Annotated in this window: 429 protein-coding genes, 11 tRNA genes, 10 rRNA genes, 1 other RNA gene, 7 pseudogenes, 2 riboswitches and 1 other annotated feature (2 of these 461 cut by a window edge); of the genes and pseudogenes, 104 read left to right on the forward strand and 354 right to left on the reverse strand. The window is 38.0% G+C overall.

The genetic code is table 11. The features are described from left to right. The 3 genes from GZH82_RS10895 to GZH82_RS10905 all read right to left on the reverse strand — a co-directional run. On the reverse strand, positions 1–755 hold the 5' portion of the coding sequence (locus GZH82_RS10895) for a phosphoglycerate kinase (protein WP_162682495.1). The gene continues 436 nt to the left of window position 1, outside the view; only the first 755 of its 1191 coding nucleotides appear in the window; its start codon is at positions 753–755; its stop codon lies off the left edge, out of view. Positions 756–886: 131 nt separating this feature from the next. Continuing rightward, positions 887–1894 carry a type I glyceraldehyde-3-phosphate dehydrogenase gene (gene gap, locus GZH82_RS10900; RefSeq protein ID WP_162682496.1) on the reverse strand — a complete coding sequence of 336 codons (1008 nt, stop codon included), beginning with the start codon at positions 1892–1894 and terminating at the stop codon, positions 887–889. Between the two features lie 62 nt (positions 1895–1956). Further along, positions 1957–2994, reverse strand: a complete 1038-nt coding sequence (locus GZH82_RS10905; RefSeq protein ID WP_162682497.1) for a sugar-binding transcriptional regulator — start codon at positions 2992–2994, stop codon at positions 1957–1959. Positions 2995–3295: 301 nt separating this feature from the next. Between GZH82_RS10905 and GZH82_RS10910 the strand changes: the two genes are divergently transcribed. Then, positions 3296–3526, forward strand: a complete 231-nt coding sequence (locus GZH82_RS10910) for a hypothetical protein (RefSeq protein ID WP_162682498.1) — start codon at positions 3296–3298, stop codon at positions 3524–3526. A 99-nt stretch (positions 3527–3625) separates the two neighbouring features. Here the strand turns inward: GZH82_RS10910 and GZH82_RS10915 are convergent, their stop codons facing one another. Further along, the gene (locus GZH82_RS10915; protein ID WP_162682499.1) at positions 3626–4306 is read right to left on the reverse strand and encodes a DUF4887 domain-containing protein; all 681 of its coding nucleotides are present in this window, start codon (positions 4304–4306) and stop codon (positions 3626–3628) included. 836 nt (positions 4307–5142) lie between these two features. Between GZH82_RS10915 and GZH82_RS10920 the strand changes: the two genes are divergently transcribed. Then, positions 5143–6045: a TIGR01777 family oxidoreductase gene (locus GZH82_RS10920; protein WP_162682500.1), complete on the forward strand. Its 903-nt coding sequence runs from the start codon at positions 5143–5145 to the stop codon at positions 6043–6045. Positions 6046–6156: 111 nt separating this feature from the next. Here GZH82_RS10920 and GZH82_RS10925 read toward each other — a convergent pair. Further along, positions 6157–6654 (reverse strand): annotated as a pseudogene (locus GZH82_RS10925) (GNAT family N-acetyltransferase). 95 nt (positions 6655–6749) lie between these two features. After that, positions 6750–7337: an ATP-dependent Clp endopeptidase proteolytic subunit ClpP gene (gene clpP, locus GZH82_RS10930; RefSeq protein WP_014614489.1), complete on the reverse strand. Its 588-nt coding sequence runs from the start codon at positions 7335–7337 to the stop codon at positions 6750–6752. Between the two features lie 151 nt (positions 7338–7488). Here clpP and GZH82_RS10935 point away from each other — a divergent pair. Beyond that, positions 7489–7560: transfer RNA gene (locus GZH82_RS10935), tRNA-Arg, on the forward strand. Between the two features lie 1040 nt (positions 7561–8600). Here the strand turns inward: GZH82_RS10935 and whiA are convergent. From whiA to fakB1, 19 genes and pseudogenes are all read right to left on the reverse strand, one after another. Further along, the gene (gene whiA / locus GZH82_RS10940) at positions 8601–9545 is read right to left on the reverse strand and encodes a DNA-binding protein WhiA (RefSeq protein ID WP_162682501.1); all 945 of its coding nucleotides are present in this window, start codon (positions 9543–9545) and stop codon (positions 8601–8603) included. A gap of 50 nt (positions 9546–9595) precedes the next feature. After that, complete coding sequence (locus GZH82_RS10945; protein WP_162682502.1) at positions 9596–10591, reverse strand: gluconeogenesis factor YvcK family protein; 996 nt, start codon at positions 10589–10591, stop codon at positions 9596–9598. A gap of 1 nt (position 10592) precedes the next feature. Next, positions 10593–11501 (reverse strand): RNase adapter RapZ, encoded by a 909-nt coding sequence (gene rapZ / locus GZH82_RS10950; RefSeq protein ID WP_162682503.1) that lies wholly within the window; start codon positions 11499–11501, stop codon positions 10593–10595. Between the two features lie 291 nt (positions 11502–11792). Next, on the reverse strand, positions 11793–12725 hold the full coding sequence (gene trxB / locus GZH82_RS10955) for a thioredoxin-disulfide reductase (RefSeq protein ID WP_162682504.1): 933 nt from the start codon (positions 12723–12725) through the stop codon (positions 11793–11795). Between the two features lie 62 nt (positions 12726–12787). Further along, positions 12788–14227, reverse strand: a complete 1440-nt coding sequence (locus tag GZH82_RS10960) for a tetratricopeptide repeat protein (RefSeq protein WP_162682505.1) — start codon at positions 14225–14227, stop codon at positions 12788–12790. Positions 14228–14261: 34 nt separating this feature from the next. Then, positions 14262–14384, reverse strand: a pseudogene (locus tag GZH82_RS14645) (acetyltransferase); the annotation flags it as partial. A gap of 349 nt (positions 14385–14733) precedes the next feature. Then, complete coding sequence (gene lgt / locus GZH82_RS10970) at positions 14734–15570, reverse strand: prolipoprotein diacylglyceryl transferase (RefSeq protein ID WP_162683053.1); 837 nt, start codon at positions 15568–15570, stop codon at positions 14734–14736. Continuing rightward, positions 15570–16511, reverse strand: coding sequence for an HPr(Ser) kinase/phosphatase (hprK, locus tag GZH82_RS10975; protein WP_019166114.1), 942 nt, complete (start codon positions 16509–16511; stop codon positions 15570–15572). Before hprK ends, lgt begins: the two co-directional genes overlap by 1 nt. Before the next feature lie 877 nt (positions 16512–17388). Beyond that, positions 17389–17739 carry an SHOCT-like domain-containing protein gene (locus GZH82_RS10980; RefSeq protein WP_162682507.1) on the reverse strand — a complete coding sequence of 117 codons (351 nt, stop codon included), beginning with the start codon at positions 17737–17739 and terminating at the stop codon, positions 17389–17391. A gap of 3 nt (positions 17740–17742) precedes the next feature. After that, positions 17743–20586, reverse strand: a complete 2844-nt coding sequence (uvrA, locus tag GZH82_RS10985) for an excinuclease ABC subunit UvrA (RefSeq protein ID WP_162682508.1) — start codon at positions 20584–20586, stop codon at positions 17743–17745. 5 nt (positions 20587–20591) lie between these two features. Then, positions 20592–22574: an excinuclease ABC subunit UvrB gene (gene uvrB, locus GZH82_RS10990; RefSeq protein ID WP_162682509.1), complete on the reverse strand. Its 1983-nt coding sequence runs from the start codon at positions 22572–22574 to the stop codon at positions 20592–20594. Between the two features lie 169 nt (positions 22575–22743). Further along, positions 22744–22989 carry a CsbA family protein gene (locus tag GZH82_RS10995; protein WP_162682510.1) on the reverse strand — a complete coding sequence of 82 codons (246 nt, stop codon included), beginning with the start codon at positions 22987–22989 and terminating at the stop codon, positions 22744–22746. A gap of 5 nt (positions 22990–22994) precedes the next feature. Next, positions 22995–23636, reverse strand: a complete 642-nt coding sequence (locus tag GZH82_RS11000; RefSeq protein WP_162682511.1) for a YfbR-like 5'-deoxynucleotidase — start codon at positions 23634–23636, stop codon at positions 22995–22997. A gap of 167 nt (positions 23637–23803) precedes the next feature. Continuing rightward, positions 23804–24908, reverse strand: a protein-coding gene (gene prfB / locus GZH82_RS11005) for a peptide chain release factor 2 (protein ID WP_096542285.1) whose coding sequence is annotated in 2 segments (ribosomal slippage) — positions 23804–24835 and positions 24837–24908 — 1104 coding nt in all. Because the reading frame shifts where the segments join, the coding sequence is not laid out codon by codon here. A gap of 39 nt (positions 24909–24947) precedes the next feature. Beyond that, positions 24948–27476, reverse strand: coding sequence for a preprotein translocase subunit SecA (gene secA / locus GZH82_RS11010; protein ID WP_162682512.1), 2529 nt, complete (start codon positions 27474–27476; stop codon positions 24948–24950). 441 nt (positions 27477–27917) lie between these two features. Next, a complete protein-coding gene (gene hpf / locus GZH82_RS11015; RefSeq protein ID WP_162682513.1) occupies positions 27918–28478 on the reverse strand; it encodes a ribosome hibernation-promoting factor, HPF/YfiA family in 561 nt (186 codons plus the stop codon). A 64-nt stretch (positions 28479–28542) separates the two neighbouring features. Beyond that, positions 28543–29190 carry a ComF family protein gene (locus GZH82_RS11020; protein ID WP_238989565.1) on the reverse strand — a complete coding sequence of 216 codons (648 nt, stop codon included), beginning with the start codon at positions 29188–29190 and terminating at the stop codon, positions 28543–28545. After that, on the reverse strand, positions 29187–30494 hold the full coding sequence (locus tag GZH82_RS11025) for a DEAD/DEAH box helicase family protein (protein ID WP_162682514.1): 1308 nt from the start codon (positions 30492–30494) through the stop codon (positions 29187–29189). The genes GZH82_RS11020 and GZH82_RS11025 overlap by 4 nt, the downstream gene beginning before the upstream one ends. A gap of 154 nt (positions 30495–30648) precedes the next feature. After that, positions 30649–31533, reverse strand: a complete 885-nt coding sequence (fakB1, locus tag GZH82_RS11030; protein ID WP_162682515.1) for a fatty acid kinase binding subunit FakB1 — start codon at positions 31531–31533, stop codon at positions 30649–30651. A 297-nt stretch (positions 31534–31830) separates the two neighbouring features. On the opposite strand from fakB1, the gene GZH82_RS11035 reads away from it, so the two are divergent. Continuing rightward, the gene (locus tag GZH82_RS11035; protein ID WP_162682516.1) at positions 31831–32466 is read left to right on the forward strand and encodes a YigZ family protein; all 636 of its coding nucleotides are present in this window, start codon (positions 31831–31833) and stop codon (positions 32464–32466) included. Positions 32467–32622: 156 nt separating this feature from the next. Here GZH82_RS11035 and GZH82_RS11040 read toward each other — a convergent pair whose 3' ends face one another. Further along, complete coding sequence (locus GZH82_RS11040; RefSeq protein WP_162682517.1) at positions 32623–33681, reverse strand: glycosyltransferase family 4 protein; 1059 nt, start codon at positions 33679–33681, stop codon at positions 32623–32625. Positions 33682–34110: 429 nt separating this feature from the next. Here GZH82_RS11040 and gdpS point away from each other — a divergent pair, with 429 nt between their 5' ends. The 4 genes from gdpS (at position 34111) to pepT (ending at position 38202) form a co-directional block, all read left to right on the forward strand. Further along, positions 34111–35181, forward strand: coding sequence for a GGDEF domain-containing protein GdpS (gene gdpS, locus GZH82_RS11045; protein WP_162682518.1), 1071 nt, complete (start codon positions 34111–34113; stop codon positions 35179–35181). A gap of 491 nt (positions 35182–35672) precedes the next feature. Then, positions 35673–36434, forward strand: coding sequence for a threonine/serine exporter family protein (locus GZH82_RS11050; protein ID WP_162682519.1), 762 nt, complete (start codon positions 35673–35675; stop codon positions 36432–36434). 69 nt (positions 36435–36503) lie between these two features. Then, positions 36504–36953: a threonine/serine exporter family protein gene (locus tag GZH82_RS11055; RefSeq protein ID WP_236653948.1), complete on the forward strand. Its 450-nt coding sequence runs from the start codon at positions 36504–36506 to the stop codon at positions 36951–36953. Positions 36954–36978: 25 nt separating this feature from the next. Next, entirely contained in the window at positions 36979–38202 is a 1224-nt protein-coding gene (gene pepT, locus GZH82_RS11060; protein WP_162682520.1) for a peptidase T, read from the forward strand. Between the two features lie 118 nt (positions 38203–38320). Here pepT and GZH82_RS11065 read toward each other — a convergent pair whose 3' ends face one another. The 3 genes from GZH82_RS11065 to GZH82_RS11075 form a co-directional block, all read right to left on the reverse strand. Then, positions 38321–39436 (reverse strand): glycerate kinase, encoded by a 1116-nt coding sequence (locus GZH82_RS11065; protein ID WP_162682521.1) that lies wholly within the window; start codon positions 39434–39436, stop codon positions 38321–38323. A 355-nt stretch (positions 39437–39791) separates the two neighbouring features. Beyond that, on the reverse strand, positions 39792–40112 hold the full coding sequence (gene ytxJ, locus GZH82_RS11070) for a bacillithiol system redox-active protein YtxJ (protein WP_019166129.1): 321 nt from the start codon (positions 40110–40112) through the stop codon (positions 39792–39794). Positions 40113–40276: 164 nt separating this feature from the next. Then, positions 40277–41170 carry an EMYY motif lipoprotein gene (locus tag GZH82_RS11075; RefSeq protein WP_162682522.1) on the reverse strand — a complete coding sequence of 298 codons (894 nt, stop codon included), beginning with the start codon at positions 41168–41170 and terminating at the stop codon, positions 40277–40279. Positions 41171–41280: 110 nt separating this feature from the next. Between GZH82_RS11075 and GZH82_RS11080 the strand changes: the two genes are divergently transcribed. From GZH82_RS11080 to GZH82_RS11095, 4 genes are all read left to right on the forward strand, one after another. Beyond that, positions 41281–41799: a GrpB family protein gene (locus GZH82_RS11080; RefSeq protein WP_162682523.1), complete on the forward strand. Its 519-nt coding sequence runs from the start codon at positions 41281–41283 to the stop codon at positions 41797–41799. Positions 41800–41944: 145 nt separating this feature from the next. After that, positions 41945–42874, forward strand: a complete 930-nt coding sequence (murB, locus tag GZH82_RS11085; RefSeq protein WP_457853028.1) for a UDP-N-acetylmuramate dehydrogenase — start codon at positions 41945–41947, stop codon at positions 42872–42874. Positions 42875–42898: 24 nt separating this feature from the next. Then, positions 42899–43213, forward strand: a complete 315-nt coding sequence (locus tag GZH82_RS11090) for a CHY zinc finger protein (protein WP_162682525.1) — start codon at positions 42899–42901, stop codon at positions 43211–43213. Between the two features lie 277 nt (positions 43214–43490). Next, on the forward strand, positions 43491–43766 hold the full coding sequence (locus GZH82_RS11095) for an NUDIX domain-containing protein (RefSeq protein ID WP_162682526.1): 276 nt from the start codon (positions 43491–43493) through the stop codon (positions 43764–43766). A gap of 323 nt (positions 43767–44089) precedes the next feature. Here the strand turns inward: GZH82_RS11095 and nrdF are convergent, their stop codons facing one another. The 3 genes from nrdF to nrdI form a co-directional block, all read right to left on the reverse strand. Beyond that, positions 44090–45052 (reverse strand): class 1b ribonucleoside-diphosphate reductase subunit beta, encoded by a 963-nt coding sequence (gene nrdF / locus GZH82_RS11100; RefSeq protein ID WP_162682527.1) that lies wholly within the window; start codon positions 45050–45052, stop codon positions 44090–44092. Between the two features lie 302 nt (positions 45053–45354). Continuing rightward, entirely contained in the window at positions 45355–47460 is a 2106-nt protein-coding gene (gene nrdE / locus GZH82_RS11105; RefSeq protein ID WP_162682528.1) for a class 1b ribonucleoside-diphosphate reductase subunit alpha, read from the reverse strand. Further along, complete coding sequence (nrdI, locus tag GZH82_RS11110; RefSeq protein ID WP_162682529.1) at positions 47423–47821, reverse strand: class Ib ribonucleoside-diphosphate reductase assembly flavoprotein NrdI; 399 nt, start codon at positions 47819–47821, stop codon at positions 47423–47425. The genes nrdE and nrdI overlap by 38 nt, the downstream gene beginning before the upstream one ends. 624 nt (positions 47822–48445) lie before the next feature. On the opposite strand from nrdI, the gene GZH82_RS11115 reads away from it, so the two are divergent. Together GZH82_RS11115 and queF are read left to right on the forward strand one after the other, a co-directional pair. Next, complete coding sequence (locus GZH82_RS11115; protein WP_162682530.1) at positions 48446–49327, forward strand: DMT family transporter; 882 nt, start codon at positions 48446–48448, stop codon at positions 49325–49327. 19 nt (positions 49328–49346) lie between these two features. After that, complete coding sequence (gene queF, locus GZH82_RS11120; protein ID WP_162682531.1) at positions 49347–49847, forward strand: preQ(1) synthase; 501 nt, start codon at positions 49347–49349, stop codon at positions 49845–49847. Between the two features lie 221 nt (positions 49848–50068). Here queF and GZH82_RS11125 read toward each other — a convergent pair whose 3' ends face one another. Continuing rightward, a complete protein-coding gene (locus GZH82_RS11125) occupies positions 50069–50251 on the reverse strand; it encodes a GNAT family N-acetyltransferase (protein ID WP_162682532.1) in 183 nt (60 codons plus the stop codon). A 560-nt stretch (positions 50252–50811) separates the two neighbouring features. On the opposite strand from GZH82_RS11125, the gene GZH82_RS11130 reads away from it, so the two are divergent. The 3 genes from GZH82_RS11130 (at position 50812) to GZH82_RS11140 (ending at position 55277) form a co-directional block, all read left to right on the forward strand. Continuing rightward, entirely contained in the window at positions 50812–52317 is a 1506-nt protein-coding gene (locus tag GZH82_RS11130) for a peptide MFS transporter (RefSeq protein WP_162682533.1), read from the forward strand. 388 nt (positions 52318–52705) lie between these two features. Then, on the forward strand, positions 52706–54208 hold the full coding sequence (locus GZH82_RS11135; protein ID WP_162682534.1) for a peptide MFS transporter: 1503 nt from the start codon (positions 52706–52708) through the stop codon (positions 54206–54208). A gap of 136 nt (positions 54209–54344) precedes the next feature. Continuing rightward, the gene (locus GZH82_RS11140; protein WP_162682535.1) at positions 54345–55277 is read left to right on the forward strand and encodes a diacylglycerol/lipid kinase family protein; all 933 of its coding nucleotides are present in this window, start codon (positions 54345–54347) and stop codon (positions 55275–55277) included. A gap of 88 nt (positions 55278–55365) precedes the next feature. Here the strand turns inward: GZH82_RS11140 and GZH82_RS11145 are convergent, their stop codons facing one another. The 6 genes from GZH82_RS11145 to GZH82_RS11170 form a co-directional block, all read right to left on the reverse strand. Then, the gene (locus tag GZH82_RS11145) at positions 55366–55902 is read right to left on the reverse strand and encodes a 5' nucleotidase, NT5C type (protein ID WP_162682536.1); all 537 of its coding nucleotides are present in this window, start codon (positions 55900–55902) and stop codon (positions 55366–55368) included. A gap of 101 nt (positions 55903–56003) precedes the next feature. Then, positions 56004–57053, reverse strand: a complete 1050-nt coding sequence (gene hisC, locus GZH82_RS11150) for a histidinol-phosphate transaminase (protein ID WP_162682537.1) — start codon at positions 57051–57053, stop codon at positions 56004–56006. Between the two features lie 324 nt (positions 57054–57377). Further along, positions 57378–58895 carry an ABC transporter permease/substrate-binding protein gene (locus tag GZH82_RS11155; RefSeq protein ID WP_162682538.1) on the reverse strand — a complete coding sequence of 506 codons (1518 nt, stop codon included), beginning with the start codon at positions 58893–58895 and terminating at the stop codon, positions 57378–57380. After that, the gene (locus GZH82_RS11160) at positions 58892–59851 is read right to left on the reverse strand and encodes an ABC transporter ATP-binding protein (protein WP_162682539.1); all 960 of its coding nucleotides are present in this window, start codon (positions 59849–59851) and stop codon (positions 58892–58894) included. The genes GZH82_RS11155 and GZH82_RS11160 overlap by 4 nt, the downstream gene beginning before the upstream one ends. Positions 59852–60623: 772 nt before the next feature. Further along, a complete protein-coding gene (gene recQ / locus GZH82_RS11165; RefSeq protein WP_162682540.1) occupies positions 60624–62405 on the reverse strand; it encodes a DNA helicase RecQ in 1782 nt (593 codons plus the stop codon). A 9-nt stretch (positions 62406–62414) separates the two neighbouring features. Next, on the reverse strand, positions 62415–64292 hold the full coding sequence (locus GZH82_RS11170; RefSeq protein ID WP_162682541.1) for an ABC-F family ATP-binding cassette domain-containing protein: 1878 nt from the start codon (positions 64290–64292) through the stop codon (positions 62415–62417). A gap of 111 nt (positions 64293–64403) precedes the next feature. On the opposite strand from GZH82_RS11170, the gene GZH82_RS11175 reads away from it, so the two are divergent. Beyond that, positions 64404–65219, forward strand: a complete 816-nt coding sequence (locus tag GZH82_RS11175) for a ZIP family metal transporter (protein ID WP_162682542.1) — start codon at positions 64404–64406, stop codon at positions 65217–65219. A gap of 525 nt (positions 65220–65744) precedes the next feature. Here the strand turns inward: GZH82_RS11175 and ltaS are convergent. From ltaS to GZH82_RS11210, 7 genes are all read right to left on the reverse strand, one after another. After that, the gene (gene ltaS, locus GZH82_RS11180; protein WP_162682543.1) at positions 65745–67682 is read right to left on the reverse strand and encodes a polyglycerol-phosphate lipoteichoic acid synthase LtaS; all 1938 of its coding nucleotides are present in this window, start codon (positions 67680–67682) and stop codon (positions 65745–65747) included. Between the two features lie 340 nt (positions 67683–68022). Next, a complete protein-coding gene (locus GZH82_RS11185) occupies positions 68023–69027 on the reverse strand; it encodes a 5-oxoprolinase subunit C family protein (protein WP_162682544.1) in 1005 nt (334 codons plus the stop codon). Further along, entirely contained in the window at positions 69024–69707 is a 684-nt protein-coding gene (locus tag GZH82_RS11190) for a 5-oxoprolinase subunit B family protein (RefSeq protein ID WP_162683055.1), read from the reverse strand. Before GZH82_RS11190 ends, GZH82_RS11185 begins: the two co-directional genes overlap by 4 nt. 4 nt (positions 69708–69711) lie before the next feature. Then, positions 69712–69927 (reverse strand): hypothetical protein, encoded by a 216-nt coding sequence (locus GZH82_RS11195; protein WP_162682545.1) that lies wholly within the window; start codon positions 69925–69927, stop codon positions 69712–69714. A gap of 8 nt (positions 69928–69935) precedes the next feature. Continuing rightward, positions 69936–70550, reverse strand: a complete 615-nt coding sequence (locus GZH82_RS11200) for an aminotransferase class IV (RefSeq protein WP_162682546.1) — start codon at positions 70548–70550, stop codon at positions 69936–69938. Continuing rightward, positions 70547–71695 (reverse strand): chorismate-binding protein, encoded by a 1149-nt coding sequence (locus GZH82_RS11205; protein ID WP_162682547.1) that lies wholly within the window; start codon positions 71693–71695, stop codon positions 70547–70549. Before GZH82_RS11205 ends, GZH82_RS11200 begins: the two co-directional genes overlap by 4 nt. Next, positions 71679–72272 carry an anthranilate synthase component II gene (locus GZH82_RS11210; protein ID WP_162682548.1) on the reverse strand — a complete coding sequence of 198 codons (594 nt, stop codon included), beginning with the start codon at positions 72270–72272 and terminating at the stop codon, positions 71679–71681. The genes GZH82_RS11205 and GZH82_RS11210 overlap by 17 nt, the downstream gene beginning before the upstream one ends. Before the next feature lie 134 nt (positions 72273–72406). Next, a riboswitch (PreQ1 riboswitch) is annotated at positions 72407–72454 on the forward strand. A gap of 78 nt (positions 72455–72532) precedes the next feature. On the opposite strand from GZH82_RS11210, the gene queC reads away from it, so the two are divergent. From queC to GZH82_RS11235, 5 genes are all read left to right on the forward strand, one after another. Further along, entirely contained in the window at positions 72533–73201 is a 669-nt protein-coding gene (queC, locus tag GZH82_RS11215; protein WP_162682549.1) for a 7-cyano-7-deazaguanine synthase QueC, read from the forward strand. Further along, positions 73201–73632, forward strand: a complete 432-nt coding sequence (gene queD / locus GZH82_RS11220) for a 6-carboxytetrahydropterin synthase QueD (protein WP_162682550.1) — start codon at positions 73201–73203, stop codon at positions 73630–73632. Before queC ends, queD begins: the two co-directional genes overlap by 1 nt. Next, complete coding sequence (queE, locus tag GZH82_RS11225) at positions 73625–74338, forward strand: 7-carboxy-7-deazaguanine synthase QueE (RefSeq protein ID WP_162682551.1); 714 nt, start codon at positions 73625–73627, stop codon at positions 74336–74338. Before queD ends, queE begins: the two co-directional genes overlap by 8 nt. A 147-nt stretch (positions 74339–74485) precedes the next feature. Beyond that, on the forward strand, positions 74486–75085 hold the full coding sequence (locus GZH82_RS11230) for a hypothetical protein (RefSeq protein ID WP_162682552.1): 600 nt from the start codon (positions 74486–74488) through the stop codon (positions 75083–75085). A gap of 69 nt (positions 75086–75154) precedes the next feature. Beyond that, the gene (locus GZH82_RS11235) at positions 75155–75409 is read left to right on the forward strand and encodes a GlsB/YeaQ/YmgE family stress response membrane protein (protein ID WP_162682553.1); all 255 of its coding nucleotides are present in this window, start codon (positions 75155–75157) and stop codon (positions 75407–75409) included. Between the two features lie 174 nt (positions 75410–75583). Here GZH82_RS11235 and GZH82_RS11240 read toward each other — a convergent pair whose 3' ends face one another. The 5 genes from GZH82_RS11240 to GZH82_RS11260 all read right to left on the reverse strand — a co-directional run bounded on the left by GZH82_RS11240 (position 75584) and on the right by GZH82_RS11260 (position 82185). Beyond that, entirely contained in the window at positions 75584–76564 is a 981-nt protein-coding gene (locus GZH82_RS11240) for a glycosyltransferase family 2 protein (protein WP_162682554.1), read from the reverse strand. A gap of 268 nt (positions 76565–76832) precedes the next feature. Next, positions 76833–78188, reverse strand: a complete 1356-nt coding sequence (locus GZH82_RS11245; RefSeq protein ID WP_162682555.1) for a hemolysin family protein — start codon at positions 78186–78188, stop codon at positions 76833–76835. Positions 78189–78609: 421 nt separating this feature from the next. Further along, on the reverse strand, positions 78610–80508 hold the full coding sequence (locus GZH82_RS11250) for a PTS fructose transporter subunit IIABC (RefSeq protein ID WP_162682556.1): 1899 nt from the start codon (positions 80506–80508) through the stop codon (positions 78610–78612). Position 80509: 1 nt separating this feature from the next. After that, positions 80510–81433, reverse strand: a complete 924-nt coding sequence (pfkB, locus tag GZH82_RS11255) for a 1-phosphofructokinase (RefSeq protein WP_162682557.1) — start codon at positions 81431–81433, stop codon at positions 80510–80512. After that, complete coding sequence (locus GZH82_RS11260) at positions 81433–82185, reverse strand: DeoR/GlpR family DNA-binding transcription regulator (protein ID WP_162682558.1); 753 nt, start codon at positions 82183–82185, stop codon at positions 81433–81435. Before GZH82_RS11260 ends, pfkB begins: the two co-directional genes overlap by 1 nt. A gap of 234 nt (positions 82186–82419) precedes the next feature. Here GZH82_RS11260 and GZH82_RS13970 point away from each other — a divergent pair, with 234 nt between their 5' ends. Both GZH82_RS13970 and GZH82_RS11265 read left to right on the forward strand, forming a co-directional pair. Continuing rightward, a complete protein-coding gene (locus GZH82_RS13970) occupies positions 82420–82605 on the forward strand; it encodes a DUF6007 family protein (RefSeq protein WP_203232890.1) in 186 nt (61 codons plus the stop codon). Between the two features lie 187 nt (positions 82606–82792). Further along, complete coding sequence (locus GZH82_RS11265; RefSeq protein WP_162682559.1) at positions 82793–82996, forward strand: hypothetical protein; 204 nt, start codon at positions 82793–82795, stop codon at positions 82994–82996. 42 nt (positions 82997–83038) lie between these two features. Here the strand turns inward: GZH82_RS11265 and GZH82_RS11270 are convergent, their stop codons facing one another. From GZH82_RS11270 to norA, 4 genes are all read right to left on the reverse strand, one after another. Continuing rightward, entirely contained in the window at positions 83039–83218 is a 180-nt protein-coding gene (locus GZH82_RS11270) for a VraH family peptide resistance protein (RefSeq protein WP_238989567.1), read from the reverse strand. Positions 83219–83362: 144 nt separating this feature from the next. Beyond that, complete coding sequence (ybaK, locus tag GZH82_RS11275) at positions 83363–83848, reverse strand: Cys-tRNA(Pro) deacylase (RefSeq protein WP_162682560.1); 486 nt, start codon at positions 83846–83848, stop codon at positions 83363–83365. A 23-nt stretch (positions 83849–83871) separates the two neighbouring features. Continuing rightward, on the reverse strand, positions 83872–86196 hold the full coding sequence (locus tag GZH82_RS11280; RefSeq protein ID WP_162682561.1) for a CDP-glycerol glycerophosphotransferase family protein: 2325 nt from the start codon (positions 86194–86196) through the stop codon (positions 83872–83874). 137 nt (positions 86197–86333) lie between these two features. Beyond that, positions 86334–87500, reverse strand: a complete 1167-nt coding sequence (gene norA / locus GZH82_RS11285) for a multidrug efflux MFS transporter NorA (RefSeq protein ID WP_162682562.1) — start codon at positions 87498–87500, stop codon at positions 86334–86336. A gap of 324 nt (positions 87501–87824) precedes the next feature. On the opposite strand from norA, the gene GZH82_RS11290 reads away from it, so the two are divergent. Together GZH82_RS11290 and GZH82_RS11295 are read left to right on the forward strand one after the other, a co-directional pair. Continuing rightward, a complete protein-coding gene (locus GZH82_RS11290) occupies positions 87825–88442 on the forward strand; it encodes a DUF1361 domain-containing protein (protein ID WP_162682563.1) in 618 nt (205 codons plus the stop codon). Positions 88443–88751: 309 nt separating this feature from the next. Next, positions 88752–89456 carry a CPBP family intramembrane glutamic endopeptidase gene (locus GZH82_RS11295; RefSeq protein ID WP_238989568.1) on the forward strand — a complete coding sequence of 235 codons (705 nt, stop codon included), beginning with the start codon at positions 88752–88754 and terminating at the stop codon, positions 89454–89456. 174 nt (positions 89457–89630) lie between these two features. On the opposite strand, the gene mdh is transcribed toward GZH82_RS11295, so the two are convergent. From mdh to GZH82_RS11325, 6 genes are all read right to left on the reverse strand, one after another. Further along, positions 89631–90569, reverse strand: coding sequence for a malate dehydrogenase (gene mdh / locus GZH82_RS11300; RefSeq protein WP_162682565.1), 939 nt, complete (start codon positions 90567–90569; stop codon positions 89631–89633). Positions 90570–90859: 290 nt separating this feature from the next. Beyond that, complete coding sequence (locus GZH82_RS11305) at positions 90860–91345, reverse strand: RloB family protein (RefSeq protein ID WP_162682566.1); 486 nt, start codon at positions 91343–91345, stop codon at positions 90860–90862. Next, positions 91338–92666: an AAA family ATPase gene (locus GZH82_RS11310; RefSeq protein WP_162682567.1), complete on the reverse strand. Its 1329-nt coding sequence runs from the start codon at positions 92664–92666 to the stop codon at positions 91338–91340. The genes GZH82_RS11305 and GZH82_RS11310 overlap by 8 nt, the downstream gene beginning before the upstream one ends. Before the next feature lie 182 nt (positions 92667–92848). After that, complete coding sequence (locus GZH82_RS11315) at positions 92849–93130, reverse strand: hypothetical protein (protein ID WP_162682568.1); 282 nt, start codon at positions 93128–93130, stop codon at positions 92849–92851. Positions 93131–93212: 82 nt separating this feature from the next. Next, a complete protein-coding gene (locus GZH82_RS11320) occupies positions 93213–94121 on the reverse strand; it encodes an aldo/keto reductase (protein WP_162682569.1) in 909 nt (302 codons plus the stop codon). A 26-nt stretch (positions 94122–94147) separates the two neighbouring features. Next, complete coding sequence (locus GZH82_RS11325; RefSeq protein ID WP_162682570.1) at positions 94148–95077, reverse strand: CobW family GTP-binding protein; 930 nt, start codon at positions 95075–95077, stop codon at positions 94148–94150. A gap of 226 nt (positions 95078–95303) precedes the next feature. On the opposite strand from GZH82_RS11325, the gene mgrA reads away from it, so the two are divergent. Beyond that, positions 95304–95741 carry a global transcriptional regulator MgrA gene (gene mgrA, locus GZH82_RS11330; RefSeq protein WP_014614573.1) on the forward strand — a complete coding sequence of 146 codons (438 nt, stop codon included), beginning with the start codon at positions 95304–95306 and terminating at the stop codon, positions 95739–95741. A gap of 382 nt (positions 95742–96123) precedes the next feature. Here the strand turns inward: mgrA and GZH82_RS11335 are convergent, their stop codons facing one another. Together GZH82_RS11335 and GZH82_RS11340 are read right to left on the reverse strand one after the other, a co-directional pair. Then, a complete protein-coding gene (locus GZH82_RS11335; protein WP_162682571.1) occupies positions 96124–97785 on the reverse strand; it encodes an amino acid ABC transporter ATP-binding/permease protein in 1662 nt (553 codons plus the stop codon). Next, entirely contained in the window at positions 97786–99423 is a 1638-nt protein-coding gene (locus tag GZH82_RS11340; protein WP_162682572.1) for an ABC transporter ATP-binding protein/permease, read from the reverse strand. It abuts the gene before it with no gap. A 278-nt stretch (positions 99424–99701) separates the two neighbouring features. Here GZH82_RS11340 and GZH82_RS11345 point away from each other — a divergent pair, with 278 nt between their 5' ends. From GZH82_RS11345 to GZH82_RS11360, 4 genes are all read left to right on the forward strand, one after another. Further along, the gene (locus GZH82_RS11345) at positions 99702–100556 is read left to right on the forward strand and encodes an undecaprenyl-diphosphate phosphatase (RefSeq protein ID WP_162682573.1); all 855 of its coding nucleotides are present in this window, start codon (positions 99702–99704) and stop codon (positions 100554–100556) included. Between the two features lie 379 nt (positions 100557–100935). Beyond that, positions 100936–101925 carry a hypothetical protein gene (locus GZH82_RS11350; protein WP_162682574.1) on the forward strand — a complete coding sequence of 330 codons (990 nt, stop codon included), beginning with the start codon at positions 100936–100938 and terminating at the stop codon, positions 101923–101925. After that, on the forward strand, positions 101926–102372 hold the full coding sequence (locus GZH82_RS11355) for a YaiI/YqxD family protein (protein ID WP_162682575.1): 447 nt from the start codon (positions 101926–101928) through the stop codon (positions 102370–102372). A gap of 100 nt (positions 102373–102472) precedes the next feature. After that, the gene (locus GZH82_RS11360; RefSeq protein WP_238989699.1) at positions 102473–103039 is read left to right on the forward strand and encodes an LOG family protein; all 567 of its coding nucleotides are present in this window, start codon (positions 102473–102475) and stop codon (positions 103037–103039) included. 301 nt (positions 103040–103340) lie between these two features. Here GZH82_RS11360 and GZH82_RS11365 read toward each other — a convergent pair whose 3' ends face one another. The 5 genes from GZH82_RS11365 to GZH82_RS14365 form a co-directional block, all read right to left on the reverse strand. Further along, entirely contained in the window at positions 103341–103889 is a 549-nt protein-coding gene (locus GZH82_RS11365) for a GNAT family N-acetyltransferase (RefSeq protein ID WP_162682577.1), read from the reverse strand. Positions 103890–104098: 209 nt separating this feature from the next. Continuing rightward, entirely contained in the window at positions 104099–104398 is a 300-nt protein-coding gene (locus tag GZH82_RS11370) for a hypothetical protein (RefSeq protein WP_162682578.1), read from the reverse strand. 132 nt (positions 104399–104530) lie between these two features. Then, entirely contained in the window at positions 104531–104857 is a 327-nt protein-coding gene (locus GZH82_RS11375) for an SA0632 family lipoprotein (protein ID WP_162682579.1), read from the reverse strand. 69 nt (positions 104858–104926) lie between these two features. After that, positions 104927–105187 carry a GNAT family N-acetyltransferase gene (locus tag GZH82_RS14360; RefSeq protein WP_238989569.1) on the reverse strand — a complete coding sequence of 87 codons (261 nt, stop codon included), beginning with the start codon at positions 105185–105187 and terminating at the stop codon, positions 104927–104929. Next, a complete protein-coding gene (locus tag GZH82_RS14365) occupies positions 105132–105383 on the reverse strand; it encodes a hypothetical protein (protein WP_238989570.1) in 252 nt (83 codons plus the stop codon). Before GZH82_RS14365 ends, GZH82_RS14360 begins: the two co-directional genes overlap by 56 nt. 95 nt (positions 105384–105478) lie before the next feature. Between GZH82_RS14365 and GZH82_RS11385 the strand changes: the two genes are divergently transcribed. Further along, complete coding sequence (locus GZH82_RS11385) at positions 105479–106162, forward strand: DUF1129 family protein (protein ID WP_162682580.1); 684 nt, start codon at positions 105479–105481, stop codon at positions 106160–106162. A gap of 96 nt (positions 106163–106258) precedes the next feature. On the opposite strand, the gene GZH82_RS11390 is transcribed toward GZH82_RS11385, so the two are convergent. The 11 genes from GZH82_RS11390 to GZH82_RS11440 all read right to left on the reverse strand — a co-directional run bounded on the left by GZH82_RS11390 (position 106259) and on the right by GZH82_RS11440 (position 114626). Beyond that, on the reverse strand, positions 106259–106750 hold the full coding sequence (locus GZH82_RS11390) for a DUF456 domain-containing protein (RefSeq protein ID WP_162682581.1): 492 nt from the start codon (positions 106748–106750) through the stop codon (positions 106259–106261). Positions 106751–106771: 21 nt separating this feature from the next. Next, positions 106772–107977, reverse strand: a complete 1206-nt coding sequence (locus tag GZH82_RS11395) for a sugar efflux transporter (RefSeq protein WP_162682582.1) — start codon at positions 107975–107977, stop codon at positions 106772–106774. 79 nt (positions 107978–108056) lie between these two features. Then, positions 108057–108926 (reverse strand): LysR family transcriptional regulator, encoded by an 870-nt coding sequence (locus GZH82_RS11400; protein ID WP_162682583.1) that lies wholly within the window; start codon positions 108924–108926, stop codon positions 108057–108059. An 87-nt stretch (positions 108927–109013) separates the two neighbouring features. Then, positions 109014–109634 carry a ribonuclease FAU-1 family protein gene (locus tag GZH82_RS11405; protein ID WP_155260280.1) on the reverse strand — a complete coding sequence of 207 codons (621 nt, stop codon included), beginning with the start codon at positions 109632–109634 and terminating at the stop codon, positions 109014–109016. Positions 109635–109943: 309 nt separating this feature from the next. Then, the gene (locus tag GZH82_RS11410) at positions 109944–110423 is read right to left on the reverse strand and encodes a cupin domain-containing protein (protein WP_162682584.1); all 480 of its coding nucleotides are present in this window, start codon (positions 110421–110423) and stop codon (positions 109944–109946) included. A gap of 18 nt (positions 110424–110441) precedes the next feature. Next, positions 110442–111158: a YebC/PmpR family DNA-binding transcriptional regulator gene (locus GZH82_RS11415; protein ID WP_162683057.1), complete on the reverse strand. Its 717-nt coding sequence runs from the start codon at positions 111156–111158 to the stop codon at positions 110442–110444. A 75-nt stretch (positions 111159–111233) separates the two neighbouring features. Then, complete coding sequence (locus tag GZH82_RS11420) at positions 111234–112238, reverse strand: ThiF family adenylyltransferase (RefSeq protein WP_162682585.1); 1005 nt, start codon at positions 112236–112238, stop codon at positions 111234–111236. Then, the gene (locus tag GZH82_RS11425) at positions 112238–113005 is read right to left on the reverse strand and encodes a thiazole synthase (protein ID WP_162682586.1); all 768 of its coding nucleotides are present in this window, start codon (positions 113003–113005) and stop codon (positions 112238–112240) included. Before GZH82_RS11425 ends, GZH82_RS11420 begins: the two co-directional genes overlap by 1 nt. 3 nt (positions 113006–113008) lie before the next feature. Continuing rightward, positions 113009–113209 (reverse strand): sulfur carrier protein ThiS, encoded by a 201-nt coding sequence (thiS, locus tag GZH82_RS11430; protein ID WP_162682587.1) that lies wholly within the window; start codon positions 113207–113209, stop codon positions 113009–113011. Next, the gene (locus GZH82_RS11435) at positions 113210–113800 is read right to left on the reverse strand and encodes a thiamine phosphate synthase (protein ID WP_162682588.1); all 591 of its coding nucleotides are present in this window, start codon (positions 113798–113800) and stop codon (positions 113210–113212) included. A gap of 78 nt (positions 113801–113878) precedes the next feature. Continuing rightward, a riboswitch (TPP riboswitch) is annotated at positions 113879–113987 on the reverse strand. Between the two features lie 18 nt (positions 113988–114005). Further along, positions 114006–114626 (reverse strand): Bax inhibitor-1 family protein, encoded by a 621-nt coding sequence (locus GZH82_RS11440; RefSeq protein WP_162682589.1) that lies wholly within the window; start codon positions 114624–114626, stop codon positions 114006–114008. 340 nt (positions 114627–114966) lie between these two features. On the opposite strand from GZH82_RS11440, the gene GZH82_RS11445 reads away from it, so the two are divergent. Then, positions 114967–115794 (forward strand): LysM peptidoglycan-binding domain-containing protein, encoded by an 828-nt coding sequence (locus GZH82_RS11445; RefSeq protein ID WP_162682590.1) that lies wholly within the window; start codon positions 114967–114969, stop codon positions 115792–115794. Between the two features lie 278 nt (positions 115795–116072). Here GZH82_RS11445 and GZH82_RS11450 read toward each other — a convergent pair whose 3' ends face one another. From GZH82_RS11450 to GZH82_RS11480, 7 genes are all read right to left on the reverse strand, one after another. Next, the gene (locus GZH82_RS11450; protein ID WP_162682591.1) at positions 116073–117074 is read right to left on the reverse strand and encodes an inorganic phosphate transporter; all 1002 of its coding nucleotides are present in this window, start codon (positions 117072–117074) and stop codon (positions 116073–116075) included. A 14-nt stretch (positions 117075–117088) separates the two neighbouring features. Beyond that, complete coding sequence (locus GZH82_RS11455) at positions 117089–117706, reverse strand: DUF47 domain-containing protein (RefSeq protein WP_014614598.1); 618 nt, start codon at positions 117704–117706, stop codon at positions 117089–117091. A 675-nt stretch (positions 117707–118381) separates the two neighbouring features. Next, positions 118382–120280, reverse strand: a complete 1899-nt coding sequence (locus GZH82_RS11460; RefSeq protein ID WP_162682592.1) for an ABC transporter permease — start codon at positions 120278–120280, stop codon at positions 118382–118384. Then, positions 120270–121031 (reverse strand): ABC transporter ATP-binding protein, encoded by a 762-nt coding sequence (locus GZH82_RS11465; RefSeq protein WP_162682593.1) that lies wholly within the window; start codon positions 121029–121031, stop codon positions 120270–120272. The genes GZH82_RS11460 and GZH82_RS11465 overlap by 11 nt, the downstream gene beginning before the upstream one ends. Positions 121032–121135: 104 nt before the next feature. Beyond that, positions 121136–121972 (reverse strand): sensor histidine kinase, encoded by an 837-nt coding sequence (locus tag GZH82_RS11470; RefSeq protein ID WP_238989571.1) that lies wholly within the window; start codon positions 121970–121972, stop codon positions 121136–121138. A 172-nt stretch (positions 121973–122144) separates the two neighbouring features. After that, positions 122145–122825, reverse strand: a complete 681-nt coding sequence (locus GZH82_RS11475; protein ID WP_162682595.1) for a response regulator transcription factor — start codon at positions 122823–122825, stop codon at positions 122145–122147. Positions 122826–122830: 5 nt separating this feature from the next. Further along, on the reverse strand, positions 122831–123751 hold the full coding sequence (locus GZH82_RS11480; protein ID WP_162682596.1) for an NAD(P)H-binding protein: 921 nt from the start codon (positions 123749–123751) through the stop codon (positions 122831–122833). A 145-nt stretch (positions 123752–123896) separates the two neighbouring features. Here GZH82_RS11480 and GZH82_RS11485 point away from each other — a divergent pair, with 145 nt between their 5' ends. Further along, entirely contained in the window at positions 123897–124424 is a 528-nt protein-coding gene (locus GZH82_RS11485) for a GNAT family N-acetyltransferase (protein ID WP_162682597.1), read from the forward strand. A 161-nt stretch (positions 124425–124585) separates the two neighbouring features. Here GZH82_RS11485 and GZH82_RS11490 read toward each other — a convergent pair whose 3' ends face one another. The 9 genes from GZH82_RS11490 to GZH82_RS11530 all read right to left on the reverse strand — a co-directional run bounded on the left by GZH82_RS11490 (position 124586) and on the right by GZH82_RS11530 (position 135378). Continuing rightward, on the reverse strand, positions 124586–125611 hold the full coding sequence (locus GZH82_RS11490; RefSeq protein WP_162682598.1) for an alpha/beta hydrolase: 1026 nt from the start codon (positions 125609–125611) through the stop codon (positions 124586–124588). Between the two features lie 42 nt (positions 125612–125653). Continuing rightward, a complete protein-coding gene (locus GZH82_RS11495) occupies positions 125654–126721 on the reverse strand; it encodes a YkvI family membrane protein (protein WP_162682599.1) in 1068 nt (355 codons plus the stop codon). A gap of 504 nt (positions 126722–127225) precedes the next feature. Then, positions 127226–128674, reverse strand: coding sequence for an MDR family MFS transporter (locus GZH82_RS11500; RefSeq protein ID WP_162682600.1), 1449 nt, complete (start codon positions 128672–128674; stop codon positions 127226–127228). A 301-nt stretch (positions 128675–128975) separates the two neighbouring features. Beyond that, positions 128976–129473, reverse strand: coding sequence for a hypothetical protein (locus GZH82_RS11505; protein WP_096544033.1), 498 nt, complete (start codon positions 129471–129473; stop codon positions 128976–128978). Positions 129474–129639: 166 nt separating this feature from the next. Continuing rightward, complete coding sequence (locus GZH82_RS11510) at positions 129640–130656, reverse strand: FecCD family ABC transporter permease (protein WP_162682601.1); 1017 nt, start codon at positions 130654–130656, stop codon at positions 129640–129642. Beyond that, positions 130653–131657, reverse strand: a complete 1005-nt coding sequence (locus GZH82_RS11515) for a FecCD family ABC transporter permease (RefSeq protein WP_162682602.1) — start codon at positions 131655–131657, stop codon at positions 130653–130655. Before GZH82_RS11515 ends, GZH82_RS11510 begins: the two co-directional genes overlap by 4 nt. A 25-nt stretch (positions 131658–131682) precedes the next feature. Beyond that, positions 131683–132486, reverse strand: a complete 804-nt coding sequence (locus GZH82_RS11520; RefSeq protein WP_086428356.1) for an ABC transporter ATP-binding protein — start codon at positions 132484–132486, stop codon at positions 131683–131685. 361 nt (positions 132487–132847) lie between these two features. Continuing rightward, positions 132848–133711 (reverse strand): YitT family protein, encoded by an 864-nt coding sequence (locus GZH82_RS11525; RefSeq protein ID WP_457853121.1) that lies wholly within the window; start codon positions 133709–133711, stop codon positions 132848–132850. A gap of 440 nt (positions 133712–134151) precedes the next feature. Then, a complete protein-coding gene (locus GZH82_RS11530) occupies positions 134152–135378 on the reverse strand; it encodes a NupC/NupG family nucleoside CNT transporter (RefSeq protein WP_162682604.1) in 1227 nt (408 codons plus the stop codon). A 277-nt stretch (positions 135379–135655) separates the two neighbouring features. Here GZH82_RS11530 and GZH82_RS11535 point away from each other — a divergent pair, with 277 nt between their 5' ends. From GZH82_RS11535 to GZH82_RS11545, 3 genes are read left to right on the forward strand one after another with little or no spacing between them, the layout of a single operon-like run. Further along, positions 135656–135892: a FeoA family protein gene (locus tag GZH82_RS11535; RefSeq protein ID WP_162682605.1), complete on the forward strand. Its 237-nt coding sequence runs from the start codon at positions 135656–135658 to the stop codon at positions 135890–135892. Continuing rightward, complete coding sequence (gene feoB / locus GZH82_RS11540; protein ID WP_162682606.1) at positions 135885–137888, forward strand: ferrous iron transport protein B; 2004 nt, start codon at positions 135885–135887, stop codon at positions 137886–137888. Before GZH82_RS11535 ends, feoB begins: the two co-directional genes overlap by 8 nt. Before the next feature lie 12 nt (positions 137889–137900). Beyond that, positions 137901–138059, forward strand: coding sequence for a FeoB-associated Cys-rich membrane protein (locus tag GZH82_RS11545; RefSeq protein WP_162682607.1), 159 nt, complete (start codon positions 137901–137903; stop codon positions 138057–138059). A 318-nt stretch (positions 138060–138377) separates the two neighbouring features. On the opposite strand, the gene GZH82_RS11550 is transcribed toward GZH82_RS11545, so the two are convergent. Further along, positions 138378–140120, reverse strand: coding sequence for an ABC transporter ATP-binding protein (locus GZH82_RS11550; protein ID WP_162682608.1), 1743 nt, complete (start codon positions 140118–140120; stop codon positions 138378–138380). Positions 140121–140394: 274 nt separating this feature from the next. Between GZH82_RS11550 and pbp4 the strand changes: the two genes are divergently transcribed. Further along, a complete protein-coding gene (pbp4, locus tag GZH82_RS11555; RefSeq protein WP_162682609.1) occupies positions 140395–141672 on the forward strand; it encodes a penicillin-binding protein PBP4 in 1278 nt (425 codons plus the stop codon). 202 nt (positions 141673–141874) lie between these two features. Here the strand turns inward: pbp4 and GZH82_RS11560 are convergent, their stop codons facing one another. The 6 genes from GZH82_RS11560 to GZH82_RS11585 form a co-directional block, all read right to left on the reverse strand. Beyond that, entirely contained in the window at positions 141875–143506 is a 1632-nt protein-coding gene (locus tag GZH82_RS11560) for an alpha/beta hydrolase family protein (RefSeq protein WP_162682610.1), read from the reverse strand. After that, positions 143496–144701 (reverse strand): MFS transporter, encoded by a 1206-nt coding sequence (locus GZH82_RS11565; protein WP_238989572.1) that lies wholly within the window; start codon positions 144699–144701, stop codon positions 143496–143498. The genes GZH82_RS11560 and GZH82_RS11565 overlap by 11 nt, the downstream gene beginning before the upstream one ends. Then, positions 144698–146056: a tetratricopeptide repeat protein gene (locus GZH82_RS14370; RefSeq protein ID WP_238989573.1), complete on the reverse strand. Its 1359-nt coding sequence runs from the start codon at positions 146054–146056 to the stop codon at positions 144698–144700. Before GZH82_RS14370 ends, GZH82_RS11565 begins: the two co-directional genes overlap by 4 nt. A 754-nt stretch (positions 146057–146810) precedes the next feature. After that, entirely contained in the window at positions 146811–147209 is a 399-nt protein-coding gene (gene tagD, locus GZH82_RS11575) for a glycerol-3-phosphate cytidylyltransferase (RefSeq protein ID WP_162682612.1), read from the reverse strand. A gap of 93 nt (positions 147210–147302) precedes the next feature. Then, positions 147303–148394 carry a teichoic acid glycerol-phosphate primase TarB gene (gene tarB / locus GZH82_RS11580; RefSeq protein ID WP_162682613.1) on the reverse strand — a complete coding sequence of 364 codons (1092 nt, stop codon included), beginning with the start codon at positions 148392–148394 and terminating at the stop codon, positions 147303–147305. Positions 148395–148468: 74 nt separating this feature from the next. After that, entirely contained in the window at positions 148469–149272 is an 804-nt protein-coding gene (locus GZH82_RS11585; RefSeq protein ID WP_096540255.1) for an ABC transporter permease, read from the reverse strand. 279 nt (positions 149273–149551) lie between these two features. Between GZH82_RS11585 and tagH the strand changes: the two genes are divergently transcribed. Continuing rightward, the gene (gene tagH / locus GZH82_RS11590; RefSeq protein WP_162682614.1) at positions 149552–150346 is read left to right on the forward strand and encodes a teichoic acids export ABC transporter ATP-binding subunit TagH; all 795 of its coding nucleotides are present in this window, start codon (positions 149552–149554) and stop codon (positions 150344–150346) included. Between the two features lie 210 nt (positions 150347–150556). On the opposite strand, the gene tarA is transcribed toward tagH, so the two are convergent. Beyond that, positions 150557–151378, reverse strand: coding sequence for an N-acetylglucosaminyldiphosphoundecaprenol N-acetyl-beta-D-mannosaminyltransferase TarA (gene tarA / locus GZH82_RS11595; RefSeq protein WP_162682615.1), 822 nt, complete (start codon positions 151376–151378; stop codon positions 150557–150559). 234 nt (positions 151379–151612) lie between these two features. Here tarA and GZH82_RS11600 point away from each other — a divergent pair, with 234 nt between their 5' ends. Beyond that, a complete protein-coding gene (locus GZH82_RS11600) occupies positions 151613–152170 on the forward strand; it encodes a sugar O-acetyltransferase (protein ID WP_162682616.1) in 558 nt (185 codons plus the stop codon). A gap of 73 nt (positions 152171–152243) precedes the next feature. Beyond that, entirely contained in the window at positions 152244–152987 is a 744-nt protein-coding gene (locus tag GZH82_RS11605; protein ID WP_162682617.1) for a M50 family metallopeptidase, read from the forward strand. Between the two features lie 526 nt (positions 152988–153513). Here GZH82_RS11605 and sbnI read toward each other — a convergent pair. The 9 genes from sbnI to sbnA are packed head-to-tail and all read right to left on the reverse strand — an operon-like array spanning position 153514 to position 164696. Next, entirely contained in the window at positions 153514–154278 is a 765-nt protein-coding gene (gene sbnI, locus GZH82_RS11610) for a bifunctional transcriptional regulator/O-phospho-L-serine synthase SbnI (RefSeq protein ID WP_162682618.1), read from the reverse strand. Then, entirely contained in the window at positions 154275–155477 is a 1203-nt protein-coding gene (locus tag GZH82_RS11615) for a type III PLP-dependent enzyme (protein WP_162682619.1), read from the reverse strand. Before GZH82_RS11615 ends, sbnI begins: the two co-directional genes overlap by 4 nt. Beyond that, the gene (locus tag GZH82_RS11620; protein ID WP_162682620.1) at positions 155452–156246 is read right to left on the reverse strand and encodes an HpcH/HpaI aldolase family protein; all 795 of its coding nucleotides are present in this window, start codon (positions 156244–156246) and stop codon (positions 155452–155454) included. Before GZH82_RS11620 ends, GZH82_RS11615 begins: the two co-directional genes overlap by 26 nt. Beyond that, the gene (gene sbnF / locus GZH82_RS11625; protein WP_162682621.1) at positions 156243–157997 is read right to left on the reverse strand and encodes a staphyloferrin B biosynthesis protein SbnF; all 1755 of its coding nucleotides are present in this window, start codon (positions 157995–157997) and stop codon (positions 156243–156245) included. The genes GZH82_RS11620 and sbnF overlap by 4 nt, the downstream gene beginning before the upstream one ends. Beyond that, a complete protein-coding gene (locus GZH82_RS11630) occupies positions 157981–159684 on the reverse strand; it encodes an IucA/IucC family protein (RefSeq protein ID WP_457853122.1) in 1704 nt (567 codons plus the stop codon). The genes sbnF and GZH82_RS11630 overlap by 17 nt, the downstream gene beginning before the upstream one ends. A 1-nt stretch (position 159685) precedes the next feature. Next, positions 159686–160948 (reverse strand): MFS transporter, encoded by a 1263-nt coding sequence (locus tag GZH82_RS11635; protein ID WP_162682623.1) that lies wholly within the window; start codon positions 160946–160948, stop codon positions 159686–159688. After that, positions 160920–162695, reverse strand: coding sequence for a staphyloferrin B biosynthesis protein SbnC (sbnC, locus tag GZH82_RS11640; RefSeq protein ID WP_162682624.1), 1776 nt, complete (start codon positions 162693–162695; stop codon positions 160920–160922). Before sbnC ends, GZH82_RS11635 begins: the two co-directional genes overlap by 29 nt. Before the next feature lie 11 nt (positions 162696–162706). After that, the gene (sbnB, locus tag GZH82_RS11645; protein WP_162682625.1) at positions 162707–163717 is read right to left on the reverse strand and encodes a 2,3-diaminopropionate biosynthesis protein SbnB; all 1011 of its coding nucleotides are present in this window, start codon (positions 163715–163717) and stop codon (positions 162707–162709) included. A 1-nt stretch (position 163718) separates the two neighbouring features. Continuing rightward, positions 163719–164696, reverse strand: coding sequence for a 2,3-diaminopropionate biosynthesis protein SbnA (gene sbnA / locus GZH82_RS11650; RefSeq protein ID WP_162682626.1), 978 nt, complete (start codon positions 164694–164696; stop codon positions 163719–163721). Positions 164697–164932: 236 nt separating this feature from the next. Between sbnA and GZH82_RS11655 the strand changes: the two genes are divergently transcribed. The 3 genes from GZH82_RS11655 to GZH82_RS11665 are packed head-to-tail and all read left to right on the forward strand — an operon-like array spanning position 164933 to position 167923. Continuing rightward, complete coding sequence (locus GZH82_RS11655) at positions 164933–165916, forward strand: ABC transporter substrate-binding protein (protein ID WP_162682627.1); 984 nt, start codon at positions 164933–164935, stop codon at positions 165914–165916. Between the two features lie 16 nt (positions 165917–165932). Beyond that, positions 165933–166928 (forward strand): FecCD family ABC transporter permease, encoded by a 996-nt coding sequence (locus GZH82_RS11660; RefSeq protein ID WP_162682628.1) that lies wholly within the window; start codon positions 165933–165935, stop codon positions 166926–166928. After that, positions 166925–167923, forward strand: a complete 999-nt coding sequence (locus GZH82_RS11665) for a FecCD family ABC transporter permease (RefSeq protein WP_162682629.1) — start codon at positions 166925–166927, stop codon at positions 167921–167923. Before GZH82_RS11660 ends, GZH82_RS11665 begins: the two co-directional genes overlap by 4 nt. A 197-nt stretch (positions 167924–168120) precedes the next feature. Here GZH82_RS11665 and GZH82_RS11670 read toward each other — a convergent pair whose 3' ends face one another. Together GZH82_RS11670 and GZH82_RS11675 are read right to left on the reverse strand one after the other, a co-directional pair. After that, positions 168121–168270, reverse strand: a complete 150-nt coding sequence (locus GZH82_RS11670) for a hypothetical protein (protein WP_162682630.1) — start codon at positions 168268–168270, stop codon at positions 168121–168123. A 154-nt stretch (positions 168271–168424) separates the two neighbouring features. Next, a complete protein-coding gene (locus GZH82_RS11675; RefSeq protein ID WP_162682631.1) occupies positions 168425–169075 on the reverse strand; it encodes a metal-dependent transcriptional regulator in 651 nt (216 codons plus the stop codon). A 121-nt stretch (positions 169076–169196) separates the two neighbouring features. Between GZH82_RS11675 and GZH82_RS11680 the strand changes: the two genes are divergently transcribed. Genes GZH82_RS11680 through mntC form a run of 3 tightly spaced genes read left to right on the forward strand, consistent with a single transcriptional unit; the run spans position 169197 to position 171704 of the window. Beyond that, positions 169197–169973 carry a metal ABC transporter ATP-binding protein gene (locus GZH82_RS11680; protein WP_162682632.1) on the forward strand — a complete coding sequence of 259 codons (777 nt, stop codon included), beginning with the start codon at positions 169197–169199 and terminating at the stop codon, positions 169971–169973. Continuing rightward, on the forward strand, positions 169948–170787 hold the full coding sequence (locus GZH82_RS11685) for a metal ABC transporter permease (RefSeq protein ID WP_162682633.1): 840 nt from the start codon (positions 169948–169950) through the stop codon (positions 170785–170787). The genes GZH82_RS11680 and GZH82_RS11685 overlap by 26 nt, the downstream gene beginning before the upstream one ends. Next, positions 170784–171704 carry a manganese ABC transporter substrate-binding lipoprotein MntC gene (gene mntC, locus GZH82_RS11690; protein WP_162682634.1) on the forward strand — a complete coding sequence of 307 codons (921 nt, stop codon included), beginning with the start codon at positions 170784–170786 and terminating at the stop codon, positions 171702–171704. The genes GZH82_RS11685 and mntC overlap by 4 nt, the downstream gene beginning before the upstream one ends. Positions 171705–172334: 630 nt before the next feature. On the opposite strand, the gene GZH82_RS11695 is transcribed toward mntC, so the two are convergent. The 8 genes from GZH82_RS11695 to GZH82_RS11730 are packed head-to-tail and all read right to left on the reverse strand — an operon-like array spanning position 172335 to position 178746. Continuing rightward, positions 172335–172781 carry a Na+/H+ antiporter subunit G gene (locus tag GZH82_RS11695; RefSeq protein ID WP_162682635.1) on the reverse strand — a complete coding sequence of 149 codons (447 nt, stop codon included), beginning with the start codon at positions 172779–172781 and terminating at the stop codon, positions 172335–172337. Then, positions 172765–173058 carry a monovalent cation/H+ antiporter complex subunit F gene (locus tag GZH82_RS11700; RefSeq protein ID WP_162682636.1) on the reverse strand — a complete coding sequence of 98 codons (294 nt, stop codon included), beginning with the start codon at positions 173056–173058 and terminating at the stop codon, positions 172765–172767. Before GZH82_RS11700 ends, GZH82_RS11695 begins: the two co-directional genes overlap by 17 nt. Further along, complete coding sequence (locus GZH82_RS11705; RefSeq protein WP_162682637.1) at positions 173055–173537, reverse strand: Na+/H+ antiporter subunit E; 483 nt, start codon at positions 173535–173537, stop codon at positions 173055–173057. Before GZH82_RS11705 ends, GZH82_RS11700 begins: the two co-directional genes overlap by 4 nt. Next, on the reverse strand, positions 173538–175037 hold the full coding sequence (locus tag GZH82_RS11710; protein WP_162682638.1) for a Na+/H+ antiporter subunit D: 1500 nt from the start codon (positions 175035–175037) through the stop codon (positions 173538–173540). It abuts the gene before it with no gap. After that, complete coding sequence (gene mnhC2, locus GZH82_RS11715) at positions 175030–175374, reverse strand: Na+/H+ antiporter Mnh2 subunit C (protein WP_162682639.1); 345 nt, start codon at positions 175372–175374, stop codon at positions 175030–175032. Before mnhC2 ends, GZH82_RS11710 begins: the two co-directional genes overlap by 8 nt. Beyond that, positions 175371–175796, reverse strand: a complete 426-nt coding sequence (locus GZH82_RS11720) for a monovalent cation/H+ antiporter subunit B (RefSeq protein ID WP_162682640.1) — start codon at positions 175794–175796, stop codon at positions 175371–175373. Before GZH82_RS11720 ends, mnhC2 begins: the two co-directional genes overlap by 4 nt. Next, positions 175783–178170 (reverse strand): DUF4040 family protein, encoded by a 2388-nt coding sequence (locus tag GZH82_RS11725; protein WP_275401858.1) that lies wholly within the window; start codon positions 178168–178170, stop codon positions 175783–175785. The genes GZH82_RS11720 and GZH82_RS11725 overlap by 14 nt, the downstream gene beginning before the upstream one ends. A gap of 24 nt (positions 178171–178194) precedes the next feature. Then, positions 178195–178746, reverse strand: coding sequence for a tyrosine-type recombinase/integrase (locus tag GZH82_RS11730; protein ID WP_162682641.1), 552 nt, complete (start codon positions 178744–178746; stop codon positions 178195–178197). Positions 178747–178888: 142 nt separating this feature from the next. Between GZH82_RS11730 and sroA the strand changes: the two genes are divergently transcribed. Both sroA and GZH82_RS11740 read left to right on the forward strand, forming a co-directional pair. Continuing rightward, positions 178889–179092, forward strand: a complete 204-nt coding sequence (sroA, locus tag GZH82_RS11735) for a sigS mRNA-stabilizing protein SroA (protein ID WP_162682642.1) — start codon at positions 178889–178891, stop codon at positions 179090–179092. Between the two features lie 15 nt (positions 179093–179107). Continuing rightward, the gene (locus tag GZH82_RS11740; protein WP_162682643.1) at positions 179108–179323 is read left to right on the forward strand and encodes a DUF2922 domain-containing protein; all 216 of its coding nucleotides are present in this window, start codon (positions 179108–179110) and stop codon (positions 179321–179323) included. A gap of 263 nt (positions 179324–179586) precedes the next feature. On the opposite strand, the gene GZH82_RS11745 is transcribed toward GZH82_RS11740, so the two are convergent. Continuing rightward, the gene (locus tag GZH82_RS11745) at positions 179587–179856 is read right to left on the reverse strand and encodes a hypothetical protein (protein WP_162682644.1); all 270 of its coding nucleotides are present in this window, start codon (positions 179854–179856) and stop codon (positions 179587–179589) included. Positions 179857–180068: 212 nt separating this feature from the next. Between GZH82_RS11745 and GZH82_RS11750 the strand changes: the two genes are divergently transcribed. Beyond that, positions 180069–180998, forward strand: coding sequence for a DMT family transporter (locus GZH82_RS11750; protein WP_162682645.1), 930 nt, complete (start codon positions 180069–180071; stop codon positions 180996–180998). A 1473-nt stretch (positions 180999–182471) separates the two neighbouring features. Then, the gene (gene sarA, locus GZH82_RS11755) at positions 182472–182843 is read left to right on the forward strand and encodes a global transcriptional regulator SarA (RefSeq protein ID WP_014614657.1); all 372 of its coding nucleotides are present in this window, start codon (positions 182472–182474) and stop codon (positions 182841–182843) included. A gap of 216 nt (positions 182844–183059) precedes the next feature. On the opposite strand, the gene GZH82_RS11760 is transcribed toward sarA, so the two are convergent. The 6 genes from GZH82_RS11760 to GZH82_RS11785 form a co-directional block, all read right to left on the reverse strand. Beyond that, positions 183060–183776: a hypothetical protein gene (locus GZH82_RS11760; protein ID WP_162682646.1), complete on the reverse strand. Its 717-nt coding sequence runs from the start codon at positions 183774–183776 to the stop codon at positions 183060–183062. Between the two features lie 88 nt (positions 183777–183864). Further along, positions 183865–184368: an SA0570 family protein gene (locus tag GZH82_RS11765; protein WP_162682647.1), complete on the reverse strand. Its 504-nt coding sequence runs from the start codon at positions 184366–184368 to the stop codon at positions 183865–183867. 91 nt (positions 184369–184459) lie between these two features. Then, positions 184460–185260, reverse strand: a complete 801-nt coding sequence (locus GZH82_RS11770; protein ID WP_162682648.1) for an alpha/beta fold hydrolase — start codon at positions 185258–185260, stop codon at positions 184460–184462. Next, complete coding sequence (locus tag GZH82_RS11775; protein ID WP_162682649.1) at positions 185260–185964, reverse strand: HAD family hydrolase; 705 nt, start codon at positions 185962–185964, stop codon at positions 185260–185262. Before GZH82_RS11775 ends, GZH82_RS11770 begins: the two co-directional genes overlap by 1 nt. Before the next feature lie 56 nt (positions 185965–186020). Continuing rightward, positions 186021–186971, reverse strand: a complete 951-nt coding sequence (locus GZH82_RS11780) for a FecCD family ABC transporter permease (protein ID WP_162682650.1) — start codon at positions 186969–186971, stop codon at positions 186021–186023. Next, on the reverse strand, positions 186961–187842 hold the full coding sequence (locus tag GZH82_RS11785; RefSeq protein ID WP_162682651.1) for an ABC transporter substrate-binding protein: 882 nt from the start codon (positions 187840–187842) through the stop codon (positions 186961–186963). Before GZH82_RS11785 ends, GZH82_RS11780 begins: the two co-directional genes overlap by 11 nt. Before the next feature lie 776 nt (positions 187843–188618). Here GZH82_RS11785 and efeO point away from each other — a divergent pair. The 5 genes from efeO (at position 188619) to tatC (ending at position 193504) form a co-directional block, all read left to right on the forward strand. Beyond that, positions 188619–189473, forward strand: coding sequence for an iron uptake system protein EfeO (gene efeO, locus GZH82_RS11790; RefSeq protein WP_162682652.1), 855 nt, complete (start codon positions 188619–188621; stop codon positions 189471–189473). Then, positions 189470–190696: an iron uptake transporter deferrochelatase/peroxidase subunit gene (efeB, locus tag GZH82_RS11795; protein WP_162682653.1), complete on the forward strand. Its 1227-nt coding sequence runs from the start codon at positions 189470–189472 to the stop codon at positions 190694–190696. Before efeO ends, efeB begins: the two co-directional genes overlap by 4 nt. Further along, complete coding sequence (locus GZH82_RS11800; RefSeq protein WP_162682654.1) at positions 190677–192389, forward strand: FTR1 family protein; 1713 nt, start codon at positions 190677–190679, stop codon at positions 192387–192389. Before efeB ends, GZH82_RS11800 begins: the two co-directional genes overlap by 20 nt. A gap of 193 nt (positions 192390–192582) precedes the next feature. Then, positions 192583–192804: a twin-arginine translocase TatA/TatE family subunit gene (locus GZH82_RS11805; protein WP_162682655.1), complete on the forward strand. Its 222-nt coding sequence runs from the start codon at positions 192583–192585 to the stop codon at positions 192802–192804. Positions 192805–192859: 55 nt separating this feature from the next. Beyond that, a complete protein-coding gene (gene tatC, locus GZH82_RS11810) occupies positions 192860–193504 on the forward strand; it encodes a twin-arginine translocase subunit TatC (RefSeq protein ID WP_238989575.1) in 645 nt (214 codons plus the stop codon). Positions 193505–193546: 42 nt separating this feature from the next. Here the strand turns inward: tatC and argS are convergent, their stop codons facing one another. The 6 genes from argS to GZH82_RS11840 all read right to left on the reverse strand — a co-directional run bounded on the left by argS (position 193547) and on the right by GZH82_RS11840 (position 198820). Beyond that, positions 193547–195205, reverse strand: coding sequence for an arginine--tRNA ligase (argS, locus tag GZH82_RS11815; RefSeq protein WP_162682656.1), 1659 nt, complete (start codon positions 195203–195205; stop codon positions 193547–193549). 1 nt (position 195206) lies between these two features. After that, positions 195207–195617: a YwiB family protein gene (locus GZH82_RS11820; protein WP_162682657.1), complete on the reverse strand. Its 411-nt coding sequence runs from the start codon at positions 195615–195617 to the stop codon at positions 195207–195209. 214 nt (positions 195618–195831) lie between these two features. Continuing rightward, the gene (locus tag GZH82_RS11825) at positions 195832–196347 is read right to left on the reverse strand and encodes a YwhD family protein (RefSeq protein ID WP_162682658.1); all 516 of its coding nucleotides are present in this window, start codon (positions 196345–196347) and stop codon (positions 195832–195834) included. Positions 196348–196424: 77 nt separating this feature from the next. Continuing rightward, positions 196425–197723: an HD domain-containing protein gene (locus GZH82_RS11830; RefSeq protein WP_162682659.1), complete on the reverse strand. Its 1299-nt coding sequence runs from the start codon at positions 197721–197723 to the stop codon at positions 196425–196427. A gap of 22 nt (positions 197724–197745) precedes the next feature. Then, positions 197746–198225 (reverse strand): GNAT family N-acetyltransferase, encoded by a 480-nt coding sequence (locus tag GZH82_RS11835; protein ID WP_019166272.1) that lies wholly within the window; start codon positions 198223–198225, stop codon positions 197746–197748. Positions 198226–198484: 259 nt separating this feature from the next. Then, on the reverse strand, positions 198485–198820 hold the full coding sequence (locus tag GZH82_RS11840) for a YuzB family protein (RefSeq protein ID WP_014614671.1): 336 nt from the start codon (positions 198818–198820) through the stop codon (positions 198485–198487). A gap of 394 nt (positions 198821–199214) precedes the next feature. Here GZH82_RS11840 and GZH82_RS11845 point away from each other — a divergent pair, with 394 nt between their 5' ends. From GZH82_RS11845 to GZH82_RS11895, 11 genes and pseudogenes are all read left to right on the forward strand, one after another. Further along, the gene (locus tag GZH82_RS11845; RefSeq protein ID WP_162682660.1) at positions 199215–199928 is read left to right on the forward strand and encodes a trypsin-like serine peptidase; all 714 of its coding nucleotides are present in this window, start codon (positions 199215–199217) and stop codon (positions 199926–199928) included. A gap of 166 nt (positions 199929–200094) precedes the next feature. Next, on the forward strand, positions 200095–200814 hold the full coding sequence (locus GZH82_RS11850) for a trypsin-like serine peptidase (protein ID WP_162682661.1): 720 nt from the start codon (positions 200095–200097) through the stop codon (positions 200812–200814). A gap of 175 nt (positions 200815–200989) precedes the next feature. After that, positions 200990–201709, forward strand: a complete 720-nt coding sequence (locus tag GZH82_RS11855) for a trypsin-like serine peptidase (RefSeq protein WP_162682662.1) — start codon at positions 200990–200992, stop codon at positions 201707–201709. A 175-nt stretch (positions 201710–201884) separates the two neighbouring features. Beyond that, positions 201885–202607 (forward strand): trypsin-like serine peptidase, encoded by a 723-nt coding sequence (locus tag GZH82_RS11860; protein WP_162682663.1) that lies wholly within the window; start codon positions 201885–201887, stop codon positions 202605–202607. A gap of 317 nt (positions 202608–202924) precedes the next feature. Continuing rightward, positions 202925–203647: a trypsin-like serine peptidase gene (locus GZH82_RS11865; protein ID WP_162682664.1), complete on the forward strand. Its 723-nt coding sequence runs from the start codon at positions 202925–202927 to the stop codon at positions 203645–203647. A 347-nt stretch (positions 203648–203994) separates the two neighbouring features. Beyond that, positions 203995–204708 carry a trypsin-like serine peptidase gene (locus GZH82_RS11870; RefSeq protein WP_162682665.1) on the forward strand — a complete coding sequence of 238 codons (714 nt, stop codon included), beginning with the start codon at positions 203995–203997 and terminating at the stop codon, positions 204706–204708. A 431-nt stretch (positions 204709–205139) separates the two neighbouring features. Further along, positions 205140–205901, forward strand: a complete 762-nt coding sequence (locus GZH82_RS11875) for a trypsin-like serine peptidase (RefSeq protein ID WP_162682666.1) — start codon at positions 205140–205142, stop codon at positions 205899–205901. Between the two features lie 397 nt (positions 205902–206298). Continuing rightward, positions 206299–207006 carry a trypsin-like serine peptidase gene (locus tag GZH82_RS11880; RefSeq protein WP_162682667.1) on the forward strand — a complete coding sequence of 236 codons (708 nt, stop codon included), beginning with the start codon at positions 206299–206301 and terminating at the stop codon, positions 207004–207006. Between the two features lie 402 nt (positions 207007–207408). Next, a pseudogene (locus GZH82_RS11885) lies at positions 207409–208029 on the forward strand (trypsin-like serine peptidase); the annotation flags it as partial. Between the two features lie 174 nt (positions 208030–208203). Further along, a complete protein-coding gene (locus tag GZH82_RS11890) occupies positions 208204–208359 on the forward strand; it encodes a hypothetical protein (RefSeq protein ID WP_162682669.1) in 156 nt (51 codons plus the stop codon). A gap of 49 nt (positions 208360–208408) precedes the next feature. After that, positions 208409–209119, forward strand: a complete 711-nt coding sequence (locus tag GZH82_RS11895) for a trypsin-like serine peptidase (protein ID WP_162682670.1) — start codon at positions 208409–208411, stop codon at positions 209117–209119. Positions 209120–209453: 334 nt separating this feature from the next. On the opposite strand, the gene GZH82_RS11900 is transcribed toward GZH82_RS11895, so the two are convergent. The 3 genes from GZH82_RS11900 to GZH82_RS11910 all read right to left on the reverse strand — a co-directional run bounded on the left by GZH82_RS11900 (position 209454) and on the right by GZH82_RS11910 (position 212469). Beyond that, positions 209454–210995, reverse strand: a complete 1542-nt coding sequence (locus tag GZH82_RS11900) for an SLC13 family permease (RefSeq protein WP_162682671.1) — start codon at positions 210993–210995, stop codon at positions 209454–209456. A 244-nt stretch (positions 210996–211239) separates the two neighbouring features. Further along, positions 211240–211701: a threonine/serine exporter family protein gene (locus tag GZH82_RS11905; protein WP_162682672.1), complete on the reverse strand. Its 462-nt coding sequence runs from the start codon at positions 211699–211701 to the stop codon at positions 211240–211242. A 12-nt stretch (positions 211702–211713) separates the two neighbouring features. Then, positions 211714–212469 (reverse strand): threonine/serine exporter family protein, encoded by a 756-nt coding sequence (locus GZH82_RS11910; RefSeq protein ID WP_203232810.1) that lies wholly within the window; start codon positions 212467–212469, stop codon positions 211714–211716. Positions 212470–212704: 235 nt separating this feature from the next. Between GZH82_RS11910 and GZH82_RS11915 the strand changes: the two genes are divergently transcribed. Beyond that, positions 212705–212974: an AbrB/MazE/SpoVT family DNA-binding domain-containing protein gene (locus tag GZH82_RS11915; RefSeq protein ID WP_162682673.1), complete on the forward strand. Its 270-nt coding sequence runs from the start codon at positions 212705–212707 to the stop codon at positions 212972–212974. Positions 212975–213213: 239 nt separating this feature from the next. Here the strand turns inward: GZH82_RS11915 and hemQ are convergent, their stop codons facing one another. Then, entirely contained in the window at positions 213214–213969 is a 756-nt protein-coding gene (gene hemQ, locus GZH82_RS11920) for a hydrogen peroxide-dependent heme synthase (RefSeq protein WP_162682674.1), read from the reverse strand. Positions 213970–214136: 167 nt separating this feature from the next. On the opposite strand from hemQ, the gene pta reads away from it, so the two are divergent. Together pta and GZH82_RS11930 are read left to right on the forward strand one after the other, a co-directional pair. Next, positions 214137–215126: a phosphate acetyltransferase gene (pta, locus tag GZH82_RS11925; RefSeq protein ID WP_162682675.1), complete on the forward strand. Its 990-nt coding sequence runs from the start codon at positions 214137–214139 to the stop codon at positions 215124–215126. Further along, a complete protein-coding gene (locus GZH82_RS11930; RefSeq protein WP_162682676.1) occupies positions 215126–215962 on the forward strand; it encodes a lipoate--protein ligase family protein in 837 nt (278 codons plus the stop codon). Before pta ends, GZH82_RS11930 begins: the two co-directional genes overlap by 1 nt. 158 nt (positions 215963–216120) lie before the next feature. On the opposite strand, the gene arsC is transcribed toward GZH82_RS11930, so the two are convergent. From arsC to GZH82_RS11955, 5 genes and pseudogenes are all read right to left on the reverse strand, one after another. After that, positions 216121–216525 carry an arsenate reductase (thioredoxin) gene (arsC, locus tag GZH82_RS11935; protein WP_162682677.1) on the reverse strand — a complete coding sequence of 135 codons (405 nt, stop codon included), beginning with the start codon at positions 216523–216525 and terminating at the stop codon, positions 216121–216123. Between the two features lie 15 nt (positions 216526–216540). Beyond that, positions 216541–217829, reverse strand: a pseudogene (arsB, locus tag GZH82_RS11940) (arsenite efflux transporter membrane subunit ArsB). Then, positions 217826–218144, reverse strand: a pseudogene (locus GZH82_RS11945) (ArsR/SmtB family transcription factor). The pseudogenes arsB and GZH82_RS11945 overlap by 4 nt, the downstream one beginning before the upstream one ends. 675 nt (positions 218145–218819) lie before the next feature. Then, the gene (locus GZH82_RS11950; RefSeq protein ID WP_162682678.1) at positions 218820–220673 is read right to left on the reverse strand and encodes a DHA2 family efflux MFS transporter permease subunit; all 1854 of its coding nucleotides are present in this window, start codon (positions 220671–220673) and stop codon (positions 218820–218822) included. A 16-nt stretch (positions 220674–220689) separates the two neighbouring features. Then, a complete protein-coding gene (locus GZH82_RS11955; RefSeq protein WP_162682679.1) occupies positions 220690–221337 on the reverse strand; it encodes an HlyD family efflux transporter periplasmic adaptor subunit in 648 nt (215 codons plus the stop codon). Between the two features lie 126 nt (positions 221338–221463). Between GZH82_RS11955 and GZH82_RS11960 the strand changes: the two genes are divergently transcribed. Then, entirely contained in the window at positions 221464–222027 is a 564-nt protein-coding gene (locus tag GZH82_RS11960) for a TetR/AcrR family transcriptional regulator (protein WP_162682680.1), read from the forward strand. A 104-nt stretch (positions 222028–222131) separates the two neighbouring features. Next, entirely contained in the window at positions 222132–223301 is a 1170-nt protein-coding gene (locus GZH82_RS11965; RefSeq protein WP_162682681.1) for a DUF418 domain-containing protein, read from the forward strand. A 236-nt stretch (positions 223302–223537) separates the two neighbouring features. Here the strand turns inward: GZH82_RS11965 and GZH82_RS11970 are convergent, their stop codons facing one another. Beyond that, the gene (locus tag GZH82_RS11970; RefSeq protein WP_162682682.1) at positions 223538–224098 is read right to left on the reverse strand and encodes a GNAT family N-acetyltransferase; all 561 of its coding nucleotides are present in this window, start codon (positions 224096–224098) and stop codon (positions 223538–223540) included. A gap of 231 nt (positions 224099–224329) precedes the next feature. Here GZH82_RS11970 and GZH82_RS11975 point away from each other — a divergent pair, with 231 nt between their 5' ends. After that, positions 224330–225781, forward strand: coding sequence for an APC family permease (locus GZH82_RS11975; RefSeq protein WP_162682683.1), 1452 nt, complete (start codon positions 224330–224332; stop codon positions 225779–225781). Positions 225782–226464: 683 nt separating this feature from the next. On the opposite strand, the gene GZH82_RS11980 is transcribed toward GZH82_RS11975, so the two are convergent. Genes GZH82_RS11980 through GZH82_RS11990 form a run of 3 tightly spaced genes read right to left on the reverse strand, consistent with a single transcriptional unit; the run spans position 226465 to position 227839 of the window. Continuing rightward, positions 226465–226827, reverse strand: a complete 363-nt coding sequence (locus tag GZH82_RS11980; protein WP_162682684.1) for a DUF423 domain-containing protein — start codon at positions 226825–226827, stop codon at positions 226465–226467. Between the two features lie 27 nt (positions 226828–226854). Beyond that, a complete protein-coding gene (locus GZH82_RS11985; RefSeq protein ID WP_162682685.1) occupies positions 226855–227178 on the reverse strand; it encodes a DUF5327 family protein in 324 nt (107 codons plus the stop codon). Continuing rightward, positions 227171–227839, reverse strand: a complete 669-nt coding sequence (locus GZH82_RS11990; protein ID WP_162683062.1) for a uracil-DNA glycosylase — start codon at positions 227837–227839, stop codon at positions 227171–227173. The genes GZH82_RS11985 and GZH82_RS11990 overlap by 8 nt, the downstream gene beginning before the upstream one ends. 188 nt (positions 227840–228027) lie before the next feature. Here GZH82_RS11990 and thiD point away from each other — a divergent pair, with 188 nt between their 5' ends. After that, positions 228028–228858: a bifunctional hydroxymethylpyrimidine kinase/phosphomethylpyrimidine kinase gene (thiD, locus tag GZH82_RS11995; protein ID WP_162682686.1), complete on the forward strand. Its 831-nt coding sequence runs from the start codon at positions 228028–228030 to the stop codon at positions 228856–228858. A 253-nt stretch (positions 228859–229111) separates the two neighbouring features. Here thiD and GZH82_RS12000 read toward each other — a convergent pair whose 3' ends face one another. The 21 genes from GZH82_RS12000 to GZH82_RS12095 all read right to left on the reverse strand — a co-directional run bounded on the left by GZH82_RS12000 (position 229112) and on the right by GZH82_RS12095 (position 252961). Then, positions 229112–231661: a class III lanthionine synthetase LanKC N-terminal domain-containing protein gene (locus tag GZH82_RS12000; protein ID WP_162682687.1), complete on the reverse strand. Its 2550-nt coding sequence runs from the start codon at positions 231659–231661 to the stop codon at positions 229112–229114. Beyond that, positions 231662–233269 carry an ATP-binding cassette domain-containing protein gene (locus tag GZH82_RS12005; RefSeq protein WP_162682688.1) on the reverse strand — a complete coding sequence of 536 codons (1608 nt, stop codon included), beginning with the start codon at positions 233267–233269 and terminating at the stop codon, positions 231662–231664. Between the two features lie 742 nt (positions 233270–234011). Further along, entirely contained in the window at positions 234012–234272 is a 261-nt protein-coding gene (locus GZH82_RS12010; RefSeq protein ID WP_162682689.1) for a hypothetical protein, read from the reverse strand. Further along, positions 234272–234643 carry a hypothetical protein gene (locus tag GZH82_RS12015; RefSeq protein WP_162682690.1) on the reverse strand — a complete coding sequence of 124 codons (372 nt, stop codon included), beginning with the start codon at positions 234641–234643 and terminating at the stop codon, positions 234272–234274. The genes GZH82_RS12010 and GZH82_RS12015 overlap by 1 nt, the downstream gene beginning before the upstream one ends. Beyond that, positions 234612–235757 (reverse strand): thiolase family protein, encoded by a 1146-nt coding sequence (locus GZH82_RS12020; protein ID WP_162682691.1) that lies wholly within the window; start codon positions 235755–235757, stop codon positions 234612–234614. The genes GZH82_RS12015 and GZH82_RS12020 overlap by 32 nt, the downstream gene beginning before the upstream one ends. Continuing rightward, on the reverse strand, positions 235754–237109 hold the full coding sequence (locus GZH82_RS12025; RefSeq protein ID WP_238989576.1) for an AMP-binding protein: 1356 nt from the start codon (positions 237107–237109) through the stop codon (positions 235754–235756). The genes GZH82_RS12020 and GZH82_RS12025 overlap by 4 nt, the downstream gene beginning before the upstream one ends. A 225-nt stretch (positions 237110–237334) precedes the next feature. After that, positions 237335–238021, reverse strand: coding sequence for a 2,3-diphosphoglycerate-dependent phosphoglycerate mutase (locus GZH82_RS12030; protein WP_162682692.1), 687 nt, complete (start codon positions 238019–238021; stop codon positions 237335–237337). A gap of 245 nt (positions 238022–238266) precedes the next feature. Then, positions 238267–239736, reverse strand: a complete 1470-nt coding sequence (locus tag GZH82_RS12035; RefSeq protein ID WP_162682693.1) for an ATP-binding cassette domain-containing protein — start codon at positions 239734–239736, stop codon at positions 238267–238269. A gap of 5 nt (positions 239737–239741) precedes the next feature. Next, positions 239742–240974, reverse strand: a complete 1233-nt coding sequence (locus GZH82_RS12040; protein ID WP_162682694.1) for an MFS transporter — start codon at positions 240972–240974, stop codon at positions 239742–239744. A gap of 19 nt (positions 240975–240993) precedes the next feature. Then, on the reverse strand, positions 240994–243450 hold the full coding sequence (locus GZH82_RS12045; RefSeq protein WP_162682695.1) for a class III lanthionine synthetase LanKC N-terminal domain-containing protein: 2457 nt from the start codon (positions 243448–243450) through the stop codon (positions 240994–240996). Positions 243451–243514: 64 nt separating this feature from the next. Then, positions 243515–243688 carry a hypothetical protein gene (locus GZH82_RS12050; protein WP_162682696.1) on the reverse strand — a complete coding sequence of 58 codons (174 nt, stop codon included), beginning with the start codon at positions 243686–243688 and terminating at the stop codon, positions 243515–243517. Positions 243689–244818: 1130 nt separating this feature from the next. Continuing rightward, complete coding sequence (locus tag GZH82_RS12055; protein WP_162682697.1) at positions 244819–245676, reverse strand: oxidoreductase; 858 nt, start codon at positions 245674–245676, stop codon at positions 244819–244821. Between the two features lie 218 nt (positions 245677–245894). Then, positions 245895–246068, reverse strand: coding sequence for a hypothetical protein (locus GZH82_RS13975; protein ID WP_203232811.1), 174 nt, complete (start codon positions 246066–246068; stop codon positions 245895–245897). 32 nt (positions 246069–246100) lie between these two features. Beyond that, positions 246101–246829, reverse strand: a complete 729-nt coding sequence (locus GZH82_RS12060) for a M48 family metallopeptidase (protein WP_162682698.1) — start codon at positions 246827–246829, stop codon at positions 246101–246103. A 12-nt stretch (positions 246830–246841) separates the two neighbouring features. Then, the gene (locus GZH82_RS12065; protein ID WP_162682699.1) at positions 246842–247309 is read right to left on the reverse strand and encodes a stage II sporulation protein M; all 468 of its coding nucleotides are present in this window, start codon (positions 247307–247309) and stop codon (positions 246842–246844) included. A gap of 566 nt (positions 247310–247875) precedes the next feature. Further along, entirely contained in the window at positions 247876–248157 is a 282-nt protein-coding gene (locus GZH82_RS12070; protein ID WP_162682700.1) for a hypothetical protein, read from the reverse strand. 565 nt (positions 248158–248722) lie between these two features. Next, positions 248723–249271, reverse strand: a complete 549-nt coding sequence (hxlB, locus tag GZH82_RS12075; RefSeq protein ID WP_162682701.1) for a 6-phospho-3-hexuloisomerase — start codon at positions 249269–249271, stop codon at positions 248723–248725. Between the two features lies 1 nt (position 249272). Further along, positions 249273–249911: a 3-hexulose-6-phosphate synthase gene (hxlA, locus tag GZH82_RS12080; protein ID WP_162682702.1), complete on the reverse strand. Its 639-nt coding sequence runs from the start codon at positions 249909–249911 to the stop codon at positions 249273–249275. 96 nt (positions 249912–250007) lie between these two features. Then, complete coding sequence (nagB, locus tag GZH82_RS12085; protein ID WP_162682703.1) at positions 250008–250742, reverse strand: glucosamine-6-phosphate deaminase; 735 nt, start codon at positions 250740–250742, stop codon at positions 250008–250010. Between the two features lie 5 nt (positions 250743–250747). Continuing rightward, on the reverse strand, positions 250748–251422 hold the full coding sequence (locus GZH82_RS12090) for an N-acetylmannosamine-6-phosphate 2-epimerase (protein ID WP_162682704.1): 675 nt from the start codon (positions 251420–251422) through the stop codon (positions 250748–250750). Further along, on the reverse strand, positions 251423–252961 hold the full coding sequence (locus GZH82_RS12095; protein ID WP_162683064.1) for a PTS transporter subunit EIIC: 1539 nt from the start codon (positions 252959–252961) through the stop codon (positions 251423–251425). Between the two features lie 119 nt (positions 252962–253080). Here GZH82_RS12095 and GZH82_RS12100 point away from each other — a divergent pair, with 119 nt between their 5' ends. The 4 genes from GZH82_RS12100 to folE2 all read left to right on the forward strand — a co-directional run bounded on the left by GZH82_RS12100 (position 253081) and on the right by folE2 (position 255985). Then, positions 253081–253926, forward strand: a complete 846-nt coding sequence (locus GZH82_RS12100) for a MurR/RpiR family transcriptional regulator (protein ID WP_162682705.1) — start codon at positions 253081–253083, stop codon at positions 253924–253926. A 79-nt stretch (positions 253927–254005) separates the two neighbouring features. Further along, entirely contained in the window at positions 254006–254365 is a 360-nt protein-coding gene (locus tag GZH82_RS12105; protein ID WP_162682706.1) for a YojF family protein, read from the forward strand. Between the two features lie 18 nt (positions 254366–254383). After that, positions 254384–255061, forward strand: a complete 678-nt coding sequence (bshB2, locus tag GZH82_RS12110; RefSeq protein ID WP_162683065.1) for a bacillithiol biosynthesis deacetylase BshB2 — start codon at positions 254384–254386, stop codon at positions 255059–255061. Between the two features lie 45 nt (positions 255062–255106). Then, on the forward strand, positions 255107–255985 hold the full coding sequence (folE2, locus tag GZH82_RS12115) for a GTP cyclohydrolase FolE2 (protein WP_162682707.1): 879 nt from the start codon (positions 255107–255109) through the stop codon (positions 255983–255985). A gap of 359 nt (positions 255986–256344) precedes the next feature. On the opposite strand, the gene GZH82_RS12120 is transcribed toward folE2, so the two are convergent. The 6 genes from GZH82_RS12120 to GZH82_RS14650 form a co-directional block, all read right to left on the reverse strand. Continuing rightward, positions 256345–257553, reverse strand: coding sequence for an MFS transporter (locus GZH82_RS12120; RefSeq protein ID WP_162682708.1), 1209 nt, complete (start codon positions 257551–257553; stop codon positions 256345–256347). A gap of 417 nt (positions 257554–257970) precedes the next feature. Then, positions 257971–259023, reverse strand: coding sequence for an ATP-grasp domain-containing protein (locus GZH82_RS12125; protein WP_162682709.1), 1053 nt, complete (start codon positions 259021–259023; stop codon positions 257971–257973). A gap of 155 nt (positions 259024–259178) precedes the next feature. After that, positions 259179–259745, reverse strand: coding sequence for an adenylate cyclase (locus tag GZH82_RS12130; RefSeq protein ID WP_162682710.1), 567 nt, complete (start codon positions 259743–259745; stop codon positions 259179–259181). Continuing rightward, positions 259745–260149 (reverse strand): hypothetical protein, encoded by a 405-nt coding sequence (locus tag GZH82_RS12135; protein ID WP_162682711.1) that lies wholly within the window; start codon positions 260147–260149, stop codon positions 259745–259747. Before GZH82_RS12135 ends, GZH82_RS12130 begins: the two co-directional genes overlap by 1 nt. Continuing rightward, positions 260137–260469 (reverse strand): radical SAM protein, encoded by a 333-nt coding sequence (locus tag GZH82_RS12140; RefSeq protein WP_238989577.1) that lies wholly within the window; start codon positions 260467–260469, stop codon positions 260137–260139. The genes GZH82_RS12135 and GZH82_RS12140 overlap by 13 nt, the downstream gene beginning before the upstream one ends. Before the next feature lie 38 nt (positions 260470–260507). Beyond that, the gene (locus tag GZH82_RS14650) at positions 260508–260681 is read right to left on the reverse strand and encodes an SHP2/SHP3 family peptide pheromone (protein ID WP_162682712.1); all 174 of its coding nucleotides are present in this window, start codon (positions 260679–260681) and stop codon (positions 260508–260510) included. 80 nt (positions 260682–260761) lie between these two features. Here GZH82_RS14650 and GZH82_RS12150 point away from each other — a divergent pair, with 80 nt between their 5' ends. Further along, complete coding sequence (locus tag GZH82_RS12150; RefSeq protein ID WP_162682713.1) at positions 260762–261616, forward strand: helix-turn-helix domain-containing protein; 855 nt, start codon at positions 260762–260764, stop codon at positions 261614–261616. 20 nt (positions 261617–261636) lie between these two features. Here GZH82_RS12150 and GZH82_RS12155 read toward each other — a convergent pair whose 3' ends face one another. Next, a complete protein-coding gene (locus tag GZH82_RS12155) occupies positions 261637–262386 on the reverse strand; it encodes a transposase (RefSeq protein ID WP_162682714.1) in 750 nt (249 codons plus the stop codon). A gap of 278 nt (positions 262387–262664) precedes the next feature. After that, positions 262665–263405, reverse strand: coding sequence for an HAD family hydrolase (locus GZH82_RS12160; protein WP_162682715.1), 741 nt, complete (start codon positions 263403–263405; stop codon positions 262665–262667). 317 nt (positions 263406–263722) lie between these two features. Here GZH82_RS12160 and tnpA (GZH82_RS12165) point away from each other — a divergent pair, with 317 nt between their 5' ends. Continuing rightward, positions 263723–264127 (forward strand): IS200/IS605 family transposase, encoded by a 405-nt coding sequence (gene tnpA / locus GZH82_RS12165; protein ID WP_162680810.1) that lies wholly within the window; start codon positions 263723–263725, stop codon positions 264125–264127. Positions 264128–264142: 15 nt separating this feature from the next. Continuing rightward, complete coding sequence (gene tnpB / locus GZH82_RS12170; RefSeq protein WP_162681057.1) at positions 264143–265285, forward strand: IS200/IS605 family element RNA-guided endonuclease TnpB; 1143 nt, start codon at positions 264143–264145, stop codon at positions 265283–265285. A gap of 199 nt (positions 265286–265484) precedes the next feature. On the opposite strand, the gene GZH82_RS12175 is transcribed toward tnpB, so the two are convergent. The 4 genes from GZH82_RS12175 to tadA all read right to left on the reverse strand — a co-directional run bounded on the left by GZH82_RS12175 (position 265485) and on the right by tadA (position 267739). Further along, positions 265485–265703: a hypothetical protein gene (locus GZH82_RS12175; RefSeq protein WP_238989578.1), complete on the reverse strand. Its 219-nt coding sequence runs from the start codon at positions 265701–265703 to the stop codon at positions 265485–265487. Between the two features lie 19 nt (positions 265704–265722). Further along, positions 265723–266025, reverse strand: coding sequence for a hypothetical protein (locus tag GZH82_RS12180; RefSeq protein WP_162682716.1), 303 nt, complete (start codon positions 266023–266025; stop codon positions 265723–265725). 209 nt (positions 266026–266234) lie between these two features. Beyond that, positions 266235–267101 carry a Cof-type HAD-IIB family hydrolase gene (locus GZH82_RS12185; RefSeq protein WP_162682717.1) on the reverse strand — a complete coding sequence of 289 codons (867 nt, stop codon included), beginning with the start codon at positions 267099–267101 and terminating at the stop codon, positions 266235–266237. A 164-nt stretch (positions 267102–267265) separates the two neighbouring features. Beyond that, on the reverse strand, positions 267266–267739 hold the full coding sequence (gene tadA / locus GZH82_RS12190) for a tRNA adenosine(34) deaminase TadA (RefSeq protein WP_162682718.1): 474 nt from the start codon (positions 267737–267739) through the stop codon (positions 267266–267268). A 68-nt stretch (positions 267740–267807) separates the two neighbouring features. Here tadA and GZH82_RS12195 point away from each other — a divergent pair, with 68 nt between their 5' ends. Further along, positions 267808–268431: a deoxynucleoside kinase gene (locus GZH82_RS12195; RefSeq protein ID WP_162682719.1), complete on the forward strand. Its 624-nt coding sequence runs from the start codon at positions 267808–267810 to the stop codon at positions 268429–268431. Further along, complete coding sequence (locus GZH82_RS12200) at positions 268418–269083, forward strand: deoxynucleoside kinase (protein ID WP_162682720.1); 666 nt, start codon at positions 268418–268420, stop codon at positions 269081–269083. Before GZH82_RS12195 ends, GZH82_RS12200 begins: the two co-directional genes overlap by 14 nt. A 564-nt stretch (positions 269084–269647) precedes the next feature. Here GZH82_RS12200 and GZH82_RS12205 read toward each other — a convergent pair. The 49 genes and pseudogenes from GZH82_RS12205 to GZH82_RS12445 all read right to left on the reverse strand — a co-directional run bounded on the left by GZH82_RS12205 (position 269648) and on the right by GZH82_RS12445 (position 308114). After that, on the reverse strand, positions 269648–270346 hold the full coding sequence (locus tag GZH82_RS12205) for an HAD family hydrolase (RefSeq protein ID WP_162682721.1): 699 nt from the start codon (positions 270344–270346) through the stop codon (positions 269648–269650). A 763-nt stretch (positions 270347–271109) separates the two neighbouring features. Beyond that, positions 271110–271310: an XRE family transcriptional regulator gene (locus tag GZH82_RS12215; protein WP_162682723.1), complete on the reverse strand. Its 201-nt coding sequence runs from the start codon at positions 271308–271310 to the stop codon at positions 271110–271112. 559 nt (positions 271311–271869) lie between these two features. Beyond that, positions 271870–272397 (reverse strand): hypothetical protein, encoded by a 528-nt coding sequence (locus GZH82_RS12220; RefSeq protein WP_162682724.1) that lies wholly within the window; start codon positions 272395–272397, stop codon positions 271870–271872. A gap of 21 nt (positions 272398–272418) precedes the next feature. Beyond that, a complete protein-coding gene (locus GZH82_RS12225; protein ID WP_162682725.1) occupies positions 272419–273378 on the reverse strand; it encodes a hypothetical protein in 960 nt (319 codons plus the stop codon). A gap of 230 nt (positions 273379–273608) precedes the next feature. Further along, on the reverse strand, positions 273609–274556 hold the full coding sequence (locus GZH82_RS12230; RefSeq protein ID WP_162682726.1) for a peptidoglycan recognition protein family protein: 948 nt from the start codon (positions 274554–274556) through the stop codon (positions 273609–273611). An 18-nt stretch (positions 274557–274574) separates the two neighbouring features. After that, positions 274575–275003, reverse strand: coding sequence for a phage holin family protein (locus GZH82_RS12235; protein ID WP_162682727.1), 429 nt, complete (start codon positions 275001–275003; stop codon positions 274575–274577). Positions 275004–275014: 11 nt separating this feature from the next. Then, positions 275015–276949 (reverse strand): SGNH/GDSL hydrolase family protein, encoded by a 1935-nt coding sequence (locus GZH82_RS12240; protein ID WP_203232812.1) that lies wholly within the window; start codon positions 276947–276949, stop codon positions 275015–275017. Between the two features lie 111 nt (positions 276950–277060). After that, on the reverse strand, positions 277061–278332 hold the full coding sequence (locus tag GZH82_RS12245) for a phage baseplate upper protein (RefSeq protein ID WP_162682729.1): 1272 nt from the start codon (positions 278330–278332) through the stop codon (positions 277061–277063). Positions 278333–278348: 16 nt separating this feature from the next. Continuing rightward, a complete protein-coding gene (locus GZH82_RS12250) occupies positions 278349–279368 on the reverse strand; it encodes an SGNH/GDSL hydrolase family protein (RefSeq protein ID WP_162682730.1) in 1020 nt (339 codons plus the stop codon). A gap of 10 nt (positions 279369–279378) precedes the next feature. Next, a complete protein-coding gene (locus GZH82_RS12255; RefSeq protein WP_162682731.1) occupies positions 279379–280020 on the reverse strand; it encodes a hypothetical protein in 642 nt (213 codons plus the stop codon). Between the two features lie 3 nt (positions 280021–280023). Next, entirely contained in the window at positions 280024–281439 is a 1416-nt protein-coding gene (locus GZH82_RS12260; RefSeq protein WP_162682732.1) for a tail tube TT1 domain-containing protein, read from the reverse strand. Positions 281440–281453: 14 nt separating this feature from the next. Next, positions 281454–282374: a phage tail domain-containing protein gene (locus GZH82_RS12265; protein ID WP_162682733.1), complete on the reverse strand. Its 921-nt coding sequence runs from the start codon at positions 282372–282374 to the stop codon at positions 281454–281456. A 12-nt stretch (positions 282375–282386) separates the two neighbouring features. Beyond that, entirely contained in the window at positions 282387–285323 is a 2937-nt protein-coding gene (locus tag GZH82_RS12270) for a phage tail protein (RefSeq protein WP_162682734.1), read from the reverse strand. A gap of 12 nt (positions 285324–285335) precedes the next feature. After that, positions 285336–285683, reverse strand: coding sequence for a hypothetical protein (locus GZH82_RS12275; protein ID WP_162682735.1), 348 nt, complete (start codon positions 285681–285683; stop codon positions 285336–285338). A 68-nt stretch (positions 285684–285751) separates the two neighbouring features. Then, a complete protein-coding gene (locus GZH82_RS12280; protein WP_162681685.1) occupies positions 285752–286105 on the reverse strand; it encodes a tail assembly chaperone in 354 nt (117 codons plus the stop codon). Between the two features lie 53 nt (positions 286106–286158). Beyond that, entirely contained in the window at positions 286159–286707 is a 549-nt protein-coding gene (locus tag GZH82_RS12285; protein WP_162681684.1) for a phage tail tube protein, read from the reverse strand. A 17-nt stretch (positions 286708–286724) separates the two neighbouring features. Beyond that, positions 286725–287111: a hypothetical protein gene (locus GZH82_RS12290; protein WP_203232813.1), complete on the reverse strand. Its 387-nt coding sequence runs from the start codon at positions 287109–287111 to the stop codon at positions 286725–286727. An 8-nt stretch (positions 287112–287119) separates the two neighbouring features. After that, positions 287120–287470 carry an HK97-gp10 family putative phage morphogenesis protein gene (locus GZH82_RS12295; protein ID WP_343236260.1) on the reverse strand — a complete coding sequence of 117 codons (351 nt, stop codon included), beginning with the start codon at positions 287468–287470 and terminating at the stop codon, positions 287120–287122. Next, positions 287448–287744: a hypothetical protein gene (locus GZH82_RS12300; protein WP_162681682.1), complete on the reverse strand. Its 297-nt coding sequence runs from the start codon at positions 287742–287744 to the stop codon at positions 287448–287450. The genes GZH82_RS12295 and GZH82_RS12300 overlap by 23 nt, the downstream gene beginning before the upstream one ends. A 23-nt stretch (positions 287745–287767) precedes the next feature. Then, positions 287768–288091 carry a phage head-tail connector protein gene (locus GZH82_RS12305; RefSeq protein WP_162681681.1) on the reverse strand — a complete coding sequence of 108 codons (324 nt, stop codon included), beginning with the start codon at positions 288089–288091 and terminating at the stop codon, positions 287768–287770. A 16-nt stretch (positions 288092–288107) separates the two neighbouring features. Then, complete coding sequence (locus GZH82_RS14375) at positions 288108–289040, reverse strand: sugar-binding protein (protein WP_238989579.1); 933 nt, start codon at positions 289038–289040, stop codon at positions 288108–288110. 14 nt (positions 289041–289054) lie between these two features. Beyond that, entirely contained in the window at positions 289055–289639 is a 585-nt protein-coding gene (locus GZH82_RS12315) for a DUF4355 domain-containing protein (RefSeq protein WP_162682736.1), read from the reverse strand. Between the two features lie 320 nt (positions 289640–289959). After that, a complete protein-coding gene (locus GZH82_RS12320) occupies positions 289960–291510 on the reverse strand; it encodes a minor capsid protein (protein WP_162682737.1) in 1551 nt (516 codons plus the stop codon). After that, positions 291494–292906, reverse strand: coding sequence for a phage portal protein (locus GZH82_RS13980; RefSeq protein ID WP_203232814.1), 1413 nt, complete (start codon positions 292904–292906; stop codon positions 291494–291496). The genes GZH82_RS12320 and GZH82_RS13980 overlap by 17 nt, the downstream gene beginning before the upstream one ends. A gap of 8 nt (positions 292907–292914) precedes the next feature. Next, on the reverse strand, positions 292915–294165 hold the full coding sequence (locus tag GZH82_RS12330; protein ID WP_162682738.1) for a PBSX family phage terminase large subunit: 1251 nt from the start codon (positions 294163–294165) through the stop codon (positions 292915–292917). Then, a complete protein-coding gene (locus tag GZH82_RS12335) occupies positions 294158–294598 on the reverse strand; it encodes a terminase small subunit (RefSeq protein WP_162682739.1) in 441 nt (146 codons plus the stop codon). Before GZH82_RS12335 ends, GZH82_RS12330 begins: the two co-directional genes overlap by 8 nt. A gap of 72 nt (positions 294599–294670) precedes the next feature. After that, entirely contained in the window at positions 294671–295006 is a 336-nt protein-coding gene (locus tag GZH82_RS12340; RefSeq protein ID WP_162682740.1) for a hypothetical protein, read from the reverse strand. Positions 295007–295232: 226 nt separating this feature from the next. Further along, positions 295233–295649 (reverse strand): transcriptional regulator, encoded by a 417-nt coding sequence (locus GZH82_RS12345; protein ID WP_162682741.1) that lies wholly within the window; start codon positions 295647–295649, stop codon positions 295233–295235. A 21-nt stretch (positions 295650–295670) separates the two neighbouring features. Further along, on the reverse strand, positions 295671–297035 hold the full coding sequence (locus GZH82_RS12350) for a DEAD/DEAH box helicase (protein ID WP_457853047.1): 1365 nt from the start codon (positions 297033–297035) through the stop codon (positions 295671–295673). Continuing rightward, the gene (locus tag GZH82_RS12355) at positions 297019–297315 is read right to left on the reverse strand and encodes a PDDEXK family nuclease (RefSeq protein WP_162682743.1); all 297 of its coding nucleotides are present in this window, start codon (positions 297313–297315) and stop codon (positions 297019–297021) included. The genes GZH82_RS12350 and GZH82_RS12355 overlap by 17 nt, the downstream gene beginning before the upstream one ends. Before the next feature lie 338 nt (positions 297316–297653). Further along, complete coding sequence (locus GZH82_RS13985; protein ID WP_203232815.1) at positions 297654–300101, reverse strand: virulence-associated E family protein; 2448 nt, start codon at positions 300099–300101, stop codon at positions 297654–297656. A gap of 56 nt (positions 300102–300157) precedes the next feature. Then, on the reverse strand, positions 300158–300352 hold the full coding sequence (locus GZH82_RS12365) for a hypothetical protein (protein ID WP_162682744.1): 195 nt from the start codon (positions 300350–300352) through the stop codon (positions 300158–300160). A gap of 42 nt (positions 300353–300394) precedes the next feature. Continuing rightward, positions 300395–300694, reverse strand: a complete 300-nt coding sequence (locus tag GZH82_RS12370; protein WP_162682745.1) for a MazG-like family protein — start codon at positions 300692–300694, stop codon at positions 300395–300397. Continuing rightward, a complete protein-coding gene (locus tag GZH82_RS12375) occupies positions 300678–300836 on the reverse strand; it encodes a hypothetical protein (RefSeq protein WP_162682746.1) in 159 nt (52 codons plus the stop codon). The genes GZH82_RS12370 and GZH82_RS12375 overlap by 17 nt, the downstream gene beginning before the upstream one ends. Further along, complete coding sequence (locus GZH82_RS12380) at positions 300820–301020, reverse strand: hypothetical protein (RefSeq protein ID WP_162682747.1); 201 nt, start codon at positions 301018–301020, stop codon at positions 300820–300822. Before GZH82_RS12380 ends, GZH82_RS12375 begins: the two co-directional genes overlap by 17 nt. 14 nt (positions 301021–301034) lie before the next feature. Next, on the reverse strand, positions 301035–301205 hold the full coding sequence (locus GZH82_RS12385; RefSeq protein WP_162682748.1) for a hypothetical protein: 171 nt from the start codon (positions 301203–301205) through the stop codon (positions 301035–301037). Then, the gene (locus GZH82_RS12390) at positions 301206–301403 is read right to left on the reverse strand and encodes a hypothetical protein (RefSeq protein ID WP_162682749.1); all 198 of its coding nucleotides are present in this window, start codon (positions 301401–301403) and stop codon (positions 301206–301208) included. 14 nt (positions 301404–301417) lie between these two features. Beyond that, positions 301418–301600, reverse strand: coding sequence for a hypothetical protein (locus GZH82_RS12395; RefSeq protein WP_162682750.1), 183 nt, complete (start codon positions 301598–301600; stop codon positions 301418–301420). Between the two features lie 252 nt (positions 301601–301852). Further along, positions 301853–302089, reverse strand: a pseudogene (locus GZH82_RS12400) (DUF3310 domain-containing protein); the annotation flags it as partial. Between the two features lie 38 nt (positions 302090–302127). After that, positions 302128–302625: an SA1788 family PVL leukocidin-associated protein gene (locus GZH82_RS12405; protein WP_162682752.1), complete on the reverse strand. Its 498-nt coding sequence runs from the start codon at positions 302623–302625 to the stop codon at positions 302128–302130. A 15-nt stretch (positions 302626–302640) separates the two neighbouring features. Continuing rightward, positions 302641–304593 (reverse strand): DNA polymerase, encoded by a 1953-nt coding sequence (locus tag GZH82_RS12410; protein WP_162682753.1) that lies wholly within the window; start codon positions 304591–304593, stop codon positions 302641–302643. Positions 304594–304656: 63 nt separating this feature from the next. Further along, positions 304657–305208 carry a DUF2815 family protein gene (locus GZH82_RS12415; protein ID WP_162682754.1) on the reverse strand — a complete coding sequence of 184 codons (552 nt, stop codon included), beginning with the start codon at positions 305206–305208 and terminating at the stop codon, positions 304657–304659. Positions 305209–305229: 21 nt separating this feature from the next. After that, positions 305230–306396: a DUF2800 domain-containing protein gene (locus GZH82_RS12420; protein ID WP_162682755.1), complete on the reverse strand. Its 1167-nt coding sequence runs from the start codon at positions 306394–306396 to the stop codon at positions 305230–305232. Continuing rightward, positions 306393–306728, reverse strand: coding sequence for a hypothetical protein (locus tag GZH82_RS12425; RefSeq protein ID WP_162682756.1), 336 nt, complete (start codon positions 306726–306728; stop codon positions 306393–306395). The genes GZH82_RS12420 and GZH82_RS12425 overlap by 4 nt, the downstream gene beginning before the upstream one ends. A gap of 80 nt (positions 306729–306808) precedes the next feature. Then, positions 306809–307090: a DUF2482 family protein gene (locus GZH82_RS12430; protein WP_162682757.1), complete on the reverse strand. Its 282-nt coding sequence runs from the start codon at positions 307088–307090 to the stop codon at positions 306809–306811. Positions 307091–307106: 16 nt separating this feature from the next. Further along, positions 307107–307283, reverse strand: a complete 177-nt coding sequence (locus GZH82_RS13990; protein ID WP_179299946.1) for a hypothetical protein — start codon at positions 307281–307283, stop codon at positions 307107–307109. Positions 307284–307296: 13 nt separating this feature from the next. Further along, positions 307297–307506: a hypothetical protein gene (locus GZH82_RS12435; protein ID WP_162682758.1), complete on the reverse strand. Its 210-nt coding sequence runs from the start codon at positions 307504–307506 to the stop codon at positions 307297–307299. Positions 307507–307639: 133 nt separating this feature from the next. Further along, the gene (locus GZH82_RS12440; RefSeq protein ID WP_162682759.1) at positions 307640–307870 is read right to left on the reverse strand and encodes a hypothetical protein; all 231 of its coding nucleotides are present in this window, start codon (positions 307868–307870) and stop codon (positions 307640–307642) included. A gap of 19 nt (positions 307871–307889) precedes the next feature. Next, on the reverse strand, positions 307890–308114 hold the full coding sequence (locus GZH82_RS12445) for a helix-turn-helix transcriptional regulator (protein ID WP_162682760.1): 225 nt from the start codon (positions 308112–308114) through the stop codon (positions 307890–307892). Between the two features lie 169 nt (positions 308115–308283). Between GZH82_RS12445 and GZH82_RS12450 the strand changes: the two genes are divergently transcribed. Both GZH82_RS12450 and GZH82_RS12455 read left to right on the forward strand, forming a co-directional pair. Then, positions 308284–308595 carry a helix-turn-helix domain-containing protein gene (locus GZH82_RS12450; RefSeq protein ID WP_162682761.1) on the forward strand — a complete coding sequence of 104 codons (312 nt, stop codon included), beginning with the start codon at positions 308284–308286 and terminating at the stop codon, positions 308593–308595. Between the two features lie 108 nt (positions 308596–308703). Further along, positions 308704–309672 (forward strand): DUF6414 family protein, encoded by a 969-nt coding sequence (locus tag GZH82_RS12455; RefSeq protein ID WP_162682762.1) that lies wholly within the window; start codon positions 308704–308706, stop codon positions 309670–309672. Here GZH82_RS12455 and GZH82_RS12460 read toward each other — a convergent pair. Then, positions 309655–309831, reverse strand: a complete 177-nt coding sequence (locus GZH82_RS12460; protein ID WP_162682763.1) for a hypothetical protein — start codon at positions 309829–309831, stop codon at positions 309655–309657. The two genes, GZH82_RS12455 and GZH82_RS12460, sit on opposite strands and share 18 nt — an antisense overlap. 115 nt (positions 309832–309946) lie before the next feature. On the opposite strand from GZH82_RS12460, the gene GZH82_RS12465 reads away from it, so the two are divergent. Beyond that, positions 309947–310993, forward strand: a complete 1047-nt coding sequence (locus GZH82_RS12465; RefSeq protein WP_162682764.1) for a tyrosine-type recombinase/integrase — start codon at positions 309947–309949, stop codon at positions 310991–310993. Here the strand turns inward: GZH82_RS12465 and GZH82_RS12470 are convergent. The 6 genes from GZH82_RS12470 to istA all read right to left on the reverse strand — a co-directional run bounded on the left by GZH82_RS12470 (position 310974) and on the right by istA (position 316498). Beyond that, the gene (locus GZH82_RS12470) at positions 310974–311177 is read right to left on the reverse strand and encodes a hypothetical protein (protein ID WP_162680750.1); all 204 of its coding nucleotides are present in this window, start codon (positions 311175–311177) and stop codon (positions 310974–310976) included. The two genes, GZH82_RS12465 and GZH82_RS12470, sit on opposite strands and share 20 nt — an antisense overlap. 367 nt (positions 311178–311544) lie before the next feature. Beyond that, a complete protein-coding gene (locus tag GZH82_RS12475) occupies positions 311545–312627 on the reverse strand; it encodes a branched-chain amino acid aminotransferase (protein ID WP_162682765.1) in 1083 nt (360 codons plus the stop codon). Positions 312628–312752: 125 nt separating this feature from the next. Beyond that, positions 312753–314372 (reverse strand): ribosomal protection-like ABC-F family protein, encoded by a 1620-nt coding sequence (gene abc-f, locus GZH82_RS12480; protein WP_162682766.1) that lies wholly within the window; start codon positions 314370–314372, stop codon positions 312753–312755. A gap of 151 nt (positions 314373–314523) precedes the next feature. Continuing rightward, positions 314524–315291 (reverse strand): IS21-like element helper ATPase IstB, encoded by a 768-nt coding sequence (istB, locus tag GZH82_RS12485; RefSeq protein ID WP_162682767.1) that lies wholly within the window; start codon positions 315289–315291, stop codon positions 314524–314526. A 10-nt stretch (positions 315292–315301) separates the two neighbouring features. Then, positions 315302–315703, reverse strand: coding sequence for a Mu transposase domain-containing protein (locus tag GZH82_RS14380; RefSeq protein WP_238989580.1), 402 nt, complete (start codon positions 315701–315703; stop codon positions 315302–315304). Positions 315704–315778: 75 nt separating this feature from the next. Continuing rightward, on the reverse strand, positions 315779–316498 hold the full coding sequence (istA, locus tag GZH82_RS14385; protein ID WP_238989581.1) for an IS21 family transposase: 720 nt from the start codon (positions 316496–316498) through the stop codon (positions 315779–315781). A gap of 499 nt (positions 316499–316997) precedes the next feature. On the opposite strand from istA, the gene GZH82_RS12495 reads away from it, so the two are divergent. Further along, the gene (locus tag GZH82_RS12495; RefSeq protein WP_162682768.1) at positions 316998–318254 is read left to right on the forward strand and encodes an MDR family MFS transporter; all 1257 of its coding nucleotides are present in this window, start codon (positions 316998–317000) and stop codon (positions 318252–318254) included. A gap of 185 nt (positions 318255–318439) precedes the next feature. Here GZH82_RS12495 and tnpA (GZH82_RS12500) read toward each other — a convergent pair. From tnpA (GZH82_RS12500) to GZH82_RS12515, 4 genes and pseudogenes are all read right to left on the reverse strand, one after another. Beyond that, a pseudogene (gene tnpA / locus GZH82_RS12500) lies at positions 318440–318926 on the reverse strand (IS200/IS605 family transposase). A gap of 317 nt (positions 318927–319243) precedes the next feature. Further along, positions 319244–320203 (reverse strand): NAD-dependent epimerase/dehydratase family protein, encoded by a 960-nt coding sequence (locus GZH82_RS12505; RefSeq protein ID WP_162683069.1) that lies wholly within the window; start codon positions 320201–320203, stop codon positions 319244–319246. Between the two features lie 210 nt (positions 320204–320413). After that, a complete protein-coding gene (gene abc-f / locus GZH82_RS12510) occupies positions 320414–322030 on the reverse strand; it encodes a ribosomal protection-like ABC-F family protein (protein WP_162682769.1) in 1617 nt (538 codons plus the stop codon). Between the two features lie 713 nt (positions 322031–322743). Next, positions 322744–323934: a glycine C-acetyltransferase gene (locus tag GZH82_RS12515; protein ID WP_162682770.1), complete on the reverse strand. Its 1191-nt coding sequence runs from the start codon at positions 323932–323934 to the stop codon at positions 322744–322746. A 109-nt stretch (positions 323935–324043) separates the two neighbouring features. On the opposite strand from GZH82_RS12515, the gene GZH82_RS12520 reads away from it, so the two are divergent. Together GZH82_RS12520 and budA are read left to right on the forward strand one after the other, a co-directional pair. After that, positions 324044–325216, forward strand: a complete 1173-nt coding sequence (locus GZH82_RS12520) for an amidohydrolase (protein WP_162682771.1) — start codon at positions 324044–324046, stop codon at positions 325214–325216. Positions 325217–325305: 89 nt separating this feature from the next. Then, the gene (budA, locus tag GZH82_RS12525; protein ID WP_162682772.1) at positions 325306–326010 is read left to right on the forward strand and encodes an acetolactate decarboxylase; all 705 of its coding nucleotides are present in this window, start codon (positions 325306–325308) and stop codon (positions 326008–326010) included. Between the two features lie 99 nt (positions 326011–326109). Here the strand turns inward: budA and tuf are convergent, their stop codons facing one another. From tuf to GZH82_RS12675, 30 genes are all read right to left on the reverse strand, one after another. Continuing rightward, entirely contained in the window at positions 326110–327297 is a 1188-nt protein-coding gene (tuf, locus tag GZH82_RS12530) for an elongation factor Tu (RefSeq protein ID WP_162682773.1), read from the reverse strand. 181 nt (positions 327298–327478) lie between these two features. Further along, positions 327479–329560, reverse strand: a complete 2082-nt coding sequence (gene fusA, locus GZH82_RS12535; RefSeq protein ID WP_014614745.1) for an elongation factor G — start codon at positions 329558–329560, stop codon at positions 327479–327481. Positions 329561–329702: 142 nt separating this feature from the next. Then, positions 329703–330173, reverse strand: a complete 471-nt coding sequence (gene rpsG, locus GZH82_RS12540) for a 30S ribosomal protein S7 (protein WP_014614746.1) — start codon at positions 330171–330173, stop codon at positions 329703–329705. An 80-nt stretch (positions 330174–330253) separates the two neighbouring features. Beyond that, complete coding sequence (rpsL, locus tag GZH82_RS12545; RefSeq protein ID WP_014614747.1) at positions 330254–330667, reverse strand: 30S ribosomal protein S12; 414 nt, start codon at positions 330665–330667, stop codon at positions 330254–330256. 96 nt (positions 330668–330763) lie between these two features. Beyond that, positions 330764–331018 (reverse strand): ribosomal L7Ae/L30e/S12e/Gadd45 family protein, encoded by a 255-nt coding sequence (locus GZH82_RS12550; RefSeq protein WP_162682774.1) that lies wholly within the window; start codon positions 331016–331018, stop codon positions 330764–330766. A 177-nt stretch (positions 331019–331195) separates the two neighbouring features. Next, a complete protein-coding gene (gene rpoC / locus GZH82_RS12555; RefSeq protein WP_238989700.1) occupies positions 331196–334789 on the reverse strand; it encodes a DNA-directed RNA polymerase subunit beta' in 3594 nt (1197 codons plus the stop codon). A gap of 285 nt (positions 334790–335074) precedes the next feature. Then, on the reverse strand, positions 335075–338605 hold the full coding sequence (rpoB, locus tag GZH82_RS12560) for a DNA-directed RNA polymerase subunit beta (RefSeq protein ID WP_162682776.1): 3531 nt from the start codon (positions 338603–338605) through the stop codon (positions 335075–335077). 212 nt (positions 338606–338817) lie between these two features. Further along, complete coding sequence (locus GZH82_RS12565; protein WP_162682777.1) at positions 338818–339426, reverse strand: class I SAM-dependent methyltransferase; 609 nt, start codon at positions 339424–339426, stop codon at positions 338818–338820. 77 nt (positions 339427–339503) lie between these two features. Beyond that, positions 339504–339869: a 50S ribosomal protein L7/L12 gene (gene rplL / locus GZH82_RS12570; RefSeq protein ID WP_014614752.1), complete on the reverse strand. Its 366-nt coding sequence runs from the start codon at positions 339867–339869 to the stop codon at positions 339504–339506. 39 nt (positions 339870–339908) lie between these two features. Then, complete coding sequence (gene rplJ / locus GZH82_RS12575) at positions 339909–340409, reverse strand: 50S ribosomal protein L10 (RefSeq protein WP_019166677.1); 501 nt, start codon at positions 340407–340409, stop codon at positions 339909–339911. Between the two features lie 49 nt (positions 340410–340458). Continuing rightward, positions 340459–340599, reverse strand: a sequence feature (ribosomal protein L10 leader region). A gap of 96 nt (positions 340600–340695) precedes the next feature. Continuing rightward, entirely contained in the window at positions 340696–341391 is a 696-nt protein-coding gene (gene rplA / locus GZH82_RS12580; RefSeq protein WP_014614754.1) for a 50S ribosomal protein L1, read from the reverse strand. A 191-nt stretch (positions 341392–341582) separates the two neighbouring features. Further along, the gene (gene rplK / locus GZH82_RS12585; RefSeq protein ID WP_014614755.1) at positions 341583–342005 is read right to left on the reverse strand and encodes a 50S ribosomal protein L11; all 423 of its coding nucleotides are present in this window, start codon (positions 342003–342005) and stop codon (positions 341583–341585) included. A 164-nt stretch (positions 342006–342169) separates the two neighbouring features. Further along, a complete protein-coding gene (gene nusG, locus GZH82_RS12590) occupies positions 342170–342718 on the reverse strand; it encodes a transcription termination/antitermination protein NusG (RefSeq protein WP_162682778.1) in 549 nt (182 codons plus the stop codon). Positions 342719–342736: 18 nt separating this feature from the next. Continuing rightward, entirely contained in the window at positions 342737–342916 is a 180-nt protein-coding gene (gene secE, locus GZH82_RS12595) for a preprotein translocase subunit SecE (protein WP_014614757.1), read from the reverse strand. A gap of 17 nt (positions 342917–342933) precedes the next feature. Continuing rightward, complete coding sequence (rpmG, locus tag GZH82_RS12600; protein ID WP_162683070.1) at positions 342934–343077, reverse strand: 50S ribosomal protein L33; 144 nt, start codon at positions 343075–343077, stop codon at positions 342934–342936. A 71-nt stretch (positions 343078–343148) separates the two neighbouring features. Then, the gene (locus tag GZH82_RS12605; RefSeq protein WP_162682779.1) at positions 343149–343721 is read right to left on the reverse strand and encodes a sigma-70 family RNA polymerase sigma factor; all 573 of its coding nucleotides are present in this window, start codon (positions 343719–343721) and stop codon (positions 343149–343151) included. A gap of 76 nt (positions 343722–343797) precedes the next feature. Beyond that, the gene (locus GZH82_RS12610) at positions 343798–344322 is read right to left on the reverse strand and encodes an NYN domain-containing protein (RefSeq protein ID WP_162683071.1); all 525 of its coding nucleotides are present in this window, start codon (positions 344320–344322) and stop codon (positions 343798–343800) included. A 3-nt stretch (positions 344323–344325) separates the two neighbouring features. Next, the gene (gene rlmB, locus GZH82_RS12615; protein WP_162682780.1) at positions 344326–345075 is read right to left on the reverse strand and encodes a 23S rRNA (guanosine(2251)-2'-O)-methyltransferase RlmB; all 750 of its coding nucleotides are present in this window, start codon (positions 345073–345075) and stop codon (positions 344326–344328) included. Positions 345076–345080: 5 nt separating this feature from the next. Beyond that, complete coding sequence (locus GZH82_RS12620; protein ID WP_162682781.1) at positions 345081–345482, reverse strand: Mini-ribonuclease 3; 402 nt, start codon at positions 345480–345482, stop codon at positions 345081–345083. Then, a complete protein-coding gene (cysS, locus tag GZH82_RS12625; protein WP_162682782.1) occupies positions 345475–346875 on the reverse strand; it encodes a cysteine--tRNA ligase in 1401 nt (466 codons plus the stop codon). Before cysS ends, GZH82_RS12620 begins: the two co-directional genes overlap by 8 nt. Beyond that, on the reverse strand, positions 346859–347524 hold the full coding sequence (gene cysE / locus GZH82_RS12630) for a serine O-acetyltransferase (RefSeq protein WP_155262047.1): 666 nt from the start codon (positions 347522–347524) through the stop codon (positions 346859–346861). Before cysE ends, cysS begins: the two co-directional genes overlap by 17 nt. Before the next feature lie 387 nt (positions 347525–347911). Further along, entirely contained in the window at positions 347912–349366 is a 1455-nt protein-coding gene (gene gltX, locus GZH82_RS12635) for a glutamate--tRNA ligase (RefSeq protein WP_037543943.1), read from the reverse strand. A gap of 76 nt (positions 349367–349442) precedes the next feature. Beyond that, the gene (gene ispF, locus GZH82_RS12640) at positions 349443–349922 is read right to left on the reverse strand and encodes a 2-C-methyl-D-erythritol 2,4-cyclodiphosphate synthase (RefSeq protein ID WP_162682783.1); all 480 of its coding nucleotides are present in this window, start codon (positions 349920–349922) and stop codon (positions 349443–349445) included. Further along, positions 349915–350613 carry a 2-C-methyl-D-erythritol 4-phosphate cytidylyltransferase gene (gene ispD / locus GZH82_RS12645; RefSeq protein ID WP_162682784.1) on the reverse strand — a complete coding sequence of 233 codons (699 nt, stop codon included), beginning with the start codon at positions 350611–350613 and terminating at the stop codon, positions 349915–349917. The genes ispF and ispD overlap by 8 nt, the downstream gene beginning before the upstream one ends. Then, entirely contained in the window at positions 350614–351675 is a 1062-nt protein-coding gene (locus tag GZH82_RS12650; RefSeq protein ID WP_162682785.1) for a PIN/TRAM domain-containing protein, read from the reverse strand. It lies immediately after the preceding gene. Between the two features lie 18 nt (positions 351676–351693). After that, positions 351694–353064, reverse strand: a complete 1371-nt coding sequence (gene radA, locus GZH82_RS12655) for a DNA repair protein RadA (RefSeq protein WP_162682786.1) — start codon at positions 353062–353064, stop codon at positions 351694–351696. 549 nt (positions 353065–353613) lie between these two features. Then, the gene (locus GZH82_RS12660) at positions 353614–356073 is read right to left on the reverse strand and encodes an ATP-dependent Clp protease ATP-binding subunit (RefSeq protein WP_162682787.1); all 2460 of its coding nucleotides are present in this window, start codon (positions 356071–356073) and stop codon (positions 353614–353616) included. A gap of 15 nt (positions 356074–356088) precedes the next feature. Then, positions 356089–357093, reverse strand: coding sequence for a protein arginine kinase (locus GZH82_RS12665; RefSeq protein WP_162682788.1), 1005 nt, complete (start codon positions 357091–357093; stop codon positions 356089–356091). Continuing rightward, positions 357083–357613 (reverse strand): UvrB/UvrC motif-containing protein, encoded by a 531-nt coding sequence (locus GZH82_RS12670; protein WP_014614778.1) that lies wholly within the window; start codon positions 357611–357613, stop codon positions 357083–357085. The genes GZH82_RS12665 and GZH82_RS12670 overlap by 11 nt, the downstream gene beginning before the upstream one ends. 14 nt (positions 357614–357627) lie before the next feature. Beyond that, entirely contained in the window at positions 357628–358089 is a 462-nt protein-coding gene (locus tag GZH82_RS12675) for a CtsR family transcriptional regulator (protein ID WP_162682789.1), read from the reverse strand. A gap of 165 nt (positions 358090–358254) precedes the next feature. Between GZH82_RS12675 and GZH82_RS12680 the strand changes: the two genes are divergently transcribed. Beyond that, positions 358255–359460 carry a NupC/NupG family nucleoside CNT transporter gene (locus GZH82_RS12680; RefSeq protein WP_162682790.1) on the forward strand — a complete coding sequence of 402 codons (1206 nt, stop codon included), beginning with the start codon at positions 358255–358257 and terminating at the stop codon, positions 359458–359460. Between the two features lie 258 nt (positions 359461–359718). Beyond that, positions 359719–359868 (forward strand): hypothetical protein, encoded by a 150-nt coding sequence (locus GZH82_RS12685; RefSeq protein WP_203232816.1) that lies wholly within the window; start codon positions 359719–359721, stop codon positions 359866–359868. Positions 359869–360110: 242 nt separating this feature from the next. On the opposite strand, the gene pdxT is transcribed toward GZH82_RS12685, so the two are convergent. Continuing rightward, the gene (gene pdxT, locus GZH82_RS12690; protein ID WP_162682791.1) at positions 360111–360668 is read right to left on the reverse strand and encodes a pyridoxal 5'-phosphate synthase glutaminase subunit PdxT; all 558 of its coding nucleotides are present in this window, start codon (positions 360666–360668) and stop codon (positions 360111–360113) included. 1 nt (position 360669) lies between these two features. Beyond that, complete coding sequence (gene pdxS / locus GZH82_RS12695) at positions 360670–361557, reverse strand: pyridoxal 5'-phosphate synthase lyase subunit PdxS (RefSeq protein WP_014614784.1); 888 nt, start codon at positions 361555–361557, stop codon at positions 360670–360672. A gap of 109 nt (positions 361558–361666) precedes the next feature. Between pdxS and pdxR the strand changes: the two genes are divergently transcribed. Beyond that, positions 361667–363070 (forward strand): MocR-like pyridoxine biosynthesis transcription factor PdxR, encoded by a 1404-nt coding sequence (gene pdxR / locus GZH82_RS12700; protein ID WP_162682792.1) that lies wholly within the window; start codon positions 361667–361669, stop codon positions 363068–363070. Positions 363071–363132: 62 nt separating this feature from the next. Here pdxR and GZH82_RS12705 read toward each other — a convergent pair whose 3' ends face one another. The 71 genes from GZH82_RS12705 to gltB form a co-directional block, all read right to left on the reverse strand. After that, the gene (locus tag GZH82_RS12705; RefSeq protein ID WP_162682793.1) at positions 363133–365061 is read right to left on the reverse strand and encodes an FUSC family protein; all 1929 of its coding nucleotides are present in this window, start codon (positions 365059–365061) and stop codon (positions 363133–363135) included. A gap of 86 nt (positions 365062–365147) precedes the next feature. Then, a 5S ribosomal RNA gene (rrf, locus tag GZH82_RS12710) occupies positions 365148–365262 on the reverse strand. A gap of 80 nt (positions 365263–365342) precedes the next feature. After that, a 23S ribosomal RNA gene (locus tag GZH82_RS12715) occupies positions 365343–368264 on the reverse strand. A 287-nt stretch (positions 368265–368551) separates the two neighbouring features. Next, positions 368552–368628: transfer RNA gene (locus GZH82_RS12720), tRNA-Ile, on the reverse strand. A 105-nt stretch (positions 368629–368733) separates the two neighbouring features. Further along, positions 368734–370284: ribosomal RNA gene (locus GZH82_RS12725) — 16S ribosomal RNA — on the reverse strand. A 244-nt stretch (positions 370285–370528) separates the two neighbouring features. Beyond that, positions 370529–370643, reverse strand: a 5S ribosomal RNA gene (gene rrf, locus GZH82_RS12730). 80 nt (positions 370644–370723) lie between these two features. Next, positions 370724–373645 (reverse strand): 23S ribosomal RNA (locus GZH82_RS12735). Between the two features lie 382 nt (positions 373646–374027). Next, positions 374028–375578 (reverse strand): 16S ribosomal RNA (locus GZH82_RS12740). Between the two features lie 132 nt (positions 375579–375710). Then, positions 375711–375786, reverse strand: a tRNA-Ala gene (locus tag GZH82_RS12745). A gap of 17 nt (positions 375787–375803) precedes the next feature. Beyond that, positions 375804–375877 (reverse strand) — tRNA-Pro (locus GZH82_RS12750). A gap of 9 nt (positions 375878–375886) precedes the next feature. Further along, positions 375887–375963, reverse strand: a tRNA-Arg gene (locus tag GZH82_RS12755). Positions 375964–375974: 11 nt separating this feature from the next. Then, a tRNA-Leu gene (locus GZH82_RS12760) sits at positions 375975–376063 on the reverse strand. An 8-nt stretch (positions 376064–376071) separates the two neighbouring features. Then, positions 376072–376146, reverse strand: a tRNA-Gly gene (locus GZH82_RS12765). Positions 376147–376164: 18 nt separating this feature from the next. Continuing rightward, a tRNA-Lys gene (locus tag GZH82_RS12770) sits at positions 376165–376237 on the reverse strand. A 6-nt stretch (positions 376238–376243) separates the two neighbouring features. Continuing rightward, positions 376244–376319: transfer RNA gene (locus GZH82_RS12775), tRNA-Thr, on the reverse strand. Between the two features lie 2 nt (positions 376320–376321). Continuing rightward, positions 376322–376397: transfer RNA gene (locus GZH82_RS12780), tRNA-Val, on the reverse strand. Positions 376398–376406: 9 nt separating this feature from the next. Further along, positions 376407–376521 (reverse strand): 5S ribosomal RNA (rrf, locus tag GZH82_RS12785). Together the 16S, 23S and 5S rRNA genes with 9 tRNA genes alongside form the textbook arrangement of a ribosomal RNA operon. A gap of 446 nt (positions 376522–376967) precedes the next feature. Beyond that, on the reverse strand, positions 376968–378455 hold the full coding sequence (gene lysS / locus GZH82_RS12790) for a lysine--tRNA ligase (RefSeq protein ID WP_162682794.1): 1488 nt from the start codon (positions 378453–378455) through the stop codon (positions 376968–376970). Between the two features lie 22 nt (positions 378456–378477). Further along, positions 378478–379470, reverse strand: a complete 993-nt coding sequence (gene dusB / locus GZH82_RS12795) for a tRNA dihydrouridine synthase DusB (protein WP_162682795.1) — start codon at positions 379468–379470, stop codon at positions 378478–378480. Positions 379471–379514: 44 nt separating this feature from the next. After that, positions 379515–380000: a 2-amino-4-hydroxy-6-hydroxymethyldihydropteridine diphosphokinase gene (folK, locus tag GZH82_RS12800; RefSeq protein ID WP_162682796.1), complete on the reverse strand. Its 486-nt coding sequence runs from the start codon at positions 379998–380000 to the stop codon at positions 379515–379517. Then, positions 379993–380364: a dihydroneopterin aldolase gene (gene folB / locus GZH82_RS12805; RefSeq protein ID WP_162682797.1), complete on the reverse strand. Its 372-nt coding sequence runs from the start codon at positions 380362–380364 to the stop codon at positions 379993–379995. The genes folK and folB overlap by 8 nt, the downstream gene beginning before the upstream one ends. Continuing rightward, positions 380354–381145: a dihydropteroate synthase gene (gene folP, locus GZH82_RS12810; RefSeq protein WP_162682798.1), complete on the reverse strand. Its 792-nt coding sequence runs from the start codon at positions 381143–381145 to the stop codon at positions 380354–380356. The genes folB and folP overlap by 11 nt, the downstream gene beginning before the upstream one ends. A 232-nt stretch (positions 381146–381377) precedes the next feature. Continuing rightward, on the reverse strand, positions 381378–382307 hold the full coding sequence (gene cysK, locus GZH82_RS12815) for a cysteine synthase A (RefSeq protein WP_026066942.1): 930 nt from the start codon (positions 382305–382307) through the stop codon (positions 381378–381380). 552 nt (positions 382308–382859) lie between these two features. Next, positions 382860–383744 (reverse strand): Hsp33 family molecular chaperone HslO, encoded by an 885-nt coding sequence (hslO, locus tag GZH82_RS12820; RefSeq protein ID WP_162682799.1) that lies wholly within the window; start codon positions 383742–383744, stop codon positions 382860–382862. Positions 383745–384176: 432 nt separating this feature from the next. Next, the gene (gene ftsH / locus GZH82_RS12825; RefSeq protein ID WP_162682800.1) at positions 384177–386291 is read right to left on the reverse strand and encodes an ATP-dependent zinc metalloprotease FtsH; all 2115 of its coding nucleotides are present in this window, start codon (positions 386289–386291) and stop codon (positions 384177–384179) included. A gap of 115 nt (positions 386292–386406) precedes the next feature. After that, positions 386407–386946 (reverse strand): hypoxanthine phosphoribosyltransferase, encoded by a 540-nt coding sequence (gene hpt / locus GZH82_RS12830; protein WP_162682801.1) that lies wholly within the window; start codon positions 386944–386946, stop codon positions 386407–386409. Further along, positions 386936–388225, reverse strand: coding sequence for a tRNA lysidine(34) synthetase TilS (tilS, locus tag GZH82_RS12835; RefSeq protein ID WP_162682802.1), 1290 nt, complete (start codon positions 388223–388225; stop codon positions 386936–386938). The genes hpt and tilS overlap by 11 nt, the downstream gene beginning before the upstream one ends. Positions 388226–388308: 83 nt before the next feature. Next, the gene (locus tag GZH82_RS12840; protein WP_016426504.1) at positions 388309–388686 is read right to left on the reverse strand and encodes a S1 domain-containing RNA-binding protein; all 378 of its coding nucleotides are present in this window, start codon (positions 388684–388686) and stop codon (positions 388309–388311) included. A 138-nt stretch (positions 388687–388824) separates the two neighbouring features. Next, entirely contained in the window at positions 388825–389214 is a 390-nt protein-coding gene (locus GZH82_RS12845) for an FtsB family cell division protein (protein ID WP_162682803.1), read from the reverse strand. 27 nt (positions 389215–389241) lie between these two features. Further along, positions 389242–389499, reverse strand: a complete 258-nt coding sequence (locus GZH82_RS12850; RefSeq protein WP_019165011.1) for an RNA-binding S4 domain-containing protein — start codon at positions 389497–389499, stop codon at positions 389242–389244. Next, positions 389486–390673, reverse strand: a complete 1188-nt coding sequence (locus GZH82_RS12855) for a MazG nucleotide pyrophosphohydrolase domain-containing protein (protein WP_162682804.1) — start codon at positions 390671–390673, stop codon at positions 389486–389488. Before GZH82_RS12855 ends, GZH82_RS12850 begins: the two co-directional genes overlap by 14 nt. Then, a complete protein-coding gene (locus GZH82_RS12860; protein ID WP_162682805.1) occupies positions 390670–392202 on the reverse strand; it encodes a polysaccharide biosynthesis protein in 1533 nt (510 codons plus the stop codon). The genes GZH82_RS12855 and GZH82_RS12860 overlap by 4 nt, the downstream gene beginning before the upstream one ends. After that, positions 392192–395695 carry a transcription-repair coupling factor gene (mfd, locus tag GZH82_RS12865; RefSeq protein WP_457853123.1) on the reverse strand — a complete coding sequence of 1168 codons (3504 nt, stop codon included), beginning with the start codon at positions 395693–395695 and terminating at the stop codon, positions 392192–392194. The genes GZH82_RS12860 and mfd overlap by 11 nt, the downstream gene beginning before the upstream one ends. A 5-nt stretch (positions 395696–395700) precedes the next feature. After that, a complete protein-coding gene (pth, locus tag GZH82_RS12870) occupies positions 395701–396273 on the reverse strand; it encodes an aminoacyl-tRNA hydrolase (protein WP_162682807.1) in 573 nt (190 codons plus the stop codon). Positions 396274–396736: 463 nt separating this feature from the next. Further along, entirely contained in the window at positions 396737–397387 is a 651-nt protein-coding gene (locus GZH82_RS12875) for a 50S ribosomal protein L25/general stress protein Ctc (RefSeq protein WP_162682808.1), read from the reverse strand. A gap of 137 nt (positions 397388–397524) precedes the next feature. Beyond that, entirely contained in the window at positions 397525–398490 is a 966-nt protein-coding gene (locus tag GZH82_RS12880) for a ribose-phosphate diphosphokinase (protein WP_162682809.1), read from the reverse strand. A gap of 75 nt (positions 398491–398565) precedes the next feature. Then, a complete protein-coding gene (glmU, locus tag GZH82_RS12885; RefSeq protein WP_162682810.1) occupies positions 398566–399930 on the reverse strand; it encodes a bifunctional UDP-N-acetylglucosamine diphosphorylase/glucosamine-1-phosphate N-acetyltransferase GlmU in 1365 nt (454 codons plus the stop codon). Positions 399931–400223: 293 nt separating this feature from the next. After that, a complete protein-coding gene (gene spoVG / locus GZH82_RS12890) occupies positions 400224–400538 on the reverse strand; it encodes a septation regulator SpoVG (protein ID WP_096606780.1) in 315 nt (104 codons plus the stop codon). Positions 400539–400616: 78 nt separating this feature from the next. Next, complete coding sequence (locus GZH82_RS12895) at positions 400617–400997, reverse strand: RidA family protein (protein WP_162682811.1); 381 nt, start codon at positions 400995–400997, stop codon at positions 400617–400619. A 23-nt stretch (positions 400998–401020) separates the two neighbouring features. Then, on the reverse strand, positions 401021–401842 hold the full coding sequence (purR, locus tag GZH82_RS12900; protein WP_026066943.1) for a pur operon repressor: 822 nt from the start codon (positions 401840–401842) through the stop codon (positions 401021–401023). 21 nt (positions 401843–401863) lie between these two features. Then, positions 401864–402712, reverse strand: coding sequence for a 4-(cytidine 5'-diphospho)-2-C-methyl-D-erythritol kinase (ispE, locus tag GZH82_RS12905; RefSeq protein ID WP_162682812.1), 849 nt, complete (start codon positions 402710–402712; stop codon positions 401864–401866). 628 nt (positions 402713–403340) lie between these two features. Then, entirely contained in the window at positions 403341–403607 is a 267-nt protein-coding gene (gene veg / locus GZH82_RS12910; protein WP_019169749.1) for a biofilm formation stimulator Veg, read from the reverse strand. 99 nt (positions 403608–403706) lie between these two features. Then, positions 403707–404597 carry a 16S rRNA (adenine(1518)-N(6)/adenine(1519)-N(6))-dimethyltransferase RsmA gene (gene rsmA, locus GZH82_RS12915; protein WP_162682813.1) on the reverse strand — a complete coding sequence of 297 codons (891 nt, stop codon included), beginning with the start codon at positions 404595–404597 and terminating at the stop codon, positions 403707–403709. Positions 404598–404601: 4 nt separating this feature from the next. Beyond that, positions 404602–405141: a ribonuclease M5 gene (rnmV, locus tag GZH82_RS12920; protein ID WP_162683072.1), complete on the reverse strand. Its 540-nt coding sequence runs from the start codon at positions 405139–405141 to the stop codon at positions 404602–404604. Positions 405142–405177: 36 nt separating this feature from the next. Continuing rightward, positions 405178–405948 carry a TatD family hydrolase gene (locus GZH82_RS12925; protein ID WP_162682814.1) on the reverse strand — a complete coding sequence of 257 codons (771 nt, stop codon included), beginning with the start codon at positions 405946–405948 and terminating at the stop codon, positions 405178–405180. Between the two features lie 463 nt (positions 405949–406411). Next, positions 406412–408385 carry a methionine--tRNA ligase gene (metG, locus tag GZH82_RS12930; RefSeq protein WP_162682815.1) on the reverse strand — a complete coding sequence of 658 codons (1974 nt, stop codon included), beginning with the start codon at positions 408383–408385 and terminating at the stop codon, positions 406412–406414. 90 nt (positions 408386–408475) lie between these two features. Further along, positions 408476–409309 carry a 16S rRNA (cytidine(1402)-2'-O)-methyltransferase gene (gene rsmI / locus GZH82_RS12935; protein ID WP_162682816.1) on the reverse strand — a complete coding sequence of 278 codons (834 nt, stop codon included), beginning with the start codon at positions 409307–409309 and terminating at the stop codon, positions 408476–408478. Position 409310: 1 nt separating this feature from the next. Then, the gene (locus GZH82_RS12940) at positions 409311–409559 is read right to left on the reverse strand and encodes a GIY-YIG nuclease family protein (protein WP_162682817.1); all 249 of its coding nucleotides are present in this window, start codon (positions 409557–409559) and stop codon (positions 409311–409313) included. Continuing rightward, entirely contained in the window at positions 409552–410277 is a 726-nt protein-coding gene (locus tag GZH82_RS12945; protein ID WP_162682818.1) for a tRNA1(Val) (adenine(37)-N6)-methyltransferase, read from the reverse strand. Before GZH82_RS12945 ends, GZH82_RS12940 begins: the two co-directional genes overlap by 8 nt. Positions 410278–410287: 10 nt before the next feature. Further along, the gene (gene yabA, locus GZH82_RS12950; protein ID WP_162682819.1) at positions 410288–410653 is read right to left on the reverse strand and encodes a DNA replication initiation control protein YabA; all 366 of its coding nucleotides are present in this window, start codon (positions 410651–410653) and stop codon (positions 410288–410290) included. A 13-nt stretch (positions 410654–410666) separates the two neighbouring features. Next, positions 410667–411470, reverse strand: coding sequence for a PSP1 domain-containing protein (locus tag GZH82_RS12955; RefSeq protein WP_162682820.1), 804 nt, complete (start codon positions 411468–411470; stop codon positions 410667–410669). Positions 411471–411475: 5 nt separating this feature from the next. Further along, on the reverse strand, positions 411476–412408 hold the full coding sequence (locus GZH82_RS12960; RefSeq protein WP_162682821.1) for a DNA polymerase III subunit delta' C-terminal domain-containing protein: 933 nt from the start codon (positions 412406–412408) through the stop codon (positions 411476–411478). Positions 412409–412663: 255 nt separating this feature from the next. Next, positions 412664–412993 (reverse strand): cyclic-di-AMP receptor, encoded by a 330-nt coding sequence (locus GZH82_RS12965; protein WP_019166569.1) that lies wholly within the window; start codon positions 412991–412993, stop codon positions 412664–412666. A 69-nt stretch (positions 412994–413062) separates the two neighbouring features. Beyond that, positions 413063–413680 (reverse strand): dTMP kinase, encoded by a 618-nt coding sequence (tmk, locus tag GZH82_RS12970; protein WP_162682822.1) that lies wholly within the window; start codon positions 413678–413680, stop codon positions 413063–413065. A gap of 2 nt (positions 413681–413682) precedes the next feature. Next, a complete protein-coding gene (locus tag GZH82_RS12975) occupies positions 413683–415023 on the reverse strand; it encodes an Orn/Lys/Arg family decarboxylase (RefSeq protein ID WP_162682823.1) in 1341 nt (446 codons plus the stop codon). 171 nt (positions 415024–415194) lie between these two features. Beyond that, positions 415195–415309, reverse strand: a 5S ribosomal RNA gene (gene rrf / locus GZH82_RS12980). Between the two features lie 77 nt (positions 415310–415386). Continuing rightward, positions 415387–418308, reverse strand: a 23S ribosomal RNA gene (locus GZH82_RS12985). 382 nt (positions 418309–418690) lie between these two features. After that, positions 418691–420241, reverse strand: a 16S ribosomal RNA gene (locus GZH82_RS12990). 526 nt (positions 420242–420767) lie between these two features. Continuing rightward, a complete protein-coding gene (gene recR / locus GZH82_RS12995) occupies positions 420768–421364 on the reverse strand; it encodes a recombination mediator RecR (protein ID WP_014614826.1) in 597 nt (198 codons plus the stop codon). 1 nt (position 421365) lies between these two features. Continuing rightward, positions 421366–421686 (reverse strand): YbaB/EbfC family nucleoid-associated protein, encoded by a 321-nt coding sequence (locus GZH82_RS13000; protein WP_019166099.1) that lies wholly within the window; start codon positions 421684–421686, stop codon positions 421366–421368. 91 nt (positions 421687–421777) lie between these two features. Further along, complete coding sequence (gene dnaX / locus GZH82_RS13005; RefSeq protein ID WP_162682824.1) at positions 421778–423478, reverse strand: DNA polymerase III subunit gamma/tau; 1701 nt, start codon at positions 423476–423478, stop codon at positions 421778–421780. A gap of 66 nt (positions 423479–423544) precedes the next feature. Continuing rightward, positions 423545–424078 (reverse strand): GNAT family N-acetyltransferase, encoded by a 534-nt coding sequence (locus GZH82_RS13010; RefSeq protein ID WP_162682825.1) that lies wholly within the window; start codon positions 424076–424078, stop codon positions 423545–423547. A 102-nt stretch (positions 424079–424180) separates the two neighbouring features. Next, positions 424181–424450: signal recognition particle sRNA large type (ffs, locus tag GZH82_RS13015), an RNA gene on the reverse strand. A gap of 85 nt (positions 424451–424535) precedes the next feature. After that, a complete protein-coding gene (treR, locus tag GZH82_RS13020) occupies positions 424536–425270 on the reverse strand; it encodes a trehalose operon repressor (RefSeq protein ID WP_162682826.1) in 735 nt (244 codons plus the stop codon). A gap of 22 nt (positions 425271–425292) precedes the next feature. After that, positions 425293–426924, reverse strand: coding sequence for an alpha,alpha-phosphotrehalase (treC, locus tag GZH82_RS13025; RefSeq protein ID WP_162682827.1), 1632 nt, complete (start codon positions 426922–426924; stop codon positions 425293–425295). A gap of 40 nt (positions 426925–426964) precedes the next feature. After that, entirely contained in the window at positions 426965–428407 is a 1443-nt protein-coding gene (gene treP, locus GZH82_RS13030) for a PTS system trehalose-specific EIIBC component (protein WP_162682828.1), read from the reverse strand. A 446-nt stretch (positions 428408–428853) separates the two neighbouring features. Further along, on the reverse strand, positions 428854–429126 hold the full coding sequence (locus tag GZH82_RS13035) for a type II toxin-antitoxin system RelE family toxin (RefSeq protein WP_162682829.1): 273 nt from the start codon (positions 429124–429126) through the stop codon (positions 428854–428856). After that, on the reverse strand, positions 429123–429350 hold the full coding sequence (gene relB, locus GZH82_RS13040; protein ID WP_162682830.1) for a type II toxin-antitoxin system RelB family antitoxin: 228 nt from the start codon (positions 429348–429350) through the stop codon (positions 429123–429125). The genes GZH82_RS13035 and relB overlap by 4 nt, the downstream gene beginning before the upstream one ends. Before the next feature lie 331 nt (positions 429351–429681). Further along, positions 429682–429774 (reverse strand) — tRNA-Ser (locus GZH82_RS13045). 66 nt (positions 429775–429840) lie between these two features. Next, entirely contained in the window at positions 429841–431298 is a 1458-nt protein-coding gene (locus GZH82_RS13050) for a glutamate synthase subunit beta (RefSeq protein ID WP_162682831.1), read from the reverse strand. Between the two features lie 12 nt (positions 431299–431310). Continuing rightward, positions 431311–435816, reverse strand: a complete 4506-nt coding sequence (gene gltB, locus GZH82_RS13055) for a glutamate synthase large subunit (RefSeq protein ID WP_162682832.1) — start codon at positions 435814–435816, stop codon at positions 431311–431313. Positions 435817–435938: 122 nt separating this feature from the next. On the opposite strand from gltB, the gene gltC reads away from it, so the two are divergent. The 4 genes from gltC to GZH82_RS13075 are packed head-to-tail and all read left to right on the forward strand — an operon-like array spanning position 435939 to position 441019. After that, the gene (gene gltC / locus GZH82_RS13060) at positions 435939–436817 is read left to right on the forward strand and encodes a glutamate biosynthesis transcriptional regulator GltC (RefSeq protein WP_162682833.1); all 879 of its coding nucleotides are present in this window, start codon (positions 435939–435941) and stop codon (positions 436815–436817) included. A gap of 12 nt (positions 436818–436829) precedes the next feature. Next, complete coding sequence (locus GZH82_RS13065; RefSeq protein ID WP_162682834.1) at positions 436830–437939, forward strand: YibE/F family protein; 1110 nt, start codon at positions 436830–436832, stop codon at positions 437937–437939. Beyond that, positions 437936–438709: a YibE/F family protein gene (locus tag GZH82_RS13070; protein ID WP_162682835.1), complete on the forward strand. Its 774-nt coding sequence runs from the start codon at positions 437936–437938 to the stop codon at positions 438707–438709. The genes GZH82_RS13065 and GZH82_RS13070 overlap by 4 nt, the downstream gene beginning before the upstream one ends. Positions 438710–438757: 48 nt before the next feature. After that, a complete protein-coding gene (locus GZH82_RS13075) occupies positions 438758–441019 on the forward strand; it encodes an ATP-binding cassette domain-containing protein (protein ID WP_162682836.1) in 2262 nt (753 codons plus the stop codon). Positions 441020–441664: 645 nt separating this feature from the next. On the opposite strand, the gene isaB is transcribed toward GZH82_RS13075, so the two are convergent. After that, complete coding sequence (gene isaB / locus GZH82_RS13080; protein ID WP_162682837.1) at positions 441665–442180, reverse strand: immunodominant staphylococcal antigen IsaB family protein; 516 nt, start codon at positions 442178–442180, stop codon at positions 441665–441667. 308 nt (positions 442181–442488) lie between these two features. Between isaB and GZH82_RS13085 the strand changes: the two genes are divergently transcribed. After that, positions 442489–442755, forward strand: a complete 267-nt coding sequence (locus tag GZH82_RS13085; RefSeq protein WP_203232817.1) for a hypothetical protein — start codon at positions 442489–442491, stop codon at positions 442753–442755. 319 nt (positions 442756–443074) lie between these two features. On the opposite strand, the gene GZH82_RS13095 is transcribed toward GZH82_RS13085, so the two are convergent. From GZH82_RS13095 to GZH82_RS13120, 6 genes are all read right to left on the reverse strand, one after another. Next, the gene (locus GZH82_RS13095; RefSeq protein WP_162682839.1) at positions 443075–444103 is read right to left on the reverse strand and encodes a LysM peptidoglycan-binding domain-containing protein; all 1029 of its coding nucleotides are present in this window, start codon (positions 444101–444103) and stop codon (positions 443075–443077) included. A 351-nt stretch (positions 444104–444454) separates the two neighbouring features. After that, positions 444455–444736: a hypothetical protein gene (locus GZH82_RS13100; RefSeq protein WP_238989582.1), complete on the reverse strand. Its 282-nt coding sequence runs from the start codon at positions 444734–444736 to the stop codon at positions 444455–444457. A 351-nt stretch (positions 444737–445087) separates the two neighbouring features. Further along, positions 445088–446272, reverse strand: coding sequence for a restriction endonuclease subunit S (locus GZH82_RS13105; protein ID WP_162682840.1), 1185 nt, complete (start codon positions 446270–446272; stop codon positions 445088–445090). After that, entirely contained in the window at positions 446256–447821 is a 1566-nt protein-coding gene (locus tag GZH82_RS13110) for a type I restriction-modification system subunit M (protein ID WP_162682841.1), read from the reverse strand. The genes GZH82_RS13105 and GZH82_RS13110 overlap by 17 nt, the downstream gene beginning before the upstream one ends. A gap of 189 nt (positions 447822–448010) precedes the next feature. Further along, the gene (locus GZH82_RS13115; RefSeq protein ID WP_162682842.1) at positions 448011–449153 is read right to left on the reverse strand and encodes a bifunctional cystathionine gamma-lyase/homocysteine desulfhydrase; all 1143 of its coding nucleotides are present in this window, start codon (positions 449151–449153) and stop codon (positions 448011–448013) included. Next, a complete protein-coding gene (locus tag GZH82_RS13120; RefSeq protein WP_162683074.1) occupies positions 449146–450051 on the reverse strand; it encodes a PLP-dependent cysteine synthase family protein in 906 nt (301 codons plus the stop codon). Before GZH82_RS13120 ends, GZH82_RS13115 begins: the two co-directional genes overlap by 8 nt. Positions 450052–450333: 282 nt before the next feature. On the opposite strand from GZH82_RS13120, the gene GZH82_RS13125 reads away from it, so the two are divergent. Next, positions 450334–451659, forward strand: coding sequence for a carboxylesterase family protein (locus GZH82_RS13125; RefSeq protein WP_162682843.1), 1326 nt, complete (start codon positions 450334–450336; stop codon positions 451657–451659). 159 nt (positions 451660–451818) lie between these two features. Here the strand turns inward: GZH82_RS13125 and GZH82_RS13130 are convergent, their stop codons facing one another. Beyond that, the gene (locus GZH82_RS13130) at positions 451819–453147 is read right to left on the reverse strand and encodes a sodium-dependent transporter (protein WP_162682844.1); all 1329 of its coding nucleotides are present in this window, start codon (positions 453145–453147) and stop codon (positions 451819–451821) included. Positions 453148–453330: 183 nt separating this feature from the next. Between GZH82_RS13130 and GZH82_RS13135 the strand changes: the two genes are divergently transcribed. After that, positions 453331–453519 (forward strand): hypothetical protein, encoded by a 189-nt coding sequence (locus tag GZH82_RS13135; RefSeq protein ID WP_162682845.1) that lies wholly within the window; start codon positions 453331–453333, stop codon positions 453517–453519. 69 nt (positions 453520–453588) lie between these two features. Here GZH82_RS13135 and GZH82_RS13140 read toward each other — a convergent pair whose 3' ends face one another. Further along, a complete protein-coding gene (locus GZH82_RS13140) occupies positions 453589–454278 on the reverse strand; it encodes a response regulator transcription factor (protein ID WP_162682846.1) in 690 nt (229 codons plus the stop codon). 13 nt (positions 454279–454291) lie between these two features. Next, on the reverse strand, positions 454292–456916 hold the full coding sequence (locus GZH82_RS13145; RefSeq protein WP_162682847.1) for a sensor histidine kinase: 2625 nt from the start codon (positions 456914–456916) through the stop codon (positions 454292–454294). Between the two features lie 167 nt (positions 456917–457083). On the opposite strand from GZH82_RS13145, the gene kdpF reads away from it, so the two are divergent. The 4 genes in view from kdpF to kdpC are tightly spaced (at most 25 nt apart) and all read left to right on the forward strand, a layout consistent with a single transcriptional unit that may run on beyond the window. After that, complete coding sequence (gene kdpF, locus GZH82_RS14655) at positions 457084–457164, forward strand: K(+)-transporting ATPase subunit F (RefSeq protein WP_064485063.1); 81 nt, start codon at positions 457084–457086, stop codon at positions 457162–457164. A 25-nt stretch (positions 457165–457189) separates the two neighbouring features. Then, a complete protein-coding gene (gene kdpA / locus GZH82_RS13155; protein ID WP_162682848.1) occupies positions 457190–458866 on the forward strand; it encodes a potassium-transporting ATPase subunit KdpA in 1677 nt (558 codons plus the stop codon). A 15-nt stretch (positions 458867–458881) separates the two neighbouring features. Then, positions 458882–460906, forward strand: a complete 2025-nt coding sequence (gene kdpB, locus GZH82_RS13160) for a potassium-transporting ATPase subunit KdpB (protein WP_162682849.1) — start codon at positions 458882–458884, stop codon at positions 460904–460906. A gap of 10 nt (positions 460907–460916) precedes the next feature. After that, positions 460917–461373 carry the 5' portion of a potassium-transporting ATPase subunit KdpC gene (gene kdpC / locus GZH82_RS13165; RefSeq protein WP_162682850.1) on the forward strand. 104 nt of this gene lie beyond the right edge of the window, so the window shows 457 of its 561 coding nt (coding positions 1–457); the start codon lies at positions 460917–460919; the stop codon falls past the right edge of the window.

Consider the following 461373-nt stretch of genomic DNA (forward strand, 5'->3'; position numbering starts at 1 on the left):
TTCGCGAAGTCAATTTTATCCGCTTCAAGTAATGAAAGCCCAATTTCTTTGCCTTGTGCTTTTAAGAATGTGTACGCCATACCGCCACCGATAAGCACTTTGTCAGCGATATTTAATAGGTTTTCGATGACACCGATTTTATCAGAAACTTTCGCACCACCAAGGATGGCAACAACAGGTTTGTTTGGATTTTCAACAACGCCGCCGATAAATTTAATTTCTTTTTCCATTAAAAATCCAGCAACTGTTTCTAAATGTGTTGAAATACCAACGTTTGACGCGTGTTCACGGTGTGCTGTACCGAATGCATCATTAACGAAAATATCGCCAAGTGACGCCCAATAGCGACCTAATTCACTGTCATTTTTAGACTCTTTCTTACCATCAACATCTTCAAAACGTGTGTTTTCAAACATCAACACATCGCCTGCATTTAATGATTGGATAGCAGATTCTAATTTTTCGCCACGTGTTTCAGGAATAAATTGGACATCTTGACCTAATTTCTCTGATAAACGTTTTGCAACAGGTGCCAATGAAAGTTTCTCTTTGTCACTTTCTTCTTTCACTTTACCTAAGTGTGAGAATACTACCACTTTCCCACCTTGCTCAATGATGTACTTTAAAGTTGGCAATGCTTGAACGATACGGTTGTCGTTCGTGATTTCGCCGTCTTTCATAGGAACATTGAAATCCGCACGTACAAGAACAACCTTATCCTTTAATTCAACATTTGTGACATCCTTTTTTGCCATAAAGCATCCTCCTCGTTATCGCTCTCAATTTTAAAATAAGCGGAGAAGCGTTTGTGCTCCCCCGCCTACTATCAGCTACAAAATAGTTAGAAGCACATAATTAAGTACTTACAAACCTATTTTAATCTATATTATTTAGATTGGCTTGCTAAATATTCTAAAGTACGAACTAATTGCGCAGTGTATGACATTTCATTGTCGTACCAAGATGCAACTTTAACTAATTGACGGTCGCCAACAGTCATAACACGTGTTTGAGTTGCGTCGAATAAAGCACCGAATGTCATACCGATAACGTCAGAAGATACGATTTCGTCTTCAATGTAACCGAATGATTCGTTAGTTGCTTCTCTCATCACTTTGTTTACTTCTTCAACTGAAACTTCTTTTTCTAATACAACTGTTAATTCAGTTAATGAACCAGTTGCTACAGGAACACGTTGTGCACCACCGTCTAATTTACCATCGATTTCAGGAATAACTAAACCGATTGCTTTTGCAGCACCAGTTGAGTTAGGGATAATGTTTTCAGCAGCTGCACGCGCGCGTCGTTTGTCACCTTTTCTGTGAGGTGCGTCTAATGTGTTTTGGTCACCAGTGTAAGCGTGAATTGTTGTCATTAAACCTTCAACGATACCAAAGTTGTCTTGTAAAGTTTTTGCAACAGGTGCTAATGAGTTAGTTGTACATGAAGCACCAGAAACAACTGTTTCAGTACCATCTAAAATTTCGTGGTTAACGTTATATACAACTGTTTTAAGGTCACCTTTAGCTGGTGCAGAAATTAATACTTTTTTCGCACCTGCTTCGATGTGTGCTTCAGCTTTTTCTTTTTCAGTGAAGAAACCAGTACATTCTAATACGACGTCGATGTCTAACTCGCCCCATGGTAAGTTTTTAGGTTCTGGTTCAGAGAATGATTTCACTTCTTTACCATTTACACGGAAACCACCGTCAATTACTTCTACTTCTTCAGTAAAACGACCTTGAGTTGAGTCATATTTTAATAAGTGTGCAAGCATATCGTCGTCTGTTAAATCGTTTACTGCTACAACGTCGATATTTTCCACATCTTGAATTCTTCTAAATGCTAAACGACCAATTCTACCAAATCCGTTAATTGCTACTTTTACTGCCATGTTAATGGCCTCCTTTAAATGATATTTAAAAAGTGAATCAATTCAATAATGAAACAATTCACTCACTTTTTATTTTCAACAAACTTTTCCCTTGTGATCACTTTCGCCGCAGCTTCATCTGTAATCAACACCGTATTAGGTGTCGCCATCTTAAGATAAGCTTTAATCGCAAGCCCTTTGGATTCTCCGCCAGCTACAGCAAAAATATGTGTTTTTGATTGCGCTTCTTCAAGTTGAATACCAATCGTTTTAACTCTGTGAATAATTTGGCCTTGTTGATCAAAATAATAACCAAACGCTTCACCCACAGCAAAATGATGTTGAAGTTTTTCTATGACTTCTGGTGGCGATTGTCTTCTCTTCGCCATTTTCAGCGCATCACCAATGCCGTGTATTGTAAATTGTGATTCACGTATTTTATCCAGCGTTTGAATCACTGAAGGTTCTTTCATTAAATTTTGATAGGTCAATTCACTCACTTGTTCAGGCACATATAACGTTGTGTAACTACCACCTGTCCTTTGAGCCATACGAGAACAAATTGTGTTCGCTTGAAAGATGACATTTTGACCGAGACCGCCACGTGCTGGCACAAAGAGTACTTGGAAAGGCAAATGAGACATTGCGTCACTTACCGATGCCATAGTAGAGCCACCTGTTACTGACACAATAGCATGGTCATACAGTTGCTTTTCAAGAAGCTGTCCAGCGATGCGACCTAATTCTACTTTAACGTTTGAATCTTTATCACTATCACCAGGAATCACATGAACTTCATCGAGTTGATATGTCGATTTGATGGATTGTGCGAGGCGATGATAGTCTGTATACTGATCGAAATATTCATTCAGCTGCGAGACAACATCTAAACCTTGAGAAGTCAATGTCATACCTGTCGATTTTACAGATATCAATTCTTGCTGCTTCAATAAATCTGTTTCTGAACGTAATACACGCTCAGTTATGTTGAGCAACTCACTTAAAGTCCGCCGCCCAACCGGTTGATATTTTTGAATCGTTGTTAGAATAGAAAAACGTCGATGCATTTTGTCTATCAAGTCAGGCACAATTTTTTGTTGAACATGAATCATACGTTCCATGATAAAGGCCTCCTTAATAGTGACAAGATGGCCATATTCAAGCCATGCCGTGACATTTTTAGTCCAAAATACAATAAAAACTTATCATGTTTACAAGTTCATCATACTATTTGTGCACAACAAATGCAAGTCAAAAAGCATCCCGATTTTTATAAATGTTGGACAAATAACGACCACCAATGCATAACTTAATGACTGTTGTCACATTATTATTCACATTTTTCACTAAAAATAAACATCGATACCCCATCCATTGCAATCATTGACAAGATAATTTACATTGAAAGAAAGAGGTGAAACTATGTCTAAACAATCTGACCAACCCGAAGTCATTGATCCATCCGACCCACGCTATCGACATCCTGATGAGATTAACCGTCGCCAAGACGATACATTTCAAAACGATACAGGACCATTTCAGCGGACATATGTGCGCACAATAGGTTGTACCCCAGTGGGATGTTTTCCTGGCTGTCTTTTCTCTATTATTTTATCGATACTATTAACATTGCTCCTTAACCTCATTTTCTAAAACTATACGCATCGTTATTAAAAAAGGGCTGCAGAGATTTTCTACATATCTCAACAGCCCTATTTTTGCCCTATTCATTTTGCTTATTAATACTGTATTTTATGACTCGTCACCATTGCGCGCTTTTGAAGGTGATTCTGAACTCTGTTGTGGTGCAGTACTTCTTTCAGTTGTTGAGCGCTCGCTAGACTGTGATTGACCTGTTTGTCCTTCTTGAGATGAACGTTGCTCAGTTGAAGGTTTGGGTTGTGTCGTTTTCGGTTCTTCTGTCGTTGCCTCTTCCGTTGTACGTTCCTCTTTTGTTTCAGGTTCCTCTTCCGTTGCTTCACTATCGCTGTCGTCTTTCTCTTCTTCCGTTGTTGACTTCGATTTTCGAGCTTCTGCGGCTTTTTCTCTTTGTTGCTGCTGTTGTTGACGTTGCCATTCGAGTCGCGCTTGACGTGCGGCTTCTATTTCTGCTTGACGTGCGGCTTCAATGGACCGCTCTTGTTCAGCTTGAGCCGCTTCAATGCTTCGTTCTTTTTCTCGTTCTTCACGTTCTTTTCGTTCTTTTTCTTTTTTGATTTCTGCTTCACGTTTTTCCTTTTGTTCTTCAATGGACTTCTCTTTTAAACGTTCATTCCCTCTGTGCGATTGATCGACAAATGAAAAAATGGCAAAGACTAATCCCCCGAGCAATAATAGAATAACGATGACACTTAAAAAGCCTAGTAAACGTCTCTTTTTCTTATTAGGTTTCACATTGCGGGTATCATGCTCATTTGGTTTTGGTGCTGACATTGCATTCCCTCTCTTTATAAATTGATAACAATATATTTTATTCAATCATATTTCATTGTGAATTCAAAACTTAACACATGCATTTTATTCCAATTAATAAAATGAGTTAGCTTTTAGTATACTGTAATTACAGTTAAAGTAAATGACACGATCATCTCATCGTAACATGGATACCTCTCTCTTTCTGTAAAGTAGCTTGGACATAGCCATGTCGTAAATAATAAAATACCTTTTAATTTCTCGCTATCCATCTTATTATTTACCCGTTTATATCTCTTAAAATCATTCATACAGAAAGCATTTTTAAATACGTGTTTCTTGTCAATTTTGAAGTTCAAGATAAGGCCTACACGGTATTAAGTTTAATTTGTAAAAATAAAGGAATGTATGTACTACGACAAATATAAAGGAGCGTTCAGATGAAAAGAATTGTAAATATGCTGATTCGTTTTATTGTTTATCGTGTGATTGGTAAATTGATTAATCAAAAAATGAATGACCGTCAGCGTAAAAATAAATAACATCATGCACACGGGTCATTTTTAATAGGTAAAATTGAGGATAATGTCTGAAGACCTTCGTGACTCCCGAAAACAAATAAAGAGATCTGAATGCTGCATCATCCAGATCTCTACTAAAGGGAGTCAAAAATACCTTCGTCGTATATATTTAAGGGGTATACTGAATTTAATTAAGAGATGTATTAATTATCGAAGGTATCTCTATTATAACGTACTTTGTGAAAAAATAAACAGATTCAAGCCGTCGTTAGTGAAGAATTGATGACCATTTATTGACAATACTATGAACTCACAGAAGGTAAAGGAGTGAAGCCTATGAAACGTTATTTAATTACAGGTGGCACCGGTATGGTTGGACGTGCTTTAGTTGAACAACTTACGCGCTCTAATGAAACGATGATCTATATCCTAACAAGAAGTGATAGAACTTCACAACAACACAATGTACATTATATTAATTGGAACAAGGACGGTTGGGAGGAAGAAGTCCCACACATTGACATTGTCATTAATTTGGCAGGCGCAACATTAAATCAACGTTGGACAACTAAGCATCAGCAGCTTATGATGACAAGTCGTATTCAAGCAACACGCGCGCTGTTTGACTTATTTAAACAACGAGACCAAACACCGGATGTCCTATTTAATGCAAGTGCTATGGGGTATTACCCGCCATCAGAAACAGCTGTTTATACTGAAACGTATCAGACGACACCCCATGATTTATTGTCAGAAATCGTGTATCAATGGGAAAGACAAGCGACACTGTTTGGACAGCTTGGCACACGGGTCATCTGTGGGCGCTTTGGACTTATTCTATCTCGTAACGGCGGCGCACTTCCAATGATGGCACTGCCTTATCGTTTCTTTGTAGGTGGACGCGTTGGTAATGGACGTCAATGGTATTCATGGATTCATTTGTCAGATTTAGTGCGTGCCATTCAATTTCTCATTCAGGCTCCCGAAGCATCAGGACCATATAATTTATCAGCACCGGCACCTGAAACACAACATCAATTCGGCAAAGCTTTAGGAAGCACCATGCATCGACCACATTACACTTGGGTACCTGCATTGATGCTACGTCTTGTGCTTGGTAAAATGTCGACGCTCATACTCGATACACAATATATGGTGCCACAAAGAATATCAGACTTAGGATTTCAATTTGACTATCCGACCTTGCCGTCAGCCTTAAAAGATTTATATTCAAAGTAAAAACCACTATGGATGACTCGAGTTGTTGTTGATTTTACAACTTTTATACTCAGAGTCATCTTTTTAGTGGTCTACAATCACTTTTAAAAAGCGTGATGCTCAATGCTCATATTACTTTAACTGCTTTTGATAGAATGCGAGATTGAGCCAGCTTTCAAATTTGTAGCCGACTTTTTCTAACGTTCCCATATTGTTAATAGGTATTTTTTCATGCAATTTCAAACTTCTCTCATTGCTATCATCAATACCAGTCACAATCGTTTGATAACCATTCGCCGCTGCATCTTCAATCACTACTTTTAATAACTGAGAAGCAACCCCTTGTCTCTTTGCATCAGGACTGACATAGATGGAATGTTCAATTGTATATTGATAAGCGGGCTAATTTTTAAATGGACCATTAGTCGCAAAACCTAACACCGTTCCGTCTCCTTCATATGCAAATACCGGATAGTTTTCACGTTGCTTTTGTGCCAACCATTGACGTCCTTCTTCAATTTGGGTCGGTTCGTATGTATAAACTACTATGGTATGTAATATGGCGTGATGATATAATTCCATAATTGCTTCTAAATCATTAGGTGTCGCTTGTCTAACATGTTGATTCATCGTCATTCCTCCCTTAATACACGTTTTCAATCCCTCCCAATGTAACAAAAAAGGGATGAAACTGTTGTCTCACCCCTCACTATCATATCACTTTATTAAGCTTTTTCAGGCTCCATCACTTCATCGATTAAACCGTATTCTTTCGCTTCTTGAGCAGTTAAGAAGTTATCACGATCTGTATCTTTTTCGATTTTTTCAATCGGTTGACCAGTACGTTCTGATAAGATTTTGTTTAATCTTTCTCGTGTTCTTAAAATGTGTTTCGCTGCGATTTCGATTTCAGTCGCTTGACCTTGTGCACCGCCAAGTGGTTGGTGAATCATCACTTCTGCGTTTGGTAATGCGAAACGTTTACCTTTTGCACCTGCAGCTAATAAAAATGATCCCATTGATGCTGCCATACCGATACAGATTGTTTGTACATCTGGTTTAATGTGTTGAATCGTATCGTAAATCGCAAAACCAGCTGTCACACTACCACCAGGTGAATTAATATATAAATAAATATCTTTCTCCGCGTCTTGTGCTTGTAAGAATAATAATTGTGATACGATTGAGTTTGCCACGTTATCATCAATCGCTGAACCTAACATGATGATACGGTCTTTCAATAAACGTGAATAAATATCGTATGCACGTTCACCGCGGTTTGTCGTTTCAATAACTGTAGGAATTAAATTCATTTGGTGATTCCTCCTAAATTTGTTAATTTATATTTATTCTAACGCAAAAGTCAAAAATGGTCAAAAACAACGCACTTATAGACAGATTTGTGTTAGGAGTTGACCCTTGCATGCCCGAAAGGTACAATGGTGAATAGACTTACGCAATTAACCCCTCGTAGTGTAATGGATAACACATAAGATTCCGGTTCTTACGATAGAGGTTCGATTCCTCTCGAGGGGGTTCATAACGCTAAATCACACACTTTTTAAAATGAAGAATCCCATAACGACGGGGTTCTTTTTGTTTTGCTAGTCACTTGCACGCCGTATAACGTAAGATTTCACGGACTTTTTAGGGACTTTCATTCATTTATTCCCGATTAAGTTGTCATTGTAACTTTTAATTTGTTTATAACGTTTATGACGATCTAGTCCTTAAGATTAACATTCACACGAAGCTAGTACATTAAGTTTTCCTATCCTCTACTACTCATGAATTTATGATTCACTAATGATTATAAAACAGTCGAAAAATGAAGATGAATGAAGACATCAAAATTAGGGTTTCTTTTGTAATACTTTGCATCTACTACATAGTTGATAAAACTAATTCCCTCCATCATGCTGCCTCTGTTATAATTGTTTCTTTATGAGATTACCTGTGTTAAATAACGACTCGCTTTATTGTTATATGGCGTTTTTACAAGCTCACTGTTTTTTGTAATATAGAAATCTTTATCAAAAAATTGTTGTATTGGTTTGATCGTTGAGAAGTCATTTTGTCTAAACCATATTCAGCAATTGCCCACTTTCATTTCTAAAATATAAACCGTTTTTTGTCTTTGTATCTGAAGGATTAACTTCAACACCCATTTCTTTAGCAATTTTTTAATTTTATTGATATCAAACATAGAAGATTCCCCCTTACTCAACAATTCTTAATTCATTATACACTATACAACTTGTGTCATAGATACAAATTTGCTTCTCTGTTCTTACATAATCCATATCAATAAACACATCTTTAAAATTTAGTTGATAGAGGTGTTGCAATGATAACTTGAGCTTCAACGTATAACATGTACATATTCATGATTTGACATCTACGTTTTGTTTTATCTTTATCAAAAACAAAGATTCCTTCTTTCTCCATACTCTCTAATGAATTCCCCTAGTCAATAAAATTTCATTCATTCAACAAAACATCAATTTACGCATTAAAATAAGCATCTTTAAACCTTTTTAGAGGTCTAAAGATGCTTATTTTAAACAGGGCTATATTTACACTTCAAATGGCTCTCCACGTCTAATTTTATCAGCCATTTCATTCAGTTTTCTCAAACGATGGTTAATGCCTGATTTGGAAATGGTACCGGTGCTCACCATCTCTCCTAATTCTTTTAACGAGACATCTTGGTGCTCAATACGCAATCTCGCTACTTCTCTTAGCCGGTCTGGCAAGTTATCAATGCCGATTTCTTGATCAATCAGTTGAATACTTTCAACTTGCTTCATAGCTGCACTGACTGTCTTATTCAAATTTGCCGTCTCACAATTAACGAGACGATTCACCGAGTTACGCATATCTCGCACAATTCTCACATCTTCAAACTTTAATAGCGCTTGATAACCACCAATCAAACTTAAAAATTCAGCTATCCGTTCAGCTTCTTTGAGATATGTAATCCATCCCTTTTTACGTTCTAAACTTTTTGCATTTAACTCATACGTATTCATCAATTGCGTCAAACCCGTTGAATGGCCTTCATAAAGTGAAAAAATTTCTAAATGATAAGAAGACGTTTCTGGATTGTTCACGGAGCCACCTGCTAGAAATGCACCACGTAAATAACTCCGTCTCATTTCGTCATCTTTCACCATTTTAGGATCAATATCATGACTGAACATGCCGTTTTTCAAAATCCCGAGTTCATCCAAAATTTCCCTCGTCTTCATTTTTATTCGACAAATATAAATATTGTTTTTCTTCAACTTCATTTTTTTGCGCACTAATATTTCAACTTCAACTTTAAACACAAATTTAATAAGCGAATAAATACGTCGCGCCGTCGTTGCATTTTCCGTTTGGATATTAATCACAAATTGTTGATTAGACAAGCTCAAGGCACCGTTCATTCGAATCAGTGCGCTCAGTTCTGCCTTAGCATTCGCATGGTCAACTTCAATTCGTGTCAGTTCATTTTTCATTTCAGATGCAAAGCTCATAATGAATCTTTCCCTTTCTATTTACTATGGTTCAAAATGGCTAGCTACAATTAGGATTTGAATTGATCTGGGTCAAACTGAATAGTACTAATTTCTTGTAAGGCAATTTCATAAATCATTTCTGCCAAAACTTCCGTACGATGTCGCACATAATCATGTTCTGAAACTTCTACAAGATGCTGTCCTGTCACGAGTTGCACACCGAGTTGATTCAATTCATCCTTATCATAATACACAGGCTTTGCGCCCTTTGATTCATATTTTTCAATAATTTGAGGTGAAAATTCTAGTTGATTCGCAATCACAAAATCAAGCACATGATCACCCAGTTGTTGATGAATGGCATCGATATGATCCATGACTGTGTAGTGATCTGTTTCGCCCGGTTGTGTCATAATGTTAGAAACATATAATTTTTTCGCGTCACTTTCGACTATCGCATTGGCAATTCCTTTGACACATAAGTTTGAAATAACACTTGTGTATAAAGATCCCGGACCTAACACAATTAAATCCGCTTCACGCAAGGCCTCAATCGCTTCGTCCATTGGTTGTACATCAGCAGGTTCTAAAAACACACGCTTAATCTTCTTTTGTTTTCTTGGAATATTAGACTCTCCTGAGACAATTTCGCCATCTTCCATCTCTGCATTCAAAGAGACACTCGAAATAGTTGACGGAATGACACGACCTTTAATATTTAAAATTTTACTTAGTTCTTTCACTGCATGACCGAAATCGTGGGTAATATTCGTTAAAGCCGCAATCAACAGGTTCCCCAGTGAGTGACCACTAATCTGATCTTCTTTAAATCGATATTGAAATAGTTGCTCAAGCGTTGGTTCTACATCACTTAAAGCAGCCAATACGTTACGTACATCTCCTGGTGCCGGAATATCCATCTCATCTCTTATTTTCCCTGTGCTACCACCGTCATCTGCTACTGTCACAATTGCTGTAATATCTATCGGAAAAGTTTTTAATCCTCTTGCTAAAACGGATAAACCAGTACCTCCACCAATCAGTACTAATTTAAGTTGTTTCATTTTACTCGCCACTTTCTATATGCGCATCACGATGATGAACATATACATTATAATCATAAATTTGCTTTAATTCTTCAGCTAAACGTTGTGCTAGTGCGACTGATCGGTGTTGACCACCCGTACATCCAATTGCGATAACGAGTTGCGACTTTCCTTCTTTTTTATAACCCGGAATCATAAATAACAATAAATCTAATAGTTTTTCATAAAATGTATTCGTTTCTTTCCACTTCATAACATATTTATAAACATCTTCATCCATACCTGTGAGTGGTCTCAATTCAGCTACATAGTATGGGTTGGGTAAAAAGCGGACATCAAATACTAGATCTGCATCAATTTGAATACCGTGCTTAAAACCAAAACTAGAGACATTGATTGTAAATGTTGATTTATTTTCTTTATTAAAATATTCATAAACGCGTTTTCTTAAGGCTTTAGGTGATAACGTTGTTGTATCTAAAGTGTAATTCGCTAAACTTCTTACTTCTGATAGTAATTTGCGTTCTTCATTGATGGCTTTGACGAGCGGTAACTCCGTATGTTCTTGTAAAGGATGTTTACGACGTGTTTCTTTATAGCGTGAAATGAGCTTTTCCGTATCCGCATCAACGAATAATACATCGACAATGACATCTTTACGACTTTGTACTGCATCGATTTCACGTACTAAATATTGGAAAAATTCGCGCCCTCTCAAGTCAATCCCTACCGCAACTTTTTGCATCGATGGGTTACCTTGCTCCATCAATTCTACAAATTTTGGAAGTAAAATCGGCGGTAAGTTGTCGACACAGAAATAGCCTAAGTCCTCTAAACTTTGAATGACTAATGATTTCCCTGCACCAGAGAGACCTGTGACAACAAGGAGTTCACTTTTTACGATTTCATTATTTTCTTCATGTTGCATTTATTAACCACCATCCAATCATATTCTCTATTAGTTTACATGAAATCAGTCTAAAGTTATAGAGGGATGATATGCATATCTATGTTTTTGAAAAAATTGTGATGTCACAGCCGTATTGATCACTTATTCTATCTCCATTTTTCGAATACGGTTAATGCATCCGTGATCAAATTCAATCAACAAGTCATTTAGGAAACCTTCAGCGCTACATGATACCCCATTAAATGCTATAAAAAAGGAACTGGAAACAGCGTCCAGCTCCTGTTGATTCAATGTCATCTGTTTTAATATTTAGTCATGTAAACTTTCGATATATTCTTGTGCACTTTGAGCGGCGATACTACCGTCACTTGTTGCTGTAACGATTTGACGCAATCCTTTTTCACGAACGTCTCCTGCTACAAAAATTCCTTTAATCGCAGTACTCATATCATCGTTTGCAACAATATATCCTGCTTCGTTTGTGATACCTAAATTTTCAAATGGTTGCGTTAGAGGTTTCATACCTACATATACGAATAAACCATCTGCTTCAACTGTTTGTTCAGTTCCATCAACTGTTGAAACAAGCGTTAATGAACCTACTTTACCGTCTTTTTCATTAACAGATTTAAGTGTGTGATTCCAAATAAAATCAATTTTATCATTTTTAAAGGCACGATCTTGTAGGATTTTTTGTGCTCTTAATTGGTCACGACGGTGTACGATTGTGACTTTGCTAGCAAATTTAGTCAAGAATGTTCCTTCTTCTACTGCTGAATCGCCGCCACCGATAACATAGATATTTTTGTTTTTAAAGAAAGCACCATCACATACAGCACAATAGCTGACACCGCGACCTCCGAGCTGTTCTTCTCCAGGTACGCCAACTTTTTTGTATTCCGCACCCGTTGCAATAATAACAGTTGTCGCTTCAAGTGTACTAGAACCAAAATCAATGACCTTATAATCGCCTTTATCTTCGATGCCTTTAATATCGCCATATTTGTACTCAGCGCCGAATTTTTTGGCATGATCAAACATCTTACTTGAAAGGTCAGGTCCTGAAATCATTTCGAAACCTGGGAAGTTTTCGACTTCTTCAGTGTTCGCCATTTGTCCTCCAGGCATACCGCGTTCAATCATTACTGTATTTAAATTCGCACGTGAGGCATAAACAGCAGCTGTCATGCCTGCTGGTCCTGCACCAATAATCGCAACATCATATCTCACTTGTTCTGACATGATCTGTTCCTCCTTTAATTTTATCATACGCATTTTACAACATTTAATTCAAGGACTCAAATTTAAATGCTCAACAGATGTTGTAGAGCATGTTCAAAAGCGTCAGTTGCCACATCAAAATGTTCAATGATTTGCGGTCGCGTCATCGCTTCATCTTCTTTTTGATTGAAAAAGAGATACGCGACTGCAGCAACGTACGCTTCCACTTGTTCGTGGTCGACTTGCTCGGCTAAAAGACTTTCTGCATAACTAATCCAACTTAAAAAGAGAGACGCATAAGGTTGTGTTTCTGGAAGACGATAAAGTGTCTCCATACCTTGATGAATAAAGTGCAGTTTTTTCAGTTGAAGATTTTGAATGAGATAAGTGAGATACAATTTTTCATAATCTCCCATTGATTCTAAAATCGTCCAAACTTCTTTCGTCATCAAAACTTCTTTACCATTGAGTTGATTTAACAAAAAGAGACCATACAAACGTTCATGTTGATCATCACTCAGCAATAAAGGCTCTACGTGTTGATTAAAATAATGAGCACTTTCCTCAATGACCCATGGTGGCAAACCACGATTCGCTTTCGAAAATTGTGTTAACACTTGCCAAAAGTGATGGCTTTGCTCGATATTTCCTAGGTAATAATAATTGAACGAAAGCGCATGAAATAGTTGAAATGTCTGAAATTTTCCTTTGCGATGAAGTGGTACTAACAACTGTTGAGAGGCTGGATACTGCTTTAAATAACTGAGCACAATTCCAAGTTTAAAAGATTCCTCATCATTCATCGGTCGAATTTTATTTAATATTTTCACATAATTTTGGAAGCGTGCTTGTTGATTCATGTTATAGAGCAACAAAGTGTAGTGGCATAACGCATGCACATCGGAAGGATCCTCTTTCAACAAACGCTCCAACATCTCTTGGGCGATTTTGTTTTCATTTAAATAAAGATAACACATCGCGAGCAAATTACGAATAATCCGATTGTCTTGAATCTCTTCGTCCTGTCTCAACAAATATTCACGCGCTTCTAACAAACGGCCTTGACCGAATAAATATTGAAAAATGACTTGTGCCACAAACAACTGGCTTTCTTTTTCAAGTGGGTGTTCACCGTTAAAAGCAACTTCAAACATGTCTTCTAACTCTTCTCGATATTCTTCGTCATCTGCTAAAAAAGCATAACTTAAACCGAAGAGATACGCTTTGTTTGGCTCATTCAAGTCAATATTCAACTGACTTAATTCATAGTAAGAAGCTTCCAACTCACTCCCCTTACTAATTTCTTCATAATAAATCGCTTCAGCACGTCTCGGCACATTTAACTTGATAAAACATGTCGCAAGTTGTTGTTTCGCCTCAAAACAATCTGGTGACAACGCTAACACTTTTTCTAAATAGCGTTGTGCTTTCACATAATCTTGTTGTTGTATTTTTTGTTTTGCTAGACGTTCATAAAGTGCTACATCATCGCTGAATTGTATAATATTTCGTTTTTGTGTCATCCATTGTCACCTCTCTTTTCTAATGTTTTGAGTGTAGTTGTATCGGATTACCATACGCCACAGTATAATCGGGAATATCTTTAGAAACGACACTCCCTGCACCAATTTGAACGTGGCTACCAATTTTCACACCAGGTAATACGGTCACATTTGCACCAATCATCGTATGGTCGCCGATTTCAACTTCACCGACTCTTAACGATTCAGTTAAAAATTCATGGGTTAATAAAGTCGTATTATAACCGATGATAACGTTATGACCCATTTTGATCTTTTCTGGATATAATAAATCAGGCACCGCTTTAAAAGCAAATGCAGTTTTTTCACCTATCGTCATTTTCAATAAACGGCGGTACATCCATCGTTTCACACCTACATGAGGCACATATCTCGCCACTTCAATAATGAACGTATTTTTAAAGAGCTTCATAAATGGGATATAACGATACAGATCATGTAATGCGTTATGACGGCTTGCTGGATAAACTTTGAGTCGTCGCTTCAACTTAACGCTTTCCTTTCTTGTCGAACGGCCAATTGAGCACGCCAACTTCACGATAGAGAGGCACATCTTTTTTAAGTCGACGCCATACAATAAAGATGACTCCGATGATAATGCATACAATTGAGACCACCTGTGCAATTCGAATTGTCTCCGTTAACATCAAACTGTCGGTACGTAATCCTTCTATGTAAAAACGACCAATCGAATACCAAATGATATAGATGAAAAATGTTTCTCCGATTTTTAAATGACGACGGATAGTGATTAAAATTATAAAGCCGGTAACATCCCAAATCGATTCATATAAAAATGTCGGTTGGTAATAAATACCGTTGATTTGCATATTTTCAATAATAAATTGCGGTAAGTGTAGCGATTCTAAAAACGAACGACTCACTGGACCGCCGTGCGCTTCGTGGTTCATAAAATTACCCCAACGGCCAATGCCTTGCGCTAAAATAATACTTGGCGCCACAACATCACCTAATTGAAACGGTTGCCAGTTTTTGCGATAACAGTAGTAGATCCCCATCGCAAACGCACCAATGAGACCCCCATGTATTGCAATACCGCCATGCCATATCATCGGAATTTCTGTCGGATTTTGAATATAATAATCCAGTTGGAAAAGCACGAAATACAAACGCGCACTAATAATCGCAACAAATACACAAACTAATAAAATATTGACAAGATCATCTTCGCGGAAACCGACTGACTGTGCGCTTTTTTGTGCGATCCAATACCCAATCAATATCGCACTCGCTATGATAATACCGTACCATTTCACTTCTAAGCCGCCCAAAGAAAAAGCGACTGGATCAATGTATCCTATCATCATTCTATGTCTCCTTTATTTTGTTGACTATTTTTTAAGATTTCAGCATTTAAACGTTCGTTAAACTCTTCTGCTGTATTAATTCCCATAATATTCAAGCGGTAGTTCATGGCCGCCACTTCAATGATGACAGCTACGTTTCGCCCTGGACGAACGGGAATCGTTTTTTTCGTAATTTCGGTATCTAAAATCTTAAGTGTTTCATGATTTAAACCGACACGATCATACAATTTATCTTGATGCCAAGTTTCCAGATTAATGTTTAAGCGAATGCGTTTTTGCGTTAAAATCGAACCCGCACCAAACAATGTCATCACATTAATAATACCCAAACCTCTTATTTCTAACAAATGTTCAATGATTTTAGGCGCCTTACCAATGAGTTGATCTTTCGTAATCTCTTTAATTTCTACGTTATCATCCGCAACAAGACGATGACCACGTTTCACAAGTTCCAGAGCTGTTTCACTTTTACCTATACCGGAATCACCTGTAATTAATACACCGACACCATACACATCGACGAGCACACCATGTAACGAAGTCGAATTGGCAAGTTCATGTTCGAGATACGTCGTCAAACGGCCCATGACACGTGTCGTTGCTTCTTCTACATAAATCAACGGCGTATCTAACTCCTGTGCCGCCTCTAACAACTCATCCGGCGCATCATGCCCGCGTGTAATAATAATGGCTGGTGTTTCAGGACGACAAAGTTTACGCATGCGCCCTTGACGTTCAGCATCTGGTAATAAATTGTAGAAAGACAGTTCTGTTGTACCTAAAAGTTGAATACGATTGGAAGCATAATGAGAAAAATATCCTGCCATCTCCAAACCAGGCCTTGAAATATCTGTATTATGTATTGGACGATTTAACCCCGCTTCACCAGCGACCACATTCATATTAAATCGCTTAACTAAATCTTGAGTCGTTAGCATCTAATCACCTCAGTTTTACTGTTTACTTTAAATCAATCTTTATTTTTAATCGCTTTTGACTACGCATTACTTGTTTCATTATACATGAATCTCCATATTTGAAACACAATTCAACATGTCCGACATTTTCCTAAAATCCACATCATCGTACTTTTATCGTGGTGTATAAATCAAGTACACCACTTGATTGCTCCCATCTTACATATCACGCATTATTACAATACACATCAAATCATTTTCAAACCATTTTAGACCTAAAAGTATACCACTAAAAAGTTACAAGAGATACTCAACTTTAGTATGATACAAAAAATAAAATACCATTTAGAATTGTCTTTGGATAACCACTCACAAAAACATTTTAGTAAGTGTCGTTAACACAACACTACCTATGATTCGACTCAATCCCATATGCATACAGAGATAGAAACGAAGCATTAGGAAAACAGAACCCATTCAGTTCCCCCATAACTTTTACATCCATTTATTCAACAATATAAAAATGAATGGCGCACACACTTTTTCTGTATGAATAATATGATAAAGAGTAGTACTCATTTTTATTTGCAAGAACCGCCCGAGACTCCTGAGGGACAATGTACGAGCTTAAATGCGATTTCTGATGTTTAAATAGTGACTACTGTTTAACGCAGTACTACGAAATCTTTGTTTCACATGAGATTTCTGTACTGCGCCCAAAATCCAATTCAGCTTCCTTCAAATATACATTGTAATCAAGCTGAATTGAGTTGAAGGTTCAACCCCTAGGAACGCGCAGAACGGTTAGGCAATCTATGTATGACGATAACCCAGACTATGTTAATCATATGTCCTAAAAAAAGGAAGTGTACCATTCACAGCACACTTCCTCTACACATTAATCTTTCTTCATTTTTTCTCTCACTTCATTCAACGTCTCTTCCACTTTCTTCAAAGCCGCTTGACGTTCACTCTCACTCATCTCTTTCACTTTATCACGATTCACACTAATAAACTTTTGGCCATGCTTTAACAAACTCGCTACACTATCCAATGTGCTATTCACAAAACCTTCTACCGTCTCTTCAAAATCACGCGTCGTTTTTTCAGAACGATTACTTTTATCTTTTGTGGTTGCATGATCTACTTCTTTTTCCGTTGTCATCGCGTCCAATAATGTCGTTGCTTCTTCTACAGAAATCTTGCCATCTTTCAGTAATTCCAGTACTTTGACTTTAGCTTCTTCCATGGCTTAGCCCTCCATTCGTTCCTTATCGCGCGCTAATACAGTTTTAAGATAACGACCTGTATAAGATTCTGGGATAGCGGCTATTTCTTCAGGTGTCCCTGTCGCAAGAATGGTACCACCGCCGTCACCACCTTCAGGACCTAAATCAATTAAGTTATCTGCTGTTTTGATGACGTCTAAATTGTGTTCGATAATCACCACTGTGTCACCATTTTCAACGAGTCGATTGAGCACTTTTAATAATCGACTAATATCATCGACATGTAAGCCTGTTGTCGGTTCGTCTAGGATATAAATTGAGCGCCCTGTTGCACGTTTGTGTAATTCTGAGGCGAGTTTGACACGTTGCGCTTCACCACCTGAAAGTGTCGTTGCAGGTTGTCCAAGCGTAATATAGCCTAATCCAACATCGACTAAAGTTTGTAATTTGCGCTTAATCTTAGGAATATTTTCAAAAAATTGAGTTGCGTCTTCTACAGTCATTTCTAACACGTCAGCAATATTTTTCCCTTTATAAGTTACTTCCAACGTCTCACGATTGTAACGTTTACCATGACATACTTCACAAGGCACATATACATCAGGTAGAAAATGCATCTCTATTTTTATAATACCATCACCTTTACATGCTTCACAACGGCCACCTTTAACGTTAAAACTAAAACGCCCTTTTTGATATCCACGTACTTTTGCTTCATTCGTTGAGGCAAAGACATCTCGAATATCATCAAATACGCCTGTATATGTGGCTGGGTTAGAACGCGGTGTCCTTCCAATAGGTGACTGATCGATATCAATAATTTTATCGATTTGATCCATTCCTGTAATTTCGTCATGTTCACCAGGTTTTACTTTTGATTTATTAATCGCTTTAGCCAATGATTTGTATAACACTTCATTCACTAGCGAACTTTTCCCTGAACCTGATACCCCCGTCACCACATTCATGACAGAAAGCGGAAAATCAACATCGACATTTTTAAGGTTATTGCTACGTGCACCTTTGACAGAAATTTTACGTTCTGTCAAAGGGCGACGATGTTCAGGAACTGGAATAAATTTTTTACCACTCAAATATTGCCCTGTGAGTGACTTTTTATTACGCATCACTTGTTTCGGCGTACCACTTGCAATCACTTCACCGCCGTGCTCACCTGCACCAGGGCCAATATCAACAAGATAATCCGCCGCAATCATCGTGTCTTCGTCGTGTTCTACAACAATTAATGTATTACCTAAATCACGCATTTCTTGTAATGTATGAATCAAACGATCATTATCTCGTTGATGTAAACCAATAGAAGGCTCATCAAGTACATACAACACACCTGACAAACGTGACCCAATTTGTGTCGCGAGTCGAATACGTTGCGCCTCACCACCTGACAATGTGCCAGACGAACGATTGAGCGTTAAATAATCGAGTCCTACATTATTTAAAAAGGTTAAACGTGACGTAATTTCTTTTAAAATTAAATGTGCAATTTGTGCATCTTGGTCAGATAGCTCGATATTTTCGTAATATGTCAATGCTTCTTTAATGGATTGTTCTACTACTTCGCCGACATTTTTACCTGCCACATAAACCGACAATGCTTCACGACTCAAACGTTGGCCGTGACACGTTTCACACACTTGTTCCCCCATATATTTTTGCATCATTTCACGTACATATTCAGAAGGGGACTCATGGTAACGACGCTCAATATTCGGGACAACCCCTTCGAACGGCATCGTACGTTTACGCTCTTGACCGAATTTCGACTTGAATGTAAACTCAATTTCTTTGTCACCAGAACCGTATAAAATGATATTTCTTTGGCGTTCAGTCAATTTTTTATATGGTTTATCCATATTGATTTTGTACACTTCACAAACACGCTTTAACATCGATGGATAAAAGTCCGAACTTGTCGGCTCCCAGGGTAAAATCGCGCCTTCATTGAGCGTCTTATCTTTATCAGGTACGACTAAATCTAAGTCTACCGTTAACTTTTGTCCTAAGCCATCACATGTTGGACACGCACCGAATGGACTGTTAAAACTGAACATTCTCGGTTCTAACTCACCAATTGAAAAGCCACAAATGGGACATGCATGCTTTTCTGAAAACTCCAGTTTATCCCCATCAATAATATCCACGACGAGTCGACCGTCTGCTAATTCAAGTACAGTCTCGATAGAATCTGCTAAACGTGTTTCAATACCCGGTTTCACGACTAAACGGTCCACGACAATTTCAATGGTATGATTTTTATTTTTATCCAGTTCCGGTGCTTGTGTCACGTCCATAATTTCACCGTCAACACGCACACGTACATAACCTTTTTTACTGATGTCCGTTAATAATTTTTCATGCGTCCCTTTACGATGGTTCACAACAGGTGCTAGCAGTTGAATTTTCGTACGTTCTTCTAATTCCATAATACGGTCAACCATTTGTTGTACAGTTTGCGATTCGATTTCGATACCATGATTTGGACAAAAAGGCTTTCCGATACGCGCATAAAGGAGACGAATGTAATCGTAAATTTCCGTTACAGTCGCCACCGTTGAACGCGGGTTTTTACTTGTTGTCTTTTGATCAATAGATATCGCTGGAGACAAACCTTCAATAGTATCTACGTCTGGTTTATCCATTTGCCCTAAAAACTGACGAGCATATGCGCTTAAAGACTCCACATATCGACGTTGCCCTTCAGCATAAATCGTGTCAAATGCGAGCGAGGACTTCCCTGAGCCCGACAGTCCCGTCATCACAATCAACTGATTTTTTGGCAATTCGATATCAACATTTTTTAAATTGTGGGCACGTGCCCCTTTCACTACGATTGATGGTTCTTTCATGCATTTCACCCTTTTGATTTTAGTTCAAATAATAAATCTCTTAATTCGGTTGCTCTTTCGAAATCTAATGCTTTTGCGGCTTCTTTCATTTCTTTTTCTACATTTTCAATCGTTTTTTCACGTTCTTTTTTCGTCATTTTCTTCGGTACTTCTTTACGTTGATCTTCATTAGTTTCATCCGTTTCGACCGTTGCACTAATGACATCATGAATTTCTTTATTAATTGTTTTCGGTACAATACCATGTTTTTCATTGTACGCGATTTGAATTTCACGACGTCGTTCAGTTTCATCAATCGCAACTTTCATTGAATCTGTTATTCGATCCGCATACATGATGACACGCCCTTTATCATTACGCGCTGCACGACCCATCGTTTGGATTAACGAACGCTCAGAACGTAAGAAACCTTCTTTATCTGCATCCAAAATCACCACTAATGACACTTCTGGAATATCAAGTCCTTCTCTAAGCAAGTTAATACCGATGAGCACATCAAATGTTCCCATACGTAAGTCTCGAATAATTTCAATCCGTTCTAACGTTTTAATTTCAGAGTGCAAGTAATTGACCTTTACACCAGCTTCTTTTAAATAAGTTGTTAAATCTTCACTCATTTTTTTCGTTAACGTTGTAATCAGTACACGTTCGCCTTGTGCTGTTCGTTCTTGAATTTCACTGAGCAAGTCGTCGATCTGATTTTTAGTAGGGCGGACTTCGATTTTTGGATCTAACAAGCCAGTTGGTCGAATAATTTGTTCAATCATTTCATCTGTACGTTCGATTTCATATGGGCCTGGTGTCGCCGATACATAAACAAGTTGTTTCGCTTTTTGTTCGAACTCTTCAAACTTCAATGGTCTATTGTCTAATGCACTCGGGAGACGGAAACCATGCTCGACTAACACTTTTTTACGTGCTTGGTCTCCGTTGTACATTCCACGAATTTGAGGCAACGTAACATGCGACTCATCAATCATAATGAGCCAATCATCACCAAAATAATCTAACAAAGTGTACGGTGTAGAGCCGAGTGGTCGCAACGTAAGATGAACTGAATAGTTTTCAATCCCTGACGTAAAGCCCATTTCGCGCATCATCTCTAAATCATAATTCGTTCGTTGTTCTAAACGTTGCGCCTCGAGTAATTTATTTTCATTTCTTAAATATTCAAGTTGTTCTTCTAATTCTTTTTCAATACGCTCAATCGCAATCTTCATTTTTTCTTCACGGGTTACGAAGTGAGAAGCTGGGAAAAGCGCAAAGTGTTCGCGTTCTTTTAATACTTCACCCGTTAAATAGTTAATCTCACTAATGCGATCTACTTCATCACCAAAAAATTCAACACGAATACATAACTCTTCACGTGAAGCCGGGAAAATCTCAACGACATCGCCGCGTACTCTAAATGTCCCGCGTCTAAAGTCAATGTCGTTTCGTGTATATTGTACGTCAACGAGCTTTCGCAATAACTCACTTCTATCCATTTCCATCCCTACACGAATGCTCACAACTAAGTCACGGTATTCGTCTGGATTACCTAAACCGTAAATACAACTCACACTGGCGATAATAATGACATCATCTCGTTCAAACAGCGCACTCGTTGCTGAATGTCGGAGTTGGTCTATTTCATCGTTAATCGACGCATCTTTTTCAATAAACGTATCGGTAGACGGAACATACGCTTCTGGTTGGTAATAATCGTAGTAACTTACAAAATATTCCACTCTATTTTCAGGAAAGAAGGTTTTGAACTCACTGTACAATTGCCCTGCTAACGTTTTGTTATGCGCAATAATGAGCGTCGGTTTGCCCACTTCTTTAATGACATTACTCATCGTAAATGTTTTACCTGTACCTGTTGCACCGAGTAATGTTTGATGACGCTTGCCTTCTTCTATCCCTTTTACCAGTGCTTTGATGGCTTGGGGTTGGTCCCCTTGTGGTTCGAAATTTGAAGCAATTTTAAAGTCATGATGCTCCATTCACTGTCCGCCTCCTATCTACTTAGTACTCATATTTTAACAGAACACAACGATGAAATACAAACATTTGTTCGCAATCCAACACAAAGAGGAGTGCTTCTGATAACATTCAAACTGTGTCAGATTCACTCCTGATGCCGCTATAATTGCGAAGGCGTATGGACAACGATCACATACCGCCCTCTCTATCATGCTCGATATGATGAATTTTTAGTTCTTCTACAATAATATACCCTGCTAACAATGATACAACGTCAAGGAAAATAATCCATTCATTATGGAAAAATCCTTTATAAACTGAAGCACCGATCACGACTAATGTAATGAGCGTCCCCATCCATTTACTTCTCGTTATCGCGCTGAAAATAACCACAAGGACACAAGGAAAAAAAGCGGCCAATAGATACCAAATCAACCCTATCACATCTTTCTTTTATTTAGGATTTGCATCGTCATTTCTTTTAATTCAGTGCGTGGTATAAATCTTTCAGTTAACATTTCTGGAATAATATTTTCAATAAAATCCTGTACGGAAGCCAAATGATCAAATTGCATAATCGTTTCAAGACTCATCTCATATATTTCAAAAAATAGAGGTTCAGGATTACGTTTTTGTATTTCACCAAATGTTTCATATAATAAATCAATTTTATCTGCGACCGATAGAATTTGTCCTTCTAACGAGTCATCTTTACCTTCTTGTAGGCGACGGCGATAAATATCTTGGTACTGTTCTGGAATTTCTTCTTTAATGAATGTATCAACCATTTCCTCTTCCACTTGTGAGAACAGTTTTTTCAATTCTCCGCTTGCATACTTCACAGGCGTTTTAATATCTCCCGTAAATACTTCAGCAAAGTCATGGTTGAGCGCTTTTTCATATAAACTTTTCCAATCCACTGTCTTACCGTGATACTCTTCAACCGTACCTAAATACTGGGCAATTTTTGTAACTTTGAATGAGTGCGCGGCTACATTATGCTCGAAGTATTTAAATTTCCCGGGTAATCGAATGAGCTTTTCTAAGTCTGATAACCTTTTAATATATTGATGAATTCCCATAATCAACCTCCTCCTGTCATGTTTACGTTTGATGTCCATTTGTTGATTATATTAACACATTTATTCGTGAAATATCACTTGTTTCTTGCCTTTATAAAAAATGATATTGGTGAATGATACATTTCAGGGGCTCGAACAATTGAATGCCCTAGCCCCTGCTTTTCATCTTATTGCATTTGATGTCTTAAATACGCTTCGATAAACGGACCAATCTCACCGTCCATGACTGCGTTGACGTTGCCCGTCTCCTCGTTTGTACGGTGATCTTTCACCATAGAATAAGGGTGGAAAACGTAAGAACGAATTTGACTCCCCCAACCAATCTCTTTTTGTTCACCACGAATGGCAGCTAACTCTTGTTCTTTTTGTTCTAACTCAAGTTGATAAAGTTTCGCTTTCAACATTTTCATCGCTGCTTCTCTGTTTTTAATTTGTGAACGTTCATTTTGATTATTCACCACAATACCTGTCGGATGGTGCGTAATACGGATGGCTGATTCAGTTTTGTTAATATGCTGACCACCCGCACCTGACGCACGGAAAGTATCCACAGTAATATCGTCTGGGTTGATTTCAACTTCGATTTTTTCGTTGTTAAATTCAGGAATTACATCACATGACGCAAATGACGTATGGCGACGCCCTGAAGAATCAAACGGCGAAATACGAACGAGACGATGGACACCTTTTTCAGCTTTTAAGTAACCGTAAGCATTGTGACCTTTGACGAGCATGGTCACACTTTTAACACCCGCTTCATCGCCTGCTTGATAATCGACAATTTCCACCTTAAAACCTTGCTGTTCACAATAACGTTGATACATACGCAACAACATATTTGTCCAGTCTTGAGACTCTGTACCACCTGCACCAGGATGTAGCTCGAGAATAGCATTGTTTGCATCATGTTCGCCATCCAGCAAGAGTTGTAATTCGAATTGATCTACTTTCGTTTGGAATCCAATGACTTCTTGTTCTAAATCATCTTTCATTTCGTCATCATATTCTTCTTGTAACAATTCATACGTTGCAACCATTTCTTCAAGCGTTTCAGCAACTTCATAGTAATTGTTCACAACAGATTTTATGGCATTATTCTGGTCGATAATCGTTTGCGCGCGTTCTTGATTATCCCAAAACTGTGGGTCCGCCATCATCTCTTCATATTCTTGGATGTTCGTCTCTTTATTTTCTAAGTCAAAGAGACCCCCTAAGTTGTTCTAATTTTGCGCTATAACTATCCATATTGCGTTTAAGTTCGGACAATTCCATCGTGTATCGCTCCTTTTAAATATTCAGCTATTGCCACCGCTATTTGCCGTGACAATTTTTATATTTTTTGCCACTTCCACATGGACATGGTTCATTACGTCCGACCTCATGTTCTTTGACAATAGGTTGTGGTTTAACTTTCTCTTTGCCATCTTCAGCTGAAACGTGCTTACCTTCTAATTCTTTCGTTTTCTCACGTTCAACATCTTCTTCTACCGTGATGACAGATTTCAGAATATATTTGCTGACATCTTCTTCAATACTTTGCATCATCATATCGAACAATTGATGTCCTTCATTTTGATAGTCACGCAATGGATTTTGTTGACCATATGAACGTAAATGAATCCCTTGACGGAGTTGGTCCATCGTATCAATATGTGACGTCCAATGATTATCAATCGAACGCAATAATATCATACGTTCAAACTCCGGCATACGCTCGCCTAGTTGATCTTTTTGACGATTGTATGCAGCTTCAATTTTCGCCCAAATGACTTCAAACATATCCTCTCTATCTTTACCGTTAATTTCACTTTCTGTTAAGTCACCTTCATGTAAAAAGATGTCTTGAACATAGTAAATCAGTGGCTCGTAGTCCATCTTTTCTTCGTCTTCATTCAAGTAATGTAGCAATGCGCGGTCTAATGTGGAATGCATCATTTGCATCACTAGGTCCGTACTTTGATCTTGGTCAATGATTTGATTACGTTCTTCATACATGATTTCACGTTGTTTACGTAACACTTCATCATATTCCAAAATACGTTTACGCGCATCAAAGTTGTTACCTTCTACACGTTTTTGTGCAGACTCTACAGCACGTGACACCATTTTAGATTCAATCGGTGTAGAATCATCCATCCCTAGACGACTCATCATCGCTTGCATACGTTCCGAACCGAAGCGCACCATCAAATCATCTTGTAATGATAAATAGAAACGACTGTCCCCTTTATCACCTTGACGACCTGAACGACCACGTAGCTGATCATCAATACGACGTGATTCATGACGTTCAGTGCCAATTACCGCTAGACCACCCAGCTCTTCAACACCTTCTCCTAGTTTAATGTCTGTACCACGTCCGGCCATGTTTGTCGCAATCGTTACGGCGCCTCTTTGACCTGCACCTGAAACAATTTCCGCTTCTCTTTCATGGTTTTTCGCATTGAGGACACTATGACGAATACCGCGTTTTTTCAATAAATTCGAGATATATTCTGATGTTTCTACTGCGACAGTACCCAATAATACAGGCTGACCTTTGCGATGTTTTTCAATCACTTCTTCGACAACCGCATCAAATTTACCTTTTTGACTAACATAAATTAAATCTGAACGGTCGACACGTTGGACAGGTCGGTTCGTTGGAATTTGAGTTACGGTCATGTTGTAAATATTACGAAACTCTTCTTCCTCCGTTTTAGCCGTACCCGTCATACCCGCTAACTTGTTGTACATTCTGAAATAGTTTTGGAATGTAATCGACGCCATTGTCTTAGATTCGTTTTGAATTTGGACATTTTCCTTCGCTTCAATCGCTTGGTGTAAACCTTCTGAGAAACGACGTCCTGGCATTGTACGACCTGTAAATTGGTCGACGATAAGAATTTCGCCACCCGTTACCATGTAATCTACGTCACGCTGCATTGTATAATGTGCACGTAAAGCAAGGTTAATGTGGTGAATAACATCTACATGTTTCACATCGTATAAGTTTTCAATTTTAAACATGCGTTCTGCCTTATCGATACCTTGTTCTGTCAATTGAATACTTTTCGTTTGCACATCATAGTTATAATCTTCTTCAGCTTTAAGCATTTTTGAAAACACATTCGCTTGTGTATATAAAGACGTAGATTTCTCCGCTTCACCTGAAATAATTAGCGGTGTACGGGCTTCATCGATTAAAATCGAGTCTACCTCATCAATAATCGCAAAATGCAGTGGACGCATGACACGGTCTTCTTTGTAATTCACCATGTTGTCACGTAAATAGTCAAAGCCAAGTTCATTATTTGTGCTATATGTGATGTCTTTACTATAAGCTTCACGTTTTTCTATCGTGCTTAAACTATTGAGGTTCAATCCGACTGACAGACCTAAGAAATTGTACAGTTCTGCCATTTCTTCACTTTGAACACTAGATAAATATTCGTTTACCGTAATGACGTGCACACCGCGACCAGTTAATGCATTTAAATAGGTTGGCATCGTTGCAGTTAATGTTTTACCTTCACCGGTTCTCATCTCTGCAATATCACCTTTATGAATGGCGATCCCACCCATAATTTGTACTTTATATGGTGTCATATTGAACACACGTTTAGAAGCTTCACGTACAAGTGCGAAGGCTTCCGGTAAAATATCATCTAATTTATTATTCTGTTTTTTAATATCTTCTATTTGTTGAACTTCTTCTTGAAAAGCTTTCGTCTTCGCTCTCATTTCTTCATCAGTTAGCAACGCAATATCTTCTCCTAATGCGATGACTTTATCTGCTAACTTACTTAAACGTTTGACTTCTCGTTTATTACCGTCAATCATTTTAGTTATCAAACCCATTTTGTTCGCTCCTTTAGCCATAAAACTGTGCCGCTTACAACTACTCATCATATCATTTTTCGGTATAAATTTATACTCAAACCACTTATATATATATACGTATCATTTAACAATTTTATTATAATACCTCATACCGTCAAATAACAATCCGCGATATTTCTTAACACATACCTTTATGGTAATTCGAATCAACTTCCTACTTTATAGACGTTCGACTTATGAATCAAATTAAAAACTTGTAGTCAGACTTTTGAACTATACATGCTCACAAACATTTCCCATATGATAAAAGAAGGGACAAGCTTTAAATCTAATGCATCTGATTAGATTTATACACTTGCCCCACACTTTTTTGTACACATCATCGCACGTTCAATCAAAATCTTTTAGTTATTGAGTTGCTCCGCACAATGAACGTCATCTCTTTATAGTTACTAGAGATTATTCAGTTTCAATCAAGCCGTATTTACCATCTTTACGACGATAAACAATGCTTGTGCCATCTGTTTCACGATTATTAAACACGAAGAAATCATGTCCTAATAAATTCATTTGTAGCACCGCTTCTTCTGAGTCCATTGGTTTTAAGCTGAATGTTTTAGAACGAATGATTTCGATATCAGACGCTGTTGCTTCTTGTTCCACTTCTGGTACAGTCGCTTCAATTTCTGTAAATACATCCTCTTCATAACCACGGTCCCTGTTTTTACGATTAACGCGTGTTTTATACTTACGAACTTGACGTTCAAGTTTATTATTAATTAAATCGATACCTGCATATAAATCATCATGTCGTTCCTCTGCACGAAGCGTTACATTTTTCAATGGAATTGTCACTTCGATTTTAGTACTAGAATTTTGATATGTTTTCACTTTCACATGCGCTGTTGCATTTGGCACATTAGTGAAATAGCGTTCTAACTTACCAATTTTCTCCTCAATATAATTTCTAATAGCATCTGTGATTGTGAGGTTGTCTCCATGAATTTCAAATTTAATCATAGTGCTCGCTCCTTTCAACCTCTTTTTATAATATATTCCTTACTTATATTTTAACATGTTTACGCTATCTCGCAAACGTTAACATACTTAATTTTCTGACTTTTTGTTGTAATAATACATTTCCAGCACAGTGGGCAGTGTGACCGGTCGTATAAATATCATCAATTAGGAGAATACTTTTGTTTTCCAGAGAAATATTACTATCGAAGTAAATGGGATTATCGACTGCGTAACGTTCTGAACGAGATAATGCAAATTGTTTCGAGCGAGGATGCATTTTTAAACATGCGACATAAGGTAATTCCAAATGATGAAGTATCGTTTGAACTGGATTAAAAGTGCGCTGCAAATCGTGATCCTGACTAGACGGCATCGGTACAATCATCTCATCTTTCACACGTTTTATACGTATATAGTGTGCAAAAACTTCCGCAAGTGCTACGTCATTTAAAAATTTATACTGGTGTATCAATGTCTTCACAAAACGATCATAATGAAAAAGTGGTTCAATGCGTTCAAATTGTACACCCATATCGGCTAGGTTCTGACAATTGTGGCATCCCCCTGAAAGATCTAATTTACCTTTACAGTATGCACATCGATCCGTCTCATCAAAACGACAATTTTCGATTAATTCACGACATTTCGGGCATAAAGTATGCGTTTTTGAAAATAGGTTCACCATTAAAATATCTTCATACATCGTGTTCATACAAAAAAGACATCGTTTGATTTAATCCACCCTCGTTTCCTTGCTAGTTGATTCATTTCAGCAATTTGACGACGAGCATCATACATCGCCCTAGTACGTCCTTCATGCAAAAACAACACTTCACCATCGGGACAAACTGCTTTACGTCCTACACGCCCTGCAATTTGTATTAAAGCCGTTGAAGTGTAGCGATGACTATCAACAACCCATACATCTAAATAAGGCATCGTGAAGCCTCTTTCCAATATCGTCGTCGTTAACATGATGTCGTATAGACCGTTTCGTAAAGCCTCTACTTTATTTAACCGTTCAGGGTCTTCACTGTAAACCAATCCTAAACGTTCCACTAAAGGTTCATAAGTTTCAAAAAATCGCTTCATTTCACGTATATCACTGAAAAAAATTAAAGTTGTCCGTTGCTGTTCTTGCTGGGCTTTCATGCGTGTAAATAAATAAAACTGTACTTTGTTCACTCGAAGCTTAAAATATTTAAATGTAGGAATCACTAAAGGATGCTGATGGAATCTTGCTGGCAAAGTAATCGTATGTGCATCATCAAATTGTGCTTTTAAATGCGGCGGTGGCGTTGCTGTCATATATATGAGTGCTTTTTCCGTTCTTGCTGCATTTTCAATCGTTTGCATTAAAGACGGATCCATTGCGAGCGGAAAAGCATCGACTTCATCAATAAAAACAACGTGAAAATGTCGCTTGAATCGATACAGTTGATGCACCGTCGAAATGACAAAATGCGCTTCATACTGTTGCTGACTTGCTTGATGTAATATATCAATGGCTTCATTTAAAAATGTTTGCTTAATACGTGTACTCACTTCAATGACAACATCTAACCGTGGTGAAACGACCGCGACATTGTATCCTTGACGACGCGCCTGTGCAATGGCTTCAAACATCATCTCAGTCTTACCTGCACCTGTCACGGCATGAAGTAATAATGATTCATGACGTAGCACAGCTTGAACAATACAATCAGAGGCATATTGCTGTTGTGTCGACAGTTGAAAAGGTAACTGATAAGCCGCGTCTGAACGACAAGCGACACTTCTCAATATAAAAACATCTGTCACACTGTCCATCCGCCCCATTTGAATGCAGTGACGACAATAAGTCATTGTTTCGTTCATCACATCACTTTCATATTGATAAAAGTGGTGTCGTTCCTCAGTTGAACATCGTGTACATCGCCATCCTGTTGATGTACGTGTCACACCTTTTTCTACTTGAATAATTTGATTTTCATCGTGTAACGTCGCATCTGTTACGAGTTGGCCATTAAAATACATTTTGAATCTCCTTTCAATAACATACACGTCCCAACGCCTCATTTTACTTTTTTAATTGGAATTTTTTTGCTGATCGTGCCCAGTTTTAAAACGACATCTCTTCAAAATAAAAACAGCCCCCTATCTAAGAAGCTGCTTTAAATCAATTTTATTTTTAACGTTCAACATTGACCGAATCAGGGACATCGATATGACGGTTGACGACACCGATACCAAATCCACCTAATCCTAAATGCGATGCAATAACGGGCCCGAGTTCTGAAAAGACGATATTTTTATTCGGATAATTTTCTTTAAGACCTTTGTAAACCCCTTGAGACTCTTCTCTATCATCGCCACCAATGACCATAATCGTTGACTGTTCATATTGGTTCGATAATTCAACCGCTTTATCTTCAATTAACTTTAGTGCTCTCTTTTTCGTACGTACTTTTTCGTAAGGGACAATCAAACCATCTTCAAATGTTAACACAGGCTTCATTTTTAATAAATTCCCAATCCACGCTTGGGCACCTGTAATACGACCACTTTTATGCAAGTTCTTCAAGTCATCTACAACTAAAAATGCCCCTACATGTTGAACCATATCGTCTAGATCTGACAATATCGCTTCGACATCTAACCCTTGTTCAATCAAGTCTAAAGCACGCAATACAAGTGATCCTTCAGGTAAACATGCAATTTTGGAATCAACTGGATGTACGCGAATCCCCTCTACCATTGTTGAAGCTTGCATCGCCGTTTGATATGCCCCGCTGATGCCACTTGAAAGATGCACAACAATGACATCTGTGTAACCTTCATCTCTATACGCTTCGTACGCACTGATCATTTCACCAATGGCAGGTTGGCTTGTTGTTGGAATAGATTTTGATGTTCTTAATATTTCATGAAATTCGTCTGCAAAGATTGAAATATTCTCTTTGTAGTTTTCACCGTTTTCTAACGTAATACTTAACGGTACAGTACGAATATTATTTTTTTCTAATATATGTTGAGGGATATAGCTTGTTGAATCAGTCATGACAGCTATTTTCATGTTTTCTTCCTCCTCTAAAGCAAACACTTAATTTTAATCACACATATGTGCAAAAACATTCATCATAGACGGTATTCTTTTTTGTATGAATGTATCTCGACAGTTTATTATATAACAAAATGCATCAGGGAATGCTATTTTTTCAAGCTTTCTTTGTCATCGTGACATTCTTTATTTTCCCATATGCTTCTATCATACTATATTTTGCAAAGGCATGTAGCATACTTTCACATCTTTAAGTTAAATTTAAATATAGTATAATGAGTTAAGCAATTATTACAATAAAGGGTGACCTGTATGACAGATTCAGTAATTACGATTAAAGATGAACACATTATAGAAAACGTCATTAGTAAATCTCGTTTCATTGCCCATATTAAACCGGTCCGTGATGAGGATGAGGCAAAAGCATTTATTGAAACGAAGAAAAAGGAACATCGAGAAGCAACGCATAACTGTTCGGCTTATACGATTGGTGATACGATGCTCATTCAAAAAGCACATGATGATGGCGAACCGAGTGGCACGGCAGGTGTTCCAATGTTAGAAATGTTAAAAAAGTTGGATGTCCATGATGTCGCTGTTGTGGTTACGCGCTATTTCGGTGGTATTAAACTCGGCACAGGTGGCCTCATACGTGCATATGGTGGTGCCGTACGCGATGTGATTCAAGATGTCGGTCGCGTTGCATTACGTCCGGCGATTCCTGTCCGTATTTCGATGGCATATGATTTAACTGGAAAATTTGAATACGAACTCCAATCGACCACTTTTATACTTCGCGATACCGCATATACGGATCAAGTGACGTACCATATTGATGTCCTTGAAGAAGAATATGAGGCATTCATTCAATTTGCAAATCAACATACCCAAGGTAAATATACTTTAGAAGCTGACCCAGTGATGCGCTTGCCGTTTGATATTGATTAATTTTGTAACCTTGTACAACATTTCCTCTCGTGTACTTTCCATGTTGCACTCAAAGCTGCATACCGTATGAAAAAAGTATTGTTCGGTACTTTCAACAATTCAAAAACTTATCCCCCATCATTACGATGAGGGATAAGTGTTATCATGTTTCAATGTTTATTTTTTACTTCTTAATCGCTTTTGTTTCGCTATGAGATCAAGTAATGGTCGATAATCATCGTCTATTAAGCCAGTGAATTCAACAATCAATTCAATCGTAATGACAATGAGGATAATCATCAAAAAGACGCCCCACGGTTGTGAGAGGTATAAAATAATACTCACGACGCTAAACATAAACGCGATAGAATAGATTAAAATCACCGTTTGTCGATGCGTATAACCGAGCTCTAATAACTTGTGATGTAAGTGAGATTTATCGGCTTGCATAATATGTTGACCTTTTTTAACACGGCGAATCATCGCAAAGAGTGTATCAATAAATGGCACTGCTAAAATAACAATTGGGAAAAATAAGGAAATAAACGTAATATTTTTAAAACCGAGTAGTGATACGAAACCGATAATAAAGCCAATACATAACGCGCCACTATCTCCCAAAAAGATTTTAGCCGGATGAAAATTGAAAGCAAGAAATCCAACAAGTGAACCAATCAAAACACTACAAATCATAATAATAAAAATATTGCCTTGTAAAATCGCAATAAACGCAATCGTCACAAGCGCAATGACAGAAACGCCTGCTGCAAGTCCATCTAAGCCATCTATTAAGTTAATCGCATTCGTAATGGCTACAATCCAAAAAATGGTAATTGGGATACTCAACCATCCAAAGTAAATAGTTGGTCCAATCGGAATGGAAATAAAATCGATAGTCACGCCGTACGACACAACGACTAATGCCGCCGCAATTTGACCTATTAATTTAAGTATAGGTTTTAAGTCGTATAAATCATCTATTAATCCAACAAAATACATAACAATTGCACCAAGTAATAGCGGCTTGATTTCTCGTTCAATCGGATGTCCAAGCCAAATTCCTATTAAGAAAGATAATAATATTGCTGTACCCCCAAGCATCGAAATGGGTTTAGTATGTATTTTACGGAAGTTGGGTTTATCTACAATATCTAGCTTTTTAGAAACGGCTATTACTATTGGTGTAATTATTAAACTGACTATCATCGAGACGCCAATGAGTGTTAAAGTATACATCAGTTCACCTACATTACACGGAATTTTTCTTCATTCGTCGTTCAACAATGGCAAAAATCATTTGGAACATTTGCTATCTCATTCATTCGCAATCAAACGACTTCAGCACATCAGTTAAATACAAGACAACACACAATACACGATTATACATTAATTATTTTTTATTATGTCAGTGTTGCCAATATATATATTTTACATTAAATTAAAAGCACATTAAACCCATCAATTAAATTGAATGATGTATGTATGTTTCATTAAATAAAAGCGTTGATAAGGTTAAAATACACGTTTATTTTATCACATCTTAGGACTCAAGTTCCTATAAAAACATTTTCAATCGCATAAATCTTTACACGTTATAAAAAATAATGACAAATTGTAACATTTCACATACAATAACTAATGGTAAAGAAAAGGAGTCGCTTAATTATGATTGAAGCTATTATTTATAATATTTCAGTAACGATTGCTGGAATATATTTATTTCATCGTCTTCAATACGCTGAATCTCATGACTTTAGATTCTCAAAAAGTTATATTACCGTATTGATGACTATCGTTGGATTGTTACTTGCATTTCAACCTATTCCAATCGAAAACTATATGATTCAACTTTCTTTTGTCCCTTTACTCTTTTTAGGCCGATATACAAATTCATTTTACACAGTATTCGCAGCAGTCATTATCGCTTTGGTCGGTTACTTTGTATTATCGACTACATTAACTTATGCTGTGTCGTTGTTAGTCATTGCAGCTATTGTAAGTACAATTGGACCATTTCTCAAGCAAAATCATGTTGTTGCGATCCAAATCTTAAATATTTTAAGCATTATTATTTTAGCCATTATTGCAATGATTATGCCGTCATTTGATATCGTAGAAGTGCTCTATTTAATCCCTATTTCAATGATAGCAACATTAGTAACAGCCGTATTTTACGTAGACTTGCTTAGATTCTTCTCACTCATTGAACGTTACGAGAATGAAGATACTGTTGATTACTTAACAGGTTTAGGCAATGTAAAAGAATTTGACCGTCATTTAAACGAGATGGCACGCGTAGCAGAAGATAAACAACAAAGCTTAGCGTTACTATTAATTGATATTGATGGTTTTAAAGATGTGAACGATACCTATACACATCATGCCGGTGATGCCGTATTAAAACAAATGTCTCACCTTTTACAAAATTACGTGCCTAAAAATACACGTATTTTCCGAAACGGGGGCGAAGAGTTTTCGATCGTCTTACGTGATTGCTCTTTAGACGAATGTGTCAAACTTGCTGAAAGTATCCGTAAAGCTGTAGAAAAATCAAATTTCCATATGCCAGACAAAATTGTCATTAAACTCTCCGTTTCTATTGGCGTCGGTTACATGACGAGTGAAAGTCATAAATCACAACGCAAATTATTTAAAGATGCTGATGATATGTTACATGTCGCGAAAAACGAAGGGCGTAACCAAGTTATGTTCAACCCTATTATCAGCCCAAAATAACATATTAAAGTCACCTTTCACTTATGTATAGAGAGGTGGCTTTTTTATATCTCACTCATTTCAGCACTTAGTTTTTACTCAACAAAAAAGAAATTGGGATAACGTTCGCCAGTAGCCCTACAAAAAAACAAATGAATGAAATAAAGTTTAAGACCAATGCATTGAAGCAACATCCTAAAGATTGCAAGAACGATTCGACGCCCCCGAAGGATTAAGACGCAGCGGAAAATCCAATTCGGCTTCTACCAGTGTATACTTCAATCAAGCCGAATTGAGTTGAGGCAAGTCCTTGGGAAAGAAAGAATCCATTCTACAATCTTAATTTTCAGATACGCGTACCATATTTAAATAGAATTTCATCCCCCACTTCATTTTCATTCATTTGCCAAATCACCATTTTAAAACTTTCATAAAAACTAAGTATTAACTATTGCAAGTGGTATTATTCCCATGTAGACTGACTATTGATTGAGATGAAAGGAGACACAGCCATGGCAGAAGCACTCACGATTATTGATGAAAACAAAGTCATTGATGTCGTCCTACTTGCTGGTAAGGTTTTGTTGGAAAGTGGCGCAGAAACATATCGTGTAGAAGATACAATGGGCCGTATTGCAGCGAGCTTTGGTCTAGAAGATACATACGCCTTTGTAACATCAACAGCGATTATTTTTTCACTGAATGACCGAACGAATACACGTCTTGTTCGTGTACGTGAACGGACGACAGACTTAGAAAAAATTGCACTCGCCAACAATATTTCAAGAAAGATTTCGCGTAATGCGTTAACGTTAGACGAAGCAAAAGCGGAACTGATTCACTTAGAGCACGCTTCATTACAATATTCATTTATCATTAAGTTTTTAGCTGCATCTATCGCATGTGGTTTCTTTTTATTTATGTTCGGCGGTGTTCGACATGATTTTATTTATGCCGTTATTGCAGGAGGCGCTGCATTTTTAACATTCGACTTAGTCCAACGCTTTATTCAAATTAAATTTTTCTCAGAATTCATTAGTGCAACAGTTGTAATTGCAGTGGCCGCTTTTTTCACTAAAAATGGATGGGCTATCAATCAGGATATTATTACCATTGCTGGCGTCATGCCACTAGTACCAGGAATTTTAATTACAAATGCCATTCGTGATTTAATGGCTGGTGAACTTTTAGCAGGCATGTCACGTGGTGTAGAAGCTGCCCTCACTGCATTTGCGATTGGGGCCGGCGTTGCGATTGTATTACTTATTTTCTAGAAAGGTGTGAGGACATTGACTTATATTTTTTATTATATTGCACAGTTTCTAATCAGCTTTGTTTCAACGATGTTATTTTCAATCATTTTCAATGCGCCAAAACGCCTTTTACTCGCATCAGGCTTTGTAGGTGCCATGGGTTGGTCCATTTATAAATTTACAGTCGATATGAACTATGGGATTGTCATGGCTGCTTTTTTAGGAAGTTTTATCCTTGCGATTATGAGTCATACGATGAGCCGTCGTTATAAGCGCCCTGTCATTATTTTCATTGTGCCAGGTATCATTCCATTAGTGCCTGGTGGTGCAGCATATGAAGCAACCCGTTTACTCGTAACAAATGCTTATACGCCTGCAGTGAATCAATTTTTAGAAGTGACTTTAACATCAGGTGCCATCGCATTCGGTATTCTTTGTGCCGAAATCTTCTACTACATCTATACACGACTTAAACATGCTTATGGTAAACTTAAAGGAAAGCATTATCGTAAAGGATACCATATGAACAACCGTATCTAAGTAGATAAAAAAAGGAGCGTTAAGTATGAAAGAACAAATTATCGAAAGACTCTCACGTTACGTTAAAATCAATACACAATCTAATCCGAATAGCGAGACAACCCCTTCTACTGAGCGTCAATGGGATTTACTTCATCTTTTAGAAAGTGAATTAAAAGCGATGGGCCTCGATACCGATTTAGATCATCACGGTTACCTATTTGCCACATTAGAAGCGAATATTGAAACAGATGCACCTACGATCGGATTTTTAGCGCATGTGGATACGTCACCTGATTTCAACGCCGCAAATGTAAACCCACAAATGATAGACAATTATGACGGCGGCGTCATCACTTTAGGTACTTCTGGCCGTGAAATCAATCCCGAAGTCTTTCCAGATATCCTTAAAGTCAAAGGGCATACATTAATGACAACAGACGGAACTTCACTACTTGGTGCCGATGATAAAGCAGGTGTAGTCGAAATTATGGAAGCACTCCAATATTTGATTGCACATCCAGAAATTAAACATGGTCGTATTCGTGTCGGCTTTACCCCTGATGAAGAAATTGGTCGTGGTCCTCACAAATTCGACGTTGAACGTTTTGATGCGGATTTTGCCTATACAATGGATGGCAGTCAGTTAGGTGAATTACAATTTGAAAGTTTTAACGCGGCAGAAGCTAAAATTACGTTTGAGGGTGTGAATGTTCACCCAGGTTCTGCTAAAGATAAAATGGTCAACGCGCTAAATTTAGCTAATACGTTTCATCAAGCGTTACCTGCCAATGAAGTTCCAGAGCACACGGAAGGTTACGAAGGTTTCTTCCACCTCATGGAAATGAATGGTAACGTTGAAAAAGCGACTGCACAGTATATCATTCGTGATCATGACAGCACTTCTTTTGAAAATCGAAAGCAACAACTCATTGCGATTCAAAAAGAGATGAATGCACGTTATTATTATGATCCTGTTCATCTCGTGATCAATGACCAATATCGAAACATGGCAGAAAAAATTACGCCGCTTCAACATATTATCGACATTCCAAAAGCGGTTTATGCTGAACTTAATATCACACCGAATACTGAACCTATTCGTGGCGGTACAGATGGTTCCCAACTTTCCTTTATGGGCCTACCGACACCGAATTTATTTACAGGCTGTGATAACTTCCACGGTCCTTACGAATATGCTTCTATCGATGTCATGGCACAAGCCGTACAAGTCATCTTAGGCATCGTACAAAAAGTAACTGAAAAATAAGCCTTATAAAAAGAGAGCGGTATAGTGGGGTTTGATGATTATAATATCATCAATGCCTCTTAAACGATCAAGAGACTGGAAAACTTAACATTCCCAGTCTCTTTCCATGTATTTCTTATTAATTAAACGATGTACGCAACAATCGAATGGCTTGTACGGCATAATTTCTTAACTGTATCCCCATTTTGAAATCAATGAATGTTTTGGGCATCTCTATAAACGTGTTGAACATGCCTGTCACACCTAGTGCTTCGAATCGTTCGAATTTATCCGCTGTACCACATAGTGCGATGGCTAGCTTATCATATTGTTGGCATAGTTCAGCAATTCTTAATGAAGACGTTTCAATCATTTCGTCTTGTTCATCAATACCTTCACCAAATACAACTAAGTCCGCTTGTTTCACTAATGCATTCAAACCTGTAATTTGATCAACTAATTCGTGACTCGTATGAATTTCCGCTTTAAATAATGCATGCAACGTTGCCGCAATACCGCCACCCGCACCGCCTCTTTCAACCGTACCTAGCACGATATGATGCTGATGTTTAAACAATTCACTCCAATACCAAAGTAAATTATCAATAATCACCGCTTCTTCTCGGTCGATTTGAAGATTTGGATATGTTTTCATGACTGCACTCTGTTTTCCGTATAACTTACTCTCAAAATCTGTCACAATCTGAATACGGCACTGCTTCAAACCTTCATGCAACCCTTCGAGATCAATACGACGTACATGTTTGATTTGGCCGCCACCTTTTGTCATGTCAACGATTCGACCTTCATCATCATAAAACTGTGCACCTAAAGCTTGTAACATTCCTGCGCCACCATCAAATGTATCCATAGCACCTACTGAAATAATCATATGTTGCGCGTTTTTATCTAAAGCATGACGCATCACTTCGCCTAAACCAAAGCTTGTCTGTTGCACAAGTGGTAACGTCCCTTTTAAAAACTGCCCTGCTTCTATAACGGTAATGCCGTCATCTGTTTGACCATACGTTGCGTCTACAGCATGCATCGCCGCATCATGTACTGGAATTTGATATTGTGTACCAGATTTCCATAAAAAAATGGCATTTAATAATTCTCGTCTCCCATTAAATAGTGGGACTTGTACAATATCTACATCCTCGATTTGACTCGCCACACCTTCTTCTACATAGCGATTCGCGTCATAACTTGAAATAATGTGATTAAATTCATCCATAGCTACTAATATTTTCATGTGGTCACCCTCTTATCTCTCAAATATTTATGTTCAACATCTCGTGTGATTTGTCATATGCCTTAATGATTTGATATCTGTTTATAACTTCCAAACTCATTATTCTATATTATAGCCTTGACCTTCAAAAGTGTACAAATGAACCGAACAACTCATTTAAACCTCTTAACTCAATTCTCACGGTGATACGCACGCATCACGCTCATGTCACTTATCAAAATAAAAAGCAACACATCATAGTTTATCACGTGTGTTGCTTTCATATATTTTCAAATATTTCTTGCTTACGCTTTTCAGGGTCTATCGATCATGACAGATCATCACATCGATTCAACCATTATCAATCAATGCCAGCCTATTCCTCAGCTTTCGCAAGTTCAGAGACATTCACATTTTTATGACTGTCGTGCCACTTTACCTCACCGTTTACGAAATAAAGCGCTTGAGGTGATTCATGTTGGACACCTGTCTTTTCAGCAATATAATCCGATAATTCACGTGCTTCTTGAACAACTACATAGTAACCATCCATATCACGTTCATATAAAAATTTATTAAATTGGTCGAACGCGTTTTCCGAAATCGGACAAGTATTGCTATGTTTTAAAATAAATATATATGGATTCTCTTCAATCATTTGTTCGAATTGGTCAATCGAAGTTAGCTTAATCGCCATTCTCTTCACCTCTAAGTAGATTTTCTGTTTGTCTTTTATCTAAAATAACTAAGTACTTTTCTCAATGTTTACCATTATACACACATAATATAGGCTTGTTAACCTTTAATTTTTAAACTACTGCTCATCTACCGAAACACCCAATATTAACCAAAGTGATTCCGTTAACTTGAATTCAACTGATCACGCTGATTTTCGTACGGTGCGTTGTAGCTATCTAAATCTTTAGCTTTCGTAATGAGTTTACGGATATTCGCCTGAGCCAATTTTTGATTATATTCAATCGTTTTGAGACGTTCTTGATAATAGCGCTCAAGACTGTAATACATTTGAACTGCATTTTGTCGTGCGCGGTTCGTCATCTCATCTCGTAATTGCATTTCATTTAAATCTTTAATCTGTGTTTGAACTAACGGAATCACTTCTTCTTGAATCGCCTGCATTTGTGCCTTCCCATCTTTTTCACGGATAGAAGTCTCTGCTTTATCTTTTATGTGCCGATTATTTTCATCGAGTCGTGCTTCTAATTTTGTGCTATCTTCTATGCCTTGCGACGTTTGTTTCGCACTGCTTATTTGTGTCTCTACACGACTGCGATACTTTTCAAATTGTTGTGTGAAATCAAGTATGTTTTCATTCGCACGTATTGAATTTTGGCAGAGTACGATAAACTGCTCCAATTTTTCAATTACTTTTTCTTTACCCTTTATTCCCTCTAAATATGTAGACTTCAACGCTTTCAAATCTTTATTTTGTTCAGTAAGTGCTTTGGCCTCTTGATGATACGCTTTCATCTCTGGCTTTAATTTATCGTCAATTTGCTTTTTAAGTTGATCAAACGCTTGCTTGTTCGCATCTGTCGTATCTGTTTGACTCAAATCATAAAGTTGGTTTAAATTCATTTGTTCCAATGTTTGATTCACAATGCGTTCTTTTTCTGCGACAGTCTTCATTTGTTGATCGAATGCATGCATCTGCTTTTGAGATGATGCCATACATGCGGTAAGACTGCCAATCATCAGGAAACTTAAAATGATCATTTTTATCCATTTTTTCATCGCTGCACCTCTTATTCAATTCGTATTATACATAAACGTATTTAACTTGAAAATAATATATGATATAGTAATGCAGAATTACGCAAAAGGACACTCAAGGAGGCCTTCATATGTATCGTCATGTCCAACCTTTTACGATTGAAAATCAACAGACATTTTATGCGACACAATACGAAAAAAATCAGCACATTTTGTTTGATCTCTTAGACTCACCAGTGAAGTTCACACAGCATATTGGCGGTACTTTTCATTTTAATTATCCGACTGAACCCATTTTAGATATTTTAGTCGGTGTTGAAAATTTGCATGACATTACGTCTTTAGATGAAAAGCGATTAAACTATGCAGGATTTTATCGCTTACACCATGCTTATGAAAAGAAAGTCGTGATGGCAAAATTTAATAATCTGAATGAATTAAAGCAAGAAGTCCGTTTACATATTATTCAAATGCACACGCCTACTTTCCAACAATATCAACAATTTCACGAATTATTAACGCATCATCCAGCAGCCATTCAATTTTTTAAAGCCCAAAAAGCCTCTCTCGTACAACAATTCATGCCTATCCGAGATTATGAAAACTTAAAAAAGCAATGGTTTAAACAACTTCAACAATACGCAACATAAAAAGGTTCATACATGACGCGTTCTATTAAAACAGTTAAAATATAATTAAGTCTAAAAATACCAAACTTACTTTGTAAAGACCATCAAATATGAAAAATTGATTTATAGTTGGCAAAAACACTATGGATTATAACGAACAGAAAGGATGTTATTTGTGAATCATTCTAGCATCTTACAGGATTTAGAAAAACTGATTCCTGCAAGTATTATTAAGGTAAATGAACCATTAAAACGCTATACTTACACTGAAACTGGAGGGAATGCGGATTTTTATATTTCACCTGAACGTTATGAAGATGTACAAAAAGTCGTGAAATATGCGTATGAACATCACATACCAGTGACCTATTTGGGAAATGGTTCAAATATTATTATTAGAGACGGCGGTATTCGAGGGATTGTTTTGAGCTTACTTTTATTAAATCACATCGTTACTTCTGATGCGACGATCATTGCAGGCAGTGGTGCGGCCATTATCGATGTGTCTCGAAAAGCCCGTGACGTTTCATTAACAGGGCTTGAATTTGCATGTGGAATCCCTGGTTCTATCGGTGGCGCTGTTTATATGAATGCAGGCGCTTATGGGGGCGAAGTAAAAGATGTGATCGATTACGCACTTGTCATTGATGAACGTGGAGAGTTGCTTAAATTAACGCATAATGAACTTGAATTGGATTATCGTAATAGCATTATCCAACAACAGCATTATGTCGTGTTGGAAGCTGCTTTTACGCTAACACCTGGGAAGCAAGAAGACATTCAAGAGAAAATGGATGATCTCACAGAACGACGCGAATCTAAACAACCTCTTGAATTTCCATCATGCGGCAGTGTTTTCCGTCGTCCACCCGGTCATTTTGCAGGTCAACTAATTCAAAATGCCGACTTGCAAGGGCATCGTATTGGTGGCGTCGAAGTCTCTCGTAAACATGCTGGATTTATGGTGAATGTGGATCACGGGACAGCTACAGACTACGAAAACTTAATTCATCATGTCCAAAACGTCGTGAAAGAAAAATTTGGGATTGAGTTAGAAAGAGAAGTTCGTATTATTGGGGAAGATTTAGAGAAATAAAGAAAAGTTTAAGGAGCGAATGCAATGCCGAAAGTTTATGGTGCGACTGTCGACCAAGAAACACGTTGTACACACTACAATACGCCATTCGATGTGATCGCAATTAAGTTTAAATGTTGTCATAAATATTATCCTTGCTTTAAATGTCATAATGAATCTGAAAAACATCGTCCGAAGCGTTGGCATTCGGATGAATTTGATGAGCGCGCTATTTTATGCGGCGTTTGCGGTTATGAGATGTCGATTGAAACGTATATGATGACCGAATCTTGTCCTAAGTGTGAAGCACATTTTAATAACAGATGTAAGTTTCATTATCACCATTATTTCGAAATTTAACGATACTTTTAGGATTGAAATCATGTCATTGAGATGTGTATTCAATCCTTTTTTTGTACTTGAGACATATCTTAATCCTCCATCTACTTGAACACATACATCATCCCTCCTAACGCTATAAGCAAGCGAAACAGGTCATCAAATATATTGCATGGTCATCGCAATTATTGAGGTGAATTGATAAACATTTGACGATTGATGTATGATGAAGAAGATTCACATCTCGTCATATTCAAGTAAAGAGAAGTGTCCTACCTTATCAATTGGAGGATATAGCATGTACAGAAATAAGCTGATTCCCGCCGTATATATTGTGATTGAACAAGACGGTCATCAATTATATTTAAGAAGGTCAAATACAGGTTATGAAAATGGAAAATTATCGTCACCCGCTGGTCATATTGAAAAAGGTGAGATGCCCTATCAAGTAGCGACGAGAGAATCATTTGAAGAATTAAATATTGTTGTAAATCCTGAAGCTCTTAACGTCAAGCATGTTTGTTCCAGATATGAAGAAAAAAGAATCGACTACTATTTAAAAGTCAATCGTTAGACAGGAAACATCATCAATCATGAACCTCATACATGTTCAGAACTTATTTGGTTACAACAACCCAATGACGAAGTGAAAGACGTCGTTAAACAATGCATACAACACATTCATCAAAGCGTTTATTTAGTGATTCTAAACACTAATAGCCTTACGTTACTTTTTAACATTTCAAAAATAATTATTTATAGTGTCTCAAATGTTTCGACTGTGCTGTTCATCTATCACGAACATATCGATCAACTTGTTTTCCATATCAAAAAAGAGCGAAACAACATGTCCTTTCGAACGTACTGTTGCTCCACTCTTCTTTAATACTTTAATGATTAGAAAATGAAATCTTCATCTTGCAATGCTTCTACATTCAATGCCAAAACATAACCATCACCTTTAACCGAGAAGAAGTCATGGTTTTTCGTTGATGTATCGAGTGCGTTTTCAATAATCGGACTGAATTCACGCTCTTCGAAATACGGTTCAAATCCTAAGTTTGACAGTGCTTTATTCCCGTTATAACGGACATAGTTCATGACATCATCAGCTAAGCCAATCGGTTCATATAAGCTACGTGTATACGATTCTTCATTGGCATATAAGTCTTCTAATAACTTATACATTTCTGTGTCTGCTTTTTGTTTTTCACTTTCTGATAATTCATTACGTAAACTTTGCGCGTCTAAACCAGTGAATACACCGTGAATCGATTCATCTAATAAAATTTTACGAATAATTTCACCAGATGTCGTCATGCGGCCTTGTCCTGCCAAATATAGCGGATAATAAAAACCTGAATAGAATAGGAAAGTTTCTAAAAAGACACTTGAAACACGCGCCATGTATTGATCATAAATAGACGCTTCTTTCCCCCACAATTTATGGTAATTGCTAATAATTTTCTCAGATTTGTATTTTAAATGTGGTTCTTCAAGTACCCATTTATCTAGTAACTCATTCGTTTCTCTAGAAGGTAACAGCGTCGTAAAAATATGCGAATAACTCTTAGCATGGATTTGTTCCATCATCCCCATGAATGCGTAAACGGCTTTTTTACGTAAATCTTTCGTATGTAGCATGATTAATGGCATTCCGTCATCAGCTTGGTGTGTATCCAAACCCGTTAAACCTGCCAATGCTTTTTTAAACGCTTCTTGTTCTGCTTCAGTTAAAGTTTTCCAACTTGCGATATCTTTTGAAACTTTAAATTCCGTTTCCACCCACATTTGAGCAATGTTCTGGCGCCAAAACATATTCGTCATATCTTCTTGTGTGTTCCAATTTACAGCTATCATTGACCTTATCTGCTCCTATCTTTATTATGATGTGTAAACAATGGGGCCAAACGCGTGCCCCATTCCCTAAATTTTTTAAAGTTGCGAGTGAGACAGCTACTTAACGTACTGTCCCACTCTGGCAAGACTGAACGATTAAAATAGAAATCTCGTTCAGTCATCGCCTGCCCCACGTTCGTTTCTGTTATAAGGCTAGGACATTCCATCTTCCTAGCCTTATTTCTCATAGTTCAATTTACATAAAGTTTCTAAGCATTGATGAACAATTGGCAATTGCAAAGCTTCCTACATTGACATCGATATTAAATCGCACAGCTTGTACATTCTTCTACACTCAATAATTTATTTCTTGTGTAATACAATGATTTTAAGCCTTTATGATGTGCGTATACGTATAAACGTGACAGTTCACGTGTTGAAATTTCTGAATTAACATATAGAATCGTTGAAATCCCTTGATCAATATGTGTTTGAATCGTTGCAATAAGATCAATCAACTTCATTTGATCGATGTTGAATGCTGATTTGTAATACCACATTGTTTGCGGTGATAAAAACGGCATTGGATAAAACGTTTCTGAGTTACCGTAAGTACGACGCTCAATTTGGTCAACAATTGGCATCACTGAGCTTGTTGCGTTTTGTACATATGAAATACTTTGTGTTGGCGCAATCGCTAAACGGTACGCGTGATATAAACCATGTTTTTCTACTTCTGCTTGCAATGCTTGCCAATCTTCACGTGTCGGAATAGGATGATTTTCAAACAACGCTTTTACTTTTTCAGATTGTGGCAAGAAGTCTTCAGCAGTATAGCGTTCAAAATAACGACCGTTTGCATAATCTGATTTATCAAAGTCTGCAAATGCTTCACCACGTTCTTTCGCAATTTGCATTGAACGTTCGATTGAATAATAGTTCATCATCATAAAGAAAACATTCGCAAAATCTTTAGCTTCTTCTGATTCATAGCTGATATGATTTTTCGCTAAATAACCGTGCAAGTTCATCACACCTAAACCTACTGAGTGCAATTCACTGTTCGCCTTTTTCACACCTGGCGCATTTTGAATGTTCGCTTCGTCACTTACGACTGTTAACGCGTCCATACCTGTGTGTACAGAATTTCTAAACTGATCTGATTCCATTACATTCACAATATTTAATGAACCTAAGTTACAAGAAATATCACGCTTAATTTCATCTTCTACACCGTAATCGTTAATGATTGAAGTCTCTTGCAGTTGGAAAATTTCTGTACATAAGTTACTCATTTTAATTTGACCGATGTTAGCATTTGGATGCACACGGTTCGCATTGTCTTTAAACATTAAATAAGGGTAACCTGATTGCAACTGTGTTTGTGCAATCATATTTAACATTTCACGTGCATCTTTACTTTTCTTCATAATATTTGGATTGGCCACAAGATCATCGTAGTAATCCTCAATATTAATGTCGTCCAATGTTACGCCATATTCTTGTTCTACCGTGTGTGGCGCGAACATGAAGAAGTCTTTCCCTTCTTTGGCTAACTCGAAAAATTTAGATGGCACAATTAAGCCTGTTGAAATCGTTGAAAGACGTAAATCTTCATCCGCGTTAATTTTTTTCGTATCTAAAAACTCTTCTACATCATAGTGGAAAATGTTCAAGTACACTGCGCCTGCACCTGGACGTTGGCCTAACTGATCGGCATAGCTAAAGCCACCTTCAAGCGCTTTTGCAATCGGTAAGACACCTTTCGCAACACCTTTAATGCCTTTAATCGCTTCACCTCTCGCACGTAATTTCGAAAGGTTAATCGCTACACCGCCACCGATTTTACTCAATTGCTTAGCTGTTGAATCGATAAAGTTAATAGAGTTTAAACTGTCGTCTACTTCTAATAAGAAACATGAAACTAACTCGCCTCTACGTGCACGACCCGCATTTAAAAATGTAGGTGTCGCTGGTTGGTAACGTTGCTCGACCATAGCTTGAATCAATTGTTTCGCTAGGTCAACATTCCCTTTTGCAAGGTAGAGTGACACAATGAACACATGTTGATGATAGTCTTCAAGATATTGTGACTTATCATTCGTCTTTAATGCATAATCTTTGAAAAATTTACTTGCTGACATATAACTTGCAAATCGAAATGGAATTGCTATTGTAAATGCAATCAATTCAACAAGTTGTGCTTCACTGTATTCTTCAAACACATTGTAATAAAAATTGTTATCAACCAAAAAGTGAAGGCGTTCCAATTCGCTGTCGAAATGAACGGTTTTATCTTGAATCTCTTCTAAATAAATCGCAAGTGCTTCTTGATCTTTCTCAAGTTGGAAAAAGCCATTTTCATTTCTTTTAGTCACTTGGTTGTTAAGTTCAATATGCTTGTACTGTTTTTGTTCCATAGTTTTCATAAAAATTGACCACCTTCTCTTTAAATTCTGTTGTATCTTGACTATTGCCGTGTAATTCAAACTTCATCAGTAAAGGGACGTGATACGTATCTGCAATCGTCGTGCCAGCTTTCGCAAAATTGCTTCCCCAGTTACGATTGCCACTCGCAGCCACACCCTTTAAATTTTCATGATTAATTTCTAAAAATTGTTGGACTGGTTGAGGTACCTCACCAAAACCAATTGTACCTGTCACAATAATAAAAGGTTCAGTCACTTCTTCTGAGGCATTGCTTTCATTAATCTCTAGTGTGTTATCAAGTTCTGTGCGTTTAACGAATCGTCTCACATTACCCGTAAAAGAATAAAATACCACTTTCATCCTGAATAACCACCTTTCTCACGAGATAAATGATTCGTGTATTGTTTAATGTCACTTTTTCTTATCCACAATATAAATGTTATTAAATAAAATACGAACATATATTTGCTATTAATTGATTTATAGAATAAGTTAAAAAGTTGCTAACGTGCCATTATTCGCATCTCATAATGACACACATTGACACAGCTACTATATGTAGATTATCAAAGAAATAGAATGTTCAAAATCGTGTAAACCTCCATTGATTTTGTCCATTCTTGTGCTGTTAGTCATCTCTCAAACACTATATATTGTGTTTCATTTCGTTCTCTCATACTATATTATGTGTTTCATTATACAGAACTCTATTCTTAATTTAAAGAGATAAATTGGAACTTTTGTCACCCATTGTCATCAAAAGCGATGATATCAACCACTAGAAGAGCAAAAAAATTATTTTCTGATTGAAAGTGCATGTCTCACTTGACTTTCTTAACCGGAACGTTTATATAGATTCCTAAAACAGAACATACGTTCTCTTTTATTGTATCTCCTTTTAGTAAAATTGCAAGATATAATGCAAGTTGTATCATTTTGTGCTACTATGTATAAGTCAAATTTTTATCAATAAGAGGCGATATCATGAATACTAAAGTGAAAGGAATCATCGCTATTTTAATTTCTGCTATTGGTTTTAGTTTTATGGCAGTTTTTTTTCGTCTATCCGGCGATTTACCCGTATTTCAAAAATCACTCGCTCGAAATTTCGTAGCCATGTTTATTCCGTTATTCTTTATTATTAAATATAAACAGCCCTTCTTCGGTAAACTGAGCAGTCAACCTTTATTAGTGACACGCTCTGTTTTAGGTTTAGTGGGCGTACTGTTAAACATATATGCCATTGATCACATGGTGTTAAGCGATGCCGATATTTTGATGAAATTGAATCCTTTTTGGACGATACTGTTAAGCCTCATCTTTTTAAAGGAATTTATTCAAAAATATCAAATCACTTCAATGGTTATCGCAATCATAGGTATGCTTTTCGTCGTCAAACCTGAATTTTCATCTGATGTCATTCCTGCGTTTATCGGACTGTTATCAGGTGTTTTCGCAGCCTCAGCTTATACGGCTGTACGTGCTTTAAGTACACGAGAAGCGCCTTACACGATTGTATTTTATTTCTCATTCTTTTCAGTTGTCATACTGATACCATTTGTCGCATTCACATTTGAACCGATGAGTTTGACTCAAATCGTCTACTTGATTTTAGCAGGTCTGTCGGCTGCAGTAGGTCAAATCGGTATCACAGTCGCATATAGTTACGCACCAGCCAAAGATATTTCGATATTCACTTATGCGTCTATTATTTTTACAGCAATTATCGGCTTCATCTTATTCAATGAGTCACCTGATTTTTATGCCATCATCGGTTATATCATTATTTTAAGTGCAAGCTATTATATGTTCGAAAAAGCACGACGCTCAGCGCGATCTAAGCATCGTGAACAACCATCAAAATAATTTAAAGGAGGCCTTCCCCATGGCAGAAGGGCGTTCAAAAAACGAATTACAAGATATTACACTTCTCGGTAACCAAAACAACACTTACAACTTTGATTACCGTCCAGATGTTTTAGAAACATTTGATAATAAACATCAAAATCGTGATTACTTTGTTAAATTTAACTGTCCTGAGTTCACATCTTTATGTCCGATTACAGGGCAACCTGATTTCGCTACGATTTACATTTCATATATTCCAAATGTCAAAATGGTCGAATCTAAATCATTAAAACTTTATTTATTCAGTTTCCGTAATCACGGTGATTTCCATGAAGACTGTATGAACATTATTATGAATGACTTAATCGAGTTGATGGATCCGCATTACATTGAAGTGTGGGGCAAATTCACACCACGTGGCGGTATTTCAATCGATCCGTACACTAACTATGGTCGTCCAAATTCGAAATACGAAAAAATGGCGGAACATCGTCTCATGAATCATGACATGTACCCAGAAAAAATCGATAATCGTTAAAAGCAATACGATTAGAGTTAAGCAAAGTCAATCAGGGGACGAAACCCTAATACTTGATTTGCGTAATCATGAATTAGGGTTTCGCCTTATATTATAAACCTATAAGTATATCTAAATTTAACACAAAAAATGAGTAAAAAAGAAACAAACTCGTTCATCATTCTTTAATAATGATAATCACCTTCTTTCAAAAACAAATCCACACTTATCCAACATTTTTTTCATCTTAAATTTATTTGATACACTTCTCCATACACTTTAATCATATCCATTTCTTTAGTAGCATGATTATAAATCAATTCAAGAGCCTTTCCCCCAATACCCATATCTCTATAGTTTTTATGAAGTGCAATACCAATACGTGAATTTTTATTATAATAATCATTGTCATATAACATTCCCATTCTTACTGGTTTACAAGTGTTTTTTAGTATTTCGGCATCATTGAACTACACCTAGCTAATTTTTAAATTTTTTCTAGTTGTTACACTGAATATGTAGGAGAATGTTGAATTGAGCTAATATTTCTCTATCTTTAACAAATGAGTATCGACTGCTTACAATCTCCTAGCTTAATAGACACACCTTAACTAAGAAAAGAAACTAACAATTAAAATTTGTAATATTTCTTAAAACAATTATCCAATTTTTGTCTGTTAATTGCTTTCATCTTAATAGTTTGAGATTAACTTGATGAAATTATAAATATTTTTTAAATCAAACTAAATGCTATTGACACAAATACAATTAACACTACAATATATATATTCAAGCTACTTATATTATCACTGTCGGAATATACGTACAAAAAACAGATCAACTGTACATCAAGAAGAAAACTATATATATTTACATAGCCATAAAAATATATTGTAAAATGTTCTTTGTATAAAAAATTCTTGTGTATGATACCGATGAGTTATAGAATAAGTTTAACTTTATTTGAACTGGGGGGAATTTATCAATGAATTCGCATTATACAAAAGAAGAAATCCTTAACAGTACGCCACGTTCGGGTTTTTTCGGTCATCCGAAAGGGTTAAGCACGCTAGTATTTACAGAATTTTGGGAACGTTTTAGTTACTACGGTATGAAAGGTATTTTAGCTTTCTACATTTATTATTCAGTAGCTAAAGGTGGATTCGGCCTAGATCAAGGCGTCGCACTTCAAATCGTTTCAATTTACGGCGCTTTAGTTTATATGAGTGGCGTCATCGGAGGTTGGATTGCTGACCGTATCACAGGCACACGTCACGCACTGTTTTATGGTGCTGTGCTCATCATGCTTGGTCACATTTTAATGTCACTCCCAAACAGCCTCGTCTTATTACTTATCGCATTACTCTTTTTAATTATGGGGACAGGTCTGTTGAAACCAAATATCTCCTCAACAGTAGGATTGTTATACGATAAGAACGACGCGCGTATGGATTCGGCGTTCACTATCTTTTATATGAGTATTAATTTAGGGGCATTACTCTCACCACTGATTATCGGATGGGTGCAAGTAAATGTCGGTTTCCATGTCGGCTTTGCTATTGCCGCTGTAGGGATGTTTTTCGGTTTATTGGCATACTTATTCACGAATAAAAAGTCACTCGGTCTTGCAGGTGTTGAAGTGCCAGATCCATTAACGAAAAAAGAACGTTCAAGACTCATCAAAATTGTCGGCAGTATTGTTGTAGTACTTGTCCTTATAGGTGTTGTACTGCAGTCAACAGGACACTTAACAATTGGCACACTCTCAAACGTCATTACCGTTTTAGGTGTACTCTTGCCGATTCTTTTATTTACGAGAATCATTTTAAGCAAGAAAACAGCTGATTATGAACGTAAACGTGTTTTTGCATACATTCCATTGTTTATCGCGTCTGTTGCCTTTTGGATGATTCAAGAGCAAGGGTCAACGGTTTTAGCACAGTTCTCTGATACAAAAACACAACTTGAATTAGCTAAAGTCACAGGGGGATTAATTGATTTCCATGTCCCACCAGCATGGTTCCAATCTTTAAATCCATTTTTCATTATTATTTTGGCACCTTTATTCTCAATTTTATGGGTGAAGTTGGGCCGTTATAATCCGCCGACTGTCGTAAAGTTTGCACTGGGTGTTATTTTAGCCGGCCTGTCATATTTGATCATGATTATTCCAGACAGTAGCAGTTTGATCAATCCGTTCTGGTTAGTCGCGAGCTTCTTACTCGTGACATTTGGCGAGCTTTGCTTATCTCCTATTGGTTTATCGACAACAACAAAGCTTGCACCTGATGCATTTGCAGGTCAAATGATGAGTATATGGTTTTTATCGAACGCCATGGCGCAAGGTTTAAATGCACAAATGGTGAAGATTTATGTCCATATGAGTACAAACGAGTACTTCCTTTATTCAGGAATCTTCGCGGTCGCTATCGGTATTATCTTAATTTTAATTACACCATTGATTAAAAACTTAATGCAAGGCGTGAAATAAACTCAATACTTTTTCGTACATCTGAGAGGTTTTGGCATGGACGTGCTGAATCTCTCATATTTATTTTTAAAAAACTTTCTTACGACACTTCATCTCCACATTCGTTTCTTCCATCGTCAAACATGCGTTGTCGATTTAAACATGCATTGTCATCCCTCTCTTTATCAAAAACCGAGAATACTCGTGACTTTAGTCATGAGAGGTTCAATACCATCTATGCGGAGCAAACAACAATGATACAAATAGTGTATGATTAAACCATTTCTCACTTTATTTTTTGTCTGAATTTTTTAAATTTTGTTATTTTTTTAAAACTAATTGCTATTTATTTTCATCAGGCGTAAACTTTCTATTATATGTTTTGTTCAGATAGGAAGGATTGATTGAAATGTCAGAATTATCACACGAAAAAGCTGTACAAGAAATTCCTCAAAAAGGATTCTTCGGTCATCCTCGTGGTCTAGGCGTATTATATACCGTAGAATTCTGGGAAAGGTTTAGTTATTACGGTATGCGTGCCCTATTGATTTACTACATTTACTACAATGTTAGTCAAGGTGGTTTAGGGCTCGAAAAAACATTCGCTCAATCGTTGATAGCTGTGTATGGCTCGTTAATCTTCATGACATCTATTTTAGGGGGCTGGGTAGCTGACCGAATACTGGGGACAAGACGCTCCATGTTTTATGGTGCTGTGTTAATTATTATCGGTCACATTTGTTTAAGCTTACCCTTTGGTTTAACAGGATTACTGTCATCAATGTTCTTTATTATTGTAGGTTCAGGTCTGATGAAACCAAACATTTCAAATATTGTGGGTCGTCTCTATCCTAAAGACGATAGCCGTGTAGATTCAGGGTTCGTTATTTTCTATATGGCCGTGAATATGGGGGCGTTTATTTCACCACTCGTATTAGACCACTTTAGAAATGTAGGTAACTTCCACGGTGGTTTCTTAATTGCTGCGATTGGTATGGGGCTGTCACTCCTTTTTTACCTTTTATTTCATAAGCGTAATCTAGGACGTATCGGCGTCGCACCACCGAATCCTTTAAGCCCAGTAGAAAAGAAAAAGTATGGTATGATTTTCGGTCTGATTATCGCTGCGATTGTCGTAGTCGTTGCGATTGCATCTATGACTGGAACACTTTCTTTTAATTTAGTGAGTTTAATCGTATTAGTTTTAGGATTTGCATTACCATTTGTTTATTTTACGATTATGATTGTGAGTAAAGATACAACAGATGTCGAACGTTCACGTGTTATCGCGTTTATTCCTTTATTTGTGGTCGGCGTCATTTTCTGGTCGATTCAGGAACAAGGGGCTAACGTACTTGCTGTATACGCGGATGAAAAAGCAGACCTTGCTTTCAACTTATTCGGATGGGAAAGTGTTTTCCCTGTGACATGGTTCCAATCGATTAACCCATTTTTCATTGTCGTCTTCGCACCAGTCATTTCTTGGCTATGGAGAAGATTAGGGCGTTTTGAACCAAGTTTACCAATTAAGTTCGCAATCGGTTTATTTTTAGCAGGTAGCTCGTTCATGCTAATGATGGGTGTGATTTATGCTTACAATGATGCCAACATTTGGTTTGTATGGATTATTTTGTCATATATCATTTGTGTGGTTGGTGAACTTTGTATTTCACCAACAGGAAACAGTTCAGCTGTTAAACTTGCACCTGAAAACTTCAACTCTCAAATGATGAGTTTATGGTTGTTAACGAATGCAACAGCACAAGCAATCAATGCACAACTTGTGAAACTTCAACCTATTATCGGGAACCAAAACTATTTCGGTCTCATCGGTGGCATCGCTATCGTTGTCGCTCTCTTAGCCGTAATCGGTTCGCCATTTATTTTAAGAGCTATGAAAGGTATTCGTTAACATTACAATAAGGTGAGTATACATTTGGGACATCCCTCGTGTACTCACCCTTTTTTATATATTGAAGTTGTCATGATTAACATCAGCACAATTGCGGTATACAATGGAGTGTACGTGAATTGAAAGGAGCAATCTTATGGCACCACATTACGAACACGGCGTTCTTTTTTATCATCAACATTCAGGACTCAACAAAATACACGAAGGCTTGGGTGAAGTGACTGTCGCGCTTACCCAACTCTGCAAAAGATATACCATTCAATTAAGTGAAAATGAAGGTGACATCGAAAAGTATTGTCAACATATACAAGCACAAGACAATCGCGAACACATTGATGTCCTGTTCATTTTAGGTGGCGATGGAACGGTCAATGAATTAATTAATGGTGTCTTAAAATATGACTTAAACCTTCCAGTCGGTATTATTCCGGGTGGCACGTTTAATGACTTTGCGAAAACACTGAATTTATCTACTAAGGCAGGCCCAGCGAGTCAAGATCTGTTGCTTGCTTCACCTCAAAAATACGATGTGATGAAAGTTGAAGATCATTATGTATTAAACTTTGCAGGTATTGGTTTGATGGTACAAAATGCTGAAAATGTACAAGGTAAATCTAAAGACTTGTTCGGCAAATTAAGTTATATTACGTCAACACTTAAAACACTTTCTAATCCAAAACCTTTCAACTATACATTAGACATTGATGGTCGAACGTTTACAGGTGAAACGTCCATGTTGTTATTTGCGAATGGTCGTTTTATCGGTGGCGGCAAAATTCCGCTCATGGAAATGTCTCCATCTGACGGCGAGCTCAATACGTTTATTTTTAATAATTACAGCATGAGCATTCTTAAAGACATTTTTAGCTTACGTGATAGTATGACGTGGAGTGAAATTAGCGACAATATCGAACATATCCCAAGTCGTCAGATTCACGTGCATACTGAGCCGTCAATGCGCGTCGATATCGATGGTGAAATTTCTTTAAATACACCTGTTGATATTGAAATCATCCCTCAAGCGATTGAATTGCTGACGGTAGACCCAGGGCAAGCAAAAGATAACTAGAGAATAAAATCAAAAAAAGCAGTGAAACGCTATAATGGCGTCACTGCTTTTTTCGTGTTTGGAAATTAAAAAATGCTGCTTTTAAACGTTATGCTTCTTTACCGAAAAAGTAGGCTTCTACTTCTTTCCAGTTATTCACACGCTCAAAATCGGTATTCCCTTCATTGTGCGGCGCTGAAAACATCAACGGCTTCCCTGTATGTCCCCCAAGTTGACGCGGATTGTCATCAATTAAATAATCAGTCGCGACAATGTCTTTACGGCCACAGAACACAAATTGTTGTGAATCTAAAAATGGGAAATGTTTCAGCAACCATTCGTATTTGTCATGGAAAGATGTCGGCACATCCATTGCAGCTGTGACAATATAAATGTCATAGTGCTCCGCTAATTTTTTAATAACCTCTTGCGCATCTTTCATCACATCTAAACGGCCAAAAAAGCCATCTGATGCCAAAATATCACGGATTTCTTTCGTATGTTCTGGCATGATTTCATAAATACGTTTTCCAGCGATTTGATCGATTGTCACACCTAATTGTGTACGGCGGTTCAACTCATCTAAAATCGCGCCCATCGTATCTGCCAGTACTTCATCCATATCAATCCCTATTGAAGTTCTCATGTTATCGCTCCTTGTATACATTCATCTCACCGCTTTATCATAACATACTTTGTCTAAGCGTTGGATGATTCCCGCACAAGCGCGTCTGTCATTTTTTTAGATTAAAATGATTTTAACACGTTGCGAATCACTTCATTTTGTTCTGGAAAACCTAATGAAATACGGACACCATTAGGGAAAAGACGCGCAATAATGCCGTTACGTAACAATGTCTCATCCAATTCTTTTGCACGCTCTGTCTCTACAAAGACAAAGTTCGTTTGAGACGGATAAATTTTTAAAGCTGTTTCAAGCTCAAAAAACTTTTCACGTTCAACACGGTTCGTCTCCACGACTTGTTGTAGATATTCCTGATCTTCTAACGCTTTCAATGCTGCTTGTTCAGATAAACGTGTCGTATTAAACGGTGGACGGATTACGTTTAATTGTGCAGCTAACTCTGGCGCAGAAATGAGATAACCGATACGTAAGCCTGCTAAACCATACGCTTTGGAGAACGTACGCATTAACGCGACATTGTCGTATTGCTTCATTAATTCTAACGTTTTTGGATAATCTTCTGCAGAAACATACTCCGCATAAGCCTCATCCATAAATACTGGAATGTGTGCAGGCACCTTTTCTAAAAACGCTACAATATCATCGTGTGTGTGATATGTTCCAGTTGGATTATTCGGGTTACAAATCCAAACTGCTGCTGTTTTGTCATTAATAGTTGCTGCGATACCGTCTAAATCAAATGTTCCATCAATTAGCGGCACTTGAATTGTCTCAGCATCTTCTACTACCGCATTGTGAAGATATTGGCCAAACGTCCCCGCACTCGTCACAATATTGTCTCCTGCGCGCACTAACGTTCTAGAAATAATCACAATCATTTCATCAAGCCCTGCACCAAAAAGAACTTGCGATTTGTCTACACCATAATGTTTTGCAATGGCTTCTTGTAACAATGGCGCATTGGGTTCAGGGTATAAAAAGAGATCATCCACATGGTCTTTAATTGCTTGTTTCGCTTTAGGAGATGGACCAAATAAGTTTTCATTAGAAGCATGTTTATGAAGTTCACTCTCAATCCCATACTTTTCTTTTAATTTCTCCGGTGACAATCCAGGTTGATACGCACTTAATTTAGAAATTTGAGACTTCATTTCTAAACCTCCCATAAATCAGAATTTTTAAAATATATTTACTAGTATAACGATTAACACTTTAAAATGCTAGAGTATTCGTCTATTTATTCGCAGACAATCAAAAGTTCGAACAAAAATTTTGATCACTCGCAAGTAAAAAGGCAATGTCGTACGTGTATCATAATGACAACAGGATGACGCTATAAATATAGAAAGACTGGACCATGATGCCCCTTCAAAAATTTTGAAAGATAACAACAATCCAGTCGTTCCTATACTATTTCTAATGAAGTCAACAAATTAGCAGTAAATCTATCAACAAATGAGAGTCAAGCAACATCTCTATTTGTCAATCAAACCTTGTTTCTCAAGATATTCTTTCGCGACTTCATACGGATCTTCATCTTTTTCAGCAACACGATAATTCATTTCTTGCATTTCTTCATCAGAGATTTTACCTTCTAATTGATTTAATGCTTTCTCAACACCTGGGTGCGCTTCAATAAATGATTTTTTAAACAGTGGTGCACCTTGATACGGTGGGAATACTTTACGGTCATCATCAAGCACGACCATATCATATTGTTTTAATTCTGCATCTGTCGAATATGCATCAATTAAATTAATATCGCCACTTTCAACGGCTTGATAACGCAATTTAGGCTCCATCTTTTTCACATTTTGGAAGTTTAAATCATATGCTTTTTGAATCGCAGGATAACCATCTTCACGGTCATTAAATTCAAGTGTGAAACCTGGTTTAATCTCGCTTTCAACTTTTTTCAAGTCGCTAATCGTTTTAATATTGTGTTCTTCCGCAAAGTCACGCTTCACTGCTAATGCATAAGTATTGTTGTATTGCATTGGCTTCAACAACGTCATATCAAATTTGTTTTCCAAGCTTGTATTCGCTTGTTCATATACTTCTTTTTCGTCTTTAGATTTCGGTGATTCTTTCGTCAACTCACCTAATACCGTACCTGTAAATTCCAAGTAACCATCAATATCGTCTGATTTTAATGCATTAAATAAAAATGTTGTTTTACCCATGCCGTCTTTCACTGACACAGTGTAATCTGTTTCGTCTTCAATTAAAATCTTGTACATATTTGTGATGATTGAAGGCTCTGTCCCTAACTTCCCTGCAATCGTAATACGTTCATTTTGACTAGAGAAGAGCGGTGCAACAGTAACCATCAACATGAGTAGTAAAATGATACCCAGTGTCGTTAACATTTTACGGTAAGAAATATGGCTTAAAATTCTTAAAATCACGTCGAATAAAATGGCTAATACTGCCGCTGGAATCGCACCAATTAAAATTAATGACGTATTGTTACGGTCGATACCTAATAAAATTAAGTCACCTAAACCACCTGCACCGATTAATGCTGCTAATGTAGCCGTACCGATAATGAGAACCATGGCTGTACGAATCCCTGCCATCATAACGGGCATCGCTAACGGTAATTCAACTTTAGTTAAACGACGCAACGGCTTCATACCAATCCCTTTAGCTGCTTCTACTAACGAACTGTCTACACCTGTGATTCCCGTATATGTATTACGTAAAATCGGCAATAGTGCATAAACAACGAGAGCGATGACAGCCGGTACCGTGCCAATACCAAATAGTGGAATCATGAGACCGAGCAACGCAAGTGATGGTATAGTTTGTAAGACCGCTGCAATGTTAATCACAACTTCAGATATTTTTTTCGTCTTCGTTAATAGTATGCCTAGTGGTACACCAATTAACACCGCAATCAGCAATGCAATGAACGACAGCTGAATATGTTCAAGTAAGGCAGCAAGTAATTCACCTTTTCGGCTATTCAATGTCTCTAAAAATGTGTTCATGGTGTCTCACCTGCCTGATTTTTTGATAAAAAGCTAAAGATGTCTTGGCGTGATAAAGACCACTGCTCACCTTCAACTGGTACAATGACCGCTTCATGCTGTACCAGTTCATCATAAACATCACTCACTGTTTGATCTGCATGGACGACAGGATATTGACTCAATTGTACCTCTGTCGCTTTTTCACCTGCAAGTTCTACAACTTTACCGAGTGAGAAATGATTCAGTACAACGCTCGTCAAGTCACCTAAAAATTGGCAAACGAAATCATTTTTGGGTGATTTAATAAAGTCATTCGGTGTGCCAATTTGTTCCACATGACCATGATTCAATAAACAAATACGGTCTCCCAATTTGAACGCTTCTTCGATATCATGTGTCACAAATACAATCGTTTTCTTAATTTGATTTTGCAATTTTAATAAGTCATCTTGCAATTTTTCTCGTGTAATCGGGTCTAATGCGCTAAACGGTTCGTCCATTAAAATGACTGGAGGATCGACTGCAAGTGCACGAACTACACCGACACGTTGACGTTGACCTCCTGATAATTCTTCAGGTTTTCGGTTTCTAAACTGTTCTGGATCGAGCTCAACCATCGATAAAAGTTCATCGACATGTGCATCAATCTTTTCTTTTGACCAACCTTTCATCAGCGGCACTTGTGCGATATTATCACGGATGGTCATATGCGGAAATAAAGCAATTTGTTGTAACACGTAACCCATATCCCAACGCATTTCGTATACCGAATAATCACTAATCGGGCGGTCTTTAAAATAGATATAACCTTCAGATAATGGTATTAAGCGATTGATCATTTTCATCGTTGTCGTTTTACCTGAGCCAGACGGACCAATCAAGACGAAAAATTCACCTTCATTAATTTCCATATCCACTTGATTGACGACAACTCGGTCATTATAACGCTTAGAAACATTGCTAAATTTTATCATACAATCCCTCTATCTTTTCGTTTTCATTTCGTTTATTTCGATACATTTTCAATTACCCTAAACAAATAGGCAATATACTCATTAAAGCACAATTTATTGCAAAAATAACTTGATTTGCACTTGAAAATTTTAAAACGGAGATGGGACACAAAAATTTTTGATGCTATTGATGTAGCATTTTTGTTTAACTTGAACTCTCCCTACGATTTGTGTTTTTGATTGCCCTCATGGCTGCCCTTTTCTAGGGGCTGACTCTCCAACTCAATTCGGCTTGATTGAAGCATACATGAGATGGAAGCCGAATTGGATTTTAGGCGCAATACAGAAATCTCATCTGCAACAAAGATTTCGTAGTACTGCCCCCGCAAGGCTGACTAGACTTCTCAAAAGCATCCGTATTGAGAAATCAGACAGCTACTGCAATAAACAGTAATCACTATCAAAGTGACTAGATGTGATGTGGATTTTCACTTTCCCCTCAGGAGTGTCAGCCTTCTGGGCAATCTTACATCCAATTTAGTGAAACTGAGGGCAAGTTGATAAAATCAAGAAAACAATAGCATCGATTTTTTGTATCCCATTCACTCTCATTTTCGGACTGCTTTAAAATCATTAATGAATCATAAATCTATGAATGAATGGATTGAGGCTGGGAAAACTCTTAATGCCCCAGCCCCCATGTCAACCTCTATTTGTAACTCTATCCTAATCAATAAACAATCGTTCATTTGCAAAAAAGGAGCTAGGACTTCCCCCAGCTCCATCTGATGTTTTACGAACTATGCATTTTATATTCTTGAATGGCTTCTAAAAATTCAGGACAATAGTGCTTCAGTTTATAACTGCCCACACCATCAATCTGAATCATTTCTTGCTTTGTGACAGGCTTTCTTTTCGCAAAAGCTTCTAACGTATAGTCTGTGAAAATATTCGTCGGTGGCATGTTTAAACGTTCGCTCATTTCACGTCTGACTTCGACAAGCTTCTCAAACAACTTGCGGTCGACCCCTTCTACAGTATTAATATGCACTGTTTCTTTCGACTTACGTTTGAACGGCGTCGTATACACTTGCATATCTTCACTCAACAACTTTTCTACTGATGCATCACACATGAGTATTTCGTCATGTTCGTTGAGGAAGCCTTTAAAGCGTAGTTCATCGATTAAATGATGCAACTCGCCAGTCGTATAATCTTTCATCAAGCCATACGTCGAGAGATTTTCATAGCCTTGATGACGAATGTAGTCCGAAACCTCGCCACGCAAAACTTGAATGACAGTTTGATAGCCTTCTTGTTGACGTAGTCGCGCGACACCGCTAATAATCATTTTTGCTTCTTTCGTCATATTGTACGTTTTATTTTTATCGATACAGTTACTACATTGCTCACATTCTTCAAGTTTTTCATTTGGCTCAAAATAATGCACTAATGTCGCTTCAAGGCATTTCGTCGTCTTTGTATATTGAATCATTTTCGTCAATTTTTCACCCATGCGTTCCTTGTAATCATCGTCCGCTTTCGAGGCGCCGATAAAATACTGATGTAAACCAATATCTCGATCACTGTACAATAAAATGCAATCACTATCTAATCCATCTCGACCTGCACGTCCTGCTTCTTGGTAATACGATTCCAAATCACCCGGCATATTGTAATGAATGACATAGCGGACATTTGATTTATCAATCCCCATACCGAATGCGTTGGTCGCGACGACTACGCGAGTACGGTCATATAAAAAGTCATTCTGGGCTTCATCTCTTTGTTTTGCTGTCATTCCTGCATGATAGTATGATACAGGGACATCTGCGTCTTCTAACGCTTCGTACAAGGCTTCTACTTGTTTACGTGTCGAACAATAAACAATCCCCGCCTTCTGACTATGTTTTTGAATGTAATCCAATACAAATTTTTGACGTTGATACGTCCCATTCACTTGAAACTTCAAATTACGACGGCGAATACTTGTTTTGACTAGATGTTGACGCGAAATCATCAACCGTTCCATAATATCTTGTTGCACTTCTGTCGTCGCTGTTGCTGTCAATGCAACAATTGAAAACTGTTGTGGCATGGTCAATACTCTTTGAATCACCGCTTGATAACTCGGTCGAAAATCGTGTCCCCATTTTGATATACAGTGTGCTTCGTCAAATGCGACGAGTGAAATATCGACACGTCGCAGCAGCATTTCAAAATAAGTTTGTTCAAAACGTTCCGGTGCGATGTATAAAAATTTCAACTCACCATTGACCAATTGCGTTTCTATCTCTTTTTGCGCTTGCGTACTTAAACTACTATTCAAATAAGCCGCAGATATTCCCATTGCGGTCAATTGGTCCACTTGGTTTTTCATTAACGAAATTAAAGGACTAATGACAATGGTCGTTCCTTTAAACATCAATCCTGGCACTTGGTAACATAATGATTTACCCCCACCTGTTGGTAAAACCCCTAACGTATGATGATGATTCAATACGCGTTCAATAATCTCTTTTTGACCAGGACGAAAAGATTTGTATCCAAAATAATGCGACAATGTTTGCTCCATGCTATCCCTCTATTGTTCTAATATTTCTTCTAGTTCACTCCACCGCGTCATGTCGGTATCATATTGAGCTTCGAGCGTTTCTTTTTCTTCATTTAATGCTTTGATTTTGGCATAATCTGCGTTCGCTTCGATCATTTCGGCGTCAATTTCAGTTAAACGTGACTCTTTTTCCTCGATGCGCACTAATAACATGTCATATTCTCGTTTTTCGTTGTATGATAATCCTTTTTTCTTTTTCGGTTGTACTGTCGGGTGCTGCTTCACGGATTCTACTTTAGTTGTTGCTTGTTCAAGTTGCTTTTGATATGCTAAATAATCTTCAAACTGCCCTAAAATCATGTCAATTTGACCGTCATGAATATACCAATAACAATCCACGACTTTATCTAAAAAGTAACGGTCATGGCTCACAGTAATGACGGTACCACCAAATGTTTGAATATAGTCTTCCAAAATCGTTAACGTTTCTGTATCCAAATCATTTGTCGGTTCGTCTAACAACAACACATTCGGCTGATGCACTAACAACTTCAATAAATACAAACGCTTTTGTTCGCCACCTGAGAGTTTATACACTTTCTTCCCATGCGTCACACTCGGGAATAAAAAGCGTTCCAACAATTGCGTGATTGAAACGGTCGTCCCATCTTTTTGACGTGCCAACTCACTTTCTTCACGCAAGAAATCAATGACACGAACATCACGATTCAATCGTTCATCCGTTTGTTTAAAGTAAGCCACTTTTACCGTTTGACCTACTTTTAATACACCTTCAAACTGCTGGTCTTCACCTGCTAAAATGTTCAGCATCGTCGTTTTACCGACACCGTTTGGACCCACAATACCGATTTGAACGCCTTTTTGAATCAATGTGGATACATTTTCAAATAATGTACGACCATCAATGCGTTTCGCCACATTTTCAAGTTCAAAGACTTGTTTGCCTAATCGCGAATAAGCAAGATTCAATGACCCCTTCTCTTGCACTTGATGTGATTGTACTTGTTCCTTCAAATCATGAAAACGATCTTGCCTTGCTTGTTGCTTGGTTGTTCGCGCTTTAACACCGGCACGCATCCACGCTAACTCTTGTTTAAAAAGTGCACGTTGCTTCGTTTGTTGACGCGCCTCGATTTCTTCACGCTCTGCTCGCATAGCAATATAAGCTTCATAGTTACCCGGATATGTATCTAACTTGCCATTCCGCAATTCTACAATGCGCGTCGCCACTTCATTTAAAAAGTAACGGTCATGCGTCACAAAGACGACTGTTTTCGGGTAAGACTTTACAAATTGAATCAACCAATGAATCGATTCGAAATCTAAATGGTTCGTCGGTTCGTCTAATAATAATAAATCTGGTTTTTCAATCAAAGTACGCGCTAAAACCACACGCTTTTGTTGGCCACCTGAGAGTTCATTCATTCGGCGTGTCGTATCATGGATGCCGAGTTTCGATAAAATCGTTTTAATTTCAGCACTATAATCCCAAGCACTGTAAGCATCCATATCGGCTTGTGCAGCCATCATTGCATCAAACGTTTTGTCAGTCTGTTGTTCTGCGTATTGTGCAGTGGCTTCTTCATAACGTTTAATGACTTGTAACTCTTTAGAATCCGCACTATAAACCGCTTCATAAACCGTTAACGTTGGATCTAAGTTATGGTTTTGTGCCGCATAACGAATTTGATATTGTTTAGGATGCGATTGAACGGCATCAAAATCTTCATCCATACCTGCTATGACTTTGAGCAATGAACTTTTCCCCGTTCCATTAATGCCGACTAATCCGATTCGCTCTTGATTGGAAATGGATAACTGTAAATCATCAAAAATGACTTTATCCGCATAAGATTTGTTGAGGTGTTCAATTTTATACGCTTCCACAACACATACACCCTTTTTCTTATAGATTTACTCGCATTTATCTGTTAACCTTAAATCAGTTCTATATATTATACACTTTTTTGGGAACAAATGATACAAGGAGCTATTTCAATGTTGGATTATATTTCAAACATGCCCCCATTTTTACAAGCATTATTTGCAGGTATCATCACGTGGTTATTAACCGCATTAGGGGCTGCAACCGTATTTGTATTTAAAAGTGTCAACGAAAAAGTGTTGAATTCGATGCAAGGCTTTGCAGCTGGTATTATGATCGCTGCGAGCTTTTGGTCATTACTCCAACCGGCCATTGAAAGCAGTTCGGACAGTGCTGTACCGTGGCTCCCTGCCGCAATTGGCTTTTTACTCGGTGGGGTTTTCATCCGTTCTTTAGACTATGTCATTCCACATATGCATCGAAACGCAACAGATGAATCACAACATCAAGAAGGTGTTGAGACGAGTCTAAATAAAAACACACTTTTATTACTTGCGATTACATTGCATAACATTCCTGAAGGGCTCGCAATCGGGGTTGCCTTTGGTGGTATTGCGACAGGAAATGAACACGCCACTTTGTTAGGGGCGCTCGGACTTGCGATTGGTATTGGGATTCAAAACATTCCTGAAGGAGCTGCATTATCATTACCGATACATGCTTCAGGACAGTCCAAATGGAAAGCCTTCAACTATGGACAAGCTTCAGCACTTGTAGAACCTGTTTTTGCTACAGTGGGTGCAGCTGCTGTGTTGATCGTTACACCGATACTGCCTTACGCACTTGCTTTTGCTGCAGGAGCAATGATTTTCGTAGTCGTTGAAGAATTAATTCCCGATTCACAAGCCGGTAAAAACACCGATCTTGCGACACTGAGCTTGATGGTTGGCTTTACCATTATGATGATACTTGATGTTGCTTTAGGGTAGAAAAAAACCGTTCAATGTGATTAAACACTGAGCGGTTTTTTGTTAGTGTATCAATATAAAATTTCACCATGTATAGGATATACCTTTTCATAATACTTGCAACTTTTGGTTTTCTCACTTAATTCTCTCTTCAACTGATAAATCAAAGGCTTAAATGCGATTTCTGATATTTAAAAGGAACTACTATTTATCGCAGTAGCTGTCTGACTTCTCAATACGTAGGCTTTTGAGAAGTCTAGTCAGCCTTGCGGGAGGGCAGTACTACGAAAGCTTTTTGACACATGAGATTTCTGTACTGCTCCCAAAATCCAATTCGGCTCCCACCTAGTGTACCTTTCAATCAAGCCGAATTGAGTTGAGGCAAGTCCCCTAGAACGCGACCCATGATTGCAATTGTGAAATTCAAAATAATTACCAATAAGGGCATCTTTACTAAATTATCGTATTTAATCGAATCAAAAATTTTATACCCCGTCATAAAAAAAGGGAAATGCACTGATATGTACACTTCCCTGTCACAACATTTTATTTTTGATTTGCCTTTGGACCTGTCGGATATTTATAATCTGCCGGGTTCAATTTATCGAAATCAGGATTATCATAGAAGCGGAATAAGTCACCGTTCAAGACTTTATCACTCATTTCTAAATCGTGTTGTACCTGCTTCTTATTCTTATCAAGATCTGCTGGCGGTGTTTCTAACGGTTGATTATTTTTATTACTATAAGCTTTACCGTTTACATATTTATAATCTCTCGTCACGAAATCACCGTTACGGAATGGCACAAGTTCTTTATGATCTTTGGATAACATATCTGTACCAAACATGAGATAGTTTTTCGTATCAATACCTAACAAGTGAAGTAAAGTTGGCATTACGTCAACTTGACCTGCGTATGTGTCATCCACTTTAGGTTCAACACCTGGTGCTTTCAACCAGAAACCAGTCGCGTTCAAGTCGTTAAACTTCGCTGGTGTAATCTCTTCGCCTAACAGTTGTGACATCGCTTTGTTATGATTTTCTGAAATACCATAATGGTCACCGTAAATCATAATGACTGAATCATCGTATAGACCACGTTTTTTCAAGTCATTAATGAACTGTTCTAACGACTCATCTAAGTAACGCGCTGTTTGAATGTAACCATCGACCGTCGAGTTACCTGTATCACCTTTTGCAATCGTTGCGTCTTCATCACTTAATGTAAACGGATAATGGTTTGTCAACGTAATTAAATGTGAATAGAACGGTTGTTTTTCTTTAGATAAGTAATCCGCTGCCCCTTTGAAAAACTCCTTATCTTTTAATCCAAGGTTTTCTAAGTTTTCTGGAGACATGTCAAAATATGTTGCATCGTAAAACTTATCGATACCAAAATGACGATACACTTGGTCACGGTTCCAGAATGTTTTATAATCACCATGCATGACATTCGTTGTATAGCCTTGTTGTTGATGCATAATAGCTGGTAATGATTGATATGTGTTGTCACCTTTTAATGAAAAGGCCGAACCTTGAGGTAAACCATACATACTGTTGTCCATTGTGAACTCAGCGTCTGACGTTTTACCTTGACCAGTTTGGTGATAGAAATTCGGGTAATATCTAAAGTCCTCATTACCTGACGACAATTTGTTTAAAAATGGCGTCACTTCTTCACCATGAATTTTTTTATTAATTAGGAATGTCTGGAAACTTTCTAAATGGATTTTAATCACATTTTTACCTTTAGCTTTTCCATAGTATTCCATATTCGGTGTTGCTTGTTTTTGTTTTGTATAATTCAATACTTCTGTTAAATCATCTTCAGAAGCGAGTGCCTTTTGTTGATTGTTTTGTACTGTTTTGACACCATCATATACTGTAAAGTTGTATGGTCCTAGGTATTTCACAAGATATTTATGGTCAAATGTACGTGTTAATAATTCAGGTCGGTCTGTTTCCGCAAACGCTAAGTTTAAGAAGAATAACGCGATTGCTGTAGCCATTACTACGGGTACAAACTTTTTCTGAAATACATTGCGGCTCAACCATTTACGTTTGAACACAAGTACAAATAAGTACACAATAAGATCAAGGAAGTAAACAAAGTCGTACCATTGGAATGATGCACTCACTGCACCGCCCATGGAGTCTACATTGCTCACTTGGTTCAATGTACTAAATGTAATGAAATCTGAGAAAAAGCGGAAATACACGACATTGGCATATAATAAAAAGGTGAGCAAAAACCCGCCAACAAACATGAACCAAAATGCTTTACGTCCTTTAAAGAATAAGAACACACTTAAAACAAGTGCAACTAAGCTGTATGGGTTCATTAATAAAATTAAATTTTGTGTTAAACCTTTCACGCCAAGTGATAAGTCCACATAATAAGCAAAATACGTTTTTAACGCGATTGTTAAAACCATCAGTAGGAAAAACGTAAAAATGCCTATTTTCTTTTTTCCTTTTTCCATAATTGTTCCCCCGTATTTAATTCTGATCCTCAAAGTTGATTCATTTATTGTTTACACTAATATTGTAAAAGTTCTACTTTGCTTTTGTGTTATTTGTAATCACTTTGTAATATTCAACGGTAATTTCAATATATCAATATATAGGAGTTAACATAAAATTTCAAGTCAAAACTGTTTGCATTGATAATATTCATTGCAACTTCATATTGACTTTATAAGTGCTTCATCTTGTCTTCATCAAGCGTTGTGCAAAGCAAGTCGAATGTATTTTATTATACTGTAATGCGCTTATATTGTACTCGGACTCAAGTAGTATTTCTTTGTTTCCTATCGAATGTGCTTACTTCAACATTTCTTTTTGCATTCTAAATTCGATACCTTGGAACAGTTGCTTAAGCCATTTGTGATATTTCACTAAGTTTTGTTCTGCTTGCAACACATCAATAAATTGAAACTTAATTTTCGAACCTTGACGTTTTTGTGCGATTTTAGACAAATGATATGACGCAATCGTACCAATTTGTGGATAACTGCCTAATGTATAATGATCATTTAACAAAATGACAGGCGCGCCTTCTTTTTTCACTTGAATCGTACCGCGTTTCACAGACTGGTGCGGGGGCATGTCGTCATAATACGCTTTAATCGGCGTTCCTTCTAATACGACACCCATACGATTCGCTTTACTAGTCACTTGATACTCGCCATTTGTGAATTGACGGAGTACTTCCGCTTCAAAATCTTCTGTCCCTTTATTCGGAATGACATGCACGACGTCTGATAAATAGTTGAAAGACAAGGCATAACCATCAACGCCCCAATCTACCGTCTTACGCTGTGCCAAGTTTTTAAACAACTGATGATGACGCGCATTATAATCACGTTTTAGTTCAATCGTATCACCCGCTTGTAAACGACGTCCTTTAAATCCACCCATACCTGCAATCGTATCTGTCGACGTTGAACCGAGCCATTGATCGAGTTCAAAACCACCCGCAACCGCTAAATATAAGCGCGAACCACGGCGTAGATGATCGACGGCTAACACGTCTCCTTTGTTCATTAAATACAATTTATTCATTTGTAAACGCATGTCATCTGTATGTGCGACACCTTGTGCACCAGATAATGCGATTAAAGTCGGTTCTGTAAAGCGAATGCGGGCCATTTGATTGCTCATTTCGAGTGTCGCTTCATTGCGGTCATTGCCTACTAAGCGGTTAGCAATTTCGTGAGCCAACACATCTAAAGCGCCACTGCGAATGACACCCATATGTTCATAGCCTTCACGTCCAAAATCTTGAAAACTTGAAAATAACCCGCTGTCTTCTATGATGATTGTCATGCGTCGTTCCCTCCTGCTTGTACTTCAAAAAACTTCACGTGATCCCCTAATGAAATTAAAGCGAAATCTTCTTTTTTAGGGTTGAATAGTGGTAATGACGTATGACCGATAACGAGCCAGTCGCTATACGTTTCGGTCGTTGTAATGCCACATTTATTGTTTTCTAAAATGACTGACCCTGCTGGAATCAATCGCGGTTCGGTTGCGGTATGATTCACAATGATTTGCGAGTCTACACCTGATAAATAAGGAAAGCCGGGGGAGTAGCCCATCATCGACACAAAATAGTCTGCACCTGTATGTATATCAATAAATGTTTGGCGATCCATATTCAACTCTTTTAAAATCATGTCTAAATGCAGTCCGTTCGTGCCACCATATACAATCGGGACTTTCACACAATGAATTTCCTTGTCTAAGGTCATATCATCTATATTAATATTTTCAATGACTGCTTTCATATGTAAAAATGGCGAATCAATATTCAAATGTTTCATCATCATTCGTGCATCATAAGAAATTAACATATCCGTCTCAGTTGGTACAATTTCCGTAATAAATGGATAGTTTTGTTTTATTAAGCAATGACGTATAAGTAGTAACTTTTCAGTAGCGGCAGGTGTCACGTCTCCTTGTAAAGAGACAACAATCGCCTGATCTCCTTGATTATAAACTTTCATTTTTTCACCTCTGTTTTTCATCATAGAATAAACTTAAAATTTCACGCGTATGTTGTGCGAGTTCACCGACAAAGCCATAGATGAGCACGCATTGAATGATGAGGACGCCCACCATCCATAAGTAGACCCATAAGCGATATTGCCGTGCAACAAGCCGTTGTGACACAAGTTGACCAATCCACATCACAATCAGAAAACCTAAAATATAGAGCCCAATCATACAATCACCTACTTTTTGGATTCAAGCGTAATGGGCACCCACTCACGCAAACTATTAATCATCCACAGTTGTCCTCCGTGTTGCAATGCTTCCTTAATCATCACTGTCGTCAAATACTTTTCCTTAATCCGCTGTTCAGCTAACAAATCACGGCGCATACACCCTTGTAAAAAATCCTTGTCGTAAATCGGTGTATAATGTGTACCGTCTACTGTAAGCACGACATTCCCAATATCAAATTCAAGCACTTTATCCGTAGTCTCATCGTAAAACAAAGCGAGTTGCGTCGTATGCGAATGCGCGACATGCTCACGTTCAGACGTTTTGTATATCCGTTGCCATTCAGGAATATCGCTTTTCATAGGAACAAATTGTGCAGTCATCGTCATCGTATTTTGGAGTGTACTCACTTCTGTGCGCACTTCCCCTGATGGTTCAAGAATGACTTTCACCCGATATCGTCCCCGTGCATACGTTTCACATAACTGTTGGATTGTTTGTTGCCATTTTGAATTGTCAAATGGTAACCCAAGCGCAACACTTGCACGCTGTAGTCGTTCTGCATGATAAGCCAGTCGCGGTATTTCACCATTGTCCAATCGCATCGTTTCAAATAAATTCATCGCAATCCCTCTAATATTTTTGTTTTCGCATGAAATTCTGCATATTCTTGCTCCGGATCAGAATCTATCGTAATCCCTGCACCGACACCATAATACAATGTACTGTTGATTTGTTCGATCGTCCGGATTGGCACATTAAAAATTGCGCGCCCATTCGGATGGAGTAGACCAATCGCCCCACAATAAATGTGACGAGGCGTCGTTTCAAGACGATGAATAATACGTATTGTATTCACTTTTGGCGCACCCGTAATAGAACCACACGGAAAAAGTGCACGCAATAACGTTTGATACGTTGTCGTGTCTGCAATCTGACCAGTCACCATCGTCGTCATTTGAAAAACAGTTTGATAACGTTCAATCGCAAAAGGATGATACACTTTGACACTCCCTCGTTTCGCCACACGTGCAATATCGTTACGTAATAAATCGACAATCATGACGTTTTCAGCACGATCTTTCTCAGACTGTCGCAAGATTTTTGCGTAACGTTCATCTTCTGCAACTGTCGCACCTCGCGGCATCGTCCCTTTCATCGGTTTGCTCACGACTGTACGACCATTGTCACCAAAGTCCCCTACTTGGAAAAAGAGCTCCGGCGAAATAGAAGCGACCTTCACTTCTGCTGTATCGATTAACACCGTGTAGTCGCCATTCGTTTGTTGCGTCAGCTGTTCATACAACCCAGAAATCGCCATTTGATCAAAACTTTTGAGCCGCGTCGTATAATTCACTTGATACGTCCACCCTGCCGTAATTTCGTCATGTATCGTACGGATATGCTTTGTAATCGTATTTTTATCATCCATAAATTGAAAGGATCCAACTTGACTACGTTGCGAGCGCACAGCTGAAGTTGCTTGTATCGCATCAACAGGCTCTTCAAACACATAATACGCTGCATAAATGCCATTTTCCGGTGTATACGTTTGAAAATCTTCATGAAAATACGGTGCCGCTTCGTATGGTAAATAAAGCGCGACGTAATACCCTTGCTGTTGATATTGTGCCGTCGCATCAATGATTTGACCCACTTCCTTCAATTCTCGTGCAACGCCTTTATGAAGTGGTTCTTCAAAATGATATTGATACGTCGTGGTCGTATTTGGATCGTTATAATATTTATAATTAAACTTCACAACCATGGCTGACCCCCGCTTTTTTCAAAAAGTTTCGTATTTGTTCGTGACCGTATTCAGACAAAATAGATTCGGGATGATATTGAACCCCGTCTATCGGTCTTGACATGTGACGCACCGCCATCACTATCCCTTGTTCATTTTGTGCTGACACAACGAGCGGTTTCACAATCGTCGTCGGGTCTGCCATTAACGAATGATAGCGCATCACCTTAAACTGCTCAGGTAACCCTTGAAATAACAGTGATTGGTCGTGACTGATGCACGTCGTATGCCCATGGACAGGTCGTGGCGCATGTATAATTTTGCCGCCATAATACGTCACTAATAATTGAAAACCTAAACAAACCCCTAAAATCGGTGTCGTATGTTCAAATGCTTTTACAACTTCAAATAGGATAGGATAATCTTCCGGCGCACCAGGTCCAGGAGAAATAATGAGTGCTGTCGGTTGCATCTCTTTTAGTGTCGCAATAGAAACGGCTTCGACATCGATTACTGTGACAAGTTGTTGACTCTCATATTCTACATAATCAACAATATTATACGTAAAAGAATCTTTATTATCTATCATCACTATCATAGTTTTTGCCTCGTTCTTTCTTTAATACTTCTATTATCACAAATGTCGACCTAATTGACAAAATTGAAGTGATAATCAGCAGAGCACGACTTGATTTATTACACTAGATGTATTACAGTATGGAACAGAATTGAATTGCAGAGGTTCCTAGCTACCAACCCTCTATAAAAAACTAGACATTTGTAACCGTCTATTTTTTATAGTGACGGCTTTTTTTATGCCTTATTTTAGGAGCTTCTCTATTAAAGGAGCGATTAATCATGTCAGAAGTGCTCAATAACGAAAAAGCACTCGTTGTATTTAGCGGTGGGCAAGATAGTACGACCTGTCTGTTCTATGCTAAAAAACATTTTAAAGAAGTTGAACTGGTTACATTTGAATACGGTCAACGTCATGCGAAAGAAATCGAAGTCGCGAAAGAAATCGCCGAAGATCAAGGGCTCAAACATCACGTACTGGATATGGCATTGCTTTCCCAACTCACACCAAATGCACTCACATCACATGATATGACGATAGATAGCCATAATGACGTTCCGAACACATTCGTCCCTGCTCGAAACTTACTCTTCCTATCATTTGCCGGTGCATTAGCGTATCAAATCGGTGCCAAACATCTCATTACAGGTGTATGTGAGACAGACTTTTCTGGTTATCCCGATTGCCGTGACAGCTTTATTAAATCGATGAACGTCACACTGAATTTAGCGATGGACCGTGATTTTGTTATACATACACCGCTTATGTGGCTCAACAAAAAAGAAACTTGGGCATTAAGTGATGACTTAGGTGTACTCGATTACGTGCGTGACCGTACATTAACATGTTATAACGGCATTATCGCAGAAGGTTGCGGCGAATGTCCGGCTTGTCAATTGCGTCAGCGCGGTCTTGAACAATATGTTGCTGAGAAAGGAAGTGAAGTCTAATGATGCAACAAATATATCCACAAGTCGACCATGATTATATGTATGAACTGAATAAAGACTTTAACTTTTCAGCGGCACATTTCATTCCTGACGAACGTGCCGGAAAATGTACACGTGTGCACGGTCATACGTACTTTGTCAATTTAACGATTGGCGGAGATGAACTGGACAGCATGGGCTTTTTAATTAATTTTAGTGAATTGAAAAGCTTAATTCATAACCAATTCGATCATTATTTACTGAACGATCTCGTGCCATTTCAAGGTAAAAGTCCCTCTACTGAAATTGTGGCACAAACGATTTATGACATTGTGAGCGCACGGTTAGCAGAATTGCCGAATGCACCGAAATGTTTACAAGTGTTCTTACGTGAGACACCAACAAGTTACGTCGTTTATCGCCCTAAAAACAAGGAGCAACGTCATGGCTAAAATACCTGTACTCGAAATTTTCGGTCCTACAATTCAAGGTGAAGGCCGTGTTATCGGTCGTAAAACGATGTTCGTCCGTACTGCAGGCTGTGACTTTCGCTGTAGTTGGTGCGATTCAAAATTCACTTGGGACGGCAGTATGAAAGATGATATTGAAATGATGGAAGCAGAAGAGATTTTAGCGCAATTGAGAAACATTGGTGGCAATCGTTTTAATCACGTGACAATTTCTGGCGGGAATCCTGCTTTAATTAAAGGGTTGCAGTCATTTGTAGATTTATGTGAAGCCAATGACATCCGTACAGCACTTGAAACACAAGGATCACAGTTCAAACCTTGGATGCGTCAAATCAATGACCTGACCCTTTCACCTAAACCGCCAAGTTCAGGCATGCAACAAAATCTACCACGTTTAGATGAAGTCATTGAACAATTAGACATCTCACGTATCAATTTAAAAGTTGTCGTATTTGACGATGCAGATTATGACTTTGCAAAAATGATTCACCAACGTTATCCAGACATTCCATTCTACTTACAAGTGGGTAACCCTTATTTAGAGGATCATGTCGAACACCATACAGCCAAACTACTCGAACGTTATGAACAGTTAATCGACCGTGTGACAGCGGATGCGGAGATGAATGAAGTGTTCGTCTTACCACAACTGCACACATTAATTTGGAGTAATCAAAAGGGCGTTTAATGGTCATGCGTATCGAGAAAGTCACGATTTGAAAAACTTATACACGGTCTCCTCAAAATGTTATTTCGTTAAAAGTGTTATTAAATGCTTATCGACAGTGATATTGATATAATAGTATAATGAATTGCGAAAAGTTAGGAGAACACAATGGCCTTATTTGTCATCTTAAATATCATTATCGTCGTTGGAGTATTTCTCATTGATATGTATCGACATCAGTACCCATACGTGCGTTTAAGTGCTTTCTTATTTGCGATTACAGTGAATAGTTTACTGAATCCTATTTTATTAAACCAGCTGAATTTTATTACGATGAGTAGCTTTTTAATGTATTTGACTTGGTACATCTTGCAAATGTATTTAGATCACCATGTGCGTACATTTAAAATTCAAAACCAAAAATTTTTCGCTGGTATTATTGCTATGATTATTAGCATTTTATTCGTTGTAATGACACAAACAGCAGATCAAACGATTTATATGTCTGTGCCGTACTTAGCACCTGCAATCTTTTTATTCGGTGCCATTTTACAATTTTCTAGTGTGTTACATTCACCACGGTTTGAAACTTTTTATCGACGTTTGAAAATGAAAAACCCATTATTCGTAGGTGCCTGCTTTATTGTTGCATCCATGATACTCATGATGTTATTAACACCTTTTTGGTACTTATATCTCATTATTTACGTGTGCCTCATTCTCATCTTTTTGTTAGAAAAATTATTTATTTTAGAAAAAGGTGATTAAAAAACAGTTGAGTGTGGTATGTATTTATTGAGCCTTAACATAGTTTAGAAAATAAAGGAGGCATTTACTATGGGTTTTATAGTGATGTTAATTGTCGGCGGTCTCATTGGTTGGGCTGCTGGTGCAATTTTAGGTAAAGATGTTCCAGGAGGTATCCTCGGAAATATTATCGCAGGTTTAGTTGGTTCTGCGATTGGTAGCTGGTTATTAGGTCATTGGGGTCCAGAATTCGGTGGCGTATACATTTTACCAGCATTAATCGGTTCAATTATTTTAATCGCATTAATTTCTTTAATTTTAGGAAAAATGCGTGGTAAAAAATAGACTATTCCGTCTAAATTTACTGTGATAAACACAGTAGAAAGGTGTAGATGATGAAATCTTCTTTCAAAGACTTCAAGCATCTACACCTTTTTTTGTATCGCTTTTGTTGAAAAGAAAAAGTCAAGTGGGCAACAACTTTAAATAAAAAGAGCTATTAAATCCACTATGTTCTCTTTAAAACGACACGTCTTGTTTGGTTTCATCACGATTTTTTGGCATTCGCACATTCGACGCTTCCACAATATATTTCGGTCGTTGTTTTACTTCATAATAGATACGTCCAATATATTCACCAATCACACCTATTGATACGAGTTGGATTCCACCGATAAACAACACCGCTGCAATCATCGTAAAATAACCCGGGACATCAACACCGTGAACCAATGTATCAATAAAGAGATAAATAATATAGATCATACTGACACCAAAAATGAGTAATCCTAAATAAATCATTGTACGCAACGGCTTATAATTAAAAGAAATTAAACCGTCTATCGCATAATTAAGCAAACTAACGAAAGACCATTTCGACTCACCCGCTTCACGTTCGACATTTTCGTAATGAATGATCTTACTGTTGTAACCTATCCATGAAAAGAGTCCTTTTGAGAAGCGGTTGTATTCCTTTAAACTGACTAACGAACGGACGGCACGCTGACTTAACATTCTAAAATCACCGACACCATCTTCTAACTCTATATCTTCAATGAAATAATTGATCATTTTATAATATAAACGGGTCACCCATTTGCGAGATACATGTTCACCGACCCGATTACGTTTCGCAATAATTTGATCGTAACCTTCACGATACACTTGAACCATTTCAGGTATGAGCTCAGGTGGATGTTGTAAATCGGCGTCAATCATCACGACCGCATCACAGTCCGTACTATGTTCAAAACCTGCAATCATCGCAGCCTCTTTTCCGAAATTTCGACTAAATGAAATAAACTTCACATGGGGTGACTGTGTGGCTGCCTGTTGGATAAGCGTCATCGTATCATCTTGACTCCCATCATCAACAAACAGCATGTCGTAATCATAAGATTGTACAACGCTATCTTTTTCTAGTATTTCTGTTAATTCTTGAATCGTTTGATGTAAGACATCCGTTTCATTAAAACACGGGACAATCACACGTAATTTCATTTTGTGCACCTACTCCATTAGCTTTTTTCTATCTACTATCCCTTGTTTCTACCCCTTTACATGAAAAACATAACGTTCGCTTTCAAAATAAAATAAAGCGGCATAGAAGTCTAACGTTCACATTAGATTTCGTATGTCCGCTCTACATAGAAACAATTTCATACAATGTTGTTCAGTTACTTGTGCACATGTCTCCGATTGCTCTGACACACTTGCAACGACCCATTTAATTGTAGCTAGGATAGCATATTGTCAATCTCCCTAACTTTTAGGATTCATCTTTTAAATAATCATCCTCATCATCTTCATTTTTCATGCGTGCTTCGTTGTATTCATAACGCAATAACACATGGATAATTTGATGATTTTCAATTTCAGAAATCACCCAACGATCATGTACCGTATCGACAAAATCTTCTTGTTCGAGATCGGTATTTTGCGCTTGAAGCCAACCCCCGATCGTATCAATGTCTTCTGAATCTTCAAAGACAATGCCGAACATTTCTTCTAAGTCACTGAGTAACACACGACCATTAATTTGGTAAGTTTGCTCATCTAACTTCACGATATCGTTAACTTCATCATCGTCAAACTCATCTCGAATTTCACCGACGATTTCCTCTAAAATATCTTCCATCGTTAAAATACCAGCTGTTCCACCGTATTCATCAATAATTAAACTGATGTGTACATGTTCGCGTTGCATGCGTACAAGTGCATCACTAATACGCGTCGTCTCTGAAATCATTGGCAATTCATGAATATAGTTACTGATTTTAATCGGTACACCTGACGCATATTCCGTTAAAAATTCTTTTACGTTAATAAAACCTTTAATGTGGTCTTTATCGCCGTCTTCCGTAATTGGATAACGTGTAAATTGATGTTCTTTAATTGTCTCTAGCAGTTCATCAACATTAAAAGGTTCGTTCAGTGTAATCATTTGCGTACGCGGCACCATAATATCTTTAGCATGGCGTTCGTCAAATGAAAAAATATTTTGCATATATGCGAGCTCAGTTTGGTTAATTTCTCCACCATGATAGCTGTTGTTCATAATGATTTTGAGTTCTTCTTCTGACATCGCTTCATTACCTGCATTCGGATCTGCACCGAAAATGCGAATGATAAAGCGCGCAGAACCATTCATCAACCAGATTAGCGGCTTCATAATCAATCCGAAATAGTACAGCGGTCTTGCATAAAGTAATGCGATACGGTCTGTATATTGAATCGCTAAACTTTTCGGCGCCAACTCACCAATCACGACATGAATGTATGTCACGACAGTAAAAGCCACTACGATAGATACCGTCATCACTAGCGCATCCGGGATGTTTAGCAGTTCGATGACCGGGTGTAAAATACGTTCAAATAAAGGCTCACCTAACCAACCTAATCCAAGTGAAGTCACTGTAATCCCCAGTTGACAGGCTGATAAATAATAATCTAAATTTGAAATCATTTTTTTCACAACACGTGCATTCCCATTTCCCTCAGCAATGAGTTGTTCCACACGTGAAGCTCTCACCTTAACTAATGCAAATTCAGAACCTACAAAGACTGTAGTTAAAGCAATTAATGCAAAAAATATAAATAAGTATAATATGGTCGTACTATCCAATTAGTTCCCTATTAGATAGGGATTCACCTCCGTTAATTGACATCGCCCAATAGAAAGCGATGTTGTATTGATTTGGCTATAGCGACAAGTCATATTCACAATTCCTAAATCCTTCCCATTGAGCAACCTCCAGACACAAAAATATTAATTTTATCATATCATATCTTTGAGTGAAATTATACTATGAACCTGTGAGACTTAGGACCCATTTTATACAGACTATGATTTATCCTAGTTTTGCTTTGATTGACTTTCCTTATTGCTACATACAATATTTTAATGCGTGTTACTACATAGCACATAGAACTCATTTTGAAGTTTGTAGACTATTTCTGACATCTCGACTCCTCAAACTTTTCCCAAATACCAAAAAAGACACACACATGATTCAAAACCATGCATGTATCTCTTCAAAAAATGTCTATGCTTTATTTGGTGATTGTTTAATAATGCCGTAAATCAATGCACCGACAACCGCACCAATTAAAATAGCAAGCAGTGTGAGTAATGCGTGACTTGGATCCGTACCAAAAATCACGACTAAACCACCGTGTGGCGCGTTAATATTTGAACCGAATAATAGCGCAAGTCCACCGGCAACACCTGAACCAATCATCATTGACGGAATGACACGTAATGGGTCTGCCGCCGCAAATGGAATAGCACCTTCAGTAATAAAACTTGCGCCCATGACAAAGTTAGGAATGATTGAACCACGTTGTTCTTTTGTAAATTTAGAACGGAAAATCATCATCGCTATCGCAATCGCAATTGGAGGTACCATACCGCCAACCATTGCTGCTGTAATTGGTACTGCATTACCTGCAGTTAACGCTGCAGTACTGAAAACGTAAGCTGCTTTGTTGAATGGACCACCCATGTCAATCGCCATCATTGCACCGAGTACAATTCCGAGAATGACCACATTGCTACCTGATAAGTTGTTCAATCCTGAAATTAAAGCATTGTTTAACCATGCAGCAGGTGTATTGAATACGTAAATCATCAATAAGCCTGTTACAGTAACAGAAACAATTGGGTAAATCAATGTTGGTTTAAGTCCTTCTAACATTTGCGGGAAGTTTTGCGTTGCTGTCTTAATACCTTGCGTTAAATAACCGGCCAAGAAACCAGCGATAATCCCACCTAAAAATCCTGAGCCACCAGAGACTGCAAGCATACCCCCTACAAGACCTGCTGCGAAACCTGGTTTGTCAGCAATACTACGCGCAATGTAACCGGCTAAAATTGGAATAATTAACGCAAATGCACTCTTATTTCCAATGTTCCATAACGTTTCAGCAAATGCATTGTATTGTGAGCTTTTCGGATCCATCGCATTAGGACCAATCATAAATACAATTGCCATCAAAATACCACCGGCAATGACAAGCGGTAACATATTCGATACACCGTTCATCAAGTGTTTGTAAATCGCTTTACCGACACTTAATTTTTCATCATCGTCTTTTGAGCTTTGACGATTGTCAGCTACGAATGGTTTACGTGTTGTGTCCAATGCTGTGTTAATTAATGATTCTGGACGTTTAATCCCATCAGCCACAGGGACTTGAACCACGTTTTTACCATTAAAACGATTGGTTTCTACATGAACGTCTGCCGCAACAATAACACCCGTCGCACGTTCGATATCTTCTTGCGTTAATCTATTTTTAATACCACTTGCGCCGTTTGTTTCAACTTTAATGTTAATGCCCATTTCTTCAGCTTGTTTTTTTAAAGCATCACGCGCCATATACGTATGTGCAATACCTGTTGTGCAAGCTGTCACCGCAAGAATATAAGGTTCATCATCATCTATAGGTGCAAGTTCTGCCATTGCTTCTGTGTCTTCATCTGTTGCTTCGTCGTCTGCTTTATTAATAATCGCGAGCACAGCTTCAGGTGAATCAGCTTCTAATAATGCTTGACGCACACTTTCGTCCATTAAAACACTCGACAATTTGGCTAAAGCATCTAAATGCGTTTGTGCGCCAGTTGCCGGTGCTGCAATCATAAAGAATAAATGTGCAGGTTGCATGTCTAAACTGTCATAGTCAACACCTGCTTTAGACTTACCAAATGCGATAGCTGGTGTTTTTACCGCTTCTACTTTCGCATGTGGAATCGCAATCCCTTCACCAATGCCTGTTGAACTTTGTTGTTCGCGTTTGTGAATAGCTGCGATATAATCATCTAATTGATTTAATTTTCCTGCTTGATTTAATTGTTGTGCGAGTTCGTCAATGGCACCGTCTTTCGTAGTCGCTGAAAGATCAATTGCGATTGTCTCTTTTGTGAGTAACTCAGTAATTCTCATGTTACCCCTCCTCATTAAGTGGTTGAATCGTCACATATGCTTGGAGTTCTTGAATCATGTCATATTGTGCTAAATCATCGTTAAAGGCTGTCGCAGAACCTGATGCTATCGCTAATGCCAGCGCTTCAGGTAACGCTAGATTTTGAGAAAGTCCTGCAATCATTCCGGCTACTGTACTATCACCAGCGCCGACTGTATTGACAACTTGACCTTGTGGCGCTTGAATTTTATATGCCACATCTTGATCCACATAAATCGCTCCAGCGCCGCCGAGTGACACGATAACAGATTGTGCCCCTTTATCAACTAAACGACGGGCATACGTTAACACGTCTTGGTCTGTCTCTATCTTCGTGTTAAACATTGCCTCGAGTTCGTGCTGATTCGGCTTAATAAATAAAGGATGATACGGTAAAATCCCCTCGATTAAAGACTTCTCAGCATCAACGACAAGTTTTGCGCCTGTTTGTTGTGTGATTTTTGCAATATCAATATAAATGGTGTCCGACAGACTTGAAGGCACACTTCCGGCTACAACAACGATATCCTCAGCGGTTGTTGCTTGAAGTTGTTCGAATAAAGTCGTTACTTGCGCTTCGGTAATGTGAGGTCCAGCCGCGTTAATCTCTGTCTCAGCTTGACTCTTCAACTTCACATTAATACGTGTATCTTCATCAACTTGTGTAAATGCCGTATGAATTCCTTCTGCTTTTAAAGTGTTTTCGATAAATTGACCTGGAAAGCCACCGATAAACCCTAAAGCTGTTGAAGGAACTTGTAATGTTTGTAATACGCGAGAAACGTTGATCCCTTTACCACCCGCAAATTTCGCAGTGGCCGTCGTACGATTCAACGCACCCGCAGCAAAATCATCTACAAACATGACATAATCAATAGATGGATTGAATGTCACTGTATAAATCATCATTTGCCTCCCAATATTTCAAAATGATTGTCATAAATATCAAAATGACGCATATGCCGTGCTTTTTCTGAAGTAATTAAAATCGGTTGCTCTGTCGCGTGAATCGCCGCTAAATATTGTTGATTGAACTTAGATGCATCCGCTAGTATATACACTTGTTGCGCGTGTTTCATCGCAGTCTCTTTCACGATTGCCTCACGTTCATCCGGTGTCGTGAGCCCTGCTTCACAGTCGATACCATTCACACCTAGAAATACTTTATTAAAGCGATAATGTTGCAAGAACGAGACTGCACGACTACCGACTACTGCCAAAGTGTTTGCCTTCACATCGCCACCGATAATTTTAGTCGCAATCCCTTTTTTCAATAACTCTTCAACGTGTGGTAACCCATTCGTGATTACCGTAATGTCTTTCGCCGTTAAAAAAGGAATCATTTCTAAAGTTGTAGAACCGGCATCCAAATACAAGCAATCACCATCATTCACAAGTTGTGCCGCTCTTTTCGCAATTTCCACCTTTTCTTCAATATGCTGTGTACGTTTCTCATGAAGTTCAGGTTCCTTTTGTTCGCTAATTAACTTTGCGCCCCCGTGCACACGCGTCAACTTGCCATCGTCTTGGAGTTTCGATAAGTCACGTCGAATTGTGGAGGCACTTGAGCCCGTATATTCCATTAAATGTTGCAATGATAGAAATTGATGTTGTTCCAATGCAGTTAGTATAAGTTGATGCCTTTTTTCCGTTAACAACTTTATCACCTCAATTCAGTTACATTATAGTGTATCCGTTTTCACTAATCAATCATTTTCGTTCATAAATTTTCAAAACCAGTCATATATTGATAGAGAAAGACAAAAATCAGTCACATTCAGTCAAAAATGGCATTGGAATTTTTCACTTTAGTATGTGTTCAGATAATGGAAATCAATATTAATCATCATGAGGTCATGCTATGATAGGGTTAAATGGATAATATGTAGTCAATGAACAATCCAAAAAGGGGCGTGACAGATTTGAAAAAGGATAACCTCGATGAAGCACTGACAGGTATTGGCGTTTTAGATTTGATTTTTGTCGTTCCTTTCTTTGTACTCTTTTCTTATCTCCCGTTAGAACATTGGTGGCAATGGATTATCAACATGATCATTGTCGTACTATGTGCAATGTGAGCAGCGTATCTTTTCCATACGATTAAAAAACGATTCAAAAGTGGCCATCATTGAAAGGTTAAGATGGGTAGGGCAATCTCATAGTAACCTCATTATTCAATCACACAACTAATGATTCAATCGATAGGATTTAGAATTTTTGTTAAAATAGTAGTAGATATATTTTAGATTGAAGGAGGACGTGGTTATGCTAAAAAGTAGAAAAGAACGACTGACAGCGGCAATCTCTTCTCTCGTCATTTCTATAGGTTTTGTCGTCCTAAACATTTCTAATATCATGACAAAAGAGTCCAATATCGCCCTCATATTGAGTCTTGTGAGTTTGCTCGTTTTCTGGACTTTTATTGTCATTGATATTTATGTGATATACAAACTCAAAAAAGAAGCGTGACCGACTTGAATCTTTGTCGTATCACGCTTCTTTTTTATCATTTTAGCATCGTTCGTATGCATAAGAACCAATGACTGCACCAGCTGGAATGCCGATAAATGGTGTAAAAATCATACTTAACAACACCATTGACACAATCATAATCACAAAACTTTTAGAACCTATCTTCATATCTAACAAATTCTCTTTAACACGTTCAAAATAATCTCTAACTTTCATCATATACAACTCCATATATGTCATTTTCAACTTCGCTACATTCATATTCTATCATGTGCGCAACGCTGAACACCTGCGTCCCGAGGCTTATATCATTGTCAGACATTTGTTGTATATGATAGCTGTGGCAAAGCATTCCCGTCTGACTCAATGGGATTGAATGACGTCTTTCACTTCAGCACGACTCATGTCAATTAAATCATGTGGCGCTAAGCCCATCTGTCCCCCACGTTGTCCTGCACTGACGAAAACCTGGTCGAGATCTTCAATAGTACCATTAATGACAGTCGGAAAATGTGTCTTCATTCCGATAGGTGAGCAACCTCCACGTACATATCCTGTCACTTTTTTCAAATCATCAAGTGGCATCAAGTGCAATTTCTTTTCGTGCACTGCTGCCGCTGCTGCTTTCATATCTAAATGTGCTGTCACTGGAATAACGAAGACAAAGTGTTCATGGTTTGCATTTTCAAGAACGAGCGTTTTGTACACTTCTTCACTATTCGCGTTAATCAGTGAGGCAACTTCATGACCTTCAAGATGTCCTTCACCGACTTCAAACGTTCGAATTTCATAGTCCACTTTCGCTCTATCCAATTGACGCATCGCATTCGTTTTCTTTTGTTTCGCCATGACTCTACCTTCTTTCTAAACATTTATCGCGCAAATATCGACCGCACGACTTGTTCATCTGAATCGCGTTGATCATACGTCATTAATTGTGCAATGACCTTTTGATGATCGACAGATGATGTTGTTTCAATATACTGCTGAATTTTTTCGACATCTAACGTCACTTTTTGAATACTTGGAAATTCCGTCATATCAAAGTAAAAGCCGACATCTTGTTGATAATCTACTGTATCCTCATCAAGAATTAAAATTGGACGATTTAAATGCGCATAATCAAACATTGCTGACGAATAATCTGAAATAAGTACATCTGATATTAAATATAACTCTTGAATGTCCACCATTTCATTAAAAAAGCAATGGACACGCGGATGTAAATGATGATAACGTTCACGTAAATGCCCTTCATTCGGATGCAATTTCACAATCATTTCATAAGATGACGGGAGACGTTCCAACAATGCGACAATATCTAATTCTGATACCGATTGTCGCGCATTTTTACGCCAAGTTGGACAAAATAAAATGTACTTTTTAGACCCATCTCGTTGGCATAAATACTTCTCTTGGATTTCCAACCATTTCGCTTCATCGTTTTGATGGCGGATTAACAAACTGTTCCGTGGTGCACCGTCACGCAAAATCGTTAAGTTCGGATGTGTATCGAGTCGAAATGCTGAGCGAATATAGTTTTCATAGCGTTCTGAAGTTGATAACAATACATCCCATTTCTGCATGCGCGGTGCAAATTGTTGGGCTTGTTTTTGACGCTCGACAGCATCTACCAAGTCATTCACCATTCGTTTAAGAGGAAAGCCATGCCACGTTTGAATGACTTGTTGCTCAGGATGTTTCACCAGTCTATCCCACAAATTTCCATTAATGACCGCATAACGACATCGTTCAAAAGCACGCATGTAAGCACGTGTGCCAAAGCGTATAGGTGTCATATCATAGCTACGGATTTCCATTTCTACTAACGGATCCGCCGCACTAACATAAATCGTAAGTTCCGGATATAATCGCTTCATCGCACATGCAATGGCTTTCGGATCACCTGAAAAGTTTTTACCATGGAACGATTCGATAAACACCGCCTGATCTGACACATGACGACGTTGATTTTGAAATTTTTTCACTTGCGCTTCAACATTAAAGAGCCCTTTACGCGTCAGTTGATACAAACGTGACCCTTTACGAAACGGACTTTTCGGTGCTTGTTCTGCTGTCTCTTTCACTTTAACTGCAATACGTTTCGCCGTATTTTGTACATATTGATAACTTGCTTTCATTTTCGGTTTAGCAATTTGCGACACATCAATCGTATGCATTGCTGCCATGGCCATTGTTTGAGAAATCAATGCCTCTGTATCGTGACTTTGTGCAAGTTGTGTGTCGAAGGTCTCGACATCCGCTTCACGTTCCGCATCTGTATACGTGTCATTGACCATTGCTACAATTTTCGCAGCATCAATTTCCAATGATTTTGTCATCCAAGTGACCGCATGAAACGGCGCATAAATATCTTTCAACACACCATCCTCGCCCGGATAAAGACAAACACGGTTGCCTTGTGCCATTGCTTCTAATATCGAATAACCGAACGTTTCATATGGCGACGTTGAGACGTAAATATAATCTGTCGGCTCTGGTCCGTTGATATGGACATAATCTTCTAAATGATATGCAACGACGAGATTTTCGTACAATTCCAACGAAGGTCCATATCCTTGTAAATAAAGACGAATGCTCATTTCGCCTTGTGTATACACGAAATAGCGCATCAATTTTAACACATACGAAATATCTTTAATCTCATCTTCAAAACGGGCTTTCATTAATAGATTGTGCGTTTGGTGGACTGGTTTCGCTTGAAATTGCACATGCTGATGATTCACATACATCGGAAAGACATATGGATAGTCATAGCGCTTTTGAAATGCTTCTGCAATTTTTGACGTACTGACACGTACCGCATCAATCGCCTCTAATGTCAAATCCATTTGTGGGTTAAGATACGCTAACGGACTATGAATTTCACCTAAAATGCGCATTCCCGGCGTACGATGTTTCACTTCTCGCGCAAATTTGAAAAAGTCCTCACGTGTTAAAATCAGTAAGTCTGCCTGAGCTAACGTCTGTGCCCCGCGAAATGCGATAAACTGCGCACCTTCAATCGCTTGCCCTTCTTCAGCTTTCAATTGAGTCACTTCACGCTGACGAAAATGCATGTAGTTGACATACGTTACTTGATGACCTGCACCCAGAAAACTTTGGATTAAATTGAGGTTACTTCGCGTTGTGCCACCTTTTTGAAAAATGTTATAGCCTAGTATTTTAATGTGCATCACGTATTCGCTCCTACTTCTTCAATTCAATTTCTCACATTATAACACGAAAACAGCAGATTATCGCATGACACCGCTGTCGTGATGACGTGTCAAATGAGATATCTGCTGTTTTATTTTACTTTTGATTGAATTGTTTAAGACTGTTTCAAATTTTGATGACGACGTAATTGTTTTTCAATCAAAATCACAATACAGCCGAGTAGCATAAATAGAATCGACATGTATAATGGATATTCAATATTCACATCATATAAACCGCCGGCAATGAGTGGTCCTATGAAATTCCCCATACTCGTAAATGTTGAATTAAGTCCACCCGCAAAGCCTTGACGATTCCCTGCAATATTTGAGAAATAATTCGTTAATGCAGGGCGAATTAAGTCAAAACCGATAAACACGATGAAACAGATCAACATCACATGCCAATAACTATGTGCAAAAACAAGTAGCATTAGGACAAATGCCGAATAGATTAAAGCGTAAATAATAAACACGAGCTCACTCATGCGACGTATCATTTTATCAAATAAGAACACTTGGAAGATGGCACCAAAAATACCGCCACCTGTAATCGCAATTGAAATGTCACCCGGTTGGAAATCCATTTTATCTGCTGTATACAGTGGAAATAACGTCTCAAATGCAGATAAGCCAAACGCTAAAATTAACGTTAAAATCGCGGGTGTAATAAAGGCTTTGTAATTAATTTTGCCAAGCTCCGTACTATCAAACTGCGCAAAACCTTGTGTGGTTGCACGTTTCGGTGACTGGATGAATATCAAAGTACAAATAAATGCCAAAACGCCGAGTACACCAGCAAAAACAAAGGGCAAACGATGTGAAATCTCTGCCAAGAAACCACCTATCCCTGGCCCTAAAATAAAACCAGCTGAAATGATTGCTGACATGTAACCAAAATTTCGCGCTTTATCTTTTGGTGGAGAGAGATCCGCAATCAAACCTGTCACCCCTGGCATGACCATCCCAGCACTAAAACCACCGAGCACACGTGACACAACAAGTAATGAAAAAGTGTGGCTCCATGCAAATAAAAACTCAGAAATACTAAATAAAACTAAGCCAATACAAATAATGAGTTTTTTGCCTAACCGGTCTGCCAAAGTCCCGCCAAAAGGTGAAATCAACATTTGAGCGAGCGCAAATACTGCAACGAGTACACCCAGATCTGCCCCGGTCAGCCCTAAATCTTTTAAATAGACAGGTAACACAGGAATAATGAGCCCTATACCTAAAAAGACTAAGAAAATATTCAAATATAAGATGATGAATTGTTTTTTCAAATGCGTCACTCCTTCCGCTTCATCCAAAATATTACAACATTATATAACATTCATTTTACAAAAGAAAGTTTTGAAACGCTAAAATTAAAAGATTTTGAAACAAAGAACATCAAGCTTTTTTTATACTATCAAATTTATTTTATTATTCTATAGCTTATTATAATCTAAAGGTAGCCGAAGCAAGCGATGTAACAGATCCGCTTCCTCTCACTTTCACTGTCATATCTACAACTTGAGACTGATTCCTCTTTAAACGACAGTTAAAAATTTGAAACCATCGAAATGAACGGTTATGCTATATATCTCATAGAAGGAGGTATCACAATGAATGCCCGATACATTGCGCGTAGCACCTATGTGGTATTAATTCTTATTTCAATACTTATTCCCAATCACTTAAAGTTTTTAACACTCAATGTATCTTTAGCTTATATTCCATTAGAATTGGCCTATTTGATTAAACTCTTTATACCGAGGCGTGCATTTGAATGGCCGCTTTTTATCATATACTTACTTATTTTTATATTAATGTTACCGAACACGTTTTACATGGTGACAGATTTAATCCATTTGAATCAATTTACATTTAACTTTTTAACTGAGCTCAATTTATATGAGTGGTTCCATTTCACATTGCTCATCTCATCAGTCATCTTCGCACTTTATTGTTATGTGTTAATTGTGATGGAAATCTATCATCTCATTCAGGTCACTCTATTACGTATTGTTGTTTTGTTCGGCATGATGGTTTTGAATGGACTCGGCATTTATGTAGGACGTTTTTTACGTTTTCATAGTGTACATATTATTAACCATCCATTTTCCGTCATCGCCTCAACATTGAAAGCACTGAACCTTGAGGCACTTATTTTTATTTCATTCATCATATTGATTCAAGCTTTACTATTCTTATTTGTGAAAGGAGTTCGAAGCCGGTCATGATTTCAACAGTTATACTTATCAGTGCGATACTGGTCTTTCAACTTCTTATCACTCTATTTTACTATCAAATCGGCTGGCGGAAATTGTGGCCCCTCGTCATGCTCTTACTACCTATGGGCATTGCAGTATTCGGAATTCAAATGTTGTATTACGAACGACATTATCCAAACTGGCAACTTCCCTTTAAAGTGAAATTATTGCTAAAATACAGTTATATTCTTACATGTCTTCAATTTGTAAGCTTATATTTATTGCTTTTTGGCATTTAATGAATGTAGAATCAAAATACCTAGGAGGAAAATGATGCATATGTCTTCAAAGCAAGTCGCCTGGCGTGATTTATGGGCGATTGTCATCTATTTTTTAGCACAAATCATTCTGGGCAATGTGTTCAGCCTATTCTTAATACCATCAACACATATGCCGGTCGCAATGGCACTGTTAATTGTCGGTATATTCACGTCCATCTTTGTCATTATTTACTTGGCATGGTCACATCGTCATGGCTTAAAAACTAAGATAAACGTCACACTGACTCAAAGTAAAAAGCATATCAAGCTGATGGCCAGTGCATATGTGCTATATATGATTGCGAATATGATTTTCACTTATGTAATACAGTTTTTACCTGAACAATGGCAATTTAAAGAAACAGGCAACCAAGAAGCACTCATGGCCTTTTTCCATCAACCTGCCTGGTTACCACTCGTATTTTTAAGTTTAGCCATTTTGACACCGATAACTGAAGAATTGCTTTTCCGCCATATCATTATTGGCGAGCTCGGTAAAAAATGGGGCGTCATGTTTACAGGTCTGATTTCTATCGTTATTTTTGCAAGTTTACATATGGTCGCCGCACACCATCCACTTGAAGCTGTACCTTATATTTTTCTAGCAACGATGTTCGTCGTCGCTTACATTAAAAGTGGTTGCAATATTGCTGTGTCCATTTTCTTGCATATGTTTAATAATACACTTGCTTTTATCAGCGTCCTTTTCCAAATTTTTTCATAACGATTAAAACCCCACGCACCTCAACAACGCGGGGTTTATTTTTATATGTTAAATTGAACGTATGATGCGTCACAGCTCGACTCAGTGTTAGTACAGGAGAGGGAGAAAGGCTGAGCAAAACGCAAGACAAATGATTCTCCCCCTTACACTGCACGGTTCAACAATCAGCTTATCTTACAAACTTTTCAGCGCCGCCTTCACACCTTCAACCGCTTCAGCTGAACGTTTCAACTGCGCCTTTTCTTCATCCGTTAACTCTAATTCAATGATACGTTCAACACCATTTGCCCCTAATAGGGTTGGCACGCCGATATAAATATCATTCAATTGATACTCCCCTTGACAATAAGCAATCGTTGGCAATACACGTTTTTGATCTTCTAAAATCGCAATTAACATTTCATACACTGCAGCTGCTGGTGCGTAATAAGCCGACCCTGTCCCTAACAGTTGTACAATTTCTGCGCCACCTTTACGCGTTCTTTCAACAATTTCTTCCATTTTTTCTGGTGGTAACAATTCATTAAGTGGCACGCCATTCACTTGACTATGACGCACTAACGGCACCATCGTATCACCATGTCCGCCCAACACCAATCCTGTCACATCATTCACCGCAACATCTAAAGCTTCCGCAACAAATGTATTAAATCTCGCTGTATCTAACACGCCTGATTGTCCAATCACACGTTCACTTGGAAAACCTGACGTACGATAAACTGTATACGTCATCGCATCAACCGGATTAGTTAAGACGATAATCGTACAGTTTGGTGAATATTGCACAATTTTCTTCGTCACTTCGACCATGACTTGTTCATTCGTTTGGACTAAATCATCACGACTCATACCAGGTTGACGTGGGACCCCTGCCGTGATTACAACGACATCCGAATCTTTCGTATCCGCATAGTCGACAGTTGAATTCACATGCACATTAAAGCCTAAAATAGACCCACTTTGTTGCATGTCCAACGTTTTCCCTTTCATCACTGACGCGTTCTTTTCACGGTCAACAATCAACACATCCGCATTGCCACGAGAAGCAATAATAAATGCAAGTGTTGCGCCCGTGTGACCTGATCCAATAATTGAAACTTTTTTTCGTCTCATATTCCAAAACCCCCTTGTCTATCATCACTTTTATTATATCATTGCATTTTTATTAATGTATAATACAATTCACATTTTTACATGTAATCTTTGTGACAAATGATAACAAAACAGAAGATGGCGCTATTAATGAGTGGGGGATGATTAATGACTCACCTATAAACGCTTAGTAACGTTAAAAATAACTTTTAAATCATGATGAATATTCGTATAAGGATTTTGATTAATAAGATACGCGCGATTTTGTTTCACCAAATTAAGATCTCCATGATTTAACTTTAGTGCATTTTTCATTGCGCACTCCACATTATCCTCAAACTTTTCTTGAATTTGTTTAAAACTTTCATTCTTATAATTTTTCCATTTTTCAATTTCTTATTAAGCTGTTCGGCACTCAAACTTCTATCTTTTTTTACAGACTCCAAATGCAGTAATAACCATAATTCAAAACATTGATTTGTATAAAATAAATAATAGTTGTTTTTCCTGATTTCCGAAATAGCCTGTGAGATATCCTCAGTAGATTGATTGTCATAGTCAAAAACGATAACGACTATATCACTTTTTTCTACTTTCTCTTTATTAATCACCTTTTTGACTAATGCTTTATGACTTTGAGCTACCGCTTCAACACTAACACTGATATTAGACTTGCTATGCTTTTTCCTTAACATGTCAAAATAGTGCTTTTCAGTATAACCCTCACAGTATATTTTAACTTTTTTGTTGGGCGTTTTTCCTTTTTTCTCTCTTCCTCGTCTTTTATTTTTACTCATCCTCACCACCATCCACATGATGTTTTTTACCTATCAAAGTTGTGAAATCATTTATCGTTACATTAGGAACCGCACCATAGACACCTTCCAAATAACGTTTAAAAATTGTTAAATCTGACCTTTTACCATAGTCATCATTAAAATCAAATATACTATACAATTCACTAGCACCTTCGAAGTCTTTCTTAGCTAAATAAATTTGATCCACGCGTAAATCGCAATCTAGTAAAAACAACTGATGCGAAGTTAAAATAAACTGACTCCTATTCTCCATTAGATTAAACAGTTTAATCATAATTTTGGAAAGATTTAAGTGTAAAGAATCATCAAATTCATCCATCACAAAAACGCTTCCCCTTTTAGTTTCGTCTAGTATATTCAATGCCAAAGTAATCAATTTTTTCGTGCCTTCAGATTCATGATCGAAAGAAATACGTTGACTTCCTATTCTATCGCCTTCTTGATTATACTTTTTATATACTAAATTCAATTTATAAAAATCAGTTTTCAGCTCTGCTTCACTTGTATTCGTTACTTCTTCATTTTCGTTATTAATTGCATTTAAAAAGTTCAATAGCTTTTTAGGTATGTTAAAAGTATCTATAGTTGTATCAACATCAGCTACTTTAATATCACATTTCTGTAAAAATTCTATAAGGTCGCTTTTGGTTTCTTCATTTTCTACCACATGCAGCATTTCTTTAATATCATCATACTCTAAATGTCCATTAATGAAGACGAGTTGATTTGAAAACCATCGATAGACATTCAAACAATGTGTATCATTCACACTTTGCCCAACTTTTAAAAAGAGTTCATTTTTTCTCGTTTTCGCCACTTCATCTTTAACCCATTTAGGCGTAACAATAAATGCTTCTTCATCTCTTTCAAAATATTTATGGTATTTACCATTTTCATAATAAAGTAATCTTTCACTTAAAATAGCAGTCTCTACATATTCAAATTGATATTGATATTGAATCCCGTTTGCTAAGATTTCCACACATAACTTTGTACTATTTTTATCTGAATAATCATCTAATAAAAAAGAGGCTTTAGGAATTTTTTTAGTAGCACTCATATTTTCACTCAAAATTAACTGTTGCATTAACTTTAACGCGCTAATTAAATTAGATTTACCAGAACCATTTGCTCCAAAAACAATTGCGCTTTTTAATAAATTTATTTTTTCAGTATGACGTGTTTTTTGTACTTCATAAGTATTCTCTTTTAACTTCCTGAGTCTTTTTCCTGTTTCCATACTAAAAACTGTATCATCTCTATAAGAAAGATGGTTTTTGAATTCAAAGTTGATCAGCATCTTCCAACCTCCTAACACATTTCCGTTCTTAAAAAATCTAACATAGTTTATTATAAGCTAAATAATTACAAACTAAAACAGAAATACGTTGTAAACTTAATAGGTCAATTAAAACTAATCAATGCGATACGAAAAAACACGCCTACATGGACGGACACCATGTAAACGCGTGCACATTTCACCTAATGAAATTCAAGTAACATGTATAGATAAAGCGCAAATGCTCCAGCCATCAATAAGGTCATCATCAATAAATACAATGCGGTGCGCCCATATTTGAATAAAAAGGCAATAAACATCGCGATGACATTATACACCATAAAGATACCAAAAACAGTGACAAGCCAAATGATATCTGGTGAAAAGATAAACAGTAATGCAACGATAAAGCCAAAGATGATGTACGGTATAGCAATGACATTACGTTTGAAACGACTGCGCTTAATTTTTTCCTCTTCTGTCATATTTTTCCCTCTCAATTCCTAATAATCACGTTTAATTGTACTAAAGTTTGCTGTACGTTGACTTCCTTGTTATGTGACAATTTTATGGAATGTCATAGCCTTGTGCAGCAGTATAAATATCGAACCACTCTTGGTCATGTAATTCAAGTTGGAGACCATCAATCACTTCGTCAACACGTTCGAGTCGTTCAGTTCCTATAATCGGCATGATGTCAGCTGGATGCTTTTTAAACCATGCCGACACTACCGCAACAATTGAAGTATGGTGTGTTTTCGCAATTCGAGTTAATACTGGAAGGACACGTGCTGCAACTGGATCATTTTTATCAAACAAACGACCCCCTGCAAAAGGTCCCCAAGCCATTAATTTCACGCCTTCACGATACATATCATCAATTGTGCCGTCATGAAACGCTTTTAAATGATAAGGAGAAATTTCAATTTGATTCACTGCGATATGAAACTTGTCGTCTTTCAAACAACGATTTAATAATTCATATTGTGGGCGCTGAAAATTAGATACTCCAAATGACAACAATTTACCTTCTTTGACTAAATCTTTTAAAGCATCGGTAATTTCACACGGTTTCATTAGCGGCGATGGTCGATGAATCAACAAACTATCCAAATGCTCTACTTGAAATGACTTTAATGAACGCTCAACTGCACGTTTAATATGCTGTTTACTTAAGTCATAACGATGGTCGGTTTGCTCTGGATAAATTTGATTCGGCAAGACAATTCCACATTTAGTTACGATTTGAATTTTATCGCGCAGTTCAGGTGACAAAGCCAATGCATCTCCAAACATTTTTTCCACAGTATAATGCCCGTAAATATCGGCATGGTCCATCGTTGTCACGCCACGCTCAACAAGTTCATGGATAAAACGATTCATGGCTTGTGTCGATTTCTGCCATTGATGCGCTCGAAAAAAGCCTTGTATGACTCTAGAATATTTCACATGCTGATTGATAGTGATTTGATCCATTTAAACACCCCTTGAATAATCCAGAATTAAGTAAATTGTAACATATCCAATTGATTTCTTAACATGGCCTTATCTAATTGTTCGCCTATGATTACAATAGAAGTTGGGATTGTCAGGTGACCTACACTTTCAATAGATGGTAGGCCTTCTGAATATTGAATTAAGAAAATCTCATCAGGCTGTTCGCGCAAACGAATATAACCTTTTAATCGCAATACATTGTCAGGCAGCCTTAAAATGAATTGAACAAGTGCTTCCTGAGAGACTGCACTATTGAATTGATATTGTAAGCTCGTATAATGTGCATGTGTATGACTATGGAACCCCGTCACATCGACATTTTGTGCATTTGCACCTTTTTTAATTGTTTTCAATGTTTCACCATATTGTGTGAGAACGATGCGACTTTTAGGTGATAACGCCTTAATTTCTTCAATCATCACTTGAAGTTGTGCCTCATCTTCTATTAAATCCGCTTTATTAACCAGTATCGTTTGACTCGCACGGACTTGATCTTCCATTAAAGCTTTCGTTTGTGCGGTATTGTCATGTCGTTTCATAAATCTGACACTATCAACTAAGCCTATAGTTTCAATTGATGAAAATACATCCACTATTAAAGGGTCTTGACAGGCAACCAAAATATCAATTGGATTCGCGACACCAGTAGCTTCTACAATGATATAATCAACTTCTGCATCACGCGTTAATTGGTACAAATGCGCAATTAAATCGTGTTGAATGTCACAGCAAATACACCCTTGTAATGCTGATTGTTGTACATCATATCGACTCAAAAGATGACTGTCTACATCAAAATCACCAAATTCATTTACAATGAGTGCAACTTTCTCATCTTTTTTTAATATTTGCGTCATATAATGATTTAAGAATGTGGTTTTGCCACTTCCGAGAAATCCATGAATCAATATGAGTGATGTTTGTTTTTTAAACATAAATTTAACCCTTTCTCTCAAAAAATCTACAAATCTGTTATAATATATGTATATGTCTGACTTTAAACTTGATAAAGTACGCTTTATCTTCTAAAATTACTGCATGCTATATTTTAAGGATAGCATAGATTTAAGTGAGAACGGCTTAAATCACTCGATTATGGACGGATTCCCATTCGTGATAAAAAAAGAGAAAACGGATAGAATGTCTGGAGGAGAACTAATTATGTCTGACCATTTAAACTTAAAAGAGCAAGTATGTTTTAGTTTGTATAACGCACAAAGACAAGTTAACCGCTATTATTCAAACAAGATTTTCAAAAAATATAAGCTCACGTATCCGCAATTTTTAGTTTTAGAGATTTTATGGGACCAGTCCCCTGTAAATGTGAAAAAAGTTGTAACAGACTTAGCCCTTGATACAGGGACCGTATCACCTTTATTAAAACGTATGGAACAAATTGATTTGATTAAAAGAGAACGTTCTGAAATCGACCAACGCGAAGTATTTGTTCATTTAACTGAGAAAAGTAAAGCAATGGAACCAGAATTAGCAAATGCATCTCAACAAGTTGCAGAAGCTTCATCTTTAACACCTGACGAAGTAAACGAACTAACTCGATTATTAGAAAAAGTGATTACAGCTTTTGATGAAAGTAAGTAAACGACTGAAATCGGTCACTACTTCTAAGTCATAAGTAGCGTTTTCGTATTGATATAGATAGACTTGTTTTAGGGGACAATATCAATTATAACACGATGAAAGTATTGGGGCTTGTGTTATTGATATTTAAATCTATAACGTTATTGATGTTATGACACTATATTGAGAGCATATCATTTTTTTGTTTGACTGATACAACCTTAGTTTATCTATACATAATCATCATTTTAAAGCGCTTGAATGCCCTCTAATGACATTCTAAGCGCTTTTTTCACACCTCTCATAGCCGAAATAACCAGTCGTTTCTTTTTTTATTTCATCAAACCCTCTTTCGTTATTCCACAATAACTTATTCATTTTTTATACCATTGAAAAGACTGACCTATCCATGAACTTTTTCAGCTAAAAACTCATCCGGTGTCATATCTCCAATAATCTTTCCTTCTTGCATCTGTATGATTCTATCAAACTGTGTTAAATATTGTACATCATGTGTTGCAACGACCAGTGTTTCAGCTTGTTGATGGATTTGATGCATCACATCTTTTGTATTTTCTATATCTAGTGCCGTTGTTGGTTCGTCAAGTAACCAAATCGGACCATCTCGTAACATGAGACGCGCAAGTGCTAATCGTTGAAATTCTCCGCCTGACAATGTATTTCGATTGAATGTTACCGGTCGATCTAACGTAATATGTTGCAAGTGTAATTGATCAAGCACCGTCCGACTTTGAGATATTGAAGCATCAGTCAATAAATTTTCATACACTGTACCATCATAAAAATGAGGTTGTTGTAACATCGTATTTAACTGCTGATAGTAAGATGTCATATCTAAATCGTGCAGAGAGTTGTCACCTATTAAAATTTGGCCTTCACTTGGTGTATACAATCCCATTAACAATTGTAATAACGTCGATTTACCCGAACCAGACGCCCCAACAATGCCAACGTGTTCACCTTTACGAATGTGTAAGTTTAAATGTTGCACACTTGGACGCTGTTGATGTTGGTAGTATAACGTGACATCTTTCAATGTTAACAGCGATGCTCCATGAGACATTTGATGAACATCCACCTTCTCTGATCCAATCACACTTTTACGATGCCCCATCACTTCTGATAAGCTTTGTTGTGCCAAATTGGTCTCGCTTTTATAATCAGCGACCTGACTCATCGGCACAGCTTGTTCTAATAATGTTAAAATCATTAAAATAATGCTCGTTACATAGACAATATCTACTTGTTGTTGTTCGACCATCACTACAACGAGTACGATACTACCGAGTAATGCCGCCATGCTGATTAGATGACGTATATAATCGTAAACGAGGTGACTTCGTTGTGACAGGTGCTCTGCTTGGCTGAATGCCGTTTCAGAATTCATTAATTGCGCGTTATATTTTTGATCACTCTTAAATCGTTTTAACTCATCATGACCTAATATATAGTCAAAATACGCATGCATCCAACGCTCCCCAGTTTGATTAACATGCAGTCGCACACGTGTCGCTTGTTTCACACGTAATGCAGGTAAGATGAATAAAGCAATCACGATTGTAATGACTAAAACAAGGGCATGCACCCATGAAAAATAAATTAAAGTCACTGCTGAAATGAGCGTCGTTATACCAATTACAATAGGTGGATAATAGACGCGTAAATATATATTTTGTAATGCTTCCACTTGTGTCACCATTCTGCCGAGTAAATCACTTGAGCGAAATTTTCGAAAAACATCAGGTACAATCGGGATGAGCGCACGATAGAGCTGAACCCGCACATCTCTCAACATCGTAAAGGTCGCACGGTGAGAGCGCAGGCGTTCATAATATTTGGCTATAGCACGTATAAACCCAAATAACTTAACTGTCACAATTAACCCCATCAATGCATATAGCGGGGCACCTAAAGCACTTTGAGTAATCATATAGCCACTTAGAAAGAACATTCCCAACGCAACAAGACTTCCAAATACGCCGATACAAATGGCTATCACAATATCTTTATCCCACTTAATATTCATTACTTGTTGGAGTTTCATTTACTGTTCACCTCCATCTTGTGTACGTGTAAATGAGAGTTGAATGCGATCATCATCCGACTGAATCGTACCGTCTGCTAAATAAATACGTCGTGTCGCATGTTGGATTGTAGACTGACGGTGTGCAATCGTTAAACGTGTCGTATGTTGGAAATAGCGGTCTAACGTTTGTTGAATCACTTGTTCCGTCGCGCTATCCAATCCTGCGACAGGCTCATCTAAAACAACAAAATCTGGCTCTAACAATAACAATCGTGCGAGCTCTATTCTTCTCATTTCACCGCCGGATAACATTTCGCCACCTTCACCAATAAACGTTTCAATGCCATGCTGAAATCTTTCAACAACAGGCATTAACTGTACCGCTTCCAATACTGCAGTAATTTTTTCAGCAGGAATGTCATTAAATACAGCGACATTTTCCGCAATCGTCGCATTAAAAATATATGGGTTTTGAGAAAGGTAACCTATTTTCAAATCCTGCCGTTGATACGTGATATGCCCCTCTTGTGATAACAGTTCGCCAATCAACAAACGAACAAATGTGGATTTACCTGCACCACTTGGACCGACTAATGCAATACGGTCTCCTTCAAAAATGTCGAGATGCATCTCCGTTAATACATTGGACGTCGTATTTGGATAGTGGTATTGAAGGTTTCGTACTTGAATGAGTGGTGTTTGATTTTCATCAACATCGATTTCATGACCGGTCACATCTTCACGTTCTTCTAATGCTGCATGAATCACGTCACTAGCACCTTCACTTTCTTTTCCTGTATGAAAGGCTTGTCCTAAATCTTTAATCGCATTATAAAATTCAGGCGCCATAATCATCGCAATAGCAGCTGTACCGAAATGTATCGATTGAAATACAATCAAGCTTAACCCAACCTCTAAAGCGACTAAACCAATCCCTAACATACTAATAAATTCCAACATTAAGCCAGATAAAAATGCACTTTTTAATATCGTCATCGTCTTATCACGAAATTGTGTACTTTCTTCATTAATTGTTTCCACTGCTTGCTCGGAACGGTTAAACAGTTTTAAAGTGACTAACCCTTTCGTCAAACTTAAGAAACGTTGACCAAATTGATTTAAAAATGTCATTTGATCTTTTGCATCATCACGTGTTTTCAGACCAAAAACAATATAAAAAACAGGAATAAATGGCGCCGTAACAAGCATAATTAAAGCCGTGGGTATATGCACAAAAAACATCGTTACAATAATAGCAAGAGGGATAAATGTCGATTTAAACACTTGAGGTAAATAATTACGATAAAACGGCAACATTTCAGACAAGGTCTCTGTCGCCATCGTCAGCCTTTCACCAACAGCCTGTCGAGACACTTGATGTAATAAGCGATGCCGAATCGTCTGTCGAACGTGATGTGCCAGTCGCTCCCCTAGCCATCCATTCACAAAATCTAAAGTTGCACGTAATATTAATACCAACGCTAAAAACCCAATCATGACAGACCATGTTGTAGGTTGATGCGTGAGAATGCGTTCCAATATGATGCCAATCGTTACATTTTGAGCAACGACTGATAGCGCAAGACCGATACAAACGATAGCCATAAATATAGGCAAGATATAAAATTGTTTAGCACATTGATGTAGTTGTTTCATCTTTGATTTCCGCCTCCATTTGTATGTGTCATTTCTCCATTTTACATGGTCGCTCTATCCCTTTCACGTGAAAAAATTCGACTATTTTTTGTCTGAAATCTTTCAATTGAAGTCACACTTGTACAAATTTCAAATTCATACGCTTGATGCTTTTTCTACTGCTATGGACGTATATTTCAAAAAATATATGTTAGGAAAAGACATCTTAAATGCGAATATGCTATCATATGCTATGTTATATTAAAATTTACACAAAAATGATTAAAGAGGGTTCTTGTATGTTATTTTTCGAATTAATTAAAGCCATTATTCTTGGTATCGTTGAAGGCATGACTGAGTTCGCTCCAGTTTCTTCAACAGGACATATGATTTTAGTCGATGATATGTGGTTGAAATCGACTGAGTTTTTAGGACCAGAATCTGCTTTTACCTTTAAAATTGTTATCCAACTCGGTTCTATTTTTGCTGCGGCATGGATTTTTCGTCACAAGTATTTCGAAATGTTACATATCGGTAAGTATGCACCAGCTCAGCAGCCTGGCCGTCGTTCAAAACCACGTCGTTTGAATCTCTTACACATTATTATTGGGATGATTCCAGCAGGTGTACTCGGTCTATTATTCGACGATTTGATTGAAAAATATTTATTTAGCGTACCCACTGTGTTGATCGGTTTATTCCTTGGTGCGATTTACATGATTATTGCCGATAAATTTAGTCTTAATGTTAAAAACCCAAAAAGTCTAAATGAAATCACTTATTTCCAAGCCTTTGTAATCGGTCTTTCTCAAGCCGTTGCAATGTGGCCAGGATTTTCACGTTCTGGGTCAACAATTTCAACAGGGGTATTAATGAAGTTAGACCACAAATCTGCTTCTGACTTCACATTCATTATGGCGGTGCCTGTCATGTTAGCAGCAAGTGGTTTATCTATTATTAAGCATTTAGATTATATCGAATTAGCACATATTCCATTCTACATTTTAGGTTTCTTAGCGGCTTTCACATTCGGTTTTATTTCAATCAAACTGTTCTTGAAATTGATTCAAAATGTTAAATTATTACCATTCGCGATTTATCGTATCGTACTTGTCGTCGTGATTGCTATCGTTTATTTCGGTATTATTAAATAATTGAATATGCATCAAAATATGAGAAAGGGGTTGAGACCATTGCGTGTCTAGCCCCACTTTTTTTACCTTTTCAAACACCGAGTTAAACGATACATACATCTATGCTTCAGTCATTTGCATGAGGACAACTAGTGAAAAATTCATGTCGACATCGTCATCACACTTGAGTAAACCTATCCACGGTTTTAGAAATTTCAAAAAGCTGAGTTCACTTTTTAAATTTCTATCAAAAAAATGTACAATAATAATACAATACGTAACGAGCTCAACTTATCGATTTTTGACATGCTACAGAGTGCAACGTTCACTATTTAGCGTTTATTGATACGGCTCAAAGGGTAAAAAGTCATAAGTATACTCATAATTGGAGGCAACGTTCATGAATAAAACAATTAAAATGATAGTCAATGTTTTACCTGTATTTCTTGTACCACTCATCTTAGAACGCAAAAAATTTAAAGAACACCCCGATGTTCAAAAAGTGACACAAACAACAGTGAATACTTCTAAAACTGTGGCACATAAAACAGGTCAAGTTGCGAATTCTGTGAAAGACTCTGTTGTTTCAGGATCAAGTCATTTAAAAAGTACCATTCAAACAAAAAAGCGTCGTCATGACTACAATAAAGTGATGAAAAAAGAAGCTGAAATCCAACGTTACAATCGCCCTGAAAATGTGCGTGCACGTGGAAAAGAAATCGCTAAAAAAAATCGTAAAGAAATTGACAAGTTAGCGAAAAACTTAGAAAAGCACATTGCAGAACGTCACAAAGAAGAAGATAAGGCGTTTGATCAACGTCAAAAGCAAATGATTAAAACAATGAAAAAAATGCAGAAGTATGAAGAAAAAGTCGGGCATACACTAGGACAACGAGATGCTAAAACTGAGAAACGTGTTGAAATAATTGAAAAGCGTAACAAAAAAGAAGTCGACAAAATGAACAAGAATTTAAAAAAACACCTAGAACAACGTCATAAGAAAGAAGAAAAAGCTGCAAAAGCACGTGAAAAAGCGTTAAAGAAAAATATGAAAGCCATGGAAAAACATGAAGAAAAGGCCGGACACACGACAGATGCAGCACCTAAAAATAGTTCAGTAAAGCAAGACAACACGGTTCAATCAAATGACCAACAAGAAAAGCAACGTATTACGACGTTATCTGAACTCCAAACGACGCAAAGTCATACTGGCGAAGGTCAACCTACACCAAGCGCACCAGGTCAAGTCGAAACAACTTCAGACAACGCACCTTTATACGAACAACATTATCAAAATATGGAGCGTCAAGTGCAAGACAGCGACACATTAAGACAAAATCAACAGTTAAATGACACATCTAAAAAATCAAGGAAGAAACAAAGACGATAAATGCGCATTTTAATAGATGGCGATGCTTGTCCAGTCGTCGATTCCATCGTTCGAATCACGGCTGAGACAGGCATTTTTGTATATTTATTTCGCACTTATAGTCATTTTACTGTTCATGATTTTCCTGCGCATGTAGAAGTCAAATATATCGATGGCGGGCGTGACGCTGTTGATTTTATGTTGCTCCAACATGCAAAACCTAATGATATTGTTGTCACACAAGACTATGGATTAGCCAGTTTAGTGTTAGAAAAAGTCAAACATGTCCTGCATCACAACGGTCACATTTATACACCCGAAAATATTGATCGTCTACTCGCACAACGTTACTATCATCAGCAAGCGCGTCGAAAAACAAAACGTCATCATAAAGGGCCGCCCGCATTCGATCAAAAGCAACAACTCAATTTTGAATCATCTTTTCGCCACTGTATCCAATCTCCATAGCTGTGCATGTGTCTCAACATTGTTTGTTTTGCTACACATGCACTTCTTTTTGCTTTAGACTGTGACTAAAGACTGATTTAAATAAGGAGCGATGAAAATGATTCAACGTATAGCAGTTTATTGTGGCGCAAGTAAAGGTTTTGATGAGACATACGTCAAAGAAGCCTATACTTTAGGTCAATACTTTGCAGAACAAGGCATTGATCTTGTTTTCGGCGCGGGATCTGTAGGCATTATGGGCGCAATACAAGATGGTGTATTAGATCATGACGGTCATGCAATAGGTGTGATGCCTCGATTATTAGACGAGCGTGAAATTACGAGCCAAAAAGTATCTGAACTGATTTTAGTCGATTCTATGCATGAACGTAAACAAAAAATGGTAGACCTCGCCGATGCATTTGTAATTGCTCCAGGTGGCGCGGGGTCTCTTGAAGAATTTTTTGAAGTTTATAGTTGGGCACAAATTGGGTTACACCAAAAGCCTATTGCTATTTTTAATATTAAACAATTTTACAAACCTCTAGAAGCATTGATTACACATATGATTCATGAAGGTTTTATTGATAAAAAGTATGAAAAACTTGCAGGTGTGTACGAAACGCCTCAAGCATTGTTAGAAGGCCTTCAAAATGCCAAACCGATTTCAACACGTACATACGATTAAGCATTGCTGTTTTTTGTGTGCACAATAGCGATGTGGAACAGACGCGTAAGAAGTATGATTCATACGCGTCTGTTTACACATATTTTTAGTCAATCTTGTTACTCGCCCGCCTTTCATTACAAATTGCGCTTCTATTTGTTTTGTTACTTCTATACACGTACCATCTCATATTTTTACTTTTAACTTCTTAAAAAAGCATAAAAAGAGGCCGACTTAGCCTCACGCGATTCAATTCATATCAATGACCACTTTGCTCAGTAGTCATCTTATTTCATGCTGAGAATCCTGATAAGTAGTATGCTTATGCTTCCTTCAACTGCTTTCTATAACGCACTTGTGGCCTCAGTACATGATGTTCACTCAATCCCGGCGTCTCAAAATCATCATAATGTGTCATGCCAATCTTTTCCATCACGCGAATCGATGCATGATTCACTTTTGCTGCCATCGCGTACACTTCACTTACGCCACGTTCAGCTACATAATCGAGCACCGCTTCTGCCCCTTCTGTCGCAATCCCATTATCCCAAACTTCAGGAGACAATCGCCAACCGATTTCATAAAATGGGAGTTCTTTAAAAGGGTAATCTACCGTTTGTGGAATATAATTCACCCCTATAAACCCAATCCACTCTTTCGTTGCCTTTAACTCCACAGCAAACAATCCTATCTGATGCTGCTTTAAATAAGATTTCATCACTTCAAAGTCCAACGCTGTTTTTTGATAACTTAATAAACTTGGAAAAAACTGACGGACTTGGCGATTTGCATTCAATTGTTGAAATGGTTGCAAATCCTCATCTTGCCAGTCTCTCAATTTCAATCGATTTGTCTCTATATAAACTGTCATTGTGCATCCCCCATTTAACCGTGTATCCAAAGAAAGAAGCGGGTCAGAAATCGCATGTACTACTTGTGATTTCATCTTCCCGCCTCAGTTATGCATTTGATTTCTGAAAGTTTCACTGGGCGCATCTTCAGTCGACATCTTTCACCTTTATAAAACTTCTCGATCAGACGTATCCTGCGCCTTCAGTTGTTGATGCGATATTGATTTCATTACACTCTAGAAATATAGCTAATCAGTTGAATCGTCACAGGTACCTCTTTTAATCGTTCTGGATTTTGACCTTTTTGTGTTGTAAAAACAGCATCAACAAAATCATTTTTATGGGTCAAACGATATGTCGCCGTATATGTTTCCCAGTCATGATCAAAATTAGGTTTCAATGCGATGGAACGTTGCAATTCACCTGTGGAATCAATAATGGAATACCCTGTAATATTTTCAAGTTCGCGTCCAAGTTCAACAAGCGAAATGTCGCGACCTTCTAATAATCTAAATTCTTTTTCGTACATACGATAACCCTCTTTTCTCTCCGTAATATATGTGTTTTTAATACCCTATCCCTCTCAACATCAAACGCGATACATTGCGGGTCGTGTCAATAGCACAAGATATCAAAATGACGTTAAAAATAATCACTCAAATTAGCTTTTATCTTGAGTATCAGACGTTTCTTTTGATTTTTCTGTTGATTTAGCATCTTTTTTAGATTCTGTTGATTTCTTGTTGTCCTTGCTACTTGTTTTCTTCTTATCATCTGAAGTTTTCGCTTTATCAATAGAATGTTCAAGATCTTTAATTTGATTATCTAATTGTTCACTCTGATCTTTTAACTTTTTATTTTCTTCTTGTAATTCTTTTTGTTCGTCTTCTAACGATTTAATTTCATTTTGTAGTTTTTCCTTTTCACTATTGCCACACCCTGATAACAATACGACTGTCCCCATAAGTGCGATAAGTTGTTTCTTCATTGTTATTTCTCTCCATTTAGAATGACTTACACTTTATTTTATCATGGTTTAAACAGATTCGCATAATGCTTATGATTCTTCTAATGATTTCGACATAATATATTTTTCCACACGATATCCTAACGCTTCATTCAGTTGCACCATCGCTTGATTGGATTGTTGTACTGTACCGACGATTTGACGTGCTCCTTGTGATTTGGCCCACTTTTCAATCTGTTGTTTAAGTTCAGTGGCGTACCCTTGTTGACGATATTCAGGATCAACAAATAATGATTCAATGGTCACTTGCGCATTTCCCGGTTCGTAGTGAGCCCACGCGTAAGCCTTCATTATGTTGATTCGTGTCTGTCATGATGCCAATCCAGTCCCCTACATAACACAATCGATGTGCAATCATCTCTTCATAAAGTGCGATCTCCATTTGCGTCCCTTGACTTCGCATTAAAGCATCTGATTGTAACAGTTTGACGTGCTGCACTGCTACGCGATGAATGTAGTCGCTATCTTCAGGTGTGAGTAAAATCATCACCATCTCCTTTCATTTAGGATTGATTTATCTCATGAATATCGTCATAATAAGTACAGTTCACTATGATTTAAATTAGAGGAGGTGCTTGACCGATGAAAACGACGAATGAACTGATGAAAGAAAATAATGTTAAATCGTTACGGCTGAACAATACGGATCGACAAATCTTTGAAAGTTACATGACCTATGTTCGTGCGGATATGCGCGTCAATGCACATGACTCCGAAAAAGTACTACAGCGTATTTTAGACCATTTACTCAAAGCTGAAAACAAAGGCCTTCATGCGATGGAAATTTTTAATCATCATCCTAAAAAACATGCCATTCAAACGATTAAAGAGATGCCTAACCATACGTTTAAGAATATTTGTCATTACATTTTACAACATATCATCTTTTTGTTAGGTGTATTCTGCTTCTTAAAAGGGTTTTTAGGATTTTTCATTAATGATACACGCGTCTTTTTATACACCTTTCCGCTCACTTTTGTTGCGGGGATATTCGTCACTTTTTTATTCATTTGGTCTTGTTTTAAAATGATACAACTTCAAGCTTTTGACTATTCACGTCTCGCTTGGTTAATCGGCTATGTCGTATTGATAGCCCTTATTTTATTAATTTTTATTATTTTCTTTTTCCCACAAAACTTTTTACAATTCGGACCTTATATACATATTAGTAATTGGGCGTTTATTATCGCATCGTTTTTTATCATTCCACTTGGTATGTTGAAATACAAAAATGATGATCACGCTAAAAGTGCATCTTGGCGATAAATTTCAACTTGCTGCATTCCATTAAAAAAGTCAGGTCGATGATTGGCACTATTTACCATTCATTCACCTGACTGTTTTTATTTTGAAAATGCCGCTTTAATTAATCAGTAACGCATCGATAAAAAACCAGATCATCATGACTAACATGAGTACCGCTTGCATCACGGCGCTAGAGAAAAATGCGACAAGCGAACCAAAACTTGCTTTGACTGCTTGTGTGAAATTTTTAGACTGCATCATTTCAACAATAATGACAGCGATAAATGGCACAATCATCACACCAAATGGTGGCAGCACAAACGCCCCGACGAGTACACCGATTAAAGCAGCCCACTCCCCTTTTTTCGTGCCTCCAAACCGATTCACAAAATAGCGATTGAGCCATAAGTCGGATACGAAAATAAAAATCGTGAGTACAATCATCGCAGTCCAAAAAATCCATGATAACGTGGCACCATTAATGCCAAATTGATAAATCAAAAAGCCCACCCACAAAACGGGAATAGCCGGAATCACAGGCTTGATTAAACCGATAAATGCCAATACGAATGCCGCTAAGATGAGCACCCATAAAATCACGTCTGACATTGTTATACGTCAACTCCTTATTTACACAGTTTGAACTGTTTTTCTACTTTTCTTAGTAAATAAAATTAACACAAAACCACATGCCAATGATAGCGCAGAAACATAAAAGACATTGCCTAAACCGACCCACTGACTCATCGCACCACCTAATAAATTCCCTAACAGTTGACCGATAACCATTGCATTAGCGAACAAAGTCGACGCATAACCTGGGTATTGTGGTAAAACATCTTGGAAATAACTAATTCCTATACCAAGTAATACCGCTAAAAATGCCGCGAGTAACACTTGACCAACGAGCATCATGTGGACACTTTCAAATATTCCGATACTACCGAAAAACAAACTACCACAAACCGCCGCAATCGCTAATAACGTTCGTGTTTCCACTTTGCTTGCGACCATACCTAAAATGATCATAAACGGCACTTCTAAACCGGCACACAAACTCGCAAGATGACCAACATATTTTTCTTCTTCATGTAAATATTGCGTCACAAATAGAGGCATATTGAGCGTATACATCCACTGACCAATGTGTAACAACACAAAAGCAATAAATGGCACAATTAAATAGCGATGTTTCAACATAGAAGGTGCATCTTGTTCTATCGCTGTACTGTCACGAACAGGCTTTTTCGCTTTAACATCTTTAAAAAAGAACACTTGTAGGAGTAGCGTCGTCAAAATAATGGCTACTGTTCCACCAAATAAACCACTATAGCCCCATGACTGATTTAAAATATTACCGACTAACGGACCAAATAAAAAGCCAAACGAAAACATGGAACGCAGTACAGAATTGGCAAATACCGCGCGACTACTCGATGTAGATTGATTAATAGATTCCCTTGCAGAAGCATAAAGTTGGGGCATAGCCGGAGCGAATAACCCTTGAAAAATGGCATACAAAATAATAAACAGTACAACCGAATGTACAAAAAATGGTAACGTAAAACTGATAGCCCCCATGAATAATCCTGCAATGATAATCACTTTCCGATTGATAGCATGCGTATCCGAAAAACGAGCGACAATACTATTCATCGTAAATTGACTAATTGCCGCCAATGCCAGTAACAGCCCAAACTGATTGGTCGTCATCCCCAATTGGTTAGTTGCAAATAGAACAAAAAATGGGACTGTAATCGCAATGCCCATCCCAATTAGCATCATATTCACAATAAATAACTTATAATTTTTAATCGTTAACAATTCACGAAACATGTGTGTTCTCCCTTATATACTTAAAATTGATATTGAATCGCATGATGCTGTGCTCTCTTTTTCTATTCATCACATGTCTTTATTCGATATCTTCAATGTGTAAATATGTCTTAAATACATTAATAAATGAACTGACTTGAGGTAACTGTACCATACTCATGTCATAACTTAAATAAGTAGAACGGACTAAAGATTGTTCTTCTACGTCCACTTTTAACATCGCAAACTGAGATGCATCTAAGTCTTTTACCATAATTTCCGGTAAAATCGTCACCCCTACGCCACTCAACAACAACGCTTTACACGTCGCGACTTGGTCTACTTTAATGCGCGCATGATAATCTTGTGACATATGTTGTTGATACCATGTCTTGATTTGATTAATATAGACCGGGTCTGCTTGAAATTCAATAAAAGGTAGCTTTTGTAATTCAGTTTCTTTATTTTTAGGGTAGATGAAATAATGTTGATCATCCATCAAGTGGTCGTTGTGCATATTTAACAATTGATTACCTCTCACAATCATAATATGGTAATCATTATGGTTCGCTTTAATATGTTCACTAGAGCCTACTTGTAGTTGAATTTCAACATTTGGAAACTCCGCAGTGTACCGATTCAGCACTTCTGGCAATACCGTTTGACCGACTAAAGAGGAACAACCAATTGATAACGTCCCATTAATTGCACCCACATGCGCCTTAATCTTATCTTGGAATAAACGCTCTTGTTTCAGCATCGATTTCGCATGAGCAATGACCATCGCACCTTCCGTCGTTGTAATCAGCTGTTTTTTCGTACGGATAAAAATGTCCACACCAAAATGACGTTCAATGGATTTCAAACGTTGTGTCACAGCAGGTTGTGAAATATAAAGACGTTCAGCCGCTTTTCTCAGTGTGCGTGTTTCATCTAAAGTAATTAATAACCGATAATCATCAATTTTCATCGTACATCCTCCTCAAAATAAAAGAAACACTAGACAAGATATTTGTCCAGTGTGCAGAAATCCTTTCACAGCACACAGTGGTGGTTGCTACGGTGTGTGAAAACCATCTCCATTTGATGTTTCAAACTGTTTATACTTTTCTTGCTTTTGGTATTTGCGATTAATTTTGTGATAACAATACATCGCTTTCTTTTGTATACTCTCAAAATCCTCATCAATTTGAATCATTAATTGATGTGCAATCACATAAGCTTCATGATATTGTTTTCGCGTAATTTGATTCGATTTCAATGCACGCTCTAAGTCTTCTTGGTCTACAAGTTCATATTGGCCATCTGGTAAAGCAAGCACATCTAAACATAAATCAATCGTTCGTGCCTTGCCTTTTTGTATAATATTTTTTAAATTAATATCAAAATAGTATTGTAAAGGTTGTCCTTTGTCATCGAACATTACTGTCATGCTGTAACGCTTTTTCTCTGGCAGGATTTGTAGCCATTGATAGCCATCGTCAGCTACTACCATTCGTTGATTTACAACAGTCACCTCTAAAGGATCTCTCACCTTTTTGATTGAAATTAAACCTATTATGCCTTTAAATTTATTATTATTGACTTTAACTTCGATATAATCATGGTCTAAGAGGCGACGCCAGTGACGTTTGTCAATATATTTCACTTTCACAGCCACCAACTCCCTTTTTTTCATTATATATAAATCGAAGTAGGATGTCACTTGTTGCAACTATCCAATCATATAAAATTCATAGCGATTCAAGCTCATATTTAATCAAAAACATGATAAACACGCACTCGAGCACCCTATTTTTTTACTAAGATGATATACAAGCCTTGATAAATAAGATTCAAAATAAATATCGCGCAGTTGAGGCAAATGTTCAGGAAACATAGCCCGATTCGAACGATTTTTTAAGTTGAGTTTACCGATCCACTATAAATTGCGAAAACAAAAAGACCGACAAGACATCACATCTCATCAGCCTTTCAAACAAATCTATTAATCCACCGAAACCTTCGCATATTTTCGAATGATCTCCTCATGCTCCGGATACCATGCCAACAATTCCGCTTGTGTAAACAATTCAAAATGCTCAAATTGAAATGCAGGTTGCACCATACAACCGACAACCGCAAAGGCATTTTCACGTTCAATGGAAGACGCAAATATCGTCCCTTTTGGCACAACATATTGCAATACATCACCGTCCACGACATTCGGACCTAATTGCACGGCACAATACGTACGATCTGGAAAAATCATATGAATCGTCAGCGTTTCACCGGCATGGTAATACCAAATCTCATCCGCATCAATACGATGGAAATGCGAAATATTCTTATCCTCTAATAGAAAATAAATGCTAGAATAATGCGGTCTTTCATTCGTCGTATCCGGACTTAAAATCGTTTGGCGATAATAGCCCCCTTCTGGATGAGGGATTAATTCTAAATGGCGCACCCAATCTTGTGCTTCCATAGCATTGACCTCCAGTGACTATGCAAGTTCTACATTATGATAAACGTGTTGAACGTCTTCTAATTCTTCTAATACATCGATTAATTTTTCAAATGTTTCCTGATCTTCCGCTGAAAGTTGAACTTCAGTTTGTGGCAACATTTCAAGTTCAGCGACTTCAAATGATGTCACACCTAATTGTGCTAACGCTTTTTGTACAGTTGCAAATTGATCAGGCTCTGCGTATACAATCGTTAATCCGCCTTCTTCAATGACGTCACGTACGTCAATATCATTTTCCATTAAAGCTTCAAGCACTGTATCCGCATCAAAGCTTTCAAATGCAAATGTCGCCGTATGGTCGAACATATAAGCCACTGAGCCAGATACGCCCATATTTCCGCCGTTTTTACCGAAAGCTGCTCTCACGTCAGAAGCTGTACGATTGACGTTGTTCGTTAAGGCATCCACAATCACCATCGAACCACTTGGACCGAAACCTTCGTAACGGAGTGAATCAAAGTCTTCCTCGCCGCCACCTTTCGCTTTTTCAATCGCTCTATCAATAATATGGTTGGGTACAGAATAAGTTTTCGCGCGTTCAAGGACAAATTTTAATTGTTGGTTTGATTCAGGATCGGGTTCACCTGATTTTGCCGCTACATAAATTTCTTTACCAAATTTAGCGTAAATGCGGCTTGTGTTTTTATCCTTTTGCGCTTTCTTTTCTTTAATATTATTCCATTTACGTCCCATGACTTCCATCTCGCTTTCAAATACGTTTTTGAGTACCCTTTATTATACATGTAAAATTTAGACAATAGCAACATTCTAAATAGGAATGGGTTGTTCAAACAATTTTCGAGCGACGGATTGTGCCGTGTGAATATCCTCTGCGTCATATACTAATAACCGTCCATCTTGATACAATGTCATATCATACGTTTCAAGTCGAAATCGTTTAATGAAAGGATTATCAATTAAAATTGTGACTTCTGTACGTATGGCCGCTTCAAATTGTTCTGGAGCCAATCTGAATTGATACACGCCGCCACATAACACTTGCGTAGACTTAAGCTGTTTGTTTTGTAGACGCGTGAACTGTTGCTTGGCACATACGGGACAGTCCACTTCTTTAAGACTTTGAATCGAGATTTTTTTCACTTTACCTTGATCAATATCACTGGTCGTCATTTGGTAAGAAAAATCACCATGCATCAGGTAATAAAAGACTTCTGCCACGACAAAACTACTCGCCAAATGAACAGCGGGTGGCAACACTCCGTTAAGGTCACAACTTTCCATCGTCTCTGGCACATCCGGCATCACACAATGTAAACAAGGCCCGTCATGACTGATTGGAAAGACACTCAGCTGACTCCCCACTACTGCACCGTAAACATAAGGAATATCCAATTTTCGTGTCGCTTCATTCACTAAATAACGTGTTTCAAAACGATCCAAACCATCAAGTACCATATCCGGTTGTAGTTCCTCAAGAATGCCTTCAATATTGCGTGCTGTCACTTCTTCGTATAACGGTTCGATTGTTACTTCATGATTCATCATCGCGAGTCGTTCTTTTAGTGCAAACACTTTCGGCTTCATCGCTTCAGCATCTGCTTCAACATAGCCACTTTGACGATGTAAGTTAGATAAATGCACCACATCTTTATCGACGATCGTCAGTTTGCCAACACCACTTCTCACCAATTGCTCAGCGATGCCACTACCTAAAGCGCCGACGCCGATGACAAATACGTGTAATTGTTGTAACTGACGTTGGCTCTGTTCCCCAAAATGTTGGAAGCGTATTTGTCTATGATAGCGTGTCATTATAAAAAGCCTAACCCCTCAGATGGACTGGATTGCACTGCATTATAACGAATTGGAATACGACCTGCTTCATAACTTAAACGACCCGCTTCGATTCCTTTTTTCATCGCTTCAGCCATCTTCACTGGATCTTGTGCACGAGATACAGCCGAATTGAGCAAGATTGCATCTGCGCCAAGTTCCATCGCTTCGGCACAATCTTTTGCTGAACCAATCCCTGCATCTACAATGACAGGCACGTCACATTTTTCAATGATATAACGCAAATTCAGTGGATTCGTAATGCCACGACCTGTACCAATAGGAGAAGCAAGTGGCATCACCGCATGAACACCTAAGCTTTCTAGTCGTTGCGCTAATACGACATCATCTGAAATATACGGACAAACGATGTAGCCTTTTTCTAATAAAATTTCACAAGCTTTGTACGTTTCTAACGGATCAGGTAATAATGTATCGTCATCGCCAATCACTTCGACCTTAATCATGTCACACACGCCAGCTTCACGCGCTAATTCAGCAATACGCACCGCTTCTTCTGCCGTTTTCGCACCTGCTGTATTGGGAAATGTTGTAAATTTTGATAAATCGACATTCGCCAATGGATTCGGTAAGTTTCGGTCATATAAACTCATACGTCTGACCGCAAATGTGAGCACTTCTGTTTCTGATGCTTCAATCGCCTTAGACTGAATCGCTTCACTTTCAAATTTTCCTGTACCTAAAAATAATCTTGAATGAAATGTTAAATGTCCAATTTTAAACATCTGTTAACCGCCTCCTACAAATTCTAACAATTCTAATCGATCATCTTGCCGTACTTCAGTTGTGGCCCATGCTGAACGTTTAACGACTGTTGCATTACGTTCGACTGCCATCCGTTTCGATTCGATACCGAAATGGTCTAAAATGTCTTGTACTGTCGTGCCTTCTTCAAATTGTTGCTGCTCTCCGTTCACAAAAACTTCCATTCATTTCACCTTCTTTAATGACCAATTATCAACCATCTTTTCAAACGATTGAAGTTCATGTCTAAATGCACTGCTGATACACGCGATTCCTGTAAAATGAGACGATATATGTTGTACTGTGTCAGCTGTAATGCCTCCCAATGCCACTACCGGAAAATCAATGGTCAAAACTTCATCAATTTCAAGTTGTGTTCGCGGTGGCAAGTCAGGTTTTGACGAGGTTGGAAAAAGATGTCCAAATAACACAAAATCTAATCGTTGCGCTTTTGCTTCACGAACCATCGCTGCTGAATGTGTCGATGTGCTCACTTGATAATGAGGGTGCGCTTGCTTTAATGATGCAGCACGGTAATCTCCCTCTTTAAAATGCACATTTGAAATGCCGAGTTCAATCGCTAATGTCACATCCGTATGTATGATGACTTTAGATTTTGGAAAGCCATTCGCCAATAATTGGGTGATCCATTGCTTGAGTGGGTGCCGATTCATAGGCGTCCGTAAAATGACACCTACTATCTGACTTTCAATAGCACAGAGCCTTTTGATATGCCAGTCATCTAGTACAACATACGGTGTAATCACAATCATCATCGCCTTTTCCCTCCCTTTCTATTCACAATAAAAAAACTACTTTCCTCGTTATTTACAATAGAAAAGTAGCCTCATTTGACACGAATACAGCCACTTTCCTACGCCAGTACGAACTGGATCAGGTTCAGGAATTTTGAAATCAACATTTCAATCTCAGCCATTATGAACGGCACTTCCAGTGGATTGTTTCAAATATTCAATTGTTTTATCGTTTCATTATACGAGCTAATTCTAACACATAACGAATGATGTGGAAAAGGTTTATAAATAAATTAAAACCTAATTCTCGTGGTGAAAACTGACCTCGCTTCATACGATTGAAGTCATAAAGTGTATACAATAGAAAAAGTAATAACCCGACAACTGCAATAATCGTGTAGTAAATCGGGCTGTGAATCCACCAACCAACGAGACTTGCTAAAATGAGCGCGATTAATGTCACGAATAAATATTTCCCTAAGCTCGACGCATCTTTAATCCAAAAATAACCGAAGATACCAAAAATGACAAATCCAGATACGGCTAAAATAACCATATTGAAAAATAAACGCGCACCTAAATCTTGCAATGTATACATGAATGTCGCATAAGATAATAATCCGACGACAATCGTATAAATATGAGAAATAATCGGGCCACTAAAGCGCACACGTTGAAATACCATCGAAGCTAAGATTAAGATGAGTAGTCCGATAGAGAGTGGTTGTCGCCAAGCTATCGGTAAAAATTGTCCAAAATATGTTGAAATCCCAAAAATCAGCCAATAGTACATAAAAAACAACCATACTTTACCATAAGCAGAACGGGATTGATTTTGTGTTGCCATCTCATTTTGCCTCCTTTTCTTCTATTTTACGGTATGTCACAACAGAATCAAATGCAGAAATGATACAACTATTCCATTGATAAACGATGCATTTATATTACAAAAACTTTAATTATCTCAAAAGATTTGCAAATCAAATTTTCTATAAATTGGATAGTGACAACATTTAAGCACAATACGATAGCAAAACTATATTTTTCGCAACATTACAGATTCGTAACATCCCCCCAATATTACAATATTTTTGTTATCATAATGATTGAATTAATAATCAAATTACACATTTCGTTATTCATTGCTCAACACATCTTATCATTCGTGTAAATAAGGAGGCAATACATTGAAAAAACTCGCATTTGCATGTACGTTAACTTCAGGTGCGGCAGCCGTCGCTATGCTCAATCATCAAGATGCTGACGCGTCAACACAATACACAGTCCAATCTGGTGATTCACTTTGGTCCATCGCGCAAAAATATGGAACGACAGTTGATGCACTTAAGCAATCCAATCAATTACAAAACAACATGGTCTTCCCAGGCCAAGTCTTATCCATTGGTGGCGGTAGTGGTGCACCATCTTCTGCTACTGTACCACAACAAACTGGTGGCGCTTATACTGTACAAGCTGGCGAATCTTTAAATATGATTGCCACAAAATACGGTGTGTCAGTTCAAGACTTAATGCGTGCTAACGGATTGACGAGCTACTTAATCCATCCTAACCAACAACTTCAAATCCCTGGCGGTAATGCTGGCAACACTGCATCAAAAACAGGTGGCGCTGGCGGTACAGGTAGTATCTCAACAAGCGGCCAATACAACACACCTCTATTTAGCCATCAAAACTTATACGACTGGGGGCAATGTACGTATTATGTATTCGATCGTCGCGCACAAATCGGTCAACCTATTAGTACGTATTGGTGGAACGCTGATCATTGGGCAGCTAATGCCGCAGCTGATGGTTATACAGTAGACCACAATCCAACAACAGGTTCAATTATGCAAAACTTTGAAGGTCCAATAGGTCACGTTGCTTTTGTTGAACGTGTGAACAGTGATGGTAGTATTTTAATTTCAGAAATGAACTACAATACACCACCAGGACAACAAGATTATCGTACAATTCCAGCATCAATTGCTTCATCATACAATTATATTCATTAATATAGTGAACAGAGAGATTAACTAAGGTGTTTTCGGACATCATTAGTTAATCTTTTTTGTTGCCCTTTTAACGGAATAGAACATGCTGGAACCATTGCGTTTTACAAATTGTCAAAATGGGTGCGACGCTTGAGGAAAGTCTCATCATCTTTGCCTGAGCAACACGACGTAACCTTTGTCACACATAAAAATTCTGTACTACTTCCAAAATCAATTGGCTTTTGATAAAAAAGAAGCCAAGACATACATCTCAGCTCCTTGCTTATTTATATTTATCATTATAAGAATAAATTTAAAATGAAGTAAAAAAGACCGGCAATCAGTGCAGAAATAGGTAATGTAATCACCCATGTCACAATCATACGTTTTGCTGTATTCCAATGCACACCTTTAATTCGATTCGATGAGCCCACACCGAGAATTGAAGATGAAACAACGTGTGTAGTTGACAATGGAAAATGTAATGATGATGCGACAAAAATCGTTAACGCTGATGCTAAGTCTGCTGACGCCCCATTCGCAGGACGGATTTTCATGATATTACCACCGACAGTTTTAATGATTTTCCAACCACCGACTGCTGTACCTAAGCCCATTGCAGCAGCACAGGCAACTTTTACCCATAATGCTGGCTCGACACTTGTTTGCATATTCGCTACGATTAACGCCATTGTAATGATACCCATTGATTTTTGCGCATCATTCGTCCCGTGTGAGAACGACTGTAACGACGCAGTGAAAATTTGGAAAATACGGAAGTTACGGTTCGTACGTGTCAAATTCGCATTTCTAAATACACGTTTGACAATCGTATACATTACAAAACCTACAACGAACGCAATCACAGGCGATAAAATTAAAACAAGTACGATTTTTGTAAAACCTTGATAGTGTAATACATCAACTGAACCTGCAGAAGCAATCGCCGCACCAGCAATCGCACCGATTAACGCGTGTGAAGACGAACTCGGTATCCCATAAAACCAAGTGACTAAATTCCACACAATTGCAGCTAATATCGCGGATAATACAACGATGAGACCATTATCTAATGTAAATGGATCCACAATTTCTTTTGTAATTGTTGAAGCCACACCTGTAAATGTCAAAGCACCAATAAAGTTCATAATGGCCGCTAAGAAAATGGCTTGTCTCGGCGTTAAAGCACGTGTCGATACTGCTGTCGCTACGGCATTCGCTGTATCGTGAAATCCATTAATAAAATCAAATAATAACGAAAAGATAATGATAGCTACTGTAATAAGCAACAAAAACTCCATAAATGAGGACTCCCTTAGCTATTTTTCATTATGATTGTTTCAAAATTATTCGCAACAGCTTGGCAGCGGTCAGCAATATTTTCTAAACTTTCATAAATGTCTTTGATCTTAATTAAAGTGACAGGGTCTGTTTCACTATTAAAGATATGTTTAATGGATTGACGTAAAATACCATCACAATTTGTTTCGTATTCTTTAATATTGATTGAATGTACGCGCATGTGTGAAAGCTTTTTCTCTGTCATTAAGCCAATTGCTAATTTCATTTCCCCGATTGCTTTTTGAATATTATCTACAAACTCTAACATGTATTCATCTGTATATTCTATTGAGTACATTTCAAACATAGCGGACGTTTCTTCCATCGCATCTAAGACGTCATCAATCGCATTACACAACGACATAATGTCTTCACGTTCAATTGGTGTAATAAATGTTTGATTGAGATCTGTAATCACTTGATGCATCAATTCGTCACCATGTGATTCATACGTCTTCACGTTGTCGGCATAAGCTCGCAAATCTAAATGTGTGTTGAAATCCATTTTACCGAATTCAATTGCAGCTCGGTCTAAATTGAAAATCATATCCTCTAGACGCTCCATGAACTTATCCTTTTTCTTCCTAATCATGTTAAAATCCTCCATTCAGCGATTACCTAAATCACTATTGTAAAAGTTATGTTACTTTAATTATAAAATATTGTTAATCCTTTGTTAACTCAAAATATAATGTGCAGGCAGCATCACCTTTTTAACTTTCAATTTTATTAGTGCTCAATGTTTTCACATTTTTTCATAATCCTATTCGAAAATAGCACATATTTAAAGAAGCTACAATTAAATTTACAAAACCTTAACATTTTATTTTGTTAATGTATTTCACCTCTTAAAATCATCAACATATTTCATTAAATATATGTTTATTTTCGAAAATTCTGTAACCATTAAGGTATTATTAATCTCAAATGTAGGGGTATTATAAACTTTTTAAAGAATTTGAAAATATTTTTAAAGTTTAATTTAAAAGATTCATCCTATCAGCCACTCCCAAATATGATAAGCTTTTGTTATCATTCAAATGATTTATTGTTATATTTATAAAATATGTCATCCTTTTAAAACTAAATATATATCATCAGACAAAATGGCTGTGCGCTTATCTTTTTAGATGAAGCTGACGCGTTTTATATACTAAAAAAGCATGATAGAACCTCTATATTTCAAGATTTCTATCATGCCTTTAAAACGATTCAAAATAGTGACATGTTTTCATTACGTCATAATATCGGATTAAATTTTACTATTTTAAATCGAATATTTAATGCTACGTCGTGAATGCATGTAAGCGAGTAATGCAAATATAAAGTAGATGATTGCATAAATTCCCATTGCAACGAATACAGGTACAAAATTTTTACCATTCATTAATTCGTTAAAAGCTCTTGCAGCAAAACCAGCATGCAGTAAGCCGATGACTAAAGGCAAGCCAAAGTTAAACAACACCTTGAATGCCAATCCTTTAAACATATCTTGATGTGTATAACCCATTTTACGTAAAATTCGATAGTTTTGCATTTCGTCTTCAGTTTCATCCATTTGTTTAATATAGATAATACATCCTGCTGCAATAAGGAATGCTATACCTAAGAAGCTGCTTACGAATAAAAACATACCTGAGTATTGAAGTTGTTGTTCCAGTAGCGTTGTTCGGTTTTGTGGAATCTCTTTATTCAATTGCTGATTCCATTTTTCAGCTATTTTTAAGTCTTTTTTATTTTTTAAATCGAAACCAATCTGCGTTGCAGGACCATTTTGTTTATCATTGAGCTGTGTTGATTGTAGTGTCTTAAAATCTTGTTGATTCACAACTGCTAGAGATTGACCTAATATAATTTGATTGGCAACATAAAACTGATTTGAAATTTCTTTGACTTTTAATTGAACATGTTTCTTTTGGTCACCGAGATTTAACTGGATACCTTCTTTTAACCCAGAGATATTGTTTGCTACACCATAACCATTCACAAATACGACTTCACCTTTATTTACCTTTACATCATCAATTTCTGAATCACTTGTAACGGGTGTCACATCAAAATCTTTATTAATATCACTATTTTCTGTTAAAATCGGTACATCGATCATGTGTAATGCTTTCTTTTGATAAGGTATATTATTTGCTTTTAATTTATCTTCGAACTGTTGCGCGGGTTTCGTTTTCATATAGGTGAATTCATTTGGAGTCATCATGTCAACATTATTTTCTATATTGGCCTGACCTATCGTTGCAAATGATAAAACTGTTATAGTTATAGCAGATATTATACCAATTGCAGTTAAAGAAAATGCATTTTTCTTCATTCTATGCATAATTGATGAGGTAAATACCACATCTGTAACATTAACATAGCCTCTTTTACTCTGCTTTAGCGTCTTGAAAATCAATGATACAGAACTTCTAAAGAAAAAGTACGCCCCTAAAACCGTTGTAAATAGAATCGTAGGTACCAATATGAGCAATAATCTTACATCTTTTAACATAATAACTGATAAGTAATAACCGACACCTATCATTAAAATACCGAGTACACCTAAAATAACATCTCTTTTAGTAATATGTGCTTGCGGTGCTTCGGTTTGCTTAACATCATTCATCATTTGTATAATCGAGCGTCGCTTCAGAAAAAGGAAGCTTTGCACCATAATTAATAGAAACGATAAAATTACAAGAGACAAAGTAATCAGTAATGCTTGAGGTTCAAATGTTATTTTGATTTCAATTGGCAAATGTGCAACATTTTTAATAATCAATAACAATAAGCGAGAACCGAATAAGCCAAGTATCACCCCCACAAAGGTTGTAGAAATGAATATAACACTTTGTTCTATTCCCAGCATGCGCATTAGGTCTTTACGAGACAATCCAATCAATTGAAATAATGCAAAACTTTGCGTGCGTCTCTTAATAAATAAACGATTCGCATAAAGTAAAAAGACGATGATAATTATAAAGAGAAATTTTTCTCCAATTCCTGCAGCTTTATTCAATAATTCTGCTGACTCTGAATGTGCAATATCGTCAGTATATTTTAAAGTCACAAAGCTAAAATATAGCATTGTGCTTAGCAGCAAAGAAAATAAATATATTGCATAATGTCTTAAGTTCTGTCTAAAGTTTTTAAGTACAATATGATTAAAACGCATGTTGCACACCACCTAACACACTTTGGTTTTGAATAATTTCTTGGTAAAAGTGTGAAGCGGGTTTATCGCCTTGATATAACTCTGTATGAATTTGACCATCCTTCAACATAATAACACGATTCGCATAACTTGCTGCTACCGGATCGTGTGTGACCATCACAATCGTCGTCTTCATGTGGCGATTAATCATATCTAAACGTTTCAACAAATCTTGTGCACTCTTAGAATCCAATGCCCCAGTAGGTTCATCCGCAAAAATAATAGCTGGTTTGCCAATTAAAGCACGCGCCGCTGCCGTTCTTTGCTTTTGACCTCCAGAGATTTCATTTGGATATTTTTGACTTAAATCAGTTATTCCAAGCGCATCCGTCACTTCTTGGTAGCGTTGCTCTGCTTCAGATTTGTTAATTTTTCTAATAGACAAAGGTAACATTATATTTTCACGTACTGTCAAAGTATCTAAAACATTATAATCTTGAAATATAAAACCGACATTTTGTTTTCTGAATTGAGAGAGCTGTTTGTTGGACATTCGCGTGATGTCTTGCTTGTTCACTTCAATTGTTCCTCTTGATACATAATCAATTGAACTTAAAACATTTAATAATGTCGTCTTACCTGAACCAGAAGGCCCCATAATTGCTATAAATTCGCCTTCTTCAACTTTGAAATTAATGTCTTTTAAAACTTCAAAGCTTTGTTTTTTATTCCCATATATTTTACTCACATGACTCACATTTAAAATGGACACGATTCCTCACTCCTTCATCAAATTTATATTGTTATTTTATCGAGAATACAATGATTAATCGTGCGTATCATGTGACAAAACGCATGCCTCATGTGACACTTTTGTCACTTTGACATACGCGCAATATTTTCGTTCTGCTTTGGGAAATGAATCGAGACCGTTGTACCTTCACCTACTTCGGAATCAACAGTCACTTGAATACCTAAAGCGTCACGTACAGCATCTACTAAGTAAAGCCCCATTCCCGAAGAAACACGTTGATAGCGCTTATTTTTACCAGTGTAGCCTCTTTTAAATATACGTGGCAAATCGTGTGCAGCTATACCGCTTCCTCTATCTTGAATATGTAAGTGCACTTGCTCATATTTAAATGTCGTATAAATCGAAATATCAGCATGATTAGAGTATTTAATTGCGTTCGATATAATTTGACGAATCACCATCCGAATCCACCGCTTATCCGTATAAACGGTCAATGTGTTTGACACAGATAAATCAAAACCTATCCCTTTTTGTAAACAGAGGTGGCGTGTTTGTTGTATTTCTTCAATCAAAATGCTACGTAATTTAACACTTTCGAAATACATATCGTTAGATTGATGATTAAGTCTCGCTATAAACAACTGTTGATCGAGCATATAATCAATACGGGACCATTCAAACATTAATTGATGTCGGCGTTCACTGTTTTCTTCTTTTTCAATCAACAATTTTAAAGCTGTAACAGGCGTTTTAATGTCATGAATGAACTCCGTCATACTTTGTTCACTTAAATTAATCCAATGCTGCTGTTCACCAATAGATTGTTGGAGTTGTCGTATTTTCACTTGTAAATAATCTAAAGTCACTTTTTCAAAAGGCGACTCAGCTAAGTGACGATGCAATAAAGATTCTACTTCTGAATATGTTTCCAGTCGTTGATAAAAACGAGTTTCTTTCATATAGGTGCGTATTAAAAAAGCGAGCGTTATAAACCACTTTAAGCCTATGAAATACCACAAGCTATTAAGCGATATCATTTCGTCCAAAGCACCGAGCAATAAAAAAAGTAAATCCAGAGTAATTAATAAGCCAATCCAAGCAATGCGTTCTTTTAAAAAAAAGAGTACCCACTTAATTGTTTTCATGTGCAAGATAGCCTTTCCCTACTTTTGTTTCTATTACCCTATCCAAGCCAATATCGGCTAATTTTTTACGTAAACGATTAACATTCACAGTTAATGTATTATCACTCACAAATGCTTCATCATCCCATAAAGCTGTCATCAACGTATCACGGGATACAATTTGATTTTTATGCTTGAGTAAAATCTCCAAAATAAGCATTTCCGTTTTAGATAACACTGCTGTTTGTTCTGTTCTTACTATCGTTCCTTTAGACAAATCTACAACACTGTCTCGCCACAAGATGGTCCGTCGTTCTTCTTGATTATATTGATACACACGCCGAAAAATAGCTTGTAATTTCGCAATAAGTACAGGCATATGAAACGGTTTTTGTATATAGTCATCTGCACCGATTTCCATACTCATCACTTGATCCATTGGATGATCACGTGATGATATAAATATAATCGGTACATTCGCATGCTGCCGAATTTGTCGTGTCCAATGGAAACCATCAAATTTGGGCAATGTAATATCCATCAAAATAATATGCGGGTCCGCTTGTTGATACTCTTGAAAAACTTTGTCAAAATCTTGAATACAAGTAACATGATAATCCCATGACATCAATGCCTCAGTGATTTGTTGACATAATGTTTGATCATCTTCTACCAATAATATATCCAAACCCGTCACTCCTTCGTATAATGCAAATCTTCACCGTTTTGTTGGCGATCATAATAATTTTGAATACGACATTTCGTATCAAACCCTCTCACAAGCATTTGAAAAAATGGGACTTGAATAAAATAGCTAACCGGCCACCATGCTCTTGGAATATAGTCAAATAAATGGACAATGACCACATCTAATTGCTGAATATAACGAAATTCTATAATTGCGTGTTTTCCATCTTTAACTTTTGCTATACGTCCTTTGATCAATTTGAGTCTATAAAGCATGTTATCTATTTTATTCATTTCAAATACCATCAACAACCGCTTTTGCTTTTTGTCGTACACCTCAATTTGATGATTCACGTATCGAATTGAAACACGTGTCCCAGGTGTTTGCGTCAACCATACCCCCATTTGATGGATAAAACTGTCTAAAGGCCACTTCAATGGTTTCGGAATATGATGTACTAGGCGTATATCATTATATTTGGCACCTTGGAATTCAACAGAAATATGTGGACGGTTGATTTGTTTGCTTGTAAAACGCACAGGCACACCGTACACGCCTAATTGCTGTATCGTTTCATCGTCAAATTGACTGCCTTTAACATAGATGATTTCTTTGACACCTTGTTGTGCAGCAGCCCGTCCGAAATTATCAGCAGCAATCATGTTTAAGTCTTTAGCTAATGCTCTTGTCATCTTAGCCGAATGCTTCGTTGGATCTAAAAAGTAAACCGCGATATCTATGTCGCGCATCGCTCTTAGAACGTCGAGATAATTGTAAATATCAGCCTCAATCCAATTCACTGCTGAATGCGCTTGATTTTTAGGATACTTAGAAATCGTATGGATGCAACAACGCTCAGCAAGTGTATGAATGAGTGTTTTTCCAATATAACCTGTCCCACCAGCTAGTAACACATTGGGTTTCATAGTGAACTCCTTTCCGATCAATACCTTGTATTTAACAGCTTATCTGTGCTATAGAAATTTCCTAAATATCTTATTTTGCGTTACAATAAATGTAAATATCTATTAATGATGAGGCGCACGAAAAACATGAAATGGAGTTGAAAGCATGTCAGTAACAATTAGAGAAGTCAGTATTAACGATGTCAATGCATTCACCGCACTGATGCAACAAGTCTTTGAAGAGTCAGAATATATGCTTTATGATCCTGGCGAATATATGCCCTCATTTGAAAATGCCATTTCAAAGATGGAAGAAGTCATCACTTCACCCCATTTAGCCATTTTTGTTGCTCAAAAAGAAGAGCAACTTGTCGGCTATCTAACAGTTAAAACAAAGACGCTTCATCGGATTGCACATATTGCTGAAATATCTATTGGTGTATTACGTCAATACCAAAATGCAGGCATAGGCTATCAACTTCTTCAACAATGTATTGAATGGTGTCGTCAACACGAGGTTACACGCCTTTCTCTAAGCGTTGTTACTGAAAATAAAGCAGCTGTTCAATTCTATAAACGCGCAGGATTCAATATTGAGGGTGAACTCCAACATACACTCAAAATTGACAATCGTTACTACAACTCATTTGTCATGGCTTATTTGTTATCTTCTCCTTCAAGTCCGACACCTTAATAACTCTATTTTATCATTTTATGAAGTTCGGCTCACATAATCGTCATTTTTTATATTTAAAAGCACTGAAATCTATTAAAATGATGTATATTCCATAAAGTTAGGTTTTTAGTCCTATTTTTAGAATGCACATCGACAGTTAAAGATTTCAGTGCTTGTAATTAGTTATCATATGGATTTAAGTTAATTTCAGTGTGATCCGTATCCTTATTATCTGTACCAACTTGTGTGCCTGTTGTATTTCTACTTAAAAAGCTTAGAACTTTTTGAATATTCTTTTTGGATTCTGGTTTATTGAGATGAAATTGGTATTGATGTTTCAAGTGATGTGTTCCATCAAAGAAAAATCGATCCACTGAGACCCCTTTCTCTTCTAATGCATGCGCGAAACTTTCATTTTGACTCATAAAAGGGTCATCATCCCCTACAGATAAAAATGTCGATGGAAAATCTTTAGTAATTTGATTCTCTGTTGACATTTCAGCAATATTTTTAGAACTCATCTCCCATTTTTTTACACCTAAGTAACTTCTCATAAATAAATTAATTCTCGGAAATTCCGTCGAACGCACGGTTTTCATATCATAAAATCCACCAAAGAAAATAGCTGCTTTCAGTTGTTCTGGCTTAAATTGCTGTTCAAATCCCATATCAGCACGCAATTGTGGATTCGTTTGAATAGCTGTAAACTGACTGTTAATTTGTGCGCCCGCAGAATCCCCACCGATAATCACTTCATCTAAATTAATGGGTAACTCTTGCTCGTGCGCCTTAATAAAACGAACTGCATTGTCCATTTGAATGAGTGGTGTCGGATATTGATATTCCGGAGCCAACGCATAATTGACATTAACCACAACATAACCGCGCTCTACAAATTGCGCCAATAAAGGGTTTTTATATTGCTTATCCCCTGCGATAAAGCCACCGCCGTGTGCCCAAAAAATTACAGGGAGTTGTTCATCAGCACTTACATGCTTAGGCATAATAACGTCGAGTTGACTATTCGGCAAGCCTTCCATGTAAGTAATGTCTTTAAATACTGAAACATTTTTATTTTGAATTGATACTTTATTTTGTTCCTCTCTTGATAGTCGAGGTTCAAAAAAATAGCCGGCGATGAGACCGGCTATAACGAGTAAAATGATTGATGTAATCAAAATCCATCTTTTTCTACGATTTGTCATTCCAATCTTTCCTTTCGGAAAAATTGTAACATATCCTATTAATTAAGCAATGAATTTCTTATCTTGTGATTTTCTATAGAAGTATTTCACGACTACTGCAACAACGATAAATAGACCGATAACCCCCATCATTGGATAAACGACAGCGATTAAACCTTCAAAGCCTACGAAACTCAATGCGTATGCTAATGGGACAATAATAGAAATCATTAAATAATAACGCTTAGTATATGGTGATGTAAAACGTGCGGCGAATGAATAAGATAAACCTAAAATCGTATTATACATGACTGCTAACATCACGATAGAAAGTACAAATGTTAAAATAGGTGATATTTTTCCAGCTAAAACTAATGTAGGAATTGCTGCATCTTTAATCTCTGTATATTCAGAGTGAAGCGCAAAGTTGATTAAACCTAATAGTACGAGATAGACAACACCACCGATTAAGCCGCCTAAACCTGAAACTAAACGTTTAGATGCATCGCCACCGATAGCTACAAGTGTACTAAAACCTACTGCGAAAGCTAAACCACCATAGTTAAAACCATTCCAAATCGCGATACCTAAATTCGGCTTTTCCACTACACTGTTGATTTTTGAAAATGGAATAGAACCTTGGAATAATGATGCTGCGGCAATCAGTACAACTAACACAATCAGTACCGGTGTCACAATACCTAATGCACGCACAATCTTATTGAAGTCCATTAATAACGTAATATAAACGACAATACACATAATCAATGCGCCAAGCCATGTTGGCACGCCGAAACTTTCATTAAATGTTGAACCTGCACCTGCAATCATCGTAATCGTTACAGCATACAATGATAAAATTAAAACGTAATCAATCACAAGTCCAAGTTTTTTACCAAATAAATACTCTAGTGTTGATCCATGGTTTTCCGCGTCAAAAGCTGTTCCAATTTTCGCAACTTGACGACCGATAAATGTCAAGATTAACCCCGAAATCACCACACCTATATAGGAATAAATACCGAACTGACTAAAAAATTGCAGTACTTCTTGACCTGTAGAGAAGCCGGCACCGACCACTACCCCTACATAGGCAAAAGCTATCTTTATAGCTTCACTATATTTTTTCATACTGTTTTGACCTCCTCGTTAGCAAAACACGTTAAACATTAAAACATATTCATTCATTAATTTCAAATTTCATCAAGTTACAAAAACATCTGCATCCCTTGATACAACAGCGTTCATGACATCATCAAATTCATTTCCACTCTATTTTTTATACCCTTAATCGAATAAACAAACGCTATAATGTATTGTTTTTGTATTTTTATTCATATTCAAAGAAAAATTAAGGGCAATTTCTTATAAGAATGCAAAAAACATGGAAAAATTGCATTATTTTTTCATCATGACACTTGAAGTAATTATTTTATAACACGCATTTTATCGAAATTTCATATTAATTGTAACATTATACATAACTAAACAGAAATATTAATTTTTAAAAATGAAGCGCATTCTATTTGAAAACGAGACCGACTTTCTGCCCTTAGCCTTGTCTTTTAAAGTGACAATGCATAAGAAAAAAGACTAAGAAAACTTCATTTCCTAGCCCCTAAAACCACGATTTAATCATTGTTCTGATGATTGTGAAGCAGCTTCTCGTAATTTCTTTTCTTTAGAAGCGTTTGTTAATCTAAACGCGAAGAAAATACCTATTACAATCAAAACAATTGCGAAAATATAAGCACTGTGCATCCCCATAGTCATCGCTTTGTTGAGGATGACTTGTGTCACATGCTCATGTTTTGAAATTTCGTTATTTTGTACGCCTGAAACGATACCTACAAACACCGCAATACCTGTTGCCCCTGCAATCGGTTGTAGGACGTTAAAAATCGCTGTGCCGTGTGGGTACTTATCTTGCGGCAAAGCATTTAAACCATTGGTACTTGCTGGCATCATAATAGAAGCAATGCCGACCATGAGTACAATATAAGCAATCACAAAGACATAAACCGGAATACCTGGATGAATCGTCGTGTAGAATATCGCTACTGCTAAGAGTAAAAACAAACCAGGAATAACCATTTTACGAGGTCCAAATTTGTCAAACAAACCTCCCATAAACGGTGAAAGTAGACCATTTAACAAAGCTCCCGGTAGTAAAATAAGGCCTGCAACTTTAGCAGAGAATCCCATTGGTCCTTGTAAATACATCGGCATAACAATTTCAGACGCAAACATACTCATCATCACAATAACAAAAATAATCATCCCTTTACGGAAATTGTGATAATGCAACACGCGAAAATCTAAAATAGGTTCCTCTAAAATAAACTGTCGACGTATAAAAGCGCCAATACTAATTAATCCAATAACGAGTGGTACGGCGATTTGCCAATTCAATAAGCCGCCATCTACAGAACTCACTTTGGACACACTGAAGATTAATCCTGTAATACCGACCGTTGATAAAACAATTGACAGTATATCGATTTTGGGTCGTGTGACTTCTCCAACATTTTTCAAGAAAATAAATGCAAATACAAATGTAAATAACATAAACGGAATGACGATAAAAAACAACCAACGCCATCCTAAATAGTCAACAATGACACCTGATAAAGTCGGCCCTAGTGCAGGTGCGAACATAATAATCAATCCAAACGTCCCCATAACACGCCCTCTCACTGACTCATCAAATAAAAGTAGCATCGCATTCATAATAAGCGGAATCATCAAGCCAGTCCCCACTGCTTGAATCATTCGCCCTGTTAATAACATCGGAAAATTCACAGCAAAACCTGACACGAATGAACCTACTGTAAAAATGACGAGTAGCCCTAAAAATAATCGTCTTGTCGTAAACCATTGAATAATTAACGCTGAAAGTGGTGAAACAATCCCCATAATCATCATAAAACCACTAGCCATCCACTGCACAGTCGTTCTAGAAATATCAAAGTAATGCATCAGCTCTTGTAATGCAATATTCAATAATGTTTCATTTAAAATCATGAAAAAAGCACCAATGAGAAATACCGTCATAATCATTTTTGAATAACTTTTGTTCTCCATAATTCAACTCCCTCTTTTTTTCGAATTGGTTTATTATACACAAATCGACAATAAATAGATACATATACAATTTTCTTTTCAATAATTCATTTCAACTTCATTAAAATATCAGTATTATACTTCAAATTACACCACTTATATTCCCGCGTTGCGTAGTTCTCAAAACCACTTCATTAGTGAATCAATATTTTTTGATAAAACAGAGAAATAGGTTCGCGCAATCTGTATCCACACCTTAAACATCAACGCAAAAAAACCATCCAATGCTTGAATCACATCGAATGGTTACTATTCAAAAAAATTATGCATCTTTATAATGACTTAATTGGTCAAAGTCAACAACCACTTGATCCATACGTTTTGCAGTATCTTTCAATACATTACGCGCTACTTTATTGCTCGGATCAAGTTTTAAAATTTGTTTCGAAACTTCGAAAGCTTTTTTATCAGAAATCACAGGTTCCGGAAGTGCATGTAACAATAACATTTGCAACAAGCTCTTCACCTCTTTCCCCTTCGTCAAATCAATAGAAGATTCGGCATGATAATACGCTGCCTCAATTGCACCTGGCACGTCACTTAAAGGGTATACGAGTAATAGAAAAGCTAAGTCATGGATTTCAGTTGTTTCTTCTTCTTTAATCATGTACAACAAACAAGTGTAATACATGACACTTTCATCTTCATACGCACTGGAAATATAGGCTTCTTCAAATTCTAAAAAATCAGTGGCAGACATTAAATTTTTCACTGCATCAAATTCGCCGTTTAAGACATGTCTCTTTATTAAATCTTGCATGGCTCGTCCTCCTGAATGTGCCATAGTCCAATCACTTTCATCTTAACATACTTGCTAAAAGAATACAGATTGGCGAATCACATTAAGTCCAATTTTATCAAATTTTTTAATACAATGAACATTTTAACATATTTTATAGAAATATACTTCAATCTTGAGGCTGAAATTATAGAGAACGTGTGCGGTACATCAAATATAAGAAATAAGGTGCACCAATCACAGCAACGATTAACCCGGTAGGTAAGCCACTCGGTTGTAAGAGAATTTTGCCGAGAGTATCTGAAACAACGAGCAATAATGCCCCTATTATAATGGCTATCGGTAAGAAAAGTTGATGTCTCGGACCGACGATGGATTTTGCGATATGAGGGCCCATTAAACCGATGAAACCTATTGCACCGGCGACAGCGACTGCAACACTTGAAAGCGTCACGGCTACTAAAACTAAAATGAAGCGTTCTTTATTCAGTCGAATACCCAATGCTTTAGACACCGTATCGTTCGTATTTAAAATGTTAAGTGTTTCTAACTTGATGAATAAAAATGGCACTAAAACAATGAGCCATGGTAAAAAGGCAAACACAAACGGCCATGTATCACCCCATATATTTCCTGCTAACCAAGTTGCAATAAATTCAGATTGCTCTTTATTAAAGGTCGCCATAATCGTGAGTGCCGCACCAGATAATGCAGTGGCCATCCCGACACCGATCAACACCATACTTGCAGGAGAAAGCCCTTTGTCGCCTTGGTAACTCAATATGAAAATGGCGAGCGCCGTTCCTAATCCCCCAATCATACTGACGATAGGTAAAGCGTAGACAAATTGATTGGCGTGTATTTGACCTAAAGAGATGAACAACGCGATAGCAAAACCGCTTCCTGCATTGATGCCTAAAATGCCTGGTTCAGCGAGAGGGTTTTTAGTGACACTTTGTAATACAGCACCACTCATACTTAAAGCAATACCCGCTAGCAATGTAATGACGACACGCGGTAAACGAAAATCAATTAAAATGAGTCGATCTGCCGCATCACCTTGTCCTAGAAAAGTCTGAATAATCTGGCCGTATGACATCGCATATTCACCCGTCGTCAAATTCCATGCGATTGCGAGCATTAAAAGTACAAGCGCGCTAATGAATGTCAACTGCTGCTTTCGTTTTAAACGCGGATGAATCATAGTGTACGTCCTCCTTTACGAATTAAATAGAAAAAGTAAGGGACACCTATGAAGGAGATAACGGCACTCATTGGCGCTTCACCTAACAGTCTCGCTACGAGGTCCGCACCTAAGACGAGTGTACCACCTACTACCGCAGTCATTGGAAGTACTTTCATGTAATCAGTACCGACCCAAAAACGTACGATATGCGGGACGATGAGACCGACAAATGCAATCTGACCGACCATCGCTACAGAAACCCCTGCGAGTAACATCGATAAAATTAAAGCTACTGCGCGGACCACCTTTATATTTTGACCGAGTCCTACAGCTAATGCATCACCCAAACTTAAAATTGTCAACTGTCGACTCATCAATATCAATAAAATTAAAGACACTAAAATGATTGGCACGCTGATTTGAATTTGTTGCCAATTTGTGCCTGATACACCACCAGCGCTCCAAAAGTTAATGGATTGATTGAGACGAAAAATGAGCGCCACACCTTGACTGAGTGCCGTTAACAGCGCACTGACAGCAGCACCGGCTAAAATGAGGCGCATTGGGTTAAAACCATCTCGTCTCGACGCACCAATTGTCATCACAATAGCGCCACCTAGCATCGCACCGATAAATCCAGCAATAATATGCATAATAAATGACGCGCCTGGAAACAGTGCGAAAGTGAGCGCTAAAGCAAAAGCAGCCCCAGCATTTAAACCAACTAAGCCGGGGTCTGCAAGTCCATTTTTAGAGACACCTTGAATAACGGCACCCGCTGTTGCAAGCGCCATCCCTACAAGCACAGCACCGATATTTCGAGGGATTCGAACTTCTGAAATCACATTATGTGCTTGGATTTTTGGATTATAATGAAAAATTGCTTCAAAAATGGTACTTAAATTCACATGCGCTTCACCTAACAAAGTCGCGATGATAAACACTATAAACAATACGATAACGGCACAGACAAACTGTACCACATCGTTCCACTTCATATTCACTCTTTTTTTCAACATGTTCTATACTCCGTTTATCCAACCTTTAGGCTTTTTCGTAATGTTTACACAAGAGGTTGTACGTCACGAGCATCGGTTTACCTGTACGTGGATCTGTACTTAACTCTGCATCAATATTAAATACGCGTTCTAAAATTTCATTCGTCAGTACTTCATGCGTATCACCTTGTTTAATAATATCGCCATCTTTCATCGCGATGAGATGATCTGAAAAACGAATCGCTTGGTTAATATCGTGTAATACCATAATAATTGTCGTACCGTGTTCAGCATTCAGTTCTTGTACGAGTTCTAAAATTTCAAGTTGATGCGAAATATCTAAATACGTTGTCGGTTCATCGAGAAAAATAATGTCTGTCTTTTGTGCGAGCGCCATCGCAATCCAAACACGTTGACGTTGCCCACCACTTAAATCATTTACTGCACGATGCTTAAAATCTATCGTTCCTGTCACACGCATCGCCCAATCAATCGCTTTTTTATCTTCTTCGTTCAAACGACCAAAGCCCTTTTGATGTGGAAAACGACCATAAGAAACAAGTTCTCCAGCCGTTAAACCATCCGCCACATCCGGAGATTGAGGTAAAATCGCTATTTTTTTAGCTATTTCTTTTGTTGACTGGACATGGATATTTTTGCCGTCTAAACAAATTTCACCACTTTTTGTATTTAATAATCGAGATAGTGCTTTTAATAATGTTGATTTGCCACAGCCATTTGGTCCAATAATTGAAGTAATGGCACCGTCTGGAATTGCGACATCTAAATTATCAACAATGACACGGTCACCGTACCCAATTGTGACCTCTTTACCTGTTAATCTACTCATCGTCATCCTTCTTTCTTAAAACGATTACGCCCTTGCACGCAATCCATCACGTGATTAAGGCGTTACTGTTCACACTCACCACGAATCGTAAGCTTTTCATTCCCTAATACTATGAAATCTATATACATTTTATGCAATTGATAATCATTATCATGTTTACGTCAAGTATATCATCATTTATCAAAAATTTCTAACTCAAAATAATCTCAATTGAACTTCATCAATATACTTACGTGTACGCATTCATCTAAAAGTTTTGATTCACTCATATTAAAAAAGCTACTTTTAAACTTCTATACTGCCCAAATCACACATAAAAAGAAGCTGAGACATCGTGAAATGCCCAGCCCTTCATCAACTTTTAATCTTCTACTAAAAATCCATTACCATAAACGTCACGCACGTCATGCACGACTACGAACGCACTATGATCAATTTTACGAATCAAACGTTTAGTCCGTGACAATTGCGTTTTACTAATTACGGCATAAAGCACGTCCGTTTCTTGTTTAGAGAAATAACCGCGCCCATTTAAAATAGTCACACCTCTACCTATATCTTCATCAATCATTTTAGCGATACGGTCAGGTTCCTTAGAAATAATCGTCACTGCCTTTTTAGGATTTAACCCTTCAATGACGAAATCCATCACTTTTGTACCGATATATAAACTAATCACGGTTAAAAGTGCGCGATCTAACGGAATCACTGTCAATGAAATCAAGACGACAATTAAGTCAAAAAAGAGCAATGCATAAGGTGTACTGACGTCTAAATATTTATTCGCAATACGTGCCAAAATTGTCGTTCCAGCTGTCGTACCACCGGCTAAAACGATAACGCCAATACCTAAACCGACTGAAAACCCACCAAACACAGCATTAATAATGAGATCATCTGATTTGACTTGCCAAGTATGCGTTAAACTTAAAAATACAGAAATTAATATTGTAGCGACAATCGTTAAATACATACTTCTTTTACTTAAAAATTTGTAACCAATCGCAATCAATACCGCATTAACGACAAAGTTAATAATGGCAGGCGACCAGTGAAACGCATAATAAAGTACGATAGCGAGACCTGTCACGCCACCTTCACCGAGATCACCGGCGATGACAAATGCATTGACCCCCGCTGAAAAAATAAATGCTCCAACGATAACTAATAACAAATCTCTTATTGTTCTGCTCACCCAATGATTCCTCCCATTCTTTTGTATCATTTCTAACTCGTCATAAGCCATACTATCACAACTTTGTGACAAAACGAACCCCTTGAGTGACAACTCTTTTCAACAACAGCAAAATAAAATTTTAAATTTCTGAATATTTTGTTTACTTTTGATAAAGATGTGTGTATAATAGAAATTACCTTATTTGTTGCTAGTCATCTAGTCAACAAGAGGCCATCTCCTTTGTGTTTTTTTATAGTACAAGAGATTTTTTGCTCGAGATTGATATCATGCTCGAATATCAATCAAAATTATTCATTTCCCGTCTAAGGCAGTTCAGCATCAGCTGGGCTGCTCTATTTTTATGCGCAATGTGTCCGCTTGTCATTGAAAGTGTCTCACCAACATAAGAAAGAGGCTCAGACATCGTTTAGTCCAAACCCCTAGTCCCTATATTCAAAACGTTGTGATTTATTCACAAGCGGTTGATTTTACCACGCGAATAAACCTACAAAACCAGCTGTTAATAATGATACTAAAATACCTGCTAATAACATCATTGGTACATATTTAGATACAAAGTCAGATGTTTTTTCATTCACAATACCTTTTAACGTACCGATAATCATACCGATTGTTGAGAAGTTTGCAAATGAGATTAAGAATGTTGAAATGACTGCACGACGGTGTGGTGCGTAATCATTAACTTCTCCTGCGATTTGACCCATAACCACAAATTCATTCGTTACAATTTTCTTCGCCATATTTTGTGCAACTAACCATGCTTCATCTAATGGTAAACCGAGTAATAATGCGAATGGATACATGAATACACCTAAAATTTGGTCAAGACCGAAGCTGCCTTTCGCATTGAATAAGTGACCAATACCACCAGTAACTAAGTGAATTAAACGGTCTGCTAATTCTGCTAATGCGACGAAACTGATAACGAAAGCGATAATGATTAATACTAATTTACCAGCATTCAACACAGAGTCACCAAGGAATGAGAAGAATGGTTGACGTGCTTCATTTGCGCGTAAATCATAAATCACATCTTCGTCTACTTCAACTTTCACAGGGTTTAATATAGATGCAACGATCATCGCGTTGACAATGTTTAAAGGAATCGCTGTCAATACCAATTCACCTGGAATCATTGTGACATAAGCACCAACAATCGCACCAGATACTGAACTCATCGACATCATTGCTAATGTAAGTACACGTGTTTCTTTCATACGTTTCAATTGTTCACTTGAAACCGCAAGTGCTTCAGTGTTTCCTAAGAACATCATTTCAATACCGAAGAATGCCTCGAATTTAGGTTGACGTGTAATTTTTGCAAGCACCCAACCAATTCCGCGCATAATCCATGGCAAGATACGTAAATACATCAAGATATCAAAAAGTGGCACAACTAATAAAATTGGGAATAACGCTGCTACTGCCATGTCCAATTGTTTTGGCGCTGTGAAGCTATGGAATGCAAAGCCAATCCCTGCAAACGAAGCATCAATGACCCAAGAAATCCCTTCAGCTGCTTTTTTAACGACGAGCGTACCAGCTGGGAAATACACAAAGAACCATGCCAAAATCAAGTTAAGGATAACAAGTGTCGCAATAGAAGCCCATTGAATGTTTTTACGGTCACGTGAGAATAAAAATGCAACCCCTAAAAAGACAAACAATCCAATAATGTTAATAATCAAATACATAAGGATATACCTCTTACCTTTCAACTGTTTTTTAACACCATTAGTATACCACGACGTTTACATACTGAGAATATATTTTTTTCACTGTCATTTAAGTTCAATTCATCTAAACACGATGCGATTTAATTCAATTTTTATTTTGGCAATTTAAAATGTTTCGACTGAAATTCGATATTTTTTCACATTTGGCACCAAAAAGTTATTGCCTACAAATAAAAACCGGCTTATTCTATAGTTAAGTGAAAATGATTATCATTAACGATAAGTAGGTGTGCGTATGTTACATATTGGAAATGCTAAAATCGGAAAACAATATCGTGTCAAAGAATTAGATACAGACAATGTCCATTTAAAGCATCGTTTACGAGCCCTAGGTTGTGTAGAAGGATGTCAAATTTCTGTCCACCAAAAAGGATTATTCAAAGGACCCTGTACATTAAAAGTGAATGGTCAATATATTTGTATTCGTAACTGTGATGCTTGCGAAATTAGATTGGAGCATGCTTATGAGTAATGCATATTGTATTTTAGGGAATCCGAACGTAGGAAAAACTTCTCTTTTTAACGTTTTAACCGGCTCATATGAATATGTAGGAAACTGGAGCGGTGTCACAGTAGATAAAAAGGTCGGTCAACTTAAGAAAAATTCTGGTCACTTAATTGACTTACCAGGGATTTACGACTTAGTTCCCATTTCCCGTGATGAAACTGTCGTAACAGATTATTTACTGCATGAAAAATTCGACGGCATGATCAACATTATCGATGCAGCTCAAATTAAACGAAATTTTAATTTAACTGTGCAATTGTTAGAATATGGCGCGCCATTGCTCATCGGTTTGAACATGATTGACGTGGCAAATAAACGCGGAATCCAGATTGACCATCAACGTTTAATGCGTCAATTGCATATCCCGATTATTCCCGTTATCGCACGTACCGGTAAAGGTAGTGATGAAGTGCTCAATGCGCTTGCTGACCTTGCTGACCATCACGTTTCAAGACAACGACCTTTAAAAATCCATTATGGTAACGCCGTTGAAACTTTACTAACGCAACTTGTCAAAGCGTTACCTACGACGCTTTCATTAGAGCAACGTCATTACCGTTTTTTGGCCATTCAATATTTACTTAATAATCCAGCTGTATTGCGCTACTTAGATGAAGAAACGATTCAACAATTTGAGACATTGACGACACAGTTCAAACAATTAAATACCATCGACCTTGAACAACATATTTTGAAATGTCGCCAACAGTATATCGATACATTGCTTGCTGAAGTCGTGACTTATCCAGATTCAGAGCGTCAACATTTGACTGAACGGATCGATGCGTTGCTCACACATAAAGTACTGGGTATCCCTATCTTTTTAGGGATGATGTGGCTCATCTTTCAAATCACGTTTACTTGGATTGGAACACCGCTTTCTGATCAATTGGACGCATTTTTTGGAGGTCCTTTAACGGATCAAACGGTCAATTTAATGGATAAAATTGGTATTTATCCGGAACTTCAAGACTTAGTGACAGACGGTATTATTGCGGGTGTAGGTGGCGTACTCGTGTTCATCCCACAAATTTTAGTCCTGTTCTTCTTCATTTCATTACTAGAAGATTCAGGCTACATGGCACGTATTGCAGTTATTATGGATCGAATGATGGAAAAATTCGGCCTTAACGGCAAGTCATTTATTCCGATGATTATCGGTTTCGGTTGTAACGTACCAGGTATTATGGCTGCCCGTAGTATCGAAGAAGAAAAAGAGCGACTTACGACCATTTTAATCGCACCGTTCATGTCATGTTCTGCGCGACTTCCAGTATATGGTCTGTTCGTAGCGATTTTCTTCGCACAACATCAAGCACTTGTCGTGTTAAGTTTATACGTATTAGGCATTGTCGTCGCATTACTCGTGAGTTGGTTGTTGTCTAAAACGGTACTTAAAAAAGACACATCTATTTTCGTTATAGAATTACCGCCATATCGATTACCTTCAATTAAAACATTATGGCGTAGCACTTGGGAAAAAGGAAAAGGCTTCGTTAAAAAAGCAGGTACATTTATTTTTGCAGGTTCTGTTGTCATTTGGTTACTCAATTACACGGGGCCATCTGGTGTTGATGTACCTATCAATCAAAGTTTCTTACATATAATTGGTGCGGCTATTGCGCCACTGATCACACCACTTGGATTCAGTTCATGGCAAACCGCTGCGACACTGATTCCTGGATTTTTAGCTAAAGAAGTCATTATTAGTTCCATGGCCATTATTTTTGCGGTCAGTGAAGATAGTCTCGTCTCTACTGTATCAACACATTTCACAGCACTATCAGCCTATTCATTCATGGTCTTTATTTTACTTTACACACCATGTTTAGCGACAGTCGCTGCAATACGTAAAGAAACCCCTTCATGGAAATGGACCATGCTTGCTGTGACGTACCCAATCACCATTGCATATGTGTTGTCATTCTTAGTCTATCAAATTGGTTCGTATTTTTTATAGGAGGCGTTGAAATTGACGTTATTAATTAATTTGTTATTGATTGCATTGATTTTAGGTTATGCGACATGGGTGATGGTTCGATTTTTCAAAAAGTCTAAGCAAGGAAAATGTAGTGCGTGTGAAGTGAATCAAAGTTGTCCGACCGAAAAGTTACCGAAACATATGCAGTGATAAGGTGGCGTTGAGGACACCTATGTTTATATTCAAACTCTTGATTGCTGAACCATCCTCCATTTACCAAGGTGCTGATCCCTCAGGCGTCTTGCGCGGTTCATTCAATCTTTGGTATAGTACCTTTAACTATTGCACCGATTATCATCTAATGAACTCAACTACTATTTATGCATATATGTTCACTTTTCATTCGTTACCTTTTCCTATCTTCTTTTTAAGTGATATACGTGTGCAAAATTAAAAAGCGAAAAGACTGGGTTGAAAACGCACTACTTCAAGTGGTTCCATATACCCAGTCTTTTTGTTATTGTTTTGTTATTGTTCTGTTACTTCTCGATGCTGTGTTAAATTTTGTGTTTCAACAAATTGCTGATACATCGTGTGAGTTTGCATTAATTCTTCATGACGCCCTTTGCCTGTAACTTCTCCGTGGTCTAAGAAAATAATCTGACCCGCTTTTTTAATTGTAGAGAGACGGTGCGCAATGACGATTGTCGTACGGTTTTCCATTAAAATATCTAATGCTTCTTGGATTTTACGCTCACTTTCACTATCTAAGTTTGCGGTTGCCTCGTCTAATAAGAGAATGTCAGGATTTTTCACAAAGCTTCGTGCAATATCGATGCGCTGACGTTGACCCCCTGACAGTTTCAAGCCGCGTTCCCCAACGATTGTGTCGTAACCTTGTTCAAATTCCATAATGAATTCATGACAGTTCGCAAGTTTGGCATAGTGAATCAATTCTTCTTCAGATACTTCTCGATCTACACCGTATAAAATATTATCGCGTATCGTTCCGTTCATCATCGCATTACTTTGCATGACGTAACCGATTTTTCTACGCCAATCTGTTAACGACAGTGCATCAATTGAAGTACCATCATAATAAATGCCACCTTGATCAACCTCATACATCCGTTCAATCAAACTGAACAATGTACTTTTACCTGAACCAGAAGGCCCCACAAAAGCGGTTACTTCACCACGCAATACATTAAATGACACATCTTTAAGTACCGGTGTATCATCATATCCAAAGTAGACATGATCGAATTTCAAGTCTCCAGTCGAAATCTCATCTAGTAAATTCGGTGCGGCGATATCTTCAAGTGGTTCATGTAAGATTTCATAAATACGTTGACTCGCCCCTACTGCTTTTTTATAATCCGTCACTAATGTAGAAAGGTTAATCAAAGGCATGGATAAATTTAAAACGTAAAAAATCATCGCCACGAGTGTCCCCGCTGAAATCGCGCCCGAAGCAATACGCATACCTCCAAAACCTAAAATAATACCAATTGTAATCAGCATGATAATCCCTGAAATAGGTTGAACGACGGCAGCAATTTTTGCTTGTTTCAGTCCTAAGTCATAAATCTTTTTAAGGTTACTATGTGCCTTATCCAATTCTAGTTTCTCAGTATTGGCCACTTTAACTAAACGCATTTCTGTCAATACACGCCCGAGTAGCCCACTAAAATTTGCAATTTCAGTTTGCGTATTCGTTGATATTTTTTGCATAATTTTACCGAGCGGCACCATCACTAATATAAATATAGGAATGGTAATAAATGTAAGGAGTGTCATTTGCCAATCCAAGACGAACAACATAATTAATGACCCGATTAGTGTAATCACCGAGGGGAAAAATCCTGGTAACTTTTGTGATATAAAATCATTAATTACTTTCGTATCATCTGTTAAACGACTCATCAATTGTCCGCTCTCATTTTTATCAAAAAACGGCATTTTTAAGTGGATAATATGGTCCCATAACACGGAACGAATCGCGTAAATAATTTTTTCGCCTATTTTATTAAGTAAATAGTAACCGAAACCACTTAACACGGCATTCACTAAAAATACCGCTACTAATGCGATGATAAATACGGGACTAATCGATTCAAAAGTAAATTTGTCGACCACCTGCCCTGTAAACAAAGGCACTAATAATCCGGTCAAACTACCTAATGAAGCAATCGTCACGGCCACAACAATCAGTCCCACTGGCCATGAAATTTTCTTTAATAAAAATACAAGTGGGTTACGTGCTTTCATAACTTCATACCTCTTTTATTTTCGTTATAGTGATGCCATAAGACACCCTTCAGTCTCCGTTCACTCTGAAGTCAGTCTTACTGCATTTACGATTACCTCTACTTTTACCCTTCAACAGATTGTTCTCAAAGTGACCACAACGGCTCAACTCAGTTTCATATCTTCTCTCACGCCCATCATATCACTCTGCATTAACATTTATAAACGACAAACTTTGTGGTAAAATGAATCGTGTTGTTTATCATTTATAGTTTTTTAGATTGAGGGAATACATATGAAAAAAATAATATTATCCATTGTGGTTGTATTCTTCGCTTCCACTATTATAACACCTTTTGCACGTGCATATACACCCACACCGGTTGAACTTGCACAACAAAGTGGTTATCCTGTCACGTGGGCTTATCAACCTGAGGGCATGATTAACATCAGTCAAACAGGACAAATTTTGTACGAGTTTCAAAGTGAACAACAATGGTATCCTGCTTCTATGACCAAACTCATGACAATGTACTTAACGTTACAAGCCGTCAAAGAAAAGAAATTATCTTTAAACGACACGGTCCAAATCACTGACCAACATTACCGGATGTCCACCTTACCAGAGTTGAGTAATACGAAACTTTATCCTGGTGAAACATACACCATTGCAGAATTGCTTCAGATTACAGTCTCCGCTTCAAGTAACGCAGCTGCACTGATTTTAGCCAATCAAGTTTCAGATAACACATCAGACTTTGTCGATAAAATGAATGACACTGCCAAATCTCTAGGTATGACGCACACCCACTATGTGAATCCTACTGGTGCAGAAAACCGCTTATTATTGGAATTCGCACCAAAGAAATATCAACACGAACCATCTTCAACATCTTCAGCACGCGACTATGCCATTCTTGCCCAGCATGTTGTTAAAGACACACCTAAAATTTTGTATTTCACTAAACAAATTGCACCGACACAACACGGTGTCACATACTATACCTTTAACGATTTGTTAGAAGGTGGCAATATGAGTTTACCTGGCACAGATGGGTTGAAAACGGGTTCGAGTGACATTGCAGACTATAACAACTCATTAACGACAAAACGTGGGAAATTCCGCATTTTTCATATTATTATGGGCGCTGGAGATTATAAACATCTAGGTGGCGAGAAACAGCGTAACATGATGAGTGCGAGCGCCATTAACTATACTTTTTCACAATATGACTATAAAAAGATATTATCTAAAGGTAAACATAAAATTGATGGGAAATCGTACTATGTGACAGAAGATTTATACGATGTCGTGCCAAAAGACATGTCTGAACCTTATGATCTTGTCGTCAAAGATAGTCAAGTGCATCTCGATTATCCACGGAAGTTTATTACGAAAAACGACGGACCCCCAACAGTAAAAGTTGAAAATCCGTTCATCTATGAATCTAAATCTGTAGTAGTCTCAAGTTGGCATGCATTTCCAGTATTGACGACACTCGCATTTCTCGTCATTGTACTCATCCTTGCATTTATTTTACGTCGATTGTTGAAATTGCTTTTTAGAAAATAAAAATCGCGATTTCCATTGATTTGTTAATACGATAATTATTAAACTTGCGACTTCTAATCTGTTTTTCAGTATAGCAGCTGAGCAACCAAAAATGGACCGACTTTATAATGCGATAAGAACAAATAACAAATAAAGTGGATATGCGTAGAATGTGATGATTTTACACATATCCCCTTTTTTATGATGCAATTTTTTTGAAATTTTATATCAAATCATTTATCAACATAAATCTATTTTTCCTTTGCTCATCAGTCAACGGCACATGATCAACATTAACTTCTGTGAATAAAGTCCAAGGTAAATGATTTTTATTTGCATATTTTACAGCTTCCAATGTATCTCTATAATCCAGTACACTATCGTTGTCACCTTGGATAATGTAAACTTCTGTTTTAATATCGTTAATAAAATTTTTCCAATTAAAAATTGTTTGTATTTCTTCTACACTAAACCTTTCATTGAACCATTCACTTTCTTCAGACGATACCTTTTTTAAATGATGACTTAAATTCATTAAAGGTGCTATAGCAATAACTTTATTGATTTTTATATTTAAATTAGCAGCTATTAGCAAAGCAAGGGCAGCCCCAAAACTCCCTCCTATTAAAATAATATCTGAATCTTTAATATGAAACACATTTTGAAATTCTTTTATAACGTCTATTGTTATTCTTATGACATTCATCCAATTCTTCCATGCTTTTTTTCTACTACTATAATTCTGATATGCAGAACCATAATAATTTAGCACAACTATAGCTGTTTCCTTTTTAATTGCTTCACTGTATAAATCATAATAACGTAAATCATCAAATTCAAAAGATTCAGGACCGCCATGTAACGAAAATAAAAGTTTTTGAGGCTTACTTTCTAAGGGTTTATGTACAGTTATAGGATACGGTTTAGAAAAATAATCTGTATTTATTTTTTCTCTTTTATTTTTGTTATGATTAAAAAAAACAGTTCCATTTTTGTCAATATACCCCCACTTAATCCCTTCCTTCATACTTGTACCTTTGATAGTGATATAATTACTGTTCACAGAATGTATTTCTATATTACAGTTGTGAAGTTCACGAACCTTAATCGTTCCTCCCATTTTTATTGAAATAATGTCAACCATTATTTCCTTACCCTTATTAAGTAATAAAACAATATATTCACTTTCTAATAGATGGGCATTTATAATAGGCTCATTGTAACGTTTAGATAATATTATTTTATTATTTTGCATATTTTTCAATACAATTACTTCATATTCATTATACTCTATTAAGAAAAGAAAATAGTTTGAAGAATAAGAGAGAAATCTATCACATTCAAATAGTATATTAAAGTTAATATCAATAACTTTTGCCGCTTTACCAAAACCGGGTCTATCATTAGATATTAGAAAAAAACTAGAATTAAAGAAAGTCTCTATATCATAACTTAAGCATAAAGTATTCGTACATACTGTGTAATTATCTTTTAAAATGGCCAGTGTGTTGCAATTATTGTTAATGTCTTGATAAACGATATAGAGCACATTTTCATCTATATCCATATATAAATCTTGTACAATACGAATATCAATATCCTCAATATTTATGTTGCGCACTTTAAGTTCTGAAAAATTTAAACTGTACTCCTTTACAACTAAAGTATTTTTAATTGAACTTATAATGAGAAACTTCGGCTTAGTCTTCAATGAAAAGAAACCTAAAAAATAATTGTCCAATTTTTCAATACTTTCTTTATCACATATAATTTTATTCTCAGACAAAAATATTGGTTTATTTTCATCTGAGAAAGCCAATAGTATAGGATTACCAAAACGACTATTAATGAACACTCCCCCCTTCCTTATAATGTCTTTTCATAGCAGTGAAGAATAATGGCAATAGAAAAGCATTGAATACTAATAGCGATGTACATATGATTAATGCAATCGTGATAGACATATTGTATAAATAACCGCCAAACGTACCTCCCAGGGTATCTCCTATAAAAAATGAAGATTGTGATAACCCAAAAAAGAAGCCTAAGTGAGGTTTAGGAAAAAGTTCTAATTCTATCAACTCTTGTGCGATTGCCGATCCAGTATATAAAAATGCCCTAAACACTAAAATCAACAATATGATTAAACTTGGTAACGACGTTAAAAACATTAAAAGTAATAGACCTGCAACGAGTTCACTTATAAAAAAAATCCATTGTTTATAGCGGCTAACATTTTTACTCGCATATATAGGTGCTGCAATAATAGCCGTTAAACTAATCATCGCTATAAATATCCCTATCAGTGACACCGATATACCTTGATGCTTTAAAATAACTGGAATGAAAGGACTAATTAAACTGACTGACATCCCTGCAATAAAACCTAAAATCACTATTCCAATAATCAATATCTTGTATTCTGTTAAAGGCTTTTTAAAATGCGTCTGATTTTCCTCAGCTTCCGTTACTTTTTTAGGGAATTTAGGCACTAAAAAAGTAGTTAACAAACAGCACATCGCCGCCAAAATCAGCACATATGCCATAGGTGCTTTAACTAAGTATGAAAACAACCACACTAGAATACCTGATAGAGATGTTCCAATCATAATCCCTGTATGATTGCCCATTTCACTTATTGAGACAAAAGCTGGACGTTCTTCTTCTGTACCTAAAGACACAATCCAAAATCGCATGGAGATAATCACAAGCGAAGCCCCTAACCCTGCAATAAAACCAGATAATCCTGCAATCCAAAAAGAATGTGTGAACACCCTTAATGCTAAACCAACTGCATAAACGGTCACACCAAGTCTTAATGCAAAGTGAGGTGAAATCTTATCACCCAATTTCCCTGTAAAAAAGGAGAGTATCCCCGCAATTGCCATCATCGTATATGAGAAGCCAAATGAGGTTAAAGCCTGGTTTTCTTCAAACCATAACGCATGTATCGTTTTTGAAAGGTACATTGAGAAATAGAAAAATATACTAAACCACAAAAATTTTTGAGCTGAAGGGAATTTTCTTAATGTATTCAACAGTTTCATCATTTCGACTCCCTTTTAACAGATATTAAATTATCTTTATTTTGCTTCAATAAATCGTTATGAGGGTATTTGTTACACCCCTTTTCAAAAATATCAATTGCTTTTGTAATATGATCGGTGTTGAGATAGGCTTCTACTAATAAAATGACTAAGTCAATATAAACTTCCTCATCCGATGCTACTTCATTTAACACATTTTCATTAACAAGTTCAGTTGTTTTATTGTATTCCTCTAATTCATTTAACACAAAACAATAATCATATAAAAAGTCCACTTCTTTACCAGAGTAAATATAAGATTGATGAAAATGTTCTTTAGATTCAGGTAAGTAATTCAAATTTAAATAATATATCCCTAATAAAGAATGAATCTCTGGCACATAAGGATTGAAATTTAGTGCAATTTGGAGATGATTAAAAGCATTTTTATAATCTTTAATTTTTATAAGAAAGTTGGCATATTCTAAATGATTTTCTAAAAAAAGCGGATCCATTTTCAAAAGTTTTTCGAAACCCAATTTAACATCTTCTATTGAATTAATCTTCATATAACATTGAATTAAATTGTAGGTTAATACACTCTCATGAAAAGAGTTATCTAATTTAGATAATTTATTAGTAGAAATTTCTTTAATGGCAACTTTTAATAATTGTATTGCTTTTTCTATTTCATTTCTTTTATACAATAATAATGCGAACCCATTTCTATTAAAAATTTTGTAAAAATTAATCTCACTATCAGAAAAACAAGAATAGGCTTCGTTAAGTAGTTTTTCAGCAAGTTTATCAGATTTCAAAAAAATAGGGTGATGCCTAGCATATAACATTGCAAGCGCATAGTTAGAATCTATTTGTCTATCTTCACTTAAACTTTCCTTACTTTTTGTAAGATAATATTCCGCTCTTTCTGTTTCTCCTATCTGAGTATATGCAATTCCCAAATCATAATAGTAACAGTCATTTTCATTTTTTTCGTCTATTAAATTTTTAATAATATTAATAGCTGTCCATCCATCACCGACACTCAAAAATTTTAATGCTATATCATAAGCTTCATACTTATTTTCATTAAGTGCGTCTTTTACTACCTTCTCTAAATAGTCTTTATAATATTCTTCTTGAACAAGGTTTTCAAAATATATATTTCCTATTTCATATTTTCTATAAATCTCTAAAAATATATTAGAGCCCACATCTATTTGTCCTTTATGATATATATATAAATCTATAGGTTCTTTAAACCTATTTTTAATTGCCAGTAAATTATAAGAAATATAACGTTCAATCCGAGCTTTAGTCGAAAACCTGAGTTGATTCGAGTAATTTTGTTTATCAGTTAAACTTCCGTAATAATTCATTTTATTTTTTGTTATAGGATCCATAAGTGAATACAATTGATATTCAAAATTTTTTCTTGGTTCGAAACTTATTCGGTGCATAAACAATCGTAATAGTTGAAAGTTAACTAAATCATTAGAATAACATTTTAATAAGATTTTCATTCAACATCCCTTTTCTCCTTTAAGTATCAAAAAGAAAAAGCTTCTTTTTGATATGAGAAGCTTTTTTCCTTTTTTCAACTTCAATTTTATAAAGTTATTACTTTACGACTTTCCCTGAATACATGACTGAAAATTTTGAATTTTTAGCTTTTGGTGCTTTTTTAACCAATTTCATAACCATCACCCCGTTATATTATTAAAAAGTATTTCGCGAGCTTCTTTTTAATAATATATCACTAGATGAAATATTTTACAAATAGTATTATAAGATTTATTTAATTATGTATCAGTATCGTGAATGAGAGAGAACATAGCCTTGTAACTCCTTTAAGAAAAAACGCTCACTTATGTAGGTTCACTTTCGAACATTTACTGTCATCAACATGGATCCTCAGTTTAGATTGATTTAATTTGTGTTAGACTTCGTACTTTATTCCTGAAGATAGACTACAAAGCAGACATTGTAAATGAATGGTAATAGAAAACGCTCAAAGCTTCTCTGTCCTTTATTTTTTGGCGTGTTTATACGACTTAAACTTCATATCAACAACCAAACAAAAACGGACCGAAAATATGATCCCCTCACACTTTCGCCCCATTTTTATTCATATTATTTTGCGTCTTTACCGTATAATTCTTGTTTGATTTGTGTCGTAGAAATACCTTCCGTACGCTTCAAGTAAATCACTTCACATTTATCTTTTAAGAAATCGAATTCACCTTCCCAGTCATGACCCATAACAAAAGTATCGATTTCATACTTCTCAACGTCCATTTCTTTTTGTTCCCAATCATTTTCAGGAATGACGAGGTCAACGTAACGGATTGATTCCAACATCATTTTACGTTGTTCAAAGTTGTAATATGATTTTTTGTTTTTAATGCGGTTGAATTCATCACTTGAGAGTGCTACAACGAGGTAATCCCCCATTTCACGTGCACGTCTCAGTAATTCAATATGTCCATAGTGTAAAAGATCATACGTTCCATATGTAATGACACGTTTCATCTTTACACCTCCTTAACATTTTTAATATTTTCTTCATTTTGTAGAATTATAGCATAAACATTTTCCAATTCCTAAAAATATCCGGTGTTTACGCTAAATTCGCACGAGTTTTTCTACATAATTGACCACTTGATTTAAGCTTTCACTTGTATTATATTGATGCCATTTTTGGAATAATGGTTGTAATTGTCCTTCATTGATACGTTCGTACAATGTGTGCTCGTCATAAGCTTTATATTCTTGGGGAATATCATAATAATACTTGTTGAGCCCTCGTACTATTTCATATTCCGCCTCATCGTAAACGTAAAATAAAGTTGGCGTATTTACAATGCTTGCTTCTATCGCTAAAGAACTGTAATCCGTAATAATTAAATCTGCCAATATAACAAGATCAAGCGTACACATTTTAATATTTTCTGCCGATGCGGAAACGGTAGGATGATATTTACTCAACAACGTGTAACCAGGCACCGCAGTCTCAAATGTTTCTTTGTCAATCGTACGGTTCGTTTGTCCGCCTTCACGATAAGTGGGTAAATAGACAGCGACTTTGTTTTGAATGCCTAATTGTGCTTTGAGTTTTTGCTGATGTGCTTGTCGATCGATGTGTCGGTATGTCGTTAATCTCGGACTCCCAAAACTGAGCAACTGTTCATAACGTGCCCCGAACGCCTTTTCAAAGCAATCTGCCATCTGTTGACCACCAACTAAGTATTTATCTGTCGCTTGATACACTGCGCAATATTGGTCAACATGTTCCTTTTGATTCAAATCTACTGAATGGTCCTCTAAACCAAACTTCTTCAATGCACCTGCCGCATGCCACGTTTGAATGACTGTTTGGCCTTCTTTTTTGCGCCATCCTGCCATGATTAAATAATAAGTGTCAATAAACACCACTTTTGCGGTAGCTAATACGGCTAACTGCTTTAAAATTGAAGATTGCTTCAAAGGATAATACATAATATGTTTTCTATTTTCTAAATAGTGAAAATCTTTAGGCTTTGCAAAAACGGTAATGTTAAAACCGCGTTGACTCAGTTGATATATAATTGGTAATTGGTCTTCTTTAAAAGTCATTAAAAAGACAATATGTTTTCTATCGATACGTAATGAACTGTACAGGCGACTTAAACACGCGACCATACAAATATAGAATGCTTTGATATAATAACGCATCATTTCTTCACCACCCTAAAATGTTATTTAAAACAAAACCCTCAACACAAATCTAATGTATTGAGGGACTGTTCTCATTACATAAAATCTGCGAAGTGATCTCTGTAGCGCATATGTAACATCGAACCAATAATAAATAACATCGCTGTAACGCACACATTGTATAGTGCCAGTTCCCAATGCGTAATAAAATACCATTCGTGAAATAGTATCGCTGCACGGTAACTCTCCGCTACAAAATAAATAGGGTTAAACATTAAAATCTTTTCTGCTAACGATCCTGCTGGAGGTGTCCAAAGAATCGGTGAAGCATAGAAAAGAACCCTTAATAAAGCTTGCATTGCCATTTGCGTATCACGGACAAGCACGCCTAATGTTGATGTTAGGAGTGTTACTGATGCCGTCAAACAAAACGCAAACGGGATATAAATGAACAGTTGAAGAATATAAATCGTTGGTGTAATACCACTCACTGTACATAAAATAACAATAGCTACCACAAGCATCATGTGCCCATACAGTTTACTTGTGACGATGTATGTCGGAATGATAGAAAGTGGGAAATTCATTTTCGCCACCTGTCCATATTTCATGGTTATCGATTTTGTTCCCTCTAAAATACCTTGATTAATGAAGAACCACATACTAATACCGACGAGCAACCAATAAATAAAAGGCACGCCATCAATCGGGTGGTTACTTCTGATCCCAAAACCGAAGACAAACCAGTAAACCATAATTTGTATCACAGGATTAATGATCTCCCAAGCAAATCCGAGATAGTTATTATGATTTGAAATCTTAAGCTGGAATTGTGCTAACCGCTGAATCAGATAAAAACTTTTAAAATGTTCTTTCATTACGGTAATAACAGAATTCATAATTTACCACGCTTTCACATGCTGGATAATCCATCTAGTGCCAATCACCAAAGTGCTATTGTGCAATTAATATTTGACCTAGTATGTCTCATCGCCTATTCTTTAATTGAAAAGCTAAGTTGATTTAAGTAGAATTAAATACATTGTATCCATAATACTTTACAATAGCTCCACAAATTTAACAACCACTTAGTAATATATTATAATGTATAGACATAAGATGATGGAAGCAAAAACCAAATTTCATTTCAATATTATCAATGTAAGGACTGTTCACAGATGAATCCAACTGTCAGTATTAACGAAGTGACTAAAGAATATCGTATTTATCGTAATAATAAAGAACGTATTAAAGATGCTATATGGCCAAAACATAAAAACAAAACATTTTATGCACTCAAAGATGTCACATTCCAAGCCTACGCGGGTGATGTTATCGGTTTAGTCGGGATTAATGGCTCCGGTAAATCGACATTGAGTAATATGATTGGTGGTTCGCTCACACCGACACATGGGCATATTGATAAAATTGGCGATGTAAGTGTCATCGCAATTAACGCCGGACTCAATGGCAACTTAACAGGTATGGAAAATATTGAGTTCAAAATGTTGTGCATGGGCTTTAAAAAAAATGAAATTAAAGCACTCACACCTGAAATTGTCGAATTTAGCGAATTAGGTGAGTTTATTTATCAACCCGTAAAAAAATATTCAAGCGGGATGCGTTCGAAACTCGGCTTTTCCATTAGTGCGACAATCAATCCAGAAATTCTTGTCATTGACGAAGCGTTGTCTGTGGGTGACCAAACGTTTACCCAAAAGAGTTTGAAAAAGATTTATGAATTTAAAGAAGATGAAAAAACAATCTTCTTTGTCAGCCACAACTTACGCCAAGTGAAAGAGTTTTGTACGAAAATTGCTTGGATTGAAGCAGGACAACTTAAAGATTTCGGTTCTGTGGAAGACGTCCTTCCTAAATATGAAGCCTTTTTGAAAGATTTCAAGAAAAAATCGACTGCAGAACAAAAAGCATTTCGTCAAGCTTTAGATGAAAATCGCTTTGTCGTCAAATAACTTTTCCGCATACGCTTAATGACTTCAATCCACACTGCATCAGTCACGATGAATCTATTGGTCTCGTGGTCGATGCAGTGAACTTTTACCCCATTTCAACTGAGACTATGCCTCATTTTTTGTATTTTATGTGAACTTAACAAAAAAGAGCGCTTCATCCCACTTCTAATAACAATTGAAATGGTCTGACACGCTCTATGATAATCTATACTATTTGCCTAAATACTTTTGTTTATACACACCGACGACAAACTTAGGAATTCTTTTCAAACGGTGAATTCGCTTAATATCTGTCAATGCACGGTAGGCCCATTCTAAATTCATCGCTCTCCATACGTACGGTGCGCGTTTCACTTCACCACTATAAACATCGATCGAACCGCCCACACCCATCATCAATGTATGGTCGAAATGATGACGGTTATGTTGAATCCATTGTTCTTGCTTCGGATAGCCCATACCTACAAAAATAAAGTCCGGGTTAAAATCACGTACTTGTTCGATGACGTTTTGATCGGTAATATCGATAAATCCGTGATGTGTTTGGATGTCGATATGTGGGTACTGACGTTGAATGCGTCGTGCAGCCTTTTCAACAACTGGTGACGTCGCGCCAAGTAAAAACACTTTTTTGTGCTCTAAATCTGCAATATTTAAACATGTTTCCATAACTTCAATACCCGGCACACGTTCTTGTAAAGGTTGACCTAATATCCGAGCAGCTTTAACAATGCCTGTACCATCTGGAACGATAAAATCTGCTTGCTTCAACATTTGTGCATATAATGGGTTTTCTGATGCATAATGGACGATTTCTGGGTTAGCCGTCACAATAAATAAATTATGTTTCGTTACAGTATGCATATATTTTAAAATATTTTGATGCATGTCCATCAATGTGACATTATCAAACATCACATTCATCACTTGGACTTGCGCTTTTTTTTCTTTAAACGTATATGTTTCCTCTACTGTAGTGTCACGACTAGGAAAAGTACCCTCATGATGACCAGTAGGCAATACTTTAACCATAGTCTCACCTTCAATCTTTCATTTAGTTTCAATTCAATTTGTTTTACATGGTATTTACAATATATTGATGTTACTTTAACACATTTTACACCAAAATCAAGCTAAACCATACTTTTTATTGAAAGTTCATTCCAAAGTCCGAGATTATGATACACTGTGTTTAATATTTTAGGTATTTGCTTATTATACGGATAGTATCAATCAAGTCGACACCATTGGGAAGGAAGTGCTCCAATGACTGAAAAAGAAAAAATGATCAATGAATTACCTTATTATCCAAGCGATGCGACACTCGTACATGACCGTCAACAAGCGGCATCAGCTCGTAACACTTACAATGCGATGACCGACATCGCACAACGCGAGCAGTACTTGACGCGCATGTTAGGTCACGTACAACAGCATTGTTACATTGAGCCACCGTTCTATTTCGACTACGGTTACAATATTCATTTAGGCGACAATGTTTATGTGAATACGCACAATACATGGCTTGATATTGCACCTATTTTTATCGGCAATAACGTCAAAATCGGGCCAAACGTGCAACTGATTACTGTCAATCATCCTCTTGATCCTGCAGAGCGCCGTATAGGGATTGAGCAAGGACAAAAAATTACTATTGAAGATGATGTATGGATCGGTGCAGGTGCGCTCATCCTACCCGGCGTCACAGTGCATCAGGGCGCTACCGTTGCCGCTGGGAGTGTCGTGACACGTGATGTGCCTACATATACTGTTGTCGCGGGTAATCCTGCAAAAGTGATACGTCAACTGGACGATACACTTTAGGACTTAAGTCTATAGTTCAGTCGCAATAAACCCGTTATAATGGAAGATAAGTTTTGCGAAAGGATTGACATCTATGCACGGATATTCGTGGATTACTTCACCTATCCCTATTTCATTCATTTTACTTCTATGTATCACTGGCCTCTACCTCGTAAGCCGCCATTATGCATACCGTCCTATTTTTTCATTATTAGACATTGCACTGAATTATATTCCAGTCTTAACGCATGAATTTGGCCATGTGCTATTTAATCGCTTATCAGGTGGGCGTATACGAGATTTTGTCGTTGTCGCAACGAGACGTGAACGTAACGCAACAGGTCAACAAGGTTATGCTGTCACCGCTAGTAGAAGCCGTTCAGGCCATATCATCACAACATTGGGCGGTTATCTCATGTCGCCTATCATGTTTATTTTAGGTTTGTATATCCAAAGTAAGGGACAAGGCGCATTGTTTATTATGCTGTATATTCTTGTTTTCATTTACTTTACATGGAAAACTTCAAGAAAAGGTGTTCCGTTACTCATCATTGCCTTTTTAATACTGATTGGCTATTTAGGTATACAGTCTGAAAACTTAACGAACTACTCATTGATTTATATGTTTGTTTACCATTTCATACTTGGGACACTGTTAGGCGAAATTATTCAGTCGACGATTACGATTGTGCAACTGACATTCGCACGCCCTCAGCCTGAATGGGATGGCACAGCATTAAAAATGTTGACGAAACTGCCAACTGTTTTCTTTTCAATCTTATGGATCATCGTGAATTTTTTAGCCATTTATTACTTTATTCAACATGTACTTCTCTAGTTATTGATGAATCTTAAGTCCATGAGTAGGATAGGGGCTGGGACATAAAAATTTTTGGTTATCTGAAATTAATATATTTTAATCTAATTCTCCTCATTGATAACCATTTTGAATTTCACAATTGCCGTCATGAGCTCACGTTCCTAGGGGACTTGCCTCAACTCAATTCGGCTTAATTGAAAGGTACACTAGATGGAAGCCGAATTGGGTTTTGGGCGCAGTACAGAAATCTCATGTGTAACATCGTGGTACTGCCTGCCCCTCGCAAGGCTGACTAGACTTCTCAAAAGCATGCGTATTTAGAAGTTAGACAGCTACTGCGATAAACAGTAATCACTATCAAAGTGATTAGACGTGATATTGTTTTTTACTTTTCCCTCAGGAGTCTCGCACATTTGAGCAATTGAATATCAAAGACCGAAATTTCAATGAGCAACTTCTCGACAAATAGTAACAAGAAAAACTGGGAAAACGTATTTGTTTCCCAGCTTTATTGACTTCATATGAATGACAACGATGATGTGCTTTATTCTGCTTCTATTAAATATATCTTTTCAGTATAGCAACGCATGCTTTCAATTTTCTTCTGTAAAAATGTATGCCACTGTTCCTGATCTGCTGGATTGATATTTTTCAATAAATGGAGCGGAACTTGTAAATTCAAACAACGCCCTGCAATGTTAAAACGCGTGACGCCCGCTGGTACAGTTTGACCTCTTTGCACAACAGCTTCAATTTCACCAATTTGAAGGGGCTGATATTTCATTAATATATCATTGCTGTCGAGACACAAACAGGCGCTATGCGGAACACGTTCAACGTTGCAATTGGCACTGTAACTGTTCACAACCTTTTTCCAAACATCAAGTTTATCTGCCGTTAAATCTGCTGCATATAAATAATGTTCCGTCTGTTGATCACACATCGTAATAAAAGGTGTTTCATCACGGACTTCTGTCGTCCACGGTAATAGTTCCTCATCCGTTAGCCCCTCGCACCAAGCGCCATTAGGGATTTTATGGTACCAGCTACCAATGGAATACTGTGTGCGCTGAATCACTTGTACCGGAATAACTTCACAGCCTAACGCTTTCAAACTCATAAATCGGTGCACACCATCAATGACCATATAGCGACCAAATAATGTTTTAACGACGAGCACAGGATGACGTAAATGCTGTTCTTTAGCAATGCTCTCTTTCGTTTTTTCTAATCGACTCGGTTCAAATGCTTCGTGGAGGTCAATCTTGTCGACTGGAATGAGTTGCAATGTGTCGTAAATCTGTTTCATGATTCTCCCTCCTTTTCACGTGACCAATATACAAATTGTGGATGAGGATGGCTCAAAAAGTCGTGATGTGAAATCGACCAACCATACGCACCGGCATACGTGAAAATGATCGCATCACCTGTAGACAGCGCCGGTATATCCACCGCTTTAGCAAACACATCTTTAGGCGTACACAATTGACCGACGAGCGTAACTGCCTGTTGTTCAATCATTCTTGGTGCGACTTTATTTGCCTGTTCAGACAGAGGTAATATTTCAAATGGATGATTATGTTGCCATGAGGCAGGAAGCCTGAAATGTTGTGTGCCCCCTTTTAAAATGGCAAACCATGCGCCATGCACACGTTTAATATCCAATACTTCGGTCACGTAATAGCCGATATGTGCCACCATGTAGCGACCACATTCAAAGTTTAAGGTCATATTTTGTAACCCTTCTTCTTTAATCAAAGCGGCCAGTTCTGTCGTGAAATACGTCCAGTCAAATTGTTCATTTAAGTCAGCGTAATTCACACCAATGCCGCCACCTACGTTCAGATGTTGCAATGTAAAGCCATGTTGTGCTGCCCATGCTTTTGCCTTTTGGAAATACAACGTCATCACTTGTAAATGCAAGGCAGCATCTAAGTTGTTAGAAATCGAATGAAAGTGAAAGCCTTCTAATTGAATACGTGGCATATTTTGCGTTGCTGCAATGACAGTGTCGACTTCTGTTTCATCAATACCAAATTGTGTCGGTTGTCCTGCCATATGTAATGTCGCAGCTGGAAAAGGTCCGGCTAAATTCACTCTAAGCAGGATAGACATGGTCGCATTTTCTTGTTCAAGCAATTCGTTTAAACGCTCTAATTCATATAAACTTTCAACATGAATGCGTCGAATCCCTTGTTGAATCGCGTATTGTAAAGATTCGTCAGTCTTTCCAGGTCCACCAAAGATAACATGTGCTGCTGTCGTATGTGCCAAAGCCTTTGCAATTTCACCTTCTGACGCGACTTCGAAGCCAGCGACATGCGGCTGAATCGCGGCTAAAATCTCAGACTCACTGTTCGCTTTCATCGCATAATACATTTCACAATTGTCAGGCAGCTGTGATGTCACGGTTTCGAGATGTTGTCGTAGCGCGTCCATATCATAAATAAAATGGCAGAGTGGGTCTTGTTGTTTGAGCTGTTTAACTAATGTATGAATCGCCGTCATGTCCCGTCACCTCTTTCAACTGTGCTAAATTGTGTTTTAAATGACGATACAGTTTCCCTCGGTCATCGCCCATGAGAAAACATTGGACGCCTTGTTGTTGCCATCGTTGAACTTGTTGGTCATCTCGCGGTAAAGCACAAAACTGTTTACCTGCAGTTGTCGTTGTCGTGTATACATGCTGAAGCGCTTGTTGAACTTGATCATGGCTCGTTTCCCAAGGGATGCCGAGCGATTGTGATAAGTCAGCCGCACCTTCAATGACCATATCCAAACCTTCTACTTGTACAATTTCATCAATCGCGCGGACCCCTTGCATATTTTCTATCATTGCGATGACACATATCGATGCGTTCGCTTCAGCCATTGCTTCTTTTAAAGGAATCTCGCCAAATCGTGCGACGCGTCCGCCATTCAAACTGCGCATACCTTCTGGATAATAACGACTTAACTTCACAATCCGTTCTGCTGTTTCGCGGTCATTCACATGTGGGACAACAATCCCTTTTGCACCCATGTCCAACACTTTAATGATGTCGCGTTCAATTGCAGCTGTAACGCGGACAATCGGAATAATATTGGATGTCTCCGCAGCACGAATCATATGTGCTAACGTTTCGTCGTTGATTGAGACATGTTCTGTATCAATAACGACAAAATCATAGCCACTTGCAGCAATGATTTCGATGACGAGTGGATCCGGAATCGAATTCATCAATCCATACTGTACTTTTCCTTCTGCTAAGTTACGTTTCAGTGACAATGGTTTCATGCTTCAGACCTCCTCAATGGATTGCGTACTTCGTGAAGACGTAATGCCACATCTTCGCGTAAACGGCGTGTCGTCAGTTTTTCCACTTGAATGGTCGGTACGAATAAATCAAAGTGACGATAATTCTCAAGGTCTGGGAATTGATGTTGATACTGTTCAATGACTGTGCGTACCATTTCCCACTGTTCTGACGCTTTTATCTCATATTGATGTGCAACAAAGTCAATGATTTCTGCAATATTAATAAAGAAAAAGGCGTCATGTAAAAAATCACGGACGAGATCTACATCTTCTGTTTCGATAAATGAGTTTTGGTTCACTTTACGATGCGCTTCAGGTGTGTCACGTAATTGCGGGTTTTGGGCACTCTCACTTAACAAGATCGGATTAAAGCGAACCCCGTCATGGAAGTCTTTCAATGCAATACGTGTCGGCCAACCCTCTTCATGAATCAACATCATATTTTGCGCGTGTGACTCAAACGCAATGCCATGGTAATACAACATATGGATCATCGGCGTCACTGCGACACTTAAAAATTGTGCCATCCACTCTTCTGCACCATATTTGGACAGCCATGCATCAATGAGTGGTCGGTTGTCAGCGTCCACTGAATATAAAGCATTAAATGGAATAGCTGACTCATGCGATGCTAAATAATGATGAATATTTTCTCGCCAAATGACACCGAGTGCACCGTAAATACGTTGTTGTTTCACCTCGGACAAGGTCGGATTGTGATATGCATGGCCTAACACTTCACCTAGAAATACTGTCTTTAAATCTTGTTGTAAATACGTATCTTTTGACTGAATACGTTTTAACCAATCCGTAATTTGTGCCGCATTTTCAATCGTGTGCGGGGCTAACACACGTTTCGTTGATGTATTCGTAATACTTATCGGTGTTTTCAAATAATATTTGTTACGATCGGTCGGTGTGAGTGTTCGAATAGACTGTTGCGGCACATACATTTCGTCACTTGTTCCGAGCCATAACATCTCTCCATGCATCCATGCTTCCGCAAATTCCACTTGAATGATATGTTCAAACTGCCACGGGTGTACCGGGATGAGCACCATCGTTTCAAGTGAATGCCCATGTTGTTGGAGTGTCTTTTCAAATGCTGCCAACGTCTCTGCACCGAGCTGGCGTTGAAGCAATGCAACTGTATCGACACTCGTGGATACCGTCGTCTCCACATAATCAGGTGCAATCGCAATCCACTGCAGTTGAAATGACGGTCGGAAATCCGGACCATAGCGGGCATTGTCGTCCAATGTAAAACCGAGACGTGATTTATAACTCGGGTGATACATATGGCCTTCTATGGCATACGCTTCATAATCATCAAATGTCGTTAATGGCATAGATGATTGCTGTGCACGATAACGTTGCGCTTGCGTATCTTTAAGTTCGGTTTGTAACAATTCGACGATAAAGTCTTCTAGTTTTTGTTCATCTTTATCAAATGTAAAACGAACCTCTCGTAACAGTTGCACATAGTCGAGAGTAACCGCTTCTTCCTCACCTGCAATACGCCAAACTGGAGAGATGAGCCTGAGTCGTTCAAAACTCTCGGACTGTTGCAGTTGCACACGATACGTCGCGGCTTCACCCTCAATATCGTACGTATCACACCCGTCATCATCGAGCGGTGTCTGTTCATAACGCACCACGTCTTCATATATGAGTGACGTTACCAACTGTTCCATGATACGTTGCCTCACTTGTTCAATCAGATGTTTCATAAATACTGTCCTCCTCCTGACTTATCGGGTTAGGAATTTTAATATAAATCGGGTCTTCACCACGTTCTTGTAATTTACTCATCAAATTCGCCTTCGCAGCAAATGTCGGATTATAACGTAAATCTTCCAAACATTGCATTAATACATCATGACCTTGTACACGTTCTTGCCACGTTTCCAATGTACGATTGACTGTTTGCCATAACATCTCTTCATCACCCGTTGCTTTTCCTAACGTAGAAACGAGATGGCCCAAATGGTTCACAATGACATAATATTTAAAACGGTGCCATGCTTCATGATGCGTATACACAACTGGACTGTCTGCACTCATTTGATGCGGAATCATCCCTTGTGCTGTGGCAATACGTTCAGAAACACAAATGCCTTCTAAATCGCGCACATAACAAATCGCTGGACGTCCATCTTTTAGCGCAATAAGTGTATTTTGGACGTGTGCTTCGAGACTAATCCCAGTGTGTGCAAATAATTCCAACATCGGCCAAATGACTTGATTTAAATACAATGTCAGCCAATCTTCACGAGATAATCCACTACGCAACCAAGCTTGACCTAATTTTGACGTCGGCTCATCTGGCATCGTTTCAAATAAGCTTGCTAAGACGTGAATTTCTTCTAATGATTCGTACTGTTCAATCCCTTCACGCACAATCATCGCACTATTGGCTAAAATATCTGTCGCAACATCATTGTCTATTTGTAATGCGCGGTAGCCTTGTTCAAACATTAGTTTAAATGTTGCCGTTTCATATTCTGGCTTAATCGCTGCTACAATTTCTGCCGCATCCAACGTTCTTTCAATTTGTTCGAAGTCATTTGTTCTCACAAAATTCGTTATTTTAACTTGAACCGGCAACTTCAAATAAATATTCAACGCTTTTACGAATACTGTTCGCACAGATGACGTCGGATAAACGACATGGCCACGTTGTCCCAAGTCTTGAATCGTGCCATTTGCAATATGTTGCTGAATCGTCGGCTGTTGTTTGAGCACTTCAATTTGATAAGGATGAACTGGCAATAAACGATATGTTGCGGTATATTCATCTTCCTCGATTTGTGCAAGTTGACGCAAAGTTTCATCAACACGTGCTTCGTAATTAGGAACATAACGTTCGACTAATAAAGCTGGATCCACCGCTAAGTAGTGCAATTGGAACGCAACATGACATTCAGGTGCATACTGTTCGATATCTTCATCAGTAAAACCTGTAGCACTTTTCGGCGTCGGATGAAAAGGATGGCCAAGATAAAGTGATTGTTCTGATGCGATATAATGATTCTGATGGGGTGGTGCATGACGTCTTGCTTGATCGAGATAACGTGTTGTTCGTGAGATACTGTTACGTATATCTTGATAAACCGCTTCTACTATCGTTGTCTCAGTCGGCGAAGTTTCATCGTACGCAATCGCTTCAAGTAAATATCGAATCGTCTCAAGTGGTGTCAGTTGCGACACATGGCCGATGCTTTCTAAGTAAACGACTGAATCATACATGTGATGACCCATCGATGAGACATAGCGCAACTTTCCACGTAACGTCAAATCATCTTTTAAAGCCACTTGCCACTGAGATGACCCTTCTCTTTTCGGACTACAGCCTTTTTCTCTAAAATAAATATTGAGTAGTCGTTCTAATGCAGCATGTTCCGCGCATTTGTTCATCTTAAAGTTTTGCACGTTGCTCTTTAACCTCCCAAAAACCCGTCAATATTGGGTTAATTTTTTGATTTTTAATATGTGACGTCCATAATAGCGTGCTACTGAATGCGAAAATAACGCCCATTAGGATAAATGTTGTCGTCGGTGCGGTATAACTCGTCACCATTGCACCACTCAAACTACCGACGATTTGCCCGACCACTAAGAAACTATTCGTTGAGCCTACAAATGTCGCTTTCAGTTGGTGATGACTCGCATTCACAACGACAAACATGACACTTTGAATGAGCGCACTATAAGTTAAACCTTGTAACACACGTGCGATACCCAACATCCACAAGTCTGTCGCCACACCTTGCCAAAGTACACTCATACCACATAAAATACTCGCAATAATATATACATTTTTGACATAAGCTTTATCATTGAAGTAACCCCAAAAAGGCGCACTCATCATCGAAGCCGTCCAAAACGCTGACTGTAAAATCCCGACTGCCGCACGATCATCAATGTGAACATGATTGACGGTGCTCACTAATGGGGCCAAAGCAGTCATCATGCCATACATCGCAAAATTCGCTAATACGCCGACGATAATGAAACGACAAGTCAGTTGGGTACACAACAAACATTTCATCGATTGTCGAACACTTTTCTTAACTAGTGGCTGTTCTGTATTCGCGTACGTATGTGTTGTTTCAATTAAGAAAAAGACACCCAGAATACTCATCAACAAAGTGATAAGACCTATCAAGAATAAGAGCGCTTGAAAACCGAGCACCGTCGCGAGCACACCGCCGATCAGTGGACCCACGAGAGAGCCGGCACTCACAGCACTTTGTAATTTACCGAGTACCGCACCACGCTCAGATTCCGGGGCTTCACCACTTGCAAATGCACTCGAAGCTTCGACGACACCGCCAAATAAACCTTGCAATAAGCGTACGAGAACAAATTGAAACGGTGTCGTACAAAAAGCCATTAATAAGAGACATAGCCCTAAGCCGAACAATGCACGCAAAACCATCCATTTTCGGCTCAGTCGGTCACCGAGCTTTCCCCATAATGGAGAAGCTAACATCGTTGTAATCGCAGGCGCCGCAATGGCAATCCCACTCCACAACTGAATTTCAAAAACGGTCAACTGTTTCAAAGACGCCATATAGATTGGAAGTAATGGAACTAAAACGGTCAGCCCCGCTATGGCCATAAACTGACCGAGCCATAGCGTTCTGAAATTACGTCGCCACGTTTGTTCTATGGTCATCTGTCCCTTTCATTGGATTTGGTACACGACCAATACTCGATGGCATACTTCCACCACCGTCACCACGCTGATGTAACAATGGCAGTAAAATGCGTTTGAATGGCCATGTTTCGTGCGTAAAAATAATGCGTTCCACTTTTTCGGACGTCCCCGGCAACCAATCTACTGTGTCGATGTGACGTTGCGTCGCTTGTCTCAACTGTGTCATCAATTCCGTTTCAGATACTTTAAATACATCGACTAAAGCATCGACAATCGCATACAAATTGACACTCACTGCTAACGTTTGAAAATAAGCAAAAAATGTTTCGATATCTTCATTCAATAGTGTGTTCGGCGTATCTTTTCTCACCGCATAATTCGGCAGTTCAAAACCTTGCGCTGTTAACCACTCAGGGAAAATGCGGACGGTATCATGATCACGCAATACAAATTCAGTCACACGCCCTTCTCGAAAAACAACTAACACATTTTGACCGTGCAGTTCAGGCAACACACCGTATTTCATCAATGAGAGTGTCATCTTTAAAAATGCATCGCTCATTTGCTCAAATAATGCAGTGATTTGTTCGGTCGTTGGATTGTCAGTCTCTAAAATGCGTTTATAGAGTGTCGGTTCATGTGCCGCGAGTGCCGCCATCGAAGTGAGGATTTGTGCATCTTTTACTGACTCAGGGTAATGACGTAACTGCATGGTGAGGTGTCCCGATTGATCTTGAAAAGTATCTTGTGCTTCATTCATGTATGACCACCACACCGTTTCGTCACACAACTTCACACGACCGTTCAATGACGTATCTTGGGCGATAATGTCACGCAATAACGCTTCTCCGGCTTCTCCATTTTTCATGTAACGTGTCGGCGTCAGTCTCAGCGCACCCAGTGATTGCATTGAAAACGGCACTTTCAGATGCGTGAATGGCGCGTCTATTGGTATCAATGTTCGCATAGATGAAGAAGAGAGATATTGTCCCATCGTCACATCAAGCAAGACGACGATATCTTGTTTGATCTCTGCACTAAATTGAATCGGTAAGACATGTTCATATTGCCAAGGATGTACCGGAAAAATGATATAGTCCGCGGTGTCATAACCTTTCTCAATCAGTGCTTGTTGACATCGAGACAAAGTGTCACCCCAAAACTGCGCGTACTGTTCGTCTGTCACGCCTTTACCTTTTATTAAGTGTGACTTTTGAATCGCAACGGTCTGAATAGCTAATGGTTGATGATATTCCGCTTGATACAGTGCATAATCTTTTGCTGACAACCCTCTTTTTTCTTTTGCGACTGGATGAAAAGGTCTGTCTTTCAAACTGGCAAGCTGTTCTGACAAGACGAATGGATGTTCTGAAGCTTTAAACCCATCATATTGTGCTGTTAACTCGGTCACAGCTGTCTCCAATCCCTCTGCAAAGCGCGCATGTGCCCACTCAGTCGCTAAATCTGCATTCATTGTGACAAATAATTCCCACAATTCATGCACTGTCAAAGGCATACACGTTTTACTTTCAATGTGAAACACTGCCTCTCCATTGAAGCGATACACATTCAGACCACTAAAATAAACCGGAATGAGCAACACAATCCCCTTTTTCTCATAACGTAAATACGCCTGTTGCTGTATCATTAATCGTTCACTCGTCGATGCAATGCCACCTAAATCTTCAAATAATAACGCATCCACAAGGTCTTGTAATATGTATTGTTGTGCACGCGTTACATTGTGTTCGTGTTCGCTTACCATATATGCCACTCCTAATAAAGACTTAATGTTGTGCCTATATTTTCAGCTTGCGCACGTTGATAAATGAAGTACGCACTCGCAATGTCTTCAATCGCCATGCCCATTGGATTCAACAAAATAATCTCATCGTCATGTTCACGTCCGACCTTCTCACCTGTCACAAGTTGTCCGAGTTCAGCGTGCAACTGCTCTCGACTAAATAGGCCGTCTTGAACAAGTTGATGTATCGTTTTCTTTTCGCGATTACTTTGTGACCAATCATCTACAACGACTTTATCTGCTTTAATGAACACTTCTTTATGCACATCCATAATCGAAATGTTGCTTACAAATGCGCCTTGACGTAACCAGTCGTATTCGATGTACGGTTGATCCGTCACTGTACATGGAATAACGACATCACCATTTTCAACTGCTTCACGTGCAGATTGGGCTTGAACCCATGTGATATCTGGTCTTTGTGCGGACCATTTTTCAATCATTTTTTGTGATGCTGCTTCAAATTGATCATATAAATAAACATTTTGTATATGATTGAACTGTTCAAGCATCGTTTGGAGCTGTTTATCACCAATCAAGCCGCAACCGATAATCGTTAAGTTTTCAAAACCTGGTCGCGCCAAGTGACGTGCCGCAATCGCTGAAACGGCTGCTGTACGCATACTACTGATTAAACTTGCTTCCATTACAGCAATCGGGTAATTCGTTTCTGGATCATTTAAAATAATGACGGCACTGGCACGTTCAATTTGACGTTTTGAAGGGTTGTCGTGTTTACTACCAATCCACTTAATTCCTGACACTGAATGATTACCACCGATATGACTTGGCATCGCAATAATGCGGTCGGCGATATGACCATTTTCAGCATCTTGACGTAAATAAGGTTTCAACGGTTGGACGAAATCTTGATTCGCATGTGCGGTTAATGCTTCTGTTAATGCATCGACATAAATTTGTGACTGTGCTCCTCCTGCTTGTTCAATGTCCGTACGATTTAAATACAATAATGGATGTTTCATATTAATAAGTCTCACTTTCTTGTTTATTTTTTAATTGCTCGAACCACTTTTCTGAATACACTAAATCTAAATAGCGATCGCCTCTATCCGGCAAAATCGTCACAATGGTGGCACCAGGCTCAACTTTTTGTGTAAGTTGTTGAATGGCACTGATAATCGCACCTGTCGAACCACCTGCAAAAATCCCTTCTTGATCCACTAATTGATGACACCCTAATGCAGACTGATAATCGTCAATATGTATCACGTCATCAATTTCAGCCGCATTCAAGATTTCTGGCACACGACTGGCACCAATACCAGGCAATTCACGATCACATGGCGTATCACCAAAAATAATCGACCCTTTCGCATCCACGGCTACAATTTGCGCATTCGGATGATGCTCTTTAATTTTGCGGCTCATTCCCATAATGCTACCTGTCGTACTTACGGGAGCAACGAAATAGTCAATCGGCTCTTTCACTGCTTCGACAATTTCTGTACCGGCACCGTGGTAATGCGCCTGCCAATTTAAATCATTCGCATATTGATTAATCCAATACGCATTTTCTGTTTCTTCTAACAATGTTTTTACACGCTGAATACGTGTCATCAAATAGCCACCATGTTCATCTGGTTCATCGACCATTTCGATATTGGCACCGTAACTTTCAATCATTTTCAAATTCGTCGGTGAAATTTTAGGATCGACCACACATGTCAGCTTTAATCCTTTAATTTTTGCAATCATCGCTAATGCAATGCCGAGATTGCCTGATGTACTTTCTATTAAATGCGTCGACGCGTTGATTTCTCCAGTCGCTAACCCACGCTCTATAATAAATTGGGCTGGACGATCCTTCATACTGCCACCCGGATTCATATATTCCAATTTCGCTAAAATACGATGTTCAGGAAATAACCGTTGCAGTTGTACGATAGGCGTCTGGCCAATACAAGATAATAACGAATCATATGTTGCTTCATTTTTAACCAAAAACGACGACCTCCTTGTATCGAATTGAGATTAAACGATTATTATTGAGAATGATTCTCATTATCGTTTATGGTGGCATTATATTGATATTCAATTTATAAGTCAAACATTTATAACTTTTGTTAAAAAGATAAAATTATTATTGACTTATGGTTTGAAATTCGACATACTTTAATTGATAATGATTCTCATTATTTTTGAAAATACCGATGATACATAGGAGGAAATTTAGTCTCATGAATAAACTTTTACAGCTACTCGTTTTACCTTTAGTCTTATTACTTGTCTTATCTGCGTGTGGCAATTCAAGTAACAAAGAAGAGTCAGGAAAGAAAGCAGATACAACAACAATTAAACACACAATGGGAACGACTGAAATCAAAGGCGAACCTAAACGTGTTGTAACTTTATATCAAGGCGCAACGGATGTCGCAGTTTCATTAGGTGTTAAACCAGTGGGCGCAGTAGAATCTTGGACACAAGCACCACAATTTGAATACCTTAGAGATGATTTGAAAGACACGAAAAATGTCGGTCAAGAACCTACGCCGAACTTAGAAGAAATCTCAAAATTAAAACCTGATCTCATCGTTGCTTCTAAAGTGAGAAACGAAAAAGTGTATGATCAATTGTCAAAAATCGCACCAACGATTACGACAGATACAGTTTATAAATTTAAAGATACAACTGAAATGATGGGGAAAGCTTTAGGGAAAGAAAGAGAAGCACAATCATTACTTAAAAAATATGACGATAAAGTCAAAACATTCCAAAAAGATGCTAAAGCAAAATACGGCGATGCATGGCCTATTTCAGCTTCTGTTGTGAACTTCCGTGCTGACCAAACACGTATTTATGCAGGTGGTTATGCTGGAGATATTTTACAAGATTTAGGATTCAAACGTCCTGAGGCACAACAAAAAGAAGTGGATAAAGGGAAAGACATTATTCAATTGACTTCAAAAGAAAGTATTCCGTTGATGGATGCTGATCAAATCTTCATTTTCAAATCAGATCCTAAAGCCGCAGATGCCGACCTTGTACAAAAAACAGAACAAGAATGGACATCCAGCACAGAATGGAAAAACTTAGACGCTGTGAAAAAAGGACATGTCGTTGATGGTGTAGACGAAATCACTTGGAACTTAGCAGGTGGTTACCAATCTTCACTTAAATTGATTGACGATTTATACGAAAAACTCGATATTAAAAAGCAATAACATAAGGAGTTACATTATGTCGCTTAAACCGATACACCACTTATTTATCGCAAGTGTATGTCTTGTCATTGTATCGTTTTTAAGCCTAATGATTGGAAACACGCTTGTATCACTGCCTCAGTTGATACAGGCGTTGTTCCACTTTGACGGCCAAAACGATATCCATACGCTTGTGACAGGTTCACGTGCTTCGCGAACAATCATCGCTCTACTTACAGGTGCCGCCCTCGCAGTTGCAGGTCTATTCATGCAAGTGCTCACTCGGAATGCGGTCGCTTCACCTGGACTGTTCGGTGTCAATGCAGGTGCCGTCTTTTTTATCGTCACGGGCGTCACATTGATTCGTGTTCATTCATTTGAAGCACTCGTCGTGATGGCTTTTGTAGGGGCTATTCTCGTCACGATACTTGTCGTCGCATTAGGCATGTTTAAACAAGCACGTTTTTCACCTCAACGCGTCATCCTTGCCGGCGCATCAATTTCAATGCTGTTCACCGCCTTTACACAAGGCATTTTAATTATGAACGAAACGAATCTCCAAGGCTTATTGTTTTGGCTGAGTGGTTCTGTATCATTGCGGAATATTTGGGACATACCGTGGATGATGGCGATCATACTTTTGTTTCTCATTGTTGCATTTTTCATGGCGCCACATCTCAATATTTTGATGACAAGCGATGAGATTGCGACAGGGTTAGGTCAAAATGTAAAGCGCATCAAATGGGTCATTGTGTTCGTGATTAGTGTGCTCGCAGGAAGTTCCGTCGCACTTGCCGGTTCGATTGTATTTGTCGGACTCATCATTCCAAATATCGCCAAACTCATACTGCCCCCTCGCTATCAGTTATTGGTTCCATACACTGCATTGCTCGGGTCTTGTTTAATGATCAGTGCGGATATTTTTGCGCGATTAATCATTCGACCGCTAGAGTTACCCGTGGGCATTATTACAGGTATTTTGGGCGCTTTAGTGTTGATTTATCTTATGAAAAAGGGGATTTACCGTGTATGAAAAATGAGCGCTATACTAAAGACAACATACATCTATGCATCGGCCTCGTGAGTCTCGTCATCGTAGGCTTTTTAAGCATGATGTTCGGATCAGACGTCATTCGTTTTACAGATTTGATCGCATATTTTATAAATCCGAGTGCAAGTGCTTATCAATTTACGTTAGAAGTTTTACGTCTTCCCCGCATTACACTTGCCATTCTTGCAGGGACAGCGCTCGGTCTTAGTGGACTCCTATTACAAAATGTCCTGAAAAACCCTATTGCTTCCCCTGATATTATTGGAGTCACAGGAGGCGCGAGTTTAAGTGCTGTGCTATTTATCACATGGTTTAGTTATTTAAGCATTCACCTTCTCCCACTATTCGCCATTACGGGAGGAACGATCGCAATGTTCATCTTAATGTCATTTCAAAAGAACCATCAAATTCGTCCCTCGACCCTTATCATTATTGGCATCGCATTACAAACAGTGCTCATGGGTATCACACAAGGTCTATTACTTACAACCAAACAACTCTCTGCCTCTAAAGCGTATACGTGGCTCGTTGGGAGTTTATACGGCGCTTCTTTTCAAGACAGTCTCATCTTATGTGGTGCACTCCTCTTGATGACACCTCTATTATGGGTCATCATACCACGCATGAAAATTGCTGCTTTACATGAATCTGTCGCAACAGGACTCGGCCTACATATTCAACAAACACGGCTGTTACAAATTATCGTTGCGACATTACTCGTATCCGTCGCTATTAGTTTTGTAGGGAATATTGGCTTTATCGGGTTGATTGCACCCCATATCGCTAAAACACTGATTCGAACAAGTACAGTCAAACAATTCATCATGACGGCTTGTATCGGTGCTATTTCGTTAATGGTGGCTGATTTAATCGGTCGCACACTCTTTTTACCGAAAGAAGTCCCAGCCGGTGTATTCATCGCAGCATTTGGCGCCCCCTTCTTTATCTATTTATTACTCACCGTCAAAAAACTATAGACGTCGCGGTATAACAAAAACGGTTGTAGATGAGAAATCCCCTTCTCTCCTACAACCGCTTTTTATGTGATTTGTTCTTTTTTCGACTTCGATACTGTTTGATGTAGCCATATAGAAGCACAATGATGATGATAAAAAATTCTATATTCACATAAGTCGACAACATTTCATGATGAATCAGTCTATTTTCTAAAAGCTTAAACAATAGGACAATCATTAAAAGCACGATAAAAACTTTTTATTGTATATGCTTTCATTTCTTTTAACTCACTTCCTACCTTCTCTCCCACAAAAGAAAATGGCGTGTGATTGAGTTGAAAATGCAAATCATATCTAGCTTTTCTCATTTCCGCACTTTCAAGAATAGACATCACCACACCCAGATTGCAAGAACCGGGCAAGACTCCTGAGGCAAGGCTCTGGGAAGCGCAGACCGGTTCAGCAATCTACAGCAGCGTCCCACTCTAATTCACGTACAATGAAATGCTTAACAACACCAAATCACTCTGCAATTTCTCCAAAAATCACTTCTGCATTCTGATAACTCAACACAATCTTCTCGCCCTCATTTTCTAGCTCCAACAAGCGATTAATATCATCTTTCTCAATCACTTTAACTGTATCACCAATCGATAGTGCCTTACTCGATAAGAACACCAACAATTCCGAACGATCTCTAACACGACGAATCGTCACGACATCGCCTTCTTCAAAAGAGAGGAGCGGTATCTTGTATATTTCTTCAAAATGATTATCACGCGGTATCACACCGCCATGAGGACACGTTTTGGGATATTTTAGAAGCTCATCTAATCGTTCGACAAAGAGTTTCGACACTCGATGTTCTAATACTTCCGCTTCTACGTGTACTTCTTCCCAAGTATAGTTCAATACTTCAATGAGAAACAGTTCAATGAGGCGATGGCGTTTAATCACATCTAACGTATATGACAAGCCAAGCTCGGACAATTTGACACCTTTATATGGCTTCGTCATCACATAGCCTTCCTTTTCCAATCGACCGACCATTTCACTGACGGATGGTGGCTTGATGTTTAAAAAGCGAGACAATGTTTTGTTCGAAACATACGTATCTATACCATCATGACTTAAAATCGCTTTAAGATAGTCTTCTTTTTCCTCAGTTAACATATGTTCACCTCTCTCCAATATTCACTTCATTGTACCACGAAACGAATTCATATTGACAATTTTCAATTTATCATATAAATTTATTAGGGTATCCTAATATTTAGTGAAGGTGGTGTTAATTATGCTGTCTATAGAAAACTTAAACTTGCACCTTGGTCAAAAGCACATCCTTAAAAACATATCTTTAAATTTACCTTTTAATGGCGAAATGATAGGCATTATGGGACCGAATGGGAGCGGAAAATCATCCCTCATCAAATCAATCATTGGGGAATTGCCTGCGAAAGGGAAAGTCACACTGAATCAACAGCCAGCGCAACAACAATTGACGAATATTACATATATTCCACAAAAATCTGTACTGGATCTGGACTTTCCAATTAATGTACAAGATTTAGTTTTAACAGGTTGCTATCAAGAAATTGGTTGGTTTCGACGTGTTCCTAAAGCAATTCGAGAAAAAAGGGATGCACTTTTAAAAGAACTCGAACTTTATGAATTACGCAAACGACAACTTCATGCATTGAGTGGCGGACAATTACAACGTGTCTTTATTGCACGCGCACTGATGTCTGATAGTCTCGTCTACCTTCTAGATGAGCCGTTTGTCGGTATCGATTTCAAAAGTGAGCGGATTATTTTTGAGAAGTTGCAACACTTAAAACAACAAGGGAAACTGATTTTAATTGTACACCATGACCTTTCAACAGCAGGACAATATTTTGATCGCATTCTTCTTCTGAATCAATCTATCGCATTTTTGGGAGACAGCGTTGAAGCATTACAGCCTGAAAATATCGAATCTGTATTTTTAAGTCGTTACCATCAAGCCAAAGAAGATACACCTATGCACAGAAAGGAGTCGGCACAACATGTCGTTCGTTCAACACCTCTTTGAGTATCAGTTTTTATCACGTGCGATGTTAACAGCCATCTTAGTCGGCATCGTTTGCGGTGTCGTCGGTTGTCTCATTATTTTAAGAGGATTATCGCTGATGGGAGATGCGATGAGTCACGCGGTCCTACCTGGTGTGGCACTCTCATTTTTAATGAATATTCCGATGTTTATCGGCGCAATGATTACGGGGATGTTAAGCAGCATTATGATTGGATATATTTCTGATGCTTCAAAAACGAAAAAAGATGCTGCTATTGGGATTACTTTCACTACTTTTTTAGCACTAGGGATTGTACTCATTAGTGTGATTCATTCAGCCACTGATTTATATCACATTCTTTTTGGTAACATTCTCGCGATTACCCAATCTGCGTTTCATACTACATTCGCTGTCAGCACGGTCGTTCTCGCATTGATTTTAATACTATACAGACCGCTCAAAATGTCGACGTTTGATCCGATTTTTAGTCGTATGAGTGGCTTAAACACGACATTGATTCATTATTTTGTCATGTTATTACTCGCACTTGTCATTGTCGCAAGTGTGCAAACAGTCGGTGTCATTTTAGTGGTGGCTTTACTCATCACACCCGCTTCAACAGCGTTTTTATTTACTAAAAAATTGTCCACGATGATGATTGTCTCTAGTATATTTAGCGTCATCAGTTCAACGTTGGGTATTTATATGAGTTTTAAAATGAATTTACCAAGTGGTGCCGTCATCGTGCTCATTTCAGCTGTGTTATATGGCCTTACTTTCGGCATCATTAAACTAAAAAATTTATTACAAAAAGGAGCATTTCAAACATCATGATGAAACGAATTTTCGCCTTAGTGATTCTCTCTGTGTTACTCGCTGCCTGTGGTATCAACAAAGGAAACGAATCCGAGCATAAATTAAAAATCGTCACTACGAACTCTATTCTTTACGACATGACTAAAAATATTACAGGAGATGACGCAGAAATTCATTCCATCGTCCCTGTTGGTCAAGACCCTCACGAATACGAAATTAAACCGAAAGACGTTCAAGCGTTAACTGACGCTGATGTCATTATTTACAATGGTTTCAACCTTGAAAGTGGTAACGGTTGGTTTGAGAAAGCATTGAAACAAGCAAACAAATCGATTAAAGATGATACAGTCATTCAAGCTTCTAAAAATGTAAAACCGATTTACTTAAAGCAAGGTGAAAAATCAGAACATAATATCGACCCACATGCTTGGCTCAGCTTAGGAAATGGAATTGAGTATGTTAAAACGATTAAAGCAGCTCTTGAAAATGTAGATAAAGCACATGCTAAAGACTACGACAAACAAGGTTCTGAATACTTAACAAAACTTGAAAAATTAAATAAAGAAAGTAAAGATAAGTTCAATGATATTCCGAAAGAAAAACGTGTCATGATTACAAGTGAAGGTGCGTTTAAGTATTTCGCTCAACAATTTGATGTGAAACCAGGTTACATTTGGGAGATTAATACAGAAAACCAAGGTACACCTGAACAAATGAAGCAAGCTGTTGATTTTGTTAAGAAGAATCATATTAAAAACTTATTACTTGAAACAAGTGTGAGCGATAAGAGTATGAAGAGTCTTGGTGAAGAAACAGGTGCTAAGATTTACGGTACTGTTTATACGGATTCGATTGGTAAAGAAGGTAGCGATGGAGATTCGTATTATAAAATGATGGAATCGAATATTAAGACGATTCATGAAAGCATGCAGTAATTTTTAGAATTCTAAAGATTGCTTCTAGTCACTTTTAATTGCTGAATCAGCCCCTCGTTATTACGTCTTTGTCATCGTTGATTACTATCTTGGACTCGCGTTCCTAGGGGACTTGCCTCAACTCAATTCGGCTTGATTAAAATGCACACTGGATGGAGGCCGAATTGGATTTTCGGCTGCGTCTGATCCCTCAGGAGTCTCGTCCAGATTTGTAATCCATACGATGACAACTACACTGAAAGCAAGGGCTGATTCCAGCAATTTTAAATGAGACCTCCATCTCAACCAAAATAGAATGATAAAATCCCTTTCTCTATGAAATAAAAGTTTCGACTTCTTATTCATAGAGAGAGGGTTTTATCTTTTGATACGTACACGATAATATTAAAATTGCAAACTTAAGATAACAATATATTTCATTCCAAAAATTCGCCCTTGTTGCTCTTGCAAATTGCCAATCAGGCTAAGACTTCTGAGGCAATAGCTGAAGCGGAAAATCCAATTTGCCTTCTTCTTTATTTATCAATCTTAGGCAAATTGAATTGAAGCTTCAGCGCCTCGGAAAGCGAAGCCATGATGGCAACAATAAAAATACATATTCACAGAGAGGGGTATTTTTGTATATTTCAACTAAGCATCGTCTTTATCTAACCGTGAATAGATACGTTTACGGCGTTTGGCACGTTTTTCGATACGGATTTGACGTTTGGCTTCTTCGTCCAAATGTTCTTTATTCAAATCTGTATTTTGTTGAGCGGCATTTTTTTGATACATGTAAGCACCTGTACGATATGCGGCTCTTGAGATGAGATGACCGCCCACTGGTGCAGTAATGTTAATAAATACTAATGCTAACAATGTCCGTACACTGTAATAACCTTGTGCAATGATAAAGTAAATGAATACGCCGACGAGTGTTAACAGTACTGATGCAGTCGAAGCTTTGGTCGCGGCATGAATCCGTAAAAACACGTCTCTAAATCGGACTAAACCAATGGCACTTACTAATGCGATAAGACTTCCCGCGAATACAAGAAAGGCTGCTAAAAGTTCAATGATATCATTTGTCATCGCCATGAAAGACATTACCTCCTTCGATAAAACGGGAAATTGTGACCGAGCTTAAAAATGAAATGATCGCAATGAGCAATACTGAATCTAAAAATGAAAATGTTTCAAATAATAGACTGAGCACCCCTACTGTCGACATTAAAATCGCACTAATGGCATCAAAAGCGACAACACGATCTGCAGTGGTTGGTCCTTTGACAAGACGAAATAATACGACGACTAACGAAATTGCAAAAATCACTAATGCGCTTGATAAAAAGAATTGCGTTAATTGCTCAATCATTTCGTCACCTCCACGATTAATTCCTCATATTGTTTAATACTTTTAAGTAAGCTCTTTTTCTCTTTTTCAGTCGTATCAATCGCATGAATTAAGAAAATGCTCGGTTCACGATTCACACGAATAACTGTTGATCCCGGCGTAATAATGATGAGAATCGTTAAAAACGTAATTTCCCAATCTTTATCTAATTGTGTTTCATATGTGACTAATCCTGGATCCATTTGATTCGTTTTGAAAAGGACGTAATTCGTAATTGAAATCGTTGCCGTCAATAATTGATATAAATAAACGGCTAGAAACTTAATAGACACCCATATTTTTTTCGGATAAAATTCTTGATCGAAAAATTTATGCACAACATAGATGACTACGATACCGATAATGTAACCAGTCACAAACGTCGTGAGTCGAAATGCATCTTCATCTTGGAATAGCACCCACAAAAATGCAATCATTACATTTAAACCAATTTGTCTCATCTAACTGCCACCTCGCAGTTCTGGATTCACCATTTTTTCATATTGATGAATGTCCATTGATAAATCTGTCGCTTGTTCAGTCACTTTATAAATCATTGGCGCAAAAAGACCCATTGCTAAAGTGACACCTGTCATAAACATGACGATGGCCTTACGATTCGCTCTAATCGGTTTATAATCCATTTCTGCACCTTTGACATCATTGCCAGCATACATATAAAAGAAGACGCGGAATAAACTAAACATCCCGATTAAACTCGTTAAAATCATCAATGTTAAGCCGATATAATGTTGATGTTGAATCGCACCCATGAAAATCAATAATTTCCCGGGAAAACCACTTAGCGGCGGCACACCTCCAATAGCTAATGTAACCACAATAAACGCTACACCGAGCCATGGTTCTTTTTTGGCGAGCCCTTTTAAATGACGATATTGACGATAACCTGTCGTATAAACGATGATACCAATAATGAAAAACAATAACGCTTTAACAATCATGTCATTGACTAAATAAAATATCGCTCCATTAACGCCATAAAATGTATGCGTTCCGAGACCAAATATGACGAAACCAATCGATAAGACGACCTGATACGCAGCAATTTTTTTAATGTCTTTATACGCAACTGTACCAATCGCCCCGATGAGCATCGTCAGACAAGCCATAACAATGAGTAACGGTTCGACAATGTCACCGCTCTGATTAAAAATAAGGGTAAAGAATCGAATTAGTGCATAGGCGCCTACTTTTGTCATTAATGAAGCAAACAACGCGGCAAGTTCTGGATTCAATACCGCATACGCTTTAGGCAACCACATAAATAGCACTAACGCGGCTTTCGAACCAAATGCGACAATGAATGACATCGCGACTAAATGAATTGCGGTTGGATCATGTAACTCTTGAATTCTTATCGCAATATGTGTGAAGTTCAACGTCCCGATTTGGCGATACAACAAGCCAATCCCAACTAGGAAAAACCAAGATCCTATCACATTTAAGACGACATAAATGATACTCGCACGAAGTTGTTCTACAGATTGACCCAGTGTGACGAGTACAAATGACGCCAATAACATAATTTCAAACATGACATATAAATTGAATAAGTCAGCCGTTAAAAATGAACCGACGACACCTGTAGTTAAAAATAAAATAAAGGGTAGTAAATAGTAGCGACTGGCACGTTTTTCCCCACGTCCAAAGCCGAATGCAACAATCATGAAAACGACTAAAAAGGTTGTCGTCACTAATATAAGACTTAAAGGATCTCCCACGTATTGAATGCCAAACGGGGCTGGCCAATCACCAAAGTCTAATGTCATCGGGCCGTGTTTCATGACATCGATTAACATCATTAAAGAGACGATAAACGAAATCAATAGCGCACCTAATGCAATACGTCGAGATAAACGCACTTGTCGATGCAAAATCACTAGAAATAAAGCGCATATGAGAGGCACAAGAATTGGAACGGCTAATAAATTGTCATTCATCTTCTTCACCTCCAGTCAAAACATCAATTTCATCTTCTTTCGTCACTTTAAACGTACGATATACTAACACGAGTAAAAAGGCCGTAATCGCAAAACCAATGACAATCGCTGTTAACACAATCGCTTGTAACAATGGGTCGACAAAATTTTGATTACTCCCCACAATTAACGGTTCGGTTTTTTGAGGTGTATACTCTCCCATACTCATAATGATTAAATTACCCGCATGTGTAAAAATTGCAATACCGATCACGATACGTATTAAGTTTTTCGATAACACCATATATGTGCCGATAAAAACTAAAAATCCGATGATGATGAGTAATATAATATTCATGATTTCCCTCCACTCAACGATAGAATGGTTGTGACAACGACGCCAACAACACTTAATGTGATGCCCGCTTCAAAAAACATAATAGTAGAAATATGCACTTCACCAAAATACGGGAATTTGACATACCAATCGGCCTGATACAAAATATTTTTGCCGAAAAACACGGGAACAATCGCAGTCGTTAAAGATACTAAGGCACCGATAATCATTAACTTTCTAAAGTCGATTGGCAGCGCGTCTAACACTTGAGCGACATCAAAAGCTAAAAACATTAAAATAAATGCAGAACTTAAAATTAATCCCGCAATAAAGCCGCCTCCTGGATTGTTATGACCCGCCAAGAAGAGGTAAAAACCGAATGTCAAAATGATGAATATGACAATACGCGTGACTGTTTTAAGGACTAAATCATTCTCTCTCATCTTGACCTCTCCTATCTTTATAGTTAAGTAACGTGTAAATACCTAAGCCCGCAATAATCAACACTAAACCTTCTGCTAACGTGTCGAGTGCTCTGAAGTCTCCTAAAATCGCATTCACGATATTTTTACCGCCTGACTTTTCATACGCATCATGGTAAAACACAGAAATGGTTTCTAACGCGCTCGCTTGTTGAATCGTAAATACTAAGCCAACGACAGTAATGGCTGTAATGAGTGATACCGCGATTTTAACCACTTCTTTTTTAATGTTAAATTGACCCCGTGGCACGTTTGGGAGTCTTGAAAAGCTGACAATAAATAGCACAGTCGTAATCGTTTCAGTCACTAATTGCGTCAATGCTAAGTCTGGTGCGCGCATTAAAATGAAAAATAATGTGACAATGTAACCAATACCGCCCGTCAAAATGACCATCGTTAAACGTTGACGAATAAAAATGAGCGCAAAACCAATCAACATAATGGTAACGAGTAAAAGGATGTGGAAAATATGGTAATCCGTCACTTCGATATCGTAAAGTTCTGGTACACCCGCACGTATTAAGCCGTATACATTGATAGCAAAATAAATGAGTAGCGTTACTATAATGTATGAATTCAATCGATTGTTCATTAAATGACGTAAACCATAACTTGAAGCACTTTCCATAGACTGGCATGATGTACGGAAAATGTTTTCCACTGATAATGCACTTTCTTTAGACGATAAAAAGCGTGTGCGTACACGATCAACTAAGAACACACCGATGATACCTAAAACAATGACCGTCACACTCATCAACAACGGCAAGTTAAAGCCATGCCATTGTGCGAGATGTGGTGCCGTTTGAACGATAGCCTCCGAGTGTACCACTCCTCTAAAAGCTGGCTCAATGATATGTGTACCGACCCACTGTGGCACGATAAAGATGAAGGGTAAACAACATGCCAATACGGTCGCTGGTAAAATCATCGCACGCGGTTCATGCACATGACGTTCTACACGTACCTCTCCGAAAAAGGTCGTTTTAATTAAATGCAAGGCGTAAATGAACGTAAAAATACTTGCCAACCATCCGACCAATGCAATCACAATCATGAGTGGAACATTAAACGCGCTTAAATGATGTGCTTCTATTAAACTTTCGAAAAACATCTCTTTACTGATGAAGCCGTTAAACAATGGCACCCCTGCCATCGCTAATGAAGCAACAAACATGACAACCATTGTCACAGGTAAACGACGTCTCAAACCACCGAGCTCTCGAATATCACGAGTGCCTGTTTCGTGATCAATTAAGCCGACACCCATGAATAATGTACCTTTAAACAATGCATGATTGAACAAATGAAAAATCGCCGCAAACAGCACATAGGCATACATTTCAATCATATGCGTGTCTGTCGCTTGTGCAATACCGCCACCGAGGCCGACCATCGACATGATCATCCCGAGCTGACTAATAGTGGAATAAGCGAGAATCCCTTTCAAATCATATTGTTTAAGCGCAGTCATCGAACCGAAAATCATTGTGAGTAAGCCCACACCTGTCACCAAATAACTGTATGCATCACTCAATCCAAGCAACATCGTATAGCGGAGTAACAAGTAGATACCTGCTTTTACCATTGTCGCAGAATGTAAATAAGCACTCACTGGCGTTGGAGCTGCCATCGCTTTCGGTAACCAAAAATGAAAAGGCCACTGTGCGGATTTCGTAAACGCACCTAGCAACAGCATCAACATGATTGGTATAAATAATGGATGTGCTGCAATGTCATGACGTTGACTCAGCTGTTCACTGATTACATTCGTTCCTGTGACAAAATACAACATGATAAATCCAACGAGCATGGCCAAACCGCCAAAGACCGTCACCATAAAGGACGTCACTGCCCCTTTTTGACTTTCTGAAGTATCATACCAATAACTAATTAATAAAAATGATGACACGCTCGTCAATTCCCAAAATATATAAAGAATGATGGTATTATCGGAAAGCACAATGCCCAACATACTGAACATAAATAAGACAAGATACAAATAAAAACGAGGTAAATCGTCATGTTGGTGTGATAAATAGCGTGTCGCATAGAAAAATACTGCCACACCTATGAGTGAAATCAGTAGCGCAAAGAATAGACCAAGTCCGTCTAAACGCAAAATGAGGTTAATATCTAGTGCAGGGAACCATTGAATTGTTTCAACGATTTGCTGATGATTTAACACTTGAGGAGCATAAAAAATAAACACAATTGATGACATTACAGGTGCAAGCATCGCAATCCAATGCGGTAAACGTTTCGTCTGCCATTGCATTGAGATGACAAGTGCACCCATAATAACAGTCAAAATAAGTAACAAACCACTGAGCATCAGCACGCCTCCTTTTCTCTATTTTTATAAGTTTAAAGCGATTGTCGTATCCATTTCTTTTTTAGACACACCGATAAATTTCATCGTTTCATGCGACGTTTGGTGCCCGAGATACTTTTGAATCATTGAAATAGAAATGCCTGATTGATACGCGTGGTAGGCAAAAGTTTTTCTCAAAGTCGTTAAGCCGATATGTTCGATACCTAATTGTTGTGCCGCTGTGTTAATAATGCGATATGCTTGTTGTCGACTCAGTCCTTTTTGTGTCCGTTTAGAGCGAAATAATAAGTCCGTCTTGATTAACGCCTCAGCATCGATATACGCCTTTAACTCTTCTCTTAAATTGTCCGGGATACGCACACCAACCTCCTGATTTTGAGACACATCCCATTTCTCAATGACAGTGCCACCATCATTCATCACTTGACCGACGCTTAAATTTAACAATTCCACTAACTTAACGCCAGTGTGAATCGCAAACTTAAAAAACAAATAATCACGCATTGAATGGGATTGTAAAAAATCATACATCCTATGAATATCTCTCGTTTCACGAATTGGATCCACGCAATTCACTCGTTTTCCCTCCCTTATGTTTCTTATTTAATTATAAACTACATTTAAGTAACATTAAACAACTTTCGCAAAATTTTTTCTCATTAGGGGTGTGATTTTTAGCGTTGGATTTCGATATATAAAGTGAAAGGAGGTCAGAAACATGAACATCAATCACTTAACACTTATTCTGACGCAAACAACAACATCAGCAGAGGGAAAACCTAAGAAAGCATCACGTCGATTTACACAGTTAAAAACGGACGCTTCACACGAGGACTTAAAAGCTTTCAGTCAAATTATTGAAAAGTTGACTGGCGAGCAGTATGACGCAATTGAATTAATGACATCAGAAAATATTCAATAAAAAGGAGCAAGTACGATGAACGTTAAAACTTTAGAAATCACTTTTTTAGACGCATTGCAAAAAACTTTCAAATTAAGTTTGCCTAACATTAAGGGGCCAATCACAAAAGAATTAGTTCAAGAGGAAGCAGAAAAGTTAGTGGCATTAAATGTATTGAAAACGATTCATGGCCCTGTAGTTAAAGTTGCAGGCGCTCAAGTCATTGATAAATCTGTCATTGTGTTGTTTTAATATGTAACATGATTGAAGTGGCCAGGATGTCTAAATATCCTGGTCTTTTTGCGTCTATATGATGAGATTGTATGAATCTATCGGTATACCCTTGATTTCAAATCCGAATACGTACAAATAAAAAAGACCGAGAGATATTCCCAGTCTTTGTAAGTTGAAATTAATATTAGGTAGCTTCGGATGAATTGACACAAAAATTTAAGAGGCACATCATTTCGGACTATCAAAAATTTGATATCTTGCTACTTTCTTAATCCTTATATTCACACATTAGGTTGATAGTTCGGACGAATTCTCACTTCATCACCATAAAAAACCTTATACTTCCCAAGCTTTTGACAGATCGCATATTTTTCGTATACTTCATCAATACGTGCTAACGTTTTATAAAATTTAAAAGGATTAAGCACTTCAACATACTGCCCCTCTTCAAGCTTTGATGACGCATTAACATTAATAAAAAAGAGATGCTCATCAATCACACGTACGATTTCATGTTCCTTCAAAATATCACAACTTTCCTTTAACTTCATTCTTAGTCATGGTGTGGTTACCAATGATGATCATACATTTTCACATGCAAGATTTACTATATTTTATTATCGCCTTATAATAATCAATAGGTTTCAAACGACATCCTTCATCCTGTATGTCTTCCTGTGAAATTGTTTGCAATCAAACATAGCACTATCACATAGACATTTTGCTATAATAATAACACAATTAAACAAAAGGATGGTTGATTATGCTTTCACTCTTACTGATTTTAGGGTTAGTGGCTGGTGCTGTCATTCCTGTACAGACTTCCATCAATTCCAGGCTAAGCCGGTACACGCAATCCTCTTTATATGCTTCTGCCATTTCATTTACGGTCGGAACATTGTTACTCGTGATGCTCAATTTTATACTCAATCCACACCTACTGACTGCAGAAGCTTTCGGACATTATCATTTTGATTATTACTGGTATGTTGGCGGGTTAATGGGCATTATTTATTTAACAGGTAATATGATTTTGTTACCACGTATTGGCGCTTCGTTGACCGTTGTGACAACGATTACTGGTCAAATTTTGATGAGTGTATTGATTGATACGTTCGGTTGGTTCAATGTAGATGTTCAAACGTTACACTTGATGAAAGTCCTCGGGATTGTGTTATTGCTCATCGGTATTATTTTGATGAATCTTCAAAAGAACGCTAAGCAATTAGCACAAACTGGTCACAATGGTCCATGGATGCTTGTCGGTATGATTATTGGTTTTACGCCGCCCATTCAAACAGCAATCAATAGTCATTTAGGCCAAACGCTCCATTCACCATTCTTCGCCTCTTTAGTTTCATTTACAGTAGGGGCATCAGCGCTCATTATTTTGACGCTCACTCTACACAGACACGTTAAAATTCATGCAACCTCTGAGCAGCATGGCCCATTGAAATGGTGGCATTTTGTTGGCGGGGCTTTAGGTGTCATTTTCGTCACAACAAATATTATTTTAACGCCTGTGATTGGTGTCACTTTCACACTTATTACAGTGATGGTAGGACAAATTATTATGGGCTTACTCATCGATCATTTCGGACTATTCGGTGTACCGCATCGTCATATTACGAAACAACGCTTATTAGGTTTTGTGCTCATTATGATTGCGATTATTATCATTCAGTTCAACTAAGTACACGCTATTTTATCAAAAGTCTTCTCTAAAGTGTATGAATCATGCATTTTTTTGAAGACACTTTTTATTTTTTACACGCATTTGTGTCATTTTATTACCTAAATATGCTGAGAATTACAATATATGTAACTCCTAATTATTTTATACCACAATAAAATGCATGTTAATACAAAAAGAATATATATAATGCTGTGATTTCTAATTAAATATGTCAAATTTTTATGAAAATTAAAAAGAATCGTATGTATATATACGATATATAACAAAGCATTGAGTCGTCATCATGTCAAGAAATATTCCAATTTTTTATTTCGCATTATTTTTACTTATCTGTTTATTTATACTGTATACTTATTTGTATATTTTCAAAAAACACCCGTCATTTGAAAGTCACTATAAAGCCGACATGGTAGTAGCTTAGAATAGGCTGTACAACTGTTCATTTTTAGTAGCTATATCATTATTTCGTTTACACAGGTCAAACTCACCTATTTTTTATTATCCTCAAATCGTATACGATATAGCTTTAGCCAATCATCTACAACAAAACTTAACATCATTTACATCCCTTTTACTGAAAATGAGTTGAATCAGCTAGCCACTAAGGCTACAATGATCACCTCCATCTTTATCATTGTGCAATTGCATAAAATTTTCACTAGTACCAATTTTCTAATTCGCTCTAAATTTTATTCAAAATCACAATAAATTACATTTTAGATTTAAGATATTTTTTACTATCCTTACAGCGAAATACAAACGATTATGAACGGGACTTCTCATCTATACAATCTTTATAAAGACTTTAGTTGTCAACATTCCAAACCTATCTTGCTATTCAAAGAAAGTCCTATTCCACATATCAAAATATTATTTCATCCCCTAAGTAGTTACCAATTTGAATTAATTTTAACCTCAAAATTGAACTTTCCTATATCATATTACCAGCTTAAATATTATCGAATCAGCCATTTTTAGTTATATGTAAAAACTGTAAATTCATCAAATGCATAATAAATTATGATAAAATAAATAAGCAACTTTTAATTAATAAAGGTGTTTTTATTGGTGGAAAAGTTGTTAGGAATCCCAATGCAAATATTTTAGAACCAAGTTAAGCACAACATTAAATTCTTTTTTGCGTTATTCTAGTTATTTAATTGCAAATTATAGATCAATGACCATATATGACAACTTATTGTGCTCACTTCGAATATTGATTATGATCATTATAATGTTGTAAAACGTTGGCGTGTCTTATTTTACAAATGCATGCCTATTAGATATAATATGTTAAATATTTCCGTTCCAATTAAATATATTAATATTTATACTAGTGCGTTTTGGTGGTGTTATATACACTTCATTTGCTATAATATAAGGTGTTAACGGGATTTTATTGAAATGTAATATATCGTGTATTATATTTCAAAACACGTTTAAGGGTAATATATATGGGAGGTTATGAGTATGGCTGTTACAAGAGTCAAAGATTGTTTTGAGTTATTATCTATGGTGACATACGCTGATAGATTAAAAAGTGTGATTAAAAAGGAATTTAAAATTAGTTTTGAAGAGTTCGCAGTTTTAACACACTTAAGCTATAGAATAGAAGAGGAATATTATTTAAAAGATATCATTAACAACTTAAACTATAAACAACCGCAAGTCGTGAAAGCTGTTAAAAACTTATCTCAAGAAGGATATTTCGATAAACGCCGTAATGAAAACGACGAACGTACAGTACTTATTTTAATTAACGATCAGCAACGTGAAAAAATTAACGCTTTATTAGACCGCGTTAATGAAACAATCAAATCTACAGATATTCGACCACAGTAATTTTGTGACAAAGCATGAATCATGAAGCGTATGGGGCTTATTTAGCATACGTGCAAGTGTAAAGTAAAACCACTCGTTGTCTTTTTGTACGACTACAACGAGTGGTTTTACTTTTTTATATTGTTCCATTTAACCCATACAAAAAATACCCTTTCCAAGTTACATTTCTTAATGATACGCACTTCGAAAGGGTATTTAATATTGCTTTGATTCTATTTATGTTCGCTTACTTGCTGACAATTCAATCGTATAGAAAATAATCAACACTAAAATCATGACCCAAATCGCAATGGAAATGAGCTGAGCCGCCTGATCATCAGCAACAATAACATCAATGGTCTTTTGTAGTAATAATAAGCCAATTCCCGTGTATTCTAAATACTTTTTATACAATCCAAAGCTTGTAACGATCACGCCAATCACTGCAATCGCGATATGTGCATAATGCGTCACAACATGAATACCTAAGTTCAAATCAAATGCATTCATTAAAATGAGTACGAGGGCGAAAACCGCTAAAGCACCCCCTGCATAACTCTCTATTTTATTGCGATACAGATAATTTTTATGCATGATGCGCGTATATATAATAATCGATATCGGCAACATGACAAGCATATACACCAGTGATAAACCTGTTGCAGCACCGAAAGGTACCAGTTGCTTGTCATAGAGCGATGAAATTAAAATAAAGTTAATGATAAAAAATACGACTGGGTTGAACTGTAATATAAATAAGTTTTTTTGTATTGTTAATATAATTTCAGCCGGAGATTTTTGACGATATTCGATATAGTCTTTATCTTCCGCTTCTGATTTTTGAGTATCTTTTCTCAAATTTTCTTTAACGTCGTCGATTAAACTTGGAGATACACCTTTATGCGTAAAGTAATCTTCTACATTCTCCAGTAAAGTCCGATCATTAGGTCTCATAAAATCCTCCGTCTCATTTGATAGCACCATTATATCAGAAGTGAGACGTGGCGTGTAGACGCTTCCGTTTGTTCAGTTGAGTCGTACATCACTCTACATCAATGCGATAGAGCTTCAATGTTTGATCTTTTGGAGTAGAAGAGGCAAATTGGTATGACACTTTGCCATCTGAAATATAACCGCTACCACCTGTGACATTGTTATGATGTTCACGTTTAATCGCACGTGTGCTCACTTGATTCTTCACCTCTTGATACTTCGGACCGTTCAGTTTATTGTAAATCATACTTACACGTGTCACTTTCGCATGTCGACCCGCGCCACTCGCAGTCACAATCATCACACCGTCTTTAGTATGAATCTCATAATAATGATGATGACCGTATGCTTCTTTCGTATGAATCCCATGGCCTTTGTCTCGAAATACGTCATTCATCTGTTCGCCAATTGTCACACCTTCTACTGTACGATCGCCGTGTTGTAACGATTTCACTGATTCTAATGTATTCCCTGACATCGCATCTGCTGTACCTGCATAAATACCCAAAAATGTAAGTCCTGTTACCAACATTGCACTGACTAGTTTTTTCATAGGGCACACGCTCCTCTTTTGTCTCTCTTTTTTGTGCTTATTATCATCATACCCTAAATTGCAATAAAATAACAGTTATATTACAAAACGGTTACAGGTCCATATTATGCGTCGTTCTTTGCATGAAATTCTTCACTGTTTTGAGGAATTTTTCCTTTTCTTCTACAAATGGATATACGCCTGACTTTTTAAATAATTCGTACGTCGCATTCGGCATCAACTCAGCAATATTTTCAGATTCATTCGGTGCAATTCGTCCATTCGTCACACCTGCAATCACGAGTGTGCGCACTTGCACTTCAGACAATGGTTCACCTAGTACAAAATCTGTGAACGATTGATCCACTGCATTTTTCTCATAATCTGTTAATAAAGCTGCAGAGTCATTGACACTTTTAAGAAACTTACGTACTTTTCCTTTAGCATAGTATAAATGCTTTTCTAAAAACTTATCTTGTTCTGTATCGCTCCAAGTTCGAATCGCTTCAGCGTATTTACGGAACAATCGTTCATGTGGCAATCCTTCTCCAGAGACAGTTGGATTGATTAAAATGAGTTCTGATACTTTCTTTGGATCACGTTGAACGAGGTCTAATGCCACCGCACTCCCCATTTCAATCGCGATAAACGTCGCACATTCGATGTACAAAAACTCCATCAATTCTTTTAAATCTTGACTATAATCATGAAAATCAATCGCTAACGGTTTGTCAGAGTAACCGTGCCCTCTCAAGTCGACTAAAATCACTTGAAAATAGCGTGACAAACGTTTCGCAATATCTTCAAATACCGTATGATTCATATAAACCGAATGTACCATCACAATCGGATAACCTTTCCCCATTGAGCGATAATTCAATGCTGTCCCATCTGATGTTCTAAATAAATGCATTATTTTTCAGCCTCCCGTTCGATGTTTAAAATATCTAATAATTCTTCCAGTGTTGTAATTTCAAAATCCATTTCTGATTCTAAAGGAATGACCTCATCTTCCCTTTCACCGTGACGATACCAGACGCTGACCATGCCCATTGCTCGAGCAGGCGCCACGTCATTCAACGCATCATCGCCGACATACACCACCTCTTCTGGTACGACGTCTAATTTCTCAATAATTTCTTCATATATACGTGGATGCGGTTTTCGAAAGCCCACCATTTCTGAAGTGGTCAAATGTGTCACATAAGATTCGATACCTAGCGCATAGACACGATAACGTTTAATTTTAGATTTTCCATTTGCGATAACACCAATTTTATAATCCGCTTCTTTCAGTTTTTGCAAAGTATAGGTCGTATCATGAAATGGAAAAACGTAGCGATAGAAATGCATTTCAAAGTCGTTAAATAAATCTTTCCATGTTAAACGATCAATATTAAATTGCTTGATGATTTCTTTATACAAATCGGGTTTATCATGATCTTCGTCGTCATCAAGTTCGATAAATTTTTTGCGAAAGTCTGAGGCTTGTACACGTACTAAATAATCATGAAAACGTTCGTATTGCTCTTCAATAAATTTTTCACGTGATTTTTGTCGGTCTAACAACGTTCCCTCTAAATCAAATATAATTGCTTTAATGTTTGTTAAGTCCATGGTATACCTCATTACTTATTCTTTAAAATTCATATAATACTATATTAGTCAATTGCTTAATAACGTTCAACTATCATGAGATAAAACATGAGTGGAATCCCTAAAATAGCTAAGACGACACTTGCTGGCAGTTGAATAGGGTCCAGTAATTGTCCACCTAAAATATCGGCCAATACCATCACTGTTCCACCAATTAAAATATTTAAAGTCATTTTAAAAGGTAATGTCCCTCGACTCATGCGATGCACAAATTGTGGAATGACCATCCCAATAAAACCAATCACCCCTACAAAGCCGATAATGACTGTAGACAGCACTGTCACTAATATTAATACAGTCACCGATAAGCGCTCGACATGAAGCCCTAATGCGGCACTAGAGAGCGTGTTCATTTGCAGTAATTTAATTTTCGGGACTAACATAATGAGGATAAATGTGATAATGACAAAAACGCACATCACAACGACCGCTTCCCGATATTCAGCAGCTCCAAATCCTCCAAACATATACGCCACAATATTTTGAAGCCGTTTAGGATTGAATTGTACGAGTAAAAACAGCACTGCATTCAATAACGAACCGATTAATATCCCGGCTAGAATAAGCGCGCGTGTCGGATACCCTCTCGAAATCGTGTAAGCGACAGTTATCACAACGACTAATGATAGCATACCCAGCACCATCGCTAAAGGGGCAATCCATACAAAAGGTAACCCGAGAAGTACAGCAAGTGCCGTCCCCACTGTCGCACCGTTTGCCAGTCCAAGTGTGAAACTATCCGCAAGTGGGTTGTTTAAGATGATTTGAAACATTTGTCCTGCTAAAGTGAGCCCCATCCCTGCAAACAAGGCGAGCAACGTTCTAGGAAGACGTACCTCCATAATGAGTGTCTCTGTCAAAGGTGTATGCCATTCTAATCGACTGAATAAACTGTATGCACAGACAATCATTAAAAGAAGGCTCCATGCACTGATGCTCATGAAGCACTTCGTTACGTTATTTTTCATACACAGCATCTCTCAACATTTTCATCGCATCGTCTAAACGTGGTCCAGGACGTGATAACATATCGTCATTTAAAGCGACAACACGGTCATCTTTCACCGCTTCAACTTCCTCGAAACCACCACGCTGCTGTACATCATTGCGATAATCCTCTGTCGATACACCTGATGTCGCAATCATCACATCTGGATCTTTCTTAATGATTTGTTCTTTAGACACTTTCGGCCAACCTTCCGTATCATCAAAGACATTGTGTGCATGGAGTTGCTTTAACATGTCATTCATAAACGTTCCTTTACCCGCTGTATAAATTTCTGGTTCGGATGTAATTTCAATGAACACGTGAGGTGCTTTTTTGTGCTTCGGAATCGTGTCGACCACCTGTTGAATGTTATGTTTCGTTTCTTTCACTAATTTTTCTGCTTGTTGTTCACTTCCTGTGAGTTTTCCAATTTGATTAAACGTTTCATACATTTCATCAATCGAATGGGCATCTTTGACATATGCGACACGAATACCACTCTCTTCTAAACTATCAAGCACTTTACCTTGAGATGCTTTCTGTGATTCATGCGCTAAAATCAAATCCGGTTGCGCTTTAATCAACGCTTCCTTATTAAGTTGCATCGCGTCAAATTGCTGCTTCTCTTTCACTGCTTTCGGATAATCATCTACCGTAGAAACACCTACGACCTTATCGCCTAGCCCGAGTTCATATAAAATCTCTGTATTACTTGGCATTAATGAAATGATACGTTCCGGACCTTTATCAGAAGATTTGCCCGTCTCCTTCGACTGATTTGCATTGAAATTACAACCCGCGAGCATGAAGACAACCATGACTATCACAGGTGGGTACCATTTTAATTTCATCGTTCCACTCCCATTTTTCATCATATTTTGTTTATCTTATCATTTTTCGTTGATTTTTGGCGTCTTAAATTAATTTTTTGTGCAAATTTTTGAAAATCACCTTATTAGAAATTTTCATTCACTTCATGATAAGAGTGACTAAATGTCCTAGCCCCGAGACTCTTGAGAGGAAAGTAAAAATATAACATCACGTCTAGTAACTTTGATAGTGGTTACTGTTTATCGTAGTAACTGTCTAACTTCTCAATTCGCATACTTTTGAGAAGTCTAGTCAGCCTTGCAGGGGCAGTACTACGAAATGTTTGTTGCACATGAGATTTCTGTACTGCGCCCAAAATCCAATTCGGCTTCCACCTCATGTATGCTTCAATCAAGCCGAATTGAGTTGAAGGGACAGTCCCTAGGAAACGCGAAGCCATGAGGGCAATCAAAAACACAAATTGTAGGGAGAGGGCAAGTTAAACAAGAATACTGCATCAAAAAATTTTTATGTCCCATCCCCTTATGAAAGCGATAACAACAAAAATTTATATTTAATATACTATCTAATAAAATATGCTAAAAAACTGTATTGACAGTGTTTACACAACGGAATATAATTAATTGAAAATGATTATCAATTGAGAGAAACCATTTATCATTATATACGATTTTCAGAACATTATTCTTCATATACCAAGGGCTTCATTGTAGAGGATGACATACATACAACGTTTTATAATGACAAACAATGTTTACAATTGGTAGGACTCAATTATATCTATGAGGTGGAAAAAATGAAAAAGTTGACTACGGTATTATTAGCATCATCACTGCTGTTCGCTGCATGTGGCAACCAAGACAATGGTGACAAATCAAAGGAGCAATCATCTAAAAACAATACAGAAAATAAAGCGGCATTAGAAAAATCAACACAAGAATATAAAAAATATACAGACAAAGAACTCAATCAATTCTTAACTGGGACTGAATCATTTGTTCAAGCGATTAAAAACGATGACATGGAAAAAGCGAAATCATTGTATGCCAAAGTTCGTATGCACTATGAACGTTCTGAGCCTGTCGCAGAGTCATTTGGAGATTTAGACCCTAAAATTGATGCGCGTTTAGCTGACTTAAAAGAAGAGAAAAAAGAAAACGAATGGACGGGCTATCACAAAATCGAAAAAGCTTTATATGAAGATCAAATGATTACTGACACAACGAAAAAAGATGCCGACCAATTGTTAAAAGACGCGAAAGAATTACGTGCTAAAGCGGACACATTGGAAATTACACCAAAATTAATGCTTCAAGGTTCTGTTGATTTACTTAACGAAATTTCAACTTCTAAAATTACTGGTGAAGAAGAAATTTATTCTCACACAGATTTATATGACTTCAAAGCGAACATTGAAGGTGCCGAAAAAATTTATGAACTCTTTAAACCTACTTTAGAGAAAAAAGATAAAGCTTTAAGCGAAAAAATCAAATCAAAATTCGATAAAGTGAACGGCTTATTGGATCAATATAAAAAAGGCGACGGTTATATTTTATACACTGAATTAACAGACGCTCAGAAAAAAGAACTCTCACACGCAGTCAATGAGCTTGGTGAACCGTTGAGCCAAATGGCAGTGATTACAGAATGACACAACAAAACAACTATCACGAAACGACTTATTCAAGACGTTCATTTCTTAAAATGTTAGGAATTGGCGGTGCAGGTGTTGCGATTGGTGCGAGTGGTGTGGGCAGCCTTTTTTCATTTAAATCAATGTTCGACACCCCTGAAGAGGAAGCCGATCAAGCGTATCAATTTTATGGTAAAGTACAGCCAGGAATTACCACGCCAACGCAAAAAAACATTAATTTAGCAGTATTAGACTTAAAAAGTAAAGATAAAGCTGCGATTCAAAAAATGTTTAAAGCTTGGACTGAGAGCACAGTAAAAATGATGCACGGGGATGCGATTGGAAAGACGACAAACAACACGCTACTCCCACCTGTTGATACGGGTGAAGCGATGGGCCTCTATGCGAACAAATTGACGGTTACTTTTGGTGTCAGCAAATCCTTTTTACAAAAATTGGGACTTAACAATAAAGTACCACGTTCATTTAAAGATTTACCTCACTTTCCAAATGATCAGTTAGATAAAGACATTACAGGTGGCGATATTTTCATTCAAGCTTGTGCAGATGACCCACAAGTTGCTTTTCATGCCATTCATAACTTAATCCGTCCGTATCTCGATGTCGTTCAAGTGAAATGGTCAGAAACAGGCTTTATTTCAGGTAAAGGGAAAGAAACACCACGTAATTTAATGGCTTTTAAAGATGGTACACAAAATCCGCGTGATACGAAAGCCTACAAAAACTATGTGTTTATCAATGATGGATGGGCGACATATGGTACATATTGTGTACTTAGAAAAATTCAAATTCATATCGAAACTTGGGATCGCACCGCTTTAGAAGAACAAGAAGCGACTTTCGGACGTCATCGTGCATCAGGTGCCCCTTTAGGTAAAAAAGATGAATTTGATGAGATGGATTTAAACGCGAAAGATGCACAAGGTGAGTATGTCATTCCGAAAGATGCTCATGCACGTTTAGCCAAAGAAGCAAATACTGAAATTTTGCGTCGCGCATACAATTATATGCGTGGTACGAACGATAAAACCGGAAACTATGATGCAGGGCTACTGTTTATTTCATTCCAGAAGCATCCACAACAATTTATTGATATCCAAAATAGTTTAGGCTCCGTAGATAAATTAAATGAATATATTACACATAAAGGGTCTGGCTTGTTTTTAATTCTCCCAGGCGTTAAAAAGGGAGGTTACTTAGGTGAATCGCTATTTAGTTAAATGCTTTATCATAGCTGTATTGTTGATAAGCGTCGTTCGAACACCTTATGTCGATGCTGCGGGAAAGGACTTTAGTGATGTGTATGTCGCTATTTCAGATGCCAAATCAACATTACAAGATAAAAACAAATCAAATGAGGATAAAAAACAAAGTATTGACCATGTGAACAAGCAAGTGACTGCATTGCATGTTGATGATTCCAAAGAAGGACAACATGTGCAATCCGCCTTGAAAGCACTCAATCAAACAGATTCTACAGAACAACAAACGACCCAGCTTTCAGAATTAACGAAGTCACTCATTGCTTATGAAAATACAGTCAACAAATCAGATGATACAGAAGAAATTAAAACGCTACAGTCTTTAATTGACCAACAACATGCACCAATCGAAAAAGCGATTCAAGCGAACGATCAAGAGAAATTAAGACAAATTAATAGCGAACTGAATTCCATTTGGACTAAACACGAATCTGTAATTAGAAATAAAAGTGTCGACCAATATGGACAAATTGAAGTTTATTTAATGCAGTTAAGGGTCGCTATTGAAAAAGAACCGTTGAATACGCAAAAGGTTGAATCGCGTTGGCAATCTTTTAAGACAGCTATCGATCAAGCAGACAAAGCGACAACAACGCAAAATAAAGGGAAATACCATGCGACAGACTTGAATACACATCTCGATAAAGCGATTCAAGCGATTGATAAAGGCGATTTAAATCAAGCCGACCAATCTCTCAGTCAATTTATCAAAGTCTGGCCGTATGTTGAAGGTCAAATTCAAACAAAAAACTTCAGTCTTTACAATAAAATCGAAAATCGCATCCCCTACTATCAAAGTATATTAGATGATCATAACAAAGAAGATGTGAAAAAATCATTGACTGAAATCAACCAAGATATCGCAGAAACTGTCGGTCAACAAGGCTACACTGCATGGGATGTTATGCTGATCTTTTTACGTGAGGGCTTAGAAGTGTTACTCATCCTGATGACATTAACAACGATGACGCGTCAAATGAAAGACAGAAAAGGTACAGCAAGTGTGCTCAGTGGTGCCGTAGCTGGTTTAATTATCAGTCTGTTGCTCGCATTCTTGTTCATCCGTTTACTAGGCGATAGCGGCGTGCTTCGCGAAGGTATGGAAGCGACTCTAGGCTTAGTTGCTGTATTCTTAATGTACATCGTAGGTATTTGGATGCACCAACGATCCAATGCGAAACGTTGGGACGCTATGATGCAGTCGATGTATGACAACGCAATCCAAAACCGTAACCTCCTCTTGCTCGGTGTCATCGGATTGATTACCGTATTAAGAGAAGGCGTCGAAGTCATCGTCTTTTACATGGGTATGGTCGGCAACATTACCGCCGTACAGTTTATTCTCGGCATTGTGTACGCACTGATCATTTTAACGATATTTGCATTCTTATATCGCTTTATCGTCAAACTGATTCCGATTTATTATATTTTCAAATTTTTATCACTCATTCTCTTTGTTATGGCATTCAAAATGCTTGGCATAAGCATTCAAAAATTACAATTGTTAAATATTATACCAAGACACGGTTTAGAACATGTGCCGACACTCAGTTGGATTGGTTTTTATCCAACCGTTGAGACGATTGTCGTACAAGCCGTTTTCATTATTTTTGTAGTCCTCATTTATACAATGAGAAGCAAGCAAAAGTAATCGTCATCTGTTAAGAGGCTGAGGCAAAGAGATGTGCAGCCTCTTTAACGCAAATGTTTAGCGGGTTGCCATAATGCGTTGAGAAAAATGATTGTTGTCAGTTCATAGCACATCTATTGGTTTAAAATGTATTCATATGATGACTTGTATCGCTAAAGGTGATTAGAAAAATTTTAAGAGAAGAGGGATTTTTATGCTAGAAGGTACGTTTGTTTTAGGTATGGCAAGTCCAACAGGTCTCATTATCATTAGTGTGATTGCGCTCATTTTGTTTGGACCGAAAAAGTTACCTCAATTTGGTCGCGCAATCGGTTCAACGTTACGCGAATTTAAATCTGCCACAGAACATATCACAGAAGATGACGAATCATTAGACACACCCAGTACAAAATCTACAAAACAAGAAAACAAATGAGTTATCGTTACTCAATCATTTTAACGAACTGAGAGCACGGTTAATCAAAATAAGCATGACGTTTGGCATCGTACTCATCGTAAACTACATTTCATCACATTGGTGGATTAAGCCATTCATTCACGCTATAGCTCAAAATGACGTACAGTTACATGCCTTTAGTTTTACCGAAATGATACAGATTTACATGATGATTATCTTATTTTGTACATTGTGTATCGTTTCTCCCGTGCTTTTTTATCAATTGTGGGCATTTATCGCGCCAGGTTTAAAAGACATTGAGCGCCAATTCGTTTATAAATATAGCCTCATTTCCGTGCTGCTGTTTCTAACAGGTATCGCACTGGCATACTGGCTCATTTTTCCACTTATCATTCAGTTTTCATTCAATTTGTCACAATTAATGTCGATTGATCCGGTCATTGGTTTTAAACAATATTTAATGGAACTACTACGATGGCTACTCTTCTTTGGCGTCATTTTCCAATTGCCGATTTTGTTTATCGGTTTAGCCAAATTCGAATTGATTGATGCCACGATGTTACGCCCTTATCGAAAATATGTGTATTTTGGCTGTTTTGTATTGGCTAGCTTGATTGCACCGCCTGACGTCATGTTAAATGTTTTATTGTCCTTACCTTTGATTCTATTGTTCGAACTGAGTATGTTCATCATTCGATTTACGAAACCTTATCATTAAAAAAGGCAACTTCAGCGCTATACTGAGGTTGCCTTTTATGATTTACATTTGTTCTGGTGCAGTGACTCCGACTAATTGTAATGCATTGCGCAATGTAATACGTACAACATCAATTAATGCCAAATGCGCTTTTGTTTTTGCTTGATCTTCTGTTAATACTTTTTCTGCATTGTAGAACTTGTGGAAGTGTGCTGCTAAATCTTGAATATAATTCGTCACACGATGTGGTGCTCTTGCTTCAGCTGCCCCTTCAATCATCGGTTCGAATTCCGCTACTTTCTTCAATAATTCAATGGCCTTATCGTTAGTAATCGTTTGATAATCGGCACCTTTTTCGACTTGATATCCTTGTGCTTCTGCTTGACGTAAAATCGAACAAATACGCGCATGTGCATATTGTGCATAGTAAACCGGGTTGTCTTGAGACTGTTCTTTCGCAAGCGCCATATCAAAATCGAAATGTGTGTCCGCACTACGCATCGTCAAGAAGTAACGCGCCGCATCAATGCCGACTTCATCCATAATTTCTCTTAACGTAATCGCGTTACCTGTACGTTTACTCATCTTCACTTCTTCGCCCTCTTGCATTAAACGTACCATTTGCATAATTTGAATTTCCAGACGATCGCTATCCACGCCAAACGTTTCAAGTGACGCTTTCAAACGGTTAATATAGCCGTGGTGATCCGCACCGAATAGGTTGATCAATTTGTCATTACCACGTTGGAATTTGTCGTAGTGGTACGCAATATCTGGTAAAAAGTATGTGTACGTGCCGTCATTTTTAATCAACACGCGGTCTTTGTCGTCTTTGAAATCTGTCGTACGTAACCACATCGCACCGTCTTTTTCATACGTGTAGCCATTTTCTTTCATGCGATCTAGAACAGCTTTAATTTCGCCTTTTTCATATAAAGATGTTTCACTAAACCAATTATCGAAATGAATGTTGAAATCAGCAAGATCTTGTTTTAATTTCGCCATCTCATAATCTACACCGAGTTGTCTAAATGTTTTCAGACGTTCGTCATCCGATAAATCCATTAAGTTCGGTTGTTTTTCAGCTAAATCCGCACCGATATTTTGAATGTCTTGACCGTGATATCCATCTGCTGGCATTTCCGCTTCTTGACCTAAATGTTGTAAGTAACGTGCTTCGATCGATTTCGCTAAGTTCGTAATTTGATTCCCTGCATCGTTAATGTAATATTCTCTCGTAACGTCATAACCAGCTGCGTCTAAAATATTACATAACGTGTCCCCTACTGCAGCGTTACGAGCATGACCGATATGTAAGTCGCCAGTCGGGTTCGCTGAGACATATTCCACTAATATTTTTTCATTTTTCGATTCTGCTACACGGCCAAATTGCGTATCTTGTTCTAAAGCTTGATCTATCACCGCATTTAAATAACTTGAATCAAGGTAAAAATTAATAAATCCTGGTCCCGCAATATCAATTTTTTTGACATGTGCCGCTTCAGTATCTAAATGGTCCACAATGAGTTGCGCAATTTCTCTTGGGTTACGTTTCGCGAGTTTCGTCAACACCATCGCAATGTTTGTTGCATAGTCTCCATTTTTCGTATCTTTCGGAATTTCGATTTTGATTTCAGGAATCGACTCAACAATATTTGCTTGTTGAATACTTTTTTCGATTTCTTGAATCAATGCCTGTTTCACTTGATCAATAATATTCATCTTATATCTCCTTATATTTCATTTCGTATTGATAGGTGCCCATTTTTTCATCACCTTGAAATAATGCATAATGCACTTTTAACTTACCGCCATCCGGTGTCACAAAATGAAGAATGCTCATCGTATGCACCGTCAACACCATTTTTCCATGAGGCAATTCGTAAAAAGTTGTCGTATCTTGCCCTTCGATAAAATGCATGTTCATATTGATATCGCCTTTGCGAATCAGTTTAACACTCTCACCTGTCAGTTTAATCGTCACATTGACAGTGGCATCTTCAATTTGTTCTTGGTAACGAATCCAATCCTCGTCTTTTTTCAACCATTGGCCCGTTGTTTGATGTGAAAAATGCTCTTTTTGCGCATCTCTTTTCACAATTTGATGGACATCAATTTTGACGTTATGCTCCATGGTCATTTTCACCTTACTTCATCAAATAATACTTGCCATTATATCACATATGACATGTGCTGAACGTATAGAATTTCACATTTATCACGCAATTTGAGTCGAAATCATGACAAAAATGCACAAGGTGACTCCCTTCTAAAGTCACTTCGCATAAGTTGTTTAGAAATCAAGTCACCTTTGGCCGGTATGACTCAAACTGCAATGAAGTCTCACATTATTCTGTATCCTCAAACGCTTGGTGTAACGTTTCTGACGCATTGGCCCACATGTCAGGATTGTGCGTTTTAAGAAAGTCTGCTAATATTTGACGATTTTCTGCCCCAATATGATCCACAATCATTTTATGTTTCATTGATTTATCCATCATATTGACATGTTCTGGCATACTTTTATAGCCACGACGAATCGTTTTATTTACTAATAAATACGCCGCAGTCACCCCTGCATAGTAAGGGCCTTGTTCACCGCGTTCTGTTGTCACCCAACATAGCCAGTACGCTTTTGCTCCTTCTACATCGACAGTCTCTTTATCAGTAATCCATTTCACACCACGTTCTACTGCTGCACGTGCATGCATGGCACCAATGTCAATAAAGGCCTCTTGCGCATCGATATCGATAAAAACGGGCGCAATATTATCGAGACTGATCGAACCAATATTTGTCCCTTTATGACCATCGAGTGGATCGTTCTTGATAATATTAAAGTTAAACCCTTTTTTCTCAGCCATCTCATTGTACCTCCAAATCTTTTCATACTTTTTAAAATGCATCGTTCCAGTTGTGAATGTATTGAACACTCAAACAGTTAATTCAGTTCATTTAATAAGTTAATGATTTTCCCTTTAAGCTCTGGGTCTTCAATTTTCATAATCAGTTCTTTCGGGTAATACAGTTTATAATCTTCACGTTTAATCCCCGTAATACTTGAAATGATAAGCGATTGGCTACTAATTTCACGAATACCGCCATTATTTTGAAGTAAGTGGATCGGTTGTCGATTGGAACCTGGTCGATCGTAATCGTAAGGTAAATCGGAAAACGAATCACTCACAAAATAGTAATCCGGATCAATGCCTGCTTGTTCAAATAAATCACGGAGCTCCGTAATCGTAATAATCGAGCCATCAAACGGTAAAAACTTAAATAAATCGCGATGAATGAAGCGTCGTGCCAAATCACTTAAAATGGGGTCGTCTTCATCAATCCAACGTTTCAAATAATACGTCACATCCGCTTCATCCAATTGGACGTATTCTTCAACAGTCGCACGATTTTCGAAAAACGGCACAAAATCACGAGGCGCAATATTAAACTCATAACCATGCTCGTATAAATATTTCGCACGTTTAAAACAATGATTCAGGACAACTTCACCACCGCGACTTACCGGATGGAAATAAATTTGCCAATACATTTGATAGCGGCTCATAATAAAGTTTTCAACTGCATGCATCCCGCTCTCTTTAATCAGCACTTCATCTGCTGAAGGGCGCATCAACCGCAAAATCCGTTCCATATCAAACATACCATAAGATACCCCTGTAAAATAAGCGTCTCGTTGTAAATAATCCATACGGTCAGCATCAATTTGTGACGAAATCATCGACACGACCAATGAATTGTGATGCGTTTTATTAATCACTTCTGCCACTTCAGCTGGAAATGTTTCACTCACACGTCGCAATACCGCATTCACTTCCGTATCGCCCATAATCATCGCTTGCGTATAGGCTTCGTGATCGGTATTAAAAATCTTTTCAAAACTATGTGAAAACGGGCCGTGCCCTAAATCATGCAACAACGCCGCACACATCGCGAGTGGACGATCGGCATTATCCCACTCTTGGCGATCTTTAAACGTCTCATCAATCATGCGACGGACAATTTCGTACACACCGAGGGAATGACCAAAACGACTATGTTCAGCAGTGTGAAAAGCTAAATTCAATGTCCCGAGTTGTTTAATCCGACGCAACCGTTGAAATTCCTTTGTTTTGATTAAATCCCAAATCAGCTGATCTTGAACGTGAATATAGCGATGAATGGGATCTTTGAACACTTTCTCTTCTGATAACTTACGTGTAACATAAGCTGTTTCTGTCAATCAAAACCCTCCTTGTTAGCATTTAACTTAATGGCTTTTTCATGAGTGCGAGATTCATCGTTTCACCGTACATCACATGCTCATATGTACGAATGATTTCAAAGCCTTCTTGTTCATAAAATGCGACACCTTTTTCATTTTTCGTATCGACTTCTAAATAGACCGCATCATATTGACCTTCATAATGTGCGAGACCTTGTTCTAAAAGTAAACGACCATATCCTTTATTTTGAGAATGTGGGCGTACGTAATGCGCAGATAAATACAGTTCACTACCTTGAATAAAATTCGCAAAACCGACCACTTCTTGATCTTCAATCGCAACCATGAATAATTGTTCTTCTAATCGTTTACGCAAATGCTCTTCGTTATATGAAGCTGCGAGGAGTTCATTCACAGTTGAAGCTGCATAAATATTTAAGTACGTATTGTACCACGCTTTCGTCGCAACATCGCGGATACCTATTACATCATCTGGTGTAGCAATTCTTACTTCATACATTCCACATTTCGCTCCCTTATTGCTTGCTAGAATACTTTTTATTATATCATAAATAAGGGGCTAAACAGCGGAGAAAATACTTCTGATTGCATGTGTTTTCGAGTGGATGAAAATTTTGATTGACACGATTTGAACAACAACGGTGTAGGATAAAATCAAGCTATTTGAATATGATTCATCTGCATATAAAAAAGAGACGTGCCTTCTCGAGCTAAGGGGCGTCTCTTTGCTTATGTTTATATTGAATAAGAAATTGGCCTTACGCTTTACGATTCGCCAATTTTTCTTTTAATTTACGGTCTTGTTCTTCTTTGCGACGTTTACGTTCTTCATTACGTTTTCTCAAACGCTCTTCTTCTTCAGGATCGCGTGGTTTTTGAAGCTGCTTCTGAACTTTTTCCATTAATTCTTCTTCCGTTGTTGCAGCAAGTGGACGGTTATTAACAAACGCAAATGTTTTACGTCGACCTGGTCCACAATATGATTGACAACCCACTTCAATCTCAGCGTCTGGGTCAAGCTTTTTCAGTTTTTGTGTCAACGTTTTAAGATTTACTGCTTGGCAATCATCGCAAACCAAAAATTTATTTTTCACCTCGACGTCCCACCTCTCAATTTTTTAACTCTATTCATTTTACTCTTTTTTCACAATTTTTCAAGGTAGAAATACTTAAATAGCGATATGAATTGGTTTGAAATAGTTTTTTTAGCATGTGTTACAAACATTAGGCGATATGACAACTCCTGTATTCATTTATAGGACAGCGCTGTGACATCCCGATTTCCCTTCCAATCCCATTAGTCAATTGTCACAAATTTATGCTTTAAGCGGTTCACGCATGCCACACATCGCCGTTCAACACGTTATCATTCATCTGTCATTGGGCTCTTTTCAATTCAAAATCCACAAAAAAATACCATTGAACAAATGAGACATACCTTTTATGATTGTGTTGATTTATAAAATAATAAAATAAAGGTGTGATCACATGAAAAGATTCTGTTTGATATTCTTACTGTTTCTCTCATGCTTTCTTCTTATGCCTTTCGATGTTACTTATGCCAAGGGGAGACAAAAGCCTGTTCCAGATACAGTGGCAGATCCCCACAGTAAATATACTGCATTGTACAAAACGACTAGAGGTGCCTATTGTACAGCCATTCTCATTTCATCCACTGCCGCACTCACCGCTCGACATTGTAGTGGCCCTCAACCTTTAAAAAAAGCTGGTACGATATATCCAGGGGCAAACGGTGACAAAACACCCTTTGGTTATATGAATATTAGCAATTATATTCCAAATCCAAAGTATGATATTGCGATACTTAAAGGAACTGAAAGAGATCAAGACAAATTCTACAGATACTATATTAGACCATTCACGACGACAGTGAGAGGTTACACAGATGCTGAGTTTCAGAGTTTCGTTGGTTCTGATATTTATTCCTATGGCTATCCACAAAAGGACGTTGTTTATAAGAAACTTCAATACCGTAGTGATGGCAACATTACTAGTCATGAACCCGCTCGCTCTTACCTGCGTACCGATATGCCTACCTTTTCAGGGCAGTCAGGGTCGGGGGTCTTCAAAAAAGACGGTCAATTTCTTGGAATTATCGTCACAAGAACACAAGATCACAAAGCAAATGTACTCGACTTTAACGAAGATCTTGCAAAATGGATTAATGACAATGCGAAATAATGCTTTGTCATATTTTTAACTCACGCCAAAAAGAGGTTGGAACTCGATATCCGGCCTCTTTCTCATTTTGCACTTTCATCTCAAAACTTCACAGATATATCATTTCATAAATTTTTAATTATAATGCTTTAATATATTAAATATCTTATATCAAAGGTGTGATCACATGAAAAAATTATCTCTGATACTCTTACTATTTCTCTCATGCTTTCTTCTTATACCTTTTAACACGACTTACGCCCAAAAAGGCACACAAGTCCCCGTGCCAGATACAGTTGCAGATCCTCACAGTAAATATACTGCATATTATCAAGTGACTTCCACTCGCGGTTGTACGGCCATCCTGATTTCATCAACTGCCGCCCTCACCGCTAGACATTGTGTAGGCACTCAACCTGCACAAAGAAGCGGTACAATCTATCCAGGGCGAAATGGCGACAAAACACCCTTTGGCTACATGAATATTAGCACTTACATTCCAAATCCAAAGTATGATATTGCGATTATCAAAGGAACAGAAAGGGATCAAGATAGATTCTATAAATACTATATTAGACCATTCACGACGACAGTTACAGGTTACACTGATGCTGAGTTACTCGGTTTCGTTGGTTCTGAAGTATACTCCTATGGTTACCCAAACAGGTCACCAGCGCCTAAGAAAGTACAATACCGTAGCGATGGTAAGATTTATAAATATGTAAAAATCCCAACACCTATCCTTCCAACGTATATGCCTGGTTATAGCGGACAATCAGGGTCAGGGGTCTTCAAAAAAAATGGTGAATTTATTGGAATTATCAGCACAAAAACAGACAAGAACACCGCAAATGTACTCCCTTTTACTCAAGAAATTGCAGAATGGATTAATAAAAATGCGAACTAGCACATTACTGTTTCCTTAAATATATTCAACGCACTTCAAAAGAGGTTGGAACTTGATGTCCGGCCTCTTTCTCATTTTGCACTTTCATCCCAAAACTTCACAGATATATCATTTCATAAATTTTTAATTATAATGCTTTAATATATTAAATATCTTATATCAAAGGTGTGATCACATGAAAAAATTATCTCTGATACTCTTACTATTTCTCTCATGCTTTCTTCTTATACCTTTTAACACGACTTACGCCCAAAAAGGCACACAAGTCCCCGTGCCAGATACAGTTGCAGATCCTCACAGTAAATATACAGCATATTATCAAGTGACTTCCACTCGCAGTTGTTCAGCCATCCTGATTTCATCAACTGCCGCCCTCACCGCTAGACATTGTGTAGGACGTGAACCTGCCAAAAGAAGCGGTACAATCTATCCAGGGCGAAATTTAGACAAAACACCCTTTGGCTATATGAATATTAGCACTTACATTCCAAATCCAAAGTATGATATTGCGTTAATCAAAGGAACAGAAAGGGACCAAGACAAATTCTATAAATACTATATTGGAAAATTCTCGACGACAGTTACAGGTTACACTGATGAAGAATTTAAGAAGTTTATTGGTGATGAGGTTTACTCCTATGGTTATCCTAACAGGTCGCCAGCGCCTAAGAAAGTACAATACCGTAGCGATGGTAAAATTTATATATATACAAAAATCCCCAACCTTTACCTTCTAACGGATATGCCTGCTTATAGCGGACAATCAGGCTCGGGGGTCTTCAATAAAAATGGTCAATTTCTTGGTATTATCATCACAAAAACAAAAAAGAACACCGCAAATGTACTCCCTTTTACTCAAGAAATTGCAAAATGGATTAATGACAACGCGAAATAGTATGTTACTGGTTCCTTAAATATATTCAACGCACTTCAAAAGAGGTTGCAACTCGATGTCCGGCCTCTTTCTCATTTTGCACTTTCATATCAAAACGCCATAGACATGTCATTTCATAAAACTTTAATTATAATGCTTTAATATATTAAACATCTTATATCAAAGGTGTGATCACATGAAAAAATTATGTCTGATACTCTTACTGTTTCTCTCATGCTTTCTTCTTATACCTTTCAATACGACTTACGCCAAAGGAACACAAGTCCCCGTGCCAGATACAGTTGCAGATTCTCACAGTAAATATACTGCATACTATCAAACTACTTCAGGCAGCTATTGTACAGCCATCCTGATTTCATCCACTGCCGCAATCACAGCTAAGCATTGTGTAGGCGCTAAACCTGCCAAAAGAAGCGGTACAATCTATCCGGGACTAAATGGAGACAAAAGACCCTTTGGTTATATGAATATTAGCACCTACACTCCAAATCCAAATCCAAAGTATGATATTGCGTTGCTCAAAGGAACTGAAAGAGACCAAGATAGATTCTACAAATACTACATTAAAAAATTCACGACGACAGTTACAGGTTACACAGATGATGAGTTAAGCCGTTTCGTTGGTGATGAGGTTTACTCCTATGGTTATCCTAGCAAGAAGCAAGCTCCTAAGAAATTACAATACCGCAGTGACGGTCAAATTACTAAACACAGAAAAAAACCAAAACCATACCTTCTAACGGATATGCCTGCTTATGGCGGTCAATCAGGGTCGGGGGTCTTCAAAAAAGATGGTCAATTTCTTGGTATTATCATCACAAGAACAGACAAGCACACCGCAAATGTACTTCCTTTTACCAAAGACATTGCAAAATGGATTAACGAAAATGCGAAATAATACACTGTAGTATTTTAAGTTCACGCCAAAAAAGAGGCCGGCACTTGGTTGCTAGCCTCTTAACTTATATTGCGATTTAGCTGTGTAGGGATCTATTGTATCACCTTTCAACATTTATTTCCTACAAACCCATTAGTCAATTGCAACAAATTTATCCTTCAGTTTGTCAAAGCATGTCTTACATTATCGTTTAGCACGTTATCATTTATTTGCAATTGTTTTTTGATTTAACACCGCAGAAAATTGCCATTGAACTAATGATACATACTTTTTATGATTGTGTTGATTTATAAATAATATAATAAAGGTGTGATCACATGAAAAAAATATGTTTGATACTCTTAATGTTTCTTTCATTATTTCTACTTAGCCTTACCAATACTGCTTATGCCAAGGGGAAACAAACACCTGTTCCAGATACGGTGGCAGACCGTCACAGTAAATATACGGCATTATACAAGACTGCTAACGGTCGCTATTGCACAGCCATACTGATTTCATCAACTGCCGCCTTAACTGCAAAACATTGTGGAGGACCTCATCCTGCAAAAAGAAGTGGCACAATATATCCAGGGGCAAATGGAAACAAAACACCTTTTGGTTATATGAATATTAGTACCTATACGCCACATCCAAATCCAGATTATGATTTAGCGATACTCAAAGGAACTGAAAGAGATCAAGATGAATTCTACAAATACTATATTAGAAAATTCACGACGACTGTCAGAGGTTACACAGATGAAGAATTGAGGAAGTTGATTGGTAATGAGGTATACTCCTATGGTTATCCTCACGGGAAGAAATTTCATAAGAATATGCAATATCGTAGCGATGGTAAAATTACAAGTTATAAAAGCAAACCAAAACCTTACCTTCTTACGGATATGCCTGCTTTTTCTGGGCAATCAGGGTCTGGTGTTTTCAAAAAAGATAGCGAATTCATCGGAATTATGGTCACAAGAACAAAGGGTAACACTGCAAATGTACTCCCTTTTACCGAAGACATTGCAAAATGGATTAACGAAAATGCGAAATAATACACTGTAGTATTTTTAACACTCTTCAAAATGAGGTTAGCACTTGATTGCTAGCCTCTTGTTTTTGTGTGATGTGACTTTGGCAAGGTGCCTTGCTCACTTTATTAATCATTTTTATTTCAATGTCTCATCTCTTAATTTTTCCTAAAAATCAATGATTCAAATGACTCAACTTTATCTTTTATGATATTTATGAATGTCATGCATCGGCGTTACGCACGTTATCATCCATCTGCAATTTTGCGTTTTTAAATTTAAATATAAAGAAAAACAACATAAAATAAGTTATACATACTATTTTTGGTTATGTTAATATTTTAAATATAATATAACAAAGGGGTGATGGTGTGAAAAAGTTACGGTTGTTGCTTTTATTGTCTGTTGTATTCTTGCTCCTTATTCCTGTAGATGTGACTTACGCCAAAAAAGGAACACAAGTGCGCGTTCCAGATACAATTGCTGATTCTCACAGTAAATATACTGCGAAATATAAATCTGGTATTTACCACACTTGTACAGCTATTCTGATTTCATCAACTGCTGCAGTCACTGCTAAACATTGTGGAGGTAATCGACGCTTAAGATATGGTGGCACGATATATCCTGGTGCATCAGGATACAGTACACCTTTTGGTTACATGAATATTAGCGACTATATTCCAAATCCGAAGTATGATATTGCGGTTATAAAAGGCACTTTAAGGGATCAAGATAAATTTTACAGATACTATATTAGACCTTTCAAAACAAAAGTAACAGGTTATACATCGGAACAATTACAGAGATTTGTTGGTAAAGAAGGCTATTCCTATGGCTATCCAAACAGAGATAGTATTTATTATCAATACCGCAGTGATGGCAACATTACTTTCTCTCAAAAAACACCGCTCTATCTTCGTACAGAATTGCCAGCTTATGGAGGGCAATCTGGGTCTGGAGTATTCACCAAAGATAGTGATTTTATCGGGATTATCATCACAAGAACACCTACAGATTTCAAAGCCAATGTGCTCCCTTTTACTACAGATATTGCCAATTGGATCAATAAATACGCAAATTAAAAATTGTCCGCATCTTTAAAATACTGTATAACTCACGTTAAGAAGAGAGGCTAGCACACGATTTCTAACCTCTCTTTTGTATTATATTTTAACTGTAAAATTAACTTGGTTTCACCCACACCTCTACGCTCCATTGCAGTAACTCGCCTACCTTTTATTTCGATTTATGTCCAATACGATTGGTTGTGAGACAGTCTTTCACTTACAACATTGGACGAACTCTCTCCATTACAAATCTATTATTCAACTGCCACAAAATTACCTTTTAGTTCGTTGCTCAATGTCAGTTGTGAACGTTCATTCTGTCATCTTTTTTCAAAATCTCATTCTATTTATTTTTAAATATACACAAATATATTATCACATAAATAATACATACTATTAATTATTGTGTTAATATATTTAATATAATATAACAAAGGTGTGATAACATGAAAAAGTTACAATTACTTCTCTTATTGTCTTTAGCATGCACTATTCTTACGCCTGTCGATGCTGTTTACGCCAAAGAAGATGGAGTGACCTCAGATGCAGTTTCTAAGCCTCACCAAGACATTGTTCCAGACACGGTTAAAGACCCTCACAGTAAATATACGGCAAAATTCAAAATGAAAGATGGCCGCGTTTGTACAGCTATTTTAATTTCATCAACGGCCGCATTAACCGCTCGACATTGTGTAGGAAACACACGTAAAACAAATGTCGGGACGATATATCCTGGTGCTTCAGGATCGAGTACGCCTTTTGGTTATATGAATATTAGTGAATACATTCCAAATCCAGATCTAGATCCATTTAAAAAGTACGACATAGCGATATTAAAAGGAACCGAAAGAGACCAAGATAAATTCTACAAATATTACATTAAAAAATTCAAAACGTCTCTTAGAGGTTATACAGATGACCAATTTAAGAAATTCGTCGGCAAAGAAGTATACTCTTATGGCTATCCTTACAAAGGAAGCGATTTTTATCAATACCGGAGTGATGGTTCAATTACTAGTTATATTGAAACCTTCAAATATCTCTATACGGATATGCCAGCATTTGTAGGTCAATCAGGATCTGGTGTCTTTACAAAAAATGGTGATTTTATTGGGCTCATTATCGAAAGTACAACACAAAAACATGAGGCAGTTGTACTCCCTTTTACTCAAGAAATTGCAGACTGGGTAAACAAGAACGCAAATTAGTTTCTTACTGTGTCGTATATTTCTTAACTCCCTTTATCACTCATACCAAAAAGAAGAGGCTAACACGGTTTCCAGTCTCTTCTTTTAGTATGGTTCTATGGTTCGACTGTAAAATGAACTTAACGTTATTCTCTACATATATTCTTTTCATCATTACAGAAATTTGCTCATTTTTTGAACAAGTGGATGCTCTTTCTACAAATCCATTATTCAACTGCCACAATTTTATTTTTCAAATTATTACACAAGTACAGTCACAAGCGCTCTGTCTCTTATCATTTATTCGAAATTTTAGCTCTCCCATTCAAATCCGAACGTTAATCTTATTGCATAAATTATAAATACTATTTTAAATTATGTTAATATATAAAGTATAATATAATAAAGGTGTGGTGACATGAAAAGATTACAATTATTGCTCTTATTGTCTTTAGCATGCTTTCTCCTTATGCCTAATAATGCCGCCTATGCCAAAGGAACACAAGTGCTCGTTCCAGATACAGTTAGAGACACACGAAGTAAGTATACTGCAAAATATGTATCCGGTATCGGCCACACTTGTACGGCCATTCTGATTTCATCAACTGCCGCAGTCACTGCTAAACATTGCGGAGGGACAAAACCCATAACACCTGCCGGGACGATATATCCAGGTGCATCAGGACCAGATACACCTTTTGGTTATATGAATATTAGATATTACTTTCCTCATCCAACGCAAGATATTGCAGTAATTAAAGGGATTTTAAGGGACCAAAGTAAAGCCTATCAATACTATATTAGACCATTTAGTACAAAAGTTACTGGTTATACAAATGAGCAATTAGAGGGCTTCAAAGATAGCGAAATCTATTCTTATGGCTATCCATACAGAGATGGTGTTTTTAAGCAATACCGCAGTGATGGCAAAATCACTTCTTACAGCAAATATCTTCCTCTACTTAGTACGGATATGCCTGCATATAAAGGTCAGTCAGGGTCTGGCGTCTTCATAAAAAATGGCAATTTTCTTGGAATTATCGTCTCAGCAACAAATGAAGACGAAGCAAATGTACTCCCATTTACTGAAGATATTGCAAATTGGATTAACGAAAAAGCGAGTTAGGAACTTTACTGTAGTCATATAATTTCCTTAAGATTATCCTCATACCAAAAACAAGAGGTTGGTATATAGTTTCCAGCCTCTTCATTATGCTGTGATTTAACTGTAACGTGAACTTAAACGCCATACTTTTATTTTTCTTCATTACCGATTTTTTCATATCCAATTTTAACCGAGAGTTTTCTGCACTTCTCCTACAACCCCATCATTCAACTGACGCCATTTTCTTCTTATATTCCACTATTGGATATCATACATCGATAACTCATTCGTTATAGCTCATTCTAGGCTTTTACTCCAAAAATATTTTATATATTTTTATAAACTTTAAATATATTATGATAAAATATAAATATATTATACCAAAGGGGTGCTCATATGAAAAAATTACGATTGGTACTATTAATGTCTCTAGCTTGCTTTCTACTTATCCCTTTCAACACTACTTACGCCAAGGGTACACAAGTCCTCGTTCCAGATACAGTAAAAGACACTCACAGTAAATATACTGCAAAATACGAATCTGGTATACGTCGCGTTTGTACAGCCATCCTCATTTCATCAACTGCTGCAGTCACTGCTAAACATTGTGGGGGAACTCAACGCTTGTCACCTGCTGGCACAATATATCCAGGTGCATCAGGACGAAATATGCCTTTTGGTTATATGAATATTCGATACTACATTCCACATCCAACCCAAGATATTGCAGTAATCAAAGGAATTTTAAGAGATCAAAGTAAAGCCTATCAATACTATATTAGACCATTCAAAACTACAGTGACAGGATATTCAGATAAAGTTTTTAAAAGTTTCGTTAATACTGATGTCTATTCTTATGGCTATCCATACAGAGATGGTGTTTTTAGACAATACCGCAGTGATGGCATTATTAAATTTTATGTTCAACCTCCTCTTCTTGTTACGGATATGCCTGCTTTTGGCGGGCAATCGGGGTCGGGCGTCTTCAAGAAAGATGGACAATTTGTCGGAATTATCATTGGAAGGAGAGGAGATGGCGAAGCAAACGTACTTCCTTTTACTACAGAAATTGCGAAATGGATTAACGAAAACGCGAATTAAGGTTGCTGTAATCGTATAATCTTCCTATCTTTATCACTCACGCCAAAGAGGCTGGTACATTGATATCCTCCCTCCAAAGTGGACATTGAAAAAATGAAAACTTTGGAGGGAGTTTTTATGCCTTTTATTAAAAAACTTAATGTCAATCAATATCTTCATATTTTTGAAGCTTATGAAAAAGGATATTCATTTCAACTCATTATTAACTCTTTAAATATTGATATTAATGCACAAACCATAGCTTCACAGGATTGTTATTTCATAAAATTTTAAAGTTATTCTTTTAATATATTAAATAACCAAATATTAAAGGAGTGATAACATGAAAAAATTACGATTGATACTATTACTGTCACTAGCATGCTTTATCCTTCTCCCTATCGATGCTACTTACGCCAAAAAAGGGACGCAGGTACTCGTTCCAGATACAGTTAAAGATCCTCACAGCAAATATACTGCTAAATACGAGTCTGCGGACCACTCACATTGTACGGCCATACTCATTTCGTCAACTGTCGCATTAACTGCTAAACATTGCGGCGGGGATCACCCTACAACATATAATGGCAGAATTTATCCAGGAGGGTCAGGGTTGAGTACGCCTTTTGGTTATATGAATATTAGTAGCTATATTCCAAACCCGGACTATGATATTGCGATACTGAAGGGGACTGAAAAAGACCAAAGTAGAGCCTATCATTACTATATTAAACCATTCAAGACACCTGTTAGAGCTTTCAGTGATCAAGAATTATACGGTATCATGGGGCTTGACGTATACTCGTATGGTTACCCTTACAAGTTTAGTGGTTATAAGCAATACCGCAGCGATGGTAGCATTTATTATTATTATAAAGATGTCGCTTTTGTTCATACATCATTGCCTACTTATGAAGGGCAATCGGGATCTGGTGCTTTCTTAAAAGATGGTAAATTTGTCGGTATCATTATCACAAGAACAGAAAAATTTGAAGGTAATTTCCTCCCTTTTACCCAACAAATCGCGGACTGGGTTAACAAAAACGCAAATTAACACCTTATCGTTTCACTTATTCCTAAACACTCATGCCAAAAAAGAGGCTGGCGCACCATCTCCAGCCTCTTCCTTAATATTTTGAACTATCAAATAAGACAATGTGCCATGCTATTTCACGCATAGAAAACATGTATGCATTGTTTCGGATAACGGGAGGCGTTGAGGTCTTCTTTTCATCTATTTTCACCACACATTATATCGTTCAACTATATAGTTTAATGATATAGTCGGACTGCATATCTGTCATACAGCCAAAAAAGAGGCATTGAACACTGTCATCTGTAAATGAACCCAGACAATTGTTCAACACCTATAGATATAAGAATCTGTATTATTTTTTAACTGGAATGCTGTCTGTAATATCGATACCTAACACGAACGGCATGATAAAGTACACGACAACAATAATTACAACGATACTGATCAAGTTCATGACAAACCCTTTGACTGCCATTTCTTTAATTTGAATTTTACCTGTACCAAAGACAATCGCGTTCGGTGGTGTCCCTACCGGCAACATGTACGCACAGTTGGCCGCCATCGCTGCAGGTGCCATTAACAGTAATGGGTGCACGTCAATCGCAACAGAGAGTGTCGCTAATATCGGTAAAATCATTGTAGCTGTCGCTGTATTGGATGTGATTTCCGTTAAGAACAAGATAAACACTGTAATCACAAGGACAATAATCATCGGGCTGACCCCTTTTAACAATGTCAGCTGTTCACCGAGCCACGCCGCGAGTCCACTTTGTTGGATCCCTTTGGCTAATGCTAAACCGCCACCAAATAGAATTAATACGCCCCACGGTAATTCTTTTGCGACAGACCAATCTAAAATACGCTTATGTTGGTGTTTCGCTGGAATTAAAAATAGTAAAATGGACACGAACATCGCAATCGTACCATCTGCCACGAGTTCTGTGAAAGCCCATTTGGATAATAAAAATTCACGTGAAATCCATAAAAAGCTCGCTAATAAAAAGACGACGAATACGACTTTTTCTTCATATTTGATTTTACCTAAAGCGTCCAATTTGTCTTTAATGACTTTTTGACCACCTGGCAATGTTTTCATGTCATGACGGAACGCTACAAATTTGAAGTAAAGCCACGCTAAAAATAGAAGTAACATGACTGTAGGTACGCCAACAATCATCCATTTCGCAAAGCTGAGTTCGCCACCAAAGTTTGTCGCATATTGCCCTTTTAAAATAATTAACGGCGGTGTTCCAATAAGAGTGCCCAACCCTCCAATTGTGCCGGCATAACCGATACCAAGCACAAGTGAGCGTTCAAATTTTTGAATACTTTCATCACTATCTGCTTCTGTTTTCAATGCATTGGCTTCTTTAATAATGGCCAAACCAATCGGAATCATAATCATTACCGCAGCTGTGTTCGATACAAACATCGATAAACCACCTGTTGCGACCATGAAACCAAGTAAAATACGCCCTGTACTTGTACCAATACTGCTAATAATCGTGAGCGCAATGCGTGTATGTAAGTCCCAACGTTCCATCGCAATGGCTAGAATAAAACCACCTAAGAAAAGATAAATAATATCATTCCCATATTGTGCGGACACGGTTGCACTGTTCATGACGTGTCCTAACGGCAACAGCACGAGTGGCAATAAACTTGTCGCAGGAATTGGAATGGCCTCTGTAATCCACCAAATCGCAATCCAAGCTGTAATCGCGAGGACGTAAACCCCTTTGAAAGATAAATCATCCGGTCGAACAAAAAGTAAAATCAATGCGAACAGTAATGGTCCGAGGACGAGTCCGATTGCTTGAGCCAATGTGTACGATGGATCTTTCTTTTTGTCAGTAAAAAAAGTTAACAATCTTGATTCGTTTGGATTGTTCATGATGCATCCCCCTTTGTTTTCAATAGAACATCCCAAATTGTATTAATTTTTTAAATAGTATAGCATATTTGACGATTGTGTATCTAGAGTAAGTTAAGCGCTTTCTTTACTGGCATTTTTTATTTTGATAGAAAGACCTAAAAGCTAAATCATAAGTAACGCCAGTAACAATTGAAGCATCGTTAACGCCATCTGTACTGGCGTTTTTTTAGCAACACACGGTCACTCATCTGAAATGTATACACTATTTTTTAGCAGGTAACTTCAATATCGTAATCGGTTTACGAATAAATGACTTAGCCACTTGATCCGAAATTAACAATCCGACCGCAATCGCACCTGCAATCAACGTAGCACGGACGAAAATGTCACTCGCTTCATTAAAGTTTAATGTCAACAGTTGTTGGGTCGCTTTAAAAAATATACTTCCTGGCACTAACGGAATAATGCCTGGCACCATGAAGAGAATCACGGGCGATTTATATTGACGAGCCATGATATGCGAAATGATGCCGAGAATAAAACTGCCATACAGACTCGCGTATATACTGTCGATGCCGAATATTTCAAAAGCGATATGAAACGTTAAATAACCGAAACCGCCACATAAGCCTGCCGGGAATAATAACCGCTTCGGCGCATCATACACAAATGCAAAACAAAAAGAGGTTAAAAAGCTACATATAAAAATGAATAATATTGTCATTGTTGCCACCGCCTACAAAATGAGAAACGCTGTCGTCACACCTGCACCAATCGCAAATGATGTGACAATCGCTTCTAAAAATTTGGCGGTAAACATGAGCATGTGACGTCCGAATAAATCTTGTATAGCTGTCGTAATTAAGACTCCCGGCACAATCGGCATCACCGCCGCAGTAATAGTAGCGCCGATATGAGGGCTGTCCAACCAATGATTCAACGGTATCGCAATTAACCCTATCACAATGGCTCCTAAAAAGTCGGGAATAAATAATGTGAGTTCTTTATTTTTCATCCATTCTGTCACGAAATATCCCATTGCACCGGCGAGCACTGCAGGTAGCAAGTCTACCCATGTGGCGCCCTGTAAATATAAAAAGCCCATCGATATCAGTCCCGCAAACAACATTTTGTGCCCTAATGCATACCGTTGCTGTTCATGTTCTAATTGTTTCAACATCGCATAAGCTTGTTTAAAATCAATCGCCTGTCGTGCAATTTGACGCGAAACGTGATTCACTAAATAAATATTTCTTAAATTCGTGTCGTTCTTTTTAATCTTCACCATGCGTGTTTCGTGATCCGGTGATAATGAAAAATTAATAAAAATATTAAGCGCATAACCTTGTGTCTCTTCGTATCCGTAACTTTGTGCAATCCGAGTCATCGTATCTTCCACACGCGTCGCCTCAGCACCACATTCTAATAAAATACGCCCTGCCAATGTCACCAGATTCGTAACCTCTCGATCCGTGGGTATGTATCGCGTCATCTCCGTCACCTACTTTTATGTATTTCTATCTGCATCCAAATTGAAAAGGCTCATACGCTGCCACTTAGTCTAAAAATTATAACCGATTTAAGATGAGATTGCTATGGTGATTCAAAAGTACGTCTACTTATATTAAAATTGATATACTTGCTACTTTGAATGCCAAAAATCATTTCACTCAATCATAGCGATTGGTTTCAAATTTCAATATCATCGATGTAAGGAGATGATAAGAATGACTCAAACATCCGACAACACAAACAAAACTTATGAACATGTTTTCAGAAGCGACAACAGTCTAGCAATGCGTTTAAGTAACGAAACAATTCAGCACATTGGTTTTGAGATTGGAGATACAGTTGAAGTACAAAAAATAAATGGTGATTTGTTTGTTACTAAAAAAGAAACATCCGTTGAAGATGGCATCAAAAAGTTCTACCAAAATGGTGGCAAATATGACGAATCAGAAGTAAATTTCGGTAAAAGTGTAGGGCGTGAAATATAAGCGTCCTATACGTAATCAACATTACATCATTCACTGCGCCTTTTTCTTTCAATTTCCCACTCGACAAGCACTTTTTTCATTTTACAAACTTTTACTAAAAGAATGTGTTTGCTTTTTATATACAATAATTTTGCACAGTTACATATTTTCAAAACCATTTACGCTCTTTCCGTATTAGATTTTCTTTAAAATCAAAAAGACAGTGCCGCCCTCATATCGACGTACACTGCCTCTATACACTATTGTTCAATTTTCATTAATGTATCAAAACGCTCTGTATCTAAACGGTGACCGACGAAAAAGCTACCAAATTCACCGTAACGTGCAGTCGTTTCATCAAAACGCATTTCATAAACGATTTTTTTGAATTGGAGCACGTCATCTGCAAATAGCGTCACACCCCATTCGAAATCATCGAAACCTACTGAACCTGTAATGAATTGTTTAATTTTACCTGCATATTTACGACCAATCATACCATGATCGTACATTAATTTTTTACGTTCTTCCATAGATAACATATACCAGTTGTATGTCTCATTACGACGTTTGTTCATCGGATAGAAACAGATGTATTCTTTTTCTGGTAATTCTGGGTACAATCTTGCTTTCACATGTGGGTTTTCGTATGGATCTTCATTCGAATCCCCTGCCAGATAGTTACTCAATTCTACAACAGATACGTATGAATATGTCGGAATGAAATGGTCTGAAATGGCTAACTTATTAATTTCGTTTTCAATTTCAGTTAAATCTTTCATTTCTGGACGTAAAATCCATAACAGTAAGTCTGCTTTTTGACCTGTCACGTTATATAAAACTTGGTCACCTTGTCCCTCTGATTGTGCCTGTTTCAAACGATCCATTAAACGATGAAACTCAGCAATCATGTCTGCTCTATCTTCTTGTGGCACTAAACGCCAAGATGCCCAATCTATCGCATAAAATAAATGTAAACTATACCAACCATCTAAAGTCTCTGCTGCATGACTCATTCAGAACACTCCTTAGAATTAATATTATCTGTACAAACTAAATTTTATCATAAATGATGCAGACACAACGATTTAAATGATTACAAATTAGTGTCATGGAAATCTCACTATAAATACCGTATAATAATAGATGGAAAATCGATGAAGGAAAGTAGAGGAGGACCATTATGTCTAGTTTATTAGATGTACTTAAAGACAAACTTTCAGGTAAAAATGTGCGTATCGTATTACCAGAAGGAGAAGATGCGCGTGTATTAACAGCAGCTGTCGATTTACAAGCTTCTGACTATGTTGCGCCGATCGTATTAGGGAATGTTGACAAAATTAAAGCACTTGCTGCAGAAAAATCTTTAAATATTGAAGGTTTAAATATCATTCAACCTGATACTAGCGACCTTAAAGCAACACTCGTTGAACAATTTGTAGAGCGTCGTAAAGGGAAGGCGACTGAAGAGCAAGCACAATCTTTATTAAATGATGTGAACTACTTCGGTACAATGCTTGTTTATGCAGGTCATGCAGACGGTTTAGTGAGCGGTGCAGCCCACTCAACAGCAGACACTGTTCGTCCAGCACTTCAAATTATCAAAACAAAACCAGGTGTTTCTAAAACATCAGGTGTTTTCTTCATGATTAAAGAAGACCAACAATTTATTTTTGGTGACTGTGCGATTAACCCTGAATTAGCCGCATCAGACTTAGCTGAAATTGCTGTAGAAAGTGCGAAAACAGCACAAAGCTTCGGCATGGACCCACGCGTGGCGATGTTAAGCTTCTCAACAAAAGGTTCTGCAAAATCAGACGACACTGAAAAAGTCACTGAAGCAGTAAAATTGGCACAAGAAAAAATCGACGCTGAAAACTTATCAGACGTCATTATTGATGGTGAATTTCAATTTGACGCTGCGATTGTACCAGAAGTGGCTAAGAAAAAAGCACCTGATGCAAAAATCCAAGGTGACGCTAACGTATTTATTTTCCCAAGTCTTGAAGCAGGTAACATTGGTTACAAAATTGCTCAACGTTTAGGCGGTTACGATGCCATTGGTCCTGTCCTACAAGGTTTAAACTCACCTGTGAATGACTTATCACGCGGTAGCTCTACAGAAGACGTTTACAACTTATCTATTATTACAGCAGCTCAAAGTCTACAATAATGGATTTAGCACACAAATATTTTAATGGTCACACATGGCGCTATGTGGACCATTCTTCTGGTTTAGAGCCCATGCAGTCTTTCGCATTTGACGACACCTTTTCGGAAAGTGTCGGTGCTGACTTATCTCCTAGTGTTGTGCGGACATGGGTACATCAACATACGATTATTTTAGGCATTCACGATTCACGTTTGCCTTATTTGAAAGATGGCATTCAATATTTAACAGATGAACGTGGTTATAATGCGATTGTGCGTAACTCAGGCGGTCTTGGTGTCGTCCTAGATCAAGGTATTTTAAACATTTCCTTAATGTTCAAAGGGAAAACTGAAGTGACCATTGATGAGGCATTTACGGTCATGTATTTGTTGATGAGTAAAATGTTTGAAGATGACTTTACGGAGATTGCGACACATGAGATTACGCATTCGTATTGTCCAGGCAAATTTGATTTAAGTATCAACAATCAAAAATTTGCCGGTATTTCACAACGCCGTGTTCGTGGCGGGATTGCCGTTCAGATTTACTTATGTGTCGAAGGATCAGGAAGTGAACGTGCGGAATTGATGCGTCACTTTTATGAACGCGCATTGAAAGGTGAAACGACGAAATTCACTTATCCAGACATTCATCCGTCCAGTATGGCGTCATTGGAAGAATTGCTCGGCCGTCCAATGACCGTGCAAGATGTCATGTTTAAATTATTGTATGCGATTAAAGATTTAGGTGGCAGTTTAAATATGGACCCGATTACGCCACACGAATGGGAACGGTATGAGCATTATTATGAACGTATGCTCGATCGTAACGCAAAAATGAATGCAAAATTGGATTAAACTACAGAAAAGACATACTATTGATGAAAAAAGCAGGTTCGGGAACATCCCCCACCTGCTTTTCTTTTCGTTTATTAATCATTCAAACTTAGAGTCACGTCTCATGGTTACATCAGGACATGTGTATTGGTCTTTAAATCACCACTGCCCGAATTATTCTAGCTATTTATATGAGAGTGAAACGCCTGAATTCTATCACCTATTTCATCTCTCACCCGCTGAAATTCTGACCATGCTTTGCCCGCCGGATCATCAAAGCCCCAATGTTCTTTTTTAACGTATTGTGGCAAAGTAGGACAATTTTGGTCTGCATCACTACATAACGTAACGACTAAATCGGATTGTTTGATGATTTGGGGATCCATCAAGTCAGAAGTATGATGAGAAATATCGATGCCAATTTCTTCCATCGCTTTGATCGCTTGAGGGTTTACGCCATGTGTTTCAATCCCAGCAGAATAGACATTCCAATCGTCACCTAATATGTGTTTGCCCCATCCCTCAGCCATTTGACTGCGACATGCGTTTCCAGTACATATAAAATAAATTGTTTTCTTATTCATATTCAAACCTCTTCCTTAAAATAGAATGCGTGTCATGTATAAACCTAGAAGTGCGATAAATAGCACTGGTATCGTCGTTATGATACCCATTTTAAAGTATGTACCCCACGAAATCTTTACACCTTTTTGGGTTAATACATGCAGCCATAATAATGTTGCTAAAGAACCAATCGGCGTCATTTTAGAGCCTAAGTCAGAACCTATGACATTCGCATAAATCATTCCTTCTTTAATCGTTCATACAATATCAGCTTGTCCAATTGCAATAGCGTCTATTAAAACAGTAGGCATATTGTTCACCATAGGAGACAGGAACGCTGCTATAAATCCCATCCCCATGATGCTACTGAATAAGCCATAACTCGAAATATGCGTCAATACATCCACTAAAATCGTTGTAATCCCTACATTTTTCAATCCAAAAACCACCAAATACATCCCAATAGAAAAGAGAACGATATGCCATGGTGCGCCTTTAATCACTTGTTTGATACGCACGACTTTTGATTGACGCGCTATTAAAATAAATATGAATGCGATAGTAGACGCAATGAGGGATACAGGGATTTTTACAAATTCGCTGATTAAATAACCTACGAGTAAGAGCACTAAAACAATCCATGACATATTAAATAAATTGTGGTCTTTAATCGCCTCTTTAGGTAATGTCAGATTTTGGGTATCGAACGTTCGAGGTATCGATTTTTTGAAATATAGCCATAAAACGAAAATGCTCGCCATTAATGAGAAGAGGTTAGGAATGATCATGCGACTCAAAAATTGAATAAAGCCAATATCAAAATAATCCGCCGAAACAATATTCACTAAATGACTCACTATGAGGGGGAGTGATGTCGAATGAGCAATAAATCCACTCGCAATAACAAAAGGGGAGACCGCCTTTTGATTAAAACCTAAACGGCGGACCATTGCTAAAACTATAGGTGTCTATATGAGGGCCGCCCCATCGTTCGCAAAAAATGCTGCCACTACTGCCCCTAATAACATCACAAAAACAAACATTTTCAAGCCATTGCCATTTGCTGCCTTGGCCATATGTATCGCAGACCATTCAAAAAATCCAATTTCATCTAATATGAGTGAAATCAAAATAATAGCGATAAATGTAACAGTTGCATTCCATACAATTCCAGTAACTTCAACTACGTCAGAAAAGCTGACAACGCCCGAAATCATTGCAAGAACTGCACCGATTAACGCGGTCACACCTTATGTCTAGATTTTTAGGGCCATATCACAAAAACTAAAGTAAACAGAAAAATGAGGATCGCTAAAAATGTCATGCGCGACATTCACCTGACTTTATCGTTACATATACAGCGTTCATGAGAAGTGTGAATGAAGTTGATGTTTTCATTAATCGCTTCTAACAATGCATGATTCAGTCGATACATACGTTTATTACCACTTTTTCTTGTAAAAATCAACTCGTTATCGACTAAAGCCTTCATATGATAACTGAGCGTAGGTTGTGAAAATTGAAAGTGTGCCAACAAATCTCAAGCACATCATTCCCCACAAGAAAGTATGGCGAGTATTTCTAATCGACTCGGATCAGCTAAAATTTTTAATATTTTGGAAAGCGCTTGATATGACATCTTTATACCTCCTAAACTTTAAATAGATTAACATCTATATAGATAATTGTCTATGTAGAATTTTGTAAGCTTAAAGAAATACGACTTAACAAACGCTTTCACAAATAAAGACGCACAGCCACTTGAATCATGTCCCTTTCGATAACTTCCGTGTCATCATCCTGCCAACAGCTATGACATTTGAAAAAGAGGACCGACAAGATCTTAGTTCAATCTCATCAGCCCTCGTTTCATATGCCCGACGTCAATGTCTCCGTTGCCCACTTCACCACCGTACTTCATGGACATGTGGGACTAGGACATAAGCTTTTCCAGCCTCTATTTAATTATAGAATGATAATTCATTTACATTTTAAAATAGTCAAGAATTGAGGGTGAATGGGCATAAAAATGAATGCTATTGATTTTTAATTTCATAAACTCGCCCTCAGTTACCCTTATTTAATGTAAGATTGCCCAGAAGGCTGAGACTCCTGAGGGATCAGCTGGTCCGGAAAATCCAATTCGGCATCGATCAAGTGTACATTTCAATCAAGCCGAATTTAGTTGAAGGACCAGCCCTTAGGAACGCGAAGCCATGAAGGCAATCAAAGCCAAAAATCGTTGAGGGCTAGTTAAACAAAATACTGCATCAATAGCATCAAAAATTTTTATGCCCATCCCCGCATTCATTGACTATTCGTTTGAAATGTAATGTGATTTGCCTTTTAAGAAGAAACTTAAAATGAGTGCTAAACCACTTAAAGCCGTCGCTACCCAGAAAGCACTATTGACCCCATCAACAGAAGCTAGCTGATTTACGAATTTAATAATAGCCCCCATCGCTTGCTCTTGACCACCGAGTTGTTGGGCCAAGGCTTGCAAGCTGTCTTGAATCGTTGGGTCCGTATGGTCTAAATCTTGTTGGAATGTTGCCAAATGTGATTCGGTTTGTTGCGTCATCACTGTCACTAAGATTGCCGTACCAATTGAGCCGGCTAATTGTCTCATCGTATTGACTAAGGCGTTACCATGAGAGATTAAACGTGACGGCAATGCGTTCATACCTGCTGTCATAATCGGCATCATGACAAAGCTCATACCGAACGAACGGATAATATAAATCATTAAAATACTGCGATATGGTGTATCCATAGTCAGTTGCGTCAGTTCCCAAGTGCCATATGTTGTAATGGCTAAACCAATAATCGTAATTGGTTTAATCCCGATTGTATCGAGTAATTTACCAGCTATAGGTCCCATCACACCCATAATTAAAGCACCTGGTAATAGTAATAACCCCGAGTCTAGCGCTGAGAAACCTCTTAAACTTTGTAAATATAATGGTAGTAAAATCATACCACCGAAAAGACTCATTGTGAGAATCATGTTAATGACTGCTGTTAACGTAAAGCCTGAATATTTAAGCACTTCAAAATCAAGCATCGGCGCTTTCATCGTCATTTCACGGACAACAAACGCAACCGTAAAGCTGATTCCGATAATAAACATAATGACAATTTTTGTTGAAGTCCAGCCATCGTTACCCGCTTCACTAAAGCCGTATAACAATGCACCGAAACCAATTGTACTGAAAATGATACCCGGAATATCTGCTTTTGGATTCGTTGTTTTTTGATAAATTCCAAACCAAACAAATGCAAGCGTGAGTGAAATAATCCCGACGATAAACATACCAAAGAACATCGTATGCCAGTCATAGTTTTCGATAATATAACCTGACAGTGTAGGTCCAATGGCTGGTGCTAAAATCATCGCAATCCCCATTGTTCCCATGGCCATACCACGTTTTTCAGGTGGGAAGATTGTCATAAATACATTCGTACCTAATGGCATTAACACTCCAGCACCCATCGCTTGAAGTACACGACCGACCATCATAATCGGAAAGCTCCAAGCGAAACCACAGACGAGTGAGCCTATCGTAAATATGAGCATCGCAGTTAAGAATAAGCGGCGATATGAATATTTATTAAATAAGAATGCACTAATTGGAATCAAAATCCCGTTCACTAACATAAAGCCTGTCATCAACCATTGTCCTGTTGAAGCAGAAATATTAAAGTCTGTGTTGATTCGAGGTAATGCCGTGTTTAACAATGTTTGGTTCAAAATAGAGATGAACATCCCGAAAATCATCGCGACTAAAATTTTGCCACGTGTGACACCCTTTTTAAAGACATAACTTTGTGTGGCATCCGCTACTTTTTCATTGACCGGTTGACGTTCAGCTCTGTCTTGGCCCGCTGTCGTTTTTTGTTGAGATGCCTCTTTTTCTGCCGATGTTGCAGTAGATGCGTCATCTTCACTTTCATCTTGACGTGTTGAATCTGCTGCTGAATACTGATCATCTTCATCTAAACGAAAAGTATGCGTTGTTGGATGTACATCACGTTCAGGTTGCATTGCGTCTGAAGCGACGTCACGATGTTGTTGAGAAAGTGATTTTCTTTTTCTTCCTCGAATGATCGTCCAGTTCAGTATGATAATCACAATAAGAGCAATTATGGTGTAAATCATCATAAACATGTGATGACCCCCTCTCTTAATTTTTGTGAATACTTACTTCAGCGTTCATGCCTGGAACAACACCGTTAGAAGGTTGGCTGTTTAATTTGATTTTAACAGGCACCACTTGTGTCACCTTTGTATAGTTGCCGTCACTATTCGATGATGGCATTAATGAAAAGCTTGAGGCAGTCGCATGACCGATTTGATCGACTTTACCTTTCACTTTTGCGTCTTGACCGTCAATCGTAACATCTACATCTTGGCCGTTTTGAACGTCTTTTACTTCTGTTTCGTCAATATTTGCTGTGATATATAAGTCGTCGAGGTCATAAGCATAAGCAATCGGTTGACCTGCTTGCGCGATACCGTCTTCTTGGCCATCTAATTTTGCGATAGTCCCTGCTTTAGGCATCGTAATAGTCATCGTTTGTGGTTCTTCACCTTGACTAGCACCTTGTACTTTCGCTACAGTATCCCCTTTTTTCAATGTGTCGCCTTCACGTACATCTAAGCTACTAATTTTTCCTGACGCTGGACTTGCAATTTTAATTTGATCCCCATCTACTTGTGCGTTATCTGTTTTAATATAGTTAACTGATTGATTGTAGAAATAAAATCCTACAACACCAATGATAATTAACACAATAATCGTAACAATGTTAATCATGACTAGTTTCTTCATTTTCTCTACTCCCTTTCTCAATAAATTGAACTCCTGTATTATAAGTCAATTCACTCTGAAAAAATACAGACAATCATTTCAAATGTGTCGGATTGAAAATTATATTATAATAACATTGGTGATAATATGGTCAAAACAAAATCAAAAGCAAGACGTCGTATTGTGAAAGCAATGATTGAATTATTAAAAACAGAACCCCTTGATGAGATTACGATTAAACAGATTTGTGCAGAGAGTGGCGTACATCGTTCAACGTTTTACGCCCAATTTGAAGATAAATATCAATTGTTTGAAGTTTTGACGACGTATCATATGGCAAAGTATGAAAAGCTTATTTTGTATACGTCAAAAGTGATTGATTCTTACCCGTTAGAAGAGGTGAAAACGCGTATCATCAAAACATTTCGTCTACTGTTTAAATATATGAAACGCCACCAAACCTTTTTCACGACCATTATCGTGACACAACCGCAATTAAAAGCCATTCATCAATATTTACAATTTACGCGTCAAGCTTATGAAAAGTTATTAAATCAACTGCCTCAACTTCAACAATCCAAATATTTTATCAACTATACGATTGGCGGTGAACTTGCGCTCATTTACAGTTGGCTCATGCAAGGTTGCCAAGAATCCCCTAACGATATGGCACAAATTTTGTATTCTAACATTATTAAAACGAGAAGATAGTTTCACTGTCGGACATGACACACATGTGATACAATCCAACTTGACCTACATGATACACAGCTTTGTCGAACCTTTAATAAAGAAGAAAAGTGAGGTTATGCATCATGGCTTCCACCTCCAAAAAGCAACGTATCATTGAGTTAGATGCGTTGCGTGGGATAAGTTTGTTTGGTATTTTACTCATGAATATTTTAGTATTTAGTTTTCCTTATGAGCATGTCCGCTTAGACGTCGCACTCCAAGGCGTCAATGGCTTTTTGTTTCGAGTGGTGTCATTACTCGTCATCGATTCATTTTATCCGATTTTCTCATTCTTATTCGGATTCAGTTTGATGCTCATTTATAACAGTACACAACAACGCGGTATCGCTTTTAAACCCGTGATGATACGACGGCTTATTTTTTTGGCGTTTCTCGGGTTACTCCACGGCTTTTTCTTATATTCAGGAGACATTCTATTTACATATGCGGTGATGGGCTTTGGCGCGATGTGGTGCACAAAAGTTTCTGTTAAAATATTAAAAAAAGCCGCTATCATTTTGTTTACAATAAAAGTGGTCATTGGGGGCTTGCCCTTTCTCATCATGGGATGGATGACAAAAGCGAAATTACCGCTCAGTGGTGGGACTCAGGCAGAATTGAACGCCGTGTTACAAGCTAAAACAAGTGTGCATTATACCGACTTCTTCCTTTATAATGCACAAGATAACTTCGGTAACATTGCTACAACACTGACGCTTGATTGGCTCGATATTTTTCCTTATTTATTGTTAGGGATGGCAGCGATGAAAGGCAATTTAGTCACGTGGGTCAAGCGACATCCGACACGTACGACACAATGGGGCAGTCTTTTTATCGTTATCGGGCTTCTCGTAAAATTCATAGGTGCATACGTCATCACGAACCCTGGCTATATGATGTTCAGTTTTACAGTGGGCGGTCCGTTATTATCTGTCGGTATCGTACTTCTCTTTTTCCATATCATGCAATATCCAACAGCTCAAAAGTTACTTGATCCGTTTCGCTACCCTGGAAAAATGAGTTTATCCGTGTATTTATCTCAAACGCTTGTCTGTGTGTTCTTTTTTGCAGGTTTCGGTCTTGGCTTTTATAACCATTTGTCCCTTTATCAAACTTATCTTTTTGCGCTCGCACTCTTCTTCGTGCAAGTCGTTGTTTGTTATGTCTATCAACGTCAATTCACACAAGGTCCAATCGAATGGGTGTGGCGGAAAATCACATACTTCGGAGTTAAAACATTGTCAGCAAAATAAGCTCAAATGTTAAACAGGCCTGTTCGATCATTCATAGTCGCTACGCTATCAATGTGAACAGGCCCTTTTATTGGAGAACTTTTTGAAAATGAAAAACACAAAATGATATGTTTACTATCATATCTTTTGCTTATTCCTACTGTACCATGTTTTGAATCATTTTGGGATACAATGATTAAAAATTTATTAATTTTTTATGAATTGTCTCACAAAAGATGTAAGATTGACACATGTTTTTAGTCGGTTGCCTCAAGATAAAAATCACGCTTCAAGCATTCATAATAATTTAGACTTACATAATGCCCTTCATCTATTTCATCTTCATGTTTGACGCCAACGAAACGAAACCCCGCTTTTTCTGCAACACGATTACTACCAATATTAAGTACATTCGCACGCAATTCTAATTTATTGAGGTCATAATCCGTAAATGCAATATCGCATAATTTGCGTACTGCAGCTGTCGTTATCCCTTGACCATTTTCACTTTTCGCAAGCCAGTAACCGACTTCTGCCTTACGTATTTTTTCATTCCAAGCATGCAAATCAATTGTCCCAATGAGTTGATCTTGTTTATAAATCAAGAAAAATAGCGCTTTCCCCTCTGCAACTAAGCTTAAAGTTTGTTGCATAAATGCCGCTTCTTCTTCCACAGAGGACATCGTTTCAGCCCATGGTAAAAATATTTTGAGATGGTCTCGATTTTGCTCAACGACTTCATAAAGTTTTGGTGCATATGTCAACGTTGGGTAAACAAAATCAATGTCGTCATTCACAGCGAGCCTAAAATGTTGCATCCCACTCACCCCTTATTTTTATTTTTCTGATTATTATACACAAATATAACAATTAAAACAATATGTCTTCAAACTGTATTTCACAAGCACTCACATCAATCACAATCTATAAAACGCATTTTTTAATGCAATTTTTCAATTTTTAGGTTATCATTTATTTTCCAACAGTCGAAATTCGTTGTTATAAAAAAATAAAACAGGGGTATAAGAATATTCAGGGGTGAAAAAATAATGAAAAAAAAGAATCAAAAACCTGATCGTGGTGACCTCCAACAAAACCTTTCAGAAAAATTTGTTTGGGCCATTGCTTATGGTTCATGTATCGGTTGGGGTTCGTTCATCTTACCAGGTGACTGGATTCAATCATCCGGACCTATTGCCGCATCAATCGGTATTTTTATCGGTGCCTTATTAATGATTGTCATCGCGGTAAGTTACGGTGCACTAGTTGAACGCTTTCCTGTATCAGGTGGCGGCTTTGCATTTAGCTTTTTAGGATTCGGACGTTATGTCAGCTTTTTCTCAGCATGGTTTTTGACGTTTGGATACATATGTGTCGTAGCGTTAAATGCGACAGCTTTCAGTTTATTAATCAAGTTTTTACTGCCAGATGTGATTGAATTTGGCAAACTTTATACGATTGCAGGTTGGGATGTCTACATTACTGAAATTTTAATTGCATCTATCCTTTTACTCGTTTTTATGTTGATTGCGATTAAAGGAGCAAGCGTTTCAGGTTCATTGCAGTATTATTTCTGTGTCGCGATGGTCGTTGTCGTCGTCCTACTCTTTATCGGATCATTCTTCGGTTCAAACTATTCATTAGAAAATTTAAAACCATATAACGGGACACATTATGGTTGGTTCCAAGCGATTATTATGATTGTCGCTGTCGCACCGTGGGCCTATGTCGGTTTCGATAATATCCCACAAACTGCAGAAGAATTTGATTTCTCACCGAATAAAACATTTAAATTAATCGTTTATAGTTTACTTGCAGCGAGCATGACATATATAATGATGATTTTATATACAGGTTGGTTGTCTGGTGGCAGTAGCGACTTATGGTTGACAGGTTCTGTAACGCGAGAAGCATTCGGTACGATTGGACTTGGCGTACTTAGTATTGCAATCATCATGGGGATTTTCACAGGTTTAAACGGCTTTTTATTAAGCTCAAGCCGTCTGTTATTCTCAATGGGTCGCTCAGGCATTATGCCGTCGTTATTTAGTAAATTACACAAAAGATATAAAACACCATACGTTGCGATTATATTCTTGGTTGCGCTTACATTGATTGCGCCATGGTTAGGCCGTACCGCGTTAACATGGATTGTCGATATGTCATCTACAGGAGTGTCTATCGCTTACCTTGTGACATGTCTTGCAGCAGCGAAATTGTTTAGCTTTAATAAAAATAGTCAAACATACGGACCGGTATATAAAGTCTTTGCGATTATCGGCTCAATTTTTGCCTTTATCTTTTTACTGTTATTATTGTTACCATTTTCACCGGCGTCGTTATCTATGCCATCATATATTGCGTTAGGTGGTTGGACGATTCTCGGATTGGTGTTCTTCTTTATTCGTTTTCCAAAATTACGTCGTATGGATAAAGATGAGTTGACACAATTGATTTTGGATACAAGAAAACGTGATGTTGAAAAAATGATAGAGGAATAATGGCTTTTGAAATGTTAGGAGTGCGGGTATGAAAATACTCCATTTTGTATTGATATGATTTTGATTGAGGACTTGCGCTTCCAGGAGACTTGTCCTTTTGAGTGTTACGATTGCCTCCATGGATTCGCGTTCTTAGGGCTGAACCTTCAACTCAATTCGGCTAGATTGAAGTGTATATTTGATGGAAGCCGAACTGGATTTTGGGCACAGTACAGAAATCTCATGTGCAACAAAGATTTCGTAGTACTGCCCCCGCAAGGCTGACTAGACTTCTCAAAAGCTTGAGTATTGAGAAGTCAGACAGCTACTGCGATAAACAGTAACCACTATTAAAGTGATTAGACGTGATATTGTTTTTTACTTTTCCCTCAGGAGTCTCATCGATTTTGGCATTCTTGTGTTACCAACAAAAAAATTAATCCAATGACTCATATTTCATAAAATCAATAACATCAAACATTTTGTAACAAATCAAGATACGTTCACTCATTATTTCAAAATCATTCTTTTTCATATAAGACATAGTTAGAGGCTAGGAAATTGAGTTTTCCTAGTCTCTTTGATTTTATACGCATCAATGACTTTGAAACAATGGATAAAGTAGCCTTGATTGAGTACGAACTATTTTTGCCATCAAAAAAGACAGACGTTTGCCTGCCTTTTCCAACTTGATTCGAATGAACTTATAATTTAAATGCTGCGATGGCAAGCATGAGCCAGCTAATGACAAACAAGATACCGCCAATTGGGGTAATGGCTCCAAGAACGCTCACTTGTGTTAAAGATAAAATATACAGTGAACCGCTAAAGAACACGATACCTAAAAACATGAGCCAACCTGCCCAGCCGACGTTAAGATGAAATGCACCACCGATAATACCGATTAACACAAGACCTAACCCGTGATACATTTGGTATGTTGTCGCTTTTTCCCATACTGACATATAATGTTCTGATAATTTTCCGTCTAATGCATGCGCACCGAAAGCCCCTGTACCGACTGCCATTAAAGCGTTCAATGCTCCTAAAATAATAAATACTTTCACAACTTTCCCTCCTCATCAAAGTTACCATTAAAAATCAAAAATTGAAGCACCATTTCCTATTTCATCATCCGTTACCATACGTTGATCAGATGTCGTTTGCGCTGTAGCATTGGAAGATGATACTTTACCGCCCATCAGCCTCATCTCTTCATCTGTCACTTGTGTCGACGCTTGCTTTTTCGGTGTGTCGGCTGAAGATGATCGTGATAGTGCACTTGTCTCTTGCCCCGTATACAGAGCCGTTAAAGCATGAATGGCATACATATGTTTTTCAAATGCTGCATCAGTCGTCGCGGCGTCTGCTTGAACCAATTCGTGTTCCAACAGTTGAATCAGTTTGTCTTTATTCATGCGCTTCCTCCTTTTGTTCACACCAATGGATCGGCGCTAAACCTTGTGCTGCAAGATAGGCATTCGTCTTGGAATACGGTTTAGAACCAAAAAAGCCTCTATGTGCCGACAATGGACTTGGGTGTGGAGATTTAATGACATAATGGCGTGATGTATCAATCAATCGTTCTTTTTGTTGTGCCGGTCTTCCCCACAATACAAAGACGACACCTTTTTTATGGTCAGATATCGCTTGGATAATTTCATTCGTAAATGTTTCCCAGCCAATATCTTTATGTGAATGCGCCTGACCTTGGCGTACTGTCAGCACCGTATTCAATAACAGCACACCTTCTCTCGCCCAATCTTGTAAATGTGGCGAAGTCCGTTGACAACCAATATCGTCAGCGAGTTCTTGATACATATTGCGCAATGAAGGTGGAAATTTCGCACCCGGCTGTACTGAAAATGCTAAGCCATGCGCTTGATTCGGGCCATGATAGGGATCTTGTCCTAATATCACTACTTTGACGTTTTCGAATGGCGTGAGGTCAAAAGCTTGATAAATATTCTTACGTTCAGGATAAACAATTTGCGTCGTATATTCTTTTTCTAAAAAATCATGCATCGCTTTAAAATCATGTTTTTCTTTAATTTCATGAAATATTGTTGACCAATCCATCTTCTTCACCTCAGCCACATTTTAACATAATTTCGCCTGACTCACCGCTTTCATTCAATAAACATTTCTATAGCAGCAGTTCAACACGCATGATAAAATAGGGAACATAAGCATATTGTAACGTACAGCAGTTACCACCCTAACATGGAATGATGTAACAGATGTACAATAGGAGGAGTGAATGAACGATGGCTTTGAAAAAAGTATTAACGATTGCAGGATCAGACACAAGTGCAGGCGCGGGGATGCAAGCCGACTTAAAAACATTTCAAGAGTTAGACACATACGGCATGGTCGCACTTGCGGCAATTGTCACAATGGATAAAGAAACTTGGTCACACGATGTCAGCCCTATCCCATTTGATGTGTTCAACAAGCAACTTGAAACAGTTATTAGCGTAGGACCGGACGCAGTCAAAACAGGTATGCTCGGTAGCGAAGAAATCATTCAACGTGCTGGAGAAGCATACACAGAATCAGGCGCACAAAATTTCGTAGTAGATCCTGTCATGGTGTGTAAAGGTGAAAACGAAGTCCTTAACCCGGGAAATACTGAAGAGATGATTAAGTATTTATTACCAAAAGCAACTGTTGCGACACCAAACCTTTTTGAAGCAGGTCAATTATCAGGCTTGGGTACGTTAAAATCGATTGAAGATATGAAAAAAGCAGCGAAAATCATCCACGAGCAAGGTGCACAACACGTGGTGATTAAAGGTGGTAAAGCGTTAGATCAAGATAAATCATACGACTTATACTATGATGGCGACAAATTCTATCAATTAACAACGGATATGTTCCAACAAAGCTATAACCACGGGGCAGGCTGTACATTTGCGGCAGCGACAACAGCCAACTTAGCGAATGGTCAAACACCAAAAGAAGCCGTGATTAATGCGAAAGCGTTCGTAGCTTCTGCCATTAAAAACGGTTGGAAGATGAACGATTTTGTTGGCCCTGTCGATCACGGTGCAGCAAACCGTATTGAACAAATTGAAGTTGAAGTGACAGAAATTTAATTTTCTTCACACTCGTATTCATGCGTAATATTTAAAAACATTATCATCATAAACATGGTTCAAACCTTGATGTATTGTACTTTCTATTTCTTCATGTTTTATGATAAAAATAAATTATATAAACTATTAAACCTGCAAATCCGACAACCATATAATTGAACACAATAAATATTTTAATTTAATTATATACAATTTAAAAACAGAAACTTTTATATTTAATTATAAAAGTTTCTGTTTTGAATTTATTATAATATTAAATGTCGATAAGTTCGTCTAAGAAAAAATTAGGGTTATTCATGCTTTTGTGATTTTGATTATAATATAGTTGTAATATAATCCCTGCGCCTCCTGTTGAATAATCACAAGACGCTTTATATAATTGTTCTCCAAGAAAATGTTTGTATTCACCCTTATTTATTATATGTAATTTCATACAAGTTTCAAATTGAGAGACTATTTCTCTTGCTTTTAGTATTAAATTTTCGTCATTTATATACTTTACTACATCTGTTAAAAAGCTTATTATGCCAGCCATCCCTCTCATATATCCAGAAAATAAAGTAATTTTATAGTCACAGGAAAGTACAATTTTTTTAATTATTTCCAAATACTTTTTATCTTTTGTTACTAAAAATAATCGAATAGCAACACTACCCACTCCAGCTATGCCATCATATAAATATGGAGAATTAACGATTCTACCATTTTTCTCAAAATTTCTTTTTATTCCTAAATAATCTTCATCTCTTATCATATTACTATACTCTATATCAAAATATTTTATTGCAGTATTTAGCACCTCAATATCCATTGTTATTTTATAGTAGTAAATTAAAGATAAAGAAATACCAGATACGCCTTCTCCATAGCCTGTAAGCAACTTGTTGAAGTTCACATCTTGCATCATATAAGAAGCTAAATATTTTGCATACTCTAAATATTTTTTATCTTGTGTTTCTACATATATTTTTATACTAGTCATTAATATTCCTGCATTTCCATAAAACATACCGTTGTCTTTAGATATTTTATAAAGTACTTTTTCTTCAAATAATTGTTTGCCGAGTTCTTTATAACCCAATTCAAATAAAACCCAACATATACCAGAAAATCCCATAAAAACACCTTTAGGTATATTATCATCTTTAAATAATCCATGTATTATTTTATCGTTAATTATTTTACTAATATATATTATGTTTTCTTTATTTGTTTTATATAAAGAATATAAAATTCCGAACAGTCCATGTGATACACTATATTTATTTGTATTATATACATGAGGATCAGCTGGAAAAAACACTTCTTCTTCATTTGAGAATTCCGCCATTATACTATTAGAAATCAAATTAATATAACTATATAATGATTCTTTTGAATTTTCTTTTCTTGCACTTCTAATACCACCAAAAGATAGATTGATAATTCTTTGTACATGTGGAAAATCACCTGTTATCAGTCTAAAAAGGTCTAATATTTCACAATATTTTTCATCGAAATAATGCATTATATTATTCAACGGAAAAATTGACGTTACAATTAATGTATCAAATTTGTTTCTATCATTTTCTAAGGGATTCTTTGATGTGTTATTAAAACCTGGCGTTATCATCATCTTATGGCCCTCTTTAAAATCAGATAACTCTGTACATGTTTCTAAGTCTATCATTTTAACTTCTAATGTTTTTTCATTAATTATAAAGTTATTAAACGATAAGTCACCAATTACTATATGTTTTGTATGAAGCTTTTGAATTATAGACTTTATTTGTATCATAATTTCAAACATATTTTTAAAATAGCTCTTATTTATTCTTTTATCGCTTTTTGGCCGCATTAAAGGATTATATTTTAAAATGTATTCTTTTAAAGTTACGCCATTAATATACTCTTCTATCAAATATGTGTTGCCATTGTCCTCAAGTATTCCATAAACTTCCGGAACATTTTTTGTATAGGATAGTTTCAAAAGTAAATTATGTTCATTTTTTAATCTTTCAGAAAAGTATACCAAATTATAATCTAGCCCTGTGTAGTTACGAGCTTCTTTAATCACAACCTTAGTACCTTTATCTTTAGAATAGCCTATATAAACCCCACCACCACTTGAAAAATATAGTACATCATTAATACTATACTTAGATAGCAAAATTGATATGGTATCTTCATCTAAGTAATCTAAAAATTTAGGTTTTTGTATAAAGTCATAGTCTTGATAAAAAGGTTTTCTCTCATCTTTGATTAAAGATTCTTTATTTTTTACTATAAAATTTTCAAAAACTCCTTTTTCATTCATCAGAGTAATAGGATAGTATTCTCCATATCTTAAATAAATGTTATTTTTATAATGTAAATCTGTCAAAATATATGGTCCCTCAAAATTATCTAGACACTTAGATAGTTCCTTCAAATGAATTTCTAAATCTCCCAATGCTTCAATATACACTGTTATAAATTTACCTGCAGAAACTCTAGAAATTTCCTTACTATTCATTAACACAAAAAAATTAAATGTAGAATTAAATTTAAAATTCAATTTATTTTTATCACAATACTTTGCTACAATTTTCAAAACTGTTTGTTGATTTTTAACAGTTGCTGATATATGTAACTTCCATATAGATGTATGAAAGGTAGAAGTATAATATATATAAGTCCATGGGTCTTTGTGATACACATTATGCTTATTTTTTAAATCCATAGAGTCATAAAATAAATAATCATCATCAATATTTCTTTTCTTATAAAAAAATGTATCATTAGAACTGAATCTAAAGTGATTTGAATATTTAGGATCTTGCATTTAATTCACCTCTGTTACTTTTTCATTCTTGATGTGGTAAGTCTTATTGTAATAATTTGACTCAATACTTTCATCATGGGTAATTTCAATTACTGTTTCAATTTGTTGGTGTATGATACCTCTTATAAAATCTGCATTTTCTTTATCTAAGCCAGCAGAGAATTCATCGAGTAGCACAAACTTTGGCTTTCTAATCATAATACGTGCCAATGCAATTCTCATCTTTTGACCACCTGACAGACGATCTCCATTTACGCCTGCATGATAGTCTAATCCATGTGTCTGAACGAAATCGCTTAAATGACATTGTTCAATTACAGTTTTGAGTTGATCATCATTAAACGATTCGCCTAATGTGATGTTGAACATCAATGAGTCATTAAAGATAAATGGAGCCTGTTCGAAATAATGAACATGATGAACCAAGTCAGTAAAACGCATTTGATGTGAATCGATATTATTAAAAAGCAATTGTCCTTTTTGAGGTCGCTCAAGTAATAATAGCAGTTTGAAAAATGTAGACTTGCCACTTCCTGAAGGCCCTTTTAATAAGATATGATCTCCTTGACTGATTGTTAAATTTACATGATCAAATATGATGCGGTCACCATATTGATGTAAGATGTCCTCAAACTTTACAGGAAGGAGCGTCGAGGCCAGCCTATGTGAAAGGTCTTGCGCGTCACTATCCTCATGAGTTAATGAAGCGATAAAATCATCATATTTACGAACAATCGTATTTGAGGACCGCAATTTATTATAATAATCTATTGCATTAACAGCAGGGGTCACGATGCGATCACTCGCCAAATAAACTGCCATTAAAGCAGCCAAAGAAAGGTGATCTTGAACCACAAAAAGTCCCCCGATAAATAAAGGAACAAACGAACTCACACCAGATAATAAGTGCGTGACCCAATTCGACTGATAAAGGTTTTTTTGCACGGTATAGTTGCTTTCTTCTAGGTGGTTTAATCGATTTGTTAAAGTAGACTGGAAGAAAGACTGCTTATTAAATAATCTTATCGTTGTCAACGCACTAAAATACTCATTGAGACGATCTACAAATTGAGAAGAATCCGAAGACCATGTATCTGTGGACTGTTTGATTTTATTTTTATAGAGCTTAGGCGTAATGACAGGGATAGTAGAAAACAGTATAAATAATAAGCCGAGTTGATAATCAATCACAAGGACATACGTTGCAGAGATGATAGAAAAAGTGACACAGTATATAAATAAAAACAAAGATTTGATATAGTTGGTTTCAAGAAATTTGAAATCATTGATAATAAAACTTAATAAATCGGCACGCATAGACGCATGGTTTCCTGAAAAGTATTTTCTAATCATTTTTCCTTTATATGTATTATTGAAGTCTAGAATATACTTTTGTTGATACAAGTTCCATAAATATAAGCCAGTTCGAATCGTACAGTAGCCGATAATACCGAAAATAAAATAATGGATGAGTGAGGAAAGACTTTTAATTTCAACTGAACGAATGATACCAGCCACTAGAGTTGGAATCACCAAGCCATCCAAAGCCGTAATCAACATAAAAACATAAATGAGAAATAGTTTAGGTTTTAGTAATTTAATTTTCATCTTCATCACCTATAAAATAAAGCGACAAAAGCTTTAGAACCTTTTATCGCTTAATTAATTATTAATGACAGCAAATACAAATCTATTTTATCCAGATAAATTAGATTGGTCCTACACATGACATTTCACATAGAGTACAACATTTAGCTAATACACTAGATTTTTAGTTACAACTCTGCCCGTTTGTTCATGTAGTTCTTCTCTTTATAAATACCATTAATGAATTGGATCTGGTCCATTGCACGATGAAGCTCCGCATGAGGTACAACTAGCCTCAAAATAGTCAAACGTCTCCGATTTAATTTGTAGGCGTTGTAAATCTAAAAGTGTAATCATATGAATCACCTCCCAAAAAGTGTATCTACCCTTATTCATATATTACCACATCTTCAAATTGTAATAAGCAGAATATTTCGATTTTTCTTTAAAATGTTCAAGTCTTTCATCCATGTGGGGTATCTCTACTACTAATAGTTTTCCTTTACGAAAGTAGTTTGTTTACCCACAAACACTTCTTTCGACTACTTACTTTTTACAAAATTTTCATTCTTCTTCCTATAAAAGAGGTCAAACCCTCATTACAATAAAAACTTAGCAGATCAAGAACGAAAAAGTAACAGAAGTCACATAAGAATAGGCATTCAAAAAGCGATGAAACCGCTTCTATAACACTAACACGGTTCATCGCTATTTTTATTCATTGGTATAACTTCACGATACACACGATCTATTGCAAAGTACGCTACACTTCACCCACATCTATCACGAGTTTCAACTGCTCGTCAGCCCCTATCACTTTGATTTGCATGTGGTCGTGGTCATGCCAAGTAATCTGTTCATCGACAACAATTGGATTTTTATAACGTACGGCGATAGGTTCAACTGCCGCTTCGACACATATCCGTTGCACGACGAGTTGACCTGGAACAATCTCGGTATGAATCGGATTCGTATCATGAACAAGCGCGAGATAAGTTTGGACCTCTGCGGATGAAAATTGCATTAGGTGTCCCTCCGATTAACAAAAGTTTGGATGATTCGACAATGACATCTTTCGTCTTGCTCGAATGATAATGCCATTTGATAACGTTGAAATGATTTGATTTGTCGGACTTTTAACACTGCCATCGTCACGTGATAACGCGCCCCTACTTTTAAAGGATGATGTGCTTCAATTTCTGTAGCTACAAGTTGAATTGCCGTCTCTTTAAACGATCGAAATAACGAAAAAAGTGACCATACCCGTGCAGTCATCAATAAAGGGACGGTGGTCGTCTGTGGCATATTAAAAAATTGCTGATAACGATGCACTTCTTTTTCGTCAAAACAGTAACCTTTGACTTCACGGTCGCCAACGTTCAAATAGTGCTGCATTCCCCATGCCTCCTCCAATGCCCATTGTCGCAATCATGTTTTGTACTTCTTTCATATAAAACAGCCGTGTCACTAAAATCGCACCACTCGCACTATACGGATGGCCGATCGCAATCGCACCACCGTAACGATTCAATTGTGTCTCTTGAATGTTCAACGCACGTGCAGACGCTAACACTTGCGCACTAAATGCTTCATTCAATTCTACGGCATCAATTTGGTCTATGGTCAGTTGTTGTCGTTCTAAAATGCGATGTACTGCAGGTACAGGACCGATACCTAATACATGCGGATCCACTCCTTCAATCGCATAATCCACAAACATCAGACCTTCCGACATACCAAGTTCGCGTGCTTTTTGTTCAGACATGACCACAACTAAACAAGCGCCGTCGTGTTTGAGACAACAATTACCGACCGTCACTGTCCCACCTTCACGTAATGGCTTTAATCGTGCAATCCGCTCATACTGAATCTGCGGTTTGACGCTTTCATCTTCTGTCATCTGCTGACCTTTCACCATTAATGGCAATATTTCAGCTGACATCACACCGGTCGCAATCGCTTCACTCGCACGTTGATGACTTTGAACTGCAAAACGATCTTGGTCTTCACGTGACACACCATACTGTTCTGCCACGTTGTCTGCCGCTTCAATCATACTCGGATCTTGACCTGCTGGCGCAAATGGGGCTCGGTCATAAAATGTCGGAGGTGTTGTTGGGTACAATGATGTCGGCTTTTCCATTTTCCAAGGCGCACGACTCGTACTTTCGACACCCCCTGCAATATAAAAGTCTCCCGCACCACTTTCAACGAATCGACTCGCCAAATGAATCGCTTCAAGACCCGAACCACACTGACGATCAATCGTGAGCCCTGGGACAGACACATCTATCCCTGCCTCTAGCAAACTTTTTCGCGCAATATTGCCCCCTTTACCGACAATATTTCCGAGAATGACATCATCCAAATCATTGAGCGCGCAAGGCAATGTCGCTTCAAAATGTTCGAATAAGGGTTTCAGTAAATGTTCAGGCTCCCATTTTTGAAGTTGGCCACCAGACACTCCAATTGGCGTCCGTTTTGCTGCAACAATGACTGCTTTCGTCATTGAAAATCGCCCCTTTCATAGCAAGTTTGTGCCATTTTTCTTGAAACTTTCCCACTCGCAGTATATGGCAATGATGCGACGCGAATGAATTTTGAAGGTATTTCATATCTCGATACACGTGATAACAGCCAGTTCCGAACCGCTTGAACATCCAACTGCTCCGGACCAATATAAAGGGCAATCGCTAACTCACCTAGCTTGTCGTGTGGACGTCGTACGATGACCGCATCTACAATTTCGGGCCATTGCTTGAGGTGTTGTTCAATCACGGCAGGATACACATTCTTCCCACCAATAATGAGACGGTCTTGTACACGCCCTTGTAAATACAACACATCCTTCTCGATACGGGCAAAATCGCCTGTCGCTATCCATTCATCAATGGCGTCCTCACCGAGATAACCTGAAAATGTCATCGGGCTTTTCACAAACAATTGTCCTATACCAGCATCGTCTTGCTCTCTCAAAGTCACCGTCACATTTGGAAATAAGCGCCCCACAGAATCGAGTGGTGCAGTTTGATTACGATTGACACTAATAAAGCTCGCTTCCGAAGTGCCAAAAAACTCATCAATCTTACTTTCTGGAAACACTGTTTTAAGTTGTATGTGACGACTTGATGATAACTTGTCCCCTGAAATAAAAATATGACGCACCCACTGTGAATGTTGTCCTAAATGGATACCATCGTACACCATTGTAGGCACGAGAAATAATGCGCACGTTTGTTGTAGTTCTGCAATATAAGACAAACCTTTTGCCATATGATAGCGATCTTGCCCGATAAACGTTTTGCCATGCCATAATGCATAAATCATTACATACAACGTTAACGAATGGGCATACGGACCGAGCGCCATATACGTCTGTGTAGAGGCATCTAGCAACGTATCATTCACCTTAAATGAAGCAATCCATGATGGTAAATCTCTCATAAAGCCTTTCGGTAAACCTGTCGTGCCTGACGTAAATCCAATATGTAATAAGTGCGGAATCGTTGGCGCTTTATGTGAGGGTTCATATGAAGTAGACCTCAACCCTTCATCCCCCCATACATAAGGCACACGGTGTAACTTAATGAGCGCATCCCGTTGTTCCGTTGACCATTGTGGCCCGAGTACACACGGCACACCTTGACGTACGAGGACCGCTAAATATGCCACGATAAAGCTCGCCGTTTGAGTATGGGTCAACATGACATTTTGATACGCCATATTTGTGGGTAACATTTCACTTTCCTTTTGCACATGTTGCCATAATGTTTCATAGGTGAGCGTCACATCGTCCATCCATATCGCAATATGTTCCGGCCTCTCTGCTGCATATGTTTCAAGTCGCTTTAATAATTCCAAACTCCATCACACTACTTTTACAGTTTTGCTTTATTTTAACATAGCGCTCGCTTTCCACATATGTGAACTTATTTTTTTGTGTCTCCTTAGTATGATTATAATTCATATGCTGTGCCAACTCATCATACCAAATTCAATGCAATGATAACTGACAAAGATTCGTGCCTTTCCATATGAAAAGGCCGGGTCATCGTGATATGCCCAGCCTTTAAAATAATACAGTTTTTATAAATAATATTTATCAATGACTTTTAAATCATCTGACAGTTCGTAAATCAGTGGTGCGCCTGTTTTAATTTCATAGCCGACGATAGCTTCATCTGATACGCCTTCTAAATACTTAATCAAAGCACGTAAAGAGTTCCCATGTGCAGCGACAAGTACTGTTTTACCGGCTAATAGTTCTTGAGAAATTTGATCGTTCCAATATGGGATGACACGTACTAGAGTATCTTTCAAACTTTCAGATTCAGGCATCACACGTCTATCTAATAATTCGTATTTGCGATCTTTCAAGTAACTCTTGCGTTGTGCTTCATCTTGTGCTGGAGGCGGTGTATCGTAAGAGCGTCTCCAAATATGGACTTGTTCTTCGCCAAATTGCTGACGTGCTTCATCTTTATTTAATCCTTGTAAACCGCCGTAATGACGTTCGTTCAAACGCCATGATTTGACAACGGGTACATAGAGTTGATCAGACTCATTTAATAAATGAAACGTGGTCTTAATCGCACGCTTCAATAATGAGGTAAATGCAATATCAATATGAATTTCTTGTTCTTTCAATTTTTTTCCTGAAGTGATTGCCTCGTTGTGACCTTGTTCAGATAAATCGACGTCTGCCCATCCTGTAAATAAGTTTTCAGCATTCCAGACGCTTTGTCCGTGTCTACATAAAATCAGTTTTGGCATGTTTGACCTTCTTTCTATATCGTGAACGCCAGTGTCGCAACATTTGTTGATCAAAAAAAGACGTCCACGTACTCATATTGTACCAACAAACGCGCTTACTTTATTTTATAAATTGATTATAACAAGTTTTTCATTCTTTTTCATGATTCCAACTTGATAAAATTTGAATATATTGAGTCATTTACTACCTGCTTTAAAATCATTAATATGTCATCAATCTATGAATGGATTGAGGCTAAAAATTTCTATATTCCAATCCCTTCATCACGCACCAATTGAACCGTTTTAGAAGCGAGTGTTTCCACAAAATGTGCATTATGATCAATCGCAATCATGGTCGGTCGTGCGTTTGCCAACATATCAATCAGTTGGTCCACAACATAAAAGTCTAAATAATTAGTCACTTCATCCCACATCAACAAACTGTTTTGCTGAATTAGCGAATGGGCGATCAACACTTTTTTCTTTTCGCCATCACTCCAGCCTTCCGTTTGTCTTGCCGTGAATTTTTTCTTATCGACCCCTAATTGATAAAGTAAATGTAGAAATTTCTCCTTTTGGGGTTGTGGCAAATGTTGAAACCATTGATTGTAGTCATCTTGATACACATATTTTTGATCGACCACCGACGTCTTTTCAGGTAAATGAGTCTCATATTCTCCAACAATATCGTACTGTTCCGGATGTTGTATAAAATTGAATAACGTTGATTTCCCCACGCCATTTTCACCTATAATAAATAATATCTCTGATGGCAACAACGTTACAGTGATCGGTTTAAATAATGGTTTGCCATCCATTAATATTGAAAAATTTCTGAGTGATAACACCTGTTTTCTAACGATATCGACATCTAATTGAATCGTTTCTATTTTTTCGACATTATCAATTAAGGCTTGCTTTTCCTCAATTTTCTTTTCATTCCTTTTTACTACAGCTTTAGAGCGCTTCATCAGTTTCGCTGCACGTGCCTTATCAAATGAATCTTTGGAACTATTTTCTCTCGATGCACCCCAAGATTTCAAACTTTTCGACACTTGATCTAATCTTTTAATTTCCTTCTTCAAAGTGTCGTTTTTCTCTTGTGTCAGTTGATCTGCATGCGCTTTTTCAGTTTCCCAAGTTTTAAGATTGCCTTTAATCAACTCGATATTATTTTTGTTAATCGCTAAAATATATTCTACGGTGTGGTCCAAAAATTGACGATCGTGACTAACGAGAATGTAACCTTTCTTTTTATCCAAATACCGCTGAACCACTTTTCGGCCTTCAATATCTAAATTATTCGTCGGCTCATCAATCAGCGCAAAGCTATGGTCTTCTAAAAACAACTCTACAAGCAACACGCGCACTTGCTCACCACCGCTTAACGTATCAAAATCACGATACAACAGTGCCGTATCCAAACCGATTAACGAAAACTCTTTATAAATACGCCAAGGTTCTATTGTTGGATTCCGTTCAAGCAACATCTCCTCCACAGTCCCATATTGTTGATGCTCTGGATATGCCGGAAAATATTTAAAAGTCACTGATGTATCGATTTGTCCTTCATATTCGAGTTGGTTTAATAACAATTTCAAAAATGTCGTTTTGCCTCGACCATTACGTCCAATGAGTCCTAATTTCCAACTGTCATCGATGTTTAAATTGAGATCTGTGAAAATAGCATCTGTATACTTAAAAGATAAATTTTTAATTCGAATATGTCCCATCACTCTCACCCCTCACTATGCTTTTCTGGTTGTGTATGATATTGACGAGCTAACATAAAGGCGTAAATGAGTAGCCCCACGCCAACTACGGACAACATCAACCATGCAAGCTTGATTGAAAAAACATTGGACAGTGTGAGAAAGACAAAAGTGCCTATCGGGATTGTGAGCTGTACAATTGTATAAAAAATGCTTGTCACTGACGAGAGTACTTTGTCAGGTAACGTTTGCATAATAAAAGCATCAATTCTAGGGTTAGAAATCCCCATAAAATAACCTGATAAAAACAGTAATATGAGTAATGAATAGCGCTCTTCAATCAACAGTAAATTAAAAATAATCAATACAGTCAACGCAATTTCAAAAATCAGATTCGCTTCAATCGATGTCTTCCTTAACGCCTTAAAAGGAAACATTGAACCTACAATCATGCCTAACGCTTCAGAAGTCGTATACAGCGTTAATGTAAAAGTGAAGTTAAAAAATAACAGCGCCTCATTTTCCGAATATGAAAGGAGTAACAAACCTTCTTGCGCAGAACTGATTAAATTCATCAATGCAAAAATCATCGCAAAATGAAAAATTTGTTTGTATTTAAAGAGCGTTTTTAAATTTTTATAGCTGTCTTGCCCAATCGTTTTAACATCCAAACGTTCTCCCTCATAATGATTTTTTGAAGGTATCGCTAATTTGAATTGTTGTCGGTTACACCACAAAATATAAAATGATAGTAAAAACATCAGTGCATTCAGTAAGCTGAGCAACGAAAAATTATAATTCAACAGTACAATCAGACTCGCTCCAAATAACTTTCCTAGTAACCCTACCGTATGATGTAGCCCATTATCGAGCGCCCGTGCATCCGTTAAGCTTTCTGCCATTACAAGATGCTTCACAATAGGGATTTCCAAATAAACATTGTATGAAGAAATCAAATCCGAGACGAAGTTTAAAAGGAGTAAACATCCAAAAATGATCCAATTCGTTTCAAAAGACATCAAAAATGCAAACATCAAGTAGATGAGCATTTGCACTAATTTATTCATCAGAAACATGCGATATTTATGCACCGTTCTATCTGAAAAATAGCCTAATAAAAAGTCTCCTATCATAGGAATCGTTGACACAATGACAATCGCACTGATGGCAAGCTTGGCGTTTTCCATATTTTGCGCATAAACAATAAATACTAAATTAAACAACACCCCACCGATTGCACTTAACGCATTCGATGCCATAAAAAACCTAAAATTTCTATTACTTCTCAAAATATTCATGGGCCTGTACCTCAAAATATGAATCTATTTCATGAATAACAAAAATAAATCCTGCTGTACCTTTGCAAATACTTAAACTTACTTCATCATTGTCAAAATCCGGCAAGTAATATTCATTGTTTTCATTAATAACAAAGCTAAGTACATTATATAAAATTCGAGTACTTTGTAACAAAAACTCTTTCTTTTTTGTTACTATATAAATCAAAAAAGAAACATAGGCAATACCAGTTAGTCCGTTAGTTAATCCTGGATTTTTCGCCCAAGAATTACTAGTCAATGTATCATAATATGGTAAAATGAAATCATTCAGGATTTTCTTTTTAAAACATGCAGGAATATTCTGATTATTCGAAAGTATACATGCTACATATAGATAGCCTGAAATTCCGTCATTCAAATATGGACTAGCAATATTGCCACTAATTTTCAAAGGCATCGCAACCTCACCGTCGTATTCATTCCCTACAAAAAAATTTTTAATATCATCAAGCATTTTTAATGCATTCATTAAATGTCTCATTTTATTATCTCTTTTGTATAAAATGCTGTAAAATAGCGCTATTCCTAAATATCCGGCTTCAATTCCAATATATTCTCCATCTTTATAATTTAATTCATATGCGTTTAAACTTTCTTCTGTAATCTTAACATACTTTTCAACTATATCTTTATTGCTTTTATCTTCACAACTTAACAAAATTAATATAAAGCCTATTATGCCAGAATTCACAGTATAATCTTTAGAGTTTCGAATCCAATTAGAAATTCTAGCATAATTACCTTCTATGGTATCAATGAATTTTTTCTTTGAATTTTCATTGACCAAAAAATCAAAATTAAAGTTTTGAAATACATCAAATTCGTTAATATCCTCGTTTTTTTCGTTATTCTTAAACAGTTCTAAACTACTATTTTTTGTACCTAAAAATAGAATAATTTCTCTAAATTTTTTGTCGTGAATTAGCTTTACATTTTCTATTTCAGTTTTATTTCTTTCATATGTTTTAAGAAGGTTAATATAACGACTATCTTGAATTATACTTTTAATACTAATTTGATTATTCATTACTTTTTCAGATAATAAAACTTGTTTATCAACAAAACTGTCCAAAATGTCATCTATTTCATACAAAAATCTTTTAGGTTGGTTAATCAACATTTCTATTATTCTAAACACTCTTCTATTTATATTATTATCAATACAATATTTATTAAATTGCTTAAGTATCAAATCGGGATGTTGACTAAACTTATTTAATCTGTTTGATGGAAAAATCAACTCCATAAGCAAATAGCCTAGTTTATGAAAGTCTGACAAAAATGGTGACATATCATTAATCCTATAATCATAGTAACTTTCAGTGCTTCCATAAACATTATCACTAAACTTTTTTTCGCTAATAAGGTACGAAGAACCAAAATCACAAATACAAACTTTAAAATTCTTTTTAACAATAAAATTTGTATCATTAAAATCATTTATAACTATACCTTTATGATGAATTTTTTTTACTATTTCTATGGTGCTTTTAATAATTTTTTCTAAATTGTTGTTTTTACTCTTCCAAAAATCAAAGTCGCTCCTTACTTCATAAAAAGTTTTCCCTTCTATATAAGTTTGAAGAATGTAATAATTTTCCCATTCAAAAAATGATTTCACCAATTTAGGTGTTTCATCTATAGACTCAAGAATATTTAAAACAGCCTCTTCATTTTGAATATCTTTAATAGCAGTTCCATGAGCTCCTAAAATTAAACTTCTTCCTTCTTTCAAAATATGTCTTTTACTTCTGTAATTAGCTAAATAAACATTTCCAGAAGCGGATTCTCTTAATATCTTGTATGGAAATATAGTTTTACTAATTAAATGGTTAATTTCTTTTTCACTATAACCAAGATTTTCAAAAGGATCACTTTCAAAATAAGGCACCTCAAAATACTCCCTATTATCTGATATCATGCTATTATCTGGAGTTATTAAATAATCACTTTTAGAATTAATAACACCATATCTATAATAAATAATAGATTCCTTAAACCTCTTATCTGAATATATATACGGACCTCTAAAATCCATTAATTTCTCATAAAGAGATTCTACAATAAATCTAAACTCTTTCTTATTTTTAGGATATATCGTAATAAACTTCCCAATACTAGTTGGGTGACCATCAGATGAAATAAAATTTCTTAGTATGCTTTTGTTAAATACATATTTAAAACCTATTTCATTACAAACACAAAAAGCACTAACTATCCTCAAAATTTCTTGGCATGTTTCTAATGTAAATGAAATATGTATTTTCCACCCTTGACGTGGTGACTCGTTTTCAGGGAACGAAATATACTTAAAATTCTCATCGTAGTGAACCTGCACTTTATTTATAGGGAGTTCAACACAAAATTCTTTTATCGTTAAATTCCTTTTAATCATTATAATCACCTTAATCTAGTAAAAAGAACCATTACTTTTTAGTAATGATTCTTTTTACCTATAATTATCTTTGAGTCTTAACAGGACACTTAGTAGATCTAGCCATACGAACATTGGAAACGAGTTCTTCTTTTGGTAGTTTTGCAAGTTCAAGAATTGCTTTCATCATAAACACCCTTTCCTTCATTATATAATTACATAATACACATATTTCATAATACTGTAAATACTCTTTCATTTATTTCTTATTTTTTTTGTAGAGCAACATAGAATTAGCTTTTTCAAAAACATAGTATCATATGTCGCTTCTAACTTATAAAACACTATTATAAATTAAGTGGGAGGATAAACATTATTTGACTATTTGCCTTCTCGCACCACCAATTCCATGATGCTATACTATGTAATTCAACATTTTGTTATATGACCTCCGCCATCTTTACACCGAAAAAATAGCGTGTAGATAATAGGCGAACACTTATATTTGAATGCTAACAATGACTTAAATACTTATAAAATAATAAGTTATGAAATCAGTATTAAGAACAACAATGATATAGTAATTAACAGCGTTTACAGGTATGTCGCACAAAGAAACAAAAGGAACGATTTTCCTCAGTGATAAAGAGATGCATTACATTCTGATATATTTAACACATTGACAAACAAATATCACATATACTTTACATATTATCTCTCATGATTGTGCATTGATAATGACCTATAGAATGTATATGAACCACATGAAAAGTAGCTGCTTATAGGTGATAAAAGACGGATGTAAAAACAAGGAACATGATTAATCATTACGTAAAATATTTCAATACTGAACGAATTTCATTAAAAGCGATAGGACACACCTGTAAATGAATGAACTTCGAAGAACGACCACAAAATTCGCAGTCTAATAGCTATGAGTTGTTAGTGGTCGATTGTAATTTAGTTAAAATCTCAAGGACAAACTAACCTATTATACTTTTTAGAACCTCAAAATATAGATATTAAGCTTTAGTTCAAAAAATTCAATAATCATTAAAACTAACAATAACATTAATGAAAATAAAATAACTTAAACATTAAATAGTTTGGTTATTACTCAGTTATAAACTTTAATTAGTAATTGTTAATGAATAAGATTTCTCACCAACATTCATTAACAAAGAAATTAAATAGGTTGAAATAATAGACGTAATTCAATCACAAAGAAAAATAAAAAAATTATTGATAAATAAGAAGATTAAAGTAACTACGAATGGACGTAACGCCTATTATCGAGTCTATAAAAATTTTCACTATTAAGTTATTCCCCATTCCAGACACAAAACGCAGGGCCATTACTCCCTGCTGCTACCACATGTTTTTTTCATTCTATCGCTGTCTGACCTCATTTTGATGCGCCAACAATGTATATGTCGTTTCAATATTAGGAATGTGAAGTTGATGCTTTTGACCTTGTCTGTAAATATAACCTTGAATCGCTTCAACTTCTGTCACGCGTTCGTTCATCGTATCATAATACATGCTTGTCGCACTTTCATCAGCGAAAATACGATATGCTGCGATTACATCATCTACAAACGTCTCTTCGTATGTAATCCCTTCCGCATTGGCGACTTGCAAACCTTCCTTAAGCAAGTTTTTACATAATTCAAGCATTCTGTCGTCTTTTAACAGGCGCGCTGTGTCTCGACTCAATGCTGTTAATGTATTCATGCCAAGGTTGAAAATCAATTTAAACCAAATCGCCTTCTCAATATTTTCTTCAAGTTCTAAAGTGAGCTGTGTCGTTGAAATGGCTGTTTTAAGTTGTTCAGTAAACGTATCTTTCATCAGCTGAATTCGGTAATCTTTATCATGTCTCACCTTGTCGCCTTGCTTTTCACCACTAATGTATACGACAGCTTGATAGGCATCATAGCCCTCTAATTTAGAAAGTAGACCGCTACCATTTTGTGCTAATATCACTTTCGATTGATCGTGCGTAATCGTCTTCAGTTGTGGTAAAATCGTATCAATTTGATGTGTCTTTACCGCAATAAACACGACATCGAACGGCGTCGTTGCAGATGACAATGCTTTGACAGGGATACTTTTACGTTCACCTGTGTCACGTTCTTCAAAGGTCATGACTTTATCTTGTCTACCTAACAATGTCACATCTATATTATCCAACGCTGAAGCAATTGCTGTTCCTACCGCACCGGGCCCAATGATAGCTATTTTCATCTCTTTCATCCTTTCAATCGTAAAGTTTTAATACCATATCTCATCCTTTTATAGATATAACTCAATATATTCTTTTTTTATTTATAAGTAAAGCGAGTTGATTGTGTGTTTATACGCAAAAAGACCGGGACATGATGCGTTTTCCCAGTCTTTAATCTATATAAATCTAGCGGTTGCGTTATATTTTTACCACAGAAACTCAACAGCACACTTTTCTTCTACACGCTTTCTTTCGAGTTATAACAACGCTTACAATATATCTTTTGCAATGTAGCCCAAGACTTTAAGTTTGTTATACCTTTAAGTTCAGATACTTTGGTTTTAATCATAATTTCATCATCTTTTGTTAACTTTTTATTACAATCACTACATTTCAATTCAACTAAAAACATTGACACCCTCCTATGAAGCCTGACAATCACACTTAAATATTTTCAAGGTTTTCTATTCTTTTATTTAAATTTGGATGATCAGCAAATAAAACTAACTTTGTATCTTTTAAAATGCCTAATTTTTTTAAAGTAATGAGCGCTCTCACACCTATCTCCCTACTAGAGTGATTACTTGCATATCTATCACACTTTAATTCTCTTTGCCTTTTGTGGAGAAAATATAAAAGAATGCCACCAAAATAAATAACAACTGCAAGTACAATATAAATTATGAACTGATTCATAGATTTAAAATCTAGAACCCTTGAAATTAAAATCAATAAAATAGGTAATACTCCATAGCTTAATGCAAAATAAAATTGATTCTTAGTTATATCATTATTTTTAATATGCGCAATTTCATGGTGAATTAAAAATCGTAATTCATCTACATTAACTTTTTTTATTAATTCTGGATTTATAACTATACTGTTTTTATGAAAACCACCTTTTACGTATATCCCATTGTTAATCACTGACTTTTTTGTATAAATTTTCGTTCCCTCTGGTAAGGTAAGTGATTCTTCTAATTCTTTATAATTTAGAGGAAGTAAATTTTTATTGCTACTATTAAAGATTGGTCTAATAATAAAATTTGGGATAAGTATCGTTGCGAAAATAAAAATTAAACTTTTTGAATTTTCGTCTAAATAAGGAGTTTTTATAATATTAATCCTTATTAAAACAACTAAAATATAAATTAAAATCGCTAGGAATCTCATATCCATTGCCTCCTAAAAAACAAGTGGGGTTAAATAAGTTTCAATAAGCGCAGCAATAACTATTAATAAATTGCCCATTAAAAACATAACTAAATATTTCTTTTTATCATCTAAAATACCTTGTATGCTTGAAAATCCTATATAGGCACCAATATATAATGCTGTCAATTCAGGTATGCCGTGAAGCAAAAAAGCAAATCCTCCAATTTGTATCATTGGAATGAAGTACATGCCTAGCATGAAGCCGTTAACAATAATATTAATAACCGTAGTAACTCTGTATGTTATTAGACCAAGACACAACAATAAGTATACAAACCCATTATTTTTAACATAATGTATGACTTTATTAAAATTAAAAAAGCATTCATTTGAAACTCTTACATAATCATTAATATCTGTAAAATGATTATACATAATTCCTAATAATAAAAAAAATATGTATAAAGATAAAATAGTATAGTGCTTTTTTACATTCATACAAAAACACCTGCGACTAAATTTAAAAATATAAAAACAAATATATATCCTAAAAACAATAATATTGAATCCCTCACACTAAACTTCACTTCTTTCCTTAATAAGTAAACAACAATAAACAATGAAAACAAATCAATAGGGTTCAATACTGAAGTTATAGGTGAATCAAAGTATTGAGTTTTAATATTCTCGAATGAATAACCAAAAAAATAATTAACACACGCAGTTATATAAATGGGGAAAAAACCGAGTATCAATACATATAATAAATATGATATTTTCAGAAATTCTATTTTAAAAATATATTTTATAATTATAAAATACATTAATTTAGGGAAGGTGTAACTTAGTATTAAAAATACAAATAAAGTAAAAGACATTATTAATTTTGCCTTTGAGTTTAACTCAATATTAGAAGATATAATTTCCTCATATATCACTGCTACGCCAATCAATATATACGAAGATATAAGTAGAAATGAAAAAGCAATTCTTTTAGTTTCCAAAAATATCACCCTTATTAGAAAATAAGAACAGAGGGAATTATCCCTCTGCGAAGCAATTTGTTATAAACTTGCTGCACTTACACCGGCGATAGCAACTGCTATCCATGGAGCCACAGTAACACCTACTGCTGCCGCAAGTATAGAATTAACATCACCAACTGTACTAGCTGCTGCAAGTCCTTCTGCTAATCCTGGTGTGATGTTAATACCCCTGTTTTTAAGTAAACTTAGTATTTCTGTTGCACCAAAAACTTGAGAAAAATAAGTTAATGTCAAAATTGCTAGAGTAACTTTAACAGCAGCTTTTGTGTTAAAAGTCTTTAATGTAATGATATTATTCATATTCTCCAACCACTTTTACAATACATTACTTATAAAACTATATTACTAATTACTTTTAATTTTGTCAAACTTTTTTATGATGTTACGTATACTTAAGTGTATTAGTTAATTCAATAACCAGCATTTTGTAGAACTCTTAAAAATTAGTGTTGATTAATTATGAAAAGCGTTTTACAATGATATTTTTGCAGACCATATCTGTATATAAATAAGTCCTAACATTTTAATACTTCCATTTTCTAATTTGTTTATAACTAACTCAAGCTAAAAGCAAGGAACTTATAAGGCTTCTAGGAATAATCTTTTATCCTTCATTTTTAACCTAACATCCTTTTATCACTTATTTATGATGTTTGAAATTTATGCAAATGTAAATACCGTTTAAAATGGTTGAAACACTTAAAAGAACAGAAAAGTCGCCTATCCCCACTTCCAACGTCGAGTCGTAAATATTTCTTCTTTAGTTCTTAAATCGACCTATTGCTATCCTTTCAATTCCTCACATAATCAAAAAAGCTAGTACCTACATCCTTATTGTAGAAACTAGCTCTTTTAACATATCATTCTACTCTAAATTCGCATGATTGTTTTGCATCGTTGTCTCATCGACATCCCATGCGGTCATGAAGTCTAACACGACACCATCTAACATCAATTGTGCACTTTGTTCAAACAAACTGCCGAGCGGTTGTTCAGAACCTTCAGCCTGATGTTTCGTGCCAGCTGGAAGGATAAGCGTCACTGCTGCTAATTCCCCTATCTTAGAATCCGCTACAGTCGTGGCTAACACGATCGTGGCACCGACTTCATTCGCTTTATCTGCTAACAATTTTAAATGTGTTGTCGAACCTGAACCCGAAATAACAACGAGCACATCACCTTTTTGAATGGACGGTGTCGTCGATTCTCCAACGACATGCGCCTTTTTACCGAGTTGATTCAAACGCATCGCAAAACCGTTCGCAACGAAACCTGAGCGTCCTTTACCTGTCACAAACACTGCTTCTGCATCAGATACAACTTGTTCGAATTGCGCTATAGCTTGGTCATCCACTTGTGATAACGTCTGTTCAATTTCACGGCGAATCCGTTCAAACTGCTGTTGAATGGCCATGTTACTTACCTTCAATCGCTTCACGGATTTGTTTGGCCGCTTCACGTGGATCGTCAGCATTTGCGATACCGCCACCGACGATAATTAAATCAGGGCCTTCATCTGCAACTTCTTTAACTGTTTCAGGTTTAATACCGCCAGCGACAGCAATTTTAGCATTTTTAATAACCGATTTTACTTTTCTTAAACTTTCTAACGGTGATTGCCCTTCAGCTTGTAAGTCGTAACCGATGTGCACTGCGATATAGTCTGCACCTAATGCATCGATTTCTTTCGCACGTTTTTCTAAATCTTGTACCGCAATTAAGTCGACAAGCAATTCTTTACCGTGCTTATGCGCTTCTTCCACTGCATTTTTGATCGATGCATCTTCAGCCACACCTAAAATTGTGACAACATCTGCGCCAAATTTTACCGCTTGGCTCACTTCATAGTCTGCTGCGTCCATAATTTTTAAGTCAGCTAATACTTTGACGTCTTCATCTTTTACGTTCTCTTTTAAATGTTGTACAGCTGGCAAGCCTTCGTTAATGACGATAGGTGTTCCGATTTCAACAATATCGACATAGTCCGTTACTTTTTTCGCAAGTGCTGCTGCGTCTTCTTTATTTAATAAATCAATGGCTAATTGTAATTCCATGATTCAATCAATCCTCCGTCATGTTTTTCTCTCACAGTTGGTGGATTACCCTTTCTAAAAGAGATTAAACATGTCGGATTTCTAGTTCAACGCTGCTTACTTGTCAATTTCAGGCATTGCTGCATCATCCACAAATACTTCTACATGTGGGTGACGATGTAAAATTGTCGCTGGCACATCCGTAGTCACTTCTTGGCTCATTAAATGACGAATCGCTTCACGTTTTTGCTCACCAAACGCTAACAAAATAATACGTTTCGCTTTCATAATTGAGCTCAATCCCATTGAAATGGCATGTTTTGGCACATCATCAATCGAATCAAAATAGCGGCTGTTCGCTTTAATCGTACTTTCGGTCAAATTGACACAGTGCGTTAAACTTTCAAACGGTGTCCCCGGCTCATTAAAACCGATATGACCGTTTTGACCGATTCCTAAAATTTGAATATCTAACGGACCGCCTTCTTCTAATAACGCCTCATAACGCTTTGATTCCGCTTCAATATCTGACGCTTCACCATTTGGGACGTGAATATTTTCAGCAGTAAAATGAGGATAAGCGCCAAATAAGACATGTTTCATATATTGGCAATAGCTTTCCTCATGATCAGAAGCTAAGCCGACGTATTCATCTAGATTAAAGGTTTCCACTTGAGACACGTCGAGTTGATTTTTTTGGAGTAATTCCACTAAATAGTCGTATACTTTGACCATTGTGCCACCCGTCGCTAACCCTAAACGACTGTCTTTTTGGTACAACATTTGTTTAAATAATTCACTCGCAACGTAAAAAGATGCGTTCGCTTCACTACCTAAATTGATAATTTTCATCGCTATTATTCCTCCTCAATCATTTTCACGAAACGTTTTGTAATATCGCGCGGTCTCGTAATCGCACCACCGACGACTGCAGCATACACGCCTAAATCCATCACAGTTTTCAACATTTCAGGTGTGATGACGTTGCCTTCAGCGATGACTTTTTGAGATACGCTCGCTAATATGTCTTTTAAAAATGCAAAATCATTCGCATATAACACTTGGCCTGTCGTTTGTTCAGTATAGCCGTGTAACGTTGTGCCGATATAGTCAAAACCGAGACGTTCGGCGTTTTGCGCTTCTTCTACCGTCGCAATGTCTGCCATAATTTCAACATTGGGTGCTTCTTTACGGATGTATTGCACTAAAGTTTCTAACTCTTCAGCAGGACGTTCACGTAATGTCGCATCCATCGCAATCACTTCACATCCACTTTCAATGAGTTCATCCACTTCTTTTTGTGTCGCAGTAATAAATACGGAAGAGTTGTCGTAGTCCCGCTTCACAATACCGATGACTGGCAAATCCACCTCTTCTTTAATTGCTAAAATATCTTCTTTCGTATTCGCTCTAATCCCAACAGCGCCTCCTTGTTTTGCAGCTAACGCCATTTTCCCCATAATAAATGATGAATGGAGTGGCTCATCTGGTAACGCTTGGCAAGATACGATTAATCCTTGTGATAAATTCATCTAATAACTCCCTTCTAATTGTTCTTCTACTTCATTTTTAATGGTCGAAACATGAGGTCCATAGACAATTTGGACGCCGTTTCCTTTCGTAATAATTCCTTTAGGGTCAGTGCTTTGAATCAAACTTTCCTTTACTTTTTGTGTATCTTTTAACGTGACTCTAAGGCGTGTCGCACAACAATCGACTATTTCGATATTATCTTGGCCACCTAAACCTTGAATAATGGTTGTCGCACGCTCATTTGTTTGTACACTCTGTTGCATTGCCTCATCTTCGCGCCCAGGTGTTTTAAAGTTAAATATTTGAATTAAAACTCTAAAAATGACGTAATAGAGTGCGAACCAGACGAGACCGATTGGAATAATCCATAAATAATTCGTTTTCGCTTGGCCCTGTAAAACACCAAACAAGATAAAATCAATAAAACCACCGCTAAATGTCTGGCCTACCGTGATGTTAAAAATATCTGCCATCATAAACGCCAAACCATCTAATAACGCATGAACGACATAAAGTAACGGCGCAACAAATAAAAAGCTAAATTCTAACGGCTCGGTAATGCCTGTTAAAAAAGACGTTAAAGCAGCAGATAACATTAAGCCCCCTACTACCTTTTTACGTTCAGGTTTTGCTGTATGATATATCGCAAGTGCCGCACCAAGTAGTCCAAACATCATCGTAATAAAACGACCTGACATGTAACGCGAAATACCTTCATAATAATGTGTTGTTGCTGGGTCGCCTAACTGAGCAAAAAAGATATTTTGTGTTCCTTGAATGAGCTTGCCGTTCAATTCGAGTGACCCTCCGAGCGCGGTTTGCCAAAATGGAAGATAAAAAATGTGATGCAATCCGAAAGGCCCTAACATTCTTAATATGAAACCGTATAGGAACGTACCTATCACGCCTGTTTGTTTCACAAGTTGACCTGCTCCCATAATCATATGTTGAAATAACGGCCAAATAAAGAACATCACTAACCCTAATACAATAGAGGCGAATGCTGTCACAATTGGAATAAAACGTGAACCACCAAAAAAGCCTAAAAACTGTGGCAATGTGATTTTGTAGTACTTGTTATGAAGCATTGCCGTCATGATACCGACAATGATACCACCAAACACACCTGTTTCTACAGTTTGAATGCCTAACACCATACCTTGTCCAGCTTTCGCTAATTGATCAGGTGCTGCCATTTGGTTAGTAATCGTTAAGAGTCCATTCATTGTCGCGTTCATAATTAAAAATCCCAACATCGCAGCTAAACCTGCAGTGCCTTTATCTGCTCGGGCCAAGCCGACTGCAACACCTATCGCAAACAATACCGATAAGTTTTGAAACACAATACTGCCAGCCGACCGCATCAATACAAACAAATGTTGCAACAATGGGATGTCTAAAAATGGATACGCTTCAATAGAGTTCGGATTACTCAGTGCGCCCCCTATGCCAAGTAACAATCCTGCTGCTGGTAAAATCGCAATCGGTAGCATGAATGACTTGCCAAATTGCTGTGCTTTATCAAATAATGTATTCAATTTTGTCATCCTCTTCCTCCCTGTTCACTCTCAATATATCACTAAGAAAATTTTCGTCAACAAAATACGTTGTTTTGGAAATTATTTTCAAATATACTGAGTTTAAAAGGAGGATGACGATGAAAATTGAAAATCGTATTCAACAAAATCAACATCTTTTCACAAAAGTAGACCAACAAATCGCTCAATTTATTTTATCGATTGATGATTATACGAACTTAGGTGCAATTAATCACTTAGCTGATGCGATTGGTGTGTCACCTTCTAGTATTACACGCTTTGCACATAAATTAAATTATGACAGCTTCCAATCGTTTCGTTTCGCAATACAACACGAACTGCAAACTGAACCGATTCACAATAGTCCTTCCATTCAAATTTTGCATCAACATTATCGCTCAATGATGGATCACACTGGAGAATTTCTCGTTGAAGATGACTTGATGTACCTCGTCAATACGATTCAACATAGTGACAAAATCATTTTTATCGGTATCGGGAGTTCTGGATTAAGTGCGCAAGAATTGTACTTTCGCACTTCTCGAATGGGCTTCAACACCCTTGCCATTACTGATGCGCATTTAATGACAGTCATCGGGCATATGTGTCATGGCAATACAACGATTGTCGCTTTTACGAATAGTGGTGCGACGAAGGAAATTATGGATAGTTTGAGTCACGGTCGTGAAAACGGGGCGACCGTTATAGCCATTTCTCATTTTCGGACACCTGCACTGGAACAACATTGCCATCGCATCATTATGACCGCCGATCGCAATCAAACGCATGATGCTTACTTTATTAACTCTCAACTCGCCAATCACTTTATTATTGATTTATTGAGCTACCATTTACTACAAGATGAAGAACGGTTAGCCCATTTCACGTCGAGTTATGAACAACTGTTAGCTAAAAGAGCGCCTACAACTTATTCGACGCATGATTTTCACCGTCTACAAGATTAAACTGAGCAGAGCTATATTAATTTCGAGTCATTTTTAGTAAAATAGATAGATAACCATAATCAGGAAGGCAGTGAATCTTTTGCAACCGATTACAGAAGAAACCGTACAAGCACTACTCGACGAATACGCAAATCAACCTGTCTATCTGCACGTTGAAACGACAAATGGCGCTTATGCCAACCACTTTAATCAACGTGTGTTCAATGCAGGTACTTTTTTAAGAAATATCCAAGTCACTTACCAACATGCACAACTGAAAGGGGGACATAAAGACCCTTACCGTGTAGGACTGAAACTTGGCGAACATAGCTGGATGTACGTTCAAGGTTTAACACATTATGAAGTGACTGAAGATGGGATGTTTTTACTGGCAGGATTCAATTATGAAGGACAACTTGCGGCAGCACTCGAAATGAGCCACAAGCCTTTTAAAGCATAGAAAGGAGTTATGATGATTATGACAACTGAAAGCCATATTCTTGTCATCTTCCCACATCCGGACGATGAGACATTTTCTTCTGCAGGTACCCTTGCACGTTATATTGATGAAGGTGTGTCAGTGACATATGCATGTCTTACACTCGGTCAAATGGGACGCAATCTCGGCAATCCACCTTTCGCTACACGTGAATCACTGCCAGACATTCGCGAACGTGAACTCGACGACGCCATGAAAGCAATCGGTATTACAGATTTACGTAAAATGGGCTTGCGTGATAAAACTGTGGAATTTGAACCCGTGGAAGAAATGGATGCGATGGTGCAATCACTCATCGATGAAACACAACCTTCCACGATTATTTCATTTTATCCCGGTTATGCCGTCCATCCTGATCATGAAGCAACAGCAGAAGCGGTCGTGAGAACTGTTGGTCGTATGGATGTTGCGCATCGTCCAAGACTTCAATTAGTCGCATTTAGTAATGACGCCGTTGAACAATTGGGCGAACCTGATATCGTCAATGACATTTCAGCTTATCAAGACCGTAAATATGCCGCATTTGAAGCACATCGTTCTCAAACAGGGCCTTTCCTTGAGCAACTTGCCAATCCGCAGGGTGACGTTTCCGGTGCGCCTAAAGATGCCGCAAACTTTTTAACAACCGAAACATTTTGGACTTATTCATTTAAATAAATAACGTATTACACATGCATGTGACATTTTAGTGGAGGAAGATACATGATTGAATTCGATTTATCGACACGTGAAGGTCGTTGGAAACATTTTGGTTCAGTAGATCCTATTAAAGGAACAAAACCAACAACAAAAGATGAAATGGCCGACCTTCAAAGTACACACAAGAATTTTTTGTTTGAAATAGAAGAAGTAGGAATTAAGAATCTCGTGTACCCCGTATGGATTGATCAATACCAAACCGCGGGAAACTTTAGCTTTTCAACAAGCCTGAATAAAGACGAAAAAGGCATTAATATGAGCCGTATTTTAGAATCTGTAGAAGCAGAATATGATAATGGTATTCGTCTTGAGTTTGACACATTAACCCAATTATTAAACCAATTGAAAAGTCGCATGAAACAACACAGTGCCGGGGTGGATGTCAGTGGTAAGTGGTTCTTTAATCGCTATAGCCCTGTTACACAAATGAAAGCTGTGGGCAATGCAGACGTCACTTATGGTTTAGCGCTAGAAAATGATACAGTGTCTCGTAAAGAAATCACAATTGAAGCAGCTGTCACAACGTTATGTCCTTGTTCAAAGGAAATCAGTGAGTATTCGGCGCATAACCAACGTGGCATCATTACAGTGAAAACGTATCTCGATAAAACGGCAACACTTCCAGAAGATTATAAGGAAGTTATTTTAGATGCGATGGAAGCCAATGCAAGCTCAATGTTGTATCCGATTTTAAAACGGCCGGACGAAAAGCGCGTGACAGAACGTGCTTATGAAAATCCGCGTTTTGTGGAAGATTTAATTCGTTTAATTGCGGCTGATTTAGTCGAAGTCTCTTGGTTAGAAGGCTTTGATATTGAATGTCGTAACGAAGAATCGATTCACCAACATGATGCATTTGCCAAATTGAAATATCGAAAATAATAGGATGGAACAAAAATTTTGATTATTTGACTTGATATATTTTAATCAAATAGCCCTCAGTTCCTACGATTTGTGGATTCTGATTGCCCTCACGGCTTCCCTAGAGGTTGGACCTTCAACTCAATTCATCTTGATTGAAGTGCACACTCGATAGAAGCTGAATTGGATTTTGGGAGCAGTACAGAAATCTCATGTGCAACAAAGATTTCATCGTACTGCCCACGCAAGGCTAACTAGACTTCTCAAAAGCATAAGCATTGAGAAGTCAGACAGCTACTGCGATAAACAGTAACCACTATTAAAGTATGATGCTAGAATTTGTTTACGCATTCATCCAACAGGAGGCTTAGAAAGAACAGTCAACTCATATTATACCGTTTAAATAACGCGCTAAATACTAGTGATAATATAGTAATAGCTACACCAATAATAAAAAGATTAAAGGTATTGTTAGGATTTAATACCACTGAAAAAAATCCAGTACCAATCGGCATAAAAAGAATAGCTGCCGTAAAGATGATTCCAAAGACTCTACCAAGAAACTCATTATCTACGTCTTTTTGAACAATAGAGAAAAATTGGATATTAAAAATGGACAGAAATAAACTAAATAGCGCTGGAGAAAGAGCTAGAATAATGATATTATGGAATATATAATAGAGTGGAGTCGCTAGCATTAACATCAAACCCGAACATGCTAAAAAGAGCATTAAACATTTGGTTGACAAGGATTTATTGATAAAACCACTTAATATCGCTCCAACAAACCCACCAATTGCCTCCGCTGTTAGAAAAGTTCCATAAAGTCCAGACGAAATTTCTCCAAACATTTGATTACTATAAGGTAACAATAAATTATAAGCTGCTAGAAAAAAATTAACAAGAGCAGAAAGAGTGATAATCATCAAGATTGGCTTATGGCTATAAACATACCTGAATCCTATTTTTAAATCATCAAAGATTCCACTTATTGTCGTCTTCTCCTTACTTGACACCTCTTCATTAACAGGGACAATCAGGAAAATCAGTGACGCAGCAATTAGAAATGAGAATCCATTCAATAATAATACACCATGTATGCCCAGTATATCATATAAGAAAATTGCGACCATGGGAACCGTTACTTTTATAATTGTACTAGTTGTTTCCAAATAGGAATTTAGTTTCGTTATATAATCTTTCTTCACAATTTCTTTCGTAAATGCCTTATATGACGGTCCAGAAAAAGCACTCATAAAAGCCAAGAATACATTTGTTATAACTATCGCATAAACCAACCATTGTTCTTGGGTTATGAACGAAAGAACTATACAAGCGATACCACATAAGACATTCGTTCCAATAATAATTTTTTTACGCTTGAAGCTATCAGCAATTACCCCACCAAACAAATTAAATAGAACACCTATCACACTTTCTAATGATTGGTAAATTGCGACCATCGATAGAGATGTTGGATTAAGACCAGCAAGAAAGGTATTATTAGCGAAGTCAAACACAATATCTCCGATTTTTGATACCCCTTTACTCGTGACAAGATAACTTACATTCTTAATCTTATTTTTCATCCATATTACCTCATTTAATCTTTTGTCAGGTCAGCCATTACCAAAATCTAATCGGTATAATAATTTATACAAAGCACTATTTAATTCCATAGTAACTTTACATTGAACCTCTCATGACTAAAGTCACGAGTATTCTCGGCTTTTGATAAAAAGCATCACTACAGCATATCATTACTATTATGGGGGTTACAAGATACTTCAATTGTAATAGTTCTTGAAAGAATCTACAAAATTACTTGTTAAGTTTCGATCCTTTCAAGAAATAAGGAGATATTTGTATTACTAACTAGCTTCACCAAGCAGTTCAACTAAATTCCCTCGTCTCTATTGAAAATTAAATACTCTTAATCTCTAGATTCAACTATATTCTTGATAGTTTAGTTGAACTTTGCAAAATGAAAAATGCGATCCTAAACCCTAAGTAGCAAACCACATATCGGTAATAGTTTCCGACCAATCAATCGACTTGCTGTAAAAATTTTTTACATACCCATTTTGTGCTGGTATCCACACTTTCCCAGAAAGTCTAACATTTGAAATATTTCCTATATTATAGGGAATACCCAACTCCCTTTTTACCAAATATTCATCCAAATTAATTGAGAATAATTTAATAATATTTTTCGTATATTCACCCCCTACAAGCCTACTTCCAATCTCACAAAGGATCGGATTGCCAGATTTATCAATAAATACTTCTGCATGAAAAATCGTATTATAGTCAACTTCAAATGTTTTGAAAATCTCTACAGTATATTTTTTTAATAACTTATCTTCTTTTGAATCAATATCAAGCATTATTGAGCCAAGACCAAAACCTTCTTCAAGTGCTTCTAAGCAATTCTTGACATACATACTACAACAAGAAAACTCTATAGATTGACCATTAAAAAATCCGTCAACATGATATAGCTGTCCACTCACATACTCTTCAACCATGTAATCATCTAGGGAAACATTAGAAAGAATGTCCGACAACGAATCTTTATTTTCAATTTTAATAACACCTTTTGAAGCCCATTTTTTTCTTGGTTTTAAAATCACAGGATACCCGAATTGCTCACAAAATGACACAATATCCATAAAATGATTTATTTTCCGAAATTTAGGCATTTTTAAACCTTCCTTAGAAAGTTTTTCCCGCATTAGATATTTATCTCTAAATAATAATGCTTCTTCAAGCGTTTGACCTTTTATTCCTAAATTTTTTCGTATACAAGCAGCTCGAATAATACTCCCTTCTTCAAAAGCTAAAACATTTGTTACAGGATCGATTTTATTTAATTCGTAAATAAACTGCTCAACATTTCCGTTAGTCTCAAATTCGGGAAATCCTACAGCCTTATCATAAGAAAAACTATTTATCGTTTCGAGATAGCCCAAGATATACACATCTTGGTCGAAATCATTTAACCATTTTAAATAATCATGTCTAGACTTACCTTCACGATCAATAATCACTATAGACATATCACACCTCAAAGGTTGAAGAGAGCTCATCAAACAAATGAATGTGTTCTGATATGGCAGACATGTTAAATAATGTCTCGGAACCATATTCTCTAACTACTTTTCCCTCTTTTAGCTCATGAAAGCCCCTATTATTTCCATAGAGGTAAAATTTATCAATTATCTCTTGTACGTTCATTTTTTTCTCTCATTAATTGTACATAACCTTTTGTTTCAATTTTTGAATTGGTAAATGCAAACTCTGTCTCTGTTTCTTTTACAAAGGAATCGTAATCATCTTCAGAAAAATCACCTAAGATTTCAACTTCAATATAATATCCAAGTCCCCCCACTATGTCAGCATTTACCGTTCTAGTCTTTTCAAGATTAGTATATGATTTTCTATCTTTGTCAATAGTCATGATGTTAGAGAAACCAGCATCTAGAATTTTTTTTACAAAATCCATTTGTTGCGATTCTAATACAATTTCGTCTTCCTTCCAGAAACCTGGTTTCACTGTATCTTTCCTAGTAAAAATACCTGATGTAAAATCATTTTCTTGACGAAATCTATAAATAAAACTCCCCGAAATATCTTCTTCTGTTTCTTTTCCACGATCTTTATAATACTTATCTATTTGTCTATTCTCTGATTTAAATTTATAATTTTGATCTAAAAATTCAATTACTTTAAGATAATTCTCTTTATCAGCAATTGAAAATCTAACTTCTAATTCCTTCATTAAATTTCTCCTTTTAACTCATTAAAAGCTGACGAATATTTAAATTCACTTAATCTATAATATGTTTCAGGGGATATCTTATGGACACAGAGCCTTATATTATAATTTCCTAACAAGTTTTCTAAACGTATTCCATAAAAATATTCTCCACACTTCCCTTTCTCCCTAATTTTACAATCTTTACACATACTTCGTAAATAGTTTGGAATCAATATTTTAAAGCCTACTTCACCAATTCCAGGAACGTCATAAAATATTGTACCAGATGAACTCCCACGAATATACTTCCGATATTTTTCAATTCCATATAACGATTCAAAGAAAAACTTAATAGCTTCTATCGATTGTTCATTTCTTTCAACCTCATTAAGGATTCTAATACCAATTTTTCTCAGTGTAGCCATCTCATAACATCATAAGCTCTTTTATAATCATCTGATGAAGCAACAACAGTATTAATTTTAACATTTACACCTCTAGAACTTACATACTCTATCAACTCCATCAATTTTTTATGGTTCTGTTCTATCCACCGCTCAGAACGATCAACTTGTGTGCCATACATTTCATTTTTATCTATCGCATGTAAACTGAAGTTTATACCATCTATTCCTGATTCGATTATTTTTTCAAAGACGCGTTTATTACCACCAATAGAAGTCATTTTAACGATAAACCCGTTTTCCTTCAACTTTCTAATTATATAGTCAATTTTAGGATGCAAACTAGGCTCGCCTCCTGTTAAGTGAACCTCAGAAATATTTAATTCTCTCGTAACTTCAAGAAAATCTGAGAAAAATGTTTTATCGAAAAAGTCAACATTTTGTATGAGTTTCTGATTTCAATTACCGGTTCCTTCATTGTGACACCACCAACAATGATAATAATATCCATTACCAGGAAGAAAACTGGAAAAATTTTTGAAATTTTCTTCATATTTAGACTTCCTTTCAGTTTTTATTTATTGTACAATAAATAAAACTAAGTCACCTTTTGTTGGGAAAATGGGAAAAATTATGAAATCAAAACTTGGCATCACACTTAGAAAAGTTCGTAACGGCAAACAAATCAGTCTATGCTCTGTTGCTGATGAGCATCTTTCAAAATCGCAAATATCTCGTTTTGAACGTGGAGAGTCAGAAATATCATGTATCCGATTGATCAATATTTTAGACAAATTACACATTACTTTGGATGAGTTTCTTATTTTACACAATGAAGGCTATACCAAAACCGAATCATTCGCCAATTTGGTCCAGTATATTCGTAAGCAATATTCATTACAAAATATCGATAATATAAAATCTCTACTTTCTGCCCCGTCAAATTACACTTTAAATTCTTTTGAAAAAACAATGGTAAAATCCATCCTATACACATTGGATTCAAAGATTACTCCATCAGATGACGAATTGCTTCAACTAACAGATTATCTCTTTAAAGTTGAAAAATGGGGGTATTATGAAATCATTTTGTTAGGTAACTGTGTGCGAACAATTAACTACAACTCATACTTTCTATTGACGAAAGAAATGTTAAACAATCACATATACTCTTCATTGAATAAAACTAATAAACGAATTGTTACTCAGCTTGCTATAAATTGTTTAATCCTTAGCATAGATATGGAAGAATTTACTAATTGCTCCTATTTAATTGATGAGATAAAAACGTTGTTAGATAACGAATTAAACTTTTATGAACAGACAGTTTTTCTCTATGCAACTGGTTACTTTGAATTTAAACGTCGCCAATCAACTAGTGGAATTGAAAAAATGAAACAAGCCATACAGGTTCTTGATATTTTAGGAGAAGATAAATTAAAATTACACTATACTAGCCATTTTGATAAACTGGTAAACAATGAATAAATGAAATGAATCTCTACTATCTAACGTTTTATAATCAAGGGTCTCAATAAAACCTTATCAACTCTGACGACCTTATCCTTGTAGCTATGGACAGTTAAAGGGGCTGGGACATAGCCCTTCAGCTCCTTTAAGAAAAAGCCGTTAAAATTCATTTTTTTAGAATTTGACGGCTTTTTTCTTATTAACGAACGAAAACGAGCACTTATTTTAGCTAGTTTTCGTATATTTACTGCCATGAGTGCGATGCCAAGTTCACACTCAACCTTTGATTTTGTGCGAACCGATAATCTTTGGAAACCCAAATTAGCCTTCAGATTTCCAAAAGTTGATTCAACATCTATCTTTCTCTTTTGATAAATGTGTTTCGTCTTTGGATCTGAAAGCTGTTGATTTGTGAAGGCTTTAAAATAGGCCCAAGTTAAATTTTTATATAAGCGTTTATTTGTGTTAAGCTTCGTACTTTGCTTCATACATTGACTTCGTAATGGACAGCCCACACACGCTTCACATGCATATAATTTAAAATCTCTTTGAATACCGTATCCATCTCTTTTCTTTCTGTAACTTTGGAAATGTAATTCCTTTTTGTTAGGACATATATAGTAATCATCTATCTCACGGTATTCCCAGTTAGCAGTAATCAATGGATTGTTTTTATATTTGTGTTGCTTCTCTTTAAGATACATACTATAAGTGATTAAAGTTTTTTTCTCAAACTTATCGAGTATCAGAGTATAGTTATATTCACTACCATAACCGTCATCTGCCACAATATACTCTGGAATGTCACCATATCATTTGTGGATTGATTTTAAAAGTGGTTCAAGTGTTCTTATGTCACCTGGATGACTACAAACACCGAGGGCTAAAACGAATTGATTATGGGTTGCGATTTGTAGATGATAACCTGGTTTCAATTGACCGTTTCTCATATGATCACAAATTTTTATAGTCCCATATACCTTATGTTTCAATATTACAACTTTCATTTACTATAGGATGGGCTTCAGAAACTTAATATCCTCCTAACCTCATTCGTCATATTATATTAGTTATTAATTATTAAATCTTGATAATCATGATCAAGGAGCTTTTTTAGTAAAACTTCTATATTATCTTTACAAACATAAAAGTCATTCCTTATATGAGATTCTTCAACTGAATCTGTTAACCAAATGGCAGACATATTAACATTTAATGCCCCCAAAATGTCATTTTTAAAAGAATCTCCTATAAACAAACATTCTTCAGGATCGACATTCAACTCAAATGCGACATTTAAAAAAGCTTTGGGATTAGGCTTTTCATAACCTATATTTTGAGATATAAAAATATTATTTTCAAATACTGATCTAATATCGAGATTATCAATTTTAATGTTCTGTTCTTTAGTCTTTCCATTAGTGAGAATTGCAATGTTTACACTTTCTTTTAACGATAAAAGTAATTCATTCATTTTTCTATTAATCGTTATACTAGACAATAATTTTGTGAAAAACGATTCAAAATATTTATTAGCTTCTTCACGAGAAATATTTAAGTCGAAGTGTTCTAGAGCCTTAATTAACCTTAACTCTCGCAACTCATCTAAGGTAATAGTTCCTTCATCATGCTTCTTCCAAAAGTATAGATCGTATTTTTTATATAGTTTCATAAATTCACTATAATCTATATCTTTAAATAAAGTATATTCTTTAAAAGTATCTTTATTAGCTCTTACCCATAATTCATCAAAAGAAAATAGCGTATTATCTAAATCAAAAATAACTAATTTAACTTTTTTATTCATTAATCATTCCCCTTTTAAAATGGATGAAGGTTATTTTGTCATATGGTATAAATTACAATTGCCTGACAAAATATTAATATCATTAAAGTCGCTTTGAGGATCTATCCAATAAACTAATTGCTAATAATTTGAAGTCTGAATATATTTTTCTTTAACTTAATTCAGGCAGAAGTCTCCCATCCTCTATAGGTGGGTGATGAATGCCGTTCGGTATGAGGGTTACCGTTGGTAACTCGAAAACCGACACGCAAGGCTCATCGCCTTTTTATTTTGTTCTATGTTATAATCAGTCTATATAAGAAGTGAGTTGATATAACATGAAATTAGATACTAATAATCATTCGGTGTTTCTTCTCTATTATCATCTTGTGTTGGTTACTAAATACCGTAGACAAGTGATTGATGATAAAATTTCTGAATTTGCTAAAACAACTTTTGTACGAATTGCAGCGTCTTATCATATTACTCTAGTTGAGTGGAATCATGATAAAGACCATGTTCATATTATGTTCAAAGCACAACCAAAAACAGAATTGACAAAATTCATCAATGCCTATAAAAGTGCCAGTTCGCGTTTGATAAAACGCGACTTTCCAAAAGTAAGACAGTTTCTTTGGAAAGAAATGTTTTGGTCTAGAAGTTTTTGCCTTTTGACAACTGGTGGCGCACCAATTGACGTTATAAAAAAATATATTCAGAATCAAGGTTATAATCATAAATAGAGAGGTGCGTAGCTTATGGAACGACTCAAAGCATATAAATTTAGAATCTATCCAACTGAAGAACAAAAAATTTTCTTCGCTAAGTCTTTCGGTTGTGTCCGTAAGGTCTACAATCTAATGCTTGATGATCGAATGAAAGCTTATGAAGAAACTAAGAATGTTTCTTCTAAAAAAATGAAGTTCCCGACACCAGCTAAATATAAGAATGAATTTCCATTTTTGAAGGAAGTAGATAGCCTTGCCTTGGCTAATGCACAACTCAATTTAGACAAGGCATATAAGAATTTCTTTAGAGATAAATCTGTTGGATTTCCTCGGTTCAAAAGTAAGAAGAATCCCGTTCAAAGCTATACCACTAATAATCAAAATGGCACAATATCCTTGATTGATAATAAATTCATCAAAGTTCCTAAGTTGAAGTCATCAGTTAAAATAAAGCTTCATAGACAACCTAAAGGTATTATCAAATCAGCTACAATATCACGCCGTTCAAGCGGTAAATACTATGTTTCTTTATTGTGCAAAGAAGAAGTTGTCGAGTTTCCTAAAACTAATTCTGCAATTGGAATTGACCTTGGAATCACTCATTTTGCCATTTTTTCTGACGGTCAAAAGATTGATAATAATAAGTTCACTTCGAAAATGGCACAGAAACTAAAACGTGAACAACGTAAGTTGTCGAGACGTGCCCTGTTAGCCAAAAAGAAGGGTATCAATCTCTTTGAAGCCAAAAACTACCAGAAACAAAAACAGAAAGTTGCACGACTACATGAAAAGGTAATGAATCAACGCACTGACTTTCTAAACAAGTTGAGTACAGAGATTATCAAAAATCACGATATTATCTGTATTGAAGACTTAAACACAAAAGGTATGTTGCGAAATCATAAACTGGCTAAAAGCATTTCTGATGTGTCATGGTCTAGCTTTGTGATTAAGCTACAATACAAAGCTGACTGGTATGGACGTGAAATAGTCAAGATTGATAAATGGTTTCCATCAAGTCAAGTCTGTTCAGAGTGCGGACATAATGATGGCAAGAAAAATCTCAAAATTCGAGAATGGTCTTGTCCTATTTGCCATGCTCACCATGACCGAGATATAAACGCGAGCATCAATATTTTGACCGAAGGGCTACGAATGCAAACATTAGCTTAGAAAAGATCGATAACCGTAGGGTCTACGGGGATAGCTTGGTCAATAAGAGAAACCTCTGTTAGTAAAGAAATACACTTACAAGTACGCTCTATTCCCAAGAAGCTCCCACTTCAAGCGTTAAGAACCTTTAGATTTTAGCTAAGTGGTGAGTAGTTCACAAAAGGGTAACTCTTTTACACATTAAAAATTTTTGAAGTTTTTATCGAAAATTGATACTGAATTTGACTCTTACAATATCATACATCTTTTTTATTAAATAAAATTGATGCTGATCAGCCGAATTTTGTATCTCGTCCCATTTTTCATCATACAATTCACCTAAACGAAAAGTTGTCATCATCAGAATAATGATGGCTTGAATAGCAACTAATGCAAAGATGAGATACCGTATCTTTCCTACTAATTGTATATTTTTCATTTATTATCACCTATTGCGCTTATCTACAATTCCAATAAGCTACAGCCGATCTCCATCCAACATATTGTTTTGCAACTGCTTTAACACCTGGTCTTTTCCAACCAGAAAAAGTTGAATTAGCTGTTGCCGAGTGTGTAAATCTCCCTGTTTGAACTATAGAATAACTGTAAGTAAAAAATGACCTTCCATACTCCCAGTGTATTTTGACATCATGAAATGTTGGACTTTTTACTGTCGCATCTACAGTCGCAGGAGTAGAAATAGAAATAGAAGCTGCTAACATAAGAAAAAGTAAAAATCTTTTTATTTTCATATTTTCCATCTCTAAAAATAGAATTTATAAGCGCTTACATCAACATTATACTGCATTCCTCTCTAAAGTAAATAAACATTTTATTTAGTTATAAAACATATTTTAATTCGAGCAACTTTATTGGTGGATATCTTTGTCAAATACATAAAAGCCATTAATTATTCACAGAAAATGAATTTTAATGGCTTCATCAATCATATTTACTTCTTTTTAAAATTTTACTCTTCTTTTCCTAATGCACGATAGATGGCTTTGGCGACACCGCTGTTTTCATTAGAATCTGTCACAAATGTCGCTAAGTCTTTCAATTCTGGCAATGCATTTTCCATCGCGACAGCCACTCCTGCACGTTCTAACATCGATTTATCATTTAAGTTATCACCCACTGCCATCGTATCCACCATATCAATACCGAGTTGTTCAGCAATAGCTTGTAATGCTAACCCTTTTTGTGCATCGATATGTGTAATTTCAATGTTACCGAGTGACGATGAGGACACAGCTAAATTACTACTTTCTGACAATTTCTTTTTCACGCGTTCAATTTTAGCTAAATCTTTGTCGTACGCTAAAACTTTCATAATCAGTTCGCCTGGTACGGATTCGATTTCGTCATAATTATCAACGACTTTCAACGTACCTAGGTCAATACGATGTTGAATATGCTTTCTAATTTTTGCTTCATCGCCTTTTTGACCAGAATGTTTCGCAATGTCTAAATATATGGCTAAGTCTTTCTCTGGGTCTTCTGTGTAAATACCAAAGTTCGTATAGACTTGATAGTACATATTTTCATCGTTTAATGTTTGGCGAATGCGTTGATACAATCCATGGTTCAAGCTTGACGTATGGACGATATCGAAGCTTTCATCTCGCACTTCAGCACCATTCAAACAAATATACGGTACCTTTAAACCTGTAGCCATAATCGGATCGTTCGCCTCGTAAAATGCTCGTCCTGTCGCAATGACCACCGTCACGCCTTGAGACTGCGCATATTGAATCGCCTCAACATTTTCTTTTGATACTTCATGAGCTGCATTCAACAACGTCCCATCCATATCTGTTGCTATCAGTTTAACCATCTCAATCCCTCTCTCATTACTTTTCTTTAATTTTTTGCCTCGTTTAAAATATAATCTCATTTTAGCAAAGTTACATAGGGAAGTACCGTAAAATGAATTCATATCACGCTGTTTGTCATTCAGCAGTATAGAGACAATACGCTTTAAATGAGTAAAACGATGACTTAGCTTTTTTGTCGCTTTTTGTGCAAACGTAACGCTTTGAAAAATTGGCGTAAAATTTCGCCACATGAATATGCCAACACACCCGTCACGACAGTCGCACGGTGATTCATTCGACTGTCTTGCACAAGATTCATCAAACTGCCGACACAGCCCCCTTTTGGATCCATCGCACCGAATACCACTGAATCGACACGGCTCATCACAATCGTACCTGCACACATGACGCACGGCTCTAATGTAACATAAAGCGTACATCCTTCTAAACGCCATGTGCCTAAAGCTTCTGCAGCACGCTCCATAGCCAGATGTTCCGCATGCGCTGTCGGACTTTGATCTGTTTCTCTTAAATTGTGCGCCCGTGCAATAATTTTTTCATCTTTGACAACGACCGCGCCAATAGGGACTTCCCCTTTTTTGGCAGCTTTCTTCGCCTCTTCTAGCGCAATGGACATATAATATTGATGACTTGTCATACAGAATTAGCCTCACTTATGTTAAAATTTTTAGTACTGGTTAAAATAAATAATATGGAGCGAAAAATATGAAAAAACCGTTTATCGCAATTGAAGGTCCGATAGGCGTTGGCAAATCTTCATTAGCACATCAGTTGAGTCAATCTTATCACTTTTATGAAGCGAAAGAAATTGTCGGTGAAAACCCTTATTTATCAGACTTCTATACTGATATCTCAAAGTGGAGTTTTCAAACTGAGATGTTCTTTTTATGCCACCGCTACAAAGATTATCAAGACCTTGCAGAACATACAGATGGTATTGTCAGTGACTATCATATATATAAAAACAAAATATTTGCACGCAATACATTGAACGACACAGAATACGATAAATTTTCAAGAATTTATGACATTTTAACTGAAGATCTCATCTCACCGGATTTCACGATCATTTTAGATGCAGACTTAAGTGTGCTCAAACGACGGATCGCCAAACGTGATCGTAGTTTTGAAGCCCATATTCAAGACAGTTATTTATTAAAACTTAAAGAAGACTATGCAAATTACTACAATTCTTTAAAAAATGAAGGACATGCGGTGTTGTGGATAGATACGACAAACCTTGATTTTGTCCAAAATGAAGCAGATTATACGTATGTATTTAATCAAATTAATGAACTCATCGGAGGCCATGAACATGAATCAATATGATATACCATCCAACGCTATTATTACCATCGCCGGGACTGTCGGTGTAGGGAAATCTTCTTTAACACGTGCAATCGCTGAAAAACTCAATTTTAAAACATCTTATGAAAATGTCGAACAGAACCCTTATTTAGATAAATTTTATCACGATTTCACACGTTGGAGTTTTCACCTACAAATTTACTTTTTAGCTGAACGTTTCAAAGAACAAAAGCGCATGTTTGAATATGGCGGTGGATTTGTCCAAGACCGCTCGATTTATGAAGACGTCGATATTTTTGCGAAGATGCATGAAGAACAAGGCACAATGTCATCTGAAGATTTCCAAACGTATTCTAACCTGTTTGATGCGATGGTGTTGACGCCTTATTTCCCTAAACCTGACGTACTCATTTATCTTGAGTCAGATTATGATACAGTGATTGAGCGTATTCAAACGCGTGGCCGTCAAATGGAAATTGAAACTGATCCTGAATATTGGAAAATGTTATTCCAACGTTATGACGATTGGATCAATCAGTTCAATGCATGTCCAGTGGTCCGCGTAAATATTAAAGAATACGACTTGTTTGATGATCCTGAGTCGATTGATGTCGTATTGAAGAAAATCGAGCATGTGATTCATACTTACAGACAAGTCGATACACGTTCGTAAAATTTGGGTGAACGCATCACTGAAAAACATCATTAAATTTGTTCTTGATAAATTACACGCTGAGGCTCGCGTTCCTAGGCGGCTCACTTCAACTAAATTCGGCTTAATTAAAGTGTACATGAGGTGGAAGCCGAATTGGATTTTCGGGAGCAGTACAGAAATCTCATTTGCAACAAAGATTTCGTAGTACTGCCCCCGCAAGACTGACTAGACTTCTCAAAAGTACAAACATTGAGAAGTCAGACAGCTACTGCGATAAACAGTAGTCGCTGTTAAACATCATAAATCGTGTTTTAGTTTTTGTTTTATGCCTCAGGAGTCTCGCCTCGCTTTGTAATCCGCTATTCTACAGTCCCATATTGAGGTCTCGTAGCTTTATCAATTTAAACACTTTTATAATTAAATATGTTAGAAAGATGAAATATCATCTTACTTTTATTTCATCAATGACTCAAATCGCAAAATGAACAGGCTGGAAGATTTTCCGGCCTGTTGTCTTGATGGGTATGATTTGAATGATCATGTCACTACTACTTACGAAATGAAAGTGTAGCTTTTCCTACATCATTTCACTTTGGATAACACATTTTCTAACAAGCCGACATGGTCAATGACGACATCTGCCGCTTCAAACTTTGCCTCTTGTCCTAATCCTGTACGGACGCCTACATTCAGCGCACTTCTCATATTTTTACCGGTCAACATATCATTATCCGTATCGCCCACCATAATCACATCTTCACCACGCACACCGCGCTCCCATAATGGCTGAAGCAAACGAATATCTGGTTTCTCATACTGTCCATCATTCGTTGAGATCACCATATCAAATACATCCGTTAATTGCGTTTGTTCCAAAAATTGTGTCACACCTGTATGATTGTCACTTGTCACAATACCTAACGCGTAACCTTGCGCCTTTAAACGTTGCACTAATGACGCTACACCTTCATACAATTCAATTTCAGGGACACGTTGACTGATGAGCGTTTGACTTCGTTGCGCAATCCATTCTGCCATCTCTACTTCGGAAAACTGTTGGAAAATCGCAATCAAATCTTTCAATGTTCCCCCGTTCATCACACTATCCTTCTCAAATCGACCGTCTTTAATGCCAATCGCACGATACACCGCTTGTCGATGCTCAAGTTGGAAATGGTCACATACATCATCGACCAGTTGAATTCCAATTTTCGTCCAACTTTCATCAAATTGAATTAATGTCCCATCTTTATCAAATAAAATCCACTTGTTTGAATTCATTCATATACCTCCGTTCATCTTATTTCTATAATCACCGAATATTAAACAACACCCGTTCCTTTCCCTACAACAAAACAGGTAACCATAACATCCCCATATCAAACTGAGACTTTCGTCATCCATCGCGAAACGTCTCGGTTTTTTTATATGGATCAAATGCCTTGCGCGTCATAAAGCACTGCTTAAAACGGCGCTCCGTCAAATAAAAAATACAAGCGGACTTTTCCCATCAAGTTGTGACGCTTTCCTAGCATATCAGTAAAAAACTAGAAACCCTTCATATCAGGATTTCTAGCTTTTGATTTTTATTAATTCAACTCAATTAAGACGATGTGAAACTTTATTTTCAAATTCTTCATGAAAGTTATTATATAAACCAGATTGCAATAAAACTATAATGGCAGTATTTTTACTAACATTTTCTCGTTGCATATATTTATTTAATTGCTTATCTATATGGGATGGTAGACGTAATGTGAGTCTTGTTTGTTCTTCAGTTTTTTTAGTAATTGGTTCTGGTATAGGTGTACCTACATTTAAATTCGCTTCAAACCAATCTTTTTTTATTGTTAAAAGATCATTTACAGCTTTTATTTCTGAATCACCACTACCAACAAGGGAAAAACCTCATCTTGTGTTTAGTATTGAAATGGCGTGATTATCGCATTTTCAACGCTTTAACTTTGTGACTAAACTAGACAAAAATAGACTAAATTGACACGCGTTTGACACTTTCACCCCACCTATTGCAGGCGGGGTGTTTTTATCCGTTATCTTTTTCGAGTTGTTTTTGATAGTTGTATAAGGCGATACCTTTTTCGAAACTCAACTTTTCTACAGTTCTTTCCCCACGTCTTATTCTTCTAATAGAAGAAGCGTCAACACCTGTGTTCTTTTCAATTGTAGTTGCATCAATATTTGAATCAATTAATTTTTTTACTGTTTGAATTATCATATAAAACATGGATAGGCTATTGATTAATTACTTTGTTATAAAAAGAATAGAATGTATACAGCAAATGCTAGAGCTAAGATGCCAATTGTATAATTTAATACAATTTTAAATTTCGTAAGATTTGTCATATTAGTCACCTCGTTTTATACTATGAGGGAGGGAATTAAATCCCCCACCATAGTTTGATTATTGAAGCAAGTGTTGCAATCCCCAAGCAGTAGTTTCGAAAGGTATTGCTTTTGGATTCTGCAATTCTTGCTTCTATTTCTTGCCGTTGTAGCCTATCCATGTTATCACCTCCCTTACTACACTTATCATTATACAGGACAATCGTCCTTTTTACAACCCCTATCACTAACTTTTTTTAATTTTTACGCAAAAAATACCACACCGGTTAGGGTGTGGTGGGCGATTACTTAAACTTTCAAATAAGTATTCAATGCTTGTAACGTTTGGTTTTTCTCATATTAATAACAGCGAAAATTTTTACTTAGCTGAAAAAAATTAATTTTCCATTGCAACACAGGGCGTTTATCAGCATTAAAAAAACGCTACTTGTATATGGTATTCACTCATTTTTTCTGGTCAATAGGTCTTCAATATTTTTTATTTTTTCATATATCTTTTTGTTATAGTCGATACTTTCTTGTTTTGTAATTTTTTTAGTAAAAATGTCGTAAACTAACCAAAATATGACAAATACAACAACTCTGATAAATGAAATGAACATTAAGATTAGTAAAAAGCAATTTAAAATATCGAACTCATATAAAATGCCGTCTAATAAAAAATTTAATATATATAAAAACGAACATATCAATCCGACAACTAAATATCTCATAGAAATCAAATAGTTCTTATTACTTAATTTATCCAACCCTCCACCATCAATAAAAGTTGGGTACATCAATATTAATGAAATATACATTCCGATAAATATAGAATCAATATTTAATATCATATCATTTTTCTTTTCAATGACGTTTTTCAAAAAATTAACTATCGCATTATCTAAACCAAAAATCACAATAATCAATATATATACTACAACAGTTATAGCAACGAGATATTTTTCTATAAAGGTTAAAATTTTCATTTAAATACCTCTTCTATTTTTTTATAAATAATATATTCTTTCACTAAAGTGCAAATCCCTTAAAATTTGATTTACCTTTCTATTCAATATTTCATAGTGATTGTCTCTATAATCTCTTTCAACAGTATCTATTATATATTCCCATCCATCTGTATCCTCATCTCTATCAACTTCGGAAATATAATTTCCATAGTCACTTAAATTAACTGTTTTTGTTGGCCCATTTAGTGGTTTATATCTTACATTGAATTTTGCAAAATTATCATTTAAATTATTTTGTAGAACTAAATCTATAAAAATCATCATAACTTCTTGATCTAAATGATTATTAGCTAATCTACCATTACTTATTTTGATATCTGCCATATTTCCCCCATCATTGTGTAAGAAATGATTTATAGAATTTATCATTGTAATAATCGGACCTAGATTATCATTATCATTTAGATTTTCCAACCTATTTAAATTATTTTCCCTACTAAAGCTTGCTTCAATTTGTTTAATTTGTTCTGCATTTCTCAATTCATTAAGATCAAAATCTTTTTCTATCGAAAGAAATTTAAATTCCCATATTTCATCTTCATTATTTCTTAAAAAAGATGAAAAATAGTTTTCTATCTTAGTTTTTCTCGGTCCGAAATGATTATATTCAAACATAAATAAATGGTTTACGTGGCAATGATAGGCAGAAATAGGTTCAATAATATCATAGTCAATATTGTCTAACCTATCCGTTCCTCTCTCACCTTGTTTTGGTTTTTTGTTTCTATATCTTCCCATACAAAAATAACTATCATTTATATCATTTCTTTCAAATGGATTTCTATATTGGATAATTGAATAAAATTCATCTTGAATTTCAACTTCCCTATCTTCTATATCCAGTCTAATAATATAATTAATTAAATCGGTGACAGGTGTTCTTGTCGGTTCATCATTACAATAAATAATAGGTATATAAAAGTTTACTTTTTTAGTCATTCCCCTAATCCTCTTTCTGTGTGTAGTAATGTAATTATACAATACATTTAACACAACAAAAATAGGAAATATAAAAAAACGCAACCAACATCGGGGAAAGACATTGGTTGCAACTACACACCTTTATTATACAACAGTAAATAAAGTTACTCAAATATTTATTTCTATATTTAAGTTTCATGTTATAACACAAAAAATAGGCTATCTATATATATGATAGTCCTAATTTATTACTTAACCTCTATTTTTCCCCACAGTGCTTTTTCTTTCAATAATTTTCCTTCTTTATCAGTAATTTTTCCAATCGGCATATAAAAATTATCCTTCTTATTAGCCCCATCCGCTTGATACTTAAAGCGAATCCACCACATCTTGTTTTTAACATCTTTAATCACTTGATCAAATACTACATATTCACCTGGATAAATCCATGAACCACTGTCCACTTCTTCCGCATCCATTCCAAATGCGCGACGTACGACAATCGCATCGTCGTTATCTTCATAAGCAGTGAAAATACCATGCCATGCCCACACCGTTTTAGGTGGTTTACCTTGCTTCGGCTTGCTCACCGTTTTTGCTACTTTCGGCGCTGGTGCATCTCCATTCATATACTTAACGACCAAATCATCAATAATATGCATGTCGTGTCTGCCATAACCCGCTGCTTCCAAAATATTGCCTGGATCTTGCTTATCGTACTGAATATCTTGATGGCCTGGCATTTCATTACGTGGGTTAATATCCCAAGAATTACACAACGCACCCATAATACGACACGCATTGTCTAATGACTTACGTGTTCTATTCCTATCAGAAAAGTAACAAGCTTCTAACCCAAAAGCGATATCATTCGCATCATCACCGTACCAATTATTGTCGATAGGCGTATCATACAATACATGCCATGCCTTTTCAGTCACTGGAATACAGATAATACACTCTTTATCGTCCACAAACACATGCGCTGATGCAGTATAAGCCCAATCGATATTATACGTATTTCGATAATAATCGACATTATTTTGAGCGGTGCTATCCCTATTTCCTGTATCGTGAAACACCGCAAATTTAGGATTCCCACTTACGAGCCTTTGACCGCTTCGACGTGTCCCAATTGGCAAAAAATCCGTATATACGGGTACACCGTTCCATGTACCGATTTTTTCTTTAACCATTTTGTAACCTCCTTCTTATCATTTTTTAGTTGTATCCGACATTTCTTCTTTTAACTCATGCATAATTGACTTATGCTCATCATTCCCAATTATTGCTAACTTCTCAGCAATCTGTTTAGGAATTAAAACACCCATCTCAGCACAATTCTCTACAATCGACAGTCCTTCATTGGCAATGTAAAAGAATAACGTCACCATCACAATACCGCCGTTCGTACCAATAATTTGATCAATCATATTAGCTAAAATAACAATACAGAAAATCAATAGCTTCCTAGCATAACCAAAAAACGAAGCATGACTCCATAAATTCTTATTTTTTAGCGCCTTCGCAACGCCAGTTAAAATATCTAACCCCATCAATATCATCAAAAAATATAAAATTTTTAATTCCCCCGCAAAAACAAACGTTTTAAAAACCTCAGACTCTGTAAAGCTTATCATCATATGAATCACCTCTAGTTGTTTCTATACGTAATTTTGATTGGAACATTTTTGAATTCTTGTGCAATGTCTGGCTCTTCCTCTCCTATACTCACTAAATGGCGAATAAAACGTTCAACTTCATCGGTAGACCTTCCATTTACACCAGACCAATATACTGTATTTTCTACATATTCCGGATTTGATAAAACTTCGTTACCAAATTCAACTTTTTCTACACTTTTACCTTCAAAATTTAACGCTTCAGGATTAACAGCGATTCCAAATAAACCGCCTAGATCCCTAAAAATTCGATTTGGTACAACTGTAGCACTATATGTACCGTCACTATTTTCAGTAGGATTAACCGCTACTTCTGTCGGCGCATTATTGCTATTTGACTCCTCATCATTGCTTGTTGCTAGTTCAGAAGTGCCTTCAGCTTCTGTTGTGTTAGAATTCGATTCTGCCACAACGCTATTATCAGCCTCATCAGCATATGTGACTTTAAGTAATTCAGGTAAATATTCAAAACCACGTTCAGTCGTATAACCCGTTTTAGTTAAGCTGTCAGTGAATTGCGTTACATCAGAAATACGGTTATATTCGTCTGTATTATTTGGAATCGTATACCAATATGGCGAATTTTGAAGTGTACCCGAAGCATTCAAAATAGATGCCTTTTGACTTTCTATTTTCAATATTTTCTTGTTTTCTAAACTTATTTCTGATTCATCAAAATTTATAATAAAACTTTGATTTTCTTTCCAAAAAATACCTGTAGGATACAGATGTTTAACGACAGTTCCGTTTCCTAAATCTTCATCAGGTGACAATTCCACTTTATTTTCAAACTTAGGACTTACTGCATATTTTTCTAAAAATGATTGAATGCTATTCGATATGAATTCATGACCTTTTTCATTTGGATGTAGACCATCTTCCTGGCCTTCTTCATATGCAAAAAAGGTCTTATTTACAGCAGGTTCCCATACTCTCAAATTACTTTCATGGTACAGATCCAAAACAGGTAAACCGAACATTTTAGAGATGTTTATAATGACATCTACTAATTGTCCTAATGTATAACCTGCCTCGTTCGCCACTTCTTTCAACGGATAACATTCTATTCTAGGAAGCGGCGTCATTACTACAATTGGTGTATTAGGGAAATGATTCGTTAATTGCAATAAAGTAAAATAAATACTGCCTGCAACAGTTCGATAATTACGTTCTTCAGCAGTACCTAATGGGTTCGTCTTATCACCTACTAGACCATAATCATTAGTACCTAAAAAGACGCAAATAAAGTCTGGTTGTTCTTTAATTTCTAAAGCAACATTTTTACGGTCTTGAAATCCTGTGCCGCTAATCCCCATATTAATGACATTCAAACCTGTTCGTGCAGCAATGAATTCATGATAATTTGTTGTTGTTCTGAAATTCTTCTCAGTGATACTATCACCAACAAAAACACCTGTTTTTCCTTTAAGCACTGATAAATTTTTAGGTTCATCCAGTTTTAAATCATCTTTGTTATCTAATACGACATCAGATACAACTTTCTTTAATTCATCCAAATCAAATAATTTAGATTTCAATGCATTTTTAATAGCGGTATAAACCAAATCAACATTAACTTCTTTAGAAATCGCTTTGCCTAATTGACTTTCAACTACCTCAAGTTCAACACTGTTATCGCTCGAAAAAATGCGACCACCACACACAATTTCAACCGTGTAAATATGAGCTGGTATCATCTCAGCAATGCTAAACGCTACAACATCGTTATGCACACGACCATCAAATTTATACACATCATCACCATGACTTAAATAAACTGTCGCGGTTGACTCAAGCGTTAATTCGTCGTCGTTAAAATCACCTAACCTAAATCTCAATACTGATGTGTCACCCTGTTTAATACAAGTGCCATCAATTGCTGTTAACGTATTCACTAAAACTTTCAAAAAATCACCTCTTAAAGCAAATATAAAAAAGGATGGACAAGCCACCCTTTTATTCATCATCTATCTTTTTTATTCATCAAAAAATATTGACTAAATTAATTACAAGTACGTTTAAAAAATGCCATAAATTGCAGTAATATACGCATTCGAATCAACTGCTTTTTCATCTCCAGTTGCTCTTAATGCTTTTTCTAATACAATGTGTGTGTCATCTTTTATTCGAATTACAACTTCATCAAGATAGCCGTTTTTAAAGCCACCATCAACGCTACGCATTCCGATATTATTTAAATAAATTGTATTGCCATTGCTAGGAATCTTAATAAACTCAACAGCATGTCGATTTGTAGTATAGCTAACTTCAATCAGTAAATTCCCAAAGTCATGACAATTTCCTTTTAAAGTGGCAGTTTGCCCCTTAACTAAATTGCCAGACCATAATTTCACTGGCACAGAAGTGACCCATCGACCATGTAATTTACCGTTATATTTTTCAATTGCATAGCCTGTGCCTAACATCGTAAGCATACCATTATTTTCGTTCTTCATAACCGCTTCAATGTATCCATCTGCATTGTTTGAGTTACGTGTGGGCACATTTTTAGTTGTGCTGTTAAAATAATAAACACCCGATTTTGTAATAGTAGAAACATCATCGAGTACACCTGTTTTAACACCCGTCACCTCTTCTTTAATTCGTCCCACTTCTTCGTTAGTTTCACGCTTTAAACTTTCTATTTTTCCATTGATACTATCAACGTTGTTAGTAATCGTATTGATTGCTTCGTTAAGCTCAGCTCTCGTCAAAATCTCGCGTTCATTCGCGATACCTTGAATCAAATCTAACTGTTGCTTTAATGCTTTGGCTAAAGTGACATTCGCTTCTACTTGAGCTTCTGTTCCTGCAGCTTTAATTTTCAATTCTTCTAAATACGTATTAATTTTACCTTCTAACTCTGAGACTTTTTGTTGATACTCAGTGTAGTATGATTCTGAGTTAATGCCAAACTCAACCATATTTTTAAGTACTCTTACTTGAACCTCAAGCGTTGAATCTGTTTGTTCACCGCGTTTTAATTTAAAAAACGCTTGTTTATATTCTCCTTCAGCAGTACTCGCTTGATGTGGAAATGTATATCGAAATACACCATTGACAGGATCTAATACAATTGCACCGCGTGTGTCGATAATTTTTTCCCCATCCGGTTTAACGCCCTCAAAAACAGGTGTAAGACCTGTTAAGTTATATGGTGTGCCGTTCGACCATACTGTAACCGTTACTGTTTTAAGCCCGCCATCACCTACACGCGTGATTAAATGTTGTTGCTTCTCTTGCGCTGTGCCAAGCTTCGTCATGTCATAAAATAAGTCTTGATTTGCCATAACTTATACCACTCCCTTAACCATAAAAATAGAAATAATTTTTTAATAATTCATGTGTAATGACTTCATGTCCTAATTCATTCGGATGAAGCCCATCCACCATGTTTTTAACACGGAACGCAGGATTGTAAGGATCTAACAAATGCGTATGATATGCATCAAAAACAGGTACATTTAATTCTGAACATGCAATTACTTGCGCATTTACATACGCTTCTAAATCAAGACCTAAACCATTTTTATCTGTATCTTTACGTCGTATCGTTGTACCGTTGACAGGCAGTTGTCTTGTTGCCGTCATTACAATAATTTTGGCTTTAGGATTATTTGTTTTAATCAATTCAACTGTTTTACAAAACGCCCCATAAAACGTTTTGACATTTGTCTTACTCGTTCCGATTGATACACCAGCCGAACCATTATAAAGCCAATCATCATCAGTCCCTTGAATAATGACTAAGTCCATATTCTTGATTTTTGCCGCTTGTTCATAAATTGAATTGGGTTTAACTGTGGACATTGTTGCACCGCCTACAGCTACATTTTGTACAGTAGCCTCTAGCATTTCAGCGAGATACATGCCAAAGTTTTTACTCGCTCTACTTCCTTTTGCTACTGAGTCCCCGATAATACCGATTTTTTTAACAGTTTTAATCGTTGCGGACTTGTCGAAAAAGTTAGCAAAAATCATGCCGTTTTCTGTCACGACAAGTCTGTCATCGTTTGCCGTTTGAGTTGTTTTAGCTTGGATTGTTTTAATATCTGCATCCAATCTTTCTTTCAAAGACGCATGACGTGTACCTTTTAAATCTGTCAAACTCTTTTCATAATCATCTGTAATTTGTAATGGGGATAGCTCAGGCATTACGATCGCACGTATTTCTTTTTGAAGTTGCTCGTAAAACCGTGATAACATTGCATCCACATCCACTTGTGCACTCTTGTTGTCGATAAACTTTTTAATTTCATTAAAATTTTCCTCTAAAATTTTTCTGTACTCCGCATTTAAAACAGTTGGTAATTCAGTTTTAATCATTTCTATCACCTCAATACTCTAAAATTTCACAGAGACGAATTTTATTAGTTTTATAGCTCGCATTATTATTTTCACTCACGCCTACGACACTTGTGTTTAAGACAATCACTTGTTTAATACATATTTCATTCGCCATAGTTGGAATCGCTTCGGCAATATGTGCAGCACTGTGTGTCGCGACATGATACTTAGGAATATGTTGATAGTGATATAGATTATCTGACGTATCTAAACGCCACACCAACACGATACCCGTTTTACAATCGCTCACAGGTTTATTTAACGTCACTCGTTGCGTAGCATTCGGCCAAACATCTATATTTCGGTTTAAAATTTGCGAACCACTTGACCCCGATACACTACTACCAGACCCACCACTCACCGCTCTATAATCTACAGAATCCGTGTTCAGTCGGTCGAGCTTTTGCTTATCTGCTGCACTCATTAAACCATTCGTCGTACTCGTTGCCACACTTAAATTTTGCGTACCACTTTGCTGATTCAATCCGTCTAGTTTCCGTTTATCTGCAGCGCTCATTAAACCATCAGACGTAGCCGTTGCATTAAGGAGACCATCGACGACATCCTTATGTGTCCTTGCATAGACTTCTTCTCCGTTATACGTTAAAGTTCTCGATTTTGTAATCGTCATACATTACTCACCTACATTCACAAATTTATAAAAAATCGACCCTAAACCACTTGTAGCCCCTGTATTAACAGTGCCATCTTGTGACATAGCGTCGAGCTTTATCTTATCTTCTTTTGACATCAAACCATTTTGTTGATGAGTCACTACCGGTATGGCATCAGTATTAATACCTGAACCTTTAAATAAATCAATAAAAGTCTTACCACCATCGTTACTATACACGATACCTTTTTTAGCTTTAAACGCCGTAACATGTAAACCATCAACCGCACTCAAGCCCTTATCATTCACGTTCAGCTGCTGTACAAAACTAAATATAGAATTTGATACACGAATAGCATTGTTTAATTTGTCAGCATCTTTACCAACATTCTTTTCAATTCGACTTACATAAGACGAAGCATTACTAACTGATTGTGCATATCTATCCCGCTTTTTGTAATCACCTAATATGACCGGTTGACTTATCACTTTACCTTTTGCATTACGCTTCGTCTTCACCTCGACAATGCGTACATATTCAAACACGTTGAGCACTTGTGAACCTACTGGGATATAGTCCCCAACTCTCGGCACCGCTTCCGGAAAATCATCTTGAAGCATTAAAAAATCAAGAGAAATCGACATTTTCAATGAATCATCTACTAAAGATTTCACTCGACTATATAAAATGTCTCTCTTTTTAATACGACCATCTTTAACAGGAGGCGCTTCATAGACACCCACAACATCAGCAAGAGGATGACGATATTCGACTTTCAATGCTGCTTTCTGAAACTTCGCATTGTCTTTAAAATTACCAAAACCTTTTGCGTACGTATAAAAATCAGTCGCATCTTCTTCAATTTGAAAATTCATCGCGTTTACAAAATCTTTTAAATAATACGGTTGTTTACGTTTTACTGATTTCGTAATCACAAACGTGCGATCGTGCGGATTATATTCAAACTCAGCACGATAATGCTTTAACCCGTCCTGCAACAAATTAAGCACTGTATCGCCATCACCTGCATTCTCAAAACGACTCGCATACAATTTATCTACAATCCTGACATTGTAACCAGTACCTCGAAAAATCGTATTGAAAAAACGGTCAGCCGTGAAACTCCCTGACAAATTGTCATACACACGTTTCCGCTTCAAGTCACTAATATGTTTCGCAACAGCAATACAGTTCAGTGTTTGTTTTTTTCCAACCGCATGACGTCTCGCAATTTTAATAACAAATTCCATTAAGTCTGCTTCACCACCAACGTTTTGAACCTTCCAAAACTTAGTGATACGATTCATTAAATCGCGATTATCATCCGTTTCAACCACTTCAAAATTGAGGGTCATATCACCGTTTAATTTATGCGTCGTTTCAGTTTCTACGGCTAACAAATATGCGTCGCCTTGCGGACTTATAATCTTAAACAATATGAGCCCTCCTTTTACTTAAAATAAAAGCGCATATCGAAATTGACATGCGCAACAAGTTGATTAAATTTAAAGTGATTAAAACCAGGCTTAAAACGGGGAATCTCTATCCCCGCATATTGTAATATAGGCTCACCATTACGATAGACACGTACACCGTCATAAGTAATAATATCGCCAGGATTTAATGTGATACCACGAATGTACATGACCGTTCTATTATTCAATGACCATTTAAAATAATCAGTACGTTCACCGATAATTATCGTTACAACAGAATACATATTGAATTGGTCTAATGCAACATTACCGTGATAGTATACCTCACCGTCATTGACATGCTTAAAAGTATACTTCGTGTATGATAGGTCATCAAAATTAATTTTCATGTCTTCTGACCACATGTCAGTGAATTCTCGTTTTTCTAAATCGTTACTCGTTCCAATTGATTCAGCAAACGGCAATTTAACCGTCTCAAATTCCAGTTCAACACGACCTGAAAATTTTGTTTGCGTCGGTTTTAAAACATTACTCAACTTCACCAAATAACGCTTACCATCGATAAACTGCTCAAAGTGTTCAGCGTCATCCATTGAATCAGCACGGTCAGCTGCAACAGCATCATGAAAATGGTATTGATTTTTATCACGCTTACGCAACTCTCGAATATAAAAAGGCTCATTCTCTTGCACAATACTATAAAGCATCGTCCTTTGTTTGACATAATCTGAGTTATTATCTGTCACAAAAAGACACGGAATATCAATCTTACGATTAACAAACACAGAATCAACAAGGTACCGACCATGTAACCCGTCAATTTTTGCATATTTATCATCATACTCCATACCTTCAACCACAAAATCTAACACATGAATGTCAAAATCACTTAAAAAATAGGACGCCCCATCAAGTTTCGTAATCTGAACATCCACAAAACCCCCTCCTTAAAATTCAAAAGTTGCGTCGTTATCTGCATTAATCCCATTGACAATCGCAGTCATCGCGTTATTATCAAGTTGCAACTCAACACGCACCAAACGTTGATGAGGTCGTTCCTCAAATTGATGTTTGTGCACAACATTAGACACAAGACGTGCATCCGCATTAGACAAATCACCGACCATATCACCAACATTTAAGTTTGGATTAAACACATCCACCGCACGCTTTGCAGCATCTCCAACAGAATCAATAAATTGGTCTGCACGTGCTGCAACACCTATTGCTGCACCATCCATCATAAATTGACCTATCTTTTTAAATACTCTTGACGGTGAATGCATATCTAAAAAGTCATACACCCAGTCAAGCGCTCCACTAATAGCATCTTTAACCGCATCAATCAAATCACTTGCTGCGCCTACAACACCATCGACAAGACCCATAATTAAATTATGTCCTGCATCTTTAAATTTTCCAACAAATTCTGTAACTGCATTATAAGCATTTTGTACTTTCTCTTTAATTGTGTTATAAAACTCTGTCATTTTTGACGTTACTGTAGATACGATTTTATTAAATGTATTTGATACAAAGGTCTTCACTTTTTCTAGAACAGTTGTAATTACAGTGACTAATGTATTCCAAACTGTTGATGCAATTGCAACTACTGTATTCCATAACGTTGACAAAAAGTTAAAAATCGCATTCCAAATCGAACGCTGTATGTTCCAAATTGTTGTTATGACAGTTACTATAATAGTCACTAATAAATTCCAAGAAAAGGTAGCAAGCGTGACTATCGTATTCCATAACGTTGACAAAAATGTTAGTATATTTTGCCATATTGTCGTTATCCATGTTACTGTGCCTATCAATACATTTACAATAGTTGTTAATAGTAAATCCCATAAAACAGATGCGACTGTTGATATATCTGTCCATAAATCGATAAAGAAAGTACTTATTGAATTCCACATATTAATGATGAAATTTCTGAAAGCTTCATTTTTATTCCATAAAACAGTAAATATCGCAATTAAAGCTACAATCGCGCCAATCACCAAACCTATTGGAGAGGTTAAAAACGCAATTGCTGAACCTAAGAAAGGGAATAACTTTGCTACTAAACCTATTGGACCACTTAATAAAGTAAACACTCTACTAAGCAATAACATCGTTGTCTTTAAAAATCCAAATCTAGAAATTAAAGGTGATAAATATGTGAGAACACCTATAAAAGTAGGAATCCATGTCATCAACACACCACCAAAAGTGATTAACACCCCGATAACTTGAGCAACAGCAGGATGAGTTTTAAACAACTCTGCGACAAATCCAGCAAATTTGGTAATCAAACCTAATACCACTTGACCAATCGGTGCCATTGCTATAGCAAAATTGATTAAGGCACTTGCTACATTTCCAATTAAATCAATAAACATAGGACCGTTTTGCTGTACGTAACTAATAAACTTTTTAAAACTTTCTGATTGACCTACTGCCTCACTCCATTCTTTAAATCGACCCGTCATTTCAGATAACGTTTTAAATAAGCCTTGCGAATTACCACTAAAGGCTCTAAACAGATTGATGATACCTAAAAACGTATCACCAAAAATTTTACCGATAACGGGCAAATTCTTTTCAGTGTATGCAATGAATCTTTGAATACCTTTTTCAGTTGATACCTTATTCGCCCATTTTTGAAATGATTTTCCCATATTATTGAATCCTTCAGATGCCCATTGAAAGAGTGGCATAAATTGCGTGAATATGTTAACCAAGCCGTCACCGAAACGACCGACGGCACTCATTAGATTCGAAAAGATTTTAACACCGGTCGAGTCCATTTCTTTAAAAGCTTTTTTAGCAGTATCTGATTTTTGAATCCAGTTATTCATTGATTCTGCATTTTTATCAACAATACTAGCAATACCACTCAAAAACGGCTCTAACTGCTGAACTGCTGACGTTACACCGTTAAGCGCATTACGCATTGCTCCAAATATATGTGTCGCATTTTGTCGAATAATACTTTGCCATGCTAATTTTAAATTTTTTAATGCTACTTGATAACCGAATGTAGCTTCACTCGCTGCGATGGTTCCTTTCTCAAGCATTTTTGTAGCTGTTTTAGCCATCAGACCAAAACCAACAAGCCCGACACCCGCGACACTAAAAGCACCCGCAGCACCTAATGCGCCACCCGCAACAACACCGAGTGCATTACCTACTGCCATAATGACGGGTACCGCGCTTGCGATAATTGGAATAAGTGCCGAAAATGAAGAAAGCATTACCCCTCTTAGCATAGATTGTCCAATTGCTCCAAACGTTCTGATGGATTTAGCAAGTGCCTCCATACGTTGATTAAAAATGTCTGATCTACCGTTTATCTTTTTTAAAGCTAATGCAAAAATATTTGATTTTTTATTATCAACATCCACAATAATCTTTGACTTAATACGATTCGGAATACTTCTTAAGCGTGCTTTAAAGGCTATTACTTTTGCAGTTGCTAAACCATTATCCACATCAAGCGCGATGTTAATGTTTGAATGGTCTAACTTTGCGACTTCAGCTTTCACTTTATCCACTTTTGCACTAAACAAACGATCGTTTAAATCTAAAAAAGCGTTTGCACGTTTATTATTAATAAAATCAAGTGCGATTTTAGCGTTATCAACTTTTTCATCCACTTTATTTTTTGCTTCAATAAGTGCCGTTGCTTTTTCGTGTTCAAGCGCTTCAAGCTTTACTTTCACACTGTTCACAACTTCATTCAAACGACTTGCATCCGCATCTAATGTGACATCATCAATCGTTTTTGATACCTTTTCAAAACGTTCAATTGTCTTTAAAGCAGAATCAATCGCCTTCTTAAACTTTTCTGTATGGGCTTCAAATATCGTTTTGACTTTGTGTACATCTTCCGCCATCTCTACACCTCCTTATAGCATATTGTTAATATCTGAAATGACAGACAGTAACTTGTAATCATCTTCAGACACTTTTTCAACCTCTTGCGTGTATCCCCAGTGCTCGCCATGCCAGAGCTTGTAATAACATTCTTTGTAGTTTAAAATGTCATCCTCACTTTTAAAGTAATATTCTTCTTTTGGCTTATCTTTCGTCCCGACATTTTTGGTCGCATTCGCATATCGAATTAAAAAAGCCTGCTTCACACGCTCATACTCTCTTTTTAGTTCAATGAATTCTTGGGCAAAAACGCGGTAATGATATTCTGCTAATGTCATATCGTTAATTTCATCCAACCGCTTTATGCCCAATGTACTCATACACGTCACGACAATATAGTCATACGTTGCGACGATAGCATTTTGTTCTGAAACATCATCATCATGACTTAGTCTTTTTGGTGTTTTTTGATGAGGTCTTGGGTTAAAACATGCTTCCCCATTTCCTCGATAACAACTTTACCAAATGCTTCAAATGAGCCGTATGTTTCATGTGCATACACTAACGCACTTTCCAATTGTGCTTCTGTTTTTAAAGGATACGGCTGTCTTGATGTTGCTGCTTTCAACATTATTGCTAATCCAACGACATCGCCTTCTTCAAGTTTAGGCACTAAAAAACCTAAACCTGAGCCAAGTTTTACCTTTTTCACTTCAAAACCTAAATCACGGTCTAACGCCATTAACTCACCTAAACCAAAATGTAAAACAACCTCATTATTATCAACTAAAACAGATACCATATTGCTTTCACCTCATAAATTTAATAAAAAAGACGGGCATTAAACCCGTCTCGTTATTCATTTTCAACTTCTGCATTGCCAGTACTATTTGTCACTGCGTCTGCAGCAGTGGTATCGTGGAATCGATAACCTGCAGCCGTCAATTTCGCTTTCATCTCTTCAGGTAACGTCGCATAACCGTATTTTGTACCGCCACCCGATTCATTAAATTCCACTTCATACTCCACAATGCCACCGACTTCACCTTTTAAATCAAACTTCTTAAAGACACCTTGCATATACTCCGATTTATATTTATTCGCATTTGTCTCACGCCCAACGTTCTTACTATCCGCAAGCCAAATCTCATAAACCGTTTCACCTAATCCCTTCTCGATTTCTTCAGGTAGTGAATCTTCACGCGACATTAACACCGTTACACTAAATGTCGTCTTTTTCGTCCCGCCAGTCGTAAATGAGCCGTCAAACGTGTCAACAGTATCGCCATCGCTCTCAACACTCTTTTTGTACTCTTTACCGAGCATCAACTTCTTAGCAGCTTCAGCTTTTCCCTTTTCACGTAACAAAATTAAAAGGTCTTTACCTTTTACTAAATCAGCCATTCATAAACACTCCATTCTTAATAAATTTTATAATCTGCAGTTATCACCGTATGATTCAGTAATTGATTCGTTGTCGTATCAACAATAAAACGTGTATCGATATTGTCAGGCATCGCATCATAGCCGTCTAACTCAATCGGCGTTGACACGACACTTTCTGCAAAACTAACAGCATCATCATGCACACTTTCGTCGTCCGCAACACTCCACACGTGAATTAACAAGGTCGCTTCACTTGAAAAACGGTCAAACGCCAAAAACGACTTTTTCACATTCATCCGTTGCACAACAAAAAAAGGATACGGGAGGGTTTGTCCGATATCCTTTACATCAATCACTGGTACACCATACTTCAATAATTGCTTAAACACTTTGTTATATAGTTGTAATTGTGGTGATAACATCACATCACCTAACCTTTCAACAAGCGCATAAAATCATCACGCAACTGTTCACCCATCTGTTTACTCGTCGGACGCATAAACGGTTCAGCCTCCATGTAACGCGTACCGTATTCCACAAATCCCGAATAAGCTGCGTTTGAGATGAGCATAAAGGACAGCGAATCAAGCATGTCACTCTCTATTTCACGCGCTAAATTCCCCGTCCAATAGCCTTTCACCATGACAGCACGTGCATTTTCAACGGCGATTCCCGGCGCTTCTTTACAAGTTTCAGTCATAATCAAATTCACATCATCATCAATGTCAGACATGTTTTTAAGTACACGTTTTAAATCATCAACGCCCGTGATTTTCATCATTCACAACCTCCTCAACATAAAAGGTCGTTTGTCTCCTACTATCCACACGCTTTTTTATTGCATAGCACACCCCGTCTATTAAAGCATGTGTCGGTTTATAATCCACAACCGTATTCAAACGAATCACATTTATCGCCTTATAGACATCACCGAATAACAGTGATGTCCTTGATGGCGACAATGGGTTGATATTACAAACAAGCGTTTCATGTCTCACAGTCTCACGCTCATATTGATTGGTGTCAGGGTTGTACCGCTTTCGTCTTTTTGTCACCAACATGACACGATTTGAAAACCTCAAAAGAACAACACCTCACCGCAGCCATCATCAAAAAACTTATTAATGAAGCTGTCATATTGCTTGAAGTCGTCTTCTTCATACGACATTGAACGACCTTCAACACTTTCCGACACCATACCTTCAGAACCTACCTTGTTATAACGCTTCACCGCAACCTCAATCACAATAAAGTAAAGGGGTTGCGGAATAAACGCTTGTTCTTTCGGTAAACGTAATTTCAACTCGTCAACAACGTTGGTGACGATTTCATAAAGCAACTTGTCTTGTAAGTGATCATCAATGCCAATACGGTTTTTGACTTTATCCACAAAAGCCTTCATCTCAATCACCCACTAATTATTTTTTATGAGCGTCTTTACCGTCTTTTTTAGGCGCTACAGCAGTACCACCAAGTGTGTAGATGAATTTTTGTAACTCTTCCGGTACAAACGCACCAGTGTAAAGCAATTGTTCAACTGATTCGCCAAAGCGACCAGGAATGTTACTGTTTGTTTTCGTCTCGTTCACTTGAAGCGGTGACGCACACACTTGACCTGCAACCGCAATCGCCTCAACGCCCTGTAAGAACTTAGTCGGTACAACGACAACAACAAAGCCATCTAACTTACCTTGTACACCTTGACTTAACACTTGTTGCTTGTTATCCCCTTGTGGCAATTGAATGACAAGCTGTTTAATTTTAGTGTAGAAAGCAGGCGTTACGAATAATGTTCGGTTTGCAGGCGCAATATCGTCCGTCATCTTTTCAGTGACTGATAAAACCGCATCGTACTCACGATTCGCAGCAACCGCAATGTGTTCTTTCGCATTCTGAGCAATGTTTTTAAAGCGTAAGTTATCCAAATAAGGCGCGACCACTTCAGCCGATTGACGTGCAACCACATAGTTCACATCGATATTACCTTCAGTATCACGTTTATCAAGCTTATCGATAAAACGACCCCAATACTTCTCTTGGTCTAAGAAGTACGTGCGTTCAGTAATTTTCGGGCTGTCCATATGGTTCGCTTGCGTGCGGTCGTAGTCGCGTAATTCAGCCACATCACCTTTCATCACAGTGAATGAACGCCCCTCCATATAAATCGCATCATCCGTAATCAATGCAGGTGTCGCATACGACTTCGCATCTGTCACAGTTTTTACAATGCCAGTGTGTTTGTCCTTTAATTTCGTTTCACCCAGTGCCACTTTCGTTTGTGTTGCTGCTGCAGGTGTTGCAGTCCCGCCTGTACCCGTATCAGCAAAAAATTGTAAATTGAATTTCATCATCAAATCAACCTTTCTTAATTTAAAAATGTTTTCCACGCTTCATCAGTTTCAAGCTTCGGTGTCGTCACATGATTCCCAACAACATGGCTTTGTGTCGCTTTACTTTCTAACTGACGCTGTACTTCTTGATTCACCATCGAAACAAAGCTATCTACAGCTTCTTTTGTTGCTTCAGCTGTATCTTGAACGACCATATTCAATAAAGATTCAGGGGCTTGCATGCCTGCCTCACTAAACATCGCCATCGCTTCTTGACGCATCTTGTATGACTCAAGTTGTTGCTTATATGCATCACGTTCTTTTTCAGCCTTTTCAAGCTCGTATTGATGCTTTTGTTCGGCGTTCATCTTACGCAATTTATCAGCTTCTTTTTGCTTCTCAGCTAACTCATCTTGAATCTGTTGACGCATCTCTTTCGTACGTCGTTGCATCTCTGCATTCACACGATCATTCACTAACTTCAATTGAGACTCAGACAGTTCTTCAGCTTCTTGTGTCGCTTCAGCTGCTTCAGTTTCAGTATTCTCATCACTTGTCGCCTCTTCAGTACCCGCATCATTAAAAAATTGTAACTTCAACTTGAACCATTGTTCTTTCATATTTTCGCACCTCATTTAAATCTACTCTTGCAAGTTTAATGTCATTGCATGGTTTGGACTACACTTGCATCTTTTAACGCCATAAGCATGGTTTGGGCATAAAAAATAGCCACTGCAGCACAGTAGCTTAAAATTCAGTAAAAAAAGAACACCAGGATGATTGATTTACTGTTTCATCCGGTGCTTATTTTTGTTGTTTTTCTTTTTCAGCTCGTTCTTGCTCTTTTCTTTCTATTTCAAACGCTTTCCTTAATTCTTCAAAAACTTCAGCAGCTTCATGTGGCGTCATAGGTATATCCAATCCTAATGGACCCATAGTATCATCTCACTTTAAATTCAATTATGTCTTCATCATATAATTTTTTTAACACGTTTTCAATATATAGATCATCGAATAATTTTTCACCAACATCTTTAAAGGATTCACTACACACTTCAGCAATCCTTTCAGAATTATAGTTTTTGGTTTTTGTGATATGTTTAACTCGACCTAAGTTTGTAACTATAGTCATTGTTTTAATAGACCCAAATTTCACAAAAGTGAATAAATCATTTAACGAAAAACTCGAACCACCAGGATGATTATGCATTAATATTAAAGACCTTTTTGGTTCATTAAACAAAAGCTCTAGTTCGTCGCTACCCGGTCCAAAAGTAACTAAATTTTGTGTGCCCTTTACTGGTAGTGGTCTGTCATCATCTTTACCTTTAGATATAAAAGCGAATTCATTACTGTCATTTTCGGTCATCGCTTTTCTTAACAACCTTTTATGCTGTTCTTGGATATAACGACTTTCCTCTTCTGTATGACCTGGAATACTTACAAACTCCACGTTGTCTATATCGCTTTCAGTAATCATATGCTTCTTAGGCTTATTCGCCTCTTCAACGCTATTCGCATCAATCTCCTGACTGTCCTCACCCCTCAATCGATACTTCCCTTGTCTATCTTTGAAGAACTTATCACGCCAGTTCCCTACATGTGGTACCGTCGTGCTTCGACAATGGGGATGCATCGGCGGGGCATTGACACCAGGTACCATGTCTTTCACTTTAAAAACTTTTTTATCATAATGACGACAGATTTTAGACGTCTTTTCATCACGTTTCGCCACAAACTCATATTCGGCATCGTCGCCCATCGTTTCTAAATAGTGCATTTTCTGTGCTTCTGTTTGGACGCGTGCAGCTTCGGTAATCAATAGCCTTTTTGTATTAGCGACTGTCTGCTTCTGCTTCTTACGTATTTCCGGCACAAACTCATACGGATGACGCCCACGTAACATCACATGGCTTGCCATCCGCTCAACATCTTTTCTGAGTTCATCTTGATTATTCCAAAGTCGCTCAGACCAATTCAGCTTGCCAAAGTTAGAATACACAATCGCTTCAACATCTGACTGCTTCACATGCACATCCGCACCTAAAATACCTGCTTGATGTTTCAGTGTACGTGTCACGCTATCTTGTAAGTGATGATTCACCACTTTCTCTTGTTCCGCATAGGCTTTCGTCACAATCAAACCGAGCTCATGCTTTAACAACTGCTCACGATTCACATACATGGTCGTGTTATAACGCTTCAGCTCTTCATTCGCTTTTTCACTAAAGTCTTTATTTTCAACATAGGCTTTTGCTTGCATTTGAAACATTTCAACATCGAACGCATCCACAATCTTTTTCGCTTCTCGCCAGTCAATCCCTTCAGCCGTCGCAAGCTTGCCATAATACGCTAATAAGTTTTTGTATATCTCAGCCGTCATCATCGCCACAATGCGCTCAATTTCAGCCACCTTTGCAGCATCTTCCAATGTTTCAGACTGGATGAACATTTTTGCGCGCTCTAACCAGTAATCACTCAAGTTCGACATTGTTTATATCCGCTTTCTCTTGTTGCACAGGCATGGCGTCGTGGTAATGATGACTATCCGATGTCTCTTGCTCCTCCGCTTTCACTTTTTCAAGTTCTTCTTTAGGATTCTCAATATTCGGTAACCACGATAACAACGTTTCTTGACTCACGCGACCGCCAAGCTTAATAAAGATGTCTGCATATTCTGAGAGAGATTGCGGGATGTTAGGCTTAAACTCAATACGCATATTCGTAAAATCGACATGATCATTCAAGTGATTCCGCACACTTTGAATAATCGCAAACCGACGTTTAAAACCTTTCGTCAACTGCCTTTCAATTGTTGAGCGTAACTGTTCAAGTCCGAATAACTTATATTTCATTGCCTCACCCGACTGCACCCCACCGAAATGTTCATCGGATAAATCAGGCGTATTCGTAAACTTGTGGATGTCTTTTTGAATACGCTTCTTGTATGCTTCAACGCCAGCAACGTCATACTGCTTATAAATATAATCGACATTCGCATTACCGATACGGCCGGATGCATCAGGTTTTGTTTTTGCTAAAATAATACGGGACTTCCGCATCTTTTTAGCCTCTTCAATATCTAAGTCTAAATGCCCCTCAATTTTTAGCATCGCATCATTCAAATCGGTCATATAGTTCGCTGTATCAGACTCTGCGTAATCATATGCATCGATTAAATCGAGTACATTTTCAAACACACCTTGTCTGAACCGATTCGCATTGTATTCATGAATTTGTAACATCTGATGCATATTCACTTCCTGTGGCATATCTTGACGCACAATTAAGCGGTTATCGTCAATATAGAAATACGCACGATAATCAGCTGTATAGAAATCAATCAACGTCACATCTTTATTCTGTAGCTTTTGCGCGCGATAACGTACAGCTGCAAGAGGTTCTACATCAATGTCGTCACTGTAAATCACAAACACATTCTTTGGATCAAGTCGCTTAAAGATATCTTGATTGTCCGTATTACGATACACAATCTCATAAGCGCGTCCATAAATAATACAGTCTTCTAAAATCTCAACGTTAACAACATGTGCATCGTTAATGTCATTAATGTGTTGAATCTCATCAGCATATTGCTCATCGCGGAATGTGATTTCATTCCCGCCGATGTATCCTCTTATAAAGTCCGTACCGTTTTTGACAAATGCATGCGCAATACGATAATCCGCGTATGGTTCATCACGTCCCGGACGTTGATTGATTCCCTTATTATTCGTCAAATAATAATCGAGCAGCTCTTGTAATCGAGGACGTTGCTGATCTCGATGTAAATTAAAAAACGTTAACAATTTTTCACCATTTTTGGCTAACAAATCATCAACGTCTTTACACGTAAATATTAAATTACTGTCAGGTTTAAACCGCATTCTATCACCTAAATTCCTAATTGTTGAATTAAATCAATTTCATCTTCAACACTTCTTTGTTCGAATGTTTCTACAAACGTGAGTAACGCATAACGCATCGCATCCATCACGTCATCGTATTCTTTCATCGGTAAATCTTTTTTAGTGTCCCACGCATAGTTATAAATCTCTGAGGCAAATCGAGGACAAGCGTCGTATAAAATTCTAAGCTTATCATTTTTAAAGTAATGCGCCACTAACTCCACACCGCGCATAATCCGCTTATCTGCATATACCGCATTGATGCCCTCATCTTGAAACTTAGCTACGTGTTCCGGACGCGCTGAGTCACAATAAAAAGGAATATCACCATACCGCGCTTGAATGTCATGCGCGATACGTACCCATTCTTCAATGAAAGCGTGCTGCTTTGCGTGCTCCTCAATTAAATAAAATCTATCATCATAGCCCATACCAAACACAACAATCACACCATGATGCTCATATCCCCAGTCAACACCACAAAAATATTGTTTCATCGGTATCTGTTTCAATTCATCTTGCGTCATCGTATGCATCTTTTTATCAAAATCTTGATACACAAGACCATCGCCCGACACCCACAACCCTAATATATTTCTGTCGTACATCATACCGCTTGGTGTCGTGGCTTTAATATTTTTACGGTACCGTTCAGACAAAAACGTGTTGTCATCTAACTCAAAGTGATAACTGATAATCGATTCGTCTTCATTTTGAATGTAATCTTTCAATAACCAATGTTCAGGGTTATCCGGGTTCGTGTCTGATAGTATTCGAGCACCTTCACCCGAACAGCGTGATTTAATCTCATCAAATACAGACGGGTGAGAAAGTGACGCCTCATTGATATAAGCCCCAAATGCGGTCATACCACGTATTGCTGCTAAACCACTGATATTACCATGTGGCGTCTGCACAATTGTGACACCAAATAATTTGAATCGATTGAACTTGTCAAACTTAAATTCAAGTCCATACATATTCGTCAATTCTTCAAGCACGTTTTTTTGAATCGTCCCTAATGTATAACCGGCTAAAATGTACTGCGGGTTTCTTATACCTAATTTTGTAGCACGTTCTCGCACATTCAGTACCTCTTCCAAAAACATGTAATTGTTGAAAATGGTTTTACCTGTACGTTTAGCGCCATACAATATACATAGAAACCAGTCCTTTTTCATGAGGTCTCGGTAAATGGCATATTGCTTATCAGTAAATTGATGTCTTAGTTTATTCATCACTAATCACTTGCCTATTTTGTTGAATCAACGTTTCAAGCTTAGACTCTTGTGATTCAACTTGTTTACCATTCCACATCATATAACGCTTACCTAACAACTCAGCTGCTTTAATCCTGTCTTTTGCGCCAACATCAATATTGTCAATGTCTTGATAACCTTCACCTACATTACGCAAAATTTGCTCAGTGCTTTCACCGCGCATGACTGATGTGAGGTATTGTAAAATTTCGTCCTGGTCGGCGATACTCTCTTTTTTGAGTTGGGCTAAACGATTATCAAGGCGTTGTCTGATGCTAGGTTTTGCTAATGTTTTATGCACTTCAACTCTTGCATAGCTTTTACTATAACCCGCATTAATAGCAGCTTGATAAGCATTGCCCGTTTTAATATATTCATCTACTAACCTTTCTTGCTTGATTGTCAATTTCATTCCATCTATCACCAACTCTCACGCTAATAGCATTTTAGATATAAAAATACCCGCATATGCGGGTTCATGTCTTCAAGTTCTTTTAAAATTTTCATGGGGGTTGAAGTCACTTTTTACAACCTCAATATAATAGCCTTGGTTATCTTTTTCTAATTCTAATAATCTAACATTTTGACCATCGAAAAAGTCCTTGATTAGATTGTATTTAATAGGTTCAGGTACCTTGTATCTCATTTCTGCTTTAAATATACTTATTTCTGTTTTGTTTTCAATTAATCTTTTTAATAAATCTAAGTTTTTAATTTTTCTAAAACTCAAAAGATAAGTATTATCATATACTTCAAAAGATAAATCACCCATAAATACATGTCCGTTAATGTTTAAATCTGTAAAACTAATTTTAACCATTATTTTTCCCTCCTAATTAAATATTGTAATACTTTTTTATTATACACAAAAAAGACGCCTCAAGGGCGCCTTAACCGTCTCAATTTAAACATATAGGAGGATTAAACATGAGTCGAAAAGAAATTATTGAAAGGATGTCTTATGCATTTCAACCAGCACTCTGTACATTTCTGTACAATATCATAATACAACGAAAACCCATGTTATTTTTCCGGAAATTTTCCGCTCAGTGAATTATCCCTAATTCATCTGCTAACATCGACAATATACCTTTACGTAAATCATACGCAACTGTCTTACTAATGTGTAAAGCGTTAGCAACTCCAGTCAAATTGAGCGTACGGGGTTTTGTAAAATAGTACAAATCCATTAGCTTACGCCCTTCATCAGTCGTATGATTATAAACAATCTCAATCGCTAACTTAACACGTGTGAGTTGTGCTAAACGTCTATCATTTACGACACTTGTCGCGCGAACTTCCGTGACACACATTACTGTATCAGCTCGTCCGCCACCTACGTTTTCATCTTTGGGTGACCATGGATGAAGTATCTCTTCGCGAACTCTTGCTATGTCTTTTTCTAAGTATGGGTAGCCCCTTAATTCGCTTTCTAAGTAATTGATTGTTGATTTTCTTAACATAAGTTGCTCCTTTCAAAATACTTATTCATCTTTTAATTCTAGTATCCTAGCTTTAACAGCTTCCATTAATTCATTTTGTGTAAGTTTTTTATTTTGAAGTGCATGGTACACACGTTGGTCTATTGTATTATCAGTCATAATGTGATGGATAATCGTTGTGTGTTGTTGCCCTTGTCTGTAAAGTCTAGCATTTGCTTGCTGATATAACTCTAAAGACCACGTTAGCCCAAACCATACAATGATATGGCCGCCGTCTTGTAAGTTTAACCCGTGGCCTGCGCTTGCAGGATGCGCAATCAATAATTTTGCTTTGCCTGTGTCCCATTTAGACTTATATTCAGGATCATCTAAAGTTATAACATCTTCGAAACGCTCAATTATGCGGTCCTTATCATGCTTAAAATTGTAAAACAATAAAATCGGTTGCCCTTGCGCTTCTTCAAGTATTTCTTCCAACTTATCAAGTTTCTGGTCGTGTATGCACCTAACGTTGTTATCATCAGTATATACCGCCCCATTCGATAACTGTAGTAGTTTTTGACTCAGTGCTGCACCACTTTGGGCGACGATTGTCCCATCTTCTTCAGATTCTAAAATATAATACTTTTCTAAATCGTCATATAGCTTACGTTCTTTACTTGTTAAAGTCACGACCTGTTTTGTATCTATTCTTTCAGGCATATCTAAATAATCTCTCGCTTTCATGCTTAAACAAATATCCTCAATCTGTTTGTATATAAGCCCCTCTGAACCATCTCTTAATTCCCAATTAAAAACATAAGGACTTAATTTGTGGGTTGGTCTGAAAAAACGTTCACGATACTTACTAAAGGACTTTTCTAACCTTTCACCGCCATCAATCAAATAAACTTGTGCCCACAAATCAAGTAAACTGTTGGGGCTAGGGGTTCCAGTTAAACCTATAAACCTTTTAACTAAAGGGAGTTTTTTCCTAATAGCTTTAAATCTTTGGCTAGATGGATTTTTAAATGTTGATAGCTCATCGATTACTATCATGTCAAACGGCCATTCTTTAGCGTAATAGTCACATAACCATTTCGTATTTTCTTTGTTGGTTACATACACATCAGCTTCTTTATTGAGTGCTGCTATTCTTTGTTTAGGTGTCCCCAACACTAACGACACTTTTAAATGATTGAGATGGACCCACTTTTTGATTTCATCCGCCCATGTCTCTTTCGCTACACGTTTTGGTGCAATGACAAGCATCTTGTCCGTGTCCAATAGTTGTAAATCTTTAAACGCTGTTAATGTCGATACTGTTTTACCTAACCCCATATCCAAAAATAAACCGAATCTTTCATTTTCTATCACTTTATCAATTGCATGCTTTTGATAAGCGTGAGGTTTAAATGCTATCGCCATTTCTATCACCTAACTTTTTTACAAATTCGTTCACTTGTTCTTTTGTCCATAAAACATAAACCTTATGGCCTCTTTGATTAAATTGTTTATGTACATATTTTTGTAATGGATCAATACGGCCAGAAACTCGTTTCATTTCAACAAAAAACGTTTTTCCACCTGGCATAATAACAATTCGGTCCGGTACGCCTTTCGTGCCTGGCGACACCAACTTTAAACATAAACCATTTTTCTTCTTAATCTCTTTAACGAGATACTGTTCTAATTTTGTTTCTTTCATATGTTCACCTGCATACAAAACTTATAAATAAGGGCTACAATGTTACTTTAAAATTACCATTTATATATTTATATGCTATTAGGGCTAATTACTAGTAATGTATATACCTATTATTATTATTTAACCTATTATACTTATTTAAAGTAACGCTAGTAACACAATGATTTGAAACTTAGAGCCATAATATATTGAAGCGTTACAATTGGTGTTACTCTACAAAAAATAAAAGTAACACTAGTAACATCGATTAAATACGATTACGCTATTACTGTTAATTTCAAATCTTTAATTGTAACACCTATTGTAACGCCTAAAATGTATAATAATTCGTTTAAACCTTATAATAATTCATTAAATTTTTCTTCTCTTACGTACGCTTTTTGCGAACCGTATTCTTTTCCGAATCTTAACTTCCCTTGTTTGTTTCCTTTATAATCATTCCAACAATCTATTTGTCTGATAGCATTACCAATTCTTTTTAACTCTATTGATCCTCTGCTATCTCCTATGTCCCTACCAAAGCACTCAACAAATATTTCGAGTGCGCACACCTTATACCTTTCAACGTAATCAACTTTACCAGTTGGCAGCATGTCCACATCCCCTTGATAAAAACGTCGTCTGTCAAAAATGCTTAACTCATTCCAGTTGCTAGGAATAGGCGTATTTAAAAATTCTTCAACGATACCAACGTACGGTGATTCTTCAGTGTGCTTACTTTGAATAGAACGCATTTCTTTTTCTAACTCAGAACTTAAATATAGCTTTTCGCCTTGCTCATAAAAGTATTTAGCTTCAGCCCATATTTGATTAATATCTTCTTTTGTTAATTGTGACCAATTTTCCTCGACCTTATCGGGATTAACTGTCAATGGCCAAAACCGTCGCCCACCTGTTTCATCCTTTAAAAAATCAATTTTATTTGTCGTACCTATGAATATACATTGGCGTGGAAAATCTTCAATATAATGTCCATACGCGACACGGAAGCGGTCTATTTGTTTAGAAATAAAGTGCTTAATGGCCTCGACTTCCGCTTTACGTGTTGCTGCAAGCTCGGCCATTTCCATAATCCAAACCCCTTGTAATGCTTCATAAGCTTCTTTACCTGTCACAGACACTAAGCTGTCCGAAAACCATGCGCCACCTAGTTTTTTTAGTATGGCTGATTTACCGACGCCTTGAGGTCCGTATAAAGTTAGCATATAGTCAAATTTACATCCGGGATTCATCACTCTCGCTACTGCAGCAATCAAAGTTTTTCTAGTTACTACACGATTTACTTCAGTGTCATCAACACCTAAATACTTAATAAATAGACGTTCTAAACGTGACACGCCATCCCAAACAAGCGTATTCAGATAGTTTCTAACAGGATGATAGGCATTTTGTAAAGCTACACTGATGATGGCGTCTTTTGTTTTGCCTGCATGATGAATCTCATAAATTTTTTCAAGATAGCCTCTTAAAGCGCTATCGTCTGCATCTTGCCACTGACGTATTTTAATACTTTTATTCCAAGGTACACGCCCTGTACATTCAATCTGTTTTGTAAATTCATTGAATACGATTTTTCCTTTCAAATTAGGATCATTACATAATATGTTTTCGATGTTTGGAATTGTTGCTTTAAAATCGCCATTTGTGTTCACTTCAAGATTTCCACGCCACGATGACAAATCAACGTCAACCTCGTCAAAATCTTCCATTGCAGCTGTCATTTTATCGTTAATTAACTGTTGCTTAACTTTTTCATCGTTTTGAGCTTTTGTCTGCATCGCTTTATAGCTTGGAAGTCTATTGACGGGCGTTCCCTCTTTAGCATCTTCATCCTGAGCACCGTATAAATGAATACGAATAAGGTCAAAACTATTTACCAACTGTCCGCTCACCGGGTCGGTGTTGTGATGCGAATAGGCGAATTTACCATTTTCATAAATAACTAAACCGCCTGCAGTGGACCCCTCATGATACGTATAACGATTTGTACTGTGTGCGTCGTATAAATCCGGAATAAATGTTTCAATTGCTTCCTCAATAGTATACGTGCGACAGAACGCTCCAATGAGACCAGGTTTTTCTTCAGGATTGCCTTGTTTATCAGCAAGACGTTTTGTTTTATTCTCCTCACGTGAAGAGGTCGGCCATTCGAGTGTATCAGTCCAATCATTATAGCTGTTTAGAAGTTTGTCCGGGTCGAGTAGCGGTAAATCTTCATAAGTGAAAAAGAATTCTGCATCACTGCTTGTTGACGGCCAGTACATCAATCTGTGAGGTTGATAAGTCGTATCATCGAAAAAGTCCATACCTACCATATCCGCAACTTTACGCGCAACTGCCTCATACTCATCAGCATTAACATTTCGCTTCAGCGGTACTACTAAACGCAGTCGAGGACTTACATCACGGTGTTTATGTGTCGAATACACACAATAAGCAAAATCATAGAACATGGATAAGGTGTCAACCATATCATGTGCAGCATAATCAATATCAAGCGTTAGCATTGACCGGTTCATCACTTGACCTGCTCGTCGCTTACCTTCTTTTAGATAACCTCCAACAAAGCCGCCCACGTCTTTTATATCCGACTGTTCGGTTTTTGACATCTTGTTATACTCTAACAAGCTTTCTTTAGTCCTAACTGTTGTTGATAATTTCTGCATAAATTCAGACCAGGACATATTATGATTAGTCCAATGAGTGGCTAAACGACTACTAGCATAAGCATACGAGATGTCACGATCGTATTTAATATTTTTCACTTGTGTGACTTTATCTAACATACTGTACTCCTTTCATCTAGATTTGTGGAGTGACCAAAGATAGCCACTTCACTTTTTTAATACTCCTCAATATCGACACTCTTACCAAAACTGATGATTTTTATGTCTTTACCTTTTATAAAAGTTTGAGCACCATCTTTGTGTGTGCATTGATACATTGAATAATTAATGTCTGTTTCCACTCTTACAACATTTTTTAATGTTTGTTTGCCATCGTCTTTAAACCTGATTTTCACTTTGTTAGCGTTCATTTACCTAACACCTCTTTCACACGTTCATAAATATCTTTATCGTTACAAGTCTGATTCTTTGATGAATGTTCCATTAATTGTTTTACCTTTTCTCCCTTTGATTTCGTCATAAGCGAATTGCAAACATTCATGCAACGTCAAATCATGTTGTTGTGCTAAGATAATCAAAGTAACGACTGTATCACCTATACCGTCTTTCAGCGCTTCTATATTTCCACGAGTGAGAGCAGCGGCTACCTCTCCCGCCTCCTCATAAAACTTCAACGCTTGTCTATCCGGATTACCATTGTTTAAATTTTTATCAATACTCCATTGTTCAACTTGTTTAATTAATTGATTCATTTTGTTGCTCCTCTTCTTTAAGTACTTCTTTTAACGCACCGACTATTACTCGACTAAGAGTGTGATCACTTGAAACTTTTTCAACGATAATTCCATCTTTTAATTTTTTGAACTGATAGATACTGTCATGTTGTTCCGTCATTTTGCTTATCCTCCCAGTATTCAACTAAAATATAAGCACGTTCTTTATTATTTGCATTCCAAAATACACTATTACTGTAACCTACAACTTTAGAGCTCGGATAAATCTTAACGAATTCCTCAAGCTGATCTTCCGCCGATAAATCGCACATATCATAGTCTTTAAATTCTCTAAATCTTCGCATTTCACACCCCTCCCCTAAGTTCCGATAAAATACTCGTCTCCATCTTTGATAATCACAATATCTTCATCTCCATAATCGCGACAAATTTCGATGAGTTCGTTGGCGTCTGTTTCGCCTGTATCTTCAACAAGTGCCTCGATAATTTCTGCAACTACTTCATTCTTTATTTCTCTAATTATTGCCATTTATTCTCCCTCCTCTAAACCTATAATCTCAGCGATTGTGTGCTTATCGTGTAGAAAAGTGTCGTCATGCTCAAATCTGTAGCCCTCATCTTCCAATCGCTTAATCACCTTATTTTTATCTGTGTAGTATACATCGTCTGCATGCGTATTAAATACACCAGTAAATAGCTCTTTTGAATATAAAATCATATAAATCATTTGCTTATCCTCCACTAAGTACCAATAAAATATTCCCCTTGTCGAAGTTCATTAATTATGATTTCTTCATCTCCGTAATCTAAAAGATGTTCAATTAAATCCTCTAGTTTCTTTATTCCAGTATCGCTCACAAGCTTTTCGATAACTTCAGCAATTACGCGCTTTTCAAGTTCTACACGTGCATAGTAGATTTCCATGACGGTACCTCCTGTATTCTTAAAATAAAGTCTTTAGGGTCTTCATTTTTTTGAGTTGTTCTGTTATACAAATCACTTATGCAATATTTACAATCCCTAATAAGAACGTTATAGCCGTACACAAACCTTTCAACAACATCAGCATTATCAAATAGCATCAATATTTCTTCTACACTGAAATCGCATTCCTCTATCAGAAGCGTGCCATTCTCTTTAGTTTTACTCGTCCCATCCGGATTCATATAAGTTTTATCAACGCTTATTTGCATTCGCCGCTTCCTCCCACTTTTCATAAGCTCTTTCCAAATACCATCGTGCTTTTTCCAAATCCTCTTTGCCGTTTTTATGCATTGCTCTACTGATATATTTGATTGCATTACCAATTGAAAATGCAAGCGCGGGTGGATAATCTTTAATCACTTGTTCAATATAATCAATTACTTCAACATCTCCATAAGTATAATGTTGTGGATGATTCACAAAATCTGTCGTTACTTTATCATTATTTACATCCATGTTTATCACTCCTAAATAATTTGATCGCGTCCAAATAAATCCTTTTTCACTTTCGCAAAGCTCGACCTATTAAATAAATACTTACAATAATTTCCGCGCTTATGCTGTTGCTGCACTGTCTTTAACCATGGTTTTCGATGTAGTTGCTTTTCTTTTTTGTATCTAATGTAGGCCGCTTTTGAACTAGCCTCTTGTAACTCACGAATTAGCTTATCATCGTAATTTTTAGGATTAGGGAGCACCACATCATCAGCACATAAAGCCTCTTCAATTGTTGCACCTCTCCTTAACTTTTGAGCGATAATGAATACGGTTAGTCCTTTTTCTTCTAGAACTTTAAGTTTTGTATAAGGGACTTTTATAATCTCCGTGCCTCTTTTAAAATGGTATTGTATATCATCACCTGGCCCTTTAAAATTAACGCTCAATTTATGTGCAAGGTCCGCATTCCACCCGTCACTGATACGTTCAGTAACAAGTTTCCATGTCAATGTTTTATTTTTTATCATTGATGTCACCTACAATTAATCTTTCATATAAAATGGCGATGTAAAGCCGTCACTGTTTAGATTTAAACCCTCTGCCCATTTAACCGGCTTACTCATAATTTTTTCTATTTTTGCTAATCCGTTGCTGTTTTTAGGTATCTCCACGATTACCTCATCATGCACATGTCCAACAATATTAAATCCGGCATTATCAAGCCTTAACATCGAGACTGCCAACAAATCCCTAGCAGTAGCTTGCACAATGTTTTCGACCAGTTTACCGCCATACGTTTTTAATTTGGCCCATTTTCTATTTATGTCTAATCCCATATACTCAACAACTGGAGCCCCCCACTCGTTCTCACTTATCCTAGCTTTAGGGTATGCAAGCGAACGTCCGCTTGGCAGTTCAATCATTAACAGTCCTTTTTTAATGTAGAAGCGAAGCCCATGCGTATAATGCGTTTTTCTAGAACGTACTGTATTGATGGCAGCATCTTGACATGCCTTCCAAAAATTGACGATATTAGGATTTGCTTTTCTCCAACTGTCCACTAAGCCTTGTAACTCAGATTCTTTAATGCCCATGTCTAACGCACCCATTGCTTTTAACGCACCTGGCCCGCCTTGATAACCTAACGCCAACTCAGACACCTTTCCTTTTTGCCTAAGTGGGTCACCTTTTGTAATTGATTCGATAGGTACACCAAACATTTGTGCAGCTGACGCCTCATAAATTTTGCCATGTGTATTAAACACGTCCAGTCTCCACTGTTCTTTCGCATACCAGGCAATAACACGTGCCTCAATGGCTGAAAAGTCGCTTACGGCTAAGATATAACCCTCTTTAGCCACAAAAGTCGTTCGAACTAACTGACTGAGTAAGTCTTGTGGTGGAGTAGCTAATAACAAACTTAGATCATCAAAACGTTGTGCCTTGATAAAATCACGCGCAATGTCTAACTCCACATCACTCATGTAATGTTTTGTTAAATTTTGCAGTTGTACGCCTCTACCTGCCCAACGTCCTGTACTAGCACCATAAAACTGAAACAAACCACGCACACGTTCATCTGCACACATCATTTCGTGCATCTTGTTATACTTTTTAACGCTTGTTTTCGACATTTGAAGTCGAATTCCAAGCATCTGTTTAGCTTTCCCAGTAGCATTTTTTAAATAATCTTGTACTGTTTTCTTTTGCAGGTTTGATATGTCTAATCCCTGTTCTTCATTCAACCATTTAAGCAATTGGCTTGTGCTGTTAGGGTTTTCTAATCCTGTAATTTGAATCGCTTGTTTTAACAAATCTTCTTTACTCATCTTGTCTAATTCATTAGCACCGACCATCAACTCTTTTGACAATTTGATGCCTCTATCATTAATACGCTGATCTAGATTCCAATATTTTTGCTCTTCTTTAGTAATAGGAAAATCTTTTATTTTTTTAGCAATAGACATTTCTACCTCAACATCTCTTATGCAGTAATCAATAAACTGCTGCCATTTGTCTGGCGCATGCATAGGCAAATTGCGAGTACGTCCGCCATTTACTTTCGTAGGCTTACATGGCACTGAAAAGTATCTGATGAGGTTTTTACCTGCTTTATCCTTTTGATTCTGCAAATTCAGCGCATCTCCCACTTTTTCAAGCGAAGAGGGTAAACCAAGACGAGTAGCATTGACCATCGTGCAAGACCATTCCTCAGGAGGCATGTCAGCATCAAAATGTTTAGCTAAACATGTACGTTCAAAATTTGCATTAAATGCGTATTTTTTAACATTTGGGTCGAACAATGCAATTTTGAAAGTTTCATATGAAGCATGAAACTCAGTATCATCTAGCATCGTCATATCAATAGCACTCACTGAACCGCCATCTATCGAATAAGCTATGATTAATATTTCAAAGTCTTTAGCTTCAACATACTTATAGACACCACATTTTAAGATGTCATTACTACTGTATGTCTCTATATCAATATTCATGTACTTCAAAACTGTATCACCTCAATTCAAGTAAAAAGTAAGGGGCTTAATAGCCCCTGGTTACTACAATAAATCGTCATCATCTGTATCAATTTCATCGAAATCATCTTCAGCACTGCTCGCCCCGCCAAGCGGTTCACCTTTTTCAATAAGTTGAATATTGTTAAGACCTGCAGCAATCCCTTTATTCCCACTTGTATTGAAAGCGTACATATTGATTGATGCTCTAATGTAATCACCACTGACAACCGTACTCGGTTCAGTTAAGCGAATTTTGTTTTGGTCGACTATTCCAGGTGCATTTTTACTAGAAGCATTGATAAAATACGCACCTTGGTAATTAGGGTCATCCTCACGTTCAACATCACCGTCACGCAAAGGTGTTTTTAAACTAGCGGGTATTTTACCCCCAAATTTTGCTTTGCCCGCTTCTTTAGCTTCTTCAATAGCCTTTTGAATCGCTTGGATTGTGCTTGTATCAGTTTTAGGAATGATTAAGCTCACTGAATATTTAGCATCTTGCCCTTCCTGCATGCGATGAGGTTCAAAAATGTGAGCGTATGACGCACGTACTTTCCCAGTAATAACTTTTGTTCCGATTAATTTTGCTTTCATAAATGATTACCATCCTTATAATTAAATTTTGTCGAATTCATCTTCAGCCGACTGTATAATTGCTTTGCGCTTATCCGTTTCTTTTGCTAATGTCACTTTGCCTGGTGGCTTATCTATGTAATCGCCTGCCAGTTCATTAAATGCATTTTTACCAACTAATTTTTCAAGATTTGTAATGCTCAGCAGTTTAGTTTCTGTTATTTTTTCAACTTTATAACCTTCTTTAATCAACTTTTCTTGCACGGCTTGTGTGTCAACGATAACACGCCTTGAACGTCCCTCGACAAGTTTCCACCCCGGATAAGCTTTTCCATGCTCAAGCATCTGCCCGAGCGCGTAACTCTCGACCTCTTCCGCCCACTTTTTAATTGTAGGTACTCTATAAAGTAGTTCAGCGATTTCATCATCACTTAATAAATGTGCAGGTGTGTTAGGTACATCTTGCATAAATTCAGAACGCGCACGACAAGAATGTTTAATTTTACAAAACATACAATGCTCACCTGCTTTGAACTCACCTTCACCTTTAAAAGCAAGTTCGGCTCTAGGTTTAACATAGTCCGTACCCCAAGCAACCAACATCTTTGCATCCATTTCTTCAGTCGAAAAATTATCAATCCGAGGTTGGATGATTGTCATTTTAACGGTGTGTACTTCCTCCAACACATTAAACAGTTCGTAGGCACCTAGACCATAAAGACGTAATTGAGGATTGTCTATAGCTGACACCTCAACACCTTTACCAAATTTAAGGTCTATGATTTCAAGCACACCATCCGCATACACAATTACATCACCAGTCCCGAATGACTCAGGTACATACTTCCCTAAATCAAGTCTTGTTTCAAACATCGTTATAGCATCCGAGTCGCGCGCAATTGCTTCATTGACACGTTCTTCAACCATGTCGACATATTGTTCAACGTATTCACGTAATTCCTCACTGTAATATTCGTTATGCTGATAATTTGAAAATGCCTTATTAAACTCAAATTCTGTCAACCCACCGTATTTATGGCTAAAGTACAACTCACTTAATTCGTGGGCGAAAGTACCTTCCTCAGCAAATATGGAAGTTCTATCTCCAATACCTTCACTCGCTTTAATACTAGGCGGACAATTGAGCCATTGCTTAGCACCGCTCGCGCTCAATTTGGCATGTGCTCGATTCGTATGATCTAGCTTCATGCGCCAATCTTCGCTTTCAAATATTCTACGATTTCAGGATAATGCTCTGGCGCAAGTAGTGATAATTTGTCAGCTCCAAGCTCTGTAAGTTTAGTTTTTAAAGCGTCTTTCTCTTCATCCGCAACAGTCATCACAAACTTTTTACCTAAGGACATTACATAATCATGTGTAAATTTTTGAGTCGGTTTATCCGTTTCTTTTTCTACTGCAGGAACCTCATCAACGGTCTTTTTAATATTAGGTTCTTTAGTAGTTGACGATTCCATGTTTACCCCACTTAAATTTTGATTTAAGAGTTTCAACTCTTCTAAAATCGCTTCTAAAATTGCCATGTTGCCTCACTCCTTAATTTTTTGATACACTTAATGTAGATTTTTTATTATTTCGACTGATTTCTAGTTGCAGCTAGTTATCAGTCTTTTTCTTTATTTTCGACATAATCACGTAAACTTTTTATTGCAATCGTAGACGCTACAATTTTTTTAAAGTTATCCGCATTAAACAACATGCTACTTATCGATAGAGGATTACCTACAACAATCTGATTAAAAATGTTCTGTACATCTCCCTCATCTAACGCTATTCCAGTAAGCAGCGATATATTAAAATCCGTTTCTTCGTCTATCTTTACGATTAAATCGTATAACTCTCTAGATTTTGACGTTACCACTTCAATAATTTCTTCTTCTTTCATGTTTTTAAAATCCATTTTAAATTTCCTCACTTTCGATATTTTTCAAAAAATACTTAGTTAAGTTATATGCTGCAATCTCTATCAAGATCACTAACACAAACAGTGTTGTAAAATATACGCCACTTAGTGCTAGAAATAAAGTTGATATGAATGCGGCTGCTACTGTCACAAACCATGCAATGATGTTTTTCATATTAACCACCTCCTTATAAGTCTGTTTCTCTGATTAAAATGTTTTCTTTAATAAATTTAAGCGCAGGTTCAATCTCGATATAGCGCTTATTTCCTTTACCAAATCGAAACATACACATCTTTTTAAAATCTGTGTTTGCATATACTTTGTGTTCTAAATCCCACTCAGAGAATCCGCTTATTTTGATGAATTCTTGCGCGTCTGCAAATCCGATAAATTCCATTGACCTCACTCCTTTGCCACAAAGAATAGCAAGGAGAAGCAACTAAAACGAATGTCGATTCGCCTGAAAAAATGTCGTAATCAGACATTAAGTAAGCTTTTACTGATAAATATTTTTGCGAATAACTTCTAAATTAAACATCTCGACGTAAAAGAGGCAATATATCCCCAACAAGTCGTTTTTGAATATCTAGCAAGGTGTATTCCATGTACTCTTCTCTTGAAAGCTCTACACCGTGACAATCTGTGCATTCTATTGACTTATAGATATTCGACCCTTCTTCAATGTCTAAAGCAAATACAATATTGAAACTGATTTCACTTAAAATCTGGCGCAGTAACGCAATCTTTGTTTTGTTTTCCATTGTGAATCCTCCTATTTAATTACATGTGCATTTTTGGAACATCAGGGATAAAAAAATATTCTGGGAATAAATCTTGAATAGGTACATTTAGCGCTTCGGAAAATACTAATGCTTCATCTAAATCAATAGCTATTTCTCCGCGCTCTCGTTTGCCATATTGTTGCCCAGAAACGCCAATCAAATTGCCCATAAAGTTTTGTGTTTTTTTAGCTTTCTTTCGAAAGCTGTATAAATCTTTGTGCATTTTTGGAACACCTCCTGTAACACTATACTACAATGAGCGTTCCTAAAATGCAAGTGCTTTATGCATATTTTTTTTACATATGGCATAATTTCAAGTTATTGTTGCATTTTTGGAACTATAAGCATATAATGAAGTTACAAGTTACTTATTTGTAAAGGAGCTAAGTTTTATGACTTCTTTTTCTTCTAATTTAGAACAACTGATGAAAAGCAGAGACATGAATGATAGTGACTTAGCTGATCTAGTGGACGTGAATAGAACAACAATAACAAGGTGGAAAAAAGGTATTAGAAGTCCTAAACTAGAAAAATTACCAGAAATAGCCGAAGTATTTGGTGTTCATCCTATTGATTTAATTAGAGAAAAATCGGATGAAAGCATAGTGGATAAAATACAATATACTTCCGCGCAATTATCTATCCCGCGTCAAAAGCGTGTCCTGGATTACGCAAAAGCACAACTAGATGAGCAAAATAAATAAGCGTCTAAACATGGCGCTTATTTATTTTAATTCTATTTTAAGTTTTATGAAATAATATCTATATTAAAACAAAATAGTTTAAACCAAGCAAATACAGGAGGATGTAATATGAAAGATTTTTTATATTTAGATACAGATTCAATTTCAAGCATATCGGCTCAATTATTCGAAGGAAGTATTCTCGAGATTATCGATGAAAAAACAGAACAAAAAGGGGAAAATATTAGAGACAATTACGGAACTCACGATAATAGATCAAGTACTGCCAAATTAGGGACTAGCGGTACTAATTTCGGTGGAACAGCAGAAAGCGGGAAGTATGAAGATAAAACTATCGAGTTTCTAAATAATGAAACGTTTAAAATGGGTGTCAAAAAAGCTTATGATGATTTTTTATACAATAAGGTTTTTGATAACCTTAAATCGAAAAATGCAATATGTTCTATCGGCAAAAGTGGCCAATTTGATTTTGTTGACATCGAGGGGAGGTATAATGTAACCGATTTACATACATCTTCCAAAATATTTGATACAGATTTACTTAGACAAATACCATTTATAGATGAACAATATAAACTACCGAGCATTGAATCATTAGAATCGAAATTTAAAAGCGCACAAAGGTATCTTGAAAACCCAGGTTCTAAAAAACTACCAAAGCAATTTCAAAATTTTGAGGAATTATCAAACTTTCACGATATTTTTAAAGGACTATCGATGATGAAAATTTTTAACGAAATGAATAAACATTTAAACGAGTCCTTACATAACAAAATAGTCTTAAATAAAGGTAACACGATTTTGATAGGTGATAGAAAGAATTTACGCATTCCTGGCGAAACTATATCGTTAGCGAAAGAAATCGAATTAAGAGGCTTCGGAAGAAAGATAACCAATAAAGAAAAAGTGTCTACTGTAATTGATTTTCAGAAGACTATGAACGCAAAAGATTTTCTTTCTAGGGGCACTCAAGGAATGTTGATGGTGTTCCTTAGCGCAATACTGGATTTAAATGAAGAAGACACTTTTGATATAATCCAACCTATCGGTCTAGAGTTTTCAAAAGTGTCTATATAGTTCTTTTTCAACATGTTTTTGCAATTCACTTTTTTTGATTTTATGCTTGCGGTTTTCAATTTTATTCTGAATATCATTATATTTTTTTCTGTGTGACTGAGAGGTCTCCAAACGTTCTTTTTCAATTTGATTAATTCTATTTCTAATGAATAAAATCATAACCTTCACCACCTACTTTTAAATTATTTTATCATAGTTAAAATTTTTTTACACTCAGGGCACCCCTTTATGTGCCCTTATAATTATTTTTACATCAACGAGGAGTGACTTTGACTTGACATCATTTACAGTAACAAAACGTAAAAATAAGAATTCAGCATCTTGGCAATATGACGTCAAACACCCTTCTTTCAAATCAGGAAAGAAACGTAAGTCAGGATTTAAAACTAAAGCTGAGGCGATTTTTGCAGCACAACAATTGATACGGGACTTGGAAGACGGAAATGCAATCGATGATAAAACATTTAAAGAATATTATGTGGATTGGCTTGTGATAAAAAACAAGAAACATTTATCTAAACGTCAATATTATTGGTATGAACGTTCTATTAAATTATTTGAAGAGCATTTCGGTGAAGGTATGTTAATTAAAAACATCACACGTACAGAATATCAAAAGTTCTTAAATAATTACGGTGAGGGGCATACAGACGAAACTGTGCGCAAAGTGCATGGTTGCTTATCGCGTTGTTTACGCGATGCGTTATATGATGGCTATTTGAAGAAAGACCCCACTTATAACGCTGAAGTTAGAGGTACAAAAAAATCAAAAGAAGAAGCTACAAAATTTATGACAATAAAGCAATATGAAAAGTTAATTGAATATTTTAAAACACGCGATGAAGAAAGCTATATTTTCCTTTTCATTTTAGCCATAACAGGAGGGAGATACAGTGATGCAATAAATATGATTGATATAGATTTAAATGAGCAGGACGGTATTATACATTTAAGAGGCACTAAATCGATTAATGCTGATCGCTTTGTAGAAGTTTCACAAAAAGATATAAAACTTATTAAGTCTAAATTAGCTAAATTACCCAAACGTATTGACGGTAAATTGTTCAAGTTGAGTCACACCGCTGTATCTAAATCGTTCAATCACGCTAAAAAACAAACAGGAATAAAAGATAAACATATAACACCCTATGCATTACGACACACTCACACATCTTACTTACTTTCGAAAGGCATACCAATCGAGTATATAAGCAAAAGATTAGGTCATTATAAAATATCTGTTACCCTCGATATTTATTCCCACTTGCTCGACGAACATAAAAAAGAGCAAGGTCAACGTGTCAGAGAATTATTCTCTTGACACATATTTGACACTTGCATTTCAAAAACCCTATTAAATCAATGGTTTCAAGCTTTAAATTACGGAGAGCAAGTCCATCTAACTCTTCATATTTAGCTATAAAATATTCACTACCATCATAATCCGTATCCTGCTCTATTTTTAACGTATAAGGCAATTTTAAATAGTAATTTAAATCTTTCATACGATCACCTTTTCTAAATCTTTTAGTAAAGTTTCAATATGATATTTGCGTATAAGATCTGTAATATTAACTGTTCTCATAGGGATTTCTTTACATAAAGGATGTCTATACATAATATGTCCACCCTTACCTCTATGATTCATTATCTCAAAACCGTACTTGCTTAGCAGAGAAATAAAATCTTTTTTATTCACATTTCTTGGGTTTTTTTTATTTTCTCTAGTATTTTATCACGTTTAGTCAAATAAATGCCACCACCCTAGTGTCACTTATATACCATTACTTTAATAGTATATAAAATAATTTCAAAAAGTAAATGCAAAAACTAGAAACCCTTCATATCAGGATTTCTAGCTTTTGATTTTTATTATCTTTCGTAGTGAGGAACGACAACGCGCCAACCGTGTGGATCTTCTAATTGTCCACTTTGAATACCTGTGTAATGATCATACAGTTTTTGCGTAATTGGACCTGTTTCATTGTTATTAATTACGATTTCTTCTTCTCTATATTGCAACGTACCGACTGGCGAGATAACAGCAGCTGTACCTGTACCGAATACTTCTGTAAGTGCACCGCTTTGATGTAATTCATACAATTCATCAATAGAAATACGACGTTCTTCAGTTTCATATCCTAATGATTCAGCTAATTCTAATACTGTTTTACGCGTAATACCTGGTAAAATACTACCATTTAATGACGGTGTGACCACTTTACCATCAATGACGAAGAAGATGTTCATGCTTCCGACTTCTTCCACATATTTTTGTTCAACACCATCTAGCCATAATACTTGGTCAAAGCCGAGTTGGTTTGCGTTTGCTTGTGCGAGTAAGCTTGCCGCATAGTTTCCAGCTACTTTCGCAAATCCAACACCACCACGTACCGCACGCACATATTCATCTTCTACGTAAATTTTCGTTGGACGTAATGAATCTCCACCATAATATGAACCTGATGGCGATAAAATGATTAATAAACGATACTGGTGAGAAGGATGCACCCCAAGAACGCCTTGTGTTGCAAAAACAAATGGTCGGATATAGAGCGATTGACCTTCTCCATCCGGCACCCAATCACGATCGATATCGACAAGTTGTTTCAATCCTTCTAATAATAACGCCTCATCAATTTCCGGCATTTTTAAGCGATCTAATGATTGATTGATTCGTTTAAAGTTTTCCTCAGGTCTAAATAAGACAACCTCGCCATCATGCTTATATGCTTTTAATCCTTCAAATACAGCTTGTCCGTAATGGAGACTTTGTGCAGCTGGTGACAGTTCAATTGGACCATAAGGAATAATCTTTAAATCGTGCCATCCTCGATCTGATGAATATTCAAAACTTAACATGTAATCGGTAAAGATTTCACCAAAAGTGAGTGTGCTCAAATCAGGCTTTTCTTTTATTGAAGGACTCACTTCTAATTCGATTTTTTCTGACATGATTATTCCTCCCATATGTAAAATATAATATTAACCATTATAGCAATGACCGACCTATAATTCAATGAGTATTCCGAAAATTTAAATAATTAATGTGGATTTTAATTCTTTTTATACAATAACACTTATAATTCTCCTTTTTTATTGATATAAGTATAATTCCCTTCAAATCTTTTTAATTTCTTATTTTTCAATAAATATGTTACATTAAATAACTTGTTTATAAAATATACATCATGTGAGACAGCAATAATGGTCCCTTCAAAATCTAATAACGCATCTTCTATCGTTTCCTTTGATTCTATATCTAAGTGATTAGTAGGTTCATCTAAAACAAGTAAATTATATTCTGAATGAACTAGTTGTGCCCACCTTAATCGTATTTTCTCTCCTCCACTTAAGGAATTAACTTTTTTAAAAACTTCATTCCCATAAAACATGAAGCCTGCTAAAATATGTCTCGCCTGACTCTCAGTTACTTTTACTTTTTCCCTAAAAACTTCGATAACGGTTTCATCGTTCTTAACATCCTCAAATTCATGCTGTGATAGATAACCCACTTTTAAATTATTAGCAGTTTTTATCTTACCACCATCTAATGGAATCATGCCTAAAATAATTTTTAACAATGTAGATTTTCCGACACCATTATCACCTATAATTGCTATGTGTTCACCCCTTCTAATTAGCATGTTTACACTTTCAAATAATAAATTATCATATTTTTTTATTCCCTCTTCAATTTCGACAACTCTATTAGAAACTCGTTTCCCTTCTTCGAGCTCTACTTTCATTTTATTAGACTCTAGTATAGGTTTTTCTAATCTTTTTATACGATTTAAAGCTTTCTCCATACTTTTCGCACGGCGATACATTGCAGCATTAGGTGGTTTGGCTTGGCTTGCCCAAATTCTCAATTTTTTAATTGCCTCTTTCATTTTTTTGATTTTTTTCTGCTGTGTTTGATAAGCCTCAAACTCCACCAATAGTCTTTTTTCTCTTTCTTCAACATAGTTAGAATAATTCCCTGTATAAAAATGAATCTTTTTCTGATCAATTTCTATAATTTTATTTACTGTTTTATCTAAAAAATAGCGATCATGAGAAACAACGACTACAGCGCCATTATAACTTTCTATGTAACTACACAACCATTCTATAGATTTTAAATCAAGATGGTTTGTGGGTTCATCTAAAAGTAGCAGTCCGGTTGGTTTAATCAATGATTGAGCGATGCCAATTTTTGTACGTTCACCCCCTGATAAGTCACCCCAATTCATTTCAAGTAAATATTCTATATTTAATCCGTGTACAACTTTTCTGATTTGAGAATCTATTTCATAACCACCTCTTTCCTCAAAGTAAGATTGTAATTCTCCATAATAGGAAATTACACTATCAATATCTTCTGTAGGTTCACTCATTTTTGACTCTAACTTTCTTAATTTATCTGATATGGCATTTAACTCAGTAAAAGCCGACTTTAAACACTGATAAATCGTTTTATTATCTTCATAATTAGGCGATTGTTCTAAATAGCTAATTTCTAACCCTTTCTTCCAACTAACATCACCTGTTGTAGGACTTTCTATACCTGATAAAATTTTTAATAATGTTGTTTTTCCTTCTCCATTGCGACCAACCAAACCTATAATATCACCTGTGTTAATTGTTAATTTTATATTATCGAATAGAAGCTCATCCAAATAACTTTTAGAAACATTAGATGCATTTAATATATTCATGTCTTCCTCCAAAGTATCTATAAAAATTTTAAAATTATTAATTGAATTGACTTTTTATTTTTTAAGTTTATACAATTAACCCCTTATAGGTGTCAATAGCGGTTTGAAAATGTTGTTTTATGGCGGTTTGAAAATGTCGTTTTTTAGCGGTTTAAGAATGACGTATGTTTAAACTTTTTTCACTTTTATAGTCTTTAAGTCGGTAGGAATCCCCTGTAATTTTAAATATTTTTGAATGATGAATGAGCCTATCAATAATGGCTGCTGACACTATCTTGTTACTAAATGAATCCCCCCAACTAGAAAAGGGGATATTCGTCGTTATGATTGTGGATTTCATTTCATATCTGAGTGACATCAATTGATAGAAGAGATCCGCCTGTTCTTTTGAGATGGGTGTATAGCCTATCTCATCAATGATAAGCAGTTCAATTCTGTTTAATTGTTTTAAAGTTTTATTGATGATTCTTTTCTTCTCTGATGTGGTTAAGCGTTCAATTAATTCTTTAAAAGTATAGAATCGAGTTTTGATATTTTGTTTACAAGCTTCTACGCCTAACGATATTGCTAGATGTGTCTTACCGACACCACTATTACCTAAGAAGCATATATTGATACGCTTCTCTAGAAAATGCATGGATTTTAATGTAAGTACTTCTTGTTTATTAATACTTGGTTGAAACGTAAAATCAAAGTCACTTAAATATTTAATCTTAGGGAAACGTGCTAACTGAATAGCACGTTTAAATTTTTGTTCAGCTTGATATTCTACTTCCTTTTCCGTCAACTCAAGTAAAATTTCAGTTAAAGATTTTTGATTCTTGGATAGTGATTCTAAATACTTCGGATAATAGTCTTTAATCATTTTTAGATTGAGCTGTTGAAAGTTTTCTAATAGCTTTTGATGGTCTGTATACATATCTGTTCTCCTATACCTCGTCATATTTTAATAATGAATCTTCGATATAACTAAGAATTTCTTGATCGTCTTTATGCTTGAGTACATCAGACTTCAAGATCTCACACATATCTTCGGTAACATAATTGAATTTCTTTTCCGATAAATGATGCGTTCTAATTAACTCGGCATCAAAGTAGATTGATAACTCGTCAGTCAATTCATTAAAGATTAATTGAACCTCCTCTCCAATGAATTTTGTAGGTACTGAATATTTACCTTTTCTAAAATTAACCATCGACTCTTTAGAAACGATTCGAATGCATTCATCTTCGACATAGGTGTCTAATAACTGCATATTAAACGGGTTCAATAGATGTTTTTCTTCAGAATTGAATAAATCAATGGGATAGCAGTCAGTTGCTTGGGACATTTCGTTATGGTTCATTTCATGACAAAAGTGATTGACAAGACTGATAAGTTCAACAGCGTCATAAAATTCATAATCTTAGGGCCTTAAACGCTGTTCCACAAATTTAGCTAAAGATTCAACAGAGCCCTTGGTTTGTGGTCTATAAGGCCTACACGCGATGGGTTCAAAGTTTGCATCTTTACTAAATTGATGGAAAAGGGTGTTAAATACAACTTTTCTATATTGCGTTCTAGGACGATCAACGACCGTTTTCATATTATCAAACCATATCTCCTTAGGAACGCCCCCGGTGTACTCAAATGATTCTTTCAAACATTGAAATAGTGTATCTTGTTTTCTATCCCAAGTTAATGTGATATACTTCATTTTTGAATAGTGTAGAACGTAAAGAAAGATATTGAATTGATAACGTTTGCCAAATTTATCATGCATGACCATATCTTCTTTCCAGTCTACTTGAGCAGCTATACCAGGGCGTGTTTCTACCCGTATAGTTGCTTTTTTAATTTCCTTCTCTTTCTTATTCTTACAATATTCTCTAAGAATCGTATACTTGCCTTCATATCCTTTTTTAGAAATATATTTAAAAATCGCCATAGCCGTACAACCCAACTCTAATTTTTCGTCTATGAGCGTTTTATAAGGTTCTAATTTTGATACTCTCTTTGTCGTTTTCCTTGTTTTTAATTTTTTCAACTCATTTTCTTTCCCAGCCTCGTAATATTTTTTGACTGTCCTTGGATCGCAATGATACTGTCTACCTAGCTCAGCGTAATTTGGTTTTATGCCTTTCATAATGTAAAATGACTCTCCTTCGTATATATCATGTCTCAATCAAACAACCTCCATTCAAAGATTGAGTTAAGACATGATTATATATTTTAGAAAATAAAAAATGTAGGAAAAACAGCATTTTCATTCCGCCATTTTCCTACATTTTATAACCGCCATTTACAATATACTCATATATGCCTTTTTTAATTATCGTTTTCTCTTTATCTCTATACAATAAAACATCCTCTTTAAATCTCATGTTTACCTCCTTCTTTGAATGAAAAAGACAAACCTAAAATTGATTTAATAATAGGCTTGCCTTATTTAATTGTGATTCGTTGTTACATTTACAATTAATTAAGTGCGTCTAGATGCTTCTCTTGAAGTCTTTTTAGTAACTTTTGATTTTCTAAATACACTATAAAGCGCTTTCTTAATTCTGTCAATTGGAAATTGTCAGTCTTTTTAAAATGTGATACTATTTCATAGAAGAGTATAAACAATCTATAAGGTGAGAATTATGATTTGGAAAAATTTAAGTGTAACTTTAAAAGTAAGATTGATAAGTAACTTTTTTCAAGAACTCATCACGAGTGCTTTTTTACCTTTTATCGCTCTATATTTAAGTGATATGGCGAATCCCAAATTTGCTGGCATCTTTCTCACATTACTTGTGGTTGCCAATTTTCCAGTGTCTATTATTGGCGGTTATTTGATAGAGACTTTTCCTAAAAAGAAAGCTGTCTTAATCTATCAATTCGTCATGGCCATCATGCTGCTTTTGATGGGGATAATGATATTAAATGGCTCTTCATATATTATATTCTTTAGCATTTGTTATGCGATTTATAATATTGTGTGGGGGGTTCAATATCCCGCAATGGATACCATTATTATGGATGCAATCACACCTGATGTTGAAAGGTACATTTATAAAATTGATTATTGGTTGACGAATCTTGCATTAGCATTTGGTGCTTTAATGGGGGGGATACTTTATCACAATAACAAATCGACACTTTTCTTTATTGCATTTTTGATTTTTATACTTGTATTTCTTTCTTTATTAAGATGGCTCCCCAAAGAGACCCATGTGGCTGAAAAACGATCACTTTCAATGCACCCTTTCAATGTTTTAAAAAGTTATGAACAGGTATTCAAAGATCGGCGTTTTATGGTGATGACCTTAGGGTTTAGTATTATGATGATGGGCGAACTATCCGCGTCTTCGTATATTGCTATTCGTTTAAAAGCAGAATTTAATACTATATCGGTTGCTTTTTTTAATATAGACGGCGTTAAATTGTATTCTCTTCTTATGGTTGTGAATACAATCGTTGTAATTACATGCACATATTTCGTGACAAAAATTATTTTCAAACTCTCAGTCAAAAAATCATTAATACTTGGTCTCATATTTTACGTCATCGGCTATGCGAGTATGACCTATTTAAACGAGTTTTATTCACTCATTTTATTGATGTTTATAGCTACCATTGGAGAAATCATTTATTCCCCAATTTTAGATGAGCAGCGCTTCAAAATCATTCCAGAAAATAAAAGAGGCACATATTCTGCTTTTAACGCATTAGGTTTTAATTTGTCAGAACTCATTGCACGATTAGGGATTATATTAGGTGTTTACCTCTCCTCTATAGGCATGGGCATCTATATGTTCATTTTTCTAAGTATCGGTGCTTTTTTCATCTATCTTTCAATATATGGGAACTTTAAACTTCAAACCCCTTCTCAAAATAAAGTTGAGTCCATAGAGTAACTTTTTATGACAATCAGAAGATATTGCTTTCTACAATGTTTACAATTCTTCTGGCTGAATCAAACCCTCTGTGTGAACGGGTGGTTTGTTCTTCGGCTGAAAGCCTCTGTTACTGACCATCCCTTGTAAGGGTACTGAGAAGAGCAGCCAACTGTACTACTTTCTCAGCGACCCTTAAAAGGGTTCTATTTTTTTCTCAACCTTTTGTTCTCTTCCCCTGTAAATGGATTTATATATTCCATCATTGTGAGTTTTTCTGCTACGATATCCTCTTGTAATTGATTTCGAATGTATTCTTCTATTACCTTTTTATTTCTTCCAACCGTATCTACATAAAATCCTTTGCACCAAAAGTTTCTATTCCCATATCTATATTTCAAATGTGCATGTCTATCAAAAATCATTAAACTACTTTTACCTTTTAAATATCCTACTAATTGAGAAACACTTAGTTTTGGTGGGATACTCACTAGCATGTGTATATAATCTTTACATGCTTCAGCTTCTATTATTTCTACACCTTTTCTTTCACATAGTTGTCTCAGAATTAAACCTATATCTCTTTTTAATTTCCCATATATTATTTGTCTTCTATATTTAGGTGCAAAAACTATGTGATACTTACAATTCTGTTTTGTATGTATGTGCTACACTATTTGTGTCGTTAGACATTTTGGCATCTCCTCATGCAATTAATATTGGTTGGTGGACCAAATATTACTCTAGTATGTTGAGGTGCCTATTTTAATACCACGGTAGAACCTTTCCGGAACCATACGCATAGCACATGGTTTACATTTATTAATAAAAACTAGAACAACAGCGGAGTGCATCATGTCCTAGTTTTTCATTTTCAACAACTTTTAATTGGAATGAGAAAAAATGTGCGCCTCTCTTTATATCCTTACCCGTATCTATCTTGTATGGTGTTGAAAACCTTTTATCAAAGCTGAACCCTATCAACTTATTCTTTATCTACGTCTCTTCGTTTATGCTTTATGACTTTCTTTTTCACGAATACCTTCAAGCATACGGACTGTCATTTTTTCTAAGTCATACTGTGGATTAAAGCCCCATTCTCCACGTGCACAACTCGTATCAATACTATCTGGCCAACTTTCCGCAATATCTTGACGGGCTGGATCAACATCATAGGTTAATTCAAAGTCTGGAATATGTACTTGAATCGCTTCTTTAATCATTTCAGGTTCAAGACTCATTGCACTCAAGTTATAGGCATTACGATGGATAAGTTTGCCACCGTCTGCTTCCATTAATTGAATAATTGCGTCAATCGCATCGTCCATAAACATCATATCCATATACGTGTCTTTTTGAATATAGCTCGTATATTTCCCTTCTCTCACTGCTTGGAAATAAATATCGACCGCATAATCCGTCGTGCCACCACCAGGCTCTTTAACGTATGAAATGAGCCCTGGGAAACGCACGCTACGAGTATCTACACCAAACTTAGTAAAGTAATAGTCACATAACAATTCACCAGATACTTTGTTGACACCATACATTGTATTTGGACGTTGAATCGTCACTTGCGCTGTATTTTTCTTAGGCGTGTCTGGACCGAATGCCCCGATTGAACTTGGCGTGAAAAATTGTAAGTTGTATTCACGGGCTGCTTCTAACGCATTCACTAAACCACCCATGTTCAAGTTCCATGCGAGTAGTGGATTTTGTTCACACGTCGCTGATAACAATGCCGCCATGTGCATCAACGTGTCTGGTTTAAATGATTCCACTAATTGAACCATTTTGTCAGCGTCTGTGACATCAAGAATTTCAAATGGTCCCGCTGCCACAATGGAATCCGCTTCTGGTTCACGAATATCTGTTGCTAACACATTTTCATTCCCGTAGATTTCACGACATTTCGCAACCAATTCCGTTCCAATTTGCCCTAACGCACCGGTAATCATAATTCTTTTCATCATCTTCCATCTCCAATCTGTTTCTCTCATGTGGACATATGTATTCTATGTATAATCATTCCATGTCAAATACACTCACATTATATCACTTAAGCGCTTTCTTGTACACGCATAGCATACACTAAAATACAGTAGAAGCAATAAAACTTCAAATAAAAATAAAAAGAGGGTTTTGACAACTGAATGCCCTAACCCCCATTGCACTATTGATTACATTAAACATTTTTCTTTAACATAGTCATAATGCCCCTCAAACCTTTCTAACTTTTTGTCTTTTAATAAATAGGTGATATTAAATAGCTTATTGAGAAAGTAACGATCATGTGAAACTGTAATCATAGTCCCTTCATAATCTAACAAAGCCTCTTCTATTGTTTCTTTTGCATCTATATCTAAATGGTTGGTCGGTTCATCTAATACAAGTAAATTATAGTTAGAATTTATAATTTGTGCCCATCTTAGTCGCACTTTTTCACCACCACTTAAATCTTTGACTCTTTTAAAGACATCTTCTCCATAAAACATAAAATTCGCTAATATATATCTAGCTTGACCTTCAGTTACATCGACTTTTTCACGAAATACATTCAATATCGTCTCATTATGATTGTTTTCAAATTCATGTTGTGATAAATATCCTATTTTTAAATTATCTGGTATTTTAATCATACCGTTATCGCTTGAAACCATTCCTAAAATCATTTTTAATAACGTAGATTTTCCTGTGCCATTGTCTCCTATAATTGCAACATGTTCGCCTCTTCTCACCAACATACTGACGTTTTCATATAATACATCATCATATCTTTTAGTGACATTTTTCATTTCGACCACTCTATTGGAAACACGTGTTCCTTCTTGTAATTGAATTTTCATTTTTTGTGCTTCTTTCGTCGGTCTTTCTAAACGCTCAATTCGATTTAAAGCTTTTTCCATATTTTTGGCCTGACGATACAGCGATGCATTTGGTGGATTCGCTTGGCTCGCCCACATTCTTAATCGTTGGATGGACGCTTTCATTTTTTTGATTTTCTTTTGTTGTGTTTGGTAAGCTTCAAACTCATTTAAGAGTCGCTTCTCTCTTTCTTCAACAAAATATGAATAATTACCATTATAAAAGTGTAGCTGCTTTTGATCTATTTCTATAATTTGATTAACCGATTCATCTAAAAAATAACGATCATGTGAAATAATAACCGCTGCACCTTTGTAATTTTTAATATAGTTTGTTAACCATTCAATTGCTTTAAAATCAAGATGGTTTGTTGGTTCATCTAATAATAACAACTCTGTCTGTTGGATTAAGATTTGTGCAATTCCCACTTTTGTCCGTTCTCCTCCTGACAAATCTCTCCAAACAGCCTCTAATAAGTGCGTTATATTTAAACCATGGGCAACTCGACGTATTTCGGCATCTATCTTGTATCCGCCATTTTCATCGTAGTAAGCCTGCAATTCTCCATACCGTGTCATTAACATATCGATATTGTCTATTTCTTTACCCATTCTATCTTCTAATTCCTCAAGTTGTTCCGATACCGCATTTAACTCCTGAAATACAGATTTTAAGCATTGATATACCTTTGTATTCTCTTCATAATGCGGCGTTTGGTTTAAGTAGCCTATTCTGATATTTTTCTTCCAACTCACCACACCAGTTGAAGGCTTTTCTTTACCCGAAAGTAATTTCAATAAAGTTGTTTTTCCTTCTCCATTACGCCCTACTATACCTACTTTATCACCTGTATTAAGTGTGAGCTTGATATGATCAAATAACGTTTCTTCCGTATAACTTTTTGTTATATTCGATGCATTTAATATATTCATCATTCTTCCTCCATATTATCTATAAGGAAGAACTTTACAGTGTCCGTTCCTTATGGTTTGATTCAACACTTCAAAAAAGACAGACTCCACCCATTTTGAAATTAAAGTTGCAAATTTGTTGCGTATAATCTGTAAATATCTGCAACTATCAACTATAAGAAACATCTGGACACCTCCTCACATATGATTTCATTCATATTTTACTATAAAAAAACGTTTTCATACAGAGTGTTTTTATCTTCAACATTTGAATGCATCAATTAAAAAAGAGGCAGAAACACAATTGAGTTTCCCATCCTCTCTATGATTTGACCGAAAATCAAAATATGGATATGTAAATTCAATTAAGGTTAATGGAACTCCAAATTTTTGTTTTTCACATTAAAAGCTTGTCTCTTGGATTCACAGCATTTAAATACAAATTGCTAAAATGGTCGAGATTACTTAGGGATCAGACAGCCGAAAATCCAATTCGGCCTCTATCCAGTGTTCACTTCAATCAAGCCGAATTGAGTTGAGGCAAGTCCCGTAGGAAACGCAAGCCCATGACAGCAATTGTGAAAATTTAAAAAGAGCATCAATCAAGGAAATTTGATTAAAATATTTCTCAAATAAGACAACCCAAAATTTGTATGTCTCACTCTCTCCTTATGCTTAGATGCAAATAAAAAGAGGCAGCCCACCCTCAGATGCACTCCCTCTACTTACTTATGCTACTCAATAATGCCGAGTTCTTTACCTACGCGCGCGTACACTTCTAATGCTTGATCTAGCATTTCTGTTGTATGTGCAGCAGTCGGCATGTTGCGGACACGACCTGTACCACGAGGAACTGTTGGGAACACAATCGATTTCACGTAAATGCCTTCTTCCATCAAACGTTTACTGAATTGTTGTGTTTTCTTTTCATCCCCAATAATGACAGGTGTAATCGGTGTTTCAGATTGACCTGTATCAAAGCCTAGACGTGACAAGCCCTCTTTTAAATAATTCGCATTTTCCCATAAACGATCATGCAATTCTGTTGAAGCCATTAACTTTTTCACTGCTTCAGTAATCGCCTTTGTATCTCCAGGCGCTAATGAAGTTGAGAATAAGAATGGACGTGATTGCGCTTTTAACCAATCAATCAATTTTTGTGAACCGGCAACGTAACCCCCGACGACACCGATCGCTTTTGATAATGTACCGATTTGGAAGTCAACTTTATCTTGTAAGCCAAAGTGTTTAACCGTACCAGCACCTTTCCCCATAACACCTGAACCGTGTGCATCGTCAACATACACCATAATGCCATATTGTTCACAAATTTCGACGATTTCAGGTAATTTTGCAACGTCGCCATCCATACTGAATACACCGTCAGTAATGTACATCACTTTATTGTATTGACCTGATTCTACAGCTTCTTTCGCTTTTTGACGCAAATCCTCCATATCTGAATGGTTCACACGAATAATTTTCGCTTTTGACAAACGACAACCATCAATAATTGACGCATGGTTCAATTCATCAGATAAAATCGCATCATTTTTATTCATAACTGATGAAATAGCTGCCATGTTACAGTTAAAGCCGGATTGATATGCGACAGCTGCTTCTGTCCCTTTGAACTCAGCTAATGTCGCTTCTAACTCATCATGTAAGTCTAATGTACCGTTGATTGAACGTACTGCACCAGCACCGACACCATGTGTATCAATCGCATTTTTTGCTGCCGTTTTTAAATCTTCATTTGTCGCTAAACCTAAATAGTTGTTTGAAGACAAATTGATATATTTCTTGCCATTAATTTGAATTTCTGGCCCATTCGCACCTTCAACTGTATCAATTTCGTTATACAGCCCATTTTCTTTTAAATGGTTCAAATTTTCATCAAGAAAGTCGTTTAATTGTTGTACCACCTGAATTTCCCCTTTCACTTTTAAATCTCCTTAATCATAACGTATTTTGAACAAACTTAAAAGCAGATGTATAATAAATGCCATAATCGAATTGAAGGAGAGAATAAACGTGACGGATTGGTTCCAATTGGCTTATGACAAAGAACAGAAGATGGTTCAAACACGACGCTATCTTCATCAACATCCTGAATTGTCATTTCAAGAAACAAAAACACATGTCTATATTTTGCAACGACTTCAACAATTGAATTTTGAAATTGACGAAAAAGTGGGACGCAACGGCATTATTGCACGAATAACAGGAGAGGAATCAGGTCCAACGATTGCATTACGCGCGGATTTTGATGCACTACCGATTGAAGATTTAAAAGAGGTGCCTTATCGTTCTCAAGTCCCTGGTGTGATGCATGCGTGTGGTCATGACGGCCATACAACGATTCTATTGACTGTCGCTGAATTACTACATGCGCATCAGTCTCAATTAAAAGGAACAGTCGTCTTAATTTTCCAATATGGTGAAGAAGTGATGCCTGGCGGTGCGCAAGAAATGATTGCAGACAACGCCTTAATGGGTGTCGATAAAATATACGGCAATCATTTATGGAGCGGTTATCCGACTGGGACGATTCACACACGACCGGGTCCAATGATGGCACAACCAGACGAATTTAACATTACCATTCACGGTAAAGGAGGGCACGGGGCTAAACCACACGAAACGATTGATCCGATTGTCATCCTTGCAGAGTTTATTTTAAGCGCACAAAAAATCGTTTCTCGTACGTTAGACCCTGTCAAACAAGCTGTGATTTCATTTGGTAAAATTGAAGCCGGTGAAGCTGATAATGTGATTCCAGACACAGCGACTTGTCGTGGCACCGTGCGCACTTTCGAAACAGATGTCCAAGCGCATATTTACCACAAGATGGATTTGTTACTCCAAGGACTCGCGCTGGCTAACGACGTCACTTATACGTTTGACTACATTAAAGGCTATTTACCTGTTTACAACCACGAAGCATCAGTAAACATCGTTAAAAATGCGGCTCATGCGCTAAACTTCCGATATCAAGAGTCCGATTTAATGATGGTCGGTGAAGACTTTTCATTTTATTTAAAATCGAGACCTGGCGCATTTTTCTTAACTGGCTGTGGCAACGCTCAAAAAGGCACTGATTGGCCACATCACAGTCCACATTTTGATATTGACGAAGATGCCATGAAATACGCCGTGAGCACATTTATGAAGATTTTAGAATTTGAAGGCCTATTCAAAGATTAACTGAACAATAACATCACATCGCAGTTCCTTTTCACGGTAGCTGTGATGTGCTTTTCTCAATAAAATTTCACAATGAAAGGAATGTTACGATGGGAGACACACTCTATCAACATGGTACACTGGGCACACTCATGGCAGGCTTATTAGAAGGGACTGCAACGATTCAAGACATTCTCGAACAAGGTGATGCTGGTTTAGGAACGTTAGCTGGGTCGGATGGTGAAGTCATTTTTATAGACGGTCAAGCATTTCACGCCAATGCGCAAAACGAATTCACGCAACTCAGCGGAGAAGAACTGACCCCTTTCGCGACAATCACACATTTCCAGGCACATCATACGTTTAATGCGACAAATCAATCCACGCAACATGTATTAGAGCATGTCCGTACAAAAATGCGCAGTCAAAATGCCTTTTCAGCAGTCAAAATCACTGGAACATTTCGACATATGCATGTGAGAATGATGCCAAGACAAACACCCCCATACCGTCGCTTGATTGAGTCAGCACAACAACAACCCGAATATACACGATCAAATATTTCAGGTACACTCATTGGCTTTTATACACCAGAACTGTTTCATGGCATTGGCGCAGGTGGCTTTCATATTCACTTTGTCGATGATGCACGGACATTCGGTGGACACGTGTTAGATTTTCACATTGAAGCAGCTAATATAGAAATTCAAGATTTTGAGACGCTGACGCAACATTTTCCAATAAACCACCATTCGTTCACAGAGGCTGAAATTGATTATGAGGATATTAATGAAGAGATTAGAGAAGCTGAGTAAAGTTTTATATTAGTATCCAAAAATCTATGTACTTTTCATCTTTAAAGGCAAAAAAAGAGTTGGCCGAGGCCAACTCTTTTTTATCTATAATAAGATAGATTATTGTTCGATGTTAGTAACAACGCCTGATCCTACAGTACGTCCACCTTCACGGATTGAGAAACGTGTACCGTCTTCGATAGCGATTGGTGAAATTAATTCAACTTCCATTTCAACGTTATCACCAGGCATTACCATTTCAGTACCTTCTGGTAAATGAACAACGCCAGTTACGTCAGTTGTACGGAAATAGAATTGTGGGCGGTAGTTAGAGAAGAATGGTGTATGACGACCACCTTCGTCTTTAGATAATACGTAAACTTCTGCTTTAAATTTTGTGTGTGGTGTAATTGAACCAGGCGCAGCTAATACTTGACCACGGTTGATGTCTTCACGTGCAACACCACGTAATAAAGCACCAATGTTGTCACCAGCTTCAGCGTAGTCTAATAATTTACGGAACATTTCTACACCAGTAACAGTTGTTTTAGAAGATTCTTCAGTTAAACCGATGATTTCTACTTCGTCACCAACTTTGATTTGACCACGTTCAACACGACCAGTAGCAACTGTACCACGACCTGTGATTGAGAATACGTCCTCAACAGGCATCATGAATGGTTTGTCTGAGTCACGGTCTGGAGTTGGAATGTAAGTGTCTACAGCTTCCATTAATTCTAAGATTTTTTCTTCGTATTGCGCATCGCCTTCTAAAGCTTTTAATGCTGAACCAGCGATTACAGGTACGTCATCACCTGGGAAGTCGTATTCAGATAATAAGTCACGTACTTCCATTTCTACTAATTCTAATAATTCTTCGTCGTCTACCATGTCAACTTTGTTTAAGAATACAACTAATGCTGGTACACCAACGTTACGTGATAAAAGAATGTGCTCACGAGTTTGTGGCATTGGACCGTCAGCAGCAGATACTACTAAGATACCACCGTCCATTTGAGCAGCACCAGTGATCATGTTTTTAACATAGTCAGCGTGTCCTGGGCAGTCAACGTGTGCATAGTGACGTTTGTCAGTTTGGTACTCGATGTGTGAAGTATTGATTGTGATACCACGTTCTTTTTCTTCTGGAGCGTTGTCAATCATGTCGTATGATTGTGCAACTGAGTCACCATGTTTTGCTAATACAGTTGCGATTGCAGCTGTTAAAGTCGTTTTACCATGGTCAACGTGACCGATAGTACCAATATTGGCATGTTCTTTTGAGCGATCGAATTTTTCTTTTGCCATTATAAAATCTCTCCTCTTTGATTAAGAATTATTATTTTAATATCTCTCATGAAAGTTACTCACCAACATGAGATAGATAATGTTATTTCCTTTATAAATCATTTCTTGGAAAAAATCAATTTAAAAACCAGTCGCTATTTGAGTTACCCTCAAGGGCGACGCGTCAAACTAAGATGATGAATTATTCACCTTTGTTCTTTTTAATGATCTCTTCAGAAATTGATTTAGGTACTTCTGCATAGTGATCGAAGTACATCGTGTAAGTACCGCGACCTTGCGTGTTAGAACGTAATGAAGTTGCGTAACCGAACATTTCTGAAAGTGGTACATAAGCGTTAACAACTTGTGCGTTACCACGTGGTTCCATACCATCTACACGTCCACGACGAGCAGTAACGTCACCCATGATGTCACCCATGTATTCTTCAGGCATTTCGATAGTTACTTTCATCATCGGTTCTAAGATAACTGGATCACATTTTTTAGCAGCTTCTTTAAGTGCTAATGATGCAGCGATTTTGAAGGCCATTTCAGATGAGTCGACATCATGGTATGAACCATCAAATAATTTAGCTTTAACATCGATTAATGGATAACCAGCTAATACACCATTTTCCATAGCGTCTTTAAGACCTTGTTCAACTGATGGGATGTATTCACGAGGAACTACACCACCAACGATAGCGTTTTCGAATTCGAAACCTGCACCTGTTTCGTTTGGTGTGAATTCAATGTGAACGTCACCATATTGACCACGACCACCAGATTGACGAGAGAATTTACCTTGAACGGCTGCAGAAGACTTGAATGTTTCACGGTAAGATACCATTGGTGCACCCACGTTTGCTTCTACATTAAATTCTTTCTTCATACGGTCAACAATGATATCAAGGTGAAGCTCACCCATACCACCAATGATAACTTGACCAGTTTCTTCATCTGTGTGCGCTTTGAAAGTAGGGTCTTCTTCTTGAAGTTTCACAAGCGCTTGAGTCATTTTATCTTGGTCTGCTTTTGATTTAGGTTCAACTGATAAGTGAATAACTGGCTCTGGGAATTCCATTGACTCAAGGATGATGTCATTTTTCTCTCCACAAAGTGTATCACCTGTACCAGTGTCTTTAAGACCTACAGCCGCTGCGATATCACCAGAATATACAGTGCTGATTTCTTCACGTGAGTTTGCGTGCATTTGTAAAATACGACCTACACGTTCACGTTTACCTTTAGTTGAGTTTTTAACGTATGAACCTGAAGTTAAAGTACCAGAGTAAACACGGAAGAAAGTTAATTTACCAACATAAGGGTCAGTCATAACTTTAAATGCTAATGCAGCGAATTCTGCATCGTCGTCCGCTTTAGCGATAACTTCTTCATCAGGATCATCCGCACGATGACCAACGATTGGTTTAACGTCTAAAGGTGATGGAAGGTAGTCAATTACTGCGTCTAACATTAATTGAACACCTTTGTTTTTGAATGCTGTACCACAAAGTACTGGGTAGAACTCAACATCTGTTGTTGCTTGACGGATTGCGTCTTTAAGCTCATCAACAGTGATTTCTTGTTCTTCAAAGATTTTTTCCATTAAGCTTTCATTTGTTTCAGCAACAGCTTCAATCAATGCTTCACGTGCTTCTTCAGCGCGCTCACGATAATCTTCAGGAATTTCAGTTTCTTCAATTTCAGTTCCTAAATCGTTCGTGTATTTGAAACATTTCATTGTTACTAAGTCGATGATAGCTGAGAATTCATCTTCAGCACCGATTGGTAATTGAATTGGTGCAGCATTTGCTTGTAAACGATCATGTAAAGTGCTTACAGCGTAATCGAAGTTAGCACCGATTTTGTCCATTTTGTTTACAAATACGATACGAGGTACACCGTAAGTTGTTGCTTGGCGCCAAACCGTTTCAGTTTGAGGTTCTACACCTGATTGCGCATCAAGAACTGTTACGGCACCATCAAGTACACGTAATGAACGTTCAACTTCTACAGTGAAGTCTACATGCCCAGGTGTATCGATGATGTTTACACGGTGATTTTTCCATTCAGCAGTTGTTGCCGCTGAAGTAATCGTAATACCACGGTCTTGCTCTTGTTCCATCCAGTCCATTTGTGAAGCACCCTCATGTGTTTCACCAATTTTGTGGATACGTCCAGTGTAATAAAGAATACGTTCAGTCGTCGTCGTTTTACCAGCATCGATGTGCGCCATGATACCGATATTACGAGTGTTCTTTAAAGAAAAATCTCTTCCCATGGGTATTCTTTCTCCTTCCAGAATATAGGATTATATGATTAGATATAGCTTTACCCTAAGCATGTATAGAACTGTTCAATCAACAGCTTAAAAGCAAGTTGATGGCACTATACAGAAATTGCTCAGGGAATTCGCAAATATCTTACCAGCGGTAGTGAGCGAATGCTTTGTTCGCTTCAGCCATTTTGTGAGTGTCCTCACGTTTCTTAACTGCACCACCAGTGTTGTTAGCTGCGTCTAAGATTTCGTTAGCTAAACGCTCTTCCATAGTTTTTTCACCACGAAGACGCGCATAGTTTACTAACCAACGTAAACCTAAAGTAGTGCGACGCTCTGGACGAACTTCTACAGGTACTTGGTAGTTTGAACCACCTACACGGCGAGCTTTAACTTCAAGTACTGGCATAATATTGTTAATTGCTTCATCGAAAACTTCCATTGCATCACGACCAGAACGTTCTTGAACTAAGTCGAATGCTGAATAAAGAATACGTTGAGCAGTTCCACGTTTACCATCTAACATAATCTTGTTGATTAATTTTGTTACTAACTTAGAGTTGTGAATTGGATCTGGTAACACATCTCTTTTAGGTACTGATCCTTTACGAGGCATAATACAAGTCCTCCCTTCCTATTATAGTATATTTGATTTCTTTCATCATGATTAAATGAGATTTTTACAACTATTTAATCTTATTTTTTAGGTTTTTTAGTACCGTATAATGAACGGCTTTGCATACGACCGTCAACACCTGACGTATCTAATGCACCACGAACGATATGGTAACGCACACCAGGTAAGTCTTTTACACGTCCACCACGTACAAGTACAACACTGTGTTCTTGTAAGTTGTGTCCGATACCAGGGATGTATGCGTTGATTTCAATGTTGTTTGATAAACGCACACGTGCATATTTACGTAACGCTGAGTTTGGTTTTTTAGGAGTCATAGTACCCACACGTGTACATACGCCACGTTTTTGTGGAGAATTCAATTTAGTGAATTGTTTCTTTTGACTGTTAAAACCTCTATTTAAAGCTGGTGAATCAGATTTTTTAGTTTTGCTTTGTCTTGGTTTACGTACTAATTGGTTAATAGTAGGCATTCAAGCTTCCTCCTCTCTTCATTTCTTAATCCCACACATCCAGGTGGTTCATTTTTGGGTTAAATAAAAATTTAGTAAGCATGATACTTACTAATCTCACTTGAGCAAAGCAACAACTGTCGCCTTTAGATTGATACCAACATATTCTCCAAGTGCTTGTCGACTTGAAAAGAATTCGATAGGTATCTTATTTTGATTGGCAAAGCTTAACACGCGCGCGAGCAAATGCACATTCACATCTTCGCCTATAATCAGTTTGTTTACGCGTTGATCACGAAGCGCTTTTAACGTCTCCTTCAGACCAACCACGTAGGCTTGTTTGTCAAAGCGTGTGACTTTTTCATTAGACATTTACATATCCTCCAAAGTACTGCTTGCATCAACCTTTACTATATTATCATCTTAGCAAATCGTTCGTCAACAGTTATTCGAAAATATTCTGTGGTTTTGTTGAAGATTTTCACAGTCAGTTCGAACAAGAAGTCACCGATACCGATGACTTCTGTTCAACTCACTGGAAATGAAAAGTTATTCCACAGTCACTTGATTTTCAAGATCTGGCTGTGTCACTTCATCCTTTTCAATGTCAACTTTACTGTAGCGTTTCATACCTGTACCTGCAGGGATTAACTTACCGATAATAACGTTCTCTTTAAGACCGAGAAGATCATCACGTTTACCTTTAATCGCTGCGTCAGTTAAGACACGTGTTGTTTCTTGGAATGATGCTGCAGATAAGAAGCTTTCTGTTTCAAGAGACGCTTTTGTAATACCGAGCAATACTGGTTTTGCAGTTGCTGGACGTTTACGCTCTTTAAACGCTTCACGGTTTGCATCTGTGAAGTTGTGGATGTCAACAAGCGAACCTGGTAATAATTTCGTGTCACCAGCTTCAATGATACGTACTTTACGTAACATTTGACGTACCATGACTTCAACGTGTTTGTCGTCGATTTCTACACCTTGCATACGGTAAACTTTTTGTACCTCTTTAAGTAAGTACTCTTCTGTTGCTGTTAAACCAGCGATAGAAAGGAAGTTTTTCGGCTCGATTGAACCTTCCGTTAAGACTTCACCACGTGCAACTGATTGGCCGATTTCGACTTTCAAACGTGATGTTCCTGATGCAAGGTAAGAACGTGTTTCGTTAGCACCCTTAACAACAATTTCTTGTTGTCTGTCTTTACCTACTGTGATGTTATCAATGACACCTTCAATTTCAGTAATCACTGCTTGACCTTTAGGGTTACGTGCTTCGAAAATCTCTTGGATACGAGGTAAACCTTGCGTGATATCGCTTCCGGCAACCCCACCTGTATGGAATGTACGCATTGTTAACTGTGTACCTGGTTCACCGATAGATTGTGCAGCGATAGTTCCGACTGCTTCACCTACTTCTACTTTTTCACCAGTTGCTAAGTTTTTACCGTAACATTTTTCACATACACCGTGACGTGTGTTACATGTAAACGCAGAACGGATGTACATTTCTTCAATGCCTGCATCTGTAATCTCTTTCGCAATTTCAGGTGTAATCAATTCATCCGGACGAATGATGATTTTGTCTGTCTCTGGATGACGTACTGTTTCTTTAGAATAACGACCTTCAATACGTTCAATAAATGGTTCGATCATTTCTGTACCTTCTTTGATATCTGAAACGAGTAAACCACGATCCGTACCACAGTCTTCTTCACGTACGATAACGTCTTGAGCAACGTCAACGAGACGACGTGTTAAGTAACCTGAGTCGGCTGTCTTAAGTGCTGTATCGGCAAGACCTTTACGCGCACCGTGAGTCGAGATAAAGTACTCTAATACCGTTAAACCTTCACGGAATGATGATGTGATTGGAAGTTCGATAATTTTACCTGATGGAGCGGCCATTAAACCACGCATACCAGCAAGTTGCGTAAAGTTAGAGGCGTTACCACGGGCACCAGAGTCACTCATCATGAAGATTGGGTTGGTCTTATCAAGAGACTTCATCAGTTTCGCTTGGATTCTATCTTTCGCATTTGTCCAAATTTCAATAACCGCATTGTAACGTTCCTCTTCTGTTAATAAACCACGGTTAAATTGTTTTTGTACGCGTTCAACTAATTTCTCAGACTCGTCTAAAATCTCTTGTTTATCAGGTAATACCACGATGTCAGCTACACCAACTGTAATACCTGCTTTTGAAGAGTATTTGAAACCTAAGTCTTTCATTAAGTCAAGCATCATAGACGTATCTGTAATGCTGAAGCGATTGAACACTTCTGCGATAATGTTTCCTAAGAATTTTTTGTTGAATGGTGGGACGAGTTCAGTGTTTTCAAAGTGCTCAGCTAAACCACCTTCTCCAAGTTCAGACGCATCAACGAAGTATTTATCAGGCGTACTCTTTTCTAAGTTCGTCGCTGTTGGTTCGTTAATGTATGCAAATGAATCTGGAATAATTTCGTTAAAGATGACTTTACCTACAGAAGTTGTTAAGATTTTGCGATTTTGCTCTTCAGTAAATGTTGGATTGTTGAATGATGACGCTTGAACACCGATACGCGTATGCAAGTGAACGTGTCCATTTGCATAAGCTTTAATGACTTCATTTGTATCATTGAACATCATACCTGTATTCACTGCATCTTTACGCTCTAATGTTAAGTAGTAGTTACCTAAAACCATGTCCTGAGACGGTGTAACAACTGGTTTACCATCTTTAGGGTTCAAGATGTTTTGTGCGGCAAGCATTAACATACGTGCTTCAGCTTGTGCTTCTTTTGATAAAGGTACGTGAACCGCCATTTGGTCACCATCAAAGTCGGCGTTATAAGCTGTTGTTACAAGTGGGTGTAATCGAATCGCACGGCCTTCAACTAAAGTCGGCTCGAACGCTTGGATACCTAATCTGTGTAACGTTGGTGCACGGTTAAGGAGTACAGGATGTTCAATAATGACATCTTCTAATACATCCCAAACTTCATCTTCTGTACGCTCAATTTTACTTTTTGCGTTTTTGATGTTTGTCGCAATTTCACGTTGTACAAGTTCTTTCATGACAAACGGTTTGAACAATTCTAATGCCATTTCTTTTGGCAGACCACATTGATACATTTTCAAGTTTGGTCCTACCGCGATAACCGAACGACCAGAATAGTCTACACGTTTACCAAGTAAGTTTTGACGAAAACGACCTTGTTTACCTTTCAACATGTGTGAAAGTGATTTAAGTGGACGGTTACCTGGACCTGTTACCGGACGACCACGACGACCGTTATCGATTAATGCGTCAACAGCTTCTTGTAACATACGTTTTTCGTTTTGTACGATGATGCCAGGCGCACCTAAATCTAATAAACGTTTTAAACGGTTGTTACGGTTGATGACACGACGATATAAATCGTTCAAGTCACTTGTCGCAAAACGCCCACCATCAAGTTGTACCATTGGACGGATTTCAGGTGGGATGATTGGTAGTACATCTAAAATCATCCATGCCGGGTTGTTGCCTGAGTTACGGAATGATTCCACAACTTCTAAACGTTTAATGGCACGTGTTAAACGTTGACCTGTCGCAGATTCTAACTCATCACGAAGCATTTTCAACTCTTCATCTAAGTTGATTTCTTCTAATAAGTCTTTAATCCCTTCTGCACCCATTTTGGCAGTGAATTGGCCAGGGAATTTGTCATAGTAATCACGGAATTCTGCTTCTGAAAGTAATGTTTTCTTTTCTAAACCCGTTGGACCTGGATCAACCACAACGTATGAAGCAAAGTAAATCACTTCTTCTAATGCACGTGGTGACATGTCTAATAAGAGACCCATACGGCTTGGAATCCCTTTGAAGTACCAAATGTGAGACACAGGTGCTGCTAACTCAATGTGTCCCATACGTTCACGACGTACTTTTGATTTTGTCACTTCAACACCACAACGGTCACAAATCATACCTTTATAGCGTACACGTTTATATTTCCCACAACTACATTCCCAGTCTTTTGTTGGTCCGAAAATTCTTTCACAGAAAAGACCATCTTTTTCTGGTTTTAACGTACGGTAGTTAATTGTTTCTGGCTTTTTGACCTCACCATATGACCAAGAACGAATTTTTTCAGGTGAAGCGAGTCCTATTTTCATGTAATGGAATTTATTTACATCAATCAAGGAGCCTACCTCCTTTAGTTTAAATTAACTGTGCTAGTTGATTGATTTACAATTTATCTTAAAAATGTTGCAGTATCGGGCATGCATCGAAATCCACCCCCTCTCGTCGGATTCCGATCACATTTCCGAATGGATTAATCGCACATGGCACTTGTTGCATTCCAAGTGTCATATTTGAACACAAACTCAAGCTTAACCAAGAGTTTCTATTCCGCTTAATCTATCTACAATTCATCATTATTCGTTAAATTCTTTTTGTTATTCTGGAACACTTGACGGTTGAATGTTGACTTTGCGATCTGGAATATCGTCATCGTCTAAGTCACGCATTTCAATTTCATTATCTTGTTCGTCCATCACTTTAACGTCAAGACCTAAACTTTGTAATTCTTTCATCAATACGCGGAATGATTCAGGAACACTTGGTCTTGAGATATTTTCACCTTTAACAATAGCTTCGTAAGTTTTCACACGACCTACTGTGTCATCTGATTTGTATGTGAGAATTTCTTGTAATGTATATGCCGCACCGTATGCTTCAAGTGCCCATACCTCCATCTCACCAAATCTTTGTCCACCGAATTGTGCTTTACCACCAAGCGGTTGTTGTGTAACAAGTGAGTAAGGTCCTGTAGAACGTGCGTGAAGCTTGTCATCAACCATGTGTGCAAGTTTCAACATGTACATCACACCTACAGAGATACGGTTATCGAATGGTTCACCTGTACGTCCATCGTAAAGTACAGTTTTACCGTCACGTGCCATACCTGCTTCTTCAATTGTAGACCATACATCTTCATCGTTGGCACCGTCAAATACTGGTGAAGCAACGTGAATACCTAAGTTTTTAGCAGCCATACCTAAATGTAACTCTAAAACTTGTCCGATATTCATACGTGATGGTACACCTAGTGGGTTCAACATGATGTCGATTGGACGGCCATCTGGTAAGTATGGCATATCTTCTTCAGGGACAATTTTAGAGATGACACCTTTGTTACCGTGACGACCACACATTTTGTCCCCTACATGAATTTTACGTTTTTGAACGATGTACACACGAACAAGTTGGTTCACACCTGGCGAAAGTGAATCATCGCCTTCTTCACGATTGAACACTTTAACATCAAGAACGATACCGCCTGCACCATGTGGTACACGTAATGACGTATCACGAACTTCTCGCGCTTTTTCACCAAAGATCGCATGTAATAAACGTTCTTCTGCAGTTAATTCCGTTACACCTTTTGGCGTTACTTTACCTACTAAAATGTCGCCGTCTTTTACTTCTGCACCAACGTAAACGATACCGCGATCATCTAAGTTTTTCAGTGCATTTTCAGATACGTTTGGAATATCACGCGTAATCTCTTCAGGTCCAAGTTTTGTGTCACGTGCTTCAGATTCATACTCTTCAATATGAATAGACGTATACACATCGTCTTTAACTAACCGTTCGCTCATAATAACGGCATCCTCGTAGTTGTAACCGTCCCAAGTCATAAAACCAACTACAACGTTACGACCTAATGCCATTTCACCAAGTTCCATTGAAGGACCATCAGCAAGGATTTCACCTTTTTCTACAATGTCACCTTTTGCGATGATTGGACGTTGGTTATAACATGTACCTGAGTTTGAACGTTTGAATTTCGCTAATGGATAACGATCTAACGTACCATCCACTTCTTGACCGTTTTCTTCAACTAAACGACGTACTAAAATTTCGCTTGATTGAACATGTTCAACACGACCGCGATATTTAGAAATCACAGCAGCGCCTGAGTCACGTGCAGCAACGTGTTCCATACCTGTTCCTACAAATGGAGATTCAGGGTTTAACAATGGAACCGCTTGACGTTGCATGTTCGCACCCATTAACGCACGGTTAGAGTCATCGTTTTCTAAGAATGGGATACACGCTGTCGCAGCTGATACAACTTGCTTCGGTGATACGTCCATGTAGTCCATTTTTTCTTTAGCCATAGTTGTGTTATTACCACGGAAACGACAAACGATTTCGTCATCAACAAAACGTCCGTTTTCATCAAGTCTTGAGTTCGCTTGTGCGACAACATAACTGTCTTCTTCATCAGCAGTTAAGTAGTCGATTTGGTCAGTAATCGTGTTTGTTTCGATATCGACTTTACGATATGGTGTTTCGATAAAGCCAAATTCGTTGACACGTGCATAACTTGATAATGAGTTGATCAAACCAATGTTTGGACCCTCAGGTGTTTCGATTGGACACATACGACCATAGTGAGAGTAGTGTACGTCACGCACTTCCATTTGTGCACGTTCACGCGTCAAACCACCAGGTCCTAATGCTGATAGACGACGTTTGTGTGTCAACTCAGCAAGTGGATTCGCTTGGTCCATGAATTGAGATAATTGAGAGCTACCAAAGAACTCTTTAATTGATGCAATTACTGGACGAATGTTGATTAATTGTTGTGGTGTGATAGAGTCTGTATCTTGGATAGACATTCTTTCACGTACCACACGTTCCATTCTTGATAGACCGATACGGAATTGGTTTTGTAACAACTCACCTACTGAACGTAGACGACGGTTACCAAGGTGGTCGATATCGTCTGTGTAACCAATACCATGTAATAAGTTGAAGAAGTATGACATAGATGCCACAATATCAGCCGGTGTAATACATTTCACTTCTGAATCTGGAAATGCATTACCGATAACTGTTGTTGTACGTGCTTCATCATCATTCGGTACATAAACTTTAATAGACTGAATTTCTACAGGCTCATCAATGATGCTGTTTGGGAGCTCATAGACTTGTGCATTCGCGTTTGTTTCAAGAACGTCCATAATTTCATCTAATTTACGACGATCTAAAACAGTGCCCTCTTCAGCAACAATTTCACCTGTTTCTGTATTCACAATAGGTTCAGCTAATTTTTGATTGAATAGACGGTGCTTTAAATGTAATTTTTTATTTGCTTTATAACGTCCAACGCTTGCTAAGTCATAACGTTTTGGATCAAAGAAACGAGAATACAATAAACTTCTAGCATTTTCTACCGTTGGTGGTTCACCTGGGCGTAAACGTTCATAAATCTCTAATAATGCTTGTTCTGTATTTTCTGTGCTATCTTTTTCTAATGTATTACGTAAATATTCATTATCCCCAATTAATTCAATAATTTCTTGGTCTGTTGAATAACCTAACGCACGTAATAATACTGTTAATGGTAACTTTCTCGTTCTGTCGATACGCACATAAACGACATCTTTCGCATCTGTTTCATATTCCAACCAAGCACCACGGTTAGGAATCACTGTCGCATCATAATTCACACGTCCATTTTTATCTAATTTTTCATTGAAGTATACAGATGGTGAACGGACTAATTGTGATACAATAACACGTTCTGCCCCGTTGATCACAAAAGTACCTGTTTCTGTCATTAATGGGAAATCACCCATAAATACTTCTTGATCTTTCACTTCGCCTGTTTCTTTAATGATTAAACGAACTTTCACACGTAATGGTGCCGCGTATGTTGCATCACGGTTTTTTGATTCTTCTAAATCATACTTTGGTTCACCTAATCTATAATCAACAAATTCTAATGAAAGATTACCCGTGAAGTCTTCAATAGGAGAAATATCACGGAACATTTCTAATAAACCTTCTTTTAAGAACCAATCATACGATTTCGTTTGAATTTCAATTAAGTTTGGTAACTCTAAAACTTCCGAAATTCTTGCGTAGTTTCTACGTTTACGATGTCTTCCATATTGGACAAATTGACCTGCCAAACAGATTCACCCCTCAAAAATTGTGCGAACACTTTTCAGCCCTCATCATGTAACAAGACAAAAAGAAAACGGTAGCACATAAAACGATGACACCATTTTCTATTCTATAAGTCTTATTTTGAAATGTTACAATGAAACTTTAACCGTAAAAGTACACACTTATTGAACATAATTATTTCATCTTACGACTATACCATAAACAAGCATTAAAATCAAGATTTAACGCTTTTTAAAATATGATAGCCCTTACTATTTTGAATTGATTCGACATTGCCAAAAACAGCTTCCATTTTTTTCTTTGCGGATGGCATGCCTTGTTTCTTTTGAATCACAACGTACAATTCACCATTTGTTTCAAGAACACGATGCGCATCAACGAAAATTTGATGGACCACTTGCTTACCTGCACGGATAGGCGGGTTCGTTACAACATATTGCTGTGTCTCGTCAGCAACCTGTGATAAGCCATCACTTTCTTTGATTGTCACATTCGATAGTTGATTGCGCTGTGCATTTTTCTCTGTTAAACCTAATGCACGATGATTAACGTCTAACATGGTAATATGATCATGTGGCGCGACTTTAGCGAGCATTAATCCGATAGGTCCATAACCACACCCTACATCCACTATCGTCTTCTTTTGACCTGCAGGATGTGCATTCAAAAACGTGTGAACGAGTAGATTAGAGCCAAAGTCGACTTGATCTCGAGAAAAAACGCCTGCATCTGTAGTGAGATGGAGTTGATGTTGTTGATATGCGTATGTAATTTCTTTTTCGTCTGTTGCTGCATCGGGATGTGCATCATAGTAATGACTCATAGGCGTTGCACCTCTTTATTGTTTAATATTCAAAAACCCGCTATTACGTAATAGCGGGTTTTTCACTTATCAATGAATTATTTTAACTCTACTGAAGCGCCAACTTCTTCTAATTGAGCTTTAAGTTTTTCAGCTTCCTCTTTAGGCATAGCTTCTTTGATGATGCTTGGTGCACCGTCAACTAATTCTTTAGCGTCTTTTAAGCCTAAACCAGTTGCTTCTTTAACTGCTTTAACAACTTTGATTTTTGATGATCCAGCTGAAGTTAATTCAACATCGAATTCAGTTTTTTCTGCTGCTGCGTCTCCGCCTGCTGCACCTGCTACTGCAACTGGTGCAGCTGCAGTTACACCAAATTCTTCTTCAATTGCTTTTACTAAGTCGTTTAATTCTAAAACTGACATTTCTTTAATTGCTTCAATGATTTGCTCTTGATTAGCCATGTTTATTTTCCTCCAATTGTTTAATTTTTAATTGATTAATTATTCTGCGTTCTCTTCTTTGCTTTCTCCAACAGCTTTAACCGCATAAGCGAAGTTGCGCATTGGTGCTTGTAATACAGAAAGAAGCATAGATACAAGACCTTCGTGTGATGGTAATGAACCAACAGTTTTCACTTCGTCAGCAGTGATGACACTACCTTCCATGATACCTGATTTGATTTCTAAAGCTTCGTGTTCTTTAGCGAATCCAGCGATAACTTTAGCTGGTGCAACCACATCTTCAGTTGTGAATGCGACTGCTGTAGGACCAGTTAAGAACTCGTCTAAGCCTTCAATACCAGCTTTCTCAGCTGCACGACGTAACATTGTGTTTTTGTACACTTTGTACTGAACATTTGCTTCACGTAATTGCTTACGTAATTCTGTTACTTCTGCTACTGTTAAACCACGGTAGTCAACAACTACTGTAGAAACAGAACTTTTAAGTTGATCAGCAATGACATCAACTTGTTGTTTTTTCGCTTCAATGATTCCAGACATTTTGACACCTCCATAGATAAGTTTTGGGTGCTTTAATAATTAAGTGTGCACTTAAATTAAAAAAGCACTTTTTACCCACGGCAAAAAGTGCTTGAATGCGTTAACGTTCAAGTCCATTTTAGCCTCGGTAGGATTTGTTTTAAGTTCTTTTGCGAACTCCTACTGTCTTAGGTAAAATATTCAACAGAATTTAATATAAAGGTTTTCGCGTCATTCGTCAACCTTTTTCTATTCTATGATGTACTTAATGATTAAACAAAGCGTCAATCATTAAGTGCACATTGAACTATAGTTTGAAAGTTGCAGTATCGACTTTGATACCAGGACCCATTGTAGTTGTCACTGCAACAGATTTGAAGTAAGTCCCTTTAGCTGAAGATGGTTTTGCTTTTGTTAACACATCTTGTAAAGTTTTGAAGTTTTCAACTAATTTTTCAGTTTCAAATGAAACTTTACCGATAGAAGCGTGAACGATACCTGCTTTTTCAGCACGGTATTCAACTTTACCAGCTTTGATTTCTTCAACAGCTTTTTTAACATCCATTGTTACTGTGCCAGTTTTAGGGTTTGGCATTAAACCTTTAGGTCCTAATACACGACCTAATTTACCAACTTCACCCATCATGTCTGGTGTTGCAACAACAACATCAAAGTCAAACCAACCTTGTTGGATTTTGTTTACATATTCAGCATCGCCTACATAGTCAGCACCTGCTGCTTCTGCTTCAGCAATTTTATCACCTTTAGCGAATACTAATACACGTTGTGATTTACCAGTTCCGTGTGGTAATACGACTGCACCACGGATTTGTTGATCGTTTTTACGTGTATCGATACCTAAACGGAATGCCACTTCAACTGAAGCATCGAAGTTAGCGATAGACGTTTCTTGAGCTAAACGAATTGCTTCTTCTACAGTGTAAAGCGCTTGGCGATCAACTTTATTTAAAGCTTCTTGATACTTTTTACCTTTTTTAGCCATTTTTTGTCCTCCTTTAGTGGTTTTATCGGAATGTCCTCCCACGTTAACTTGCCTTAATAGCAAGTTGAGCGCAGATAGCCCTTTGCGTCAATACGCATAGAATGATGATATATGTCATTAATCATAGGTCTACCTGCGTTCGTTTTCGAAAATTTATCGTATCATTTTGTTAATTGTCAATATGTTGATAATTACTCAACAACAATACCCATACTACGTGCAGTACCTTCAACGATACGCATAGCTGCTTCTTCGTCAGCAGCGTTTAAGTCAGGCATTTTAGTGTTAGCAATTTCACGTACTTGATCTTTAGTTACAGTTGCAACTTTGTTTTTGTTAGGTTCACCAGAACCTTTTTCAATACCTGCTGCTTTTTTAAGTAAAACTGCTGCAGGTGGTGTTTTTGTAATGAATGTAAATGAACGGTCTTCATATACATAAATTTCAACCGGAATAATTAAACCCACTTGTTCTTGTGTACGTGCGTTAAATTCCTTTGTGAAAGCCATAATGTTCACACCGGCTTGACCTAATGCAGGACCAACTGGTGGTGCTGGGTTTGCTTTACCTGCTGGAATTTGTAACTTAACTACTTTTTCTACTTTTTTAGCCACGATGTGCACCTCCTTGATATCGTGATGTGGTCACAGGGCTCATTTTTGCCCTCCCACTCTTAACATTTCGTGACGAAATGTAGCGCTATGAATGCGCGACCTCGTTATTATAACATTTGCGTTAACTTAATACAACACATTTTTTGTAACATTTTATACTACAATTAAAGTTTTTCGATTTGATCGAATTCGACTTCTACAGGTGTCTCTCTTCCGAACATGTCTACGAGAACCGTCAGTTTAAATTTATCCGCTTCAATTTTGTGAATTTCACCGACTTGACTTGCGAACGGTCCAGACGTAATACGCACTTGTTCACCTAACTCAACTTCTACATCGATAGATTTTTCGTTCATTCCCATTTGCTTGAGGATAAAACGGACTTCATCTGGTAGCAATGGATTCGGTTTTGAACCTGCACCTGCTGATCCTACGAAACCTGTCACACCAGGTGTATTTCTAACGACATACCAAGATTCGTCAGTCATCACAAGTTCAACTAAGACATAGCCTGGAAATGTTTTCTTCATTTGTTTTTTCGCTTTACCATCTTTAACTTGTGTTTCTTCCTCTTCTGGAATGACGACTCTAAAGATTTGCTCTGTCATATTCATTGATTCGACACGTTTTTCTAAATTCTTTTTAACTTTGTTTTCGTAACCAGAGTAGGTATGTACTGCATACCAACGTTTTGCACCTAGCTCTTCAGACATGCTGACAACTCCTCATTCCTATTTTATCATTTCAATTAACTGACCAATTCCGATATCTAAACCCCAGAAAAATAACAAGAAGAACAATACGGTCATGACTACAATTGTTGTATACTTAACAAGCTCTGGACCTGTTGGCCAACTTGTTTTTTCCATTTCGGATTTAACGCCTTGGAAGAAGCTTTCTTTTTTCGGCATAATCAATTCCCCTCCAATTATTTGGATTCTTTATGAAGTATATGCGTATTACATTTCGCACAAAACTTTTTCAGTATTAATCGCTTCGTCACGTTCGGTGATTTCGGTACGTGATAGTTTCGATTGCCACATTTATCGCAATTTAACGGCACTTTTTTCAACATCTCTCACCTTGATTCTATAATACCAGTTTACTATACATAAGTTTATATTCAATTGTCAAACCACTTTCTTACGTGACGAGACTTTTCAATTTTTGACGAATTCGGTACAGCGCGTTATAAACTTTCTTATCTGAAACGTTCAGTTCACGTGCAATTTCTGCAGGCCGCCATTCAGCAACAAGGTAATCTAGCACACGCATTTCAAATGAACTTAACTGTTGAAGTGTCTGTCGCAACGTGTCTTGAATAAAATGAAGATATTCGTGACTATGTCGTTGTTGCTCGGCCAACTGTGTTCGATAACTGACCGTATAGCCATCGACATAATCTTCAAAAATACGCTGGTGTGTCAGTTTTTTGCGTCGATAGTCAAGTTTACGCCGATAAATAGTACGATTAATGTAATGCTCGAATGGAATACCAAAATAAAACTGCTCGCTTTGTATTTTTTGATAAATTGCGAGAACAACGTCTTGCACTAAGTCATCACAATCTGCTTGGGCCACACTAAAATCACCAAAACTTTTTCGCGCGATACGCTCAATATGGTGAACCAACTTTTCAATTGCTTCGGGTTGCTGCTGTTGCGCGCGTTGTATGGTTTCTGAAACAATATCGTTTGGATTAGGGATTTGTGCCATAAAACTTTTCCTCACCTTCGACCAATGATGTCTTATCATATCTGTCAAAGGTGTCTATCTACAACTTGCAAAACGATTAATCTTGGGACTTGCCGCGTCTTATTTTTTCAAATTCAGATAATAACTCTTCTGATAGCTGAATACGTGTACGTGGCTTCATTTCACCAAATTCATCCATCGATTTGGTCACATTGTCTTTGTTTTCTTTTATATGACGCCACATTTCTCGTGAGGATAAACGATAAGCACCTGTTCCAAAAATGGCATGTTGCTCACTCATATCACTCGTCACTACTGTAATATGGGTCGTATGCTTATTATAAATATTATAGACGTAGCGCTCGATAAAACTATCTGCTGTTTCGTGCTCTTTTGTAAATACGACATGCACACCGTGATACTCATATTCAGACTGCGGTGTACCGCGATCATAAGCATCAAACACACAGACAATTTGGCCTTTTGTCACTGCACTATAGTTGGAAATTTCGATGAGCAATTGTTCTCTCGCTTCTTCTAAACTTTCTTTAGCAACACGACTCAATTCTTGGGACTGACCAATCATGTTATATCCATCTATGATTACGTAATAGTCCTTCATCATTTACTTGTCACCGCCGATAGGTTGACGTTTACGAAATACTTCATACATCATCAAACTCGCTGCGACCGATGCATTTAAACTGTTCACATGGCCAACCATTGGAATCTTAATGTAAAAATCACATTTCTCTTTAACACGACGACTCATCCCTTGACCTTCACTGCCAATTACAATCGCTAAAGGCATATCGGCTTGCATTTGACGATAATCTGTCGCATTACTCGCTTCTGCACCTGCAATCCAATACCCTTTGTCTTTCAACACATCCATCGTTTGTGATAAGTTCGTCACGCGAATAACAGGAACATGCTGAATTGCACCCGTTGAAGCTTTAGCTACTGTTTGCGTCAAGCTAACCGAACGACGTTTAGGAATAATAATCCCATCCACACCTGTCGCATCGGCCGTTCGTAAAATGGAACCTAAGTTGTGCGGATCTTCTAAACCATCTAACATCAACACGGTTGACAAGCCTTCTTTTTGCGCTTGTTCCGCTAAAAATTGATTCAAGTCTGCATATTCATATGGTGCAACGAATGCCACAACACCTTGATGGGGTGCATTCGCAAGTTGGTCTAATTTTGATTTTGGGACCGTTTGGACAACGAGTTTTGATGATTTCGCAGCTTTTAAAATTTCTTCAATTTGCTGCTTCTTAATCCCTTCTTGAATTAAGATTTTATTAATCGTATGCCCCGATACGACTGCTTCTCTCACTGCATGACGACCCACAATAATTTCCGAGTCCATGGATTTCAACGCCTTTCTTCAACATTTTCAACAATCACTTTTAACAATGCTTCCAATCGTTCTTCTTGTTGCTCTAAATATAAAAAGCCAATGACCGCTTCTAAACCAGAACTTTTTCGATAGGTCTGGACATCTGTGTTTTTCGCTTTCGTATAACTTTTCGCATTTCGTCCACGCTTCACAACCGCAAGTTCCTCTTCATTAAACCAATCTTGCGCGATTAAATGTTCCAGTGTCACTGCCTGGCTTTTAGCTGATACAAATCGTTTAGCCTCTTGATGCAAACGATTCGGTTTACTCTGAAGCTTTAAAATAATATAAGTACGGACATATTGATCAAGCACCGCATCCCCGACATAAGCTAGCGACAGTGGATTGAGTAGTTTGGCATTTGTTGGTTTATCCACGTTTATATCTCACACCTTGTGGCGTATCTTCTAAAATGATGTTTTGGGCTTTCAATTGATCGCGAATTTCGTCAGCACGCGCATAATCTTTTGCTTGACGTGCAGCGTTACGTTCTTCAATCAACTGTTCAATTTCTTCGTCGAGTAACCCTACGTCATGGTTCGAAGTTAACGGAACACCTAACACATCACTAAAGATACCAAACACCCCTTTAAAACGTTGAATCACTTGTGTCGATGTATTGTCTTCTAATAAATATTTATTCGCAATCTTCACTAAATCGTACCAAGCTGTAATCGCATTTGCTGTGTTGAAGTCATCATCCATCACTGTCTCAAACTGCGTCAAAATCGCATCAATTTGCGTTAACATCGCTGCGTCATCTGTTAAGTCTGTCGCCACAGTTTCACGTTCTGTCAACGCTTGATAACTATTGCGAATACGTTCTAAACCACTTCTCGCCGCTTCAACAAGTTCTAAATTGTAGTTGATTGGACTTCGATAATGAACACTAATCATGAAAAAGCGTAATACATCTGGGTCTACTTCTTTAATAATATCATGTACTAAAATGAAGTTTCCTAAAGACTTACTCATTTTTTCATTATCAATATTAATGAAACCGTTGTGCATCCAGTAGTTCGCAAATGTCTCATGGTTGTGCGCTTCTGACTGTGCAATCTCGTTTTCGTGGTGCGGGAATTGTAAGTCACTTCCCCCAGCATGAATGTCAATCGTAGGGCCTAACTTTTCAAAGGCCATAACTGAACATTCGATATGCCACCCCGGACGACCCTCACCGAATGGACTATCCCAACTAATTTCACCTGGTTTCGCCTTTTTCCAAAGCGTGAAGTCGAGCGCATCTTCTTTATTTTCGCCTTGCTCAATACGTGCACCGACTTTCAAATCATCAATCGACTGATGGCTTAACTTACCATAATCTTCAAATTGACGCGTTCTGAAATAAACGTCGCCGCCACTTTCATACGCATAACCTTCATCGACTAATTTTTTAATAAAGCGAATAATGTCATCCATATGATCCATCACGCGCGGGTTCGATGTCGCTTTTTTAACATTAAGGGCTTCTGTATCTTCATAAAAAGCTTGAATGTAACGTTCCGCAATCTCTGGTACTGTTTCACCTAACTCTTGCGAACGTTTGATTAATTTATCATCAACGTCAGTAAAGTTTGAGACGTAATTCACTTCATAACCTTTATATTCGAAATAACGGCGGACCACGTCATAGTTAATCGCTGGACGTGCGTTACCAATGTGGATGTAATTGTACACAGTTGGGCCACACACATACATTTTCACTTTTCCTGGTTCGATAGGCTGAAACACTTCTTTTTGACGTGTTAATGTATTATATAATGTAATCATCTTTAATCTCTCCATTTTTAGTTTGTTCAAGTTGTCGTTCAAGTTGTTTGAGTTGTTCATAAATTGGATCTGGTAAGTTGAGATGATCAAATGTCTTACCGATACGTCTGCCATCCTGCTTCACAATACGTCCTGGAATCCCTACCACTGTAGAATAACTTGGGACATCTTGAAGCACGACCGAATTGGCACCGATATTGACATTTGAATGAACCTTAATATTACCTAACACTTTGGAACCCGCTGCGATGAGGACGTTATCACCAATGTCGGGATGACGTTTCCCTTTTTCTTTACCAGTTCCACCTAATGTCACACCTTGATATATCGTCACATTATCACCAATGGTACATGTTTCACCGATGACCACCCCCATACCATGGTCAATAAATAAACGACGTCCAATTTTAGCACCTGGATGAATTTCAATGCCTGTAAAAAATCGTGAAACTTGAGAAATCGCTCTCGCAAGTACATAACGTTTCTTTTGATATAAGCGGTGTGCAATCAAATGACTCCAAACCGCATGTAAACCCGCATAAGTTGTAATCACTTCTATCGTTGAGCGTGCTGCTGGATCTTGTTCAAATACCATTTTGACATCATCCATCATACGTCGGAACACTTTAACCCCTCCTTCAAACAGCATGACAATAATTATTCTTGTAACCTAACCGAAAAACGACTTTCACGGACAACACACCCCTCGGCTTCATCGTCCTATTTAAAAAGTATGATCAGAATTGAAAAAAGCACCTCTAACATGTCATATGTCAGAGGTGCGATATGTGCACGGTTCCACTCTTAATTAGTACATGTTCAAAGCTTAAACTTTGCATACATATACTCACTCAATTGGTTATTCAATTCTCATCCTAAAGGTGCATTCAACAAACTTTGCGGTGCACTCTCACCTACCGTACACTCTCTGATTCACACGCCATTTGCTTACTTGTCCTTTATTCTATTCAAATCCACTTTAATAGTAGTCGATTTTCAAAGTGATATCAAGTGCGAAAATCGAACACACTATTTTTTATAATAAACTTTGAATACGACGAAGTACTTTATCTTGTCCTAATACTTCCATCGTATTCGGCAACTCAGGTCCATGCATTTGGCCTGTTACTGCAACACGGATTGGCATAAATAATTGTTTCCCTTTAATGCCTGTTTCTTTTTGGACTTCTTTAATAATCTTTTTAATTTCAGCAGCTTCAAAGTTTTCTAAAGCTTCTAACTTACCGTACAATGCTGTCATCAATTGCGGCACTTGTTCACCGTTCAACACTTCTTGTGACGCTTCATCCAACTCTTTTTCATCGCGGAAGAACAACTCTGATAACGGTACAATTTCACCCGCATAACTCATTTGTTCTTGATAAAGTGCAACTAACTTGCGACCCCAATCTAACTCCGCTTCTGATGGCGATTCTGGTAATAAGCCGGCTTTGATCATATGCGGTAATGTCATTTCAAATACTGTTTCCGCATCTTTTTCTTTCATATATTGGTTGTTAATCCACTCTAATTTTTGTTTATCGAAAAATGCTGGTGATTTTGATAAACGCTTTTCAGTGAAGATTTTGATGAACTCGTCTTTAGAGAAAATCTCTTCTTCGCCTTCTGGAGACCAACCTAACAATGCGATAAAGTTAAATAACGCCTCTGGTAAATAACCTAAATCGCGATATTGCTCAATAAATTGTAAAATTTGACCGTCACGTTTACTTAATTTTTTACGTTGTTCATTGACGATTAAAGTCATATGCGCAAAACGTGGCGGTTCCCAGCCAAATGTTTCGTAAATCATCAATTGTTTAGGTGTGTTAGAAATGTGGTCGTCACCACGAATGACATCAGAAATTTCCATGTAATGATCGTCCACTGCTACTGCAAAGTTATACGTTGGCACACCGTCTTTTTTCACGATTACCCAGTCGCCGAAGTTGTCAGATTCGAATGTGACAGGTCCTTTTACCATATCATCGAACGTATATGTTTTATTTTGAGGCACACGGAAACGGATTGCCGGCTTACGTCCTTCAGCTTCAAACTGTTGACGTTCTTCTTCAGTCAAGTGCGCATGTTTCCCACCGTAACGCGGCATCTCACCACGTGCGATTTGTTCTTGACGTTCTGCCTCTAATTCTTCTTCAGTCATATAACATTTGTACGCTTTATCTTCTGCTAATAATTGCTCGACTAATGGTTGATAAATTTCGCCACGTTCAGATTGGCGATAAGGTCCATAGCCTTTATCCTTGTCTACAGATTCGTCCCAATCAAGCCCTAACCACTTCAAATTATCGAACTGTGATGATTCACCGTCCGCTAAGTTACGTTTAGAATCTGTATCTTCAATACGAATGACAAAATCACCATCGTAATGTTTCGCGAATAAATAGTTAAATAATGCCGTACGTGCGTTACCAATATGCAAATAGCCTGTTGGACTTGGTGCATATCTTACTCTCACTCGGTTACTCATTTCGTTCACTCCTGTTTCATTGTTCAATTGTTATATTATAGCATGTCATATCCATTTATGCATATCACAGTTTTGACTATGCCGTCGCCGTTAATGACACAATCGCTTGAGCGGCAATCCCTTCTTGGCGCCCTGTAAAACCTAACTTTTCACTCGTCGTCGCTTTCACATTCACACGCTTCACATCGACAGCAAAAAGGCCTGCAATCACTGTTCGCATCTCATCGATATAAGGCCGAAATTTCGGTTTTTCCGCAATAATCGTCGCATCAATGTTATGAATGACATAACCTTCTTTTTGAACTTCTGCGTAGGCTTCTGTTAATAATTTTTTCGAATCTGCATCTTTAAATTGTGGATCCGTATCTGGAAATAACTTGCCAATATCACCTAATGCACATGCGCCTAACATCGCATCTGTAATCGCATGTAACAAGACATCCGCATCACTATGACCTTTCAAACCATGCGTATGTGGCACTTCCATTCCGCCAATAATTAAAGGGCGTGTCGCATCAAATGCGTGCACATCGTATCCTAATCCAACTCTAAACATGATGATGTCGACTCCTTTTTTCTAAAATTGCTTCTGCGTATGTTAAATCTTCTTCAGTCGTTAATTTAATATTATCATAATCCCCTTCAACCATATAAATGCGTTGACCGTATGCTTCAATTAACGAGGCATCATCTGTCCCCATCATTTGTTGCGTCTTTGCATGGTCATAGGCTGAAGCAAGCAGTTCAAATGTCGCACCTTGAGGCGTCTGCACTTGCCATAATGTTGCACGATCTAACGTCTCCGTCACAAATTGGTCGGACACGCGTTTAATCGTATCTTTTGCCTTCACACCGACAATGGCCGCCCCATATGTTTGAATGGCAGTCGTCACGTCATGAATCGTGTCATGCGTTACAAACGGACGCGCGCCATCATGCACAAGGACAATAGCATCATTCGTGAAGTCAACGTTTTGAAGCACTTGATGAATACTATCTTGACGTGTATCACCGCCAACGACTAAACTTTTTACTTTTGAAAATGGCGCTGTTAATGCCTCAAGTTGGTCCCGATCTCTCTCGTGTATCGCCAAATGAATGCCTTCACACTGTACATCGGATTGAAAAACAGCAAGTGTATGTTCTAACACACGGCACCCCGCAACTTCAATGAACAGTTTATTATACGGACGCCCCATACGACTGCCCGTCCCTGCTGCTGGTATAATGACGTGATAATTTGACATTTATGCTTCCACCTTCTTCGCAAAAATAATTCGCCCGGATGCAGTTTGTAACATACTGATCACTTCAAGTGTGATGGTTTGATTGACGTATTGTTTCGCATCATCCACGACCACCATTGTGCCGTCATCAAAATAACCAACACCTTGGCCTGGTTCTTTCCCAACTTTTGTAATCATCAAGTCAAAACGATCTCCTTGATGCACTTCAGGTCGAATCGCATCAGATAAATCATTGACGTTTAACACTTTAATCCCTTGAATACTACATACTTTATTCAAGTTATAATCCGTTGTAATCACGTGCGCTCGATAATGTTGCGCTAGCCTCACAATTAAGTCGTCAATGTCTTGATGTGTGCGTTGCGGGTGAATAATACGTGTCGGATGTTTCGACAGATGAATCGCATTCAAAATTTCTAAACCACGGCGACCTTTATCACGCTTAATACTGTCATTCGCATCTGCAACCACTTGCAACTCATTAATGACGCCTTGAGGAATGAGAATTTCACCATCAATAAATCCCGCTTCCATAATTTTTAAAATACGGCCATCAATAATCGCACTCGTATCGATAATTTTCGGCACAGCATTGCGGGCGTTAATCGCCATCGAACGCGCCATATTTTCCGGTAAAAACAACAGCATTTCATCACGTTTTTTCAGACCAAATTGAAAACCGAGATAACTTAAACTTAATGTAAGTAGGATAGGGACGATACGGTTAATCAAATCCGTCCCAATAAATTCAAGAATAAAGGAAATCATGACAGATATGAGTAGACCCATAAACAAGCCAATTGTTGCGAAGATAATTTCAATAGCACTATAACCTAAAACAAATTGCTCTAAATCTTTCATCGCATACGCAATACGGGGGATAAACCAACCAAACAATAAAAACATGATAGCAATACCCATGACCGATGTCACATAACTATTCTCCAACATCGGAGGATGACTGACATTAAAATCAATCATGACAGCAGGGATTAAGAGTATGCCTAACACACTACCAATAATAATATAAGACACAATCACTAATAATTTAATAAAATTCACCTCTATCATCCCTCCTTTCTAATTTTTTAATGCGTATTTCAATGCTTCATTTACAGAAGTAACGCCAATCACTTCAATACCTTCTGGAAACTGCCATCCACCCATATTGTTTTTAGGGATAATCACGCGTTTAAAGCCCAGTTTTGCTGCTTCTTGCACACGTTGCTCAATACGCGAAACACGACGTACCTCACCAGTCAATCCAACCTCGCCAATATAACAATCGAGGCCGTCTACTGCTTGATCTTTAAAACTAGAAGCTGTCGCAATGACGATACCTAAGTCTACAGCGGGCTCAGAAAGTCGTACACCCCCTGCAACCTTAATGTAAGCGTCTTGTTGCTGTAATAAGTAACCTTCTTTTTTCTCTAACACCGCCATCAACAAACTGAGGCGATTATGGTCAATACCTGTCGCCATACGTCTCGGATTATTAAACGTCGTCGGTGTGACAAGCGCTTGCACTTCAATTAACAATGGTCGTGTCCCTTCCATCGTTGCGACAATCGTCGAACCCGCAACATTGGTCGTCCGTTCTTCTAAAAACATTTCTGACGGATTGAGCACACTTTTTAAACCGGACTGCTTCATTTCAAAAATGCCCATTTCATTCGTAGAGCCAAAACGGTTTTTCACCGCTCTTAAAATACGATACGCATGATGTTCATCGCCTTCAAAATAGAGCACCGTATCTACCATATGTTCAAGCAAACGTGGCCCCGCAATTTGGCCTTCTTTCGTCACATGGCCTACAATAAACGTTGCAACATTCATTTGTTTTGCGATATGCATCAAACTTTGCGTACTTTCACGAACTTGAGACACAGAGCCAGGCGCCGAACTAATTTCGGGATGGTAAATCGTTTGAATAGAGTCCACTACAATCAAATCAGGCTCGACTTTTTTCACCGCTTCATGAATAACCATTAAGTCCGTTTCCGCAAACACGTTTAATTGACTCGCATCTTCATCTAAACGATCCGCTCTAATTTTAGTTTGATTAAGTGATTCTTCTCCAGTGATATAGAGCACTCTTTTTTCTTTAGATAATGCCGCACACATTTGAAGTAACAGTGTAGACTTCCCTATTCCTGGATCGCCACCAATCAGCACGAGTGACCCTTCTACAATACCGCCACCGAGCACACGGTTTAATTCACCACTATTCGTTTGGATACGAGGCGCAAGTTCTTGTTTAATTTCATTGAGCTTTTGTATTTTGGCCGAACTTGTCTTTTGCGCCCTTACACCGTGTTTAGGACTCGCAGTTTTTTGTTCAAAAGATTCCTCCATTGAATTCCAAGCACCGCAATTCGGACATTTTCCCATCCATTTAGGTGATTGGTAACCACAGGCCGTACATTCAAAAATTGTTTTCGTTTTTGCCACTCAGACACCTCCGTCTCTACATATAACATACCTTATTTTATACTTGAAAAAGATTTATGACAAATGTTGTCCTTTATCATCGAAACACACTATCCAATTAAAAATAATATACAACAAATACTTAAAAATGTAGCCTGTACAACACAAAATCTTTTCACTTCACCACTTCAGACAGACCCTCGACATGATGATAGGACCCATACACTTATTTAGACTTTCTACTTTTTCAGTCTAAGCCACTTTCTCAAAACTGCACGAGCCATTATTTCCGCTGATTCCCTTCCAGACATCATCTTGTCATGATGTTGCAGGGGACAGTACTACAAAATCTTTGTTACACATAAGGTTTTTGTACTGACCCCAAAATCCAATTCACCTTCTTTCAAATGTATATTCCAATCAAACTGGATTGAGTTAAAAATTCAGCCCCTAAGAAAGTGCAGAATGGTGTTGCAAATAAAGACTTCCCCATGATTCACCAAGTCAAACACAACAAAAAAACAGCGATGAAAATCTAAATAGACCTTCACCACTGCCCAACATCATGACCTAAGATTCTGTCGTTGCTTTATCCTCATCCAACTCAACTTCTGAGATGTCATATTGGAATGTTTCACCGTCATAATCGACAGTCACATTTTTACCTTCTAACTCTTTACCTTCCAAGATAAGCTCACTCAAGTTATCTTCCACAGTTTTTTGGATGGCACGAATCAATGGACGGGCACCATACTCTGGATCATAACCTTCTTCAGCAATTTTATCTTTCGCCGCTTCTGTCACACGTACATTAATGTTTTGTTCAGATAAACGACTCGTTAATTTACCAACCATCATTGTTACGATTTCTTTCAATTCGTCTTTATTCAGTTTATGGAAGACAATTGTGTCATCTACACGGTTCAAGAATTCAGGGCGGAATGCGTTTTTCAATTCTTTCATCATCGTTTTACGAATTGTTTCGTAATCTTGACCTTCTGCGCTACCGCCGAAACCAGCAAAACGTTGGTCTTGAAGTTCTTGCGCGCCGACGTTTGATGTCATAATAATGACTGTATTTCTGAAGTCAACACGACGACCTTTCGTATCTGTTAAATGACCATCATCTAATACTTGTAAAAGAATGTTAAAGACGTCTGGATGTGCTTTTTCAATCTCATCGAACAAGATCACTGAATACGGTTTACGACGTACTTTTTCAGTCAATTGTCCGCCATCATCATGACCGACATATCCAGGAGGCGCCCCAACAAGACGGCTCACCGCATGTTTTTCCATGAACTCACTCATGTCCACACGAATCATCGCATCTTCTTCACCGAACATCGCTTCAGCTAATGCACGGGCAAGTTCTGTTTTACCGACACCTGTTGGCCCTAAGAAGATGAAGCTACCAATTGGACGTTTCGGATCTTTCAAGCCTGCACGCGCACGACGCACCGCTTTAGAAATGGCTGTTACGGCATCATTTTGACCGATGACACGTTCATGCAATGTATCTTCTAAGTTGAGTAAACGCTCTGACTCTGTTTCATTCAAGCGTGTTAACGGAATACCTGTCCAACCTGCAATGACTTCGGCAATATCTTCAGCAACCAATGTTGTATGTTGGCCACCTTGATGGTTTTGCCATTCATTTTTTGCTTCTTCATATTGTTTTTCAAGTTTTGTTTGTTTATCGCGTAAGTTTGCAGCATTTTCAAATTCTTGTGCATGTACCGCTGCATCTTTTTCTTTTTTCACTTGCTCAATTTGTTGTTCGATTTCTTTTAAGTTCGTCGGTGTTGTATGGCTCTTCAAGCGTACTTTTGAACTTGCCTCGTCAATCAAGTCAATCGCTTTATCTGGTAAGAAACGGTCTTGTACGTAACGGTCACTTAATTTCGCCGCTGCTTCTACCGCTTCATCAGAAATGTTAATTCTGTGGTGCGCTTCATAACGGTCACGTAAGCCTTTTAAGATGGCAATCGTATCTTGTACACTTGGTTCGTCAACTTGAACTGGTTGGAAACGACGTTCAAGTGCTGCATCTTTTTCGATATGCTTACGGTATTCATCTAAAGTAGTTGCACCTATACATTGTAATTCGCCACGTGCAAGCGCTGGTTTTAAAATGTTAGACGCATCAATCGCACCTTCTGCACCACCTGCACCAATGAGCGTATGCATTTCGTCAATGAACAGAATCACATTCCCTGCATGATGAATTTCTTCCATGACTTTTTTCAAGCGTTCTTCAAATTCACCACGATATTTCGTACCTGCCACAACAGTACCCATATCAAGTGACATGACACGTTTATCTTTTAGTGTTTCAGGCACTTCATTGTTCACAATCGCTTGCGCTAAACCTTCAGCAATCGCCGTTTTACCGACACCTGGTTCACCGATTAACACAGGATTGTTCTTCGTACGACGACTCAACACTTCAATAACACGTGTAATTTCAGCGTTACGTCCCACTACTGGATCTAATATGCCGTCTTTCGCAATTACTGTTAAGTCACGCGCTAAACCATCTAATGTTGGCGTATGATTTGATTTTGCGGCTTGTGCATTTTTGTTAGACATTTCTGGGCTACCTAACGCTTTGACGACTTGTGCACGCGCTTTAGTAATATTCAAGTCTAGATTCGCAAATACACGCGCTGCCACACCTTCATTTTCACGGATGAGGCCGAGTAAAATATGCTCTGTTCCAACGAAATTGTGTTGTAACTTACGCGCTTCGTCCATAGACAGTTCAATCACTTTTTTCGCACGTGGTGTGTAGTGTAACGCACCCATCTGCTCTTGACCGTGACCAATCAGTTTTTCGACCTCTTCAATCACTTTATCTTCTGTAATGTCAAAGCTTTCCAATACTTTTGCAGCAATGCCTTCAGGTTCTTTCATTAACCCTAGTAATAAATGTTCCGTCCCAATATTCGAATGGTTTAAACGGATTGCTTCTTCTTGTGCATGCGCGAGTACACGTTGTGCGCGTTCTGTTAATCTTCCAAATAGCATATGCCAACCTCCTATTTATATATATGTTCTTAAAATCTCTGCTCGTTTTGCTTCAATAGATTGTTCATCTGTTTCATCTATTAAAAATGGTGACTGTATCGCGACCATTAATTCATTAAATCGAAAATCTTCCATATCTAAAATACCTAAATCGACGCCCAACTTAATATCACTTAAACGATAGGACGCTTCTTCCACCGAAATTAAACGACTATACTTTAATATACCCAAAGAACGATATATTCTATCTAACGTTTCGGTATGATTGTGTTCATTTAATCGCTCACGTAAAGCCAGTTCTTCGTGAATAATTTGGTCTACTAATTCTGTTAAAGCATCAATAATTTCTTGCTCACTTTTTCCCAACGTCAACTGATTTGAAACTTGGTAAATATGGCCGTAAACTTGTGAGCCTTCACCATAAATCCCTCGAATCGTAAAACCAAAGCGGTTAATCGTCTGAGCAATGCGGTTCATCCGTTTCATAATTGATAAACCAGGCAAATGCAACATGACACTTGCACGCATCCCTGTACCAACATTCGTTGGACATGTCGTTAAATAACCGAGTTGCTCATCATAACTGATTTGTAATGTACGATCTAATATATCATCTATTGCGGATGCTTTTTGATAAAGTTCATTTAATGACAAATCATTGCCCATTGCTTGAATACGAATATGATCCTCTTCATTCACCATCACACTTACCGACTCATCTTCATTCAACAATACTGCAGATGCCGGTTGTTTCGTCAACTCAGGGCTGATTAAGTGTTTGGCTACTAGCTTATACTTACTCAATTGGTCGAGTTCGTCTAAGCGGAGTACTTTTAAATCTGTTAATACATCTTGCACTTCATTAATGATGCGATGTCCCTCAGCTTCAGATGAAAACATGAGTGGGTGCACATCATTTTCAAGGTTACGTGCTAAACGAATGCGCGATGACATGATGACCGGTTGTGCATTCACTTTTTTCATCCAATCGCTCATATGTTGGTCTAAATTATGCATCATCTTGTTGGGACACCTCACTTTGTTGCTCAAGTGCTTGAATCTCATCACGGACAATCGCCGCTTCTTCAAAGGCTTGTTGTGCGACTAATAATTCAAGACGTGCACGTTTTTCTTCCAGTTGCTTTTTCAGCGCACGTTTATGCTGTGATGACTTCGGACATTTACCCGAATGTTCGATATGACCACCTTGGACACGTCTCACAATGTCATACACGTCTTCTTTAAATGTTTCATAACATTGCGCGCAGCCGAATTTACCGACATGTGCAATATCCTTCAACGTCATTTGACAGTTCGGACAGCGTTTTTGCTCTCGATAAACAACTTGATCCACATTCAGACCATGTTTTGCTGCCAAATGTTGCAAAATTTGTTGGATGACGAATGTGCCTTCAACGTCATCACCTTCATGCCATTGTTCGTCAGATTGATCATAACCTGATTGATCGTAAGCTTGAATAGGATGAAATTCAAGGTGCTTGTTTTGCTGTTTATCAAGTTCACGTTTATCGATTTTCATTGCACATCACCCTTCTAATAATAATTAATTACGGGAAGTAACCGTTTCAAAATATTCGCACGGATAATATCTCTTGATGCGACATCCATTTTTAATGTTTCCCGGTCCACGACTGCCGCAATCATTTTTGCTTCTCGGTCCGTAATTAATTGATTTTCACGCAAGCCATCAATAATATACAAAGCTTGTTGTTGAGAAAGGGCCGGACCAATCAACTCCATTAAGCGTTTAATGTAGTTGTTTTGGTCTTTCGTTTCAACTTTTGTGATTCGAATATAACCACCGCCACCGCGTTTACTTTGGATTTCATAACCGTGTTCGTTAGTAAAGCGCGTCTTAATGACATAATTCAACTGAGATGGTACACAATCAAAACGCTGTGCAATATTGGCACGTTGAATTTCAACAACATCATCTTGTGCCTCTTCAAACAATTGCTTAATGTACTGTTCTATGATGTCAGACATATTATGCATGGTATCACCCCTTTTGACCATCTTTGACTATATTATAGAACCCACTTTGACCTTTTTCAACCAATTTGATTTTAAATTTGATAAATAGTTATGTTACTGCTTACATTTTTGTTGTATGATAGTCTTAGTAAAAATTTAATTAGAAAAAATAGAGGTGGAACACGCATGCATATTTTAATTGGGGTCATCGGGATAGGTGTTTTCTTAGCCCTCGCTTTTATTGCAAGTTCTGACAAAAAGAATGTACGCTGGAAATACATTGGCATCATGTTAGTCATTCAATTGATCTTAGCGTTCTTCTTACTTAAAACGAACATTGGGATTACGATTGTTGGCGGTATTGCGAAAGGATTTGGCTACTTGCTTAAACAAGCAGGCGTCGGTGTAGATTTCGTTTTCGGTGGTTTAGCGAATGAAGGTGCGATGTCATTCTTCTTAAACGTTTTATTACCTATCGTCTTCATTTCAGCATTAATCGGTATTTTGCAATATACGAAAATTTTACCATTAATCATTAACGTTTTAGGTTTCTTAATCTCAAAAATTAATGGAATGGGCCGTTTAGAATCGTACAATGCCGTTGCAGCAGCAATTTTAGGTCAATCAGAAGTTTTCATTTCACTTAAAAAGCAATTGCCTTACATTACGAAACAACGCTTATACACATTGACGGCATCAGCAATGTCAACAGTATCAGCATCTATCATCGGGGCATACTTTACATTAGTACAACCGAAATATGTTGTAACAGCAGTCGTATTAAACTTATTAGGCGGTTTCATCATCGCTTCAATTATCAATCCATATAAAGTGAATGAAGAAGACGACAAATTATTAATTGAAGAAGAAAAGAAACAGCAATCCTTCTTTGAAATGTTAGGGGAATACATTTTAGACGGATTTAAAGTTGCAGTAATCGTAGGTGCGATGTTAATCGGTTATATCGCCTTAATTTCATTACTCAATGGCCTTGTTGGCGGACTCGTGAGCCTCGTTTCTGGCGGTTCATTAGACTGGAACTTCCAAACATTAATCGGCTTTATCTTTGCACCACTCGCATTCTTAACAGGGATTCCTTGGAGTGACGCAGTGGACGCAGGTTCAATTATGGCAACGAAATTATTATCAAACGAATTCGTAGCGATGACTGAACTCGGCAAAGCATCTGGTTTATCAGAACGTTCATTAGGTATCGTATCGGTATTCTTAGTATCATTTGCCAACTTCAGCTCAATCGGTATCATCTCAGGTGCCATCAAGTCATTAAACGACGAAAAAGGCGACATGGTTGCACGTTTCGGATTAAAATTATTATTCGGTGCAACACTCGTATCATTCGTATCAGCAGCGATCGCAGGCTTTTTCTTGTAAGCCGTATCTAAAGTAGTTGAAAAGATAAACAAACATATCATTGAATATAAAAGAGACTGAGTCATTATGGCTGAGTCTCTTTTTTGTTTTGCATTAAAGTTTGAATATATTGCTCGGCAGGTAGCGGTAGACGATCAAATTGAATATTAAAGAGGCATTTTCATCTTTTTCATGAATATCTCGGATTTTTCGTTAATAAATTCACAGGAGAAGTCACTTATGCGAGTGAAAAATTGATTAAAACCACTTTACCAGCATATGGAGGTCCACCGGTTCAGCTGTATTTTTAGAGAAAACAACGAATTGGTCGGTATATTATCCAAAGGTGAAGAGGATAACACAGATGCCATTTTAGTGCCTATCACAAAAGGTATTGCTAGATGGTATAAAGATAAAAATACAACTTAGAAAACCCTTCTTAACAAATCAGTGTTCTAAATTGCTACCACGTTTGTATCAAAAAGTGTGGTGTAGGGAGTCACCAGATTCTTTATATCCCAATATAGTTTTACAATAGTTAAAGGCTAGGACCATTCGAAGCCCTAGCCTACTTACGCAAGATATTGAACCGCCCGAGTACGAAACCGTATGCTCGGTAGTGTGAGAGGACGAATAGTCAGTTAATGGCTATTCTCCTACTCGATTCTATTCTACTGCTGCATCACATACTCTATAAAGTATTGTGTCATGCGATAATCATCTGTTAATTCTGGGTGGAACGATACGCCTAAATAACGGCCTTGTCGTACAGCAATTATTTTGTCATCAATCATCCCTAATACATCAACGGCTGCTTCTGTTGATTGAATATGGGGTGCACGAATAAAGACACCTTCAATCGGTTGATCAATACCTTTAATGTGTAATTCAGACTCGAAACTATCGACTTGTCGTCCAAATGAATTACGTGCTACTGTAATATCTAACTTTTGAAGATATCCTTCTTCGCCTACAATATCTTTCGCAAGGACAATCAAGCCTGCACACGTACCGAACATAGGTAATTGCGATGCACGTAACGCCTCTTTAAAACCGTAAAGATTCATGAGACGGCGTAAAGTAGTCGATTCACCACCAGGGATAATTAATCCGTCGATTTCTTCTAATTGTTCAACTTTTTTAATTGCGACACCTTCATGACCCGCAAGTTCAATATGACGGATATGTTCACGCACCGCACCTTGCAAAGCTAATACACCGATTTTCATCTTACCAACCACGCTCTTGCATACGTTCTTCTAATGAAAGTTGATTAATATCAATGCCTTTCATCGCTGTACCTAATTTTTTCGCTAACTCACCAATGAGTTTATAATCTTGGTAATGTGTTGTCGCTTGTACAATCGCTTTAGCAAATGTTTCTGGGTCTTCAGATTTGAAAATACCTGAACCTACGAATACACCGTCAGCGCCTAATTCCATCATTAATGCCGCATCTTGAGGTGTTGCCACGCCACCTGCCGCAAAGTTCACGACTGGTAAACGACCATGTTTTTTAATGTCTTTTAAGATTTCATATGGCGCACCTAAGTTTTTCGCCTCTGTCATCAATTCGTCATCGCTCATCACTGTGATACGTTTCACTTCTTGATTCACTTGGCGCATATGACGTACAGCTTCTACGATATTCCCTGTACCTGGTTCACCTTTCGTACGTAACATCGCAGCACCTTCACCGATACGACGCGCTGCTTCACCTAAGTTACGGCAACCACAAACGAATGGTACTGTATATTCATCTTTTTTCAAATGGAACACTTCATCTGCAGGTGTTAACACTTCTGACTCATCAATATAGTCTACACCCATTGCTTCTAATACTCTTGCTTCTGTAATATGACCGATACGACATTTCGCCATTACAGGAATAGATACAGCATTCATAACTTCTTCTACAATAGATGGATTACATGCACGCGCAACGCCACCTGCTGCACGAATATCAGATGGGACACGTTCAAGTGCCATAACTGCAACTGCACCTGCTTCTTCTGCAATTTTCGCTTGTTCTGCATTCACGACGTCCATAATTACGCCGCCTTTTTGCATTTCTGCCATTCCTCGTTTAACACGTTCTGATCCGACTTGTTTAGACATAGGTAATGAAACCCCCTTTTATTATTTACACATGTAGCTTATACTATTATCTGAACCGCTTAAAGTGTCAGAAATACAAAATATTTAAGGGTCAGATTGAGGTGCTCTCATGGAAATGTTGATGTTTCATATTAATAAACGAGAAGGTCAGCCGATTTATATTCAATTATACGAAAATATTAAACAAAGTATTATTAATGGTAGTATGCACGAAGGTGAAAAGTTACCTTCCAAACGTCAACTGAGTCAATATTTGTCAGTCAGTCAAACAACCGTAGAAAATGCCTATGCGCAACTTGTCGATGAAGGTTATATATATAGCCAACCGAAATCCGGCTTTTTTGTCAGTGACATCGAAACATTGCCGTTTACTAAAAAGACACCACTCACACCATTGCATACATATCATAATACGACGCCTGAACCAACTTATGCATTTAACTTAGGGATGATTGATCAAGCTCACTTTCCTTTCGAACAATTTCGGAAATATGCGAAAGAAGCATTTGAAGAATTACAATTTCATCTCGTTGAACCTGGGCATAAGCAAGGAGATTATGCTTTACGTACGCAAATTAGTCGCTATTTATTTCATAGTCGCGGTGTTCAATCCACGCCCGAGCAAGTCGTTGTCGCTTCGTCTACAGAGCAGTTGCTGTCTATCATTACAGATTTACTGCCAGGACCTAAAGGGATGATGTTAGAAGACCCGATTTACCCTCAAGTCCATCAGCTTTTAACACGTAAACATATTCCTTATCATTTTGTGCCCGTTGAAAAAGATGGCATCGCGATGAATACAATTGAAAATGCGTCACATCACATCGTTTACATTACACCAAGTCACCAATTTCCAACAGGTGTGACGATGAGCCTCAAAAAGCGGATGCGTCTTTTGAAATGGGCTAGTGCAACGCCTCATCGTTATATTATTGAAGATGATTATGACTCAGAATTTCGTTATGAAGGCAAACCCATTCCAGCCCTTCAAAGTTTAGATCAAACAGGTAGTGTCATTTATGTCAGTACATTTTCCAAGTCCATTTCTCCAACCATTCGGATTGCTTACGCCGTGTTACCGGAAGCCCTGTTACATCATTATCAACAATCAGAAAATATTGAAGGCGGAACGGTACCGCGTCATACCCAATTTATGGTGACAGCCTTTATGGAAACGAATCAATTTGAACGCCATTTAAATCGCATGAGAAAAATTTATCGTCAAAAGCGAGACATTATTTTACAACAATTACAACAGTATCCTTCTATTTTTGCAGTTTCTGGTGAAAAAACAGGCATGCATTTGATTATTACTATTAAAAACGGTTGGTCAGAACAACAATGTCTTAAGCAATTACAACGCTTTGACATCGATATGAAGCCACTTTCCCAATATGTCTACCACCAACAAGATACCGCCCCTCGTTTTGTTGTAGGCTTTGGCGGGATTCCATTAGAAGATTTAGAAACGCATATAGAAAGGCTCATCGCTTGTTTTAAAGATGAACATTGAACACATAAAAAAAGACATGCATGACTGAACATTTCATTCAACCGTACATGTCTTTTTTACGTTTAATCTTTCAATAAGTGTGGATTTCTCACATTCTGATAGTCATACAACTCAATTTCTTGCAGTTGCATCAGTGAACGTCGAAGTTGTGCGTAATGATTCATTTCAGGTAACGTTACAATCTTTTCTGGACGCTGACCTTGTTCTAATAATTTAGCAATATTTTCAAATACAACCAAATACTGTCCCATAGCCTCTTGACTAATCAACATACGCTTCTGGTCCTCCATCACTTGCATTAACTTAAAGCTCATTTGTTCAAGAATAAACATCGCAGGATAAAAATATTGCGTTCTTTTCTTATTCGATAACAATTCACCATACGCATAACGATACATCACTTGCACATTCTCAATATTAATTTTCAGTCTCAATCTTTCCCTTTGACGAAAGTTATCGATATTGTAATGAACATTCGAAAACAGTGCATGGAAAATTCGAGCTTCAATGCGTGTCACGTCCGCCATAAATTCCGGTAGACGTTTAGAAGCAAGCCGTCTCCCAATAATCATCACGCCAATAATCGCAAGCCCTACCCCCACTGTCGTATCTAATAAACGTGGAATAGCGATAGCAAGTGTTAATGTCCCTTGCGCCAAACCACTTAATAAAATGACTTGAACCGTAATCGCAAACATCGCAAGCGCATAATTGGCACCGACTAAAATTTCAGTAATCGCACCACTTAAACTCAGTACAATGACAACCATTAAACTGTTTGGTTCTAGAAGTAAAAAGCCAATCACAATGCCAATTCCAATAAGCGTCCCTATCCATCTTGCGCCGGCCCGTTCAATACTTGCAATCGTCGTACCACCAAGAAGGACCGTATGCGCACTTAATGGAATCCAGTAAGCACGTTCAAAGTTAAACATCAGTGCCACAAAAATTGCGATACCGATGATGAGTGAATATTTCGCAGCTGAAATAAAATGCATAGACTCAGGTGTTAAATGATAACGTAACCTTCTTAAATATTGCGGAGACTGTCGTGTCACATGCTTTTTAACTTGTTCATCAGGCGCATCAATCATTTCATCCACCTTAAAAATTAAACCTACCAGTTCCTCAAATGCATCGGGAACAGTGACTTCTTTTCTCCAAACACTTTTTGACGTTTTCCCTTGCGTAATACGGTGCACAACGTCGGTCATCATTTCATCTATAATAGGCGGCATTGGACGATGACCTTTCGCATTCAATTCGAGTAGTTCTGAATATACCCCTTCAGCAGTACGATGCAGCAATGACAACCGTTGTACTTCTACAGACTTTCTCTTCAATACAGATCTTGAAGCTTGAAGAATTTCAGAAGTCGAAATCAATGTTTGCACCGTCGTTTTGGTCAAGGCATTAAACGTCACTTGATCATTAAAATGGTGAATCAATCCTTGAATCTCCTTGAACTCTTTAGACACTGCACTAAATTCAGGATGTTCATGTCCTATTTTAATTTCGATGAGCACAAATATAAGCGCAAGAAGACCACCGATACCTACAATAGTCCCTCTCCATAAGAATGCATGCGGATCGGGAGGCATGACACTAGCCAAACTATAGGCAATAATAAAAAATGTAGAAGAAGGACCAGGTATATTTAAAGTATTAAAAATATAAAACGGCACAACAGCAACAATTAGAAGAAAGATACCAAAAAGCAAAGGGGTACTCGCGGTTAATGTCCCTATCATCATCGTCACAACTAAACCAATGGCTGCGAAAGTGACTGAACGCAAGCGCGAATTAAACGTCCCTTTGAAGACATAAATACTCGCAAAAGTCCCAATCGTTGCTAATAATGCACTTGAAAAATCATTAAACATCAAGCCATAGAGTAAAGGCAAAAACATCAATAGCCCTTGACGTAAACCACGTTGTAAATCAATTTTATCGACATCGATATGTGCGACATTTTTGAAATAAGTCAACATGAAAGACACCACCTTTGTTTAAATAAAAAAAGAGACCTACTAAAGGGTCTCAATTCGGCTCATCGCATCCTATGCGTTTTATTTCTGCTTGGCAACGTCCTACTCTCGCGGAACGTAAGTCCGACTACCATCGGCGCTAAAGAGCTTAACTTCTGTGTTCGACATGGGAACAGGTGTGACCTCTTTGCCATAGTCACCAAACAAAAATATAGTTGAATGTTATACATTCAAAACTAGATAGTAAGTATATTTATCACAAGCATTACCTTATGAACAATTATTTGATTAAGTCTTCGATCGATTAGTATTCGTCAGCTCCACGTATCGCTACGCTTCCACCTCGAACCTATTAACCTCATCATCTTTGAGGGATCTTATAACCGAAGTTGGGAAATCTCATCTCGAGGGGGGCTTCATGCTTAGATGCTTTCAGCACTTATCCCGTCCATACATAGCTACCCAGCTATGCCGTTGGCACGACAACTGGTACACCAGAGGTATGTCCATCCCGGTCCTCTCGTACTAAGGACAGCTCCTCTCAAATTTCCTACGCCCACGACGGATAGGGACCGAACTGTCTCACGACGTTCTGAACCCAGCTCGCGTACCGCTTTAATGGGCGAACAGCCCAACCCTTGGGACCGACTACAGCCCCAGGATGCGATGAGCCGACATCGAGGTGCCAAACCTCCCCGTCGATGTGAACTCTTGGGGGAGATAAGCCTGTTATCCCCGGGGTAGCTTTTATCCGTTGAGCGATGGCCCTTCCATGCGGAACCACCGGATCACTAAGTCCGTCTTTCGACCCTGCTCGACTTGTAGGTCTCGCAGTCAAGCTCCCTTATGCCTTTACACTCTATGAATGATTTCCAACCATTCTGAGGGAACCTTTGAGCGCCTCCGTTACTCTTTAGGAGGCGACCGCCCCAGTCAAACTGCCCGCCTGACACTGTCTCCCAGCACGATAAGTGCTGCGGGTTAGAAATCCAATACAATTAGGGTAGTATCCCACCAATGCCTCCACGTAAGCTAGCGCTCACGCTTCTAAGGCTCCTACCTATCCTGTACAAACTGTACCGAATTTCAATATCAGGCTACAGTAAAGCTCCACGGGGTCTTTCCGTCCTGTCGCGGGTAACCGGCATCTTCACCGGTACTATGATTTCACCGAGTCTCTCGTTGAGACAGTGCCCAAATCGTTACGCCTTTCGTGCGGGTCGGAACTTACCCGACAAGGAATTTCGCTACCTTAGGACCGTTATAGTTACGGCCGCCGTTTACTGGGGCTTCGATTCGTAGCTTCGCTTGCGCTAACCACTCCTCTTAACCTTCCAGCACCGGGCAGGCGTCAGCCCCTATACGTCACCTTACGGTTTAGCAGAGACCTGTGTTTTTGATAAACAGTCGCTTGGGCCTATTCACTGCGGCTCTTCGAAGCGTGAACCTCAAAGAGCACCCCTTCTCCCGAAGTTACGGGGTCATTTTGCCGAGTTCCTTAACGAGAGTTCGCTCGCTCACCTTAGAATTCTCATCTTGACTACCTGTGTCGGTTTGCGGTACGGGCACCATTATTCTAGCTAGAGGCTTTTCTCGGCAGTGTGAAATCAACGACTCGAGGAACAAGTTCCTCTCCCCATCACAGCTCAATCTTAAGAGTGCCGGATTTGCCTAACACTCAATCTCACTGCTTGGACGTGCACTCCAACAGCACGCTTCGCCTATCCTACTGCGTCCCCCCATCGCTTAAAACGAATCATGGTGGTACAGGAATATCAACCTGTTATCCATCGCCTACGCCTGTCGGCCTCAGCTTAGGACCCGACTAACCCAGAGCGGACGAGCCTTCCTCTGGAAACCTTAGTCAATCGGTGGACGGGATTCTCACCCGTCTTTCGCTACTCACACCGGCATTCTCACTTCTAAGCGCTCCACATGTCCTTGCGATCATGCTTCAACGCCCTTAGAACGCTCTCCTACCATTGTCCAAAGGACAATCCACAGCTTCGGTAATATGTTTAGCCCCGGTACATTTTCGGCGCAGTGTCACTCGACTAGTGAGCTATTACGCACTCTTTAAATGATGGCTGCTTCTAAGCCAACATCCTAGTTGTCTGGGCAACGCCACATCCTTTTCCACTTAACATATATTTTGGGACCTTAGCTGGTGGTCTGGGCTGTTTCCCTTTCGAATATGGACCTTATCACCCACATTCTGACTCCCAAGTTAAATTATTTGGCATTCGGAGTTTGTCTGAATTCGGTAACCCGAGAGGGGCCCCTCGTCCAAACAGTGCTCTACCTCCAATAATCATCACTTGAGGCTAGCCCTAAAGCTATTTCGGAGAGAACCAGCTATCTCCAAGTTCGATTGGAATTTCTCCGCTACCCTCAGTTCATCCGCTCACTTTTCAACGTAAGTCGGTTCGGTCCTCCATTCAGTGTTACCTGAACTTCAACCTGACCAAGGGTAGATCACCTGGTTTCGGGTCTACGACCAAATACTCATTCGCCCTATTCAGACTCGCTTTCGCTACGGCTCCACATTTTCTGCTTAACCTTGCATCAGATCGTAACTCGCCGGTTCATTCTACAAAAGGCACGCCATCACCCATTAACGGGCTCTGACTACTTGTAAGCACACGGTTTCAAGTTCTCTTTCACTCCCCTTCCGGGGTACTTTTCACCTTTCCCTCACGGTACTGGTTCACTATCGGTCACTAGAGAGTATTTAGCCTTAGGAGATGGTCCTCCCAGATTCCGACGGAATTTCACGTGCTCCGTCGTACTCAGGATCCACTCAAGAGAGAATTCATTTTCGACTACAGGATTATTACCTTCTATGATTAACCTTTCCAGGTTATTCGTCTAACAAATTCTTTTGTAACTCCGTACAGAGTGTCCTACAACCCCAATAAGCAAGCTTATTGGTTTGGGCTCTTCCCGTTTCGCTCGCCGCTACTCAGGGAATCGATTTTTCTTTCTCTTCCTCCGGGTACTAAGATGTTTCAGTTCTCCGGGTCTGCCTTCTTGCATGCTATGTATTCACATGCAGATAACACGACATAACTCGTGCTGGGTTTCCCCATTCGGAAATCTCTGGATCAAAGCTTACTTACAGCTCCCCAAAGCATATCGTCGTTAGTAACGTCCTTCATCGGCTTCTAGTGCCAAGGCATCCACCGTGCGCCCTTAATAACTTAATCTAAACGTTATGATAAACGCTCGCATTCTTCCTTATTTCTTTCTTCGCTTGTTCATTTACGAAAAGTAAACTTCACTGCGCTCATCAAGAAATGCGTTGACTGACAAGCGTTTTCATCAACGTTTGTGCAATCAAAATACGATGCTTACCATCACCAGTTATTAATTATGTGAGTCGTCAAATGACGACTAGCGATAATTTTTGTTTCAAGCTTTTAAACGCTTGTCACTCGGTTTTGCTTGGTAAAATCTATACTTACTTATCTAGTTTTCAATGTACAATTTCAAATGGTGGGCCTAAGTGGACTCGAACCACCGACCTCACGCTTATCAGGCGTGCGCTCTAACCAGCTGAGCTATAGGCCCATTTGAATTTTGAATCCTCAAATGAATGAGCATTCAAAACTGAATACAATATGTCACGTTAATCCGCTTATCACCTAATGGTGATATTCCGTATATTATCCTTAGAAAGGAGGTGATCCAGCCGCACCTTCCGATACGGCTACCTTGTTACGACTTCACCCCAATCATTTGTCCCACCTTCGACGGCTAGCTCCAAATGGTTACTCCACCGGCTTCGGGTGTTACAAACTCTCGTGGTGTGACGGGCGGTGTGTACAAGACCCGGGAACGTATTCACCGTAGCATGCTGATCTACGATTACTAGCGATTCCAGCTTCATGTAGTCGAGTTGCAGACTACAATCCGAACTGAGAACAACTTTATGGGATTTGCTTGACCTCGCGGTTTTGCTGCCCTTTGTATTGTCCATTGTAGCACGTGTGTAGCCCAAATCATAAGGGGCATGATGATTTGACGTCATCCCCACCTTCCTCCGGTTTGTCACCGGCAGTCAACTTAGAGTGCCCAACTGAATGATGGCAACTAAGCTCAAGGGTTGCGCTCGTTGCGGGACTTAACCCAACATCTCACGACACGAGCTGACGACAACCATGCACCACCTGTCACTTTGTCCTCCGAAGAGGAAAACTCTATCTCTAGAGCGGTCAAAGGATGTCAAGATTTGGTAAGGTTCTTCGCGTTGCTTCGAATTAAACCACATGCTCCACCGCTTGTGCGGGTCCCCGTCAATTCCTTTGAGTTTCAGTCTTGCGACCGTACTCCCCAGGCGGAGTGCTTAATGCGTTAGCTGCAGCACTAAGGGGCGGAAACCCCCTAACACTTAGCACTCATCGTTTACGGCGTGGACTACCAGGGTATCTAATCCTGTTTGATCCCCACGCTTTCGCACATCAGCGTCAGTTACAGACCAGAAAGCCGCCTTCGCCACTGGTGTTCCTCCATATCTCTGCGCATTTCACCGCTACACATGGAATTCCACTTTCCTCTTCTGCACTCAAGTTTTCCAGTTTCCAATGACCCTCCACGGTTGAGCCGTGGGCTTTCACATCAGACTTAAAAAACCGCCTACGCGCGCTTTACGCCCAATAATTCCGGATAACGCTTGCCACCTACGTATTACCGCGGCTGCTGGCACGTAGTTAGCCGTGGCTTTCTGGTTAGGTACCGTCAAGATGTGCACAGTTACTTACACATTTGTTCTTCCCTAACAACAGAGCTTTACGATCCGAAGACCTTCATCACTCACGCGGCGTTGCTCCGTCAGGCTTTCGCCCATTGCGGAAGATTCCCTACTGCTGCCTCCCGTAGGAGTCTGGACCGTGTCTCAGTTCCAGTGTGGCCGATCACCCTCTCAGGTCGGCTACGTATCGTCGCCTTGGTAGGCCGTTACCCCACCAACTAGCTAATACGGCGCGGGTCCATCTATAAGTGACAGCAAGACCGTCTTTCACTGTAGAACCATGCGGTTCAACATGTTATCCGGCATTAGCCCCGGTTTCCCGGAGTTATTCCAGTCTTATAGGTAGGTTACCCACGTGTTACTCACCCGTCCGCCGCTAACATCAAAGGAGCAAGCTCCTCATCTGTTCGCTCGACTTGCATGTATTAGGCACGCCGCCAGCGTTCATCCTGAGCCAGGATCAAACTCTCCATAAAAGAAGTAAGCTTGATATAGCTCGTTGATTGTTTAAGTCAATCACTCTTGAAAGTACTTTTGAAGTACTCAAATTATCGGAATTAACGTTGACATATTGTCATTCAGTTTTCAATGTTCATATCATTTCTTTTTTGACTCGACAAGAAACTATTATACAGAGTTCTTGTTAAAAAGTCAACAACTTTTATTATTTTTTCTAATTTTTCCAAGAAAAAATGACCAACTGGCCATGATAAAAGTTTTGCTTGGCAACGTCCTACTCTCGCGGAACGTAAGTCCGACTACCATCGGCGCTAAAGAGCTTAACTTCTGTGTTCGACATGGGAACAGGTGTGACCTCTTTGCCATAGTCACCAAACAAAAATATAGTTGAATGTTATACATTCAAAACTAGATAGTAAGTATATTTATCACAAGCATTACCTTATGAACAATTATTTGATTAAGTCTTCGATCGATTAGTATTCGTCAGCTCCACGTATCGCTACGCTTCCACCTCGAACCTATTAACCTCATCATCTTTGAGGGATCTTATAACCGAAGTTGGGAAATCTCATCTCGAGGGGGGCTTCATGCTTAGATGCTTTCAGCACTTATCCCGTCCATACATAGCTACCCAGCTATGCCGTTGGCACGACAACTGGTACACCAGAGGTATGTCCATCCCGGTCCTCTCGTACTAAGGACAGCTCCTCTCAAATTTCCTACGCCCACGACGGATAGGGACCGAACTGTCTCACGACGTTCTGAACCCAGCTCGCGTACCGCTTTAATGGGCGAACAGCCCAACCCTTGGGACCGACTACAGCCCCAGGATGCGATGAGCCGACATCGAGGTGCCAAACCTCCCCGTCGATGTGAACTCTTGGGGGAGATAAGCCTGTTATCCCCGGGGTAGCTTTTATCCGTTGAGCGATGGCCCTTCCATGCGGAACCACCGGATCACTAAGTCCGTCTTTCGACCCTGCTCGACTTGTAGGTCTCGCAGTCAAGCTCCCTTATGCCTTTACACTCTATGAATGATTTCCAACCATTCTGAGGGAACCTTTGAGCGCCTCCGTTACTCTTTAGGAGGCGACCGCCCCAGTCAAACTGCCCGCCTGACACTGTCTCCCAGCACGATAAGTGCTGCGGGTTAGAAATCCAATACAATTAGGGTAGTATCCCACCAATGCCTCCACGTAAGCTAGCGCTCACGCTTCTAAGGCTCCTACCTATCCTGTACAAACTGTACCGAATTTCAATATCAGGCTACAGTAAAGCTCCACGGGGTCTTTCCGTCCTGTCGCGGGTAACCGGCATCTTCACCGGTACTATGATTTCACCGAGTCTCTCGTTGAGACAGTGCCCAAATCGTTACGCCTTTCGTGCGGGTCGGAACTTACCCGACAAGGAATTTCGCTACCTTAGGACCGTTATAGTTACGGCCGCCGTTTACTGGGGCTTCGATTCGTAGCTTCGCTTGCGCTAACCACTCCTCTTAACCTTCCAGCACCGGGCAGGCGTCAGCCCCTATACGTCACCTTACGGTTTAGCAGAGACCTGTGTTTTTGATAAACAGTCGCTTGGGCCTATTCACTGCGGCTCTTCGAAGCGTGAACCTCAAAGAGCACCCCTTCTCCCGAAGTTACGGGGTCATTTTGCCGAGTTCCTTAACGAGAGTTCGCTCGCTCACCTTAGAATTCTCATCTTGACTACCTGTGTCGGTTTGCGGTACGGGCACCATTATTCTAGCTAGAGGCTTTTCTCGGCAGTGTGAAATCAACGACTCGAGGAACAAGTTCCTCTCCCCATCACAGCTCAATCTTAAGAGTGCCGGATTTGCCTAACACTCAATCTCACTGCTTGGACGTGCACTCCAACAGCACGCTTCGCCTATCCTACTGCGTCCCCCCATCGCTTAAAACGAATCATGGTGGTACAGGAATATCAACCTGTTATCCATCGCCTACGCCTGTCGGCCTCAGCTTAGGACCCGACTAACCCAGAGCGGACGAGCCTTCCTCTGGAAACCTTAGTCAATCGGTGGACGGGATTCTCACCCGTCTTTCGCTACTCACACCGGCATTCTCACTTCTAAGCGCTCCACATGTCCTTGCGATCATGCTTCAACGCCCTTAGAACGCTCTCCTACCATTGTCCAAAGGACAATCCACAGCTTCGGTAATATGTTTAGCCCCGGTACATTTTCGGCGCAGTGTCACTCGACTAGTGAGCTATTACGCACTCTTTAAATGATGGCTGCTTCTAAGCCAACATCCTAGTTGTCTGGGCAACGCCACATCCTTTTCCACTTAACATATATTTTGGGACCTTAGCTGGTGGTCTGGGCTGTTTCCCTTTCGAATATGGACCTTATCACCCACATTCTGACTCCCAAGTTAAATTATTTGGCATTCGGAGTTTGTCTGAATTCGGTAACCCGAGAGGGGCCCCTCGTCCAAACAGTGCTCTACCTCCAATAATCATCACTTGAGGCTAGCCCTAAAGCTATTTCGGAGAGAACCAGCTATCTCCAAGTTCGATTGGAATTTCTCCGCTACCCTCAGTTCATCCGCTCACTTTTCAACGTAAGTCGGTTCGGTCCTCCATTCAGTGTTACCTGAACTTCAACCTGACCAAGGGTAGATCACCTGGTTTCGGGTCTACGACCAAATACTCATTCGCCCTATTCAGACTCGCTTTCGCTACGGCTCCACATTTTCTGCTTAACCTTGCATCAGATCGTAACTCGCCGGTTCATTCTACAAAAGGCACGCCATCACCCATTAACGGGCTCTGACTACTTGTAAGCACACGGTTTCAAGTTCTCTTTCACTCCCCTTCCGGGGTACTTTTCACCTTTCCCTCACGGTACTGGTTCACTATCGGTCACTAGAGAGTATTTAGCCTTAGGAGATGGTCCTCCCAGATTCCGACGGAATTTCACGTGCTCCGTCGTACTCAGGATCCACTCAAGAGAGAATTCATTTTCGACTACAGGATTATTACCTTCTATGATTAACCTTTCCAGGTTATTCGTCTAACAAATTCTTTTGTAACTCCGTACAGAGTGTCCTACAACCCCAATAAGCAAGCTTATTGGTTTGGGCTCTTCCCGTTTCGCTCGCCGCTACTCAGGGAATCGATTTTTCTTTCTCTTCCTCCGGGTACTAAGATGTTTCAGTTCTCCGGGTCTGCCTTCTTGCATGCTATGTATTCACATGCAGATAACACGACATAACTCGTGCTGGGTTTCCCCATTCGGAAATCTCTGGATCAAAGCTTACTTACAGCTCCCCAAAGCATATCGTCGTTAGTAACGTCCTTCATCGGCTTCTAGTGCCAAGGCATCCACCGTGCGCCCTTAATAACTTAATCTAAACGTTATGATAAACGCTCGCATTCTTCCTTATTTCTTTCTTTGCTTGTTCATTTACGAAAAGTAAACTTCACTGCGCTCATCAAGAAATGCGTTGACTGACAAGCGTTTTCATCAACGTTTGTGCAATCAAAATACGATGCTTACCATCACCAGTTATTAATTATGTGAGTCGTCAAATGACGACTAGCGATAATTTTTGTTTCAAGCTTTTAAACGCTTGTCACTCGGTTTTGCTTGGTAAAATCTATACTTACTTATCTAGTTTTCAATGTACAAATCATTCTGAATCCTCAAATAAATGAGCATTCAAAACTGAATACAATATGTCACGTTAATCCGCTTATCACCTAATGGTGATATTCCGTATATTATCCTTAGAAAGGAGGTGATCCAGCCGCACCTTCCGATACGGCTACCTTGTTACGACTTCACCCCAATCATTTGTCCCACCTTCGACGGCTAGCTCCAAATGGTTACTCCACCGGCTTCGGGTGTTACAAACTCTCGTGGTGTGACGGGCGGTGTGTACAAGACCCGGGAACGTATTCACCGTAGCATGCTGATCTACGATTACTAGCGATTCCAGCTTCATGTAGTCGAGTTGCAGACTACAATCCGAACTGAGAACAACTTTATGGGATTTGCTTGACCTCGCGGTTTTGCTGCCCTTTGTATTGTCCATTGTAGCACGTGTGTAGCCCAAATCATAAGGGGCATGATGATTTGACGTCATCCCCACCTTCCTCCGGTTTGTCACCGGCAGTCAACTTAGAGTGCCCAACTGAATGATGGCAACTAAGCTCAAGGGTTGCGCTCGTTGCGGGACTTAACCCAACATCTCACGACACGAGCTGACGACAACCATGCACCACCTGTCACTTTGTCCTCCGAAGAGGAAAACTCTATCTCTAGAGCGGTCAAAGGATGTCAAGATTTGGTAAGGTTCTTCGCGTTGCTTCGAATTAAACCACATGCTCCACCGCTTGTGCGGGTCCCCGTCAATTCCTTTGAGTTTCAGTCTTGCGACCGTACTCCCCAGGCGGAGTGCTTAATGCGTTAGCTGCAGCACTAAGGGGCGGAAACCCCCTAACACTTAGCACTCATCGTTTACGGCGTGGACTACCAGGGTATCTAATCCTGTTTGATCCCCACGCTTTCGCACATCAGCGTCAGTTACAGACCAGAAAGCCGCCTTCGCCACTGGTGTTCCTCCATATCTCTGCGCATTTCACCGCTACACATGGAATTCCACTTTCCTCTTCTGCACTCAAGTTTTCCAGTTTCCAATGACCCTCCACGGTTGAGCCGTGGGCTTTCACATCAGACTTAAAAAACCGCCTACGCGCGCTTTACGCCCAATAATTCCGGATAACGCTTGCCACCTACGTATTACCGCGGCTGCTGGCACGTAGTTAGCCGTGGCTTTCTGGTTAGGTACCGTCAAGATGTGCACAGTTACTTACACATTTGTTCTTCCCTAACAACAGAGCTTTACGATCCGAAGACCTTCATCACTCACGCGGCGTTGCTCCGTCAGGCTTTCGCCCATTGCGGAAGATTCCCTACTGCTGCCTCCCGTAGGAGTCTGGACCGTGTCTCAGTTCCAGTGTGGCCGATCACCCTCTCAGGTCGGCTACGTATCGTCGCCTTGGTAGGCCGTTACCCCACCAACTAGCTAATACGGCGCGGGTCCATCTATAAGTGACAGCAAGACCGTCTTTCACTGTAGAACCATGCGGTTCAACATGTTATCCGGCATTAGCCCCGGTTTCCCGGAGTTATTCCAGTCTTATAGGTAGGTTACCCACGTGTTACTCACCCGTCCGCCGCTAACATCAAAGGAGCAAGCTCCTCATCTGTTCGCTCGACTTGCATGTATTAGGCACGCCGCCAGCGTTCATCCTGAGCCAGGATCAAACTCTCCATAAAAGAAGTAAGCTTGATATAGCTCGTTGATTGTTTAAGTCAATCACTCTTGAAAGTACTTTTGAAGTACTCAAATTATCGGAATTAACGTTGACATATTGTCATTCAGTTTTCAATGTTCATTTCAAAATATAATGGTGGAGACTAGCGGGATCGAACCGCTGACCTCCTGCGTGCAAAGCAGGCGCTCTCCCAGCTGAGCTAAGCCCCCATATTATTTTACAGAAGTCGGGAAGACAGGATTTGAACCTGCGACCCCTTGGTCCCAAACCAAGTGCTCTACCAAGCTGAGCTACTTCCCGTTATTAAAATGGCGCGCCCGATAGGAGTCGAACCCATAACCTTTTGATCCGTAGTCAAACGCTCTATCCAATTGAGCTACGGGCGCATTATTAAAGATGGTGCCGAGGACCGGAATCGAACCGGTACGGTGATCTCTCACCGCAGGATTTTAAGTCCTGTGCGTCTGCCAGTTCCGCCACCCCGGCAAAAATAATGGAGCAGAAGACGGGATTCGAACCCGCGACCCCGACCTTGGCAAGGTCGTATTCTACCGCTGAACTACTTCTGCTCAATAGTATTCGAATGATGAGCCATAGAGGATTCGAACCTCTGACCCTCTGATTAAAAGTCAGATGCTCTACCAACTGAGCTAATGGCTCATAAAATGGTGCCGGCCAGAGGACTTGAACCCCCAACCTACTGATTACAAGTCAGTTGCTCTACCAATTGAGCTAGGCCGGCAATGGTGGAGAATGACGGGATCGAACCGCCGACCCTCTGCTTGTAAGGCAGATGCTCTCCCAGCTGAGCTAATTCTCCATATGTAATGCCTGGCAACGTCCTACTCTCGCGGAACGTAAGTCCGACTACCATCGGCGCTAAAGAGCTTAACTTCTGTGTTCGGCATGGGAACAGGTGTGACCTCTTTGCCATTGTCACCAGACAATAATTATTTTATTAAGTAGCTTGTCGGCTACCTTTTTATAATACATGTTTTGCAAATACTTTTCAATAGTTAATTTTACACTTTGTTTAAGTTTTTTACAAACATTTTAAATTTGGTTTGCCACTCAATTTGACGACTTTTATATAATACTCAATTATCATTTTAAAGTCAATACTTTTTGAGTCTTTTTTAAAAATAAATTTAAGATGATTTGCATGACCGCTTCTAGCCCCCATCATCTGGCAAACATATAAAGTCTCGGCATATCTACTCTCCATGCATCGTACTACTTAACCTTCTCATACATTATAGTATTCTCTCGCTTACACATTGCAATATGAAATGCCCCAAACTCCCCTTATGTTCACTCAATTCACCTTTACTAAATCTAAAAAAACGCCAGTACACTGAAAAGTCAATGTACAAGCGTTTTATGATACATCTTATTTTTGACGCATATATGGGAATAATAACACGTCACGAATAGATGGAGAATTCGTTAATAACATCACGAGACGGTCAATACCGATACCTAATCCACCTGTTGGCGGCATACCATATTCTAACGCTTCGATGAAATCTTCATCCATTTCATGCGCTTCGTCGTTACCTTGTTCTTTTTCTACTAATTGTGCTTCAAAGCGTTGACGTTGATCAATAGGGTCATTTAATTCTGTGAACGCATTCGCATGTTCTCGGCCTACAATAAACAACTCAAAACGATCGGTGAAACGTGGATCTTCAGGATTTTTCTTAGCTAAAGGAGAGATTTCAATTGGATGACCATAAATAAATGTCGGTTGAATTAAAGTTTCTTCTACTTTTTGTTCGAAAAATTCATTTAAGATATGACCGTACTTCATATTGTCATCTATTTCAATGCCGTGCACTTTCGCTAATTCATGTGCTTCTTCGTCTGATTTCACTTCATAAAAGTCTACACCTGTCGCTTCTTTAACAGCATCAACCATGTGTAATCTACGCCACTGTGGTTCTAAATTAATTGTTTCATCACCGTATTGAACTGAGGTTGTGCCTAATACGCGACGTGCGATGTGTGCAACTAACTCTTCAGTTAATGACATAATATCTTTGTAGTCTGCATACGCTTCATACAATTCAATCATTGTAAATTCTGGGTTATGGCGTGTAGAAACACCTTCGTTACGGAATACGCGTCCGATCTCATATACTTTCTCCAAGCCACCCACGATTAAACGTTTAAGGTGAAGTTCAATCGCAATACGCATGTAAAGTGTTGCATCTAATGCATTGTGGTGTGTCACAAATGGTTTCGCTGCAGCACCTCCTGCGATTTGATGCATCATTGGCGTTTCTACTTCTAAAAAGCCTTTTTCATTAAGGTAATTACGCATTTCTTGAAGAATACGGCTACGATTAATAAACGTTTGTGTGCTTTCTTCGTTTGTAATTAAGTCAAGATAACGTTGACGGTAACGTTGTTCAATATCTTGTAAACCGTGATGTTTGTCTGGTAATGGGCGTAACGCTTTAGATAAAAGTTTGAATGACTTTGCTTTTACTGATAATTCACCAGTATTCGTTTTAAACATAATACCTTCAACGCCGACAATATCACCTAAGTCTGCAGTATTCCAAATATCAAATTGTGCGTCACCAACTTGGTCTTTACGTACATAAATTTGAATTTGACCTGATAAATCTTGAATGTGCGCAAATCCTGCTTTACCTTTACCACGTTTTGTCATGATACGACCTGCAATCACCGTATGACTTTCCGATTCTTTTTCAGCAAGTTCTTCTTTAGCATATTGATCCCATTGTGCTTTTAACGTTTCCGCAGTTCCCGTACGCTCAAATTTCTCACCGAATGGATCAATCCCTAAATCTCTTAATTCTTGTAATTTTTGTCGACGGACCTGCATTTGGTCATTCAATTCTTCTGTCATGCTTACCTCTCCTTTTCGCTTCTTATGCCTCTATTTTTTGTTTTTCCATTTGTTCATCACGGAATTCTGTTAAAATCATAGTCATTTCGGCTAATGTTTCCGCCTGGTTTAATGCTTTACGCGCTTTACCATTGCCTCTGACACCTTTAAGGTACCATGACGCGTGTTTGCGCATTTCCATAACGCCCACTTTTTCACCTTTTAAATCTACGAGACGATTCAAGTGTAATAAAGCAATCTCAATTTTTTCAGCGATTTGAGGCTCATCAATTAATTTGCCTGTTTCTAAATAATGCACCGTACGGTAAATCATCCATGGATTGCCTAATGCTTCTCGTCCAATCATGACTGCATCCACGCCTGTTTCTTTAAGCATTTTTTCAGCAAGCTCTGGACTCGTGACGTCACCATTACCGATGACAGGAATATTAACCGCTTCTTTCACTTGACGAATAATATCCCAATCCGCCTTGCCTTCGTACATTTGAACACGTGTGCGACCATGTAGCGAAATCGCCGCAGCACCAGCACGTTCAGCAGCTTTTGCATTTTCAACTGCGAAGATATGGTCCTCATCCCAGCCGATACGCATTTTACATGTCACAGGTTTACTCACACGTTCTGTTACCGCCGACACCATTTCATAAATTTTGTTCGGATCTAACAACCAACGTGCACCCGCTTCACATTTGATAATTTTTGATACTGGACAGCCCATATTAATATCAATAATGTCAGCTGTTGTATTTTTATCTACATATTCAGCAGCTTCAACTAATGTTTCTTTTTCACCACCAAAAATTTGTAACGATAATGGACGTTCATTTTCATCGATGTATAACATTTTCATCGTTTTTGGATTGTTAAACAAAATCGCTTTATCGCTCACCATTTCTGCACATACCAATCCGGCACCGAATTCTTTTACAGTGAGTCGAAACGCTGAGTTACACACACCCGCCATAGGTGCGAGAACGACTCTGTTTTCAATTTCAACGTCTCCAATTTTCCACATTTCAAATTTCCTCCAATATATTCAAAGTCAATCACCAAAATCCATCACAATATTTCTTTATATTTTACTACTGTATCATCATTAGGTACGATCTGTTGAATTTTTTGGCCCGAATGCGGTTCGATTACATTGGAAGCAATATCATTTAACGGAACCATCACAAAAGCACGTTCAGTCATACGCGGATGCGGCACCGTTAAATCATCCTCTTCAATGATTTCGTCGCCGTACAATAAAATGTCAATATCTATTGTACGCGGGCCCCATCGCACTTTACGTACACGATGTAATTCTGCCTCAGTTTCTAAAGCGACCTTTAACAAGTCTTGTGCAGAAAGCTGTGTTTGAATGTGTAAGCATAAATTCAAAAAGTCAGGTTGTTCTGTATATCCGACAGGCTTCGTTTCATAAATAGATGAAATCGCGACAACATTAATCTTGTCATGGGCATCTAATAAATCAATCGCCGCTTTTAATTGTGCTTCTCGGTCACCCATGTTACTACCTAAACCTAAATACGCATCAATCATGGTTATTCACCCTCACAATTTCTACACCGACACCTTGATAATAACCAGGAATAGGTGGATTTTTTTTAGTGATTCTAACTTTCGTTTCCATTACACGATTATAGTGTGAATTTATACGTAATGCAATACGTTCCGCAAGATGTTCAATTAATTGCACAGCGGAATCATGCATAATGACTTTAATGTCTTCATATACTTCGCCGTAATGCACGGTATCTTCCACGCGATCAGATGTACCTGCTACACTTAAATCCACTTTCATTTCAACATCAACGGTAAAAATTTGACCGATTTCATTTTCTGCAGGGAGCGCGCCATGATACGCATAAAATTCAAGTCCTTGTAAAAATATTTTATCTTCCATCTTCATATCCTTTCAACGCATCCATCGTTTTGGCAAGGCGTGCATTCATTAAAACGTTATGTACGCGGACGCCATGTACACCTTTCATAATACCGTAAGCTGTCGTGGCTGCCGTCGCTTCATCGCGTTCATCAACTTGATTGTCGCCACCGAGCAAAAATTTAATCAAACGTTTTCGACTCGTCGCTAACAAGACTTTATAACCTGTTGCCACAAGTTCGTCTAACCGCGACATCACTTCTTGCTCCTCTTCACGCGTTTTCGCAAATCCAATACCCGGATCAAGCCAAATACGTTCGCGATTAATCCCTGCGAGCACAGCTTTATTCGCTTGCTTTAATAACATGACGAGCATTTCGTCCATGACTGGTACGTCTCGCTTCCCATCACCATTGTGCATTAAAATGAGTTCTGCATCATATTTTGCAACCACTTGAAACATGCGTGTATCATAGAGCCCTGCCCACTGATCATTAATCATTGTGGCGCCCGCTTCAAGTGCAGCTTCCGCAACTTCACTTCGAAATGTATCGACTGAAATGGTTACGTCCAAATGTTGTAAAGCTTCAACGACTGGAATGACACGTGCGAGTTCTTCCTCCACTGTGACTTCCTCGTGACCTGGACGTGTGGATACACCTCCTACATCAATGATATGTGCGCCTTGTTCGACCATCTTTGTAGCATGTTCAACCGCCCGATCAACTTCATTAAAGCGTCCACCATCTGAAAACGAATCCGGTGTGACATTTAAAATACCCATAATTTGTGTTTGTGGCATGTTACGATCTTCCTTTCCGTCTCATTCAACCATTCACATCCACCTTAGAATAGATATATTATAACAAATTTCTTAAGCTTTCATATAATGTCAACTATCGTCTTCAAAGCAAAATGATGTATGTATTTGACAGTTGAGTGATGCTAACCATTTTCTACAGCCACATCGCCAAAATGCAATAAAAAAGTAGGACTGCATGTATACAATCCTACTTTCGACTTCCTGCTATCTATTATTCAAAATTATAAAGTGGTGTAGAAAGGTAACGTTCACCATTACTTGGCAATACCGTTACGACTGTCTTACCTTTACCTAATTCTTTCGCTTTTTGAATCGCTGCATAAATTGCCGCACCTGAAGAAATACCGCCTAAAATACCTTCTTCTTTAGCGACACGACGAGATGTTTCCATCGCCACTTCGTTACCAACTTTAATAATTTCATCATAAATCTCTGTGTTTAACGTACCTGGCACGAAGCCCGCACCTAAACCTTGTAATTTATGAGGACCTGGCTCACCACCACTTAATACTGGTGAGTCTTCAGGTTCAATGGCAACGATTTGAATGTCTGGGTATTTTTCTTTTAACACTTTACCAGCACCTGACAATGTACCACCCGTACCTACACCTGCTAAAAAGGCGTCGATTGTACGGCCTTCAAATTGTTCTACAAGTTCTGGACCTGTTGTTAATTCATGCACTTTGGGGTTAGCTGGGTTTTCGAATTGTTGTGGTTCAAAATAACCATGTGTCTCTTTAAGTTCTTTTGCTTTTTTAATAGCGCCTTTCATTGCTTCTGCACCTGGTGTCAATACGAGTTCTGCACCGTAAGCTTTTAATAAATTACGACGTTCCATACTCATTGTTTCAGGCATTGTGAAAACTGCTTTATAACCTTTTGCTGCACATACAAATGCTAAACCAATACCTGTGTTTCCTGAAGTAGGCTCGACAATTGTGTCACCCGGCTTAATTTTGCCTTCTTTTTCTGCTTGTTCAATCATCGCTAAGGCAATACGGTCTTTCACAGAACCGCCTGGATTTTGATATTCTAATTTCACATAAATGTCCGCAGCATCTTCACCTGCTTGATGACGTAACTTAACAACAGGCGTTTGACCAATAATGTCTGTAATATTGTCCACTGGTTTTCTGACCATCATCAATAACCTCACTTTTTAATTAATTTCCTCGTTAAAACATAGCTATTATATCGGATATCTATAGTGTACCACTAAATGTACGCGAGCAAAAGCACATTCTGAGTCGTAACTGTTTTTTTAATCAAAACATTGACCGATGATAAAGCCTATATCATTGAAAAGACTCGCACACTCAATTCTATATCATTGAGGACTTAGAAGAAATGAAGTGATTTAAATGTTACTTAATTAGACATCAATACACTACACGTGAAACTATAAATATATTGAATTGTTTTCATAATACTAAAAACTGGCCCTCATGCTCCACTATTATCAATGTAAAATTGCCAAAATGGATGGAATTCCCCAAGGATTAGAAACAGTTAAAAAACCGTCAATCCTTCTTATAATATAACAATATAATAATGTATTGGCTAGTTAAGACAAGTCCCTGGGAAAGCGAATCCATAACGGCAACCTCAAGATTTAGTATTCATGAGGGCAAATTAAGGGAAAAATAAAATTTAATATTATCAAAAATTTTTTATTCTAGCTTGTTACGTTTGTTTAAGATGGCATTTCAGCAAGTAACGCTTTCAATTCGTCTTCGGAAAATTCATAACGTGAGCGACAGAAATGACATTCCGCTTCTGCACCGCGATCTTTTGCAATCATATCTTCAATTTCGGCTTGACCTAAACCTTTAATCGCATTTAAAAATTTATCGTGACTACAGTTACATTCAAATCCAGTCGGCATACTTTCTAAAATCGTCACATTTTCTTTACCTAAAATCGTTTCTAACATTTCTTCCGGTGTTAAACCTTCATCAATTAATGTCGATACAGGTTTCATCGTGCTAATCGCTGCTTCTAAACGATCGATTGTTTCATCTTTGGCGCCAGGCATCACTTGAAGGATAAATCCGCCAGCTGCTTTAATAGAGTTATCTGGGTTGACAAGTACACCGACACCGACTGATGAAGGGACTTGTTCACTGTTGGCAAAATAATATGTGAAGTCTTCACCGAGTTCACCTGAAATGATAGGGCTACTACCAGTGTAATAATCACGCATGCCCACATCTTTTACGACGTTGATTGCACCAGTTGTTCCGACCGCACGACGCACATCTAATTTACCTTGTTCATTGAGTGGGAAGTGTGTTTGAGGGTTCGTCACATAGCCTCTCACTTTCCCTTTTGCATCTGCATCAGCAATAATTTTACCGATTGGGCCGTCGCCATCTACCGTTACTGTTAATTTTTGGTCCCCTTTTAACATGGCACCCATCATTAAACTTGCTGTCATTGTACGACCTAAAGCTGCAGATGCAGTTGGCCATGTATAATGACGCTTTTGTGCTTCTTGAATTGTTTCTGTTGCGTTTACGCTATATGCGCGGATTTCTCCGTTAAAGGCCAACGCTTTTACTAAATAGTCATGTGTCATTTTGCTATATCACTCCTTAAATTTGTGTAATGTGTTATATGTTGTTGATTGATTGTCGTCTAGGTCCGTCACTGTTTTAATTGGATGGTCACTACTTTGCATTATCATACGCGGAAGTTACGTACGACTCAACTAAAATGCTTTTTACAACTTTTTTCACGTATCAACGACGAAAATGCTTGTACATCCAACTTGTCAAAAGAGGCGGAAAAATTTTAATGCTATTGGTGCAGTAACTTGTCCTCTCCCTACGATTTGTAGTTTTGATTGTCATTATGACTTCGTGTTTTTACGATTTTAACGTCACTGAACGATGCCGTTGAAATTTTGAAAAAGCGTCATGAATCAATGTCACATCGAACGATCATAAATAATAAAAAGGGCTTTTCTTAAAAGTGTTTTGCTTTCAAGAAAAGCCCCGATGCTCATCGCTTATTGACGTGGCGGTTGATCCTTGCCTGGAGAATCAATGTTCGGCTCTTGTTCATAACCTGTTGTATCGCCATTGTCATTTTGTTGTGTGTCTTCACTGTCTTTCGAATCAGTTTCACTTGTTGTATCGTCTTCATTGCGACGTTCTGATTGACCACGGTTAGCGCGTTCTGTCAATTCTTCTTGTTCGCGACGAATGTCATCATAAGACTTACCATATTTCCCTTCGTCAAACGCTTTATTTTCAGAATGGTTAACGACTTTTGCATCATCATAATTCACTTCTGGTAAATGTCCTTCATGGAATAATGATTGAATTTGTTCTGCAACCAATGTTTCTTCAGTTAATAACGTTTTAGCGATTAATTTTAATTGTGATTCGTGATCTAACAAGATTTGTTTACAACGTTCATATTGTTCTTTAATGATGCGTTGTACTTCTTTGTCAATTTCAAATGCGATTTGACCTGAATATTCAGGTTCACCAGACATGTCTTTACCTAAGAAGACTTGTCCGCCGCCATGTGAGAATTGTACAGTACCAAGTTTTTTACTCATACCGTATTTCGTAACCATTTCACGCGCGATTTGTGTAGCACGTTCAAAGTCGTTTGACGCACCTGTTGAGACTTCGTTAAAGATAATATCTTCAGCGACACGTCCACCGAGTAAACCACAAATCTTATCGAGTAATTCTGGTTCAGTCATCAAGAAGCGGTCTTGTTTAGGTAACATCATTGCGTAACCACCTGCTTGACCACGTGGCACGATTGTTACTTTGTGCACCACTTCAGCTTCATCAAGGACCATACCGATAATTGTATGTCCTGCTTCATGGTGGGCAACGATATTACGCTCTTTTTCAGAAATAACACGCGATTTTTTAGCTGGACCTGCAATGACGCGGTCTGTAGCCTCTTCGATATCACGCATATCAATTTTTTTCTTACCACTACGCGCCGCAATTAATGACGCTTCGTTGAGTAAGTTTTCTAAATCGGCCCCAGAGAAGCCCGGCGTACGTTGCGCAATCGCTTTAAGGTCTACTGTTTCGTCTAAAGGTTTGTTTTTAGCGTGAACATGTAAAATTGCTTCACGACCTGTGACATCTGGACGTCCGACTTGAATTTGACGGTCAAAACGGCCTGGACGTAATAACGCAGGGTCTAAAATGTCAGGACGGTTTGTCGCCGCAATCATAATGATACCTTCATTTTCACCAAAACCATCCATCTCTACAAGAAGTTGGTTTAATGTTTGTTCACGTTCATCATGACCACCGCCAACACCTGCTCCACGTTGACGACCCACTGCATCGATTTCATCTATAAAAATGATACACGGCGCATTTTTCTTCGCATTTTCGAATAAGTCACGAACACGGCTCGCACCGACACCGACAAACATTTCAACAAAGTCCGAACCACTAATCGAGAAGAACGGTACACCTGCTTCACCCGCTACTGCACGTGCAAGCAATGTTTTACCTGTACCTGGTGGCCCTACTAATAAGACACCTTTCGGAATACGTGAACCCATTTGTTTGAATTTCTTGTTATCTTTCAAGAAGTCAACAATTTCAATGAGTTCTTGTTTCTCTTCATCTGCTCCGGCAACATCTGTGAAACGTACACGGCCTTTTTGACTGTCGTACATTTTCGCTTTGGATTTACCAAAGTTCATCATACGACCGCCACCACCGCCGCCTTGTGCTTGGCTAAGGAAGAAAATAAAGAGTAAAGCAATCACTAAAACAGGAATTAATGTAGAAATAATACTTACAAATACACTCTGTCCTTCTTCTTCTTTAACAGTAAAATCTAATCCTTTTTGGTCTTTGGCTGTTTCAGTAACTTTATTCAATTCTTGATCATTATTAAACAAAATTGTTGAAGCATAATCGTCATTATTTTTTAACTTACCGCTCACTTTATAGACGTTATTTTCTGGTTGAATTTCTAAAGATTTCAGTTCTCCATCATCCAACTTTTGAATAAATTGCGTGTAAGTTAACTCTTTAGGTACATTTCCATTGCCGTTAATCCATGAAAATAGCCCAAAGATAACAACGCCGACAATGGCTATAAACAGCACATTACGAAAAGCTTTCTGCATGCGTCGTTTCCTCCTACTTCAAATATAAAACTAATAAAAATTTTACCATAATTGTTACACAAATGGCTAGTAATTGACTTTTATCAACGCTGGGGATATGCCCCATTCAACGCGATTATTTTGCGTACACTTCAGGTTTTAGCGTACCAATATAAGGTAAGTTACGATACTTTTCTTGATAGTCTAAACCATAACCAATCACAAACTCATCAGGAATTTTTTTGCCGACATATTTCGCTTCAATATCCGCTTTACGACGGTTCGGTTTATCAAGTAATGTCACAATTTCTAATGAGTTCACACGACGAGATTGTAATAATTCTATGATTGATTTTAATGTCGTACCCGTTTCAAGAATATCTTCAATGATTAAAATATCTTTATTTTCAATTGATGAACTTAAGTCTTTTAAAATTTGTACTTCACCTGTCGATTCCGTACCACCGTGATAACTTGACACATCCATAAAATCAATCGCAAGTGGCAAATCGATATATTTAATTAAGTCTGTCATAAATAACACAGATCCTTTTAAAATACCGACACAAAACAGATCTTTCCCTTGATAATCTGCTGTGATTGTTTCACCTAATGTGCGACAAATCTCTTGAATGTCATCCTCCGTTAATAACACTTCTTTTACATCATTTTTCATGTATGTCATCTCCCATAAATTGAATCTTAATTACATCTTGATATTGTTGCTGAATATACAACGTGCCTACAGCTAAAATGTCTCCATGCGTCGTTTCGATGATCGGTATTTGTGTTCTCAAATATGCAGGAACTTTCGCATCAATCATCAGCCGCGATACTTTTTTATGATGTCCGTCATGTCGTACAATGCGGTCACCGGGTTGACGAGAACGAATGCGCAATTCTGAACCGGGCATATCAGTCATGTCAGTAATCTGAACGTCATAACGACCAAAGCGATACGTTCCCGCTTCAGCCACTCGTAAATTATATGTATCTAAGCTTTTTTGCATTGGCGCCATTATTACTAATTTATCATACACGATATCAGCATGCCATTGGTTTGTGTGCATCAGTTGTGTTTGTACGACTGGACTGGCTAATTTTTGAAACCAATCTGCATATGCATGCTCACTTATCGTAACGGTATCCTCAAATTGTTGCAACAATGTATCTAAGGTTAACATTTTAACATGCTGCGTCAAGGCGTTAAAAGCGTTTCTTGATACAGTAAAAGAATGTGCGTTTATTGTCACAAATCGCTCGATAAAGTCGTCCACTTCACGTTGCATCAACATGAACGCTTCGTCATGCCACGCTTTAAGCTTTAACAATTGTTGCGACTGTAGCTGTGCATTCTCGTCAATTTTCGGCAAAATACGATTACGAATATCATTACGGACATAGGTATTGCTCGCATTCGACGTATCTTCAAAATAAGGAACATCATATTGCTGTTGATACGCTCGAATGACATGCTTCGGTGTATTTAACAACGGTCTGAACACACGATATCCGTTACGCACTTCAATGGTTGACATACCGAGTGGACTGCGTGTACTTCTCCCAGTAAACAACCGATAAAAAATCGTTTCCACTTGATCATCCTCGTGGTGCGCAGTGAGCAAACCATCCGCGTTCAATCGTTGCATCATCGTATCAAACCATTGATAACGCATCTCTCTTGCATCATTTTGAATACTTCGTCCTTCTGCCATTGCATCCGACAAGTCCAATCGTTTCATATAGAACGGAATGTCATGCTGTTCACAGTAATGTTGAATAAACACTGCCTCTTGCTCTGAAGCCTCTCTCAAACCATGATGTACGTGTAAACAAGTCAATTGGCGATACGTTAACGCCTCATCATGTAGCAATTGATGCAGCAGTACCATACTATCGATTCCTGTCGAAACAGCAACGGCTATATGATCTGTCGCTTTCCAATTTTGTTGCATGTTTCAAAACACTCCTACATTAAAATAGAGGCTGAGATTCAAAGTTACCCTTCGTTTCTCAACCTCTAAGTCATTATCAATGCTTAACGACGTGAGCCTCTGCCACCACGTCTTGATTCCGTTTGACGCTTAATAGAAGTAAGTTTATCTTCACTATCTTTTAAAAAGTTAGATAGCTTTTTCTCAAAGTCTTCCGGTTTTTGCGCCGGTCTTTGTTTACGTGGGCGATCTTTTGCTTTTTTAATCGATAAGCTTATTTTACCATCTTCCGCTATAGATAGTACTTTCACTTCTACTTCATCACCAACTGACAAATGGTCTTCAACATTTTCTACATAGTTGTCTGCTACTTCACTAATATGAACTAACCCACTTTTACCTTCAGGCAACTCCACAAATGCACCAAATTTTTTGATACCAGTGACTTTACCTTTTACCTTACTTCCTACTTCGATTGACATTGTTTTAATGCATCCTCCCGATTTTGTTCGATATTTAGTTCTATTATACGTTTGTTTAACTGTTTTCACAATGGCAAATTGAACATCGCCTTTTTTCTTTACGTTTTTTACTTGTTAACAATCCAATCTAAAAGCGCACTACTTTTTATCGGACTGCTTATCGTTCTTGGCGTCTTCTGGCAATTTAAAAATAATTTCACCATCATTACTTAAGTAGTACTCATCTCTCGCGATTTTTTCGACATACGCTTCATCATTGAGATTGTTCAGTTGTTCTTTTAATTCAATTTCTTGATCTTGTAACTTTTGATATTGCGCTTCTTTCTTTTGGCGTTCTACTGAAGCTTCGTGGTTCCCTTTCACTTGTGCCATCAACATAATTAATAGCACAATAATGATGGCTAACAATATCCCTCCGAAAACAGAAATGCGCTTTTTTACAACTTTTTTCCGGCGTTCATGTCGCTGCTTTTTAGCATTTTTTTGGCTTGTATATTGGTTGCCGATATTTTGAATTTTTTGGGCCATGGGGCGTCACCTTTCTTTATCTACCCTTTACTGAATGCGCTCTTCTTTAACGAGTTCGAACATCCCTTTAGCATTTTCTTTTGTCGCATGCTCATTTAATCCTGTGACTTTAACCGTAACGATTTTTTGACCAAATTGAATCACTAACTCATCATCTATTTTCACGTCTGTACCCGCTTTGGCAGTGTTCCCATTCACTGCAACACGACCTTGATCACTCAGTTCTTTAGCGAGTGTACGACGTTTAATTAATCGTGAAACTTTTAAATACTTATCGAGTCTCATAACTGTCCCCCTGTTCTATGTAAGCTTTAAGTTCTTCTTCTGTAAAGTCTTTATTTTTGACTTCATCATACAATTTTAAGAAATGGGTCGCAAATACTTTCTCAAATTTGACGCGTTCTTTTTTACCTTCTGCTTGCTTTTCTGTTTGCCAAATTGCTTTCACATCGTCTACATTTTGCGCACTTTCATTACCAAAAATATGCGGATGGCGTCGAATCATTTTTTCAGTCAAACTTGCCACCACTTCACGCGTATCCATATACCCTTCTTTACGACCGATATTCGTATGCAACAACACTTGTAACAAGATATCACCCAACTCTTCAATTATATGCCAATCATCTTCGTTATCAATCGCTTCAAATAGCTCATACGTTTCTTCGAGTAAGTAGCGCTTTAACGTTTGATGCGTTTGGACTTTATCCCATGGGCAACCGTGTTCATCATCGACTAAACGCGCAATCACTTGATCCGCATAATCAAAATCACCATACAACGCTGTCTCATCAGTAACTTTCGGTACAAAGACGCTCGTTAAATTCGTATATGTCACATCATGATCTAATGCATATATTGGACAACGCGTCACTTGTGCCCCACCTTGATGAGCCCCATCAACGACCATCACTTCAAAGTCATCCGGATAACGTTCCATCAATGATAACTTTAAACTACCGGCAACCATGTCACTGTAAACTTGCGTAATCATTGTTGCTGTCCGTGGATTGAGCATGTCTACCGTTAACGCCGTTGCATCTAACATCGTAAAGCCATCGTTAGGGTCGACATTGACCGCTTCAAATACGTCATCAATAAAGCTGCGTCCGCCTAACACTTTAACTTCCACATTGTGCTGTGGTGCATGTGACAACAATAATTGTGTCGTCGTCTCAGCCACGCGCGGATGACCCGGCACAGCATACACAATGTCTTCATGTTGCGCATACTCGAACAATCGCTCTGTTATCGTTTTATACACCGGTTCAAACGTTTCATGCGCTTCGTACACATCGTCGAAACTTTCGATATCGATGCCTTCTAATTGTGCAATCACGGGATGGTCTTTCGTACGCACGTAAATTTTAGATTGTTGTTGGATTAATTTGTAAATACTCACGGGTAATTCGTCTAAACCGTAGTTCCCTAATCCTATAATTGTCAGTTGCTGTGTCATGACTTTCTTCCTTTCTCCCACGAAATGACTTTATCGCCAAACGGTAAATGAATCCATTCTTCTTTATTTAAAATATTAAGGTACAGGAGCATGAATACAATGCTACCGACACCCACCATTGATGCAATAAGGAGTTCGACCAAACCACCGAAACGTGTCTCAGCAGGAATGAGATAATGACATAATTGTACAACAGCTGTCATTACCAATAAAGCTAAAATAAGTTTCACATAAAACTTTCGCAAGGCGTGAAGACGATAGAGCTGTACGACGCGATAATGTAAAACAATAACGAACACGACTAAAGAACTCACTGTCGCCATACTCGCACCAAAAATACCGAGCAACGGAATCGCGATGATATTGAGCACACCTTTTGCGACGATTCCGATGACGAGTGCTTTCATAATCATACGAAACTGTTCATGCACTTCTAGCAACGCGATGTACATCATAATCAGTGACACGCATATGACGGTTAACATATATAGCGATAATGTGCCCGTCAATTCCTCTCGTTCAAAAAAAACACGATTAAGTAACGGAATTAAATTGATCAGCCCAATCCCGCTCGCACTGCTAATCACAATCGTAATCTTCAGTGAGGCGTTCGCGTAACTGTGCATTTGTTGGAGCTGCCCATTTTTCTTCGTATCTGTCAAAAGTGGAATTAAAACGAAACAAAATGTCGTTGTGACAATGAGCCCCATTTGAATAAAGGACGCACCACGATCGAAAATTCCTTTTTGCATAATCGCTTCATCAAAAGTGAGTCCAGTACCGTAACGCAACATATTCACAATAGTAAAACTATCGACCACTTGCCATAAAATAACGATTAAATGACTGATTGCAAAAATGACTGTCGCAACGAGAAAACGACGCCACTGCAAGTCTTCTTGATCGATGGACGCAACAGGAAGATGACTTTTGAAAGCTAAAAACACCGTCGCTACTACAAAACCTGCAGTTGACGCAAAAATCGCCCACGTCCCCGCCTGATAAATTGACAAGTCTTGAGAGATGAACAACCCAATCACGACACCGATTAAACCGACGCGAACAAATTGTTCCAACACTTGTGAATACGCGGGCATGTGCATTTCATATTTGGATTGAAAATAGCCACGCAATAAACCAAGTGCGCCTACACAAATAAAACTGAAACTTGCCGCTCGAATCATCGGTGTTAATTGCGAATCACCCATTAACAACGCGACCGCTTTCGCACCGATGAACATCAAAGCGCAAATGACAAGACCCGCCCCTGTCAATATCCGACATAACCGTATAAAGAAAGGTTTCGATATATGCTGATGCCCTAACATTTGAGTATACGCACTCGGCAGCGCATTGCTCGACAAGACCACACCTAACGCCACAATGGGATAAATTTGTTGATACGCATACAACCCTTCATCGCCGAGTACATTTTGATAAGGTACACGATATAAAGCACTCAATATTTTGACGGCAATCAACCCTAACGTCAAGACGACGACACCATTAAATGCTGTTTTAGATTTCATCTGGGAGTCTCAAACTTTCTTCCAACGTCTTCGCTAAAAACTTCAGTGATTCGAGCCATTGTTTCCCTTTCGTCAACGTCACTTTCATGCAGCCATCTTGCACGCCAACTTTCATCGCACGACCGAGCGCGATTGTATTTTTAAATAACGCTTCACCGTCAATATCATTTGTACCTTTTTGGGTCAGTAAAATCTCAATCGCTTTACCTGTATCTTTCACGGACTGCACACCGACATGAAGGAGATGGACTTTAATCTCTACAGAATCTAACAATTGTTCAACCTCTGTTGGATACGCATTGAAGCGATCGAGTAATTCGTCTTTAATATCCATCAGTTGCTCCATGCTTTCAGTCGCTCTCAACTTCTTGTAAATTTCAATTTTCGCTTGTTCGTTGCGAATATATTCAGCTGGTAAATATGCATCCAGTTTCAAATCTAACTCAAGCTCAGGTACAGGTGTTTCTTCTTTAATGCCACGTTTTTCATTCACCGCTTCTTCTAACATTTGTGAGTACAAGTCAAAGCCGACCGAATCAATGAAGCCGTGCTGTTGTTTACCGAGCAAGTTACCGGCACCACGAATGTTCAAGTCACGCATCGCAATTTTAAAGCCACTGCCAAGTTCGGTAAATTCTTTAATTGCTTGGAGACGTTCTTCAGCGACTTCATTCAATACGCGGTTCGTTGTGTGAAGGAAATAAGCATACCCGATACGACTCGAACGACCGACACGCCCACGCAATTGATAGAGCTGACTTAAGCCAAAGCGATCGGCATCTTCAATAATGAGTGTATTCGCATTCGGTACATCGACACCTGTTTCGATAATCGTCGTCGTTACTAAAATATCGTACTCTCCATTGATAAAGTCGAGCATCGTTTCTTCCAAGTCACGTTCTGGCAATTGACCGTGCGCGACACCAATGGAAGCGCCTGGCATCAACATTTGAAGCTGTTCACGTTTTTCATAAATGGCGCTTACACGGTTGTAAAGATAAAATACCTGGCCATCTCGAGAAAGCTCTCGTTCTAAAGCTTCTTTAATAAAATTAGTGTTTTGCTCTAGGACATACGTTTGGACTGGGAAGCGGTTTTCTGGTGGCGTTTCAATAATCGACAAGTCACGTACACCTAACATACTCATATGCAACGTACGCGGAATCGGTGTCGCAGTTAACGTGAGTACATCGACGTTTGCTTTTAACTGCTTAATTCTTTCTTTATGACGCACACCAAAACGTTGTTCTTCATCGACAATGAGTAAACCTAAATCTTTATACTCAATCGTTTTACCGAGCAACTTATGTGTCCCTACGACGATGTCCACAAAGCCTGCTTTCAAGCCCTCTTTCGTCTCGCGCACTTCTTTAGCTGTACGAAAACGGCTCATCAAATGAATTTCAACAGGGAAATCACGCATCCGCTCAATCAATGTTTCATAATGTTGTTGCGCTAAAATGGTCGTCGGCACTAAAAATGCGACTTGTTTCCCTGACATGACTGCTTTGAAAGCCGCTCTGACAGCCACTTCTGTTTTACCGTAACCTACGTCACCACATAACAGACGGTCCATAGGTCTTTGGCTTTCCATGTCATTTTTAATTTCGATAATGGATTTCGCTTGGTCATCCGTTAAATCATATGGGAAATCCATTTCAAACGCATATTGTTCTTCCGTATCTGGTCCAAATTGATAACCGACAGATTGTTCACGTTCCTTATATAAAGCAATCAGTTCGTCCGCAATATCTTCTACACTGCGCTGAACTTTCGCTTTCGTTTTCTTCCATTCACTACCGCCTAACTTATACAGCTTTGGCGATTTATCTTCCGAACCAACATATTTTTGCACTTGCTCCATTTGATCGACAGGCACAAAGAGTTGGTCTGTTCCTTGATATTGAATTTTAATATAGTCGCGGTGTACGTCACCCACTGCTAATGTTTCCACGCCGAGGTAGCGTCCCACACCGTGATGCACATGCACGACATAATCGCCGACATTCAATTCTTGGTACGATTTAATTTTTTCAGCATTACTTAACGTTTTGCGACGCTTTTTCGTACTCTTTTTCTGCTTAGACTTAAACAATTCACGTTCTGTCACAACAACGAGCGACATGTATGGGAGTTCGAAACCTTCTGACAAGCTACCCTCAATAATTGCTACATGTCCCGCTACCATCGTTTCAACGTCAGGATCTAATAGTGTAGGGATGTGCATTTCGCTTAACATCGCCTGAATACGTTCTTTTTTCGTTGCCGTTTCTACCATGACGACGACACGATTTTCTTGTCGCATATAGCGTTGAAATTCAGAAGTCATGATATCGTATTGCCCATAAAATTGTTGGACCGGTTTACATGAAAACTTAATCATATCGTCTAACTTCATTTGCATTGAAGCGGTAAACAACGTGAAAAACGTAATTTTAAACTGACGTAACATCCGATCAAACGCCTCATCATCCATAAAACGTTGTCCGATAAAGCCTTTACCACTTTCAATCAAATTCTGTAAAAAGTCTTCTGTTTCAACCAACAAAGATTCCTCAGTTTCGCGAATACGATTATATTCATCAACTAAAATGACCGCATTATCTTTAAGGTAATCCAGTATCGTTGTAGGCGTCTCGTACATAAACGCGACTAAACGACGCAATATTTGTGGATCAAAATGTGCATCCTCAATCATTTGAAAACTATCATACGTCTCTTTCAAATCTTGACGTACTGACTTGTCAATTTTAGGTCTCGTCGTTTCGTAAGCAGACTTCAACGCTGTCATCATCTGTTGTCGGACGGCCTCTGTCATAATATAATCATGCGCTGTCGTAATTTCCGCACTGTTGATATTTTCTGATGAACGTTGCGTCTCTACATCGAATTGACGAATCGAATCCACTTCAGTATCGAACAGTTCAATTCGAATCGGTTCACCTAGTAACGGATACACATCAATAATGCCACCACGTACCGAAAATTCACCAATATTGGATACGACCGATTCACGTCGATATCCCATACTCACTAATTTTTCTAAAAGCGCGTCAATCTCAATATCGTCGCCCACTTCAAAAGTCATTTCATGGTCGCGCCACATCTCTTTTGGTGTGAGCAACTTTTTCAAGCCATTTAAAGGGACGATAAATAACCCGCGACGATTATTCGCGAGTGCTGTTAACGTTCGTACACGTTCACTCATCAATTCCGGGCTTTGCGTTGAAAATTCTTCTGTCATAATATCTTGAACAGGATATTTATACACTTCATCATCCGGAACAAACTGCAACAAATCCGCTTCAATCTTGTCTGCTTGATATAAATTGTTTGTGACCCATACGACTTGGCGATGGTCTGATTGATAAAGTTCCGCAATGATAGATGCTTTCGCGGCAGGCGTTAATCCTGTCACGAGTACATTAGATTGACCGACTTGCTCTGCTAAATCTTTAAATCTTGAGTCTCTATTTATAATTTCATTGATTATTGATTTCACTTAGCCTCACCATTATATCGATTCATTACATTTTCGAATTTTTCGTTTCCTATAAATGCTTCCACTGCATCTGCCACATGTTGAATCACTGTATCCATCACTTTCATTTCATTCGTTGAAAAGCGCTGTAATACATAATCCTTGACCGCCATCCCATTCGAAGGGCGATCGATACCTATACGAATACGCTTAAAGTCACTCGTTCCTAACATTTGAATGATCGATTTCATCCCGTTATGTCCACCTGCACTACCTTTTTGACGTAAACGTACATGACCTTGTGCTAAATCTAAATCATCATACAATATGAGTAAATCATCTACCTCAACATCATAGTAATCCATCAGAGGGGCAACTGCTTCACCTGACAAATTCATCAAAGTCAATGGTTCGATGAGCATCACTTTTTCACCATTGATTCGCTCTATCGTATAAGCGCCACGAAACATTTGTTTGTCGAGTTTGATTTGATGTCTATCAAGTAGATGATCGATGACTTCAAAACCGATATTATGTCTCGTATATTCATATTTTTTTCCTATATTACCTAAGCCTACAATACACTTCATCATTGACCTCCATGTTTGTCTTTCTCCTACGCTATTTTCATCATCATTTGCGTTTAATATCCCTATATTAACACATTTGACCTTGAACTTGGTGAATCGTCCTATTCCTATTATAGAACTTCTATTCGAAACACTCACAACTTATCGAAAATTCAAAATCGCTATACTATGACATTCAAATCTGAATAGGCGTTCATGCCAAGTTTAACACCTTTGATCATGTCTTTTCACATTATGCAACGGCACAAATCACGAATTCTTTTCTTTCCCTCTCCTCATATTGAACTACTTTTCAACGCACACCTTTTCCCATTGGCCAATTCAAAAACTGTTCGTCGCTTGATATGTATCCTTTTTAACGTTTGTCTCCATCGCTTTTCTTGAATCGAACGCTAGCTACAACGCCAAAAAGAGCTGACACCCATAAGGCTCAGCTCTTCTTGCAATGATATTGACATCATTTTTATTCTTCTTTTGCTTCCTCGTCTGAAGATTCACCCACAACTTCTGGCTCTTCTTGAGTAGATTCGCCTTCCATTGCTTCGATTTCTTCTTCAGTTGGCTCTTCAGTAGGCACAACAACTGAAACGATTGTGTCTTCAGCTTCGTTTTCGATAGTGAAGTCACCAGAAATTTTAACATCTGCTACTGATAAGCTGTCATTGATGTTTAATTCGCTGATATCCACTTCGATATATTCAGGAATGCTGTCTGGTGTAGCAGTGATTTCTAAGTTGAATAATGGTTGTTCAACTACGCCGCCTTCTTTAGCACCAGGTGCTTCACCAATTAAGTGAACAGGTACTTCTACAGTACGCTCTTCAGACATATTGATTGCTAAGAAGTCAATATGTGTAATTTGGTTTTTAAGTGAATCGTATTGATAATCTGATACCATTACTTTGATTTGTTTTGAACCTACACCAAGTTCAATGACACCGTTACGTCCAACTTCACGAATCAATTTGATGAATTCTACTTCATCCACTTTAACTGATACGTTTTTAGTACCGTAACCATAAACAACTGCTGGTACTTTACCTGCTTCACGGATTTTACGTAAGTCACCGCGAGTTTGTTTACCTTGACGAATAATAGACTTTAATGAAGCCATATTCATTTTCCACCTTTCCATTGCACACAATTGTGCTGCACTTGCCCATCAACCTATGTTGCTTGCAAGTGTGTATTTGTCCGTATTGACACGAACAGACCCATTTTACACGAGGGCTGATAATAAGTCAACATGCATTAGTCAAATAATACACTCACAGATTCGCGTTCATACACACGTACAATCGCTTGTGCTAACAATTCTGCTACAGAAAGTTCTGTAATATTGTTTGGCTTTTGTTGGTCGTTTAATTGGATTGAGTTCGTTACGACTAATTCTTTAATTGCTGAATTTTCGATACGTTCTTTCGCTGGACCTGATAATACAGGGTGTGTACAACAAGCAAATACTTCTGTTGCACCTTTATCTTTTAACGCTTGTGCCGCTAAAGTAATCGTACCTGCCGTATCAATAATATCATCAATAATAATCGCTGTACGTCCTTCAATTTCACCCACGATGTTCATCACTTCTGCCACATTTGGTTTTGGACGACGTTTATCAATAATTGCGATAGGTGTTTTAAGAATATCTGCTAATTTACGTGCGCGTGTCACACCACCATGGTCTGGTGATACAACAACACTTTTTTCTGGATCGATTTCTTTATTTTTCAAGAAATAGTCCGCTAAGATCGGTACACCCATCAAGTGATCAATCGGAATATCAAAGAATCCTTGAATTTGAGGTGCATGTAAATCTAATGCAATCATGCGATCCGCGCCAGCTGTTTCGAATAAATCAGCAACTAACTTCGCTGTAATTGGCTCACGGCTACGCGCTTTGCGGTCTTGGCGTGCATAACCGTAGTATGGTACAACAATAGTAATGTTTGCTGCTGAAGCACGTTTACATGCATCAATCATAATAAGAAGTTCCATCAAATGTACATTTACAGGGTTAGAAGTCGGTTGGATAATGAACACATCACAACCACGAATACTTTCTTCAATATTAATTTGAATTTCACCATCACTAAAACGTTTAACTGTACATTTACCTAATTCAACACCTACATGATCTGCGACTTCTTGTGCAAGTGGTTCGTTACCTTTCAACGAGAAAATTTTCAAAGACGAATTTTTATATTCGGTGTTTAACATTATTATGAATCCTCCAATTTTGTTTTGGTCACTCTTTTTAATTACAACAGACCGTTTTTAGTCTTTCATGTGAAACTATTGCTCTTTTTGATTCATGTATCCCGGTTTTGTCACTTGTTTTGAACGCGCGAGTGCTAAGCTATTTTCAGGAATATCATCTGTAATTGTAGAACCCGCCGCAATAAGCGAACCGTCTCCTACAGTCACAGGTGCGATGAGATTAGTATTACAGCCGATAAACGTATCTTTGCCTACAATCGTTTTAAACTTGTTGACACCATCATAGTTCACAGTGATAGAACCACAACCAACATTTGTTCTTGCCCCAATTTCTGCATCGCCAATATAACTGAGATGTGATACTTTTGCTTCATCGTCTAAGCGCGCTTTTTTAATTTCAACAAAGTTACCGACTTTTGTTTCTTTGCCCAAATCAGCACCTGGACGCAATTGTGCAAATGGCCCTACTGTAGACTTGGCACCGACGACTGCATCAGTAATAACAGAATGCTTAATCGTTACAGCGTCATGAATGTGACTATTGTGTACTTGAGAATATTGACCTACTGTGACACCTTCACCGACAACGGTATGCCCTGACAATTGAACACCTTGCTCGATAATGGTATCTGCACCGATTTCAACTTCAGCACCAATGTAAGTTGAGTCAGGATCAATTAAGGTTACGCCATTTTGCATGTGATACGTATTGATACGTTGGCGAAAAGCTTTTTCAGCTCGACTTAGCGCCACACGATCATTGACACCCATAATCTCCTCGAAATCATCCGTATGATAAACTGCGACTTTACCCTCATTTTGAAGTATTAACGTTAAAACTTGTGGCAAGTAGTATTCACCTTGCGCATTGTTGTTATCAACACGTTCTAACATCTCGAATAACGTTTGGTTATCAAAAGCGAAAATACCTGAACTGATTTCAGTAATCGCTTTCTGAGTGTCATTCGCATCCTTTTCTTCAACAATTTCCATCAATTGACCTTGTGCATCACGTACAATACGACCATAGCCAAACGGTTGTGGCGCTGTTGCTGATAATACAGTAGCTTGTGCGCCTTCTTGTTCGTGATGTGCCACCAAACGAGTCAATGTTGCACTTGTAATTAACGGTGTGTCACCACAAATGACAAGTGTTATCCCTTCTTTTGCTGATAAATGCTCAGCTGCTGTCTTCACAGCGTGTGCCGTACCAAGTTGTTCTTGTTGAAAGCTATATAAAGAAGCATCCCCTAACTTCTCTTTTACACTTTCCGCGCCGTGACCGACAATAGTGACAACTTGATCAACACCAGAAGCACGGACTTGATCAATCACATGACCAATCATCGGCTTCCCGGCAACGTGATGCAGTACTTTAGCTTGCTTCGATTTCATCCTTGTGCCTTTACCCGCTGCTAAAACGATTGCATGTTTTTGCATGGCAATGAACCCTCCATTATCTTATACACTTCTATACAATTATAATTTAACCGTGCACACACTTTCAAGGCGTAAACCTATAAAAGCCAATTCAACACCTTAGACATTCCAGTTATCCGTTGTTCACCATGTGCCATGAAACGATTTTGTCGATATCACTTTCACTTCCACTTAGATAAAAAATTGGATACCGTACAATTAGAAATGATTGCTAGGTAACTCACTTTTAACTTCATCGTAATAAAAAAGGCTTTGCCATCACCACAATGACAAAACCTCATAAAAAGAAAAAACTATTCAACTTCTTCTGTATCTTCTGACGCTTCTGATGTTGGTTTTTGAGCAGGTAAAACCTCATCAGTTTCATCATATACTTTCATTACCGCATCTTGAATCTCTTGTCTCATTTCAGAGTTGATTGGATGTGCGATATCGCGGAATTCACCATCTGGTGTGCGTTTGCTTGGCATAGCTACGAATAAACCTGAATTACCTTCAATCACTCTCAAATCGTGAATAACGAATGATTCATCTAAGGTAATTGACACTAAGGCTTTCATTCTGCCATCTGTTTGTATTTTTCTAAGTCTAACGTCTGTCACTTTCATGTAGTGAGCCCCCTATAGTAATTTAAGTATACTTTAATAGTATGTTTTTTAAGAAGTCATAATCTTAACTTTTTTTGATTATATCTCTTTAACCTCAGCAACCATTTCAATCTCTATTTTTACGTCTTTCGGTAAACGTGCGACTTCCACTGCACTTCTCGCAGGACGGTGTATGTCAAAGTATTTTGTGTATACTTCATTCACTTTTTGAAAGTTCTCCATATCCGATAAGAAGATTAAAACTTTAACAACGTGATTCAAATCTGACCCAGCAGCATCCAATACCGCTTTCAGATTCTCCAACACTTGCTCAGTTTGCTTTTCTACATCATCGCTTACAATTTCCCCCTCCAGGTTCAATGGGATTTGACCAGAAGTGTAAACGAGTCCGTTGACGATTGAAGCATGTGAGTAAGGTCCAACTGCTTTAGGTGCATTGTTCGTGTTAATGATTTTCAAATAATTGAACGCTCCTTTTACCTTTAAAATTTAGATAGACTATTCCCTGACTCGACTTTAAATTCTTGATTATATTCATCGACATCAGAGAGACGTACTAAGGAAGTATAATCTTCAATCAGTCGTTGTTTGACTTCTTTGGATTCTACAAGTACTGATACCCCTTTTACGTGGGCTTTAAACTCATTCATTAAATTCATAACCCCATTAATTGAACCACCAGCACGCATAAAGTCATCCACAATCAACACGTTTGAATGTTCCTTTAACGTACGTTTAGATAATACCATTGTTTCGATTTTTCTTGTCGATCCTGAAACATAATTGATTGAAACCGTTGAACCTTCTGTAACCTTATTGTCTTTACGAATGACGACGACTGGCAAGTTCAATACACTCGCCACAGCATTCGCCAACGAAATCCCTTTAGTTGCAATCGTCACAATCGCATCCAACTCTTCTTGCATATAAATCGTCGCAATGAGTCGACCGACACGCTTTAACAATGCAGGATTCCCCATGAGATCAGAGAGGAACAGATATCCACCAGGCAATAAGCGCTCTTTTTCTTGCAATAATGAAATCACTTCATCAATGACTGCTTGCGCCTCATCCTTTTGCATTTGCGGGCGATATTTCACACCCCCGCTTGCCCCAGATATCGTTTCCACTGTTCCCAACCCTTCTTTAACTAGTGTATCTTTAATGATTTGAACATCTTCACTAATTGATGACTTCGCTTGTTCAAACTTGGTCACAAAATACGTCAGTGGTACGAGTTTATTCGGGTTATTGATTAAATATTGTGTCATATAAACAATACGTTCACTTCTTTTGTATCGCACTGCTGTCACCCTTTCTCCTTTTTACCCCAGTGTTCTTACGAGATAGACATCGTTACAACAACCGCTCACCGCATTAAAAATATGGCGTGCTTGTCGTTCGCGTTGTGCAAAACCGTATACAGTTGGGCCGCTCCCGCTCATCAATGCACCATCCGCACCGTTATTCAGCATATTCGTTTTGATTTTAGCAATTTCGGGTTGGAGTTGCATAGAAACAGGCTCTAAGCGGTTAGACAAACTTTTGCATAGCGCATCATAGTCATTTGCTTCTATCGCTTTTAAACATTGTTGCGTATGAACTGGAAACGGTTGACTCAAATCTAACCCTCCATAAATCTCAGGTGTCGATAGGCCGGCTTGTGGTTTCGCAACAATGACCCAAGCTGAAGGGGTTTTCGCTAAAATTTCAAGAATTTCGCCACGCCCTTTACAAAGTGCCGTTGTACCATGCACACAAAACGGGACATCTGAACCAATCACCGCTGAAAGTTCGCTTAATTCATCAAGAGAACGATTTAATTCAAACAAACGATTCATCCCGCGCATAGTTGCTGCTGCATCACTTGAGCCGCCTGCAAGACCCGCTGCAACAGGAATGTTTTTTTCTAAAGTAATCGTTACACCTTGCTTAATTTTATAAGTTTCTTTCATCAAAAGTGCTGCTCGATACGCTAAATTACGGTCATCAGAAGGAATAAATGTTTCATCAACTTTTAAAACGATACGCGAATCATTTCTTTTTTCAAATGACAGCCAATCGTTCAAATCAATCGTCGTCATAATCATTTCAACTTCATGATAACCGTCATCTCTTTTGTACAAAGTATCCAATGTCAAATTGATTTTAGCAGGAGCTGTTTCATAAATCATTCCAATTTCCTCTTTCCAAATGGTATTACTGTGATTTTAACACATAACCGTTTCAAAGTGCGCTCATACAGATTAAAATTGTACCTCGTTTGGCATACGCGCAACATATCGCCGAACGGTTGATTCTTTTTATATTTATCCTACAAGATTGCCGAACCCTTTCATATGCCATGCCGCAACACGTCAACACTCGATTGAACACGACGCATTTTCAACTTCAGCCGCTCCAACAGGCGTCTCGGATAGTTTTTAATAAGCCCTTGATTGATGAATGATAAGCGACGAGACGAATAACTTGATTCAAGCATTTGAATTATTTTTTTCAGTATAGTGAAACAGCTAATATTTTATCATTATAGCCGGTCTCACTCGCGTTTACATGTCCAGCATCTTCTATATGACAAAAATACATCGCTTTAGTTTAACAAGGATGGCGTAAATTAAAAAGTTTGATGCAAGCTATTTTCATCATCATTGACGTGATGCAACAGGCAAAAAACGCAAAACGTTGTCCATTTGCCCAATCGCATGACGGACTCATTAGGGCAATGATGAACATCACAACACAATAAAAAACCACTCTACTCACGACAGTAGAATGGTTATTATGTAGATAGTCTCTGTATTTTTATTGTGCGATTACTTCTTGTTGTAACTCATCTTCTACAAATGATACTTGAACATTTTCAGTCAATACATCTGCATAAGTATAAGATACACGTTCAAAATTATGTTTCTCTGGGTCCAATTCTACAACGAACACTGACGGGTATGTCTCAGTTAGCACGCCGCAACGTTCAATTGTTTTTTTGCGACCTCCATTAGCTTTAAGTACAATACGATTTCCTAATTGACAATCAAGAGAGTTTTTGATGTCTCCAATAGATTTTGGCATATTGCTCCACCTCGCTACAAGTGTATTATAACACATCTCGAAGTGTTTCGTCAAATAAAATTTTAATTTTAGCAAGGTGGAAAGCCGTTGTCAATCAATTTACAAAGATAAATTTGGGAAATTTTCCAATTCCGCATACAAACGTGCATATTCTTGTATCGATAGTGTTTCACCGCGTCGTTTCGGGTCTATTCCCGCCTGCTCAAGCCATTGTAAAATCGTATCTTTCCGTTCTTTACCATTTTCAAATAACGTCTGATAATTGTTATAAATGGTTTTTCGTCTTTGGCTAAACGCACCTTTCGTCATTTTGAAAAACGCATTCGGATTATCCACATCCACGATTGGCGTGTCACGTTTCATTAATTTAACGACAATCGAATCCACATTCGGCGGTGGCATAAAGACCGTTTTCGGTACTGTGAGCACTCTAGACGTCTCCGTATAATATTGCGCCACAATAGATAATGAGCCGTACGCTTTGGTACCGACTTGTGCGTTTAAACGCTCGCCGACTTCTTTTTGCATCATCACCACATAACCGTCAATATTTAAATCTTGCTCAAGTAACGTTATTAAAATCGGTGTCGTAATGTAATAAGGCAAATTGGCAACGACCATAATTTTCTCACAGTGAGATAAATGCTGTTGAATCGCCTCGGCCACGTTCGCCTTTAAAATATCTTCGTTAATGACCGTCACATTGTCATAAGGCGATAATGTATCGTCAAGCACAGGAATAAGTCGTTGATCGATTTCAAACGCTAAAACATGTTGTGCATTTTTAGCAAGCTGTTCTGTGAGCGAACCCATCCCAGGACCAATTTCAATGACACCTGTCGTCGCATCAATACCACTCGCATCGATAATACGGTTAATAATATTCACATCAATTAAAAAGTTTTGACCTAAACTCTTTTTAAAATTAAAGCCATATTGATTTAATAGTGCACGTGTTCTCGACGGCGTGGCAATATCTTTATCATGCATCTCTTTACTCCTCTTCTTCTAATGCTCGACGTACATCCGCTTCTGTATAGCCGAATGCATTAAGCTTTTTTAATAGTTGTTTCCCGTTAGAATGACCAATGTGTAGACGTTTGCCTAGAAGGTTGCGGCGGTATCTTGCAGCAGGACCAATGATTAAACCTAAATCAATGAGCACATCTTTACTAATCGTTTCTTGCGCTTCAGATAAAGGCGTCGACACGTGCATGAGTGCATCACGAATATCTTCTAGACTGGCATGTTCAACACCAATTTTCCCACGCTTATTTTTAGCGCGTTCACGGTCAATAAATGCATGTTTCACACCCGGAACCGTTTCACGAATCGTCGTTCTAATTTTATCACCCGGGAAATCAGGGTCTGTTAATACAATCACACCGCGCGTCTCTTGGGCTTGACGTATGACATCTAAAATATTTTGGTCAATCGCGCTCCCATTCGTTTCAATCGTATCGCACGTCACAGCCCGTTGCACACGCTCTGTATCATCACGGCCTTCTACTACAATAAATTCATTGATTTTCACCATTGCACCTTCTTTATGTTTGTTATCATGTTTGTTTCATGATAACCCAAATAATTTTTCTGCATTTTCCGTTGTTTGGCGTGCCACCTCTTCATAAGAAATACCACGTAACTGCGCAATTTCTTCAGCAACTAATGCAACACGCGCAGGTTCATTACGTTTACCACGGTATGGGTGTGGTGTTAAATATGGCGCATCTGTTTCGACAAGTAGACGTTCCAATGGCACATGTTTTGCCACTTCTTTAGGTTGTTTCGCATTTTTAAACGTCACAGGTCCACCTAATGAAATGTGGAAATTCAATTTGTTAATCACCACATCAGCAATTTCTGGTGAACCACTGAAACTATGCATAATACCGCCGACTTCTTCAGCATGCTCTTCCATTAAAATATCAATACAATCTTGCGTCGCTTCTCGGTTATGAATCACGATAGGCAACTTCACACGTTTCGCTAACGCAATTTGTTTGCGGAACACTTCTTTTTGAACCTCTTTCGGCGACTTGTCCCAGTGATAATCTAAGCCCATTTCACCAATACCAATGACTTTAGGGTGCGCCGATAACTTTTCAATCCACGCTAAACGCTCCTCCGTAAAGTCAATCGCATCAACTGGGTGCCAGCCAATAATCGCATAAATAAAATCATAGTCCTCTATCAATTGCATCGCGCGTTCAATTGTTTTCGTATCAAAACCGACAACAAACATGCGATCCACACCAGCATCTAACGCTCGTTGAATCACATCTTCTAGGTCTTTATCGTATTGATCCGCATTCAAATGCACATGAGTATCAATTAACATAAAAATCCTCCTCCATCTATCTAAATCGCACGTTCACATTCACGCATTACTTCACTATTACCACGATTCACACCATGCCACACATCAACGAAACACCTTTCACCTCTAGGCTCTCCCCTCAAAAACTGAAGGATGATGTGATGGGGTTTTATTTAATGATGTGCAGTTTAGTTTCAATCACACCAACTACCATTCATCAATTTGAGACACTTACCCAGACTGCAAGAATCGTGCAAGACTCCTGAGGGATCAGACGCGGCCGAAAATCCAATTTGGCTTCCATTCAGTGTACACTTTAATCAAGCCAAATTGAGTTGAGACAAGTCCCCTAAGAAAGCGCAACACGATTCAACAATCTGAAGGTTGCTCTCACTGTTAATGTAAACTTATGTTCCTAATCTGAAACAAAAGAGTGAGACACATCGAACCTGCCGTCTCACTCCTCACTCATTCCATTCACACCCTACTTAATCACAGCACCATTCGGCACCGCATTCGGTAAACTAATCAACGTCAACACATCATCTTTCTCCGCAGACAAAATCATCCCTTCAGACTTTTGTCCCATCAACTTCGCAGGCTTCAAATTCGTCACTACGGCAACTTTTTTACCAATAATATCATCTGGCTCATAAAATTGCGCAATACCTGAAATGATTTGACGTTTTTCATTATGAAGATCTACTTGAATTTTTAATAACTTATTAGATTTTTTAACCTTCTCAGCATCGATAATCGTCGCTGCCTTAATTTCCACTTTATCAAAATCTTTAATATCAATTTGTGCTTTGGCAGGCACTTCTTCCTCAACGTTATCTTCTTTTGGTGGTTGCATTGATGCCTTAATATAGCTCACTTCCGCTTCCACATCGAGACGTGGGAAAATCGGTTGTGGTTTGGCTGTCACTATAATCGGTTCTGTCAATTGACCGTATGTTGCCAAGCCCTCAAAGCCGTGTAATGCTTCGTTATGAATATGAAGTTGTTCGAAAATTTGATAAGGGGCATGTGTTAAAAATGGACGTAATAACACTGCCGCAAAGCGAATATTTTCAACGAGATGCGCCATCACATTACCTAACGCTGCTTTTTGAGATTCGTCTTTTGCTAAAATCCAAGGTGTTGTTTCGTCAATATATTTATTCGTACGACTGATCAACTTCCAAACTGTTGATAACGCGACAGAGAACTGCAACTTATCCATACTTTCATGATAAACTTGTACCGTATCCAACGCCATTTGTTCCATTTCTTCATCTAATTCATGCGTTGGACCTTGATATGCAGGTAGTTCGCCATCAAAATATTTATTAATCATCGAAATTGTACGGTTGACTAAGTTACCTAAATCATTCGCCAAATCAAAGTTCGTACGATCCACGAAAGCTTCAGGTGTAAAGACGCCGTCAGAACCGAATGGCAATTCACGCATTAAATAGTAACGTGTCGCATCTAAACCATATCGATCAATCAGCACGTTCGGATCCATGACATTGCCTTTAGACTTACTCATTTTGCCGTCTTTCATCAATACCCAACCGTGTGCGAACACTTTTTTAGGTAATGGTAAATCCAATGCCATTAAAATAATCGGCCATATAATAGAGTGGAAACGTACAATCTCTTTCGCCATTAAATGAATATCTGCTGGCCAATATTGACGGAATAAACTGTCGTCATCTGTTAAGTAACCGAGCGCAGAAATATAGTTCACAAGCGCATCTAACCATACATAAACGACGTGTTTCGGATTAGAAGGCACTTTGACGCCCCAGTTAAAAGACGTACGTGATACAGCCAAGTCTTCTAAGCCTGGTTTAATAAAGTTATTGATCATTTCATTTTTTCGTGAAGGGGGCTGAATGAACTCTGGGTGCGCATCATAAAACGCTAATAAACGGTCAGTATAGTTGGATAACTTGAAGAAATAGCTTTCCTCTTTCACCAATTCCACTTCATGACCTGAGTCTGGACTTTTACCACCCACAATTTTACCGTCTAAATATACAGGGTCTACCAGTTGTGTTTCAGTGTAAAACGTTTCGTCCGGTACTGAATACCAACCTTCATATTCCCCTAAATAGATGTCGCCTTTTTCTAATAACTTTTCAAAGATTTTTTCAACGACTTCTGTATGGCGACGCTCTGTAGTACGAATAAAGTCATCATTGGAAATATCTAACTTTTCCCATAATGCTTTAATATCTTTAATCATACCATCTAAATAATCGAGCTCTGACATTCCTGCATTTTGAGCTTTTTCTTGAATTTTTTGACCGTGCTCATCAGTCCCAGTTAAATAGCGTACATCAAAGCCTTGTAAACGTTTATAACGCGCAATGACATCGCCTGCTACTGTTGAATACGCGTGTCCAATGTGTAAATTACCACTCGGATAGTATATCGGTGTTGTAATATAAAAAGTATCTTTCACCATCAACGCTCCTCCTCAATTCTTATCTTATCTAATATATCTAAAATTTAGTTGTTTTTCAATGTTGCAACCTATTTGTCTTACGGTGTATCACTAATGAATATCATGAAAAATGTTGTAGACGGCCTTGCTTGACATTTCGCGTTCTTGTGCGACTTTTTTAATCGCCGCTTTCGGTTTCATGCCTTCATCAATGTAATGTGTCACGTGGTCTTCAACGGACAGCGCTTCAAACCATGCCGTTTCTTCGATTGGCGCAGCACCCTCGATAATAACGACAAATTCCCCACGTAACGGAATGTCTGTTTCTAATTGTTCGAGCAATGTTGTGACTGGTGCTGTCATAATTTGTTCAAACTTCTTCGTTAACTCTCGTCCAAGCGTCACTGTCCGTTCAGCATCAATTTGAGCAATGGCTTCGAGCGTATCTTTCACACGGTGCGGTGATTCATACAATAACAATGTACTGTCTTGATACATTCTCGTTTCAAGTAAAGCCGTTTTGTCACGCGTTTTGCGAGGTAAAAATCCTAAAAATGTATATGTAAATGAAGGTAAACCACTGGCCATCAATGCGGTCAAACCTGCATTCGGCCCAGGAATTGGCACCACTGTTACACCTTGTTCACGTGCACGAACAACCAATTCATACCCCGGATCTGAAATCAATGGCAAGCCCGCATCAGATACCAAAGCGATATTTTTTCCTACCACTAACATGTCAATTAAAGTTTCAGTTTCCTGTTCTTTATTATGGTCATGGTACGATTTTAAAGGTGTTGCAATCTCAAAATGATGACACAATTTTTTTGTCACACGTGTATCTTCACAAGCGATGAGATCCACCTGCTGTAACGTATGAATCGCTCGGAATGTCATATCTTCTAAATTTCCGATAGGCGTACCGACTAAATAGAGCTCTCCCATGTTATCGCTCCTCAATTAATTGTATTTTTTGTTGTCGCGTCAATTTTTTAATCGCATGTTCTCGCTTTAATGCTTCTGATTTCGTCTCAAAAATTTCATGATAACGTAATTTTACCGGTCGTCTCGTTTTTGTATATTTCGCACCTTTACCTTCATTATGTTTGACGAGGCGCGCTTCCAAATCATTTGTATACCCAGTATAAAATGTCGCATCATTGCATTGCACGATATACGTATAATGTTTAGCCATAATAAATCTCCTTCATTTCTGGCGTATAGTCACCTTGCTCATCATAAATATAAAAAGGCGGTGCAATATCGATGCCTTGACGTCCCCCTTTTCGACCTTCAACGACAATCGTCTGTGCGGCTTTTCCAGGCTTACTATAAATCATATGCAAACGTTTCGGTTCAATACGATAATGACGCATAGATTCAAACAAATCCAACATCCGTTCTGCACGATGCACCATCACAATTCGGCCCCCTTCTTTTAACAAATGATTGCTAACACGCAAACAATCATCCAACGTACAATAAATTTCATGTCGCGCAATTTTGTGGGCTTCAAGTTGATGTTGATTCGTTTGATTCGCTTTAAAATAAGGGGGATTGCAAGTGATTAAATCAAACTGTGCTGGGGCATATGCTTGAATGAGCGCATTAATATCCATTTCAACCATTGTAATACAGTCTTCTAAATGATTGTATTGAATACTGCGCTCTGCCATATCAACGAGCTGCGGCTGAATTTCCACACCTGTAATCACGTTGTTTCCTTTGTCCGACAACAATAACGGAATCACCCCATTACCTGCGCACATATCTAAAATGCGATCTCGTTTTCTCACTTCTGTAAAATGACCTAATAGAAGTGCATCTGTAGAAAAAGAAAAGACCGCATCATTTTGAATAATGCGTAAATCTTCTCGTATTAAATAATCCAGTCTTTCACCAGGTTGTAACATCACAGCACCTCTATTCTTGCTTCTCATTCAGCACATTGAGACAAAACATACAATCCTCGCCATGACGATGTTTACCGAATACATCATGACAAATATGGAAACCTTCATGATATAGTTTCGCAAAATATTCACGACTTTGACGCTGCTTTTTCACAGGTTTTTGAGGCGCTACTTCTGCTTCTTGAACATGCGCTGCTTCCACATTTTCTCGTTCTTGTTGCATCAATGTTTTAAAGTTATCATTTTCTAGTTGTAAGGCTACATTTTCTTCCACTAGCTCTACAGTCAGTGCCTTTAACTCTTGCATGCTTTCATTCAGGCGCGCGACATGTTGTTCTAACTGCATTAAGCGAGCGAATAATTCGTTTCGATCCAACAGATGTACCTCCTTATTTTAATGTTTCTAGCTCTTCAATATGGTATTCCATCAATTGTTCCATGCCATCTAGTCGCACTTGCATTGATACATCAATAATATTTAGACTGACGACTTCACCATGTCCTTCTGGTGTTTGAATACGTGTCCCTACATCTGGTAACTGTTCACGTGCTGATTCATAAAAATCATTTTCGAATTTCAAACAACACATTAAACGCCCACATGCACCCGAAATTTTAGTCGGATTTAATGATAAATTTTGATCTTTCGCCATTTTAATTGACACTGGTTCAAAATCTCCTAAAAACGTTGCACAACATAGTGAACGCCCACACGGACCAATACCACCGAGCAATTTTGCTTCATCACGTACACCAATTTGACGCAATTCGATACGTGTTTTTAAACGCTGCGCCAACATACGCACTAATTTTCGGAAATCGATACGTTCATCCGCTGTGAAATTAAAAATGATTTTAGAACGGTCTAAAATGTATTCACAATTCACGACGCGCATCTCCAGACCCAATTGTTCAACAAAAGCCTTACACATGTCCGCCGCTCGAGCTGCATCCACTTCATTTTTTTCATATTGGATTAAGTCCGCTTCCGTTGCGACACGTAAAACAGGCTTTAATGGCAGTGTGACGTCTTGCTCCGATACATCTCTCGGCGCATGTCTCACAACACCTAATTCGTGGCCACGCTTAGATTCCACCACGACATACTGCCCTATTGTGAGTGAAGTTGTATTCGGCGCATAATATTCTAATGTGTTGGCCTTTTCAAAATAAATCCCTACAACAGCATGCATCAGCGTCACCCTTTCACTTTGATTGCAATTTGCTCAAATACTAGCGTGGCATTCACGTTTTGATTGAGCTTTTTATGTGCTTCTGTTATTTGTTCTATGATATAGGTTAAATGGTGATAACTCAACTGTGTCACCAATGTCTCATATTCTGACTGCAACTCCGAAAATGTAATCCAGTTCACCATGCCCACTTTGACGTACATTAAATCTTGGAAAAACGCATTCATTCCAGATAGCGCCAACAATTGTAACTGTCTCGTTTTCGCATGTTTCATCAATTCCACAACACCAATCAATGCCATCTCACGTTGCTTTAACAATTTATAACACCATTGTAAAAGCATTTTGCGCATCGGTGCTAATTCAACATTTTCATGAAGTTGTAGCGCCACTTCAAGTTGTGTCGTATACGTACTTAACAACTCTGCAATAGGCACAGTTATCGTTTCATCTTGCTCGGTCAATCGCGACACAAATGTAGCACGTGACATCGGCTTAAAATACACATGCTGACAACGAGAATGAATCGTATCTAAAATTTGTTCAGGTTTGGTTGTCGTAATGATCGCAATCGTATTTTTCGGCGGTTCTTCTAAAAACTTCAGAATACTATTCTCACCTTGAATCGTTAATTTTTCAAAGTCTTGGATAATATAAACTTTATAATCACCTTCAATAGGCAATTGGTTCATGTGATGTACTAAGTTTTCGACTTGTTCCTTTTTGAGCGTCGTCTCATCTGTCATCACATATTGAAAGTCGGGATGGTTTTGTACTTCGACTTTCAAGCGACATCGTTCTTCATCTTGACATAAAATTAACTGCGCAAAGGTTATAGCGGTCGTCTTCATTGCTTCAGCGTCATCACCTTCGAATAAATAGGCATGTGACAGTTTTTGATTGTGATAGGCTTTGGTGAGTTGTTCGATTACTTCCATTAACCTTGCGCTCCTTTTGTAAAGATATTGATGTATATAGATATGAGATACTACTCCATTTTACCGCAATATGTGTGTATAGACTATGACTTTATTTCATTCGTAAACAACTTGATTGGATTTACATTTATTAAGGAAATGATCAGACTTTTGTTGGGGTAACTATAGACTGATGAGCATCCGTTTCAATAAAAAAAGGTTGCGACAATACATATGACTTGTTGGGGTCATACTGTCACAACCTTCCTTGCTATTTTAAAATTGATGGAACGATTCGACTGGCATGACAAAGACTGTTGCGCCACCGACTTCTACTTCAACAGGATATGGGATGTAAGAATCTGCGCTGCCTCCCATTGGCGTAATAGGCGATACAAGTTGTTCTCTATTGCCACATGAGCCGCCGATGAGTTCAAGTATTTCCTCCACGCGATCATCTTCCACACCGCTTAAAAATGTTGTATTACCCGCACGCAAGAAGCCACCCGTCGTTGCTAATTTTGTTGCACGAAAATTGTTTTCAACGAGTTTGTCTGCAAGTTCTTGACTATCTTGGTCTTGAACAATTGCTATAATCATTTTCATTTTTCTAACACCTCTTGGAGTTTAGTATAACATATCTGAATACATGACTTCACTTTGTATCAAACGCCATTACTGTACGTTCATTTTACGCTGAATCGCTTGTAATGTCGCAGCCACAACTTGCTCAATCGGTTGATTCGCATTAATGACCGCAAAACGTTGAGGATCTTGTGCGATGAGTTGCTGATACCCTTCCACCACACGCTCATGAAATGCCACGCTTTCTTTATCTAAACGATTTTGTGCGCGGCGATTACTTTCAATACGCGCTCGACCGTCTTCAGCTGGAATATCCAAATAAATCGTTAAATCCGGATAACGCCCCTCAATCGCAAAATCATTAATGGTTTGTACTTCTTTTACCCCAATTTGACGGGCATAACCTTGATACGCTAAAGAACTGTCGATAAAACGGTCACAAATGACGAGTTTTCCTTGTGCTAATGCCGGAAGTACTTTCGCAACAAGATGTTCTCTTCTCGCAGCCGCAAACAATAAAGCTTCTGTCCGCGCATCCATCGTTTCTCCATCTAATAGAATTTGACGAATCGTTTCAGCTGTTTGTACGCCCCCTGGCTCTCGTGTCGTCATGACGTCATAGTGTTGCGCTAATTGTTCCGAAACTGCTTGAACAACAGTCGTTTTCCCTGAACCTTCTGGACCTTCAATTGTGATAAACAGAGACATTTTCATTCATCCTTCACTGTGATTTTGCCATCCGTAAGACCTTCCACACGAAAGCCTCTAGACTGCCAATATTCTATTAATTTTATCATATCTGTTGTCACTATTTCTCCTTTTAACAGTGACGGAATGCCAGGTGGATACGGCGTCAAATGTTGCGCTAATGTATACCCTTCAGCTTTTTGATAAGGAATAGAGCGCGATGGATGCATTCCAATTGTTTGATATGCACTCGGTTTCGTAAATAAATACGGTGGCTTGTCATAAGATGATTTTACTCCTGGCGTCAAGATTATTCGTTCAATCCTTTCGAGCAGTTGTTCAAAAGGAAATCGATCTTGATCATGCCATAACGGTAAAACCCACAACACCGCATTTTCATCCGACAGTTCAACATCAATCGCCTGTGTTTCCATTTGCGCTTGTAACGATGAACCTGTCAAGCCTTCATATCGAATTAACAATTTCAACGGATCTTGCGGCGTGATAACTGTTAACCCTTTATTTTTAAGTGCTGCAATGAGTTGTTTTCTTTTTTCAAAAAATAACGTACTGTCATACGATTCATAAAATGCTTGGGCAGCTTCTAAACTTTCCATAAGCAAATAAGACGGGCTAGAAGATTGAAATACTTGTAAACCATGCTCAATCCATTCACGATAAGGGGCATCTTTATGTATCCATAACACCGAGCTCATCGTCAAACTCGGCAACGTTTTATGATAAGATTGCACAACGTAGTCCGCCCCCGCTTGCATACTTGACTCTGGAAAGCCAGGTAAATCAAAATGAGCACCATGCGCCTCGTCGACAAGAACAGGAACATTGAATTGATGAAATTGTTCAACAACATGCGCCACATCAAACGTTTCACCATAATAATTCGGATAAGTCACCACACCTAATTTTGTATGTGCCAAGTCAGTTGTCCCAACGTCAGGTTTCGAATATTGTCCTGTTTTCTCACTCACGGACGTCGCCAAAATTTGCGCACTTTGTTGTCCTAATTCCAATGCATGAAACACTGATTTATGAACATTTCGCGCAATACTGACATCTCCTTGAATCGACGCAACAGCATGAATGACTGCGAGTATACCACTTGTCGTCCCATTCACTAAATAGTAACCCCGATAATCCGGATGTTTATTTAATTGCGCCATACTTTCATATAAAACGTCTTCCGCATGATGAAGATTATCAAAACCTGTGATCTCCGTAATGTCATTTAGGACTTGTGTCATTAAAAGATCACCGATTGTCCCATTTTTATGCCCGGGGACATGCATCGAAATCGGTTGACGTTCTTGCCATTTCAGCATTTTCGCTCTTAATGGTTGTTGCACCCATACCCCTCCTTTCTTTTACGTATTGAAATCGTTTCGTAACACCCTGATTTTAACACATCTCACATTTACCTAATAGAGGCAGATCAACACTGGTAAAGGGGCACCCCATGGACAGATAAAGAAAAAAAGCCCCGAAACAATAAAGATTGCTTCGAAGCTTTTGAAATAACCTGGCACCGTCCTACTCTCGCGGAACGTAAGTCCGACTACCATCGGCGCTAAAGAGCTTAACTTCTGTGTTCGGCATGGGAACAGGTGTGACCTCTTTGCCATTAGCACCAGATTAAGTTGTAGAATGTTATACATTCAAAACTAGATAGTAAGTATATTTATCACAAGCATTACCTTATGAACAATTATTTGATTAAGTCTTCGATCGATTAGTATTCGTCAGCTCCACGTATCGCTACGCTTCCACCTCGAACCTATTAACCTCATCATCTTTGAGGGATCTTATAACCAAAGTTGGGAAATCTCATCTCGAGGGGGGCTTCATGCTTAGATGCTTTCAGCACTTATCCCGTCCATACATAGCTACCCAGCTATGCCGTTGGCACGACAACTGGTACACCAGAGGTATGTCCATCCCGGTCCTCTCGTACTAAGGACAGCTCCTCTCAAATTTCCTACGCCCACGACGGATAGGGACCGAACTGTCTCACGACGTTCTGAACCCAGCTCGCGTACCGCTTTAATGGGCGAACAGCCCAACCCTTGGGACCGACTACAGCCCCAGGATGCGATGAGCCGACATCGAGGTGCCAAACCTCCCCGTCGATGTGAACTCTTGGGGGAGATAAGCCTGTTATCCCCGGGGTAGCTTTTATCCGTTGAGCGATGGCCCTTCCATGCGGAACCACCGGATCACTAAGTCCGTCTTTCGACCCTGCTCGACTTGTAGGTCTCGCAGTCAAGCTCCCTTATGCCTTTACACTCTATGAATGATTTCCAACCATTCTGAGGGAACCTTTGAGCGCCTCCGTTACTCTTTAGGAGGCGACCGCCCCAGTCAAACTGCCCGCCTGACACTGTCTCCCAGCACGATAAGTGCTGCGGGTTAGAAATCCAATACAATTAGGGTAGTATCCCACCAATGCCTCCACGTAAGCTAGCGCTCACGCTTCTAAGGCTCCTACCTATCCTGTACAAACTGTACCGAATTTCAATATCAGGCTACAGTAAAGCTCCACGGGGTCTTTCCGTCCTGTCGCGGGTAACCGGCATCTTCACCGGTACTATGATTTCACCGAGTCTCTCGTTGAGACAGTGCCCAAATCGTTACGCCTTTCGTGCGGGTCGGAACTTACCCGACAAGGAATTTCGCTACCTTAGGACCGTTATAGTTACGGCCGCCGTTTACTGGGGCTTCGATTCGTAGCTTCGCTTGCGCTAACCACTCCTCTTAACCTTCCAGCACCGGGCAGGCGTCAGCCCCTATACGTCACCTTACGGTTTAGCAGAGACCTGTGTTTTTGATAAACAGTCGCTTGGGCCTATTCACTGCGGCTCTTCGAAGCGTGAACCTCAAAGAGCACCCCTTCTCCCGAAGTTACGGGGTCATTTTGCCGAGTTCCTTAACGAGAGTTCGCTCGCTCACCTTAGAATTCTCATCTTGACTACCTGTGTCGGTTTGCGGTACGGGCACCATTATTCTAGCTAGAGGCTTTTCTCGGCAGTGTGAAATCAACGACTCGAGGAACAAGTTCCTCTCCCCATCACAGCTCAATCTTAAGAGTGCCGGATTTGCCTAACACTCAATCTCACTGCTTGGACGTGCACTCCAACAGCACGCTTCGCCTATCCTACTGCGTCCCCCCATCGCTTAAAACGAATCATGGTGGTACAGGAATATCAACCTGTTATCCATCGCCTACGCCTGTCGGCCTCAGCTTAGGACCCGACTAACCCAGAGCGGACGAGCCTTCCTCTGGAAACCTTAGTCAATCGGTGGACGGGATTCTCACCCGTCTTTCGCTACTCACACCGGCATTCTCACTTCTAAGCGCTCCACATGTCCTTGCGATCATGCTTCAACGCCCTTAGAACGCTCTCCTACCATTGTCCAAAGGACAATCCACAGCTTCGGTAATATGTTTAGCCCCGGTACATTTTCGGCGCAGTGTCACTCGACTAGTGAGCTATTACGCACTCTTTAAATGATGGCTGCTTCTAAGCCAACATCCTAGTTGTCTGGGCAACGCCACATCCTTTTCCACTTAACATATATTTTGGGACCTTAGCTGGTGGTCTGGGCTGTTTCCCTTTCGAATATGGACCTTATCACCCACATTCTGACTCCCAAGTTAAATTATTTGGCATTCGGAGTTTGTCTGAATTCGGTAACCCGAGAGGGGCCCCTCGTCCAAACAGTGCTCTACCTCCAATAATCATCACTTGAGGCTAGCCCTAAAGCTATTTCGGAGAGAACCAGCTATCTCCAAGTTCGATTGGAATTTCTCCGCTACCCTCAGTTCATCCGCTCACTTTTCAACGTAAGTCGGTTCGGTCCTCCATTCAGTGTTACCTGAACTTCAACCTGACCAAGGGTAGATCACCTGGTTTCGGGTCTACGACCAAATACTCATTCGCCCTATTCAGACTCGCTTTCGCTACGGCTCCACATTTTCTGCTTAACCTTGCATCAGATCGTAACTCGCCGGTTCATTCTACAAAAGGCACGCCATCACCCATTAACGGGCTCTGACTACTTGTAAGCACACGGTTTCAAGTTCTCTTTCACTCCCCTTCCGGGGTACTTTTCACCTTTCCCTCACGGTACTGGTTCACTATCGGTCACTAGAGAGTATTTAGCCTTAGGAGATGGTCCTCCCAGATTCCGACGGAATTTCACGTGCTCCGTCGTACTCAGGATCCACTCAAGAGAGAATTCATTTTCGACTACAGGATTATTACCTTCTATGATTAACCTTTCCAGGTTATTCGTCTAACAAATTCTTTTGTAACTCCGTACAGAGTGTCCTACAACCCCAATAAGCAAGCTTATTGGTTTGGGCTCTTCCCGTTTCGCTCGCCGCTACTCAGGGAATCGATTTTTCTTTCTCTTCCTCCGGGTACTAAGATGTTTCAGTTCTCCGGGTCTGCCTTCTTGCATGCTATGTATTCACATGCAGATAACACGACATAACTCGTGCTGGGTTTCCCCATTCGGAAATCTCTGGATCAAAGCTTACTTACAGCTCCCCAAAGCATATCGTCGTTAGTAACGTCCTTCATCGGCTTCTAGTGCCAAGGCATCCACCGTGCGCCCTTAATAACTTAATCTAAACGTTATGATAAACGCTCGCATTCTTCCTTATTTCTTTCTTTGCTTGTTCATTTACGAAAAGTAAACTTCACTGCGCTCATCAAGAAATGCGTTGACTGACAAGCGTTTTCATCAACGTTTGTGCAATCAAAATACGATGCTTACCATCACCAGTTATTAATTATGTGAGTCGTCAAATGACGACTAGCGATAATTTTTGTTTCAAGCTTTTAAACGCTTGTCACTCGGTTTTGCTTGGTAAAATCTATACTTACTTATCTAGTTTTCAATGTACAAATCATTCTGAATCCTCAAATAAATGAGCATTCAAAACTGAATACAATATGTCACGTTAATCCGCTTATCACCTAATGGTGATATTCCGTATATTATCCTTAGAAAGGAGGTGATCCAGCCGCACCTTCCGATACGGCTACCTTGTTACGACTTCACCCCAATCATTTGTCCCACCTTCGACGGCTAGCTCCAAATGGTTACTCCACCGGCTTCGGGTGTTACAAACTCTCGTGGTGTGACGGGCGGTGTGTACAAGACCCGGGAACGTATTCACCGTAGCATGCTGATCTACGATTACTAGCGATTCCAGCTTCATGTAGTCGAGTTGCAGACTACAATCCGAACTGAGAACAACTTTATGGGATTTGCTTGACCTCGCGGTTTTGCTGCCCTTTGTATTGTCCATTGTAGCACGTGTGTAGCCCAAATCATAAGGGGCATGATGATTTGACGTCATCCCCACCTTCCTCCGGTTTGTCACCGGCAGTCAACTTAGAGTGCCCAACTGAATGATGGCAACTAAGCTCAAGGGTTGCGCTCGTTGCGGGACTTAACCCAACATCTCACGACACGAGCTGACGACAACCATGCACCACCTGTCACTTTGTCCTCCGAAGAGGAAAACTCTATCTCTAGAGCGGTCAAAGGATGTCAAGATTTGGTAAGGTTCTTCGCGTTGCTTCGAATTAAACCACATGCTCCACCGCTTGTGCGGGTCCCCGTCAATTCCTTTGAGTTTCAGTCTTGCGACCGTACTCCCCAGGCGGAGTGCTTAATGCGTTAGCTGCAGCACTAAGGGGCGGAAACCCCCTAACACTTAGCACTCATCGTTTACGGCGTGGACTACCAGGGTATCTAATCCTGTTTGATCCCCACGCTTTCGCACATCAGCGTCAGTTACAGACCAGAAAGCCGCCTTCGCCACTGGTGTTCCTCCATATCTCTGCGCATTTCACCGCTACACATGGAATTCCACTTTCCTCTTCTGCACTCAAGTTTTCCAGTTTCCAATGACCCTCCACGGTTGAGCCGTGGGCTTTCACATCAGACTTAAAAAACCGCCTACGCGCGCTTTACGCCCAATAATTCCGGATAACGCTTGCCACCTACGTATTACCGCGGCTGCTGGCACGTAGTTAGCCGTGGCTTTCTGGTTAGGTACCGTCAAGATGTGCACAGTTACTTACACATTTGTTCTTCCCTAACAACAGAGCTTTACGATCCGAAGACCTTCATCACTCACGCGGCGTTGCTCCGTCAGGCTTTCGCCCATTGCGGAAGATTCCCTACTGCTGCCTCCCGTAGGAGTCTGGACCGTGTCTCAGTTCCAGTGTGGCCGATCACCCTCTCAGGTCGGCTACGTATCGTCGCCTTGGTAGGCCGTTACCCCACCAACTAGCTAATACGGCGCGGGTCCATCTATAAGTGACAGCAAAACCGTCTTTCACTGTAGAACCATGCGGTTCAACATGTTATCCGGCATTAGCCCCGGTTTCCCGGAGTTATTCCAGTCTTATAGGTAGGTTACCCACGTGTTACTCACCCGTCCGCCGCTAACATCAAAGGAGCAAGCTCCTCATCTGTTCGCTCGACTTGCATGTATTAGGCACGCCGCCAGCGTTCATCCTGAGCCAGGATCAAACTCTCCATAAAAGAAGTAAGCTTGATATAGCTCGTTGATTGTTTAAGTCAATCACTCTTGAAAGTACTTTTGAAGTACTCAAATTATCGGAATTAACGTTGACATATTGTCATTCAGTTTTCAATGTTCATTTCATTTCTTTTTTGACTCGACAAGAATTAATTATACATAAGTCATTTGATAAAGTCAACAACTTTTTTTAATTAATTTTTCGTCTTCGTTGTGGCAACTTATTGTGTCGCTCAACAAGATATAACTATACAGGCTTTTAAACAGTTTAACAATCATAAAAATTACACCATTTCAGTCACTTTGTTATATAAAGCGCACATTGTTGTTTTTTATTTTTAGGATTAATTGAAAAAGATGCAATTAAATATTCCATTTCACCCAGCCTCACCCTAATCATTACCTACGCACACATTTTAAAACCTCATCTTTTCATGCATAATATTCCAAATCGGTAACACCAAAAAAGAAAAGCAACATGAGTATTCAACAACCCATGTCGCTTTTCTTCATATTAAGATAAAACAATTACATTTCCGTACGTCCAGAAATCGCTCTCGACAATGTCACTTCATCAGCATATTCCAAATCGCCACCTACTGACAGACCTTGTGCAAGTCTCGTTACACGAATGCCCAATGGTTTAACAAGGCGTGAAATGTACATCGCTGTAGATTCACCTTCTAAATTCGGGTTCATAGCTAAAATCAACTCTTTGACCCCTTCATCCTTTAGGCGTTCTACTAAACTTGGAATATTGATGTCTTCAGGTCCGATACCATCCATAGGTGAAATCGTCCCGTGTAGCACATGATATAGCCCTTTATATTCTTTCATTTTCTCCATTGCAATCACATCTTTATCATCTTCAACGACACAAATCATTGAACGATCGCGCTGTTTGTCTTCACAAATATAACAAGGGTCTTGTTCGGTAATATGTCCGCATACACTACAATAGGTTAATTCTCGTTTGACATCCACGAGCGCTTTAGCAAATTGCACGACGTCATCTTCTTTCATATCTAGTACGTGAAATGCCAGACGTTGAGCCGTCTTAGGACCAATGCCTGGCAATTTCATGAAACTATCAATCAATTTCGATATCGGTTGAGGATAATGCATCTTACATCATTCCTGGGATGTTAAGACCTTTAGTATGTTTTCCTAAACGTTCAGCTGTTAACTCGTCTGCTTTGTTCATTGCTTCATTCGTTGCAGCTAATACTAAGTCTTGTAACATTTCTACGTCTTCTGGGTCTACTACTTCTTCGTTAATGATGACATCGACCACTTCTTTATGTCCAGAAACAACAACTTTGACCATGCCACCGCCAGCTGTTCCTTCAACGTGTTCTTCTTTTAATTTTTCTTGCTCTTCTGCCATTTTCTTTTGCATTTTTTGCATTTGTTTCATCATTTGTTGCATATTTCCGCCACCGCGCATAAATAAATCCTCCTTAATTTTCAACTCTATTATAATAAGAGTTTGTCTCTCTTAGATTCGATTTCAATTATACATACCTTTCAGTCACTTGTCATGTTTCTTCGTCCATCAGATGCACCATCTCTTCACCGAACAAATCTTTCGCAGTTTGTACGACGTCATTTTGTTGTTCAGCCGGTTTTTCCGCTTCTGATGATGTCTGTTGATTACCGCGTTTACGATTTGAAATGTAATCACTGCGCACCTGCATCCACTTATCTGCAGGGACACCGACGACTTCTACAGATTTGTTAATCATATCTTTCACGACATTTTCAATACTTTGCTTTTTCTCTTCGTCTTTTTTCAAAATTTCACAATGAATTTCTTCGTCAAATTTGATTAACACTTTATCTTCACTTGCCGCGACAGGCTCTGAATTTTGAAGCAGGCTGACGAGCGACTTTTGATTACGATCTTTCGCATATTGAATGACATCTGCCCAGCGTTCTTTAATAAGCGCAATGTCTTCTTTATTCGCTTTATCCAATACTTTCGCAATTTGTTCAACAGAATATGTCGAACCGCTTCCCCGACGTTTGGCTGGTGCTTGTGGTTTAGGTGGTGCAGTCGCTGTTGAGAAGCCTTGAGATTTTAATGTTTGTAACTCAGACTCCAATGCTTCCATTCGTCTAATCATAGCGTCATGTTGTTCAGTTGGCGCATGATTGACTACGACTTCACCTGTGCGACCCACTTCTTTCACCATTTCAGATAACTTCACGAGCAAGACTTCTAGATGGACGTTTTGATTCACACTAAATCGAATAGATACGAGTGTGTCGTTAATGACATCTATCATTTTGTATAACACTTCTAAATCGAATGACATGAGCGCGTCGTATTCCGTTTCTAATTGCGTCGTTTTTGCCATAATCGTATCTCTTACAAAATAAATCATATCATTAATAAGACGATTCACTTCTTTACCTTCACTGACGAATTGGTGATAGCGTTCGAAGGCTTCATGGACATGGCCTTGAACAATGTCTTGGAAAAGGGCGTTGAGGTCAGACTCATCCAAACTCCCCGTCACATCTAAAGCATCCTTTAATGTCAAACGTTCGTCGCCAAATGCAATCGCTTGGTCCATAATACTGAGCGCATCACGCATCCCACCTTCAGACACTTTAGCGATAAACGTCAAAGCAGCCTCATCAAACTCAATCTGTTGTTGGTGCGCTACATAACTCAAACGGTCCACGATACGGTTGGCATTAATCGCCTTGAAGTCAAAGCGTTGTGCACGCGAAATAATCGTCGGCGGTATTTTATGGGGTTCAGTCGTCGCAAGAATAAAAATGGCGTGTGCAGGCGGCTCTTCTAACGTTTTCAACAACGCATTGAACGCCCCTGTCGTCAACATATGCACCTCGTCAATAATATACACTTTATATTTCGATTCACTCGGGGCATATTTCACCTTATCACGAATATTACGAATTTCGTCGACACCATTGTTACTTGCTGCGTCAATTTCAATCACATCAGAATTGTATCCTTGTGTGATTCCTTTACAACTCGCACATTCATTACACGGTTCACCGTCATCGCGTACTTCACAGTTAATCGCTTTGGCAAATATTTTAGCGATACTCGTTTTCCCAGTACCACGTGGCCCACTAAAAATATAAGCATGCGACTGTTTACCTTTAGCAATAGCATTTTTAAGTGTTTTGGTCACATGTTCCTGTCCTACAACATCTTCAAAACTTTGAGGGCGAAACATACGATATAATGCTTGGTAATCCAATTTGGCACCTCCAAATTAACAATGGTTTCATTATAGCACGTTGCGATTGATTTGTATGGCGACATCCTATTCAAAAAAAGCTTCTGGATAGATGACTTTACCGTTGGGCGGATCCTCGAGTGTATCCCACAAAAATTTGACGCGATAATTTTCAGACGGTACATCAAATGGCGCGAAAATATGATGTGTGGCTGCTTCCTCATAGCCTAACTTTTGATAGTAATCGACATGCCCTAACACGACAATCGCTGTAAAGTTCTCAGCAAACGCACGCTCCTCTAAAGCATGAACGAGCGCTCGACCAATCCCTTTATTGCGATATTCTGCCACGACAGCTAACGGCGCTAATGCAAGTGCGGTATACGTCGTGTCGTCGTTTTGAATCGTCACTTCAGAACACATGCCGTGACCGATGATGTCGCCTTCATCCGTTTTCGCAACGACTTCTAATTCATAACGATAATTCGGTGACAAGCGAAGACGTTTGACGAGGTGTTGTTCTTGATGGTCAGATTCAGGAACATCTTCAAATGCTGTTGCAATCATTTCGTATGTTGCTTCATAATCATTTTCAGTTGGTGTACTTAAAAATATAGACATTGCTTCAACCCCTTTGCGTTAAAATAAAATATAAAAAAAGAGCGACTCTTAACAGCCACTCTTGTATCTATATTCATCATACATTACATTTAATATTAAAAACCGTGCACCTCTGTGTCGAATGTGCATCACAAACGTTACCAGAGTCGACAGCTAAATCTCGGCTACCCTACGGCACATACGAGGATCCACTTAATGCTGCTTCCGTCAGGACCTGACATGGTTCATGGGTTCATATTGCATAGGACCGAAATCTTCAAACACCTCGTGCTCTGGGCAGACTTCACAAATACGCACCCTTCACAAAGGAATTCGGCCTCGCGTAAAGCGGATTTCGAGTAAAGGGAACCGCTACCTCCCCGCTTAGCACGGTACATCTAATAATACTATACTTCAGATTAGAATTGCAAGCATAATCAATATTGCAAGCAATGAAAATAATGTAATGTTTCACCCATTATGATAAATGTGAATGTCGTCTAGAAAAATCAATAAATTTAAATTCAGTGGCAATATGTTTAGATACATTATACTGAAATTTTGTCGTATCTTTCAAATGGACGATGCCTCGTACAGTTGCCGAATATTGTGGCGTCACATCCCCAAATGCTGCACGCTCCAATTCCCCAAACGGTTCGAACGTAATCGATTTGCTCGAAAAACTAATCTCATACCCTTTCACTTTTTCAATATAATCGTATAAAGAATTTTGAACGACCATTTCAGATAACTCTGGAAACAGATTCGCACGCACATAATCTTCATCAACAATTTTCGTCACACCTTCAATTTGACGATAACGAATGAAATGCCATAGTTCTTCATCAGTTGTCAGTTCCAGCGCTTTTTTCACTTGAGGTACGTCCGCCGCTTTTATCTTTTCAAAACGGACGACGACTGTTTCGTAATGAAGACCAAGTTGCGTTTGAACCTCTTTAAAGCTTTTCAAATCAGCAAATGGAAACTCCGTCACTCCTTGATAAATGACGACCGAACCTTTACCACGAATTTTTTGAATCATGCCATCTAATACGAGCATGTTCAAACTTTTACGTACTGTTTCACGTGACACGTTGTATTTTTTCACCAACTGATGTTCAGAAAGTAATTGCTCACCGTATTCATATTCACCATCCAAAATCGCTATACGTAAACGTTCATAAATATATTGAAATTTATTTTGATTTTTCATCCGACTTGCCTCTCACTTTTCATTATCTCGCTACAACGATTGTTGCATATGCTTCGAGTTCATTTCCTTCAATTATACCATTTTGAAGGACGACCGAACCAGAGTGATCCAAATCTTCTGGCAATGTCACTTTTTCTGATGACATATTCGCGATAATCAGCCAAGTGTCTCCTTGATAACGTCGTTCATACACAAAGAGTTGTGGATGTTCGAGATAGCGCGGCACAACTTCTCCATACGTCACAATATCATGTTCATGACGCAACTGAATTAACTTTTTGTACGTGTATAAAATGGATTCCGAGTCTGCCATGGCCGCTTCGACATTCACCGTGTCGTAATTATCTGCCACTTCAATCCACGGCGTTCCAGTTGTAAAACCGGCATGCGCTTCACCATTCCATTGCATCGGTGTTCGTGAATTATCACGTGATTTTTGCCCGAGTATCGTTAAAATTTCCGCTTCGTCTATCCCGGCTTCACGCATTTCACGATACGCATTCAACGACTCCACATCACGATATTGTTGAATCGACTGGAAATGTGGATCTGTCATGCCAATTTCTTCACCTTGGTAAATATAGGGTGTCCCTTGTAATAAATGTAAGGCAATGGCTAACGTTTTGGCACTTTGTTGACGTAACGCTTCAGTCGCATCACTACCAAATCTTGAAACAACACGAGGTTGATCATGATTACACCAAAAAATCGCATTCCAACCATTGCCAGCATACATTTTCGTTTGCCATTCCATTAAAATCTGCTTCAATTGCAACAAATCGAATTTTTGGTTCGTCCACTTTTGTCCATCACGATAGTCGACTTTTAAATGATGAAAGTTAAATACGCTGCTCAACTCTTGGCGCTCTGGATTTGTATATTGAATACAATGGTCAATAGATGTAGACGACATTTCCCCAACCGTCATCATCTCGCAATCACCAAACGTATGTCGATTCATTTCATGGATATAGTCATGAACACGTGGCCCGTCTGTGTAATACTCTTTACCGATTTCATCTGAGTCTTCAAACGTATCTTTAGAAATCAAATTGATGACGTCAAAGCGAAAGCCATCTACACCGAAATCAATCCAATACCGAATCATTTCGTACAGCGCGTGTCGCACTTCTGGATTATCCCAGTTCAAATCCGCTTGCGTGACATCAAATAAATGTAAATAATATGCGTCCGTCTGCTCATCGTATTGCCATGCGTTTCCACCAAACTTCGATAGCCAGTTCGTCGGTGGTCCGTCTTCTGAACGTCTAAAAAAGTAATAATCTCGATATGGGTTGTCTACCGACTGTTGCGCTTGTTGAAACCATTCGTGTTCTGTTGATGTATGATTGATGACAATGTCGAGCATAATTTTTAATCCACGCGCATGTGCTTTGTCAATCAATGTACGTAAATCTTCTTTATTCCCAAATTGCGAATTCACTTGATAGTAATCACGAATGTCATATCCGTTATCATTCATCGGCGAATCGTAAATCGGTGTGAGCCATAAATAATCGATACCTAAAAATTGTAAATAATCCAGTTTTTCAATAATCCCTTTTAAATCGCCTTCCCCATTACCTGTCGTATCGTTAAAAGACTTCGGATAAATCTGATATACGACTGATTTTTTCCAATCTTGCCTTACCATGTGAAACCCACCTTATTTTTTCTTTATGCTGCGTAACATGTTAAAACTTACTGTTTGTCATTGACCATTTTTTCGCTTTTTCACGACTTAATTTTGAGAAAATGATTGTTAACACTGCTGGTACGACTAGCGAAATCAACGTCGCAATACCGAAAACACCCCAGAATTGCGATTTAATCGAAATAATCGCAGGTAGGCCACCGACACCGACTGAACCTAATACACCTGAGCCACCTACAATCGCACCAGTGACCATCGTCGTTAAAATGGCAGCGAAGAATGGATATTTCAATGGCAAGTTGACACCAAACATTGCCGGTTCTGTAACACCTAATAATCCTGAAATACTAGATGTCATCGCTAAACTTTGTTCTTTATTCATTTTACGACGTTTATATACGAACCATGCGCCAAACGCTGCTGAACCTTGCGCAATATTAGATAACGCTAAAATTGGCCATAAGTACGTACCACCAAGTTCACTTCCCATTAATTGGAAATCGACCGCTAAAAACATGTGATGTAAGCCCGTAATTACGAGTGGCGCATACAATAATCCGTAAACTGCACCACCAAACCAGCCGGCATTGCCAAATAAAAATTGAACCGCTGATGTAATACCTGTACCAATCCATAACGCGATAGGTCCAATGAATAAAAAGGCTAAAAATCCTGTCACTAACAATGCTACTGGACCAACCACAAGCAGTTTAATCGAATCATGGACGACCTTGTTTAACCCTTTTTCAATTTGCGCTAACACATACGCTGCGAGGAGGACAGGCAGCACTTGTCCTTGATAGTTCAATTGTTCGATCTTCAAACCAAAAATGTGCCACGCTGGAATTTCATCAACTTTACCAATGTCATATTGTGATAACAACTGTGGATGCATCAAAACGAGCCCGAGCACAATCCCTAATACCGGATTGCCGCCAAATACACGCATTGCACTCCATCCGACTAATGCTGGCAAGAAGATAAATGCCGTTGTCGCAATGACGTTAATCATATTTGCGAAATCAGCAATTTGAGGAAACCTTTCAATAATGGAAGGCGCGTTACCTAAACCTTTCATCGTCAACACGTTATTAATCCCTAATAGCAAACCTGCTGTAACGATCGCCGGCAGAATTGGAATGAAAATATCACCAAGCAACTTAATTAATCGTTGTAACGGATTTCCCTTTTTGGCCGCTTGTGCTTTCGCTTCGTCTTTCGATACAGCTTGTGCATTCGTTTCTTCCATCAACACCTTGTATGCTTCGTCCACCGTTCCAGGACCAATCACAATTTGATATTGTTGATCTGCTTTAAATTGCCCTTTAACAAGTGGATTCTCGCTTAATTTCTCTTTATCCACTTGATTGTCATCTTTTAACACTAATCTCAAACGCGTCACACAATGTGTTGCAGATTGAAGATTTTCCTCTCCACCAATTGCTTCGATAATATCACGGACATCTTTCTTTTTCACTGCCATCACTGTCACTCCCTATTTAGAAACTTGTCTGTACAAATTATAACTTGTACAGACAAGTTTTGTAAAGGCTTACATTTTTATTTGTATTTTATGCATCGCACGTTAAAGATAACCATTGCGCTTTCAGTTATCAACAATATCAAGATAAGAAGAAATTTGTTTTATCCGAGTCGTAGGAAAAAAGACCAGGAAAATCCATTCCCAGTCTTATCGTTAAAACGCTAACAAACTATTCATTTATTCATAGTATCATCGCCAAATAAATGTTCTTGGCATCATTGCGTACTCACAATTAAGAAAAGAACCCGAAGTCTTTTTCTGATCCGTTCACAAAGAAAATCAAGCATCTAACGTCATAATAAGTGTTTTTCTATAAATTCTAACTTTCTTATGTTACTGAGTTGTCTTTTGTTGCATCCAACAAGCTATTCTTCGGTGCCATCATCCTATTTTCTTTTATAGATACTGGCTCTCAGACCTATATCAATAGTAAGGACCACCAGTTCGTCATCTTGAATTTCTACTATAGCCCTATACTTACCGATTCTATATCTCCAAAGATGAGATAATTCTCCTTGTAAGGCTATGCCATGCAATCTAGGGTTTTCAGAATGATGAACATGATGATATAACCATTTCAGCAAAAAGGTTCTTGTAGGTTTATCCATTTTACCTAGTTTTTTGTTAGTTTTTTCACTTATTTTCAATGAATATTTCATTTTACATCCCATTGCTTCATTACATCTTCAATATCCAAAGCGTTTTGACCTGTTTCACGATATTCTTTTAACGCTTCATCTCCTACCTTAGCATCATATATATCTTCTAAATCTTCGAAAGTATATTGTTTAAGTACTTCACTCAAACTCAACCCTAAAAAATCTGCCATATACTTTAAAAAAACTTTCTCATCATCACTGACTCTAATTGTAATTGTAGCCATAATTGCTTCACCTCAATTATTTTTAATATACCGTTAACATTGTAGATCAAACAATGACGATCAAACCATCTACTTAAATAATAAAGTACTCTCTCATCACTACATTTATAATTGTAGCACAAATGTGTTACAATTCCTAATTCCTGTTATACGAGGTGACAATATAGAGGGAGGTATTGAAAAGTGTATTTTACAGTGACAATGAGCACCCACACATAGAGGATGGGCAACTTCTGCTTGAATTAAGTTAAAAAAGCGCAAAAAAAAGCCAAGCATTCAACCGCTTGAATGTTTGGCTTTTATATCTATTAGTCTTGGATTTTACTTATAATGGCGGAGGAAGAGGGATTCGAACCCCCGCGAGCCGTTAAGCCCCTGTCGGTTTTCAAGACCGATCCCTTCAGCCAGACTTGGGTATTCCTCCGTGTGACGAGCACATTACATATATTATTACAGCTCGTTCACATTGTCAACAAGAATTTTACAAAATTTATATAAAAACTTTTCCAGCTATGTAGCGGTGCACTGATTGCGCGACTTCACGGCCTTCTTTAATAGCCCAAACAACGAGACTTTGACCGCGTCGTGCATCTCCTGCTACAAAATATTTTGACTGATTGGTACGATAATCTTTTGTGTCCGCCACAATTTTTTGACGCTCTACTTTTAACTGCAACGCGTGTGCCAATGGTGATTTTACACCTTCAAAGCCAATCGCAAGCAAGACCAGGTCAGCCGGAATAAAAATTTCTCGATCATCCCCTACAATAGTACCGTCAGCATGATCACGTTGGACTTGCGCATAAATACCACGGACATCCCCTAACTCATCGACATCGAAGCGCATCGTTTGAATACCATATGCACGGGGTTCTTGACCATATTTCGCTTCATATTCTTGGTGGGCATAGTCTTTTTTCAATACAGGTTGTGCGAGCGGCCAGCTATAGTTAAATTCAAAGCTTTCAGGTTTACGTGCTTTCCGGTTGAATTGAATAATTGATTCGCAACCATCACGCAATGCTGTCGCAACACAGTCAGCCCCTGTATCACCGTCACCAATGACCACGACTTTTTTACCTTGAGCCGAAATCGTTTGCGTATCCGTTTCATTCAATAACAATTGCGTTTGTTCAGTCAGATAATCCATCGCAAAATGAATACCGCGACCCATACGACCTTCTAACGGCAAGTCACGCGGCTTTTCTGCACCTGTACAAACGACGACGGCATCATACGTCTCATCCAGTTCACTTTTACTCACATCTTTACCAATTTCTACATTACAATTAAAAGTAATACCTGCTTCTTCTAATAAACGAATACGTCGAAACACAACTCCTTTATCGAGTTTCATATTCGGAATACCATAAGTCAGTAAGCCACCTGGTTTGGCATTTTTCTCATAAACTACGACTTGATATCCTAATGCATTCAACTCTTCCGCTGCAGCTAATCCTGCAGGGCCACTCCCGATAATCGCTACTTTTTCATCACGACGTTCTGAAGGGATTCTTGGCTTCACCCATCCTTGTTCAAACGCTTCGTCAATAATGGTTCTTTCAATCCCTTTAATAGCTACAGATTCACGGTTAATTTTCATGACACATGATGCTTCACACGGAGCTGGACAAATATAACCTGTAAAGTCCGGAAAATTGTTCGTCTCCGCTAAACGTTCGTATGCCATTTTAAAGTCACCGCGATACACTAAATCATTCCATTCTGGGATATAGTTACCGAGCGGACAGCCTACTGTTTCACGTTCGACCATTTCACCCACTTGGCAAAATGGCGTTCCACAATCCATGCACCGTGCCCCTTGTTGTTGTGCATCTTCTTGTGAGAAACGTGACTGATATGCCTCATAGTGATTAATGCGTGTCTCTAGAGGCATTTCTGCGAGCTTTTGTTTATCATATTTCATAAAACCTTTAAATTCACCCATAATGAGCCTCCTTTAGTACACAGCAATCGGTTCCGCTTGTGCCACTTTATCTATATTTTGATCATCATTAAATGCGGCTAATAACGCTTCGTCTTGTGATGCACGTTGTTGCTGATGATAATGAATTTTTTGAACCATTTGCTTATAATCTTTCGGAATGACTTTGACACATTGCTGTAACTGCGCCTCAAAATCAGCTAAAATCACTGCTGCTTTTTGACTTTCTGTATAAGCGAGGTGACGTTCCAACATGCCTTTTAACATTCCTTTTTCCGCTTCATCCTCAACAACATCAAAATCTAATGTTGCAAGTTGATTGTGCGCTTTAAACTGTTCAACATCTGAAGGGAACGCGTAACACACACCACCACTCATACCTTGTCCAAAGTTTTTGCCGACATCACCTAATATGACGACACGCCCGCCTGTCATATATTCAAGACCATGATCACCGACACCTTCAACGACAACTTGTACGCCACTATTACGGATACAGAAACGTTCACCAGCACGTCCATTTATATACGCTTCACCTTTCGTCGCACCATAGAAACAAACATTGCCGACAATGATTTCGTCTTCACGTGCGACATTGGGTGCATTGACGACAATTTTACCGCCAGATAATCCTTTACCCACATAGTCATTCGCATCACCAGTATGATGTAGCGTCAATCCTTGTGGCATCCATGCGCCTAAACTTTGACCGGCATGCCCGTGTGTTTCTGCCACAATCGTATCTGTTGGCAAGCCATTCAAGCCGTGTGCGCGCGTGATTTCACTACCTGTAATGACACCGACGTTACGCTGTTCATTACCTACTTCGAACTGACCTTTAAAGTGACTGCCTGCTTGAATATGCGCTTGCGTTGCTGGTAATAACGTCGTCAAATCAAAGCCATATTCGAGACCGTGACGCTGTTCAATCTCTTTTGTACGTGGACCATCATGTTGATAAAGCAAGTTTTCTAACTTCATTTCACGTGCTTTTGGATGATGATAGGCAACAGCTGAACGTTTCAGTAAATCTGTACGTCCGACAAGCTCATCGACTGTACGAATACCGAGTTCTGCCATAATTTCACGCAATTCCTCGGCTACGAAATGCATATAATTCACCACATGTTGCGCTTTACCTGTGTATAATTTACGCAAGTCACCATTTTGTGTGGCAATACCGACTGGACATGTATCTTTATGACAGACACGCATCATAATACAACCTAAGACGACTAACGGTGCTGTCGCAAAACCGAATTCTTCCGCACCTAACATACATGCATATGCGACATCTTTACCTGTCAATAACTTACCATCTGTTTCCAAACGGACACGTGAACGTAAATCATTCATCATGAGCGTTTGATGTGTTTCTGCAAGACCGAGCTCCCATGGTAATCCTGCATGCTGAATACTCGTTTTCGGTGACGCACCTGTTCCGCCATCGTAACCACTAATGACGATTTTATCTGCAAATGCTTTCGCAACCCCTGCCGCAATCGTGCCGACACCTGATTTAGATACGAGTTTCACGGTAATGTCTGCATCGCGATTGACATTTTTCAAGTCATGAATCAATTGGGCTAAGTCTTCAATCGAATAAATATCGTGATGTGGGGGCGGCGAAATCAAGCCAATTCCTGGTGTTGAACCACGCACCTCCGCAATCCATGGATACACTTTACTGCCTGGCAACTGTCCGCCTTCCCCTGGTTTAGCACCTTGAGCAACCTTGATTTGAATCTCTTTCGCATGTTGTAAATAATGACTCGTTACACCAAAACGGCCTGAAGCCACTTGTTTGATCGCACTTTTGAAGTCGCGTCCATCTGCTTGCGGTTCATAGCGTGATAAAGCTTCTCCACCTTCACCGCTATTGCTTTTACCGCCGAGTTGGTTCATCGCTTCCGCTAATGTTTGATGCGCTTCTTGTGAAATTGAGCCGTAACTCATCGCCCCGGTTTTAAAGCGTTTCACAATTTCCTCAACCGGTTCGACTTGTGCAATATCGATGGCCTGTTGTGATTTGAAAGCAAATAAGTCTCGAATATGGCTGCTCGTATGGTCGTTCGCTACTTTAGAAAATGCTTTAAACTGTGCATAATCATTATCGCGACACGCATGTTGGAGTAACCGAATCGTTGTTGGATTAAATGTATGATGTTGACCTTGTTGACGCCATTGGAATGTACTTCCTGGGTTTAACGTGTCACCTTTAATTGTTTGGCGCGCCTTGTTTTCGGCATCTAATGTTTCAATGGAGATACCCGATAATTTAGAAGTTGTGCCCGTGAAATAGTCGTCAATAACTGATTCTGACAACCCTACCGCTTCAAAGATTTGTGCCCCTTGGTAACTTTGAACCGTAGAGATACCCATTTTCGCCATCACTTTAATCAGTCCCTCTGATAAAATGGCGTTGTAACGCGCGACATTATCGGCCACTACACCGTCTAATCTACCGCGCTCTGTCAATTGTGCAATCGTTTGTTGTGCAAGATACGGAATGACTGCATTCGCACCGTAACCGACTAAACAAGCGAGGTGATGGACTTCCCGTGTTTCACCAGAACTTGCGACGATACTCGTTTGCATCCGTAAATTTTCACGAATTAATAATTGATGAATATGACTCACTGCTAATAAAATCGGCATCGCATACTGGTTTACTTCGGTCACGTCACTATCATTCAACACAATGATTTCTGCCCCTTGACGTACCGCTTTGACGACCGCTTTTCCTAAGTTATCTAGCGCCTCTTTTAATCCATTTGTGTAACCTGTCGAAAACTCTGCTAGCGTAAAGCCTTCTTGTCCGATGACGTCTAATTGTGCCGGTGTCAACACAGGATGTTTGAGTTGAACCCGCTTGAGGACATCTGGCCCAGGTTCGAGCAAGTTGCCTTCTTTACCTAAATAACTTAATTCACTCGTTACAATTTTTTCACGATATGCATCAATCGGTGGGTTCGTCACTTGTGCAAAGAGTTGTTTGAAATAGTTAAACAGTGACTCAGGTTGCTCACTGAGTACAGCTAGTGGCGCGTCATAACCCATTGCCCCAATAGGATCTTTGCCACCCGTAACGAGTTCAGTTAAATATTTGTCCAACTCTTCTTTCGTATAGCCAAAGCGTTGTTGCATTTTAAGAACATGGTCTACAGTGACAGGTCCACCTGCATAAGGGACCGCTTCTAAATCGGGCTTGTGCTGATATGTTTCCAACCATTCCAAATACGGTTGCTGCTCTGCAATCGCGGTTTTCAATTCATGGTTTTCGATGACTTTATGTTGATTAAAGTCGACAAGCAATAGCTTACCTGGATTCAGTTGCCCTTTAAATACAACATCTGCTTCGTCTACATCCACGACACCGACTTCTGATGAAAAGACGATTTCATTTCGTTTCGTAATCGTATAACGGCCTGGTCGCAAGCCATTTCGATCGGTCAAAGCCCCTAACTTGTCACCATCACAGAACGAAATCATTGTCGGTCCATCCCACGGCTCCATTAAATAGCTATAAAATTCATAAAATGCGCGTACTTTCGGATCATTACTTTCGTTATACAACCACGGTTCTGGAATGAGTAACATCGCTGCTTGTTCAGGAGACATCGCTAAACTTAAAAACTCTAACGCATTGTCCACAATTGCCGAGTCACTGCCCGATTCATCCAACACTTGATGCACCTTATGTTGCTCCTCGCCGAAAATCGTTTCAATTAAGCGGCGTTGACGGGCACGCATCCAGTTCACATTACCTTGAATCGTATTAATCTCACCATTATGCATGAGCAAGCGGTTTGGATGTGCACGCTCCCAACTTGGAAATGTATTCGTACTAAAACGCGAGTGTACCGAACCAAATTTCGATACGTAGGACGGATGTTGTAAATCGACATATAATGATTTAATTTGGTCTGAACGCAACCACCCTTTATAGACAATGGTACGTGTCGATAAACTCGTAAAATACAATGCTAACTGTGTACTTTCACCATATTTTTCGATTTGTTTACGCGCAAGGTACAATGCACGCTTAAAGTCTGCAGCGCTATCATTCACAACGAACATTTGTTGAATGACCGGCATCGTTTCTGCCACATGCGGTGCGAGACACGTCACGTCGACCGGCACTTGACGATAACCGATTACACGCAATCCTTCTCCTTCAAATGTTGATGCAATTGCCGCTTCATGTTTTGTGTCAGAAATCATGACGTTGGCAAACAACATGCCTACCGCATAGTCACCTTCAGCTGGCAAATCAAAATCAGTGACTTCCGAGAAATATTGATAAGGCACTTCTGTCATAATGCCTGCACCATCACCTGTTATACCATCTGCACCGATACCTCCACGGTGATCGAGACGGCGTAACATTTCTAAAGACTTTTCCACAATCTCATGAGAACGTTCATTATTCATATTCGCGTAAAATCCAATCCCACACGCATCATGTTCTTCACGACTGTCATAAAGTCCGATTTTGGAATTTAAATAATTATTAGACATTTCTGACACCTCTCTTTAGTAATAATTCAACTATATAGCAAAGCGATTTATCACATCAATATATACTTGAGATGAAATCTATCTAATTTTGAGATAATATAAATAGAAAGAGGTGGAATGGTATGGAATTGAAACAACTCAAATACTTTGTCGAAGTCGCAAAACGTGAACATATTTCTGAAGCTGCACTCGAATTGAATGTCGCACAATCTGCAATAAGCCGTCATATCCATAATTTAGAAAACGAACTCGAAACATCATTGTTTTATCGACGTGGCCGCAACGTATTTTTAACCGCAGAAGGCAAACAGTTGCTTGAATATGCGCAACAAATTCTCGAGCAAGTCGATCTCACCTTGTCGCAGTTTCAAACTCAAGTACAACAGCAGCAGAGCGTGTTCACTATCGGTTATGTGGATGGCTCGATTGGACAAATCTTACCGCAAGTGTTACAGACAATTGAAAATGAGCTATCCTTGTCACTCATTCCTACATTGTTAGATGAACACGAGACATTACAAGCGTTGCAAGCACAAGAAATTGATTTTGCACTGACGACTGCCACAACAACTGATCCTACATTTGAAGTGGTACCTCTATTGGAAGAAACGTACGTCTTATATGGAGACTTACACGCGCCAATGATGAACGTGCCGAACCCACCGTTATCTCATATATTGAAACAACCGTTATACTTACTCGAACCGATACCTACAGACTTCAAAACGTATTTGATGACGCATGCCGACAAGCCTGTACGCGTCTTGAATCAAGAACAATTCGGACGCTTTATTTTACGCAATCAAAAAGGCTTCGTACTTGCACCAACGTACGTCAACTTATATAGTCAAAATCAACAATGGAAAAAGATTTCATTGTCACATACAGATTTCAAAAAAACGTTACGTCTCATTTATCGACGAGATTTACAAAAACCATTACGTGATGAAGTGATCCAAATCATTATGACACATATACAACAACGTTCGGTTTATCATTAAGGAGAATGATTTATGAAGCAACTTTCGAAAAAAACAAACACCATCGTCATCGTGGTGAGTATCATCGTAGCGATTTGTGCGATTGTATTCACACGTTTGAATAGTTCGTTTTATCATATCCCGCTCGGTGAAGTGACGAAAATTGAAAGTCATCACCAAGAAAAATCAGTGGATGAACAACATAATCAAGATGTGAAATATAAAGACGTGTTACAAGTCACATTGTTAAATACGAAACAACAAGGCGACACCCTTCATGTTGAACACCGATATAACGCTTCGAAAGCTGAAGAACAAGCGTATCAACCTGGTGATAAAGTTCTACTGCACAAAGGGAAAAACCAAAAAGATACATATATTATTGAGAAAAAACGCGATACCGTACTCGTTACAGTCATCAGCGCGTTCTTTATCGCATTACTCATTGTCGGACAACGGATTGGACTTCAATCCATCCTATCACTCGTCATTAACGCGCTTGCCATTTTGTCGGCCATTAGTTTGTATCACGCGTATCCGCAACTGAATCTATTTTTATTAATGAGTCTCGCAATCATTATTGCGACTATTTTAACACTTTGGCTCGTCATTGGTTGGTCGATGCGTACGATTGTGACCATTGTCAGCACATTACTCGGCACGTTCATTTGTATTTTTATCGCATGGAGTGTCATCGGTTTAACACACGGGCACGGGATTAAATATGAAACAATGAGCTTTCTCACGATTCAACCTAGAACCGTATTCCTTACTTCCGTCATGGTCGGGACACTTGGTGCAGTGATGGATGTCGCCATTACGATTTCAAGTGGCATGTATGAAGTGTTGCAGCGCTCGCCACATATTTCAATGCAACGGTGGGTGCTAGCAGGTCATAACATCGGTCGCGACATTATGGGGACGATGACGAACATTTTATTATTCTCATATCTTGCAGGAAGTTTACCGATGCTCTTACTTTATTTAAAAAATGGCAACACACTCACTTACAGCATGAGCATGAATTGGTCATTAGAACTTTCCCGGGCAATTACAGGCGGGATTGGCATCGTCTTAACTATCCCACTGACCATTTTTCTCATGCGTTTGTGGTTAAGCCTACGAGGAGGTGCAGCACGATGAATGCCATTGTCATACTCGGTTTGATTCTTTTCATACTGATGTTCATATTTGGCGGTAAAACAGGACTCGTTTCATTTTTAACATTATTTTTAAACTTTATCATTTTGTTTATTACAGTACTCGCCATTGTTTTTGGCGCACCTATTTATGTTGTCACATTCATTTTTTGTATTATTGTTTCGATGATCAACCTGTTTTTACTCAATCGCTTTAATACAAAGACTTTAGCTGCATTTATCGCGAGTATGGTCACGACATTATTAATGATTATCGCCGTTTACCTATCTGTGCATTGGGGACATCTGCAAGGTTTCACCCAAGAAGAACAAGACGAAACTTATATCTTTTCATTAAATATTGGGATTGATATGGAGCAGTTTATGATTTTCACTGTTCTACTCGCCGTCATTGCAGCAGTGATTGACTTAGCGATTACGATTAGCTCACCTGTATTCGAGTTACACGAGACGAACCCCTCATTATCCGAACGCGAATTGTTTCATTCAGGGATGCGCGTCGGTCGAGAAATTTTAGCGACGTCCGCGAACACGATTTATCTCGCATTAATTGGGGGTTCGATGACAATTGTCTTTTGGTTTTTCAACTTGCATTACAGTTTCGGCCATATGCTCAACGCCAAATTATTTGCACAAGAAGTCATTACGATTGCTTTAGGTGGGATTGCCATTGCAGTCTGTATTCCGATTACGGCTATAATAACGGCTTGGCTTGCGAAACATCGTCATCAACTCCCTTTTCATCTGGACTGAGCTTCAAGCCGAGTGAAAAAGGGTACAATGTGAACGAGGTGAATTTATATGACAGCTATTCATATTCATGGCGCACGTCAAAACAATTTAAAAAATATTGATGTCTCCATTCCGAAACATCAATTGACGGTCGTGACTGGACGTTCAGGATCTGGAAAGTCTTCCCTCGTTTTTAATACGATTGCCGCTGAATCCGAACGACTTTTGAACGAAACCTATTCGAGTTATATTCAGCACCAATTGACGCAATATGAAAAACCGGATGTTGACCATATAGAAAACTTGCCCGTAGCGATGGTCATCAATCAAAAAAGACTCGGTGGCAATTCGCGCTCGACTGTCGGTACCATTTCAGATATTTATGCGTCCGTCCGGCTATTGTGGTCGCGTATTGGCACACCTTTCGTCGGTTATTCAGACGTCTTTTCGTTCAATAATCCGAATGGGATGTGTGAACATTGTCAAGGGCTCGGTTATGTTGAGGATATCGACTTGAACGAACTGCTCGATTTCGACAAGTCTTTAAATGAAGATGCCATTCGCTTCCCGTCATTTAAGCCGGATAGTTGGCGCGGAAAACGGTATCGCTATTCAGGCTTGTTTGATAATGATAAAAAGCTCAAAGACTATACAAAAGAAGAGCTCGATACGTTTCTTTATACCGAGCCGACACGTTTGAAAAATCCACCTGCAGAATGGCCTAGAACTGCAAAATTTGAAGGGTTAATTCACCGTTTTCGTCGCTCATTTTTAATTAACGATAACTTTGAGAAGAAACGCTTTTTAAAGGACGTCGAACGCGTGGTCACCAAGCAAACGTGTCCAGTCTGTCACGGACAACGCTTAAATCAAAAAGTACTCAGCTGTAAAATTCATGGCCTGAACATTGCCGATTTCACAGCACTGACGATTGAAGAAACGCTCCCCTTTTTAGAGCAGATCGACAGCGACAAAGCGACTTATATTATCGAACCATTGAAAGCCCAACTCCAAGCTTTGAATGATATTGGGCTGAACTATTTAACGCTCGCCCGTGAAACAACGACCCTTTCTGGCGGGGAGTCACAACGGATCAAGCTTATTCGTCACTTGAACAGTCCATTAACCGACCTCGTGTACATTATCGACGAACCGAGCGTCGGCTTACATCCAGCAGATATTGAAAAAATTAATGAAATCATGCTCAATATCCGTGACAAAGGCAATACCGTTATTATCGTTGAACATGATCCCGACGTCATCAAAATTGCGGATCACGTGATTGACATCGGACCTGGCGCAGGGAAACATGGCGGTCAGATAACATTTGAAGGCAGTTATGAACAACTGAAACAGTCCGATACCGATACAGCTCGCGCATTGACGCGTCAACATCATTTAAAACAGTCAGCCATCCGTAACGATCAAGCATGGTTACACTTAGAACATCTGCAACACAACAACTTACAAGATGTCTCTGTCGCTATTCCGAAAAATGCGCAAACGGTCGTGACAGGTGTCGCAGGTTCAGGGAAAAGTTCTTTAATTAAAGGGGGGGTTGCGAAACATGAAGATGCGATACTCATTGATCAAAAAGGCGTGCACACTTCCAACCGGTCGAATTTATTAACGTACACGGGTATTTTCGATGACGTTCGTGAATTTTTCAGTAAAGCAACAGGGCTGAAAAAAAGTATGTTCAGTTATAACTCAGATGGGGCTTGTCCAAATTGTAACGGGAAAGGCGTGCTCAAAACTGAACTTGCCTTCATGCCAGATTTCTCTCAAGTATGCGAGGTGTGTGGTGGTACCCGTTATCGTCCAGAAGTGTTAGCCGCAAAAGTCGACGGTTATTCTATCGCGGACGTGTTAGCGCTCACCGTTGAAGAAGGCCAGTCACTTTTCCAAACGCATGACACCATCGCTCAAACGTTAAGTGCCTTGCAATCCACAGGACTCGGTTATATGACACTCGGCCAGTCACTCGACACCTTATCTGGCGGAGAAATTCAACGGCTCAAACTGACACGCTACATGATTGAGCCTGTAACAGAAAAAATATTTATTTTCGATGAACCGACAACAGGTTTACATGAAGATGATATTCCGATTTTACAGGCGCGCTTTAGTCAACTCATTAAAGAAGGTCATACCGTCATCTTAATCGAACATAATATCACAATGATGACACAGGCAGATTGGCTCATTGACATCGGACCTGGTGCGGGAAATCAAGGTGGGCGCATCCTTTATAGCGGACCACCTGCTGGCCTAAAAGACGTCGCCGAATCACGCACCGCACCCCATTTATTTGGCAGTTTGTCGGAATAAGTGGTATATATCACAGCGGGGCTGAGACATTAAGTTTTCTCTGCCTCTATCTTCCATGGCCTATCCATCAATGAATAGAAAACAATCGAAAATAAGGATGAATAGGACATAAAAATTGATGCTATTGGTTTTCTTAATTTCAAAAACTTGCCTTAAGTTACTGCATTTGATGTGTGATTGTCCAGAAGGCCGAGACTCCCGAGGGATAAAGTTGAAAACAAAATAATATCTTTTAAATTTGATAGTGGCTACTGTTTAACGCAGTAGCTGTCTGACTTCTCAATGCTTGTGCTTTTGAGAAGCCTAGTCAGCCTTGCGGGGGCAGTACTACGAAATCTTTGTTGCACATGAAATTTCTGTACTGCTCCCAAAATCCAATTTGCCATCCACCTCGTGTACACTTTAATCAAGCCAAATTGAGTTGAGGCAAGTCCCCTGGGAAAGCGAAGCCATGATGGCAATCAAAAGTACAAAACCTAGGAAAAGGGCAAGTTAAAGAAAATACTGTATCAATAGCATCAAAATTTTTATTTCTCATCTCCATCCCAGCACATCAAAAACTCCGAGGCTTTCGTCTACTATTCACGAAAAAGTCTCGGAGTTTATTTTAAATTTTGCGTTGTATGGGCGAAGTGCACCTCAATCTTAACGACGCTCTTTTGCTTTAATCACAATTGAGTTACCAGAGTAAAATGCGACATATGTTGTTTTTGTGTCATAAATTTTGCCTTGTTTCACATGAGCGCGCACAGATTTGTCACTATGATTAATTTTTTCAATCAATAATGTCAAGTTGACTAATTTGCCTTCGCTATTAATACCGAAAATGACGTCATTTTTCTCGTAGTAAGTGACACCTTTTTCTTCATAATATTTTTTCACGTCGTTTCCTACTGCTTTTTTAACGTCAGCGAATGTAGACTGACCGACTTTTAAACCTTCATATTTAAAGTTGTCGTGTTGTAATGCGCGGTAAAAGTTTTTGTCCTCTAAAGCTTTATTCCCTTTGAAGTTAAATAAGCCATTATATGTGTAATAAGGTGTTTGCTGTTCTGTTGCGGCATGTACGTCTGCATGGATTGCACTTGACCCAGCTGTAGTCCCTAATAATGTGCCTAATGATAAAGTTGTCGCCACTGCAATTTTTGTAACTTGATTCATGTGTACCACTCCTCTTTCTTTCTCTCGATACTGTTCTAAAAACTTAGGAATCTATGTTATTTGTAATTGTCGAATTAAATTTCCACTTTATAATAACTTATGTATCATATTGTTCCTTACTCGAATAATAACAAATTAAGATAACATTTTCATCCAAAAGGGTTTCGGTCATTGGACTGAAATTTTACTACAACGCTGTACCTAAAAGACGTATCTACAATGTTTTAACGATAATGCATATGTTGCGTTTTGCCCCAGAACTAATGTTATAATAAGTATCAATAAACTAATTCATTGGGGGAAGTATGATGGCTAAAAAATCATTAAGTGTGCTTTCAACTGCTTTAACAGGTGCAACATTAGTTGTAGACTTTTACAATTCTTATATTTATCGCTCAAAAAACCGTAAGTTAAGTTATATTTCAGTTGGACTTGGTTTAGTGGATGTCGTATTAAGTTTCTATTTATCACTTGGCGCGAAAAGCAAATTCACAAAAGCATGGTCTTTCTTCTCAGCAAGCCGTCAAGTATGGCGTGGCATTCAAAAAATTCAAGCGATTCGTACACGCAGCTAATACAAACATTGTCATACAACAAATAAAGGCGTGAACATGAAATCCAACGTTACATTGCGATTTCTGTTCGACGCCTTTTTTATGTACAATAAGCACGATCAACCATTCGCCACGGTCCTTCATACATGAGCTTATATATATTTTCGATTTGCGCATCTATCGGCAAACGGGCTTCATCCAAAACCCATGTGCGCATTAACGACCACATCCTGCCTAATACAAAAGCGTGAAAGTAACGAAACGAAATGCCTTCAATTTCATCAGGATTGGACAATAAAACGTGAGCAATACATACCTATGCATACTCACGCTTTTTCGATTAATGAATATATTTAAATGAACTTACCAGATGCGCTGGAACTGTACGGTATGTCAAAATACCTGGTGCTGCAGTAAAGTTCATTTCTGATACTAAAATACTACCATTTGGGTTAATACGTTCTACATAAGAAACGTGTCCATAGTAACCTAAGTCAGACTGTAAAATTGACCCCACTGTTGGTCGATGGTCGATTAAGTAACCATCACGCGCCGCATTATCATCCCATGCATTCGCATTCCACCAATATGTGCTAATAGGCAGACCGATTTCTTTACGTTTATTGAAGACATACCATGTACATTGTCCCCAATCGTATAGGTTTTGATGACTAAATGTAGGTGTGTTATAGCTTGGCGTTGTTGACGGACGTGAAGTCGTTGTTGATGTCTTCGCTGCTGCACTACCACTCACCTTTAATTGTTGTCCTGGGAAAATTAAGAACGATGTCAATCCATTCAAATCCATAATGTGTCGATATGTCGTGCCATATTTAGATGCGATCAACGACAATGAATCCCCAGCTTGTACTGTGTAGTAACTCGCATTTCTTGAAGACGTGTTCGTTGTTCTCTTCGTTGTTGTACTATTTGTTTTGCGGCTTGACGTTGTTGACGGACCACTTACATTTAACTTTTGCCCCGGTAAAATTAAGAAGTTGTTCAAGCCGTTCCATTTCATAATGTTTTGATACGTTGTTCCATATCGAGCTGCAATGCCTGATAAAGTGTCCCCGTAACGTACCGTATATACAGTTGATGATGCACTGCTATGACTTGATCTTTGTGTCGTTGAGCGTGTTGTACTGCTTCCACCAGATATATTCAACACTTGGTTTGGAAAGATTAAGTTAGATGTTAGTCCATTACGTTGTTTAAGTTGCGCTATTGTGATGTTATGTTTTGTCGCAATAGACCAAAGTGAATCACCAGCTTTAACGCGGTATGTTGTTGAAGCATCTGCATGTGCTGTTAATGCTGTAGCGGCAGCTGTTGTTCCTAATAATGCTGCTATGAACTTTTTACGCATTCGTTTCCCTCCTTATAAGTATAGAAGATATTATTCTTATACAGTTTTATATTATACACTGATTATCATGTAGAAATATGTCTGTTATATAACATTATGATTACAAAAACCGTCATGACGGTGTTCAGAAAGGATATATATTTACTCATGCTTATTTGAGAATTAAAATAATAGCTATCATATTATTCCGAAAGTCATTTTTCTCTCATATTTCTTTTATTTATCTTTCATAATTACGAGATATATGAGCACATCAATATCATTTATAGAAGGAAACTTATGCATAATAATAAAGATTGATACGACCTATTTCACCATTACACTCAACATTACAAGATGATATTTCAGTCGTTAAAATCCTAATCCGAAAAATAATACAAAAATGATCAAAGGCGTCAAAACGAATATATTAAGCATATTGACGATAAACCAAATTAAGCCCACTTTTCTTAACTTTGCATCGTCTGAGTTCAGATGCCACAGTGAAAATATGCCAGCAGCTAATGACGTTGCCTCAAAATATAATAACAAGTCACCAAGAGCCAACATCGATAGCCCACAGATAAGTCCACCTACAATTAAAAATAAATAATTCAAAACATTTACGATATGTATGACTCTAATCATATTCATTCATCACGCCTCCTATTGAAAAATCGTCCACACAACCTTCCATCATATATAAACCTAGGAACCAATCCGACAACATATCAAAATTATAACATTTTCATATGATTATTATTTGATATTTTAGTTTCATGCTTATAAAAATGAATTAATAAGAGCGCGCATGGAGATAGGGCATAAAAATTTTTGATGCTATTGACACAGTATTTTGTTTAACTTGTCCTCTCCCTGTGGTTTGTGGTTTTGATTGCCCTCATCACTATTCGAAACGACGACAATCTTTCGCGTTAAAACGGATGACGACATAAAAAACGAACCTAAGACAATATATCTCAGATTCGTTGCTATCTTTAAACTTCACACAAACATCTTTTGGAGTAAGCCTTGTTTGCGTTGATTGAAGAGGTTAATTTTTTGTGCTTGCAATTCAATTTGATGATCCAGTTTACTGAAGAAATCACCTATCTTTTGTTGTTCTTTGTAAATAGGCATCTTTATACTCAGATTTTTAATAATACTTGCAGATAAGTTACCTTGTCCTCCTTGAATATAAGTATTGATAATATTTTCTTTTTGGTATTTAAGATAATACAACAAAAATGATTTTGATTCTTCTGTTTTAATACATAAAATTGCTTGATTTATAGCCCCAGTTATTTTACTAATAGCAACTTCTCCACTGGTTGCTCCATACAAAGCATATAGTAAATCACCTTTGTTAACTAATTTAGCAGAAGAATTAGAAATCGCATCTTCATTAATTTGAAGTTCTGTTTTCGAACCTTGAATTTCTCCAGAGCGTATAAAGGGAATACTCCCATTATAAAAGGATTTATTCGTTGATTTTGGTGTCCCACCACTAAATGTAGTAGTGAAATCTCTAAATAAATTTTCTTCCCACTCTGGATAATTTTCCCCATTATCATCTTTAAATCGAAGTTCTTGTGAGAAAATCTTTTGCATATAGCCTTTTTTCTGCTCTTCTAACAATGCTAATTTTTGTTCTTCTAATTCGATTTGACGGTCGAGTTTACTGAAGAAGTCACCAATTCTTTGTTGTTCTTTTATAGCTGGACTATATAATAGCATCTCCAGAAAGTCTTTTTGATTTATCCTTTTAGCTTTTCGGCTACCATTTGCTTTTTCACCATACTTTTTATAAAAAGATTTTTGCATTATTCTTTCTAAAACAAATCTAGGGTCACCATTTATAAAATCAAAAGCAGGAGAATCAATAGTGCTTTCATATCCATCTAAGTGAGGAGGCACGATACCAAATGCACAATTCAAGAAATCCAACTTACCATACATTAATTGTCCTTTTTTTCTTAAATAGTATTGGGTATTACTACTACCTTTATGAACTTTCTTTTTAGGAATTACACCTTTTCCCCATAATTTTACTGTCAATTTTTTAGCATCATTTCCTTTGTTTCCTTCAATCATGCTTTCTGTTAAAAAATCACTTATTTTTCTCTCTTCCCACTCGTCACTAAACTCAGGAAATCTTAACTCCGGCACATTTTTATTTGGATGAGTCATGTTTCAACACTCCTAATTCTTTCAAATAGCGCTCGATGTCTTGTTCGACTTGCGCGATTTCATTGTCGATATTCACGATGTCTTGTTGAATTTGGTCGAGGTCAATTGATGCTTCTTCCTCGAATGTATCGACGTAGCGTGGAATATTGAGGTTGTAGTCGTTGTCTTCAATTTCTTGTAATGTTGCGGCATAGCTGTATTTATCGATGGTTGCTCTGTTTTTGTATGTGTTGATAATTTTTTCAACGTGTTCGTCGTTTAAGTGGTTTTGGTTTTTACCTTTTTCGAATGCGTTAGATGCATCGATGAATAACACGTCTTGGTCTGATTTACGACATTTTTTGAACACTAAAATACACGTCGGAATGCTTGTGCCGTAGAAAATATTTGCCGGTAAGCCAATAACCGCGTCTAAGTAATTTTTCTCTTCAATAAGATATTGTCGAATGACACCCTCTGCTGCACCACGGAATAACACCCCATGTGGTAATACGACTGCCATTGTTCCTTCGTCATCTAAATAGTGCACCATATGTTGGATAAAAGCAAAGTCCGCTTTTGATTTCGGTGCGAGTTTGCCGTAACCACTGAAACGATCATCGTCATTGAATTTACTGTCGGCTGACCATTTCGCACTGTATGGTGGATTGGCTACCACGGCATCGAATTTCTCACCTAAAAAGGCTGGATTTTCGAGTGTATCGTCGTTTTGAATGTCAAAGTTTTCATAACGGACGTCATGCAACAACATGTTCATGCGTGCTAAGTTGTACGTTGTGTTGTTACGTTCTTGTCCATTATAACGGTACACTTGCGTTTCTTTACCGACACGAAGCAGTAAGGAACCTGATCCACATGTGGGGTCATATACGTTGCGTAACTTCTCTTTTCCTAACGTGACGATTTGCGCTAAAATTTTCGATACTTGTTGTGGCGTATAGAACTCGCCTGCTTTTTTACCTGCACTCGCCGCGAAACGTCCGATTAAATATTCGTATGCGTCGCCTAACATGTCAATTTCCATGTCGCTATGTACAAATGGCAAGTCCGCTAAGTTCACCATCACCTTGCTTAATAATGCTGTACGATCTTTAACAGTATTACCCAGTCGTGTCGAACTTAAATCCATATCACTAAATAGCCCGATAAAGTCTTCTTCGCTGTCTTGACCGAGTGTTGACGTTTCCACTTTGCGAATGGCTTGCGCTAAATGTTCGATATCAAAACGTTGGTTTTCAATTTCCTTCACCATTGTGCTAAACAAATCTTGTGGTTCGATGTAGTAGCCGACTGTGTCTAACAATTCACCTTTTAAGTCTTCTCGATATTCTGGATCTGCCCACGCTTCTTCGTATGACAGTGTTTCTCCTGATAAGGCTTCAGCGACTTCTGCTTCTGCTTTTTCCGATAAGAAACGATAAAAAATGAGCCCTAAAATATAATTACGGAACTCGCTCGCATCCATGTTCCCTCTTAAGTCATTCGCGATAGACCACAATTTTTTATGTAATTCCGCTTGTTGTTGGCGCTGTTTTTCAGTAATTGACATTGCTTTTCCTCCGTTTAACTCTCTTACCACCTATTATAATATAAATTGGGCACCCACGATGGTCATTTTCATTTGGTGCGCATAATAAAAAAGCCATACCATGTTCAAAGCGAGACATGGCATGACGCTGTCGAATGTGATTGATTTTATCAAAAGGCGAGAATACTCGCGACTTTAGTCATGAGAGGTTCAAAATTGATCAAGTGCTTGTTTTAAATCTTCTACAAGATCATCTGTATCTTCAATACCCAATGATAGTCGTATTAAACCATCCGCAATGCCTTCTTTTGCGCGAATGTCAGCCGGAATAGATGCGTGTGTCATTAAGCTTGGTACAGAAATTAAACTTTCGACTGCACCTAAACTTTCTGCTAAGGTGAAATATTTCGTTTGTTTCACAAGAAGCTTCGCTTTTTCTACATCTGCTACTTCGAATGAGATGATGCCTGTTGTGCCGTCTGCTTGCGCTTGATGCACGTCATAATTTAAATGTGATGGTTGGCTTGGGTGATACACTTTCGTCACTTTGTCATGTTGATTCAACATTTCGACAACAGCTAATGCGTTACGTTCGATTTGTTCCATACGTAAAGCTAATGTTTTCATCCCGCGAATAAGCAAGTAGCTGTCTTGAGGTCCTAATACGCCGCCCGTTGAGTTTTGGACGAATGCGATACGTTCTGCAAGTGACGCATCTTTAACTGCGACAAGTCCGGCTACAACGTCACTATGACCACCTAAATATTTCGTCGCTGAGTGGACAACGATATCTGCACCGAGTGACAATGGTGTTTGATAGTAAGGTGTCATGAATGTGTTATCCACGACAGTAATGAGTTTGTGTTGCTTGCCGATTTCACTCACTGCTTGAATATCAGTAATGCGTAACAGTGGATTTGATGGCGTTTCGATAAATAACATTTTCGTGTTGTCTTTGATTTTTTCTTCAATATTTTGAACATCTGTTGTATTTACAAAGTCAAATTCAATACCGAAACGTGTGAAAACACGCGTCATAGCACGATATGAGCCACCATACACATCGGAACCGACAATGATGTGGTCACCTTGGTCTAACAACATGATGACTGCACTGATGGCTGCCATACCTGAACCGAATGCGAATCCGTAGTTCCCATGTTCTAAATCAGCAATCACAGACTCGAGTGATGAACGTGTTGGGTTAGCTGTACGTGAGTATTCAAAGCCTTGTCTTAACTCCCCAATCGCATCTTGTTCATACGTACTCGTTTGATAGATCGGCGTCGTCACAGCACCTGTATAATCATCTGTAGTATTACCGCAATGGATCAATAATGTTTTTTTATTCATTTAAATCTCCTCCGTATTGAAATATCTTTTTCGACATATAACGATCACTACCATCAGGAAAAATGGCTACTACTTTTCCTTGATCTAATCGGGACGCTGCTCGAATCGCGCCTTCCAAAGCAGCGCCTGAAGAACTCCCCGCTAATATGCCTTCGTAACGTGCCAAGTCTTTAACGTGTTGAAAAGCGACCTCGTCAGGTACCACTTCGACCGCTTCAATCCATTCTTGTTTTAAAAATTGTGGCCATACTTCTACGCCAATGCCTTCTGTATCATGACGCCCCTTTTCTTGACCACTTAAAATTGAACCAGGTGGCTCGACGACAATCGATTTCACATTATGTGACTGAAGTACTTCTGCCACACCTGCAAATGTGCCACCCGAACCTGCACCAGCAACAAAATAGTCTAAATCCGGTAGCGTCTCAATCAGTTCAACTGCCAATGTATCTCGATACGCAGCAGGATTATCAAGCGTTTCAAACTGATTCGTATAATAAGCGCCCGTCTCATCAGCATAAGCTTGAGCCCATTGTCGTGCCCCGAGCATCCCTTCTGCTTGCGGTGTACGACGAATGTCAGCGCCGAGTGCTCGCATAATGGCAATCTTCTCTTCTGAAAATCCTTGTGGCGCAAAAATAACACACGTGATGTCATAATGGTTGGCAACGATGGCTAATCCAATCCCCGTATTGCCTGCCGTTGCTTCCACAATTTGATCCCCAGGTTGAAGCTTACCTTCTTGAATCGCATGCTCGATTAAATACTTGGCCAACCGATCTTTCACACTGCCCCCTGGATTGTGCATCTCCAGTTTGGCGAAGATTTGGACGCGCTCTGTACTGTAATGCTCGAGTTGTACAAGCGGTGTCCGGCCAATCAAGTCAAAATTTCTCAACACTGTTCCCTCATTTCAACCGTCTAATTCTTAGTTAATACATATGAATTATAAGATAAATGTGTGTCGGTTTCAATGCAAATCACTATAAAAATACAAATTATCTAAAAAGCAATCGATATATCGCTATACAATTGTAGATGAGCAATCAAATTTTTATGTGCTCATTAACACCGTTGTCACCTTATTCATATACATTCCTCTCCCATACCAGAAAGGCGTATTTACGTTATAATGAAAGCAACCATAAGATTCATTTCATAATGCAAAGGGGAGAGATTAATGAAACTGCATACACCTCACGGCACGATTCACGGTGAACGTCATACCGATTATGAAGTATTTAAAGGCATTCCTTATGCGCAGCCACCTATTGGCGCATTACGTTTTAAACATGCGCAACTGTTGTCAACGTGGCCAGAAGATTTTCAAGCGACTTCATTTGGATCTGTCCCGATTCAGCCACCGAATTCACTAGAGTCCTTTTTTGATACACACATGCAAGACTACCCGCAGAGTGAGGACTGTCTCACTTTAAATATTTGGCGTCCTGCAACACCATCTCACCAACCATTGCCTGTCATCGTATTCATATATGGGGGGAGTTTTGTGAATGGTCATAGCGCACAAGCGTTGTATCACCCTCATGAAATCGTCAAGCGCGAATCTGTCATCGTCGTCACGTTGAATTACCGCTTAGGGGCACTTGGTTTCTTAGACTGGTCCGCAATCAATCCGGAATGGGATGCGAATAATGGCTTGTCAGATCAAATTTGTGCATTGCAATGGGTGCGTGAAAACATTGCACATTTTGGTGGAGACCCAAATCACCTCACTTTGATGGGTCAATCCGCGGGCGCGATGAGTGTTGCGGCCATGTTACGCATGCCGACAGTGCAGCTTTGGATTAAAAATGCGGTTATGTTAAGCGGGATTTTACATTTGGAATCTCCTCAAGTCGCATCCGATAAAGCAGACGCCTTTGCAGCATTAAAAGCACAGTATGATCCGTCCACATCTTGGCATGAACTTGATGCACAAGGGATATTAACGTTAATGGCGAGACACCAAATGCAGTATGGTCCATCGAAAGGTTTAGAATTGTTATACCAACCGATTGCCACAGACGATATCGAACCAGACTATCGCCATGTCAATGTCCCTGTATTATTGGGCCACACGACAGCTGAGGGTGACATTTATATTAAAAATGAACAAAAAAAATTAGCCCCGCGTCAATTTCAACGTGTACTTGAACGTTTAGGAGGGCCTGTGCCACCACTTGAGGACATTGAAACTGCTCAACAACAGCGTGACCTTATTACGAATTGGCATTTCAAAGCGCCGTTTCAACAACTGTATCAAGCATTGTCAGCAGTGACTCCGACTTGGCAAGCGACTTTCAATTGGGCTCGTGGCGATCATCCGAACTATGCGTCGGCGTACCACATTTTAGACATGATTTTTTGGATGGGACGTCTCGATATTTTGGAAGCACATGGCCTGGAATTAACTGTGCGTGAGACCGAACTACGCGAACGCATGATTCATGATTTGTGCCATTTCGCCCAACATAGCGCATTAGATGGCGACCGCTGTTACGAATAATGTGACGTCCAAAATAAAAAGGAAGGGACTTGGGAACAATTTGCGTTTTCCCAGTCACTTCCTCTTTATTTTTATGTGTATTCATACTAGTCAAGCAAACCCATGGCGGTCATCAAAAATGCGTATAACTGAATTGAATGAACATGAATGAAACGATTGTTATACTAATTGCAAAATCAAAACGAGTAAAATGACAACCGGTAAAATGTATCGAATAAACATGTACCATATCGTAAACAATTTCAGAGGATCGTTACCAAAACCTGTTTTCAAACGTACCTTTTTCATCGCATAACCAATCGCTAGTGTTGAACCTAAGGCGCCGACAGGTAATAAAATATTTGAAAAGACAAAGTCCATATTATCAAAAATTGAACCAGCACCAAATTGAATATGACTGAGTGGCCCAAATGATAGTGTAGCAGGTACACCGACAATGAAAACACCTAAGCTGATAATAAAAGCCATCGTTGGACGTTTACGATTATCGTTACGCGTTAAGTTCGACACGTTTAGCTCCAATAGTGAAATAGAAGATGTGAGTGCCGCGAATAAAAAGAGCACTAAGAAAATCGCATAGAATAACGTACCGAACTGCATTTTTTCAAAGACGAGTGGCAAAATGATAAACAATAAGCCAGGTCCTTCTTTCGCTTGATAGCCGAAAGTTTCTAATGCTGGAAAAATCGCAAGCCCTGCTAAAATCGCAATCGCAATATTCATCATTAAAATCGTCACTGCTGATGTTTTAATCGGCATGTCTGTTGAAGCGTAACTGGCATACGTCATCATCCCTGTCGTCCCTAGTGATAGCGCAAAAAAGGACTGTCCTAAGGCGAATAACATCGATGCCATATTGATTTCAGAGACACGAGGTTGGAATAAGAACCGTACCCCTTCCATAGCCCCATCAAGCGATAATGTTTTCACTACGATGATGATTAAAAAGACTAATAGTAATGGCATCATTAATTTTGACGCTTTTTCCAACCCTTGTTGCACACCACGCATGACGATACCACATGTTAAAGCAATACAAATCGCCTGCCCCGTGACGACATAGAACGGTTGGCTAATGATGTCTTGAAATTGCAAATCGTGAAGATGTGTCGGCACAATGCGGAACAGTTGCGCAAGGACAAAACCGAGATAGACGATAATCCAACCGCCGATCACACTGTAAAAACTAAACAATACAAAAACCGCTATATTACCGATCCAAGCGATACCGTTTAACCATTTGCGCCCTGTTAATTGACCAAATATTTCTGTTGTATACGTACGACCGAGTTGACCGACCGCAAATTCCATAATGAGTAGTGGCAGGCCTACTAAAATCGTGAAGACTAAAAACATGAATAAAAATGCGCCACCACCGAACATTCCCGCCATGTAAGGGAATTTCCATAGCGCGCCTAGACCAATCGCAGAACCAACACTCGCTAAAATAAAGCCGGTTGACGATTTCCATTGTGACCGTTGCGACAAAACCGTTCATCCTCTCTTTTTCTTCACTTTAATACGTTGAATCGTTTAAGTCATCTTGCAATATAACACATTCATAGGTTATCGACAATGAAAGACCACTTTTTTATAGTATTTCATCAAAAGTTTAGTATTGAAACGATGTTGTATTTTGATATGATTAAGTTGTAAAAGAGGTGAGAAGTCATGTCGCAAAAATTAAAAGAACGTATTTATTTAATTGGCATCATTGTGAGTACGCTATGTGTCTTGTCGTCGGTTCTGTTTGGTTTAAGTCCGACCATCACAGCAGCAGTGACGTTTATTTCAATAGTTGTTTTTGCGGTCCTTTATTTCGTCGTACCTAATAAACAACAAAATCGTAAAATACGGTAATAAAATTGAAAAGCTGGGGCATTAAGTTGTCCCAGCTTTAATTTTTTCAAAAGGCATGCTTCAACAGCTTTATTGCCAATATTGCATTTGATAACCGATGCGAGGCCGCGTAATAATGAGTTGTTTCGACTCGGGATGGGCTTGACTCAATTTGTTGCGCAACGACGTCATATGTACGCGCAAGCTCGGCATTTCTGATTGATTCACATAACCATAAATCGCTTTAAGTATCGTATCATACGTTAGCACTTTACCTACGTGACGGCACAACAATTCCAATAAGGTAAATTCATGCGGCGTCAGATTGAGCATTTGATCATCAATTTGGGCCGTTTTAGATTGATACGACACAACTAAAGGGCCATTTTTAAACACAATTTCTTTTTGATTCTGCATATTTTCCAATCGTTGCACCACTCTAATACGTGCGCGTAATTCGTCCACATTAAACGGTTTGGTCATGTAGTCATTCGCACCGTTATCCAACGCTTCAACAATCGTTTGTTCATCCAATCGTGCACTGATCACAATAATAGGAATATCGAAAGTTTGCCGTATCATTTTAATCAATTCCAAACCGTCGATATCGGGTAACCCTAAATCTAACAAAATGATATCTGGTGCTTTAGAACGTATTTGAAAATCAGCGTCCTTCCCATTTGTCGCAGTGATGACTTCATAGTAATCAAGGGTTAATGAGACGTCGAGCAAATGGGTGATCGCCGCATCATCTTCTACCACTAATATTTTTATATTCACGGCACTTCACTCCTCAATTTGTGTCTTTTTCAAAAGGTAAGTTGAAATAAAATATACTCCCATGCGGCTCATTTTGTCGATATTTTAACTGACTGTCATGTTTTTCTAAGATAGATTGAACAAGATAAAGGCCGAGTCCCATACTGTCTTTTTTGTTATCTCTGAAAAGCTGATATTTATGAAAAGGTTGGAAAATTGTTTGTTGTTCTTCATCAGATAGTCCCAAACCTTGATCAATGACCTCAAACAAAATTTGCTGTTCACTTTTACTGATAGCTAAAGTGATTTTTGTTTCAGGAGGCGTATGTTTTAAAGCATTTTCTATTAAATTAAAGATGGCTTGTAAAATGAGCTTGCTATCAATATTTACAAAACAAATATCATGAAATGCCGTAACTTTAACTTGATGGTTTAAACGTCTACGCTCTAATACTGATTCGATTTCTTCGACTAATTCTTCAATGAGGTAGAGCTGGCGGTTTAATTTCATATTTGAATGCTCAAGTTTGGTGAGCGATAGAATATTGGAAACGAGCATGTGTAAATATTGAGCTTCGTCAAATGAACGTGAAATCAACTGATGTTGTTCTGGATGAGGCATCTCTTTGCCGTAGAGTAATAACACATCTAAATTACCAATAATCGATGTTAAAGGTGTTCGAATATCATGTGAAATCGAACGTAAGAAATTAGAGCGAGTCACCTCACGCTCAGCACGTAACATCGATTCACGTGTTTGACGAAGTAAACTCAAGTTTTCTACTGCAAGTGAAATTTCATTAAGCATAGACTCTAAAATAGAATTATCATAAGAATCAATCACTTGCACGTCAGAAAAATGTATCGACACGATGGCTTTTACAGGATTGGTTCCTATCGGTATCAATAAGTATTGAATACCCGGAAAAGTGTCCGTAGTAGCGCCAGCGCGTTTTTGATTTTTGATAATCCAACTCAATGCTTGTTGATGTCGAGAATAATCGGCATGTGGACTTTGAATTGGAATCGTTTTTGAAATTTTCTCATCTTCAACTAAGTAAATCGTTACATTTTGGTTTAACAGATGCTGTATTTGATGTCTTGCATTAACCAATAAATCAGGAATCGTATACGTTTGTTTGATTGAATCATTAAATTGCAACAGGATATCTGTACGATACAGTTGATGTTTCGTGACAATATATTGATGTTTAATTTGCTTTAATAAGCCACTCGTGACGATGCTGACAATAATACTAATAGTGAATGTGATAGGATAATCAAAACGATAAACTTCGAAAGTAAATCTTGGTACAGTAAAAAAGAAATTAAAGACAAATACGTTTAAAATCGCCGCCAAAAAACCGATGAGGTACGATTGTGTCCACATACTTAAAACGATAATACCTAATAAAAATAATAGGAGAATGATGGTGTCTTGTTCGCCTTTATCTGCGCTATAAACCCACAACCCCAAAAGGACACAAATAGTTTGAATGGTGATCATTTTAAAAATATCAACAGTCCAACGTTTTTGTTCAATCTTTTGATTGTGTCGTTCGTGCTTGGCTTTCATTTGAATATGCTTAATCGGTACAATTTCAATTTTATAATGATGTTTTAAGTCAAGTAACTGGTCAATCAAAGGACGTTTGAATATTTCATTCCATTTGTCGCGTATGTGTTGGCCAATCACAAGCTTGGTCACTTTCTGAGATTTACACCAATCATCAAGACCCGATGCAATTTGATTATCATATATCACTTTTACAGTTGCACCTAACGATTGTGCAAGCATTAAATTTTGGTGGACTTGATTTTCGTTGGAATAGTGTTTGCCTTCATGATCAAAAACATCAATATAAACAGCTGTAAATTGTGCGTGTTCACGATTGGCAATACGACGGGCTTCTCGAATCACGGTTTCGTTACTTATACTCCCACTAATTGCTACAGCGACATGGGGCGTAATATCAATGCTTTTCTTATAGAGATGTTCTTTTTGACTCATAATATCTGCGGCGGTTCGTAGTGTTAATTCTCGTAATTCTGAAAGGTTCTCATAAGTGAAAAAATGAGTGAATGCCGTATCAAGGCGTTCTTTTTTATACACTTTCCCAGCTTTAAGTCGATTAATGAGTTGTTTAGGTGAAATATCAATGACCTCTATCGCATCACTCGACATAATGAATTGATCAGGGACACGCTCTTTAATTTTGACTCCCGTCAGTAACGCCACTTGTTCACTCAAACTTTCGATGTGCTGAATATTTAATGTTGTATGAACATCAATCCCATGGCAAAGAATTTCTTCAATATCCATGTATCTTTTTTCATGTCGCTCTTTTGAAATATTGGTATGCGCTAATTCATCTATTAGGACAATATCTGGGTCGTCCTCAATAATTTGATCGACATCTAAATATTGGAATGTATGACTGCCGTGATTTTTAGATTTCGTTTGAATGGTCGGCAATTGTTCAGCAAGCGCTTGGGTTTCTTTACGTTGATGCGGCTCGATATAACCAATTTTAATATCCTCGCCTTCATGGTAAGCATCGATAGCATTGGATAACATTTCATAAGTTTTACCTACACCTGGTGAATAACCAAGATATATCGTTAATGAGCCTCTTTTTATCGTTGGATTACGCGCCATATTTTTCACCTCTTCTCACTCATCATAAACTTCAAATCTTACATTTTCTATAAAAAAATACGTTTTTATTTATCTTAATAACTTCTTAATAAAACGATGCAAATATTAATAATCCCCTTATAGAAATTTTTATATAATAATTTCTGCAATAAGGAGGAGGTCCAGAGATGATTAGCATATTAGGTTTGATCGTCATCGTATTAATCGGCTATTTAGTCTATGCCTTAATTTACAGTGAAAAGTTTTAAATTCAGCTATTGATGGAGGGAAAACATGGAAGTCGTTATCTTTTTAATCATCTTTTTTATATGTGCATTTTTATTAAGTCGGTATTTATACAGTGTGGCATTATTAACGCCTACACCCGCAGATAAAGTGTTTTTAGGTGTTGAAAAAGGCATTTATAAAGTTTTAGGGACGCAGTTAGAGCACATGTCGGGTAAGACTTACCTGAAACATTTTCTATTGTTTAATGGACTGATGGGCGCGTTGACGTTCGTACTGTTGCTCATTCAACAATGGCTCTTTTTAAATCCCAACCATAATTTAAATCAATCCGTGTCGTTGGCATTTAACACAGCAGTGTCGTTCTTAACGAATACCAACCTGCAACATTACGCTGGGGAATCTGGCCTGACCTATTTAACACAAATGATGGTCATCACTTATTTGATGTTTACGTCTAGCGCTTCAGGTTACGCGGTTTGTATTGCGATGTTGCGTCGTTTAACAGGAATGACAGATATTATTGGCAACTTTTATCAAGATATGGTGCGATTTATTGTTCGTGTTTTAATACCACTGTCATTTATTGTCAGTGTATTTTTGGTGAGTCAAGGGACACCACAAACTTTAAAAGGCAATTTGACGATTCATACAATAACAGGAAAAATTCAACAAATTGCATATGGACCTATCGCTTCATTAGAGTCCATTAAACATATCGGTACAAATGGGGGAGGCTTTTTAGGCGCCAACTCATCAACACCATTTGAAAATCCGACTGTATGGTCGAACTATATTGAAATGTTGAGTATGATGTTGATTCCTGGTGCGCTTGTCTTTTTATTTGGAAGAATGTTGACCAAAAGTGGTAAACAAATTCATGCGCACGCTTATGTCATATTTGGAACAATGCTGTTATTTTTCTTAGTTTTCTTCGCAATTGCCATTATTTCAGAGTACAAAGGTAACGTTGTGTTATCGCATTTAGGTGTGGTCGGACCGAATATGGAAGGCAAAGAAGTCAGATTTGGTCCTGGGCTTTCAGCACTTTTCACGACCATCACAACAGCATTTACAACAGGTACAGTCAATAATATGCATGATGCGCTGACACCGCTTGGAGGTTTTGTACCTATAGTGTTAATGATGCTTAACGCCATTTTTGGTGGTGAAGGTGTTGGATTAATGAATATGTTGATTTTCGTTTTATTGACAGTATTTATTTGTAGTTTGATGGTTGGGAAAACACCAAACTATTTAGGAATGAAAATAGAAGGACGGGAAATGAAGCTGATTGCATTAACATTTTTAATTCATCCGATATTGATTTTAGTTGCGACTGCATGCGCATTTATTATTCCGGGCGCGAGTGATGCGATAACAAATCCTTCATTTCATGGTATTTCACAAGCACTTTACGAAATGACATCGTCGTCGGCCAATAATGGTTCTGGGTTTGAAGGACTCGCAGACGATTCGACGTTCTGGAATGTCTCAACCGGTATGGTCATGTTGATTGCACGTTATGTTCCCATCATTTTACAAATTATGATTGCTTCAAGTTTAGTGAATAAAAAAGCATATCAAAAAGATGATCAAACTGTTGCTATTGACAAACCTTTCTTCGGTGTATCGCTCACTATTTTCATTATTTTATTGAGTGGTTTGACATTTTTACCCGTATTATTACTTGGACCTATTGGAGAGTTTTTATCGTTGAAATAAAGGAGGATATATTGAATGAATCAATCATCTCATGTTTTGAATGGCGCGATTGTCAAACAAGCCATCAAAGAGAGTTTTATTAAATTAAACCCTGCATATCTCATCAAAAATCCAATCATGTTTGTTGTAGAGGTAGGGATGGTTTTAACTTTGATTATGACGATTGTCCCGCAAATTTTTACAGATGATGCGATGTCGCGGCTTTATTTATTTACGATTTTTGTGATTTTATTATTGACTATTCTGTTTTCTAACTTTTCAGAATCGATTGCTGAAGGACGAGGTAAAGCACAGGCAAATAGTCTGCGTGAAACGAAATCAAACATGACTGCACGTCGTATAATTAATGATGAAGAACACGAAACCATTGATGCATCGGCATTAAAACGTGGTGATCGTATTTTGGTTAATGCTGGAGAAACAATTCCATCAGATGGCACAATTATTGAAGGGATTGCAACGGTTGACGAATCTGCTATTACAGGTGAATCTGCACCGGTTATTAAAGAGTCGGGTGGAGATTTCTCAGGTGTTATCGGTGGGACAACAGTGACATCGGATTGGCTCATTATTGAAGTGGATAGTGAAGAAGGATCTACGTTTTTAGATAAAATGATTGCCTTAGTCGAAGGTGCACAACGTAAAAAAACACCGAATGAGATTGCGCTCTTCACTTTACTCATTACATTAACGATTATCTTTTTAGTTGTTATTTTAACGTTTTATCCTATTGCACAATATTTAAAGCTCAATGTGCCTATTGCAACATTGATTGCGTTGACAGTGTGCTTGATCCCTACAACAATTGGGGGCTTGCTTTCAGCCATTGGTATTGCAGGAATGGACCGTGTTACACAATTTAATATATTAGCTAAAAGTGGGCGTTCTGTAGAAACATGTGGGGATGTAGATGTATTAATTTTAGACAAAACTGGCACAATTACTTATGGTAATCGTTTAGCAGAATCACTGATGCCCGTTCGTGAAGAATGGTATGACAGATTGCTCATCGCAGCTTATGAAACTTCAGTTTATGATGATACACCTGAAGGCAAAAGTATTGTAACTTTGGCGCAAGCTTCCTCTGTTCAGTTACCGAATGAAGTTAAAGGAGACTATCAACCTTTTAAAGCAGAAACGCGTATGAGTGGCATCATCAGAGGAAACCATGCCGTTTTTAAAGGTGCGCCGAATAGTATGATTAAATATATTAAACAAAAAGGTGGCGTTGTGCCTTCTAATATTGAAACGCTTGTGACTGAAGTATCGAGTAAAGGGGGTACGCCTTTAATTGTTGTTGAGGACCAAACGATTTTAGGTGTAATTTATTTAAAAGACGTTATTAAAGAAGGATTGGTGGAACGTTTTCAAGAGTTACGTCAAATGGGTATCGAGACAGTGATGTGCACAGGTGATAATGAATTGACAGCAGCTACTATTGCGAAAGAAGCGGGTGTAGATCGTTTTATAGCAGAGTGTAGACCAGAAGATAAAATAAAAGTCATTAAAGAAGAACAGGAAAAAGGGCATATCGTTGCAATGACAGGAGATGGAACAAATGACGCACCTGCATTGGCACAAGCAAACGTCGGCCTTGCGATGAACTCAGGGACATTAAGCGCAAAAGAAGCCGCAAACTTAATTGATTTAGATTCCAATCCAACGAAATTAATGGAAGTCGTCAAAATCGGTAAACAGTTGCTCATGACGAGAGGGGCATTGACAACATTCAGTATTGCGAATGATATTGCCAAATATTTTGCCATTTTACCTGCCATGATGATGGTCACGATACCTGAAATGAGTCGTTTAAATATTATGCAGTTACATTCCCCTGAATCTGCCATTGTTTCAGCTTTAATATTTAACGCACTCATTATCGCATTGTTGATTCCTATTGCGATGAAAGGGGTGCGCATTAAAGGGGCATCGACTGAAACGATATTGATGAAAAATATGTTGGTATATGGTCTCGGCGGTATGATTGTACCCTTTATTGGCATTAAATTAATCGATCTTTTGATTCAATGGTGGATATAGGAGGATGAATATGAAAGCGATAAGAAGTAGTATAGGACTCGTTGTGATGACAATGATTTTATGCGGTCTCATCTTTCCGCTGGCTGTCACTGCAGTCGGACAGACGTTGTTTCATCATCAAGCGAACGGTAGCCTTGTGACACAGAATGATCACGTCGTCGGTTCCAAGTTGATTGGTCAACAGTGGGATGAACCCCAATACTTTCATGGCCGTGTGAGTGCTGTAAAATATAATATGGATTCAACCATGATAAAAGAAAACGGTGTCGCTTCTGGTAGTCATAACTATTCTAACGGGCATCCTGAACTTCAAAAGAGAGTGGAAGCTTTAAAACAAACAAACGGACATACACCTATTGATGCCGTTACAGAATCCGGTTCAGGTTTAGACCCGGATATTACTGTAGACAACGCGAAACAACAAGTCGCACGCATTGCACAACGCAGAAACCTATCAACAGAACAAA

The sequence above is a fragment of the Staphylococcus sp. MI 10-1553 genome (assembly GCF_010365305.1).
GTDB lineage: Bacteria > Bacillota > Bacilli > Staphylococcales > Staphylococcaceae > Staphylococcus.

What these genes read in the sequence shown, in the direction of transcription:
- gap (WP_162682496.1), bottom strand. Translation starts at nt 1,894, where the DNA reads ATGGCAGTAAAAGTAGCAATTAACGGATTTGGTAGAATTGGTCGTTTA.
- GZH82_RS10905 (WP_162682497.1), bottom strand. Translation starts at nt 2,994, where the DNA reads ATGGAACGTATGATTCATGTTCAACAAAAAATTGTGCCTGACTTGATA.
- GZH82_RS10910 (WP_162682498.1), top strand. Translation starts at nt 3,296, where the DNA reads ATGTCTAAACAATCTGACCAACCCGAAGTCATTGATCCATCCGACCCA.
- GZH82_RS10915 (WP_162682499.1), bottom strand. Translation starts at nt 4,306, where the DNA reads ATGTCAGCACCAAAACCAAATGAGCATGATACCCGCAATGTGAAACCT.
- GZH82_RS10920 (WP_162682500.1), top strand. Translation starts at nt 5,143, where the DNA reads ATGAAACGTTATTTAATTACAGGTGGCACCGGTATGGTTGGACGTGCT.
- clpP (WP_014614489.1), bottom strand. Translation starts at nt 7,337, where the DNA reads ATGAATTTAATTCCTACAGTTATTGAAACGACAAACCGCGGTGAACGT.
- whiA (WP_162682501.1), bottom strand. Translation starts at nt 9,545, where the DNA reads ATGAGCTTTGCATCTGAAATGAAAAATGAACTGACACGAATTGAAGTT.
- GZH82_RS10945 (WP_162682502.1), bottom strand. Translation starts at nt 10,591, where the DNA reads ATGAAACAACTTAAATTAGTACTGATTGGTGGAGGTACTGGTTTATCC.
- rapZ (WP_162682503.1), bottom strand. Translation starts at nt 11,501, where the DNA reads ATGCAACATGAAGAAAATAATGAAATCGTAAAAAGTGAACTCCTTGTT.
- trxB (WP_162682504.1), bottom strand. Translation starts at nt 12,725, where the DNA reads ATGTCAGAACAAGTGAGATATGATGTTGCGATTATTGGTGCAGGACCA.
- GZH82_RS10960 (WP_162682505.1), bottom strand. Translation starts at nt 14,227, where the DNA reads ATGACACAAAAACGAAATATTATACAATTCAGCGATGATGTAGCACTT.
- lgt (WP_162683053.1), bottom strand. Translation starts at nt 15,570, where the DNA reads ATGATAGGATACATTGATCCAGTCGCTTTTTCTTTGGGCGGCTTAGAA.
- hprK (WP_019166114.1), bottom strand. Translation starts at nt 16,511, where the DNA reads ATGCTAACGACTCAAGATTTAGTTAAGCGATTTAATATGAATGTGGTC.
- GZH82_RS10980 (WP_162682507.1), bottom strand. Translation starts at nt 17,739, where the DNA reads ATGGAAGAAGCTAAAGTCAAAGTACTGGAATTACTGAAAGATGGCAAG.
- uvrA (WP_162682508.1), bottom strand. Translation starts at nt 20,586, where the DNA reads ATGAAAGAACCATCAATCGTAGTGAAAGGGGCACGTGCCCACAATTTA.
- uvrB (WP_162682509.1), bottom strand. Translation starts at nt 22,574, where the DNA reads ATGGAGCATCATGACTTTAAAATTGCTTCAAATTTCGAACCACAAGGG.
- GZH82_RS11000 (WP_162682511.1), bottom strand. Translation starts at nt 23,636, where the DNA reads ATGGGAATTCATCAATATATTAAAAGGTTATCAGACTTAGAAAAGCTC.
- secA (WP_162682512.1), bottom strand. Translation starts at nt 27,476, where the DNA reads ATGGGTTTGATAACTAAAATGATTGACGGTAATAAACGAGAAGTCAAA.
- hpf (WP_162682513.1), bottom strand. Translation starts at nt 28,478, where the DNA reads ATGATTAAATTTGAAATTCATGGAGACAACCTCACAATCACAGATGCT.
- GZH82_RS11020 (WP_238989565.1), bottom strand. Translation starts at nt 29,190, where the DNA reads ATGAACACGATGTATGAAGATATTTTAATGGTGAACCTATTTTCAAAA.
- GZH82_RS11025 (WP_162682514.1), bottom strand. Translation starts at nt 30,494, where the DNA reads ATGTATTTTAATGGCCAACTCGTAACAGATGCGACGTTACACGATGAA.
- fakB1 (WP_162682515.1), bottom strand. Translation starts at nt 31,533, where the DNA reads ATGAAAATAGCTGTCATGACTGATTCAACAAGCTATATCCCTCAACAT.
- GZH82_RS11035 (WP_162682516.1), top strand. Translation starts at nt 31,831, where the DNA reads ATGACAGATTCAGTAATTACGATTAAAGATGAACACATTATAGAAAAC.
- GZH82_RS11040 (WP_162682517.1), bottom strand. Translation starts at nt 33,681, where the DNA reads ATGTATACTTTAACACTCATTGGCGTCTCGATGATAGTCAGTTTAATA.
- gdpS (WP_162682518.1), top strand. Translation starts at nt 34,111, where the DNA reads ATGATTGAAGCTATTATTTATAATATTTCAGTAACGATTGCTGGAATA.
- GZH82_RS11050 (WP_162682519.1), top strand. Translation starts at nt 35,673, where the DNA reads ATGGCAGAAGCACTCACGATTATTGATGAAAACAAAGTCATTGATGTC.
- GZH82_RS11055 (WP_236653948.1), top strand. Translation starts at nt 36,504, where the DNA reads ATGTTATTTTCAATCATTTTCAATGCGCCAAAACGCCTTTTACTCGCA.
- pepT (WP_162682520.1), top strand. Translation starts at nt 36,979, where the DNA reads ATGAAAGAACAAATTATCGAAAGACTCTCACGTTACGTTAAAATCAAT.
- GZH82_RS11065 (WP_162682521.1), bottom strand. Translation starts at nt 39,436, where the DNA reads ATGAAAATATTAGTAGCTATGGATGAATTTAATCACATTATTTCAAGT.
- ytxJ (WP_019166129.1), bottom strand. Translation starts at nt 40,112, where the DNA reads ATGGCGATTAAGCTAACTTCGATTGACCAATTCGAACAAATGATTGAA.
- GZH82_RS11075 (WP_162682522.1), bottom strand. Translation starts at nt 41,170, where the DNA reads ATGAAAAAATGGATAAAAATGATCATTTTAAGTTTCCTGATGATTGGC.
- GZH82_RS11080 (WP_162682523.1), top strand. Translation starts at nt 41,281, where the DNA reads ATGTATCGTCATGTCCAACCTTTTACGATTGAAAATCAACAGACATTT.
- murB (WP_457853028.1), top strand. Translation starts at nt 41,945, where the DNA reads ATGTTATTTGTGAATCATTCTAGCATCTTACAGGATTTAGAAAAACTG.
- GZH82_RS11090 (WP_162682525.1), top strand. Translation starts at nt 42,899, where the DNA reads ATGCCGAAAGTTTATGGTGCGACTGTCGACCAAGAAACACGTTGTACA.
- GZH82_RS11095 (WP_162682526.1), top strand. Translation starts at nt 43,491, where the DNA reads ATGTACAGAAATAAGCTGATTCCCGCCGTATATATTGTGATTGAACAA.
- nrdF (WP_162682527.1), bottom strand. Translation starts at nt 45,052, where the DNA reads ATGATAGCTGTAAATTGGAACACACAAGAAGATATGACGAATATGTTT.
- nrdE (WP_162682528.1), bottom strand. Translation starts at nt 47,460, where the DNA reads ATGAAAACTATGGAACAAAAACAGTACAAGCATATTGAACTTAACAAC.
- nrdI (WP_162682529.1), bottom strand. Translation starts at nt 47,821, where the DNA reads ATGAAAGTGGTATTTTATTCTTTTACGGGTAATGTGAGACGATTCGTT.
- GZH82_RS11115 (WP_162682530.1), top strand. Translation starts at nt 48,446, where the DNA reads ATGAATACTAAAGTGAAAGGAATCATCGCTATTTTAATTTCTGCTATT.
- queF (WP_162682531.1), top strand. Translation starts at nt 49,347, where the DNA reads ATGGCAGAAGGGCGTTCAAAAAACGAATTACAAGATATTACACTTCTC.
- GZH82_RS11125 (WP_162682532.1), bottom strand. Translation starts at nt 50,251, where the DNA reads ATGGGAATGTTATATGACAATGATTATTATAATAAAAATTCACGTATT.
- GZH82_RS11130 (WP_162682533.1), top strand. Translation starts at nt 50,812, where the DNA reads ATGAATTCGCATTATACAAAAGAAGAAATCCTTAACAGTACGCCACGT.
- GZH82_RS11135 (WP_162682534.1), top strand. Translation starts at nt 52,706, where the DNA reads ATGTCAGAATTATCACACGAAAAAGCTGTACAAGAAATTCCTCAAAAA.
- GZH82_RS11140 (WP_162682535.1), top strand. Translation starts at nt 54,345, where the DNA reads ATGGCACCACATTACGAACACGGCGTTCTTTTTTATCATCAACATTCA.
- GZH82_RS11145 (WP_162682536.1), bottom strand. Translation starts at nt 55,902, where the DNA reads ATGAGAACTTCAATAGGGATTGATATGGATGAAGTACTGGCAGATACG.
- hisC (WP_162682537.1), bottom strand. Translation starts at nt 57,053, where the DNA reads ATGAAGTCTCAAATTTCTAAATTAAGTGCGTATCAACCTGGATTGTCA.
- GZH82_RS11155 (WP_162682538.1), bottom strand. Translation starts at nt 58,895, where the DNA reads ATGAACACATTTTTAGAGACATTGAATAGCCGAAAAGGTGAATTACTT.
- GZH82_RS11160 (WP_162682539.1), bottom strand. Translation starts at nt 59,851, where the DNA reads ATGATAAAATTTAGCAATGTTTCTAAGCGTTATAATGACCGAGTTGTC.
- recQ (WP_162682540.1), bottom strand. Translation starts at nt 62,405, where the DNA reads ATGGAGCAAACATTGTCGCATTATTTTGGATACAAATCTTTTCGTCCT.
- GZH82_RS11175 (WP_162682542.1), top strand. Translation starts at nt 64,404, where the DNA reads ATGTTGGATTATATTTCAAACATGCCCCCATTTTTACAAGCATTATTT.
- ltaS (WP_162682543.1), bottom strand. Translation starts at nt 67,682, where the DNA reads ATGGAAAAAGGAAAAAAGAAAATAGGCATTTTTACGTTTTTCCTACTG.
- GZH82_RS11185 (WP_162682544.1), bottom strand. Translation starts at nt 69,027, where the DNA reads ATGACAATCATCATAGAAGACAGCGGGTTATTTTCAAGTTTTCAAGAT.
- GZH82_RS11190 (WP_162683055.1), bottom strand. Translation starts at nt 69,707, where the DNA reads ATGAAAGTTTATAATCAAGGAGATCAGGCGATTGTTGTCTCTTTACAA.
- GZH82_RS11195 (WP_162682545.1), bottom strand. Translation starts at nt 69,927, where the DNA reads ATGATTGGGCTCTATATTTTAGGTTTTCTGATTGTGATGTGGATTGGT.
- GZH82_RS11200 (WP_162682546.1), bottom strand. Translation starts at nt 70,550, where the DNA reads ATGAATTTATTTGAAACGATGCGATTGGACAATGGTGAAATACCGCGA.
- GZH82_RS11205 (WP_162682547.1), bottom strand. Translation starts at nt 71,695, where the DNA reads ATGGTTGTGAAGTTTAATTATAAATATTATAACGATCCAAATACGACC.
- GZH82_RS11210 (WP_162682548.1), bottom strand. Translation starts at nt 72,272, where the DNA reads ATGATAGTGATGATAGATAATAAAGATTCTTTTACGTATAATATTGTT.
- queC (WP_162682549.1), top strand. Translation starts at nt 72,533, where the DNA reads ATGTCAGAAGTGCTCAATAACGAAAAAGCACTCGTTGTATTTAGCGGT.
- queD (WP_162682550.1), top strand. Translation starts at nt 73,201, where the DNA reads ATGATGCAACAAATATATCCACAAGTCGACCATGATTATATGTATGAA.
- queE (WP_162682551.1), top strand. Translation starts at nt 73,625, where the DNA reads ATGGCTAAAATACCTGTACTCGAAATTTTCGGTCCTACAATTCAAGGT.
- GZH82_RS11230 (WP_162682552.1), top strand. Translation starts at nt 74,486, where the DNA reads ATGGCCTTATTTGTCATCTTAAATATCATTATCGTCGTTGGAGTATTT.
- GZH82_RS11235 (WP_162682553.1), top strand. Translation starts at nt 75,155, where the DNA reads ATGGGTTTTATAGTGATGTTAATTGTCGGCGGTCTCATTGGTTGGGCT.
- GZH82_RS11240 (WP_162682554.1), bottom strand. Translation starts at nt 76,564, where the DNA reads ATGAAATTACGTGTGATTGTCCCGTGTTTTAATGAAACGGATGTCTTA.
- GZH82_RS11250 (WP_162682556.1), bottom strand. Translation starts at nt 80,508, where the DNA reads ATGAGAATTACTGAGTTACTCACAAAAGAGACAATCGCAATTGATCTT.
- pfkB (WP_162682557.1), bottom strand. Translation starts at nt 81,433, where the DNA reads ATGATTTATACAGTGACATTCAATCCATCTATTGATTATGTCATGTTT.
- GZH82_RS13970 (WP_203232890.1), top strand. Translation starts at nt 82,420, where the DNA reads ATGAACAATCCAAAAAGGGGCGTGACAGATTTGAAAAAGGATAACCTC.
- GZH82_RS11265 (WP_162682559.1), top strand. Translation starts at nt 82,793, where the DNA reads ATGCTAAAAAGTAGAAAAGAACGACTGACAGCGGCAATCTCTTCTCTC.
- GZH82_RS11270 (WP_238989567.1), bottom strand. Translation starts at nt 83,218, where the DNA reads ATGATGAAAGTTAGAGATTATTTTGAACGTGTTAAAGAGAATTTGTTA.
- ybaK (WP_162682560.1), bottom strand. Translation starts at nt 83,848, where the DNA reads ATGGCGAAACAAAAGAAAACGAATGCGATGCGTCAATTGGATAGAGCG.
- GZH82_RS11280 (WP_162682561.1), bottom strand. Translation starts at nt 86,196, where the DNA reads ATGCACATTAAAATACTAGGCTATAACATTTTTCAAAAAGGTGGCACA.
- GZH82_RS11290 (WP_162682563.1), top strand. Translation starts at nt 87,825, where the DNA reads ATGAATGCCCGATACATTGCGCGTAGCACCTATGTGGTATTAATTCTT.
- GZH82_RS11295 (WP_238989568.1), top strand. Translation starts at nt 88,752, where the DNA reads ATGTCTTCAAAGCAAGTCGCCTGGCGTGATTTATGGGCGATTGTCATC.
- mdh (WP_162682565.1), bottom strand. Translation starts at nt 90,569, where the DNA reads ATGAGACGAAAAAAAGTTTCAATTATTGGATCAGGTCACACGGGCGCA.
- GZH82_RS11305 (WP_162682566.1), bottom strand. Translation starts at nt 91,345, where the DNA reads ATGAGTAAAAATAAAAGACGAGGAAGAGAGAAAAAAGGAAAAACGCCC.
- GZH82_RS11310 (WP_162682567.1), bottom strand. Translation starts at nt 92,666, where the DNA reads ATGCTGATCAACTTTGAATTCAAAAACCATCTTTCTTATAGAGATGAT.
- GZH82_RS11315 (WP_162682568.1), bottom strand. Translation starts at nt 93,130, where the DNA reads ATGACAGAAGAGGAAAAAATTAAGCGCAGTCGTTTCAAACGTAATGTC.
- GZH82_RS11320 (WP_162682569.1), bottom strand. Translation starts at nt 94,121, where the DNA reads ATGGATCAAATCACTATCAATCAGCATGTGAAATATTCTAGAGTCATA.
- GZH82_RS11325 (WP_162682570.1), bottom strand. Translation starts at nt 95,077, where the DNA reads ATGTTTAAAAAACAAACATCACTCATATTGATTCATGGATTTCTCGGA.
- mgrA (WP_014614573.1), top strand. Translation starts at nt 95,304, where the DNA reads ATGTCTGACCATTTAAACTTAAAAGAGCAAGTATGTTTTAGTTTGTAT.
- GZH82_RS11335 (WP_162682571.1), bottom strand. Translation starts at nt 97,785, where the DNA reads ATGAAACTCCAACAAGTAATGAATATTAAGTGGGATAAAGATATTGTG.
- GZH82_RS11340 (WP_162682572.1), bottom strand. Translation starts at nt 99,423, where the DNA reads ATGAAACAACTACATCAATGTGCTAAACAATTTTATATCTTGCCTATA.
- GZH82_RS11345 (WP_162682573.1), top strand. Translation starts at nt 99,702, where the DNA reads ATGTTATTTTTCGAATTAATTAAAGCCATTATTCTTGGTATCGTTGAA.
- GZH82_RS11350 (WP_162682574.1), top strand. Translation starts at nt 100,936, where the DNA reads ATGAATAAAACAATTAAAATGATAGTCAATGTTTTACCTGTATTTCTT.
- GZH82_RS11355 (WP_162682575.1), top strand. Translation starts at nt 101,926, where the DNA reads ATGCGCATTTTAATAGATGGCGATGCTTGTCCAGTCGTCGATTCCATC.
- GZH82_RS11365 (WP_162682577.1), bottom strand. Translation starts at nt 103,889, where the DNA reads ATGACAGTTTATATAGAGACAAATCGATTGAAATTGAGAGACTGGCAA.
- GZH82_RS11370 (WP_162682578.1), bottom strand. Translation starts at nt 104,398, where the DNA reads ATGTACGAAAAAGAATTTAGATTATTAGAAGGTCGCGACATTTCGCTT.
- GZH82_RS11375 (WP_162682579.1), bottom strand. Translation starts at nt 104,857, where the DNA reads ATGAAGAAACAACTTATCGCACTTATGGGGACAGTCGTATTGTTATCA.
- GZH82_RS14360 (WP_238989569.1), bottom strand. Translation starts at nt 105,187, where the DNA reads ATGAAGGCTTACGCGTGGGCTCACTACGAACCGGGAAATGCGCAAGTG.
- GZH82_RS14365 (WP_238989570.1), bottom strand. Translation starts at nt 105,383, where the DNA reads ATGATTTTACTCACACCTGAAGATAGCGACTACATTCATCGCGTAGCA.
- GZH82_RS11385 (WP_162682580.1), top strand. Translation starts at nt 105,479, where the DNA reads ATGAAAACGACGAATGAACTGATGAAAGAAAATAATGTTAAATCGTTA.
- GZH82_RS11390 (WP_162682581.1), bottom strand. Translation starts at nt 106,750, where the DNA reads ATGTCAGACGTGATTTTATGGGTGCTCATCTTAGCGGCATTCGTATTG.
- GZH82_RS11395 (WP_162682582.1), bottom strand. Translation starts at nt 107,977, where the DNA reads ATGTTTCGTGAATTGTTAACGATTAAAAATTATAAGTTATTTATTGTG.
- GZH82_RS11400 (WP_162682583.1), bottom strand. Translation starts at nt 108,926, where the DNA reads ATGAAAATTGATGATTATCGGTTATTAATTACTTTAGATGAAACACGC.
- GZH82_RS11405 (WP_155260280.1), bottom strand. Translation starts at nt 109,634, where the DNA reads ATGAAAAAAAGGGAGTTGGTGGCTGTGAAAGTGAAATATATTGACAAA.
- GZH82_RS11410 (WP_162682584.1), bottom strand. Translation starts at nt 110,423, where the DNA reads ATGGAAGCACAAGATTGGGTGCGCCATTTAGAATTAATCCCTCATCCA.
- GZH82_RS11415 (WP_162683057.1), bottom strand. Translation starts at nt 111,158, where the DNA reads ATGGGACGTAAATGGAATAATATTAAAGAAAAGAAAGCGCAAAAGGAT.
- GZH82_RS11420 (WP_162682585.1), bottom strand. Translation starts at nt 112,238, where the DNA reads ATGACACGCTATCATAGACAAATACGCTTCCAACATTTTGGGGAACAG.
- GZH82_RS11425 (WP_162682586.1), bottom strand. Translation starts at nt 113,005, where the DNA reads ATGTTTAAAATTGGACATTTAACATTTCATTCAAGATTATTTTTAGGT.
- thiS (WP_162682587.1), bottom strand. Translation starts at nt 113,209, where the DNA reads ATGGAAGTTTTTGTGAACGGAGAGCAGCAACAATTTGAAGAAGGCACG.
- GZH82_RS11435 (WP_162682588.1), bottom strand. Translation starts at nt 113,800, where the DNA reads ATGATGATTGTGATTACACCGTATGTTGTACTAGATGACTGGCATATC.
- GZH82_RS11440 (WP_162682589.1), bottom strand. Translation starts at nt 114,626, where the DNA reads ATGGCAACACAAAATCAATCCCGTTCTGCTTATGGTAAAGTATGGTTG.
- GZH82_RS11450 (WP_162682591.1), bottom strand. Translation starts at nt 117,074, where the DNA reads ATGGAGTTTTTGTTGCTTATTACAGTAGCTATCATTATCTTTTCGTTA.
- GZH82_RS11455 (WP_014614598.1), bottom strand. Translation starts at nt 117,706, where the DNA reads ATGATTAGGAAGAAAAAGGATAAGTTCATGGAGCGTCTAGAGGATATG.
- GZH82_RS11460 (WP_162682592.1), bottom strand. Translation starts at nt 120,280, where the DNA reads ATGCGTTTTAATCATATTGTACTTAAAAACTTTAGACAGAACTTAAGA.
- GZH82_RS11470 (WP_238989571.1), bottom strand. Translation starts at nt 121,972, where the DNA reads ATGAAAGAAACTCGTTTTTATCAACGACTGGAAACATATTCAGAAGTA.
- GZH82_RS11480 (WP_162682596.1), bottom strand. Translation starts at nt 123,751, where the DNA reads ATGAAACCCAATGTGTTACTAGCTGGTGGGACAGGTTATATTGGAAAA.
- GZH82_RS11485 (WP_162682597.1), top strand. Translation starts at nt 123,897, where the DNA reads ATGTCAGTAACAATTAGAGAAGTCAGTATTAACGATGTCAATGCATTC.
- GZH82_RS11490 (WP_162682598.1), bottom strand. Translation starts at nt 125,611, where the DNA reads ATGACAAATCGTAGAAAAAGATGGATTTTGATTACATCAATCATTTTA.
- GZH82_RS11495 (WP_162682599.1), bottom strand. Translation starts at nt 126,721, where the DNA reads ATGAAAAAATATAGTGAAGCTATAAAGATAGCTTTTGCCTATGTAGGG.
- GZH82_RS11500 (WP_162682600.1), bottom strand. Translation starts at nt 128,674, where the DNA reads ATGGAGAACAAAAGTTATTCAAAAATGATTATGACGGTATTTCTCATT.
- GZH82_RS11505 (WP_096544033.1), bottom strand. Translation starts at nt 129,473, where the DNA reads ATGCAAGATTTAATAAAGAGACATGTCTTAAACGGCGAATTTGATGCA.
- GZH82_RS11510 (WP_162682601.1), bottom strand. Translation starts at nt 130,656, where the DNA reads ATGATTCATCCGCGTTTAAAACGAAAGCAGCAGTTGACATTCATTAGC.
- GZH82_RS11515 (WP_162682602.1), bottom strand. Translation starts at nt 131,657, where the DNA reads ATGTTGAAAAAAAGAGTGAATATGAAGTGGAACGATGTGGTACAGTTT.
- GZH82_RS11520 (WP_086428356.1), bottom strand. Translation starts at nt 132,486, where the DNA reads ATGAGTAGATTAACAGGTAAAGAGGTCACAATTGGGTACGGTGACCGT.
- GZH82_RS11525 (WP_457853121.1), bottom strand. Translation starts at nt 133,711, where the DNA reads ATGATACAAAAGAATGGGAGGAATCATTGGGTGAGCAGAACAATAAGA.
- GZH82_RS11530 (WP_162682604.1), bottom strand. Translation starts at nt 135,378, where the DNA reads ATGTATTTGATTATTAACATTATTGGATTGTTTGTCTTTTTAGGGGTT.
- GZH82_RS11535 (WP_162682605.1), top strand. Translation starts at nt 135,656, where the DNA reads ATGTTACATATTGGAAATGCTAAAATCGGAAAACAATATCGTGTCAAA.
- feoB (WP_162682606.1), top strand. Translation starts at nt 135,885, where the DNA reads ATGAGTAATGCATATTGTATTTTAGGGAATCCGAACGTAGGAAAAACT.
- GZH82_RS11550 (WP_162682608.1), bottom strand. Translation starts at nt 140,120, where the DNA reads ATGAAAGCACGTAACCCACTTGTATTTTTATTAAAGAAAATTTCATGG.
- pbp4 (WP_162682609.1), top strand. Translation starts at nt 140,395, where the DNA reads ATGAAAAAAATAATATTATCCATTGTGGTTGTATTCTTCGCTTCCACT.
- GZH82_RS11565 (WP_238989572.1), bottom strand. Translation starts at nt 144,701, where the DNA reads ATGATGAAACTGTTGAATACATTAAGAAAATTCCCTTCAGCTCAAAAA.
- GZH82_RS14370 (WP_238989573.1), bottom strand. Translation starts at nt 146,056, where the DNA reads ATGAATTATTACGGAAGTTTAACTGATAAACAAAATTACTCGAATCAA.
- tagD (WP_162682612.1), bottom strand. Translation starts at nt 147,209, where the DNA reads ATGAAACGTGTCATTACATATGGAACGTATGATCTTTTACACTATGGA.
- tarB (WP_162682613.1), bottom strand. Translation starts at nt 148,394, where the DNA reads ATGATGCGTTATTATATCAAAGCATTCTATATTTGTATGGTCGCGTGT.
- GZH82_RS11585 (WP_096540255.1), bottom strand. Translation starts at nt 149,272, where the DNA reads ATGAATTCTGTTATTACCGTAATGAAAGAACATTTTAAAAGTTTTTAT.
- tagH (WP_162682614.1), top strand. Translation starts at nt 149,552, where the DNA reads ATGAATCCAACTGTCAGTATTAACGAAGTGACTAAAGAATATCGTATT.
- tarA (WP_162682615.1), bottom strand. Translation starts at nt 151,378, where the DNA reads ATGGTTAAAGTATTGCCTACTGGTCATCATGAGGGTACTTTTCCTAGT.
- GZH82_RS11600 (WP_162682616.1), top strand. Translation starts at nt 151,613, where the DNA reads ATGACTGAAAAAGAAAAAATGATCAATGAATTACCTTATTATCCAAGC.
- GZH82_RS11605 (WP_162682617.1), top strand. Translation starts at nt 152,244, where the DNA reads ATGCACGGATATTCGTGGATTACTTCACCTATCCCTATTTCATTCATT.
- sbnI (WP_162682618.1), bottom strand. Translation starts at nt 154,278, where the DNA reads ATGAAACAGATTTACGACACATTGCAACTCATTCCAGTCGACAAGATT.
- GZH82_RS11615 (WP_162682619.1), bottom strand. Translation starts at nt 155,477, where the DNA reads ATGACGGCGATTCATACATTAGTTAAACAGCTCAAACAACAAGACCCA.
- GZH82_RS11620 (WP_162682620.1), bottom strand. Translation starts at nt 156,246, where the DNA reads ATGAAACCATTGTCACTGAAACGTAACTTAGCAGAAGGAAAAGTACAG.
- sbnF (WP_162682621.1), bottom strand. Translation starts at nt 157,997, where the DNA reads ATGAAACATCTGATTGAACAAGTGAGGCAACGTATCATGGAACAGTTG.
- GZH82_RS11630 (WP_457853122.1), bottom strand. Translation starts at nt 159,684, where the DNA reads ATGAACAAATGCGCGGAACATGCTGCATTAGAACGACTACTCAATATT.
- GZH82_RS11635 (WP_162682623.1), bottom strand. Translation starts at nt 160,948, where the DNA reads ATGACCATAGAACAAACGTGGCGACGTAATTTCAGAACGCTATGGCTC.
- sbnC (WP_162682624.1), bottom strand. Translation starts at nt 162,695, where the DNA reads ATGGTAAGCGAACACGAACACAATGTAACGCGTGCACAACAATACATA.
- sbnB (WP_162682625.1), bottom strand. Translation starts at nt 163,717, where the DNA reads ATGAAACATCCATTATTGTATTTAAATCGTACGGACATTGAACAAGCA.
- GZH82_RS11655 (WP_162682627.1), top strand. Translation starts at nt 164,933, where the DNA reads ATGAATAAACTTTTACAGCTACTCGTTTTACCTTTAGTCTTATTACTT.
- GZH82_RS11660 (WP_162682628.1), top strand. Translation starts at nt 165,933, where the DNA reads ATGTCGCTTAAACCGATACACCACTTATTTATCGCAAGTGTATGTCTT.
- GZH82_RS11665 (WP_162682629.1), top strand. Translation starts at nt 166,925, where the DNA reads ATGAAAAATGAGCGCTATACTAAAGACAACATACATCTATGCATCGGC.
- GZH82_RS11670 (WP_162682630.1), bottom strand. Translation starts at nt 168,270, where the DNA reads ATGAGAAAAGCTAGATATGATTTGCATTTTCAACTCAATCACACGCCA.
- GZH82_RS11675 (WP_162682631.1), bottom strand. Translation starts at nt 169,075, where the DNA reads ATGTTAACTGAGGAAAAAGAAGACTATCTTAAAGCGATTTTAAGTCAT.
- GZH82_RS11680 (WP_162682632.1), top strand. Translation starts at nt 169,197, where the DNA reads ATGCTGTCTATAGAAAACTTAAACTTGCACCTTGGTCAAAAGCACATC.
- GZH82_RS11685 (WP_162682633.1), top strand. Translation starts at nt 169,948, where the DNA reads ATGTCGTTCGTTCAACACCTCTTTGAGTATCAGTTTTTATCACGTGCG.
- mntC (WP_162682634.1), top strand. Translation starts at nt 170,784, where the DNA reads ATGATGAAACGAATTTTCGCCTTAGTGATTCTCTCTGTGTTACTCGCT.
- GZH82_RS11695 (WP_162682635.1), bottom strand. Translation starts at nt 172,781, where the DNA reads ATGGCGATGACAAATGATATCATTGAACTTTTAGCAGCCTTTCTTGTA.
- GZH82_RS11700 (WP_162682636.1), bottom strand. Translation starts at nt 173,058, where the DNA reads ATGATTGAGCAATTAACGCAATTCTTTTTATCAAGCGCATTAGTGATT.
- GZH82_RS11705 (WP_162682637.1), bottom strand. Translation starts at nt 173,537, where the DNA reads ATGAGACAAATTGGTTTAAATGTAATGATTGCATTTTTGTGGGTGCTA.
- GZH82_RS11710 (WP_162682638.1), bottom strand. Translation starts at nt 175,037, where the DNA reads ATGAATGACAATTTATTAGCCGTTCCAATTCTTGTGCCTCTCATATGC.
- mnhC2 (WP_162682639.1), bottom strand. Translation starts at nt 175,374, where the DNA reads ATGAATATTATATTACTCATCATCATCGGATTTTTAGTTTTTATCGGC.
- GZH82_RS11720 (WP_162682640.1), bottom strand. Translation starts at nt 175,796, where the DNA reads ATGAGAGAGAATGATTTAGTCCTTAAAACAGTCACGCGTATTGTCATA.
- GZH82_RS11725 (WP_275401858.1), bottom strand. Translation starts at nt 178,170, where the DNA reads ATGCTCAGTGGTTTGTTACTTATTTTGACTGTTATTATGGGTGCACTT.
- sroA (WP_162682642.1), top strand. Translation starts at nt 178,889, where the DNA reads ATGAACATCAATCACTTAACACTTATTCTGACGCAAACAACAACATCA.
- GZH82_RS11740 (WP_162682643.1), top strand. Translation starts at nt 179,108, where the DNA reads ATGAACGTTAAAACTTTAGAAATCACTTTTTTAGACGCATTGCAAAAA.
- GZH82_RS11745 (WP_162682644.1), bottom strand. Translation starts at nt 179,856, where the DNA reads ATGAAGTTAAAGGAAAGTTGTGATATTTTGAAGGAACATGAAATCGTA.
- GZH82_RS11750 (WP_162682645.1), top strand. Translation starts at nt 180,069, where the DNA reads ATGCTTTCACTCTTACTGATTTTAGGGTTAGTGGCTGGTGCTGTCATT.
- sarA (WP_014614657.1), top strand. Translation starts at nt 182,472, where the DNA reads ATGGCTGTTACAAGAGTCAAAGATTGTTTTGAGTTATTATCTATGGTG.
- GZH82_RS11760 (WP_162682646.1), bottom strand. Translation starts at nt 183,776, where the DNA reads ATGAGACCTAATGATCGGACTTTACTGGAGAATGTAGAAGATTACTTT.
- GZH82_RS11765 (WP_162682647.1), bottom strand. Translation starts at nt 184,368, where the DNA reads ATGAAAAAACTAGTCAGTGCAATGTTGGTAACAGGACTTACATTTTTG.
- GZH82_RS11770 (WP_162682648.1), bottom strand. Translation starts at nt 185,260, where the DNA reads ATGCATTTATTTAGAACATCAGATGGGACAGCATTGAATTATCGCTCA.
- GZH82_RS11775 (WP_162682649.1), bottom strand. Translation starts at nt 185,964, where the DNA reads ATGGACTTAACAAACATTAAAGCAATTATATTTGATTTAGAGGGAACG.
- GZH82_RS11780 (WP_162682650.1), bottom strand. Translation starts at nt 186,971, where the DNA reads ATGAAAAATAACGTAACGAAGTGCTTCATGAGCATCAGTGCATGGAGC.
- GZH82_RS11785 (WP_162682651.1), bottom strand. Translation starts at nt 187,842, where the DNA reads ATGAAATTAAAATGGTACCCACCTGTGATAGTCATGGTTGTCTTCATG.
- efeO (WP_162682652.1), top strand. Translation starts at nt 188,619, where the DNA reads ATGAAAAAGTTGACTACGGTATTATTAGCATCATCACTGCTGTTCGCT.
- efeB (WP_162682653.1), top strand. Translation starts at nt 189,470, where the DNA reads ATGACACAACAAAACAACTATCACGAAACGACTTATTCAAGACGTTCA.
- GZH82_RS11805 (WP_162682655.1), top strand. Translation starts at nt 192,583, where the DNA reads ATGCTAGAAGGTACGTTTGTTTTAGGTATGGCAAGTCCAACAGGTCTC.
- tatC (WP_238989575.1), top strand. Translation starts at nt 192,860, where the DNA reads ATGACGTTTGGCATCGTACTCATCGTAAACTACATTTCATCACATTGG.
- argS (WP_162682656.1), bottom strand. Translation starts at nt 195,205, where the DNA reads ATGAATATTATTGATCAAGTGAAACAGGCATTGATTCAAGAAATCGAA.
- GZH82_RS11820 (WP_162682657.1), bottom strand. Translation starts at nt 195,617, where the DNA reads ATGGAGCATAACGTCAAAATTGATGTCCATCAAATTGTGAAAAGAGAT.
- GZH82_RS11825 (WP_162682658.1), bottom strand. Translation starts at nt 196,347, where the DNA reads ATGGCTGAGAAAAAAGGGTTTAACTTTAATATTATCAAGAACGATCCA.
- GZH82_RS11835 (WP_019166272.1), bottom strand. Translation starts at nt 198,225, where the DNA reads ATGTATGAAGTAAGAATTGCTACACCAGATGATGTAATAGGTATCCGC.
- GZH82_RS11845 (WP_162682660.1), top strand. Translation starts at nt 199,215, where the DNA reads ATGAAAAGATTCTGTTTGATATTCTTACTGTTTCTCTCATGCTTTCTT.
- GZH82_RS11850 (WP_162682661.1), top strand. Translation starts at nt 200,095, where the DNA reads ATGAAAAAATTATCTCTGATACTCTTACTATTTCTCTCATGCTTTCTT.
- GZH82_RS11855 (WP_162682662.1), top strand. Translation starts at nt 200,990, where the DNA reads ATGAAAAAATTATCTCTGATACTCTTACTATTTCTCTCATGCTTTCTT.
- GZH82_RS11860 (WP_162682663.1), top strand. Translation starts at nt 201,885, where the DNA reads ATGAAAAAATTATGTCTGATACTCTTACTGTTTCTCTCATGCTTTCTT.
- GZH82_RS11865 (WP_162682664.1), top strand. Translation starts at nt 202,925, where the DNA reads ATGAAAAAAATATGTTTGATACTCTTAATGTTTCTTTCATTATTTCTA.
- GZH82_RS11875 (WP_162682666.1), top strand. Translation starts at nt 205,140, where the DNA reads ATGAAAAAGTTACAATTACTTCTCTTATTGTCTTTAGCATGCACTATT.
- GZH82_RS11880 (WP_162682667.1), top strand. Translation starts at nt 206,299, where the DNA reads ATGAAAAGATTACAATTATTGCTCTTATTGTCTTTAGCATGCTTTCTC.
- GZH82_RS11890 (WP_162682669.1), top strand. Translation starts at nt 208,204, where the DNA reads ATGCCTTTTATTAAAAAACTTAATGTCAATCAATATCTTCATATTTTT.
- GZH82_RS11895 (WP_162682670.1), top strand. Translation starts at nt 208,409, where the DNA reads ATGAAAAAATTACGATTGATACTATTACTGTCACTAGCATGCTTTATC.
- GZH82_RS11900 (WP_162682671.1), bottom strand. Translation starts at nt 210,995, where the DNA reads ATGAACAATCCAAACGAATCAAGATTGTTAACTTTTTTTACTGACAAA.
- GZH82_RS11905 (WP_162682672.1), bottom strand. Translation starts at nt 211,701, where the DNA reads ATGACAATATTATTCATTTTTATATGTAGCTTTTTAACCTCTTTTTGT.
- GZH82_RS11910 (WP_203232810.1), bottom strand. Translation starts at nt 212,469, where the DNA reads ATGACGCGATACATACCCACGGATCGAGAGGTTACGAATCTGGTGACA.
- GZH82_RS11915 (WP_162682673.1), top strand. Translation starts at nt 212,705, where the DNA reads ATGACTCAAACATCCGACAACACAAACAAAACTTATGAACATGTTTTC.
- hemQ (WP_162682674.1), bottom strand. Translation starts at nt 213,969, where the DNA reads ATGAGTCATGCAGCAGAGACTTTAGATGGTTGGTATAGTTTACATTTA.
- pta (WP_162682675.1), top strand. Translation starts at nt 214,137, where the DNA reads ATGTCTAGTTTATTAGATGTACTTAAAGACAAACTTTCAGGTAAAAAT.
- GZH82_RS11930 (WP_162682676.1), top strand. Translation starts at nt 215,126, where the DNA reads ATGGATTTAGCACACAAATATTTTAATGGTCACACATGGCGCTATGTG.
- arsC (WP_162682677.1), bottom strand. Translation starts at nt 216,525, where the DNA reads ATGAATAAGAAAACAATTTATTTTATATGTACTGGAAACGCATGTCGC.
- GZH82_RS11950 (WP_162682678.1), bottom strand. Translation starts at nt 220,673, where the DNA reads ATGTTTATGATGATTTACACCATAATTGCTCTTATTGTGATTATCATA.
- GZH82_RS11955 (WP_162682679.1), bottom strand. Translation starts at nt 221,337, where the DNA reads ATGAAGAAACTAGTCATGATTAACATTGTTACGATTATTGTGTTAATT.
- GZH82_RS11960 (WP_162682680.1), top strand. Translation starts at nt 221,464, where the DNA reads ATGGTCAAAACAAAATCAAAAGCAAGACGTCGTATTGTGAAAGCAATG.
- GZH82_RS11965 (WP_162682681.1), top strand. Translation starts at nt 222,132, where the DNA reads ATGGCTTCCACCTCCAAAAAGCAACGTATCATTGAGTTAGATGCGTTG.
- GZH82_RS11970 (WP_162682682.1), bottom strand. Translation starts at nt 224,098, where the DNA reads ATGCAACATTTTAGGCTCGCTGTGAATGACGACATTGATTTTGTTTAC.
- GZH82_RS11975 (WP_162682683.1), top strand. Translation starts at nt 224,330, where the DNA reads ATGAAAAAAAAGAATCAAAAACCTGATCGTGGTGACCTCCAACAAAAC.
- GZH82_RS11985 (WP_162682685.1), bottom strand. Translation starts at nt 227,178, where the DNA reads ATGAATAAAGACAAACTGATTCAACTGTTGGAACACGAATTGGTTCAA.
- GZH82_RS11990 (WP_162683062.1), bottom strand. Translation starts at nt 227,839, where the DNA reads ATGGATTGGTCAACAATATTTCATGAAATTAAAGAAAAACATGATTTT.
- thiD (WP_162682686.1), top strand. Translation starts at nt 228,028, where the DNA reads ATGGCTTTGAAAAAAGTATTAACGATTGCAGGATCAGACACAAGTGCA.
- GZH82_RS12000 (WP_162682687.1), bottom strand. Translation starts at nt 231,661, where the DNA reads ATGCAAGATCCTAAATATTCAAATCACTTTAGATTCAGTTCTAATGAT.
- GZH82_RS12005 (WP_162682688.1), bottom strand. Translation starts at nt 233,269, where the DNA reads ATGAAAATTAAATTACTAAAACCTAAACTATTTCTCATTTATGTTTTT.
- GZH82_RS12010 (WP_162682689.1), bottom strand. Translation starts at nt 234,272, where the DNA reads ATGCAATTTTCATCCGCAGAGGTCCAAACTTATCTCGCGCTTGTTCAT.
- GZH82_RS12015 (WP_162682690.1), bottom strand. Translation starts at nt 234,643, where the DNA reads ATGCAGCACTATTTGAACGTTGGCGACCGTGAAGTCAAAGGTTACTGT.
- GZH82_RS12020 (WP_162682691.1), bottom strand. Translation starts at nt 235,757, where the DNA reads ATGACGAAAGCAGTCATTGTTGCAGCAAAACGGACGCCAATTGGAGTG.
- GZH82_RS12030 (WP_162682692.1), bottom strand. Translation starts at nt 238,021, where the DNA reads ATGCCAAAACTGATTTTATGTAGACACGGACAAAGCGTCTGGAATGCT.
- GZH82_RS12035 (WP_162682693.1), bottom strand. Translation starts at nt 239,736, where the DNA reads ATGGGACATATTCGAATTAAAAATTTATCTTTTAAGTATACAGATGCT.
- GZH82_RS12040 (WP_162682694.1), bottom strand. Translation starts at nt 240,974, where the DNA reads ATGGCATCGAATGCGTTAAGTGCAATCGGTGGGGTGTTGTTTAATTTA.
- GZH82_RS12045 (WP_162682695.1), bottom strand. Translation starts at nt 243,450, where the DNA reads ATGATTAAAAGGAATTTAACGATAAAAGAATTTTGTGTTGAACTCCCT.
- GZH82_RS12050 (WP_162682696.1), bottom strand. Translation starts at nt 243,688, where the DNA reads ATGAAAGAGTATTTACAGTATTATGAAATATGTGTATTATGTAATTAT.
- GZH82_RS12055 (WP_162682697.1), bottom strand. Translation starts at nt 245,676, where the DNA reads ATGAAAATAGCTATCATTGGGCCCGGTGCGGTAGGAACAGCAATTGCT.
- GZH82_RS13975 (WP_203232811.1), bottom strand. Translation starts at nt 246,068, where the DNA reads ATGTTTTTAGTTGAATTGAAATGTAGTGATTGTAATAAAAAGTTAACA.
- GZH82_RS12060 (WP_162682698.1), bottom strand. Translation starts at nt 246,829, where the DNA reads ATGAGATTCCTAGCGATTTTAATTTATATTTTAGTTGTTTTAATAAGG.
- GZH82_RS12065 (WP_162682699.1), bottom strand. Translation starts at nt 247,309, where the DNA reads ATGAATGTAAAAAAGCACTATACTATTTTATCTTTATACATATTTTTT.
- GZH82_RS12070 (WP_162682700.1), bottom strand. Translation starts at nt 248,157, where the DNA reads ATGAATAATATCATTACATTAAAGACTTTTAACACAAAAGCTGCTGTT.
- hxlB (WP_162682701.1), bottom strand. Translation starts at nt 249,271, where the DNA reads ATGGCCATTCAACAGCAGTTTGAACGGATTCGCCGTGAAATTGAACAG.
- hxlA (WP_162682702.1), bottom strand. Translation starts at nt 249,911, where the DNA reads ATGGAATTACAATTAGCCATTGATTTATTAAATAAAGAAGACGCAGCA.
- nagB (WP_162682703.1), bottom strand. Translation starts at nt 250,742, where the DNA reads ATGAAAATTATCAATTTAGGTAGTGAAGCGAACGCATCTTTTTACGTT.
- GZH82_RS12090 (WP_162682704.1), bottom strand. Translation starts at nt 251,422, where the DNA reads ATGAATTTATCACAAGGATTAATCGTATCTTGCCAAGCGTTACCAGAT.
- GZH82_RS12100 (WP_162682705.1), top strand. Translation starts at nt 253,081, where the DNA reads ATGAAAATTGAAAATCGTATTCAACAAAATCAACATCTTTTCACAAAA.
- bshB2 (WP_162683065.1), top strand. Translation starts at nt 254,384, where the DNA reads ATGACAACTGAAAGCCATATTCTTGTCATCTTCCCACATCCGGACGAT.
- folE2 (WP_162682707.1), top strand. Translation starts at nt 255,107, where the DNA reads ATGATTGAATTCGATTTATCGACACGTGAAGGTCGTTGGAAACATTTT.
- GZH82_RS12120 (WP_162682708.1), bottom strand. Translation starts at nt 257,553, where the DNA reads ATGAAAAATAAGATTAAGAATGTAAGTTATCTTGTCACGAGTAAAGGG.
- GZH82_RS12125 (WP_162682709.1), bottom strand. Translation starts at nt 259,023, where the DNA reads ATGTCTATAGTGATTATTGATCGTGAAGGTAAGTCTAGACATGATTAT.
- GZH82_RS12130 (WP_162682710.1), bottom strand. Translation starts at nt 259,745, where the DNA reads ATGAAGGAATTAGAAGTTAGATTTTCAATTGCTGATAAAGAGAATTAT.
- GZH82_RS12135 (WP_162682711.1), bottom strand. Translation starts at nt 260,149, where the DNA reads ATGGCTACACTGAGAAAAATTGGTATTAGAATCCTTAATGAGGTTGAA.
- GZH82_RS14650 (WP_162682712.1), bottom strand. Translation starts at nt 260,681, where the DNA reads ATGAAGAAAATTTCAAAAATTTTTCCAGTTTTCTTCCTGGTAATGGAT.
- GZH82_RS12150 (WP_162682713.1), top strand. Translation starts at nt 260,762, where the DNA reads ATGAAATCAAAACTTGGCATCACACTTAGAAAAGTTCGTAACGGCAAA.
- GZH82_RS12160 (WP_162682715.1), bottom strand. Translation starts at nt 263,405, where the DNA reads ATGAATAAAAAAGTTAAATTAGTTATTTTTGATTTAGATAATACGCTA.
- tnpA (WP_162680810.1), top strand. Translation starts at nt 263,723, where the DNA reads ATGAAATTAGATACTAATAATCATTCGGTGTTTCTTCTCTATTATCAT.
- tnpB (WP_162681057.1), top strand. Translation starts at nt 264,143, where the DNA reads ATGGAACGACTCAAAGCATATAAATTTAGAATCTATCCAACTGAAGAA.
- GZH82_RS12175 (WP_238989578.1), bottom strand. Translation starts at nt 265,703, where the DNA reads ATGAAAAATATACAATTAGTAGGAAAGATACGGTATCTCATCTTTGCA.
- GZH82_RS12180 (WP_162682716.1), bottom strand. Translation starts at nt 266,025, where the DNA reads ATGGAAAATATGAAAATAAAAAGATTTTTACTTTTTCTTATGTTAGCA.
- GZH82_RS12185 (WP_162682717.1), bottom strand. Translation starts at nt 267,101, where the DNA reads ATGGTTAAACTGATAGCAACAGATATGGATGGGACGTTGTTGAATGCA.
- tadA (WP_162682718.1), bottom strand. Translation starts at nt 267,739, where the DNA reads ATGACAAGTCATCAATATTATATGTCCATTGCGCTAGAAGAGGCGAAG.
- GZH82_RS12195 (WP_162682719.1), top strand. Translation starts at nt 267,808, where the DNA reads ATGAAAAAACCGTTTATCGCAATTGAAGGTCCGATAGGCGTTGGCAAA.
- GZH82_RS12200 (WP_162682720.1), top strand. Translation starts at nt 268,418, where the DNA reads ATGAATCAATATGATATACCATCCAACGCTATTATTACCATCGCCGGG.
- GZH82_RS12205 (WP_162682721.1), bottom strand. Translation starts at nt 270,346, where the DNA reads ATGAATTCAAACAAGTGGATTTTATTTGATAAAGATGGGACATTAATT.
- GZH82_RS12215 (WP_162682723.1), bottom strand. Translation starts at nt 271,310, where the DNA reads ATGTTTTATATGATAATTCAAACAGTAAAAAAATTAATTGATTCAAAT.
- GZH82_RS12220 (WP_162682724.1), bottom strand. Translation starts at nt 272,397, where the DNA reads ATGAAAATTTTAACCTTTATAGAAAAATATCTCGTTGCTATAACTGTT.
- GZH82_RS12225 (WP_162682725.1), bottom strand. Translation starts at nt 273,378, where the DNA reads ATGACTAAAAAAGTAAACTTTTATATACCTATTATTTATTGTAATGAT.
- GZH82_RS12230 (WP_162682726.1), bottom strand. Translation starts at nt 274,556, where the DNA reads ATGGTTAAAGAAAAAATCGGTACATGGAACGGTGTACCCGTATATACG.
- GZH82_RS12235 (WP_162682727.1), bottom strand. Translation starts at nt 275,003, where the DNA reads ATGATGATAAGCTTTACAGAGTCTGAGGTTTTTAAAACGTTTGTTTTT.
- GZH82_RS12245 (WP_162682729.1), bottom strand. Translation starts at nt 278,332, where the DNA reads ATGGCAAATCAAGACTTATTTTATGACATGACGAAGCTTGGCACAGCG.
- GZH82_RS12250 (WP_162682730.1), bottom strand. Translation starts at nt 279,368, where the DNA reads ATGATTAAAACTGAATTACCAACTGTTTTAAATGCGGAGTACAGAAAA.
- GZH82_RS12255 (WP_162682731.1), bottom strand. Translation starts at nt 280,020, where the DNA reads ATGACGATTACAAAATCGAGAACTTTAACGTATAACGGAGAAGAAGTC.
- GZH82_RS12270 (WP_162682734.1), bottom strand. Translation starts at nt 285,323, where the DNA reads ATGGCGGAAGATGTACACAAAGTCAAAACGATATTTGAAGCCCATACA.
- GZH82_RS12275 (WP_162682735.1), bottom strand. Translation starts at nt 285,683, where the DNA reads ATGAGTACATTGGGCATAAAGCGGTTGGATGAAATTAACGATATGACA.
- GZH82_RS12280 (WP_162681685.1), bottom strand. Translation starts at nt 286,105, where the DNA reads ATGGTATCTGTTTTAGTTGATAATAATGAGGTTGTTTTACATTTTGGT.
- GZH82_RS12285 (WP_162681684.1), bottom strand. Translation starts at nt 286,707, where the DNA reads ATGGCTGATTTAGTAAAAGGTAAAGACCTTTTAATTTTGTTACGTGAA.
- GZH82_RS12290 (WP_203232813.1), bottom strand. Translation starts at nt 287,111, where the DNA reads ATGTTATCACCACAATTACAACTATATAACAAAGTGTTTAAGCAATTA.
- GZH82_RS12295 (WP_343236260.1), bottom strand. Translation starts at nt 287,470, where the DNA reads ATGATGAAAATCACGGGCGTTGATGATTTAAAACGTGTACTTAAAAAC.
- GZH82_RS12305 (WP_162681681.1), bottom strand. Translation starts at nt 288,091, where the DNA reads ATGAAGGCTTTTGTGGATAAAGTCAAAAACCGTATTGGCATTGATGAT.
- GZH82_RS14375 (WP_238989579.1), bottom strand. Translation starts at nt 289,040, where the DNA reads ATGATGAAATTCAATTTACAATTTTTTGCTGATACGGGTACAGGCGGG.
- GZH82_RS12315 (WP_162682736.1), bottom strand. Translation starts at nt 289,639, where the DNA reads ATGAAAGAACAATGGTTCAAGTTGAAGTTACAATTTTTTAATGATGCG.
- GZH82_RS12320 (WP_162682737.1), bottom strand. Translation starts at nt 291,510, where the DNA reads ATGTCGAACTTGAGTGATTACTGGTTAGAGCGCGCAAAAATGTTCATC.
- GZH82_RS13980 (WP_203232814.1), bottom strand. Translation starts at nt 292,906, where the DNA reads ATGCGGTTTAAACCTGACAGTAATTTAATATTTACGTGTAAAGACGTT.
- GZH82_RS12330 (WP_162682738.1), bottom strand. Translation starts at nt 294,165, where the DNA reads ATGAATAAACTAAGACATCAATTTACTGATAAGCAATATGCCATTTAC.
- GZH82_RS12335 (WP_162682739.1), bottom strand. Translation starts at nt 294,598, where the DNA reads ATGAAATTGACAATCAAGCAAGAAAGGTTAGTAGATGAATATATTAAA.
- GZH82_RS12340 (WP_162682740.1), bottom strand. Translation starts at nt 295,006, where the DNA reads ATGGTTAAAATTAGTTTTACAGATTTAAACATTAACGGACATGTATTT.
- GZH82_RS12345 (WP_162682741.1), bottom strand. Translation starts at nt 295,649, where the DNA reads ATGTTAAGAAAATCAACAATCAATTACTTAGAAAGCGAATTAAGGGGC.
- GZH82_RS12350 (WP_457853047.1), bottom strand. Translation starts at nt 297,035, where the DNA reads ATGGCGATAGCATTTAAACCTCACGCTTATCAAAAGCATGCAATTGAT.
- GZH82_RS12355 (WP_162682743.1), bottom strand. Translation starts at nt 297,315, where the DNA reads ATGAAAGAAACAAAATTAGAACAGTATCTCGTTAAAGAGATTAAGAAG.
- GZH82_RS13985 (WP_203232815.1), bottom strand. Translation starts at nt 300,101, where the DNA reads ATGTTAGATAAAGTCACACAAGTGAAAAATATTAAATACGATCGTGAC.
- GZH82_RS12365 (WP_162682744.1), bottom strand. Translation starts at nt 300,352, where the DNA reads ATGAACGCTAACAAAGTGAAAATCAGGTTTAAAGACGATGGCAAACAA.
- GZH82_RS12370 (WP_162682745.1), bottom strand. Translation starts at nt 300,694, where the DNA reads ATGAATCAATTAATTAAACAAGTTGAACAATGGAGTATTGATAAAAAT.
- GZH82_RS12375 (WP_162682746.1), bottom strand. Translation starts at nt 300,836, where the DNA reads ATGACGGAACAACATGACAGTATCTATCAGTTCAAAAAATTAAAAGAT.
- GZH82_RS12380 (WP_162682747.1), bottom strand. Translation starts at nt 301,020, where the DNA reads ATGCGAAGATTTAGAGAATTTAAAGACTATGATATGTGCGATTTATCG.
- GZH82_RS12385 (WP_162682748.1), bottom strand. Translation starts at nt 301,205, where the DNA reads ATGGCAATAATTAGAGAAATAAAGAATGAAGTAGTTGCAGAAATTATC.
- GZH82_RS12390 (WP_162682749.1), bottom strand. Translation starts at nt 301,403, where the DNA reads ATGATTTATATGATTTTATATTCAAAAGAGCTATTTACTGGTGTATTT.
- GZH82_RS12395 (WP_162682750.1), bottom strand. Translation starts at nt 301,600, where the DNA reads ATGGAAATCTACTATGCACGTGTAGAACTTGAAAAGCGCGTAATTGCT.
- GZH82_RS12405 (WP_162682752.1), bottom strand. Translation starts at nt 302,625, where the DNA reads ATGATAAAAAATAAAACATTGACATGGAAACTTGTTACTGAACGTATC.
- GZH82_RS12410 (WP_162682753.1), bottom strand. Translation starts at nt 304,593, where the DNA reads ATGAATATTGATATAGAGACATACAGTAGTAATGACATCTTAAAATGT.
- GZH82_RS12415 (WP_162682754.1), bottom strand. Translation starts at nt 305,208, where the DNA reads ATGAAAGCAAAATTAATCGGAACAAAAGTTATTACTGGGAAAGTACGT.
- GZH82_RS12420 (WP_162682755.1), bottom strand. Translation starts at nt 306,396, where the DNA reads ATGAAGCTAGATCATACGAATCGAGCACATGCCAAATTGAGCGCGAGC.
- GZH82_RS12425 (WP_162682756.1), bottom strand. Translation starts at nt 306,728, where the DNA reads ATGGCAATTTTAGAAGCGATTTTAGAAGAGTTGAAACTCTTAAATCAA.
- GZH82_RS12430 (WP_162682757.1), bottom strand. Translation starts at nt 307,090, where the DNA reads ATGAAAGAAGAAGAAATTATTGAAGTGGTAACGTCAAAATCTAGAGAG.
- GZH82_RS13990 (WP_179299946.1), bottom strand. Translation starts at nt 307,283, where the DNA reads ATGAAAAACATCATTGCATGGTTTGTGACAGTAGCAGCCGCATTCATA.
- GZH82_RS12435 (WP_162682758.1), bottom strand. Translation starts at nt 307,506, where the DNA reads ATGGAATTTATCGGATTTGCAGACGCGCAAGAATTCATCAAAATAAGC.
- GZH82_RS12440 (WP_162682759.1), bottom strand. Translation starts at nt 307,870, where the DNA reads ATGGAAAACAAAACAAAGATTGCGTTACTGCGCCAGATTTTAAGTGAA.
- GZH82_RS12445 (WP_162682760.1), bottom strand. Translation starts at nt 308,114, where the DNA reads ATGCACAAAGATTTATACAGCTTTCGAAAGAAAGCTAAAAAAACACAA.
- GZH82_RS12450 (WP_162682761.1), top strand. Translation starts at nt 308,284, where the DNA reads ATGACTTCTTTTTCTTCTAATTTAGAACAACTGATGAAAAGCAGAGAC.
- GZH82_RS12455 (WP_162682762.1), top strand. Translation starts at nt 308,704, where the DNA reads ATGAAAGATTTTTTATATTTAGATACAGATTCAATTTCAAGCATATCG.
- GZH82_RS12460 (WP_162682763.1), bottom strand. Translation starts at nt 309,831, where the DNA reads ATGATTTTATTCATTAGAAATAGAATTAATCAAATTGAAAAAGAACGT.
- GZH82_RS12470 (WP_162680750.1), bottom strand. Translation starts at nt 311,177, where the DNA reads ATGAAAGATTTAAATTACTATTTAAAATTGCCTTATACGTTAAAAATA.
- GZH82_RS12475 (WP_162682765.1), bottom strand. Translation starts at nt 312,627, where the DNA reads ATGTCAGAAAAAATCGAATTAGAAGTGAGTCCTTCAATAAAAGAAAAG.
- abc-f (WP_162682766.1), bottom strand. Translation starts at nt 314,372, where the DNA reads ATGAATATATTAAATGCATCTAATGTTTCTAAAAGTTATTTGGATGAG.
- istB (WP_162682767.1), bottom strand. Translation starts at nt 315,291, where the DNA reads ATGTATACAGACCATCAAAAGCTATTAGAAAACTTTCAACAGCTCAAT.
- GZH82_RS14380 (WP_238989580.1), bottom strand. Translation starts at nt 315,703, where the DNA reads ATGTCCCAAGCAACTGACTGCTATCCCATTGATTTATTCAATTCTGAA.
- istA (WP_238989581.1), bottom strand. Translation starts at nt 316,498, where the DNA reads ATGAAAGGCATAAAACCAAATTACGCTGAGCTAGGTAGACAGTATCAT.
- GZH82_RS12495 (WP_162682768.1), top strand. Translation starts at nt 316,998, where the DNA reads ATGATTTGGAAAAATTTAAGTGTAACTTTAAAAGTAAGATTGATAAGT.
- GZH82_RS12505 (WP_162683069.1), bottom strand. Translation starts at nt 320,203, where the DNA reads ATGAAAAGAATTATGATTACCGGTGCGTTAGGGCAAATTGGAACGGAA.
- abc-f (WP_162682769.1), bottom strand. Translation starts at nt 322,030, where the DNA reads ATGAATATATTAAATGCATCGAATATAACAAAAAGTTATACGGAAGAA.
- budA (WP_162682772.1), top strand. Translation starts at nt 325,306, where the DNA reads ATGGGAGACACACTCTATCAACATGGTACACTGGGCACACTCATGGCA.
- tuf (WP_162682773.1), bottom strand. Translation starts at nt 327,297, where the DNA reads ATGGCAAAAGAAAAATTCGATCGCTCAAAAGAACATGCCAATATTGGT.
- fusA (WP_014614745.1), bottom strand. Translation starts at nt 329,560, where the DNA reads ATGGGAAGAGATTTTTCTTTAAAGAACACTCGTAATATCGGTATCATG.
- rpsG (WP_014614746.1), bottom strand. Translation starts at nt 330,173, where the DNA reads ATGCCTCGTAAAGGATCAGTACCTAAAAGAGATGTGTTACCAGATCCA.
- rpsL (WP_014614747.1), bottom strand. Translation starts at nt 330,667, where the DNA reads ATGCCTACTATTAACCAATTAGTACGTAAACCAAGACAAAGCAAAACT.
- GZH82_RS12550 (WP_162682774.1), bottom strand. Translation starts at nt 331,018, where the DNA reads ATGTCTAATGAAAAAGTCACACGCTTTGACAAACAAGCCTACGTGGTT.
- rpoC (WP_238989700.1), bottom strand. Translation starts at nt 334,789, where the DNA reads ATGAAAATAGGACTCGCTTCACCTGAAAAAATTCGTTCTTGGTCATAT.
- GZH82_RS12565 (WP_162682777.1), bottom strand. Translation starts at nt 339,426, where the DNA reads ATGAGTCATTACTATGATGCACATCCCGATGCAGCAACAGACGAAAAA.
- rplL (WP_014614752.1), bottom strand. Translation starts at nt 339,869, where the DNA reads ATGGCTAATCAAGAGCAAATCATTGAAGCAATTAAAGAAATGTCAGTT.
- rplJ (WP_019166677.1), bottom strand. Translation starts at nt 340,409, where the DNA reads ATGTCTGGAATCATTGAAGCGAAAAAACAACAAGTTGATGTCATTGCT.
- rplA (WP_014614754.1), bottom strand. Translation starts at nt 341,391, where the DNA reads ATGGCTAAAAAAGGTAAAAAGTATCAAGAAGCTTTAAATAAAGTTGAT.
- nusG (WP_162682778.1), bottom strand. Translation starts at nt 342,718, where the DNA reads ATGTCTGAAGAGCTAGGTGCAAAACGTTGGTATGCAGTACATACCTAC.
- secE (WP_014614757.1), bottom strand. Translation starts at nt 342,916, where the DNA reads ATGCCGAAAAAAGAAAGCTTCTTCCAAGGCGTTAAATCCGAAATGGAA.
- GZH82_RS12605 (WP_162682779.1), bottom strand. Translation starts at nt 343,721, where the DNA reads ATGGCACAAATCCCTAATCCAAACGATATTGTTTCAGAAACCATACAA.
- GZH82_RS12610 (WP_162683071.1), bottom strand. Translation starts at nt 344,322, where the DNA reads ATGAAGGACTATTACGTAATCATAGATGGATATAACATGATTGGTCAG.
- rlmB (WP_162682780.1), bottom strand. Translation starts at nt 345,075, where the DNA reads ATGGACTCGGAAATTATTGTGGGTCGTCATGCAGTGAGAGAAGCAGTC.
- cysS (WP_162682782.1), bottom strand. Translation starts at nt 346,875, where the DNA reads ATGATTACATTATATAATACATTAACACGTCAAAAAGAAGTGTTTCAG.
- cysE (WP_155262047.1), bottom strand. Translation starts at nt 347,524, where the DNA reads ATGCTGTTTGAAGGAGGGGTTAAAGTGTTCCGACGTATGATGGATGAT.
- gltX (WP_037543943.1), bottom strand. Translation starts at nt 349,366, where the DNA reads ATGAGTAACCGAGTGAGAGTAAGATATGCACCAAGTCCAACAGGCTAT.
- ispF (WP_162682783.1), bottom strand. Translation starts at nt 349,922, where the DNA reads ATGTTTAGAGTTGGATTAGGATACGATGTGCACGCATTTGATGCGACA.
- ispD (WP_162682784.1), bottom strand. Translation starts at nt 350,613, where the DNA reads ATGTCAAATTATCACGTCATTATACCAGCAGCAGGGACGGGCAGTCGT.
- GZH82_RS12660 (WP_162682787.1), bottom strand. Translation starts at nt 356,073, where the DNA reads ATGCTATTTGGAAGATTAACAGAACGCGCACAACGTGTACTCGCGCAT.
- GZH82_RS12665 (WP_162682788.1), bottom strand. Translation starts at nt 357,093, where the DNA reads ATGATGCATAATTTAGACCAACATATGAGCGATTGGATGAAAAAAGTG.
- GZH82_RS12670 (WP_014614778.1), bottom strand. Translation starts at nt 357,613, where the DNA reads ATGAAAATCGATAAACGTGAACTTGATAAACAGCAAAACAAGCACCTT.
- GZH82_RS12675 (WP_162682789.1), bottom strand. Translation starts at nt 358,089, where the DNA reads ATGCATAATATGTCTGACATCATAGAACAGTACATTAAGCAATTGTTT.
- GZH82_RS12680 (WP_162682790.1), top strand. Translation starts at nt 358,255, where the DNA reads ATGCATATTTTAATTGGGGTCATCGGGATAGGTGTTTTCTTAGCCCTC.
- GZH82_RS12685 (WP_203232816.1), top strand. Translation starts at nt 359,719, where the DNA reads ATGGAGGTCCACCGGTTCAGCTGTATTTTTAGAGAAAACAACGAATTG.
- pdxT (WP_162682791.1), bottom strand. Translation starts at nt 360,668, where the DNA reads ATGAAAATCGGTGTATTAGCTTTGCAAGGTGCGGTGCGTGAACATATC.
- pdxS (WP_014614784.1), bottom strand. Translation starts at nt 361,557, where the DNA reads ATGTCTAAACAAGTCGGATCAGAACGTGTTAAACGAGGAATGGCAGAA.
- pdxR (WP_162682792.1), top strand. Translation starts at nt 361,667, where the DNA reads ATGGAAATGTTGATGTTTCATATTAATAAACGAGAAGGTCAGCCGATT.
- GZH82_RS12705 (WP_162682793.1), bottom strand. Translation starts at nt 365,061, where the DNA reads ATGTTGACTTATTTCAAAAATGTCGCACATATCGATGTCGATAAAATT.
- lysS (WP_162682794.1), bottom strand. Translation starts at nt 378,455, where the DNA reads ATGACAGAAGAATTGAATGACCAAATGCAGGTCCGTCGACAAAAATTA.
- dusB (WP_162682795.1), bottom strand. Translation starts at nt 379,470, where the DNA reads ATGTGGAAAATTGGAGACGTTGAAATTGAAAACAGAGTCGTTCTCGCA.
- folK (WP_162682796.1), bottom strand. Translation starts at nt 380,000, where the DNA reads ATGATTGATGCGTATTTAGGTTTAGGTAGTAACATGGGTGACCGAGAA.
- folB (WP_162682797.1), bottom strand. Translation starts at nt 380,364, where the DNA reads ATGGAAGATAAAATATTTTTACAAGGACTTGAATTTTATGCGTATCAT.
- folP (WP_162682798.1), bottom strand. Translation starts at nt 381,145, where the DNA reads ATGCCACAAACACAAATTATGGGTATTTTAAATGTCACACCGGATTCG.
- cysK (WP_026066942.1), bottom strand. Translation starts at nt 382,307, where the DNA reads ATGGTCAGAAAACCAGTGGACAATATTACAGACATTATTGGTCAAACG.
- hslO (WP_162682799.1), bottom strand. Translation starts at nt 383,744, where the DNA reads ATGACACATGACTATTTAGTAAAAGCGTTGGCCTTTAACGGAGAAATC.
- ftsH (WP_162682800.1), bottom strand. Translation starts at nt 386,291, where the DNA reads ATGCAGAAAGCTTTTCGTAATGTGCTGTTTATAGCCATTGTCGGCGTT.
- hpt (WP_162682801.1), bottom strand. Translation starts at nt 386,946, where the DNA reads ATGAAAAATGATGTAAAAGAAGTGTTATTAACGGAGGATGACATTCAA.
- tilS (WP_162682802.1), bottom strand. Translation starts at nt 388,225, where the DNA reads ATGCAACAAAATTGGAAAGCGACAGATCATATAGCCGTTGCTGTTTCG.
- GZH82_RS12840 (WP_016426504.1), bottom strand. Translation starts at nt 388,686, where the DNA reads ATGTCAATCGAAGTAGGAAGTAAGGTAAAAGGTAAAGTCACTGGTATC.
- GZH82_RS12845 (WP_162682803.1), bottom strand. Translation starts at nt 389,214, where the DNA reads ATGGCCCAAAAAATTCAAAATATCGGCAACCAATATACAAGCCAAAAA.
- GZH82_RS12850 (WP_019165011.1), bottom strand. Translation starts at nt 389,499, where the DNA reads ATGAGACTCGATAAGTATTTAAAAGTTTCACGATTAATTAAACGTCGT.
- GZH82_RS12855 (WP_162682804.1), bottom strand. Translation starts at nt 390,673, where the DNA reads ATGACACAGCAACTGACAATTATAGGATTAGGGAACTACGGTTTAGAC.
- GZH82_RS12860 (WP_162682805.1), bottom strand. Translation starts at nt 392,202, where the DNA reads ATGAAATCTAAAACAGCATTTAATGGTGTCGTCGTCTTGACGTTAGGG.
- pth (WP_162682807.1), bottom strand. Translation starts at nt 396,273, where the DNA reads ATGAAGTGTATTGTAGGCTTAGGTAATATAGGAAAAAAATATGAATAT.
- GZH82_RS12875 (WP_162682808.1), bottom strand. Translation starts at nt 397,387, where the DNA reads ATGGCTTCATTAAAGTCTATTATTCGTCAAGGTAAACAAACTCGCGGT.
- GZH82_RS12880 (WP_162682809.1), bottom strand. Translation starts at nt 398,490, where the DNA reads ATGTTAAACACCGAATATAAAAATTCGTCTTTGAAAATTTTCTCGTTG.
- glmU (WP_162682810.1), bottom strand. Translation starts at nt 399,930, where the DNA reads ATGCAAAAACATGCAATCGTTTTAGCAGCGGGTAAAGGCACAAGGATG.
- spoVG (WP_096606780.1), bottom strand. Translation starts at nt 400,538, where the DNA reads ATGAAAGTGACAGACGTTAGACTTAGAAAAATACAAACAGATGGCAGA.
- ispE (WP_162682812.1), bottom strand. Translation starts at nt 402,712, where the DNA reads ATGATTTATGAAACAGCTCCTGCTAAAATCAATTTGACATTGGATACT.
- veg (WP_019169749.1), bottom strand. Translation starts at nt 403,607, where the DNA reads ATGCCAAAATCTATTGGAGACATCAAAAACTCTCTTGATTGTCAATTA.
- rsmA (WP_162682813.1), bottom strand. Translation starts at nt 404,597, where the DNA reads ATGCATGATAAAGATATTGCCACGCCGTCGAGAACACGTGCACTATTA.
- GZH82_RS12925 (WP_162682814.1), bottom strand. Translation starts at nt 405,948, where the DNA reads ATGTTAATTGATACTCATGTGCATTTGAATGCGGATCAATACGATAAA.
- metG (WP_162682815.1), bottom strand. Translation starts at nt 408,385, where the DNA reads ATGGTGAAAGATACTTTTTATATTACAACACCGATATACTATCCGAGT.
- rsmI (WP_162682816.1), bottom strand. Translation starts at nt 409,309, where the DNA reads ATGGGAGAGCTCTATTTAGTCGGTACGCCTATCGGAAATTTAGAAGAT.
- GZH82_RS12940 (WP_162682817.1), bottom strand. Translation starts at nt 409,559, where the DNA reads ATGGCTAAACATTATACGTATATCGTGCAATGCAATGATGCGACATTT.
- GZH82_RS12945 (WP_162682818.1), bottom strand. Translation starts at nt 410,277, where the DNA reads ATGTTACAACCTGGTGAAAGACTGGATTATTTAATACGAGAAGATTTA.
- GZH82_RS12955 (WP_162682820.1), bottom strand. Translation starts at nt 411,470, where the DNA reads ATGCATGCTGTTGTAGGGATTTATTTTGAAAAGGCCAACACATTAGAA.
- GZH82_RS12960 (WP_162682821.1), bottom strand. Translation starts at nt 412,408, where the DNA reads ATGGAAGTAATCGAACAACTCACCAAAGCCTATCACAATCAAAAACTG.
- GZH82_RS12965 (WP_019166569.1), bottom strand. Translation starts at nt 412,993, where the DNA reads ATGAAAATGATTATAGCAATTGTTCAAGACCAAGATAGTCAAGAACTT.
- tmk (WP_162682822.1), bottom strand. Translation starts at nt 413,680, where the DNA reads ATGTCTCTGTTTATCACAATTGAAGGTCCAGAAGGTTCAGGGAAAACG.
- recR (WP_014614826.1), bottom strand. Translation starts at nt 421,364, where the DNA reads ATGCATTATCCTCAACCGATATCGAAATTGATTGATAGTTTCATGAAA.
- GZH82_RS13000 (WP_019166099.1), bottom strand. Translation starts at nt 421,686, where the DNA reads ATGCGCGGTGGCGGAAATATGCAACAAATGATGAAACAAATGCAAAAA.
- GZH82_RS13010 (WP_162682825.1), bottom strand. Translation starts at nt 424,078, where the DNA reads ATGTCTATATTTTTAAGTACACCAACTGAAAATGATTATGAAGCAACA.
- treR (WP_162682826.1), bottom strand. Translation starts at nt 425,270, where the DNA reads ATGAAAAATCAAAATAAATTTCAATATATTTATGAACGTTTACGTATA.
- treC (WP_162682827.1), bottom strand. Translation starts at nt 426,924, where the DNA reads ATGGTAAGGCAAGATTGGAAAAAATCAGTCGTATATCAGATTTATCCG.
- treP (WP_162682828.1), bottom strand. Translation starts at nt 428,407, where the DNA reads ATGGCAGTGAAAAAGAAAGATGTCCGTGATATTATCGAAGCAATTGGT.
- GZH82_RS13035 (WP_162682829.1), bottom strand. Translation starts at nt 429,126, where the DNA reads ATGAAATATTCATTGAAAATAAGTGAAAAAACTAACAAAAAACTAGGT.
- relB (WP_162682830.1), bottom strand. Translation starts at nt 429,350, where the DNA reads ATGGCTACAATTACAATTAGAGTCAGTGATGATGAGAAAGTTTTTTTA.
- GZH82_RS13050 (WP_162682831.1), bottom strand. Translation starts at nt 431,298, where the DNA reads ATGGGTGAATTTAAAGGTTTTATGAAATATGATAAACAAAAGCTCGCA.
- gltB (WP_162682832.1), bottom strand. Translation starts at nt 435,816, where the DNA reads ATGTCTAATAATTATTTAAATTCCAAAATCGGACTTTATGACAGTCGT.
- gltC (WP_162682833.1), top strand. Translation starts at nt 435,939, where the DNA reads ATGGAATTGAAACAACTCAAATACTTTGTCGAAGTCGCAAAACGTGAA.
- GZH82_RS13065 (WP_162682834.1), top strand. Translation starts at nt 436,830, where the DNA reads ATGAAGCAACTTTCGAAAAAAACAAACACCATCGTCATCGTGGTGAGT.
- GZH82_RS13070 (WP_162682835.1), top strand. Translation starts at nt 437,936, where the DNA reads ATGAATGCCATTGTCATACTCGGTTTGATTCTTTTCATACTGATGTTC.
- GZH82_RS13075 (WP_162682836.1), top strand. Translation starts at nt 438,758, where the DNA reads ATGACAGCTATTCATATTCATGGCGCACGTCAAAACAATTTAAAAAAT.
- isaB (WP_162682837.1), bottom strand. Translation starts at nt 442,180, where the DNA reads ATGAATCAAGTTACAAAAATTGCAGTGGCGACAACTTTATCATTAGGC.
- GZH82_RS13085 (WP_203232817.1), top strand. Translation starts at nt 442,489, where the DNA reads ATGGCTAAAAAATCATTAAGTGTGCTTTCAACTGCTTTAACAGGTGCA.
- GZH82_RS13095 (WP_162682839.1), bottom strand. Translation starts at nt 444,103, where the DNA reads ATGCGTAAAAAGTTCATAGCAGCATTATTAGGAACAACAGCTGCCGCT.
- GZH82_RS13100 (WP_238989582.1), bottom strand. Translation starts at nt 444,736, where the DNA reads ATGAATATGATTAGAGTCATACATATCGTAAATGTTTTGAATTATTTA.
- GZH82_RS13105 (WP_162682840.1), bottom strand. Translation starts at nt 446,272, where the DNA reads ATGACTCATCCAAATAAAAATGTGCCGGAGTTAAGATTTCCTGAGTTT.
- GZH82_RS13110 (WP_162682841.1), bottom strand. Translation starts at nt 447,821, where the DNA reads ATGTCAATTACTGAAAAACAGCGCCAACAACAAGCGGAATTACATAAA.
- GZH82_RS13115 (WP_162682842.1), bottom strand. Translation starts at nt 449,153, where the DNA reads ATGAATAAAAAAACATTATTGATCCATTGCGGTAATACTACAGATGAT.
- GZH82_RS13125 (WP_162682843.1), top strand. Translation starts at nt 450,334, where the DNA reads ATGAAACTGCATACACCTCACGGCACGATTCACGGTGAACGTCATACC.
- GZH82_RS13135 (WP_162682845.1), top strand. Translation starts at nt 453,331, where the DNA reads ATGTCGCAAAAATTAAAAGAACGTATTTATTTAATTGGCATCATTGTG.
- GZH82_RS13145 (WP_162682847.1), bottom strand. Translation starts at nt 456,916, where the DNA reads ATGGCGCGTAATCCAACGATAAAAAGAGGCTCATTAACGATATATCTT.
- kdpF (WP_064485063.1), top strand. Translation starts at nt 457,084, where the DNA reads ATGATTAGCATATTAGGTTTGATCGTCATCGTATTAATCGGCTATTTA.
- kdpA (WP_162682848.1), top strand. Translation starts at nt 457,190, where the DNA reads ATGGAAGTCGTTATCTTTTTAATCATCTTTTTTATATGTGCATTTTTA.
- kdpB (WP_162682849.1), top strand. Translation starts at nt 458,882, where the DNA reads ATGAATCAATCATCTCATGTTTTGAATGGCGCGATTGTCAAACAAGCC.